At 56.6% G+C, this 461,373-nt stretch carries 412 protein-coding genes, 9 tRNA genes, 3 rRNA genes, 1 other RNA gene, 6 pseudogenes, 1 riboswitch and 1 other annotated feature (2 of these 433 cut by a window edge); of the genes and pseudogenes, 176 read left to right on the forward strand and 255 right to left on the reverse strand.

Annotated elements, in window-relative coordinates:
- Positions 1 to 959: the 3' portion of a murein transglycosylase D gene (gene mltD / locus AFK66_RS15310; protein ID WP_004387418.1), read on the forward strand. It extends 415 nt beyond the left edge of the window; the window shows 959 of its 1,374 coding nt (coding positions 416–1,374); its start codon lies beyond the left edge, outside the window; it ends in the stop codon at positions 957 to 959.
- 60 nt (positions 960 to 1,019) lie between these two features.
- Here the strand turns inward: mltD and AFK66_RS15315 are convergent, their stop codons facing one another.
- Both AFK66_RS15315 and AFK66_RS15320 read right to left on the reverse strand, forming a co-directional pair.
- Entirely contained in the window at positions 1,020 to 1,790 is a 771-nt protein-coding gene (locus tag AFK66_RS15315) for a class I SAM-dependent methyltransferase (RefSeq protein WP_023899379.1), read from the reverse strand.
- 70 nt (positions 1,791 to 1,860) lie between these two features.
- The gene (locus tag AFK66_RS15320) at positions 1,861 to 2,664 is read right to left on the reverse strand and encodes an endonuclease/exonuclease/phosphatase family protein (protein ID WP_012815381.1); all 804 of its coding nucleotides are present in this window, start codon (positions 2,662 to 2,664) and stop codon (positions 1,861 to 1,863) included.
- A 217-nt stretch (positions 2,665 to 2,881) separates the two neighbouring features.
- Here AFK66_RS15320 and yafC point away from each other — a divergent pair, with 217 nt between their 5' ends.
- The gene (gene yafC / locus AFK66_RS15325) at positions 2,882 to 3,769 is read left to right on the forward strand and encodes a DNA-binding transcriptional regulator YafC (RefSeq protein ID WP_007777119.1); all 888 of its coding nucleotides are present in this window, start codon (positions 2,882 to 2,884) and stop codon (positions 3,767 to 3,769) included.
- 18 nt (positions 3,770 to 3,787) lie between these two features.
- On the opposite strand, the gene dkgB is transcribed toward yafC, so the two are convergent.
- The 8 genes from dkgB to gmhB form a co-directional block, all read right to left on the reverse strand.
- Positions 3,788 to 4,591, reverse strand: a complete 804-nt coding sequence (gene dkgB, locus AFK66_RS15330; RefSeq protein ID WP_007777116.1) for a 2,5-didehydrogluconate reductase DkgB — start codon at positions 4,589 to 4,591, stop codon at positions 3,788 to 3,790.
- 151 nt (positions 4,592 to 4,742) lie between these two features.
- Positions 4,743 to 4,819: transfer RNA gene (locus AFK66_RS15335), tRNA-Asp, on the reverse strand.
- A gap of 54 nt (positions 4,820 to 4,873) precedes the next feature.
- A 5S ribosomal RNA gene (gene rrf, locus AFK66_RS15340) occupies positions 4,874 to 4,989 on the reverse strand.
- A 91-nt stretch (positions 4,990 to 5,080) separates the two neighbouring features.
- A 23S ribosomal RNA gene (locus AFK66_RS15345) occupies positions 5,081 to 7,982 on the reverse strand.
- A 168-nt stretch (positions 7,983 to 8,150) separates the two neighbouring features.
- Positions 8,151 to 8,226 (reverse strand) — tRNA-Ala (locus AFK66_RS15350).
- Between the two features lie 33 nt (positions 8,227 to 8,259).
- A tRNA-Ile gene (locus AFK66_RS15355) sits at positions 8,260 to 8,336 on the reverse strand.
- 68 nt (positions 8,337 to 8,404) lie between these two features.
- Positions 8,405 to 9,946, reverse strand: a 16S ribosomal RNA gene (locus tag AFK66_RS15360).
- Together the 16S, 23S and 5S rRNA genes with 3 tRNA genes alongside form the textbook arrangement of a ribosomal RNA operon.
- Positions 9,947 to 10,327: 381 nt before the next feature.
- On the reverse strand, positions 10,328 to 10,888 hold the full coding sequence (gene gmhB / locus AFK66_RS15365) for a D-glycero-beta-D-manno-heptose 1,7-bisphosphate 7-phosphatase (protein ID WP_007777098.1): 561 nt from the start codon (positions 10,886 to 10,888) through the stop codon (positions 10,328 to 10,330).
- A 190-nt stretch (positions 10,889 to 11,078) separates the two neighbouring features.
- Between gmhB and metN the strand changes: the two genes are divergently transcribed.
- The 6 genes from metN to proS all read left to right on the forward strand — a co-directional run bounded on the left by metN (position 11,079) and on the right by proS (position 16,664).
- Complete coding sequence (gene metN, locus AFK66_RS15370) at positions 11,079 to 12,110, forward strand: methionine ABC transporter ATP-binding protein MetN (protein WP_007777096.1); 1,032 nt, start codon at positions 11,079 to 11,081, stop codon at positions 12,108 to 12,110.
- The gene (locus AFK66_RS15375) at positions 12,103 to 12,756 is read left to right on the forward strand and encodes a methionine ABC transporter permease MetI (protein WP_004385437.1); all 654 of its coding nucleotides are present in this window, start codon (positions 12,103 to 12,105) and stop codon (positions 12,754 to 12,756) included. Before metN ends, AFK66_RS15375 begins: the two co-directional genes overlap by 8 nt.
- Before the next feature lie 42 nt (positions 12,757 to 12,798).
- The gene (locus AFK66_RS15380) at positions 12,799 to 13,614 is read left to right on the forward strand and encodes a MetQ/NlpA family lipoprotein (protein WP_007697858.1); all 816 of its coding nucleotides are present in this window, start codon (positions 12,799 to 12,801) and stop codon (positions 13,612 to 13,614) included.
- 112 nt (positions 13,615 to 13,726) lie between these two features.
- Positions 13,727 to 14,131 carry an Rcs stress response system protein RcsF gene (rcsF, locus tag AFK66_RS15385; protein WP_007777038.1) on the forward strand — a complete coding sequence of 135 codons (405 nt, stop codon included), beginning with the start codon at positions 13,727 to 13,729 and terminating at the stop codon, positions 14,129 to 14,131.
- The gene (tsaA, locus tag AFK66_RS15390; RefSeq protein ID WP_007777036.1) at positions 14,128 to 14,835 is read left to right on the forward strand and encodes a tRNA (N6-threonylcarbamoyladenosine(37)-N6)-methyltransferase TrmO; all 708 of its coding nucleotides are present in this window, start codon (positions 14,128 to 14,130) and stop codon (positions 14,833 to 14,835) included. Before rcsF ends, tsaA begins: the two co-directional genes overlap by 4 nt.
- A gap of 110 nt (positions 14,836 to 14,945) precedes the next feature.
- The gene (proS, locus tag AFK66_RS15395) at positions 14,946 to 16,664 is read left to right on the forward strand and encodes a proline--tRNA ligase (RefSeq protein ID WP_032982949.1); all 1,719 of its coding nucleotides are present in this window, start codon (positions 14,946 to 14,948) and stop codon (positions 16,662 to 16,664) included.
- 69 nt (positions 16,665 to 16,733) lie between these two features.
- Here proS and nlpE read toward each other — a convergent pair whose 3' ends face one another.
- From nlpE to AFK66_RS15410, 3 genes are read right to left on the reverse strand one after another with little or no spacing between them, the layout of a single operon-like run.
- Complete coding sequence (nlpE, locus tag AFK66_RS15400) at positions 16,734 to 17,432, reverse strand: envelope stress response activation lipoprotein NlpE (protein WP_007776996.1); 699 nt, start codon at positions 17,430 to 17,432, stop codon at positions 16,734 to 16,736.
- Positions 17,433 to 17,459: 27 nt separating this feature from the next.
- Entirely contained in the window at positions 17,460 to 17,882 is a 423-nt protein-coding gene (arfB, locus tag AFK66_RS15405) for an alternative ribosome rescue aminoacyl-tRNA hydrolase ArfB (RefSeq protein WP_007776993.1), read from the reverse strand.
- Complete coding sequence (locus AFK66_RS15410; protein ID WP_007776990.1) at positions 17,879 to 18,424, reverse strand: YaeQ family protein; 546 nt, start codon at positions 18,422 to 18,424, stop codon at positions 17,879 to 17,881. Before AFK66_RS15410 ends, arfB begins: the two co-directional genes overlap by 4 nt.
- 206 nt (positions 18,425 to 18,630) lie before the next feature.
- Between AFK66_RS15410 and AFK66_RS15415 the strand changes: the two genes are divergently transcribed.
- On the forward strand, positions 18,631 to 18,831 hold the full coding sequence (locus tag AFK66_RS15415; RefSeq protein WP_004385445.1) for a YaeP family protein: 201 nt from the start codon (positions 18,631 to 18,633) through the stop codon (positions 18,829 to 18,831).
- Positions 18,818 to 19,078 carry a Rho-binding antiterminator gene (rof, locus tag AFK66_RS15420; RefSeq protein ID WP_007776988.1) on the forward strand — a complete coding sequence of 87 codons (261 nt, stop codon included), beginning with the start codon at positions 18,818 to 18,820 and terminating at the stop codon, positions 19,076 to 19,078. Before AFK66_RS15415 ends, rof begins: the two co-directional genes overlap by 14 nt.
- Before the next feature lie 47 nt (positions 19,079 to 19,125).
- Here rof and AFK66_RS15425 read toward each other — a convergent pair whose 3' ends face one another.
- The 22 genes from AFK66_RS15425 to rpsB form a co-directional block, all read right to left on the reverse strand.
- Positions 19,126 to 19,440: a c-type cytochrome gene (locus AFK66_RS15425; RefSeq protein WP_007776986.1), complete on the reverse strand. Its 315-nt coding sequence runs from the start codon at positions 19,438 to 19,440 to the stop codon at positions 19,126 to 19,128.
- Positions 19,433 to 20,737, reverse strand: a complete 1,305-nt coding sequence (gene tilS, locus AFK66_RS15430) for a tRNA lysidine(34) synthetase TilS (RefSeq protein ID WP_032967855.1) — start codon at positions 20,735 to 20,737, stop codon at positions 19,433 to 19,435. Before tilS ends, AFK66_RS15425 begins: the two co-directional genes overlap by 8 nt.
- A gap of 64 nt (positions 20,738 to 20,801) precedes the next feature.
- Positions 20,802 to 21,191, reverse strand: a complete 390-nt coding sequence (locus tag AFK66_RS15435) for a VOC family protein (protein WP_007697441.1) — start codon at positions 21,189 to 21,191, stop codon at positions 20,802 to 20,804.
- A gap of 57 nt (positions 21,192 to 21,248) precedes the next feature.
- On the reverse strand, positions 21,249 to 23,387 hold the full coding sequence (locus AFK66_RS15440; RefSeq protein WP_007776982.1) for a lysine decarboxylase LdcC: 2,139 nt from the start codon (positions 23,385 to 23,387) through the stop codon (positions 21,249 to 21,251).
- 149 nt (positions 23,388 to 23,536) lie between these two features.
- On the reverse strand, positions 23,537 to 25,318 hold the full coding sequence (locus tag AFK66_RS15445; RefSeq protein WP_023899387.1) for a glycoside hydrolase family 19 protein: 1,782 nt from the start codon (positions 25,316 to 25,318) through the stop codon (positions 23,537 to 23,539).
- Positions 25,319 to 25,481: 163 nt separating this feature from the next.
- On the reverse strand, positions 25,482 to 26,441 hold the full coding sequence (accA, locus tag AFK66_RS15450) for an acetyl-CoA carboxylase carboxyl transferase subunit alpha (protein ID WP_004386121.1): 960 nt from the start codon (positions 26,439 to 26,441) through the stop codon (positions 25,482 to 25,484).
- Between the two features lie 103 nt (positions 26,442 to 26,544).
- Positions 26,545 to 30,027 (reverse strand): DNA polymerase III subunit alpha, encoded by a 3,483-nt coding sequence (gene dnaE, locus AFK66_RS15455; protein ID WP_038882579.1) that lies wholly within the window; start codon positions 30,025 to 30,027, stop codon positions 26,545 to 26,547.
- A 29-nt stretch (positions 30,028 to 30,056) separates the two neighbouring features.
- On the reverse strand, positions 30,057 to 30,653 hold the full coding sequence (gene rnhB / locus AFK66_RS15460; RefSeq protein WP_007776715.1) for a ribonuclease HII: 597 nt from the start codon (positions 30,651 to 30,653) through the stop codon (positions 30,057 to 30,059).
- A complete protein-coding gene (gene lpxB / locus AFK66_RS15465) occupies positions 30,650 to 31,792 on the reverse strand; it encodes a lipid-A-disaccharide synthase (protein ID WP_023899389.1) in 1,143 nt (380 codons plus the stop codon). Before lpxB ends, rnhB begins: the two co-directional genes overlap by 4 nt.
- Positions 31,792 to 32,580 (reverse strand): acyl-ACP--UDP-N-acetylglucosamine O-acyltransferase, encoded by a 789-nt coding sequence (lpxA, locus tag AFK66_RS15470; protein WP_007776673.1) that lies wholly within the window; start codon positions 32,578 to 32,580, stop codon positions 31,792 to 31,794. The genes lpxB and lpxA overlap by 1 nt, the downstream gene beginning before the upstream one ends.
- 3 nt (positions 32,581 to 32,583) lie before the next feature.
- A complete protein-coding gene (fabZ, locus tag AFK66_RS15475; protein WP_004386127.1) occupies positions 32,584 to 33,039 on the reverse strand; it encodes a 3-hydroxyacyl-ACP dehydratase FabZ in 456 nt (151 codons plus the stop codon).
- 116 nt (positions 33,040 to 33,155) lie between these two features.
- The gene (lpxD, locus tag AFK66_RS15480) at positions 33,156 to 34,181 is read right to left on the reverse strand and encodes a UDP-3-O-(3-hydroxymyristoyl)glucosamine N-acyltransferase (RefSeq protein ID WP_032983389.1); all 1,026 of its coding nucleotides are present in this window, start codon (positions 34,179 to 34,181) and stop codon (positions 33,156 to 33,158) included.
- A gap of 3 nt (positions 34,182 to 34,184) precedes the next feature.
- Positions 34,185 to 34,679 (reverse strand): molecular chaperone Skp, encoded by a 495-nt coding sequence (gene skp, locus AFK66_RS15485; RefSeq protein ID WP_007776547.1) that lies wholly within the window; start codon positions 34,677 to 34,679, stop codon positions 34,185 to 34,187.
- Positions 34,680 to 34,801: 122 nt separating this feature from the next.
- The gene (gene bamA, locus AFK66_RS15490) at positions 34,802 to 37,216 is read right to left on the reverse strand and encodes an outer membrane protein assembly factor BamA (protein ID WP_032976962.1); all 2,415 of its coding nucleotides are present in this window, start codon (positions 37,214 to 37,216) and stop codon (positions 34,802 to 34,804) included.
- Between the two features lie 30 nt (positions 37,217 to 37,246).
- A complete protein-coding gene (rseP, locus tag AFK66_RS15495; RefSeq protein ID WP_007776545.1) occupies positions 37,247 to 38,599 on the reverse strand; it encodes a sigma E protease regulator RseP in 1,353 nt (450 codons plus the stop codon).
- An 11-nt stretch (positions 38,600 to 38,610) separates the two neighbouring features.
- Positions 38,611 to 39,468, reverse strand: a complete 858-nt coding sequence (gene cdsA / locus AFK66_RS15500; protein ID WP_007776544.1) for a phosphatidate cytidylyltransferase — start codon at positions 39,466 to 39,468, stop codon at positions 38,611 to 38,613.
- A gap of 12 nt (positions 39,469 to 39,480) precedes the next feature.
- A complete protein-coding gene (ispU, locus tag AFK66_RS15505) occupies positions 39,481 to 40,239 on the reverse strand; it encodes a (2E,6E)-farnesyl-diphosphate-specific ditrans,polycis-undecaprenyl-diphosphate synthase (protein ID WP_004386134.1) in 759 nt (252 codons plus the stop codon).
- A 188-nt stretch (positions 40,240 to 40,427) separates the two neighbouring features.
- A complete protein-coding gene (ispC, locus tag AFK66_RS15510; RefSeq protein WP_023899391.1) occupies positions 40,428 to 41,624 on the reverse strand; it encodes a 1-deoxy-D-xylulose-5-phosphate reductoisomerase in 1,197 nt (398 codons plus the stop codon).
- Between the two features lie 125 nt (positions 41,625 to 41,749).
- Complete coding sequence (frr, locus tag AFK66_RS15515; RefSeq protein ID WP_004386136.1) at positions 41,750 to 42,307, reverse strand: ribosome recycling factor; 558 nt, start codon at positions 42,305 to 42,307, stop codon at positions 41,750 to 41,752.
- Between the two features lie 168 nt (positions 42,308 to 42,475).
- Positions 42,476 to 43,201: a UMP kinase gene (gene pyrH / locus AFK66_RS15520; RefSeq protein WP_004386137.1), complete on the reverse strand. Its 726-nt coding sequence runs from the start codon at positions 43,199 to 43,201 to the stop codon at positions 42,476 to 42,478.
- A gap of 146 nt (positions 43,202 to 43,347) precedes the next feature.
- Entirely contained in the window at positions 43,348 to 44,199 is an 852-nt protein-coding gene (tsf, locus tag AFK66_RS15525; RefSeq protein WP_004386138.1) for a translation elongation factor Ts, read from the reverse strand.
- A gap of 156 nt (positions 44,200 to 44,355) precedes the next feature.
- Positions 44,356 to 45,081, reverse strand: coding sequence for a 30S ribosomal protein S2 (gene rpsB, locus AFK66_RS15530; protein ID WP_004386139.1), 726 nt, complete (start codon positions 45,079 to 45,081; stop codon positions 44,356 to 44,358).
- Positions 45,082 to 45,390: 309 nt separating this feature from the next.
- Between rpsB and map the strand changes: the two genes are divergently transcribed.
- The 4 genes from map (at position 45,391) to AFK66_RS15550 (ending at position 50,270) form a co-directional block, all read left to right on the forward strand.
- Positions 45,391 to 46,185, forward strand: coding sequence for a type I methionyl aminopeptidase (gene map / locus AFK66_RS15535; RefSeq protein ID WP_007864522.1), 795 nt, complete (start codon positions 45,391 to 45,393; stop codon positions 46,183 to 46,185).
- Positions 46,186 to 46,228: 43 nt separating this feature from the next.
- A complete protein-coding gene (gene glnD / locus AFK66_RS15540; RefSeq protein ID WP_007776397.1) occupies positions 46,229 to 48,904 on the forward strand; it encodes a bifunctional uridylyltransferase/uridylyl-removing protein GlnD in 2,676 nt (891 codons plus the stop codon).
- A gap of 42 nt (positions 48,905 to 48,946) precedes the next feature.
- Positions 48,947 to 49,771: a 2,3,4,5-tetrahydropyridine-2,6-dicarboxylate N-succinyltransferase gene (gene dapD, locus AFK66_RS15545; protein WP_004386142.1), complete on the forward strand. Its 825-nt coding sequence runs from the start codon at positions 48,947 to 48,949 to the stop codon at positions 49,769 to 49,771.
- A gap of 109 nt (positions 49,772 to 49,880) precedes the next feature.
- Positions 49,881 to 50,270 carry a DUF3461 family protein gene (locus tag AFK66_RS15550; protein WP_004386143.1) on the forward strand — a complete coding sequence of 130 codons (390 nt, stop codon included), beginning with the start codon at positions 49,881 to 49,883 and terminating at the stop codon, positions 50,268 to 50,270.
- Positions 50,271 to 50,349: 79 nt separating this feature from the next.
- Here AFK66_RS15550 and degP read toward each other — a convergent pair whose 3' ends face one another.
- Complete coding sequence (gene degP, locus AFK66_RS15555) at positions 50,350 to 51,777, reverse strand: serine endoprotease DegP (RefSeq protein ID WP_032969706.1); 1,428 nt, start codon at positions 51,775 to 51,777, stop codon at positions 50,350 to 50,352.
- Between the two features lie 140 nt (positions 51,778 to 51,917).
- A complete protein-coding gene (gene dgt / locus AFK66_RS15560) occupies positions 51,918 to 53,432 on the reverse strand; it encodes a dGTPase (RefSeq protein ID WP_007776338.1) in 1,515 nt (504 codons plus the stop codon).
- A 92-nt stretch (positions 53,433 to 53,524) separates the two neighbouring features.
- Here dgt and mtnN point away from each other — a divergent pair, with 92 nt between their 5' ends.
- The 3 genes from mtnN to AFK66_RS15575 are packed head-to-tail and all read left to right on the forward strand — an operon-like array spanning position 53,525 to position 55,653.
- Entirely contained in the window at positions 53,525 to 54,223 is a 699-nt protein-coding gene (mtnN, locus tag AFK66_RS15565) for a 5'-methylthioadenosine/S-adenosylhomocysteine nucleosidase (RefSeq protein ID WP_007776337.1), read from the forward strand.
- Positions 54,216 to 55,016 (forward strand): vitamin B12 ABC transporter substrate-binding protein BtuF, encoded by an 801-nt coding sequence (gene btuF, locus AFK66_RS15570; protein ID WP_007776335.1) that lies wholly within the window; start codon positions 54,216 to 54,218, stop codon positions 55,014 to 55,016. The genes mtnN and btuF overlap by 8 nt, the downstream gene beginning before the upstream one ends.
- Before the next feature lie 16 nt (positions 55,017 to 55,032).
- On the forward strand, positions 55,033 to 55,653 hold the full coding sequence (locus tag AFK66_RS15575; RefSeq protein WP_007776332.1) for a TRIC cation channel family protein: 621 nt from the start codon (positions 55,033 to 55,035) through the stop codon (positions 55,651 to 55,653).
- 53 nt (positions 55,654 to 55,706) lie between these two features.
- On the opposite strand, the gene erpA is transcribed toward AFK66_RS15575, so the two are convergent.
- Both erpA and clcA read right to left on the reverse strand, forming a co-directional pair.
- Complete coding sequence (gene erpA / locus AFK66_RS15580; RefSeq protein ID WP_004386149.1) at positions 55,707 to 56,051, reverse strand: iron-sulfur cluster insertion protein ErpA; 345 nt, start codon at positions 56,049 to 56,051, stop codon at positions 55,707 to 55,709.
- Positions 56,052 to 56,132: 81 nt separating this feature from the next.
- On the reverse strand, positions 56,133 to 57,536 hold the full coding sequence (gene clcA, locus AFK66_RS15585) for a H(+)/Cl(-) exchange transporter ClcA (protein WP_023899396.1): 1,404 nt from the start codon (positions 57,534 to 57,536) through the stop codon (positions 56,133 to 56,135).
- A gap of 172 nt (positions 57,537 to 57,708) precedes the next feature.
- On the opposite strand from clcA, the gene hemL reads away from it, so the two are divergent.
- Positions 57,709 to 58,989, forward strand: a complete 1,281-nt coding sequence (gene hemL, locus AFK66_RS15590) for a glutamate-1-semialdehyde 2,1-aminomutase (protein ID WP_007776215.1) — start codon at positions 57,709 to 57,711, stop codon at positions 58,987 to 58,989.
- A gap of 200 nt (positions 58,990 to 59,189) precedes the next feature.
- On the opposite strand, the gene fhuB is transcribed toward hemL, so the two are convergent.
- The 6 genes from fhuB to hrpB all read right to left on the reverse strand — a co-directional run bounded on the left by fhuB (position 59,190) and on the right by hrpB (position 70,444).
- Positions 59,190 to 61,175: a Fe(3+)-hydroxamate ABC transporter permease FhuB gene (fhuB, locus tag AFK66_RS15595; protein WP_023899397.1), complete on the reverse strand. Its 1,986-nt coding sequence runs from the start codon at positions 61,173 to 61,175 to the stop codon at positions 59,190 to 59,192.
- Positions 61,172 to 62,068 carry a Fe(3+)-hydroxamate ABC transporter substrate-binding protein FhuD gene (fhuD, locus tag AFK66_RS15600; RefSeq protein WP_007775986.1) on the reverse strand — a complete coding sequence of 299 codons (897 nt, stop codon included), beginning with the start codon at positions 62,066 to 62,068 and terminating at the stop codon, positions 61,172 to 61,174. The genes fhuB and fhuD overlap by 4 nt, the downstream gene beginning before the upstream one ends.
- On the reverse strand, positions 62,068 to 62,865 hold the full coding sequence (gene fhuC / locus AFK66_RS15605; protein WP_007775984.1) for a Fe3+-hydroxamate ABC transporter ATP-binding protein FhuC: 798 nt from the start codon (positions 62,863 to 62,865) through the stop codon (positions 62,068 to 62,070). The genes fhuD and fhuC overlap by 1 nt, the downstream gene beginning before the upstream one ends.
- Positions 62,866 to 62,912: 47 nt before the next feature.
- Positions 62,913 to 65,105: a ferrichrome porin FhuA gene (fhuA, locus tag AFK66_RS15610; RefSeq protein WP_023899398.1), complete on the reverse strand. Its 2,193-nt coding sequence runs from the start codon at positions 65,103 to 65,105 to the stop codon at positions 62,913 to 62,915.
- 274 nt (positions 65,106 to 65,379) lie between these two features.
- Complete coding sequence (gene mrcB / locus AFK66_RS15615; RefSeq protein WP_007775930.1) at positions 65,380 to 67,911, reverse strand: bifunctional glycosyl transferase/transpeptidase; 2,532 nt, start codon at positions 67,909 to 67,911, stop codon at positions 65,380 to 65,382.
- 103 nt (positions 67,912 to 68,014) lie between these two features.
- On the reverse strand, positions 68,015 to 70,444 hold the full coding sequence (gene hrpB, locus AFK66_RS15620; protein WP_023899399.1) for an ATP-dependent helicase HrpB: 2,430 nt from the start codon (positions 70,442 to 70,444) through the stop codon (positions 68,015 to 68,017).
- 71 nt (positions 70,445 to 70,515) lie between these two features.
- Between hrpB and thpR the strand changes: the two genes are divergently transcribed.
- The 9 genes from thpR (at position 70,516) to panD (ending at position 77,516) form a co-directional block, all read left to right on the forward strand.
- The gene (gene thpR / locus AFK66_RS15625; RefSeq protein WP_023899400.1) at positions 70,516 to 71,046 is read left to right on the forward strand and encodes an RNA 2',3'-cyclic phosphodiesterase; all 531 of its coding nucleotides are present in this window, start codon (positions 70,516 to 70,518) and stop codon (positions 71,044 to 71,046) included.
- Between the two features lie 9 nt (positions 71,047 to 71,055).
- On the forward strand, positions 71,056 to 71,760 hold the full coding sequence (gene sfsA / locus AFK66_RS15630) for a DNA/RNA nuclease SfsA (protein ID WP_023899402.1): 705 nt from the start codon (positions 71,056 to 71,058) through the stop codon (positions 71,758 to 71,760).
- Positions 71,761 to 71,938: 178 nt separating this feature from the next.
- A complete protein-coding gene (dksA, locus tag AFK66_RS15635; RefSeq protein ID WP_001155227.1) occupies positions 71,939 to 72,394 on the forward strand; it encodes an RNA polymerase-binding protein DksA in 456 nt (151 codons plus the stop codon).
- A 69-nt stretch (positions 72,395 to 72,463) separates the two neighbouring features.
- A complete protein-coding gene (gluQRS, locus tag AFK66_RS15640; protein ID WP_007775477.1) occupies positions 72,464 to 73,360 on the forward strand; it encodes a tRNA glutamyl-Q(34) synthetase GluQRS in 897 nt (298 codons plus the stop codon).
- Between the two features lie 52 nt (positions 73,361 to 73,412).
- Entirely contained in the window at positions 73,413 to 74,813 is a 1,401-nt protein-coding gene (pcnB, locus tag AFK66_RS15645; protein WP_204352783.1) for a polynucleotide adenylyltransferase PcnB, read from the forward strand.
- On the forward strand, positions 74,810 to 75,289 hold the full coding sequence (gene folK, locus AFK66_RS15650) for a 2-amino-4-hydroxy-6-hydroxymethyldihydropteridine diphosphokinase (protein ID WP_007775476.1): 480 nt from the start codon (positions 74,810 to 74,812) through the stop codon (positions 75,287 to 75,289). The genes pcnB and folK overlap by 4 nt, the downstream gene beginning before the upstream one ends.
- Positions 75,290 to 75,376: 87 nt before the next feature.
- Positions 75,377 to 76,171 (forward strand): 3-methyl-2-oxobutanoate hydroxymethyltransferase, encoded by a 795-nt coding sequence (gene panB / locus AFK66_RS15655; protein WP_012125732.1) that lies wholly within the window; start codon positions 75,377 to 75,379, stop codon positions 76,169 to 76,171.
- Between the two features lie 12 nt (positions 76,172 to 76,183).
- On the forward strand, positions 76,184 to 77,038 hold the full coding sequence (gene panC, locus AFK66_RS15660; protein WP_007775429.1) for a pantoate--beta-alanine ligase: 855 nt from the start codon (positions 76,184 to 76,186) through the stop codon (positions 77,036 to 77,038).
- Positions 77,039 to 77,135: 97 nt separating this feature from the next.
- Positions 77,136 to 77,516 carry an aspartate 1-decarboxylase gene (panD, locus tag AFK66_RS15665; protein WP_007749215.1) on the forward strand — a complete coding sequence of 127 codons (381 nt, stop codon included), beginning with the start codon at positions 77,136 to 77,138 and terminating at the stop codon, positions 77,514 to 77,516.
- A gap of 41 nt (positions 77,517 to 77,557) precedes the next feature.
- On the opposite strand, the gene AFK66_RS15670 is transcribed toward panD, so the two are convergent.
- The 3 genes from AFK66_RS15670 to AFK66_RS15680 form a co-directional block, all read right to left on the reverse strand.
- On the reverse strand, positions 77,558 to 78,805 hold the full coding sequence (locus AFK66_RS15670) for a polysaccharide deacetylase family protein (RefSeq protein WP_032983011.1): 1,248 nt from the start codon (positions 78,803 to 78,805) through the stop codon (positions 77,558 to 77,560).
- A 164-nt stretch (positions 78,806 to 78,969) separates the two neighbouring features.
- Positions 78,970 to 79,740 (reverse strand): ABC transporter permease, encoded by a 771-nt coding sequence (locus AFK66_RS15675; RefSeq protein WP_007775427.1) that lies wholly within the window; start codon positions 79,738 to 79,740, stop codon positions 78,970 to 78,972.
- Entirely contained in the window at positions 79,737 to 80,663 is a 927-nt protein-coding gene (locus tag AFK66_RS15680) for an ABC transporter ATP-binding protein (RefSeq protein ID WP_004387655.1), read from the reverse strand. The genes AFK66_RS15675 and AFK66_RS15680 overlap by 4 nt, the downstream gene beginning before the upstream one ends.
- A gap of 108 nt (positions 80,664 to 80,771) precedes the next feature.
- Here AFK66_RS15680 and can point away from each other — a divergent pair, with 108 nt between their 5' ends.
- Positions 80,772 to 81,434: a carbonate dehydratase gene (gene can, locus AFK66_RS15685; protein WP_007775425.1), complete on the forward strand. Its 663-nt coding sequence runs from the start codon at positions 80,772 to 80,774 to the stop codon at positions 81,432 to 81,434.
- A gap of 54 nt (positions 81,435 to 81,488) precedes the next feature.
- Here the strand turns inward: can and hpt are convergent, their stop codons facing one another.
- The gene (gene hpt, locus AFK66_RS15690) at positions 81,489 to 82,025 is read right to left on the reverse strand and encodes a hypoxanthine phosphoribosyltransferase (protein WP_004387657.1); all 537 of its coding nucleotides are present in this window, start codon (positions 82,023 to 82,025) and stop codon (positions 81,489 to 81,491) included.
- A 192-nt stretch (positions 82,026 to 82,217) separates the two neighbouring features.
- Here hpt and AFK66_RS15695 point away from each other — a divergent pair, with 192 nt between their 5' ends.
- Positions 82,218 to 84,614, forward strand: coding sequence for a glucose/quinate/shikimate family membrane-bound PQQ-dependent dehydrogenase (locus AFK66_RS15695; protein ID WP_032967851.1), 2,397 nt, complete (start codon positions 82,218 to 82,220; stop codon positions 84,612 to 84,614).
- 186 nt (positions 84,615 to 84,800) lie between these two features.
- Here the strand turns inward: AFK66_RS15695 and cueO are convergent, their stop codons facing one another.
- On the reverse strand, positions 84,801 to 86,363 hold the full coding sequence (gene cueO, locus AFK66_RS15700; protein ID WP_023899407.1) for a multicopper oxidase CueO: 1,563 nt from the start codon (positions 86,361 to 86,363) through the stop codon (positions 84,801 to 84,803).
- Between the two features lie 216 nt (positions 86,364 to 86,579).
- Between cueO and AFK66_RS15705 the strand changes: the two genes are divergently transcribed.
- The 3 genes from AFK66_RS15705 (at position 86,580) to speD (ending at position 88,711) form a co-directional block, all read left to right on the forward strand.
- Positions 86,580 to 86,927: a YacC family pilotin-like protein gene (locus AFK66_RS15705; protein ID WP_015386992.1), complete on the forward strand. Its 348-nt coding sequence runs from the start codon at positions 86,580 to 86,582 to the stop codon at positions 86,925 to 86,927.
- A gap of 123 nt (positions 86,928 to 87,050) precedes the next feature.
- A complete protein-coding gene (speE, locus tag AFK66_RS15710; RefSeq protein ID WP_023899408.1) occupies positions 87,051 to 87,902 on the forward strand; it encodes a polyamine aminopropyltransferase in 852 nt (283 codons plus the stop codon).
- Positions 87,903 to 87,916: 14 nt separating this feature from the next.
- On the forward strand, positions 87,917 to 88,711 hold the full coding sequence (speD, locus tag AFK66_RS15715; protein WP_004387874.1) for an adenosylmethionine decarboxylase: 795 nt from the start codon (positions 87,917 to 87,919) through the stop codon (positions 88,709 to 88,711).
- A 28-nt stretch (positions 88,712 to 88,739) separates the two neighbouring features.
- On the opposite strand, the gene yacL is transcribed toward speD, so the two are convergent.
- Positions 88,740 to 89,105: a protein YacL gene (yacL, locus tag AFK66_RS15720; protein ID WP_007707680.1), complete on the reverse strand. Its 366-nt coding sequence runs from the start codon at positions 89,103 to 89,105 to the stop codon at positions 88,740 to 88,742.
- Positions 89,106 to 89,288: 183 nt separating this feature from the next.
- Here yacL and AFK66_RS15725 point away from each other — a divergent pair, with 183 nt between their 5' ends.
- The gene (locus AFK66_RS15725) at positions 89,289 to 89,669 is read left to right on the forward strand and encodes a hypothetical protein (protein WP_007775382.1); all 381 of its coding nucleotides are present in this window, start codon (positions 89,289 to 89,291) and stop codon (positions 89,667 to 89,669) included.
- A gap of 85 nt (positions 89,670 to 89,754) precedes the next feature.
- Here AFK66_RS15725 and acnB read toward each other — a convergent pair whose 3' ends face one another.
- Positions 89,755 to 92,352 carry a bifunctional aconitate hydratase 2/2-methylisocitrate dehydratase gene (acnB, locus tag AFK66_RS15730; RefSeq protein ID WP_105609444.1) on the reverse strand — a complete coding sequence of 866 codons (2,598 nt, stop codon included), beginning with the start codon at positions 92,350 to 92,352 and terminating at the stop codon, positions 89,755 to 89,757.
- Between the two features lie 904 nt (positions 92,353 to 93,256).
- Between acnB and AFK66_RS15735 the strand changes: the two genes are divergently transcribed.
- Both AFK66_RS15735 and AFK66_RS15740 read left to right on the forward strand, forming a co-directional pair.
- Entirely contained in the window at positions 93,257 to 94,744 is a 1,488-nt protein-coding gene (locus tag AFK66_RS15735; RefSeq protein ID WP_032983103.1) for a DUF3300 domain-containing protein, read from the forward strand.
- A gap of 11 nt (positions 94,745 to 94,755) precedes the next feature.
- Positions 94,756 to 95,550: a DUF2950 family protein gene (locus AFK66_RS15740; protein ID WP_007775279.1), complete on the forward strand. Its 795-nt coding sequence runs from the start codon at positions 94,756 to 94,758 to the stop codon at positions 95,548 to 95,550.
- A gap of 55 nt (positions 95,551 to 95,605) precedes the next feature.
- On the opposite strand, the gene traT is transcribed toward AFK66_RS15740, so the two are convergent.
- The 5 genes from traT to pdhR form a co-directional block, all read right to left on the reverse strand.
- The gene (gene traT, locus AFK66_RS15745) at positions 95,606 to 96,337 is read right to left on the reverse strand and encodes a conjugal transfer complement resistance protein TraT (protein ID WP_007775277.1); all 732 of its coding nucleotides are present in this window, start codon (positions 96,335 to 96,337) and stop codon (positions 95,606 to 95,608) included.
- 310 nt (positions 96,338 to 96,647) lie between these two features.
- On the reverse strand, positions 96,648 to 98,072 hold the full coding sequence (gene lpdA, locus AFK66_RS15750; protein ID WP_004388373.1) for a dihydrolipoyl dehydrogenase: 1,425 nt from the start codon (positions 98,070 to 98,072) through the stop codon (positions 96,648 to 96,650).
- A gap of 206 nt (positions 98,073 to 98,278) precedes the next feature.
- Entirely contained in the window at positions 98,279 to 100,177 is a 1,899-nt protein-coding gene (aceF, locus tag AFK66_RS15755) for a pyruvate dehydrogenase complex dihydrolipoyllysine-residue acetyltransferase (RefSeq protein ID WP_023899414.1), read from the reverse strand.
- A 14-nt stretch (positions 100,178 to 100,191) separates the two neighbouring features.
- Positions 100,192 to 102,855: a pyruvate dehydrogenase (acetyl-transferring), homodimeric type gene (aceE, locus tag AFK66_RS15760; RefSeq protein ID WP_007775206.1), complete on the reverse strand. Its 2,664-nt coding sequence runs from the start codon at positions 102,853 to 102,855 to the stop codon at positions 100,192 to 100,194.
- 254 nt (positions 102,856 to 103,109) lie between these two features.
- Positions 103,110 to 103,874, reverse strand: a complete 765-nt coding sequence (pdhR, locus tag AFK66_RS15765) for a pyruvate dehydrogenase complex transcriptional repressor PdhR (RefSeq protein ID WP_004388376.1) — start codon at positions 103,872 to 103,874, stop codon at positions 103,110 to 103,112.
- Between the two features lie 542 nt (positions 103,875 to 104,416).
- On the opposite strand from pdhR, the gene aroP reads away from it, so the two are divergent.
- The 3 genes from aroP (at position 104,417) to AFK66_RS15780 (ending at position 108,307) form a co-directional block, all read left to right on the forward strand.
- Positions 104,417 to 105,787 carry an aromatic amino acid transporter AroP gene (gene aroP / locus AFK66_RS15770; protein ID WP_032968619.1) on the forward strand — a complete coding sequence of 457 codons (1,371 nt, stop codon included), beginning with the start codon at positions 104,417 to 104,419 and terminating at the stop codon, positions 105,785 to 105,787.
- A gap of 156 nt (positions 105,788 to 105,943) precedes the next feature.
- Positions 105,944 to 107,344: a glycoside-pentoside-hexuronide (GPH):cation symporter gene (locus tag AFK66_RS15775; RefSeq protein ID WP_007775156.1), complete on the forward strand. Its 1,401-nt coding sequence runs from the start codon at positions 105,944 to 105,946 to the stop codon at positions 107,342 to 107,344.
- Positions 107,345 to 107,353: 9 nt separating this feature from the next.
- Entirely contained in the window at positions 107,354 to 108,307 is a 954-nt protein-coding gene (locus AFK66_RS15780; protein ID WP_032983104.1) for a glycoside hydrolase family 43 protein, read from the forward strand.
- A gap of 19 nt (positions 108,308 to 108,326) precedes the next feature.
- Here AFK66_RS15780 and ampE read toward each other — a convergent pair whose 3' ends face one another.
- Both ampE and ampD read right to left on the reverse strand, forming a co-directional pair.
- A complete protein-coding gene (gene ampE / locus AFK66_RS15785) occupies positions 108,327 to 109,181 on the reverse strand; it encodes a beta-lactamase regulator AmpE (protein ID WP_007775010.1) in 855 nt (284 codons plus the stop codon).
- Entirely contained in the window at positions 109,178 to 109,741 is a 564-nt protein-coding gene (gene ampD, locus AFK66_RS15790) for a 1,6-anhydro-N-acetylmuramyl-L-alanine amidase AmpD (RefSeq protein WP_007775008.1), read from the reverse strand. Before ampD ends, ampE begins: the two co-directional genes overlap by 4 nt.
- An 87-nt stretch (positions 109,742 to 109,828) precedes the next feature.
- Here ampD and nadC point away from each other — a divergent pair, with 87 nt between their 5' ends.
- The 3 genes and pseudogenes from nadC to AFK66_RS15805 form a co-directional block, all read left to right on the forward strand.
- Positions 109,829 to 110,719, forward strand: coding sequence for a carboxylating nicotinate-nucleotide diphosphorylase (gene nadC / locus AFK66_RS15795; RefSeq protein WP_007775006.1), 891 nt, complete (start codon positions 109,829 to 109,831; stop codon positions 110,717 to 110,719).
- A gap of 253 nt (positions 110,720 to 110,972) precedes the next feature.
- The gene (gene ppdD / locus AFK66_RS15800; RefSeq protein WP_007775004.1) at positions 110,973 to 111,407 is read left to right on the forward strand and encodes a prepilin peptidase-dependent pilin; all 435 of its coding nucleotides are present in this window, start codon (positions 110,973 to 110,975) and stop codon (positions 111,405 to 111,407) included.
- A 14-nt stretch (positions 111,408 to 111,421) separates the two neighbouring features.
- A pseudogene (locus tag AFK66_RS15805) lies at positions 111,422 to 112,366 on the forward strand (ATPase, T2SS/T4P/T4SS family); the annotation flags it as partial.
- Positions 112,367 to 112,748: 382 nt separating this feature from the next.
- Here the strand turns inward: AFK66_RS15805 and AFK66_RS15815 are convergent.
- From AFK66_RS15815 to AFK66_RS15850, 8 genes are all read right to left on the reverse strand, one after another.
- Positions 112,749 to 112,970 carry a hypothetical protein gene (locus AFK66_RS15815; protein ID WP_032967847.1) on the reverse strand — a complete coding sequence of 74 codons (222 nt, stop codon included), beginning with the start codon at positions 112,968 to 112,970 and terminating at the stop codon, positions 112,749 to 112,751.
- Complete coding sequence (locus tag AFK66_RS15820; protein WP_032967846.1) at positions 112,967 to 113,152, reverse strand: hypothetical protein; 186 nt, start codon at positions 113,150 to 113,152, stop codon at positions 112,967 to 112,969. The genes AFK66_RS15815 and AFK66_RS15820 overlap by 4 nt, the downstream gene beginning before the upstream one ends.
- Positions 113,153 to 113,413 (reverse strand): hypothetical protein, encoded by a 261-nt coding sequence (locus AFK66_RS15825; RefSeq protein WP_032986538.1) that lies wholly within the window; start codon positions 113,411 to 113,413, stop codon positions 113,153 to 113,155.
- Positions 113,413 to 113,988, reverse strand: coding sequence for a hypothetical protein (locus tag AFK66_RS15830; RefSeq protein ID WP_032967845.1), 576 nt, complete (start codon positions 113,986 to 113,988; stop codon positions 113,413 to 113,415). Before AFK66_RS15830 ends, AFK66_RS15825 begins: the two co-directional genes overlap by 1 nt.
- Positions 113,989 to 115,219: 1,231 nt before the next feature.
- On the reverse strand, positions 115,220 to 115,843 hold the full coding sequence (locus AFK66_RS15835) for a recombinase family protein (RefSeq protein WP_032967844.1): 624 nt from the start codon (positions 115,841 to 115,843) through the stop codon (positions 115,220 to 115,222).
- Between the two features lie 370 nt (positions 115,844 to 116,213).
- A complete protein-coding gene (locus tag AFK66_RS15840) occupies positions 116,214 to 117,257 on the reverse strand; it encodes a hypothetical protein (protein ID WP_007774995.1) in 1,044 nt (347 codons plus the stop codon).
- Positions 117,258 to 117,340: 83 nt separating this feature from the next.
- Positions 117,341 to 118,237, reverse strand: coding sequence for an AbiTii domain-containing protein (locus tag AFK66_RS15845; protein WP_007774992.1), 897 nt, complete (start codon positions 118,235 to 118,237; stop codon positions 117,341 to 117,343).
- A 70-nt stretch (positions 118,238 to 118,307) separates the two neighbouring features.
- Positions 118,308 to 119,930 carry a recombinase family protein gene (locus AFK66_RS15850; protein WP_007774989.1) on the reverse strand — a complete coding sequence of 541 codons (1,623 nt, stop codon included), beginning with the start codon at positions 119,928 to 119,930 and terminating at the stop codon, positions 118,308 to 118,310.
- Between the two features lie 52 nt (positions 119,931 to 119,982).
- Here AFK66_RS15850 and AFK66_RS15855 point away from each other — a divergent pair.
- Both AFK66_RS15855 and hofC read left to right on the forward strand, forming a co-directional pair.
- Positions 119,983 to 120,435: pseudogene (locus AFK66_RS15855) on the forward strand (ATPase, T2SS/T4P/T4SS family); the annotation flags it as partial.
- Positions 120,428 to 121,627, forward strand: a complete 1,200-nt coding sequence (hofC, locus tag AFK66_RS15860) for a protein transport protein HofC (protein ID WP_007774983.1) — start codon at positions 120,428 to 120,430, stop codon at positions 121,625 to 121,627. The pseudogene AFK66_RS15855 and the gene hofC, both read left to right, overlap by 8 nt.
- Positions 121,628 to 121,666: 39 nt before the next feature.
- Here the strand turns inward: hofC and AFK66_RS15865 are convergent, their stop codons facing one another.
- A complete protein-coding gene (locus AFK66_RS15865) occupies positions 121,667 to 122,710 on the reverse strand; it encodes a GMP reductase (protein ID WP_007774686.1) in 1,044 nt (347 codons plus the stop codon).
- Between the two features lie 265 nt (positions 122,711 to 122,975).
- Between AFK66_RS15865 and coaE the strand changes: the two genes are divergently transcribed.
- The 3 genes from coaE to yacG are packed head-to-tail and all read left to right on the forward strand — an operon-like array spanning position 122,976 to position 124,549.
- Entirely contained in the window at positions 122,976 to 123,596 is a 621-nt protein-coding gene (gene coaE / locus AFK66_RS15870; RefSeq protein ID WP_032968615.1) for a dephospho-CoA kinase, read from the forward strand.
- Positions 123,596 to 124,339, forward strand: coding sequence for a cell division protein ZapD (gene zapD, locus AFK66_RS15875; protein ID WP_007774683.1), 744 nt, complete (start codon positions 123,596 to 123,598; stop codon positions 124,337 to 124,339). The genes coaE and zapD overlap by 1 nt, the downstream gene beginning before the upstream one ends.
- Positions 124,340 to 124,348: 9 nt before the next feature.
- Positions 124,349 to 124,549, forward strand: coding sequence for a DNA gyrase inhibitor YacG (gene yacG / locus AFK66_RS15880; protein ID WP_007774681.1), 201 nt, complete (start codon positions 124,349 to 124,351; stop codon positions 124,547 to 124,549).
- On the opposite strand, the gene mutT is transcribed toward yacG, so the two are convergent.
- From mutT to leuO, 23 genes are all read right to left on the reverse strand, one after another.
- Entirely contained in the window at positions 124,546 to 124,938 is a 393-nt protein-coding gene (gene mutT / locus AFK66_RS15885) for an 8-oxo-dGTP diphosphatase MutT (RefSeq protein WP_007774679.1), read from the reverse strand. The genes yacG and mutT overlap by 4 nt on opposite strands.
- Before the next feature lie 60 nt (positions 124,939 to 124,998).
- Complete coding sequence (secA, locus tag AFK66_RS15890; protein ID WP_023899424.1) at positions 124,999 to 127,704, reverse strand: preprotein translocase subunit SecA; 2,706 nt, start codon at positions 127,702 to 127,704, stop codon at positions 124,999 to 125,001.
- 57 nt (positions 127,705 to 127,761) lie between these two features.
- Positions 127,762 to 128,265: a secA translation cis-regulator SecM gene (gene secM, locus AFK66_RS15895; RefSeq protein ID WP_071603066.1), complete on the reverse strand. Its 504-nt coding sequence runs from the start codon at positions 128,263 to 128,265 to the stop codon at positions 127,762 to 127,764.
- A gap of 278 nt (positions 128,266 to 128,543) precedes the next feature.
- Positions 128,544 to 129,461 (reverse strand): UDP-3-O-acyl-N-acetylglucosamine deacetylase, encoded by a 918-nt coding sequence (gene lpxC / locus AFK66_RS15900; RefSeq protein ID WP_007864367.1) that lies wholly within the window; start codon positions 129,459 to 129,461, stop codon positions 128,544 to 128,546.
- Between the two features lie 101 nt (positions 129,462 to 129,562).
- On the reverse strand, positions 129,563 to 130,714 hold the full coding sequence (gene ftsZ / locus AFK66_RS15905) for a cell division protein FtsZ (protein ID WP_004388393.1): 1,152 nt from the start codon (positions 130,712 to 130,714) through the stop codon (positions 129,563 to 129,565).
- Positions 130,715 to 130,777: 63 nt separating this feature from the next.
- Positions 130,778 to 132,034: a cell division protein FtsA gene (ftsA, locus tag AFK66_RS15910; protein WP_004388394.1), complete on the reverse strand. Its 1,257-nt coding sequence runs from the start codon at positions 132,032 to 132,034 to the stop codon at positions 130,778 to 130,780.
- Positions 132,031 to 132,861, reverse strand: a complete 831-nt coding sequence (ftsQ, locus tag AFK66_RS15915; protein ID WP_007774614.1) for a cell division protein FtsQ — start codon at positions 132,859 to 132,861, stop codon at positions 132,031 to 132,033. The genes ftsA and ftsQ overlap by 4 nt, the downstream gene beginning before the upstream one ends.
- Before the next feature lies 1 nt (position 132,862).
- Complete coding sequence (locus tag AFK66_RS15920) at positions 132,863 to 133,783, reverse strand: D-alanine--D-alanine ligase (RefSeq protein WP_032972828.1); 921 nt, start codon at positions 133,781 to 133,783, stop codon at positions 132,863 to 132,865.
- Positions 133,776 to 135,242: a UDP-N-acetylmuramate--L-alanine ligase gene (murC, locus tag AFK66_RS15925; RefSeq protein WP_023899431.1), complete on the reverse strand. Its 1,467-nt coding sequence runs from the start codon at positions 135,240 to 135,242 to the stop codon at positions 133,776 to 133,778. The genes AFK66_RS15920 and murC overlap by 8 nt, the downstream gene beginning before the upstream one ends.
- 67 nt (positions 135,243 to 135,309) lie before the next feature.
- On the reverse strand, positions 135,310 to 136,377 hold the full coding sequence (gene murG, locus AFK66_RS15930; RefSeq protein WP_032983341.1) for an undecaprenyldiphospho-muramoylpentapeptide beta-N-acetylglucosaminyltransferase: 1,068 nt from the start codon (positions 136,375 to 136,377) through the stop codon (positions 135,310 to 135,312).
- Positions 136,374 to 137,618, reverse strand: a complete 1,245-nt coding sequence (ftsW, locus tag AFK66_RS15935; protein ID WP_007774494.1) for a cell division protein FtsW — start codon at positions 137,616 to 137,618, stop codon at positions 136,374 to 136,376. The genes murG and ftsW overlap by 4 nt, the downstream gene beginning before the upstream one ends.
- A complete protein-coding gene (gene murD, locus AFK66_RS15940) occupies positions 137,618 to 138,934 on the reverse strand; it encodes a UDP-N-acetylmuramoyl-L-alanine--D-glutamate ligase (RefSeq protein ID WP_023899434.1) in 1,317 nt (438 codons plus the stop codon). Before murD ends, ftsW begins: the two co-directional genes overlap by 1 nt.
- Before the next feature lie 2 nt (positions 138,935 to 138,936).
- Positions 138,937 to 140,019 (reverse strand): phospho-N-acetylmuramoyl-pentapeptide-transferase, encoded by a 1,083-nt coding sequence (mraY, locus tag AFK66_RS15945; protein ID WP_004386403.1) that lies wholly within the window; start codon positions 140,017 to 140,019, stop codon positions 138,937 to 138,939.
- Positions 140,013 to 141,371: a UDP-N-acetylmuramoyl-tripeptide--D-alanyl-D-alanine ligase gene (gene murF, locus AFK66_RS15950; RefSeq protein ID WP_023899436.1), complete on the reverse strand. Its 1,359-nt coding sequence runs from the start codon at positions 141,369 to 141,371 to the stop codon at positions 140,013 to 140,015. The genes mraY and murF overlap by 7 nt, the downstream gene beginning before the upstream one ends.
- Entirely contained in the window at positions 141,368 to 142,855 is a 1,488-nt protein-coding gene (gene murE, locus AFK66_RS15955; protein ID WP_032967843.1) for a UDP-N-acetylmuramoyl-L-alanyl-D-glutamate--2,6-diaminopimelate ligase, read from the reverse strand. Before murE ends, murF begins: the two co-directional genes overlap by 4 nt.
- Entirely contained in the window at positions 142,842 to 144,608 is a 1,767-nt protein-coding gene (locus AFK66_RS15960) for a peptidoglycan glycosyltransferase FtsI (protein ID WP_007783870.1), read from the reverse strand. Before AFK66_RS15960 ends, murE begins: the two co-directional genes overlap by 14 nt.
- Positions 144,609 to 144,623: 15 nt before the next feature.
- Positions 144,624 to 144,989, reverse strand: a complete 366-nt coding sequence (gene ftsL, locus AFK66_RS15965) for a cell division protein FtsL (protein ID WP_032974415.1) — start codon at positions 144,987 to 144,989, stop codon at positions 144,624 to 144,626.
- Complete coding sequence (gene rsmH / locus AFK66_RS15970) at positions 144,986 to 145,927, reverse strand: 16S rRNA (cytosine(1402)-N(4))-methyltransferase RsmH (RefSeq protein WP_007847244.1); 942 nt, start codon at positions 145,925 to 145,927, stop codon at positions 144,986 to 144,988. Before rsmH ends, ftsL begins: the two co-directional genes overlap by 4 nt.
- Positions 145,928 to 145,930: 3 nt before the next feature.
- On the reverse strand, positions 145,931 to 146,389 hold the full coding sequence (gene mraZ, locus AFK66_RS15975; protein ID WP_007783849.1) for a division/cell wall cluster transcriptional repressor MraZ: 459 nt from the start codon (positions 146,387 to 146,389) through the stop codon (positions 145,931 to 145,933).
- 579 nt (positions 146,390 to 146,968) lie between these two features.
- The gene (gene cra, locus AFK66_RS15980; RefSeq protein ID WP_007783847.1) at positions 146,969 to 147,973 is read right to left on the reverse strand and encodes a catabolite repressor/activator; all 1,005 of its coding nucleotides are present in this window, start codon (positions 147,971 to 147,973) and stop codon (positions 146,969 to 146,971) included.
- Between the two features lie 177 nt (positions 147,974 to 148,150).
- Positions 148,151 to 148,642, reverse strand: a complete 492-nt coding sequence (gene ilvN, locus AFK66_RS15985) for an acetolactate synthase small subunit (RefSeq protein WP_032967840.1) — start codon at positions 148,640 to 148,642, stop codon at positions 148,151 to 148,153.
- 2 nt (positions 148,643 to 148,644) lie between these two features.
- The gene (gene ilvI / locus AFK66_RS15990) at positions 148,645 to 150,369 is read right to left on the reverse strand and encodes an acetolactate synthase 3 large subunit (protein WP_007783812.1); all 1,725 of its coding nucleotides are present in this window, start codon (positions 150,367 to 150,369) and stop codon (positions 148,645 to 148,647) included.
- A gap of 400 nt (positions 150,370 to 150,769) precedes the next feature.
- Positions 150,770 to 151,714 (reverse strand): transcriptional regulator LeuO, encoded by a 945-nt coding sequence (gene leuO / locus AFK66_RS15995; protein WP_007783808.1) that lies wholly within the window; start codon positions 151,712 to 151,714, stop codon positions 150,770 to 150,772.
- Positions 151,715 to 152,329: 615 nt separating this feature from the next.
- Here leuO and leuL point away from each other — a divergent pair.
- From leuL to leuD, 5 genes are all read left to right on the forward strand, one after another.
- Complete coding sequence (leuL, locus tag AFK66_RS23260; protein WP_100207198.1) at positions 152,330 to 152,416, forward strand: leu operon leader peptide; 87 nt, start codon at positions 152,330 to 152,332, stop codon at positions 152,414 to 152,416.
- Between the two features lie 98 nt (positions 152,417 to 152,514).
- Positions 152,515 to 154,086, forward strand: a complete 1,572-nt coding sequence (leuA, locus tag AFK66_RS16005; RefSeq protein WP_007783802.1) for a 2-isopropylmalate synthase — start codon at positions 152,515 to 152,517, stop codon at positions 154,084 to 154,086.
- Complete coding sequence (leuB, locus tag AFK66_RS16010; RefSeq protein ID WP_007783799.1) at positions 154,086 to 155,177, forward strand: 3-isopropylmalate dehydrogenase; 1,092 nt, start codon at positions 154,086 to 154,088, stop codon at positions 155,175 to 155,177. Before leuA ends, leuB begins: the two co-directional genes overlap by 1 nt.
- A gap of 2 nt (positions 155,178 to 155,179) precedes the next feature.
- Positions 155,180 to 156,580: a 3-isopropylmalate dehydratase large subunit gene (gene leuC / locus AFK66_RS16015; protein ID WP_007783795.1), complete on the forward strand. Its 1,401-nt coding sequence runs from the start codon at positions 155,180 to 155,182 to the stop codon at positions 156,578 to 156,580.
- Positions 156,581 to 156,590: 10 nt separating this feature from the next.
- Entirely contained in the window at positions 156,591 to 157,196 is a 606-nt protein-coding gene (leuD, locus tag AFK66_RS16020) for a 3-isopropylmalate dehydratase small subunit (protein WP_007783789.1), read from the forward strand.
- 177 nt (positions 157,197 to 157,373) lie between these two features.
- On the opposite strand, the gene AFK66_RS16025 is transcribed toward leuD, so the two are convergent.
- Entirely contained in the window at positions 157,374 to 158,552 is a 1,179-nt protein-coding gene (locus AFK66_RS16025; RefSeq protein WP_032974517.1) for a sugar efflux transporter, read from the reverse strand.
- Between the two features lie 119 nt (positions 158,553 to 158,671).
- A complete protein-coding gene (gene sgrT / locus AFK66_RS16030) occupies positions 158,672 to 158,836 on the reverse strand; it encodes a glucose uptake inhibitor SgrT (RefSeq protein WP_007783783.1) in 165 nt (54 codons plus the stop codon).
- Positions 158,837 to 158,922: 86 nt separating this feature from the next.
- On the opposite strand from sgrT, the gene sgrR reads away from it, so the two are divergent.
- From sgrR to thiQ, 4 genes are all read left to right on the forward strand, one after another.
- Positions 158,923 to 160,587 (forward strand): HTH-type transcriptional regulator SgrR, encoded by a 1,665-nt coding sequence (sgrR, locus tag AFK66_RS16035; protein WP_007783781.1) that lies wholly within the window; start codon positions 158,923 to 158,925, stop codon positions 160,585 to 160,587.
- 35 nt (positions 160,588 to 160,622) lie between these two features.
- Positions 160,623 to 160,724, forward strand: a riboswitch (TPP riboswitch).
- Between the two features lie 32 nt (positions 160,725 to 160,756).
- Entirely contained in the window at positions 160,757 to 161,740 is a 984-nt protein-coding gene (gene thiB / locus AFK66_RS16040; RefSeq protein ID WP_007783778.1) for a thiamine ABC transporter substrate binding subunit, read from the forward strand.
- The gene (thiP, locus tag AFK66_RS16045) at positions 161,716 to 163,326 is read left to right on the forward strand and encodes a thiamine/thiamine pyrophosphate ABC transporter permease ThiP (RefSeq protein ID WP_023899444.1); all 1,611 of its coding nucleotides are present in this window, start codon (positions 161,716 to 161,718) and stop codon (positions 163,324 to 163,326) included. The genes thiB and thiP overlap by 25 nt, the downstream gene beginning before the upstream one ends.
- Entirely contained in the window at positions 163,310 to 164,011 is a 702-nt protein-coding gene (gene thiQ, locus AFK66_RS16050; protein ID WP_023899445.1) for a thiamine ABC transporter ATP-binding protein ThiQ, read from the forward strand. The genes thiP and thiQ overlap by 17 nt, the downstream gene beginning before the upstream one ends.
- Here the strand turns inward: thiQ and AFK66_RS16055 are convergent.
- Together AFK66_RS16055 and araC are read right to left on the reverse strand one after the other, a co-directional pair.
- Positions 164,005 to 164,775, reverse strand: a complete 771-nt coding sequence (locus AFK66_RS16055; RefSeq protein ID WP_012125776.1) for a DedA family protein — start codon at positions 164,773 to 164,775, stop codon at positions 164,005 to 164,007. The two genes, thiQ and AFK66_RS16055, sit on opposite strands and share 7 nt — an antisense overlap.
- Positions 164,776 to 164,891: 116 nt before the next feature.
- The gene (araC, locus tag AFK66_RS16060) at positions 164,892 to 165,737 is read right to left on the reverse strand and encodes an arabinose operon transcriptional regulator AraC (RefSeq protein ID WP_085959991.1); all 846 of its coding nucleotides are present in this window, start codon (positions 165,735 to 165,737) and stop codon (positions 164,892 to 164,894) included.
- 339 nt (positions 165,738 to 166,076) lie between these two features.
- Here araC and araB point away from each other — a divergent pair, with 339 nt between their 5' ends.
- The 6 genes from araB (at position 166,077) to rluA (ending at position 176,285) form a co-directional block, all read left to right on the forward strand.
- Entirely contained in the window at positions 166,077 to 167,789 is a 1,713-nt protein-coding gene (gene araB, locus AFK66_RS16065) for a ribulokinase (RefSeq protein ID WP_032982957.1), read from the forward strand.
- Positions 167,790 to 167,799: 10 nt separating this feature from the next.
- The gene (gene araA / locus AFK66_RS16070) at positions 167,800 to 169,302 is read left to right on the forward strand and encodes an L-arabinose isomerase (RefSeq protein WP_032974523.1); all 1,503 of its coding nucleotides are present in this window, start codon (positions 167,800 to 167,802) and stop codon (positions 169,300 to 169,302) included.
- Positions 169,303 to 169,386: 84 nt separating this feature from the next.
- On the forward strand, positions 169,387 to 170,082 hold the full coding sequence (gene araD / locus AFK66_RS16075; RefSeq protein ID WP_007782907.1) for an L-ribulose-5-phosphate 4-epimerase: 696 nt from the start codon (positions 169,387 to 169,389) through the stop codon (positions 170,080 to 170,082).
- 133 nt (positions 170,083 to 170,215) lie between these two features.
- Complete coding sequence (gene polB / locus AFK66_RS16080; RefSeq protein WP_023899449.1) at positions 170,216 to 172,576, forward strand: DNA polymerase II; 2,361 nt, start codon at positions 170,216 to 170,218, stop codon at positions 172,574 to 172,576.
- Positions 172,577 to 172,709: 133 nt separating this feature from the next.
- A complete protein-coding gene (rapA, locus tag AFK66_RS16085) occupies positions 172,710 to 175,616 on the forward strand; it encodes an RNA polymerase-associated protein RapA (protein WP_007790645.1) in 2,907 nt (968 codons plus the stop codon).
- A gap of 12 nt (positions 175,617 to 175,628) precedes the next feature.
- Complete coding sequence (gene rluA / locus AFK66_RS16090; RefSeq protein WP_007782616.1) at positions 175,629 to 176,285, forward strand: bifunctional tRNA pseudouridine(32) synthase/23S rRNA pseudouridine(746) synthase RluA; 657 nt, start codon at positions 175,629 to 175,631, stop codon at positions 176,283 to 176,285.
- A gap of 84 nt (positions 176,286 to 176,369) precedes the next feature.
- Here the strand turns inward: rluA and djlA are convergent, their stop codons facing one another.
- Positions 176,370 to 177,182 (reverse strand): co-chaperone DjlA, encoded by an 813-nt coding sequence (gene djlA, locus AFK66_RS16095; protein WP_032967839.1) that lies wholly within the window; start codon positions 177,180 to 177,182, stop codon positions 176,370 to 176,372.
- A 183-nt stretch (positions 177,183 to 177,365) separates the two neighbouring features.
- On the opposite strand from djlA, the gene lptD reads away from it, so the two are divergent.
- Genes lptD through apaH form a run of 6 tightly spaced genes read left to right on the forward strand, consistent with a single transcriptional unit; the run spans position 177,366 to position 184,118 of the window.
- Positions 177,366 to 179,729: an LPS assembly protein LptD gene (gene lptD / locus AFK66_RS16100; protein WP_023899451.1), complete on the forward strand. Its 2,364-nt coding sequence runs from the start codon at positions 177,366 to 177,368 to the stop codon at positions 179,727 to 179,729.
- Positions 179,730 to 179,782: 53 nt separating this feature from the next.
- Positions 179,783 to 181,069: a peptidylprolyl isomerase SurA gene (surA, locus tag AFK66_RS16105; protein WP_007782601.1), complete on the forward strand. Its 1,287-nt coding sequence runs from the start codon at positions 179,783 to 179,785 to the stop codon at positions 181,067 to 181,069.
- Entirely contained in the window at positions 181,069 to 182,064 is a 996-nt protein-coding gene (gene pdxA, locus AFK66_RS16110) for a 4-hydroxythreonine-4-phosphate dehydrogenase PdxA (RefSeq protein WP_023899452.1), read from the forward strand. The genes surA and pdxA overlap by 1 nt, the downstream gene beginning before the upstream one ends.
- A complete protein-coding gene (gene rsmA, locus AFK66_RS16115; protein WP_007782596.1) occupies positions 182,061 to 182,882 on the forward strand; it encodes a 16S rRNA (adenine(1518)-N(6)/adenine(1519)-N(6))-dimethyltransferase RsmA in 822 nt (273 codons plus the stop codon). The genes pdxA and rsmA overlap by 4 nt, the downstream gene beginning before the upstream one ends.
- A gap of 2 nt (positions 182,883 to 182,884) precedes the next feature.
- Positions 182,885 to 183,262 carry a Co2+/Mg2+ efflux protein ApaG gene (gene apaG / locus AFK66_RS16120; RefSeq protein WP_004385583.1) on the forward strand — a complete coding sequence of 126 codons (378 nt, stop codon included), beginning with the start codon at positions 182,885 to 182,887 and terminating at the stop codon, positions 183,260 to 183,262.
- Between the two features lie 4 nt (positions 183,263 to 183,266).
- A complete protein-coding gene (gene apaH, locus AFK66_RS16125; RefSeq protein WP_007782592.1) occupies positions 183,267 to 184,118 on the forward strand; it encodes a bis(5'-nucleosyl)-tetraphosphatase (symmetrical) ApaH in 852 nt (283 codons plus the stop codon).
- Between the two features lie 271 nt (positions 184,119 to 184,389).
- Here the strand turns inward: apaH and folA are convergent, their stop codons facing one another.
- Entirely contained in the window at positions 184,390 to 184,869 is a 480-nt protein-coding gene (gene folA, locus AFK66_RS16130; RefSeq protein WP_004386239.1) for a type 3 dihydrofolate reductase, read from the reverse strand.
- Positions 184,870 to 185,134: 265 nt separating this feature from the next.
- Between folA and AFK66_RS16135 the strand changes: the two genes are divergently transcribed.
- The gene (locus AFK66_RS16135) at positions 185,135 to 185,749 is read left to right on the forward strand and encodes a LysE family transporter (protein ID WP_004386240.1); all 615 of its coding nucleotides are present in this window, start codon (positions 185,135 to 185,137) and stop codon (positions 185,747 to 185,749) included.
- A gap of 51 nt (positions 185,750 to 185,800) precedes the next feature.
- On the opposite strand, the gene kefC is transcribed toward AFK66_RS16135, so the two are convergent.
- From kefC to carA, 6 genes are all read right to left on the reverse strand, one after another.
- Positions 185,801 to 187,663, reverse strand: coding sequence for a glutathione-regulated potassium-efflux system protein KefC (gene kefC, locus AFK66_RS16140; RefSeq protein ID WP_032982956.1), 1,863 nt, complete (start codon positions 187,661 to 187,663; stop codon positions 185,801 to 185,803).
- On the reverse strand, positions 187,656 to 188,186 hold the full coding sequence (kefF, locus tag AFK66_RS16145) for a glutathione-regulated potassium-efflux system oxidoreductase KefF (RefSeq protein ID WP_007782420.1): 531 nt from the start codon (positions 188,184 to 188,186) through the stop codon (positions 187,656 to 187,658). Before kefF ends, kefC begins: the two co-directional genes overlap by 8 nt.
- A gap of 209 nt (positions 188,187 to 188,395) precedes the next feature.
- A complete protein-coding gene (locus tag AFK66_RS16150; protein ID WP_007701022.1) occupies positions 188,396 to 188,629 on the reverse strand; it encodes a YgdI/YgdR family lipoprotein in 234 nt (77 codons plus the stop codon).
- Between the two features lie 132 nt (positions 188,630 to 188,761).
- Positions 188,762 to 189,625 (reverse strand): hypothetical protein, encoded by an 864-nt coding sequence (locus AFK66_RS16155; RefSeq protein ID WP_007782417.1) that lies wholly within the window; start codon positions 189,623 to 189,625, stop codon positions 188,762 to 188,764.
- 159 nt (positions 189,626 to 189,784) lie between these two features.
- On the reverse strand, positions 189,785 to 193,009 hold the full coding sequence (gene carB / locus AFK66_RS16160) for a carbamoyl-phosphate synthase large subunit (protein ID WP_023899454.1): 3,225 nt from the start codon (positions 193,007 to 193,009) through the stop codon (positions 189,785 to 189,787).
- A gap of 17 nt (positions 193,010 to 193,026) precedes the next feature.
- A complete protein-coding gene (gene carA / locus AFK66_RS16165; RefSeq protein WP_032967838.1) occupies positions 193,027 to 194,175 on the reverse strand; it encodes a glutamine-hydrolyzing carbamoyl-phosphate synthase small subunit in 1,149 nt (382 codons plus the stop codon).
- A gap of 190 nt (positions 194,176 to 194,365) precedes the next feature.
- Here carA and AFK66_RS22645 point away from each other — a divergent pair, with 190 nt between their 5' ends.
- Complete coding sequence (locus AFK66_RS22645) at positions 194,366 to 194,536, forward strand: hypothetical protein (RefSeq protein ID WP_155242695.1); 171 nt, start codon at positions 194,366 to 194,368, stop codon at positions 194,534 to 194,536.
- 106 nt (positions 194,537 to 194,642) lie between these two features.
- On the opposite strand, the gene dapB is transcribed toward AFK66_RS22645, so the two are convergent.
- Both dapB and AFK66_RS16175 read right to left on the reverse strand, forming a co-directional pair.
- Positions 194,643 to 195,464 carry a 4-hydroxy-tetrahydrodipicolinate reductase gene (gene dapB, locus AFK66_RS16170; RefSeq protein WP_032967837.1) on the reverse strand — a complete coding sequence of 274 codons (822 nt, stop codon included), beginning with the start codon at positions 195,462 to 195,464 and terminating at the stop codon, positions 194,643 to 194,645.
- A gap of 190 nt (positions 195,465 to 195,654) precedes the next feature.
- Positions 195,655 to 196,287, reverse strand: coding sequence for an alanyl-tRNA editing protein (locus AFK66_RS16175; RefSeq protein ID WP_007782332.1), 633 nt, complete (start codon positions 196,285 to 196,287; stop codon positions 195,655 to 195,657).
- A 94-nt stretch (positions 196,288 to 196,381) separates the two neighbouring features.
- Here AFK66_RS16175 and AFK66_RS16180 point away from each other — a divergent pair, with 94 nt between their 5' ends.
- Positions 196,382 to 197,278, forward strand: coding sequence for a LysR family transcriptional regulator (locus AFK66_RS16180; RefSeq protein WP_023899455.1), 897 nt, complete (start codon positions 196,382 to 196,384; stop codon positions 197,276 to 197,278).
- Here the strand turns inward: AFK66_RS16180 and rihC are convergent.
- The 6 genes from rihC to ribF all read right to left on the reverse strand — a co-directional run bounded on the left by rihC (position 197,275) and on the right by ribF (position 204,093).
- Positions 197,275 to 198,192 carry a ribonucleoside hydrolase RihC gene (gene rihC, locus AFK66_RS16185; RefSeq protein ID WP_007782234.1) on the reverse strand — a complete coding sequence of 306 codons (918 nt, stop codon included), beginning with the start codon at positions 198,190 to 198,192 and terminating at the stop codon, positions 197,275 to 197,277. The genes AFK66_RS16180 and rihC overlap by 4 nt on opposite strands.
- Positions 198,193 to 198,287: 95 nt before the next feature.
- The gene (ispH, locus tag AFK66_RS16190; protein WP_007782085.1) at positions 198,288 to 199,238 is read right to left on the reverse strand and encodes a 4-hydroxy-3-methylbut-2-enyl diphosphate reductase; all 951 of its coding nucleotides are present in this window, start codon (positions 199,236 to 199,238) and stop codon (positions 198,288 to 198,290) included.
- Positions 199,219 to 199,689 (reverse strand): FKBP-type peptidyl-prolyl cis-trans isomerase, encoded by a 471-nt coding sequence (gene fkpB / locus AFK66_RS16195; protein ID WP_004386255.1) that lies wholly within the window; start codon positions 199,687 to 199,689, stop codon positions 199,219 to 199,221. Before fkpB ends, ispH begins: the two co-directional genes overlap by 20 nt.
- Positions 199,690 to 199,792: 103 nt before the next feature.
- Entirely contained in the window at positions 199,793 to 200,290 is a 498-nt protein-coding gene (gene lspA, locus AFK66_RS16200) for a signal peptidase II (protein WP_007699831.1), read from the reverse strand.
- Positions 200,290 to 203,106: an isoleucine--tRNA ligase gene (gene ileS, locus AFK66_RS16205; protein WP_023899456.1), complete on the reverse strand. Its 2,817-nt coding sequence runs from the start codon at positions 203,104 to 203,106 to the stop codon at positions 200,290 to 200,292. The genes lspA and ileS overlap by 1 nt, the downstream gene beginning before the upstream one ends.
- Positions 203,107 to 203,154: 48 nt before the next feature.
- Positions 203,155 to 204,093 carry a bifunctional riboflavin kinase/FAD synthetase gene (gene ribF, locus AFK66_RS16210; RefSeq protein WP_007781982.1) on the reverse strand — a complete coding sequence of 313 codons (939 nt, stop codon included), beginning with the start codon at positions 204,091 to 204,093 and terminating at the stop codon, positions 203,155 to 203,157.
- 317 nt (positions 204,094 to 204,410) lie between these two features.
- Between ribF and rpsT the strand changes: the two genes are divergently transcribed.
- On the forward strand, positions 204,411 to 204,674 hold the full coding sequence (gene rpsT, locus AFK66_RS16215) for a 30S ribosomal protein S20 (protein WP_004386260.1): 264 nt from the start codon (positions 204,411 to 204,413) through the stop codon (positions 204,672 to 204,674).
- 76 nt (positions 204,675 to 204,750) lie between these two features.
- Here rpsT and nhaR read toward each other — a convergent pair whose 3' ends face one another.
- From nhaR to AFK66_RS16230, 3 genes are all read right to left on the reverse strand, one after another.
- Positions 204,751 to 205,647: a transcriptional activator NhaR gene (gene nhaR, locus AFK66_RS16220; protein WP_007781917.1), complete on the reverse strand. Its 897-nt coding sequence runs from the start codon at positions 205,645 to 205,647 to the stop codon at positions 204,751 to 204,753.
- Positions 205,648 to 205,719: 72 nt separating this feature from the next.
- The gene (gene nhaA / locus AFK66_RS16225) at positions 205,720 to 206,892 is read right to left on the reverse strand and encodes a Na+/H+ antiporter NhaA (RefSeq protein WP_007781914.1); all 1,173 of its coding nucleotides are present in this window, start codon (positions 206,890 to 206,892) and stop codon (positions 205,720 to 205,722) included.
- A gap of 230 nt (positions 206,893 to 207,122) precedes the next feature.
- Positions 207,123 to 209,228: a glycoside hydrolase family 18 protein gene (locus AFK66_RS16230; protein ID WP_038882588.1), complete on the reverse strand. Its 2,106-nt coding sequence runs from the start codon at positions 209,226 to 209,228 to the stop codon at positions 207,123 to 207,125.
- 401 nt (positions 209,229 to 209,629) lie between these two features.
- Here AFK66_RS16230 and AFK66_RS16235 point away from each other — a divergent pair, with 401 nt between their 5' ends.
- Together AFK66_RS16235 and AFK66_RS16240 are read left to right on the forward strand one after the other, a co-directional pair.
- Positions 209,630 to 210,076 (forward strand): winged helix-turn-helix domain-containing protein, encoded by a 447-nt coding sequence (locus tag AFK66_RS16235; RefSeq protein ID WP_007781744.1) that lies wholly within the window; start codon positions 209,630 to 209,632, stop codon positions 210,074 to 210,076.
- A 21-nt stretch (positions 210,077 to 210,097) separates the two neighbouring features.
- Positions 210,098 to 210,637: a glycoside hydrolase family 108 protein gene (locus AFK66_RS16240; RefSeq protein WP_007790576.1), complete on the forward strand. Its 540-nt coding sequence runs from the start codon at positions 210,098 to 210,100 to the stop codon at positions 210,635 to 210,637.
- A gap of 47 nt (positions 210,638 to 210,684) precedes the next feature.
- Here AFK66_RS16240 and AFK66_RS16245 read toward each other — a convergent pair whose 3' ends face one another.
- The 4 genes from AFK66_RS16245 to dnaK form a co-directional block, all read right to left on the reverse strand.
- A complete protein-coding gene (locus AFK66_RS16245) occupies positions 210,685 to 211,023 on the reverse strand; it encodes a phage holin family protein (RefSeq protein WP_007781738.1) in 339 nt (112 codons plus the stop codon).
- Positions 211,024 to 211,207: 184 nt separating this feature from the next.
- Complete coding sequence (locus tag AFK66_RS16250; protein WP_032980607.1) at positions 211,208 to 212,155, reverse strand: LysR family transcriptional regulator; 948 nt, start codon at positions 212,153 to 212,155, stop codon at positions 211,208 to 211,210.
- A 270-nt stretch (positions 212,156 to 212,425) separates the two neighbouring features.
- Positions 212,426 to 213,565: a molecular chaperone DnaJ gene (dnaJ, locus tag AFK66_RS16255; protein WP_007781636.1), complete on the reverse strand. Its 1,140-nt coding sequence runs from the start codon at positions 213,563 to 213,565 to the stop codon at positions 212,426 to 212,428.
- An 84-nt stretch (positions 213,566 to 213,649) separates the two neighbouring features.
- Positions 213,650 to 215,566: a molecular chaperone DnaK gene (gene dnaK / locus AFK66_RS16260; RefSeq protein WP_004386269.1), complete on the reverse strand. Its 1,917-nt coding sequence runs from the start codon at positions 215,564 to 215,566 to the stop codon at positions 213,650 to 213,652.
- A gap of 292 nt (positions 215,567 to 215,858) precedes the next feature.
- Between dnaK and satP the strand changes: the two genes are divergently transcribed.
- A complete protein-coding gene (gene satP, locus AFK66_RS16265; protein ID WP_032967835.1) occupies positions 215,859 to 216,425 on the forward strand; it encodes an acetate uptake transporter in 567 nt (188 codons plus the stop codon).
- Positions 216,426 to 216,482: 57 nt separating this feature from the next.
- On the opposite strand, the gene AFK66_RS16270 is transcribed toward satP, so the two are convergent.
- The 3 genes from AFK66_RS16270 to tal form a co-directional block, all read right to left on the reverse strand.
- Positions 216,483 to 217,784 (reverse strand): MFS transporter, encoded by a 1,302-nt coding sequence (locus AFK66_RS16270; protein ID WP_007781630.1) that lies wholly within the window; start codon positions 217,782 to 217,784, stop codon positions 216,483 to 216,485.
- Positions 217,785 to 217,911: 127 nt separating this feature from the next.
- Positions 217,912 to 218,499: a molybdopterin adenylyltransferase gene (gene mog, locus AFK66_RS16275; RefSeq protein ID WP_007781628.1), complete on the reverse strand. Its 588-nt coding sequence runs from the start codon at positions 218,497 to 218,499 to the stop codon at positions 217,912 to 217,914.
- 108 nt (positions 218,500 to 218,607) lie between these two features.
- Entirely contained in the window at positions 218,608 to 219,561 is a 954-nt protein-coding gene (tal, locus tag AFK66_RS16280) for a transaldolase (RefSeq protein ID WP_004386273.1), read from the reverse strand.
- Positions 219,562 to 219,766: 205 nt separating this feature from the next.
- On the opposite strand from tal, the gene AFK66_RS16285 reads away from it, so the two are divergent.
- Both AFK66_RS16285 and yaaA read left to right on the forward strand, forming a co-directional pair.
- Entirely contained in the window at positions 219,767 to 221,191 is a 1,425-nt protein-coding gene (locus AFK66_RS16285) for an alanine/glycine:cation symporter family protein (RefSeq protein WP_007781622.1), read from the forward strand.
- Between the two features lie 78 nt (positions 221,192 to 221,269).
- Entirely contained in the window at positions 221,270 to 222,043 is a 774-nt protein-coding gene (gene yaaA / locus AFK66_RS16290; RefSeq protein WP_007781619.1) for a peroxide stress protein YaaA, read from the forward strand.
- 51 nt (positions 222,044 to 222,094) lie between these two features.
- On the opposite strand, the gene thrC is transcribed toward yaaA, so the two are convergent.
- From thrC to yjjY, 6 genes and pseudogenes are all read right to left on the reverse strand, one after another.
- Positions 222,095 to 223,384 (reverse strand): threonine synthase, encoded by a 1,290-nt coding sequence (gene thrC / locus AFK66_RS16295; protein ID WP_007781616.1) that lies wholly within the window; start codon positions 223,382 to 223,384, stop codon positions 222,095 to 222,097.
- 3 nt (positions 223,385 to 223,387) lie between these two features.
- Complete coding sequence (thrB, locus tag AFK66_RS16300; protein ID WP_007781610.1) at positions 223,388 to 224,317, reverse strand: homoserine kinase; 930 nt, start codon at positions 224,315 to 224,317, stop codon at positions 223,388 to 223,390.
- A gap of 1 nt (position 224,318) precedes the next feature.
- The gene (thrA, locus tag AFK66_RS16305; protein WP_032967834.1) at positions 224,319 to 226,781 is read right to left on the reverse strand and encodes a bifunctional aspartate kinase/homoserine dehydrogenase I; all 2,463 of its coding nucleotides are present in this window, start codon (positions 226,779 to 226,781) and stop codon (positions 224,319 to 224,321) included.
- A gap of 25 nt (positions 226,782 to 226,806) precedes the next feature.
- Positions 226,807 to 226,924 (reverse strand) — a sequence feature (Thr leader region).
- Positions 226,863 to 226,931 carry a thr operon leader peptide gene (gene thrL / locus AFK66_RS21690; protein ID WP_071601047.1) on the reverse strand — a complete coding sequence of 23 codons (69 nt, stop codon included), beginning with the start codon at positions 226,929 to 226,931 and terminating at the stop codon, positions 226,863 to 226,865. Its footprint overlaps the feature before it by 62 nt.
- Positions 226,932 to 227,142: 211 nt before the next feature.
- Positions 227,143 to 227,829 carry a tRNA/rRNA methyltransferase gene (locus AFK66_RS16310; protein ID WP_007781601.1) on the reverse strand — a complete coding sequence of 229 codons (687 nt, stop codon included), beginning with the start codon at positions 227,827 to 227,829 and terminating at the stop codon, positions 227,143 to 227,145.
- 394 nt (positions 227,830 to 228,223) lie between these two features.
- A pseudogene (gene yjjY / locus AFK66_RS22480) lies at positions 228,224 to 228,365 on the reverse strand (YjjY family protein).
- A gap of 97 nt (positions 228,366 to 228,462) precedes the next feature.
- Here yjjY and arcA (AFK66_RS16315) point away from each other — a divergent pair.
- Positions 228,463 to 229,179, forward strand: a complete 717-nt coding sequence (gene arcA / locus AFK66_RS16315; protein ID WP_007675752.1) for a two-component system response regulator ArcA — start codon at positions 228,463 to 228,465, stop codon at positions 229,177 to 229,179.
- Positions 229,180 to 229,237: 58 nt separating this feature from the next.
- Here the strand turns inward: arcA (AFK66_RS16315) and creD are convergent, their stop codons facing one another.
- From creD to creA, 4 genes are all read right to left on the reverse strand, one after another.
- A complete protein-coding gene (gene creD, locus AFK66_RS16320) occupies positions 229,238 to 230,596 on the reverse strand; it encodes a cell envelope integrity protein CreD (RefSeq protein WP_032982936.1) in 1,359 nt (452 codons plus the stop codon).
- Positions 230,597 to 230,675: 79 nt separating this feature from the next.
- Positions 230,676 to 232,100: a two-component system sensor histidine kinase CreC gene (gene creC, locus AFK66_RS16325; RefSeq protein WP_023899462.1), complete on the reverse strand. Its 1,425-nt coding sequence runs from the start codon at positions 232,098 to 232,100 to the stop codon at positions 230,676 to 230,678.
- Positions 232,100 to 232,792, reverse strand: coding sequence for a two-component system response regulator CreB (gene creB / locus AFK66_RS16330; RefSeq protein WP_023899463.1), 693 nt, complete (start codon positions 232,790 to 232,792; stop codon positions 232,100 to 232,102). Before creB ends, creC begins: the two co-directional genes overlap by 1 nt.
- Before the next feature lie 18 nt (positions 232,793 to 232,810).
- Positions 232,811 to 233,290, reverse strand: coding sequence for a protein CreA (gene creA, locus AFK66_RS16335; RefSeq protein WP_032967833.1), 480 nt, complete (start codon positions 233,288 to 233,290; stop codon positions 232,811 to 232,813).
- 210 nt (positions 233,291 to 233,500) lie between these two features.
- Between creA and robA the strand changes: the two genes are divergently transcribed.
- The gene (gene robA / locus AFK66_RS16340; protein ID WP_007781414.1) at positions 233,501 to 234,370 is read left to right on the forward strand and encodes an MDR efflux pump AcrAB transcriptional activator RobA; all 870 of its coding nucleotides are present in this window, start codon (positions 233,501 to 233,503) and stop codon (positions 234,368 to 234,370) included.
- Here the strand turns inward: robA and gpmB are convergent.
- Complete coding sequence (gene gpmB, locus AFK66_RS16345; protein WP_007781412.1) at positions 234,367 to 235,014, reverse strand: 2,3-diphosphoglycerate-dependent phosphoglycerate mutase GpmB; 648 nt, start codon at positions 235,012 to 235,014, stop codon at positions 234,367 to 234,369. The two genes, robA and gpmB, sit on opposite strands and share 4 nt — an antisense overlap.
- 56 nt (positions 235,015 to 235,070) lie before the next feature.
- Between gpmB and yjjX the strand changes: the two genes are divergently transcribed.
- Positions 235,071 to 235,586: an inosine/xanthosine triphosphatase gene (gene yjjX / locus AFK66_RS16350; protein ID WP_023899464.1), complete on the forward strand. Its 516-nt coding sequence runs from the start codon at positions 235,071 to 235,073 to the stop codon at positions 235,584 to 235,586.
- Here the strand turns inward: yjjX and trpR are convergent.
- Together trpR and sltY are read right to left on the reverse strand one after the other, a co-directional pair.
- A complete protein-coding gene (gene trpR / locus AFK66_RS16355; protein ID WP_007767317.1) occupies positions 235,577 to 235,906 on the reverse strand; it encodes a trp operon repressor in 330 nt (109 codons plus the stop codon). The genes yjjX and trpR overlap by 10 nt on opposite strands.
- A gap of 53 nt (positions 235,907 to 235,959) precedes the next feature.
- On the reverse strand, positions 235,960 to 237,894 hold the full coding sequence (gene sltY, locus AFK66_RS16360) for a murein transglycosylase (RefSeq protein ID WP_007781378.1): 1,935 nt from the start codon (positions 237,892 to 237,894) through the stop codon (positions 235,960 to 235,962).
- A 234-nt stretch (positions 237,895 to 238,128) separates the two neighbouring features.
- Here sltY and ettA point away from each other — a divergent pair, with 234 nt between their 5' ends.
- The 5 genes from ettA to AFK66_RS16385 all read left to right on the forward strand — a co-directional run bounded on the left by ettA (position 238,129) and on the right by AFK66_RS16385 (position 246,372).
- A complete protein-coding gene (gene ettA, locus AFK66_RS16365; protein WP_004386289.1) occupies positions 238,129 to 239,796 on the forward strand; it encodes an energy-dependent translational throttle protein EttA in 1,668 nt (555 codons plus the stop codon).
- Between the two features lie 492 nt (positions 239,797 to 240,288).
- Positions 240,289 to 241,437 carry a KpsE/RkpR family capsule polysaccharide export protein gene (locus AFK66_RS16370; RefSeq protein WP_007781375.1) on the forward strand — a complete coding sequence of 383 codons (1,149 nt, stop codon included), beginning with the start codon at positions 240,289 to 240,291 and terminating at the stop codon, positions 241,435 to 241,437.
- Between the two features lie 28 nt (positions 241,438 to 241,465).
- Positions 241,466 to 243,130, forward strand: a complete 1,665-nt coding sequence (locus AFK66_RS16375) for a polysaccharide biosynthesis/export family protein (protein ID WP_007781373.1) — start codon at positions 241,466 to 241,468, stop codon at positions 243,128 to 243,130.
- A 3-nt stretch (positions 243,131 to 243,133) separates the two neighbouring features.
- Positions 243,134 to 245,179, forward strand: coding sequence for a capsular polysaccharide biosynthesis protein (locus AFK66_RS16380; protein ID WP_023899466.1), 2,046 nt, complete (start codon positions 243,134 to 243,136; stop codon positions 245,177 to 245,179).
- Complete coding sequence (locus tag AFK66_RS16385; protein ID WP_023899467.1) at positions 245,176 to 246,372, forward strand: capsule biosynthesis protein; 1,197 nt, start codon at positions 245,176 to 245,178, stop codon at positions 246,370 to 246,372. The genes AFK66_RS16380 and AFK66_RS16385 overlap by 4 nt, the downstream gene beginning before the upstream one ends.
- Here the strand turns inward: AFK66_RS16385 and AFK66_RS16390 are convergent.
- From AFK66_RS16390 to AFK66_RS16415, 6 genes are all read right to left on the reverse strand, one after another.
- The gene (locus AFK66_RS16390) at positions 246,367 to 247,596 is read right to left on the reverse strand and encodes an alpha/beta hydrolase (protein ID WP_032983354.1); all 1,230 of its coding nucleotides are present in this window, start codon (positions 247,594 to 247,596) and stop codon (positions 246,367 to 246,369) included. The two genes, AFK66_RS16385 and AFK66_RS16390, sit on opposite strands and share 6 nt — an antisense overlap.
- A 65-nt stretch (positions 247,597 to 247,661) precedes the next feature.
- Positions 247,662 to 251,444, reverse strand: a complete 3,783-nt coding sequence (locus tag AFK66_RS16395; protein WP_007781129.1) for a CDP-glycerol glycerophosphotransferase family protein — start codon at positions 251,442 to 251,444, stop codon at positions 247,662 to 247,664.
- Positions 251,437 to 252,549: a stealth family protein gene (locus AFK66_RS16400; RefSeq protein ID WP_007781127.1), complete on the reverse strand. Its 1,113-nt coding sequence runs from the start codon at positions 252,547 to 252,549 to the stop codon at positions 251,437 to 251,439. The genes AFK66_RS16395 and AFK66_RS16400 overlap by 8 nt, the downstream gene beginning before the upstream one ends.
- A gap of 2 nt (positions 252,550 to 252,551) precedes the next feature.
- On the reverse strand, positions 252,552 to 253,217 hold the full coding sequence (locus AFK66_RS16405) for an ABC transporter ATP-binding protein (protein WP_007781125.1): 666 nt from the start codon (positions 253,215 to 253,217) through the stop codon (positions 252,552 to 252,554).
- On the reverse strand, positions 253,214 to 253,990 hold the full coding sequence (locus AFK66_RS16410; RefSeq protein ID WP_007781123.1) for an ABC transporter permease: 777 nt from the start codon (positions 253,988 to 253,990) through the stop codon (positions 253,214 to 253,216). The genes AFK66_RS16405 and AFK66_RS16410 overlap by 4 nt, the downstream gene beginning before the upstream one ends.
- 321 nt (positions 253,991 to 254,311) lie before the next feature.
- On the reverse strand, positions 254,312 to 255,226 hold the full coding sequence (locus tag AFK66_RS16415) for a LysR family transcriptional regulator (protein WP_007781122.1): 915 nt from the start codon (positions 255,224 to 255,226) through the stop codon (positions 254,312 to 254,314).
- Between the two features lie 115 nt (positions 255,227 to 255,341).
- On the opposite strand from AFK66_RS16415, the gene AFK66_RS16420 reads away from it, so the two are divergent.
- Positions 255,342 to 256,343 (forward strand): zinc-binding alcohol dehydrogenase family protein, encoded by a 1,002-nt coding sequence (locus AFK66_RS16420; protein WP_007781120.1) that lies wholly within the window; start codon positions 255,342 to 255,344, stop codon positions 256,341 to 256,343.
- A gap of 207 nt (positions 256,344 to 256,550) precedes the next feature.
- On the opposite strand, the gene nadR is transcribed toward AFK66_RS16420, so the two are convergent.
- The 3 genes from nadR to serB all read right to left on the reverse strand — a co-directional run bounded on the left by nadR (position 256,551) and on the right by serB (position 260,240).
- Positions 256,551 to 257,783 (reverse strand): multifunctional transcriptional regulator/nicotinamide-nucleotide adenylyltransferase/ribosylnicotinamide kinase NadR, encoded by a 1,233-nt coding sequence (gene nadR, locus AFK66_RS16425; protein ID WP_004385876.1) that lies wholly within the window; start codon positions 257,781 to 257,783, stop codon positions 256,551 to 256,553.
- A gap of 91 nt (positions 257,784 to 257,874) precedes the next feature.
- Positions 257,875 to 259,257, reverse strand: a complete 1,383-nt coding sequence (gene radA, locus AFK66_RS16430) for a DNA repair protein RadA (protein WP_004385877.1) — start codon at positions 259,255 to 259,257, stop codon at positions 257,875 to 257,877.
- Between the two features lie 11 nt (positions 259,258 to 259,268).
- On the reverse strand, positions 259,269 to 260,240 hold the full coding sequence (serB, locus tag AFK66_RS16435) for a phosphoserine phosphatase (RefSeq protein ID WP_007780238.1): 972 nt from the start codon (positions 260,238 to 260,240) through the stop codon (positions 259,269 to 259,271).
- 106 nt (positions 260,241 to 260,346) lie between these two features.
- Between serB and AFK66_RS16440 the strand changes: the two genes are divergently transcribed.
- Positions 260,347 to 261,009 carry a YtjB family periplasmic protein gene (locus AFK66_RS16440; RefSeq protein WP_004385879.1) on the forward strand — a complete coding sequence of 221 codons (663 nt, stop codon included), beginning with the start codon at positions 260,347 to 260,349 and terminating at the stop codon, positions 261,007 to 261,009.
- A gap of 48 nt (positions 261,010 to 261,057) precedes the next feature.
- A complete protein-coding gene (gene lplA, locus AFK66_RS16445) occupies positions 261,058 to 262,074 on the forward strand; it encodes a lipoate--protein ligase (protein WP_007780233.1) in 1,017 nt (338 codons plus the stop codon).
- A gap of 214 nt (positions 262,075 to 262,288) precedes the next feature.
- Here the strand turns inward: lplA and deoD are convergent, their stop codons facing one another.
- The 13 genes from deoD to AFK66_RS16505 form a co-directional block, all read right to left on the reverse strand.
- Positions 262,289 to 263,008, reverse strand: a complete 720-nt coding sequence (gene deoD / locus AFK66_RS16450; RefSeq protein WP_004386471.1) for a purine-nucleoside phosphorylase — start codon at positions 263,006 to 263,008, stop codon at positions 262,289 to 262,291.
- Between the two features lie 73 nt (positions 263,009 to 263,081).
- Entirely contained in the window at positions 263,082 to 264,305 is a 1,224-nt protein-coding gene (gene deoB / locus AFK66_RS16455; protein WP_007779619.1) for a phosphopentomutase, read from the reverse strand.
- A gap of 52 nt (positions 264,306 to 264,357) precedes the next feature.
- Positions 264,358 to 265,680, reverse strand: coding sequence for a thymidine phosphorylase (deoA, locus tag AFK66_RS16460; RefSeq protein WP_007779616.1), 1,323 nt, complete (start codon positions 265,678 to 265,680; stop codon positions 264,358 to 264,360).
- Between the two features lie 102 nt (positions 265,681 to 265,782).
- On the reverse strand, positions 265,783 to 266,562 hold the full coding sequence (gene deoC / locus AFK66_RS16465; protein WP_007790471.1) for a deoxyribose-phosphate aldolase: 780 nt from the start codon (positions 266,560 to 266,562) through the stop codon (positions 265,783 to 265,785).
- A 337-nt stretch (positions 266,563 to 266,899) separates the two neighbouring features.
- Entirely contained in the window at positions 266,900 to 268,177 is a 1,278-nt protein-coding gene (locus AFK66_RS16470; protein WP_007778881.1) for a NupC/NupG family nucleoside CNT transporter, read from the reverse strand.
- Positions 268,178 to 268,300: 123 nt separating this feature from the next.
- Positions 268,301 to 269,086, reverse strand: a complete 786-nt coding sequence (locus AFK66_RS16475; protein WP_007778879.1) for a metal-dependent hydrolase — start codon at positions 269,084 to 269,086, stop codon at positions 268,301 to 268,303.
- Entirely contained in the window at positions 269,083 to 270,216 is a 1,134-nt protein-coding gene (locus AFK66_RS16480; protein WP_023899476.1) for a patatin-like phospholipase family protein, read from the reverse strand. The genes AFK66_RS16475 and AFK66_RS16480 overlap by 4 nt, the downstream gene beginning before the upstream one ends.
- A 114-nt stretch (positions 270,217 to 270,330) precedes the next feature.
- Positions 270,331 to 270,492: a DUF1328 domain-containing protein gene (locus AFK66_RS21695; protein ID WP_002437547.1), complete on the reverse strand. Its 162-nt coding sequence runs from the start codon at positions 270,490 to 270,492 to the stop codon at positions 270,331 to 270,333.
- Between the two features lie 127 nt (positions 270,493 to 270,619).
- Entirely contained in the window at positions 270,620 to 271,234 is a 615-nt protein-coding gene (osmY, locus tag AFK66_RS16485; RefSeq protein WP_007778875.1) for a molecular chaperone OsmY, read from the reverse strand.
- A gap of 406 nt (positions 271,235 to 271,640) precedes the next feature.
- Complete coding sequence (prfC, locus tag AFK66_RS16490; protein ID WP_004386477.1) at positions 271,641 to 273,230, reverse strand: peptide chain release factor 3; 1,590 nt, start codon at positions 273,228 to 273,230, stop codon at positions 271,641 to 271,643.
- 91 nt (positions 273,231 to 273,321) lie between these two features.
- Positions 273,322 to 273,999 (reverse strand): pyrimidine 5'-nucleotidase, encoded by a 678-nt coding sequence (yjjG, locus tag AFK66_RS16495; protein ID WP_007778870.1) that lies wholly within the window; start codon positions 273,997 to 273,999, stop codon positions 273,322 to 273,324.
- Positions 274,000 to 274,019: 20 nt separating this feature from the next.
- Positions 274,020 to 274,463 (reverse strand): ribosomal protein S18-alanine N-acetyltransferase, encoded by a 444-nt coding sequence (rimI, locus tag AFK66_RS16500; RefSeq protein ID WP_032983476.1) that lies wholly within the window; start codon positions 274,461 to 274,463, stop codon positions 274,020 to 274,022.
- Positions 274,432 to 274,842 carry a DNA polymerase III subunit psi gene (locus AFK66_RS16505; protein ID WP_032983477.1) on the reverse strand — a complete coding sequence of 137 codons (411 nt, stop codon included), beginning with the start codon at positions 274,840 to 274,842 and terminating at the stop codon, positions 274,432 to 274,434. The genes rimI and AFK66_RS16505 overlap by 32 nt, the downstream gene beginning before the upstream one ends.
- A gap of 105 nt (positions 274,843 to 274,947) precedes the next feature.
- Between AFK66_RS16505 and rsmC the strand changes: the two genes are divergently transcribed.
- The 4 genes from rsmC to AFK66_RS16525 all read left to right on the forward strand — a co-directional run bounded on the left by rsmC (position 274,948) and on the right by AFK66_RS16525 (position 276,426).
- On the forward strand, positions 274,948 to 275,976 hold the full coding sequence (gene rsmC, locus AFK66_RS16510; RefSeq protein ID WP_023899481.1) for a 16S rRNA (guanine(1207)-N(2))-methyltransferase RsmC: 1,029 nt from the start codon (positions 274,948 to 274,950) through the stop codon (positions 275,974 to 275,976).
- Between the two features lie 130 nt (positions 275,977 to 276,106).
- Positions 276,107 to 276,192: transfer RNA gene (locus tag AFK66_RS16515), tRNA-Leu, on the forward strand.
- A 32-nt stretch (positions 276,193 to 276,224) separates the two neighbouring features.
- Positions 276,225 to 276,310, forward strand: a tRNA-Leu gene (locus AFK66_RS16520).
- Between the two features lie 30 nt (positions 276,311 to 276,340).
- Positions 276,341 to 276,426 (forward strand) — tRNA-Leu (locus tag AFK66_RS16525).
- A 73-nt stretch (positions 276,427 to 276,499) separates the two neighbouring features.
- Here AFK66_RS16525 and AFK66_RS16530 read toward each other — a convergent pair.
- Positions 276,500 to 276,781 (reverse strand): DUF1435 domain-containing protein, encoded by a 282-nt coding sequence (locus AFK66_RS16530; protein WP_007776369.1) that lies wholly within the window; start codon positions 276,779 to 276,781, stop codon positions 276,500 to 276,502.
- Positions 276,782 to 276,978: 197 nt separating this feature from the next.
- Here AFK66_RS16530 and AFK66_RS16535 point away from each other — a divergent pair, with 197 nt between their 5' ends.
- On the forward strand, positions 276,979 to 278,046 hold the full coding sequence (locus AFK66_RS16535) for a GGDEF domain-containing protein (RefSeq protein ID WP_007776368.1): 1,068 nt from the start codon (positions 276,979 to 276,981) through the stop codon (positions 278,044 to 278,046).
- Between the two features lie 114 nt (positions 278,047 to 278,160).
- The gene (gene fhuF / locus AFK66_RS16540; RefSeq protein WP_023899483.1) at positions 278,161 to 278,949 is read left to right on the forward strand and encodes a siderophore-iron reductase FhuF; all 789 of its coding nucleotides are present in this window, start codon (positions 278,161 to 278,163) and stop codon (positions 278,947 to 278,949) included.
- Between the two features lie 30 nt (positions 278,950 to 278,979).
- On the opposite strand, the gene AFK66_RS16545 is transcribed toward fhuF, so the two are convergent.
- Positions 278,980 to 280,326, reverse strand: a complete 1,347-nt coding sequence (locus AFK66_RS16545; RefSeq protein WP_007774450.1) for a PTS sugar transporter subunit IIC — start codon at positions 280,324 to 280,326, stop codon at positions 278,980 to 278,982.
- Between the two features lie 395 nt (positions 280,327 to 280,721).
- Between AFK66_RS16545 and AFK66_RS16550 the strand changes: the two genes are divergently transcribed.
- Positions 280,722 to 281,180 carry a YbaK/EbsC family protein gene (locus AFK66_RS16550; RefSeq protein ID WP_007782740.1) on the forward strand — a complete coding sequence of 153 codons (459 nt, stop codon included), beginning with the start codon at positions 280,722 to 280,724 and terminating at the stop codon, positions 281,178 to 281,180.
- Positions 281,181 to 281,217: 37 nt separating this feature from the next.
- On the opposite strand, the gene bglJ is transcribed toward AFK66_RS16550, so the two are convergent.
- Both bglJ and AFK66_RS16560 read right to left on the reverse strand, forming a co-directional pair.
- Positions 281,218 to 281,871, reverse strand: coding sequence for a DNA-binding transcriptional activator BglJ (gene bglJ / locus AFK66_RS16555; RefSeq protein ID WP_007782737.1), 654 nt, complete (start codon positions 281,869 to 281,871; stop codon positions 281,218 to 281,220).
- On the reverse strand, positions 281,835 to 282,551 hold the full coding sequence (locus tag AFK66_RS16560) for a helix-turn-helix transcriptional regulator (protein ID WP_196246969.1): 717 nt from the start codon (positions 282,549 to 282,551) through the stop codon (positions 281,835 to 281,837). Before AFK66_RS16560 ends, bglJ begins: the two co-directional genes overlap by 37 nt.
- A gap of 509 nt (positions 282,552 to 283,060) precedes the next feature.
- On the opposite strand from AFK66_RS16560, the gene AFK66_RS16565 reads away from it, so the two are divergent.
- From AFK66_RS16565 to opgB, 7 genes are all read left to right on the forward strand, one after another.
- The gene (locus AFK66_RS16565; RefSeq protein ID WP_007782731.1) at positions 283,061 to 283,837 is read left to right on the forward strand and encodes a threonine/serine exporter family protein; all 777 of its coding nucleotides are present in this window, start codon (positions 283,061 to 283,063) and stop codon (positions 283,835 to 283,837) included.
- On the forward strand, positions 283,828 to 284,301 hold the full coding sequence (locus tag AFK66_RS16570; protein WP_007782727.1) for a threonine/serine exporter: 474 nt from the start codon (positions 283,828 to 283,830) through the stop codon (positions 284,299 to 284,301). Before AFK66_RS16565 ends, AFK66_RS16570 begins: the two co-directional genes overlap by 10 nt.
- A gap of 64 nt (positions 284,302 to 284,365) precedes the next feature.
- Positions 284,366 to 284,821 (forward strand): MarR family winged helix-turn-helix transcriptional regulator, encoded by a 456-nt coding sequence (locus tag AFK66_RS16575; RefSeq protein ID WP_007782724.1) that lies wholly within the window; start codon positions 284,366 to 284,368, stop codon positions 284,819 to 284,821.
- Positions 284,822 to 284,901: 80 nt separating this feature from the next.
- Positions 284,902 to 285,330, forward strand: coding sequence for an organic hydroperoxide resistance protein (locus AFK66_RS16580; protein WP_007782722.1), 429 nt, complete (start codon positions 284,902 to 284,904; stop codon positions 285,328 to 285,330).
- Positions 285,331 to 285,551: 221 nt separating this feature from the next.
- On the forward strand, positions 285,552 to 286,097 hold the full coding sequence (dnaT, locus tag AFK66_RS16585; RefSeq protein WP_012815170.1) for a primosomal protein DnaT: 546 nt from the start codon (positions 285,552 to 285,554) through the stop codon (positions 286,095 to 286,097).
- Positions 286,098 to 286,099: 2 nt separating this feature from the next.
- Entirely contained in the window at positions 286,100 to 286,837 is a 738-nt protein-coding gene (gene dnaC, locus AFK66_RS16590; RefSeq protein ID WP_004386494.1) for a replicative helicase loader DnaC, read from the forward strand.
- 364 nt (positions 286,838 to 287,201) lie between these two features.
- Positions 287,202 to 289,493: a phosphatidylglycerol--membrane-oligosaccharide glycerophosphotransferase gene (gene opgB, locus AFK66_RS16595; protein WP_032986253.1), complete on the forward strand. Its 2,292-nt coding sequence runs from the start codon at positions 287,202 to 287,204 to the stop codon at positions 289,491 to 289,493.
- A gap of 9 nt (positions 289,494 to 289,502) precedes the next feature.
- On the opposite strand, the gene AFK66_RS16600 is transcribed toward opgB, so the two are convergent.
- The 9 genes from AFK66_RS16600 to ascF all read right to left on the reverse strand — a co-directional run bounded on the left by AFK66_RS16600 (position 289,503) and on the right by ascF (position 305,423).
- On the reverse strand, positions 289,503 to 290,462 hold the full coding sequence (locus AFK66_RS16600) for a GGDEF domain-containing protein (protein ID WP_023899485.1): 960 nt from the start codon (positions 290,460 to 290,462) through the stop codon (positions 289,503 to 289,505).
- A gap of 218 nt (positions 290,463 to 290,680) precedes the next feature.
- Positions 290,681 to 292,468: a diguanylate cyclase domain-containing protein gene (locus AFK66_RS16605; RefSeq protein WP_023899486.1), complete on the reverse strand. Its 1,788-nt coding sequence runs from the start codon at positions 292,466 to 292,468 to the stop codon at positions 290,681 to 290,683.
- A 237-nt stretch (positions 292,469 to 292,705) separates the two neighbouring features.
- A complete protein-coding gene (tsr, locus tag AFK66_RS16610; RefSeq protein ID WP_023899487.1) occupies positions 292,706 to 294,373 on the reverse strand; it encodes a methyl-accepting chemotaxis protein in 1,668 nt (555 codons plus the stop codon).
- A gap of 294 nt (positions 294,374 to 294,667) precedes the next feature.
- Positions 294,668 to 295,891: a hypothetical protein gene (locus tag AFK66_RS22775; RefSeq protein WP_023899488.1), complete on the reverse strand. Its 1,224-nt coding sequence runs from the start codon at positions 295,889 to 295,891 to the stop codon at positions 294,668 to 294,670.
- A gap of 165 nt (positions 295,892 to 296,056) precedes the next feature.
- The gene (locus tag AFK66_RS16620; protein ID WP_032968605.1) at positions 296,057 to 299,104 is read right to left on the reverse strand and encodes an autotransporter serine protease; all 3,048 of its coding nucleotides are present in this window, start codon (positions 299,102 to 299,104) and stop codon (positions 296,057 to 296,059) included.
- A gap of 670 nt (positions 299,105 to 299,774) precedes the next feature.
- On the reverse strand, positions 299,775 to 301,010 hold the full coding sequence (gene codA / locus AFK66_RS16625) for a cytosine deaminase (RefSeq protein WP_023899490.1): 1,236 nt from the start codon (positions 301,008 to 301,010) through the stop codon (positions 299,775 to 299,777).
- A gap of 33 nt (positions 301,011 to 301,043) precedes the next feature.
- Positions 301,044 to 302,312, reverse strand: a complete 1,269-nt coding sequence (gene codB / locus AFK66_RS16630; RefSeq protein WP_023899491.1) for a cytosine permease — start codon at positions 302,310 to 302,312, stop codon at positions 301,044 to 301,046.
- Positions 302,313 to 302,515: 203 nt separating this feature from the next.
- The gene (locus AFK66_RS16635) at positions 302,516 to 303,946 is read right to left on the reverse strand and encodes a 6-phospho-beta-glucosidase (RefSeq protein ID WP_007780965.1); all 1,431 of its coding nucleotides are present in this window, start codon (positions 303,944 to 303,946) and stop codon (positions 302,516 to 302,518) included.
- 13 nt (positions 303,947 to 303,959) lie between these two features.
- Entirely contained in the window at positions 303,960 to 305,423 is a 1,464-nt protein-coding gene (ascF, locus tag AFK66_RS16640) for a PTS cellobiose/arbutin/salicin transporter subunit IIBC (protein WP_007780964.1), read from the reverse strand.
- A 311-nt stretch (positions 305,424 to 305,734) separates the two neighbouring features.
- On the opposite strand from ascF, the gene AFK66_RS16645 reads away from it, so the two are divergent.
- Positions 305,735 to 306,757 (forward strand): LacI family DNA-binding transcriptional regulator, encoded by a 1,023-nt coding sequence (locus AFK66_RS16645; RefSeq protein WP_032983019.1) that lies wholly within the window; start codon positions 305,735 to 305,737, stop codon positions 306,755 to 306,757.
- Here the strand turns inward: AFK66_RS16645 and AFK66_RS16650 are convergent.
- The 5 genes from AFK66_RS16650 to AFK66_RS16670 all read right to left on the reverse strand — a co-directional run bounded on the left by AFK66_RS16650 (position 306,739) and on the right by AFK66_RS16670 (position 311,074).
- A complete protein-coding gene (locus AFK66_RS16650) occupies positions 306,739 to 307,140 on the reverse strand; it encodes a putative T6SS immunity periplasmic lipoprotein (RefSeq protein WP_032983017.1) in 402 nt (133 codons plus the stop codon). The two genes, AFK66_RS16645 and AFK66_RS16650, sit on opposite strands and share 19 nt — an antisense overlap.
- 107 nt (positions 307,141 to 307,247) lie before the next feature.
- Positions 307,248 to 308,318 (reverse strand): DUF2955 domain-containing protein, encoded by a 1,071-nt coding sequence (locus tag AFK66_RS16655; protein WP_023899494.1) that lies wholly within the window; start codon positions 308,316 to 308,318, stop codon positions 307,248 to 307,250.
- A gap of 2 nt (positions 308,319 to 308,320) precedes the next feature.
- Positions 308,321 to 309,388, reverse strand: coding sequence for an HlyD family secretion protein (locus AFK66_RS16660; protein WP_023899495.1), 1,068 nt, complete (start codon positions 309,386 to 309,388; stop codon positions 308,321 to 308,323).
- A gap of 2 nt (positions 309,389 to 309,390) precedes the next feature.
- Entirely contained in the window at positions 309,391 to 309,861 is a 471-nt protein-coding gene (locus tag AFK66_RS16665) for a MarR family winged helix-turn-helix transcriptional regulator (RefSeq protein ID WP_004387097.1), read from the reverse strand.
- A 139-nt stretch (positions 309,862 to 310,000) separates the two neighbouring features.
- Positions 310,001 to 311,074, reverse strand: a complete 1,074-nt coding sequence (locus tag AFK66_RS16670; RefSeq protein WP_007780954.1) for a LacI family DNA-binding transcriptional regulator — start codon at positions 311,072 to 311,074, stop codon at positions 310,001 to 310,003.
- 272 nt (positions 311,075 to 311,346) lie between these two features.
- Between AFK66_RS16670 and AFK66_RS16675 the strand changes: the two genes are divergently transcribed.
- On the forward strand, positions 311,347 to 312,615 hold the full coding sequence (locus AFK66_RS16675; protein WP_007780951.1) for a maltoporin: 1,269 nt from the start codon (positions 311,347 to 311,349) through the stop codon (positions 312,613 to 312,615).
- 205 nt (positions 312,616 to 312,820) lie between these two features.
- Here the strand turns inward: AFK66_RS16675 and AFK66_RS16680 are convergent, their stop codons facing one another.
- From AFK66_RS16680 to AFK66_RS16705, 6 genes are all read right to left on the reverse strand, one after another.
- Positions 312,821 to 313,138: a PTS sugar transporter subunit IIB gene (locus AFK66_RS16680; protein WP_007780949.1), complete on the reverse strand. Its 318-nt coding sequence runs from the start codon at positions 313,136 to 313,138 to the stop codon at positions 312,821 to 312,823.
- 69 nt (positions 313,139 to 313,207) lie between these two features.
- Positions 313,208 to 315,268, reverse strand: a complete 2,061-nt coding sequence (locus tag AFK66_RS16685) for a beta-galactosidase (RefSeq protein ID WP_007790403.1) — start codon at positions 315,266 to 315,268, stop codon at positions 313,208 to 313,210.
- A 97-nt stretch (positions 315,269 to 315,365) separates the two neighbouring features.
- Entirely contained in the window at positions 315,366 to 316,565 is a 1,200-nt protein-coding gene (locus tag AFK66_RS16690) for a glycoside hydrolase family 53 protein (RefSeq protein WP_007705440.1), read from the reverse strand.
- A gap of 4 nt (positions 316,566 to 316,569) precedes the next feature.
- Complete coding sequence (locus AFK66_RS16695) at positions 316,570 to 317,421, reverse strand: sugar ABC transporter permease (RefSeq protein ID WP_007780942.1); 852 nt, start codon at positions 317,419 to 317,421, stop codon at positions 316,570 to 316,572.
- A gap of 9 nt (positions 317,422 to 317,430) precedes the next feature.
- Entirely contained in the window at positions 317,431 to 318,714 is a 1,284-nt protein-coding gene (locus AFK66_RS16700; protein ID WP_085958945.1) for a carbohydrate ABC transporter permease, read from the reverse strand.
- Positions 318,715 to 318,823: 109 nt separating this feature from the next.
- Positions 318,824 to 320,047 carry an extracellular solute-binding protein gene (locus tag AFK66_RS16705; RefSeq protein WP_007780940.1) on the reverse strand — a complete coding sequence of 408 codons (1,224 nt, stop codon included), beginning with the start codon at positions 320,045 to 320,047 and terminating at the stop codon, positions 318,824 to 318,826.
- A 359-nt stretch (positions 320,048 to 320,406) separates the two neighbouring features.
- Here AFK66_RS16705 and AFK66_RS16710 point away from each other — a divergent pair, with 359 nt between their 5' ends.
- Complete coding sequence (locus AFK66_RS16710; RefSeq protein WP_007780939.1) at positions 320,407 to 321,516, forward strand: ABC transporter ATP-binding protein; 1,110 nt, start codon at positions 320,407 to 320,409, stop codon at positions 321,514 to 321,516.
- 138 nt (positions 321,517 to 321,654) lie between these two features.
- Entirely contained in the window at positions 321,655 to 322,017 is a 363-nt protein-coding gene (gene symE, locus AFK66_RS16715) for an endoribonuclease SymE (protein WP_007780936.1), read from the forward strand.
- A gap of 34 nt (positions 322,018 to 322,051) precedes the next feature.
- On the opposite strand, the gene AFK66_RS21700 is transcribed toward symE, so the two are convergent.
- Positions 322,052 to 322,216, reverse strand: a complete 165-nt coding sequence (locus tag AFK66_RS21700; RefSeq protein WP_007790389.1) for a DUF1127 domain-containing protein — start codon at positions 322,214 to 322,216, stop codon at positions 322,052 to 322,054.
- A gap of 176 nt (positions 322,217 to 322,392) precedes the next feature.
- Here AFK66_RS21700 and AFK66_RS16720 point away from each other — a divergent pair, with 176 nt between their 5' ends.
- On the forward strand, positions 322,393 to 323,811 hold the full coding sequence (locus AFK66_RS16720; RefSeq protein WP_007780934.1) for an aminotransferase-like domain-containing protein: 1,419 nt from the start codon (positions 322,393 to 322,395) through the stop codon (positions 323,809 to 323,811).
- A 53-nt stretch (positions 323,812 to 323,864) separates the two neighbouring features.
- A complete protein-coding gene (locus AFK66_RS16725) occupies positions 323,865 to 325,130 on the forward strand; it encodes a DUF445 domain-containing protein (RefSeq protein WP_007780932.1) in 1,266 nt (421 codons plus the stop codon).
- A 7-nt stretch (positions 325,131 to 325,137) separates the two neighbouring features.
- On the opposite strand, the gene AFK66_RS16730 is transcribed toward AFK66_RS16725, so the two are convergent.
- Complete coding sequence (locus AFK66_RS16730; protein WP_007780928.1) at positions 325,138 to 325,632, reverse strand: DUF2569 domain-containing protein; 495 nt, start codon at positions 325,630 to 325,632, stop codon at positions 325,138 to 325,140.
- A gap of 175 nt (positions 325,633 to 325,807) precedes the next feature.
- On the opposite strand from AFK66_RS16730, the gene AFK66_RS21705 reads away from it, so the two are divergent.
- Positions 325,808 to 326,059, forward strand: coding sequence for a MarR family transcriptional regulator (locus tag AFK66_RS21705; RefSeq protein ID WP_179944219.1), 252 nt, complete (start codon positions 325,808 to 325,810; stop codon positions 326,057 to 326,059).
- A 329-nt stretch (positions 326,060 to 326,388) separates the two neighbouring features.
- On the forward strand, positions 326,389 to 327,492 hold the full coding sequence (gene gldA, locus AFK66_RS16735) for a bifunctional L-1,2-propanediol dehydrogenase/glycerol dehydrogenase (RefSeq protein ID WP_007780919.1): 1,104 nt from the start codon (positions 326,389 to 326,391) through the stop codon (positions 327,490 to 327,492).
- Between the two features lie 71 nt (positions 327,493 to 327,563).
- Here the strand turns inward: gldA and AFK66_RS16740 are convergent, their stop codons facing one another.
- From AFK66_RS16740 to AFK66_RS21715, 6 genes and pseudogenes are all read right to left on the reverse strand, one after another.
- Entirely contained in the window at positions 327,564 to 327,962 is a 399-nt protein-coding gene (locus AFK66_RS16740; RefSeq protein ID WP_023899498.1) for a putative T6SS immunity periplasmic lipoprotein, read from the reverse strand.
- A 176-nt stretch (positions 327,963 to 328,138) separates the two neighbouring features.
- The gene (locus tag AFK66_RS16745; protein WP_032968597.1) at positions 328,139 to 328,465 is read right to left on the reverse strand and encodes a DUF1493 family protein; all 327 of its coding nucleotides are present in this window, start codon (positions 328,463 to 328,465) and stop codon (positions 328,139 to 328,141) included.
- A pseudogene (locus AFK66_RS23070) lies at positions 328,459 to 328,656 on the reverse strand (STM2901 family protein); the annotation flags it as partial. The gene AFK66_RS16745 and the pseudogene AFK66_RS23070, both read right to left, overlap by 7 nt.
- A gap of 69 nt (positions 328,657 to 328,725) precedes the next feature.
- The gene (locus tag AFK66_RS16750; protein WP_230582666.1) at positions 328,726 to 329,133 is read right to left on the reverse strand and encodes a putative T6SS immunity periplasmic lipoprotein; all 408 of its coding nucleotides are present in this window, start codon (positions 329,131 to 329,133) and stop codon (positions 328,726 to 328,728) included.
- 1 nt (position 329,134) lies between these two features.
- On the reverse strand, positions 329,135 to 329,671 hold the full coding sequence (locus AFK66_RS16755) for a type IV secretion protein Rhs (protein WP_085958944.1): 537 nt from the start codon (positions 329,669 to 329,671) through the stop codon (positions 329,135 to 329,137).
- A 215-nt stretch (positions 329,672 to 329,886) separates the two neighbouring features.
- A pseudogene (locus AFK66_RS21715) lies at positions 329,887 to 330,129 on the reverse strand (helix-turn-helix domain-containing protein); the annotation flags it as partial.
- A gap of 237 nt (positions 330,130 to 330,366) precedes the next feature.
- Between AFK66_RS21715 and AFK66_RS16760 the strand changes: the two are divergent.
- Positions 330,367 to 331,800 (forward strand): DNA cytosine methyltransferase, encoded by a 1,434-nt coding sequence (locus AFK66_RS16760; RefSeq protein ID WP_023899499.1) that lies wholly within the window; start codon positions 330,367 to 330,369, stop codon positions 331,798 to 331,800.
- Between the two features lie 45 nt (positions 331,801 to 331,845).
- On the opposite strand, the gene AFK66_RS16765 is transcribed toward AFK66_RS16760, so the two are convergent.
- The 3 genes and pseudogenes from AFK66_RS16765 to AFK66_RS16770 all read right to left on the reverse strand — a co-directional run bounded on the left by AFK66_RS16765 (position 331,846) and on the right by AFK66_RS16770 (position 333,610).
- A complete protein-coding gene (locus tag AFK66_RS16765; RefSeq protein WP_007780908.1) occupies positions 331,846 to 333,054 on the reverse strand; it encodes a type II restriction endonuclease in 1,209 nt (402 codons plus the stop codon).
- Between the two features lie 88 nt (positions 333,055 to 333,142).
- Positions 333,143 to 333,331 (reverse strand): annotated as a pseudogene (locus AFK66_RS21720) (Arm DNA-binding domain-containing protein); the annotation flags it as partial.
- A gap of 195 nt (positions 333,332 to 333,526) precedes the next feature.
- Positions 333,527 to 333,610 (reverse strand) — tRNA-Leu (locus AFK66_RS16770).
- 259 nt (positions 333,611 to 333,869) lie between these two features.
- On the opposite strand from AFK66_RS16770, the gene AFK66_RS16775 reads away from it, so the two are divergent.
- From AFK66_RS16775 to AFK66_RS16785, 3 genes are all read left to right on the forward strand, one after another.
- A complete protein-coding gene (locus AFK66_RS16775) occupies positions 333,870 to 334,886 on the forward strand; it encodes an HNH endonuclease domain-containing protein (RefSeq protein ID WP_007780890.1) in 1,017 nt (338 codons plus the stop codon).
- Entirely contained in the window at positions 334,886 to 335,464 is a 579-nt protein-coding gene (locus AFK66_RS16780) for a class I SAM-dependent methyltransferase (protein ID WP_007780888.1), read from the forward strand. The genes AFK66_RS16775 and AFK66_RS16780 overlap by 1 nt, the downstream gene beginning before the upstream one ends.
- Before the next feature lie 349 nt (positions 335,465 to 335,813).
- On the forward strand, positions 335,814 to 336,416 hold the full coding sequence (locus AFK66_RS16785; protein WP_007780886.1) for a helix-turn-helix transcriptional regulator: 603 nt from the start codon (positions 335,814 to 335,816) through the stop codon (positions 336,414 to 336,416).
- An 81-nt stretch (positions 336,417 to 336,497) separates the two neighbouring features.
- Here AFK66_RS16785 and AFK66_RS16790 read toward each other — a convergent pair whose 3' ends face one another.
- From AFK66_RS16790 to AFK66_RS16820, 7 genes are all read right to left on the reverse strand, one after another.
- Entirely contained in the window at positions 336,498 to 337,016 is a 519-nt protein-coding gene (locus tag AFK66_RS16790; protein ID WP_007780870.1) for an RNase A-like domain-containing protein, read from the reverse strand.
- Between the two features lie 157 nt (positions 337,017 to 337,173).
- Positions 337,174 to 337,554 (reverse strand): hypothetical protein, encoded by a 381-nt coding sequence (locus AFK66_RS16795; RefSeq protein WP_007780867.1) that lies wholly within the window; start codon positions 337,552 to 337,554, stop codon positions 337,174 to 337,176.
- Complete coding sequence (locus AFK66_RS16800; RefSeq protein ID WP_023899511.1) at positions 337,554 to 337,973, reverse strand: hypothetical protein; 420 nt, start codon at positions 337,971 to 337,973, stop codon at positions 337,554 to 337,556. Before AFK66_RS16800 ends, AFK66_RS16795 begins: the two co-directional genes overlap by 1 nt.
- Positions 337,974 to 338,026: 53 nt before the next feature.
- On the reverse strand, positions 338,027 to 338,509 hold the full coding sequence (locus AFK66_RS16805; protein ID WP_007780865.1) for a ribonuclease precursor: 483 nt from the start codon (positions 338,507 to 338,509) through the stop codon (positions 338,027 to 338,029).
- Positions 338,510 to 338,532: 23 nt separating this feature from the next.
- Positions 338,533 to 338,985, reverse strand: a complete 453-nt coding sequence (locus AFK66_RS16810; protein ID WP_007780862.1) for a lysozyme — start codon at positions 338,983 to 338,985, stop codon at positions 338,533 to 338,535.
- Positions 338,978 to 339,688 (reverse strand): DUF2589 domain-containing protein, encoded by a 711-nt coding sequence (locus tag AFK66_RS16815; protein ID WP_007798588.1) that lies wholly within the window; start codon positions 339,686 to 339,688, stop codon positions 338,978 to 338,980. The genes AFK66_RS16810 and AFK66_RS16815 overlap by 8 nt, the downstream gene beginning before the upstream one ends.
- A 49-nt stretch (positions 339,689 to 339,737) precedes the next feature.
- A complete protein-coding gene (locus AFK66_RS16820; protein ID WP_007780857.1) occupies positions 339,738 to 340,400 on the reverse strand; it encodes a DUF2589 domain-containing protein in 663 nt (220 codons plus the stop codon).
- Positions 340,401 to 340,651: 251 nt separating this feature from the next.
- On the opposite strand from AFK66_RS16820, the gene ahr reads away from it, so the two are divergent.
- The gene (gene ahr, locus AFK66_RS16825) at positions 340,652 to 341,671 is read left to right on the forward strand and encodes an NADPH-dependent aldehyde reductase Ahr (RefSeq protein ID WP_007780855.1); all 1,020 of its coding nucleotides are present in this window, start codon (positions 340,652 to 340,654) and stop codon (positions 341,669 to 341,671) included.
- Positions 341,672 to 341,927: 256 nt separating this feature from the next.
- Here the strand turns inward: ahr and AFK66_RS16830 are convergent, their stop codons facing one another.
- The 5 genes from AFK66_RS16830 to lptF all read right to left on the reverse strand — a co-directional run bounded on the left by AFK66_RS16830 (position 341,928) and on the right by lptF (position 348,269).
- Entirely contained in the window at positions 341,928 to 343,592 is a 1,665-nt protein-coding gene (locus AFK66_RS16830; RefSeq protein ID WP_007780852.1) for a DnaJ-like cysteine-rich domain-containing protein, read from the reverse strand.
- Positions 343,593 to 343,852: 260 nt separating this feature from the next.
- Positions 343,853 to 345,496: a dihydroxyacetone kinase subunit DhaK gene (locus AFK66_RS16835; protein ID WP_007780850.1), complete on the reverse strand. Its 1,644-nt coding sequence runs from the start codon at positions 345,494 to 345,496 to the stop codon at positions 343,853 to 343,855.
- A gap of 60 nt (positions 345,497 to 345,556) precedes the next feature.
- Positions 345,557 to 346,024 (reverse strand): hypothetical protein, encoded by a 468-nt coding sequence (locus tag AFK66_RS16840; RefSeq protein ID WP_007780847.1) that lies wholly within the window; start codon positions 346,022 to 346,024, stop codon positions 345,557 to 345,559.
- A gap of 63 nt (positions 346,025 to 346,087) precedes the next feature.
- Positions 346,088 to 347,170, reverse strand: a complete 1,083-nt coding sequence (gene lptG, locus AFK66_RS16845; RefSeq protein WP_023899517.1) for an LPS export ABC transporter permease LptG — start codon at positions 347,168 to 347,170, stop codon at positions 346,088 to 346,090.
- Positions 347,157 to 348,269 carry an LPS export ABC transporter permease LptF gene (gene lptF, locus AFK66_RS16850; RefSeq protein ID WP_038882602.1) on the reverse strand — a complete coding sequence of 371 codons (1,113 nt, stop codon included), beginning with the start codon at positions 348,267 to 348,269 and terminating at the stop codon, positions 347,157 to 347,159. Before lptF ends, lptG begins: the two co-directional genes overlap by 14 nt.
- 269 nt (positions 348,270 to 348,538) lie before the next feature.
- Here lptF and pepA point away from each other — a divergent pair, with 269 nt between their 5' ends.
- The 3 genes from pepA (at position 348,539) to AFK66_RS16865 (ending at position 353,576) form a co-directional block, all read left to right on the forward strand.
- Positions 348,539 to 350,050, forward strand: a complete 1,512-nt coding sequence (pepA, locus tag AFK66_RS16855) for a leucyl aminopeptidase (RefSeq protein WP_007780838.1) — start codon at positions 348,539 to 348,541, stop codon at positions 350,048 to 350,050.
- A gap of 206 nt (positions 350,051 to 350,256) precedes the next feature.
- Positions 350,257 to 350,718 carry a DNA polymerase III subunit chi gene (locus tag AFK66_RS16860; protein WP_014729699.1) on the forward strand — a complete coding sequence of 154 codons (462 nt, stop codon included), beginning with the start codon at positions 350,257 to 350,259 and terminating at the stop codon, positions 350,716 to 350,718.
- 2 nt (positions 350,719 to 350,720) lie between these two features.
- Positions 350,721 to 353,576, forward strand: coding sequence for a valine--tRNA ligase (locus AFK66_RS16865; RefSeq protein ID WP_007780835.1), 2,856 nt, complete (start codon positions 350,721 to 350,723; stop codon positions 353,574 to 353,576).
- A gap of 118 nt (positions 353,577 to 353,694) precedes the next feature.
- Here the strand turns inward: AFK66_RS16865 and AFK66_RS16870 are convergent, their stop codons facing one another.
- Entirely contained in the window at positions 353,695 to 354,897 is a 1,203-nt protein-coding gene (locus AFK66_RS16870) for a YjgN family protein (protein ID WP_023899520.1), read from the reverse strand.
- Positions 354,898 to 355,091: 194 nt separating this feature from the next.
- Here AFK66_RS16870 and AFK66_RS16875 point away from each other — a divergent pair, with 194 nt between their 5' ends.
- On the forward strand, positions 355,092 to 355,595 hold the full coding sequence (locus tag AFK66_RS16875; RefSeq protein WP_032981092.1) for a GNAT family N-acetyltransferase: 504 nt from the start codon (positions 355,092 to 355,094) through the stop codon (positions 355,593 to 355,595).
- A gap of 46 nt (positions 355,596 to 355,641) precedes the next feature.
- Here AFK66_RS16875 and AFK66_RS16880 read toward each other — a convergent pair whose 3' ends face one another.
- Genes AFK66_RS16880 through rraB form a run of 3 tightly spaced genes read right to left on the reverse strand, consistent with a single transcriptional unit; the run spans position 355,642 to position 357,724 of the window.
- Positions 355,642 to 356,448, reverse strand: a complete 807-nt coding sequence (locus AFK66_RS16880) for a hypothetical protein (RefSeq protein ID WP_007780638.1) — start codon at positions 356,446 to 356,448, stop codon at positions 355,642 to 355,644.
- Between the two features lie 44 nt (positions 356,449 to 356,492).
- On the reverse strand, positions 356,493 to 357,257 hold the full coding sequence (miaE, locus tag AFK66_RS16885) for a tRNA isopentenyl-2-thiomethyl-A-37 hydroxylase MiaE (RefSeq protein ID WP_023899522.1): 765 nt from the start codon (positions 357,255 to 357,257) through the stop codon (positions 356,493 to 356,495).
- 47 nt (positions 357,258 to 357,304) lie between these two features.
- Positions 357,305 to 357,724 (reverse strand): ribonuclease E inhibitor RraB, encoded by a 420-nt coding sequence (rraB, locus tag AFK66_RS16890; RefSeq protein ID WP_007798551.1) that lies wholly within the window; start codon positions 357,722 to 357,724, stop codon positions 357,305 to 357,307.
- A 163-nt stretch (positions 357,725 to 357,887) separates the two neighbouring features.
- On the opposite strand from rraB, the gene argF (AFK66_RS16895) reads away from it, so the two are divergent.
- A complete protein-coding gene (gene argF, locus AFK66_RS16895; protein WP_007780628.1) occupies positions 357,888 to 358,892 on the forward strand; it encodes an ornithine carbamoyltransferase in 1,005 nt (334 codons plus the stop codon).
- 231 nt (positions 358,893 to 359,123) lie between these two features.
- Here the strand turns inward: argF (AFK66_RS16895) and AFK66_RS16900 are convergent, their stop codons facing one another.
- Positions 359,124 to 359,576, reverse strand: a complete 453-nt coding sequence (locus tag AFK66_RS16900) for a NanQ anomerase/TabA/YiaL family protein (protein WP_007780625.1) — start codon at positions 359,574 to 359,576, stop codon at positions 359,124 to 359,126.
- 671 nt (positions 359,577 to 360,247) lie between these two features.
- Between AFK66_RS16900 and arcA (AFK66_RS16905) the strand changes: the two genes are divergently transcribed.
- The 8 genes from arcA (AFK66_RS16905) to ridA all read left to right on the forward strand — a co-directional run bounded on the left by arcA (AFK66_RS16905) (position 360,248) and on the right by ridA (position 367,653).
- Positions 360,248 to 361,468: an arginine deiminase gene (gene arcA / locus AFK66_RS16905; RefSeq protein ID WP_032983607.1), complete on the forward strand. Its 1,221-nt coding sequence runs from the start codon at positions 360,248 to 360,250 to the stop codon at positions 361,466 to 361,468.
- Positions 361,469 to 361,478: 10 nt separating this feature from the next.
- Positions 361,479 to 362,390: a carbamate kinase gene (gene arcC / locus AFK66_RS16910; protein ID WP_007780614.1), complete on the forward strand. Its 912-nt coding sequence runs from the start codon at positions 361,479 to 361,481 to the stop codon at positions 362,388 to 362,390.
- A gap of 36 nt (positions 362,391 to 362,426) precedes the next feature.
- Entirely contained in the window at positions 362,427 to 363,431 is a 1,005-nt protein-coding gene (argF, locus tag AFK66_RS16915; RefSeq protein WP_007780612.1) for an ornithine carbamoyltransferase, read from the forward strand.
- A gap of 48 nt (positions 363,432 to 363,479) precedes the next feature.
- Positions 363,480 to 364,883, forward strand: coding sequence for a YfcC family protein (locus tag AFK66_RS16920; RefSeq protein WP_032980140.1), 1,404 nt, complete (start codon positions 363,480 to 363,482; stop codon positions 364,881 to 364,883).
- A gap of 169 nt (positions 364,884 to 365,052) precedes the next feature.
- Positions 365,053 to 365,532, forward strand: a complete 480-nt coding sequence (locus tag AFK66_RS16925) for an arginine repressor (protein ID WP_007780604.1) — start codon at positions 365,053 to 365,055, stop codon at positions 365,530 to 365,532.
- A 253-nt stretch (positions 365,533 to 365,785) separates the two neighbouring features.
- Positions 365,786 to 366,721, forward strand: coding sequence for an aspartate carbamoyltransferase (gene pyrB / locus AFK66_RS16930; protein ID WP_012125907.1), 936 nt, complete (start codon positions 365,786 to 365,788; stop codon positions 366,719 to 366,721).
- 10 nt (positions 366,722 to 366,731) lie between these two features.
- Positions 366,732 to 367,193 (forward strand): aspartate carbamoyltransferase regulatory subunit, encoded by a 462-nt coding sequence (gene pyrI, locus AFK66_RS16935; RefSeq protein ID WP_004388682.1) that lies wholly within the window; start codon positions 366,732 to 366,734, stop codon positions 367,191 to 367,193.
- Positions 367,194 to 367,266: 73 nt separating this feature from the next.
- Complete coding sequence (gene ridA / locus AFK66_RS16940; RefSeq protein WP_004388683.1) at positions 367,267 to 367,653, forward strand: 2-iminobutanoate/2-iminopropanoate deaminase; 387 nt, start codon at positions 367,267 to 367,269, stop codon at positions 367,651 to 367,653.
- Between the two features lie 52 nt (positions 367,654 to 367,705).
- Here the strand turns inward: ridA and AFK66_RS16945 are convergent, their stop codons facing one another.
- The gene (locus AFK66_RS16945; protein WP_007780597.1) at positions 367,706 to 369,859 is read right to left on the reverse strand and encodes a YgiQ family radical SAM protein; all 2,154 of its coding nucleotides are present in this window, start codon (positions 369,857 to 369,859) and stop codon (positions 367,706 to 367,708) included.
- Between the two features lie 123 nt (positions 369,860 to 369,982).
- The gene (locus tag AFK66_RS16950) at positions 369,983 to 370,747 is read right to left on the reverse strand and encodes a siderophore-interacting protein (RefSeq protein WP_038882605.1); all 765 of its coding nucleotides are present in this window, start codon (positions 370,745 to 370,747) and stop codon (positions 369,983 to 369,985) included.
- A gap of 238 nt (positions 370,748 to 370,985) precedes the next feature.
- Between AFK66_RS16950 and AFK66_RS16955 the strand changes: the two genes are divergently transcribed.
- Positions 370,986 to 371,519, forward strand: a complete 534-nt coding sequence (locus tag AFK66_RS16955) for a PadR family transcriptional regulator (RefSeq protein WP_007780593.1) — start codon at positions 370,986 to 370,988, stop codon at positions 371,517 to 371,519.
- 35 nt (positions 371,520 to 371,554) lie between these two features.
- On the opposite strand, the gene AFK66_RS16960 is transcribed toward AFK66_RS16955, so the two are convergent.
- From AFK66_RS16960 to AFK66_RS16970, 3 genes are all read right to left on the reverse strand, one after another.
- A complete protein-coding gene (locus tag AFK66_RS16960) occupies positions 371,555 to 373,102 on the reverse strand; it encodes a methyl-accepting chemotaxis protein (RefSeq protein WP_032983183.1) in 1,548 nt (515 codons plus the stop codon).
- A gap of 444 nt (positions 373,103 to 373,546) precedes the next feature.
- Positions 373,547 to 375,070, reverse strand: a complete 1,524-nt coding sequence (locus tag AFK66_RS16965; protein ID WP_032983184.1) for a methyl-accepting chemotaxis protein — start codon at positions 375,068 to 375,070, stop codon at positions 373,547 to 373,549.
- 192 nt (positions 375,071 to 375,262) lie between these two features.
- Entirely contained in the window at positions 375,263 to 376,150 is an 888-nt protein-coding gene (locus tag AFK66_RS16970) for a diguanylate cyclase (protein WP_007780586.1), read from the reverse strand.
- Between the two features lie 410 nt (positions 376,151 to 376,560).
- Here AFK66_RS16970 and ygjG point away from each other — a divergent pair, with 410 nt between their 5' ends.
- Both ygjG and AFK66_RS16980 read left to right on the forward strand, forming a co-directional pair.
- Entirely contained in the window at positions 376,561 to 377,958 is a 1,398-nt protein-coding gene (ygjG, locus tag AFK66_RS16975) for a putrescine aminotransferase (protein WP_007780585.1), read from the forward strand.
- 178 nt (positions 377,959 to 378,136) lie between these two features.
- On the forward strand, positions 378,137 to 380,155 hold the full coding sequence (locus tag AFK66_RS16980) for an NADPH-dependent 2,4-dienoyl-CoA reductase (RefSeq protein ID WP_023899546.1): 2,019 nt from the start codon (positions 378,137 to 378,139) through the stop codon (positions 380,153 to 380,155).
- A 352-nt stretch (positions 380,156 to 380,507) separates the two neighbouring features.
- Here AFK66_RS16980 and rlmG read toward each other — a convergent pair whose 3' ends face one another.
- Positions 380,508 to 381,638 carry a 23S rRNA (guanine(1835)-N(2))-methyltransferase RlmG gene (rlmG, locus tag AFK66_RS16985; RefSeq protein ID WP_007780581.1) on the reverse strand — a complete coding sequence of 377 codons (1,131 nt, stop codon included), beginning with the start codon at positions 381,636 to 381,638 and terminating at the stop codon, positions 380,508 to 380,510.
- 84 nt (positions 381,639 to 381,722) lie between these two features.
- On the opposite strand from rlmG, the gene AFK66_RS16990 reads away from it, so the two are divergent.
- The 5 genes from AFK66_RS16990 (at position 381,723) to sstT (ending at position 386,809) form a co-directional block, all read left to right on the forward strand.
- The gene (locus tag AFK66_RS16990; RefSeq protein ID WP_007780579.1) at positions 381,723 to 382,235 is read left to right on the forward strand and encodes a M48 metallopeptidase family protein; all 513 of its coding nucleotides are present in this window, start codon (positions 381,723 to 381,725) and stop codon (positions 382,233 to 382,235) included.
- Between the two features lie 24 nt (positions 382,236 to 382,259).
- Positions 382,260 to 382,952, forward strand: a complete 693-nt coding sequence (locus AFK66_RS16995; protein WP_023899549.1) for a SanA/YdcF family protein — start codon at positions 382,260 to 382,262, stop codon at positions 382,950 to 382,952.
- 83 nt (positions 382,953 to 383,035) lie between these two features.
- Positions 383,036 to 384,034, forward strand: a complete 999-nt coding sequence (locus tag AFK66_RS17000) for a Gfo/Idh/MocA family protein (protein WP_007780575.1) — start codon at positions 383,036 to 383,038, stop codon at positions 384,032 to 384,034.
- Between the two features lie 264 nt (positions 384,035 to 384,298).
- On the forward strand, positions 384,299 to 385,267 hold the full coding sequence (locus AFK66_RS17005; protein WP_023899550.1) for a TerC family protein: 969 nt from the start codon (positions 384,299 to 384,301) through the stop codon (positions 385,265 to 385,267).
- A 294-nt stretch (positions 385,268 to 385,561) separates the two neighbouring features.
- The gene (sstT, locus tag AFK66_RS17010) at positions 385,562 to 386,809 is read left to right on the forward strand and encodes a serine/threonine transporter SstT (RefSeq protein WP_023899552.1); all 1,248 of its coding nucleotides are present in this window, start codon (positions 385,562 to 385,564) and stop codon (positions 386,807 to 386,809) included.
- 32 nt (positions 386,810 to 386,841) lie between these two features.
- Here sstT and AFK66_RS17015 read toward each other — a convergent pair whose 3' ends face one another.
- The 3 genes from AFK66_RS17015 to uxaC all read right to left on the reverse strand — a co-directional run bounded on the left by AFK66_RS17015 (position 386,842) and on the right by uxaC (position 390,373).
- Positions 386,842 to 387,384 (reverse strand): YgjV family protein, encoded by a 543-nt coding sequence (locus AFK66_RS17015; protein ID WP_007780568.1) that lies wholly within the window; start codon positions 387,382 to 387,384, stop codon positions 386,842 to 386,844.
- A 71-nt stretch (positions 387,385 to 387,455) separates the two neighbouring features.
- Positions 387,456 to 388,943: a UxaA family hydrolase gene (locus AFK66_RS17020; protein WP_023899553.1), complete on the reverse strand. Its 1,488-nt coding sequence runs from the start codon at positions 388,941 to 388,943 to the stop codon at positions 387,456 to 387,458.
- Positions 388,944 to 388,960: 17 nt separating this feature from the next.
- On the reverse strand, positions 388,961 to 390,373 hold the full coding sequence (uxaC, locus tag AFK66_RS17025) for a glucuronate isomerase (RefSeq protein WP_007780565.1): 1,413 nt from the start codon (positions 390,371 to 390,373) through the stop codon (positions 388,961 to 388,963).
- 472 nt (positions 390,374 to 390,845) lie between these two features.
- Here uxaC and AFK66_RS17030 point away from each other — a divergent pair, with 472 nt between their 5' ends.
- The 16 genes from AFK66_RS17030 (at position 390,846) to AFK66_RS17105 (ending at position 404,792) form a co-directional block, all read left to right on the forward strand.
- Positions 390,846 to 392,147 (forward strand): MFS transporter, encoded by a 1,302-nt coding sequence (locus tag AFK66_RS17030; RefSeq protein ID WP_007780560.1) that lies wholly within the window; start codon positions 390,846 to 390,848, stop codon positions 392,145 to 392,147.
- Positions 392,148 to 392,260: 113 nt separating this feature from the next.
- Positions 392,261 to 393,040, forward strand: a complete 780-nt coding sequence (gene exuR, locus AFK66_RS17035; RefSeq protein WP_007780558.1) for a transcriptional regulator ExuR — start codon at positions 392,261 to 392,263, stop codon at positions 393,038 to 393,040.
- A gap of 315 nt (positions 393,041 to 393,355) precedes the next feature.
- Positions 393,356 to 394,018, forward strand: coding sequence for a DedA family general envelope maintenance protein YqjA (yqjA, locus tag AFK66_RS17040; protein WP_004385816.1), 663 nt, complete (start codon positions 393,356 to 393,358; stop codon positions 394,016 to 394,018).
- A 3-nt stretch (positions 394,019 to 394,021) separates the two neighbouring features.
- Positions 394,022 to 394,405, forward strand: a complete 384-nt coding sequence (gene mzrA / locus AFK66_RS17045) for an EnvZ/OmpR regulon moderator MzrA (RefSeq protein ID WP_007780557.1) — start codon at positions 394,022 to 394,024, stop codon at positions 394,403 to 394,405.
- A 151-nt stretch (positions 394,406 to 394,556) separates the two neighbouring features.
- Positions 394,557 to 394,925, forward strand: a complete 369-nt coding sequence (locus tag AFK66_RS17050) for a DUF1090 domain-containing protein (protein WP_007780556.1) — start codon at positions 394,557 to 394,559, stop codon at positions 394,923 to 394,925.
- A 35-nt stretch (positions 394,926 to 394,960) separates the two neighbouring features.
- Positions 394,961 to 395,263 carry an ElaB/YgaM/YqjD family protein gene (locus tag AFK66_RS17055; protein WP_004385819.1) on the forward strand — a complete coding sequence of 101 codons (303 nt, stop codon included), beginning with the start codon at positions 394,961 to 394,963 and terminating at the stop codon, positions 395,261 to 395,263.
- A 2-nt stretch (positions 395,264 to 395,265) separates the two neighbouring features.
- Complete coding sequence (locus tag AFK66_RS17060) at positions 395,266 to 395,664, forward strand: phage holin family protein (protein ID WP_007780554.1); 399 nt, start codon at positions 395,266 to 395,268, stop codon at positions 395,662 to 395,664.
- On the forward strand, positions 395,661 to 395,957 hold the full coding sequence (locus AFK66_RS17065) for a YqjK-like family protein (protein WP_007780552.1): 297 nt from the start codon (positions 395,661 to 395,663) through the stop codon (positions 395,955 to 395,957). The genes AFK66_RS17060 and AFK66_RS17065 overlap by 4 nt, the downstream gene beginning before the upstream one ends.
- A 212-nt stretch (positions 395,958 to 396,169) precedes the next feature.
- Entirely contained in the window at positions 396,170 to 396,562 is a 393-nt protein-coding gene (locus AFK66_RS17070) for a DoxX family protein (protein ID WP_004385832.1), read from the forward strand.
- A gap of 75 nt (positions 396,563 to 396,637) precedes the next feature.
- Positions 396,638 to 397,624 carry a glutathione S-transferase family protein gene (locus AFK66_RS17075; RefSeq protein ID WP_007780549.1) on the forward strand — a complete coding sequence of 329 codons (987 nt, stop codon included), beginning with the start codon at positions 396,638 to 396,640 and terminating at the stop codon, positions 397,622 to 397,624.
- Between the two features lie 155 nt (positions 397,625 to 397,779).
- Positions 397,780 to 398,145, forward strand: coding sequence for a DUF805 domain-containing protein (locus tag AFK66_RS17080; RefSeq protein ID WP_004385834.1), 366 nt, complete (start codon positions 397,780 to 397,782; stop codon positions 398,143 to 398,145).
- 134 nt (positions 398,146 to 398,279) lie between these two features.
- Positions 398,280 to 399,203: an aminoimidazole riboside kinase gene (locus tag AFK66_RS17085; protein WP_007780539.1), complete on the forward strand. Its 924-nt coding sequence runs from the start codon at positions 398,280 to 398,282 to the stop codon at positions 399,201 to 399,203.
- A 166-nt stretch (positions 399,204 to 399,369) separates the two neighbouring features.
- A complete protein-coding gene (locus AFK66_RS17090) occupies positions 399,370 to 400,899 on the forward strand; it encodes a carbohydrate porin (RefSeq protein WP_038882606.1) in 1,530 nt (509 codons plus the stop codon).
- Between the two features lie 71 nt (positions 400,900 to 400,970).
- Positions 400,971 to 402,341, forward strand: a complete 1,371-nt coding sequence (locus AFK66_RS17095; protein WP_007780533.1) for a sucrose-specific PTS transporter subunit IIBC — start codon at positions 400,971 to 400,973, stop codon at positions 402,339 to 402,341.
- The gene (locus AFK66_RS17100; RefSeq protein ID WP_007780532.1) at positions 402,341 to 403,750 is read left to right on the forward strand and encodes a sucrose-6-phosphate hydrolase; all 1,410 of its coding nucleotides are present in this window, start codon (positions 402,341 to 402,343) and stop codon (positions 403,748 to 403,750) included. The genes AFK66_RS17095 and AFK66_RS17100 overlap by 1 nt, the downstream gene beginning before the upstream one ends.
- A gap of 28 nt (positions 403,751 to 403,778) precedes the next feature.
- Positions 403,779 to 404,792 (forward strand): LacI family DNA-binding transcriptional regulator, encoded by a 1,014-nt coding sequence (locus AFK66_RS17105; RefSeq protein WP_023899555.1) that lies wholly within the window; start codon positions 403,779 to 403,781, stop codon positions 404,790 to 404,792.
- Here AFK66_RS17105 and yhaJ read toward each other — a convergent pair.
- Positions 404,789 to 405,688 (reverse strand): DNA-binding transcriptional regulator YhaJ, encoded by a 900-nt coding sequence (gene yhaJ, locus AFK66_RS17110; RefSeq protein ID WP_004385839.1) that lies wholly within the window; start codon positions 405,686 to 405,688, stop codon positions 404,789 to 404,791. The genes AFK66_RS17105 and yhaJ overlap by 4 nt on opposite strands.
- A 102-nt stretch (positions 405,689 to 405,790) precedes the next feature.
- Between yhaJ and AFK66_RS17115 the strand changes: the two genes are divergently transcribed.
- The 3 genes from AFK66_RS17115 (at position 405,791) to AFK66_RS17120 (ending at position 407,707) form a co-directional block, all read left to right on the forward strand.
- Positions 405,791 to 406,492 carry a pirin family protein gene (locus AFK66_RS17115; RefSeq protein ID WP_007780527.1) on the forward strand — a complete coding sequence of 234 codons (702 nt, stop codon included), beginning with the start codon at positions 405,791 to 405,793 and terminating at the stop codon, positions 406,490 to 406,492.
- 35 nt (positions 406,493 to 406,527) lie between these two features.
- The gene (locus AFK66_RS22780) at positions 406,528 to 406,704 is read left to right on the forward strand and encodes a hypothetical protein (protein ID WP_007780524.1); all 177 of its coding nucleotides are present in this window, start codon (positions 406,528 to 406,530) and stop codon (positions 406,702 to 406,704) included.
- A gap of 205 nt (positions 406,705 to 406,909) precedes the next feature.
- Complete coding sequence (locus tag AFK66_RS17120; RefSeq protein WP_032968564.1) at positions 406,910 to 407,707, forward strand: DUF4225 domain-containing protein; 798 nt, start codon at positions 406,910 to 406,912, stop codon at positions 407,705 to 407,707.
- A gap of 1,341 nt (positions 407,708 to 409,048) precedes the next feature.
- Here the strand turns inward: AFK66_RS17120 and rnpB are convergent.
- An RNA gene (rnpB, locus tag AFK66_RS17130) (RNase P RNA component class A) lies at positions 409,049 to 409,425 on the reverse strand.
- A 60-nt stretch (positions 409,426 to 409,485) separates the two neighbouring features.
- Positions 409,486 to 410,346: a 16S rRNA (cytidine(1402)-2'-O)-methyltransferase gene (gene rsmI / locus AFK66_RS17135; protein ID WP_023899560.1), complete on the reverse strand. Its 861-nt coding sequence runs from the start codon at positions 410,344 to 410,346 to the stop codon at positions 409,486 to 409,488.
- Positions 410,347 to 410,408: 62 nt separating this feature from the next.
- On the opposite strand from rsmI, the gene AFK66_RS17140 reads away from it, so the two are divergent.
- From AFK66_RS17140 to dolP, 4 genes are read left to right on the forward strand one after another with little or no spacing between them, the layout of a single operon-like run.
- The gene (locus AFK66_RS17140) at positions 410,409 to 412,463 is read left to right on the forward strand and encodes a penicillin-binding protein activator (protein ID WP_007780516.1); all 2,055 of its coding nucleotides are present in this window, start codon (positions 410,409 to 410,411) and stop codon (positions 412,461 to 412,463) included.
- A complete protein-coding gene (locus AFK66_RS17145) occupies positions 412,421 to 412,816 on the forward strand; it encodes a YraN family protein (RefSeq protein ID WP_007896617.1) in 396 nt (131 codons plus the stop codon). The genes AFK66_RS17140 and AFK66_RS17145 overlap by 43 nt, the downstream gene beginning before the upstream one ends.
- Positions 412,817 to 412,842: 26 nt before the next feature.
- Positions 412,843 to 413,433 carry a DnaA initiator-associating protein DiaA gene (gene diaA / locus AFK66_RS17150; RefSeq protein ID WP_004385040.1) on the forward strand — a complete coding sequence of 197 codons (591 nt, stop codon included), beginning with the start codon at positions 412,843 to 412,845 and terminating at the stop codon, positions 413,431 to 413,433.
- Between the two features lie 9 nt (positions 413,434 to 413,442).
- Positions 413,443 to 414,018 (forward strand): division/outer membrane stress-associated lipid-binding lipoprotein, encoded by a 576-nt coding sequence (gene dolP / locus AFK66_RS17155; RefSeq protein WP_007780511.1) that lies wholly within the window; start codon positions 413,443 to 413,445, stop codon positions 414,016 to 414,018.
- Positions 414,019 to 414,186: 168 nt separating this feature from the next.
- Here the strand turns inward: dolP and AFK66_RS17160 are convergent, their stop codons facing one another.
- Positions 414,187 to 415,230: a permease gene (locus AFK66_RS17160; RefSeq protein ID WP_007780509.1), complete on the reverse strand. Its 1,044-nt coding sequence runs from the start codon at positions 415,228 to 415,230 to the stop codon at positions 414,187 to 414,189.
- A gap of 76 nt (positions 415,231 to 415,306) precedes the next feature.
- Positions 415,307 to 415,957 (reverse strand): NAD(P)H-binding protein, encoded by a 651-nt coding sequence (locus AFK66_RS17165; protein ID WP_007780506.1) that lies wholly within the window; start codon positions 415,955 to 415,957, stop codon positions 415,307 to 415,309.
- Between the two features lie 144 nt (positions 415,958 to 416,101).
- Between AFK66_RS17165 and AFK66_RS17170 the strand changes: the two genes are divergently transcribed.
- Positions 416,102 to 416,620 (forward strand): type 1 glutamine amidotransferase domain-containing protein, encoded by a 519-nt coding sequence (locus AFK66_RS17170; protein ID WP_004385044.1) that lies wholly within the window; start codon positions 416,102 to 416,104, stop codon positions 416,618 to 416,620.
- Here AFK66_RS17170 and AFK66_RS17175 read toward each other — a convergent pair.
- Positions 416,600 to 417,034, reverse strand: a complete 435-nt coding sequence (locus tag AFK66_RS17175) for a YhbP family protein (RefSeq protein ID WP_007780503.1) — start codon at positions 417,032 to 417,034, stop codon at positions 416,600 to 416,602. The genes AFK66_RS17170 and AFK66_RS17175 overlap by 21 nt on opposite strands.
- Before the next feature lie 65 nt (positions 417,035 to 417,099).
- Between AFK66_RS17175 and AFK66_RS17180 the strand changes: the two genes are divergently transcribed.
- Positions 417,100 to 417,387, forward strand: a complete 288-nt coding sequence (locus tag AFK66_RS17180) for a GIY-YIG nuclease family protein (RefSeq protein WP_004385046.1) — start codon at positions 417,100 to 417,102, stop codon at positions 417,385 to 417,387.
- A 2-nt stretch (positions 417,388 to 417,389) separates the two neighbouring features.
- Here the strand turns inward: AFK66_RS17180 and AFK66_RS17185 are convergent, their stop codons facing one another.
- Both AFK66_RS17185 and ubiT read right to left on the reverse strand, forming a co-directional pair.
- Entirely contained in the window at positions 417,390 to 417,893 is a 504-nt protein-coding gene (locus tag AFK66_RS17185) for a GNAT family N-acetyltransferase (RefSeq protein ID WP_007780500.1), read from the reverse strand.
- Positions 417,887 to 418,411 (reverse strand): ubiquinone anaerobic biosynthesis accessory factor UbiT, encoded by a 525-nt coding sequence (gene ubiT / locus AFK66_RS17190; protein ID WP_007780498.1) that lies wholly within the window; start codon positions 418,409 to 418,411, stop codon positions 417,887 to 417,889. Before ubiT ends, AFK66_RS17185 begins: the two co-directional genes overlap by 7 nt.
- A gap of 248 nt (positions 418,412 to 418,659) precedes the next feature.
- On the opposite strand from ubiT, the gene ubiU reads away from it, so the two are divergent.
- The 3 genes from ubiU (at position 418,660) to AFK66_RS17205 (ending at position 421,707) form a co-directional block, all read left to right on the forward strand.
- A complete protein-coding gene (gene ubiU, locus AFK66_RS17195; protein ID WP_007780496.1) occupies positions 418,660 to 419,655 on the forward strand; it encodes a ubiquinone anaerobic biosynthesis protein UbiU in 996 nt (331 codons plus the stop codon).
- Positions 419,656 to 419,665: 10 nt separating this feature from the next.
- Positions 419,666 to 420,544 carry a U32 family peptidase gene (locus tag AFK66_RS17200; protein ID WP_007780494.1) on the forward strand — a complete coding sequence of 293 codons (879 nt, stop codon included), beginning with the start codon at positions 419,666 to 419,668 and terminating at the stop codon, positions 420,542 to 420,544.
- Between the two features lie 152 nt (positions 420,545 to 420,696).
- Positions 420,697 to 421,707: a luciferase-like monooxygenase gene (locus tag AFK66_RS17205; protein ID WP_007780492.1), complete on the forward strand. Its 1,011-nt coding sequence runs from the start codon at positions 420,697 to 420,699 to the stop codon at positions 421,705 to 421,707.
- Between the two features lie 43 nt (positions 421,708 to 421,750).
- Here AFK66_RS17205 and mtr read toward each other — a convergent pair whose 3' ends face one another.
- From mtr to rlmE, 18 genes are all read right to left on the reverse strand, one after another.
- Positions 421,751 to 422,995 (reverse strand): tryptophan permease, encoded by a 1,245-nt coding sequence (gene mtr, locus AFK66_RS17210; protein WP_007780490.1) that lies wholly within the window; start codon positions 422,993 to 422,995, stop codon positions 421,751 to 421,753.
- Positions 422,996 to 423,274: 279 nt separating this feature from the next.
- Complete coding sequence (locus tag AFK66_RS17215; RefSeq protein ID WP_023899563.1) at positions 423,275 to 425,182, reverse strand: DEAD/DEAH family ATP-dependent RNA helicase; 1,908 nt, start codon at positions 425,180 to 425,182, stop codon at positions 423,275 to 423,277.
- Positions 425,175 to 425,255 carry a protein YrbN gene (gene yrbN, locus AFK66_RS22500; protein ID WP_097563900.1) on the reverse strand — a complete coding sequence of 27 codons (81 nt, stop codon included), beginning with the start codon at positions 425,253 to 425,255 and terminating at the stop codon, positions 425,175 to 425,177. The genes AFK66_RS17215 and yrbN overlap by 8 nt, the downstream gene beginning before the upstream one ends.
- Before the next feature lie 107 nt (positions 425,256 to 425,362).
- Positions 425,363 to 426,247 carry a lipoprotein NlpI gene (gene nlpI / locus AFK66_RS17220; RefSeq protein ID WP_007780486.1) on the reverse strand — a complete coding sequence of 295 codons (885 nt, stop codon included), beginning with the start codon at positions 426,245 to 426,247 and terminating at the stop codon, positions 425,363 to 425,365.
- A gap of 116 nt (positions 426,248 to 426,363) precedes the next feature.
- Positions 426,364 to 428,499, reverse strand: coding sequence for a polyribonucleotide nucleotidyltransferase (gene pnp / locus AFK66_RS17225; protein WP_038882607.1), 2,136 nt, complete (start codon positions 428,497 to 428,499; stop codon positions 426,364 to 426,366).
- Positions 428,500 to 428,743: 244 nt separating this feature from the next.
- Positions 428,744 to 429,013: a 30S ribosomal protein S15 gene (rpsO, locus tag AFK66_RS17230; RefSeq protein WP_004385056.1), complete on the reverse strand. Its 270-nt coding sequence runs from the start codon at positions 429,011 to 429,013 to the stop codon at positions 428,744 to 428,746.
- 143 nt (positions 429,014 to 429,156) lie between these two features.
- Positions 429,157 to 430,101, reverse strand: a complete 945-nt coding sequence (gene truB / locus AFK66_RS17235) for a tRNA pseudouridine(55) synthase TruB (RefSeq protein ID WP_032970206.1) — start codon at positions 430,099 to 430,101, stop codon at positions 429,157 to 429,159.
- Positions 430,101 to 430,502, reverse strand: coding sequence for a 30S ribosome-binding factor RbfA (gene rbfA / locus AFK66_RS17240; protein ID WP_004385058.1), 402 nt, complete (start codon positions 430,500 to 430,502; stop codon positions 430,101 to 430,103). The genes truB and rbfA overlap by 1 nt, the downstream gene beginning before the upstream one ends.
- A gap of 135 nt (positions 430,503 to 430,637) precedes the next feature.
- A complete protein-coding gene (gene infB, locus AFK66_RS17245) occupies positions 430,638 to 433,349 on the reverse strand; it encodes a translation initiation factor IF-2 (RefSeq protein ID WP_023899567.1) in 2,712 nt (903 codons plus the stop codon).
- Between the two features lie 24 nt (positions 433,350 to 433,373).
- A complete protein-coding gene (gene nusA / locus AFK66_RS17250; protein ID WP_007780472.1) occupies positions 433,374 to 434,861 on the reverse strand; it encodes a transcription termination factor NusA in 1,488 nt (495 codons plus the stop codon).
- A gap of 27 nt (positions 434,862 to 434,888) precedes the next feature.
- Positions 434,889 to 435,341: a ribosome maturation factor RimP gene (gene rimP, locus AFK66_RS17255; RefSeq protein WP_004385061.1), complete on the reverse strand. Its 453-nt coding sequence runs from the start codon at positions 435,339 to 435,341 to the stop codon at positions 434,889 to 434,891.
- A 213-nt stretch (positions 435,342 to 435,554) separates the two neighbouring features.
- Positions 435,555 to 435,631, reverse strand: a tRNA-Met gene (locus AFK66_RS17260).
- A 59-nt stretch (positions 435,632 to 435,690) separates the two neighbouring features.
- Positions 435,691 to 435,777: transfer RNA gene (locus AFK66_RS17265), tRNA-Leu, on the reverse strand.
- A 42-nt stretch (positions 435,778 to 435,819) separates the two neighbouring features.
- Positions 435,820 to 436,152, reverse strand: coding sequence for a preprotein translocase subunit SecG (secG, locus tag AFK66_RS17270; protein ID WP_004385062.1), 333 nt, complete (start codon positions 436,150 to 436,152; stop codon positions 435,820 to 435,822).
- Between the two features lie 223 nt (positions 436,153 to 436,375).
- On the reverse strand, positions 436,376 to 437,713 hold the full coding sequence (gene glmM / locus AFK66_RS17275) for a phosphoglucosamine mutase (RefSeq protein ID WP_007780467.1): 1,338 nt from the start codon (positions 437,711 to 437,713) through the stop codon (positions 436,376 to 436,378).
- The gene (gene folP / locus AFK66_RS17280) at positions 437,706 to 438,554 is read right to left on the reverse strand and encodes a dihydropteroate synthase (protein ID WP_007780466.1); all 849 of its coding nucleotides are present in this window, start codon (positions 438,552 to 438,554) and stop codon (positions 437,706 to 437,708) included. The genes glmM and folP overlap by 8 nt, the downstream gene beginning before the upstream one ends.
- Before the next feature lie 90 nt (positions 438,555 to 438,644).
- The gene (gene ftsH, locus AFK66_RS17285; RefSeq protein ID WP_004385065.1) at positions 438,645 to 440,579 is read right to left on the reverse strand and encodes an ATP-dependent zinc metalloprotease FtsH; all 1,935 of its coding nucleotides are present in this window, start codon (positions 440,577 to 440,579) and stop codon (positions 438,645 to 438,647) included.
- 56 nt (positions 440,580 to 440,635) lie between these two features.
- Complete coding sequence (gene rlmE, locus AFK66_RS17290) at positions 440,636 to 441,265, reverse strand: 23S rRNA (uridine(2552)-2'-O)-methyltransferase RlmE (protein WP_032968558.1); 630 nt, start codon at positions 441,263 to 441,265, stop codon at positions 440,636 to 440,638.
- A 124-nt stretch (positions 441,266 to 441,389) separates the two neighbouring features.
- Between rlmE and yhbY the strand changes: the two genes are divergently transcribed.
- Positions 441,390 to 441,683, forward strand: a complete 294-nt coding sequence (gene yhbY / locus AFK66_RS17295) for a ribosome assembly RNA-binding protein YhbY (protein WP_004385067.1) — start codon at positions 441,390 to 441,392, stop codon at positions 441,681 to 441,683.
- A 220-nt stretch (positions 441,684 to 441,903) separates the two neighbouring features.
- Here yhbY and greA read toward each other — a convergent pair whose 3' ends face one another.
- The gene (gene greA / locus AFK66_RS17300; protein WP_004385068.1) at positions 441,904 to 442,380 is read right to left on the reverse strand and encodes a transcription elongation factor GreA; all 477 of its coding nucleotides are present in this window, start codon (positions 442,378 to 442,380) and stop codon (positions 441,904 to 441,906) included.
- Between the two features lie 247 nt (positions 442,381 to 442,627).
- On the opposite strand from greA, the gene dacB reads away from it, so the two are divergent.
- The 3 genes from dacB to pmrB are packed head-to-tail and all read left to right on the forward strand — an operon-like array spanning position 442,628 to position 445,787.
- Complete coding sequence (gene dacB, locus AFK66_RS17305) at positions 442,628 to 444,061, forward strand: serine-type D-Ala-D-Ala carboxypeptidase (protein WP_007872860.1); 1,434 nt, start codon at positions 442,628 to 442,630, stop codon at positions 444,059 to 444,061.
- Between the two features lie 2 nt (positions 444,062 to 444,063).
- Positions 444,064 to 444,726: a two-component system response regulator PmrA gene (gene pmrA, locus AFK66_RS17310; RefSeq protein ID WP_007780456.1), complete on the forward strand. Its 663-nt coding sequence runs from the start codon at positions 444,064 to 444,066 to the stop codon at positions 444,724 to 444,726.
- A complete protein-coding gene (gene pmrB / locus AFK66_RS17315) occupies positions 444,723 to 445,787 on the forward strand; it encodes a two-component system sensor histidine kinase PmrB (protein ID WP_007780453.1) in 1,065 nt (354 codons plus the stop codon). The genes pmrA and pmrB overlap by 4 nt, the downstream gene beginning before the upstream one ends.
- A 61-nt stretch (positions 445,788 to 445,848) precedes the next feature.
- Here pmrB and cgtA read toward each other — a convergent pair whose 3' ends face one another.
- From cgtA to rplU, 4 genes are all read right to left on the reverse strand, one after another.
- Positions 445,849 to 447,021 carry an Obg family GTPase CgtA gene (cgtA, locus tag AFK66_RS17320; protein WP_007780451.1) on the reverse strand — a complete coding sequence of 391 codons (1,173 nt, stop codon included), beginning with the start codon at positions 447,019 to 447,021 and terminating at the stop codon, positions 445,849 to 445,851.
- Positions 447,022 to 447,037: 16 nt separating this feature from the next.
- Positions 447,038 to 448,003 carry a DMT family transporter gene (locus AFK66_RS17325; RefSeq protein WP_007780448.1) on the reverse strand — a complete coding sequence of 322 codons (966 nt, stop codon included), beginning with the start codon at positions 448,001 to 448,003 and terminating at the stop codon, positions 447,038 to 447,040.
- A gap of 95 nt (positions 448,004 to 448,098) precedes the next feature.
- Positions 448,099 to 448,356 (reverse strand): 50S ribosomal protein L27, encoded by a 258-nt coding sequence (gene rpmA, locus AFK66_RS17330; RefSeq protein ID WP_004385076.1) that lies wholly within the window; start codon positions 448,354 to 448,356, stop codon positions 448,099 to 448,101.
- Between the two features lie 19 nt (positions 448,357 to 448,375).
- Positions 448,376 to 448,687 (reverse strand): 50S ribosomal protein L21, encoded by a 312-nt coding sequence (gene rplU / locus AFK66_RS17335; protein WP_004385077.1) that lies wholly within the window; start codon positions 448,685 to 448,687, stop codon positions 448,376 to 448,378.
- Positions 448,688 to 448,944: 257 nt separating this feature from the next.
- Between rplU and ispB the strand changes: the two genes are divergently transcribed.
- Both ispB and sfsB read left to right on the forward strand, forming a co-directional pair.
- Complete coding sequence (gene ispB / locus AFK66_RS17340; RefSeq protein ID WP_032969538.1) at positions 448,945 to 449,916, forward strand: octaprenyl diphosphate synthase; 972 nt, start codon at positions 448,945 to 448,947, stop codon at positions 449,914 to 449,916.
- Positions 449,917 to 450,223: 307 nt separating this feature from the next.
- Entirely contained in the window at positions 450,224 to 450,487 is a 264-nt protein-coding gene (sfsB, locus tag AFK66_RS17345) for a DNA-binding transcriptional regulator SfsB (protein WP_007780442.1), read from the forward strand.
- Between the two features lie 115 nt (positions 450,488 to 450,602).
- Here the strand turns inward: sfsB and murA are convergent, their stop codons facing one another.
- The 7 genes from murA to mlaF form a co-directional block, all read right to left on the reverse strand.
- Positions 450,603 to 451,862 carry a UDP-N-acetylglucosamine 1-carboxyvinyltransferase gene (gene murA, locus AFK66_RS17350; RefSeq protein WP_007780441.1) on the reverse strand — a complete coding sequence of 420 codons (1,260 nt, stop codon included), beginning with the start codon at positions 451,860 to 451,862 and terminating at the stop codon, positions 450,603 to 450,605.
- A 52-nt stretch (positions 451,863 to 451,914) separates the two neighbouring features.
- On the reverse strand, positions 451,915 to 452,172 hold the full coding sequence (gene ibaG, locus AFK66_RS17355) for a BolA family iron metabolism protein IbaG (protein ID WP_004385081.1): 258 nt from the start codon (positions 452,170 to 452,172) through the stop codon (positions 451,915 to 451,917).
- Between the two features lie 124 nt (positions 452,173 to 452,296).
- Positions 452,297 to 452,599 (reverse strand): lipid asymmetry maintenance protein MlaB, encoded by a 303-nt coding sequence (mlaB, locus tag AFK66_RS17360; protein WP_007780438.1) that lies wholly within the window; start codon positions 452,597 to 452,599, stop codon positions 452,297 to 452,299.
- Positions 452,599 to 453,234 carry a phospholipid-binding protein MlaC gene (mlaC, locus tag AFK66_RS17365; RefSeq protein WP_007780436.1) on the reverse strand — a complete coding sequence of 212 codons (636 nt, stop codon included), beginning with the start codon at positions 453,232 to 453,234 and terminating at the stop codon, positions 452,599 to 452,601. The genes mlaB and mlaC overlap by 1 nt, the downstream gene beginning before the upstream one ends.
- Before the next feature lie 15 nt (positions 453,235 to 453,249).
- On the reverse strand, positions 453,250 to 453,801 hold the full coding sequence (gene mlaD / locus AFK66_RS17370; RefSeq protein ID WP_007780433.1) for an outer membrane lipid asymmetry maintenance protein MlaD: 552 nt from the start codon (positions 453,799 to 453,801) through the stop codon (positions 453,250 to 453,252).
- A 3-nt stretch (positions 453,802 to 453,804) separates the two neighbouring features.
- On the reverse strand, positions 453,805 to 454,587 hold the full coding sequence (mlaE, locus tag AFK66_RS17375) for a lipid asymmetry maintenance ABC transporter permease subunit MlaE (RefSeq protein WP_023899572.1): 783 nt from the start codon (positions 454,585 to 454,587) through the stop codon (positions 453,805 to 453,807).
- Positions 454,588 to 454,594: 7 nt separating this feature from the next.
- Positions 454,595 to 455,410, reverse strand: coding sequence for a phospholipid ABC transporter ATP-binding protein MlaF (gene mlaF / locus AFK66_RS17380; RefSeq protein WP_004385086.1), 816 nt, complete (start codon positions 455,408 to 455,410; stop codon positions 454,595 to 454,597).
- A gap of 233 nt (positions 455,411 to 455,643) precedes the next feature.
- Between mlaF and AFK66_RS17385 the strand changes: the two genes are divergently transcribed.
- The 7 genes from AFK66_RS17385 to rpoN all read left to right on the forward strand — a co-directional run.
- On the forward strand, positions 455,644 to 456,621 hold the full coding sequence (locus AFK66_RS17385) for a calcium/sodium antiporter (RefSeq protein ID WP_023899573.1): 978 nt from the start codon (positions 455,644 to 455,646) through the stop codon (positions 456,619 to 456,621).
- A 14-nt stretch (positions 456,622 to 456,635) separates the two neighbouring features.
- A complete protein-coding gene (kdsD, locus tag AFK66_RS17390; RefSeq protein ID WP_007780427.1) occupies positions 456,636 to 457,622 on the forward strand; it encodes an arabinose-5-phosphate isomerase KdsD in 987 nt (328 codons plus the stop codon).
- Between the two features lie 15 nt (positions 457,623 to 457,637).
- The gene (gene kdsC, locus AFK66_RS17395) at positions 457,638 to 458,204 is read left to right on the forward strand and encodes a 3-deoxy-manno-octulosonate-8-phosphatase KdsC (protein WP_023899574.1); all 567 of its coding nucleotides are present in this window, start codon (positions 457,638 to 457,640) and stop codon (positions 458,202 to 458,204) included.
- Positions 458,201 to 458,776: an LPS export ABC transporter periplasmic protein LptC gene (gene lptC / locus AFK66_RS17400; protein ID WP_007780422.1), complete on the forward strand. Its 576-nt coding sequence runs from the start codon at positions 458,201 to 458,203 to the stop codon at positions 458,774 to 458,776. Before kdsC ends, lptC begins: the two co-directional genes overlap by 4 nt.
- Positions 458,745 to 459,302, forward strand: coding sequence for a lipopolysaccharide ABC transporter substrate-binding protein LptA (lptA, locus tag AFK66_RS17405; protein WP_004385091.1), 558 nt, complete (start codon positions 458,745 to 458,747; stop codon positions 459,300 to 459,302). The genes lptC and lptA overlap by 32 nt, the downstream gene beginning before the upstream one ends.
- A gap of 6 nt (positions 459,303 to 459,308) precedes the next feature.
- Complete coding sequence (lptB, locus tag AFK66_RS17410; protein WP_004385092.1) at positions 459,309 to 460,034, forward strand: LPS export ABC transporter ATP-binding protein; 726 nt, start codon at positions 459,309 to 459,311, stop codon at positions 460,032 to 460,034.
- A gap of 95 nt (positions 460,035 to 460,129) precedes the next feature.
- Positions 460,130 to 461,373, forward strand: partial view of an RNA polymerase factor sigma-54 gene (rpoN, locus tag AFK66_RS17415; protein ID WP_007798365.1) — the 5' portion only. The gene runs 196 nt beyond the window's last position; 1,244 of the gene's 1,440 nt are visible here — the first part of the coding sequence; its start codon is at positions 460,130 to 460,132; its stop codon lies beyond the right edge, outside the window.

Consider the following 461,373-nt stretch of genomic DNA (forward strand, 5'->3'; position numbering starts at 1 on the left):
CATCTGGCGCGAATGCCGCAGGCATCTGGCAGATTGTCCCGAGCACGGGGCGGAATTATGGTTTAAAACAGACCCGAAATTACGACGCGCGTCGTGACGTGGTGGCCTCAACCACTGCCGCACTGAACATGATGCAGCGTCTGAACCGGATGTTTGACGGCGACTGGTTACTGACTGTCGCGGCTTACAACAGCGGTGAAGGTCGTGTATTGAAGGCAATGAAAGCGAATAAAGCACGTGGCAAACCCACGGATTTTTGGTCGCTCTCACTGCCACAGGAAACCAAAATTTACGTGCCGAAAATGCTGGCGTTGAGTGACATACTCAAAAACAGCAAGCGGTATGGGGTGCGTTTACCGACAACGGATGAGAGCCGCGCGCTGGCACGCGTGAAGGTGAATAATCCGGTGGAAATGGAACAACTGGCGGAAATGGCCGGGATTTCAGTGAACAAACTGAAAACCTTCAACGCCGGCGTTAAGGGCTCTACCCTCGGCGTGAGCGGGCCGCAGTACGTGATGGTTCCACAGAAACATGCGCAGCAGTTGCGTACGTCTCTGGCCGCCGGTGAAATCGCTGCCGTTCAACCGACTATGGTTGCGGATAATTCACTGTCTGCGCGGACGTATAAAGTCCGTTCTGGCGATACGCTTTCCGCGATTGCCGCACGGATGAACGTCAGCACTAAAGATTTGCAGCGCTGGAACAATCTGCGCGGAGCGAAGCTGAAACCAGGCCAGACGCTCTCTGTCGGTACGGTCAGCGGCGCAGGTGAACTGGCGAGCAATAACGACAGCATCACCTATAAAGTGCGCAAGGGCGATTCGCTCGCAAGCATTGCTAAGCGTCACGGCGTTAACATTAAGGATGTGTTGCGCTGGAACAGCGATACGGACAATCTGCAACCGGGCGATCAAATCACCCTGTTTGTGAAGAACAGTTCGACGCCAGATTCCTGACGACAAGCCGTATGAACAAGAAAGGCACCGATTCCCCCGGTGCCTTTTTCTTTTCTGGCATTACGCCGCTTTACTCGCCTCAATGATAATCGTATCGCTGGTAAAAGAGCCGTCTTCCTGAAGCGCGAAATAGCGTTGCACTTCCGCTGACGCACTTTGCTGATAAACCCGAATAGCCTGCGACAGCGCGTCGGGCGTGCGCATACGCGCAATCCAGCTGCCAAACTCCAGCTTCAGCCTGTCGGTACGCACATCACGCGTGATAAGCCCTGCCTGATTGAACATCTGCAACCACTCGCCGCTGGCATAGTTACGAACATGCGACGTATCACGCAGCGCTTCGATCGTTTGCAGCCAGATATCCAGCACCGGATGACCGGGCGAGAGAATATCCATCATGATCATGAAGCCGCCGGGCTTCAGCACGCGTTTCACCTCACGCAACGCCAGCCCAACATCGTGCCAGTGGTGCGCCGAATAGCGGCTGATGACAATATCGAAACTCTCGGCCTCAAAAGGCAGCGATTCGGCATACCCCTGACAGGTCGACAGATGCGTAAGCCCGCGTTCACGCGCCGCCTCTTCTACGACCATGAGCATGGAAGAAGACAAGTCGTACGCTACCACTTCGCGTACCTGTTCCGCGGCCGTAAAGCTGGCATGCCCAGCTCCACACCCGAGATCGAGCAGGCGCGCCTGCGGAAATGCCGCCAGTCTCTCGCGCAGATGAGTGAGATCGCGCCCTGTTGCGTGCACCTGGCTGGTTAAATAAGCCTTTGCCTGAGAACCAAACTGCTTGTCAACGTTGTCGTGATGAGAGTGTGTTGCCATTGTCGTGTCCTTGCATTGAGTAAAAGAAAGGGCAGGCGCAGGGTCTGCCCAACGGCAGACCTGACACACCTTACTTCTGCTCAGGTTTGCCGGGACTGAATTCGACGAGTAGCGGGTTGTGATCGGAGGCGCGCGTCACCAGGACAGAAGCTTCCTGTACGGCAAGGCCGCGATAGAACACGAAATCGAGCGGGCGACCGAACGCGCGGCGGCGCTGGTCATCAGTAAAACGGACTTCACGCAGCGACATTTCACGCGCGAAGCGGTAAAGCGCATTCATCCTCGGGCGGCTCCAGGCGTTGAAATCACCAGCCATGATCACCGGACCGCTGTGATGGCCTATCTGATCGCCAATAGGCCCGAGTTGTTTACTGTAGACATCCACGCCAAGGCTAAAATTGACGGCGTGAATGTTTACGACCATCAACAAACGGCCATCAGGGAGCGGGTAGACGGTGACCAGCGCCGATTTAGAGAGACGCAGGATAGGCTCACGCTCGCGAAGCGGGCAACAATAAACCGGATGGGCAGCGGAGAGCGTCATCACACCTGACGGGTGCTGCGGCAGTACAAAAGCCGGGACCTGATCGGCCGCCAGATAGTTGGACGTCGCAAAGCGCACAAGCTCAGGCGTCGTCTGCGCCTCCTGCAATAAGACCAGATGCGCCTCTTTACCGAAATTTTGCAGGACAGAAAGCCATTCAGCGCGCTGCTGTTTAAAGATATTCCAGACCAGCACCCGAAGCGAACCGTCTCCGGGCAAGGGAGCGCCGGCGGGTAATGCCTTTCCTATACTCGCAAACGATCCTGGCGCCAGAATACGTTCTGCTGGCTGACCGGCGACATAGCGCATGGCATAAGTATTTTTTCGCACGTTTCGCTGCTAACCCCTGTAGATGTGTTCGCAAGATAAGCGACCTTTACCTGTTATAGGGATTTTAGCTCACAGATGCAATGGGCGGGATGAAAGCCGCGCATGGGTTTTGTCCTGTGTTTCATCGTATGGCTTCATAAATAACATGCTGTAAATCGCTGTGGTTAAATGACAAAATCGTCTAAATTATCTTTCTAATTTTGCTTGTGGAGCAACAATGAAAGCTTCTTCTGATGAACTGATTATTTTTGTCGCCGTGGTGGAAAGCGGGAGTTTTAGCCGGGCGGCAGAGCAGCTCAACCTCGCGAATTCAGCGGTCAGTCGCGCAGTAAAGAAGCTTGAGATGAAACTTGGCGTCAGTTTACTGAACCGCACGACGCGCCAGCTGAGTCTGACAGAGGAAGGCGAGCGATATTTTCGCCGCATCCAGCAGGTGTTACAGGAGATGGCGGCAGCTGAAACCGAGCTGATGGAGAGCCGTCAGACGCCGCGCGGCCTGTTACGGATAGACGCGGCAACGCCTGTGATTCTGCATTTGCTGATGCCTATGATTAAGCCCTTTCGGGAGCGCTACCCAGACGTCACGCTCTCGCTGGTCTCTTCGGAAACCTTTATAAACCTCATTGAGCGCAAGGTAGACGTGGCCATCCGCGCAGGTACGCTGACGGATTCCAGCCTGCGTGCAAGGCCGCTTTTTACCAGTTACCGGAAAATCGTGGCCGCACCAGATTACCTTGAGCGTTATGGGGTGCCCGCGACGATATGCGATCTTAAAGATCATGTCTGTCTGGGCTTTACCGAGCCCGTTTCCCTCAACACCTGGCCTGTCGCCTGTGAAGATGGTCAGTTACTGGAAACTACGCCGGGAATGACCTCGAACAGCGGCGAAACGCTCAAGCAACTGTGCCTCACCGGTAATGGGATCGCGTGCTTGTCTGACTTTATGATCGATAAAGAGATTGAACAGGGAGAACTGGTCGAGCTACTGGCGGAGTATCGGCTGCCGGTAGAAATGCCCTTCAGCGCGGTTTATTACAGCGATCGTGCCGTTAGTACACGCATCAGAACCTTTATTGATTTTCTGAGTGAATGGATAAAAAAATAGCCCCAACAGGGGCTATCTTCAATCCCAGTCTGGTGCCAGCCCATCGGGACTTACCAGGCGCTCGTTGCGCTCCAGCGCAGCGATGGCCTTCATATCATCAGCATCCAGCGTCAACGTTAAAGCGCCCAGATTACTTTTTAAATTCTGGCGCTTCGTTGAAGAAGGGATCACTGAATAGCCCAGTGCCATCGCCCAACTGAGGATGACCTGCGCAGGCGTGGCATTATGCTTCTGTGCGATTCTGATAATCGTTTCATCCTTAAGCGCATTGCCATAGGCAAGCGTCATATAGGAAGTGATGTGAATTCCGCGCGCCTGCGCCCATTCAACAACCTTACAATTTTGCAGATAAGGCGACAGCTCAATCTGGTTGGTCGCGATATTATCGACGCCAACGGCATCGATAGCCTGCTGCATCAGCGCAATCGTAAAGTTAGAGATACCAATCTCACGCGTCAGGCCCTGTGCTTTGGCTTCAAGCAGCGCCTCGAGGGATTCTTTAACGCTGACGGTACCTCCTGGTGAAGGCCAGTGAATCAGCGTGAGATCGACGTAATCTGTCCTCAATTTCTGTAGGCTTTCTTTCAGACTTACGATCAGGCGATCTTTGCGCAGATTCTCGGTCCAAATTTTGGTGGTGATATATAGCTCATCGCGTGCGACGCCGCTTTCTTTAATCGCCTGCCCCACCGCCGCTTCGTTATCATAAATCTGTGCGGTGTCGATGGCGCGATAGCCCAATTCAAGAGCATCTTTTATCGATGCGATGACAACGTCGTCTTTAAGACGGAATGTACCTAAACCGAATGCAGGAACTGTCATACTTTACCTCTCTTATGAATATGAAAGGATTATGAGAGGAATAATTAAGGTAAAAAAGGGCAACAACAGCAGGAGTTTTTTGCTAAAAAGGCAATGATTAATGTACAGACGAAAAAAAACCCTGAGTAAATACTCAGGGATTCTTAATAAGTGGCGGAACGGACGGGACTCGAACCCGCGACCCCCTGCGTGACAGGCAGGTATTCTAACCGACTGAACTACCGCTCCACCGAATTTCTTCACACCACCGGATTATCGTTCCGGCTTACTGCTTAATTTGATGCCTGGCAGTTCCCTACTCTCGCATGGGGAGGCCCCACACTACCATCGGCGCTACGGCGTTTCACTTCTGAGTTCGGCATGGGGTCAGGTGGGACCACCGCGCTACAGCCGCCAGGCAAATTCTGTCCGTTCACCGCCTTCGCCATGAACGTTTATCCGTCACAAGCTGAATATCTCTCTCAACACGCCAGACTTCTTTGGCGTTGTAAGGTTAAGCCTCACGGTTCATTAGTACCGGTTAGCTCAACGCATCGCTGCGCTTACACACCCGGCCTATCAACGTCGTCGTCTTCAACGTTCCTTCAGGAGACTTATAGTCTCAGGGAGAACTCATCTCGGGGCAAGTTTCGTGCTTAGATGCTTTCAGCACTTATCTCTTCCGCATTTAGCTACCGGGCAGTGCCATTGGCATGACAACCCGAACACCAGTGATGCGTCCACTCCGGTCCTCTCGTACTGGGAGCAGCCCCCCTCAATTCTCCAGCGCCCACGGCAGATAGGGACCGAACTGTCTCACGACGTTCTAAACCCAGCTCGCGTACCACTTTAAATGGCGAACAGCCATACCCTTGGGACCTACTTCAGCCCCAGGATGTGATGAGCCGACATCGAGGTGCCAAACACCGCCGTCGATATGAACTCTTGGGCGGTATCAGCCTGTTATCCCCGGAGTACCTTTTATCCGTTGAGCGATGGCCCTTCCATACAGAACCACCGGATCACTATGACCTGCTTTCGCACCTGCTCGAGCCGTCACTCTCGCAGTCAAGCCAGCTTATGCCATTGCACTAACCTCCTGATGTCCGACCAGGATTAGCTGACCTTCGTGCTCCTCCGTTACACTTTGGGAGGAGACCGCCCCAGTCAAACTACCCACCAGACACTGTCCCCACGCCGGATCACGGCGCCAGGTTAGAACATCAAACATTAAAGGGTGGTATTTCAAGGTTGGCTCCACGCAGACTGGCGTCCACGCTTCAAAGCCTCCCACCTATCCTACACATCAAGGCTCAATGTTCAGTGTCAAGCTGTAGTAAAGGTTCACGGGGTCTTTCCGTCTTGCCGCGGGTACACTGCATCTTCACAGCGAGTTCAATTTCACTGAGTCTCGGGTGGAGACAGCCTGGCCATCATTACGCCATTCGTGCAGGTCGGAACTTACCCGACAAGGAATTTCGCTACCTTAGGACCGTTATAGTTACGGCCGCCGTTTACCGGGGCTTCGATCAGGAGCTTCTCTTGCGATAACCCCATCAATTAACCTTCCGGCACCGGGCAGGCGTCACACCGTATACGTCCACTTTCGTGTTTGCACAGTGCTGTGTTTTTAATAAACAGTTGCAGCCAGCTGGTATCTTCGACTGACTTCAGCTCCACCCGCAGGGGCTTCACCTACATGTCAGCGTGCCTTCTCCCGAAGTTACGGCACCATTTTGCCTAGTTCCTTCACCCGAGTTCTCTCAAGCGCCTTGGTATTCTCTACCTGACCACCTGTGTCGGTTTGGGGTACGATTTGATGTTACCTGATGCTTAGAGGCTTTTCCTGGAAGCAGGGCATTTGTCACTTCAGCACCGTGGTGCCTCGTCATCACGCCTCAGCCTTAACTTTCCGGATTTGCCTGGAAAGTCAGCCTACACGCTTAAACCGGGACGACCGTCGCCCGGCTGACATAGCCTTCTCCGTCCCCCCTTCGCAGTAACACCAAGTACAGGAATATTAACCTGTTTCCCATCGACTACGCCTTTCGGCCTCGCCTTAGGGGTCGACTCACCCTGCCCCGATTAACGTTGGACAGGAACCCTTGGTCTTCCGGCGAGCGGGCTTTTCACCCGCTTTATCGTTACTTATGTCAGCATTCGCACTTCTGATACCTCCAGCATGCCTCACAGCACACCTTCGCAGGCTTACAGAACGCTCCCCTACCCAACAACACATAGTGTCGCTGCCGCAGCTTCGGTGCATGGTTTAGCCCCGTTACATCTTCCGCGCAGGCCGACTCGACCAGTGAGCTATTACGCTTTCTTTAAATGATGGCTGCTTCTAAGCCAACATCCTGGCTGTCTGGGCCTTCCCACATCGTTTCCCACTTAACCATGACTTTGGGACCTTAGCTGGCGGTCTGGGTTGTTTCCCTCTTCACGACGGACGTTAGCACCCGCCGTGTGTCTCCCGTGATAACATTCTCCGGTATTCGCAGTTTGCATCGGGTTGGTAAGCCGGGATGGCCCCCTAGCCGAAACAGTGCTCTACCCCCGGAGATGAGTTCACGAGGCGCTACCTAAATAGCTTTCGGGGAGAACCAGCTATCTCCCGGTTTGATTGGCCTTTCACCCCCAGCCACAGGTCATCCGCTAATTTTTCAACATTAGTCGGTTCGGTCCTCCAGTTAGTGTTACCCAACCTTCAACCTGCCCATGGCTAGATCACCGGGTTTCGGGTCTATACCCTGCAACTTAACGCCCGGTTAAGACTCGGTTTCCCTTCGGCTCCCCTATACGGTTAACCTTGCTACAGAATATAAGTCGCTGACCCATTATACAAAAGGTACGCAGTCACCCTCTTACGAAGGCTCCCACTGCTTGTACGTACACGGTTTCAGGTTCTGTTTCACTCCCCTCGCCGGGGTTCTTTTCGCCTTTCCCTCACGGTACTGGTTCACTATCGGTCAGTCAGGAGTATTTAGCCTTGGAGGATGGTCCCCCCATCTTCAGACAGGATATCACGTGTCCCGCCCTACTCATCGAGCTCACAGCCTGTGTGCCTTCGTGTACGGGGCTGTCACCCTGTATCGCCGGCCTTTCCAGACCGTTCCACTGACACACAAGCTGATTCAGGCTCTGGGCTGTTCCCCGTTCGCTCGCCGCTACTGGGGGAATCTCGGTTGATTTCTTTTCCTCGGGGTACTTAGATGTTTCAGTTCCCCCGGTTCGCTTCGTTAGCCTATGTATTCAGCTAACGATGATGCACCGAAGTGCACCGGGTTTCCCCATTCGGACATCGCCGGTTATAACGGTTCATATCACCTTACCGGCGCTTTTCGCAGATTAGCACGTCCTTCATCGCCTCTGACTGCCAGGGCATCCACCGTGTACGCTTGTTCGCTTAACCTCACAACCCGAAGAAGTCTTCGTGCTGCGAGTTTGAGAGACTCTGACACACCGTGCATTCCTTATTACGGAGAAATGCAACAGCATGTCTGTTTCAATTTTCAGCTTGTTCCGGATTGTTAAAGAGCAAATACTTCGCAGTATACTCGTTGAGTACACTCTGAAGTGATGGTGGAGCTATGCGGGATCGAACCGCAGACCTCCTGCGTGCAAAGCAGGCGCTCTCCCAGCTGAGCTATAGCCCCATCGTAGTTAAACCTCTTCAACTCCTGTGGAGTTGGTAGGCCTGAGTGGACTTGAACCACCGACCTCACCCTTATCAGGGGTGCGCTCTAACCACCTGAGCTACAAGCCTGTAGAGGTTTTGCTTCTTTACTTTCTATCAGACAATCTGTGTGAGCACGCGAGGTTGTATCTTTCAGGTAAGGAGGTGATCCAACCGCAGGTTCCCCTACGGTTACCTTGTTACGACTTCACCCCAGTCATGAATCACAAAGTGGTAAGCGCCCTCCCGAAGGTTAAGCTACCTACTTCTTTTGCAACCCACTCCCATGGTGTGACGGGCGGTGTGTACAAGGCCCGGGAACGTATTCACCGTGGCATTCTGATCCACGATTACTAGCGATTCCGACTTCATGGAGTCGAGTTGCAGACTCCAATCCGGACTACGACGCACTTTATGAGGTCCGCTTGCTCTCGCGAGGTCGCTTCTCTTTGTATGCGCCATTGTAGCACGTGTGTAGCCCTGGTCGTAAGGGCCATGATGACTTGACGTCATCCCCACCTTCCTCCGGTTTATCACCGGCAGTCTCCTTTGAGTTCCCGGCCGAACCGCTGGCAACAAAGGATAAGGGTTGCGCTCGTTGCGGGACTTAACCCAACATTTCACAACACGAGCTGACGACAGCCATGCAGCACCTGTCTCAGAGTTCCCGAAGGCACTCCCGCATCTCTGCAGGATTCTCTGGATGTCAAGACCAGGTAAGGTTCTTCGCGTTGCATCGAATTAAACCACATGCTCCACCGCTTGTGCGGGCCCCCGTCAATTCATTTGAGTTTTAACCTTGCGGCCGTACTCCCCAGGCGGTCGACTTAACGCGTTAGCTCCGGAAGCCACGCCTCAAGGGCACAACCTCCAAGTCGACATCGTTTACGGCGTGGACTACCAGGGTATCTAATCCTGTTTGCTCCCCACGCTTTCGCACCTGAGCGTCAGTCTTCGTCCAGGGGGCCGCCTTCGCCACCGGTATTCCTCCAGATCTCTACGCATTTCACCGCTACACCTGGAATTCTACCCCCCTCTACGAGACTCAAGCTGACCAGTTTCAAATGCAGTTCCCAGGTTGAGCCCGGGGATTTCACATCTGACTTAATCAACCGCCTGCGTGCGCTTTACGCCCAGTAATTCCGATTAACGCTTGCACCCTCCGTATTACCGCGGCTGCTGGCACGGAGTTAGCCGGTGCTTCTTCTGCGGGTAACGTCAATCGCTGTGGTTATTAACCACAACGCCTTCCTCCCCGCTGAAAGTACTTTACAACCCGAAGGCCTTCTTCATACACGCGGCATGGCTGCATCAGGCTTGCGCCCATTGTGCAATATTCCCCACTGCTGCCTCCCGTAGGAGTCTGGACCGTGTCTCAGTTCCAGTGTGGCTGGTCATCCTCTCAGACCAGCTAGGGATCGTCGCCTAGGTGAGCCGTTACCCCACCTACTAGCTAATCCCATCTGGGCACATCTGATGGCATGAGGCCCGAAGGTCCCCCACTTTGGTCCGAAGACGTTATGCGGTATTAGCTACCGTTTCCAGTAGTTATCCCCCTCCATCAGGCAGTTTCCCAGACATTACTCACCCGTCCGCCACTCGTCAGCAGAGCAGCAAGCTGCTCCCTGTTACCGTTCGACTTGCATGTGTTAGGCCTGCCGCCAGCGTTCAATCTGAGCCATGATCAAACTCTTCAATTAAAAGTCTGATGCTCAAAGAATTAAACTGTTAGTTCGTAATGAATTAACTGTTGTTCACTTGAGACTTGATATTCGTTTATCGTCCGTAGACGTTAAGATATCAGTGCCCCGAGTGCCCACACAGATTGTCTGATAAATTGTTAAAGAGCAGTGCGACGCGGCCTTCAGCCTGCTGTCGCGAGGTGGCGTATATTACGCTTTCCTCTTTCAGAGTCAACCCTTAATTTCAGGATTTTTCTCTTTCCGACTTACCGTCGCTGTGGGATGTTTCTCATCAGCGCCGTGTCGATGGAGGCGCATTATAGGGAGCTCAGAAGTAATGGCAAGCGGAAAACTTAAAAAAAATCACGACCGCTCACCTTTTCATCATTGCGCTCGTTTTTAGCGCTTTTTGATAGCTTCCGGCAATGCAGCGAGGCTATTTAACACCCAATCGGCGGCCGCTTCTGCTTCTGACGTCACAGGTTTGCCGGTTCGCACCAGCACTTTTGTACCAACACCCGCAGCGGCGCCCGCCTGCATATCTTCTAATTTATCGCCCACCATATAAGAAGCGCCCATATCGATGTGCAGAAAATCGCGCGCGGAGATTAACATGCCCGGCTGCGGCTTGCGGCAGTCACAGTTCTGGCGAAACTCCTCCACTGCCCCTTCCGGGTGGTGCGGACAGTAATAGATGCCGTCGAGGTCGACGCCGCGGTCAGCCAGCGACCAGTCCATCCATTCGGTCAGTTGCTCAAACTGCGCCTCGGTAAACTTACCCCGCGCGATGCCGGACTGATTGGTCACCAGCACCAGCGCAAAGCCCATCGCTTTAAGTTCGCGCATCGCATCGATAACGCCATCAATAAACTCGAAGCGGTCAATCTCAGAGACATAACCGTGATCGATATTAATAGTGCCGTCGCGGTCGAGAAAAATTGCCGGTACAGATTTAGCCACCTGAAAAACTCCTGCCTTAAATAATGCCGCCTAGTATCGCATGATTCCTGGGCGGAGAAAGCGCTCATTGCAGACAGTCAGATTGATTTAGACGTCTGGATGCCTTAACATCCATTCTGTTTACGGCCATCGCCCGTATAAGGCAGAACAAAATGCCACGGCTAACTCCTATAAGATAATAAACAACCAGATGATCAAACTGTCGAATATCACCAAAGTGTTCCAGCAGGGAAACCGCACCATTCAGGCGCTAAATAATGTCAGCCTGCATGTCCCGGCCGGACAGATTTATGGCGTGATTGGCGCCTCGGGCGCCGGTAAAAGTACGCTCATCCGCTGCGTTAACCTGCTTGAGCGCCCCACCCAGGGCAGCGTGCTGGTTGGCGGTCAGGAGCTGACCGCGCTTTCTGAATCAGAGCTGACCAAAGCCCGTCGCCAGATTGGCATGATTTTCCAGCATTTTAATCTGCTGGCCTCACGTACCGTTTTTGGTAACATCGCCCTCCCGCTGGAGCTGGATAACACGCCGCGTGACGAAATCAAACGCCGCGTGACTGAACTACTGGACCTGGTTGGCCTGAGCGAAAAGCAGGACGCCTACCCTGCAAACCTCTCTGGCGGTCAGAAGCAGCGCGTGGCGATCGCTCGTGCGCTTGCCAGCAACCCGAAAGTGCTGCTGTGCGATGAAGCCACCAGCGCGCTCGACCCTGCCACCACCCGCTCGATTCTGGAATTGTTAAAAGACATCAACCGTCGCCTGGGCCTGACTATTCTGCTCATCACGCATGAAATGGATGTCGTGAAGCGTATCTGTGACTGCGTTGCGGTGATCAGTAACGGCGAGCTTATCGAACAGGACAGCGTCAGCGAAGTGTTCTCGCATCCGAAAACGCCGCTGGCCCAGCAGTTTATTCAGTCCACGCTGCATCTGGATATCCCGGAAGATTACGCCCTGCGTCTTAACTCGCAATCTGATGATAACCGCGTACCGCTGCTGCGCCTTGAATTCACCGGCCAGTCGGTTGACGCGCCGCTCCTCTCCGAGACCGCACGCCGTTATAACGTGAACAACAACATTATCAGCGCGCAGATGGATTACGCCGGCGGCGTGAAGTTCGGCATCATGCTTACGGAAATGCACGGCACACAGGAAGAAACGCAAGCGGCCATCGCTTACCTGCAACAACATCATGTAAAAGTAGAGGTTCTGGGTTATGTCTGAAGCAATGATGTGGTTACTGGTGCGCGGCATCTGGGAAACGCTGGCGATGACTTTTGTTTCCGGCTTTTTTGGTTTTGTTATTGGCCTGCCGGTTGGCGTGCTGCTGTACGTAACGCGTCCGGGACAGATTATCGAAAATGCGAAGCTCTATCGCATTCTCTCCGCGCTGGTGAATATCTTCCGTTCCATTCCTTTTATTATCTTACTGGTATGGATGATCCCGTTTACCCGCGCCATCGTCGGCACTTCCATTGGCCTGCAGGCCGCTATCGTGCCGCTGACCGTCGGTGCCGCGCCGTTTATCGCGCGTATGGTGGAAAACGCCCTGCTGGAGATCCCGTCGGGTCTTATTGAAGCTTCACGCGCGATGGGCGCTACGCCGATGCAGATCGTTCGCAAGGTGCTGCTGCCTGAAGCCCTGCCGGGCCTGGTGAACGCCGCTACAATCACGCTGATTACGCTTGTCGGCTATTCCGCTATGGGCGGCGCGGTCGGCGCAGGCGGTCTGGGCCAGATCGGTTATCAGTACGGTTACATCGGCTATAACGCGACCGTGATGAATACCGTATTAGTGTTACTGGTCGTACTGGTGTATTTAATTCAGTTCTCAGGCGATCGTATCGTCCGGGCTGTCACTCACAAGTAACGTTACACACAACATCAATATACTTTTAGTTAAGGAATGGTTATGTCTTTCAAGTTTAAAACCTTTGCGGCAGTAGGCGCCCTTCTCGGCACGCTGGCCCTGGCAGGTTGCGGTCAGGAAGAAAAAGATCCGAACCATATTAAAGTGGGCGTGATTGTGGGTGCGGAACAGCAGGTTGCTGAAGTCGCCAAAAAAGTCGCCAAAGAGAAATATGGTCTCGATGTCGAACTGGTGACCTTTAACGATTACGTGCTGCCGAACGAAGCGCTGAGCAAAGGCGACATCGACGCGAACGCCTTCCAGCACAAACCGTATCTGGATCAGCAGATCAAAGACCGCGGCTACAAGCTGGTTTCCGTGGGCAACACCTTCGTTTACCCGATCGCCGGTTACTCCCGCAAAATCAAATCGCTGGATGAGCTGCAACCGGGCGCGCAGGTTGCCGTGCCGAACGATCCGACCAACCTTGGCCGTTCCCTGCTGCTGCTGCAGAAAGTCGGCCTTATCAAGCTGAAAGACGATATCGGCTTGCTGCCGACCGTGCTGGATATCACCGAAAACCCGAAAAACCTGAAGATTGTCGAACTGGAAGCGCCGCAGCTGCCGCGCTCACTGGATGATGACCAGATTGCACTGGCGGTAATCAACACCACCTACGCCAGCCAGATCAACCTGACGCCAGCAAAAGACGGCATCTTTGTGGAAGACAAAGACTCCCCGTACGTAAACATGATCGTGACCCGCGAAGATAATAAAGACGCGGAAAACGTGAAGAAATTCGTTCAGGCTTACCAGTCTGACGAAGTGAATGAAGCCGCGAACAAAGTCTTCAACGGCGGCGCCGTCAAAGGCTGGTAAGCCGCTTTGATTGCTGATGGTTATAATTTCAGGACGGGCTTAAGCCCGTCTTGTTATTTCTGCAAGCTCCTGATTCAATAAGCCACGTTTTTATCACCGACGAGGAATTATTATGCGTGCTTTACCGATCTGCCTTTTAGCGTTCATCCTGAGCGGCTGTTCCGTGCTAAGCAGATCCCCCGTAGAACCTGTTCAAAGCACCGCGTCGCCGCAAAAATCCGAGCCAGTTCGCCAGAAAACGGTTCGCCCCGCTCCTGTAAAAATCTATACCAACGCAGCCGATCTGGTTGGTAAACCCTTCCGCGATCTGGGCGAAGTGAGTGGCGAATCCTGCCAGGCCACTAACCAGGACTCTCCGCCGAATATCCCGACGGCCCGTAAGCGCCTGCAGATTAACGCCTCAAAAATGAAAGCGAACGCCGTTCTGCTGCACAGCTGTGAAGTGACCAGCGGCACGCCGGGCTGCTACCGCCAGGCCGTTTGCTTAGGGTCAGCCCTTAGCGTTCCGACCAAATGACGACTTTTGCGTTTGAGCAAATCGGCGTCATCCGCTCGCCTTATAAAGAAAAATTCGCCGTGCCGCGCCAGCCAGGACTGGTGAACAGCGCGCGCGGCGAGCTGCATTTAATCGCGCCGTATAATCAGCCTGATGCCGTACGCGGGCTGGAGGCGTTTAGCCATATCTGGGTCGTATTTGTTTTTCATCAGACGATGGAAGGCGGCTGGCGGCCCACCGTGCGCCCGCCACGCCTTGGCGGCAACGCCAGAATGGGCGTTTTCGCCACGCGTTCTACCTTTCGCCCGAACCCCGTCGGCATGTCGCTGGTTGAACTTCAGGGCATCCGCTGCGAAAAAGACCGCGTGATCCTGACGCTCGGCGGGCTGGATCTGGTGGACGGCACGCCGGTCATCGATATCAAACCCTATTTGCCTTTCGCCGAAGCGCTGCCCGATGCGCGCGCGGGCTATGCAAGGGAAGCACCGGAGGCGGCGGTATCCGTCACCTTTACTGATGAGATTGCGCAGGCCCTGCCGTCTCTTGAGAAACGCTACCCCCGGCTTGGTCAGTTCATCTGTGAAGTGCTCGCCCAGGATCCGCGTCCGGCTTACCGTAAAGAGGAAGAAACCGGCAAGAGCTACGCCGTCTGGTTGCTCGATTTCAATGTCCGCTGGCGGGTAACGCCGCAGGGCTTTGAGGTCTATGCCCTGGAGCCGCGTTAATTTCCATAGCCTCTCTTTTGGCGACCCATTCTCACTGGTACACTAAACCACTTTTTTGTGTCAGGCTTTAGAGTGCCTGAATTCACACGTTCAAACGGAACCGTAACAACATGCGTACTAGCCAATATCTGCTCTCCACTCTGAAGGAGACACCTGCCGACGCGGAGGTCATCAGCCACCAGCTGATGCTGCGCGCCGGGATGATCCGCAAGCTGGCCTCCGGGTTATACACCTGGCTGCCAACCGGCCTGCGCGTCCTGAAAAAAGTCGAAAATATCGTGCGTGAAGAGATGAACAACGCCGGTGCTATCGAGGTGTCGATGCCAGTGGTTCAGCCCGCTGAACTGTGGCAGGAGAGCGGCCGCTGGGAACAGTACGGTCCGGAACTGCTGCGTTTTGTCGATCGCGGCGATCGCGCGTTTGTGCTCGGCCCGACGCACGAAGAGGTTATCACCGATCTGATCCGCAACGAACTGAGCTCCTATAAACAGTTGCCGCTGAACTTCTATCAGATCCAGACCAAATTCCGTGACGAAGTGCGCCCGCGTTTCGGCGTAATGCGCTCGCGCGAGTTCCTGATGAAAGACGCCTACTCTTTCCATACAACGCAGGAATCGCTGCAACAGACCTACGACGCGATGTATGAGGCCTACAGCAAAATCTTCACCCGCATGGGGCTGGATTTCCGCCCGGTGCAGGCAGATACCGGCTCGATTGGCGGCAGCGCGTCGCACGAATTCCAGGTGCTGGCGCAGAGCGGCGAAGACGATATCGTCTTCTCTGACTCTTCTGACTTCGCGGCTAACATTGAGCTCGCCGAAGCGGTCGCCCCGCTGACCCCGCGCGCGGCGGCAACCCAGGAGATGACGCTGGTCGATACGCCGAACGCGAAAACCATCGCCGAGCTGGTTGAGCAGTTCAACCTGCCAGTTGAGAAAACCGTGAAAACGCTGCTGGTGAAAGCGGCTGAAGGCAGCGAGTTCCCGCTGGTAGCGCTGCTGGTGCGCGGCGACCACGAACTGAACGAAGTGAAAGCTGAAAAACTGACGCAGGTCGCCAGCCCGCTGACGTTTGCAACCGAAGCCGAAATCCGCGCCGCCGTTAACGCCGGTCCGGGTTCGCTTGGCCCGGTGAATATGCCGGTGCCGGTCGTGATTGACCGCAGCGTGGCCGCGATGAGCGATTTCGCCGCAGGCGCGAACATTGACGGTAAACATTACTTCGGCATCAACTGGGATCGCGACGTGGCGACCCCGCAGGTTGCGGATATCCGTAACGTGGTAGCCGGCGATCCAAGCCCGGATGGTCAGGGCACGCTGCTTATCAAACGTGGCATCGAAGTGGGCCATATTTTCCAGCTTGGCACTAAATACTCCGACGCGCTGAAAGCCTCCGTACAGGGCGAAGATGGCCGTAATCAGGTGCTGACGATGGGCTGCTACGGCATCGGCGTAACGCGCGTGGTGGCGGCGGCGATTGAGCAGAACCATGACGAGCGCGGTATCGTCTGGCCGGACGCCATCGCGCCGTTCCAGGTCGCGATTCTGCCGATGAACATGCACAAATCCTTCCGCGTGCAGGAGCTGGCAGAGAAACTCTACGCTGAGCTGCGCGCCAAAGGCATCGATGTGCTGATGGATGACCGTAAAGAGCGTCCGGGCGTGATGTTTGCGGATATGGAGCTTATCGGCATTCCGCACACCGTGGTGATTGGCGATCGTAACCTCGACAACGACGAGATTGAATACAAATACCGTCGCGATGGCGAGAAGAAGATGATCAAAACCGGTGACATCCTCGATTACCTGGTCGCGAATGTGAAGCGCTAAGCGCTCCCCACATTGCATTAAAAAGGCCCTCAATAGAGGGCCTTTTTCTTATCCGTTTACCTGTCTCCGTTACGGGTGGTCGCAATCTTTGCCGGGCTTAAACGCCACTTTACGATCGGCGACCAGACGCTTTTGCACCGTACCGCTCGCCGGGTTGACCGTCATGGTAAAGTGCGCTTCCACCACCAGCAGCACCGGTTTCTGGCTTACGCCACCCGCGCTTTGATAGTCATGCGCCAGCACGGCATGATTCGCTACCCCCGTCTCGCGCCCGGTGGCGCAGTCGGTAAAGGTGGCGGCATTTGCCTGGTGCTGGTACATCCCCGTCATGGTCATGGGCGTTTTCGGCAGCGGATCGCTCACCGGATCGAGCCGGTAATTTAGCGACGACTCAATCGGGTTGCCTTCCCGATCAAGCATCTCCAGCGCCTCGCCGCGCGCGCGGAAATAGGTTTTCTCGCCCTCGCTGTCAGTGAGCACCAGCTTATCAGCGGTACGCGCCCAGGTGCCGTAAGAGGCGAACACCGCCTGCCCTTTCGCGCCCAGATAGCGTTGATTCATCACCCAGGTGCCGTCTTTCTCTAAAAACAGCGCAGTCTCGATGCCTTCGCAATCGGCGCATGGCAGCACGCCTTTCCAGCTCTGCTGCATCGGTTTCAGCTCCGCAGCGCTGGTCGGCGCTAAGGTCTGCATTTCTGCCCGGTTGTTACAGCCAAACAGCGTAAACAGGCTTAATGCCGCCGCTGCACAAAATATGATTTTTTTCACCGTATTTCCTTATTGTTCGTGGTGCTTTTAATCCGGCATACCGCGCACTTTTCCCCGCAGGGCTTTAGTGGCAGATTTATGGGTTTTCGCCTCCAGGCGTCGCACTTTCGAGGCGCGCGTCGGGCGAGTCTCCTTTCGACGCTTTTGCGTGGCGGTAAGTTCCCGTACCAGCATCACAAGACGCGCCAGCGCCGCCTCGCGGTTCATCTCCTGGCTGCGATACTCCTGCGCCTTGATAATCACCACACCCTCGGCGGTGATCAGATGATGACTCGCCGCCAGCAGGCGCGCTTTCCACTCGTCCGGCAAACTGGAGGCGTTGATATCAAACCGCAGATGAATGGCCGTAGAGCTTTTATTCACATGCTGCCCACCCGCGCCCTGCGCCCGGATGGCGCTGAACGTCACCTCCTCATCGGGCACCGCCACGCTTCGTGAAAACGTAATCATGCCAGAGCTTGCCAGACGGTCGGGTGAAGCTCCAGGTTTTGCTCTGCGCCGGACAGCCAGATAACGCCTTCCTGCAACGTGGCCTGTAACGTCATGGTTCTCTGCGCCAGCGCGCTCAGCTGTGCGAGCTGTTCATCGTTGATATACCAGATAGTCAGGTTTTTATACTGCCGCAGTTTGTCCTGATTCTGCTGCCACCAGATTTGCGCAGCGCGATCATTATAGGTAAACAGCGCCACCTGCTGCGACTGGCTCACCGCCTTCTTGAGGCGACGCTCTTCCGGCAGCCCAAGCTCAATCCAGAGATCGATGCCGAGATGATCGTTACGCAGCCAGATCTCCGGCTCGTCGTCGGCGCACAGGCCGCGGGTAAACTGCAACCGCTCGTCGGCGTACATCATCCAGGCCAGCAGGCGCAGCATCATCCGCTCCTGCGTTTCCGAAGGATGGCGCGCCAGCGTCAGGTTGATATCGAGAAACTGCTGCCGGTCGAGGTCGGCCACATTGACCGCCGCTTTATAAATGGTTGCTTTTAACGCCATAAGGCCCCCTGAAAAGTTGGGGGGTATTGTAGCGTAATACGCGTCGGCTGGCTGCCGCTTCAAGCGCAGCGCGGTAACGCCGCGAGAGCCTGCGCTATGGCTCTGATGACTATGGTATAGTCACCTTGCTAAACAGAGTTTAACTACGTAGGCTTAGACTTGCATCCCGCGGTGAAGTCTGTCGTCAGGCTCTGACAGGAGGGCATGTGGATAAATATTGTGAATTAATACGACAGCGCTATTCGCAGATAGCCAGCGGCGAACTGGGGTACATTCCCGACGCGCTGGGCTGCGTATTAAGGGCTCTGAATGAGGTGGCCTCTGATGAAGCCCTCTCGGAGTCGGTCAGGGAACAGGCGGCGTATGCTGCCGCGAACTTACTGGTGAGCGATTATGTCAATGAATGATGCCTATCAACCCATCAACTGCGATGACTATGACAACCTCGAGCTCGCCTGCCAGCATCACTTATTACTGACGCTGGAACTCAAAAGCGGCGAGGTCATGAAGGCCAAAGCGCAGGATCTGGTTACGCGCAAAAACGTCGAATATTTGATTGCCGATGAAGCCGGTGCCGTACGCGAAGTACGTCTCGACAAAATTGCGAGCTTCAGCCATCCACAAATCGGTACGGTGGTCGTCAGCGAATCCTGACGCGCGTTCCACCCTGACGGGCAGCCCTGCCGGCTGCCCGTTTTTTTTCAGGGCTTCTGCCCGGCGTAGTAAGCCGCCAGATTCGCGATATCTTCATCCGACAGCCCACTCACGTACGCTTTCATGATTTCCGCCTGCCCGCCACTGCGCTCGCCTTTTTTGTACGCCTGAAGCGCATGTTCAAGATACGCCTCATTTTGCCCGCCGAGATTCGGATAAATCGGCGCGCTGGCTTTGCCGGACGCGCCGTGGCAGGCGACGCACATGACTGCTTTCTCTTCGCCCGCCGCCGCGTCGCCTTTGGCCTGCGCCGTCACGCTTAACGCCATCAGGCTCGCCAGTAACATGCCATGTTTAATCATCGTTATGCTCCTTGTGCCAGGCCAGCCTCCAGCCCGGTTCGTTCTGCGCCTGGCCTTCACGGGTAATGAACAGGCCGGGCGCGCAGATGGGTTGCTCATCATAAAACAAGATTGGCGTTATCTCGCGCTGCCAGGGCGGCACCTGCAGTTCCTGCCAGAGTTTTTTCAGCGTGCGTCCGCGCTCGCGCCCGACAATATACAACATCCCCGACGCGCTGAAGCGCACTGAGACCGTTTCGCCGGGGTGCGGCGGTCGCACGGCGTCGCCTGCTTCGCCAAATTGTAACCAGCCGAGCGCCGCCGGCAGAGGTAAAGCCACGTGCGGATCGGGCCAGGCAAGCACCGTCTGGCGCTGCCCCTGCCGTGCTCTCACCCACCACAGCCGCCCCTGATAACGCCGCGCTTCATAGTCGCCGCATTTCAGGCGCGGCGCGGCATCTTCACGGCTTTGGGCCACTTCATCCCAGATCCGTTGCAGCGTGGCGCGCGAAGGCATCGGCGCGTTCAGCGCGGCCAGCCAGCGGCGCAGCAGCGCGGCGCGTTTCAGCGCGCTCATGGTTTCAAGCGGCGCGATCGCGAGCGTTTTGCCGTCCATCAGCGCGGCAAGCTCCGGCGCCAGCAGTTCATCCAGCAGTTGCTCCTGTTCGCCACAAAGCTGCGCGCTGCGCGCTGCCGCCTCAGTGAAATGCGGCCAGCGCGCTTCCAGCGCAGGCAGAATGCGCAGGCGTAAAAAGTTGCGTTCGAAGCGATCGTCCTGGTTGCTTTCATCGTCGATCCACACAAGCTGGTGACGAGAGCCCCACGCCTCCAGTTGAGCGCGCGGCGTGTTCAGCAGCGGGCGCAGAAGAACGCTGCCCGCAAACGGCAGTTCGGCAGGCATCGCCGCCAGCCCCGCCGGGCCGCTGCCGCGCTTGAGCGCCAGCAGCAGGGTTTCGCACTGGTCGTCGAGATGCTGCGCCGTCACCAGCGCTTCACCCGGCAGAAGGGCGGCTGCAAACGCCTGGTAGCGCGCTTTGCGCGCCTGCGCCTCAAGGCCCAGCCCGTCCTGCGCCAGCTCCACGTACGCCAGCTCAAACGGCACCTGCCAGCGGTAACAGAGGGCCTGACAGTGCGCCGCCCAGCGGTCGGCGTTCGGGCTGATACCATGATGAACGTGAATGGCGCGCAGGCGCAGTTCAGGGTGCGCCTCGCGCAGCCGCACCAGCTGGTGGAGCAATACCGTTGAATCCAGCCCGCCGCTGTAAGCCACCAGCAGCTGGCGTCGGCCCCGCAGGGCTGAAAGCAGAGAAGTATCCATTGTGTCGGAATAAAGAAAGGCCATTGCCGGGCAACTTACCGGGCAATGGCGTCGGGAGCAAGCGTTACTGCTGGTAGAGTTCGAGCGGCAGGCCATCCGGATCGTTGAAGAACGTAAAGCGCTTGCCGGTGAGCGGATCCACGCGTACCGCCTCGCACGTCACGCCGCGGCTTTCCAGAAACGCCACCGCCCTGTCGACATCGTCCACGCTGAACGCGAGATGGCGCAAACCGCAGGCTTCCGGGCGGCTCGGCCGCGCGGGCGGAAACGGAAACGAAAAGAGCTCGATCACGTATTGCCCGTTCAGCGCCAGATCGCCCTTCCAGGAATCGCGCGCCTCCCGGTAGACCTCCGATTGCAGGGTGAAGCCCAGCGTATCGCAGTAGAACGCTTTGCTGCGGTGATAGTCCGTCGCGATAATGGCGATATGGTGAATCTGTTTTAAACCCAGCATAATCCCTCCTTATGATTGTCTGGCACGTTACTGAGCCTCATGCGGCAAAACAAGGGGTTACTCGCTTTTTAGGACACGTACCCTATAGACGCCATCTTCGCCGCACTTCGCGCCGTGGATATCCGTTTCAAAGCCGGGATAGTGCCTGCCGATGGAGCAGAGCATAAGCAGGAAATCGAGCACCGCGCGCGACTCCTCGGTGATCATCTCGCCGGGCATCACCAGCGGCACGCCAGGCGGATACGGCAGGATCATATTGGCGGACACGCGCCCGATCAGCTTTTCGATCTCCACCGTTTCGACATTACCCTTCACCTGCTGCTGATACATCTCATGCGGCGTCATTTTCATCTCCGGCAGCACGTCAAACGCCCGCAGCATCAGATCCGGCAGATCGTGCTGCTGGATAAGTTTGTGGATCCCCTGTGCCAACTCCTGCACGCGCATATTGCGGTAGAAATCGGGATCTTCCGCCCAGAGATCGGGCAGTATATTTTTCACCCGCAGGTTGAGATCGTACGCGCGCTTAAACTCCGTCAGGCCACGCAGCAGGCCCATCGCGCGGGTCTTATCGATGCCGATACTAAACAGGAACAACAAGTTGTACGGGCCGGTTTTCTCGACCACCACGCCGCGCTCGTCAAGAAACTTCGCGACCAGCGCCGCAGGAATACCCTCTTTCTCCATATTGCCCTGCGCGTCCATGCCCGGCGTCAGGATCGTGACCTTTACCGGATCGAGATACATATGATCGCGGTCGGCATGCGTAAAACCGTGCCAGTCGTCGCCGGGCGTAATCGGCCAGCAGTCCGCTTCGCCAATCTCCGCCGGCTGCCAGATATCAAAGAACCAGCTGTCACTCTCCTCACGAAGACGCTGCACCTCCTTGCGAAAATGCAGCGCGCGCTCCACCGAGCGGTTGATTAAACGGCGGCCCGGATTGCCACGCAGCATCGCCGCGGCGGTTTCAATGGACGCCACCAGCGGATAGCTCGGCGAGGTGGTGGTGTGCATCATGTAGGCTTCGTTGAACGTCTCTTCGTCATAGTCGCCTTTAATGTGGATCAGCGACGCCTGCGACAGCGCCGCCAGCATTTTGTGGGTCGACTGGGTTTCAAAGAACACTTTACCGGGCACGCGCTCGCCGCTCATGCCGCTCTTGCCTTTGTAGATCGGATGAAAATGGGTGTAGGGCACCCACGCGGAATCGAAGTGGATCGAGGGAACGTCCAGCGTCTGCTTGATCCAGTTGGTGTTATACAGCAACCCGTCGTAGGTGGAATTGGTGATAACCGCATGGACCGGCCAGCTGGCGTCCGGCGTCTGCGCCACTTTTTGGGCGATCGACTCACGGGTAAATTCCCGCTTCGGAATGCCGCCCAGAATACCGAGCGCATTACGCGTGGGCTTGAGCCACAGCGGCACAATATCGCTCATCATCAGCAGATGCGTCAGCGACTTATGGCAGTTGCGATCGATAAGCACCGTGCTGCCGGCGTGCGCGGCGTACATCCCGATGATTTTATTCGACGTGGACGTGCCGTTAGTCACCATATAGCTCTGCTCGGCCCCGAAAGTGCGGGCGATATACTCTTCCGCCTCCAGATGCGGCCCGGTGTGATCGAGCAGCGATCCCAACTCGGTGACGGAGATCGAGACATCCGCCTTTAGCGTATTGCCGCCAAAAAAATCATAAAACAGGCAGCCGACCGGGCTTTTCTGATACGCCGTGCCGCCCATATGGCCTGGCGTGCAGAACGTATATTTGCCCTCTTTCACATAGGTAAACAGCGCTTTGGTAAAGGGCGGCGTGATGTTGTCGAGATACTCCTGGGTGTACTGGCGAATGCGCGTCGCGATGTCGTCGGCAATGCCCAGCGAATACTCGAAAAACCAGAGCGCCATGCGCATCTCGTTGGCGCTGACATCCAGTGTCGAGTGCGTATTAATAAAGGCATAAAGCGGCAGATATTCGTTAAGCTGATTGATTTCGCAACATAAATCGAGACTGTACTCATCCCAGTCGAAAATGACCCCGCAAATACGCGGATTGTGCTCGATAAACTTCAGCAGATCGTTGCTGTTTTTCGGCCAGATTAGCTGAAAGCCCTGCTGCTGGAGCGCCGCCTGCAACTCTTTCATCGGCTCGTCTTTATAGAAAACGCCGTGCGGCCCCATGATGGCGATGATATTCACTGCTTACCCCCTGGCAAAAAAAACCGTCTGGTAAGCATAGTTGAGCGAAGCGGAACGACGGGCGAGAAGGCAAAAAACCTGGAATCAGACCTTTTGCCTTCCCGGGGTAATAAACGAATAAAGCCAGCCCGCAGGCTGGCTTTTTACCGTTACAGCGCGTCCCAGGCATCCTGCCAGTTAAGGCCAGCGCCTGGCTCATAGTAGGCCGGCGCTACGCTGCACCAGCCGCCTGCCGGGAACGGTTTGCACTGGTAGAGCGCGCCCTGGTTGAGCACAATATCGCCTGGCTTCCAGCTCTGGCTGGCGGTCCACGACGGATAACTTACCGGGCCTGCGTCCGGCGTTTTGGCTTTCGCTTTCACGTTGAGGATATAGCTGGTGGTGTCGCTCAGTTTACCGTCGTCCACTTTCAGGCTGATGGTGTACTGCGCGTCGCTGGCGCTCTCTGGTACGTTGAAAGTTACCACGCTCTTATCTTTGCCGCTCAGCGTCTGCCCGGTTTGCGCCATCCAGGTGTAGGTCAGCGCATCGCCGTTCGCATCACTGGAGCCCGTCGCGCTCAGCGAGACTTTGCTGCCCGCGTCAACCGCGCCCACCGGACCGCTGATGCGCGCTACGGGCGCGACGTTTGCGGAAGGCGTCGGAGACGGTTGCGGCTGCGGCTGCGGCTGCGGTTGAGGAGCAGGCTGCGGCGCGGGCGTGGTGCCGCCGGAGGCGTCGTTAACGATGTTCACGTTAAAGTGGTTCTGCACGCATTTGGCGTAATCCCCCTCTTTGAACGCGCTGAACGGCGTCTGGTAGCCCACCAGCTGACAGGCATAAGCCTGACCGTCCGGCGTTGTGGTGCTCCAGCTCCAGTCCATTTCCCAGTAAATTGGTAGCGCACCTGCGCCACCCGCGTCAAACTGCTTCATTTTCTTACAGCCGAGCACTTCATCCGCCGGGACCGGCACCTTCAGGTATTTAGCAAACTCTTTGTAATAGGCGATACGGTTGAGCGACTGGGCGTTTTCCGCGTCGCCGCCACACTCGACACCACCGTTGATTATCTGGATAGTCACGCCGAAACCGGGTACCAGCCCGCTCTCTTTGTCGTGTTCGTTCGGCACCCAGGTGCCGTCAATCACATGCAGCATGCCGGGCTTAGGCGGCTGCGGATAAACAAAGAAAAAGATCGCGCTGGCGAGATTCAGCCAGGTATCGGCGACCATTTCTGGTTTATCAAGCAGCGGACGGACATCGCCATACATGGCGTCAGAGAACGGCCCGTAGTTGTAGTTATAGGAGAGCTGCTTGGCGCCGCGCCCGAAATAACTCATGTAATCGCCGTCTTTATCTTTACCGCAGGGCCAGGTCTGCCCCTGCCAGGTGTCCGGGTTACATTCGCCGTTATAGCCGCCCTTTTGTCCTTCGGTCCAGCCCATTTCGCGCAGATAAACCAGCGCCTGCCGCCACTCCGGCTGCTCGCGCCAGCTCTCATGACCGCCGGTCTCCTGCGCGAAGTGCGCAAACATGGTGGCGAGCGATTTGCGGCAGATGGCGTCGGCGTCGCGTCCGTCGCTGTAGCTGCCGCATACCGCCGGGAATTTGCCGACGGCTTTCAGAAAGTTGTTATAGGTGTATTCCGGCGCGCGTAGCGGAAAGAGATACTCCCAGTCCTGAGCGCTCAGGATTTTCTCGACCCGTTTGACGTTATCCGGGTTCGCGGCGCGCCCCGGCGCAATCTGCTCGACCTGCGCGTTATCCAGCGTGCGGATAGCGTTTTTTACCGACTGCATCAGTGGAAAATTGGTCAGCTCCTGCTCTTTCTTCGTGAGGTCGCTGGCGTTAAGGGTGTAAGGCGCACTGCTGCTGAGCAGCGGCGCGGCCAGCGCCTGAGCGCCTGCAAGAACCCCTGCGGCACCAATCGCCGCGATTTTTGCTATTTCCATTCCGGTGTCCCCTTGTGGTTGTGGATCACCTGCGAGTGTAGAAAGGGAAAAAGACGCGTCATCTCACGTTAAATCACTGCAAAAATCACATTTCATCAGCGGCGCGCGGCCATAAAAAAGGGCCGCTTTCGCGACCCTCATTGAGATTTTTATCTGCCGTTTATCAGGCGTAACCGTAGCTCATCAGACGCTGATAGCGGCGGTTGAGCAGATCGTCTTTGCTCAGCACGTCGAGATCGGCGAGGTCTGCCAGCAGCTGTGTTTTCAACGACTGCGCCATGGCTTCCGGGTTGCGGTGCGCGCCACCCAGCGGTTCCGGGATCACGCTGTCGATAAGCTTCAGCTCTTTCAGGCGCGGCGCGATGATGCCCATCGCTTCCGCCGCGAGCGGCGCTTTATCGGCGCTTTTCCAGAGAATGGAGGCACAGCCTTCTGGTGAGATAACGGAATAGGTGCTGTATTGCAGCATATTCACTTTATCGCCAACGCCGATAGCCAGCGCGCCGCCGGAGCCGCCTTCACCGATAACGGTGCAGATAACCGGCACTTTCAGGCGAGACATTTCACGCAGGTTGCGGGCGATAGCCTCAGACTGACCGCGCTCTTCCGCGCCCACGCCCGGATATGCGCCCGGGGTGTCGATGAAAGTGATGATTGGCATGTTGAAACGCTCAGCCATTTCCATCAGGCGCAGCGCCTTACGGTAACCTTCCGGGGCGGGCATACCAAAGTTACGACGGATTTTCTCTTTGGTTTCACGGCCTTTCTGGTGGCCGATGATCATCACCGGACGTCCATCCAGACGCGCGATGCCGCCGACGATAGCTTTGTCGTCAGCGTAAGCGCGATCGCCTGCCAGTTCGTCAAATTCGTCAAACGCCAGGCGGACATAATCCAGGGTGTACGGACGCTGTGGATGACGCGCCAGCTGGGCAATCTGCCATGCGCCGAGATCGGCAAAGATTTTGCGAGTCAGTTCTACGCTTTTTTCACGCAGACGATGCACTTCTTCGTCGATGTTAATATCCAGTTTCTCATCCTGACGGCTAACCGCAGTCAGGGAATCGATTTTCGCTTCCAGCTCTGCAATCGGCTGTTCAAAATCAAGGAAATTCAGACTCATAGTATTCCTGTATTAGTCAAACTCCAGTTCCACCTGCTCCGAACCTGGCAGGCCACGCGGATTGAATCCAGCGATTCAGGGGCCTGGCACCTGATGCAACGCATCAGTCAAACTCCAGTTCCACCTGCTCTGAACCAATCAGGCCACGCAGATCGTTGAGTAAACGATCGTTCGGAGAGACACGCCACGTCGCGCCAAAGCGCAGCCGGGCGCGTGCATCCGCCCTCTGATAGTAGAGATGCACTGGAATGGTTCCCGAACGGTGGGGTTCCAGAGACTGACGGAGTCGGTTTAAAAGCTGGTCATCAATTTGCCTGTCCGTCAGCGAGATAGCAAGCCCACGCGCATACTTTTCGCGGGCTTCGTCAATGTCCATGACTTCGCGGGCGGTCATTTTAAGGCCCCCGCTGAAGTCATCAAAGCTGACCTGTCCGCTGACGATAAGGATTCGGTCTTTTTCCAGCAGATGCTGGTATTTTTCCAGAGCGTCGGTGAACAACATCACTTCAAGACGCCCTGAACGGTCATCCAGCGTACAGATGCCGATACGATTGCCGCGCTTGGTGACCATAACCCGCGCGGCAATTATCAAACCCGCCGCCGTGGTCACTTTGCCACGTTCGGTAGGATGCATATCTTTTAAGCGCATGCCGCCGACATAGCGCTCGATCTCTTTCAGATACTGGTTGATGGGGTGACCAGTGAGATACAGCCCCAGCGTTTCACGCTCGCCATCCAGCACCACCTGCTCCGGCCACGGCTGGCAGCTGGCGTAGGATTGCTCGATTTGCTCCGGCTCTTCCGCCAGCACGCCGAACATATCCGCCTGGCCGATGGCCTCGGCTTTCGCATGTTGATCCGCCGCTTTCAGCGCGTCGCCGAGCGAATTCATCAGCGCGGCGCGGTGCGGCCCGAGGCGGTCGAACGCCCCGGACATGATCAGTTTTTCCAGTACGCGACGGTTAAGTTTTTTGGTATCGGTACGGGCGCAGAGATCGAACAGCTCGCGGAAATAGCCGTCTTTATTACGCGCCTCGATGATGGCCTCAATAGGGCCTTCGCCAACGCCTTTGATCGCGCCAATGCCGTAGACAATCTCTCCATAGTCGTTGACGTGGAAATGGTAGAGCCCGGAGTTGATATCTGGCGGCAGGATCTTAAGCCCCATGCGCCAGCACTCATCCACCAGCCCCACCACTTTATCGGTGTTGTCCATATCAGCGGTCATAACCGCCGCCATAAACTCCGCCGGATAGTGGGCTTTAAGCCACAGCGTCTGGTATGACACCAAAGCATAGGCGGCAGAGTGCGATTTGTTAAATCCGTACCCGGCGAATTTCTCCACCAGGTCGAAGATTTTCATCGCCAGCTCGCCGTCGATGCCGTTGTTTTTCGCGCCGTCTTCAAAGATAGAGCGCTGCTTGGCCATCTCTTCGGGTTTCTTTTTACCCATCGCGCGACGCAGCATATCCGCGCCGCCGAGGGTATAACCCGAAAGCACCTGAGCTATCTGCATCACCTGTTCCTGATACAGAATAATGCCGTAGGTCGGCTCCAGCACCGGTTTCAGGCTTTCGTGCTGCCACTGAATATCCGGGTAAGAGATAGCCTCGCGTCCGTGCTTACGGTCGATAAAGTTATCCACCATGCCCGACTGCAGCGGCCCCGGACGGAACAGCGCTACCAGGGCTATCATATCTTCGAAGCAGTCCGGTTGCAGACGCTTGATGAGATCTTTCATGCCGCGCGATTCAAGCTGGAAGACCGCGGTAGTTTCCGAGCGCTGGAGCATGTCGAAGCTTTTCTTGTCATCAAGCGGAATGGCCGCGATGTCGATAGGCTCCAGGCCCTGCTTCGCACGGCGGGCGTTAATCATCTCCAGCGCCCAGTTGATAATGGTGAGCGTGCGCAGGCCCAAGAAGTCGAACTTCACCAGGCCCGCGTATTCCACGTCGTTTTTATCAAATTGGGTGACCGGATGATGACCCATCTCGTCACAATAGAGCGGCGCGAAATCGGTGATTTTGGTCGGCGCGATCACCACGCCACCGGCGTGTTTACCGGCGTTACGCGTTACGCCTTCGAGCTTGCGCGCCATGTCGATGAGGGCTTTGACCTCTTCATCGGCATCGTAAATTTCCTGCAGCTGCGGTTCGGCTTCAAACGCTTTGGCAAGCGTCATGCCCGGATCGGGCGGCACCAGTTTAGAGATGCGATCGACAAACCCGTAAGGATGCCCCAGCACGCGGCCTACGTCGCGGATCACCGCTTTCGCTGCCATGGTGCCGAAAGTAATAATCTGAGAAACCGCGTCGCGACCGTACATATCGGCCACGTGCTCAATCACCTGGTCGCGTTTCTCCATGCAGAAGTCGACGTCGAAGTCGGGCATGGAGACACGTTCCGGGTTAAGGAAACGTTCGAACAGCAGGTCGAACTCCAGCGGATCGAGATCGGTGATTTTCAGCGCATACGCTACCAGCGACCCCGCGCCCGAACCACGGCCCGGCCCTACCGGAATACCGTTATCCTTCGACCACTGGATAAACTCCATGACGATCAGGAAGTAACCAGGGAAGCCCATCTGGTTAATCACCTGGAGTTCAATATCCAGGCGCTCATCATATTCCGGACGTTTCTGCGCGCGGACTTCCGGATCGGGGAACAGGAACTCAAGACGCTCTTCCAGACCTTCTTTCGATTTCATGACCAGGAAATCTTCGGTGGTCATATCGCCGGTCGGGAATTTCGGCAGGAAATATTCGCCAAGGCGAACCGTCACGTTACAGCGACGGGCGATCTCCACGCTGTTTTCCAGCGCCTCCGGGAGATCGGAGAACAGCTCGCACATCTCCTCTTCGGTACGAAGATATTGCTGCGGCGAATAGTGGCGCGGCCTTTTCGGATCATCGAGCGTAAAGCCGTCATGGATGGCGACGCGGATTTCATGGGCGTCAAAATCGCCTGGCTCGATAAAGCGCACGTCGTTAGTAGCGACGACCGGTATGCCTTTTTCTTCCGCCAGCGCGACCGCGGCATGCAGATATCGCTCTTCATCCGGGCGACCGGTACGCACCAGTTCCAGATAATAGCGGTCCGGGAAATGTTCCTGATAAAACGCCAGCGCCTGCTCGGCCATGACGTTATTGCCACGAAGTAAACACTTACCAACATCGCCCTGACGGCCGCCGGAGAGCAGGATCAGCCCTTCGCCCAGCTCCGCCAGCCACTGCTGGTCTATCCACGGGCCGGCTGCGCCGTAACCGCGCTGGTAGGCGCGTGAGATAAGCAGCGTCAGGTTCTGATAGCCGGTATTGTTCGCCGCCAGCACGGTGATATGCGAGAAATCGTCGCCCAGCAGCTCGCACTGCATATTGAAGTCGGCGCCGATAATAGGCTTGATGCCGACGCCATGCGCGCCGCCGTAAAATTTGACCAGCCCGCACAGGTTGGTGAAGTCAGTAATGGCAAAGGCAGGCATGCCAAGCGCGGCCGCCTTTTTTACCAGCGGCCCCGTTTTTGCCAGTCCATCAATCATGGAATAGTCACTGTGCACTCTCAGGTGCACAAAACGTGGTTCAGCCATTTCTGTTTCCGGTTAACTCTGTTTCGTCGTTAAGAGGCAATGCCCAGCGCGCGTCTGACCGGCGCAAAGCTACGCCGATGATGCGCCGTCGCGCCGTGCTCGGCAAGCCGCTCAAGGTGAAAGGCGGTCGGATAGCCCTTGTGCTGAGCAAATCCATACTGAGGAAAGGTGAGATCCAGTTCAGCCATTTCCGCATCGCGCGTTACTTTAGCCAGTATCGACGCGGCGCTGATTTCCGCCACGCGGCTGTCGCCTTTGACGACGGCCATGCTCGGCATTGGCAAGGCCGGGCAGCGGTTGCCGTCTATTAGCACATATTCCGGCGTGACGGCAAGCCCCGCCACGGCGCGCTGCATGGCGAGCATCGTGGCGTGAAGAATATTCAGCTCGTCAATCTCGTGCGGTTCCGCGCGCCCGAGGCTCCAGGCGATCGCCTTCTCTTTGATCTCATCGAACAGCGCGAGGCGACGTTTTTCAGACAGCTTTTTAGAATCCGCCAGCCCGACGATGGGCTTGAGCGGATCGAGGATCACCGCAGCGGTGACTACAGCGCCGACCAGCGGGCCGCGACCCACTTCATCAACGCCCGCCACCAGATACGTGTGGGGATAGATAAATTCCATCATTGCGCCAGTTCCAGCACCGCGTCCGCCGCCTGTTCATCGGCATTACAGCGGATCTGCTGATGCAGTTTACGGAAAGTGTCGTGCATCTCATGGCTCTGCTTACCGTCAGCGAGCAGCGGCAACAGCGCGTCGGCGAGTTTCTGCGGCTCGCAGTCATCCTGGAGCAGCTCTTTCACCAGTTCGCGCCCTGCCAGCAGATTAGGCAGCGACACAAATTCAGTTTTCACCAGCCGTTTCGCAAGCCAGAAGGTGAACGGCTTCATGCGATAACCGACGACCATCGGGCATTTCGCCAGCATACATTCGAGCGCAGCGGTGCCAGAGGCAAGCAGCGCCGCATCGCTTGCGATCATCGCTTCGCGCGCGTGACCGTCAAGCAGATGCGCGGTCAGCTCTGGCGCGACTTCCGCTTTGATGCGCTCGAACTGCTCGCGCCGCTTCGCATTGACCAGCGGCACGACGATTTCGAGATCCGGGTAATGTTCGCGTAAGCGCTGCGCGGTTTTCAGGAAGTCGGCGCTCAGCATCTCGACTTCCGCGCTACGGCTGCCTGGCAGCAGCGCCAGACAGCGGGCGTCGTGGGCGATACCCAGCACATCACGCGCCGCGTTTTTATCCGGGTCCAGCGGCATCGCATCCGCCATGGTATGGCCGATAAAGCGACACGGAACGTTAAATTTTTCATAAAACGCTTTTTCGAAAGGCAGAAACGCGAGCACCAGATCGGTGGCTCTGCCTATTTTGAAAACGCGTTTCTGGCGCCAGGCCCAGACAGAGGGGCTGACGTAGTGAATGGTGCGAATGCCCTGTTTTTTCAGGTTGCCTTCCAGCGTGATGTTGAAATCCGGCGCGTCGATACCGACAAACACATCCGGTTTCAGCGCGGTAAAGCGCTCGGTGAGATCGGCGCGGATATGCAGCAGGCGGCGGAGGCGGCCCAGCACTTCCACAATCCCCATCACGGCCAGTTCTTCCATCTCATACCAGGCTTCGCAGCCTTCGGCCTGCATACGCGGGCCCGCGACGCCGACAAAACGCGCATTCGGCACGCGCGCTTTGAGGGCACGGATGAGACCAGCACCAAGAATATCGCCGGAGGTTTCTCCGGCGACCAGGGCAATCGTCAGCGGACGGGTCATTAACGAATCAGACCACGCGTGGAGCGGGCGAAGAAATCGTAGAACGGCTGCACTTCAGGATGCTTTGCGGCAATCTCTGCGATTTCCGGCTTCACTTCGTCCAGCGTCTTACCGCTGCGATAAAGCAGCTTGTAAGCGTTACGGATAGCGTGCAGCGCTTCTTTGCTGAAGCCGCGACGCTTAAGCCCTTCGATGTTCACACCGAACGGGGTCGCGTGGTTGCCCTGCGCGATGACGTAAGGCGGCACGTCCTGCGCGACGCCGGAGCAGCCGCCGACCATCACGTGCGCCCCGATGATGCAGAACTGATGCACGGCCGTCATGCCGCCGATGATAGCGAAATCATCCACGGAAACATGCCCGGCAAGCGTAGCGTTATTGGCAAGAATGCAGCGATTGCCTACTGTGCAGTCATGCGCGACGTGCGCGTTGATCATCAGCAGGTTGTCGCTGCCCACCTTCGTCAGACCACCACCCTGTGCCGTGCCACGATGAATGGTGACGCTTTCGCGGATGCGATTGCGATCGCCAATTTCGACGCGGGTCGGTTCGCCAGCATATTTCAGATCCTGGTTTACCTCGCCGATGGACGCGAACTGATAAATCTCGTTATCGCGACCAATCGTGGTGTGACCATTCACGACAACATGCGATTTCAGTACAGTACCTTCACCGATTTTGACATCAGGGCCGACAATACAAAACGGACCAATGTGGGCGTTAGCACCGATAACGGCGCCCTCTTCCACAATGGCGGTGGGATGAATAAAGGCGGTCTTCTCAATCACGTATCAGGCCTCCCGGCTCCGTGCACACATCATGGTGGCTTCACACACCACTTTACCGTCAACCAGCGCGACGCCTTTGAAGCGGGTCACTCCACGGCGCGTTTTTTCAAAGGTAACTTCCATCACCATCTGGTCGCCTGGCACGACAGGGCGCTTAAAGCGCGCTTCATCAATGCCTGCAAAATAGTAAAGTTCACCCGGTTCCAGTTTGCCAACGCTTTTGAATGCCAGAATGCCGGTGGCCTGTGCCATGGCTTCTAAAATCAACACGCCCGGAAAAATGGGTTTACCAGGAAAGTGACCCTGGAAAAAAGGCTCGTTTACAGAGACATTTTTTACTGCGCGTAGAAAACGACCTTCCTCAAAATCCAGCACGCGATCCACCAGCAGGAATGGATAACGGTGCGGCAGAAGCTCTAAAATCTCTTCAATGTGCAGAGTATGAGTTTCAGTAGTCAAAATACTCTTCCTGTCTAAAAATATACTGAATGGGCAATAATAACACGGCCTGCGGCGATTCTGGATCGCTTGCAGGCCGCGGTTCTGTTGGCGGGCAGGCTTTATATACCGGCGAGTTAATCTTGCTGAGTGACTTTACGCTCAACTGCTTTTAAGCGTTTGTTCATTTCATCAATATTCATCACCAGCGCCGCCGTTTTGCGCCACACTTTGTTCGGTTGCAGCGGTATGCCTGAAGAGTAGACCCCAGGTTCAGTAATAGGACGCATGACCATCCCCATCCCTGTTACCGTTACTTTATCGCAGATTTCCATATGGCCATTGATCACGCTGGCACCGCCAATCATGCAATAGCGGCCAATTTTCAGGCTGCCAGCCATGATAACGCCGCCTGCGACCGCCGTATTGTCGCCAATCACGACGTTATGTGCAATCTGGCACTGATTATCAATGATCACGCCATTGCCGATAATCGTGTCGTCGAGCGCGCCGCGGTCAATCGTGGTACAGGCACCAATCTCAACGCGATCGCCGATAATAACGCGGCCAAGCTGCGGAATTTTAACCCAATTGCCGCGATCGTTAGCGTAGCCGAAACCGTCGGCACCGATGACGGTGCTGGACTGGATCAGGCAGTTTTCGCCAATCTGAATATCGTGATAAATACTGACGTTCGCCCACAGGCGAGTACCGGCACCAAGTTTGCTGTTTTTACCGACGAAACAGCCAGGGCCGATAACGACGTTGTCGCCAAGCTCGACGCCGGATTCAATCACAGCGTTAGCGCCAACGGCCACGTTATTGCCAAGCCGCGCGGAGGCATCAATCACCGCGCTCGGCGCGATGCTGGACGCTGGCTGCGGCGTGGTATCAAGAATCTGAGCCATACGCGCGTAAGTCAGGTAGGGATTTTTCACTACCAGCGCGGCGCTGTTGGCAAAAGGAAGATCGGCCTCGGTCATTACGACCGCAGAAGCCTGGCAGTGCGCCAGTTGTTCACGGTAACGCGGATTTACCATGAACGTGATTTGCCCTTCCTGCGCAGATTGCATGGAAGCGACGCCGGTGATGGCGATATCGCCATCACCGTGTAACTCCGCATCCAACTGCTGGGCTAAATCAGCCAGTCGAATTGAAGGCATTACTTATTTAACCTGTTTCAGCACATCGGCGGTGATGTCTTTCACATCGCTGCTGGTGTAAGCCACAGTATTGGCGTCTACTACCAGATCGATATCTTGGTCAGCAGCCACTTTTTTCACAGCGCTCTGAATGCGAGTCACCAGCTTGCCGCGTTCTTCGTTGGAACGACGTGCGCGATCCTGTTCAAACTGCTGCGCTTTGCTGGAGAACTCCTGGCGACCTGCCATGACGTCTTTCTCCAGTTTGCTGCGCTCGCTCGCTTTCATGGTAGAGCCGTCACGCTGCAGACGCTGCATTTTAGCCTGCAGGTCGGTTTCCATGCGCTGCAGTTCGCCGGCACGGCCTTTGAACTCGTTTTCCAGCGTTTTAGAAACGCCAGTGCTCTGTGCAACCTGCTGGAACAGATTACCCATGTTAACTACAGCGATCTTGTCAGCAGCCTGAGCTGATGCTGCCATTGCCAGGCCAAGACCTGCAGCGAATAACCACTTTTTCACAATAAACTCCTTACCATCCCATATGTGCCCGAGAGCACTATTCTTTGCGTGGCCCGGATGCGTGCTATGCGCACGCACCGAAAGTCATCGCGACTGCTAAACGCATTCCCTTGTAATGAACATTACCAGGTCTTGCCAATATTGAACTGGAACTGCTCTGCTTTGTCTCCGTCATATTTCTTGAACGGCTGGGCATACGAGAATACCAGCGGCCCAAGCGGAGACATCCATTGTAACGCAATACCTGCAGACATACGGATGTTGCTCGGATCGCTATAATCCGGAACGCCCGCCGCACGCATCGCTGCGGTGTTCTCCCAGTTGGTATCCCAGACGGTGCCCGCGTCGGCGAACAGCGAAGTACGCACGGAGTTCGCGTATTTCTCGCTCAGGAACGGCGTCGGGGTAATAAACTCAAGGCTTGCCACACCCATCGCGTTACCGCCCACCGCATCATCGGAAGAACAGTAGCCGCCTGCCGCTTTGTCACAGTTATCCAGACCCGGGCCGCTGTAATAAACCGCTTTAGGACCGATGTTATTGGACTGGAAACCACGCACGGTGCTGGAACCACCCGCATAGAAGTTTTCATAGAACGGCATCTCTTTGCCGCTCAGGCCATCGCCGTAACCCCAGCGTGTACGTCCCAGAACCACCCATTTGTGGTCTTCATCGATAGGCACATAGGTCGCCGTATCGAGCGTGAGTTTATAGAACTCGTTATCCGAGCCTGGAATCGTCACTTTACCGTTCAGGTTTACACGAGAACCCGACGTCGGGAAGAAGCCACGGTCAAGATGGTTGTAAGTCCAGCCGTAGTTCAGCGTGAAGTCGTCCGCCGAGAAACCATTGTCATCGGATGTCGTTTTCGCACTCTGGCCTAAGGAATCCAGGTAACGCCACATCGCCACCTGCGGTTCCATATTCGACAGGTCATTGTGCACGTAACCTAAGCCTAAGCGCAGCGTGTTGTATTCGTTAACCGGGAAGCCCAGCGTCCCATCCACACCATAGCTTTTGTTGGTGTAGGAGGAGAGATCGGCATCATCCGCTTTAAAGTCGTTGTAGAAGATGCGCCCGCCGAGGCTCACACCATCGACCGTAAAGTACGGGTTGGTGACGGAGAACTCAGAGTACGTCTGGTAGTCGTTTTTGGTGCCGTTGATGCCAACGGAGTAACCGGTACCGAGCCAGTTATCCTGCTGCACGCCGACCTGGAAGCTGACGCCGCTTTCGGTGCCGTAGCCTACGCCGAAGTTAAAGCTGCCGGTGTTACGCTCTTTAACTTTGTAAACCACATCAACCTGATCCGGGCTGCCGGAAACGCGCTGCGTATCCACATCCACGGTCTCGAAATAGCCGAGACGGTTCAGACGCTCTTTACCCTGGTCAACCAGATCGCTGCCGAGCCACGCGCCTTCCATCTGACGCATTTCACGGCGCAGTACGGCATCTTTGGAAGTGTCGTTACCTTCAAAGCGGATTTTGCGCACATAGAAACGGTTGCCGGAATCGACATTCACATGCAGCTTAACGGTTTTATCGGCGTCGTTGATTTCCGGCTGCGTCTGCACACGCGGATACGCATAACCGTAACGGCCAAGCAGTTTTTTAATGTCGTCTTCCATACGGGTCACTTTCGTGCCGTTGTACAGCTCGCCAGGCTGCATTTTGGTCAGCGACTCAATTTCAGCGGAGTGCCCCGCCAGGTTGCCGCTCACTTCAACGCCGGCAATCTTGTACTGATCGCCTTCGGTCACGTTGATAGTGACGTAGATGCCTTTTTTATCTGGCGTCAGGCTGACCTGCGTAGAATCGATATTAAAGCGTGCGTAACCGCGATCGAGGTAGTAGCTTCGCAGCGTTTCGAGATCGCCCTGAAGCTTTTGCTTCTGGTATTTGCGATCGCCCACCACGTTCCACCACGGCACTTCGTCACGCAGCTGGAAGTTGGAAATCAGCTCTTCGGTGCTGAACGCACGGTTGCCAACAATATTGATCTGCTGGATTTTGGCGGAGACGCCTTCCTGGAAGACAAGCTTCAGGTCAACGCGGTTACGCGGCAGAGGCGTGACCACGGCTTTTACGCTGGCGCTGTATTTACCGACGCTGTAGTAAAAGTCTTCCAGACCTTTTTCGATATCGGAAAGCGTGGTGCGGTCGAGAGATTCACCTACGCGCACGCCAGAGGCTTCGAGGTTCTGCTTGAGCATGTCATCTTTCACCGACTTGTTGCCGGAGAAAGTAATGCTGGCGATCGTCGGGCGCTCTTTCACCTGAACGAGCAGCGTATCGCCGTCGCGCAGCACCCGCACATCCTCGAAGTTGCCGGAGGCAAACAACGCGCGGATAGTATTACTGATATCCTCGTCATTTACCGTATCGCCAACGCGAACCGGCATGCTGAGGAGGGCCGCACCAACGGCGACTCGCTGCAGGCCTTCGAAATGAATGTCCTTCACTACGAACCCGTCTGCACCGTATACGGTGGCGCTGCTAAACAGCAGCGACGCTATGAGCAACTTTTTCATCGCCATCGTTGTTATGCGTTCTTCCTAACCTGCTCTCTATAGCCGAGAGAAATCATTGAAAAGTGCAAGCCCCATTAACAGCACCAGCAAAATTGAGCCAATGCGATAACTAAAGTCTTGAACTCGCTCGGAAACCGGCCCGCCTTTAAGCTTCTCAATCGCCAGAAACAGCAAATGTCCCCCGTCGAGTACGGGTAGCGGGAACAGATTGATAATCCCTAAGTTCACGCTGATCAGCGCCAGAAACATCAGGTAGTAAATCAACCCAAACTCCGCTGACATCCCTGCTCCCTGGGCAATCGAGATTGGCCCACTGAGGTTGTTCAGTTTAACGTCGCCGGTCAGTAATTTTCCCAGCATGTTGACCGTCAGCTTCATCAGTTGCCACGTTTTCTCTGTAGCTTCTGCTATTGCGTTAAACGGCCCATACTGGCGCACGGTTTTGTACTCATCAGGCAGCGGCGCGATTTTCGGCACCACGCCTGCAAACCCTTCCGCCTTTTCGTTACCGGGTTTTGTATCCGGTATCAGCGTCAAAGACAAGGGGCTGCCCTGTCTTTCTATTTCGATTGCGAGCGGACGCGCCGGATTATCCCGCACCATCGTCACAAAGGCCGACCACTCACTGAGCGGCTGCCCATCGACTTTAACGATCCTGTCTCCGGCTTGCAAACCCGCTTTACTGGCGGCGGACTTCGGCTGAACCTGCGCAAGCACCGGTTCAATCTTCGGCCCAAACGGCCTGATGCCAAGCGACGCGACCGGATCTTCTTTATCCGGCTCAAACTGCCATTGACGCAGATCGAGTACTTTATCCATGGTCGCCGTGTCACCTGGCGAGGCAATGCTCAGCGTCACGTTCTTGTCGCCGATATGGCCAACCAGTTCGAGGCGCACAGCATCCCAGTCTGGCGTTTCGATGCCATCTACAGCTTTTAGTTCCGTGCCTGGTTCGATTTGTGCGTTTGCCGCGATGGAATTGGGCGTTATTTCACCAATCACAGGCTTAAGACCCGGCACGCCCATCATGAAAACGAGCCAGTAGGCGAAAATGGCGAAGAGGAAATTGGCGACAGGCCCGGCGGCGATGATCGCGGCGCGCTGTGCCACGGTTTTATTATTAAACGCTTCGTGACGCAGTTCCGGCGCAACCGGCTCTACACGCTCGTCGAGCATTTTGACATAGCCGCCCAGCGGAATGAGGGCGATGACATATTCAGTGCCGTGGCGGTCGGTACGCCGCCACAGAGCCTTACCAAAGCCGACGGAGAAGCGCTCTACGCGCACGCCGACTTTACGGGCAACCCAGAAATGGCCGAACTCATGCACCGTGATAAGAACGCCCAGTGCGATAATAAAAGCCGCCAGATTCCAGAGTATGCTCAACATAATCTATTCCGTTAAATCGTCCTGAAGACCAGCAGCAGCAGGCAGGCGAAAACCGGCACCGCCGCCGTGAGGCTGTCGATGCGATCGAGAATACCACCGTGGCCTGGGATCAGATGTCCGCTATCTTTAATGCCCGCTTCGCGCTTAAACATGCTTTCGGTCAGGTCGCCCAGCACAGAGGCCAGCGCAGCGACAATCGAACAGGTCAACAGCGTCGCAGGCGCGACGTTCAAATCTGCCCATGCGCCATAAATCCAGGAGATAATCGCCGCGGTCAAAAGACCACCGATAAAGCCCTGCCAGGTTTTCCCCGGAGAGACTTTCGGCGCAAGCTTATGCTTGCCGAACATTTTACCGAACATATACGCGCCGGAATCCGCGCCCCAGACAAGGAACATGACATACAGTAGCCAGAGCGCGCCGCTGTAGTGATTCGCGTCGTAATGCCACGCCCGCAACGCCACCATACCCCAGAAAAAGGGGACAATCGTTAACAGGCCAAACACCAGACGCAGCGCTTTTGAATGTCGCCAGAATGCCGCGGAGTTGGGGTAGAACAGCACCAGCAACAGCGCGACCGCCCACCAGCCCAGCGATGCCCAGAGCGCGCCTTCGACCAGCGGAACGCTAATCGGTGCCTGGTAAATGGGCAGAAAAAAGAGCATCAGCGCCAGAAGCAGCCCGCAAAGCAGCGCCAGCCATACCCGCTGAGATCGGGAAGTAAAACCGCTCAGTTGCCCCCATTCCCAGGCGGCCAACACGCAAACGACCAGCGTCGCAATCGCGAAACCCATCGGCGGCAACAAAAACAGCGCGGCGATAACAACCGGTATTAAAACAAACGCAGAAATCAGGCGATACTTCAGCAAAAGCTACCCCCATCAGGCATCGATGCCGCCAGGTGCCGTGCCGCCGAACCGGCGTTCCCGGTTGGCAAAGGCATTTAGCGCACCTTCAAAGTCTTGTTCATCAAAATCAGGCCAGAGAACATCGGTAAAATAGAGTTCTGCATAGGCGATTTGCCACAGCAGGAAATTACTGATTCGATGCTCTCCCCCTGTCCTAATCACTAAATCTACGGGAGCCAGCTCATGCATGCAGATTTGCTTACTGAGCATCTCTTCATCAATCTGGTCAGGACGTAATAATCCTTCCTGGACCTGTGCCGCTAACTGCTGCACTCCCTGAATAATATCCCAACGTCCGCCATAATTCGCGGCGATATTCAGCGTCAGGCCAGTATTCTGGCTGGTTAACGCCTCGGCTTTGTGGATACGATCCTGTAAACGGGTGTTAAACCGGCTAATATCGCCGATAACGCGCAAACGCACATTATGGCGATGCAGGCTTTTGACTTCGCTGTCGAGCGCCCAGACGAATAATTCCATCAGCGCGCTGACTTCCTGAGCGGGACGATTCCAGTTTTCGCTGCTGAATGCGTAAAGCGTCAGTGCCTCAATACCATTGTTTGCAGCGAAAGAAACCGCGCGGCGAACCGACTTCGCCCCCGCTTTATGACCAAAGGCTCTGATTTTCCCTTGTCTTTTCGCCCAGCGGCCATTGCCATCCATAATAATGGCAACATGGCGCGCGCCATGTGCGGGCAAGTTTTCGCTTAATGGAAGGTTTACAGACAACATAACGCGTATTTATTCCCTGATAAGGATTAAGCGGTACTCAGGAATACTGAAGCCTTTGCATAAAAAAGCCGTGAAAACCACGGCTCGCCCGACCGGCCAGGCTCACCCACCCGTATTCAGGTGGCGCAGACTATATCACCGAAGCAGGGCGCTCACAAATAACCTCGCCTTCACCGCATGATTAATCATCAGCTTGCGAGACGCGTCACCCGTTTCTGCGCAACAATACGCGCTTCGGCATCGACGGTAAGCACTTCATCCACACTTTGCGGCTCACGAAGATCCATTTCATCCAGCACCGCCTGATTAAGCGCTGCGATATCCGTAAAACGAATCTCTCCGGCAAGAAAAGCGGCGACCGTAATTTCATTCGCCGCGTTCAGCGCTGTCGTCGCCGCCTGCCCTTTTTCGAAGGCATCCATGGCGAGTTTCAGACACGGATAACGCTGATAATCCGGTTCACCGAAGCTCAGCGTCGCTATCTTGCAAAAATCCAGATGCTGCACGCCGGAAGGAACGCGCGCCGGCCAGGCCATCGTATGCGCGATGGGGGTGCGCATATCGGGTTCGCCCAGTTGTGCCAGCACGCTGCCATCGGCATAACGCACCATGGAATGAATCACCGACTGTGGATGAATCAATACTTCCATCTGGTCTGCCCGGGCGTTAAACAGCCAGCGAGCTTCAATGTATTCGAGACCTTTATTCATCATGGTAGCCGAATCGACGGATATTTTGCGCCCCATCGACCAGTTAGGATGACGACACGCCTGGTCCGGCGTCATTGCGGCCAGTTCAGGCAAAGGCGTCTGTCGAAACGGTCCACCAGATCCGGTGAGGATAATCGAAGAAACTCCGCTTTCCTCAAGTTTAGCGTACCCCAGGTTGTGTTGAATTGTTGCCGGTAAACTCTGAAAAATCGCGTTATGCTCGCTGTCCACCGGCAGTAGTTGCGCCCCGCTCTGCGCCACTGCATCCATAAAAAGTCGCCCGCAGGTCACCAGCGATTCTTTATTCGCCAGTAACACTTGCTTACCGGCTGCGATAGCCGCAAGCGTCGGCAGAAGTCCGGCTGCGCCAACGATGGCCGCCATCACCTGGGTCACATCGTCGAGCGCCGCCATCTCGCAGGCGGCATCGCGCCCGGCCAATACTTCAGTGCGGCTGCCATGCTGGCGCAGCGTTTCACGCAATTCTCGGGCGCTCGCCTCGTCATCCATTACCGCGAATCGGGGACGAAACTCCAGGCATTGCTCAACCATTCTGGCGACATTCTTACCCGCCACCAGGGCGGTCACCGAAAATTCTTCCGGATTATGGCGAATAACATCAAGGGTGCTGCAACCGATAGAGCCGGTAGAGCCGAGAATGGTTAAATGCTTCATGAGGCGCTCAACGTGAAAATAAGAATAAACGCATCGCGCTGGCGCGCGATCCAATGCAAAACGCCGCCAGCGAAAACCGCGATGCGGCTCTCCTGTACGGCGTTTACAGTATCATCAGAAAGGGATTAGAACTGCATCAGCTCGGCTTCTTTATCAGCCAGCGCCGCGTCCACTTTCTTGATGGCGGCGTCAGTCAGTTTCTGAACGTCGTCCTGAGAGCGGCGATCTTCATCTTCGCCAATCTCTTTATCTTTCAGCAGCGCTTTAACTTTATCGTTCGCGTCACGACGGACGTTACGGATAGCCACACGCGCCTGCTCGGCTTCGCCACGCACGACTTTGATGAGATCTTTACGACGTTCTTCAGTCAACGGCGGCAGCGGAACGCGAATATCGCTGCCCGCGGAGCTTGGGTTCAGACCGAGGTCAGATGCCATAATCGCTTTCTCAACGGCCGGGCCCATAGAGCGATCGAACACGTTGATTTTCAGCGTACGGGAGTCTTCTACGGTGACGTTAGCCAGCTGACGCAGCGGCGTCGGCGTGCCGTAGTATTCCACCACGATCCCGTCCAGCAGGCTTGGGGAAGCGCGGCCGGTACGCACTTTGCTGATTTGGGTTTTGAATGCTTCAACGCACTTGTCCATGCGTACTTCAGCATCTTTTCTGATATCGCTAATCACGTTACGAATCCTTGAAAACTGGTTATCAGGCAGACCACACCCGCGCCACGTTGCCTTGCGGCTGCGTGCTAAGTATAGCCTTCTTTATCTTGCGGCACCCGACGGGTCGCCTGGTCACGGAAACTGATTTTAAAGCGGAATCTTACCCTGATTCCCTTCAAACGAAAATTATTCCGTAATCAAAGTGCCTTCTTTTTCGCCCATTACCACGCGGCGCAGCGCGCCCGGCTTATTCATGTTGAAAACACGAATCGGCAATTTGTGGTCGCGTGCGAGCGTAAAGGCCGCCAGATCCATCACTTTCAGCTCTTTTTCGAGCACTTCCTGATAGGAAAGTTGATCATAGAGCGTCGCGGTTGGATCTTTCATCGGGTCTGCGGAGTAGACGCCGTCTACTTTCGTCGCCTTCAGCACCACTTCCGCTTCGATTTCGATGCCGCGCAGGCAGGCGGCGGAATCGGTGGTGAAGAACGGGTTGCCGGTACCGGCGGAGAAAATAACCACGCGGTTGTTACGCAGCAGGCTGATAGCTTCAGCCCAGCTATAGTTGTCGCACACGCCGTTTAACGGGAAGGCAGACATCAGGCGGGCGTTAACATAGGCGCGATGCAGCGCGTCGCGCATCGCAAGGCCGTTCATTACGGTCGCGAGCATACCCATGTGGTCGCCCACGACACGGTTCATACCGGCTTTGGCAAGGCCAGCGCCGCGGAATAAGTTGCCGCCGCCGATCACCACCCCGACCTGGATGCCCAGCTCCACCAGCTCTTTAATTTCCTGCGCCATGCGATCCAGAATGCTCGCATCAATACCGAAGCCTTCTGCTCCTTGCAGCGCTTCGCCACTCAGCTTGAGCAGAATGCGTTTATAGACGGGTTTTGCATTGGTAGCCATGTTTCTTTCCTGGAACTGTCAACGAATGGGATGGTTAATTCAGGCGACATGATGCGTCGCATTCCGGCTCCGGCTATATAAGAGCAGGCCGAAATTTATGAATGACGGATAAAAAGGAGCCGCCCTCAGGCGGCTCTTTTACACCATTAAGACTGGCGGGACATGGCAGCAACTTCTGCTGCAAAGTCAGTCTCAACTTTCTGGATGCCTTCGCCCACTTCGAAGCGGATGAAGTTAGTGACGTCAGCGTTGTGCTCTTTCAGCAGCTGAGCAACGGTTTTGCTCGGATCCATAACGAACGGCTGACCGGTCAGAGAAACTTCGCCGGTGAATTTCTTCATGCGGCCTTCAACCATTTTCTCTGCGATTTCTTTCGGCTTGCCAGACTGCATGGCGATGTCCAGCTGTACCTGGTACTCTTTTTCTACCACGTCAGCAGACACGTCTTCCGGCTTAACGAATTCCGGCTTGCTTGCAGCAACGTGCATCGCCAGCTGTTTAACCAGCTCTTCGTCAGCGTTTTTAGCCGCAACCAGAACGCCGATGCGCGCGCCGTGCAGGTAGCTTGCCAGAACGTCGCCTTCCAGGGATGCGATACGACGGATGTTGATGTTCTCGCCGATTTTAGCAACCAGTGCAACGCGTTCTTCTTCGAACTGCGCTTTCAGCGCTTCAACGTCGGTGATTTTGCCCGCAAAAGCCGCGTCCAGAACTTTGTCAGCGAACGCCTGGAAACCGCCGTCTTTAGCCACGAAGTCGGTCTGGCAGTTAACTTCCAGGATCACGCCGTAGTTGCCTTCAATCTTGGTTTTGATCACGCCGTCAGCAGCTACGTTGCCTGCTTTTTTCGCCGCTTTGATCGCGCCAGATTTACGCATGTTTTCGATAGCCAGCTCGATGTCGCCATTAGCTTCAACCAGAGCTTTTTTACATTCCATCATGCCTGCGCCAGTACGTTCGCGCAGCTCTTTTACCAGGGAAGCGGTAATTTCAGCCATTCTATAATCCTCGGTTATCTCGTGCGGGGAGATAAGTCCAGGCCTGTCGGAGACTACCGACACACCCGACTCAAACAAAAAAGGGAGCCTGAGACAGGCCCCCTAACCAAACTTGTTACTACCTGGTTAATAAGGGCTCTAAACGAGCATGCCTTATTATTCAGCTTCTACGAAGCTTTCTTCCGCCTGAGCAGCCAGATCCTGAGAACGGCCTTCACGAACGGTTGCAGCAACAGCATTCAGGTACAGGCTGACAGCACGGATGGCGTCATCGTTACCCGGGATAACGAAGTCAACACCGTCCGGATCGGAGTTGGTATCAACGATAGCAAATACCGGGATACCCAGGTTGTTTGCTTCTTTGATAGCGATGTGCTCGTGGTCAGCGTCGATAACGAACAGTGCGTCCGGCAGGCCGCCCATGTCTTTGATACCGCCGAGGCTGTTTTCCAGCTTTTCCAGCTCACGGGTGCGCATCAGCGCTTCTTTTTTGGTCAGCTTATCGAAGGTGCCGTCCTGAGACTGAGTTTCCAGATCTTTCAGGCGCTTGATGGACTGACGAACGGTTTTCCAGTTAGTCAGCATACCGCCCAGCCAGCGATGGTTCACGAAGAACTGGTCGCAGCTGTTAGCAGCTTCTTTCACCGCTTCGCTTGCAGCGCGTTTGGTACCGACGAACAGAATCTTACCTTTACGGGAAGAAATTTTGCTCAGCTCAGCCAGGGCTTCGTTGAACATCGGTACGGTTTTCTCAAGGTTGATGATGTGAACTTTGTTACGCGCACCGAAGATGAACGGCTTCATTTTCGGGTTCCAGTAACGGGTCTGGTGACCGAAGTGAACACCAGCCTTGAGCATGTCGCGCATGGAAACAGTTGCCATGATTTAAAACCTCTGTTTAAAAGTTGGGGTTATGCCTCCACGTATCCCATATTACCGACCCCGAAGGGCACCCCGGAATATGTGCCGATACGTGTGTGTTATTACACAAAGTGAGAGTAGTCGCCTCTGTGCCAGGATTCTGGTACAGAAGTCCGGCGCGCTTTATATCACAATTTCGGCCGGGACTCCAATAGTTGTTCACGGGACGTGCCCTTAATGATTCTCAATTTGGCACCTTCCTGATGCCCTGATACCATTGTTTTACATTTATCAGTATTGCCGACTTTTCCGGCACCAGCGGACCAGATTATGGCTATTTCAATCAAAACCCCTGAAGAAATCGAAAAAATGCGCGTCGCGGGAAGGCTTGCCGCTGAAGTGCTTGAGATGATCGAAGAACATGTGAAGCCGGGCGTCAGCACGGGCGAGCTGGATCGTATCTGTCACGATTACATTACTAATCACCAGCATGCGATCTCCGCGTGCCTGAACTACCACGGCTTCCCGAAATCCGTGTGCATCTCTATTAACGAAGTGGTGTGCCACGGGATTCCTGATGACGGCAAGCTTCTGAAAGATGGCGATATCGTCAATATCGACGTGACCGTTATTAAAGATGACTACCACGGCGACACGTCCAAAATGTTTATCGTCGGTAAGCCGACCATCCTGGGCGAGCGCCTGTGCCGCATTACGCAGGAAAGCCTCTATCTGGCGCTGCGCATGGTGAAACCAGGCATCCGCCTGCGCACGCTCGGTGCCGCCATTCAGAAATTCGTCGAAGCGGAAGGCTTTTCTGTGGTGCGCGAATATTGCGGACACGGCATCGGCCGCGGCTTCCATGAAGAGCCGCAGGTGCTGCATTACGACGCCGACGACGGCGGCGTCGTGCTGCAACCGGGCATGACCTTTACGGTCGAGCCAATGGTGAACGCTGGCGACTACCGCATCCGTACCATGAAGGATGGCTGGACGGTGAAAACCAAGGATCGCAGCTTGTCTGCGCAGTACGAGCATACTATTGTGGTGACGGATAACGGCTGCGAAATTCTGACGTTGCGTAAGGACGACACCATACCCAACATCATTTCGCATAACGATTAATAAGAAGCCGGCAAGCGCCGGCTTTTTTTATGGGTGGCGCATGATGAGTAACACATTACCCGAGCAGTCTGTGAATACCACGCTTGCTCCTCTCCCCGGACAGCCTGACTACCCCGCCACCTGGCCTGCCGACGCGCTTAACTGCGCGCAAATCAAACAGCATCTCGACGCTTTTCAGCAGTGGCTTGGCGCAGCGTTTGACGACGGCTACACCGCCGAACAACTGATTGAAGCCCGCACCGAATTTATCGACCAGCTCCTGCAACGGCTGTGGATTGCCGCGGGCTTTGGCGATACTCCGGACACCGCGCTGGTCGCGGTCGGCGGCTACGGGCGCGGCGAACTGCACCCGCTATCAGATATCGATCTACTCATCCTGAGCCGCAAGCGCTTGAGCGAAGCGCAGGCGCAAAAAGTGGGCGAGCTGCTGACGCTCCTGTGGGACGTGAAGCTGGAAGTAGGCCACAGCGTACGCACGCTTGAAGAGTGCTTGCTGGAAGGGCTTTCAGATCTCACCGTTGCCACAAACCTTATCGAATCACGCCTGCTGATTGGCGACGTGGCGCTGTTCCTCGAGTTGCAAAAGCATATTTTCAGCGACGGCTTCTGGCCTTCAGAAAAATTCTTCGCCGCCAAAGTGGAAGAGCAGAACGAGCGCCACCAGCGCTATCACGGCACCAGCTACAACCTGGAGCCGGACATTAAAAGCAGCCCTGGCGGCCTGCGCGATATCCACACGCTGCAATGGGTGGCGCGCCGCCACTTTGGCGCCACGTCGCTGCGTGAAATGGTCGGCTTCGGCTTTCTGACGGAAGCCGAGCGCAACGAGCTCGACGAGTGCCAGCATCTGCTGTGGCGCATTCGTTTTGCGCTGCATCTGGAGCTCAACCGCTACGACAACCGGTTATTGTTTGATCGTCAGCTGAGCGTGGCTCAACGCCTGTGTTATGAAGGCGAAGGCAACGAGCCGGTTGAGCATATGATGAAAGATTTCTACCGCGTCACGCGCCGCGTCGGCGAACTTAACCAGATGCTGCTGCAACTGTTCGACGAGGCGATCCTCGCGCTCACCACCGATGAAAAACCGCGCGTGCTAGATGATGACTTCCAGCTGCGCGGCACGCTTATCGATCTGCGCGACGAGACGCTGTTTATTCGCGAGCCGCAGGCCATTCTGCGCATGTTTTACATGATGGTGCGTAACCGCGACATCACCGGGATCTACTCCACCACCCTGCGTCATCTGCGCCACGCGCGCCGTCATCTTAAACAGCCGCTGTGTTACATCCCGGAAGCCCGCTCGCTGTTTCTGGCGATGCTGCGCCATCCGGGCGCGGTAAGCCGCGGCCTGCTGCCGATGCATCGCCATAGCGTATTGTGGGCGTACATGCCGCAGTGGTCGCATATTGTCGGGCAGATGCAGTTCGACCTGTTCCACGCCTATACGGTGGATGAGCACACCATTCGCGTGTTGCTGAAGCTGGAAAGCTTCGCTAAAGAAGAGACGCGCGCGAAACACCCGCTCTGCGTGGATCTTTGGCCGCGCCTGTCACACCCGGAGCTGATCCTCATCGCCGCGCTGTTCCATGACATCGCCAAAGGCCGTGGCGGCGATCACTCGGTGCTGGGCGCGCAGGACGTCCTGAAATTCGCCGAACTGCACGGCCTCAATTCGCGTGAAACGCAGCTGGTCGCCTGGCTTGTACGCCACCATCTGCTGATGTCGGTCACGGCGCAGCGCCGCGACATTCAGGACCCGGAAGTCATTAAACAGTTTGCCGAAGAAGTGCAGACCGAAAATCGGCTGCGTTTCCTCGTCTGCCTGACGGTGGCGGATATCTGCGCCACCAACGAAACGCTCTGGAACAGCTGGAAGCAGAGCCTGCTGCGCGAGCTTTACTTCGCGACCGAAAAACAGCTGCGTCGTGGCATGCAAAGCACGCCCGATATGCGCGAGCGCGTGCGCCATCACCAGCTCCAGGCGCTGGCGCTGCTGCGTATGGAAAACATTGACGAAGAGGCGTTGCACCACATCTGGGGACGCTGTCGCGCCAACTACTTTGTACGCCACAGCCCGAATCAGCTTGCCTGGCATGCGCGGCATCTGCTCCATCACGATCTCAGCAAGCCGCTTATCCTGCTAAGCCCGCAGGCGACGCGCGGCGGCACCGAGATATTCATCTGGAGCCCGGACCGCCCTTACCTCTTCGCCGCCGTCTGCGCCGAGCTTGACCGGCGCAACCTGAGCGTACACGACGCGCAGATCTTCACGACCCGCGACGACATGGCGATGGATACCTTTATTGTGCTGGAGCCGGACGGCAGCCCGCTCTCCCCCGACCGCCACGAGGCGATTCGCCAGGGTCTTGAGCAGGCGATCACGCAGCGCACCTGGCAGCCGCCGCAGCCGCGTCGTCAGCCTGCCAAACTGCGGCACTTTACGGTGGAAACCGAGGTCAATTTTCTGCCAACGCACACCGACAGAAAATCGTTTCTGGAGCTTATCGCGCTCGATCAACCCGGCCTTCTGGCGCGTGTCGGGCAGGTCTTCGCCGACCTCGGCATTTCGCTGCACGGAGCCAGGATCAGTACAATTGGAGAGCGAGTAGAAGATTTATTTATAATCGCGACAGCGGACCGGCGTGGGCTTAATAATCTGCTCCAGCAAGAGGTGAGACAACGGTTGACAGAGGCCCTCAATCCAAACGATAAAGTGTAGTGAATTTTTAATACCCAAAAGTTATCAGGAAAGAAGCTAATTATGCAGCAGCTACAGAACGTTATTGAATCCGCTTTCGAGCGCCGCGCCGACATCACGCCGGCGAACGTCGATGCCGTCACCCGCGAGGCGGTCAACCAGGTTATCGCCCTGCTGGACAGCGGCGAACTGCGCGTCGCAGAGAAGATCAACGGCGAGTGGGTCACCCACCAGTGGCTGAAAAAAGCGGTGCTGCTCTCCTTCCGTATCAATGACAACCAGGTGATTGAAGGCGCGGAAAGCCGCTACTTCGACAAAGTGCCGATGAAATTCGCTAACTACGACGAAGCCCGTTTCCAGAAAGAAGGCTTCCGCGTGGTGCCGCCTGCGGCCGTGCGCCAGGGTGCGTTTATCGCCCGCAACACCGTACTGATGCCGTCTTATGTCAATATCGGCGCGTATGTCGATGAAGGCACCATGGTGGACACCTGGGCGACCGTCGGCTCATGCGCGCAGATCGGTAAAAACGTTCACCTCTCCGGCGGCGTCGGCATCGGCGGCGTACTGGAGCCGCTGCAGGCCAACCCGACCATCATTGAAGACAACTGCTTTATCGGCGCGCGTTCTGAAGTGGTGGAAGGCGTTATCGTCGAAGAAGGCTCTGTAATCTCAATGGGCGTTTACATCGGCCAGAGCACCAAAATTTATGACCGCGAAACCGGCGAAGTCTTCTACGGCCGCGTGCCGGCAGGCTCCGTGGTGGTTTCCGGCAACCTGCCGTCGAAAGATGGCTCATACAGCCTCTACTGCGCGGTGATCGTGAAGAAAGTCGACGCGAAAACCCGCGGTAAAGTCGGTATCAACGAACTGCTGCGCACCATCGACTAAGCAGAACGAAAAAAGGCGGGCCTGGCCCGCCTTTTTCGCATCTGAGGGTGGCGCGATGGGATCTTTTCATTAATTATCTAAAGGTTAATATTTCCCCAGGGGGATCGCTATGTACGACAACCTTAAGAGTCTTGGCATAACCAATCCTGATGAAATCGACCGTTACAGTCTGCGCCAGGAAGCGAACAACGATATCCTGAAGATCTACTTCCATAAGGATAAGGGCGAGTTCTTCGCCAAGAGCGTGAAGTTTAAATACCCACGCCAGCGCAAAACCGTGGTCGCCGACGGCGTCGGTCAGGGTTACAAAGAAGTGCAGGAGATCAGCCCTAACCTGCGCTACGTAATAGACGAGCTGGATCAACTCTGCCAGCGCGACCGCACCGAAGTGGATCTGAAACGCAAAATCCTCGACGATCTGCGCCATCTGGAAAGCGTCGTGGCGAACAAGATCTCCGAGATCGAATCCGACCTCGAAAAGCTCACCCGCAATAAATAAACGTCGTCCGCGCGTTTTCGCGCCGGGCATCAGACGTAAAAAAGGCCGCAATCGCGGCCTTTTGTTTTAAGAGACTCTGTTACTGCATCAGCAGATAGATAGAGCTGTCGCCACGCTGAATGTTCAGCGCCAGCACCGACGGCTTGCTGTCGAGGATTTTGCGCAGTTCAGCGATATTGCTCACCGGCTGCTGATTCGCGCCGACGATAACATCGCCTTTCTTCAGGCCGATACGCGCCGCAGGCGAGCCCGCTTTCACGCTGTTCACCATCACGCCTTTATCCTTACCGGCGCGGTTGCTCATCTCCGCCCCTTCGATACCGCTGAAGATGGAAGAGGAATCTACCTGCGTCTGGCTGCTCTGCTGCAGCACCAGATCGACATTCACCGGTTTACCGTCGCGCAGCAGGCCGAGCGTCAGTTTCGTGCCGACCGGCATGGTGCCGACCTGCGCGCGCAGCGCCGCGAAGCTGCTAATCGGTTTGCCGTTCAGCGACACAATCACGTCGCCCGCTTTCACGCCCGCTTTGGCGGCGGAAGAGTTCGCCAGCACCTGACTTACGAACGCGCCGCGCTGGGCGTCCACTTTCATCGCTTTGGCGAGTTCAGAGTTCAGCTCAGTACCCATGATGCCGAGCTCGCCGCGTTTCACCTGGCCATACTCGACCATCTGCGACGTCAGGCTTTTCACCATGTTGCTCGGAATAGCAAAGCCGATACCGATGTTGCCGCCGTCCGGCGCCAGAATCGCGGTGTTAATCCCGATAAGCTCGCCGTTCAGGTTCACCAGCGCGCCGCCGGAGTTACCGCGGTTAATCGCCGCATCGGTCTGGATAAAGTTCTCGTAGTTTTCCGCGTTCAGGCCGCTGCGGCCCAGCGCCGAGACGATACCGGAGGTTACCGTTTCACCAAGGCCGAACGGGTTGCCGATGGCCACAGCGTAATCGCCGACGCGCAGGCTGTCGGAGTCGGCAAGTTTAATCGCCGTCAGGTTTTTCGGATCCTGAATCTGGATAAGCGCGATGTCGGAGCGCGGATCTTTACCCACGATTTTCGCGTCCAGCTTACGTCCGTCGCTCAGCTGCACTTTAATGGTGGTGGCGTTATCCACCACGTGGTTGTTGGTGACCACATAACCTTTGGCGGCATCGATAATCACGCCGGAGCCAAGCGCCATAAATTTCTGCTGCTGGCCGCCGCCGTCAGCGCCGCCAGGGCCGCCCTGACAGAAAGGTGAACTCTGGAACGGGGAACCATCCTGGCAGAACGGCGAATCATCGCCAAAGAACTGCTGGAAGTTGCGCGGCATACGCGGCGTATTCACCGTGGTGCTGCCTTCAACGTTAATGCTGACGACAGAAGGCATGACTTTTTCCAGCATCGGCGCCAGGCTCGGCATCGCCTGCGACGTCACGGCGGACGCGGTTTCAGCGGCGAAGGAAGCCGGGCTTAATGCCAGCCCCAGGCTCAGGGCCAGCGCACTCATTGCTAACGTGGTTTTTTTCATCGATTCATTCTCAACTAACAAGTAACGCAAATAAATTGCTGTGAAGGTGTCTGTCAGAGTCGATTTATAGCGCGAAGTTCCGTCGTTAATTTTCTGAAAAAAGTAAAAATTTATTGTCCGTCTTTACAAAACGAAGCGGCTTATTCTACCGCCATCAGTTTGCGATATTCATCCCAGGCGTAGAGATCGGTCATACCACTGATATAGTCCTGGATAAGCCGGCAACGATAATAATATTCCCAAACCGGGAAATCCGCCGCCTGCGGATGCAGATGGCTCACAGCCTCGATATAAGCCAGCCGGTGCCGGGAAGAGAGTTTATGATAAAGGCGCGATTCAATCGGCAGCGACCGTACGCTCTCTTTTTCCACCAGCTCGCGAAATTGCGCCAGCGTCAGCGAGAGCAACGGGCGATAAATATCCAGCAGCCCGCTAATGACCCGGTAGCCCTGCAACTCCAGTTGCTCGACGTCAGGGTGGTTAAATACATGACGCACCGCGACATTTTTATACAGTTCAAGCAGTCGGCTGTACGGGCTGTCATCTTCGAGCAGCGCGTGATTAAACGAGCCGTTAAAGACGTCCGGCAAATTATCAATAAAACGCTGCGCGGCGTAAGGCGCCAGCCGATTTAATGTATTCACGCGCAGATACATAAAAAACTGATCTTCCGCGCTGTGGTGTAATTGATTAGTTCCCGATTTATCCCAGGCGTTTTGCACGACCAGATTAAAGAGATCGCCCGGCGCATGTTCGCCCCAGGCGTCATAGAGATGCTGATATAACTGCTCGACGCTGAAAATACGTTTTTCCACCGCGTCTTCGAGATCCGCCACGCAATAAGAAATATCGTCCGCCGCCTCCATAATCCAGGCGAGCGGGAAACGACTGTAAGTGTCTAATTGCAGTTCTTTACGCAACCGCGAAATATATTGATCTTCGGAGAGATAAAACCCCGGCTTTTTCATCAGATAGCTGTGGGTTTCCGGCACCGGGCCGTGGTGCCAGGCCGGGCGCGTATATTTGAGAATACCACCAACCTGCGCCCAGGTAAGATTCATGCGCAGCAGCGTATGCACCAGTCGAATACCCTGCGCGTTACCCTCGAAATGACACAGATCGCGCCGCACGTTGCCGCGCAGCGCGTTAAGGGCTTCTTCGCCCTCCTGGAGGCGCAGCGTCTGCACCGTGCAGCGGTCCTGGCTTACGGGGAGGTTTTCGGCATCCGCCGGAAAGAGCCGCTGGCTGAACCAGTCGTTAATCGCCGCTTCGCCGAAGTGACCGAACGGCGGATTGCCGATGTCATGCATCAGGCATGACATCTCAACAATGCTCTCAAACGGCCCGGTCAGCTCCGCCAGGCCATACGCCTCAAGCAGCCCCTGCTCTTTCAGGCGGCTCAACACTTCTTTGGCGATATAGCGCCCCACCTGTTGCACTTCCAGAGAGTGCGTAAGGCGCGTGCGCACCGCGGCGTTGCGCTCAAGGGGAAAAACCTGGGTTTTCTGTTGCAGGCGGCGGATCGCGGGCGAGTTGATAATGCGGCCGCGATCGCTTTCAAAGATGCGCAGGATCTCGTGTTCACTCTTCACGCCCTGCGGCGAGCGATACCGGCGATGCCAGTTGATTTTGTTTCGGAAATCGATTTTCTCCATCCGCCCTCCCGGTCTGCGCGCACGCGAATTAAATCCTTGCTGTCTGCCATGATAGACTATGCCTCTGAATCCATCATTTAGCGAGTATCTCTATGAAAGCAGGCATTATTGGCGCAATGGAAGAAGAAGTGACGCTGCTGCGTGACAAAATCGACAACCGCCAGACCCTGAATATCGCCGGCTGCGAAATTTACACCGGCACCCTCAACGGCGTGGAAGTGGCGCTGCTGAAATCGGGCATCGGTAAAGTTTCCGCCGCGATGGGCGCGACGCTGCTGCTGGAGCACTGCAAACCTGACGTGATTATCAATACCGGCTCGGCGGGCGGTCTCGCGCCCTCGCTGAAAGTGGGGGATATCGTGGTCTCCGACGAAGTGCGCTACCACGATGCCGACGTCACCGCGTTCGGCTACGAATATGGCCAGATGGCGGGCTGCCCGGCGGCGTTCAAGGCCGATGACAAACTGATCGCGGCGGCACAGGAAACCATCGAACAGCTCAACCTGCACGCGGTGCGCGGGCTGGTGGTGAGCGGCGACGCCTTTATCAACGGCTCCGTCAACCTTGCTAAAATCCGCCACAACTTCCCGCAGGCGATTGCCGTTGAGATGGAAGCGACCGCCATTGGCCACGTCTGCCATAACTTCGGCGTGCCGTTTGTCGTCGTGCGCGCTATCTCTGACGTTGCCGATCAGCAGTCGCACCTGAGCTTTGAAGAGTTCCTGGCGGTGGCGGCGAAGCAGTCGAGCCTGATGGTCGAGACGCTGCTCACGAGCCTGAACCGTGGCTAAACGCTGGCTTAACAGGGCGCTTGTCGCCCTGTTGGTTCTCCCGGCGTGGCTTTTTGCCGCGCCGCGGGTCATTACCCTCTCTCCCGCCAATACCGAACTCGCCTTTGCCGCCGGGATCACGCCCGTCGCGGTCAGCGCTTACTCTGACTACCCCGACGCCGCGCGTCAGCTCGAACAGGTGGCGAACTGGCAGGGGATGAACGTGGAGCTTATCGCGGCGCTTAAACCCGATCTGCTGGTCGCCTGGCGCGGCGGCAACCCGGAGCGGCAGATAAACCAGCTCAAATCGCTCGGCATTCACGTACTCTGGCTCGATCCGCAAAATATCGCGCAGGTGGCCGACGCGCTGCGCGCGCTCGCGCCTTACAGCCCGACGCCGGAAAAGGCGCAGGCCGCGGCGCGCGAGCTGGAACAGCGCTGGCAAGCGCTTACGGCGCGATATAAAAGCCAGCCGAAAAAGCGCGTGTTTTTGCAGTTCGGCATGCGCCCGCTTTTTACCACCAGCAAAGCCTCTATCCAGAATGAAATCGTCGCGGCGTGCGGCGGCGAGAATATTTTCGCCGACAGCCCCGTTCCCTGGCCGCAGGTGAGCCGCGAACAGGTGCTGGCGCGCCATCCCGAGGCCGTTGTCGTCACCGGCGGCGAGAAGTCCATCGCCGCCACGCGGCAGTTCTGGCAGCCTCTGCAAAATGTTCCTGTCATAAGCATTAACGATGACTGGTTTGAGCGCGCCGGCCCGCGTATTATCCTCGCCGCGAATCAGCTCTGTCAGGCGCTGGCAGAGGTAAAATAACGAGTCGAGGAACATCATGCTGGTTTACTGGCTGGATATTATTGGCACCGCGGTGTTTGCCATCTCCGGCGTTTTGCTGGCGGGCAAACTGCGTATGGATCCTTTCGGCGTACTGGTGCTCGGCGTCGTCACCGCAGTGGGTGGCGGCACGATCCGCGATATGGCGCTCGATCATGGCCCGGTGTTCTGGGTGAAAGATCCCACCGATCTGGTGGTGGCGATGGTGACGTGTCTGCTGACGATTGCGCTGGTGCGCCAGCCGCGTCGCCTGCCGAAGTGGGTGCTACCGGTGCTGGACGCGGTAGGCCTCGCGGTGTTTGTCGGCATAGGGGTCAATAAAGCGTTTATGGCCGGCACCGGGCCGCTGGTGGCGATTTGCATGGGCGTGGTGACGGGCGTTGGCGGCGGTATTATTCGCGACGTGCTGGCGCGCGAAATCCCGATGATCCTGCGAACCGAAATCTACGCCACCGCGTGCATCGTGGGCGGTATCGTCCACGCGACGGCGTTTTATACTTTTGCCGTGCCGCTGGAGCAGGCGAGCATGATGGGCATGGTGGTAACGCTTGCGATCCGTCTTGCGGCGATCCGCTGGCACCTGAAGCTCCCCACCTTCGCGCTTGACGAAAAAGCGTAAGCCATAAAAAAAGCCGTGTCGCAAAACACGGCTTTTTTATTTCAGCACGGCAATCAGATGCTGAAGGAAGAACCACACCCGCAGGTGCTGGTGGCGTTCGGGTTATTCACCACAAAGCGCGAGCCTTCAAGGCCTTCGGTGTAATCCACCGCGCCGCCCACCAGGTATTGCAGGCTCATCGGGTCTACGACCAGCGACACGCCCTGCTTCTCGATAGTCATATCGCCATCGTTAATCTGGTCATCAAAGGTAAAACCATACTGGAAGCCGCTGCACCCACCACCGGTGATGTAGACGCGCAGCTTGAGATTCGGGTTGTCCTCGTCTGCGATCAGGCTTTTTACTTTATTGGCGGCTGCGTCGGTAAACTGCAGCGGCAGCGCTACGTCATCACTCATTTTTTGCTCCCGTTGAAACCAGCAATCGGGCAAAGAATAACCCGATCTTTAGGGCCATTATCTATTACCCTGGTAAATCGTTCAAGTATTCCGCCCGACGGTCTGCGCCTGTCGTTCCGCCTCCTGTTTCGCAAGCGTTCGCGCGAGGATAGTGGAATAGAGCGGCTTGCCGCCGAGGAACTGGGCGAGCAGTGTCGCGCCGAGACAGGTAATAATCATTGGCAAAATGAGCTGGTAATTATCGGTCATCTCCAGCACCAGCACGATGCCGGTAATCGGCGCCCTGACCGAGGCGGCAAGCAGCGCGCCCATGCCCGCAATGGCGAACGTACCCGCCTGTAAGTGCCACTGCGGGAACCAGGCGGCGCAGGCCATGCCGAACGCGCTGCCAAGCAGCGTGCCGAGCGCCAGCATCGGGGCGAAAATCCCGCCCGGCGCGCCGGAGGAGAAACAGAACACCGTCGTTACTACGCGCGCGATAAAAATAAACAGCAGCATCCCGACGGTAAAATTACCCGCCGCCGCGATAGGGATTAAACCAAACCCGCCGCCTGCCGCCGCAGGCTCCCACAATGCAAGCAGACCACACGCGCCGCCAATCGCGCCGCCGAGCAGCACCCAGCGGGTAGTATTGCCGCCGTGAATACGCGCGAACACATCCTGCATCCCGAGCACCAGACGGTTAAACAGCGGCCCCACGGCACCGAAAATAATCCCCAGCAGCAGATAGAGCCAGAGCGTATAAACTGGCGCGTCGGTCAATTGCCCGACTTCGATTACCGATTTTTCGCCATTAAAGATGCGAAAGACGATGGTCGACATAATGACCCCGGTAAACACGGCTTTAATGGAAATCAGGTTGTAGTGAAACTGCGTGCGCATCTCTTCAATAATGAACAGAATGCCCGCGAGCGGCGCGTTAAAAGCCGCCGCCAGGCCTGCTGCCGCCCCTGTCGCCAGCAACGTATGGCGCGCCTCGGCATCCGGGCGATGAAAAATATCCAGCACCATGCGCCCGATATTGCCGCCCATCTGCACCATCGGGCCTTCGCGGCCGAGCACCATGCCTGCGCCAAGCGTGCCCATCCCGCCGAAAAACTTCACCGGCAGCACGCGCCACCAGCGCACCGGGCGTAACTCCTCCAGCGCGCCTTCGATTTCAGGAATACCCGATCCGCCCGCCTCCGGCGCGAAGCGGCGCACCAGAAAATAGCCCACCATCGCCAGCAGCGCGGAAAACAAAAACGCCAGCGGCCAGACGAGCCACGGGTTGTACGCCACCTGCGCCAGGCCTTCAATGCGATGCGCCGTCACCCAGGCGACCGCTTTTTCAAATGCCACGCCCGCAAGCCCCGCCAGCACGCCAGTGAGAGACGCCAGCAGCAAAATCGTCAGCGGCGTTTTGTCACGCGACAGTAACTGGCGGATAACCGCGGCGCGTCGAAATCCTCTGACGCGGCGGGTGGGTATCGTCTGCGACTTCATACGAACAGTTCTCCGGGATGCATTCAGGCTGCGCATTGTACGCCGTGCGGCGGCGTCATTCAAAAAAGCCCTGCCCGCTGTCGGGATTTAATCGGGCAAAACTTTCATAACCCCGAAGGGATGACTTAGAATAACCCGTTATCCCTCTTTTCCCCGAATCAGGAGCCGATTCATGAGTAAGTCTGAAAACCTCTTTGCCGCCGCCCGCGAACTTATCCCAGGCGGCGTGAACTCGCCGGTGCGCGCCTTTACCGGCGTAGGCGGCACGCCGCTCTTTATCGAACGGGCGGACGGGGCTTATCTCTATGATGCCGACGGCAAAGCCTATATCGACTACGTTGGCTCCTGGGGTCCGATGGTGCTCGGCCATAACCACCCGGCGATTCGCAACGCGGTGATTGAAGCGGCAGAGCGCGGCCTGAGCTTCGGCGCGCCGACGGAAATGGAAGTGAAAATGGCGCAGCTCGTCACCGAACTGGTGCCGACGATGGATATGGTGCGTATGGTGAACTCCGGCACCGAAGCGACCATGAGCGCCATCCGTCTGGCGCGCGGTTTTACCCGTCGCGATAAAATCATCAAATTCGAAGGCTGCTACCACGGTCACGCGGATCATTTGCTGGTGAAAGCAGGCTCTGGCGCGCTGACGCTTGGCCAGCCGAACTCGCCAGGCGTACCGGCAGATTTCGCCAAACATACCCTGACCTGCACCTATAACGATCTCGCCTCTGTGCGCGAAGCGTTTGAGCTTTACCCGCAGGATATCGCCTGCATCATCGTCGAGCCGGTGGCGGGCAACATGAACTGCATTCCGCCGCAGCCCGATTTCCTGCCTGGCCTGCGCGCACTGTGCGACGAATTCGGCGCGCTGCTGATCATCGATGAAGTGATGACGGGTTTTCGCGTCGCGCTGGCGGGCGCGCAGGCGTACTACAACGTAGTGCCGGATCTGACCTGTCTTGGCAAAATCATCGGCGGCGGTATGCCGGTGGGCGCGTTCGGCGGGCGTCGCGAAGTGATGGAAGCGCTGGCGCCGACCGGTCCGGTCTACCAGGCGGGCACGCTCTCCGGTAACCCGATTGCGATGGCGGCGGGCTTTGCATGTCTTAGCGAAGTGGCGCAGCCTGGCGTTCACAGCACCCTCGACGCGCTGACAACGCAGCTGGCGGACGGCCTGCTGGACGCCGCGCAGGAAGCCGGCGTACCGCTGGTGGTGAACCACGTCGGCGGGATGTTCGGCTTCTTCTTTACCGATGCCGACAGCGTGACCTGCTATCAGGATGTGGTGAAATGCGATGTCGAGCGCTTTAAACGTTTCTTCCACCTGATGCTGGAAGAAGGCGTCTACTTCGCGCCGTCAGCGTTTGAAGCGGGCTTTATGTCCGTCGCGCACAGTGAAGAAGATATCAACAACACCATCGACGCCGCGCGCCGGGTGTTCGCGAAGCTGTAATCGGGTGGGTTAACGTGGCGGGTGCGCATACGCTTACCCGCCCTACGATACATTCAGAAAGGTGAGTCTACGTAGGGTGGGTAAGCGCAGCGCACCCACCTCTCACCCACCTTCCACCAACCAAACGCCCCTCGTAGGGTGGGAAAGCGAAGCGCACCCACCGTTCACCCAGGCAACCCACCCTGATTTCCTGTCTCTGATTAACGGCTCTGCTTACGCAACAAATACACGAAATACGGCGCGCCGATAAACGTCGCCAGCAGCCCGGCCGGGATCTGGTACGGGAACATCACCATTCGCCCTGCCCAGTCCGCCAGCATCATCAACATACCGCCCAGCAGCGAGGCGATAACGAGCTGCGGCAACGCGCGGCGAAAACCGAGCATCCGCGTAATGTGCGGTGCCATCAGCCCGATAAAACTCAGCGGCCCGATGGTCAGCGTCGCCGCGGCGGTCAGCGCCGATGCCAGCAGCAACAGCACAATGCGGGTCGGCGTCAGCGCCATCCCGACCGCACGCGCGGTCTCGCCGCCAAGCGGCAGCACCGTCAGCCAGCGGCGGCACAGCGGCGTCAGTGCCAGCAATATCAGCATCACCCACAGCGAGTTTCTCGCCTGCTGCGGCGTCACGCTGTAGGTGGAGCCGGAGATCCAGGTGATCACCTGCGCCATACGCGGATCGCCGCTCGCCTGCAGCATCACCAGCAGCATCGTAAACGCGGTGCTGAGCGCCATCCCTGCGAGCAACATCCGGTGCGGGGAAAACCCGCCGCGTCCGGCGGCAATCAGAATAATCATCAGGGTCGCCGCCGCCCCGATGCTCCCCGCCGGCAGCAGCCAGCCGAAGGCGTCGCCCGGCACGAACAGCAGCATCAACACCACGCCGAACGCCGCGCCGGAGCTAATGCCCAGCACTTCCGGGCTCGCCATCGGGTTGCCGGTCAGCCGCTGGATAATACAGCCCGCCGCCGCCAGCATCGTGCCTGCGCACAGCGCCGCCAGCACGCGCGGCCAGCGCCAGCCCAGCAGCTCGCGCAGCACGTCGCCCTGTGCCCACACCCAGCCGTGCGCGTCGCGGCCAAAACAGAGCGCCAGCGCCGCCACGCCCAGCAGCAGTAACAGCCCTGCCAGCGTCCAGCGCGCCACATGGCCGCGCTCGGCCGGGATCGTGTCGCCCGCGTTCATCGCCGGCGCGCTCATGGTACGCAGACGCGGCAGAAGCCACAGCAGCAGCGGCGCGCCAAACAGCGCCGTCGCCATCCCGGTGGAGACTTCCAGCCAGGCGCGGGAGAGCCAGAGAATAAACTGATCCGACAGCCACAGCAGCAGCGCGCCAATGAACGACGCCAGCAGCAGCCGCGCCAGCAGCCGACGCGCGCCGAGCATTTTCGCGAGCAGCGGCGCGAACAGCCCGATAAACCCGATGATCCCGACCGCGTTGACCAGCAGCGCGCTGATAATAATCGCCAGCGTCAGCGTCGCGAGCCGCGCCAGCGACAGCGCCAGGCCAAGATTGCGCGCCACGCCGTCATCCAGCCCCATCAGCGTAAGCGGGCGCAACAGCAGCAGCGTCAGTAAAAAGCCCGCCAGCAGTTGCGGCCACAGCCGCGCCGCCACGCTCCAGTCGTTCTGGTTAAGCGCGCCGGTGCTCCATAAAAACATGCTTTGCAGTTGATCGTGATGGAACAGCACCAGCAACTGATTGACGGCACCGCAGTAGAGGCTCACCACCAGGCCCGCCAGAATCAGCGTGACCGGCGAGAGACGTTTTCCCCAGGCGACGCCAAACACCAGCAGCCCAACCACGCAGGCCCCGGCCAGCGCCGCGAACTGGGCGGTCAGCACGCCGCCTGGCAGCGCCCAGAGCGTCGCCACGGTGACGCCAAGCTGCGCGCCGGTCGCCACACCCAGCGTGGTCGGCTCGGCAAGCGGATTACGCAGCACCTGCTGAAACAGCACGCCGACCAGCCCAAGCCCCGCGCCAACGAGCAGCGACACCGCAAAGCGCGGCAGCAGGCTGTAATGGAACAGCATCTGATCGATGGCATCAATATTCGGACGCCACAGCGCCTCGCCCCACTGCGCGCGCGGCAGCCAGGCATTCAGGTTGGCCCAGCTCAGGCCGAGCGCCAGCGCGAACAACAGCCCCAGCAGCAGCGCCGGGAAAAGCAGATTATGTCGCCTCATGCCCGGCCTCCCAGCGCGTTTTCCAGCACGCGGCCAAAGCGCATCGCCGAGAGCGTCGCGCCGTAAAACCAGACGGCAGGCACGCGCTGAAAACGGCCCTCGCGCACAAACGGCATCGCCTGCCAGAGCGGCGTGGCGGCAAGCTGGCGCATCGCCTGGTCATCGCCATGCTCAAAGCAGATAACGTCAGCGTCGCGGAATTGCGCAAGGCGCTCAATGCCGACAATCGCGCTGCCCCAGAAGTTGGTCTTATCCTGCCAGGCGTTAGGAATATTCACGGCGTCCAGCACCGGCTGAAACAGACTGTTAGTGCCGAGCGTCAGCGCGTGGCGCGAGTCCAGCAGCGACATCAGCAGCAGCGGACGCTGCCCGCGTCCCGCCAGGCGCGCTTTCATCTGCGTAAGAAACTGTTCGAATTCATCAAGGTGAGCGTGCGCCGCTTTCTCAAGCCCCAGCCGTTCGGCCAGCGTCAGCAGCGACTGCCGGGCCATCGCGAGCGGCGCTTTGCCGTCGGTAAACGTCACGCCCATGCCGGGCGCAATACGCTTAAGCTGCGCTTCCGACGGGCCATAACCGGCCGACCAGATCATCAGCGACGGCTCAAGCTGGGTGAGCAGTTCCAGGTTTGGCTCGGTGCGCAGCCCGACGTCGATGACGGCATCCGGCAGCGGCGGGTAGTCAACCCACAGGCGGTAGTTCGGCACATCCGCCACCGCGTAAGGCATCACGCCAAGCGCGATAAGCTGTTCGACAGGCAGCCATTCCAGCGCCACGATACGTTTGAGATCCACCGATGCCGCACGGGCTTTCGCCATGTGCCACATCACCGGCGAGAGAGCCATCGCCGTCATCAGACGCCGACGGCTGAAAGGGGTTGAGAGAATATCGCGCATCAGCAGACAAAGCTCACGGGTGCGAGGCCCGCCGGATGCGGCAGAATGCCCATCGGAATGCCATAAATCTGTTGCAGCGTTTCGCCGTTCATAAGTTCCAGCGGGCTGCCCTGGGCTATCATCTCCCCACCGCGCAGCGCCACCAGATGGTCGCAGTAACGCGCCGCCATGTTGATGTCGTGCAGCACCGCGATCACCGTTAATCCGCGCTGCTGGCTTAAGCGATGGATCAGCGCCAGCACGTCGACCTGATGGGCGATATCCAGCGCTGAGGTCGGTTCGTCGAGCAGCAGGCAGCGGCTGTTCTGCGCCACCAGCATGGCAATCCAGGCCCGCTGGCGCTCGCCGCCGGAAAGGCTGTCCACCAGCCGGTGCGAAAGCGGTTTAAGCCCCACCAGACTGATGGCTTCCTCCACCCGTTCGCGATCTTCCGCCCCAAAGCGCCCAAGCGCGCCGTGCCACGGGTAGCGACCAATCGCCACCAGCTCGCGCACCGTCATGCCTTCAGCGGCAGGCAACTGCTGCGGCAGATACGCGACTTCACGCGCGAACGCTTTGCTGTTCCAGCCCGCCAGCGGCTCGCCGTTAAGCAGAATGTCGCCACCGGAGGGTTTCTGGTGACGGCCAAGCATTTTCAGAAGCGTGGATTTGCCGGAGCCGTTATGGCCGATAAGTCCGGTGACTTTGCCGGCCGGAAAGGTGAGCGACAAGGGGTGCAGCAGCGTGCGTCCAGGCACTCGAAAAGTGACATCTTTTAACGAAAAACCAGCATCGGGCGGGGAAATTTTGTCCTGCATGGTAGCCAACTTGTTGAAGGGCACGCCAAAGCGTGCCCAAAGACGGATCAGAAGCGGAATGTGGCGGTCGCCGTTACCTGACGTTCCGCGCCCCAGTAGCATGCGTAATCTTTGTAGCAGCTGGAGACATACTCGCGGTCAAACAGGTTATTGACGTTTAAGGCGACAGACGAGCCCGGCAGGCCTAAACGCGCCAGATCGTATTTCACCATAGCATCCGCCACGGTGTAGCTTGCAACGTTAAACGGTTGGTTCTGTTTATCACCGTAGGCGTAATAGCTGACGGTATTGCCGACATAGCGGCCGCCAGCGCCGACAGTCAGCCCGCTCAGCGCGCCATCGTGGAAGGTGTAATCCGCCCACAGCGACGCCATATTGCGCGGCACTTCCGCCGGACGCTTGTCTTCAAAGAGCGTGTCATGCGTATATTTCGCATCGGTAAAGCTATAAGACGCGGTCACATTCACATTCGCTGACACGGCCGCTTTCGCTTCCAGTTCAATGCCGCGGGAACGGATTTCACCGCCCTGGACGCTGAAGCTGTTATTCGCCGGATCGGCCGTCAGGTTTTTATCTTTTGTGAGCTGATATACCGCGGCCGTCAGCACGACCGGCATATCCTTCGGCACATATTTCACGCCCGCTTCATACTGCTTGCCGCGTGAGGGCTCGAATGGTTTGCGGCCTAAGGTGGAACCAGAAACAGGCTCAAACGATTCGCTGTAGCTGAAGTAAGGGGATACGCCGTTATCGAACAGATAGTTGATGCCGCCGCGCCAGGTGAACTGCTGATCGTTAATCTCAGCAAGCGCGCCGGAAGAGCGGGTATAGGTGGACGTTTTCGCGAAATCGTAACGGCCGCCTAAAGTCATTACCCACTTGTTCCACTCCGCCTGATCCTGCACATACAGGCCCGTTTGCTCCTGACGATTAATCACGTCATAGAGGTAGTTCACGTTAATGTCAGGGTTGCCGTACTGCGGATCCAGCATATTGAGCGAGCTGGCGGTGCCGTAGTCCGCGTTAATGTCGTTGCGCATACGGGAGTAATCAACGCCGGTCAGCAGCTTATGATCCACCGCGCCAGTTGCGAAATCAGACTGCAACTGCGTATCGACGCTGAAAGCGTTCATGTCTTCATCGGAACGGACATACGCGCGATTAATCGTGGACGGCGCGACAAACGCATTGCCGTACACCGAGCGGTACAGCGTGTGCTCGCGGGTGTAACGCAGATTCTGGCGCAGCGTGAAGGTATCATCGAAGGCGTGCGAGAAGCTGTAGCCAACCATCTGCTGACGGCGAGACATCTTGTTGTTCGCTTCGCCTTCGTTGAAATCGGTCGGCAGCTTATGCGCCTTACCGTTAGCGTCGTAATACGGCACGATCGTGCCGGAGCGCGGCAGCCAGCCATAAAAACCGGCATACGGGTCGCTCTGGAAGTTACTCAGGAACGTAAAATCGGTTTGATTATCCGGACGCCAGCTAAAAGAAGGGGCAATCGCGTAACGCGACGATTTCGCCATCTCCTGCTGGGCATTTTGGCTGCGGCCTAAACCGGTCAGGCGATAAGACCACACGCCCGCGTCATCAATCGCGTCGCTGAAATCAAAACCGGTCTGCCAGAGATTGTGGCTGCCCATTTTGAACTGCACTTCGCGCAGCGGCTCGGTGGTCGGACGTTTGCTGACCATGCTGACGATACCGCCGGGGTTGCTGTTGCCATAGAGCACGGAAGTCGGCCCGCGCATCAGCTCCACGCGCTCCAGGAAATAAGGATCCATGGAAATTTCAGAGTAGTTGTTGCCCTGAAGCTTCATACCGTCGAGGTACTGGTTAGTGTTTACCGTGGTCGAGGTCGTAAAACCGCGGATGGTCACGACATCGTAAGTGGAGGAGCTGCCGCGTGTGGAGAAAACGCTCGGGCTATAGCTCAACGCCTCTTTGACGGTGGTCGGCTGGCGAGTATCCATCTCTTCGCGCGTCACGACGGACACGGACTGTGGCGTTTTTTCAATCGGGGTATCGGTTTTGGTGGCGGTGGCGGAACGCTTCGCCGCAATGGTCGGGGCCGGGCCCCAGGCGCTTTCCTGCGCAGCAGCAGCGGAAACAGTAATGGTTTCCTCTTTCTGGCCGTCGGCGGCTAACGCGGAAGCGGCAAAACCGCCGCACGCCGTGGCAACAACAACCGCCAGTCTGCAAATCCTGGTATTGATCTGAGTGTGAGTGGAACGCGCCATGCTAATTTCTCTGAGTGATAGTGACAAATGATAACGTAAACGAGAATTATTATTATGCGCCCGAGATGATATGCGAAAGGTTATTTATATAGCAAGCGCCTGGCGCAGCGCGGGCGGCCAATGGCCCAATTAATCACCAGAGGAAATTATCAGGTTAATTGACGGCTACCGATTAGTTACCCGCAATTTAAATAATGGTGACAATAAAAAAGGGCTTAGCCCTCTTCCCGCCGAAGCCGGAGAGGCGCTAAGCCCTGGGTTCCCGAAGGGGACGTCAGTTGCTGCCGAACATATCTTTAATCCAGCCCGCGACGCCGTCGCTCTTCTCTTCCTGCTGCGGCGCCTGTTGAGGCTGCTGCTGTTGCGGCTGCTGCGGCGCGGACTGATCGAACGGATTGCCCGACGGCGCGACCGGCTGGCTCTGCTGGCAGAGCGCGTTCGGATCGCTGGTCCAGACTGGCAGCGTGCGCATGCCACCGCCGCCGCACAGGAAATTGCCCATATCATCAACGCCCATGTCGACGATATCTTCAGGCGGCGTCAGATCCAGCGGGATCGGCGACTGGTTAGTCAGATAACGCTGGTAAATCGCCATCGCGCCGCTGGCCCCGTAGAGTTTGGTCGGCTGGTTATTGTCGCGGCCCACCCAGGTGATCACCACTTCACGCCCGTCGATACCGGCAAACCAGGTGTCGACGTTGTTATTGGTGGTCCCCGTTTTCCCGGCGAGATGCAGTTTCGGGAATTTCACCGCCAGCGCATGGCCGGTACCGCGCTGCACGACCTGCTGCATCGTCCAGAGCGTCAGGTAAGCGGCCTGCGCCGGTACGGCGCGCTCCGACTGCGGGAAGCTCTGATACAGCACGGTGCCATCTTCGGCAATCACCGAGCGCAGCACGGAGAGCTGGGCGCGGTTACCGCCGCTCGCGATGGTCTGGAACGCCTGCGCCACTTCAACCGGCGTCAGGTTCAGCGCACCGAGCAGCATGGCCGGAACCGGATGCAGCTGGTTTTCCGGCGCGCCCAGTTTTTTCCAGGTGTCGGTCACGGCTGGCAGACCGAGCGCCATACCGAGGTTGACGGTCGGCACGTTCATGGAGCGCGTCAGCGCATCCACCAGCATCACCTGCCCGCTGAAGCGGTGATCGTCGTTCTGCGGCGACCACACCTGCCCGTTCGGCTGGCGCAGAGAGATCGGCGCATCGGCAATCCAGGTGTTGAGACGGTACGTGTTCGGCTGGCTTAACGCGGTCAGATAGGTCGCCGGTTTAGCGAGCGAGCCAATCGAGCGACGCGCCTGCATAGCGCGGTTATAGCCCGCGAACTGCGGATTTGCGCCGCCGACCATCGCGCGGACTTCGCCGGTGAAACGGTCCACCACGACCATCGCGGTTTCCAGATCCTTCAGCTTGCGCTGTTTAATCAGCGCCGGAATGCCTTCCACCGCCGCTTTCTCCGCCGCGTCCTGCGCAACCGAATCAAACGTGGTGAAAATCTTCACGCCGGAGAGATCTTTCACTTTATCGCCAAGCTTCGCCTGCAGCTCCTGACGCACCATCTGCATAAACGCCGGCTGCGGGGAGATCACGCCGCCGCGCGGCTGCACCCCGAGCGGACGGGCGCTCAGCATGTCATAAAGCTCCTGGTCGATAACCTTCTGCTCCTGCAACAGGCGCAGCACCAAGTTACGACGCTCCAGCGCCAGTTTCGGGTTACGCCACGGGTTATAGAGCGACGCGCCCTTCACCATGCCCACCAGCAGCGCCTGCTGATCGAGGCTCAGCTCTTCAACCGGACGGCCGAAATAATAGAGGCTCGCCAGCGGGAAGCCGCGGATCTGATCGTCGCCGCTCTGGCCGAGATAGACCTCGTTCAGGTACAGCTCAAGGATGCGGTCTTTGTCATAGCGCGCGTCCATGATAAGCGCCATGTACGCTTCGTTGGCTTTACGCCACAGAGTGCGCTTGTTGGTCAGGAACAGGTTTTTCACCAGCTGCTGCGTCAGCGTACTGCCGCCCTGCACCGCGCGGCCCGCCGTCAGGTTCGCCAGCACCGCACGACCAATCGACCAGACGCTGATGCCGTCATGCTCGTAGAAGTGGCGGTCTTCCGTCGCGACGAGCGTGTCCACCAGCAGATCCGGGAAGCCGGAGCGCGGCACAAACAGGCGCTGCTCGCCGTTCGGCGATGACAGCATCGTGATCAGCCGCGGATCGAGGCGGAAGAAACCGAAGTTACGGTTGCTGTCCATATTCTCGATAGAAGCCAGATGGTCGCCGTCAAACTCGAGGCGCGCGCGGATCTGCCCTTCTTTGCTGTCCGGGAAATCGAACGGACGGCGGATCATCTCAATGCTGTTCGCCTGGACGGTAAACTCGCCAGGGCGCGTCATTTTCGTCACCTGACGATACTGCGTCGCCTCCAGCAGCTTCACCATCTCCTGCTTGCTGATGGTCATATCAGGCTCAAGGTTAACCATGCGCCCGTAGACGGCCGCCGGCAGTTGCCAGACTTTGCCATCGATACGGCTGCGGATTTTTTGATCAAGATAGACGCCGTAGATAACCAGCAGCACCACAAAAATCACAAACAGCTTTAACAGAAGCCACAGCCAGCGGCGTTTGCCGCCCTGTTTTCCGCCTTTGCCTTTTTTGCCTTTTACCTTACGCGGCATCGGCTCCTCATCATCGTCTTCATACTCATCGTCATAATCCTCATCCCTGAGACGACGACGGCTTACCTTCTGTTTTGCCGGACGCGTCGGTCGTCCTTTGCGTCCGATAGGTTCGCGGTCATTCCCCGCCATGCTTTTTCTCCACAACGTACAGGCGCAAAGGCCAGATTCTTGGCTCTTCCGCACGCAGGCGGAAGAAGAAAGCTCTCAAATCATCACGACGGCAACGCCGCCGTTACTGATACTTTTTGGTGCGCCGGGTTGGCAGCGCGTTGGCCGGATCGTCCGGCCAGACATGTTTCGGGTAGCGCCCTTTCATCTCTTTCTGCACCTCTTTCCAGGCGCCACGCCAGAACGCGCTGAGATCGCGCGTGATCTGCAGCGGCCGCTGGGCGGGTGAAAGCAGTTCAAGGGTGAGCGGCACCCGGCCTTCGGCGATAACCGGCGTTTCGGCTTCCCCGAACATTTCCTGGATGCGCACCGCCAGCGCCGGTGGGTTCTCCTCATGATAGCGAATCGCTATCCGGCTGCCGGTCGGCACAGTGTAATGCGCCGGCAGCGCACTATCCAGACGTTGCCGCTGCGTCCAGTCGAGTAAATGCAGCAGCGCCTGAGCAAGATTGATGTTTTTCAGCGCGCGCAGCGAATGCACGCCGTGAAGCGCCGGTAACAGCCAGACATCGAGCGACGCCAGAAGCGCCTCGTCGCTGACGTCCGGCCACGGCTCCTCCGGCAGCCAGCGCGCCGCGCAGTGCAAACGCAGGCGCAACTGCTCCGCCTCTGGCGTCCAGTTAAGAACAGAAAGCCCTTTTTCGCGAATGCCGTTAAGCATTGCCTGGTGAAGTTCGTCTTCGGAGGGTTTTGAGAGCGGCTGCGTTTTTAGCACCAGTTGCCCCACCTGCCAGCGACGCTGCGCGCGCAGCGTGCCCTGTTCGTCATTCCACTCCAGCGAATCGCGCTGGCTCAGCAGATGCGGACATTCATCAATGAGCGCGTCAATATCCAGCGGCAGCGCCTGTAAAATCCGCGCGTCGGCGCTGTTACTGCCCTGCAATAAGAGCGGCGCGATAAGCCACTCATAGCGCGTCAGCGCGTCATCCTGACTGAGCATCGCGCCCATGCCGTTGGCGAGCTGATAACGCCCCTCCTGCCCACGACGACGCGCGATGCGATCGCTGAACGCGCAGGCGAGCAGCGCGGGCGCCAGCGAGAGCGACGGCGTCCCGCCGCGAGCGTTAAGCCGCTTCATCAGTTGCGTGCTGCGGGCCTGCCAGTTGCCCTGGCTGCGGGAAAAGGCGCTGCGCAAATCCGCCTCTGCGCCGCGCGGCGGCTCTTCAAGGATGGCGGCAAGCCGCGCCGCCGTCGCCTGCGCGTCAGCGCCTTCGGCGCAGGCCAGCATCGCGGCGAGACGCGGATCGTTGCCGAACTGCGCCATCTGGCGTCCACGCGCGGTGAGCTGGCCGTCTTTCAGCGCGCCCAGCGCGGTAAGTAATTCGCGCGCGGCGGCCAGGTTAACGGCAGGCGGCAGATCGAGCCACTGGAGATCGGTCACGTCACGGCATCCCCACATCAGCAGCTCCAGCAGCAGCCCGGAGAGATCGCTTTGCGTGATTTCCGCCTCCGCCTGCGCGGCGGCGCGTTCCGCCTGCTCTTTCGGGAGAAGATGCAGGCAGATGCCTGGCTCAAGGCGTCCGGCGCGCCCGGCGCGCTGGGTCATCGACGCCTGGCTGATGCGCTGCGTGATAAGCCGCGTCAGCCCGGTGCGGGCGTCAAAGCGCGCCACGCGCTCCTGTGCGCTGTCCACCACCAGCCGGATGCCTTCGATGGTCAGGCTGGTTTCGGCGATATTGGTGGCGAGCACCACTTTGCGAAAGCCCGGCGGCGCGGGCACGATAGCCTTGCGCTGCTCCGCGAGCGGCAGCGCGCCGTAGAGCGGGCACAGCAGCACGTCGCGCCCGACGCGCTCCGCAAGCTGCGTCTGCACGCGCTGGATCTCGCCGACGCCCGGCAAAAACAGCAGCAGCGAACCGGGTTCTTCACGCAACAGCCCGCTCACCGCCTGCGCCACCGCCTCATCGAAACGCTGATGCGCCGAAAGCGCCTGATAACGCCGCTCCACCGGGAAACTGCGCCCTTCGGAGACCACCGTCGGCGCCTGCGGCAGCAGCGCCTGCAGGCGCGCGTTGTCGAGCGTCGCAGACATGATCAGCAGTTTGAGATCCTCGCGCAGCCCCTGCTGGACATCGAGCAGCAGCGCCAGCGCGAGATCCGCCTGCACGCTGCGCTCGTGGAATTCATCAAGGATCACCAGCGACACGCCGGAAAGCTCCGGGTCGCGCTGCAGCAGCCGCGTCAGAATGCCTTCGGTCACCACTTCCAGCCGCGTGGCCGGGCCGGTGCAGCTTTCGGCGCGCATCCGGTAGCCCACGGTTTCGCCGCACGGCTCGCCGAGCAGATCCGCCAGACGCTGCGCCACGTTGCGCGCCGCAAGCCGTCTGGGTTCCAGCATGATGATTTTCCCGTCCAGCACGCCGGACTTTAAGATTTCCAGCGGCAGCCAGGTCGATTTCCCGGCGCCGGTCGGGGCGCACAGCAGCACCTGCGGTGCGTGCTGCAGGGCGTTGAGAAGTTCAGGCAAAACGGCGGCGACCGGTAAAGACGACACGACAGGCTCCAGAGGGTTACTATGAAAGGCACGCATTGTAGCATTCCGCCCGATCATTACGAGTTACCGCTATGTCAGACCAGAAACGGCTGTTTTTCGCGCTGCCTCTGCCAGCCGACCTTCAGCAACAGATTATCGAGTGGCGCGCCGCACACTTTGCGCCGGACGCGGGCAGGCCGATTGCCGCCGCGAATTTGCATATCACGCTCGCGTTTTTAGGCGATGTCAGCGCGCAAAAGCAGCGCACGTTAAGCGCGCTTGCCGGGCGTATTCAGCAGCCAGGGTTTACGCTGGCGCTGGACGACGCCGGGCACTGGCCCCGCTCGCAGGTCGTCTGGCTTGGCTCCCGCCAGCCGCCGCGCGGCCTGCTGCAGCTCGCGAATTTACTGCGCGCGCAGGCGGCACGCAGCGGTTGTCCACAAAGCGCGCAACCCTTTCATCCGCATGTCACATTACTGCGTAACGCTCAGCACCCGGTCAGGCTGCCGCCGCCAGGGTTTGGCTGGCAGCTTCCGGTGCGGGAGTTTGTGCTGTATGAATCGCGATTTGAACAGGGACGTACCCGTTACCAGACTCTGCAACGCTGGTCTCTGAACCCATAAGGAAGCGACATGGAATTTACCCCCGCACTGCAACCGGCCCGGTTGATTCAGCGCTATAAGCGCTTTCTCGCCGATGTGGTCACGCCGCAAGGCGAAACCTTAACCCTGCACTGCCCGAACACCGGTGCGATGACCGGCTGCGCGACGCCCGGCGATACCGTCTGGTATTCCACCTCAAGCGTCGCGACGCGCAAATATCCGCACACGTGGGAATTAACCCAGACCCGTGATGGCGCGCTGATTTGCGTGAATACGCTGCGCGCCAACACGGTGGTGAAAGAGGCGTTGCAGACGCAGCGCCTGCCTTCGCTCGCCGGTTACGAGAGCCTTAAGAGCGAAGTCAAGTACGGTGCCGAACGCAGCCGCATCGACTTTATGTTGCAGGCGAGTGACAAGGTTAACTGCTATATTGAGGTGAAATCCGTGACGCTGTCGGAGCAGGATTCAGGGTACTTCCCGGATGCGGTGACCGCGCGCGGTCAGAAGCATTTACGGGAGCTGATGAGCGTAGTGGAGCAAGGGGATCGCGCCGTGCTGTTGTTCGCCGTGCTGCACTCCGCCATTACGCAGGTTGCCCCGGCGCGCCATATTGATGAGCGCTATGCTGAGCTGTTAAGCGAGGCGCAGCGCAAGGGGGTGGAAGTGCTGGCCTGGAAGGCCTTGCTTTCCGCCAGTGAGATAACGCTGACGTCGCCTTTGCCGGTTCGCTTATAACCAGTTGATCCGCAATCGACTAATAATGATACGGCCGCGTGCGCAAATACGCTTTTCCTCACAGGGTTGTCAAGTGTTACGTTTAGATAATTGCTATCCGGAAAAGCTTCTGTTATTTATAGCGGCCTGATTTTTCCCCCGAGAAGGGGATCGATAGTGCGTGTTAAGGAGAAGCAACATGCAAGAAGGGCAAAACCGTAAAACATCGTCCCTGAGTATTCTCGCCATCGCTGGGGTGGAGCCGTATCAGGAGAAACCGGGCGAAGAGTATATGAACGAAGCCCAGCTGGCGCACTTCAGGCGTATTCTTGAGGCATGGCGTAATCAACTCCGGGATGAAGTCGATCGCACCGTAACCCACATGCAGGATGAAGCTGCAAACTTCCCGGATCCGGTAGACCGTGCCGCCCAGGAAGAGGAGTTCAGCCTTGAGCTGCGTAACCGCGACCGCGAACGCAAGCTTATCAAGAAGATTGAAAAAACGCTGAAAAAAGTGGAAGACGAAGATTTCGGCTACTGCGAATCCTGCGGTGTTGAAATCGGCATCCGTCGTCTGGAAGCCCGTCCGACCGCCGATCTGTGCATCGACTGTAAGACGCTCGCTGAAATCCGCGAAAAACAGATGGCCGGCTAATCGCCGACGCAAATTACTCACACTTACGGCGGGATTTTCCCGCCGTATTCTTTTATATCTGCCATCACCATGTCTGTTAAGCCATACATCGGGCGTTTCGCCCCCTCTCCTTCCGGCGAACTGCATTTCGGCTCGCTGATTGCCGCGCTCGGCAGCTATCTTCAGGCTCGCGCATTAAACGGTCAGTGGCTTGTCCGTATCGAGGATATCGATCCGCCGCGCGAAGTACCGGGTGCCGCCGACGCGATTTTGCGCCAGCTTGATCATTACGGCCTGCACTGGGACGGCGAGGTGCTGTATCAGTCGCAGCGTCACGAGGCCTACCGCGAGGCGCTAGCGTACCTGCGCGAGCACGGACTAAGCTACTACTGCACCTGCCCGCGTAGCCGTATTCAGCAACTGGGCGGCATTTATGATGGCCACTGCCGCGCGTTACGTCACGGCCCGGAGAACGCCGCCGTGCGGCTCGTGCAGACGCACCCGGTCATGGCGTTTACCGATAAACTGCGCGGCAATATCACCGCCGACCCGGCCCTCGCCCGCGAAGATTTTATTATTCACCGCCGCGACGGGCTGTTCGCCTATAACCTGGCGGTCGTCGTCGATGACCATTTCCAGGGCGTGACGGAAATCGTGCGTGGGGCGGATCTTATCGAGCCGACGGTGCGCCAGATTTCGCTCTATCAGCAGTTTGGCTGGCAGGCACCGGATTACGTTCACCTGCCGCTGGTGGTGAACCCGGATGGCAACAAGCTTTCCAAACAGAACCACGCCCCGCCGCTGCCGGAAGGCGACCCGCGTCCGGTGCTGGTTGAGGCGCTGGCGTTTTTAAACCAGCCGGTCGATGACGACTGGCGCGCGCTTTCCACCGAAACGCTGCTGCGTCAGGCGGTGGAAAAATGGGATCTCAGCGCGGTGCCTGCGGCGGCAGCCGCGAATCCGGCATTCTCAAATGCGTTGCGCTGAGCTATATTAGCCGCTGTTTTTTGTCCAGAGTCTGACACTACCGAGGTGCACCATTTTTACCCGAGTCGCTAATTTTTGCCGTAAGGTGTTAAACCGCGAGGAGAGCGTGGTTGACGAAGGCGTCGCACAGCCCGCCATAACCATTATCCCGCGTGAACAGCACGCTATCTCCCGCAAAGATATCAGCGAGAACGCGCTTAAAGTGATGTACCGCCTGAATAAAGCCGGTTATGAAGCCTGGCTTGTCGGCGGTGGTGTGCGCGATCTGCTGCTTGGCAAAAAGCCGAAAGATTTCGACGTCACCACCAACGCCACGCCGGATCAGGTACGCAAGCTGTTCCGCAACTGCCGCCTGGTTGGCCGCCGTTTCCGCCTGGCCCACGTCATGTTCGGGCCGGAAATCATTGAAGTCGCCACCTTTCGCGGCCATCACGAAGAGAACGCGGGCGATCGCGCCACTTCCCAGCGAGGCCAGAACGGCATGCTGCTGCGCGACAACATTTTCGGCTCGATTGAAGAAGACGCCCAGCGCCGCGATTTCACCATCAACAGCCTCTATTACAGCGTGGCCGATTTCACGGTACGCGATTACGTGGGCGGCCTGAACGATCTTAAAGAAGGGATTATCCGTCTTATCGGCGATCCGGAAACCCGCTACCGCGAAGATCCGGTGCGTATGCTGCGCGCGGTGCGCTTCGCCGCCCGGCTTGATATGCGCATCAGCCCGGAAACCGGCGAGCCTATCCCGCGCCTCGCCACGCTGCTCAACGATGTGCCGCCGGCGCGTCTGTTTGAAGAGTCGCTGAAGCTGTTGCAGACCGGTTACGGCTATGCGACTTATCGTCTGCTGTGCGAATACAATCTGTTCCAGCCGCTGTTCCCGGGCATCAGCCGCTATTTCACCGAGAAAGGCGACAGCCCGATGGAGCGTATCATCGCGCAGGTGCTGAAGAACACCGATCACCGCATTCATAACGACATGCGCGTGAACCCGGCGTTCCTGTTCGCCGCGATGTACTGGTATCCGCAGCTCGAAATGGCGCAGAAAATCGCCCAGGAGAGCGGCCTTGCGTACTACGACGCGTTCGCGCTCGCCATGAATGACGTGCTGGATGAAGCCTGCCGCTCGCTCGCGATCCCGAAACGCATCACGACGCTTATCCGCGATATCTGGATGCTGCAGCTGCGCCTGTCGCGCCGTCAGGGCAAACGCGCCTGGAAGCTGATGGAGCACCCGAAATTCCGCGCGGCTTACGATCTGCTGGCGCTGCGCGCCGAAGCGGAAAACAACAGCGAGCTGCAACGCCTGACGAACTGGTGGGGTGAATTCCAGTCCGCCGCGCCGCCGATGCAAAAAGATATGCTCAACGATCTGGGCGACGAGCCGGCCGCGCGTCGCCGCACGCGTCGTCCACGCCGTCGCACTTCCCCGCGCCGCGAGGGTAACGCGTGACGCTGGCCTTTATCGCGCTCGGCAGCAACCTCGCCGAGCCGCTTTCCCAGGTGAATAACGCGCTGGCTGCGCTGGCGCGTATTCCGGGCAGCCGCATTGTGGCGACCTCTTCGTTTTATCGCACCCCGCCGCTTGGCCCGCAGGATCAGCCCGATTATCTGAACGCCGCCGTGGCGCTGGAGACGACGCTCAGCGCTGAAGCGCTTCTCGATAACACGCAGCGCATTGAGCTTGAGCAGGGGCGCGTGCGTAAAGCGGAGCGCTGGGGCCCGCGCACGCTCGATCTCGATATCATGCTGTTTGGTGACGCAACGATAAACACCGGGCGCCTGACCGTTCCCCACTACGACATGAAAAACCGCGCTTTCATGCTGCTGCCGCTTTCAGAGATTGCGCCCGCGCTGCGCTTCCCGGATGGCGAGCGTCTGGCCGATGTGCTCGAACGCCTTGATTGTTCAGCAATTCGCCACTGGTAAATCAAAAAGTTTCCCTTCGTATTTCCTCGCGGTATCCTCCCGTAAACGCATCGTTTACACTGCTTTTTTTCTGTTTGCGGGACACCCATGAAACCGACAACCATTTCTCAATTGCGACGCCTGAAGGAAACCGGCAAAAAATTCGCCACTATCACCGCCTACGATTTCAGCTTTGCGAAACTCTTTGAAGAAGAAGGAATTGGCGTCATGCTGGTGGGGGATTCACTGGGCATGACCGTCCAGGGCCACGACTCCACTCTGCCGGTCACCGTTGACGATATCGCCTACCATACCCGCGCCGTTCGCCGCGGCGCGCCGCACTGTCTGTTGCTCGCCGATTTACCCTTTATGGCTTACGCCACGCCTGAACAAGCCTTTGAAAACAGCGCCGCGGTTATGCGCGCGGGTGCCAATATGGTCAAAATTGAAGGCGGCCAGTGGCTTGCCGACACAGTACGCATGCTGACCGAGCGCGCCGTGCCGGTGTGTGGGCATCTGGGGCTGACCCCGCAATCCGTGAATATTTTCGGCGGCTATAAAGTGCAGGGCCGCGATGAAGCCGCCGCACAGACGCTGCTTAACGACGCGCTGGCTTTAGAAGCCGCGGGCGCGCAACTGCTGGTGCTGGAATGTGTGCCGGTCGCGCTGGCGCAGCGCATCACCAACGCGCTTTCCATTCCGGTTATCGGCATCGGTGCCGGTAACGTCACTGACGGGCAGATCCTCGTGATGCATGACGCCTTCGGTATTACCGGCGGCCACATCCCGAAATTCGCCAAAAACTTCCTGGCTGAAGCGGGCGATATGCGCGCCGCGGTGCGCCAGTATATTGCTGAAGTGGAGTCCGGCGCGTACCCGGGCGAAGAACACAGCTTTCACTAAAGGAGTGTCATTGTGCTGATTATTGAAACCGTGCCGCTGCTGCGCCAGCAGATCCGTCGCCTGCGCATGGAGGACAAACGCATTGCCCTGGTGCCGACCATGGGGAATCTCCATGACGGCCATATGAAGCTGGTGGATGAGGCGAAAGCCAGTGCCGACGCGGTAGTGGTAAGTATTTTCGTCAACCCGATGCAGTTTGATCGCGCCGACGATCTGGCGCGCTATCCGCGCACGCTTCAGGAAGATTGCGAAAAGCTGAAAAAACGCGGTGCCGATTTCGTATTCGCACCGACGCCGGAAGAGGTCTATCCGCAGGGCATGAGTGATCAGACCTATGTTGACGTTCCCGGCCTCTCTACGATGCTCGAAGGCGCAAGCCGTCCAGGGCATTTCCGTGGCGTCTCGACCGTGGTGAGCAAGCTCTTTAACCTTGTTCAGCCGGATGTCGCCTGCTTTGGCGAAAAGGATTATCAGCAGCTTGCGCTTATTCGCAAAATGACGGCCGACATGGGTTATGACATCGAGATTATCGGCGTGCCGACGGTACGCGCCAAAGACGGGCTGGCGCTCAGCTCCCGCAACGGTTATCTCACCAGCGACCAGCGCAAAATCGCGCCGGGCTTGAGCAAAGTGATGAACGCGATGGCGGAGAAACTACGCGCGGGCGAGCGCGATCTGGAGGCGATTATCGCCGCGGCCAGCGACGAACTCAGCGAGAAAGGTTTCCGCCCGGACGACCTGCAAATCCGCGATGCCGACACGCTGCAGGCGCTCTCACCGGCCAGCCAGCGCGCGGTAATTCTGATGGCCGCGTGGCTCGGCCAGGCGCGGTTAATCGACAATCAGACCGTGGAATTAACCCAGTAGACAGCATGGGTAAAAAGGGCAATACTGCCCGGGATAAATTCCTGGAGCCGGGTCACCGCCCGGCTCTGACGACATTCAGGTAAACAGGGTTCAAGTTATGATTCGCACCATGTTGCAGGGCAAACTGCACCGCGTCAAAGTTACTCAGGCGGACCTGCATTATGAAGGCTCCTGCGCCATCGATCAGGATTTCCTCGAGGCCGCGGGCATTCTGGAATATGAAGCCATTGATATCTACAACGTGACCAATGGCAAACGCTTTTCAACTTACGCCATCGCGGGCGAGCGCGGCTCGAAGATCATTTCGGTGAACGGCGCGGCGGCCCACTGCGCGGATGTCGGAGATATCCTGATTATCGCAAGCTACGTGACCATGCCGGATGAGCAGGCGCGCAGCTGGCAGCCGAAAGTCGCCTATTTCGACGGCGACAACGAGATGAAACGCATCGCCAAAGCGGTGCCGGTGCAGGTAGCGTAACGCTGCGCACAACAATAAAGCCCTCCTCGCGAGGGCTTTTTTTATCCCTGCGGCTGATTACTGATGATTTTCGCCATCGTCTCCAGCGAGTCGGTACGCAGAATATAGAGCCGCTTTAACAGATACGGGTTATCGCCCGGCTTCACTTTGCCCTTCACCGTCGTCACCGCCAGATGAAACCCGGCGTCGCCCGCCGCCTTCACCGCTTTATCGTCATACCCGCCGAACGGATAAGAGAGAAACAGCACATGCGGATTAAACTGCGAGAGCGCACGGCGCGAGCGTTGATAATCAAAAAGAATATTGTGATACGTGCGGCTTAACAAAATCGGATGGCGCGCGCCGTCGGTGCGGTGCAGAAAATGAGTATGCGACTGGACATCAAACACGTCCTGAATCGCTTTCAGCTCCGACACGCTCATAAACTGGAGTGATTTCGGGTCCCAGCGCTGCGGATGACGTTTGATGCGCGACGAGATAATAAACGCCGTCGCCTTAAAGCCATACTCTTTCAGTACCGGATACGCGTAGCGATAAACCGATTTCAGGCCGTCATCGAAGGTGATCGCCACCGCGCGGGCGGGCAGATTAATGCGGTTATGCACGTAGCCGTCGAGATCGTAGAGGCTTATCGTCGCGTAGCTCTGGTCGCGCAGCCAGGTCATCTGGTTGCTGAAGGCACGCACAGACGTGGTGGTGGACGTATGGCGAAACCGGGTGTTCTCTTCATCACGCAGAATGTGATGGTACGTCAGCACCGGGATGCCGTTATCTTCCTGCGCGTCGAGGCTACTGATATACCCCAGCCGGTCGCCAATGCGGATCTGATACCAGGTCTGGTTCAGGCGGTCTTTTAGCTTGCCGACAATCGGGTAGCGCAGATTTTCCGCCAGCGTGCCGAACGGTTCGCTGTTCACATCCGGTTCGTTATAAATAGTGACATCCCGCCAGGTCAGTAGATTTTGATTGCTGAGCGGCTTATTCAGATCGCCCAGGCTGTCCGTCACGCGTTTTTTGCCCTGCACGTCGGTCAGATGCGCTTTGTCGATAAACCCGGTGCCGAAGCCGAAGCGAAATTCATAGTAGTCAGCGGCAATCGGCACCACGGCGAGCAACTGCCCTTCACGAATGATACCAACCGTCTGCACGTTATCACCGACCTTCGCCCAGATCGCGGCATCTTCGGTGATTTGCATATATTGTTCGCGGGGTTGTTCGCTGCCGAGGAGACTGGCCTGCGCGACGCCTGTGGCCAGAAGGAGCAGACAGAAAAAGAGACGATTTAGCATAGGAGTGGTGTAACAGTGACTGCCAGAGGTGAAATTATGCACATTTTAACAAAAGTGACATGAATACCAAGCCCGGCCGCGATTTATCGTGCGCCCATAGGCGGGGATTCAGGTAACGGGCGACGCGCCGGCGCGAATTTATCCACGCCGACGCGCTTAGCCGATCACGAACGCAGACCGCGCCCGCGGCTGATCAGATACCAGCACAGCAGATAGAACGCGATGATAAAGCACGCCAGCACCGCGACGGTAAACAGCAGCGGCACATCGGTTATCCCGAGGAAACCAAAGCGGAAGCCGCTAATCATGTAGACGATGGGGTTCAGGTGCGACAGCGCCTGCCAGAACGGCGGCAGCAGCGTCAGCGAATAAAACACCCCGCCGAGATAGGTCAGCGGCGTCAGCACGAACGTCGGGATCAGGCTGATATCATCAAACGTTTTGGCGAATACCGCATTCAGCAGCCCGGCGAGCGAGAACAGAATGGCGGTCATCAGCAGCGTCAGGGCGACAAACAGCCACGAGTGCACATGGAACGGCACGAAGAACAGCGACACCGCCGTCACCAGAATACCGACGCACAACCCTCGCGCCACGCCACCGCCCACGTAACCGGCGATAATCACATGCGTCGGTACCGGCGCTACCAGCAGCTCTTCGATATTGCGCTGGAACTTGGCGCTGAAAAATGACGACGCCACGTTCGCGTAAGAGTTGGTGATCACCGCCATCATGATAAGGCCCGGCACGATAAACTGCATGTAAGTGAAGCCATGCATTTCGCCGATACGTGAGCCGATAAGATTACCGAAAATAATAAAATAGAGGGTCATGGTGATGACCGGCGGCACCAGGGTCTGCACCCAGATACGGGCAAAACGGTTCACCTCTTTCGCCCAGATACTTTTCAGGGCGACCCAGTAAAGCTGCATCATGCGCGCTCTCCTTGTTTTTCATTCACCAGCGTGACGAACAGCTCTTCAAGACGGTTCGCTTTGTTGCGCATACTCAGCACCTGAACGCCCTGCGCGGTCAGCTGATTAAAGACGCTGTTAATGCCCTGCTCGCGCAGCACTTCTACCTCAAGCGTCGAGGTATCCACCAGACGATACTGATAACCTTCAAGCTTCGGCAGCGGACTTTTCGCTGCCAGATCGAGGATAAACGTCTCCGATTTGAGCTTAGAAAGCAGCGATTTCATCGAGGTGTTCTCCACCAGCTCGCCGCGCTGAATAATACCGATATTGCGGCACAGCATCTCCGCTTCTTCGAGATAGTGAGTGGTGAGAATAATCGTGGTGCCTTTATCGTTAAGATCTTTAAGAAAGCCCCACATCGAACGGCGCAGTTCGATATCCACGCCCGCCGTCGGTTCATCAAGGATCAGCAGTTTCGGCTCATGCATCAGCGCGCGGGCGATCATCAGACGACGCTTCATCCCGCCCGAGAGCATACGCGCGCGTTCGTTGCGTTTTTCCCACAGATCGAGCTGATTTAAATACTTTTCGCTACGCTCAATCGCTTCGCGACGCTCAACACCGTAGTAGCCCGCCTGGTTGACGACGATCTGCTGCACGGTCTCGAAGGGGTTGAAGTTAAACTCCTGCGGCACCAGCCCAAGCTGGCGTTTGGCGTTAACCACATCCCGTTCCAGATCGTACCCAAACACGCGCACCCGACCGGACGTTTTATTGACCAGCGAGCTGATAATACCGATGGTGGTGGATTTACCGGCCCCGTTCGGCCCCAGCAGCGCGTAGAAATCTCCCGCTTCGACTTGTAAATCAATGCCGCGCAGCGCCTGTACGCCGCCGGGATACGTCTTTTTAAGCTGCTCCAGTTCCAGTGCAATGGTCATGAAAGTACAGTCACCTTATTTTCTTGCAGAAGTTGTGTGGTTTAAAAAAAAGTTTAGTTGCCCTATATTACCCGAACGCAATTGTCTGGTTACAGGTCGTTAACCTCTATGAAAGATATCAGCACACTTATTAGTAATAACGAAATCTGGTCAAAAATGCTGGTCAAAGAAGACCCCGGCTTTTTTGAACGTCTGGCGAAGGCGCAGAAACCGCGCTTCCTGTGGATCGGTTGTTCCGACAGCCGCGTACCGGCTGAACGTCTCACTGGCCTTGAGCCGGGCGAGATCTTTGTTCACCGCAACGTGGCGAACCTGGTTATCCACACCGACCTTAACTGTCTTTCCGTCGTTCAGTACGCGGTGGACGTGCTGGAAGTTGAGCACATCATCATCTGCGGTCACTACGGCTGCGGCGGCGTGCAGGCGGCGGTGGAAAACCCGGAGCTGGGCCTGATTAACAACTGGCTGCTGCACATTCGCGACATCTGGCTGAAACACAACGCGCTGCTGAGCGAGCTGCCGCAGGAAAAACGTCTCGACACCCTGTGCGAGCTGAACGTGATGGAGCAGGTCTATAACCTTGGCCACTCCACCATCATGCAGTCCGCCTGGAAACGCGGCCAGAACGTCACGCTGCACGGCTGGGCGTATGGCATTCACGACGGCCTGCTGCGCGATCTGGACGTGACCGCGACCGACCGCGACACCCTGGAACAGGGTTATCGCAAAGGCGTATCCAACATCCAGAAAACACACGCCAGCCATAAATAAGGGCGAGCGTGACAATAAAAAAGGGGCCAGTGGCCCCTTTTTTGTGCGCCGGACTTACTCTTCCAGCATCACCACGTTGCCGATATACGGTAGATGACGATAGCGCTGGGCATAATCGATGCCATAGCCGACAACAAACTTATCCGGGATCGAGAAGCCGACATACTCCACTTCCACGTCCACTTCACGGCGCGACGGTTTATCGAGCAGCGTGCAGATGGCGAGCGATTTCGGCTCGCGCAGGCTCAGGATTTCACGCACTTTGGAGAGCGTGTTGCCGGAGTCGATAATATCTTCGACGATCAGCACATCTTTACCGCGGATATCTTCATCCAGATCTTTGAGGATTTTGACATCGCGCGTGGAGGACATGCCGCTGCCGTAGCTGGAGGCGGTCATAAAATCGACTTCATGGGCCACGTGAACCTGACGGCACAGGTCCGCCATGAACATAAAAGAGCCGCGCAGCAGCCCTACCAGCACCATTTCGCTGCCGCTGTCCTGATAACGCTCAGTAATCTGACGGCCCAGTTCTTCAACGCGCGCCTTAATTTCCGCCTCGGAAATCATCACTTCAACAGTATGTTTCATATCGCTAACCGTTTGATTTAAAAATAAATCAGCGTTACCAGCGGCGCCTGCCGCCGGTAACGCTCGATAAGCGGGGCAGTATACCAGTAAAACGCCCGTCCGACAGAAAAGTGCGAAAAGCTCTTTTTGTGATTAAGATCACATATGTTAACAACTATAATAACTTGCTACTTAAAAATTAAGAGTGTGGTTATGGCAGAAACAAAAAAGACACAATCACGACTTCTCGTGATTCTCACAGCCCTGTTCGCAGCATTATCAGGGCTGTATTTATTGGTTGGTGGTATATGGCTGGTTTCAATCGGTGGTTCCTGGTACTACCCCATCGCCGGGGTAGGCATGCTGGCGACCGCCTGGCTGCTGTGGAGACGTAACGCTGCGGCGCTGTGGCTCTACGCTATCATCTTATTAGGCACGATGGCGTGGGGCATCTGGGAAGTCGGCTTCGACTTCTGGGCGCTGACGCCGCGCTGCGACGTCCTGGTGTTCTTCGGCGTATGGCTGATTCTGCCATTCGTCTGGCGTCGCCTCAGCACGCCGTCCCGCGCAGGCGTACCGGCGCTGCTGGTCTCGCTTATCATCACCGCGGGGCTGCTCTTCTGGGCAGGCTTTAACGATCCGCAGGAAATCAACGGCACCCTCAGCGCGGACAGCACCCCTGCCGCCGTGAACGGTAGCCAGAGCATTCCTGACGGCGACTGGCCGGCTTACGGGCGTAACCAGGAAGGCCAGCGTTACTCTCCGCTCAAGCAGATCAACACCGACAACGTTCATAAGCTGAAAGAAGCCTGGGTGTTCCGCACCGGCGACCTGAAGCTACCGACCGATCCGGGTGAGATAACCAACGAAGTAACGCCGATTAAAGTCGGTGACACCCTGTTCCTCTGCACCGCGCACCAGCGTCTTTTCGCCGTTGATGCCGCAACCGGTAAAGAGAAATGGCACTTCGATCCGCAGCTGAATACTAATCCGTCATTCCAGCATGTGACCTGCCGCGGCGTGTCGTATCACGAAGCGACAGCCGCGAACGCCAGCCCGGATGTCGTCGCGGATTGTCCGCGTCGTATTATCCTGCCGGTGAACGATGGTCGTCTGTTTGCAGTGAATGCGGATAACGGCAAGCTGTGTGAAAGCTTCGCTAATAAAGGCATTCTGAACCTGCAGACCAACATGCCGGTCACTACGCCGGGTATGTATGAGCCGACTTCGCCGCCTATCGTCACTGACAAGGTGATTGTGATTGCCGGCGCGGTGACCGATAACTTCTCCACCCGTGAGCCGTCCGGCGTCATCCGTGGTTTTGATATCAACACCGGTAAACTGCTGTGGGCCTTCGATCCGGGTGCGAAAGACCCGAACGCGATCCCGGCTGACGAGCATCATTTCTCGCTGAACTCCCCGAACTCCTGGGCGCCGGCGTCTTATGATGCGAAGCTCGACATGGTTTACCTGCCGATGGGCGTAACGACGCCGGATATCTGGGGCGGTAACCGCACGCCGGAGCAGGAGCGCTATGCAAGTTCTATCGTCGCGCTGAACGCGTCCACCGGTAAGCTGGTATGGTCTTATCAGACCGTTCACCACGACCTGTGGGATATGGATTTGCCGGCGCAGCCGACCCTTGCGGACATTACCGTGAAAGGCGAAACCGTTCCGGTCATCTACGCGCCAGCGAAAACCGGTAACATTTTCGTACTGGATCGCCGTAACGGTAAGCTCGTCGTCCCGGCACCGGAAAAACCGGTTCCGCAGGGTGCCGCGAAAGGCGACTACGTGACGCCGACGCAGCCGTTCTCTGACCTTTCCTTCCGTCCGAAGAAAGATCTGAGCGGCGCGGATATGTGGGGTGCCACGATGTATGACCAGCTGGTCTGCCGCGTGATGTTCCACAGCCTGCGTTACGAAGGCATCTTTACGCCGCCGTCCGAGCAGGGCACGCTGGTGTTCCCGGGTAACCTGGGAATGTTCGAATGGGGCGGCCTGGCCATTGACCCGCACCGTCAGGTGGCGATTGCCAACCCGATGGCGCTGCCGTTCGTATCGAAGCTTATCCCGCGTGGTCCGGGCAACCCGATGGAGCAGCCGAAAGACGCGAAGGGCACCGGTACTGAAGCCGGTATCCAGCCGCAGTACGGCGTGCCGTACGGCGTAACCCTGAACCCGTTCCTCTCTCCGTTTGGTCTGCCGTGTAAGCAGCCGGCATGGGGTTATATCTCCGCGCTGGATCTGAAGACCAACGACGTGGTGTGGAAAAAACGTATCGGTACGCCGCGCGACAGCATGCCGTTCCCGATGCCGTTCCCGGTGCCGTTTAACATGGGTATGCCGATGCTTGGCGGCCCGATCACCACCGGCGGCAACGTGCTGTTTATCGGTGCAACCGCAGATAACTATCTGCGCGCGTACAACGTGACCAACGGCGAGAAGCTGTGGGAAGCCCGCCTGCCGGCTGGCGGCCAGGCGACGCCAATGACCTATGAAGTGAACGGCAAGCAGTATGTCGTGATCTCCGCAGGCGGCCACGGCTCGTTCGGTACCAAAATGGGCGACTATATCGTTGCCTATGCTCTGCCGGATGATGCGAAGTAAAACCGTATCGGAAAGCAAAAAGCCCCTCATTGAGGGGCTTTTTTTATGGGTGGGGTTTGTGGAGCGGATTTATTCGGGAACCGGTGGGTGCGCTGCGCTTACCCACCCTACGCAAAAACCAACGTCTTTATTTGTAGGGCGGGTAAGCGCAGCGCACCCGCCGTTAACACTCCGCCCAAACATCCATCACGCCACCGTAAACCCTAACATCATCCCGGTGTCTTCATGCTCTAACAAATGGCAATGCGCCATATAGGCATGCTCCGCAGACGCCGCGTAATCAAACCGCACCAGCACTTCGCTACGCGCGCCTTCAACCCACACGGTATCTTTCCATCCGGCGCGATGCGCGGCGGGCGGCTTGCCGTTCTCGGTCAAAATACGGAACTGCGTACCGTGGATATGGAACGGATGCAACATCATGTCGCCCTCGCCGGATATGGTCCAACGCTCATATTTGCCAAGCGCCGCCCCAAACGCGGGCGCGTTCATATCAAACGCTTTGCCGTTAATCTTATTGGCGTTATGGAAATCGAACCCGTGGCCGCCGTGGTTCATGCCGCCGTGCGACATCTTCCCGTGTCCCATCTGGCCCATCATCTGCCCGTGCGAATTCCCCGCAAGCGCCTGCTTACCGTAGCGCTTCACCAGTTCATCCATGCCCATCATATCCAGCATCGGGTCCATCATTAATTGCAGCCAGCGCTCCTGGAGCCCGTCGAGCGAAGGCAGCGCCGGAACCTCCACCAGCTTATCCGGCAATGTTCCCGAGGCGGGCACCACGACAGGCTGAATGCGCACCACCGGCTGCGGTTTATCAAACGGCGCGACCGTCATGCCCATCTGTGTGACCGGCAGCGTCACGATATCGAAAGGCCGCGCGTCACTGGTATCCACCAGCACTTCAAAACGCTCGCCCATCAGCATCGGCAGTTCGGTCACTTTCACCGGCTCCGCCAGCAGGCCGCCGTCGCTGGCGATAACATACAGCGGTCGGTTATCGCTCGCGGCAATTTTCAGCGAGCGCGCGTTACAGCCGTTCAGCAGACGCAGACGCAGCCAGCCTTTGGGCGGCGTATGCTGCGGATATACCGCGCCGTTGCACAGCAGCGTATCGCCAAACCAGCCGACGGCGGCGGTCATTACGTCGAGCTGATAATCGACATTGCCGTCGGCAGTGAATTTCTTGTCCTGAATAATCAGCGGCACGTCGTCGACGCCCCAGATTTTGGGCAGCATCAGTTGCTGGCTTTCGGTATCGTCGATAAGCACCAGCCCCGCCAGCCCCATCGCCACCTGACGCCCGGTTTTGCCGTGCTGATGCGGATGGAACCAGCAGGTCGCGGCGCGCTGCTCGGGCGTGAAGCTTACGCTGCGCGTCTGCCCCGGCGCGATAATGCCCTGCGGGCCGCCGTCCACCGCGCCCGGCACTTCCAGACCATGCCAGTGCACCGTGGTCTCTTCAGCGAGGTTATTGCGGATATTGATATTGACCGGTTTGCCCTGGCGCAGCTTAATCGCCGGGCCAAGCAGAGAACCGTTATACCCCCAGGTCGTGACATTTTTACCGGCAAATGCGGTTTTGCCGGCCTGAACCGTCAGCTGAATGCTGCTGCGGGCGTCCGGCATCAGCAGCGCGGGGATGGGCAGCGCGGGTTGCTCTGCGGCAAACGCGGCCCGGCTCCATGTCGGCAGCGCGCTGAGCGCCCCCAGCGCGGCGGTGTACTTGATAAACTCTCGGCGTTGCATCTTCCCGTCCTTATCGTCAACGTGCACCCGTTGAGCTTAAACCCTCCCCTTGCGGGAAGGTCAAGTGTGACGCCCTATAAAAGAATACTGACGGCAGATTTGTGAATAACTACGCGTTCAGAAAGCCACTGGAACCGCCGTCTGCGCGCAAATCTCCTCGTCGCGCCTGAACGAAATGTGCTATCGTTGGGTATTGGTTGGCGAGTGGTAGACGTGATGAGAAAAGTAGTCAGGCTAATGTTTCTGGGCTGTCTGTTGGCCTTTTCCACTAACAGTTTTGCGCTCAGTGAATCAGAAGCGGAAGACATGGCCGACCTGACGGCTGTTTTTGTATTTCTGAAAAATGATTGTGGCTACCAGAACCTGCCGAACGGGCAGATCCGCCGCGCGCTGGTCTTCTTCGCCCAGCAGAATCAGTGGGATTTAAGCAATTACGACAGCTTTAATATGAAGGCGCTCGGCGAGGACAGTTACCGCGATCTGAGCGGCATCGCTATTCCTACCGCTAAAAAGTGCAAAGCCCTGGCACGTGATTCGTTAAGCCTGCTTGCCTACGTGAAGTAATCCCCTCCCCCGCTCCTTCGCTGAAAGGGTGACCGTGCATCCACGGTCATAGTTAGCTATGATGTTGCGCCCGTTTTTAAGGGTTGTTAACGAAGGAGGTATCAGCCAGTGACCGAGAATCCTATGTGGCACGAAACGCTGCACGATCAGTTTGGTCAATACTTTGCCGTCGATAAAGTGCTCTATCGCGAAAAGACCGATCATCAGGATCTGATTATTTTCGAAAACTCCGCCTTTGGCCGGGTGATGGCGCTGGACGGCGTGGTGCAAACCACCGAACGCGACGAATTTATCTATCACGAAATGATGACGCATGTGCCGCTGCTGGCCCACGGCCACGCGAAGCGCGTGCTGATCATCGGCGGCGGCGACGGCGCGATGCTGCGTGAAGTGACTCGTCATCAGAGCGTGGAATCCATCACGATGGTGGAAATCGACGCCGGCGTGGTGGCGTTTTGCCGCGAACACCTGCCTAACCACAACGCCGGAAGCTACGACGATCCGCGCTTTACGCTGGTCATTGACGACGGCGTAAATTTCGTCAACCAGACCACCCAGAAGTTTGATGTGATTATCTCCGACTGCACCGATCCTATCGGGCCGGGAGAGAGCCTGTTCACGTCGGCGTTTTATGAAGGGTGCAAGCGCTGCCTGAATCCGGGCGGGATTTTCGTCGCGCAGAACGGCGTCTGCTTTCTCCAGCAGGATGAAGCCATCGACAGCCATAAAAAGCTCAGCCACTACTTTGGCGACGTTAGCTTCTACCAGGCGGCGATCCCCACCTACTACGGGGGCATCATGACGTTCGCCTGGGCGACCGATAACGAAGCGCTACGCAAACTCCCGCTCGAAACCTTACAGGCGCGCTTCCACACCGCGGGGCTGAAGTGCCGTTATTACAATCCGGCCATTCATACGGCAGCATTCGCTCTGCCGCAATATTTGCAAGATGCCCTGGCGTCTCAGGCATCCTAAGGAGGTGATAAAAATTGAAAAAGCTGAAACTGCATGGCTTTAACAACCTGACCAAAAGCCTGAGTTTTTGTATTTACGATATTTGCTACGCCAAAACGGCGGAAGAACGCGATGGCTATATCGCGTATATCGATGAACTCTATAATGCCAACCGTCTTACGGAAATCCTGACGGAAACCTGCTCGATTATCGGCGCCAATATTCTGAATATCGCACGCCAGGACTATGAGCCACAGGGCGCCAGCGTCACGATTCTGGTGAGCGAAGAGCCGGTCGACCCGCAGCTTATCGACAAAACCGAGCACCCCGGCCCGCTGCCGGAAACCGTGGTCGCGCACCTCGACAAGAGCCATATCTGCGTACACACCTACCCGGAAAGCCACCCGGAAGGCGGCCTGTGCACCTTTCGCGCCGATATTGAAGTATCAACCTGCGGCGTGATTTCGCCTCTGAAGGCGCTGAATTATTTAATCCATCAGCTTGAGTCCGATATCGTGACTATCGACTACCGCGTACGCGGCTTTACCCGCGACGTCAACGGTATGAAACACTTTATCGATCATGAGATTAACTCGATACAGAACTTTATGTCAGACGACATTAAGTCGCTGTATGACATGATGGACGTGAACGTTTATCAGGAAAATATCTTCCATACCAAAATGTTGCTTAAAGAGTTCGACCTTAAGCACTACATGTTCCACACCCGGCCGGAAGAGTTAACCGAAGAAGAGCGCAAGGTCATTACTGACCAGCTCTGGAAAGAGATGCGTGAAATCTATTACGGACGCAATATCCCGTCCGTATGATCCTGCGCGGCGCAAGGAAGCGCCGCCGTTATCCGTATTGCGCCAGAAAATCGCGGTACGCCTGCACCACCTGAAGGAAATCCTCAACGCCGCAGAGCGACAGGCTCTCTTCGTCGTAGTAACTCATCCCTTCTTCCATTTCGTCGCCGGAAAACTCCAGCTGATTGGCGCGCACCATCACTTCTTCGCCATCCAGCCACAGCGTGTATTCATGGCCGGTTTTCTGCCATTGCCGCTCGCTGCCCTTGACGTCACGCGCCGCCGCTTCAACTTCATCCAGCAGCGCCAGATTGCCTTTCACCTCTTCGTTGAACCAGTGCCCGAGCGCTTCGTGGCCCATTGAGAGGCGGACTTTCACCACGCCGGTGATGTCGCGCAAAAATTCATAATCCATGGTGTTTTCCTCTGGCCGGGCGTCGCCTGGCCGCTGCTTTGTTTATCTCTTGTTATTATCGCAGCATGAAACGGAAAGAAAAGCGCAGCCGCCGACGAAACAGAAAACCCCCTCGTAGACAAGCCGTTGCATGAGCTGTGTTACTCTTGGTTTATCTTAAGTGCTGTTGTATTGAGGTTGCCTGTGAACTTTACTCTTCTGCGCCGCGCGCTGCTGCTCGTCGCGCTGCCGCTCTCCCACGCGTATGCCGGTGAAGCGGTTCGCCTTGAATGCGTTAATCGCGGCAATGTGCTGGTCTCGTTTTTCAAATATCACCTCTCCACCATGAAGTGGAAAGATCACTTCCAGATAGCCTCCGGCATTGAAAAGAGCAAAACCGATAATGGCGTGCCTTATGAAATGATTTCGTTTCGTAACGGCGACGATCTGATCTATTTCCCGGAAAAAGAGCGCTATGTGCTGTTTGACGCTGGCAAGCAGAAACCGGAGCGCTGTCAGGTGGAGGGCGAGTTTACCTACCCGGTCGTGAACCTGCCGCGCTACGACGGCAAAGCGGAGTCGTGAACCGTTAACCGTAATAAAAAAGGGAAGCCAGTGGCTTCCCTTTTTACTGTCTGTCCCGACGCCAATGACGCCGGGCAGATGTGCGTTATACCGCGGTCTGGAAAATCACGCCGTCCGCTTTCTCAGTGTACTGATCAAGCTGGTCGAAGTTCAGGTAGCGGTAGGTGTCCACGGCGGTTTTATCCACCTGGGACATGAACTGCTGATACTCTTCCGGCGTCGGCAGACGGCCAATCAGCGCCGCGACGGCGGCGAGTTCGGCAGACGCCAGATAGACATTCGCGCCGGTACCGAGACGGTTCGGGAAGTTACGGGTCGAGGTGGACACCACCGTCGCGCCGTCCGCCACGCGTGCCTGGTTACCCATGCACAGCGAGCAGCCCGGGATCTCGATACGCGCGCCGCTCTTACCAAAGACGCTGTAGTAGCCCTCTTCAGTGAGCTGCGCGGCGTCCATACGGGTCGGCGGTGCCACCCACAGACGGGTCGGCAGCTGGCCTTTATGGGTATCCAGCAGCTTACCGGCCGCACGGAAGTGACCGATGTTGGTCATGCACGAACCGATAAACACTTCGTCAATCTTATCGCCGGTCACGTCAGAGAGCAGACGCGCATCGTCCGGGTCATTCGGCGCGCAGAGAATCGGCTCTTTAATCTCGTTGAGATCGATCTCGATCACCGCCGCGTATTCCGCGTCTGCATCCGCTTCCAGCAGTTGCGGATCGGCAAGCCACTTCTCCATGCCCTGAATACGACGCTCCAGCGTACGGCGATCGCCGTAGCCTTCCGCAATCATCCACTTCAGCAGCACGATGTTGGAGTTGAGATACTCGATGATCGGCTCTTTATTGAGCTTGATGGTGCAGCCAGCCGCAGAACGCTCGGCAGAGGCATCAGTCAGCTCAAACGCCTGCTCCACTTTCAGATCCGGCAAGCCTTCGATTTCCAGGATGCGGCCCGAGAAGATGTTTTTCTTCCCTTTCTTCTCAACGGTCAGCAGGCCCTGCTGAATGGCGTAATACGGGATCGCATGTACCAGATCGCGAAGCGTAATGCCCGGCTGCATCTGGCCCTTAAAGCGCACCAGCACCGATTCCGGCATATCGAGCGGCATCACGCCAGTCGCGGCAGCAAACGCCACCAGGCCAGAGCCCGCCGGGAACGAAATCCCGATCGGGAAACGGGTGTGGGAGTCGCCGCCGGTGCCGACGGTATCCGGCAGCAGCATACGGTTCAGCCAGGAGTGGATCACGCCGTCGCCAGGACGCAGCGACACGCCGCCGCGGTTCATGATGAAGTCCGGCAGGGTGTGGTGCGTGGTGACGTCAACCGGCTTCGGATACGCCGCCGTGTGGCAGAAGGACTGCATCACGAGATCGGCGGAGAAGCCGAGGCACGCCAAGTCTTTCAGTTCATCACGGGTCATCGGGCCGGTGGTGTCCTGGGACCCCACGGAGGTCATTTTCGGCTCGCAATACGCACCCGGACGGACACCCGCGACGCCGCAGGCGCGACCCACCATTTTTTGCGCCAGCGAGTAGCCACGGTTGCTTTCAGCCACATCTTTCGCGTGACGGAACACGTCGCTGTGCGGCAGGCCCAGCGCTTCACGCGCTTTGGTGGTCAGGCCGCGGCCGATGATCAGCGGAATACGACCGCCCGCGCGTACTTCGTCGATCAGCACGTCGGTTTTCAGTTCAAAATTCGCCAGCAGTTCGCCGGTTTCGTGGTTGCGTACTTCGCCGCTGTAAGGGTAGATGTCAATCACATCGCCCATGTTCAGGTTTGACACATCCACTTCGATCGGCAGCGCGCCCGCATCTTCCATCGTGTTGAAGAAAATCGGCGCGATTTTGCCGCCGAGCACCACGCCGCCGCCGCGTTTGTTCGGCACGTGCGGGATGTCGTCGCCCATAAACCACAGCACAGAGTTAGTCGCGGATTTACGCGATGAACCGGTACCCACGACGTCGCCCACATAGGCCAGCGGGAAGCCTTTCTGCTGGAGCGCTTCAATCTGTTTAATCGGGCCAACGCTGCCCGGCTGATCCGGCTCAATGCCTTCACGGGCGTTTTTCAGCATCGCCAGAGCGTGCAGCGGGATATCCGGGCGCGACCAGGCGTCCGGCGCAGGTGAGAGATCGTCGGTGTTGGTTTCGCCGGTCACTTTAAACACGGTGACGGTGATTTTTTCTGCCAGCGCCGGGCGCGACAGGAACCATTCGGCGTCAGCCCAGGACTGCATAATCTGCTTCGCGTACGCGTTGCCCGCTTTCGCTTTCTCTTCCACATCGTAGAAGTTATCGAACATCAGCAGGGTGTGGGACAGCGCTTTGGCAGCAATCGGTGCCAGCGTGTTGTTATCCAGCGCTTCGATCAGCGGATGAATGTTATAACCGCCCTGCATGGTGCCTAACAGTTCAACGGCTTTTTCAGGGGTAACCAGCGGGGAGGTGGCTTCGCCTTTGGCGACAGCGGCAAGGAAACCTGCTTTTACATAGGCGGCTTCGTCAACGCCTGGGGGTACACGGTTGGTCAGCAGGTCTAACAGAAACTCTTCTTCACCCGCGGGCGGGTTCTTCAGCAGCTCGACGAGTGCGGCCATTTGGGTTGCATCTAAGGGTTTGGCTACAATCCCCTCGGCGGCACGCTCAGCTACGTGCTTACGGTATTCTTCTAGCACGACGGTTCTCCTCGCTCTCATTGTCATAGTGGGAGCCAGGCTTCTCTCTTCACGCTCCTGTGAGACAGCAGTTTGTAGGGTAAATGCCCGGATCCGCGACGGGCAGAATAGCAGGAATTTGGTGGGGTGTTAATCTGTTTACAAAAAAGCAACATTAAATCTTTGCTGAATCGTTAAGCTACGCATAACGCGTTTCAGAAGTGTGTTTTCGGGCACAAAAAAACCGCCGGGTGGCGGTTTTTTTGTTGTGCGCGAGTGGTAGCAGACACCGTTGCACAGTTATGTGGCAAGTACGACACAGGGCGAATGATGGCATCAGAACGGAAAGCCCGCAAGCCCAGATGTACGTTTTGCGTACCGCTTTCAGAATTTACATGTAAGTCGCTGCAAACGCCGAAAAGCCCTTTGAGCCTCTTCTCCGGCTCGCTACAGTAGCGCCTGGCCTGCTTCGCTGGTGTAGCAGCCAGTCACCGGGCCCGGAAGCAGTTCCAACAACCTACGTGGCGAGTACGACACACTTGCCTGGTTCTGCCTTTCCCGGTGAAGAGAGGATCAACGTAGCGCCTTCGGGACTACTCGCAATGGAGATGCGTTGGCTTTTTGCGCTCATCGTTGCGCTGGGTTTACTGCTGGCGGCATCACACGGTGGCTGGAATATTTCCGACATCACGGTGCTGCTGGTGTTAAATCTGGGCAATTAAGCTGCTGACCGCCCGCAAGGGCGGTCTTCTACATCGTCCAGGAGCACGCTTCGTTATCAGTTATAATTGCGTAATAAATACTCACACTCTTATTCCGGACTATATAGTCTCTTTCCCCATTTACGTTAAAACAGGAAAACTCGCGTAGATAATACTCGCGGCAACATCAACGTCTTATGGCGCCATAAGCCCCGGAGTCATCTATGAAGTTGCCTTTAAAGCCACACCTGCTCGCGTTGCTGTGCAGCGCAGGGCTGTTCGGCGCCTCGGGCGTCCTGTTTGTTAAAAGTCAGGTGCCTGCCGAAACGCCTGTCGCCGCGCCACCCACCGCGCCGGTGCCGCCGCAACCCGCGCCTGCAAACACGCCTGCGCCGATCTTTTCAACGGCGCAAATCGACCAATGGGTCGCGCCCATCGCGCTCTACCCTGACGCGCTGTTATCGCAGATCCTGATGGCCTCCACTTACCCGATGAATATGGTGCAGGCAGCGCAGTGGTCACAGGACCATCCCACGCTACAGGGCGACGCCGCCATTCAGGCGGTAGCCGGGCAACCGTGGGACGCCAGCGTCAAATCCCTGGTGGCGTTCCCGCAATTAATGTCACTGCTGGGGCAAAACCCGCCGTGGATACAAAATCTCGGCGACGCCTTCCTGGCGCAGCCTGATGACGTGATGGCGTCGGTACAGCGCCTGCGCGCGCTGGCCCAACAGACCGGCGCGCTCACCACTTCGCCGCAGCAAAAGGTTACAACAGTGACCAAAACGGCACCGCCTGTCTCACCGGAAAAACCCGGTTCCGCACCGCGCAGTACAACCGTTATCGAAATTGAACCGGCGACGCCCAACGTGGTTTACGTGCCCACCTATAACCCGGCGACGGTTTACGGCTCCTGGCCAAACGCGGCGTACCCGCCTGTTTATTTACCACCAACGCCTGGCGAGCAGTTCGGCAACAGTTTTGTCAGGGGATTAGGCTACAGTCTTGGTGTCGCCACCACTTATGCACTCTTTAGCGCGATTGACTGGGATGAAGATGACGATCATCACCACCATCATGACGATGATTATTACCACCACGATCATCACGATGGCTACGCGCATAACGGCGATAACATCAACATTAATGTGAATAACTACAACAGAATCACCGGTGAAAACCGGCCGGGGAACACGATACCCTGGCACCATAACCCGGCGTATCGCAACGGTATCGGCTATGCCGATAGCCGTGTCGCCGCACAGTTTCACTCCCCTTCCAGCGCCACCGGCCTGGGCACAGCGCAAGCACCGGTCGATCGCGCCTCGCAGCGTCAGGCGGCGGCCGCGCGCTTTCAGCAGGCGACGGGGCACAGCGCCACGCTGAATACCCCGCACCAGGCCGCCCGAGAGTCGTTACAGGCGCGCGCCCAGCGTAGCAGCTACCGCGGTTACGATGTCAGTAAGCCCGACGTGCAACGGCTGGCGAAACGTGTGCAAAACGCGCCGGAACTCCCTTTCCATCACGCGACACAAAGCGCGCCTTATCGCGCGCTGCCTGCCAGCGCGTTCAGCGGTAACGACAGCCGTTCCGCCCGCTGGCAGGAACAGCAGCAGCGTGGTTCAGAGAGCCGTCATCTGGCCGCCCGTCATGCAGACGCGCCGGTAAAAGCGCGCAACGTTGAACATCGTGCGCATGAACGTCATCGTTAAGGAGAAAAAAGGTGAAATCGACATTCCTCGCCGCGCTGGCGTTCAGTCTGGCATCAACCCACGCTTTCGCGCTGGCGCAATTTTCCTCACCAGAACAAGCCGCTGACGCCCTGACGCAGGCGATTTCAACACACGACGAGGCGGCCTTAAATCATCTTCTCGGCGATGACTGGCGGCGGATTTTGCCGCCTGAAGGGGCTGACCCGGAAGCGGTCAGCCGTTTCCTGCGCGACTGGAAAGCGAGTCACCGCGTCGTCCAACAGGGCGATACGGCGCATCTGCAGGTAGGCGCGCAGAACTGGCAGTTACCGATCCCGGTCGTTAAACACGACCAGAGCTGGCAGTTCGATATGCAGGGCGCGGCCGATGAAATCGTCACCCGAACGATCGGGCGCAACGAACTCGCCGCAATTGCCGCACTCCATGCCGCTGTTGACGCGCAGCAGAGCTATTACGCCCTGAATCAGCGTTACGCAGAGAAAATTGTCAGCAGCGAGGGAAAAAAAGATGGCCTCTACTGGCCGATGCAACCCGGCGAAGCGCCAAGTCCGCTTGGCCCGGCGTTCAGCCCGCAACAGCAGGATATGGGCTATCACGGTTACCATTTCCGTCTTTTGCCCACTCATGACAACGGCTTTGCGATGTTAGCCTGGCCTGTGAGCTACGGCGAAACGGGCGTGATGAGTTTTATTGTAAAACAGGATGATCGGGTGCTTGAGGCAAACCTGGGGACGGACACGGCGCAGCGCGTCAGCGTTATTGACCCGGCGCATCTCGATAAAACGTGGCACCTCGTCGCTCCGTAAGGGTTTTACGCAAAAGACCGATGGGCCGTGAGGACACGGCCCATCGTTATGCCGCTTACAGAATGCTGGCGACAGATTTCGCCAGCTGCGCTTCCAGTGCAGGCTTAGCTTCTTCGAATTTCAGGTTAACTTTGTTAGCGCTGGACACCACACGCGTCTGGTATTTCGCACGATTACCCTGCTCGGTGCTGGTTTGCAGCTTCACGCCGGAGGTGCCCTGACGCAGCGCGGCGATATTATCCGTCGTCACCGCCGCTTTGCTGCGCTCGGAAATTTGCAGGTCAGTCACCATCGTGTAGTTCACATCTTCTACCATCGCGTCTGCCGCCATGCCGATAAGCCCCGCCGCCAGGCCAACGCCTAACGCCGCACCGGAAGAGTTGCTGTTGTACGCGGTGATGCCAGCACCCAGCGCTGCGCCCGCGACGGCACCTTCATAACCGGTTTTCAGGTAGCCCTGCGCTTCACGCAGATCCATTTTGTCTGCTTTCAGGACGTTCGCCTGGATCCAGTAGTAGGCAGAGTCAGGCGAACTGGTGACTTTGTACCCTTTGGCGGAGAGATCGTTCGCCAGCAGGGTTTGCAGGTTGCTCATGTCTTTGTCTGACGTGTTTTTCACCTGGATATACACGGTTTTCTCAGAAGACGGCTCAAGCCAGATGGTCTGGCTCATCTGGGTTTTCACCTCAAGATTGCGTTTCTTGATAGCGGTGGTCATTGCTCCGCAGCCAGTGAGGGTAAACGCGGCTAATACCAGGCCAACGACAGCCAGTTTTTTTACAGACATACCTTTTCCTTTTTTATTGAAAGTCACCCGAGTGAAAAAAAAGGCGTGCCGCGGACAGCCAGATGCCGTCACTATGCTGATGTGAGGAAAGCAGAGAGGGAATGAATACGATCCTTGTCATCACAGTCCTGATATTCAGGGCGTGCCGTCGGCGGCAAAAACGCCTTTATTACGTTGTTATCGGCGGTACAAGGAAGAGGATTAGCAAAAATTCCCTACCAGATTAGGTGGTTAACAATAAGAGAGGACGCGCGCTTACGAATGGCGGTGAAAAAAACGCCTCCGAAGAGGCGTTGATTTAGCGAGAAACTTACTTTTTCTTCGCTTTCGGGTTCGGCAGGTCGGTAATGCTGCCTTCGAACACTTCTGCCGCCAGACCTACAGACTCGTGCAGGGTCGGGTGCGCATGGATGGTGAGCGCGATATCTTCCGCGTCACAACCCATTTCGATAGCCAGACCGATTTCACCCAGCAGCTCGCCGCCGTTGGTGCCGACAATCGCGCCGCCGATGACACGGTGGGTTTCTTTGTCGAAAATCAGTTTGGTCATACCGTCTGCGCAATCGGAAGCGATAGCACGGCCAGACGCCGCCCACGGGAAGGTGGCGGTTTCGTAGCTGATGCCTTTCTCTTTCGCTTCTTTCTCGGTCAGACCCACCCATGCCACTTCCGGCTCGGTGTAAGCGATAGACGGGATCACTTTCGGATCGAAGTAGTGTTTCATGCCCGCGATAACTTCAGCGGCAACGTGACCTTCGTGAACGCCTTTGTGCGCCAGCATCGGCTGACCGACGATATCGCCGATCGCATAGATGTGCGGCACGTTGGTGCGCATTTGTTTGTCAACGCGGATAAAGCCACGGTCGTCCACTTCCACACCCGCTTTGCCTGCATCCAGGTTTTTGCCGTTCGGCACACGGCCGATAGCCACCAGCACGGCGTCGTAACGCTGCGCTTCCGCAGGCGCTTTTTTGCCTTCCATGGAAACGTAAATACCGTCTTCTTTCGCTTCAACGGCAGTCACTTTGGTTTCCAGCATCAGGTTGAATTTCTTGCTGATGCGCTTGGTAAAGACTTTCACGACGTCTTTGTCGGCAGCCGGGATAACCTGGTCGAACATTTCAACCACGTCGATCTCTGAACCCAGCGCGTGGTAAACGGTACCCATCTCCAGACCGATGATACCGCCGCCCATAACCAGCATACGCTTCGGCACTTCTTTCAGTTCCAGTGCGTCGGTGGAATCCCATACGCGCGGATCTTCATGCGGAATAAACGGCAGCTGAATCGGACGGGAACCCGCCGCGATGATCGCGTTGTCGAAGTTAATCACGGTTTTGCCGTTCTCGCCTTCCACTTCCAGGGTGTTCGCGCCGGTGAATTTACCCAGGCCGTTCACCACTTTCACTTTACGGCCTTTGGCCATACCAGACAGACCGCCGGTCAGCTGATTGATGACTTTTTCTTTCCAGGTGCGGATTTTATCGATGTCGGTTTTCGGCTCGCCGAAAACGATGCCGTGCTCGGCAAGCGCTTTGGCTTCTTCGATAACTTTCGCTACGTGCAGCAGCGCTTTAGAAGGGATACAGCCTACGTTCAGGCAAACACCGCCCAGGGTGCTGTAACGCTCGACGATTACGGTTTCCAGACCTAAGTCAGCGCAACGGAAGGCCGCAGAGTAACCTGCCGGGCCTGCCCCAAGTACCACGACCTGAGTTTTGATTTCAGTACTCATCATGACCTCTTTGTAATTTTCCGGCGGGTCTGACGCTTAAGTTTTAACGCCCATCATCCACCGGGACGTTCTATCCGCTCGCATTTTACAAAACTGTTAACAATTTTGAAACAACAAACGGCAGACGAATCTTTTTGGCACCTGATAATTTCGCACAGTCAGGCGGAATTACCAGAAAAAAGCCGGCCGTCAGGCCGGCTTTTCGCTTACATCACCAGGCGGCGAATGTCCGACAGGGTGTTGTTGATGATGGTGATGAAACGCGCACCATCAGCACCGTCGATCACGCGGTGGTCGAAGGACAGGGAGATCGGCAGCATCAGGCGCGGCACGAACTCTTTACCATTCCACACCGGCTCCATCGCAGACTTGGAGACGCCGAGGATAGCCACTTCCGGCGCGTTCACGATCGGCGCGAAGTGGGTGGTGCCCAGGCCGCCGATGCTGGAGATGGTGAAGCAGCCGCCCTGCATTTCGCCAGCGGTCAGCTTGCCATCACGCGCTTTTTTGGAGATGGTCATCAGCTCGCGAGAAAGCTCAATGATGCCTTTCTTGTTCACATCTTTGAACACCGGTACAACCAGGCCGTTCGGGGTATCTACCGCCACGCCGATGTTGATGTATTTTTTCAGCGTCAGGCGCTGGCCATCTTCAGACAGCGAGCTGTTGAAGCGCGGCATCTGCTCAAGGGCAGCGGCAACGGCTTTCATGATGAAGACAACCGGGGTGATCTTCACATCCAGCTTACGCTTCTCAGCTTCGGCATTCTGCTGCTTACGGAACGCTTCCAGATCGGTGATATCAGTTTTGTCGAAGTGCGTAACGTGCGGGATCATCACCCAGTTACGGCTCAGGTTCGCGCCAGAGATTTTCTGGATGCGGCCCAGTTCCACTTCTTCCACTTCACCAAACTTGCTGAAGTCCACTTTCGGCCACGGCAGCAGACCCGGCAGAGAACCACCGGTCGCGCCAGCGGCAGGAGCGGATTCTGCACGTTTAACAGCGTCTTTCACGTAAGCCTGAACGTCTTCGCGCAGGATGCGGCCTTTGCGACCGGTGCCTTTCACTTTCGCCAGGTTCACGCCGAATTCGCGCGCCAGGCGGCGGATCAGCGGCGTCGCGTGGACGTAAGCGTCGTTTTCAGCAAACTCAGATTTGCCTTCGGCTTTCGCCGGAGCCGCAGCCGGTTTGTCAGCTTTCGCCGCCGGAGCCGGAGCTGCCGCTTCCTGTTTCGCAGCCGGAGCCGCCGCAGGCGCTGCGCCTTCCACTTCGAAGACCATGATAAGAGAGCCGGTGGAGACTTTATCGCCCACGTTCACTTTCAGCTCTTTCACGGTACCTGCGAACGGTGCCGGCACTTCCATAGAAGCTTTGTCGCCTTCTACAGTGATCAGAGACTGTTCAGCGGTGACTTTGTCGCCCACTTTCACCAGCACTTCGGTCACTTCGACTTCATCGCCACCGATATCCGGCACGTTGACGTCTTTCGCGCCAGCGGCTGCCGCCGGCGCAGATGCCGCCTGCTCGGTGACCTGCGGTTTGGCTTCAGCCGCAGGCGCAGCGCCCGCCACTTCGAAGACCATGATCAGAGAGCCGGTGGAGACTTTGTCGCCGGTGTTGATTTTGATCTCTTTCACGGTGCCCGCGAACGGTGCCGGCACTTCCATAGAGGCTTTGTCGCCTTCTACGGTGATAAGAGACTGCTCGGCTTCAACTTTGTCGCCGACTTTCACCAGGATCTCGGTGACTTCGACTTCGTCGCCGCCGATGTCCGGTACATTAACGTCTTTTGCTGCCGCGGCTGCAGGTGCTGCTGTCGGAGCGGCTTCTTTCTTCTCTTCAGCCTTCGCAGGTGCAGCGGCTGCTGCACCTTCGGCGGAATCGAAAATCATGATCAGTTTGCCGGTTTCGACTTTGTCGCCCACGGACACTTTGATCTCTTTGACCACGCCTGCCTGCGGAGACGGGACTTCCATAGAGGCTTTGTCGCCTTCTACGGTGATAAGCGACTGTTCAGCTTCAACCTTGTCGCCCACTTTGACCAGGATCTCGGTGACTTCAACTTCGTCCGCCCCGATGTCCGGTACATTGATTTCGATAGCCATTCTTTCTTTACCTCTTATGCCAGACGCGGGTTGACTTTCTCTGCATCGATATTGAATTTGGTGATAGCGTCAGCCACCACTTTCTTATCGATTTCACCACGTTTAGCCAGTTCGCCCAGCGCAGCGACAACCACGTAAGAAGCGTCAACTTCGAAGTGGTGGCGCAGGTTTTCGCGGCTGTCAGAGCGGCCAAAGCCGTCAGTGCCCAGTACGCGATAATCATCAGCCGGTACATAAGTACGAACCTGCTCGGCGAACAGTTTCATATAGTCGGTGGAAGCGACTGCCGGAGCGTCGTTCATCACCTGAGCGATGTACGGTACGCGCGGAGTTTCCAGCGGGTGCAGCATGTTCCAGCGCTCGCAGTCCTGGCCGTCGCGCGCCAGTTCGGTGAAGGAGGTCACGCTGTAGACATCGGAGCCTACGCCGTACTCTTTCGCCAGAATCTCTGCCGCTTCACGAACGTGACGCAGGATAGAGCCGGAGCCCAGCAGCTGAACTTTACCTTTGCTACCTTCGAGGGTTTCGAGTTTGTAGATACCTTTACGGATACCTTCCTCGGCACCTTCCGGCATCGCCGGCATGTGGTAGTTTTCGTTCAGCGTGGTGATGTAGTAGTACACGTTTTCCTGCGCTTCGCCGTACATACGCTGCAGACCGTCATGCATGATGACAGCGACTTCGTAAGCGTAAGCCGGATCGTAGGAGATACAGTTCGGGATAGTCAGCGACTGAATGTGGCTGTGGCCATCTTCGTGCTGCAGACCTTCGCCGTTAAGCGTGGTACGACCGGAAGTACCGCCGATCAGGAAGCCGCGCGCCTGCTGGTCACCTGCTGCCCAGCACAGGTCGCCGATACGCTGGAACCCGAACATGGAGTAGTAGATGTAGAACGGGATCATCGGCAGGTTGTTGGTGCTGTAAGAGGTCGCAGCGGCAAGCCAGGAAGAACCTGCGCCCAGCTCGTTGATCCCTTCCTGCAGAATCTGGCCTTTCTCGTCTTCTTTGTAGTACGCCACCTGCTCACGGTCCTGCGGGGTGTACTGCTGGCCGTTCGGGCTGTAGATACCGATCTGACGGAACAGACCTTCCATACCGAAGGTACGGGCTTCGTCCGCGATGATAGGAACCAGACGGTCTTTGATAGACGGGTTCTTCAGCATCACGTTCAGGGCGCGTACGAAAGCGATGGTGGTGGAGATCTCTTTGCTCTGCTCATCCAGCAGGGAGCGGAAATCTTCCAGCGCCGGCAGCTCCAGCTTCTCGGTGAAGTTCGGCTGACGAGACGGCAGGTAGCCGTGCAGCGCCTGACGGCGTTCATGCAGGTACTTGTACTCTTCAGAGCCTTCCGGGAAGGTGATGTACGGCAGTTTTTCCAGGTCTTCGTCGGCCACCGGCACGCTGAAACGATCGCGGACGTAGCGAACGCCGTCCATGTTCATTTTCTTCACCTGGTGAGCGATGTTCTTACCTTCGGCGGTGTCGCCCATGCCGTAACCTTTAATGGTGTGAGCAAGGATAACGGTCGCTTTGCCTTTGGTTTCTTTCGCTTTTTTGAATGCAGCGTAGATTTTCTTCGGATCGTGGCCGCCACGGTTCAGCGCCCAAATCTCATCGTCAGACCAGTCTGCAACCAGCGCTGCGGTCTCCGGGTATTTACCGAAGAAGTGCTCACGCACGTACGCGCCGTTTTTGGATTTGAAGGTCTGGTAGTCGCCGTCAACGGTTTCGTTCATCAGCTGAACCAGTTTGCCGCTGGTGTCTTTACGCAGCAGCTCGTCCCAACGGGAACCCCACATAACCTTGATAACGTTCCAGCCGGCGCCTTCGAAGATGCCTTCCAGTTCGTTGATGATTTTGCCGTTACCGGTGACCGGGCCGTCCAGACGCTGCAGGTTGCAGTTGATAACGAAGACTAGGTTGTCCAGTTTTTCGCGGGTCGCGATGGTGATGGCGCCTTTAGATTCCGGCTCATCCATCTCACCGTCGCCGAGGAACGCGTAAACGGTCTGTTCAGAGGTATCTTTCAGGCCGCGGTGTTCCAGATATTTCAGGAATTTCGCCTGGTAGATAGCGCCGATCGGGCCAAGGCCCATGGATACGGTCGGGAACTGCCAGAATTCCGGCATCAGTTTCGGGTGCGGGTAAGAGGACAGACCGTTGCCGTGAACTTCCTGACGGAAGTTATTCATCTGCTCTTCGGTCAGGCGGCCTTCAAGGAACGCACGCGCGTAAACGCCCGGAGAGATGTGGCCCTGGAAGTACACCAGGTCGCCGCCGTCTTTTTCGTTGCGCGCACGGAAGAAGTGGTTAAAGCACACTTCGTAGACGGTCGCGGAAGACTGGAAGGACGCCATGTGGCCGCCAAGCTCGAGGTCTTTTTTGGACGCACGCAGCACGGTCATAATGGCGTTCCAGCGGATAGCAGAACGAATACGGCGCTCCAGTTCCAGATTACCCGGGTATTCCGGCTCTTCTTCAACGGGGATGGTATTGATGTACTGACGGGCGGCACTGCCCGCCGCTACGTTCACGCCGCCTTTACGGGCTTCGGAAAGCAACTGATCGATCAGATACTGAGCACGCTCAACACCTTCTTCACGGATTACCGATTCGATCGCCTGTAGCCAGTCGCGAGTTTCGATCGGATCCACGTCATTTTGTAAACGTTCTGACATGGGGGTATTCCTTATCATCTATCTAATACGTTGATTTATCTGGAACCTGTCCCATTGCACTCTGTGCTCTTACAGCGTCCGGCTGCGTCTGTAGCGGCTGTGCGCCCCCTTTCTTTTAAGGGCTTCATCTTGCCGCCGCGATGCAACCTGAACTACGGGCACTTAACAAAGCGCAATAAGACAGGTTCTGGGTTTAGTTGCCGCGCTTCAATGGCGCTTTTGGTACAAATCTTCCGACAAAAGCCGGAAAAACATTAATTCTTACGTTGCTCCAGACGACGCAGCGAGCGGTCACGACGGCTCTGCTCACGGCTGCGGTCCAGCAAAATTTCTTCAATGAACGCCAGGTGACGATGCGAGGCTTCCCGCGCCTGCTCCGGCTCCCGCGCCATAATCGCCTCGTAAATCCGGGTGCGATGGCCGCTCACCAGCGGCAGCATTTCACGTCGCGCGTAGAGCAATTCGAAGTTCTGACGGACGTTTTGCGCCAGCATCGGCTCCATGCAGCGTAGCAGATGAAGCAGCACGACATTATGCGCGGCTTCCGTGACCGCTATCTGATACTGCACCACCGCGTTTGATTCTGCGTCCAGATCGCCGGACTCCTGAGCGCGCTCAATGGCCTGATGACATTCGCTCATCCGGGCTCTGTCTTCGTCGGTGCTGCGCAGCGCCGCGTAATAGGCGGCGATACCTTCCAGCGCGTGACGCGTCTCAAGAAGATCAAACTGGGATTCGGGGTGGTCAGAGAGGAGTTCTACCAGCGGGTCGCTGAAGCTTTGCCAGAGCGTACTCTGAACAAAAGTACCGCCGCCCTGGCGACGAAGCAGCAGGCCCTTCGCTTCGAGACGCTGAATCGCCTCTCGCAGGGAGGGTCGGGAAACGTCGAACTGTTTAGCCAGCTCGCGCTCAGGAGGCAGTTTTTCGCCGGGACGCAGCGTCCCTTCGAGGATCAAAAACTCCAGTTGCTGCTCAATCACATCGGAAAGTTTTGGTTGGCGGATTTTGCTGTAGGCCATTATTCCCTGTCTCTGCCATTCGCCCGGAGTCAATTGGTATGACCAATTTAACGTTCGTGTTGGTAAAGTAACAAAGTATTCACCTTCTGTCCATCCTGGTTTTGATTGAAATCAGGAAAGCCCGCATATTTTAACAATGATAAAGAAATAACGTTTCAGAAATGTAACTCCGCACAAATGAACCCGTTACCTCAAAAGCAGTAGATTTAACTCAAATGAAACGTAAAGGCGTGCAACCTGAACCGATTCATTAGTTTAAAATATGAATATCTATTCAATATTTGCGTTTAAGATGAATAAGCGCGTCCGTCCGTGAAATAACCGCAGCGATTTACAAATGGTTTCTTTTTATTCACTCCGCGAGCGCCCCCTGAGAAAGCAGGTGCATTTGGCAGCGCTTATCACTATTCTTGGCGCTGCGGTAGTCGTTATTAGAAATTTCATCCTTATTGGCTGTAAAGAAAAGACTACACACAGCGACATAACAACATTACAGCAGCGCCACGCTGCGGATTAAAAATAACCATAAACGAGGTTTTATGATGGAAGGTCAACAGCACGGCGACACGCTGAAGCGCGGCCTCAAAAACCGCCATATTCAGCTTATCGCGCTGGGTGGTGCTATTGGTACGGGCCTGTTTCTGGGCAGCGCCTCCGTAATCCAGTCCGCAGGGCCGGGGATTATTCTCGGTTACGCCATCGCGGGGTTTATTGCCTTTCTGATCATGCGCCAGCTTGGCGAAATGGTCGTGGAAGAACCGGTGGCAGGCTCTTTTAGCCATTTTGCCTATAAATACTGGGGCGGTTTCGCAGGCTTCGCGTCCGGCTGGAACTACTGGGTGCTGTATGTGCTGGTGGCGATGGCGGAGCTGACCGCGGTCGGTAAATACATCCAGTTCTGGTGGCCCGAGATTCCTACCTGGGCCTCTGCCGCCGTCTTCTTTGTGGTTATCAACGCCATCAACCTGACCAACGTAAAAGTCTTCGGCGAGATGGAGTTCTGGTTCGCCATTATTAAAGTTATCGCGGTCGTCGCGATGATCCTGTTCGGCGCCTGGCTGCTCTTTAGCGGCACCGCAGGCCCGCAGGCCACGGTGAGCAACCTGTGGGAGCATGGCGGCTTCCTGCCGCATGGCGTCTCAGGGCTGGTCATGATGATGGCGATTATCATGTTCTCGTTCGGCGGTCTGGAGCTGGTCGGCATTACGGCGGCGGAAGCCGACGAGCCGGAAAAAAGCATTCCGAAAGCCACCAACCAGGTTATCTACCGCATTCTGATTTTCTATGTGGGTTCGCTGGCAGTACTGCTTTCACTGCTGCCGTGGACGCGTATCACGGCCGATACCAGTCCGTTTGTCCTGATTTTCCATGAGCTGGGCGACTCTCTCGTGGCAAACGCGCTCAACATCGTGGTGCTGACTGCCGCGCTCTCCGTTTATAACAGCTGCGTTTACTGCAACAGCCGTATGCTGTTCGGTCTCGCCAGACAAGGCAACGCCCCGAAAGCGCTGCAGAAAGTCGATAAACGCGGCGTGCCGGTCAACACCATTCTGGTCTCCGCCGCCTTTACCGCGCTGTGCGTGCTGATTAACTACCTGGCACCGCAGGAAGCCTTTGGCCTGCTGATGGCGCTGGTGGTCTCCGCGCTGGTGATTAACTGGGCGATGATTAGCCTTGCCCATATGCGTTTTCGCCGCGCCAAACAGCAGCAGGGTGTGACGCCGCGCTTCCCGGCGCTTTTCTACCCGCTCGGCAACTGGCTGTGCCTGCTCTTTATGGCTGCGGTGCTGGTCATTATGCTGATGACGCCGGGTATGGCGATCTCCGTGTGGCTGATCCCGGTATGGTTGCTTATCCTGGCAATTGGTTATTTCGTCAAAGAGAAAAAAGCGAAAGCGGCGCACGCCCGCTAAGCTATCAAACCCTCACCCGGCCGGGTGAGGGTTGTTACCTTCCTCACAAATTCCTTCGCACAACACGATTATCCATCTCTGCGACTTATTACTGCTGCGCAGTTTTGCTTAGGCCGAATGATACTTCCGTCCATATCATTCACCGGAGATGTGTCGATGGAAAACAGCAGACTCTCTGTCAAAGAAAAAATCGGCTACGGAATGGGTGACGCCGGCTGCAATATTATCTTTGGCGCCATCATGTTGTTTGTTAATTACTTCTATACCGATATTTTTGGCCTGGCCCCGGCGCTGGTTGGCGTATTGCTTCTGTCGATTCGCGTGATTGACGCAGTGACCGACCCGATTATGGGTGCCATCGCCGACCGCACCCGCAGCCGCTTCGGGCGTTTTCGTCCATGGCTGCTGTGGATAGCGTTCCCCTACGCGTTATTCAGCGTGCTGATGTTTACCACGCCGGACTGGAGCTACAGCAGCAAAGTTGTCTATGCCTTTGTGACCTACTTCCTGCTTTCCATTACCTACACCGCCATCAACATTCCCTACTGTTCGCTTGGCAGCGTGATAACCAATGACCCGAAAGAGCGCGTCGCCTGTCAGTCTTATCGCTTTGTGATGGTGGGTATCGCCACGCTGCTGCTCTCCCTGACGCTGCTGCCGATGGTGGATTACTTTGGCGGCGGGGACAAAGCCAAAGGTTATCAAATCGCCATGACCATTCTGGCGTTGATCGGCATGTGCATGTTCCTGTTTAGTTTCGCTACGGTTCGCGAGCGCATCCGCCCGGCGGTGCCGACCAATGACGACTTAAAAGCCGATCTGAAAGATGTCTGGAAAAACGACCAGTGGGTACGCATTCTGCTGCTGACCATCTGCAACGTCTGCCCGGGCTTTATCCGCATGGCGGCGACCATGTATTACGTCACCTGGGTTATGCAGCAGAGCACCAGTTTCGCCACGATGTTTATCAGCCTCGGCGTGATCGGCATGATGATTGGCAGCACGCTTGCCAAAGTGCTGACCGACCGCTGGTGTAAGCTGAAAGTTTTCTTCTGGACCAACATCGTGCTGGCGATTTTCTCCAGCGGTTTCTACTTCCTGAATCCGCACGCCACCGTACTGATTGTGGTGATGTATTTCCTGCTGAACGTGCTGCATCAGATCCCATCGCCGCTGCACTGGTCGCTGATGGCGGACGTGGATGATTATGGCGAATGGAAAACCGGCAAGCGTATTACCGGCATTAGCTTCTCCGGCAACCTCTTTTTCCTGAAACTAGGGCTGGCGATTGCCGGCGCGCTGGTGGGCTTTCTGCTCTCCTGGTATGGCTACGACGCGGGAGCCAAAGCCCAGAGCGCCACGGCACTTAACGGCATCGTCATGCTCTTTACCGTAATCCCGGGCGTCGGGTATCTGATTACCGCGGGCGTTGTGCGCCTGCTGAAAGTGGATCGTGAACTGATGGCGCGTATTCAGAGCGACCTCGAAAAACGCCGCGAAAACTACCGCGAGCTTTCTGAATACCCGCAGACCAAACCTGTGGAAGTTAAACCTTAAGGAGCGATGATGAATACTTCTCCCTGGCCGAACCCGCTGATTGAGCAGCGCGCCGACCCGTTTATCCTGCGTCATCAGGGCCAGTACTATTTTATCGCCTCTGTACCGGAGTATGACCGGCTGGAAATTCGCCGCGCGCCCTCGATTGAATCGCTGCGCCAGGCGCAACCGGTCGTGGTCTGGCGTAAGCCGGAGTCCGGGCCGATGAGCGAGCTTATCTGGGCACCAGAGCTGCATCATATTAACAACAAATGGTACATCTACTTTGCCGCAGCCCCGACGCGCGCGCTGAAAGACAACATGTTTCAGCACCGGATGTATGTACTGGAGTGTGCAGACAGCGACCCGCTGACCGGCACCTGGACGGATAAAGGCCAGATTCAGACGCCTTACGATACCTTCTCACTGGACGCTACGACCTTCGAACATCAGGGCAAGCTCTGGTATCTGTGGGCGCAAAAAGCGCCGGATATTCCGGGTAATTCCAATCTGTACCTGTGCGAAATGGAAAACCCGTGGACGCTGAAAGGCGAGCCGGTGATGCTGAGCAAGCCTGAGCTCGAGTGGGAGTGCCGCGGCTTTTTAGTCAATGAAGGCCCGGCAGTGGTAAAGCACGGCGAACGCCTGTTCGTGACTTACTCTGCGAGTGCAACCGATGAAAACTACTGCATGGGGCTGCTCTGGATAGATCAGGCGGCGGATTTGTGCGACCCGCGTAACTGGCATAAATCCCCACAGCCGGTTTTCACCACCAGCTATGAAAACCGGCAGTACGGCCCAGGTCACAACAGCTTCACGACTACCCCGGATGGTCAGGATGTGCTGGTGTACCATGCGCGCAACTATACGGAAATCGAAGGCGATCCGCTTTGGGACCCGAACCGCCATACCCGCGTGAAGCTGATTACGTGGGATGATGACGGCATGCCCCAGTTTGGCACTCCACTCGCCGATCATCCCTAAGGTACTTTCAGCGGCACGCTCACATGAGCGTGCCGTAAATCGTTAACAACGCCACCACCACCACAATTACCAGCGTCGCTTTCTTCGCCATCGACACCGCCGCCTTCGGCGTTGCCACCTTATCCACGTGCGGTTCACGCGCCAGCGCAAACTGCGCCAGGCCCGTCAGCACCTGATACTGCGAGGTATAGCGATCAAGCAGTGAGGCAAACCACGCGGGCAGCGCTTTTTCCCCATGTCCAACGAGCGCATACACCACGCCTGCCAGGCGCACCGGCACCCAGTCCAGCACATGCAGTATTGCATCAATGCCCGACAGCAATCGCTGGTGCGGGGTGTGATGACGGGCAACCCAGCTCTGCCAGGCGCGTAAAAAGGCATAGCCTGTCAGCGTCACCGGTCCCCACATACCGCCCACCACAAACCAGAACATCGGTGCCAGATAAAAGCGGTAGTTAATCCATAACAGGCCGTTTTGCAGTTCGCGCAAATATTCACGCTCATCGCAACCCGGCGGCACGCCGTGGATGAGCGTCAGTTCATACGCCATGTTTTCGCGTGCGTGGCTGTCATCATGGCTCGCCGCTTTAAGATAAGCGTGATAGTGCCTGCGTACTCCGCCTGCCCCGATACACAGCACGCCGATTAGGATCCAGAAAATCAGCAGCGGTACATTAAAGAACCAGCCTTCCAGCGCGTTCAGGCAAAGGAAGACCACCAGCATTGCCAGCACCGCCATACCGAGCGTAAAGAACAGTGAAAAGTGGCGTACGCGGCGAAACAGCGGCTCAAGGCGATGATCCAGTTGCCAGTGTTCGCCCAGTTTGAAAAGCCGTTCGGCGATAAGCACCAGCAGCAGGGTGAAAAGCGTCATCTCATCTCCTTATCAGACGGGTCGGCCACCAGCGCGCGAAAGCGCGTCCAGTCAAAAGCCGGACCGGGATCGGTTTTACGTTCAGGCGCGATATCGCTGTGTCCGGTCATATGATTTTTCATCGCCGGGTAAAGGCTTATCAGCGTGCGCGTCACGGCGGCCAGTTGCCGGTACTGCGCATCGGTGTATGGCTGTACATCCGTTCCTTCAAGCTCAATGCCAATAGAAAAGTCGTTGCAGCGCTCGCGCCCTTGATAGCAGGATACGCCAGCGTGCCAGGCGCGTTTATTAAAAGGCACATACTGCACAATTTCACCGTCGCGGCGAATCAGGCAGTGAGCCGACACACGCAGATGGGCGATGCCCGCGAAATAAGGGTGCGCCTGCGAGTCAAGCGTACCGGCGAACAGGGCGTCGATCCACGGACCACCAAACTCGCCCGGCGGCAGGCTGATGTTATGCACCACCAGCAACGAAGGCGCTTCATCCTCTGGCCGACAGTCGTGATGCGGCGAGGGTGCGTGCCGGGCATCCACCAGCCAGCCATCTTTCACCTGCATGTGCAATTCTCCTTTCTGTGGTACTCAAACTCGCTTCAGAGTAGCATGATTCATTCTTTTGATTAGCCACCAATCTGGAGTTATATCATGCCGCCTCGCCGTTACAATCCGGACCATCGACGTGACGCGCTACTGGAACGAATCGCCCTGGATATCCCCTTTACCGTCGCTCAGGCTCTGCGTGAAGATCTCGGCGGCGAGACCGATGCCAGCCGCGATATTACCGCACAGTTGTTACCGCCAGAGAGTCGCTCGCATGCGGTTGTCATTACACGTGAGGCGGGCGTTTTCTGCGGTAAACGTTGGGTGGACGAGGTGTTTATCCAGCTTGGCGGCGATGTCCGCGTCACATGGCACGTCGAGGATGGTGACGACGTGCAGCCCGATCAGCCGCTTTTTGAGCTTGAAGGCGCCTCGCGCGTTCTGCTGACGGGCGAACGCACCGCGCTGAATTTCGTCCAGACGCTATCGGGCGTGGCCACCGAAGTGCGCCGCTATGTATCGCTGCTGGAAGGTACGCACACGCAACTGCTCGACACCCGCAAAACCATTCCGGGCCTGCGCAGCGCGCTGAAATACGCGGTATTGTGCGGCGGCGGCGCCAACCATCGCCTTGGCCTCTCCGATGCGTTTCTTATCAAAGAAAACCATATTATTGCCTCCGGCTCGGTGCGCCAGGCGGTGGAAAAAGCGTTCTGGTTGCATCCTGACGTGCCGGTAGAAGTTGAGGTGGAATCGCTTGAAGAGCTGGACGCCGCGCTGAAAGCCGGTGCCGATATCATCATGCTCGACAATTTTACCGTCGTTCAGATGCGCGAGGCGGTTAAACGTACTGCAGGCCAGGCACGGCTGGAAGTTTCCGGCAACGTCACGCTGGAAACGTTGCGCGAATTCGCAGAAACCGGCGTGGATTTCATCTCTGTGGGTGCCCTGACTAAACATATTCGCGCTCTCGACCTCTCTATGCGTTTTCGCTAACTCACCGCAGGGCAGGGTTTCGCCTGCCCTCTCCTTTTCTTGCCGTAATCTTCCTGTTTCCTCGCTTTCTTGTCTCGGTATTTTTTTAACACTCTGTTGTTTATTAAAGAATTTGCGAGACTTTACGCAACTGCGTCGCAGTTTCGTGCAACACAATAATTCTCTTCTGAAGACAGATTCCTGAATCGGTTTCTTTGTCTGGAGACGCTTTTCACGGCCTGACAGAGTGGCGTCACCCAAACAAGGAGGAACCATGAACAGACAGAGCGGCTTCACACTAATCGAACTAATGGTGGTGATAGGCATCATCGCCATTCTTAGCGCCATCGGCGTACCTGCATACCAGAACTACCTGCGCAAAGCGGCGCTGACGGACATGCTGCAAACGGTTATCCCTTATCGCACCGCGATTGAGCTTTGCGTTATCGATCGCGGCGGGCTTAGCAGTTGCGATGCGGGCACAAATGGCATTCCGGCACCGAAAACGACGCGTTATGTGAGTGAAATGACCGTTGCACAGGGCGTAATAAGCGCCACCGGGCAGGACAGCCTTAACGGTCTGTCGGTCATGCTCACGCCGCAGTGGAACAGCGCTAATGGCATGGAAGGCTGGAAGCGAACCTGCGCAACCAGCGATACCGCGATGCAACAGGCCTGTGAAGATGTCTTCCGCAGTTCGTTACCTTAAATGAGGACGCTGCGATGCCACTCGATTATTTACATACGTTATGCCAGCGTCATAACGCGCTGGTCCTGAATATCGACGACGCCACGGTGCACATCGCCGTGGCGGGTGAGCCAAGTAATGAATTGATGGATGCGCTACGGTTTTCCACGCACCGGCATATTGATATCGAGTGCTGGAGCGCCGAACGGCTGGAAAAAGAGCGGCAGTTGGCGGCTGAGCCGTTACGTCCGGCCGCGCAGGATGAAAGTGCTTCTGTGGTGGGGCTGATTGACCAGACGCTGCAACAGGCGCTACAGCGGCGCGCATCCGATATCCACTTTGAACCCGCCGAAGCGCACTACCAGATAAGATTCCGAATAGATGGCGTTTTGCATCCCTTGCCGCCGCTGCCTGCGGCACTTGCCAGCGCGCTGACGGCGCGTCTCAAAGTGCTGGGCAATCTTGATATTGCGGAACGCAGGCTTCCGCAGGATGGACAGTTCAGCATCGAACTTGGTGGGCGAACGGTCTCTTTTCGCATCTCTACCCTGCTCTGCCGCTGCGGCGAGAAAGTGGTTTTACGTCTGTTACAGCAAACGGAGCAGCCGCTGGAAGTGCAGGCCCTGGGGCTATCGCCAGCGCAGCAAACGCTCTTTTGCCAGGCGTTACAGCGCCCGCAGGGACTGATACTGGTTACCGGCCCCACGGGGAGCGGCAAAACCGTCACGCTGTATACTGCGCTTAGTACGCTGAATGAACCGCAGGTAAATATCTGCAGCGTAGAAGATCCGGTCGAGATCCCTGTGACAGGTCTTAACCAGACGCCGGTGCTGCCTAAAGCGGGGCTGACGTTCCAGGCGGTGCTGCGCGCGCTGCTCAGGCAGGATCCGGACGTTATTATGATTGGTGAGATTCGCGATCTCGAAACTGCGGAAATCGCCGTAAAAGCGGCTCAGACCGGGCATCTGGTGCTAATTACAACTCTCTAATAACTAACTTCGATTTGTATAGATGTTAAGCGACTTCAAGGATATGGCTTAGAGCTTTGCCAGACAGTTCCAATTGATTCCTACGCTGGTTTTATTTACAGTGAATCGTGATAAAGCAAGTAGCATTCAGGAGATTACTTATGTCCTCTTATGATTCGCGGGTTCAGTTGACGTCAAAAAGCAGCGTTATCTATAAGTTTCTGGTTCATGCGGCTACCCCACAGGGGGCAAGAGTTAAAGTCCAAAACCATCTGAGAAAGCTGGGAGATTTTGATTTCAGTGAAATTTGCATTTCGTCTATGGAGGTGAGGGGTGATGTCTTGCTTCTAAACCCTGACGGTACAAAGTGCCTGATTCTTTAAGGTACAAGTCATCATCGAAATGTATGTTTTTCAAGCAGATGAACAATAACGATGTGATGTCGCTGCTTATCACTACACCCTGCAATACCGTATCGCTTAACCAGTTCATAGCCGACCTTATCCAGCCTTTTAAGTAGCTGCTCAGGTAGCGATAAGACCAAATTAAAGGCTACGGGGGTAAGCACCTCTTGCTTATCATTTTGTTTCAGTGGGTTGAATGCGTAAAGGTTCATTGTTCAGTCTCCACGTTTCGTAGCATCTCACCAATTGCCAGTATTAGACGCTGTTCTTCTGACTTAATTCCGTCACCGATTCGGTTTGCCAGCCTTTCCAGTTTCCCCAAATAAAAAGAGTGAAGGTTCAGAGCTATGTTTGCTCGTACTTGCTGACCATAAGCATTGAAGAGTTGATTCATTTACAGCCCTCCTGTCATTTTCCTGATTGCATCTTTGAGAGCTGTATCTCTTTGCTGTTCAATTGTTGGCTTTGGCTTAACCTTGTAAGTGGTGACTGCTTTCGATGGTTTCACAGTTGGTTTAGGCTTACTGCCTGAAGAGAGTGATTTATAAGTTGCTTCACTGATTTCTTTTTGACCGTTGAAATATTTGAATTCCATTGAGTCAGTATTAGGGTTATAGCTGCCACGTTTGGACAGCCCTTTCATTGGAGTAATCATTATTCTGTTACCTCTTCAGAGTCAGTTACAATCACGTTTAAATAGCTTTCAAATAATTTAATCGAATCCAGAGCTTTACGGGCTTCGATTACGATTTTATTTCGCTGATGGACAGCTTCAGAGGCTTTTACCTTCAGACGTTCAATCATCTTATCAATAGTTGACTCAGCCTCTGCTGTAGCCTTATCAGTTATGTCCTGAAGAGGATTATCTTTAGCGTTCTTTGGCACACGAATGAAACTAATTACACCGATACCCATGCGGTGAACCATGTAGCCAGAATAAGCCATTGACTCAATAATCTGCTGTTGGTTCGTTGGGTAAACCTGCTTCACAATGAAACCGTGACGTTCTGAAGGATTAGCCAGATATTCGGCAGTTTTCCGGTTAATCAATTGCTGGCGTGATTCTACTGCATCCCGATATTCAGATTCTGCTTTAGACATCTTGTCAGTGGCCTGTTGAACCTTCGGGAAATAGAGCTTCTCAATATGCTGACGTTGTTCAAAAGGTAGCAGATGGTTAATACTTGCGATGGGTTGGTTAATTGATACGGCTTTATTCAAGGTTGTCATTAGTAACTCTCTCGTGAAATTCAGATACAAAAATACACCACACAGGCCGTCTTTTTACGTAACCCGTGTAGTGTAATCTGGAATATGTAAGGGGTTGGCTAACCTGTCTCCGAGGAAGGATGCCACAGGAAAGCCATTAATCTGTCAGAAAATCAATTCAATACACAAATGTTAACGTATTGTTAAATTCCGTCAAGAGGTTTCAGCTTCTGACAGATAGCCTTAATGATTTCGTACCGTCTGGTTTTAGTCATCATACGAGGCGGGGTGTAATTGGAGGAAGATGTAATTCCTGTTAATTCGGAAAGTCTCTTGAATTGCATATAGAAAAGATGTGTCTTCTCAGCTACAACGATAAAGTATTTCTTTTTCATTCATATTAATAGTCCCTAAACAGAAAAGGTCACTCCCCATGATAAAACCTGAGAAAGTGACCTTTCAATGATTCTCACCTATCTAAGACCCTGTTGACCAATTTTGATAAATGAGTTTACTGTATTATTATCATACGAATATGTGTTTTTGTCCAGTGGTTTATTGTTATTACAGACTTTGATGAGTAATTATTATGGGCGGGGTGAATGGGATGGCACAAATACATATTTAGCACTTTTTGTTAATAAAAATTCATGAAAATATGATATAAATAGAGTTATCTGTTAAGTTAACTGATTGAGTCTTTTTGTTTCACTTCAATAAACATGGCTAACGCAAAAGCCATGAAATTTGATTGATTCACTTACAAAGGATATCAATAAAACTTAACAGAAAGTTAAATTCCCGAATCACCAATCATATAAATCTCACCTAGCTTCGCTTATCGGTGATTCTGGTTTCCACCTTGTAGCCTTGACAGTAAATCATATCGGGATCCGTGAAAGAGGCTTTGAAGCTGGTGGATGAATTTTCACAAATATTATCTTTCTAAAAAATTTCCAGACCTATTTTTATTTCAGCTTCACCGGAAACTTTCAGCATATCTAGAGCACCTTTGAAGATTTTGGATAGTCTGAATCTCTCTACTTAGTAGCGCCCTTTTCAAAGGTTCCGTACCAATGGCAAAAAATGAACATATCTGAGCCTGTACAGCGTTCTAAGCGATTGTTTAATGATGGCAACCTAGCCCACAGGATAATATAAAGACTGCTTAGAATGCGTTACAGGGATCCTGATAAATGTCAGACATAAAAAAGCCCCGCACAAAGCAGGGCGTAAATCTTCAACAATTCGATTAAACCACCTCTTTGAGGCTCTTACTGACCTTTGCCACCGTTGCCCTTGAACAATTCACCGTTTCCATTACGTCACTGTAAGACATCCCAGCCTGTAACAGCTTGGCTATTCTCTCATTGCGCTGTGTGTCCTCTGGACGGCCTTTATATTTTCCGTCTGATTTGGCCTTAACAATCCCCTGAGCCTGTCTTCTCTTACGGTCTGTGTAATCCTTTCTGGCAATAGCGGCGAGCATGTCCAGCATCATCCCGTTTAACGCCTCAAGCATCCTGCTGGTGAACTCATCCCCTGACTGAATAAGCTGGTGGCTTGTTGGCAGGTCTAAGGCAACGACTCTCACACCTTTCTCATTAATCAGTGACCGTAACTTGTTCCAGTCTTCACCGCTCAAACGTGACAGGCGGTCTACCTGCTCCACTAAGAGAACATCTCCCTTCTGCGCAATATCCAGCAATCTGAACAACTCAGGACGCTTTAGAGATGCACCAGATTCATTCTCTGTGAAGTAGCTTGAAATAGTCATACCGTTGGCTGTAGCGAACTCACCCAACTGACCTTTGGCGCGTGTTGCGTCTTGCTGAGTGGTGGAAGCTCTGAGGTAAGCGTAGACACGTGAAGTCATGATAGTGAACCGTAGCAGTCTGTTTAAGATGGTTCAATTATATCAGTCTGTTTTACGTGGTTCAATAAACCATTTTTGAGGTGAACTGGTTCACTAAATCGGTGCTTGTTGAGGTATACCTTAACCAGACCGGAAGCAGCGTGTAAATTACCAGTAAGTTCACTGTAATCACCACAAAACAGAAAAGTGGCCTGAGGTCAGGGCTGGCAAGCCATCGAAGAAGAAAACATGGAGTGTAAGAAAACTGTTAATCACTGTTAAAACAATGAATAACCATTCAAATTGGTCAGTATTTGCGGGTTCTTAATGTATAACTATGCATTTTTTTGAAATGAAAAAGAAAGGCCGTCTAGTCTGACGGCAACCTTAATCATCCGGCTGTTGTCCCTGAAATTACAGCCCTGTTTTTGATATTGTTAATTATGTTCTTGTTTTTCTTTGAGTTATTCATATAGACATTTTTGTTGATAATTTTCAGTGTCGATGAAAGCTCATTGATAAGCAAATCCATTTCTTTGTGTCTGCTGATATTCGTGGTAACGCCATAATCAAGTTCTTGGTTATACGACTCACGGATGTCCTTAATAAGGGATAAGGCATTTGATATGGTTTCCATGAGGATTTTATTTCGCTCTTCCTGATACTCTACGACATAGCCAGCAATCTCTAACTCTTCATCACTGAATAGGCTGGAAAGCTCGTCTTTGATACTGTTCAGTGAGCGGCTGTCTGAAACATTATTGAAGCCATTAACTAATTTGATAACTTTGAACACCCTGTTTCTCCAGAAATCAGTCTCTTTCTGGACTTTCTCTCCTTGCTCCTCTAGTTTTTTTATTGAGGATTCAATCTCATATCTTCTGTTTTCCCCCTGCTCTTCTAGTTTTTTTATTGCGGATTCAATTTCGTATTTTCTTTTTTCCAATTGCTTGAGGTTTTCTTCTAGTGCATTTGTGTCGAGAACTGCTCTTTTTTGTTTTTCTTGCTCCTGAACAACCTTTGTATGCTCTTTTTCCTCAGCAAGTTCTTGAGCTTTATTTGCTTCAACTTTCTTTCCAGCTATATCAATATCATCATCATATTTATCAATTATTTTTTGTTTCAGGTCTGCTCGTTGATTTTTTTCTGCACGCTTATGGGCTGCTGAAAGCCATTGCTGAAGATAGGGGGAAACGGCAGCCAGAGCAGCACCAACAATCACTGGTAATACGATGTAGTGAACAAAAAACCACTCCTGAGAGGTTATTTCCGAAATCCTTACTTCAACCTCTCTTTTGCTCATAAATAACTTAGCAATATTTTGCCAATTGAAACCAAGCCATGAGAAAAAAACATAACCCCACAAAGGGCTTGAAATCCTGTCTTTAAAGGCTTGTTTGACCTGCTCAACTGGTTCTTTAGTAACTTCGCCCATAGCACCCTCGCTTTAAAAAATTGCCATATATAAATAGACCTACCTTAAATATACAAGTCCATATTCCATCATTATTTATGTATTCAAACAGGTATGTTAAAGAAATGGCATATTGCATTTGTGAGTATTGCCGGAGCCGCAGCACCAGCTATGTTTAAGCCACCAGCATAAGCCTTGCCAATCATATTACCCACCCAACCACCAATTCCAGCGCCTAAATTTTCAGATGATTCGGGAACAGGTGAATCAGATATAATTCCCTCAAGCTCCCTGATGTCGGACTTTTCAACACCCAACTTTTCGAGATAATCAGCCAGAGATGAGAAATCACCTGATGTTATATTATTCTGCTGGTTTACGTCACCCTCAACTTGATGAGCAAACACACCATTATTAGTAAACACATCGTTGAAAATATATTTAACCGTCACAGGAGCCACCTCTTTTTCTTGCTGATTGAAACGCAGGTCTTCACCAAATATGTTTTGCTTCTCTAACTCCAGAGACCAATCAAGAATTTTATTTCTCACAGTGGTGACAATATGCTCTAGTTTATTAGAGCTAAAAAACCAGCATAATTCCATGCCACCTTTCCCCGCCCCTAATAGTATTTCAACCTGACGCGGATTAAGAGGCAGCCTAATCATCTCACCTTTATTATCCCGATTATCCATTGATGATATTGATTCATAAAGAGTATAGGTAGTTATCTTGTCTATCATCTCTGCTGTCATACCGTTTAAATCGAGAGGCAAATATCTACCCTGGACATAATTAAACCCCTTAACAATTCCATGCCCTGTACGATAATCAGGAACATCAGATTTATTGGGATAGCCATTGATTTCATGCTCAACCCACGTAATTAAATCAAGCAGATTCAATTTTACAGCGATAGATTTCGCCTTAAGCAATACAGCTAGAATTTCTGTTTTTGGGTCTTCAGCTAGTGCTTGCAATTGTAAAACGGGGGAGTTCATAGCCAGCCTCTCGCTTAGTCAGTTACTGACATTTTAGCCGTTACAAACCTGAATGTAAGCAAACTTTTCACTATGGCTGATTAGATTGCTCTTCCATCTCTTTCACCCAATTTGGAGCCTCTTCTAAGGCTATGTAACGGGGCTTAGTCGTGAACCCTTCAAAGTCGAATTCATCACCGTCAATCAGCGGCAAAACTTCCAGCCATTGAGCACCGTCTACCACCCTATCCAATGGGAAATTCAGCAGCTTTAAGCCGTTATGTAAGAAGACATCACATTTCTTTCCAGCCGTGTTAAGTCGGATTTCTTTCACTATCCGCTTAATGATAATTTGAGCCTCTATACGGTCTTTCTTCACGGTTAAATCCAGATGGCTGATTGTCTCAAGCTGGGTTGATTGCTCTCGCTGGTGAACATCAGAAATAGCCTTTTCAGCGTCCTTAATTTGACTATTCAGGGCTTTCAAATCCTTAGCCATTGATTCGGTATCATCTGCCAGCATCGCCAGCTTAATGAGCCTCTCACGCTGTTTCTGAAGCTGTTCTAACTCACTCTGAAGAGAACCAATAGCAGACCCGTTATCACGATTGAGGGAAAGACGGTTAGTGTTATACAGAAGCCCCTGAACAAGGGCTTTATCAGCCAATCGACGGTTGATACTTTTGGCATGACATCGCCCCTCATATCTCATTGAGCATCTATAGACCCCATGCCATTTTTCAGTTGCACAGTTAACAATGGTCACAAAGCCACATTCAGCACAACGCATTACACCTTTGAAGAGGTTAGTAAGTAAGGGCTTTTCTGATGATGGTCTACGGCCTGCGCCCTGTTTTAACTGCTGTACAGCATAGAAATGTTCTTCACTAATGACGGCAGGGTAATAATTGGGTATCTCCTTTACCCCTTTCGTAACTGTACAATTAGACGGCACTTTGAAACCAATCACAGAGCGGTTATCCAAGAGTGCTTTAACAGTAGTGTGAGACCATGCACCTTTAACCGGGTTGCGCTGGTTCAGAGTATAGAAGCCCTCTTCATTCATCTGTCTGGCGATTCGTACAAAAGGCAAGCCCTCTAAACGTAGCTGAAAGACACGCTGAACCGCTTTCACATTATCGGGTATTAGCTCAAAGTGAGACATATCATCAGACACTCTGAGCCACGCCACACAGCGCCGTGACATTATCTTACCCTTAGCCGCTTCTTCTCGTTTTGCATCCCATGCAGACCTTAACCGCTTTGATTTCGTAGCGGATTCTTCATTAGCTCGTTGCATGATAAGTACAGCTTTAATCAAGCTGAGAGGGTCATTAAGACTTTCCTTCTTGTACCATGAGTTATCAGCCAATGTGACCACATCAACACCAGCTAATAAAATCTTTCGCAGACGCTCTCTTGCAGTGTCAATGTCTTGACGGCTTACCCTATCCAGTGATTCAACTAACAACACTGAACCTGCCTCAATAACCCCTGATTCAACAGCGGCTAAGAATTCACCAAATGCACCTGATTTAGCGTTAGCACCAGAGTAACCACTTATGCCGAGGTCTTGGAACCTGAGCGATTCATCCAAATGATAGTCTGGATTATTCTTGAGCCATTCATTTATGTACTTGTTCTGGCGTTTGGTTGAGTCTCCAGATGCCTGAATTCTTGAGGAAAATCGAATGTATGAGATTGCTTTTGGCATGAGCTAGTAAGTTACCATGATAGACTTAACAGGAGTTTATCATAAGAGATTCGTAGTCCTCTCAACGCTTCACACTAATTCCACAACCGAAACCCTGGTGCGCCTCGAACAGATGGGGTTACCGCGCTGGATGCTGGCCTCTGCGCTGGAGCTGGTTGTTGCACAGCGGCTGGTCAGGAAGCTCTGCCCTTACTGCCGGGTCTTTTCACAGGAGCCGGTGACGCTCCCGGCCTCGCTCTGGCCACGCCCGATTCACCCCTATAAGGCCTGCGGATGTGAACGATGCTATGGCGGTTATTACGGGCGCATCGCGCTTTTCGAGCTGCTCAGCATTAATACGGCGCTGCGCCAGACGATTGCCAGCGGTGCGCCGCCTGAAGAAATCGCTTCACAAGCGCGTGCACAAGGCATGACCACACTTTTTGAACATGGGTTACAGGCCATAGAAGCGGGGCTTACTACACCTGAAGAGCTTTACCGCGTATCGGGTGTGCCGCATGGATAACTTATTGTGGCGCTGGCGCGGGGTAAATAAAGAAGGCGCAAGTTGCGAAGGCATGGTCTGGGCGTCAGATAAAATCAGCGCGTCGCTGCAACTAATGGATGACGAGGTGCATCCGCTAATGCTTAAGCGCGCCAGCGTAAACAAGCGGTACTGGAGCAGCGAACATAAAATTCTGGCGATCCGCCAGCTAGCGGCGCTGCTACAGGCGGGTGTCAGCCTGACGCAGGGCCTGACGATGCTTGCAAGCCAGCATCCTGTCACGCAGTGGCGCGCTTTGCTTGGGCAGCTTGCAAAGCAGCTCGGGCGCGGCATCGCCTTTTCCGAAACACTGCGCCAGTGGCCGAAAGTTTTTCCGCCACTCTATATTTTGCTCATGCGAACCGGTGAACTGACCGGGAAGCTGGACGTATGCTGCCAGCAACTGGCGCAACAGCAGGAAGATCAGCAAAAACTGCGTAAACAGGTCATTAAAGCGCTGCGCTATCCGGCCTTTATTTTTACCGTCGCGCTGCTGTTGACGCTGGGAATGACCTGCTTTGTCCTCCCGCAGTTTACGGCAATCTACCGCTCATTTAATACGCCGTTGCCGCTGGTAACGCGCGCCGTTATTGGACTATCTGAAGCTTTGATACAGCACGCCACATGGTGGCTCAGCGTGCTGGTTATCACGCCTCTGGTCATTGTCAGGCTTCGCCGCAGTTCGCAGTGGCAGTTACATGAAGCCGCGTGGCTTTTAAAACTTCCGCTCTTTGGCCCGCTGATTCGCGGCCAGCAGCTCAGCCAAATCTATACGGTGCTGTCACTCATGCAGCGCGCCGGTATTCCGTTACTTCAGAGCCTGGGAAGTGTGGAGGGTACGCTGGCATCGCCGCTGTGGCGTCAGGCTGTCGGACGCGTAAAGGAAAGCATCGCTGGCGGGCTGCCGTTCTGGAAAGCGCTGGAACAAGAAACTGTTTTTACGGCTCTGTGCATCCAACTGGTTCGCACCGGTGAAGAAACCGGTTCGCTGGATCTGATGCTAGAGAAACTTGCAGAATGGCATCTCGGTCAAACGTCTGAACGCGCGCAGACGCTGGCCGCCACGCTGGAGCCGCTCATGATGATGGTTATTGGGTTAATTGTCGGTACGCTGGTGGTGGCAATGTATCTGCCGATATTCCGGCTGGGGGATGCGATGAGCGGTATGAATTAATGCTGGCGCAAGGGGCGCGCCAGCATGATGCTAATCGGTTCAGAGGCTGTTGAACACCCGGTTTTCCTGTTCCTGCACACGAATAAAAGTGGTGCGCTTAGTCAGTTCTTTCAGACGAGAAGCCCCGACATAGGTACAGGCAGAACGCAGGCCGCCCAGAATGTCACGCGCCGTATCATCCACCGGGCCACGCAGCGGCAGTTTAACCGTTTTGCCTTCAGCGGCACGGTACTGCGCCACGCCGCCGACGTGACGGTTCATGGCGGATTCAGAGCTCATGCCGTAAAAGAGCATGAATTTTTCGCCATTCTGCTCAACAACGGTGCCGCCGCTTTCGTCATGGCCTGCCAGCATACCGCCCAGCATGACAAAATCCGCGCCGCCGCCAAAGGCTTTCGCCACATCGCCTGGTACGGTGCAGCCGCCATCACTGATGATCTGACCGCCAAGGCCGTGCGCGGCATCGGCGCACTCGATAACCGCAGAAAGCTGCGGATAACCCACACCGGTTTTTACGCGTGTGGTGCAGACGGAGCCAGGACCGATACCGACTTTGACGATATCGGCGCCCGCAAGGATCAACTCTTCACACATTTCACCGGTAACGACGTTGCCAGCAATGATCGCTTTATCAGGCCATGCGGCACGTGCCTTAGCAACGAACTGCACGAAATGCTCTGAATAGCCGTTCGCCACGTCGATACAGATAAACTGCAAGGACGCAGAAAGCGCGAGAATTTCTTTGGTTTTGGCAAAGTCAGCGTCGGAAGTGCCGGTCGACACCATGACGTGCTTCAGCACATCCGGAGAGACTGAATCAATGAACCCGGTCCAGTCCTGCACGCTGTAATGTTTATGCACCGCCGTCAGGATATCGAAAGCGGCCAGCGCCTGCGCCATCGCGAAAGTGCCGACGGTATCCATATTGGCAGCGATGATCGGAACACCAGACCATTGAACGCGGGAATGTTTAAAAGTGAACTGGCGCTCAAGTTCAACATCAGAGCGGCTTTTCAGGGTAGAGCGTTTCGGGCGGATAAGAACGTCTTTAAAACCTAACTTCAAATCTTCTTCAATACGCATTTGCGATTCCTGGTTAATGGCGATGAGCACGGAACATGTGCGGCGGGACAACTGCCAACTCCAGTGACGTTATCATACGCACTAATAATGGCGCCGCAAGACTGCGAAAGCGCGCTTTTTTACGCTACAATCCTATAAATTTACCTTGTGCGCAGGGTCGATAAACGAGCCGGCTGGCGTTGTTTTTTCAGCACCCTCAACGGTATGAAAAATAATCACTTTCATACTAATCATGCGTATTTCAACGATTCGGGACGATGGCTTTATGGTTTATACGGTAGCACTGACGGGCGGTATCGGAAGCGGCAAAAGCACAGTCGCTGACGCCTTTGCCCGTCTTGGCGTTACCGTCGTTGATGCCGATATCATCGCACGCCAGGTTGTGGAGCCAGGAACCCCAGGATTAAACGCCATTATCACGCGTTTTGGGCAGGCTATTTGCGCTCCCGACGGCACGCTTAATCGCCGCGCGCTGCGCGAAATCATCTTCTCAAGCCCGCAGGAAAAAGCCTGGCTGAATGGCCTCCTGCACCCGCTTATTCATCAGCAAACCCAGAGTGAAATCGCACGCGCCGCGTCGGCCTATGTGCTTTGGGTCGTTCCGCTGCTGATTGAAAACCAATTACACAGTAAAGCTAACCGTGTGCTGGTGGTGGATGTCACACCCGAAACGCAGATACAGCGCACCATGCAGCGCGATGGGGTTTCTCGTGAGCATGCTGAGCTTATCCTTAACGCGCAGGCCACCCGCGAGGCCCGGTTAGCGATTGCTGATGACGTCATAGATAATAACGGCTCGCCGGAAACGATAGCCGGGGATGTGGCGCGCCTGCATCAACGCTATCTGCAACTGGCGGCGCAGGCCGTACCACAGGAAAATAAGTAATGCAGACTCACGTTCTTTTTGAACATCCCCTGAATGAAAAAATGCGCACCTGGCTGCGTATCGAATTTCTCATCCAGCAAATGAAAGCGCTGCTGCCTGTCAGCGATCATGCCTCTGCGCTGCACTTCTTTCGCAACGTCGGCGATTTGCTGGACGTCTTTGAGCGCGGCGATACCCGCACGGAACTCTTAAAAGAGCTGGAACGTCAGCAGCGCAAGCTGCAAAGCTGGGCTGAAGTGCCGGGTGTTGATAACGAGCGTATTGAATCGCTGCGCCGGGAGTTGAAAGCACGCAGCAGCATGCTGATGGCCGCGCCTCGCCTCGGGCAAACGCTGCGTGAAGATCGCCTTATCGCCCTGGTGCGCCAGCGCCTGAGTATTCCTGGCGGCTGTTGCAGCTTCGATTTACCGCTGTTGCACGTCTGGCTCTGCTCACCGCAGGAAGAGCGTGACGTTCAGGTCAACAGCTGGCTTGCCACGCTGCAACCGCTGACGCATACGCTGGATATGATCCTCGATCTCATTCGGCAGTCAGCGCCGTTTCGCAAGCAAACCAGCCTGAACGGGTTTTATCAGGATAACGGCGACGATGCCGACCTGCTGCGCCTGCAACTGCCACTTCAGGAAGCGCTTTACCCACAGATTTCCGGCCACAAAAGCCGTTTTGCCATCCGCTTTATGCCGCTCGACAGCGAGCACGGGCGCGTACCGGAACGGTTTGATTTTGAACTGGCCTGTTGTTGAGGAATTATGATGTCAGACGCCACCATCGTTAACTGCCCGACCTGCGGCAAAGAAGTCATCTGGGGCGACAACAGCCCGTTTCGCCCGTTCTGTTCAAAACGCTGCCAGCTTATCGATCTGGGAGAGTGGGCCGCTGAAGAGAAACGTATTCCCAGCAGCGGCGATCGCTCCGACACCGATGGCTGGAGCGAGGAAGAAAACCTGCCTTAAGGCTGCGCGCGAAGCTTTGCAATCACAGGCTCGTTGGCAGGCGGAAACGCCTGCGCATCCAGAGCCTGTTGATGTACCCAGTGCCCCGGTTGACCTTCTTTGCCCCACGGCTCCCCTTCCCAGCTCTCCACCAGATAGAACCACAGGCTGATGTGGCGATCCGGAAATTCGTAGTCCAGCGTCTCAAACAGGGTGGCGGAGGTTACGGTTATGCCGGTCTCTTCCTGAAGCTCGCGGCGAAGCGCCGATTCGGGTGTTTCACCCGCTTCAATCTTACCGCCAGGGAATTCCCATTTATTCCCCATATGCGCATCAGCGGCACGCTGCGTAATAAAGATTTCGCCCTTCGCGTTACGCACGATACCCACCGCAATCTGTAATTTTTTCATGCATTTCTTCCTGTAAAAAAGGCGCAGATATCTGCGCCTTTTATGTCAGTTAACTACCGGTTAGCTTAAGCGGCCGTGGCACTGCTTATACTTTTTACCAGAGCCACACGGACAAGGATCGTTGCGGCCGACTTTACGATCACCGGTCTGCTCGGCAAGCGCTGCGGCTGCAGCAGTTTCGTCGTCCTGATGGCTGAGCTGTTGCATCTGCACCAGGCGCTCCGCCTCTTCGCGGCGCTGCTGTTCCATCGCTTCCACTTCTTCCGGCATACGCACCTGTACTTTGCTGATGGTGCTAATCACTTCATATTTCAGTGACTCCAGCATGGCAGCAAACATGGCGAACGATTCGCGCTTATATTCCTGCTTCGGATCTTTCTGCGCATAGCCGCGCAGATGGATACCCTGACGCAGGTAATCCATCGCCGCCAGGTGCTCTTTCCACAGGGAGTCCAGAGTCTGCAGCATCACGCCTTTTTCGAAGTGACGCATCATCTCTGCGCCCACGACTTCTTCCTTACGCGCATACACTTCTTTCGCGCTTTCCAGAATACGCTCACGCAGCGTTTCTTCGTGCAGATCCGGCTCTTTATCCAGCCACTGCGCAATCGGCAGCTCCAGATCGAAGTCGTTTTTCAGACGCTCTTCCAGGCCCGGAATATCCCACATCTCTTCCAGCGACTGCGGCGGGATATGGGCATCAATGGTCGCTTTGAAAACGTCTTCACGGATGCTGTTGATGGTTTCGCTGATGTCCGCCACGTCCAGCAGTTCGTTACGCTGGGTGTAGATCGCACGACGCTGGTCGTTGGCTACGTCATCATATTCCAGCAGCTGTTTACGGATATCGAAGTTGCGGCTTTCCACTTTACGCTGCGCGTTGGCAATCGCTTTGGTCACCCACGGGTGCTCAATCGCTTCGCCCGGTTTCATACCCAGTTTACGCATCATGTTGGCGACACGATCCGAGGCGAAAATACGCATCAGCGCATCTTCCATCGAGAGATAGAAACGAGAAGAGCCCGGATCGCCCTGACGACCAGAACGGCCACGCAGCTGGTTATCGATACGACGTGATTCGTGGCGTTCGGTACCAATAATATGCAGACCGCCAGAGGCCAGCACCGCGTCGTGGCGTTTCTGCCAGTCGGCTTTGATCTGCGCAATCTGTTCTTCACTCGGCGCTTCCAGTTCGGCAACTTCCGCCTGCCAGCTACCGCCCAGCATGATGTCGGTACCACGGCCTGCCATGTTGGTCGCGATGGTAACCGCGCCCGGATAACCTGCCTGCGCGACGATATCCGCTTCGCGGGCGTGGAATTTAGCGTTCAGGACGTTGTGTTCGATGCCTGCTTTAGTAAGCGCCTGAGAGATCACTTCAGATTTCTCGATGGAGATAGTCCCCACCAGCACCGGCTGGCCTTTCGCGGTACGCTCTTTGATGTCTTCAATGATCGCATCGATCTTCTCGGCTTCGGTCATATAGACCAGATCCGGCAGATCTTTACGAATCATCGGACGGTTGGTCGGCACCACGACGGTATCGAGCTTATAGATAGAGCTGAACTCAAACGCTTCGGTATCTGCGGTACCGGTCATCCCCGCCAGTTTTTCGTAGAGACGGAAATAGTTCTGGAAGGTGATCGAAGCCAGCGTCTGGTTTTCATTCTGGATTTCCACACCTTCTTTGGCTTCTACCGCCTGATGCAGACCATCAGACCAGCGGCGGCCCTGCATGGTACGGCCGGTGTGTTCATCGACGATGATAACTTCGCCATCTTTGACGATGTAGTCAACGTCGCGGGTAAAGAGCACGTGGGCGCGCAGCGCGGCGGTGACGTGGTGCATCAACATGATGTTGCCCGGCGAGTAGAGCGATTCGCCTTCATCCATGATGCCTTCTTTCACCAGCAGCTCTTCCACCAGCACCAGACCGCGCTCGGTCAGGTTAACCTGGCGCGCTTTTTCGTCTACCGAGAAGTGGCCTTCGCCCTGGAACGTGTCGGAGTCTTCTTTCTCCTGACGCACCAGATGCGGGATGATTTTGTTCACTTTCTTGTAAAGCTCGGAGCTGTCTTCGGCCGGGCCGGAAATAATCAGCGGCGTACGCGCTTCATCGATAAGAATGGAGTCCACCTCATCCACCAGCGCATAGTGAAGCTTCCGCTGCACACGGTCTTCCGGGCTGAACGCCATGTTGTCGCGAAGATAGTCGAAACCATATTCGTTGTTGGTGCCGTAGGTGATATCCGCGGCGTAAGCTTCACGCTTGGCAGGTGCCGGCATGCCGGACATGTTAACCGCAACGCTCATCCCTAAGAATTCAAACAGCGGACGGTTATTTTCGGCGTCACGCTGCGCCAGATAGTCGTTAACTGTCACTACGTGAACGCCTTTGCCGGTCAGCGCGTTCAGATAGGCTGGCAGCGTCGCAGTCAGGGTTTTACCTTCACCGGTACGCATCTCTGCGATGCAGCGATCGTTAAGCACCATACCGCCCAGCAGCTGCACGTCGAAGTGGCGCATGCCGAAAACACGCTTGCTCGCTTCACGCACCACCGCGAACGCTTCCGGCAGCAGGTTTTCCAGCGTTTCGCCTTTTTCCAGACGCGCACGGAACTCTGCGGTTTTCGCTTTCAGCTCTTCATCGGAGAGCTTCTCCAGCGCTGGTTCCATGCCGTTAATAAGCGCAACGACTTTACGCATACGACGTAAAGTACGATCGTTACGGCTACCAAATACCTTGGTTAACATTTTGATCAACATAATAAATTCTCTGAAGCCTCGCACAGGCAAAAATTAAGTGAATAAGAATGAAAATACTCAGGCGAGGTGACGAGGACCGGCGCGGATACCGTGCACCTGGCGAATCCAGGCGGAGACCGTAAAGGAAAGATGAGGGAGCAAACGCGGTGCGGGCTGCACCTGCGCGGCGGCAGGCTGCAAATCCTGCGTCAGCATCGCGCTAAGGGTATCCAGCAGCGCCAGATGATGCGCGTTTAGCGGCAGGCTTTCTTCCATCGCCATCGGCAGCGCCTGAGGCGCCATGGCGAAAGAGAGATGACGGATAACGGTGCGGATGGCGTGCTGCTGCCAGTAATCGACACCAAACGCCGCAGAGCGTCTGGATGTTTCACTGATAAGCGCCAGTGAATCAAAACTGCGCAGCGTACCGGTATGGCTGGTGCTGGCCTCTGCAGGCGCGGCGGGTTCAGCGTTGTTATTGAGCGCAGGCAGGCCAAGACTGGCCGCGACCATCCCCAGAAGGAGATGCGGCCAGAAATAGCGTCTTCCAAACTGTCGCCAACGCATGAATATACCAGGCACTGTAACCCACCAGATAACGCCGGCCTTTGCCCACGTTATATTGTCTGTTAATAAGGGGATAAATATTACCATCATTCCCACGAGGCGGCAGTAGTATCGCTGCGATACCTTACGCAATCCGCACAAGAAACCAGCAGTTAATCATCAGCAGGGAGATGGTAAAGCAGGGTAAAAGGCGAAGAGAAAAAATGGCTGTTTAAGAGCAATAAAAAACGACTGGTGAACACAGGCCGGAGAGAGTACCTGGTCTACCAGTCGTCTTTAGTCAGACTATGCTGTTACGCCAGCACCAGCGAAGGCGCTTTGAAAGCCAGAGGCAATTCAGCCTCGTCTTCATAGGTGACATACTCCCAGGCTTCCTGTTTAGCAAGAACCGCCTGCAGCAATTTGTTGTTCAGCGCATGGCCAGATTTATAGGCGGTAAACGCGCCGATAATGTTGTGGCCGCACATGAACAGGTCACCAATCGCGTCCAGCATTTTGTGACGTACGAATTCGTCTTCAAAACGCAGGCCGTCTTCGTTCAGTACGCGATAATCGTCAACAACGATGGCACAATCGAAGCTGCCGCCCAGGCACAAACCACGGGACTGCAGATATTCGATATCACGCATGAAACCGAAAGTACGAGCGCGGCTGATCTGGCGCATAAACGCTTCTGCAGAAAAATTCATGCAATAGCGCTGGTTGCTCGCATCAATGGCCGGGTGGTTGAAGTCGATAGTAAAGTCCAGAGAAAAACCGTTGTACGGTTTAAACTCTGCCCACTTATCGCCATCTTCAACACGCACGGTTTCTTTAATGCGCACGAATTTCTTCGCGACATTCAACTCATCAATACCTGCATCAACCAGCAGGTAAACAAACGGTGCGGCGCTGCCATCCATAATGGGGATTTCAGGCGCATCCACTTCGACGATGATATTGTCGATACCGAGGCCAGCCAACGCGGCGTTCAGATGCTCAACGGTAGAAATCCGCACATCATGCTCATTAACCAGGCAAGTACAGAGCATGGTATCACGCACAGATTTGGCATCGGCCGGGAAGTCTACCGGAGGATTCAAGTCGGTGCGACGATAGATGACCCCGGTATTTGCCGGCGCAGGGCGCAGCGTCAGGGTGACTTTTTTGCCGGTATGTAAACCGACGCCAGTCGCCTGAACGATACGTTTAAGAGTCCTTTGTTTGATCATCGTATAATCTCGCCAAATAATTCACCTTACCGATAGTGTACATCACAACCGGTGGGGCATTTTAGCACAAAGAGCGAATATGCCCAACTTCCGGCTTATTCTTAATCAGCCTGCTTACGCAGAAACGCCGGAATATCCAGATAATCTGGCTCTTTTGCCGTCTGCGGCGTCGGGTCGTTAACCACTTTAGAAGCCGGTTTCTGCTCCTGGGTCAGCGGCGCCATACCGTGCTGCTGATAACGATCCATGGCTGGCTGCTGCGTCTGTTTGTTAGTGACCAGCGTGATTTCCGGACGCTTATCCATGCCGATACCGGTCGCAACCACAGTCACGCGCAGTTCGTCGTTCATATCCGGGTCGAGAGACGTACCGATAACCACGGTCGCGTTATCCGATGCGAAGGCACGGATGGTGTTACCCACGGTTTCGAACTCATCAAGACGCAGGTCGAAGCCCGCCGTGATGTTGACCAGAACGCCACGCGCGCCAGACAGATCGATATCTTCCAGCAGCGGGCTGGAGATCGCCATTTCGGCCGCTTCTTCCGCACGGTCTTCGCCGCTTGCAACGCCCGAACCCATCATAGCGTAGCCCATTTCAGACATCACGGTGCGCACGTCTGCAAAGTCGACGTTCATCAGGCCCGGACGCGTAATCAGCTCGGCGATACCCTGCACCGCGCCTTTCAGCACGTCGTTAGCCGCGCCGAACGCGTCCAGCAGGGAAATCCCGCGACCCAGCACTTTCAGCAGCTTGTCGTTAGGGATGGTGATCAGGGAGTCGACATGGCGGGAGAGCTCGGCAATACCCTGTTCGGCAAAAGCCATACGCTTTTTGCCTTCAAAGTTAAACGGCTTGGTCACGACAGCCACGGTCAGAATGCCGAGGTCTTTCGCCACTTCAGCGACAACTGGCGCAGCACCGGTGCCTGTACCGCCGCCCATACCGGCTGCGATAAACACCATGTCAGCGCCATCTAACGCGGCACGCAGCGCTTCGCGGTCTTCTTCCGCAGCGTTACGACCCACTTCCGGGTTTGCGCCCGCACCCAGACCTTTAGTGATGCCGCTACCAATCTGGATGGTCTGGCCGACTGCGGTTTTACGCAGTGCCTGGGCATCGGTGTTGACTGCGAAGAACTCAACACCTTCGATGCGCTCGCGCACCATATGTTCTACGGCATTACCGCCGCCGCCACCGACGCCGATGACTTTAATCACCGCGTCGTTGGTCAGTTCCATAGGTTCAAACATAATGTCTCTCCGTTTTGTGCCTTTCGCCTGAGACCGCTAATTTTGTCCGGTCTCTGAAAAAAATTAAAACTCTTTTCGCAGCCAGCTGTTGATCCGTTTGATCCACGAGCCGACTGAAGTCCGTTTTTCCACTTCCGCCTCACCGCTTAAATGCGATTCTTTACCATAGTGAAGTAAACCCACCGCCGTGGAGTAATAAGGCTCCTGGGCGTAATCGGTAAGGCCAGTAATATTTAAGGGTTGCCCGATACGCACCTGCGTATGGAACACCCGCTGCGCGCACGCCGCCAGACCTTCAATTTGCGCCGCGCCGCCGGTTAATACAATCCCTGCCGCAAGATGATGTTTCACACCCTGCTGGCGAAGCTGCTCCTGCAACTGCAAAATTTCTTCGTTGACCAGATTAAGCAGCTCGGTATAACGCGGCTCAATCACTTCTGCCAGCGTCTGGCGCTGCAGACTGCGCGGCGGACGGCCACCCACGCTCGGCACTTCAACGCTCTCGTCTTTACCGACCAGCGACCCAAGCGCACAGCCATGGCGCACTTTAATCGCCTCGGCATCGCTCGGCGGCGTGCCGAAAGCATATGCGATATCGCTGGTCACCACGTTACCGGCATACGGAATCACTTTAGTGTGACGCAGCGCACCGCCGGTGTAGACCGCGATATCCATTGTACCACCGCCGATATCCACCACGCAGACGCCCAGTTCACGCTCGTCTTCCGTTAAAACGGAGTAGCTGGATGCTAGGCCCGCGAAAATAAGTTGGTCAACTTTCAGACCGCAACGTTCCACTGCCTTGACGATGTTTTTCGCCATGTCATTGTGGCAGGTGATTAAATGTACTTTCGCCTGCATGCGAACGCCGGATAAGCCAACCGGGTTTTTAATCCCTTCCTGGTAATCAATAGCGTATTCCTGAGGAATCACATGCAATACGCGATGTTCATCGCGTACGCGTACTGATTTTGCGGTATGGACAACATTTTCAACATCTTCCTGCGTCACTTCCTCTTCGGAGATCGGCACCATCCCGATTTCGTTCTGGCAGCTAATATGCTTGCCGGAAAGCGCCAGGTAGACGGAAGAGATCTGGCAATCCGCCATCAGTTCGGCCTGGTCAATCGCGCGCTGAACGCATTTCACCACCGATTCCAGATCGTTAACGCCGCCTTTGTCCATCCCGCGGGACGGACAGCTTCCCACGCCAATGATATTGATCATACCGTCGGGCAGAACTTCCCCTACCAAAGCGGCGACCTTCGCAGTGCCAATCTCCAGTCCAACTACCAGTTTTCTGTCCGTCGCCTTAATCATTGTTGCTCTGCCTGTGCCTGATTCTGTTGCTGATTAATTTCCTCAGTGGGGGCCGGCTCCCAGCCGACCGCCGCGCCGGAGTCGTAGCGCAAATCGACATAGCTTATCTGCTTATGGTCAGTTTGCGCTTGCTGTTGCAGAACCGGGTACAGCTCTACAAAGCGTTCCAGGCGTTTCATTGTGTCATCCCGGCCAAGATTGAGCTTGATATTATTGCTCAACGTCACCTGCCAGGAGCGACGCGCGGTCATCGCCGCTTCCTTCAGTGTAAATTTATCTTTCGCCAGCACCTGCCCCATCGCGCGAAAACCCTGCAGCACTTCGTTCTCGCTACCTTCGGGGCCATACAGTAGCGGTAAGGTTTGCTTACTGGCGCGATCGGACGGCACGCTGAAGGCCGTACCGTCGGTGTCGATCATGTGCTGGTCATTCCAGCGTGCTATCGGCACATATTCAACCAGATGAATCTTCAATTCGTCCGGCCATTGCTTTCTTACGCTCGCCTGCTTAATCCACGGCAAACGTTCTATCTGATTCTGGATGATATTCACGTCCTGCGTCATAAACGTACCCGGCGCGCCCAGCGCCAGGATGGACTGGCGAATATCATCATTGCGGGTGTAATGGCGCTCGCCCGTTACCACCAGCTTTGAAAGCGGCAGGCGCTGGGCATCTTCCATCCACCCCAGCACCATCCAGCCGCCGAATATCACGGTTAACACGACCGCCAGCAGAAAGACGATGCCTGCGAGACGGGTCCCATTATTACGGCGCGAAACCGTATTTTCTTCAGGACGATTTTTCGTGTTCAGCGCAGCCTGCGACATATCAGTTCGCCAGCTCCAGAATACGCACCACCAGCTGCGAGAAGCTCATGCCCGCCTGACGCGCCGCCATCGGCACCAGACTATGGCTGGTCATGCCAGGCGCCGTATTTACCTCAAGCAGATAAAACTCACCGTCGCTGTCCTGCATCACGTCCACGCGGCCCCAGCCCCGGCAGCCCAGCACACGCCAGGCGTCCATCACCAGCGCCTGTAACGCCTGCTCGCGTTCAGCGTCAATGCCCGCCGGGCAAAAATATTGTGTCTCATCCGAGAGATACTTCGCCTCGTAGTCATAAAACACGCCGGCAGGCTGGATGCGAATCGAAGGCAGGATCTCATCGCCGAGAATGGCGACGGTAAATTCCGGGCCGCTCAGCCATTTCTCTACCAGCACTTCGCTGTCGTGTTCAAACGCCAGTTCGAGCGCGGGCAGTAACGCTTCCGCGCTGTCGACTTTCGACATGCCGACGCTTGAACCTTCGCGGCTCGGCTTCACGATAACCGGCAGGCCCAGCGCCGCGATACGCGCGCTTAATGCCTCGCTAAGGCCGCCAGTGATGTCCTGACGCTCCAGCGCCACCCACGGCGCTACCGGCAACCCTGCGCCCTGCCAGAGCAGTTTGGTGCGCAGTTTATCCATGGTGATGGCCGACGCCATCACACCGCTACCGGTATAAGACAGGCCGAGATACTCCAGCATCCCCTGCAGCGTGCCGTCTTCGCCGCCGCGACCATGCAGCGCGATAAAAACTTTATCGAACCCTTCTTCTTTCAGCGTCGTCACACATACGTCGCGCGGATCGACAGCGTACGCGTCCACGCCCGCCTCTTTCAGGCCCGCAAGCACCGCGCTGCCGGATTGCAGGGAGACGTCACGTTCCGCCGAATTACCGCCCAGCAGTACAGCGATTTTCTCAACCATGCGCGTTCTCCTCGGGTTGCAGCTTCGCTTCCGCCAGCTGGCGCGCGATTTTACCGATATTGCCCGCGCCCTGAACCAGAATCAAATCGTTGCCCGACAACACCGGTGCCAGCATCGCGGCGACCTGTGCCGGATCGGAAACCAGAATCGGGTCTACTTTGCCGCGCGCGCGGATCGTGCGGCACAGCGAGCGGCTGTCGGCACCCGGGATCGGCGCTTCACCCGCCGGATAGACATCCAGCATCAGCAGTACATCGACCTGCGACAGCACGTTAGCGAAATCGTCATACAGATCGCGCGTGCGGGTGTAGCGGTGCGGCTGGAAAATCATCACCAGGTTTTTCTCCGGCCAGCCTGCGCGGGCAGCGCGCACGGTTGCATCCACTTCCGTCGGATGATGACCGTAGTCATCCACCAGCATCGCCGTGCCGGATTTACCGTTCACGTTCGAAAGCGGGAACTCGCCGAGGAAGTCAAAGCGACGCCCGGTGCCCTGGAAGCTCTCCAGCGCGCGCAAAATGGCCTCGTCTTCAATCCCCTCTTCCGTCGCCACAGACACCGCCGCCGCCGCGTTCAGCGCGTTATGACGGCCCGGCGCGTTCAGCGTCACGTGCAGTTCCGGCTTGTCCTGACGCACCAGCGTGAAGTGCCCCTGCGCGCCAGTCTGGCGATAATTTTCCACACGTACATCGGCATCTTCACTGAAACCATAAGTGGTAATTTGACGCCCGACGCGCGGCAGCAGCTCGCGGATCACCGGGTCGTCAACACACATCACCGCACGGCCGTAAAACGGCAGGTTATGCAGGAAGTTAATAAACGTCTGCTTCAGGTTCTCAAAGTCGCCATGGTAAGTGTCCATGTGGTCGGCTTCGATATTGGTCACAATCGCGACCATCGGCTGCAAATGCAGGAATGACGCGTCGCTTTCGTCGGCTTCGGCAATCAAATAACGGCTGTTGCCTAGGCGCGCATGCGTGCCCGCCGCTTTCACCAGACCGCCGTTGACGAACGTCGGGTCGAGGCCCGCTTCGGCGTAAATGCTCGACACCATCGCAGTGGTCGTCGTTTTGCCATGCGTGCCGGCAACGGCGATACCGTGACGAAAACGCATCAGCTCCGCCAGCATCTCGGCGCGGCGGATAACGGGAATACGCGCCTCATGCGCCGCCACGATCTCCGGGTTATCCGCAGAGATAGCGCTCGACACCACCACCACGCTCGCATCGAGCACGTTTTCCGGGCGATGGTTGAAATAAATGGTGGCGCCCAGCGCCGTCAACTGCTGCGTGACAGCGTTCGGCGCCAGATCGGACCCGCTGATCTGGTAGCCTTCATTCGCCAGCACTTCCGCAATGCCGCCCATACCGGCGCCGCCGATGCCAACGAAGTGAATGTGCCGGACACGACGCATCTCGGGCACGATAGAACGCAGTTTCGCCAGTTGTTGTGTATTCATTCTTTAAAAGCCTTTGGCAAACGCCATAACATCATCAATCACGCGGAACAAACATTATCCGCAATCGTCACGCGCGGGCGACCGCGCGTACTTCATCAGCGACCTTTTCGGTCGCGTCGGGAATGGCGGCCGCTCTTGCCCGCTCAGCCATTTCAAGCAGCGTGGCGCGATCCCATCCCTTCAGCGTCTCGCTCACCGCCTCAACGGTAAACTGCGGCTGCTCGAGAATCTTCGCCGCGCCCGCTTTCTCAAGCGGCAGCGCATTCCAGTATTGCTGCCGGTCTTTATGCTGGAATGGCACAAACAGCGCCGGCAGCCCGGCGGCGGCGATTTCGCTCACCGTCAGCGCGCCGGAGCGGCATACCACCACATCCGCCCACGCGTAGGCTGCCGCCATGTCATCGATAAATTCGGTCACTTTATGCTGCGGCTGGCCCGCAGCGGCATACGCCTGCTGGACATCTTCCTGCGCGCCTTTACCGCTCTGATGCCAGATAGTCACGGCATCGTCCAGGCGCGCCGCCACCTGCGGCATCGTCTGGTTCAGGATGCGCGCGCCCTGCGAACCACCGACCACCAGCACGCGCACCGGGCCTTCACGGCCCGCGAGACGCGCCTGCGGCAGCGGCAGCGCCAGTACGTCGGTACGCACCGGGTTGCCTACGACCTCCGCGTTCGGGAACGCGCCGGGGAATGCCTGCATCACGCGGCTCGCGATTTTCGCAAGCCATTTGTTGGTCAGTCCCGCGATGCCGTTCTGCTCATGCAGGACGACAGGAATACCGAGCGACCACGCCGCCAGCCCGCCAGGGCCAGATACATAGCCGCCCATACCCAGTACGACATCGGGCTTAAAACGCTTCATGATCGCCCGCGCCTGCCGCCAGGCGTTAAAAATACGCACCGGCGCCAGCGCCAGTGCTTTCAGGCCCTTACCACGCAGGCCGGAGATCCGAATAAAATCGATCTCAATGCCGTGTTTCGGCACCAGGTCTGCTTCCATGCGATCGGCGGTCCCCAGCCAGCGAACCTGCCATCCCTGCGCCATCAGATGGTGCGCTACGGCGAGCCCTGGAAAGACGTGTCCGCCCGTTCCGCCCGCCATCACCATCAGCCGCTTTGGTTGACCACTCATCGTGAACCTCGTGTAAACGCCTGGGCTTTCTCCAGACGCGTTTCATAATCTATGCGCAACAACAACATAATCGCCGTCGACATAATCAGCAGGCTCGAACCGCCGTAACTGATAAGCGGCAGCGTCAGGCCTTTGGTCGGCAGCATACCCGCCGCCGCGCCGACGTTAACCAGCGCCTGGAAACTAAACCAGATACCGATAGAACAGGCCAAAAAGCCCGCGAAACGCTGATCGGTTTCCAGCGCGCGACGCCCTATCGACATGGCGCGAAAAGCCACGAAGAATACCATCAAAAGCGCCAGTACCACACCGATATATCCCAGTTCTTCCCCAATAATGGAGAAGATGAAGTCGGTATGCGCTTCGGGTAAATACTCCAGTTTCTGCACCGAATTCCCAAGCCCCTGCCCCCACAACTCGCCGCGGCCAAACGCCATCAGCGACTGGGTCAACTGGTAGCCGCTGCCGAACGGATCTTCCCACGGGTTCCAGAACGAAGTAACGCGGCGAATACGGTAAGGCTCGGCGAGGATCAGCAGCACGACCGCCGAAATGCCCATGCCGATAATCGCGATGAACTGCCAGAGCTTGGCGCCGGCGAGAAAGAGCATCGCAAGCGTCGTCACGAACAGCACCACCACCGTACCGAGGTCAGGCTGCGCCAGCAGCAGCACCGCCATCACCAGAATAACGCCCATCGGTTTTAAGAAGCCGCGCAGGTTGTTGCGCACTTCATCGACCTTACGCACCAGGTAGTTCGACAGATAACAAAAGAGCGACAGTTTGGAGAACTCCGCCGGCTGAATACGCAGCGGGCCGAGCGCAATCCAGCGCGACGCGCCGTTAACCGAACTGCCCACTACAAGCACGATCAGCAGCATCACAATCGAGGCGATAAGCATCGCCGCACTGTGGCGCTGCCAGAACTCCATCGGCAGGCGCAGCGTCACCATCGCCAGGCCAAACGCCAGCAGCAGATACAGGCCGTCACGCTTGGCGAACAGGAAAGGATCGTTCGCCAGACGCTGGCCAACCGGCATTGACGCCGACGTCACCATGATAAAACCAATCGCCGCAAGCCCGAGCGTCAGCCAGAGCAGCGTACGGTCGTACATGACGAGGCTGGTGGTGTCCTTCTCGCGCGAACCCATCACCCAGCCGCGAAGCGCCCGGAAAATCCAGGCAAGAATGCCCATTCCAGGGAACCGCGGCAGGCGAAGGCGAGGAAGCGATAAGCGCATCAGCCAAGCTCCTTCGCAAGACGCGTAAAGACGTCGCCGCGCTGTTCGAAGTTTTTAAACTGATCGAGGCTCGCGCAGGCAGGCGAGAGCAAGACCATATCACCGGGCTTCACGCGTCCGGCGATGACTTTCATCGCCTCTTCCATCGTTTCCATGCGCTCGGAAACGTCAGGGCGCAGCGCCGCCAGCGCGTCGCCATCGCGGCCAAAGCAATACAGACGCACGCGATCGCCCGTCAGGTAATGCGCGAGCGGAGAGAAATCAGCGGATTTGCCGTCGCCGCCCAGCAGCAAATGCAGCGTGCCGTCGAGATGCAGGCCATTGAGCGCCGCCTCAGTGCTGCCGACGTTGGTGGCTTTGGAATCGTTAATCCAGCGTACGCCGTTATGCTCATAAGCGAGCTGGAAACGGTGCGCCAGACCGCCAAACGTCGTGAGCGCTTTCAGGCTGCTGGCGCGCGGCAAGCCCGCGACATCCGCCAGCGCCAGCGCCGCCAGGGCGTTGGTGTAGTTATGCTGGCCTACGAGCTTCATCTCTTTCACGTTGAGGACTTTCTCGCCCCGCACGCGCAGCCAGATTTCGCCCTGTTGACGGTTAAGGTGATAATCCCCGACATCAATACCGAAGCTCACGCAGCGCTCGTCGGCGCCGCGAACCGGCATAGTCAGCGCGTCGTCGGCGTTCACCACGCACACCGTCGCGTTTTCATAAATCCGTAACTTCGCCGCACGATACTGCTGCAACCCGAGCGGATAACGATCCATATGATCTTCGGTGACGTTAAGAATGGTCGCAGCGGCGGCCTTCAGGCTAAAGGTGGTTTCGAGCTGGAAGCTTGAAAGCTCAAGCACATACAGCTCGCGCCCCTCTTCCAGCAGCATCAGCGCGGGCAGGCCGATATTGCCGCCGACGCCGACATTAACACCCGCCGCTTTCGCCATTTCACCGACCAGCGTCGTCACGGTGCTTTTACCGTTCGATCCGGTAATGGCGACGATCGGTGCCTGCGCTTCGCGGCAAAACAGTTCGATATCGCCGACAATCTCAACGCCCGCTTCCGCCGCCGCACTCAGCGCCGGATGCGCGAGCGCAATGCCTGGGCTTGCGACAATCAGATCGGCGTTCATTAGCCAGTTTTCGTTGAGCGAGCCGAGATGGCGCTCCACCTCTTCCGGCAGCTTATCCAGCCCCGGCGGGGAGATTCGGGTATCCATCACACGCGGCGTCACGCCGCGCGCCAGGAAAAAGTCCACGCAGGAAAGGCCGGTTAACCCAAGCCCGATGATGACGACTTTTTTACCCTGATAATCTGCCATGTTTAACGTACCTTAAGCGTAGCCAGGCCAATCAGCACCAGCATCAGCGAAATCACCCAGAAGCGCACGATCACGCGCGGCTCCGGCCAGCCTTTCAGTTCATAGTGGTGATGGATAGGCGCCATGCGGAAAATGCGCTGTCCGCGCAGCTTAAAGGAGCCGACCTGCAGGATGACCGACAGGGTTTCCACAACAAAGACGCCGCCCATAATGACCAGCAGGAATTCCTGACGCAGCAGTACGGCGATAATGCCGAGCGCACCGCCTAAAGCCAGCGAGCCGACATCACCCATAAAGACCTGCGCCGGATAGGTGTTGAACCACAGGAAGCCCAGGCCCGCGCCGACAATCGCGGTGCAGACAATCACCAGTTCACCCGCGTGACGCAGATACGGGATATGCAGATAGCTTGCGAAATTCATGTTACCTGTCGCCCACGCCACCAGCGCGAAACCGCCTGCCACCAGTACGGTAGGCATAATGGCGAGGCCGTCCAGACCGTCCGTCAGGTTTACCGCGTTGCCGGTGCCGACAATCACGAAATAAGCGAGCAGCACATAGAAAATGCCGAGCTGCGGCATCACATCTTTGAAGAACGGCACTACCAGTTCGGTCGCCGGTGTGCCTTTGCCGGTGATGTAAAGCGCAAACGCCACGGTCAGGGCAATCAACGACATCCAGAAATATTTCCAGCGGGCGATCAGACCTTTGGTGTCTTTACGCACCACCTTGCGGTAATCATCAACGAAGCCCACCGCGCCGTAACCGACCAGCACAAACAGCACGCACCAGACATACGGGTTGGAAGGGTAAGCCCACAGCAGCACCGACACCACAATAGAGGTGAGGATCATAATGCCGCCCATGGTCGGCGTACCGCGTTTGCTGAAATGCGATTCCGGGCCGTCGTTACGCACAACCTGCCCGAAGGAAAGCTTCTGTAAATGCGCGATCAGGCGCGGCCCCATCCATAAGGAGATAAACAGCGCGGTCAGCAGGCTGACGATGGCGCGAAACGTCAGATATGAAAAGACGTTAAAGCCGGAATAATATTTGACCAGATGCTCGGCCAGCCACACTAACATGTCCTGTTCTCCTGTAATGCGCGCACCACCTCTTCCATGGCAGCACTACGTGAACCTTTCACTAAAAGGGTAATGATGGAATGCTCGTTGATAAGCGTCTTCAGGCGTGCAATCACGGCCTGCTTATCGCGGAAATGTTCGCCCACGCCGCTGGCGCGGCTGATGCCTTCGCTGAGCGTACCGACGCTCAGGACTTTATCGATGCCCGCGGCTTTCGCCGCTTCGCCCACCTGCTGATGGCAGGCTTCGGCTTCATCGCCAAGCTCCGCCATGTCGCCCACCACCATTACGCGATAGCCGGGCATTTCAGAGAGCACCTGCGCGGCGGCGGTCATAGAGCCAACGTTGGCGTTGTAGCTGTCATCCAGCAGTAACTGATTTTCAGCGAGATGCACCGGGAACAGACGCCCTGGCACTGCTTTAAGCTTCGCAAGCCCGGCTTTAATCGCCTGAAGCGGCGCGCCGACGGCCATCGCCAGTGCAGAGGCCGCGAGCGCGTTAGCGATGTTGTGACGCCCTGGTAGCGGCAGCAGAACGTCCACGTTGCCCGTTGGCGTACGCAGCGTAAATTCGGTGCCATGGCTGGTGATATGAATATTGGTGGCGCTGAAATCGCTGGTGTCGAGGTTCGGCGAGAAGCGCCAGACCTTGCGATCACCAATGACGCTCTGCCAGTTCAGCCAGTCATTATTATCAGCGTTCAGAATCGCGATGCCGTTTGCCGGCAAGCCAGTGAAGATTTCACCTTTGGCTTTTGCCACGCCCGCGAGCGAGCCGAAGCCTTCCAGATGTGCCGCCGCCAGGTTATTGACCAGCGCGGCTTCCGGGCGCGTCAGGCTCACGGTCCAGGCGATTTCGCCCTGATGGTTCGCGCCAAGCTCAATTACCGCGTACTCATGCTCCGGCGTGAGGCGCAGCAGCGTCATCGGTACGCCGATGTCATTATTCAGGTTGCCTGCGGTGTAGAGCGTGTTGCCGCATTCGCCAAGAATGGCGGCGGTCATCTCTTTCACCGAGGTTTTGCCGGAAGATCCCGTCAGCGCGACCACGCGCGCGGGCACCTGTTGTCTGACCCACGCCGCCAGTTCGCCAAACGCCAGACGCGTGTCGGCGACCACCAGTTGCGGCAGGTCGATATCCAGCTTGCGGCTCACCAGCAGCGCGCCCGCGCCGCCCGCCTGCGCCTGGTCGGCAAAATCGTGCGCGTCGAAACGCTCGCCTTTCAGCGCTACAAACAGGCAGCCTGGCGTCAGTTTGCGGGTGTCGGTCGTTACCGCGTCGATGTCAGCATCGGCGCCGTGCAGCTCGCCATTCAGAATGGCGGCAAGCTGGCTCAGAGATACGCGAATCATGCCACTGCTCCCAGCAGACGCGCCGCGGTGACGCGATCGGAATAATCAAGTCGGCGGGTGCCGACAATCTGGTAATCCTCATGGCCTTTGCCCGCCAGCAGCACGACGTCGTTTTCCGCCGCCTGCATAATGGCGTTGGTTACGGCTTCGGCGCGGCCTTCAACGACCCGCGCGCGGCCCGCATCCAGCATACCGGTCAGGATATCGGCGATGATCGCCTTCGGATCTTCGGTGCGCGGGTTGTCATCTGTGACCACCACGACATCGGCGAATTGCTCGGCAATCGCGCCCATCAGCGGGCGTTTGCCTTTATCGCGATCGCCGCCGCAACCGAATACGCACCACAGCTTGCCCGCACAGTGCAGACGCGCGGCCTGCAACGCTTTTTCAAGCGCGTCCGGCGTGTGGGCGTAATCGACCACCACGGTCGGTTTGCCCGGCGCGCTGAACACTTCCATGCGGCCATTGACCGGCTGGAGGCGCGGCGCGCTTTCGAGCAGCGCGGCGAGCGGATAACCGAGCGCCAGCAGCGTGCCGAGCGCCAGCAACAGATTGCTGACGTTAAAGGCACCCATCAGGCGGCTTTCGATTTCGCCATCGCCCCAGGAGGAGCTAAAGCGCAGCGTCGCGCCGCGGTCGTGATACTCCACCGCATCCGCGCGCAGCCAGCGGCCATGACAATCCGGATTAATGTTGTTTTCCATCGACACCGCGACGGCATCCGGCAGTTTCGCCAGCCACCGGCGGCCCACTTCATCATCGGCGTTGATCACCGCCTGCCCGTAATGGTGCGCGGAAAACAGCAGCCATTTCGCCGCTTCGTAATGTTCCATATCGCCGTGATAGTCGAGATGATCGCGGCTTAAATTGGTAAATACCGTGGCGGCGAATTTCAGTGCCGCCACGCGATGCTGTACCAGACCGTGGGAAGAGACTTCCATCGCGGCCACGGTCGCGCCCTGCGCGGCAAGACCTGACAGCACATGCTGAACATCCACCGCAGAGCCGGTGGTGTTTTCCGTCGGGATCACTTTGCCAAGCAGCCCGTTGCCTACTGTGCCCATCACGGCGCTGGTTTCGCCCAGCCGCTGGCACCACTGCGCGATAAGCTGCGTGGTGGTGGTTTTACCGTTGGTGCCCGTCACGCCAATCAGGCGCAGACGCTCGGATGGCTCATCATAAAAACGCCCCGCCAGCGCCGAGAGACGCTCGTTAAGCTGGCTTAAATAGATAACCGGCACGCCGTGGATCTCACGGACTTCGCCGTCCGTCGCCTCGCCTTTCGCTTCAGCGACGATGGCAGCTACACCTTGCGCTATCGCCTGCGGGATATACCGACGCCCGTCCGCCTGATGACCGACCACCGCCACAAAGAGATCCCCCGCCGCCGCCACGCGGCTGTCCAGGGTCATCTCCCGCAGAGCTCGCGCAGGCAGACCAGCTACCCACGGAGCGAGAAGGTCGCGCAAATTACGATCTGCCACCTGTTCCCTCTTCTCGATTAATTACGAATTCACTTTTTTCGCCCGTTGTCAGCGCGTCCGGCTCGATGTTCATGGTGCGCAACACGCCGCCCATAATGGCACCGAAAACCGGCGCGGAAACGGCGCCGCCGTAGTATTTGCCCGCCTGCGGATCGTTAATCACCACCACCAGCGCGAAACGCGGATTGCTGGCAGGTGCAACGCCTGCGGTGTAAGCAATGTATTTGTTGATATAACGCCCGTCCGGCCCGACTTTTTTCGCCGTACCGGTTTTAATCGCAATGCGGTAGCCCTTGATGGCCGCTTTCACACCGCCGCCGCCCGGCAGCGCCACGCTTTCCATCATATGCACAACGGTGCGCACGATAGACTCCGGAAAAATACGCTCGCCCGGCACAGGCGGATCGACCTTGGTAATCGACAGCGGGCGGTAGACGCCATAGCTGCCGATGGTCGCGTAGACTCGCGCTAACTGTAACGGCGTTACCATTAGCCCGTAGCCGAATGAGAAGGTGGCCCTCTCTATGTCAGACCACCGTTGTTTTTGTGGGAATAAGCCACTGCGTTCTCCGACCAGCCCCAGATTGGTCGACTTTCCGAGTCCAAAGCGTGAGTAAGTATCTACTAACGCTGAGGAGGGCATCGCTAACGCCAGTTTGGAAACCCCGACGTTACTCGACTTCTGTAACACACCGGTGAGCGTCAGCTCGCTGTAGCGGGCGACGTCTTTGATTTCGTGACCGTTAATCCGGTATGGAACGGTGTTGAGCACCGTGTTTTCCTGCACCACACCGCGCTGCAGTGCCGTCATCACCACCATCGGTTTCACCGTGGAGCCCGGCTCGAAGACGTCAGTAATGGTGCGGTTACGCATCACGTCTTTCGGCGTACCGGTAATATTGTTCGGGTTATAAGAGGGGCTGTTGGCCATTGCCAGCACTTCACCGGTGTTTACATCCACCAGCACGGCGCTGCCGGATTCCGCCTTGTTGAACGCGACGGCGTTGTTAAGCTCGCGGTAAACCAGCGCCTGGAGGCGTTCATCGATGCTGAGCGCCAGGTTGTGCGCCGCCTGGCTGTCGGTCGAGGAGATGTCCTCAATAACGCGGCCATAGCGGTCTTTACGCACGATACGCTCGCCGGGCTGGCCGGTGAGCCATTTATCGAAGCTTTTTTCGACGCCCTCAATCCCCTGGCTGTCGACGTTGGTAAAGCCGATGAGGTGAGCGGTCACTGCGCCGGAAGGATAGTAACGGCGCGACTCTTCGCGCAGGTGAATGCCAGGGAGCTTAAGCTTTTTGATGTAGTCGCCGATATCGGGGTTGACCTGGCGCGCGAGATAGATGAAGCGGCCTTTCGGGTTGGCATTCACGCGCGCAGCCAGTTGATCGAGCGGAATTTTCAGCGCGTCGGAGAGCGCTTTCCAGCGGTTGTCGAGCGTAATGCCGCCCGCGTCGTGCAGTTCTTTCGGGTCAGCCCAGATAGCTTTTACCGGCACGCTGACTGCGAGCGGTCGGCCGGAGCGGTCGGTTATCATGCCGCGCGCGGTGGAGACTTCCTGCACGCGCAGCGAGCGCATATCGCCCTGACGCACCAGCATGTCCGGGTCGATAATCTGCAACCAGGCGACGCGCGCCAGCAGAAACGCCAGAGCCAGCAAAATGCAGCCGCAAAGCAACGCAAAACGCCAACTGATAAAGTTGGCCTGTTCTTCCTGACGTTTTGGTTTAAGCGTCTTTGCTGCTGCTTTCATTCGCCTGGTCGGTCCTTATTTCTGCACCACAATATTTTCCTGCGAGGGATCGACATGCTGCATTTGCAGCTTTTCCGTTGCGATCCGTTCTACCCGGCTGTGATCGCCGAGCGCGTTTTCTTCAAGGATCAGGTTGCGCCATTCGATATCCAGCGCATCGCGTTCCAGCACCAGTTGCTCGCGCTGCGCGGTCAGCAGGCGAGTATGGTGCGCGGTGGTGACCACGAAAATCGCGGTCACGATAATGGCGATAAACAGACAGAGCGGCAGTTTCCCGTAGCGCAGAAGATCGCCGCCGATCACGGCAGGCAGCGCATGGCGTTCCGTGCTGCTAAGCGATCCGGTTACTTTGCTTAAGGTCTCTGTCACCCTGCTTATCATGCGCCTGTCCTCTCGGCGACACGCAGTACGGAGCTGCGCGCGCGCGGGTTCTCAGCCACTTCCGCCTCGCCCGGCATCAGCTTGCCGAGCGCACGCAGTTCGCGGCCGCCGAGCTTTTGCAGTTGCGCTTCGGTCATCGGCAAACCAGCAGGTACCTGCGGGCCGCGGCTCTGCTCGCGCATAAAGCGTTTCACCAGACGGTCTTCCAGCGAGTGGAAGCTGATAACAGAAAGGCGTCCGCCCGGCGCCAGCACCTCGACCGCGCCTTTCAGCGCCTGCTCAATCTCTTCAAGTTCGCTGTTCACCCAGATGCGTACCGCCTGGAAGGTGCGGGTGGCCGGGTGTTTGAACTTGTCTTTGACCGGCGTCGCGGCGGCCACGACTTCCGCCAGCTCTTTGGTACGGGTCATGGGCAGTTCGCGGTTGCGCTCGACAATGGCGCGCGCGATACGTTTCGCGAAGCGCTCTTCGCCGAAGGTCTTCAGCACCCAGGCGATATCCGCTTCTTCCGCGTTGCGCAGCCATTCGGCGGCAGATTGTCCACGGGTAGGGTCCATGCGCATATCCAGCGGTCCGTCGCGCATAAAGGAGAAGCCGCGCTCAGGGTCGTCAAGCTGCGGCGATGAAACGCCGAGATCGAGAAGAATACCGTCGATTTTGCCCTGTAACTCGCGTTCGCGAACGTAATCGCCAAGCGCCGAGAAAGGGCCATGAATGATGGAGAAGCGCGGATCGTCAATGGCGGCAGCCGCCGCGATCGCCTGCGGATCGCGATCGATCGCCAGTAAACGGCCTTGTTCGCCCAGTTGAGAGAGGATAAGACGCGAGTGTCCGCCGCGGCCAAAGGTGCCGTCAATGTAAATGCCGTCTGGACGTATATTCAGGCCGTTAACGGCCTCGTCCAGGAGCACCGTCGTATGTTTATAATTTTCCATCATATTTTATAAAGACAAATCCTGCAGCCGCTCCGACAACACTTCAGAAGATGACTGCTCAGCGTCGATGTCTTCCCTGACCTGTTGATGCCAGGTCACTTCGTCCCACAGCTCAAATTTATTGAACTGCCCGACCAGCATCACTTGTTTGGTCAATCCGGCGTGTTGCCGTAAAACGGGTGCTAATAAAAGACGGCCCGCGCTGTCCATCTGGCATTCGCTGGCATGGCCCAGCAGCAGGCGCTGCACGCGACGTTCTGCGGGGTTCATGCTCGACAGACGCGACAATTTTTGTTCGATAATGACCCATTCGGGCAGGGTATAAAGCAACAGGCAGGGATGGTGAATATCGATGGTGCAAACCATCTGGCCGGACGAGGCGTCGTTCAGCAAATCGCGATAGCGCGTCGGAACGGATAACCGCCCTTTGCTGTCGAGATTCACCAACGTTGCGCCACGAAACATTAAAGCCTCACTGAGCTCTGCCCTTTTTCACCACTTTATCCCACAAAATCCCACCCACCGGAGTTTACGGAGCGGAGGAAAAGCTTGTCAAGCCAGCACCGGGGCAGCCTTCAACAAAAGATTCGGCGCTGACAAAGAGAAAGCGGCAAATAAAATCCCTGCCATCCTGACGAGGCAAAATTAACGCTATGAATATTTGTAAGAAAAATGACGAATACACACAGGACCGTTAAAAACCACTTAATACGATCGATGAAGAGGACTAAGTGTTGAGTTTGCGACGCGAGCGGCATTTTAAGGGAAAAGCCCTGGAGTTAACAGCGTCAGCTGTGGTTTAGCGCGCTTTTCTCAACCGTTCGGGAAACGGCTGAAATTAAAAACCTTCCGTCTGCGGTTTGATGAATTGTGATGGTTACAAATTTACACATAAGAAATGATTAGTTACCACTAATACGGTACGCCACACCTTCTCTTCATAGTGAGCAGCCGGAGTGTCAGAATGTGTAAAAACGCGCAGGAATTATCCGAATCAAAAGAAAAGGCAGCCGGAGCTGCCTTTTTGTCATTTTTCTCTGCGCATTACCGGCGGCTTAAGCTGCCGCGACGATAAAGATTACGGCGAATACGCGTGAGGCCAGGCCGCGGTTTGCGTGGCTCGTCGAGGCTTGCCAGCACCAGCTCCAGCACGCGTTCCGCGACATCGCGATGGCGCTGCGCCACGGCAAGTACCGGACATTGCAGGAAATCGAGCAGTTCGTTATCGCCAAACGTCGCAATCGCGAGTTCCGACGGCAAGCGCCCTTCACGCTTCAGCGTTACGTCCATCACGCCCTGCAACAAGGCGAAAGAGGTGGTGAACAGCGCCTGCGGCATCGGGTGCGTTTCCAGCCATTTCTCAAACAGTGCTGCGGCGGCTTCACGCTCGTAACTGTTGGCATAAAGGAAGTGCACGTCACGCGGGTCGTCTTTCCACGCGGTGCGAAAGCCCTGCTCGCGCAGAAAACTTACCGAGAGCTCCGGCAGCGCGCCAAGATAAAGTACGGTTTCGGCCGGGAACGTGCGCAGCTCACTTGCCAGCATCTCTGCGTCATCCTGATCGGCACCGACGACGCTGGTGAAGTGTTCGCGATCTAATGCACGGTCAAGTGCGACAATCGGAAACGCGTCGTTCGCCCAGCGCTGGTAAAAGGGATGTTCAGGCGGTAAAGAGGTGGAAACAATAATGGCATCAACCTGGCGTTGCAGCAGATGCTCAATGCAGCGCATTTCGTTATCCGGCTGATCTTCGGAACAGGCGATAAGCAGCTGGTATCCGCGCTGGCGCGCCTGGCGTTCAAGATAGTTGGCGATGCGGGTATAGCTGGTGTTTTCAAGATCGGGGATCACCAGACCAATGGAGCGCGTTCTTCCCGCGCGCAGGCCCGCGGCGACGGCGTTCGGGTGGTAGTTATGCTCACGTACCACCGCCATCACTTTCTCAACGGTTTTATCACTCACACGGTACTGCCGGGCTTTTCCATTAATGACATAGCTCGCCGTGGTGCGCGACACGCCAGCCAGCCGCGCGATTTCATCCAGTTTCACGTTTACCCCTTAACAAGAGTGTTACTCCATAACCTTTCAAGGGTTATAAGTTAAAATCCTTAACATCTAAGCGCAGAATAGTACCCTGAGCAACTGCTTTTGCGCGCGCCTGTCGCGCCCGCTGCAAAAAAAAGCCCGGCAGGCGCCGGGCGGATGCATAACAAGACGGTAATACGGTTAACGCATGATCTTTTCGCCGCGGGAGAGGCCCACCACGCCGGAGCGCGCCACTTCCACAATTTTCGCCACGTCGCGAATGCTCGCGAGAAACGCGTCGAGCTTTTCGCTGGTGCCCGCCAGCTGCACGGTATAAAGCGACGGGGTGACGTCGATAATCTGCCCGCGGAAAATCTCCGCGCTGCGTTTGACCTCTTCACGTCCGTAACCGCTCGCCTGGATTTTCACCAGCATGATCTCACGCTCGACATGCGCGCCCTGCCCCAGCTCGCTGACGCGCAGCACGTCCACCAGCTTATGCAGCTGCTTTTCGATCTGCTCAAGGACTTTTTCATCGCCGACCGTCTGGATGGTCATCCTGGAGAGCGTCGGATCGTCGGTCGGCGCCACGGTCAGGCTTTCAATGTTATAGCCGCGCTGTGCGAAAAGCCCAATCACACGAGACAACGAGCCCGATTCGTTTTCCAGCAATATTGATAATATCCGGCGCATAATCAGGTTCTCTCCGTTTTGCTTAACCACATTTCATCCATTCCACCGCCGCGAACCTGCATCGGATAAACGTGCTCGGTGCCGTCCACGGTGACATCGACAAACACCAGCCGGTTATTGTGCACATGCTCCAGCGCCTCGCTGAGTTTGCTTTCCAGCTCTTCCGGGCGGGTGATGGAAATCCCGATATGCCCGTAAGCCTCCGCCAGTTTGACGAAATCCGGCAGTGATTCCATATAGGACTGCGAGTGGCGGCCAGAGTAAATCATGTCCTGCCACTGCTTCACCATGCCCAGATAGCGGTTGTTGAGGTTAAGCACCAGCACCGGCAACTCATATTGCAGCGCGGTGGAAAGCTCCTGAATGTTCATCTGGATACTGCCGTCGCCGGTGACGCACACCACGGTCTCTTCCGGTAACGCCAGCTTGACACCCAGCGCCGCCGGCAGACCGAAGCCCATCGTCCCAAGCCCGCCGGAGTTTATCCAGCGACGCGGTTTATCAAAGGTGTAATGCAGCGCGGCGAACATCTGATGCTGGCCAACATCAGACGTCACGTAGGCGTCGCCTTTGGTCAGGCGATACAGCGTTTCGATGGCCGCCTGCGGTTTAATGCTGCCGCTTTCGCGGTCGTAATTCAGGCACTGGCGGGCGCGCCACTGTTCAATCTGCTGCCACCAGTCGCGAATGTCATCCAGCGGCTGCTGACTCTCTTCCTGACCCAGCAGCTCCAGCATCTGGCTCAGCACCTGGCGCGCATCGCCAACAATCGGCACATCCGCCGCCACGGTTTTAGAAATCGACGTCGGGTCGATATCAATATGGAGCACAGTGGCGTTCGGGCAGTATTTCGCGAGATTGTTGGTCGTGCGATCGTCAAAGCGCACGCCGACTGCGAAAATAACGTCCGCATTGTGCATCGTCATGTTCGCTTCAAAGGTACCGTGCATCCCGAGCATCCCCAGCGCCTGGCGGTGCGTGCCCGGAAACGCGCCCAGCCCCATTAATGAAGAGACCACCGGCACGTTGAGTTTTTCCGCCACGGCGCGCAGTTCATTTTCACAGGCCGCGGTAATCGCGCCGCCGCCGACATACATGACCGGCTTTTTCGCGGCGATAAGCGTTTGCAGGGCGCGTTTGATCTGCCCTTTATGCCCCTGCGTCGTCGGGTTATAGGAGCGCATGCTGACGGTTTCCGGCCAGACATACGGCAGTTTTTTCGCCGGGTTGAGAATATCTTTTGGCAAATCGACCACTACCGGGCCAGGCCTGCCGCTGGCGGCGAGCCAGAATGCCTTTTTCAGCACCGTCGGAATATCTTCGGTTTGCTTCACCAGGAAACTGTGTTTGACCACCGGGCGGGAGATCCCCACCATGTCGCACTCCTGGAAAGCGTCGTAGCCAATCAGCGAGGTCGCCACCTGGCCTGACAGCACCACCAGCGGAATGGAGTCCATGTAAGCCGTCGCGATACCGGTAATCGCGTTGGTGGCGCCAGGGCCGGAAGTCACCAGCACCACGCCCACCTCACCGGTCGCGCGCGCCAGACCATCCGCCATATGCACCGCGGCTTGCTCATGGCGCACCAGCACATGATCAATCCCGCCAACGGTATGTAGCGCGTCATAAATATCAAGCACCGCGCCACCGGGGTAACCGAATACTTGCTTCACGCCCTGATCGATAAGCGATCGGACGACCATCTCGGCTCCAGACAACATCTCCATGGTTTGCCTCCAGGCTTTTGTTTACGGACTGACGGCAGAAGTCATTTTCCGCACGGTCACTGGTACAGGTGTGATGTCCTGTCGTTAATTATCGTTATGGATTCCTCCCTAACATAACCGCTGAAAATGAGGCAGGCAATTAGCAATCAGGCATCGCCGGACATGCGAAATAGCGGTACGCCCCTGAAGAAAAGCGTTTAAACGGAGAGATATGCTGAATATAAGCGGCGCTTATGACCGTTAATTTCGCGACGCCCATTTCTGACAGTGATAAATCAAAAAACAGAGAGAGAACGCGGTGTGCCGGAAGACGGATGTTGCTGACAGAATAAAATAGCAGAAAAAGGGCTATACACAGAAAAAACGGGCGGTTAATACCGCCCGTCTGTTTGATTACCGGTTAACGCCGACAGACGTTCGATAACAGCTCCTCCATCCATTGATGTCCCTTATCGCGCCCGGCCGCTTCATGCCAGGAGAGATAACAGGTGCGGCTGTTTAATTTAAACGGCAGCGGCATGATTTGCAGTTGCAGCGCGTGTTCATAATCCTGCGCCAGCCAGCGCGGCGCGATGGTAATGAGATTTGTGCGCGATACCACATTTAAAACGCTCGTCAGCGCCATACCCTGATAAGCGATAGCGGACTGTTTTTCCGCCGTGTCGTACCACGGCAAACTAAAAGAACTAAAACGATCTAACGCCACCACGGCATGTTGTTCTTTAAAGACTTCACTTTCGCGTAACAAATTATCTTTACGCGGATGGCTTTTACTGCTCACCAGCACCATTTCATCTTTAAATAGCGGAACGCAGGTAAACTCCGGGCGACGGAATTCATCGTAACCAATGACGAACTCTGTCTCCTGGTAGCGTAACTGATGTTCGATATTCTGATTCAGTGAAGATTTAAATACCAAATGAATATTAGGCGCGATATTCATTACGCTGTTGTAAATAATAGAGGTCAGCAGATTATCCAGCGGGCTACACACGCAGAGATTAAACAGCCTTTCGCTGCTGAGCGGCTCGAAGCCAGAGCCGGGCAGCTCATTTTGCACCAGCTGAAGCGCCTGACGAATCGAACCGAATAGCTGGCACGCCCGGACCGTGGGCTGAATGCCGCGCCCGTAGCGCACAAATAGCTCATCATTAAACATCACTTTAAGGCGTGCTACGGCGTTACTGACGGCGGGCTGAGACATTCCCAGCATATGCGCGGCGCGGGTGATGTTTTGCTCCTGCATAACCGCATCAAAAACCGTCAATAAATTCAGGTCGACCGTGCGTAATTGAGGTTTCAGCCCTTCGGGCGCGGGTAAGTGTTCAATATGATCACCAGACATAATCTACTCCACTGATACATTATTCCCTTTGCATGCATTACCCAGAACATTCCGTTTATCATGTAGCAATTTCAGGCAAAAGAGGAGGTTCAAAAAATCATAAAAAGCTGCTGTTTTGAATTAAAAGTTCATTAATAGACAATAAAATGAAATCTCCTGATATTTTAGGACTTTGTTTATCATGTTACTTTTCTTACAGCCCGATCAAATCATAAAAAACACGAATAAACAATAATTCACTTTATGAATTATCAATTCAGTTTTCGTAAATACTTCACTTTTTTCATAAATACGCCAACAGCCTTCCGGAAAGTCTGAATTAAATGCCATCACGCCCCATTTAGTCGCATCAATTAATTGATACGGCGAATAATTTAGCGCAATAAACCCCATAAAAAGAAGCCAAAAATGCGCATCCTTCCGGTGGTAAAACTTATACTTCGCTTAACGTATACGGATATTTTATATAAAAGTGATTAATCAGCATAATCCACTAAATCAGCATTTGGTGCGACTCCGTTACGTTAACTGTAGAATTACAGACAAGGGTTGACACGGTCTGTCGGATCAAGTACCACTAAAAGCCTGTTAACGCATTTATTCGGGACATGATTCATGATTCGCATCGTTCGTTTCGCTGGTCTACTACTACTAAACGCATCCTCAGTGCGCGGTAGACTGGTGCGCGACGTTCAGCGGTAACGCTTGAGTCAGGTCATCAGAAATACGAAAACCCGCGCCGCTGCGCGGGTTTTTTTATGCTCACGCAAGGCGCCCCATGACAAATAAGGACACCAACCATGAGCCAGCAAGTCATTATTTTTGATACCACATTGCGTGACGGTGAGCAGGCGCTCCAGGCGAGCCTGAGCGTAAAGGAAAAACTGCAAATCGCGCTGGCGCTTGAGCGCATGGGTGTCGATGTTATGGAAGTCGGTTTTCCGGTCTCTTCACCGGGCGATTTCGAATCGGTACAGACCATTGCCCGTCAGGTGAAAAACAGCCGCGTCTGCGCCCTGGCGCGCTGCGTGGAAAAAGATATCGACGTGGCCGCCGAATCCCTGAAAGTTGCCGAGGCGTTTCGTATTCACACCTTCATCGCCACCTCGCCGATGCACATCGCGACCAAACTGCGCAGTACGCTGGATGAAGTGATTGAGCGCGCCGTCTATATGGTCAAACGCGCCCGCAACTATACCGATGACGTTGAATTTTCCTGTGAAGACGCGGGGCGCACCCCGATTGCAGACCTGGCGCGCGTGGTGGAAGCCGCCATTAACGCCGGCGCCACCACTATTAATATCCCGGACACCGTAGGCTACACCCTGCCCTTCGAATTCAGCAATATTATCAGCGGCCTGTACGAGCGCGTACCGAACATCGACAAAGCGGTTATCTCCGTCCACACCCATGACGATCTGGGCATGGCCGTCGGCAACGCCCTGGCCGCCGTACAGGCGGGCGCGCGACAGGTGGAGGGCACGTTAAACGGCATCGGCGAACGCGCGGGCAACTGCGCGCTGGAAGAAGTCATTATGGCCATCAAGCTGCGCCAGAACCTGATGAACGTCCACACCCGCATTAACCACCATGAGATCTGGCGCACCAGCCAGACGGTGAGCCAGATCTGCAACATGCCGATCCCGGCGAACAAAGCGGTGGTCGGCTCCGGCGCTTTTGCGCACTCTTCCGGCATCCACCAGGACGGCGTCCTGAAGAACCGCGAAAACTACGAAATCATGACGCCGGAATCCATCGGCCTGAATCAGGTGCAGCTGAACCTGACGTCCCGCTCCGGCCGCGCCGCCGTGAAGCACCGCATGGAAGAGATGGGCTACCACGAAAACGACTACAACCTGGATGACCTGTACGACGCCTTCCTGAAGCTGGCGGACAAAAAAGGCCAGGTGTTTGATTACGATCTGGAAGCGCTGGCCTTTATCAATAAACAGCAGGAAGAGCCGGAGCACTTCCGTCTGGAATACTTCAGCGTGCAGTCCGGCTCCAGCGCTATGGCGACCGCCTCTGTGAAGCTCGCCTGCGGCGAGGAAATCAAAGCCGAAGCCGCCAACGGCAACGGCCCGGTCGACGCGGTCTATCAGGCCATCAACCGCATCACCGACTACGACATTGAGCTGGTGAAATACCAGTTAGGCGCGAAAGGCCACGGCAAAAACGCGCTGGGCCAGGTGGATATCGTGGTCAGCTATAACGGCCGCCACTTCCACGGCGTGGGGCTGACGACCGATATCGTCGAATCCTCCGCCCGCGCGATGATCAACGTGCTGAACAACATCTGGCGCGCCGGTGAAGTCGAGAAAGAGTTGCAACGCAAAGCACAGAATAAAGAACACAATCAGGAAACCGTGTGATGTCTAAAAATTATCATATTGCAGTTTTGCCGGGCGACGGTATTGGCCCGGAAGTGATGGCGCAAGCCCTGAAAGTACTGGATGCCGTTCGTGGTCGTTTTGATATGCGTATTACTACCAGCCATTACGACGTTGGCGGCATCGCCATCGATCGTCACGGCAACCCGCTGCCGCAGGCCACCGTAGAAGGCTGCGAGCAGGCCGATGCCATCCTGTTCGGCTCGGTCGGCGGCCCGAAGTGGGAAAATCTGCCGCCGGCGCAGCAGCCGGAGCGCGGCGCGCTGCTGCCGCTGCGTAAACACTTCAAACTGTTCAGCAACCTGCGCCCGGCGAAGCTCTACCCGGGTCTGGAAGAATTTTGCCCGCTGCGCGCCGATATCGCCGCTAACGGCTTTGACATCCTCTGCGTGCGTGAGCTGACCGGCGGTATTTACTTCGGCCAGCCGAAAGGCCGCGAAGGCAGCGGCATGCATGAAAAAGCGTTCGACACCGAGGTCTACCATCGTTTTGAAATCGAACGCATCGCCCGCATCGCGTTTGAGTCGGCGCGTAAACGCCGTAATAAAGTCACTTCGATTGATAAAGCGAATGTGCTGCAAACGTCGCTCCTGTGGCGCGAAATCGTCAATGAAATCGGCAAAGAGTACCCGGATGTCGACCTGGCGCACATGTATATCGACAACGCCACCATGCAGCTGATTAAAGATCCGTCGCAGTTCGATGTGCTGCTCTGCTCTAACCTGTTTGGCGATATTCTCTCTGACGAATGCGCCATGATCACCGGCTCTATGGGGATGCTGCCTTCCGCGAGCCTCAACGAGCAGGGCTTCGGCCTGTACGAGCCGGCAGGCGGCTCCGCGCCGGATATCGCCGGGAAAAACATCGCCAACCCGATAGCTCAGATCCTCTCGCTGTCGCTGCTGCTGCGCTACAGCCTGGAAGCCGACGACGCGGCGACGGCGATTGAAAACGCGATTAACCGCGCGCTTGCAGAAGGCGTGCGTACCGGCGACCTGGCCCGCGGCGGCCAGGCTGTCAGCACCGATGAAATGGGCGATATCATCGCCCGCTATGTGACCGAAGGGGTGTAACCATGGCAAAGACCTTATACCAGAAGCTGTTTGACGCTCACGTGGTTCATGAGGCCCCGAACGAAACGCCGCTGCTCTATATCGACCGTCATCTGGTGCATGAAGTCACCTCGCCGCAGGCGTTTGACGGCCTGCGCGCCCATGGCCGCCCGGTGCGCCAGCCGCGTAAAACCTTCGCCACCATGGATCACAACGTCTCCACCCAGACGAAAGACATTAATGCGTCCGGTGAAATGGCCCGCATTCAGATGCAGGAGCTGATTAAGAACTGCAACGAGTTCGGCGTTGAGCTGTACGATTTGAACCATCCGTATCAGGGCATCGTGCACGTGATGGGGCCAGAACAGGGCATCACCCTGCCGGGCATGACCATCGTCTGCGGCGATTCCCACACCGCGACCCACGGCGCGTTCGGCGCACTGGCGTTTGGCATCGGCACCTCGGAAGTGGAGCATGTGCTGGCAACCCAGACGCTCAAACAGGGCCGCGCGAAGACCATGAAAATCGAGGTCAACGGCCGCGCCGCACCGGGCATCACCGCGAAAGATATCGTGCTGGCGATTATTGGTAAAACCGGCAGCGCCGGCGGCACCGGCTATGTGGTGGAGTTCTGCGGCGACGCTATCCGCGCGCTCAGCATGGAAGGCCGCATGACGCTGTGCAATATGGCGATTGAAATGGGTGCCAAAGCGGGCCTGGTGGCGCCGGATGAAACCACTTTTAACTATGTTAAAGGCCGTCTGCATGCGCCTAAAGGCCAGGATTTCGACGAGGCCGTGGCGTACTGGAAAACCCTGAAAACCGACGACGGCGCGCAGTTTGACGCGGTTGTCACGCTGAATGCTGAAGAGATCGCCCCGCAAGTCACCTGGGGCACCAACCCAGGCCAGGTGATCGCCGTAAGCGACGCCATTCCCGATCCGGCCTCGTTCGCCGATCCGGTTGAGCGCGCCTCCGCCGAGAAAGCGCTGGCCTACATGGGCCTCAAGCCTGGCGTGCCGCTGACCGATGTGGCTATCGATAAAGTGTTTATTGGCTCCTGTACAAACTCGCGTATCGAAGATCTGCGCGCTGCGGCTGAAATCGCTCGCGGTCGTAAAGTGGCACCGGGCGTGCAGGCGCTGGTGGTGCCAGGCTCAGGCCCGGTGAAAGCGCAGGCGGAAGCCGAAGGGCTGGATAAGATTTTCATTGAGGCCGGTTTTGAATGGCGTCTGCCTGGCTGCTCGATGTGTCTTGCGATGAACAACGACCGCCTGAACCCGGGCGAGCGCTGTGCGTCCACCAGCAACCGTAACTTTGAAGGCCGTCAGGGCCGCGGCGGGCGCACGCACCTGGTCAGCCCGGCAATGGCCGCCGCCGCCGCTGTGACCGGCCGTTTCGCCGATATCCGTAGTCTGAAATAAGGGGAACCCCATGGCAGAGAAATTTACCCAACACACCGGTCTGGTGGTTCCGCTGGATGCGGCGAACGTGGATACCGACGCGATTATCCCGAAGCAGTTCCTGCAAAAGGTGACGCGCACCGGCTTCGGCGCGCATCTGTTTAACGACTGGCGTTTTCTCGATGACAAAGGCGAGCAGCCGAACCCGGAATTTGTGCTGAATTTCCCGGAATATCAGGGCGCGTCTATCCTGCTGGCGCGTGAAAACTTCGGCTGCGGCTCATCGCGCGAGCACGCGCCGTGGGCGCTGACCGATTACGGCTTTAAAGTGGTGATTGCGCCGAGTTTCGCCGATATCTTCTACGGCAACAGCTTTAACAACCAGCTGCTGCCGGTGACGCTCAGCGATGAAGAAGTGGATGAGATGTTTGCGCTGGTGAAGGCCAACCCCGGCATTCGCTTTGAAGTGGATCTGGAAGCGCAGGTGGTGAAAGCGGGCGATAAGACATATAGCTTTAACATTGACGCGTTTCGTCGCCACTGCATGTTGAACGGGCTGGACAGCATCGGCCTGACGTTGCAGCACGACGACGCCATCGCGGCGTATGAGAAAAAACAGCCCGCGTTTATGGGGTGAGTTTTTGCGGTTTCCCCAGTGTTTACGGCGGGTGCGCGTTGCTTACCCGCCCTACAGAAATACGTTTAAGAGTTTGTAGGGCGGGTAAGCCCCGCGCACCCGCCATATCATGCCCTTGCCCTGTTTGCCACAGGGCGGGTAAACACAGCGCACCCGCCATCAGACAATCACCACGCCTTAAACGTCCTTCACCCGGCTCGTCAGCCACAATGCCACCAGCGCCACCCCGGTCATCACAGGGTACACCGCGTAATGCCCGAAGCTCTCCACCAGCGCGCCCTGCACCACACCCGCCAGGATCACACCCGTCGAAATACTGTTACTGAAAAGCGTGGTGGCAGACCCCGCGCGCCCCGGCATTAAATCCTGAAACCAGACCATGCCAATCCCGGCGACAATCCCGATAAACACCGCGTTAAAGAGCTGCAACCCCAGCAGCGCCTCGCGGCTGTGAAAGAGATTAAGCCCGGCGTAAAACAGCACGCCAGCAGCCACCGCCACCAGCATCATCGGCTTTTTACCGAACCGCTTCACGTAAAACCCGGCCAGCAGCATCGCCGGGATCTCAAGCCCCGCCGCGGTGCCCATCAACACGCCCGCGAGACTCTCCGGCAGCGCCAACTCCTGGCTCACCCATAGCGGCATATCGATGATATACATCGTATTGCAGGTCCACATCAGCACAGAGGCGATAAACAGCATCCGCACATTTTTGTCCTTCCAGCCGCTGACCTGCGTGATGGCCACATCGGCAGGCTGCTCGATACGCGCCACCGACGGTAGCGCGAAAAAGACAATCGCCAGGCTCAGGATAAAAATCCCGGCGGCGATTAAAAACATGGTGGTAAAGCCAAAGCTCAGCGCCAGCATAAACGACAGCGGCGGCCCAATAACCCACGCAAGCGAGAGCTGGGCGCGCATCACCGAACTGAACATCACCGCCTCGCGGGCGGAGTTATCGGCATACTCGCGCGCCAGCGCGAAAAGCTGCGGCATGGCGGTATTCGCAAGCGACGCCAGCAGCACGCCTGCGGTAATCAGCGTCAGGTAATGGCGGTTAAAGGCGAACAATACGCAGTTGCCGACCGCCATCAGGCAGCAAAAAAGGATCAGCTTGCGCCGGTCGCCCCGGTTGTCGGAGCGCTTCGCCAGCAACAGGCTAACGGCAATCCCGGCAATCGCGTTCACCGTATAAAAGAGCCCGACCCAGAACGGCGGCGCGCCCACTTCACGGCTTAAAAACAGGCTCAGCGTCGGCGCCTGTAGCGCGCCCGCCACGCCCATCATGAAGGCGACGACCATAAAAGCGAGATAGACGACATTGAGCCGTCGGACAAACGTAAGAAACCACAGCATCGGGCGCATCCTTTCAGTTGAGGCGGGCGAAATCGTGCTCATGATAGACGAAAAAAGCCAGCAGTAGCACACTGCTGGCGGGTGAAAAGCACCAATACTCAGTTACACGTGATGTCCGCTTAGCGGCGCTTAAACGTCACCGGGAATGTCACCTCCCACTGCATGATCTCATCGAGCATTCGTTGCGGCGTTTTACCGTTCAGGCGGGCCAGCCATGAGCCGTAAAGACGTTGCGTTGCACTGAAATACTGCTGATAAAACCTGCATGTTGACGACGTTTTCATAAGCCCCTCCGCTTTCATCGAAGAGAAGTATTGCCGTAATATAGGGAATATTAAATTGATGAGTTTCGAGCCGGAGTTCCTCTTTTATGCCTTCAGGTCGTCTGCAACAACAATTCATTCGTTTGTGGCAATGCTGTGATGGCAAGCCGCAGGAAACGACGCTCAACGAACTGGCCGAGCTGCTGAGTTGCTCGCGCCGCCACATGCGCACACTGCTGAACGCCATGCAGGCGCGCGGCTGGCTGACATGGGAAGCCGAGGCCGGACGCGGCAAACGCTCCAGGCTGCAGTTCCTCTATACCGGACTCGCGCTGCAGCAACAGCGGGCGGAAGATCTGCTGGAGCAGGACAGAATCGATCAGCTGGTGCAGATCGTCGGTGACAAATCCACGGTGCGTCAGATGTTACTTTCACACCTGGGCCGCAGCTTCCGTCAGGGACGCCATATTCTGCGCGTGCTCTATTACCGCCCACTGCAAAACCTGCTGCCCGGCAGCGCCTTGCGCCGTTCAGAAACCCATATCGCCCGGCAGATTTTCAACGGTCTGACGCGCATAAACGAGGAAAACGGGGAACTGGAAGCCGATATTGCGCACCACTGGCAGCGTATTTCCCCTTTTCACTGGCGCTTTTTCTTACGCCCCGGCATCCATTTTCATCACGGCCGCGAGCTGGACATGCTCGATGTCATCAGCTCGCTCCAGCGCATCTGCGCCCTGCCGCTTTACGCGCATATCCGCCAGGTCGTTTCTCCCACGGCCTGGACACTCGATATTCACCTGAGCGAGCCGGACGACTGGCTGCCGTGGCTGATGGGCAGCGTGCCGGCGATGATCCTGCCGCGGGAGTGGCCGGAAATGCCGAAATTCGCGAGCCAGCCCGTCGGCACTGGCCCTTACGCGGTGGTACGCAATAACAGCAACCAGCTAAAAATCCACGCCTTTGATGACTATTTTGGCTACCGCGCGCTGATTGATGAGGTGAACTTCTGGGTGCTGCCGGAGATAGGCGAGGAGCTGAGCTGCGCCGTTCAGCTTGAAGGCCCGACACGCGACGTCGACGAAAAAGCCGTGGAGAGCCGCCTCGAAGAAGGCTGCTACTACCTGCTGTTTGATTCCCGCTCGCGCGTCGGCGCGATGCCGGAGGTGCGCCGCTGGATAAGCTCGCGCTTTACGCCCGCCCGCCTGTTGCACCGCGCCGCGCCGCACTATCAGCGCATCTGGTTTCCGGCTTACGGCCTGCTGCCGCGCTGGCACCACGCGCCGCAAATTCCTGAGGCGCAGAAGCCCGCCGGGCTGGAGCGTCTTACGCTCACCTTCTATGGCGACCACAATGAAAACCGCATTATCGGCGCGCTGCTGCGCGATATCCTGGCGCAGGAGCAGGTGGAGCTGGAACTGCGAGAGGTGAGCTATGAGGAGTGGTATCAGGGCGACATTACCAGCGATCTATGGCTTAACAGCGCCAACTTTACGCTGCCGCTCGATTTCTCGCTGTTCGCGCACCTGTGCGAAGTGCCGCTCATTCAGCGCTGCATCCCGCTCGACTGGCAGGGCGACGCCCAGCGCTGGCGCACCGGCGCGCTGAACCTGCCGCAGTGGTGCCGCACGATGCTCGAGCGTCAGGATATTCTGCCGCTCATTCACCACTGGCTGATGCTACAGGGCCAGCGCAGTATGCGCGGCGTGCGCATGAACACGCTCGGCTGGTTTGATTTTAAATCCGCCTGGTTTGCACCGCCGGAGCCGTAACCCTTTCGCAACATTACGCAAATCATTACAATGAGCCGTTCTCAACGGGGTGCTGCCGACTGACCGGTGCGCTGAGATAATACCCGTCGAACCTGATCCGGATAACGCCGGCGAAGGGATTTGAGGCTACCGCTCAAAATCCTTTGCCCCCATTTGATAAAGGTGCAAAGTGTTAAAAAAACTGCTTCCTCTGCTGGCGCTCGCCGCCGCTCCGGCTTTCGCCAAACCTGTCCTGACCGTCTACACCTACGACTCTTTCTCCTCGGAGTGGGGCCCTGGCCCGAAAATTAAAACCGCCTTTGAAGCCGACTGCGGCTGCGAGCTGAAATTCGTGGCGCTGGAAGATGGCGTCTCGCTGCTTAACCGCCTGCGCATGGAAGGCAAAAACAGCAAAGCCGATGTGGTGCTGGGCCTGGATAACAATCTGCTTCAGGCCGCGACCGCGACCGGGCTGTTCGCCAAAAGCGGCGTTCCGGCGGGTGAAGTTAACGTGCCGGGCGGCTGGAATAACGACACCTTTGTGCCGTTCGACTACGGCTGGTTCGCCTTCGTCTATGATAAAAACAAACTGAAAAACCCGCCGAAAAGCCTGAAAGAGCTGGTTGAGAGCGACCAGAAATGGCGCATCATCTATGAAGATCCGCGCACCAGCACGCCAGGGCTGGGCCTGCTGCTGTGGATGCAAAAAGTCTATGGCGATAAAGCGCCGGACGCCTGGCAGAAGCTCGCCGCGAAAACCGTTACGGTCACCAAAGGCTGGAGCGAAGCCTACGGCCTGTTCCTGAAAGGCGAAGGCGATCTGGTGCTGAGCTACACCACCTCGCCCGCCTACCACATTATTGAAGAGAAAAAAGAGAACTACGCAGCGGCGAATTTCAGCGAAGGCCACTATCTGCAGGTGGAAGTCGCCGCACGCACCGCCGCCAGCAAGCAGCCCGCACTGGCGGAGAAATTCCTGAAGTTTATGGTTTCGCCCGCCTTCCAGAATGCGATCCCCGCGGGCAACTGGATGTACCCGGTGACCAACGTCGCGCTGCCGGAAGGCTTTAACGCGCTGACCCGGCCGCAGACCACCCTGCAATTCACCTCACAGGAAGTCGCCGCACAGCGCGCGCAATGGACGAGTGAATGGCAACGCGCCGTGAGCCGCTGATCCCCGGCTGGCTCTGGCCCGGCCTCACCGCCGCCCTGCTGATGGCGGCGGTGGCGATGGCGGCGTTCGCAGCGCTCTGGACACACGCGCCGCACACCGATGCACGCGCGCTGCTACACGACAGCTACCTGTGGCATGTGGTGCGCTTCTCGTTCTGGCAGGCGTTTCTCTCTGCCCTGATTTCCGTCGTGCCTGCGATCCCACTCGCCCGCGCGCTCTACCGCCGCCGCTTTCCGGGGCGGCGAATGCTGCTGCGCCTGTGCGCCATGACGCTTATCCTGCCGGTGCTGGTGGCGATTTTCGGCCTGCTTAGCGTCTACGGGCGCAGCGGCTGGCTCGCCGCGCTCTGCGCGACGCTCGGTATTGAATGGACGTTTTCGCCTTATGGCCTTCAGGGCATCCTGCTGGCGCACCTCTTTTTTAATATGCCGATGGCGACTCGCCTGCTGTACCAGACGCTGACGCAGATCCCCGGCGAACAGCGCCAGCTCGCCGCGCAGCTCGGTATGCGCGGCTGGGATTTCTTCCGGCTGGTGGAGTGGCCCTGGCTGCGCCGCCAGATCCCGCCGGTAGCGGCGCTCATTTTTATGCTCTGCTTCGCCAGTTTCGCCACGGTGCTGGCGCTCGGCGGCGGGCCGCAGGCAACCACCATTGAGCTCGCCATCTACCAGGCGCTGAGCTATGACTACGATCCGGGGCGCGCGGCGCTGCTGGCGCTTATCCAGATGGGCTGCTGCCTGTCGCTTATCCTGTTAAGCCAGCGGCTCAGCAAAGCGATTCCTGTCGGCGCGACGCTGGTGCGCGGCTGGCGCAACCCGGAGGATTCATGGCGCAGCAAACTCATCGATTCACTGCTGATTGGTGCCGCGCTGCTGCTTCTCCTGCCGCCTCTGCTGGCGGTGCTGGTGGACGGCCTGCGCGGCGACATTAGCCATGCGCTGGCCGACCCGGCGCTGTGGCGCGCGCTCTGGACGTCGCTGCGTATCGCGCTCTGCGCCGGAGTGCTGTGCGTTATCCTGACCATGATGCTGCTCTGGAGCACACGCGAGCTGTACCTGCGCCAGCATCGTCTCGTCGGGCAAAGCCTGGAGCTTTGCGGCGTGCTGATCCTCGCGATGCCGGGCATTGTACTGGCGACCGGATTTTTCCTGCTGCTGAACGCCACCATCGGACTGCCGGAGCGCGCCGACGCGATTGTGATTTTCACCAACGCCCTGATGGCTATTCCTTACGCGCTGAAAGTGCTCGATAACCCGATGCGCGATATCGCCGCGCGCTACGGCGCGCTCTGCGCGTCGCTTGAGATACGCGGCCTGAACCGGCTGCGGCTGGTGGAAACTCGCGCGTTGCGGGTACCGCTCGCCCAGGCGATGGCGTTCGCCTGCGTATTGTCGATTGGCGATTTCGGCGTCGTGGCGCTGTTTGGCAATGAGGATTTCCGCACGCTGCCCTTTTATCTCTACCAGCAGATCGGTGCCTACCGCAGCGACGCAGGCGCGGTCACGGCGCTGCTGCTGCTGCTGCTCTGTTTCCTGCTGTTCACCTTGATTGAAAAACTTCCGGGGCGCCATGCTGACACTGACTGATCTCACCTGGCTGTATCACCACCTGCCGATGCGCTTTACGCTGGACGTGCGTGAGAGCGAACGCGTGGCGGTGCTGGGGCCAAGCGGCGCGGGCAAAAGTACGTTGCTCAATCTGATTGCCGGTTTTCTCGCGCCCGCCAGCGGCTCGCTCATTATCAATGGCGCGGATCACACCCGCACGCCGCCGTCAAAACGCCCGGTGTCGATGCTGTTTCAGGAAAATAATCTCTTTAACCATCTGACGGTGCGCCAGAACATTGCGCTCGGGCTGTCGCCCGGCCTGCGGCTGAACGCACAGCAGAAGCGTCAGGTCGAGGCGATAGCCGACAACATGGCGATTGGCGATCTGCTGGAGCGGCTGCCGGGCGCGCTCTCCGGCGGCCAGCGTCAGCGGGCGGCGCTGGCGCGCTGTCTGGTGCGAAAGCGCCCCGTTCTGCTGCTGGATGAGCCGTTTTCCGCGCTCGATCCGGCGCTGCGTCAGGAGATGCTGACGCTGCTGGAAAAACTGTGCGAGGAGGAAGGCACGACGCTGCTCATGGTGTCGCACAGCGTGGAAGATGCGGCGCGTATCGCCGCGCGCAGTCTGGTGGTCGTCGAAGGACGCATCGTCTGGGACGGCCCCACCGCGCAGTTGCTGAGCGGCGAAGCCAGCGCGTCGGCGCTGCTCGGCATTACGCCTCACTGAGCGCCGGTCACCACTTTCCACAGAATACTGCGATATACCGGCATCAGCGGGTGGCTCTGAATGGCGAACAGCGCTACGGCCGCCGCTGCCGCCACGCCGGGGGCCAGCCAGTGCAGGCGCGCGCGCGGCAGATAGCGCGTGAGGCGATCCTGCGTTTTACCGCTGCGCCACCAGCGCCAGAGCAGCCACGCCGCCAGCCAGACCAGCAGCGCCACGCCGCCGAGCAGCCATTTAAACGCACCGCTTTTCATCTCCGGCGGGATATCGATAGCGGCGCCCGCGAGAATGCCCGGCAGAAAGTAAAACGGCGGCCAGAGCAGGCAGCCGACGATATTCGGCGGGAGGAATTTACGCACCGGCAGGTCGAGCATTCCCGCCACCATCGGCACCAGCGGGCGCGTCGGCCCGACAAAGCGCCCGACGAGAATGGTAAACATGCTGTGCTGATGCAGCGCGTGTTCGGTTTTATCGAGCAGCGCCTTGTGTTTTTTCAGGAAAGACCAGCGGTGCAGCGGCTTTTTAAAGCGCCAGCCGAGCCAGAATGAGATCCAGTCGCCGAGCAGGCAGCCAATAATCCCCACGGCCCAGGCCTCATAGAAATTAACCTCGCCGCTGCCAATGAGCGCGCCCAGGGCGGCCATCAGCACGGTGCCGGGCAGCAACAGCCCGACCAGCGCCAGGGATTCGAGGAACGCTACCAGCGCAATAGCAATCAGCGAATAGGCGACTGACTGAGTGATAAAGTGTTCCAGAAAGGCTTCCATAACGCATCCGGTAAAGTGTGGAACAGAGGATTCTCCTGAGCGCTATGCTCTGCGTCAAGCCATCCTTCTTTAACCATACTTTACTTTACCGGGCATGACACGAAACCCACGTTGCGTTATTCACACCCGGCGCGGAATTCACTCGGGCTCGCCCCGGTGCATTTTTTGAAGACACGCGAGAAATAGAGCTGATCTTCAAAACCCACGTTACGCCCGACGCTGGCTATCGGCATGCGTGTGGTACTGAGTAGCAGCTTCGCCTGGCTGATGCGCTGGTCTTCGCGCCAGCTCAGCACGCTGACGCCCAACTGCTGGCGGAAGAGATGCGACAGGCGCGACGGCGACAGGCAAACGTGCTGCGCGACGCTTGCGATATCAAAATGGCTGTCGGCCAGGTGATCGCTGATGTACTGGCAGGCGTCGCGCACGCGGCTGTCGAGCGGCGCTTTCAGCGATTCGCTAATCGCCTCAACGCGGCGCAGCAGCAACTGTTCCAGCAGGTTTATCGCCAGCAGCTCGGCGTAGCGCCCCGGCCCCTGGGCGGCGTCGATAATCGACTGAAACAGCGAAGAAAACTGTTCGTGATGCGCCTCGTCCGGGCGGTAAAAACCGGTATTGGCGAAAATGGCGGGCCAGTTCAGCCATTCATGCCAGTAAGCGCGCGGGCGGAAATAGACCCACTGGTGATACCACTCTTTGGCCTCCGGGTTGCGGCCATAGTGGTGCACTTCACCCGGCGGAAACAGCAGCATATCGCCGGGGCGGCAGAGATATTCCTTACCCTGATTTTTCACCACCCCTTCGCCGCGCACCGTCAGGTTGAGAATATAACCTTTCATGCCGAGCGGCCGGTCAATGAAAAAATCGAGCCAGCCGTCGGCCTCAATCGGCGTCAGTCCGGCCACGAGATGGGCGTTAAACGAGTAACCAGGCAGCAGAGGATCGTTTTGCGTTTCAGCCATTTTCACGGCGCTCCGAAGCGAGAGTGAAGAAACCATTTGTCCATATCGTTATTTTCGCCAGCAGCGGCAGGCACCTGAGCGCTCTGCATAACAGCGGCGGCGGCTTAAGCCCGCTTTATTACAGAAAATAACCTGTATTGCCTTCGCTGTCAGGCTTTTTAATCCATAACCGAAGTGTCTATAAGCGCGGCAGAAATGTCCACATCGAATATTTGCGTGGCGTCACAAATTCTCGCTTCACAGCATTTTCGTCCATAAGTTCAGCGGATCCACCCTGACCCTTTTGACGGGGTAAAACTAATGTTCTCTCCATGTTTGTTTATCGCATGGAGTATGAAGATGGCTATTGCGCTGGGACTCGATTTTGGCAGCGACTCGGTTCGGGCTTTGGCGGTGGACTGCACCACCGGTGCCGAGCTTGCCACCAGCGTGGAGTGGTATCCACGCTGGCAGGAAGGGCGCTATTGCGACGCGGCCCGTAACCAGTTCCGCCATCATCCGCGGGATTACATTGAATCAATGGAAGCGGCGTTAAAAACCGTGCTGGCAGAGCTCTCGCCTGAGCAGCGCGCCGCCGTGGTTGGCATCGGCGTTGACAGCACTGGCTCCACGCCCGCCCCGATTGACGCCGACGGTAACGTGCTGGCGCTTAACCCGGAGTTCGCGGACAACCCCAACGCGATGTTCGTGCTGTGGAAAGATCACACCTCGGTGGAGGAAGCGGAAGAAATCACCCGCCTGTGCCATACGCCTGGCAAAACGGACTATTCGCGCTACATCGGCGGGATTTACTCCAGCGAATGGTTCTGGGCCAAGATCCTGCATGTGACACGCCAGGACAGCGCCTTGGCGCAGGCTGCCGCCTCGTGGATTGAGCTGTGCGATTGGGTGCCCGCCCTGCTCTCCGGCACCACCCGCCCGGCGGATATTCGCCGCGGCCGTTGCAGCGCCGGTCATAAATCGCTGTGGCATGAAAGCTGGGGCGGCCTGCCGCCGGCAAGCTTCTTCGATGAGCTTGATCCGCTGATTAACCAGCATCTCGATTACCCGATGTTTACCGACACTTTCACCGCCGACATTCCGGTGGGCAACCTGTGCGCCGACTGGGCGCAGCGCCTCGGCCTGCCGGAGAGCGTGGTGATTTCCGGCGGCGCGTTTGACTGCCATATGGGCGCGGTCGGCGCGGGCGCACAGCCGAATACGCTCGTGAAAGTGATCGGCACCTCCACCTGCGACATCTTGGTGGCGGAGAAAGCGGACGTCGGCGAGCGCGCCGTGAAAGGTATTTGTGGTCAGGTGGATGGCAGCGTGGTGCCGGATTTCATTGGCCTCGAAGCCGGGCAGTCCGCCTTTGGCGATATTTACGCCTGGTTTGGTCGTCTGCTCGGCTGGCCGCTGGATACGCTCGCGAAGCAGCACCCGGAACTGAAACCCCAGATTGAAGCCAGCAAAAAACAGCTGCTGCCTGCGCTTACGGAAGCCTGGGCGAAGAACCCGTCGCTCGATCATCTGCCGGTGATCCTCGACTGGTTTAACGGCCGCCGTACGCCGTTCGCCAACCAGCGCCTGAAAGGCGTCATTACCGATCTTAACCTCGCCACCGACGCGCCGCTGCTCTTCGGTGGGCTTATCGCCGCCACCGCCTTTGGCGCGCGCGCCATTCAGGAGTGCTTTGTCGATCAGGGCATCGCAGTAAATAACGTGATGGCGCTCGGCGGCATCGCCCGTAAAAACCCGGTGATCATGCAGGTCTGCTGCGACGTGCTGAACCGCCCGCTACAAATCGTCGCTTCCGATCAGTGCTGTGCGCTGGGCGCTGCCATTTTCGCCGCGGTCGCCGCAGGCGCGCATGCCGATATCCCGCAGGCGCAGCAGGCGATGGCAAGTCAGATTGAAAGCACGCTACAGCCGCAGCCGGAGAGCGCCGCGCGCTTCGAACAACTCTACCGCCGCTTCCAGCAATGGTCGCAAAGCGCGGAACAACACTATCTCCCTTCAGCCGCTACCCCGCAGTCTGCCGAGCGCGCAGGCCAGGCGGCCCTGACACATTAAGGACACGATGATGACAATTTTCGATCAGTATGAAGTGTGGTTTGTGATTGGCAGCCAGCACCTTTACGGCCCTGAAACGCTGCGTCAGGTCAACCAGCACGCCGAACAGGTGGTGAACGCGCTGAACGCTGAAGCGAAGCTGCCGTGCAAACTGGTGTTGAAGCCGCTCGGCACCACACCGGACGAGATCACCGCCATTTGCCGCGACGCCAACTATGACGACAAATGCGCGGGTCTGGTGGTCTGGCTGCATACCTTCTCGCCTGCGAAGATGTGGATCAACGGTCTTTCCATCCTTAATAAACCGCTGCTGCAATTCCATACCCAGTTCAACGCGCAGATCCCGTGGGGCAGCATCGATATGGACTTTATGAACCTGAACCAGACCGCGCACGGCGGCCGCGAGTTCGGCTTCATCGGCGCGCGTATGCGTCTGCAACATAGCGTGGTGACGGGCCACTGGCAGGACAAACAGTCTCAGGGGCGTCTTGGCGCGTGGATGCGTCAGGCGGTATCGAAACAGGATACCCGTCACCTGAAAGTGGCGCGCTTTGGCGACAACATGCGTGAAGTCGCCGTCACCGAAGGGGATAAAGTCGCCGCGCAGATCAAGTTCGGCTTCTCGGTGAACACCTGGGGCGTGGGCGATCTGGTGGCCGTAGTTAACGACGTCAGCGAAGGCGATATCAACGCGCTGGTGGATGAATATGAAAGCAGCTACCGCCTGACCCCTGCCGCGCAAATTAACGGCGACAAGCGCCAGAACGTTCTTGATGCCGCACGTATCGAACTTGGCATGAAGCGTTTCCTGGAAGATGGCGGTTTCCACGCCTTCACCACCACGTTTGAAGACTTGCACGGGCTTAAACAGCTGCCGGGCCTTGCGGTACAGCGTCTGATGCAGCAGGGCTACGGCTTTGCGGGCGAAGGCGACTGGAAAACCGCCGCGCTGCTGCGCATCATGAAAGTGATGTCGACTGGCCTTGAAGGCGGCACCTCCTTTATGGAGGACTACACCTATAACTTCGAGAACGGCAACGACATGGTGCTCGGCTCCCATATGCTGGAAGTCTGCCCGACCATCGCCACGCCGGAAAAACCGATCCTCGACGTGCAATACCTCGGTATCGGCGGTAAAGCCGATCCGGCGCGCCTGATCTTCTCCACCACCACCGGCCCCGCCGTGAACGCCAGCCTTATCGATCTGGGCGATCGCTTCCGCCTGCTGGTGAACTGCGTCGACGCAGTAAAAACCCCGCACGACCTGCCGAAGCTGCCAGTGGCCAACGCGCTGTGGAAAGCGCAGCCGGATCTGCCGACCGCCTCTGAAGCCTGGATTCTGGCCGGCGGCGCGCACCACACCGTTTTCAGCCAGGCGCTGACGCTCGACGATATGCGCCTGTTCGCGGAGATGCATGACCTTGAACTCGCCGTGATCGACAACGATACCCGCCTGCCTGCGTTTAAAGACGCGCTGCGCTGGAACGAAGTCTATTACGGTTTCAAACGTTAAACCCAGGTGCCCGGTGGCGCGTCGCTTATCGGGCCTGTGTTTCGCAGGCTCGCTTGCGACGCGCCATCCGGCGTGGAGAGAGGCATGTTAGAAGAACTTAAGCGTCAGGTGCTGGAAGCCAATCTGGCGCTGCCAAAGCATAATCTGGTGACGCTCACCTGGGGCAACGTGAGCGCCGTTGACCGCGAGCGCGGCCTGTTTGTCATCAAGCCCTCGGGCGTCGATTACAGCGTGATGACCGCAGAAGATATGGTGGTGGTCAGCATCGAGACCGGCGAGGTGGTGGAAGGCACGAAAAAGCCGTCGTCCGATACGCCAACGCATCGCCTGCTCTATCAGCAGTTCCCGACGATCGGCGGCATTGTGCATACTCATTCGCGCCACGCGACGATCTGGGCGCAGGCAGGGCTGCCGATCCCGGCGACCGGCACCACGCATGCCGACTACTTTTACGGGGAGATCCCCTGCACCCGCAAAATGACGGATGACGAGATCAACGGCGCGTATGAGTGGGAAACCGGCGTGGTGATCGCCGAAACGTTCCGCCAGCGCGATATCGATCCGGCCCAGATGCCTGGCGTGCTGGTGCATTCTCACGGCCCGTTCGCCTGGGGTAAAGATGCGGTCGATGCGGTACATAACGCCATCGTGCTGGAAGAAGTCGCCTATATGGGAATCTTCTGCCGTCAGCTCGCCCCGGAACTGCCGCCGATGCAGCAGACGCTGCTGGATAAACACTACCTGCGCAAACATGGCGCGAAAGCGTATTACGGGCAATAAACCGCGCCCGGTGGCGCAACGCTTGCCGGGCTTGCGGGCAACCTGTAATATCACCGCGCACCTGTATAAAACCCCAGCAAAACAGACGCAACCAGGCTATAATCACGCCTGGTTTTTTACGTGAGTACGCCGCGTGTCTGAAGCGCATCAGGGGTTTATTTTAAGCCGTCACTGGCGGGATACACCGCAGGGAACGGAGATCGAATTCTGGCTCGCGACGGATGCCGGGCCGCTGCGGGTTTGCCTGCCACCGCAGGAGTCCGTCGCGTTTATTCCCGAAGCCGAACGCGCACGCGCCGAAAGCCTGCTTGCGCAGGAACACGATGCGCGCTTCGCGACACTTTCACTGAAAGATTTTCAGCGTCAGGCAGTGTGCGGCCTTTATTGCCGCTCGCACCGCCAGCTGATGCGGCTTGAAAAGCTGCTGCGCGAAAACGGCGTCACGGTCTATGAGGCGGATATTCGCCCGCCGGAGCGCTTTCTGATGGAGCGGTTTATCACCGCACCCGTGTGGGTCAGCGGCGAGCGTCAGGGCGAGCGGCTGATTAACGCACGCCTGAAGCCGAGCCCGCACTACCGCCCGCCGCTCAGATGGGTGTCGCTGGATATTGAAACCAACCGCCACGGCGAGCTTTACTGCATTGGTCTTGAAGGCTGCGGCTCGCGCGTGGTTTACATGCTCGGGCCGGAAAATGGCAACGCCCGCGGCCTTGATTTCGAACTGGAATATGTCGCAAGCCGCCCGCAACTGATTGAAAAACTCAACGCCTGGTTTGCGAGGCACGATCCGGACGTGCTGATCGGCTGGAACGTTATCCAGTTCGATCTGCGTATGCTGCAAAAGCATGCCGAGCGTTATGGCGTGCCCCTTCGGCTTGGGCGCGGTAACAGCGAGCTGGAGTGGCGCGAACACGGCTTTAAAAACGGCGTCTTTTTCGCGCAGGCCGCCGGGCGGTTAATCATCGACGGTATTGAAGCCCTGAAATCCGCCTTCTGGAATTTTTCATCGTTTTCGCTGGAGGCGGTGTCGCAGGAGCTGCTGGGCGAAGGCAAAGCCATCGACAACCCGTGGCAGCGCATGGATGAAATCGACCGGCGCTTCGCGGAGGATAAACCCGCGCTCGCCACCTACAACCTGAAAGACTGCGAGCTGGTAACGCGCATCTTCCATAAAACGGAGATTATGCCGTTTCTGCTGGAGCGCGCCACCGTGAACGGCCTGCCGGTGGATCGCCACGGCGGCTCGGTCGCGGCATTCAGCCACCTCTATTTTCCGCGTATGCACCGCGCGGGGTTTGTTGCGCCGAATCTCGGCGCGGTGCCGCCACAGGCGAGCCCCGGCGGCTATGTGATGGATTCGCAGCCCGGCCTGTATGATTCGGTGCTGGTGCTGGATTACAAAAGCCTTTATCCGTCGATTATTCGCACCTTTTTAATCGATCCGGTGGGTCTGGTGGAAGGGCTGGGCGCGCCGGAACCCGCGGCAAGCGTGGAAGGCTTTATCGGTGCCTGGTTTTCACGCGAGACACACTGCCTGCCGGAGATCGTCACGCAGATCTGGCAGGGGCGCGAAGAGGCCAAACGCCTCGGCAACAAGCCGCTCTCCCAGGCGCTGAAGATCATTATGAACGCGTTTTACGGCGTGCTCGGCACCAGCGCGTGCCGGTTCTACGATCCGCGCCTCGCCTCCTCTATCACGATGCGCGGGCATGAGATCATGCGCCAGACCAAAGCGCTTATCGAGGCCCAGGGCTATACGGTAATTTACGGCGATACTGATTCCACGTTTGTCTGGCTTAAGCGGGCGCACAAGGAAGACGAGGCAGCAGAGATAGGCCAGCGGCTGATTGCACACGTTAACGCCTGGTGGCAGCGTCACCTTAAAGAGAGTATGGGCCTTGAGAGCGCACTGGAGCTGGAGTACGAAACTCACTTCAGCCGTTTTCTGATGCCGACCATTCGTGGCGCGGAGATGGGCAGCAAAAAGCGCTACGCCGGTCTGATTCAGGAGGGCGACCACCAGCGCATGGTCTTTAAAGGGCTGGAAACGGTACGGACCGACTGGACGCCGCTCGCGCAGCAGTTCCAGCAAAATCTCTACCTGCGTATTTTTCGCCGCGAGCCGTACCAGGATTACATTCGCGACACTATCGCGCGGCTGATGGCGGGCGAGCTGGACGATCAACTGGTGTACCGCAAACGCCTGCGCCGCCCGCTCAGCGAATACCAGCGCAACGTGCCGCCGCACGTGCGCGCCGCGCGGCTTGCCGATGAGCACAACGCGCGCCTCGGGCGTCCGGCACAGTACCAGAACCGCGGCACGATTAAATATGTCTGGACGATGAACGGCCCGGAGCCTGTGGATTATCAGCAGGGCGCGCCCGACTACGATCACTATTTAACGAAGCAGTTACAGCCCGTCGCGGACGGCATCCTGCCTTTCATGGAGGATGACTTTGCTACACTGATGACAGGGCAGATGGGGCTTTTTTGACACGTGACGAACGTCCTGCCATCCAGTACCATAGCGCCCTTTTCACATCACCCTGATTGCGACCCCCCGCCTGCACGCAGGCGGGAGTCATACTATTGCCTGCAAATCTGATAAGAGAATAGAGCCGATATATATGCCTTTTACACTTGGTCAACGCTGGATCAGCGATACGGAAAGCGAACTGGGACTGGGCACTGTGGTGGCTATCGACGCCCGCATGGTGACTCTGCTTTTCCCGGCTACCGGTGAAAATCGTCTGTATGCCCGAAATGACTCCCCGGTCACCCGCGTGATGTTCAACCCGGGCGATACCGTGACCAGCCACGAAGGCTGGCAGTTGAAAGTGGATGAAGTAAAGGAAGAAAACGGCTTACTTATTTATATCGGCACCCGTCTGGATACGCTTGAGGAAAATGTCGCGCTGCGTGAAGTGTTCCTCGACAGCAAACTGGTGTTCAGCAAACCGCAGGACCGCCTGTTCGCCGGTCAGATTGACCGAATGGACCGCTTTGCCCTGCGCTATCGCGCCCGCAAATACCAGAGCGAACAGTACCGGATGCCGTGGAGCGGCCTGCGTGGCCAGCGCACGAACCTTATCCCGCACCAGCTCAATATCGCCAATGACGTAGGCCGCCGCCACGCGCCGCGCGTGCTGCTGGCCGATGAAGTGGGTCTCGGCAAAACCATCGAAGCCGGGATGATCATTCATCAGCAGCTGCTTGCAGGCGCGGCCGAGCGCGTGCTGATTGTCGTGCCGGAAACGCTGCAACACCAGTGGCTGGTGGAGATGCTGCGCCGCTTCAACCTGCGCTTCTCGCTGTTTGACGACGAGCGTTACGCCGAAGCCCAGCATGAATCCGACAACCCGTTCGATACTGAACAACTGGTTATCTGCTCGCTGGATTTTGTGCGCCGCAACAAGCAGCGCCTTGAGCATCTGTGCGACGCCGAGTGGGATCTGCTGGTGGTGGATGAAGCTCATCACCTGGTCTGGAGCGAAGACGCCCCGAGCCGTGAATATCAGGCGATTGAACAGCTGGCCGAACGCGTGCCAGGCGTATTGCTGCTAACCGCAACGCCGGAACAGCTTGGTATGGAGAGCCACTTCGCGCGTCTGCGCCTGCTGGACCCGAACCGCTTCCACGATTTCGCGCAGTTTGTCGAAGAACAGCAGAACTATCGCCCGGTGGCGGACGCCGTGGCGCTGCTGCTGGCGGGCACGCACCTGAACGATGAACAGCTCAATACCTTAAGCGAACTGATTGGCGAACAGGATATCGAGCCGCTTCTGCAAACCGCCAACAGCGACCGCGACGGCGCTGAAAGCGCGCGCCAGGAGCTGGTCTCCATGCTGATGGACCGCCACGGCACCAGCCGCGTACTGTTCCGTAATACCCGCAACGGCGTAAAAGGCTTCCCGCAGCGCGAACTGCATACCATTAAATTGCCGCTGCCGACGCAGTACCAGACCGCGATTAAAGTCTCTGGCATCATGGGCGCGCGTAAATCTGCCGAGGAGCGTGCGCGCGATATGCTCTACCCGGAGCAGATTTACCAGGAGTTTGAAGGCGACAGCGGCACCTGGTGGAACTTCGATCCGCGCGTGGAGTGGCTGATGGGCTATCTGACCAGCCACCGCTCGCAGAAAGTGCTGGTGATCTGCGCGAAAGCGGCCACCGCGCTGCAACTGGAGCAGGTGCTGCGCGAGCGTGAAGGCATTCGCGCCGCCGTGTTCCATGAAGGCATGTCGATTATCGAGCGCGACCGCGCGGCAGCCTGGTTTGCCGAAGAAGATACCGGCGCGCAGGTGCTGCTCTGTTCGGAAATCGGCTCCGAGGGCCGTAACTTCCAGTTCGCCAGCCAGTTGGTGATGTTCGATCTGCCGTTCAACCCCGATCTGCTGGAACAGCGTATCGGCCGTCTGGACCGTATCGGCCAGGCGCATGATATCCAGATTCATGTGCCATACCTTGAGAAAACCGCGCAGTCGGTGCTGGTGCGCTGGTATCACGAAGGGCTGGACGCGTTCGAACACACCTGCCCTACCGGACGCGCGATTTACGACAGCGTCTATGAGCAATTGATTGGTTATCTGGCCGCCCCGGAGAACACCGAAGGCTTTGACGAGCTGATTCAGGCGTGCCGCAAACAGCACGATGAACTGAAAGCGCAGCTTGAGCAGGGCCGCGACCGCCTGCTGGAGATCCACTCCAACGGCGGTGAAAAAGCCCAGCAGCTGGCTGATGCCATCGCTGAACAGGATGACGATACGGGCCTGGTGAATTTCGCCATGAACCTGTTCGACATCGTTGGCATCAATCAGGACGACCGCGGCGAGCATATGATTGTACTTACGCCGTCCGATCACATGCTGGTGCCGGATTTCCCTGGCCTGCCGGAAGATGGCTGCACCATTACGTTTAACCGCGACGTGGCGCTGTCGCGCGAAGACGCGCAATTTATTACCTGGGAGCATCCGCTTATCCGCAACGGTCTGGATCTGATCCTCTCCGGCGATACCGGCAGCTGCACCATTTCGCTGCTGAAAAACAAAGCGTTACCGGTCGGCACCCTGCTGCTGGAGCTGATTTACGTGGTCGAAGCCAAAGCGCCGAAGCAGTTGCAGCTTAACCGTTTCCTGCCGCCGACGCCGGTCCGCATGCTGCTGGATAAAAACGGCAATAACCTGGCAGGCCAGGTGGAGTTTGAAAGCTTCAACCGCCAGCTCAGCGCGGTGAACCGTCATACCGGCAGCAAGCTGGTGAACGCGGTGCAGCAGGAAGTGCATGCGATTCTGCAGGGCGGCGAAGCGCAGGTGGAGAAAGCGGCACGCGAGCTTATCGACGCGGCGCGTCAGGAAGCCGATGACAAACTCTCCGCCGAGCTGTCGCGTCTCGAAGCGCTACGCGCCGTGAACCCGAACATTCGCGACGACGAACTGGCGGCGATCGAGCATAACCGTCAGCAGGTGCTGGAGAATCTTAACCAGGCGAGCTGGCGACTGGATGCGCTGCGTCTTATCGTAGTGACTCACCAGTAACCGGAGCGAAACATGCTGGATGCCTACAACCCGCCGCAAGACCCGTGGCTGCTCATTCTTTATCAGGATGAGCATATTATGGTGGTCAATAAACCCAGCGGCCTGCTTTCTGTGCCCGGACGGCTTGAGGAGCACAAAGACAGCGTGATGACCCGCATTCAGCGCGATTTCCCGAAGGCGGAGTCGGTACACCGGCTGGATATGGCCACCAGCGGGGTGATTGCGGTGGCGCTTACCAAAGCCGCGGAGCGCGAGCTAAAAAGGCAGTTCCGCGAACGCGAGCCGAAGAAGCACTACGTGGCGCGCGTCTGGGGACACCCGGAGAAAGCGCAGGGGGTTGTGGATTTACCGCTGATTTGCGACTGGCCGAACCGGCCGAAGCAGAAGGTCTGCTATGAGACCGGTAAGGCGGCGCAAACCGAGTATGAGGTGCTGGAGTACGCGGACGATAATACCGCCCGCGTGTTGCTCAGGCCGATTACCGGGCGTTCACATCAGCTACGCGTACATATGATGGCGCTTGGGCATCCGATTCTGGGCGATAAGTTTTACGCCACACCCGAGGCGTTTGCCCGCGCGCCGCGTCTGCAGCTGCACGCCGAGCAGCTGACGATTACGCATCCGGCCTATGGCACGCCGATGACGTTCAGGGCACCCGCCGATTTCTGAGCCAGTCTCCGGTAACCCATACTTAGTCACCCATAAATGAAAAGAGACGCAGACGCGTCTCTTTTTTATTGGTCTCAGGCTGCTTTAACGAAACCCTTTCGCCGTCTTAATCATGTCGTAGGCTTTCTGGATCTCCTGCGCCTTTTGCTGCGCCATTTGCATCATCTGCGGCGGCAACCCTTTGGCGACCAGTTTGTCAGGATGATGCTCGCTCATCAGCTTACGGTACGCACGTTTGATGGTCGTGGCGTCATCGGTGGTTTTCACACCCAGCACGTTGCAGGCGTCTTCCAGCGTCGGCCCGCGCGGCGCCTGCTGCGCATCGCCGTTGTGCCAGGATTGCTGACCGGAGCCAAACTGCGCGCCGCCCTGCATCATGCGCAGGAACTGATCGAACTGCATACGGGAAATGCCCAGCTCTTCGCCAATGACATACAGCACGTCGCGCTCTTTCGGGTGCAGCGAGCCGTCCGCAAAGGCGGTCTGGATCTGAATTTCCAGAAACATCCGAATCAGATCAAAACGGCCAAAGCAGACGCTGCGCAGCTGGCGCATTTTATCGCGCAGCGGATAGCCATTCTCCTTGCCCACGCGAAACGCGTTGCGGGCCGCGTCTCTCGACGCGCCGTGCAGGTTCATGCGATCCATAAACTGCGTCGCCACCTGAATATCGGCTTCGGTGACACGACCTTTCGATTTGGTCAGGTGTCCCATCACCTCAAACGTAGTAGCGAAGAAGAGCGACTGACGTTCCTGCTGGCTGGTGAACCAGACGGTACGGCGGCTGCGCGCTTTGTCTATCATATGGCCTATCACCAGGCCCAAGATGACGCCCCAGACTCCACCGCCGACCAGCAGCCCGGTGAGCCCTCCAACCAGTTTTCCCCAATACTGCATATACTCCCCAAATGGTCATGCCGTCAGCCAGAAATTCCTTTATCATACCTGCCATTCAAAGCGGTGCCTAACCGGCAGGCAGAAAAGCAGACAGGATAACACTGGCGCTGTAGTGATGAGTAAGTTAGTCTCTGACCGTTTGCCGACGCGAAGCCATTGATGATGGAACCACGAATAACTCGTATGAAAAAACGTATTCCCACCTTGCTGGCCACCATGATTGGCACAGCCCTCTACAGCCAACAAGGCATGGCTGCCGATCTTGCTTCTCAGTGTAAGCTTGGCATACCCACCTATAATCGTCCTCTGGTGCAGGGCGAACCTAACCAGTTGCCGGTAACGATTAACGCCGATCACGCTAAAGGTAACTACCCCGACAACGCGGTATTTACTGGTAATGTTGATATTCAGCAAGGTAATGGTCGCCTGCAGGCCGATGAAGTACAGCTTCATCAAAAGCAGGTGGAAGGCCAGCCAACGCCTGTGCGCACGGTCGATGCCCTGGGTAATGTGCACTATGACGACAATCAGGTCATCCTGAAAGGTCCTAAAGCGTGGGCGAATTTAAATACTAAAGATACGAACGTCTGGGAAGGCGATTACCAGATGGTAGGACGTCAGGGCCGCGGCAAAGCGGATCTGATGAAACAGCGCGGTGAAAACCGCTACACCATTCTGGAAAACGGCTCCTTTACTTCGTGTCTGCCCGGTTCCGATACCTGGAGCGTGGTCGGTAGTGAAGTTATCCACGACCGCGAGGAGCAGGTCGCCGAAATCTGGAACGCCCGCTTTAAGCTCGGCCCGGTGCCGGTGTTCTACAGCCCCTATTTGCAGCTGCCGGTCGGCGATAAACGCCGCTCGGGTTTCCTGATCCCGAACGCGCAATACAGTAAGAGCAACTATTTCGAGTTTTCGTTGCCGTATTACTGGAACATCGCCCCGAACTTCGACGCCACCATTACGCCGCACTATATGCATAAGCGCGGCAACGTACAGTGGCAGAACGAATTCCGCTACCTGACACAGGCGGGTACGGGCCTGATGGAGTTCGACTATCTGCCGTCGGATAACGTCTATCAGGATGAGCATCCGGACATGGATTCTAAGCACCGCTGGCTGTTCTACTGGCAGCATGGCGGCGTGATGGATCAGGTGTGGCGCTTTAACGTTAACTACACCAAAGTCAGCGACACCAATTACTTTAACGATTTCGATTCCAAATACGGTTCGAGCACCGACGGCTACGCGACGCAGTTTTTCAGCGTCGGTTATGCGGTTCAGGACTTCGACGCGACGCTTTCCGCGCGCCAGTTCCAGGTATTTGATGCTAATCGGGGCAGCTCTTACCGCGCCGAGCCGCAGCTTGACGTCAATTTCTACCAGAACGACGTCGGGCCGTTCGACACGCGTCTCTACGCTCAGGCGGTACACTTTACCAACGTGAACGAAAACCTGCCGGAAGCGACGCGTCTGCATCTGGAGCCGACCATCAACCTGCCGATGTCTAACGACTGGGGCAGCCTGAATGCCGAGGCAAAACTGCTGGCGACCCACTATCAGCAGGACAATCTCGATCGTTACCGCACGTATCGCGGCGGCAATAACGAGGCGGCCAACAATCTGGAAGACTCAGTTAACCGCGTCCTGCCGCAGTTTAAGCTCGACGGGAAAATGGTCTTCGAGCGCGACGCGAATCTCATCGGCGACGGCTTTACCCAGACGCTGGAGCCGCGCGCGCAGTACCTCTACGTGCCGTATCGCGATCAGAGCAACATTAATAACTACGACTCCTCGCTGCTGCAGTCTGACTACTCCGGCCTGTTCCGCGACCGCACCTACGGCGGCCTTGACCGTATCGCCTCCGCAAACCAGGTCACGACCGGCGTCACGTCACGTATTTATGATGACGCCTCCGTTGAACGTTTTAACGTTTCTGTAGGTCAAATCTACTACTTCACCCAGTCCCGTACCGGCGATGACGATATCAACTGGGAGAAGAACAAAGATACGGGGTCGATGGTCTGGGCCGGCGATACCTACTGGCGCATCAGCGATCGCTGGGGCCTGCGCGGCGGCGTGCAGTATGACGCCCGCCTGGCTGCCGTTGCCACCGGCAATGGCGTCCTCGAATATCGTCGCGACGAAGATCGCGTGGTACAGCTGAACTACCGTTACGCAAGTCCGGAGTATATCCAGGCGACACTGCCTTCCTATTCAACGGCGGAGCAGTATAAAGACGGTATTAATCAGGTGGGCATGACGGCGAGCTGGCCGATTGTGGATCGCTGGTCGGTGGTTGGCGCGTATTACTACGACACTAACGCCAACGAAGCGGCCGATCAGATGCTCGGCGTGCAATATAACTCCTGCTGTTATGCCATCCGCGTCGGTTATGAGCGGAAACTCAACGGCTGGGATATTGATAAGAGCAAATATGATGAGGTCATTGGCTTCAACATTGAGCTGCGCGGCCTGAGTTCCAACTACGGCCTCGGCACGCAGCAGATGCTGCGCTCGAATATTCTGCCGTATCAGCGCTCCATGTAATGCTCAGATTTTGAAACATCCTCCGCTTTGCGGTTAAACGAAATGGAAAAGGTATGAAGAACTGGAAAACGCTGCTTCTCGGTATCACCCTGGTGGTGAATACCAGCTTCGCTGCTCCGCAGGTTGTCGATAAAGTTGCAGCCGTCGTGAACAACGGCGTGGTACTGGAAAGTGACGTTGATGGCCTCATGCAGTCGGTAAAGCTTAACGCGAACCAGGCAGGCCAGCAGCTCCCGGATGACAGCACGCTGCGTCATCAGATTCTGGAACGTCTGATCATGGATCAGATTATGTTGCAGATGGGCCAGAAAATGGGCATAAAAATCAGCGACGACCAGCTCGATCAGGCCATCGCTAACATCGCCAAACAAAACAATATGACGCTCGATCAGATGCGTAGCCGTCTGGCTTATGATGGCCTGAACTACAACACCTATCGCGCCCAGATCCGCAAAGAGATGATTATCTCTGAAGTGCGTAATAGCGAAGTGCGCCGTCGCGTCACTATCCTGCCGCAGGAAGTGGAAACGCTGGCCGAGCAGGTTGGCAATCAGAACGACGCCAGCACCGAGCTGAACCTGAGCCACATCCTGATCCCGCTGCCGGAAAACCCGACCGCCGATCAGGTGAGCGAAGCCGAAGCCCAGGCGCGTTCGATTATCGATCAGGCGCGTAACGGCGGTGATTTCGGCAAGCTTGCGATTACCTATTCCGCAGACCAGCAGGCGCTGAAAGGCGGCCAGATGGGCTGGGGCCGTATTCAGGAGCTGCCTTCTGTATTTGCCCAGGCGCTGAGCACCGCGAAGAAAGGCGACGTGATTGGCCCGATTCGTTCAGGCGTTGGCTTCCACATCATTAAAGTGAACGATCTGCGCGGCCAGTCTCAGACAGTGTCGGTCACTGAAGTGCATGCGCGTCACATTCTGCTGAAGCCGTCGCCGATCATGACCGATCAGCAGGCGCGTCAGAAACTTGAAGAGATCGCCGCTGATATCAAGAGTGGTAAAACCACGTTTGCTCAGGCCGCGCGTGAATTCTCTCAGGATCCGGGTTCTGCTAACCAGGGCGGGGATCTCGGCTGGGCGGCAGCGGACGTTTACGATCCGGCTTTCCGCGATGCGCTGATGAACCTCAGCAAAGGCCAAATGAGTACGCCGGTACACTCTTCTTTCGGCTGGCATCTGATCGAACTGCTGGATACCCGCAAGTCTGACCGCACCGACGCGGCGCAGAAAGATCGCGCCTACCGTATGCTGTTCAACCGCAAATTCTCCGAAGAAGCGGCGACCTGGATGCAGGAACAACGCGCCAGCGCCTACGTGAAAATTCTGAGCAACTGATGGTAAAAACCCCTCGCGTGGTCATTACGCCCGGCGAACCCGCCGGGATTGGCCCCGACCTGGTTGTCGCGCTGGCCCAGAATAGCTGGCCTGCACAACTGGTCGTCTGCGCCGACCCGTCGCTACTCACCGAGCGGGCGGTGCAGCTCGGTTTACCACTCACGCTGTTGCCTTTCTCGTCTGATAAACCTGCCGCCCCTCAGGCGGCAGGTACGCTAACACTTCTGCCCGTTACGCTAAAAGCGCCTGTCGTGCCCGGTACGCTGGATGCGGCGAACGGCAGTTACGTGGTGGAAACCCTGGCGCGCGCCTGTGATGGTTGCCTTAGCGGCGAATTCGACGCGCTGGTCACAGGCCCGGTGCACAAAGGGATTATCAACGACGCAGGCATTCCGTTTACCGGCCATACCGAGTTCTTTGAAGCGCGCAGTCATAGCGAAAAAGTCGTGATGATGCTCGCCACCGAAGCGCTGCGCGTCGCCCTGGTGACCACGCATCTGCCGCTGAAAGCGGTGGCGGACGCCATTACGCCGGATCTCCTGCGCCATATCCTCACGACGCTGCACCACGACCTGCAAAGCAAATTCGGTATCGCGAACCCGCATGTGCTGGTCTGCGGCCTGAACCCGCACGCGGGCGAAGGCGGTCATATGGGCACCGAAGAGATCGATACGATTATCCCGGTGCTGGAAGAGATGCGCGCGAAAGGGATGCGTCTCACCGGCCCGCTGCCCGCCGATACCCTTTTCCAGCCCAAATACCTCGAAAACGCCGATGCGGTGCTGGCGATGTACCACGATCAGGGCCTGCCCGTGCTAAAATACCAGGGATTTGGCCGCGCGGTGAACATTACGCTCGGCTTGCCCTTTATCCGCACGTCGGTCGATCACGGCACCGCGCTGGAGCTGGCAGGTTCCGGAAACGCCAGCGTCGGCAGTTTTATTACGGCGCTTAATCTCGCCATCAGCATGATTGTGAACAGTAAGAATCAATGAATAATCGAGTCCATCAGGGCCATTTAGCCCGCAAACGCTTCGGGCAAAACTTTCTTAACGATCAGTTCGTTATAGACAGCATCGTCTCTGCTATCAACCCACAAAAAGGCCAGGCGATGGTAGAAATCGGCCCGGGCCTTGCCGCGTTAACCGAGCCGGTGGGCGAACGCCTTGACCAGCTCACCGTTATCGAGCTGGACCGCGATCTCGCGGCGCGCCTGCAAACGCATCCGTTCCTTGGCCCGAAGCTGACCATTTATCAGCAGGACGCCATGACCATGGATTTCGGCGAACTGTCGCAGAAGATGGGCCAGCCGCTGCGCGTGTTCGGTAACCTGCCGTACAACATCTCGACCCCACTGATGTTCCACCTCTTTAGCTATACTGATGCGATTGCCGACATGCACTTTATGCTGCAAAAAGAGGTGGTCAACCGTCTGGTGGCGGGGCCGAACAGCAAGGCGTACGGTCGCTTAAGCGTGATGGCGCAATACTTCTGCCAGGTTATTCCTGTGCTTGAAGTGCCGCCGACCGCCTTTACGCCGCCGCCTAAAGTGGATTCCGCCGTAGTGCGCCTTGTGCCGCACGCCACGCCGCCGCATCCGGTGAAAGAGCTGCGTCTGTTAAGCCGCCTCACCACCGAAGCGTTTAACCAGCGTCGTAAAACGATTCGCAACAGCCTCGGCAATGTGTTCAGCCCTGAGATTCTGACATCGCTCGGCATCGACCCGGCTATGCGCGCCGAGAATATTTCTGTTGCGCAGTATTGCCAGATGGCGAATTATTTAGCAGATAATCCGCCCTCGAAGGAGAGCTAAACATGGCTGATTCACCCCGCGTTTGCGTACAGGTACAAAGCGTTTATATCGAAGCCCAGTCTTCACCGGAGGATGAGCGTTTCGTTTTTGCCTATACCGTCACCGTCCGCAATCTGGGGCGAACGCCTGTTCAGTTGCTGGGCCGCTACTGGCTTATCACCAACGGCAACGGTAAAGAGACCGAAGTCCAGGGTGAAGGCGTGGTAGGGGTTCAGCCCCACATCCAGCCCGGCGGCGAATACCAGTACACCAGCGGCGCGGTCATTGAAACGCCGTTCGGCACGATGCAGGGCCACTATGAGATGGTGGACGATCAGGGCAACGGTTTTCACCTTGATATCCCGGTTTTCCGCCTCGCCGTTCCCACACTGATCCATTAATACCATGTCTACATATCTGATTGGCGACGTTCATGGTTGCTACGATGAACTTGTCGCGCTGTTACAGCAGGTCGAATTTACACCAGGCCAGGATACGCTCTGGCTGACCGGCGATCTGGTGGCCCGCGGCCCCGGCTCGCTGGAAGTGCTGCGCTACGTGCGTTCGCTCGGCGATTCCGTTCGCATGGTGCTGGGCAATCACGATCTGCATCTGCTGGCGGTTTTCGCGGGCATCAGCCGCAATAAACCGAAAGACCGGGTGACGCCGCTGCTCGAAGCGCCGGACGCCGACGAGCTTATCAACTGGCTGCGCCGCCAGCCGCTGTTGCAGGTGGATGAAGAGAAAAAGCTGGTGATGGCCCACGCGGGTATTACGCCGCAGTGGGATCTCGCTACCGCTCAGGCGTGCGCGCGCGATGTCGAGGCGGTACTGGCGAGCGACAGCTATCCGCTGTTCCTCGACGCGATGTACGGTGATATGCCGAACAACTGGTCGCCGGAGCTAACCGGCCTTGCGCGCCTGCGCTTTATCTCGAACGCTTTTACCCGGATGCGCTATTGCTTCCCGAACGGCCAGCTCGATATGTATTGCAAAGAAAGCCCGGAAAACGCGCCCGCGCCGCTGAAACCGTGGTTCGCCATTCCGGGGCCGGTGGCGCAGGAGTACGCCATCGTCTTCGGCCACTGGGCGTCGCTGGAAGGTAAAGGCACGCCGGAGAATATCTACGGCCTGGATACCGGCTGCTGCTGGGGCGGCACGCTGACCTGCCTGCGCTGGGAAGATAAAGCAGTGTTTACGCAGCACTCTAACCGTCAGACCGACAGCGACGACGACAAAGCCGCGATCGCATCCTGATTGTTTTTCTGTAAAAGGTGGATGCGCTCCGCTTATCCACCCTACCTTTTCTCACCACTATCCCCGTAGGGCGGGTAAGCAGCGCGCACCCGCCATATAAAAGGTGGATGCGCTTCGCTTATCCACCCTACCTTTCATCATCACCATCCCCGTAGGGCGGGTAAGCGAAGCGCACCCGCCGTAAACCGCACCCGCCGTCGCAGCCCCATAAAAAAAGCGGACGCGCTATGCGCATCCGCTTTTTCAACATCACCGTCAACCCAGACGCGGCTTAACGGCGCTCAAGAATCTCGAAACAATAGCTGTGTGAGTTCTTCTCATCGGCGTCATGGAATTCGCTGAACACCGACTGCCACTCGTCCGGCTCGTAATCCGGAAAATGGGTGTCGCCTTCCACTTCCGCATCGATATGGGTGAGATAAAGACGCTGCGCGCGCGGCAGGAACTGCTCGTAAACGCGCCCACCGCCAATCACCATTACCTCTTCGGCATCGCCGCAGGCCTGTAACGCTTCCTCAACAGAGCGCACCCAGACCACACGGTCATCGTCGCCCGGACGGCTGCTGAGCACGATATTTTTCCGGCCCGGCAGCGGGCGACCGATCGATTCCCAGGTCAGGCGACCCATGATAACCGGTTTGTTAAGCGTGTTACGTTTAAACCAGGCGAGATCGGCAGGGAGGTCCCACGGCATGGCGTTTTCCATACCAATCACGCGATCCACCGCTAAAGCCGCAATCAGACTGATCATTGATAATTTCCCAGGTGTAAAAAATTGCCGCCACTATACGGAAAGCGCAATCTTTAGTCGACTGGCGACCGGAACCAGGCAGAGAATTTTTTTTGTTCTGCTGTGCAGGGCACGATGCAGCGTTTTTCGCCGCGGTGGTATACCTATGAAACTAAAAGCGTTTCGATTTTACACCCGCGTAAAGCCGCTGTGTCGCCAGAAGGCGCCAGATGTCAAAATGTACTGAATGCTTTATAGTGCGCGCTTGCTGATGTGAGGATTGACCATGCTGGAAACCACACTTTTTGTTGCCACCATTGCGGCGCTGGGCATGCTGTCGCCGGGCCCCGATTTCTTTCTGGTTATCAAAAACGCCGCGCGCTATCCACGCAGCGCCGCGATGATGACGGCCGCGGGCGTCATCGCAGGCGTTGTGACGCATATGACCTACTGCGTGGCGGGCATCGCGGTGGTCATCACCACCACGCCCTGGCTTTTCGGCGCGCTGAAATATGTCGGCGCGGCTTATCTGGTCTGGCTTGGCGTGAATGCGCTGCTGGCGCGCGGCACCACCAGCCTGGCGCTCGATGGCGTGGCGCAGGAGAGTACTTCGCTGAAAAAAGCGTTTATTCAGGGCTACCTCTGTAACCTGCTAAACCCTAAAGCCACGCTGTTCTTCCTGGCGATGTTCACCCAGGTGCTGAATGTAAATTCCGGCCTGATGGAAAAACTCTGGTACGCGGGCATTATCGTCGCGCTGACGCTGGTCTGGTGGCCGCTGCTGGTCTTGTTGATTCAGAGCCAGCCGGTGCGCCGTGGCCTGACCAAAGCGCAAAAGGTCATCGACAAACTGCTGGGCGGCATGCTGCTGGCGCTCGGCATTAAAGTAGCGCTGAGCTAAAACCGCGCCCTGCTTTCACGCAAAAGAAAACGCCCCGACAGGGGCGTTTTTTTATGGCTGCGGTTTCACTTCCGGCTCGTCGGCGTCGTCGCCGGTGTGTTTGCCTTCCTGTGTCCCCTGCCAGCCGTGGCGCTGAATCAACGACAAGTGCGCGCGGTCTTCGCTGATGATTTCCGTCAGCATTGCGCTGGTGCGCTTAAAGGTGGCGGCGCGCGCCGACGTGTCGTTATCGCCTTCGGCCATTTCATCCACCATCTGCTGGTTGTAGCAGCGGAACAGATCGGCGCGCTCGCGCGCTTCGTAACTGCCGATGCCCAGCTCTTCCAGCGCCATGCGCCCTACCCGCAGCGCGCCTTCGAACGTTTCACGCTCCGGCTGCGCGACACCCGCCTGACGCAGGCGAATATAATGATCGACATCGCGGGCGCGGGCGATAATCCGCACCTGCGGGAAGTGCGTCTGCACCAGCTCCGTCAGTTGCAGATTCGCCTGCGGATCGTCAATGGCGTTAATCAGCACTTCAGCTTTCGCCACGCCCGCCGATTCCAGCAAGTCGACGCGGGTCGCGTCGCCATAAAACACCTTCATGCCGAATTTACGCAGCGTCTCAATATGGTCCGGGTCGTGATCGAGAACCACCATCTTCACGCCGCTGGAGAGCAGCAAACGACCGGCTATCTGACCAAATCGCCCGAAGCCCGCGATGATCACCCGCGGCTGCTCCTCATCAATCTCATCAGCTTCACGCGCCTGCTGCTGGCCCGCTTTCTCAAGCCGGGTTAACAGCACCAGCAGCAGCGGCGTCGCGGCCATAGAGAGCGCCACCGCGAGCGTCAGCGCCTTCGCCCATTCTGCATCCAGCACCTCTGCGCTGCGCGCCGCGCCGAAAATCACGAACGCGAACTCACTTCCCTGCCCTAACAACACCGCAAACCAGCGCCGCTGACGCCCGGGCACCTTCAGCGGTTTCGCGACAAGCCATAGCGTGACGGTTTTGATAAGCAGAAAGCCGAACAGGAGCGTAAGCACGCGCAGCGGATGCGCCACCAGCGTGCCGAAATCAATCGACATCCCGACGCCGATAAAAAATAACCCCAGCAGCAGCCCTTTGAACGGCTCGATATCGCTCTCCAGCGCATGGCGGTACTCCGAGCTTGCCAGCAAGACGCCCGCGAGAAACGCCCCCATCGCCATCGACAGCCCGGCCTCTTCCAGCAGCAGCCCGAAGCCGAACACCAGAAACAGCGCCACGGCGCTGAACACCTCGCGAAGCCCGGAGCGCGCCACAAAGCGCAGCGCCGGTCGCGCGACAAAACGCCCGAGCAGCACCACCAGCGCCAGCGCGCCGACCACTTTCAGCGCCGAGAGGAGAAACGCGCTGGCGGTCGTCGCCTCGCCGCTCGCGGCCAGCAGTGGGATCATCGCCACCAGCGGGATCGCGGCGATATCCTGGAACAACAACACAGCAAAGGCGCTGCGCCCCATTTGCGACGCCGTCAGGTTACGCTCGTTCATCGCCTGCATGGCGATGGCCGTTGAAGAGAGCGCGAGCGTCAGGCCAATCAGCAGCGCCACCTGCCAGCGCAGCCCGAGCGCCACGCAAAAGCCGCCGAGCAGCAAGCCGCACGCGCCCATCTGCAACGCGCCGCCGCCAAAGACCGAGGCGCGCAGCTTCCACAGGCGCTGCGGATCAAGCTCAAGCCCGATGACAAACAGCATCAGCACCACGCCGATTTCCGCGAAATGCAGAATCGCCTGCGCGTCCGTCACCAGCCGCAACCCCCACGGGCCAATCAGCCCTCCGGCAATCAGATACCCCAGCACCGAGCCAAGTCCGAGGCGCACCGCGACGGGCACAATCAGCGCGGCCGACCCGAGGTAGATCAGCGCCTGTATCAACGTATGACTATCCATGATGGCGCTCCTGCCAGTCGGTTAAGCGTTTCAGGTATTCCCGCGCTTTGCCTTCGAGCGTTTCGTCGTCGCAGACAAAGGTGCGGTGCATCGCATAGGGCGCCAGCCAGTTCAGGCCGCAATAGAGCGCGGTGGCCTGTAACGGCTGCGCGAGCACGTCGAAGCCAGGATGGTCACCAAGATCAAAATGGTGTTTATCGCCGCCGGTCGTCACGGCCCACAGCACGCTTTTGCCCCTGAGCGCCGTTCCGCCTTTGCCATAGGCCCAGCCGTGCGACAACACTTTGTCTATCCAGAGTTTGAAAAGCGGCGGCACGCTGTACCACTGCATCGGATGCTGCCAGACGATGAGATCGGCGCGCGCCAGCGCCTCCTGCTCGGCGGGCACGTTGATGTTGAAATCGGGATAGAGCTGATAAAGCGAGCGCACCTCGATATCGTCCAGCCCCTGCACATGCTCCAGCATCCGCCGGTTGGCATGGGAGTGATGCGGATAGGGGTGCGCATAAATAATTAAAATCATAACCTTGCCTGTGTCCTGCCCACCGTGGGAATGCAATGAGTGTAGCCAGTTAACGGGCGCGCTTACAGGGACAATCCGCAGGGGTATTGGGCAGGGATGAAACAGAAAGGGTTTGCTGCGGTTTACCGGCGGGCATAAAGCGTTTTGCGGTAAAAAAAACGGATGCATCAGCATCCGTTTTTTCAGGCGTGAGGATAAAAACGCGGTAATTAGTTATCCAGCTCGCTCATGGATTTTACCTGGTCGCGGTTAATCTGCTCGGTCTGTCCGGTCTGGGCGTTTTTATAAGAGACCAGCCCGGTATCGCTGTCGACTTCCGGCTTACCGTCGGTGACCACGGTTTTACCATCGGTCGTCTTAACGGCCTGGTTGGATGAACAGCCCGCCACGGTAAACAGCGTAGCGGCAGCAAAAATGGACGTAATCAGTAGTTTCGATCGCATGGTGTTCTCCCCTGCTTTCAGTGTGTTTTAATGACTTACTTTATTATTTTAGATTAACTTACTGATAACAGATGGAAATACAGACGGTTCTGAGGCCGGGCATCCTGAATGCCGATGCCCGGCGGTCAGAGATTACTGCTTCAGCTCCAGAATGGAGCTCATCATGGTGTGATTAAGGTTGGTCATAATTTCATAATAACGGGTCAACTCTTCACCGCCCGCTTTAGGGTTACGCCATTTCTCGCGGTTCTGTTTATCGAACGCTTTGAGCAGATCTTTTTGGTCACCTGCCGATTCGGCATGAATAAAGTCATTATAAATTTTGGTGGCTTCATTCAGGTTTTGCTGGAGTTCAGGCGAAGTAAACTGCGCGGTGATTTCAGGCGGCTGATAACGCGACTCCGTGATACGCATGTTTTCAGTGTATTCCACGGAGGGCGAAAACTGATTGTTGTAATAATCCTTAAACTCTTCGAGACGGAAAAGTTTGGTTTTGTAGTTATCCGCAGACGTCGATGACATCGACTCCGGGAAAGGCTCTGTCGGGTTCAGCTCCCACTCTTTCGTAAAATTATCGATAAACAGCCCGCTGCCCATATCTTCAAACGGGCCGGTCACGGTCTGCCCGTCAATGGTCAGAGTGTGAACATCGCCGTTTTCACTGGACGGTGTTACGCCTTCCGCCAGATATTTTTGTATCACGTAGATGTAACGGGTACGGGTCGGGTTGATAAGACCGCTCACGCCCGAGCGAGGCATCGCGCTAAAGACGCTGAATTTCACCTTGTCGCCATTCTCAAGCGTCAGCGTATGCTGGCCCGCGTCCAGTTTAATCGTTTGTGATTTTTCTGCCGGAACGGTGATTTTTTGATCGTCTACCGAAATGGCGAGCGGTTTCCCGGTCGGGTTATCAATAAGGAACTCTTTGCTGTCACTACCGCCAAAGCAGGCGGTTAATGCCAGACAGGTACCCAGAAGCAGGACTTTTTTTAACACGTGTTTCTCCTTAAACGTGAACCGGGAATTCGGCAAACGAGACAGCCTGAAGGGTAACGGATGGCCGCGCAGGAGTGAAAAACTAATTGGCTATTAAATTTAGGGGGGCGCCAGTAAAAAAAGCCAGCTTACGCTGGCTTTTGTGGGGTTCACGACGTCTTACTTCGTGATTTGCGCATGCATCTCCTGAACGGACGTCACTTTTTCGGTGGCGTCGGCGTTCAGCGCCATCGCGGTGGCGAAGCCGCCGTTCAGCGTGGTGTCGTAATGCACTTTGTATTGCAGCGCGCTGCGGCGAATCAGCTTGGAGTCTTCAATCGCCTGGCGGCCTGCGGTGGTGTTGATGATGTAGGTGTATTCGCCATTCTTGATGCGATCCTGAATGTGCGGACGACCTTCATGCACCTTGTTCACCAGACGCGGGTTGATGCCCGCCTCGCCCAGCACAATCGCGGTGCCGTGGGTGGCATCCAGCTCGAAGCCGAATTTCAGCAGCTTGGCGGCGAGATCCACCACGCGCTCTTTATCGCCTTCACGCACCGAGAGCAGCGCGCGGCCCTGTTTCTTCATGGTGGAGTTGCTGCCAAGCTGCGCTTTGGCGAACGCCTCCGCGAAGGTGCGGCCCACGCCCATCACTTCGCCGGTGGAGCGCATTTCCGGCCCCAGCAGCGGGTCGACGCCTGGGAATTTGTTGAACGGCAGCACCACTTCTTTCACCGAGTAGTACGGCGGGATGATCTCTTTGGTCACGCCCTGCTCGCTCAGCGTTTTGCCCGCCATGACGCGCGCCGCCACTTTCGCCAGCGGCACGCCGGTGGCTTTGGAGACGAACGGCACGGTACGCGCGGCGCGCGGGTTCACTTCAATCAGATAGACTTCGTTATCTTTCACGGCGAACTGGACGTTCATCAGGCCGCGCACCTGGAGTTCAAAGGCCAGTTTTTGCACCTGCTGGCGCATCACGTCCTGAATCTCCTGGCTTAAGGTATACGCCGGCAGAGAGCACGCGGAGTCGCCGGAGTGTACGCCAGCCTGTTCGATGTGCTCCATGATGCCGCCAATCAGCACCATTTCGCCGTCGCAGATGGCGTCGACATCCACTTCCACCGCGTCATCCAGGAAGCGGTCCAGCAGCACCGGCGCGTCGTTGGAAACACTCACCGCCGTCTGGAAGTAACGACGCAGGTCGGCTTCGTCATAGACGATTTCCATCGCGCGGCCGCCCAGTACGTAAGACGGACGCACCACCAGCGGGTAGCCAATCTCTTTCGCCTTCTCAACAGCCTGTTCGATGGCCGTCACGGTGGCGTTCGCCGGTTGCTTGAGCTTCAGGCGATCCACCGCCTGCTGGAAGCGCTCACGGTCTTCCGCGCGGTCAATTGCGTCCGGGCTGGTGCCGATAACCGGCACGCCTGCCGCTTCCAGCGCGCGCGCCAGTTTCAGCGGGGTCTGACCGCCGTACTGCACGATAACGCCTTTCGGTTTTTCGATACGCACGATTTCCAGGACGTCTTCCAGCGTCACCGGCTCGAAGTAGAGACGGTCGGAGGTGTCGTAGTCGGTGGAGACCGTTTCCGGGTTACAGTTAACCATAATGGTCTCGTAACCGTCTTCACGCAGCGCGAGCGCGGCGTGGACGCAGCAGTAGTCAAACTCAATGCCCTGGCCGATACGGTTCGGCCCGCCGCCCAGCACCATGATTTTTTCGCGATCCTGGTTCGGGTTGGCTTCGCACTCTTCTTCATAGGTGGAGTACATATAGGCGGTATCGGTTGAGAACTCCGCCGCGCAGGTATCCACACGTTTGTAGACCGGGTGCAGGTTGTACTGCTCGCGAAGCTTACGGATTTCCGATTCGCTGACGCCCGCGAGTTTCGCGAGTCGCGCATCGGCGAAACCTTTACGCTTGAGCATACGCAGGAAATCGGCGCTGAGACCGTTAATGCCCTGCTCGGCCACCTGCTCTTCGAGGCGTACCAGCTCTTCAATCTGCACCAGGAACCAGCGGTCGATATTGGTCAGGTTAAACACGCCATCCACCGACAGACCGGCGCGGAAGGCATCGGCGATGTACCAGATACGCTCGGCGCCCGCGTCTTTCAGCTCGCGGCGAATTTTCGTCAGCGCTTCCGGATCGTCAAGGCTCACTTTCGGGTCAAAACCGGTCGCGCCCACTTCGAGGCCGCGCAGCGCTTTCTGCATCGACTCCTGCTGGGTGCGGCCAATCGCCATCACTTCGCCCACCGATTTCATTTGCGTGGTCAGGCGGTCGTTGGCACCAGCGAATTTCTCGAAGTTAAAGCGTGGGATTTTGGTAACTACATAGTCGATGGACGGCTCGAACGACGCCGGGGTACGGCCGCCGGTGATGTCGTTCATCAGCTCGTCCAGCGTATAGCCCACCGCCAGTTTCGCCGCCACTTTGGCAATCGGGAAGCCGGTCGCTTTGGAGGCCAGGGCCGAGGAGCGCGACACGCGCGGGTTCATTTCAATCACAATCAGACGGCCGTTTTTCGGGTTCACCGCAAACTGCACGTTGGAGCCGCCGGTTTCCACGCCGATTTCACGCAGTACCGCCATCGAGGCGTTACGCATGATTTGATACTCTTTATCCGTCAGCGTCTGGGCTGGCGCCACGGTGATGGAGTCGCCGGTGTGGATACCCATGGCGTCGAAGTTTTCAATCGAGCAGACGATGATGCAGTTGTCGTTTTTATCACGCACCACCTCCATCTCGTACTCTTTCCAGCCGATCAGCGATTCATCAATCAGCAGCTCTTTGGTCGGCGAGAGATCCAGGCCGCGGGCGCAAATCTCTTCGAACTCTTCGCGGTTGTACGCGATGCCGCCGCCGGTGCCGCCCATGGTGAACGACGGGCGAATAATGCACGGATAACCGACATCCGCCGCTACTGCCAGCGCTTCTTCCATATTGTGCGCGATGCCGGAGCGCGCGGTGTCGAGGCCAATTTTCTTCATCGCGACGTCAAAACGGCGACGGTCTTCGGCTTTATCAATCGCATCGGCGGTCGCGCCAATCATGGTCACGCCGAACTCTTCCAGCACGCCCTGACGCTCCAGCTCCAGCGCGCAGTTGAGCGCCGTCTGGCCGCCCATGGTCGGCAGTACCGCGTCCGGGCGCTCTTTTTCGATGATTTTACGCACCACTTCCCAGTGGATCGGCTCGATGTAGGTCGCATCGGCCATCTCCGGGTCGGTCATAATGGTCGCCGGGTTGGAGTTCACCAGAATGACGCGGTAGCCCTCTTCACGCAGCGCTTTACACGCCTGCGCACCGGAGTAGTCGAATTCACACGCCTGGCCGATGACAATCGGGCCCGCGCCAAGAATCAGGATGCTTTTAATATCTGTACGTTTTGGCATTGTTCTCTTTCTCCCGATTATTTGGCGGTCTTACGGTACTGCTCAATTAATTCGATAAAGTGGTCAAACAGCGGCGCGGCGTCATGCGGGCCGGGGCTCGCCTCAGGGTGCCCCTGGAAGCTGAAGGCCGGTTTATCGGTGCGATGAATCCCCTGGAGCGTATTATCGAACAGGGATTTATGGGTCACGCGCAGCGTAGACGGCATGGTCGCTTCATCTACCGCAAATCCGTGGTTCTGGGCGGTGATCATCACGCGGTTGTTGTCGATATCTTTCACCGGATGGTTGCCGCCGTGGTGACCGAACTTCATCTTCACGGTTTTCGCGCCGCTCGCCAGCCCCAGCAGCTGATGGCCGAGGCAGATGCCGAAGACCGGCACGTCGGTTTCGAGGAATTTCTGGATGGCTTCGATGGCGTAATCACACGGTGCCGGGTCGCCAGGGCCGTTGGAGAGGAACACGCCGTCCGGGTTCATTTTCAGGACGTCTTCGGCGGAGGTTTGCGCCGGGACGACCGTCAGGCGGCAGCCTCTGTCCACCAGCATGCGCAGAATGTTGCGCTTCACGCCGTAGTCATACGCCACCACGTGATACGGCAGTTCTTCTTCCTTTTTCGCTTCCGGCAGTTCGCCTGAAAGCGTCCAGCTGCCCTGCGTCCAGCTGTAAGCTTCCGTCGTGGTCACTTCTTTCGCCAGATCCATGCCGTTCAGGCCAGGGAAGGCTTTCGCTTTTTCCAGCGCCAGCGCGGCATCGACATTATCCCCTGCGATGATGCAACCGTTCTGAGCGCCCTTCTCACGCAGCAGACGCGTCAGCTTGCGGGTATCGATATCGGCAATCGCCACGATGTTATGGCGCTTCAGGTAAGAAGAGAGATCCTCGGTGTTGCGGTAGTTGCTCGCAATCAGCGGTAAATCACGGATCACAAGACCCTGCGCATGTACCTGGGAGGATTCAGCGTCAGCATCGTTAGTGCCGACATTACCAATATGAGGATAAGTGAGAGTGACAATCTGGCGGGAGTAGGAAGGATCAGTGAGGATTTCTTGATAACCGGTCATTGAAGTATTGAAAACGACTTCCCCTACTGCCGTACCTGTTGCCCCGATGGCCCGACCGTAGAATTGGGTTCCGTCTTCCAGAACCAACAGCGCTGACTTAATCAAAACGTCCTCCAGGGAATAAACAGTCAATTTATTTGCATATTAATTCAACCAGTATGGCTAAATCAACGCAAAAACGCCTGAACAGCGAATTTTTGGCAAACGGCGGCATTCTAGAGATAACTCAGGGGGAAGTCTACCTGAAAACGCACCTTTTATTGTTTTTTTGAAGGCTTTGAGGAAAACACAGGAAATGAAGGGCAAAAAACAAAGAAAACGAAGCGCAGAAAACGGTTGCCCGGCAAGAAAAGTAAAAACGAAGCATAGCACAGCTTTTAAAATGGACCAAACGGTCAAAATTCACAAACCATTAACGCAAAAGCAGTCAAAAACCATCAATTTTAAGCAGACAAACTTAACTTAATCACGAAAGTCGCAAAAATAAATAAAACAAAAAAGGGCAATAAATTATTGCCCTTCCAATCAGAAACTTATGATTGTAATAACCACATCACGATGGGTAATAAGAATCACAAATCATTCAGATTAAGCACATCCCGCATATCAAAAAAACCCTTTTTCTGCGCTTTAAGCCACAGCGCCGCCCGGACGGCACCATTAGCAAATGTCATCCGGCTGGAGGCTTTATGGGTGATTTCAATACGCTCGCCAATGTCGGCAAACATCGCGGTGTGTTCACCGACGATATCGCCCGCGCGCACGGTCGCAAACCCAATGGTGCCGGGCACGCGCTCGCCGGTGTGGCCTTCACGCGCATAAACCGCGCAGCTTTTAAGATCTTTATTCAGCGCGCCGGCAATCGCCTCGCCCATCGCAAGCGCGGTGCCGGACGGCGCATCCACTTTATGGCGGTGATGCGCTTCAATAATTTCGATATCGGTGTAATCGCCCATCACCTGCGCGGCTTTTTCAAGCAGCTTCAGCATCACGTTCACCCCAACGCTGAAGTTAGCGGCGAATACTACAGGGATCGCCGTGGCGGCTTCACGGATGGCCGCTTTACCGGCATCGTCGAAGCCGGTGGTGCCAATCACTATGCCTTTATTATGCGCGCGGCAGAACGCCAGATACGCCAGCGTGCCTTCCGGACGCGTAAAATCGATAAGCACGTCGAAGTCATCTTTCACCGCCTCAAGGCTGCTATTGAGAGTGACGCCGGTCGTGCCTGCGCCCGCCAGTTCACCCGCATCCGCGCCGAGCAGCGTTGAGCCTTCGCGCACCAGCGCGGCACCGAGCGCCACGCCGTCCATCGCAATTGCTGCCTGGATTAACTGCCGTCCCATACGGCCATTCGCCCCCGCGATCGCGACGCGGACCTGTGCTTCTTGCATAGTTATACTCTTCAGATTGCTTAGAAATCGTTCTCAGGTTAACCAGCCAGCCCGCAGGCTGCCAGCTGAAAACATGGATAATTAGAATTTAATGATAAACAGGGAGGGATATCAGTAAAAGGCTGCAACTGCCTGTTATTTTTGTGGGTATTAAGCGTTGAAACGGCAGGCGCGGAGCCTGCCGCGAGGCTTACTCTGCTACCTGGTAAGCCACCAGCAGCTGGCCTTTCTTGACTTTAATGCTGGTGAGCGTCACCTCACCGACCTGCGAGAGCGACGCCACGTGTGTACCGCCGCAGCCATAGGCCGGCAGCTCGCCGAAGCGCACCTGACGCCGCCCGTCAACGAAATCAACATAGCGCGGCAGATCGGCGGCAACCCACGCGGCGATTTTCTCGCTTAATGCGCAGGCTTCGGGCGCGTCTGACGACTGCGCCGGGGCAAACGTAATTTTCCCTTCACCGGGCCAGTGGTGCGCTTTTACCGGCTGCCAGCCGAGCTGCTCGCCCGCATAGCCAATCAGATGACCCGCCGAGTGCCAGCGTGTATGGCGGTTACGCAGCACGTCATCAATAACGAGCGTGGCGGGGCCGGTCGCCAGCGGCTGCGCCAGCAGGTGAATGACCGTATCACCGCGGTTTTCGACGCGCAGCACCGGCAGGCCGTTTATCGTGCCGCTGTCTGAGGGCTGTCCGCCGCCCTGCGGGTGAAATAGCGTCGAATCCAGCTCCACTTCATAATCGCCCTGCGCGTTTTGTTCGCAGCGCAGCACGTTTGCTTCGCCCTGAAGCGCGTCGCTCAGGTAGTACTCTCTGTGTGTCATCGTTGTCCTCCGGGTTCATCACACAGTATATTTATTATTCCCGCAGCGATAATCCTGCCTTACGACAACGAACCTTTGCATCAGGCGCACAAATATGAATTTAGCCCTTCTGCCCGATATCGCGGTTTTCGTTCAGGTGGTGGAGAGCGGCAGTTTCTCCGCCGCCGCGCGTAAACTTGGCAGCACGCCCTCCTCCGTCAGCCGCAGCGTCTCCCGCCTGGAGCGCGAGCTGGGCTGCAAGCTGCTGGTTCGCACCACGCGCAAATTGCGCCTGAGCGAGGCGGGCAACGGCGTGTTTCAGCGTGCCGCCAGTATGATGGATGCCGCCCGCGACGTGATGGCTCAGGGCGGCACGGCGTCACACGCGCCGCAAGGGCGCGTGACGCTTGGCGTGCCGAAAGCGGTGGGCCGTTTTGTGATCCATCCGCTAATGGAAGAGTTTCTGACGCGCTACCCGCAGGTGGATATCTGCCTGCGGCTGGAAGACCGGTATATGGATCTGATCGATGACGAGGTGGATCTGGCGCTGCGTATTACCGATTCCCCTTCTCCCGGCCTGTACGGTAAACCGCTGATGCCAATAGAGCATCTGCTGTGCGCCACGCCGGACTATCTCGCGCGCCACGGCACGCCGGAAACGCCGCAGGCATTACGTCATCACAGCTGTATCAGCCTTGGCGAAACGGCGACGGACGCGCGCTGGAAGTTTCGTCGCGACGGGAAAAACGTGGTGGTGCAGACGCACGGGCGTTACGCCGCCAACCATACCGGCGTGCGTCTTGATGCCGTGAAGCGCCATCTGGGCATCGGCAGCCTGCCGCGTTTTACCGCCAGCGACGCGCTGGCGGCAGGCGAGATTGTTCAGGTGCTGCCGGAGTGGGAATTTATCAGCAGCTATTCCGGCAGGCTCTGGCTGTTGTGGTCGACGAGTCGCCATATGCCCGCCAAAATCCGGGCGCTTATCGACTACCTGACGGAAAAGCTGTGCTAAGGCGCCAGCGTGAGCGTCTGCGCAACCCAGTCGCGAAACGCGGCTACGTCGATACCAAGCGCGACCTGCACGTTCGCAGGCCGGTTTAACTTGCCTTCAATATCCACCACCGTGGTGCCCGCCGTGTAGTCGCCGCGCGTCTCTACCGCCACGAAGCAGGGCGTTAACGTAAACAGTTCAGGCTTAACCAGCCAGGCGATGGCACAGAGATCGTGCATACGCAGGCCCGTCGTCATGCTGCCGCTGCGGTAATGGCTGAACAGCGCGTGCAGCATTTTTCCGGTGCGGTTAAGCGAGGGCAATGCCGCGAGATAATCAGGCGTCAGCACGGCCTGGTTGGTGACATCCAGCCCGCACATCACAATCTCAATGCCGCTTTCAAACACCCGCGCAGCGGCCTCGGGATCGATAGCAATATTAAACTCAGCATTGGGAGTAAAGTTACCGCGCCCCGCCGAGCCACCCATCATCACCAGCCGTTTGATTTTCGCTTTACATGCCGGATAGTGCGTCAGCAGCAGCGCGATATTAGTCAGCGGCCCGATGGTGACGAGCGTCAGCGGCTCCGTGGCGGTCATCAGGCGTTCGTAAATCGCCTGAAACGCCGGAACGTCAAGCGTCAGCCGGTCGTGTTCGACAAACGTGTAACCTTCCATTCCCGATTCGCCATGCACCGACGCGGCATCGCGCAGCGCGCGCACCAGCGGCGTGGCGGCACCCTGCGCCACCGGCACGTCAGCATTCCAGAAATGCAGCAGTTGCAGCGCGTTGCGGGTGGTTTTCTCTACGGACACATTCCCTGCGACAGTGGTGATGAGCTGTAAATCCAGCTCTGGTGAAAACAGCGCGGCGGCGATAGCCACGGCATCGTCAATGCCGGGATCGGTATCGAGAAGAATCGGCGTTTTTGTCATGAGCGCTCCTTGTTGTCTGGCCTGCCGTCAGGATAAAAAAATGCCGGACGATCTTCACCGTCCGGCATGTTGTTCTGGTACGCGCGTAAAAAAAATTACTGCACTTCGCGCGCGTCGATCCGCAGCTCCTTCGGCACTTCGAAAACGATGTTTTCTTCGCGACCGGTCAGCTCACGGGCGTCGCTACCGCCGAGCGCTTTGAGGCGCGTGATGACGTTCTGCACCAGAACATCCGGTGCCGAGGCGCCCGCGGTCACGCCGACACAGGCGGCGGTTTTCACCCAGGCTTCCTGAATGTCGTTGGCGTCGTCAATAAGATACGCCGTTTTGCCCATGCGCTGGGCCAGCTCTGCCAGACGGTTGGAGTTGGAGGAGTTTTTCGACCCCACCACTAACACCACGTCCGCCTGCTCCGCCAGCGCGCGCACGGCTTCCTGACGGTTGGTGGTGGCGTAGCAGATGTCATCTTTACGCGGCCCGACGATTTTCGGGAAACGGCTGCGCAGCGCGTCGATCACTTCTGAAGTGTCGTCCACCGACAGCGTCGTCTGGGTCATAAAGGAGAGGTTATTCTCATCCTTCACGGTAATTTTCCAGACATCTTCCGGCGATTCCACCAGATACATGCCCCCTTCCGGGTTGCTGTACTGGCCCATCGTGCCTTCCACTTCCGGGTGCCCGGCGTGGCCGATAAGAATGGCTTCTTCACCACGGCGGCTGGAACGCGCCACTTCCATATGCACTTTGGTCACCAGCGGGCAGGTAGCGTCAAACACCGTCAGATCGCGGCTTTTCGCTTCGTTGCGTACCGCCTGCGAGACGCCGTGGGCGGAGAAAATCAGGATCGCGCCATCCGGCACTTCGCTGATTTGTTCAATAAAAATCGCGCCGCGCTCGCGCAGGCTGTCCACGACGTAGCGGTTATGCACCACTTCATGGCGAACGTAAATAGGCGCGCCGTAAATGGCCAGCGCGTTTTCCACAATGCTGATAGCGCGGTCCACGCCTGCGCAGAAGCCGCGCGGGTTAGCCAACAGGATCTGCATCAGAACTCTCCAGCGCCGGATCGATTTCCAGCACGTCTATATCAAAATGAAGGGTATGCCCGGCGAGCGGATGGTTGAAATCCACGGTGATGGAGTCGCCGTTGATTTCACGGATAACGCCCGGCATTTCGCTGCCATCCATTGCGGTAAAGAGCATGATAGCCCCGATATCCGGCTCGCCCGCATCGATAAACTCGCGGCGGGAGAAGTACTGGATGAGATCCGGGCTTGGGGTACCGAAAGCGTCTTCCGGCAGGAGCGTAAACGCTTTTTTGTCGCCGGCGTGCAGGCCGAGCAACTCGCGCTCCAGGCCCTGCGACAGCGAGCCGTCGCCCAGGCGAAACAGCGCGGGTTTGCCGCTGTTGCGGCTGGACTCCGCCGTGGAGCCGTCTTCAAGCTTCAGCGTAAAGTGCACAAGCACCGCGCTGTTGCTCTGTATTGATGTAGACATGCAGGTTGCTCACTTATTTTGGGTCGTCTGTTTACCCGGTACCGGGCCTACAGAAGGCCGCACATTCTGTGGGCCGGGCAGCGAGACGCCGCCCGGCCAGAGGTTACGCCGTGGCTTTCTGTTTAGAAGGCAGGAAGCCTTCCAGCACGACTAACGCCGCGCCGATACAAATGGCGGTGTCGGCCAGGTTGAACGTCGCGAAGTGCCAGTCGCCGACATAGAAGTCGATCATATCGACCACGAAGCCGTGCCACAGACGGTCAAACAGATTGCCCAGCGCGCCGCCAATAATCAGCGCGTAAGCAATGTTGTTGAGCTTCTGGCTCGCCTTCGCGCGATACATCATGACCGCCAGCAGCACGCAGATACCGATAGCGATACCGGCGAAGAACCAGCGCTGCCAGCCGCCTTTGTCCGCGAGGAAGCTGAACGCCGCGCCGTAGTTGCGCGCATAATGCAGATTGAGCGACGGGAACAGCGAGACGGTTTCCCCCAGCGCGAAATGCTGGAGGATTAACGCCTTGCTACCCAGATCGACAATCAGCACGACCACCACCAGCCACAGCCAGCGCAGACCGGTTGAAAGAATCGGTTTACTCATCAGGCAAACTTACGTTTTTCGCCGTCACCGGCGACGTTGCTGACACAGCGACCGCAGATTTCTGCGTGTTCCGCCACCTTGCCGATATCGGTGGTGTAGTGCCAGCAGCGCGGGCACTTCTCACCTTCGGCTTTTGCGAGCGCCACTTTCAGCCCTTTGAGCAGTTCGCTCTGCTGGGCATCCGCGGCGGCGCTGGCATAATCCTCAACCTTCGCCTGCGAGGTCAACAGGACAAATCGCAATTCCTCGCCAAGCGCGGTGAGTTTCGCCGCCAGCTCAGGCTCCGCGTACAGGGTGACCGCCGCTTCCAGCGAGCCGCCGATTTTCTTATCAGCACGCGCCTGCTCAATCACCTTGTTCACTTCGCCGCGCACTTTCAGCAGCGCGTCCCAGTAAGCGTCGTTCATCGCTTCGGTATCGGCAAGGCCAAACAGGCCATCGTACCATTCACCGGTAAAGACATACTTCTCACGCTCGCCCGGCAGGTAGCCCCACACTTCATCCGCGGTGAAGGAGAGGATCGGTGCCATCCAGCGCACCAGCGCTTCACTGATGTGATAGAGCGCGGTCTGGCAGCTGCGGCGCGCCACGCTGTCGGCTTTCGCGGTGTACTGACGGTCTTTGATGATATCGAGATAGAACGAACCCATTTCGATGGAGCAAAAGCGCATCAGGCGCTGTACCACTTCGTGGAAATCGTACGCTTCATACGCTTTGACGATATCGTCCTGCGCGGCTTTGGCGCAGCCGACCGCCCAGCGATCCAGCACGACCATCTCTTCCGGTTTCACCATGTCTTTTGCCGGATCGAAACCGTTCAGGTTCGCCAGCAGGAAGCGCGCGGTGTTACGGATACGGCGATACGCATCGGCGGCGCGTTTTAAGATCTCGTCAGAGACCGCCATCTCGCCGGTGTAGTCGGTGGATGCCACCCACAGACGCAGAATATCAGCGCCCAGTTTGTTCATCACATCCTGCGGAGAGACCGTGTTGCCGATGGATTTCGACATCTTGCGGCCCTGGCCGTCAACGGTGAAACCGTGGGTCAGTACCTGGCGATACGGCGCTTTGCCTTTCATCGCGGTGGAGATCATCAGCGAGGACATAAACCAGCCGCGATGCTGGTCAGAGCCTTCGAGATACATATCCGCCGCATGGCCTGCGAATTCAGGGCGCACGTCAACCACAGATGAGTGGGTAGAGCCGGAGTCGAACCATACATCCAGCGTATCCGGCACTTTTTCATAGACATCGGCGTCATCGCCCATGATGTCGCGCGGGTCGAGATCCCACCACGCCTGAATGCCGTCCTGCTCAACGCGTTTTGCGACTTCTTCCATCAGTTCCAGCGTGCGCGGGTGCAGCTCCTGCGTCTCTTTATGGACGAACAGGGACATCGGCACGCCCCAGGTGCGCTGACGGGAGATACACCAGTCCGGGCGGTTGGCGACCATCGATTCGATACGCGCCTGGCCCCAGTCAGGAATCCACTGCACGCCTTTGATCTCTTTAAGGGACTGCGCGCGCAGGCCTTTTTGATCCATGCTGACGAACCACTGCGGCGTGGCGCGGAAGATGATCGGCGTTTTGTGACGCCAGCAGCACGGATAGCTGTGCAGCAGCTTCGCGACATTTAGCAGCGCGCCTTTTTCACGCAGCAGCTCAACAATCTGATCGTTCGCTTTGAAGACGTTAACGCCATCCAGACCTGGATACGTGCCCGGCAGATACGCGCCGTCCGGACCGACCGGATTCGCAATCTCCAGACCATATTTCTGGCTGATGGTGTAGTCGTCCGGGCCGTGGCCGCCTGCGGTATGCACCGCGCCGGTACCGGCATCGAGCGTCACGTGCTCACCGAGAATAGCCGGAACGTCAAAGCTCATGAACGGGTGCGTAAAGCGCATCAGTTCAAGCTGCGCGCCTTTGGTTTCGCCAAGCACGGTGTAATCGGAGACGTTGATGCGCTTCATCACGCTCTCAAGCAGATCTTTCGCCACGATCAGCGCCTGGCCTTCAATCTGTACCAGCACATAGTCAATCTCGGCGTGCAGAGAGATAGCGCGGTTAGCAGGAAGCGTCCACGGGGTGGTGGTCCAGATAACCAGCGATACCGGGCCGTTGACGTTCTGCGCGCCAAATTTCGCCACGACCGCCGCCGGGTCTACCGCGTTAAAGGCCACGTCGATAGAAGGCGACGTTTTGTCGTAATACTCCACTTCCGCCTCGGCCAGCGCGGAGCGGCAGTCGACGCACCAGTGCACCGGCTTGGCGCCTTTGTGCAGGTGACCGTTGCCGATGATTTTACCGAGCGCGCGGATGATGTTGGCTTCGGTTTTGAAATCCATGGTCAGGTACGGGTGCGACCAGTCGCCGAGCACGCCCAGACGGATAAAGTCTTTACGCTGGCCGTCAACCTGGGTCGCCGCGTATTCACGGCATTTGGCGCGGAATTCGGCCGCGGTGAATTTCTCACCCGGCTTGCCAAACTCTTGCTCCACTTTCAGTTCGATCGGCAGACCGTGGCAGTCCCAGCCCGGCACGTACGGAGAGTCATAACCGGCAAGCCCTTTGGACTTCACGATAATGTCTTTCAGAATCTTGTTAACCGAGTGACCAATATGAATGCTGCCATTCGCATAAGGAGGGCCGTCATGCAGAATGAAGGTTTTTTTGCCTTTTTTGGCTGCACGGATGATGCCGTAGAGGTCATCATCGGTCCAACGCGCCAGCATTCCCGGTTCGCGTTTGGCGAGATCGCCGCGCATCGGGAACCCTGTTTCCGGCAAATTCAGGGTTGATTTATAGTCACTCATCAGATTCTCGGTTCCGTATTTCGGTTTGATAATTAGCCGATTCAGGCGTTACGCCGGTGTCGGTAGCCCAAAAAAGTCGCGGGCGGTGATCACGTCTCTGGCGATTTGCGCCTTGAGTTCATCAAGCGAGGCAAACCGCTGTTCATTGCGTATTTTTTTACGCAGCACTACATCTATATGGCGGCCGTAGAGGTCAATTGCAACGTCCAGCAAGTGAACTTCCAGCTGCTGGCGCAGGCCGGCCACCGTCGGGCGGGTGCCGATATTGGCGACGCCGGGCAGCGGTTTGTCGCTGATGCCCAGCACTTCCACCGCATAAACGCCCTTAACGGGCGAAACCTGACGGCGCAGCGGTAAATTCGCCGTCGGGAAACCTATGGTGCGTCCGAGCGCGTCACCGTGAACCACACGCCCGGAGATGGCGAACGGCCGTCCGAGCAGGTTTTCCGCGAGGCTTAAGTCATCCTGTGCAAGCGCCTGGCGTACGGCGGTACTGCTGATGCGCACGCCCTCTTCGCAAAACGTTTGCGTACTGGTGACTTCAAAACCATATTCGCGCCCGGCTTTCTGTAATAACAAGAAATCCCCTTCGCGACCAGCGCCAAAGCGGAAATCGTCACCCGTGGCGAGGAATTTTACGCCGAGACGCTTGACCAGCAGATCGCTGACGAAATTCTGAGCTGTCAGCGCGGCAAAGCGGCGGTCAAAACGAATACACAGCACGTAATCCACGCCGCAACGGGCGAGATAGCGCAGCTTTTCGCGCAGCCGGGTGAGCCGCGCGGGCGCTTTATCGGCCGCGAAAAGTTCAAGCGGCTGCGGCTCGAAAATCATGACCATAACGGGCAGGCCGCGTTCGCGCCCTTGCGCGCATAGCCCGGCAAGCAAAGCCTGGTGCCCACGATGCACGCCATCGAAATTGCCGATGGTCAGCACGCAACCGTGATGCTCAGAGGTGAGATTATGTATGCCGCGTATCAGCTTCATGACTGGCTCAGAACAGTGAAAATCGTCGGATTATACCTTGTACAGCCTTTAAGGTTAACCGACGATTTGGCCCTGTCAGCCATAAACCGGCAACGATTTCATCGCGCTGCGTCAGGGTTTCGCACTGAACGCGAATTTTGTCCCACAAAGACTGTATTCGCACGAGGCAAGCTGGTAGAATCTTGCGCCATCACTACGTAACGAGCGCCGCATAACAACGGCGCTTATTTGCACAAATCCATTGACAAAAGAAGGCTGAAAGGGCATATTCCTCGGCCTTTGAATTGTCCACATAGATCATATTTGGGAGTTGGACCTTGGCTAATATCAAATCAGCTAAGAAGCGTGCCGTTCAGTCTGAAAAGGCCCGTAAGCACAACGCAAGCCGTCGCTCTATGATGCGTACTTTCGTTAAGAAAGTGTACGCAGCGATTGAAGCTGGCGACAAAGCTGCTGCACAGAAAGCATTTAACGAAATGCAACCAATCGTGGATCGTCAGGCTGCTAAAGGTCTGATCCACAAAAACAAAGCTGCTCGTCATAAAGCTAACCTGGCTGCACAGATCAGCAAACTGGCTTAATCGCCATTCGCTGTCGCTTGTTGCAAACAGCTTGTTAAAAAAACCCGCTTATGCGGGTTTTTTTATGCCTGCTGATTTATTTGGGCGGCACAAACAGCGCCGAATAGTCACGATTGCAGATGCGCTGCACCGCCGGATGCTGAATCATTCGCTCTGCGAAAATCGCGTGATACTCTTCCATCACGTTATCCATGCGCCCTATCTCCACAATATTCTCATCCTCGTAAAAATCGTGGGCATAGAGGCTTGGCGCGACAAACACAGCGTTATGCGCCGCGCCGAAGGCTTTCATCAGCGCCGCGTCGTCGAACTCGCCGAGAATTTCCACTTTCAGCCCTTGCGAGTGGATCCAGTTCAGTAATTTACGCCCGAGCATGGAGCGACGCCCAGGTATCAGTAACCGGCGCTCTTCAAGACACGCCGGAAACGGCTTTGTCGGCGCCGGGCTCTGGCACCAGAAGCTGACGCTGCACTCGCCGATTTTGACGGAGAAAAGGCCTGCCTGCTGCGTAGAGTCGATGGGGCAATCGGAGATAATCATATCGAGCTTATGCTGGCTCAGTTGCTCAAGCAGCATCTCGTGCGTCGATTCAAAACAGCGCAGGTGGATTTGCTCATCTTCCACCACCGCCGCATCCAGCACGCCGCTGACTAGTCTTTTCGAAAGGGCGTCCGCCACGCCAACATCAAACAACAAGTGAGATTCTTTGCGGTAGTTGATAATGTCCAGCATCTCCTGGCTCAGGGTAAACATGCGATCGGCGTAACGAAAGACCAGTTGCCCCAGCTCGCTCGGCTCAAGACCCCTTCCCTTACGCTTAAACAGTTTACCCTGTAGCCTCTCCTCAAGCGCTTTTATCTGTCCGGTGATGGTTTGCGGCGTAAGGTAGAGCACCTCGGCAGCACCGACGACCGAGCCTTCCTTACAAACCTGCCAGAAATAATATAAGTGGTTGTAATTGATATGAGGCATAAGCGCGTTCTCTCTGGAGTCCATGAGGGAAAAGCGGCCTTCACTCCGAAAGACCGCATGATAAAGCGGGCGTTAGCGCGCCCGCGATAAATGGCTGCGCAACAGCGCATACCCAATAACCGCTGCCAGTAATGAGCCGACCAGAATGCCAAGTTTGGCCCAGGTCACCAGGGCTGCGTCGACATCGCCGAAAGCCAGCGACGCGATGAAAATAGACATCGTAAACCCGATACCGCACAGCACGCCGACGGCCAGAATCGTCTTCTGGCTGACGCCCGGCGGAAGCGTTGCCCACTTAAGCTTCACCGCCAGCGCGCAAAATAGGCTGATACCGAGCGGCTTGCCGATAAATAATCCGGCAATAATGCCAAGCGGCAGTAGCGACGTCAGGCCTGCCAGCGTCACGCCCTCAAGCGAAACCCCCGCGTTGGCGAAGGCAAACAGCGGCAGGATCAGGAAACCCACCCACGGATGTAGCGCATGCTCAAGCGATCCTGCGGGTGAATGCCCGTTCTGCGCTTTCAGCGGCACAAAAAAGCCGATAATCACGCCTGCGAGCGTGGCATGGACGCCCGATTTCAGCACCGCCGTCCAGAGCACGACGCCTACCAGAATATAGACGCCCGTGCGGCGTACGTTGCAAAGGTTAAGCAAAGCCAGTACAGCGATAGCGCCTGCCGCCACCAGCAGCGACATCATTGACAGCGAGCTGGTATAGAACAGCGCGATAATTACAATCGCACCCAGATCGTCGATGATAGCCAGCGCCATCAGGAAAATTTTCAGCGCAGGCGGCACGCGGCTGCCGAGCAGCGCCAGAATGCCCAGCGCGAACGCAATATCTGTCGCCGCCGGGATAGCCCAGCCCGCGCGCGTTACCGGGTCCTGAAAGTTAAACGCCAGATACAGCGCGGCAGGCAGCACCATGCCGCCGAGCGCAGCAATCACCGGCAGTGACGCCTGACGACGGCTGGCGAGCGATCCCTGCACCAGTTCACGCTTCACCTCCAGCCCCACCAGCAGAAAGAACACGGCCATCAGTGCGTCGTTCACCCACAGCAGCATGTTCTTTTTAATCTCCAGCGCGCCGACTTTAAGTTCCACCGGCGTGCTGAGAAAGCCTTCATAAAGTTCATGTGTGGCGTTCATATTCGCCAGCAGCATAGCCAGCGCGGCAGCGGCAATCAGCACGATGCCGCCCGCAGCGTCACTTTTAAAGAAACGTTGTACTGTTTTTATCATCATTGTCCATCCAGAGTTATAGCGCCATATATTCACTTACTTATTCAGGGTATAAGGATAGCGGTCTTTACTCATCGGAAAAGCAGTTTATTCTGGGTAAAAAACTCGATTAAAACGAAATGAAAGGCATTTAGCGGAGTAAGACATAAAAAAAGCCCCGGTGATCCTTATCCGGGGCCAGAATACCGCTCAACAACGGGCAGAGCGGCAAATTTCATCGTGAAGCCAGACGCTCAATACGTCCCAATATCGGTCCAGACCTGATAAGGCCCGCTGTTGAGATCGGGCTGTTCACCCTGGGAGTACCAGTTCACCTGGTAGTTATGCCCTTTCCAGCTGACCTTCTCAAAGGTCCCCCATTTCGCACCATAAATGGTACTGGCGTTCCACAGCGGATAAGGCGCGTTGCCGGTATCCGGGGTCGGGGTCGGGGTCGGGGTTGGAGTTGGAGTCGGGGTCGGTTCAGGTGTCGGCTCCGGCGTGGGTTCAGGCGTCGGCGTCGGGGTATCGCCGCCAGCCGATGCATTACCCGGCACGGCGGTCACGACAAAACGCTGCTGCGAAGAAGGCTCGTTTTTGCTGTCGCGCACAAACAGCGTGAACTGGTACTCGGTGCTCTGGGTGACAACCGGCACGTCAAACTCAATCACGGCGGCGCTCTTATCCGCCACGGTGATCGTTGACGGCACGCCCCAGCTGAAACTCAGCGCGTCGTTGTCGTCATCATGCGACGCCTCGCCGGAGAGCTGAATACGCGAACCGCCGACTACACGTAGCTGAATCGCCGCCACAGGCGCATGGTTCACCGTCGGTTGCGGCTCGCTGTCGCTGCTACTGTTATCCGGCTCAGAAACGTTAATGCCTTCGAAGTAGAACGGCTTCATATCGATAGTCTGAGTCTGGATTTCATAACCCAGCCCTTCACGGGCGGCATTCACCAGCACGCCGTTATCCTGGTCAATCGTCCAGGTGAACAACCCGCCGAGGTTACGCGATGCGGCATACTGGCCTTTGGCTTTGACCGAACGCGGCGTATCGAGCGACATAAAGAGTTTGCTTTGCGGGTTATACAGGTAATCTGCATTCGCGACTTTATCGGTATAGACGTTAAAACCGTTACGCCCTTTCTGGTTCTCCAGATCCAGGTAGTTGTAAATGGTGTCATACCATTCGGTGCTGCCGGATTCGAAGGTCCCGGTAGTCGTGCCATTGCCCGGAGAATAAGATCCTTTCAGCGGTGAAAAGCTTTCAATCACTGCATTGCGGCCGTTACGGGTATAACCGGCGTAACCGATGTTAATACGGTCGGACGGGAAGCCTTCGGCAATCAGATAATCCACGACCGCCTCGATACTCCAGCCACCCGCGGTGAGCGGCGTCAGGTTGGTATGGTGCGTTAGCGTGTCGGCCCACGGCGTGCCAAAAAAGTCATAGGTCATAACGTTGATGGCGTACAGACCGGCATCCAGCAGCGCTTTAACGTTGGAATACTCCAGCGTAGACACAACAGCTGAGCTGGCAATTGAGATTTTGACATCGCTGCGCCCTGCCGCGCTGAGCTGCTTCTTCAGTTCAGCGATAAGCAGCGCATAGTTCGCGCCATCTTCCGGGCCATGCGGGTTGCCGTTGCCTTCCGCGTTCGGGTATTCCCAGTCGATATCTACTTCGCTGAACATCGGGAACTGTTTGAACAGTTTCACCACGCCTGCGGCGAAAGTTTTGCGTGAGGAGTCGGTTTTCGACATCTCATGGAAGCCGTTACTCATGGTCCAGCCGCCGATACTCATCGACAGCACCAGATTGTGCCCCTGCTGCTTCGCTTTTTGCTGCAAATCGCGCAGACCGCCCAACAGGCCTTTACTGGTCGCCTGGGTTACCGTTGCCGGATCGATATCCCAGCCGCTGGTCGTATGTCCGCAGTTAACGTAAGACTGGAAATCGCCCCACGGATCGAGAAAGGTCGGTTCGTTGGTGTTTTTATTGGTCTGGCGCGCAGCGTTTTCGATGGTGTACTGCTTTTCGCCTTTGTCACCGACGATCCCCAGGAAACCGAAAACGATTTTGTCATAGGCGGTAGGCGATACCTTCGCCAGATCATAGCCGCGGCCGCGGTTAGCGGGGCTGTCATCGCCCTGTAAACGCCCATCGTATTGCGACCAGTCGGTATAATAGCCAAACACTTTTGGTTTATTAGCAGCCTTATATTTGTTATATACCGGTTTCGCCACGCGGGCTGCAGTATAACTGTATTTTTCAGTTTCGCTTGCTGGAGTAAAGCCATCGGCGGCGTTACTGGTTTCGGTCAGGTTGTCACTCTGAATTAATTTACTTGTAGCCATGTTTATTTTCCTTCGTGAAAAGTGAGTGCAGTACTTTCTGCGCTAACTATCATGATCGGCCACTTTCTATTCCTCCAGTCACAATAAATAAAAATAACCTAATAAAACAAAAAAGATTGGAATGGTGCTTTAAAAAGAATGAAAAAAATACATCTTTTCCATTTTTTATTAGTAAATTCAAAAGTTTGAAAAGCTATATATCATACACTAAAAATTAAACGGTCGTTAATTCCAACTTAAAAGATATTTAAAAAGCCATTAAAATCGTGATCCAGATTGCCGTTTCGTTAAATAAAAAAATATTTTTATTCTATTCTGTGGAAATTAATTAAGCATCTCCCTACGCTTAAAAGCGCCAGAAAACCTCCCGCCATATATTGATATCTGTTCACAGGTGATATATGAAAAGTTATCTGATCAACCATAATTGCATTTTCTCTGAGGCTAATAACGAATTAAAAAATACTGATAACGCATGTGTCGTTAAAATGACCACCATGCGAGCACGATGCTTAAGTTTTATTATTGAAAACGCTAAAAACGGCGTGATTGAAAAGCAGCAAATCGCCGCTGTCTTGTGGGGAAATCGTGGCCAGTTCATCAGTGACGCGAACCTGACGCAGGTGCTCTATCTGCTTCGCCGGGATTTACGCACCCTCGGCATCAACGATTTTTTTGTCACCATCCCCAAGCTCGGCATCAAAGTCAACGATGATGTGCCGGTCGACATTCTGACCGAAGAAAAAAAGAAAAAGCCTAAACGCGCGTTCTGGACGGTAGCGGTCTTTGCCGTGTTTGTCCTCTGCGTCCTGACGCTTTTGACTCTGACGGATGTGAGTAACCCCTAATCTCTGTTGCGAGGAATCACTATGAATCCTGTCATTGATGGAATCCTGAATATTGAAGGGAGCTATGTGAATCATCCGGCCGATCGCGGTGGCCCTACCAAATGGGGAATTACCGAGAAGACGGCAAGAGCACATGGTTATCAAGGAGATATGCGCGATCTAAGCCGCGAAGAAGCTTACCGTATTCTGGAGGAAGATTACTGGACCGCGCCTGGTTTTGACCGGGTCGCGCAATATTCGCTACCGGTTGCATTTGAGCTGTGTGAGGCAGGTACGAATATCGGTCCTGCTGTCCCTGCGCGCTGGTTGCAGCGCTGGCTGAATGTGTTTAACCGCCAGCAGAACATTTACCAAGACTTAACGGTAGATGGTGTTATCGGCAAAAACACGCTCAATGCGCTCAAGGAGTACCTCGATTATCGTGGCAAGGAGGGTGAAGGCGTACTGGTCAAAGCGCTGAACTGCACACAAGGTGATTACTATCTGGAGATTACGGAAAAGCGGGAGGCGAACGAGGCATTTATCTATGGCTGGTTACGTGAACGAATCACGCTCTCCTGACCTGTTCTGTAAAAAAGCCCGCTATTACCAGCGGGCTTTTTCTGTACTTATTTTAATAAAGAGGCACCGCTCAGGAAGTTTTTCACCTTCTCACTCAGCACCCGCAATATCGGCGTGGCAAATACACCGCCCAGGCCCGCGACCATCAGTACCATATTAAAACTCATGTTGCGATCGATTGCCGCTACGCTCAACAGAAAAGCGGTAAAGCATGAGATAGCTATTTGAGCCAGACAATCCATGATGTCCTTATGGGTCTCATTCCTTTCACGCTTCATCAGATAACTGACGAAACCGCCCCATCCGCCGATGGCGATAATCGTTAATAAGATTTCCAGTTCAACCAGAACCAGTTTTGGCGTTGCGATATGCGCTGCAATAGACATAATAAACCTCGGTAATAAATGGACGATAAACAAATACGCCGTCTGGCGATGCGATAAAGTTAGCAACCTAACCAGTAGCATGCGAATCATTTAATCTCACGGTCCCTACCGCAGGCTTATTTTTAGACTGACTGTGTTTTTTATAAAATGTGTATTCTCATGTGATTTACAGGTATGCGAGAAACTATTTACGGTAATTGATAAGAGTTTGCAGCATTGCGATAACATCTCTGTTCTGATCGCGTTGCGGGTTACTGCGGTACCAGCTGGCATAAACTTTAATTATTTCAAACTCTATCGTGTCGGGAAGATTAATCAATGCGATCCGATACCGTCCCTGATTCTTAAAAAAGCGCGCTATTTTCTCTGGTAAAACTGTAATCATCGATGAGTTTTCAATAATGCTTAATAAACCATTTATTGAATCTGTATTATATCCGATAGAAAATTGATTATTAAAAAATGAGGTATTTTCATTATTAATGATATCTTTTTTTAGCCTTGGGGTTATCGCATACGGGTGATAAACGGCATGCCGCGAGGTGAAAAGATTCGCGAGCGTTAACTGCTGTAACTCACAAAGCGGGTTTTGATCGTGGCAGACCGCCGTATAACACCGGTATTGATCAAGAACGATCTGCTCGATATCCGGGTCGCTGCAATAATCGCTGGTTATCAGCAAATCGCATTTCCCGCTCTTTAGATCGTTGATTCTCCTCGAATGATCTTTCCCTACGGCTGAAGTGTAATACAAACGGAAACGCTCAAACATTTCCATATCAAACAGTTGCGAAATGTAGTACTGCTCACTCACATCCTCACCCATGATTTTCATTTCGCACCAGGGTGCCAGTCTGGTTTCGCGTTCAAAGGTGGCGTCAATCATATCCAGCACCCTGCTATAGGCCCGATGAATCTGATGGGCGCGTGGCGTCGGTGTCAGGCCCTCACGGGTACGAATAAAGAGTTCTTCGCTATAGGTTTGCTGAAGGCGTTGAATAGCGAGTGTAATAGCGGCGGGAGTGACCTGAAGTTGCCGGGAAGCGCGAGTAGCATTACCCGCTGTAATCACCGCATCAAGGACTTTGATTAGGTTATAATCAAACTCTTTGACACCATTCTTCTTCTTCATATCGCAGAGTGTCCTGGCGCCAGGGAAAGGTAACAAAATATAAGCTCCGGCGGCCTCTGGCAAAATCAATTTATCTATGTAGTCATCGCGCTTATCTAAAATAGCGGCATGAACCACACTATTTTTTCATTGGCTGGTTAGGGGCAGCAGGCAGATGTTAATATTCGTTTTACTGCTATTTATTATGATTAAGTAAAAGCTGAGCATAAAAAAAGCCTGAAGCGGCTAATACCGTTTCAGGCTAATCTAATACTCGTTAAAACCGAATGGTTAACGGGTCAAATCATCAAAGAACTTTTTCACGCCATCGAAGAAGCTTTTAGAGCGCGGGCTGTTTTTCTCACCGGTAGGGCCGCCGAAACTTTCCTGCAGCTCCTGCAGCAGCGCTTTCTGACGATCGTTGAGGCCCACTGGCGTTTCCACCACGACACGGCACAGTAAATCACCCTGCGCGCCGCCACGAACCGATTTCACGCCTTTACCGCGCATGCGGAACAGCTTACCGGTCTGGGTTTCGCTCGGCACTTTCAGCATTACGCGGCCGTCCAGCGTCGGTACTTCAATCTCACCGCCGAGCGCCGCCATCGCAAAGTTGATTGGCACCTCGCAGTAGAGATTATTGCCTTCGCGCTCGAAGATCGGGTGCTGTTTCACCTGCACCTGAACGTACAGATCGCCTGCCGGCGCGCCCTGCTCGCCCGCTTCTCCTTCGCCAGCCAGACGGATGCGGTCGCCGGTATCCACGCCCGCCGGGATTTTCACCGACAGCGTTTTGGTTTTCTCAATACGGCCATGACCGTGGCAGTTATTGCACGGATCTTTAATCAGCGTACCGCGGCCCTGACAGTGTGGACAGGTCTGCTGTACGGCGAAAAAGCCCTGGCGCATCTGTACCTGGCCTGCGCCATGACAGGTCGGACAGGTCTGCGGCTGGCTGCCCGGTTTGGCACCGTTACCGTGGCAGACTTCACACTCTTCCAGCGTCGGGATACGAATTTCTTTCGTCACGCCCCGAACCGCTTCTTCAAGCGTCAGCTCCATGTTGTAGCGTAAATCCGCGCCGCGGGAGGCGCGACGGCCGCGTCCGCCGCCAAAGATATCGCCGAAGACATCGCCAAAAATATCGCTGAAGTCTGCGCCATTACCAAAACCGCCGCCGAAACCGCCGCCGCCCATACCGCCCTGTTCAAAGGCCGCGTGGCCGTACTGATCGTAGGCGGCACGCTTCTGCGCATCGGTGAGGATTTCGTAAGCTTCTTTAATCTCTTTGAATTTGGCTTCGGCCTCTTTATCACCCTGGTTACGGTCCGGGTGAAATTTCATGGCCAGGCGCTTATACGCCTTTTTTATTTCACGTTCGTCCGCCGTTTTCGGGACGCCTAAAATTTCGTAATAGTCTTTCTTCGCCATGTTTTATCTGCCCCTGACATGCGTGCACGGGCGTGGAGAAACTCCTACGCCCGTGCCAGTGTTATCTACCCTGCATCAGGGCGATTATTTTTTGTCTTTAACTTCTTCGAACTCAGCGTCAACGACGTCGTCATCTTTCGCATTGTTCGCAGAAGCGTCAGCGGAGCCTGCCTGCTGCTGAGCATGCTGCTGCTGAGCGATTTCCATCAGCTTCTGGGAAACCTGCGCCAGCGCCTGCATTTTCGCTTCGATATCCGCTTTGTCTTCGCCTTTCAGGGACGCTTCCAGCGCGCTCAGAGCAGATTCGATAGCGGTTTTGTCATCAGCAGGCAGTTTGTCGCCTGCTTCTTCAACCTGCTTACGGGTGCTGTGCACCAGGTGATCCGCCTGGTTACGGGTCTGCACCAGCTCTTCGAACTTACGGTCAGCTTCGGCGTTCGCTTCTGCTTCACGCACCATTTTCTGGATTTCTTCTTCATTCAGACCAGAAGAAGCCTTGATGGTGATTTTCTGTTCTTTACCGCTGTTTTTGTCTTTCGCAGACACGTGCAGAATACCGTCGGCGTCGATGTCGAAGGTGACTTCGATTTGCGGCATACCGCGCGGCGCCGGGTTAATGCCATCCAGGTTGAACTGACCCAGAGACTTGTTATCCGCAGCGCGTTTACGCTCACCCTGCAGCACATGGATGGTCACGGCAGACTGGTTGTCTTCTGCGGTGGAGAACACCTGGCTGTGCTTGGTCGGGATCGTGGTGTTTTTGGTGATGAGCGGGGTCATCACGCCACCCATGGTTTCGATACCCAGAGACAGCGGGGTTACGTCCAGCAGCAGTACGTCTTTCACGTCGCCGGTCAGTACGCCGCCCTGAACCGCTGCGCCGATAGCCACAGCTTCGTCCGGGTTAACGTCTTTACGCGGCTCTTTACCGAAGAACTCAGCCACTTTCTTCTGAACCATCGGCATACGGGTCTGACCGCCGACCAGGATAACGTCGTTGATGTCAGAAACCGACAGGCCAGCATCCTGCAGTGCGACTTTCAGCGGCTCGATAGAACGGTTTACCAGGTCTTCCACCAGGCTTTCCAGTTTCGCGCGAGTCACTTTGATGTTCATGTGTTTCGGACCGGTCGCATCTGCGGTGATGTACGGCAGGTTCACGTCGGTCTGCTGCGCAGAGGAAAGCTCGATTTTCGCTTTTTCTGCGGCTTCTTTCAGACGCTGCATCGCCAGCGGGTCGTTACGCAGGTCGATACCCTGATCTTTCTTGAACTCTTCTACCAGATAGTTGATCAGGCGGCTGTCGAAGTCTTCACCACCCAGGTGGGTGTCACCGTTGGTCGCCAGAACTTCGAAGGTTTTTTCGCCGTCAACTTCATCGATTTCGATGATAGAGATATCGAACGTACCACCACCCAGGTCATAGACCGCGATGGTGCGGTTGCCGGTTTCTTTATCAAGACCGTAAGCCAGCGCAGCGGCGGTCGGTTCGTTGATGATACGTTTTACTTCCAGACCCGCGATACGGCCGGCGTCTTTGGTCGCCTGACGCTGCGCGTCGTTGAAGTAAGCCGGAACGGTAATGACCGCTTCAGTCACCGGCTCGCCCAGGTAATCCTCGGCGGTTTTCTTCATTTTTTTCAGCACTTCCGCAGAGATCTGCGGCGGCGCCATTTTCTGGCCTTTCACATCCAGCCAGGCATCGCCGTTGTCAGCGGAAATGATTTTGTACGGCATGATAGACACGTCGCGCTGGACTTCTTCGTCCTGGAAGCGGCGGCCGATCAGGCGTTTAATCGCAAACAGGGTGTTCTGCGGGTTAGTCACTGCCTGACGTTTAGCCGGCTGACCTACCAGAGTTTCACCATCCTGAGTGTATGCAATGATTGAAGGCGTGGTGCGATCGCCTTCCGCATTTTCCAGCACGCGAGCCTGAGTGCCATCCATAATCGCTACACAAGAGTTGGTTGTACCCAGGTCAATACCAATAATTTTACCCATCTAAACGTCTCCACTAAAAAATCGTCATCATGTGGTATGAACCTGTTATGCGGGCTAACGGTGGGGATTCAACCGTCCACCGCCCTTTTTTTTCAGGCTCATCCTTTGCGGTTGACTACAAGATGGGGTCGGCTTGTCCGCCATCAAGGGGCAATACGCAAAATTTTTTTATTTTCTCCCCTCCGGGATCATAGACGGCGCGAAACGGCCTGATTATGATGCCGCGCCCCGCCACGGAAGATAACGTACGGGGCGTTACTTTTTGCAAATTTTCTTATTCTTTTGAGGGTTTATGGGCAACATTAAGTTGGCTAATCCGGCCCCCCTGGGGTTAATGGGCTTTGGTATGACTACCATTCTGCTCAATCTGCACAACATCGGGATGTTCCCGCTGGACGGCATTATTCTGGCGATGGGGATTTTCTATGGCGGTATCGCGCAAATTTTTGCCGGTCTGCTGGAATATAAAAAAGGCAATACCTTCGGCTTAACGGCGTTTACGTCCTATGGTTCGTTCTGGCTGACGCTGGTCGCTATTCTGCTGCTGCCGAAAATGGGCCTGGCGGACGCGGCCAACGGGCATTTCCTCGGCGTTTACTTAGGCATCTGGGGCGTGTTCACGCTCTTTATGTTCTTTGGCACGCTGGGTAGCGCCCGCATGCTGCAGTTTGTGTTCCTGAGCCTGACGGTGCTGTTTGCGCTGCTGGCAATCGGTCATCTGCTGGATAACGAAAGCATCGTACATATCGCAGGCTGGATTGGCCTGGTGTGCGGCGCCAGCGCTATCTGGCTGGCGATGGGCGAAGTGCTGAACGAACAGTATGGCCGTACCGTACTGCCGATCGGCGAGAAACGCTGATTTATCCGACGTCGTGCCTGCGGGCACGACGTCGCTTCTTTATTATTCCTGCCTGAACTAAGGCTGCGCCGCTACCGCGCTCCGGCCTTCAACCTGCCGCTTTCGGCCAAGCCACACGCCTAGCCCAAGCCCCATGACGGAAAGCGCCAGCACATACCACGCGGGTGCCATCGGCGAGACGCCCATCAGCATTGTCACCGCGACAGGCGTTAGCCCACCAAAAATGGCATATGCCACGTTGTAGGAGAATGAAATGCCGGTAAAGCGCACTTCGGCCGGGAACGCGCGCACCATCACGAACGGGACGGCCCCCACCACGCCGACGCACAGCCCCACCAGCCCGTAGAGAAGAAAAAGCTGCTCAGGGTGCGGGCCGGAAAGGTGATAAAACGCCCAGCTGGTGGCCGCCAGCAGCACGCTGCCGACAATAAACGTCCGGCTTGCGCCGAAGCGGTCTGCGGCAAGCCCGGCCAGCAGGCAACCGACGCAGAGCATCATCGTCGCGATGCTATTAGCCTGTAACGTTACCGCGGGCGCAAAGCCGTACTGTTTTTGCAGCCACACCGGCGACATCAGGATCACAACCACAATCCCCGCCGAGAGCAGCCAGGTCAGCAGCATTGAAATCACCACCGCCTGACGATGCTTCACCACCACGGCTTTCACCGGCAGCTCCTGCGCCAGCGCCTTGCGCTGCTGCATCTCAAGGAAAATCGGCGTCTCCTGGAGCCAGCGGCGCAGATACATCGCCACCAGCCCAAACGCGCCGCCGAGCAGGAAAGGAATACGCCAGCCGCCGTCATGAATGGCCTGCTGCGTCATGCTGGTGTTGATAATCGTGGCGACGACGGAGCCGAGCAGAATGCCCACAGTCAGCCCCGCCGTCAGCGTGCCACAGGCGATGCCAATGCGTTTTTCCGGCACATGTTCCGCCACAAACACCCACGCGCCGGGCACCTCGCCGCCAATCGCCGCGCCCTGTAAAATACGCATCAGCAGCAGCAACACCGGTGCGGCGATACCCATCGCGGCGTAATCCGGCAGCAAGCCTATCAGCAGCGTCGGCACAGCCATAAGCAGGATGCTCAGGGTAAACATCTTTTTGCGCCCGACCAGATCGCCAAAGTGGGCCATGATAATGCCGCCAAGCGGCCGCGCCAGATAGCCCGCGGCGAAGATCCCAAACGTCTGCACCTGGCGAAGCCATTCCGGGATATCCGGCGGGAAAAAAAGCTCCCCTACCACCGCCGCGAAAAAGACGAAGATAATGAAATCGTAGAATTCCAGCGCGCCGCCAAGGGCCGCCAGCGTCAGGGTTTTATAATCCTGACGATTGAGAGGGCGTGTTTGCTGTTCCATAACGAACCGTTTGTAAAGAGGTGGGCGTGAATTAGCTTACTGCAAAAACGTAAACTAAAAGTGACTATATCGTTAAATCACGAACACGCCACGCTCAACGGGCCTTTATGCCAGGAACAACAAATAATCAGTTTTTTACGTCGCGAATTGCGCTTTTGGGGCGAAATGCCGCTACCACGTTGGCGTTAGTCTCAACGTAAGGGCCATCCAGCAGCTGGATGCAGTACGGCACGCTGGCAAATATTCCTGCCACTTTGACCTTGCCCTGCTCATCTTTCAGCCCTTCGAGCGTCTCCTGAATGGATTTTGGCTGGCCGGGAAGATTAAGGATCAGCGCCTGCTTGCGGATGACGCCCACCTGGCGCGACAGAATCGCCGTCGGCACAAAGTTCAGGCTTATCTGGCGCATCTGCTCGCCGAAGCCCGGCATTTCACGGTCGGCGATAGCGAGCGTAGCGTCCGGCGTCACATCGCGACGCGCGGGGCCGGTGCCGCCAGTGGTCAGCACCAGGTGGCAGCCCATTTCATCCACCAGTTCGCAGAGCGTCTGTTCAATCAGCGGCTGCTCGTCAGGCACCAGACGTGTCTCCAGCACAAACGGGGTCGTCAGCGCCAGCGTAAGCCACGCCTCGAGCGCCGGGATGCCTTTATCCTGATAAACACCGCTGGAAGCGCGGTCAGAAACTGAAACTAAGCCTATGCGTAACGTATCCATATCATTTCCGAAAATCAGTGCAGTTTTGCGAAATGATACACGCCAGCGCGGTTTGCAGACAGGGAGGGAGTGCAAGAAACGTGGCCGGCGGAACCGGCCACGGAAGGATTACAGCAGTTCTTCGACCATTTTTTCCAGTTTTTCCTGGTCAATGGCGAACTTGCGGATACCGTCCGCCAGTTTGTCCACCGCCATCGGATCCTGGTTGTGCTCCCAGAAGAACTGGGATTCGGTCAGACGCGCCGGGCGCGCTTTCACTTCGCCGTTGAAAGCCAGTTTGCGCTCAACCGCACCTTCGCTTTCCGCCAGCTCTTTCAGGAGCGCAGGCGCGATGGTCAGACGGTCGCAGCCCGCCAGCTCAAGGATTTCACCGACGTTACGGAAGCTTGCGCCCATCACCACGGTTTCATAGCCGTGCTGTTTGTAGTACTGGTAGATTTCCGTCACAGACACCACGCCCGGATCTTCCTGCGGCGCGTACTCTTTCTTGTCGGTGTTGGCTTTGTACCAGTCGAGGATACGGCCCACGAACGGAGAGATCAGATACACGCCCGCTTCTGCGCACGCACGCGCCTGCGCGAAGGAGAACAGCAGGGTCAGGTTACAGTTAATGCCTTCTTTTTCCAGCTGTTCCGCCGCGCGGATACCCTGCCACGTGGAAGCCAGTTTGATCAGGATGCGATCGTTGCTGATGCCGGCGTCGTTGTAGAGTTTAATCAGGCGCTTGGCTTTGGCGATGCTGCCTTCGGTGTCATAGGACAGACGCGCGTCCACTTCGGTAGAGATACGGCCAGGGATAAGCTTCAGGATTTCCAGACCGATATTCACTGCCAGTTTGTCGGTGGCGTCCACGACCTGCTGCGCGCGGTCGCTGCTCTGGCTTTTCGCCCAGGTCACCGCGTCGTCAATCAGTTTACGGTATTCAGGGATCTGTGCGGCGTTGAGGATCAGAGAAGGGTTAGTCGTGGCATCCTGCGGCTGGTACAGCTTCATCGCCGCGATATCTCCAGTGTCAGCAACCACGGTTGTGAACTGACGAAGGGAGGTCAATTTATCCGTCATGATAGTGTTTCTCTTTTGAACTACGTGTCAGGGAATGTAATCGGTCTGCGGTGATGATATCACGAGACTTTTCGAGCGCAACCGGGGCAATCGCGTCGTTGGCATGTGATAAACTGCTTTTATTTCAGGCTCTGCGCTTTCATGGAAGGCATGTCGGCATCCCCGCCGCAGGCGATAAGCCAGAGCTACGCTGCGAGGAACAGGCATGTCGGATTTTCTGTTATTTATCAGCGAAATATTATGGGAATCAGCGATGCTGTACCTGCTCGCGGGCGCGGGTCTCTGGTTCTCCTGGCGCACGCGGTACATTCAGTTTCGTTATTTGCGTTATTTCCCGCGCGCGTTAAGCCGCAGCCTGCGCCCTTCCGGCAGCGGGCTGACGGCGTTTGAGGCGCTCTGCACCAGCATCGCCGCGCGCGTCGGCAGCGGCAATATCGCGGGCGTCGCGTTCGCCATTATCAGCGGCGGGCCGGGCGCGGTATTCTGGATGTGGGTCGCAGGCCTTATCGGCATGGCGACGTCTTTTGCCGAAAGCTCACTGGGACAGCTTTATAAAGGGCGCGACAGAGACGGTTATTTCCGCGGCGGCCCGGCCTGGTATATGGAGCGGGGGCTTGGTATGCGCTGGATGGGCGTGCTCTTTTCCCTGTTTTTAATCTTCACTTTCGGACTTCTCTTTAACGCCGCTCAGGCAGGCGCGCTCTCAAAAGCGCTCAGCAACGCGCTTACCCTTCCGGTTATTGCCAGCAGCGGAGTGCTGGCATTGTGTCTGCTGCCGATGCTGGTGCTCAGCTTTAACCGCGTGGCGCGCCTGATGCGTTTTGCCGTACCGCCGATTGCAGGCATCTGGATTATCACGGCACTGGTGGTGATGGTGATGCACATCACCGCGCTGCCCGAAATTCTTTGGATGATTGTTCGTAGCGCGTTTGGCTGGCATGAAGCCGCCGCCGGTGCCACCGGCTGGACAATAAGCCAGGCGCTGACCAGCGGTTTTCAGCGCGGCATGTTCTCCAACGAAGCGGGCATGGGCGCGTCGCCTAATGCGGCGGCGGCCGCCAACTCATGGCCGCCCCACCCCGCCGCGCAGGGCATCGTGCAGATGATCGGCGTGTTTATCGACACGCTGGTTATCTGTTCGTCCACCGCGTTTATCGTGCTGCTGGCGAACCCTTCTCCGGCGGCGACCGACGGGCTGAAGCTCGCGCGCGAATCGCTGGGGCTGCTCGCAGGCCCCTGGGCGAAAGATCTGGTGGCGGGTGTGATTGTGCTGTTCGCGTTTATCTCCATCGTCGCCAATTACGCCTACGCCGAAAACAACCTGGTGTTTTTGCGCCGCTATACGCCGCCATACCGCTGGCTGCTGCGCGCGGCGGTAATCGCGATGGTGTTCGCCGGGCCGTTTCTGAACCTGCCGCTGCTGCGCCAGGTCGCCGAAGTGGCGATGGCGTTAATGGCGGTCATGAATCTCACCGCCATTCTGCTACTCTCACCGGTGGTAAAGTGTATTGCCGATGACTACCTGCGCCAGCGCAAACTGGGGCTGAAGCCGGTGTTCAACTCTGACCGCTACCCGGAGATAGCGCGTCAGGTGGAGCCGGAAGTCTGGCGCAGCGCGCCGCTGGAGTAAACACTTTCAATCGCAGCCATTGGTTCACTTTGCGGCGTTCTTTGGTAGAGTTTCGGGAAAACCAAGAAAGGAAACGTCATGCTGATTCTTATTTCCCCCGCCAAGACGCTGGATTACCAGAGTCCGCTTGCCACGACACGTTACACGCAGCCCGAACTGCTCGATCACGCACAACAGTTGATTGATGTGGCTCGCCGCTTAACTGATGAAGAGATAGCCTCTCTCATGAGCATCAGCAGCAAGCTGGCGTCGCTGAACGCCACCCGCTTTAATGACTGGCAGCCGGATTTCACGCCGGATAACGCCCGTCAGGCGATTCTGGCGTTTAAAGGCGATGTCTACACTGGCCTGCAGGCGGAAACCTTCAGCGACGCGGATTTCGACTTCGCCCAGCAACACCTGCGGATGCTCTCCGGGCTTTACGGCGTGCTGCGCCCGCTCGATCTGATGCAGCCGTACCGTCTGGAGATGGGCACGCGGCTCGCTACCCCAAAAGGCAAAGATCTTTACAGCTTCTGGGGCGAGACGATCACCCAAAAACTCAACGAGGCGATCGCCGCCCAGGGCGATAACGTGGTGGTGAATCTGGCGTCAGATGAATATTTCAGAGCAGTGAAGCCTGCGAAACTGAACGCGGAAATCATCAAGCCGGTGTTCCTCGATGAGAAGAACGGCAAGTTTAAAGTCATCAGCTTCTACGCCAAAAAAGCGCGCGGCCTGATGAGCCGTTACATCATTGAACATCGCCTGACGAAGCCGGAACAGCTTACGGCGTTCGACAGCGAAGGTTACTTCTTTGATGAAGCGTCCTCCGCGGGCAACGAACTGGTGTTTAAGCGCCACGAGCAATAAAAAAACCGCCTGCGAAACAGGCGGCTTTTCCCTTCATTCAGTCTGCGCCGCTTACGGCGCTTTGCTCATCATCAGTTCACGCAGCGCGGCGAAATCCGCTGGCAGCGAATGCGACAGCAGCGGCAGATCGACGCGCTCGGCAAGCTCAGACGGAAGCTCCAGCGTTTCGCCAAGCACGGCTTCCACGCTCTCTTTGAATTTCGCCGGGTGCGCGGTGCCGAGGAACAGCCCGTACTCGCCAGGGCGCAGTTGATCGCGCAGCGCGCGGTACGCCACCGCCGCGTGCGGCTCAGACAGATACCCCAGCTCGCGCAGTTCGCGCATGGTCGCCTTCGTGGTTTCATCGTCGATGGTCGCCACACCCAGTTCGTTAAGACGCCAGATTTTACGGCGGAAGAGTTCTTCCACGCGCGGCCAGTTGTTCGGCTGTGACACATCCATGGCGTTCGAGAGCGTCGCGACCGTCGCATTCGGCAGCCACTCGCCGTGTTGCAGGAAACGCGGCACGGTGTCGTTGGCGTTGGTGGCGGCGATAAAGCGCTTCACCGGCAGCCCGGCGGATTTCGCGAGCAGCCCGGCGGTGAGATCGCCGAAGTTGCCGCTCGGCACCGATACCACCAGCTGGTTGCGGGCTTCCTGCGGCAGTTGCGCGACAGCCTCAAAGTAGTAGCAGATCTGCGCCAGCAGGCGACTGATGTTAATGGAGTTAGCGGAGTTCAGGCCGAGTTTCGCTTTCAGCTCTTCGTCATCAAACGCCTGTTTCACCAGCGCCTGGCAGGCGTCGAAATCGCCGTCGATAGCGACCGTTTCAATATTGCCGCCAAGCGTGCAGAACAGTTTTTCCTGCAGCGGGCTGATTTTGCCGCGTGGATAGAGGATAACCACCTGCACGTTTTTCAGGCCGTAAAACGCGTGGGCCACCGCCGCCCCCGTGTCGCCGGACGTTGCGGTCAGAATGGTCACCGGTTTATCGCCGCTGATTTGCGTCAGCATCTGCGCCATAAAACGGCCGCCGAAATCTTTGAACGCCAGCGTCGGGCCGTGGAACAGCTCCAGACAGCCGATATCTTCCGTTACCTGGCTTACCGGTGCCGGGAAGGTGAACGCCTTTTCCACGCGCTGACGCAGCGTGTCCGCCGGGATTTCATCGCCAATATAAGCGGAGAGAATTTTGCTGCTGCGGGAGACAAAATCCATTTCCAGCATTTCATCGATCTCAGTCAGACTGAATTCCGGCAAATCGTGCGGGAAAAACAGCCCCTGATTTTTACCCAGTCCCTGCGTGACGGCCTGCGCAAAGCTGACCTGCTCGTTATGATCTTTCAGATTATAAAGTTTCATGCGTTATCCCAGTACTCGTGCGCCAGCCGTGTCGAGACGGCAAATATGTACAAAGCCTTCCTGATTTTGCAGATAGTGCTGCTTCAGCCACTCTGCCACCCGCTGCGCGGTGTCGGTTTTATCGCAGACCGCGAACAGCGTTGGGCCGGAGCCGGAGATCCCGCAGGCGAGCGCCCCGGTCTCCAGCGCCGCCTGGCGCGCCTCGCTAAAGCCCGGCAGCAGTTTTGTGCGGTAAGGCTCGGCGATGACGTCACGCATCAGTTTAGCGGCAAGCTGCGGCTGGCGCGTATGGCAGGCGTGAATAAAGCCCGCCAGATAACGCCCGTGGCTGATGCAATCCTGACGGCGATACTGCGCCGGTAAAATCGCCCGCGCCTCGGCGGTGGAGACTTTAATGCCCGGATATGCCATTACCCACAGCCACTCGTCAAAACACGGCACCGGCTGGCTGATAATGTTGTTTTCTTCCAGCATCAGCTGCAGCCCGCCCAGAAAACAGGGCGCGACATTATCGTAATGAATGCTGCCGGAGATGCGTCCTTCCAGCTCGCCCATCAGCGTCAGCAGGCGGTCGTCGCTAAGCGGCTTACCGCAAAATTCGTTCATCGCCATCAGGCCCGCGACCACGGAGCAGGCGCTGGAGCCAAGCCCGGAGCCTATCGGCATATTCTTCTCAAGCGTCATGGCGACCGGCACGGTTTTGCCGATCTCCTGACAAAAACGCTCCCAGCACTGCCAGGCGATATTTTCGCGCGGCTCGGCGGGCAGCTTGCTGACAAAGCGCCCGGTGTTGGTCAGCGAAAATTCCGCCGCCGCTTCCACCGTTACGCAGTCGCCCAACAGCTCGCCATTTACCGGCGACACCGCCGCGCCTAATACGTCAAACCCCACGCTGACGTTGCCAATGGAGGCCGGGGCATACACTTTAACCATCTTAAACTCCTAACTTCCATGACAGGGTGCGCAGCAGATCGGCGAACACGCCCGCCGCCGTGACATCATTCCCGGCGCCGTAACCGCGCAGCACCAGCGGCAGCGGCTGATAGTAACGGCTGTAGAACGCCAGCGCGTTCTCGCCGTTTTTCACTTTATAGAGCGGATCGTTGCCGTCAACGGCGGCGATCTTCACGCGGCAGACGCCATCTTCTTCAATGGTGCCGATATAACGCAGCACTTTGCCTTCATCGCGGGCCTGCGCCACGCGGGCGGCGAACTCGTCGTCCAGTTGCGGCAGACGCGCCATAAAGCTTTCGGTATCGCCGCTGTCATCAAAGCTTTCCGGCAGCACCGGCTCAATAACGATATCGCTAAGCTCAAGATGGCGGCCTGTTTCGCGCGCCAGGATCAGCAGTTTACGCGCCACATCCATGCCGGAGAGATCGTCGCGCGGGTCCGGCTCGGTATAGCCCATTTTGCGCGCCATCGTGGTTGCTTCAGAAAGGCTCATGCCCTCATCCAGCTTACCGAAGATAAAAGAGAGCGAACCGGAGAGAATACCCGCGAAGCGTTGCAGCTCATCGCCCGCATTCAACAGGTTTTGCAGGTTTTCGATAACCGGCAGCCCCGCGCCAACGTTGGTGTCGTAGAGGAATTTACGGCGCGACGCGGCGGCGGCGTGGCGCAACTGGTGGTAGTACGCCATCGACGAGGTGTTGGCCTTTTTATTCGGCGTCACGACGTGAAAGCCTTCACGCAGGAAGTCGGCATATTGATCTGCCACCGCCTGGTTAGACGTACAGTCGACAATCACCGGGTTCAGCAGGTGATACTCTTTCACCAGACGGATCAGGCGGCCAAGATTGAACGGCTCGTTGGCTTCTTCCAGCGCCGCGCGCCAGTTCTCAAGATCGAGACCGTGAACGTTGGTCAGCAAGGCGCGGGAATTCGCAACACCGCAGACGCGCAGATCGATATGCTTCTGCTTGAGCCACGCCTGCTGGCGCTTAAGCTGCTCCAGCAGCGCGCCGCCAACACCGCCGACGCCTATCACAAACACTTCAATCACCTGATCGGTGTTAAACAACATCTGGTGCGTGACGCGCACGCCGGTGGTGGCGTCATCATTACTCACCACCACAGAGATAGAGCGCTCTGACGAGCCTTGTGCGATCGCCACGATGTTAATGTTGGCGCGGGCAAGCGCCGCGAAGAATTTGGCGGAGATGCCGCGCAGCGTGCGCATGCCGTCGCCCACCACCGAGATAATCGCCAGGCGCTCCATAATAGAAAGCGGCTCCAGCAGCCCTTCTTTCAGTTCCAGATAGAATTCATCTTCCATTGCCCGCTGCGCGCGGGCGCAGTCGCTTTGCGGCACGCAGAAGCTGATGCTGTATTCTGACGACGACTGGGTGATCAGCACCACCGAGATCCCGGCGCGGGACATAGTCGCGAATACGCGCGCTGCCATCCCCACCATGCCTTTCATGCCGGGGCCGGAGACGTTAAACATCGCCATATTGTTCAGGTTGCTGATGCCTTTCACCGGCAGGCCGTCTTCATCGCTGGACGCGCCAATCAGCGTGCCTGGCGCCTGCGGATTACCGGTATTTTTAATCAGACAAGGGATCTGGAACTGGGCGATGGGGGTGATGGTGCGGGGGTGAAGAACTTTAGCGCCGAAGTAGGAAAGCTCCATGGCTTCCTGATAGGACATCGACTTCAGGAGCCTCGCGTCCGGAACCTGGCGCGGGTCGCAGGTGTAAACGCCGTCGACGTCGGTCCAGATCTCGCAACAGTCGGCGCGCAGGCACGCCGCCAGCACCGCGGCGGAGTAGTCAGAGCCGTTACGCCCGAGCACGACCAGTTCACCTTTATCGTTCCCGGCGGTGAAACCGGCCATCAGGATCATGTGATCCGCCGGAATTTTGCTGGCCGCGATGCGGCGAGTGGATTCGGCGATATCGACCGTGGATTCAAGGTAATGGCCGACCGCGAGCAGTTTTTCTACCGGGTCGATGATCGTGACTTTATGGCCACGCGCTTCCAGCAGCGCCGACATAATAGCGATCGACAATTTTTCGCCGCGGCAAATCAGCGCCGCGTTGATGCTGTCCGGGCACTGGCCGAGCAGGCTGATGCCGTGCAGCACATGTTTAATCTGGGCGAACTCCTGATCCACCAGCGCTTTCATCTGCGCGTACGGAAATCCAGGCTGGGCGTCGCTGAGGCCTTTCAGCAGTTCGGCAAAAATACGTTCGGCATCGCTGATATTCGGCAGGGCATCCTGACCACTGATGGTCTTTTCAATCATTGCCACCAGGTGGTTGGTGATTTTTGCGGGGGCAGAAAGAACGGTCGCTACCTGCCCCTGCCTGGCATTGCTCTCCAGAATGTCGGCGACACGCATAAAGCGCTCTGCGTTCGCGACCGATGTACCGCCGAATTTCAACACTCGCATTGTTGTTACCCCTTGATTTTATGCCGAAAAAAAAGCCCGCACTGTTCAGGTGCGGGCTTTTTTCAGTTTTTCCTGTACGCGTCAGCCCGCCCCGTTACCTGTGGTAATGGTGGTGGTAGTAATAATGGTAGTCAGGCTGATGCGAATCATGGATGTTGTGTGCTCTGTACTTTTCTGTTTTCTGTCCTGTATCTCTATTGGTTAAAGTAATCGTCAGGTTAAGTCAACGAATATTTCATTTACGCACCGGCCGAAACTTTCCCCACGGATACCGATAAAAGCCGCTCTCACGGCCCGAAAAACCGGCGAATACCCTGTTGATTTAGCATTTAATGCTATTCAGTGGAGACATATCAGCATTTCAGCCCGCCACTTTTTTTTCAATATCATGCAGCAAACGATGCAGCATTGCGGTGTCGCGCTGCTCAAGCAGCCCCAGACGCTGTTGTAACCAGTCGGCCATTTTAAGGTCGTCTGCCACTCCGAGCGTTGCCAGCAAGGCATCAATACGCAGACGTAACGCTTTCAGTTGCTGCTCATCGGCGGCGGGCGCGACGGCAGGCGTGTTTTGCATCAGCGACGTTAGCTGATAGCAGTACACCATCACCGCCTGGCCCAGATTCAGCGACGGGTAATCCGCCACCATCGGTACGCCGGTCAGCACATCGGCGAGCGCCAGCTCGTCGTTGGTAAGCCCCGAATCTTCGCGCCCGAAAACCAGCGCCGTCACCGGCAGCCAGGCCGCTTTCTCTTCAAGCAGCGGCAATAACTGTTGCGGCGTCGCGTAGTAGTGAAATTTGGCGCGGCTGCGCGCCGTGGTAGCGACGGTAAAATCCACGTCTTCAAGCGCAGCGGCAAGCGTGTCGTAGTGCTTTGTATTATCAAGAATATCGCCCGCGCCGTGGGCGACGCGACGCGCCGCCGGGTCGAGATGCGCTGTGCTTTCCACAATACGCAGTTCGGTAAATCCCATGGTTTTCATGGCGCGCGCGGCGGCACCGACGTTTTCAGGTCTGGCGGGAGACACCAGAATAATTGGCAAACGCATAAGGCTCTTAGTGATCCTGTTGTGGAGGTAAATATCAGCGCGCTAATTAATACGCGTCGCGAATTTACATTTTATATACAATTTCGTTCTGCAAAGGACGGCAAAAAAGATAAAAAATAGTTATGAATAATTAGAAATAAAACCGTTTAATGATGCCTTTAAATCCCGCTTATGAGGCTGTTTAGTATCAAAAAAAGCCATATAAATTCCGCTTGCTTATCGGATTCACCTTGTTTATTAATTAGGATATGAAATTATCCTCATTGTTATTCAAATGTAACCAAAGTTAGTTCTTCGCTGCGACGATCTCATCAAACTGTTAACGTGCTACAATTGAACTTGATATATGTCAACGAAGAGTAGTTTTATTGGGTGTTGGTATCGTATCATCCTGTTATGTTGCTGTTAAAATGGTTAGGATGACTGCCGTTTTTGACACCGTCGGGTCCAGAGGGAAAAGTACCCACGACCGAGCTAATGATGTTGTTGACGTTGATGGAAAGTGCATCAAGAACGCAATTACGTACTTTAGTCATGTTAGGCCGGGCATGTTAATTTATGGCATGCATAAGGCAGGTCAGGGACTTTTGTACTTCCTGTTTCGATTTAGTTGGCAATTTTTAGGTAGCAAACATGCAGACCCCGCACATTCTTATCGTTGAAGACGAGTTGGTTACACGCAACACGTTAAAAAGTATTTTCGAAGCAGAAGGCTATGATGTGTCTGAAGCCACCGATGGCGCCGAGATGCACCAGATCCTGTCTGATAATGATATCAACCTGGTTATCATGGATATCAACCTGCCGGGTAAAAACGGCCTGTTGCTGGCACGTGAACTGCGCGAGCAGGCAAATGTCGCACTGATGTTCCTGACCGGCCGTGATAACGAGGTGGATAAAATCTTAGGCCTTGAAATTGGCGCCGACGATTATATCACTAAGCCGTTCAACCCCCGTGAACTGACTATTCGCGCCCGCAACCTGCTCTCCCGCACCATGAATCTCGGTACGGTGAGCGAAGAGCGCCGCAGCGTGGAAAGCTACAAGTTCAACGGCTGGGAGCTTGATATCAATAGCCGTTCGCTGATTAGCCCTAACGGCGAGCAGTATAAACTGCCGCGCAGCGAATTTCGCGCGATGCTGCATTTCTGCGAAAACCCGGGCAAGATCCAGACCCGTGCGGAACTGCTGAAGAAAATGACCGGTCGCGAGCTTAAACCGCATGACCGTACTGTTGACGTGACCATCCGTCGCATCCGTAAACATTTCGAGTCCACGCCGGACACCCCGGAAATCATCGCCACCATTCATGGCGAAGGTTACCGTTTCTGCGGCGATCTGCAGGAATAAGGCGTTTCGGCGCAACGCAAAAAGGGCGGAATTTCCGCCCTTTTTTATTGCCCGCGTTTTACTTCCAGAGCCGGAACCGCTCTTCCTGCGGCGCAGACGTCAGGCGCTGATAGCGCGGCTTCGCGGGAGTCAGCGCATACCAGTCGATATGACGCGTCAGCAGCATCACCGCCGTCAGCGCGACGAACAGCAGCCCACTACCGAGCAACAGCGCGAAATCCTGCGAGCGCAGCAGTTGCCAGAGCACGCCATCAAGCGCCAGCAGACCGCCTGCGAACATCAGGCTGCGCCGCCACCCTTTCAGCACCGCCTGAAGATAGAGCGCGTTTAGTCCGGCGCCCGCGAGACTCGCGGCAAGCCAGGCCAGGTTAAAGCCGATATGCTCGGAAAACGCCAGCAGCAGCAGGTAAAACATCACCAGCGACAGCCCCACCAGCAGATACTGCACCGGGTGCATCGTAATGCCGCAAAGCGTTTCACAGACGAAAAACGCCATGTAGGTGAGCGCTATCAGCAGTACGGCGTATTTCACCGCCCGGTCGGTTAGCTGATACTGATCCACCGGCGTTGCCACCGTCACGCTAAACGCAGGCAAGTTGCGAAGCGTCACGCTCTGCGCGTCGTGAAATTCACTGTCGATATTGTTGGCATACCAGCTGCTGCGCCATTTTGCCGCAAAACCGCTGGCGGAAATCTCCCGCGTCGTCGGCAGGAAATTGCCGTAAAACCCCGGATGTGGCCAGTTGCTGATAAGCGACAGCTCGCTCTGGCGGCCCAGCGGCACGACGGAAAACGCGCCGGTGCCGTTCAGCTCCAGCGAAAAACTGACCGCGAGCGTCGGGGAGTTCAAAAGCGCAGCAGGTACGACGGCGTGTAGCCCCTGCCCGCCCTCTTCAAGAGCGGAACCTGGCTCCACCGACAGCGCCTGCCCGTTGATTTTCAGCGCGCCCACGTTACCGATGCCGCGCGCATCGCCCACTGCCATCACCAGCCGCGCGTCGCCCAGATGGTACTGCGCACCGGGGTTCAGCGCCTGTTCAGGCAAGGTGAAGCGCGCTTCCAGCGAGATATCGCTGCGCCAGACTTGCCCTTCGTAGATGCCGATATACCGCGGCTCAACCGCCTGCTTTCCCGTGACCACCAGCGATTCCGGCAGCCAGTAACGGATAAAATTGCGCTCTTTGGTGACGTCTTTGCCCCCTTCCGTCACGGTGGTGATTTCCGTTACCGGAATGGCGATAAGCGGCCCGACCAGCTTTTGCGGCCCGCTGGTGCTCTGCTCAAGCGAGTGTGAGACATCGTCGCGGTAGTCGGCGCGCTCGTCGATAACCACGCTCAGAATACGCAGCGGAATTAACAACAGCGCCATACAGCCCAGCAGCGCCAGCCCTTTTAACATCAGTGGTGATTTCAACATAAGCCTCTCCTCTTCGATGCTGCCGAAGATAGAGGGCTTATGTGGGGTGGAAATGAAGTTATGTGAAGCGCCGGTGAAGTCAGGCGAGCGGTAACGTCAGCCGCGCCTCAACGCCGCCTTCCGGCCGGTTGGCGAGCGCGATCTCGCCCTGATGAAGCCGCGCCACTTCCTGCACAAAAGCAAGGCCGAGTCCGCTGCTCTTCTGCCCGCTCACGCGCGGCAGTGAATAGAAACGCTCGAAGATACGCGCCAGTGCGTAGTCGGGGATGCCGCTGCCGGTGTCCGCGACGCGCACAATTGCGCGATCGCCTTCCTGCCACGCACCAAGCGTTATCTCGCCGCCTGGCGGGGTGAAGTCGAGCGCGTTAACAAGCAGATTGCCGATAGCCTGGTGCAGCAGCGCCTCATCGCCTGCCACGCGCAGGCTGCCAGGGGCGGGATCGAGCGTGAGCCGCACCGCTTTTTGCAGCAGCGTTGAGGCGTGGAGTTCAGCAAGCGTAGCGAACAGCGGCGCCAGCAACACCGGCTCCGGCGTGATCTCCAGCCGGTTTTCGAGTTTGGCTTGGTGCAACAACTTCTCCACCAGCGCCTGCATACGCGCGTTTTGCTCAAGAATATTGTCGCAAAAGCGCTGTGCCACCGCCGGCGGCGGCGATTCACGCAGGATCTCCGCCGCGCCGCGAATGCCCGCAAGCGGGCTTTTCAGCTCGTGCGTCAGCGCATGGACATACTGCTCAATGTAATTTTTGCCTTCCAGCCGCACGCGCATGTTTTCCAGCGCCTGCGCGAGACGCCGCAGCTCGCTGCTGCCAGGGTCCGGCAACGGCAGCGGCGCGGCTTCCGTGACCGAATCGGCGTAGCGCACCAGCGTGCCGATGGAGCGGTTAATCCACAGCACCATAACGATGCCGGTCAGCAGCGCGATACCGAGCAGCGCCACGCCCGCCATCATGATCCGATGCTCGCTGCGCCTGATCACCGGCGCGAGCGCGATATTCGGCTTGCCCACGCTCAGCACGCCGATGATGCGTCCGGCGTCGCGCACGGGGGCGGCGACATACATTACGGTACTGTCCGGGTCGTCCGGGTGCAGCGGCGAGCTGCGCGCGCCATACTTGCCACGAAGCGTCAGCCAGACATCGTTCCAGCGCGAATAGTCCTGCCCGACCGCCGCGCCGCTGGAGTCAAACACCACGCGCCCCTGGGCGTCGGTCAGGTACACGCGGTATTCATTGCGCTCTTTTTTAATACCGCTGATGTTGGCGTTTACCGGGTAATGGTTTAACCGCTCAAACGCCTGCGCCAGTTGTCCGTCGCGCGGATGGCCCGCCAGCAGATCGTCGCGGGCGATCTCCGCCAGCAGCGTGGCGGTGTCGTTAAGCGAGCCTTCCGTCGCGCGCCGCACGCCGGGTTTGATCTCCTGCACGAAAATCGTGAGCACGAACCAGGCCGCCACGGCGACGATCAGAAAGTAGCCCAGCAGAAGCCGCATGCCGATGCGCATTAGTTAACCGCCAGGCTGTAACCCAGCCCCCGGTGCGTGGCGATCGGCGACGCGTCAGGATTGACCGCGCGCAGCTTGGCGCGCAGCGTTTTAATATGGGTATCGACGGTGCGATCGAAACTGTCGTTGGCATCTCCCCAGACGATGTCCATCAGTTGCTGGCGCGAGTAGACACGCCCCGGCGCCAGCAGCAGCGTTTTCAGCAGCAGATATTCATAGCGGGTGAGCGACAGCGGCTGGCCACACCAGGCGATGTGCGCAGCCTCGTCATTCAGTTCGAAACGCCCCGCCCGCACAATGGTCTGCGCGCTACTCTGCTGCTTTTGCAGACGCCGCAGAATGGTGCGCACGCGGGCGCAAACCTCACGCGGCGAGAACGGCTTGGCGACGTAATCATCCGCGCCGATTTCCAGGCCAATAAGCTTATCGACCTCCTCGCTGCGCGCGGTCAGAAACAGCACCGGCAGCGCCGGATGTGCCGCCAGAAGCTGACGACACAGCTCGAAGCCGCTGATATCAGGCAGGCCCACATCCAGCACCACCAGGTCCGGCAGCGTCTGCCGGGCGGCGTCTAGCGCGGGCAGCCCGCGCTCAAACGTCCGTACCGTAAATCCTTCAAGCTGCATGACATACGACAGCGCTTCGCTGATGCTGGTCTCATCCTCCACCAGCCAGACGGTTGTCTGATTCATCCTGAATAATCCTGTGAATTACCGGGCCTGACCCCACGGCATAATTGGTACGGCGCTCAGCGCGTTTTTCGGCGAGCCTTCGACGACTTTATCGGAATAGGTCAGATAGGCGAGCGTATTGCGTTTCGCGTCGTAAAAACGCACCACCTGCAATTTTTTGAAGATAAGCGACGTGCGCTTCTGGAACACCACATCACCCTGCGCTTTTCCGGCTTTGATTTTATCGCTCAGCTCAATCGGCCCGACCTGCTGGCAGGAGATCGCCGCATCGGATGTATCTTCCGCCAGCCCCAGTCCACCTTTGATACCGCCGGTTTTGGCGCGACTCAGGTAACAGGTCACATTTTTGACATCCGGATCGTCAAACGCTTCCACCACGATTTTGTGATCCGGCCCCAGCCATTTAAATACGGTATCGACCGATCCGATTTCTTCGGCGCGTAAACCGCCGCTTAAGGCCATAAACATTACTGGAACTAATAACATCCTATATTTCATATTGTTACCATTCATTAAAGGTTACATTTAGTGACTATTCACCGTTAGAACAAAAAACCTTACATATCACATTGTTACTCAAAAACGCGGTTTTGCAGCAGTCCATCTTGCCGGAACCGCAAAAGAAAACACTGAATGCCAGAAGAGCAAAAAATGCTACTATTCGCTACCCACTTTTTCAGGCACTGCGTTTAAGGATGAGGATTAAATATGGATCAGTCTGGGATCATTCGGGATCTGCTCGTCTGGCTGGAAAGCCATCTTGATCACCCCTTGTCTCTGGACAATGTGGCGGCCAAAGCCGGGTATTCCAAGTGGCATTTACAACGGATGTTCAAAGAGGTGACGGGCCACGCGATTGGCGCGTATATCCGCGCGCGCCGGTTGTCGAAATCCGCTGTCGCGCTGCGTCTGACCGCGCGCCCGATCCTGGACATCGCGCTGCAATACCGTTTCGACTCACAGCAGACGTTCACCCGCGCCTTTAAAAAGCAGTTTTCACTCACGCCAGCGCTCTATCGCCGTTCGGAGGACTGGAGCGCGCAGGGTATGCGTCCGCCGATCCGCCTTGAGCCGTTTACGCCGCCGCCGCATGAGTTTGTCACGCTCGCGCCAATGCACCTCACCGGCCTCACCCAAAGCTATACCTGCTCGCTTGAGCAAATTTCGGTGTTCCGCCAGCAGATGCGCGTACAATTCTGGCGCGAATTCCTGGCGAACTGCCCGACGATCCCGACAGTCTTTTACGGCCTGAACGAATCGCGCCCGAGCGTGGAAAAAGATGACGAGCAGGAAGTCTTTTACACCACGGCGCTGCCGGAGCCGCTGGCGGAAGGCTGCGTGGAGCACGCCCATCCGGTGACGCTGGAGGGCGGCGACTATGTGCAGTTTACCTATGAAGGGCCAGGCACCGGCGTGCAGGAGTTTATCCTGACCGTCTACGGCACCTGTATGCCCGCACTGGGGCTGACGCGCCGCCGTGGTCAGGATATCGAGCGCTATTTACTCGCCGAAGAGGCCAGCGCGCAGGAGCGCGATATCAACCTGCGCTGCGAGTACCTGATCCCCATCCGCCGTTAACGCTGTAGCTCATCCAGCGCAGGCGCATCGAGATGCGACACATCGCCTGCGGTTTCCACCACCCAGCCGGACGCGAGCCACGGGCTTTGCTGATAATCCACGCGAGAAATCGAGCAGTTGCGCAGGCGCAGACGGCGCTCCGCATACGCGGGCAGGCCGAGGATGGTGCTGACGAGACAGCCTAGCGCCATACCGTGGCTCACCAGTAACGGGCGGCTTCCCGGCGGCAGATCGAGACAGGCGTTCAGCGCGCCGTGCATACGCTCGCTCACCTCCTGCATCGACTCCCCTTGCGGAATACGGCCATCCGGCGTGCCGTTAACCAGCTGACGGCGCCAGCCTTCTTCTTCTTCGCTGAGCGTGTCGAGATGGCGGCGCTCAAGAATGCCCATATCCAGTTCGCGCAGGCGCGGATCGAGTATCACTTCGCAGCCGCAGCCCTGCGCGATAATCTCGGCGGTGCGCTGCGTGCGCCCCAGATCGCTGGTGATAATGTGCGTAATGCCAAGCGCTTTAGCGCGCTGCGCCACCTGCATGGCCTGGCGTTCCCCTTTTTCCGTCAATGGGCTGTCCGATTGCCCCTGGATGCGTCGCTCGGCGTTCCACTGCGTTTCACCGTGGCGAACCAGATATACCTGTAACATGCTTTTTATCCGTTATACTGCTGCGACTTTAAACGTCTGTGAGTGTGAATTGAATTATGTACCATGTTGTCTGCGCCACGACGAATCCAGCCAAAATTCAGGCGATTCTGCGTGCTTTTAACGAGATTTTTGGCGAAGCATCCTGCCATATCGACGCCGTCTCCGTCGATAGTGGCGTACCGGAACAGCCGCTCGGCAGTGAAGAAACGCGCACCGGCGCGCGCCAGCGCGTTATCAACGCCCGCGCGCTGCGTCCGCAAGCCGATTACTGGGTGGCAATTGAAGCGGGTATCGATGACGACAGCACCTTTAGCTGGGTGGTGATTGAGAGCGCAGACCAGCGTGGCGAAGCGCGCTCGGCGACGCTGCCGCTGCCTGCGGCGATTCTTGATGAAGTGCGCGCCGGGAAAGCGCTCGGGCCGGTGATGTCTGCCTGGACAGGCATTGATGAAATCGGGCGTAAAGAAGGGGCTATCGGCATTTTCACCGCCGGTAAGCTGACGCGCAGCAGCGTCTACCATCAGGCGGTGATCCTGGCCTTAAGCCCCTTTCATAACGCGATTTACCGCTGAGCCTGTAACAGCTCCTGCTCAAGCCACTGGCGCAACTCCGGCGGCGCCGCTTTCAGGCTGTTGGAGCCGCGGGTGATCGTCGCGATCCCCGCGCCCAGCTCGCTTTTTAGCTCGCGCTGGCTCATCTCTCCACGCAGCAGCTCTTCTATGATCCGCACGCGCGTGCCGAGCGCGGCGCGTTCGTCCGGCGTCAGCAGCAGAGTCAGCAAAGGAAGATGCAGGTCGTTGTCGAAAGATTGTTTCAGGAGCGCCACAAAGCGCAGCCACTCCTGATTACTCTGTTCGGCCTGGGCCGCGGAATAGGTTGAATGTTGAGTCATCAGATGCCGCCATACTCGTTCACTAGTACGACAGGATAGCACAACGCCGCCGATCAGTAACGACGGCTCCACTCCGCATCGCTCATCAACACCGGCTTACCGCCCATGAAGTAGCGGTAATAGGCATCATACGCCAGTACATTCTTCACATAACCGCGCGTCTCGGAGAACGGAATACTTTCGACAAACGCGACCGCGTCGATACGCCCGGCGCTGTTGCCAAGCCAGGTGCGCACGCGCCCCGGCCCGGCGTTATAGGCGGCAGAGGCGAAAATACGGTTGTTGTCGAACATGCCATAGACATATTGCAAATAGCTGGTGCCTATCTGAATGTTGGTTTCCGGGTCGAGCAGCTGCGCGCTATTGCTGTAACCTGGCAGATTAAACATCTTCACCGTGTGGGTGGCGGTGCCCGGCATTAATTGCATCAGACCGGACGCGCCGACCGGCGAGCGCACTTTCGGGTTCCAGGCGCTCTCCTGGCGGGCGATCGCCATCGCGTAGCTCTGCGGAACGGCTTTGTCGCTCACGTAGCGGGCGAAGAGATCTTTATAGGCCAGCGGGAAGCGCTCTTCGAGCTGATCCCAGAGCTTACCGGCGATCGTCGCCTGCACGCTCAGATCCCACCAGTTGCGGTCAAACGCGTAGCGCGCCAGCGCCGCCTGTTCCTGCTTGCTGCGGCTGGTGACGAGGTTCGCCCATTCGCTGCGCGCGGTGTTATCAAGCCCCCAGTACATCAGCTCGCGCACGCGCGCCATCTCCGGGCCTTCAAACAGCGCGGCGTTTACCGCTGGCGCTTTATCGACACGCAGCGGGTAATCTTCGCCAAGCCGCTGCGCCGCCGCCATCGGGTAGAAACCGCGCTGCTGCATCAGCGAATGCAGAATGGTTTTGGCCTCGTCGTCGCGCCCGCGCTCCATCAGGAGATCGGCCTGCCAGTAGCGCCATTCGTCTTTTTCCTTCGCCTCCATCGGCAGACGCGCAAGCCAGGTGTTTAGCCCGCTGCGATCGCCGATACCGAGCGCCATACGCACCCGGCGCTCAATAAGCGATGTGGATTCTGAACGCATGATAGCGTCATCGCGCCAGCGGGCCTGCTCTGCGGTGACATCATTGCCCATTAGCCGCCACGCCACGATATCGCGCAGCTCCTGCGCCTGGGCGTCGTTAAGCTGCTGCGCCTGGATGAGCGACGGGATCATCAGCCGGGCGTTTTCCACGTCCTGACGGGCGACGCTTGCGAACGCCACCGCGGCCATCTGGCGCGTGAAATCGGTCGCGCCGACGCTGCGCACAAAAGTCATCACGCTGTTGGGATCGTTCGCCAGGCTCACCAGCGCGCTGCTGATGGTCTGGTAATCGGGCGGCAGCTGGCTTGCGAGCGAACTGACAAGCGACGTGTTGCCCTCTTTCATCGCGAGGCGAATGCGCTCAAGGTAGGCCAGCGGATCCTGCGCGCCGGACGTGCGCCACGCCTGGAAGAGACGCTCGCACGCCGCAGGCAGGTTTTTGCCGGTCTGCCAGAGATCTTTTGCGCCCTGCCAGGCACCCTGCGCGTCGCCGGTGTTCCACTTCGCGTAATAGTAGTTGCACTGCGCCTCGGTGCTGCCAGGCGGCTGCGGGCTGAACGCCAGCAGGCCGCGCCAGTCTTCGCGGCGCGCCAGTTCGTTGACAAAACGGGACGTCAGCGTGCGCGCCGGCGGCAGCGTCGGGTTCGCCTGAATAAACTGCTGCACCGCGATGGTCGGCTCGTTCATGAGATCGTCAGTAAGCTGGCGATACTGCAAATAGGGATAGAGCGGATAGGTTTGCAGGGTGGGCATCAGCTGCTCCACCACGTCCATCTGCCGGTTATCCCACGCTTGTTTGATCTGCGCATAGCGGCTGCGCTGCTCGTCGAGCGAATCGGCGCGTGCGGCCTGGCCGAGCGTCAGCAGGCAGACGCCCGCCGCCAGCCACCGCCAGACGACCTGTCTGGATGTTCCCACAATCCTTCCTCATGTTAATTGACTGACCGGCAGCCTCATGCCGCCTGAAATTCTCAGATACTTCATGCTAACCAGGCGAAGGCCGTTGCGCCATGTCGCGAACATTTTTTTACTATTCGCCCATTAATGCCTCTTACGCCGCATTCGCGGCGTCGCTGGCTGGGATTAAGCGTTGAAAACAGCTAAACTCCGCAGCTGAGAAACCCTTAATCATGATAAGAGGCGAAGTCCAACGTGGCTCAATTCGTATACACCATGCATCGCGTCGGCAAAGTCGTTCCGCCGAAGCGACACATTCTGAAGAATATCTCTCTGAGCTTTTTCCCTGGCGCCAAAATCGGTGTGCTGGGCCTGAACGGTGCCGGTAAATCCACCCTGCTACGCATCATGGCGGGCATCGATAAAGATATCGAAGGTGAAGCCCGTCCGCAGCCTGGCATCAAAATCGGCTACCTGCCGCAGGAGCCGCAGCTCAACCCTGAACATACCGTGCGCGAATCGATCGAAGAAGCGGTTGCGGAAGTTGTTAACGCGCTCAAGCGTCTGGATGAAGTGTACGCGCTGTACGCCGACCCGGATGCCGATTTCGATAAGCTCGCCGCCGAGCAGGGCAAACTGGAAGAGATTATCCAGGCCCATGACGGCCACAACCTGAACGTGCAGCTGGAACGCGCGGCCGACGCTCTGCGCCTGCCGGACTGGGATGCGAAAGTCGCGAATCTCTCCGGTGGTGAACGCCGCCGCGTGGCGCTCTGCCGTCTGCTGCTCGAAAAACCAGACATGCTGCTGCTCGACGAACCGACCAACCACCTGGACGCCGAATCCGTCGCCTGGCTGGAGCGCTTCCTGCACGACTTCGAAGGCACCGTGGTGGCGATCACCCACGACCGTTACTTCCTTGATAACGTCGCAGGCTGGATCCTCGAACTGGACCGCGGCGAAGGTATTCCGTGGGAAGGCAACTACTCTTCCTGGCTTGAGCAGAAAGATCAGCGTCTGGCGCAGGAAGCCTCTCAGGAAGCCGCGCGTCGTAAATCTATCGAGAAAGAGCTGGAGTGGGTGCGCCAGGGCGCGAAAGGCCGTCAGTCCAAGGGCAAAGCCCGTCTGGCGCGCTTTGAAGAGCTTAACAATACCGAATACCAGAAACGTAACGAAACCAACGAACTCTTTATTCCGCCGGGACCGCGTCTGGGCGATAAAGTGGTGGAAGTCAGCCATCTGCGTAAATCCTACGGCGACCGCGTGCTGATCGACGATCTGAGCTTCTCCGTGCCGAAAGGCGCGATTGTCGGCATCATCGGTCCGAACGGCGCGGGTAAATCCACGCTGTTCCGCATGATGTCAGGCCAGGAACAGCCGGACAGCGGCACCATCACGCTGGGTGAAACCGTGAAACTCGCGTCTGTTGACCAGTTCCGCGACGCCATGGATAACAGCAAAACCGTCTGGGAAGAAGTCTCCGGCGGGCTGGATATCATGAAGATCGGCAACACCGAAATGCCGAGCCGCGCGTACGTTGGCCGCTTTAACTTCAAAGGCGTGGACCAGGGCAAACGCGTGGGCGAGCTGTCCGGTGGTGAGCGCGGCCGTCTGCATCTGGCGAAACTGTTGCAGGTGGGCGGCAACATGCTGCTGCTCGATGAACCGACCAACGACCTGGATATCGAAACCCTGCGCGCGCTGGAAAACGCCCTGCTGGAATTCCCGGGCTGCGCGATGGTTATCTCGCACGACCGCTGGTTCCTGGACCGTATCGCCACGCATATTCTGGATTACCAGGATGAAGGCAAAGTGGAGTTCTTCGAAGGTAACTTCACCGAATACGAAGAGTATAAGAAACGCACGCTGGGCGCCGAAGCGCTGGAGCCGAAGCGTATCAAATACAAACGTATCGCCAAGTAATTCCCGCAACGGCCTTCTTTATGAAGGCCGTTTTTATTCGCGGTTCCCTTCAGATAAATACCTGCCCTTTACTCCGATTTATTTCTGACCAATTGTCCATTCACCCTTGTTATGGTAATTAGTAAATCATATCCCTCCATTTTTATATGATATTTCATGACTGAGGGAATTTTTATTATTAGCGCTATGATTTTCATGGAATGGAAATGTCACGGAATCGTTGTCAGGGTAAGCGGGCCGCCGCCTGCACGTCGTTAACCTCATCTCTCCTCGCTTTTCATCATTTTCAGCGTCAATACATAAAAACAACAGATAGTTTGTAGTTTTACTACCGACATGAGCCGAAACCTCTCGCTATGCTGGCTGCTTTCTTTATACCGGCAACGATAGCTCTGGCATATTGACGTTATTAAAAACGCAGACAGCCGTTAAAGCATTTTTTATAGAAATATATCTCTATCATTTATTCATTAGATTAATGGTATTCACACAGTGCTCACTAAAATAAAACGTTTTTCAGCATGGATGCGGCGTCAGAATTATTCCCGCTTGCTTATTTTGTTTCAGCGCCACTGCGCGAAAATCGTCATTGGCGCGCCATTTCTGTTGCTGATGATCTACCTGCTCATTTTCAGCCAGCCACGTTATGTGAGCGAATCACAGGTGGCCATCAAGCGCGCCAGTGATATAGAAAACGGCAGCCTGAATATCGGCCTGCTGATGGGGGCTTCTAACCCCACATCTGCCGAAGATGCGCTTTATCTGAAAGAGTATCTGCACTCGCCGGATCTCTTAGCCACGCTCGATAAACAGCTTGATTTCAAACACGCCTTTGGCGCAAGCGGTCTGGATCTCTTTTACCATCTCTACTCCGGCGCTACCGCAGAAGCATTTCTGGATTACTACCGTCATCGCATCACTATCAATTACGACAACAAAAATGGCCTGCTGACCATCCAGACCCAGGGTTTCACACCCGGGTTCGCCCTGCGTTTCAACCAGGCGGTACTGAAAGAGTCCGAGCGCTTTATCAACGAGCTTTCGCATCATATTGCACGCGACCAGCAAACCTTTGCCGAAAGTGAACTCGACAAAGCGCGTAAGCGTCTCGACGCCAGCAAAAGCGCCCTGCTCGCCTTCCAGAACCGCAACCAGATGCTCGATCCGCAGGCTTCCGCCGTGGCGGCGAGCTCAGCAGTCAACAACCTGAATGAGCAGAAAATCCGTCTGGAGACGGAGCTGCGCACGCTACTGACTTACCTGCGTGAAGATGCGCCGCCAGTCATCACCACGAAAAACACGCTGGCCTCCATTAACGCGCAAATAGAAAAAGAGAAAAGCAGCATCACGGCACCGGAAGGCGACCGCCTTAATCGTGTGGCGGCAGATTTCGACGAGCTGAAATCGCGCGTGACGTTCGATACAGACCTGTACCAGCTTGCGCTCACGGCGATTGAAAAAACGCGCGTGGAATCGGCCCGCAAACTGAAAAGTCTGGCGGTGATTAGCTCTCCCCAGCTCGCGGAAGAGCCCCGCTACCCGGAAAAACTCTACCTGTTAGCCAGCTGTCTGCTCATCTGCTGCCTGCTGTTTGGCACGATCAAACTGCTGCTGGCCATTATCGACGATCACCGCGCTTAACCTTGCCGCATTAACACCCGAGAGAGTTATGAAACACATTTCATCCGCCTCACTGATCTTTTTCTGTTTATCGGCCAGCGCCAGCGCGCTTGATCTCACCGCTGACCCGGCGCTGACCGGCGCGGCACCGATTCTGTCGCCGTCGCCTTCGTCACCGGTCAGCGCGGACGGCTTTGATAACACACCGCCGCCCGCACCCGCCACGGTCATGAGCCGCATGTTCGGCGCGCAGCTTTTTACCTCACAAAACGCCGAAGGCGGAGCTGGCATCGCCTTTAACCCCAACTACGTGATTGGCCTTGGGGACACCATCCAGGTACGTCTGTGGGGCGCTTTTACCTATGACGGCACATTAACCGTCGACCCGAAAGGCAATATTTTCCTGCCGAACGTGGGCCCGCTGAAAGTCGCGGGCGTGACCAACAGCCAGCTCAACACGCTGGTGATCATGCGCGTAAAAGAGGTTTACCAGGCGAATGTAAATGTCTACGCCTCGCTGGTTCAGGCGCAGCCGGTGAAAGTGTTTGTGACGGGCTATGTCCGCACGCCGGGGCTGTATGGCGGCGTGGCATCCGATTCATTGCTTTCATATCTCAGCAAAGCGGGCGGCGTGGACAGCGAACGCGGCAGCTATGTGGATATCACCGTCAAACGCGGCCAGAAAACACGCTCGCATGTGAACCTTTATGACTTTTTGCTCAACGGCAGCCTTAGCCTGTCGCAGTTCGCCGACGGCGACACCATTATCGTCGGCCCGCGCCAGCACACCTTCGGCGTCGAGGGCGATGTCTTTAACAGCTACGATTTTGAATTTACCGACGAGAGCATATCTGTCTCCGAAGCGCTGCGCTGGGCGCGGCCCAAACCCGGCGCCACGCATATCACTCTGGTGCGTCAACAGGGCGCGATGAAGCAGAGCGAATATTTCCCGATTAGCGACGCCGCGCGCCGCACGCTTCAGGATGGCGACAGAATGGTGGTGAGCTCCGATCGCTACACGGGCACCATTCAGGTGCGTATTGAAGGCGCGCACTCCGGCGAACACGCGATGGTGCTGCCTTACGGTGCCACGCTGCGTCAGGTGATGGCGAAACTGCGCCCGAATACGATGTCGCAGTTAAACGCCATCAAACTCTATCGCCGCTCGGTCGCGCTGCGTCAGAAAGAGATGCTCGATCTGGCGCTGCAAAAGCTGGAGCAGGCTTCGCTTTCCGCGCAGTCATCCACCCAGGAGGAGTCGCGCCTGCGTATGCAGGAGGCGCAACTGGTCAGCCGTTTCGTGGCGAAGGCCCGTACCGTGGTGCCGCAGGGCGAAGTGGTGCTGAATGAGAAAAACCTCGACTCCGTGCTGCTGGAAGATGGCGATGTCATCACCATCCCGGAAAAAACGTCGCTCGTCATGGTGCATGGCGAAGTGCTGTTCCCCAACGCCGTCACCTGGGAGAAAGGGCTGGAGCCTGACGATTACATCGCCAAATGCGGCGGCATGACGCAGAAAGCCAGCGGCGCGAAAGTCATTGTTATCCGCCAGAACGGTGAAGCGCTCAACGCCGAAGATGTTGATGACATGCAGCCGGGCGATGAGCTAATGGTGCTGCCGAAGTATGAGTCGAAGAATATCGAAGTCACGCGCGGTATTTCGACCATCCTGTACCAGCTGGCAGTTGCAGCGAAAGTGATCCTGACGCTGTAGCCGATGAAAAATATGGTCACCGGCATTTTCTCGAAAGGCATCTGGCGCATCCCCGGGCTGGCTCAAATGCTGCCGATGCCTTGCCGGAAACTCGCGCCGCGTCGGGCGATTCCTGATGACATCACGGCTATCGCCGTCTGGGGGAACCGCCCCAGCACGGCGGCGGCCATCACCCGCGCCCGCAAGGCCGGGCTTGCGGTGATGCGCCTTGAGGATGGGTTTATCCGCTCTGTCGGCCCGGCAGCCCATGGTCATCCACCGCTCTCGCTGGTTATCGATTACGACGGTATTTACTACGACGCCAGCCAGCCGAGCACGCTGGAGAAACTGATTCAGGACGCCCCCGGCAACGCGGCGCTGCGTGAAGCGGCGCGCGAGGCGATGCGGCTTATCGTAGAAGGCGATCTGGCGAAGTATAACCACGCGCCGCCGTTCGAGGGTTCGCCAGATGCCCGCGCGGTGCTGGTGGTGGATCAGACGGCAGGCGATATGTCTGTCACCTTTGGCAATGCCAGTGCGGCGTCGTTCCGGCTAATGCTGGAGACGGCCTGTGCCGAAAACCCCGACGCCGACATCTGGGTAAAAACGCATCCTGATGTCGTGCACGGCAACAAACGTGGCTATTTGCAGGACGTCAGCGCAAAGGCTCGTATCCGGCTGATAACCGAAGACGCCAGCCCGCAGTCGCTGCTGCGCTGCGTGTCACGTGTCTATACGGTGACGTCGCATTTCGGCTTCGAAGCGCTGATGGCGGGCAAGCCGGTCGTCTGCTTCGGGCAGCCGTGGTATGCCGGATGGGGGCTGACGGACGACAGGCATCCGGCGGCGGCCATACTTGCCGCGCGTCGGGGTAACGCGTCACTGCTTACGCTTTTCAGCGCCGCCTATTTACGCTATGCACGCTACCTTAACCCACAAACGAATCAGCCAGGCACGCTGTTCGAGGTGCTGGAATGGCTGGCGCTGCAGCGCCGCCATCAGTTGGCGCTGCGCGGCACGCTATGGGTGCCGGGGCTGTCGTTCTGGAAACGCAGCACCGTGAAGCCCTTTCTCGCCACGCCGTATAACCGGCTGCGCTTTACCCGCCGCGCGCCGCAGGCTGATGCCTGCGTGGTGTGGGGAACCACGGGTGAAACACGCTGGCAGTCAGCGGCGCAGGCGCGCGGTATGCCCGTGTGGCGAATGGAAGACGCGTTTCTGCGCTCGGCGGGGCTCGGCTCCGATCTCTTTGCGCCGCTCTCGCTGGTGCTCGATAAACGTGGGATCTATTACGACGCCACGCGCGCAAGCGATCTGGAAATCGCCCTTAATGCAGTCCATCTGAGGCCTGCCGAAGAAGCGCGCGCCGCAGCGCTGCGTCGGCAGATTATCGAAAGCCGGCTCAGTAAGTACAACGCGGGCGGCGCGTGGCGATTGCCTTCATCAGCATCGGGCCGCCGGGTTTTGCTGGTGCCGGGCCAGGTCATTGATGACGCGTCGCTTGCCGGCGGCACACAGGAGATGCGGTCGATCACCGCACTGCTGCGTACCGTTCGCACCCGCAATCCACAGGCGTATATCGTCTTCAAGCCCCACCCGGATGTAGCCTGCGGCAACCGCCAGGGCGAACCCAGCGAGCAAGACGCGCTGCGCTGGGCGGATTGTCTCGCGACACAGGCGGATATCGTCGATGTGCTCGATCAGGTACACGAAGTGCATACGCTCACGTCGCTTGCCGGTTTTGAGGCGCTTCTGCGTGGCAAAAGTGTCTTCTGCTACGGCATGCCGTTTTACGCCGGTTGGGGCCTGACGCATGACGAATACCCCTGCCCGCGCCGCACAAGGCGGCTGACGCTTAACGCACTAATACACACCGCACTTATCGATTATCCCCTTTACCTCCATCCGACGCGCAAAACACCGATGAGCGTGGAAGAAGCGGTCGCGCTGCTTAGCGCGTCACCCCGGCAAAACCACGCGCTGCAGTGTCGCGGAAAGACATTTACCCGGCTCGTCAATAAAGCCCGCAATCTCTTTCACGCGTTTTTTCATTCCCGGTGCCCCAGATGAACCGCAGCGCGCTTGATACCCTGCTTTCCGGCCAGAACTACCTGCTATTGCAGGGGCCCATGGGGCCGTTTTTCCGCGATCTCGGTAACTGGCTGGAGAGCAAAGGCCGCGAGGTGCAACAGGTGGTGTTTAACGGCGGTGACTGGTTCTACCGCCGCAAAGAGAAAAGCCTGCCTTATCAGGGCACGCCTGAGGAATTCGGCGCGTGGTTAGCAGCAACGCGAAGCGCATGGTCGTTTGATACGCTGGTCTGCTTTGGCGACTGTAGACCGCTGCATCAGGCCGCGCGCCAGTGGGCACAAGCGCAGGGGATACGTTTTCTGGTCTTTGAAGAGGGCTATTTGCGCCCGTGCTTTATCACGCTTGAAGAAAACGGCGTGAACGGGTTTTCCGGTCTGCCGCGGGAGGCCGATTTTTATCGTGCCCTGTCTTTTCTGCCGGTACCGGATGTACGGCGTATCGCTCCTTCACTCCTGCGGCGTATCGGCCACGCGTCCTGGTATTATCTGATGGGCTGTTACTTCCATCGCGCATTTCCACTCTATCAGCACCATAAATGCTTCTCGCCGTGGCATGAAGGCGTCTGCTGGGTACGGGCGGCACTCCGTAAGATCGGGTATTGCGTTGCGGAGCGGGGCATCCGACATTCGCTGTCCTCTGAATATCGCGGACGTTATTTTCTCGCCGTGCTACAGGTATTTAACGATAGCCAGTTACAGCATCACAGCGACTACAGCGATATGCGCGACTTTATTGAGGAAGCGATAGGCTCTTTTGCGCGCGGCGCTTTACCCTCGCAGATGCTGGCAATCAAACACCATCCGATGGACAGAGGGCACCGGCAGTATCGTTCGCTGATTAAAACGCTGAGCAGACGCTATGGTGTGAGTGGACGCGTTGTTTATGTGCATGACTTGCCGCTGCCAGAGCTGCTTAGCAACGCCGCAGGCGTCGTGACGATTAACAGTACGGTGGGGATCTCAGCGCTCATTCATAACAAGCCCCTGAAAGTGATGGGAAGAGCGCTGTATGACATGGAAGGGATAACATTTCAGGGGCGCCTGGACGCCTTCTGGCAAGCCTCTTTCCGCCCCGATCACACGCTGTTTTCTACGTTTCGCTACTATCTGATGCGAAAAACCCAGCTTAATACCGTTTTTTACAGCCGTGAAAATCCGTTCTCCGGGTTATAGACCTGCTTTGCGGGTGATATAAACATTTCCTTCATGACTAAACACTTCCAGCGCTTCACTGACGGCGAGCATAGCGTTTGCCTGCGAGGGCTCGGTTTCGAGCGCTTTACGTGCCCAGGTTTGCTGACATGTGATATCAAGAAAAAGCTGATAAGTGCCCGCAGGTAACGCTTCAAGCGAGAGACCTTCATAGCGCAAAGTACAAAACCAGCCCTTGTCATAATTGACAAAGCCACCGTCATAAAGCTGGCGGGTCAGAATCGGGCGATGTGCCTTTGCAATACGAAAAACCTCTTCAAAATTATCCGCTTTGAAAACCAGATCGACCTGAATATCCTGATATTCCGTGCAATCCAGCCCCTTAAGTACCGCAATGCCTTCCGGAAATAACAAAGCATTTTTGACGGCAACTTTTTTCAACACTGCGACCGGCTGCGGCTTGAGCGGACAAGGCAGCAGAGTATTATCCGCTGTCAGTTCACAGTCGCCATAGCGGGGAACCGCCCCCTGTGAGAGCGAGTAGAAGATCCCCAACAGGAGTGGCACATGGTATGACGTTACCTGGTTGTGCTCTCTGATAAGCATTGACCGCGCCATAAAAAGATTAAAGTTTTGGTATTTCCTGAATTCAGGAATATAGGGCTTCACTTCGCTTTCGTACTGGATATCCGCTTCGGATGTCAGCAGATAAATATTTTTATCCACCGCTCTGTCATTAGTTAACTGGTGTGGTAATAACGCATCAAGCTGTCGGGCCGCTGCTTCGCTCGCCTCCCCCGTCATATGCATAAAAACCTCAGGCCATTGGTTTCTGGCGTAACTGCCGATATGAAACTGCGGAACCGTCGAAATAATATTTTTGAAATTATATTTAAGGCCGTACCAGAGCGCGGCACTGCCGCCTTTAGAAAACCCTGCGAGGGTACACTGTGTTTTGTTAAGATTATGACGGAAAAGCATTTTTTCAACAAACGCAATAACCGCCTGCTCAACATAAAAATCGTTGTTATGGCAGAGATAATAGGTACAGGCATCATGAAAGTCATCTTTGATCCACACCACGTGTGCGGGGCAATCCTGGAGAGCGTTAGCAAAATCCCATGTAAACATCCCGGCACCGCCAAAGCCGCTAAAAATAAAAAGCATATGTTGAGTGTCATATTTCCTTTTTTTATAGCGATATTTAATCCGCACGCCATTAATAATTTCCATTTGCTCTGACATATTCACTCCATAAAAACAGGCGCGAGTTATGGTCGCGCCTGTTTTTAAATTATTAATGTTTAAGGTTACGCATCTGATTTAACAGAAAACTCACGCAGCAGCCGGAGGTTTTGTAATTTTTCTGCCGCATTGTCAGGCATATTCTGCGGATAGTGACGCAACAGATTCAGCCAGCAATCGTAGGCGTCATCCCAGTCTTCACAAAGCTGAGCGAGCTCGCACCGGAGCATCCACGCGCTCTGGTTATAGCGGCTGATTTTATTGCGAACCACCGAAAGCGCCTGGCTAAAACGCCCGGTATCCCGTAAGGCTTCCGCATAAATAAGACAGAAGGCATCGTCCGGTTTATTTTGCACCTCAAAAATGGCAATCGCTTCGTCGGGCTTTTTCAGGGCCAGACACGCCTGCGCATAAATTTTCAGGAACCTTACGTCACTTCTCAACGCATCATTCAGCGTACCAAACAGTGTATACATCTCTTTAAACTTGTCGGTGCGCAGCAGCGCCACGCAATAGTAATAGAGATGCTCATCAGGAAGATGATTAATATCCGCGCTGGCTTTATTGAGCTGAGAGAGAATTTTCTCCCAGTTCTGACGCAAAAAGGCGAGACGGGCGATTTTCAGACGGCACTGCGGATCGTTTTCAATATGTTTTTCATATTTCACCAGACACTGATGGGCGTCATTGAGTTTATTCAGTTGCTGATAGCAATAAGAAAGCGTGATCAGGAGTTTATTCTCAAGACTTTCCGCAGATGTCACATCGACGCCCTGCTCTTTTACATAAGCAATCCCTTCAGCCCATTTTTGCTTCGCCAGAAGTAAACAGAACCGGGCATAGCTAAAACCCGCCGTCGGGCGCGTTTTCTTGCACAGGGTTTCCAGCACTGCGGCCTGGCCGCTGCGGTACAGGCAGTAGCAATAACGGGCATTATCAATACTGGTTTCACCAGCGTCTTGCCAGTACGAAGTGGCCTTTTCCCAGTGATGTTCAGCCATTTCGACCATCGCCATACTTGCGGAAAGCGCCGTATGACGCTGTTCAGGATGACGCGCATACCAGTGGTGTATAGCGTTGCGCGCTGCAACGGTTTTCCCCTGTTTACGCAGTGCTTCAGCAAGCCCGGCGCAACCGTGTGCCTCTTCATCCTGAGTGAGCGAAAGCGCCAGGTACGCCTGCCAGCGCTTTTCAGCAAGCGCCCAGCGGCGAGCTGCGGCGGCCTGTTTCGCGTACTGATAATAAATCTCTTTATCCGCAAAGCCTTCCGGCAACGGCGCATCCAGCGAGGCAATCGCCTGATACGTACGCTCACAGTTAAGCCCATCGCGGAACGGGAAGGTGTCACTGATACGCTTAAGGATTTTCGCAGACGGTACCGCATCGTTCTTCAGCAGCGTATTCAGTTCTTTAAACAGCTCTTTTTCGGTTTCTACCACTGGGCCAAAACCATGCTTGCGGTAATCGAAGTAGCCTTTGGAATAAATATGCGCCCCTGAAAAACACGCTTTCGCATCAAATTGATAATAAATTACCGGTTTGTTCTGTACGGCCAGTTCAAAAGCTACAGAAGAGTAATCAGTGATCATCATCGATGCGCGATTAAACACATTCTGGATAGACCCATCTGCGTGAGTAATCACCTCTATATAGTCTGGCACCTCAAAAAAGGAGAGATAAGGCTGAATATTGGCATGAGGGAAAAAAGCGACTTTAAAATCATACTGTTCCGCGTATTTTTTTAGCAGAGGAGAATGAATAACGCCGTACCAGCTTCTGGCAAATTCCGTTTCCATAAAGTCAGGGTTAAGCGCCCGCGCTTCTCCATCCCCCGTCACAGGCCCGACAATGGTTTGTCGCCACGTAGGCATAATTACGATCAGGCGTTCATTATTTCTGGCGGCAACCAGTTTGTCATGGCGTGGGAACCCGGTTAATACCACTTCCTTTTTAGTATAATAATAACGGCTTCCATCTTCATGGATAGATTGATACTCGTAAGGAGAAGTAGTAATAAAACAGTTAATATCTTCCTTGCTGTTCAACCAGCTCGAAATATCATCTTTAGTTACGCCATGCTGGAGAAAAACATAGTGTTTACCCGCTAACATTTTCGGCCCAAGATAATTGGTTACGTAGCGATTCGCATGCGAACTGATAACCTTGCTGCAAGAGCCAAGTGCAAGTTTATGCTCGCGAGAGCCAAACTCAAGCAACCGAAATCCTTCTTGTTCTAACCGTGACCAGTCATGAGATCCTTTTTGGAGGGCAAAAAAGATATTCTGTTGAGGATAATTTTCGCGGACGTAACGGTATAAATGTTCCGCGTTATCATCTGCCTGTGTATCCCTGTCCATAAAAATCCATGCCTGATGATATTCTTTTTTCTTTTCATATACTGGCATCAGGTCAATGAAATGCTTTTTGATATCAGCAGCGTTTAAACCTTCTTTATATTGTTTACCGCCAAGAGAGAGACGAGTCGGCAGCTTCGAAACAGACATATTGATCTTTTTTGCATCACCAAGCGCCACCCAAAGACGGCGCTCAAGAATCAGCGTTTCATCTAAAAAATCATGACGAATGGTCTTAGCAAACTTAGGGATAACGTCAATACCATCCAGCGATATCTGTTCAAGCCCCACAGGATTTGTAAAATATCGAAGCTGCACCATGTTTTTAAAAGCATCATACTTTTCTACATAAATAATTTGTGCATCCGGTTGCATACTTTTAAAAAATGAAAGCATTGCCACTTTATGAAAAAACCATGCGCCTGCCAAATCAAAATTAATAATATTTTCTTTATTTAAATGAACAAAAGCTTCTTTCAAATACCCAATACAAATTTGCTTCTCAATGGAGGATAAAAATGCAGCCCTTTCACCACGATTTATCAACCACTTCATAAACCATGTTATTTCATAAAGCATTGTCCTTTGAATATTGTTAGGCACATACCCTATTGATTCTGCATATTGATTTAATATAGTTAGATATCCATATTTGGGGACAGTTAAGAACCGTTCTTTTTTTTGCCATGCCGTATCTAACGTTGATGTTCCATCTCCCCTTTTACGATAATAGTATTTAGAGCCGCCAAGAAACGCAGCATAACCATGCTGGTTATTTAACAGATATCTGGCAATAAAGTGTGCATCTTCAAAAGCAGGTTTAACTTTGCTGTCAAAGAGTACATCGTTAAACAGAATCGATTCCGTTCTGAAAAATGCAGTACTTGCAGAAAGCTGTACTTCTTTTTCCATTTCGGAAAGTAGTACCAACTGATTACCTTTCTTAAATTTATAAGCTAAAGGATGACCATCCTTATACTGGTTCTTAGCCTCGTAAAACATGATAATATTACAACCCACCATTTTAACGTCTTTATCCCGGTGCTGATAAAGAAAGCCGTCAAGGTTGTAAAAATAATTCACATCAACAAAATCATCCGGATCGATAAATGTGACCCATTCCGTCGTGACATGCTGCAACCCGTTGTTACGCGCAGAAGACTGCCCAGCATTCTCCTGATAAATATAAGTAATATTATTCGGATATTTCTTTTGCCAGCACTTAATAATCTCCGCAGAGTTATCCGTTGAACCATCATCCACCATGATAAGCTGGATATGTTTTTTGAACTTCAGGCGCTGCCTAATAAAACTTTCAAAATAATCATCAAGAAAAGCGCCTACGTTATACACTGCCGAAACAACAGTGTAGTTATAGTGTCCATCTTCTTTTTTGAACCGCAATTTGTCGAGTTTACGCGCCTGATTGGCAGCCATATCGCTGAAAAAAAGTTTGGGGTCCCTTACCAGCTTGCGAAGTTTATTATTAAACATTTTTGTGAGTTCCATTTTCAAAATATGTTTCAAGCATTGCAATCAGTTGTTCCTGATAATTATTGACGCTTTGGTTACGTGAAGAAAAATCATTAGCGCAGAAGGAGTGCGGTGAAACGCCCTGCCGTTGTCTGTTAATCAGTGCGCGATAGTGCGTGTTAGCGGCAGGCGACCGCACGTTGAAGTAATAACAAATATCTCTCGCCGGGACGGCAAGCCCCCGCGCATAGGTAAACCAGGGCACCAGAAACGTTGGCAGATTTACATCGCTATCGCTTCTGAATTTACATGACAAAAAGGCGCTGATGCGTTTGTTGTAGCGCTGCCGGGTTTCGGTAAAGAGACTCTTGCGCAGCGGAACATACGTATGCGCCAGCGGCATATCTGGCGCGAAACCGATATCCTGAGAAAGCAGTGTCCGGGAATTTAGCGAGGCAGAAAGCGCAGCCGTATGCCGCCCGCGCTGCGTCATTGCCGTCAGGCTCTTATGGGCAAGAAAGAGCGAAGCCAGCCCGTTCCCCCGGAAAAAATGGCTTGGCGGAAGTGGACGCGCAACAAAGACATCATCATTAAAATAGATAAAATGCTCGGCAAGATCGGGAATCGCATCTAAATGGGCTTCGATAACGTGTGAGTTAAATGTCGGTAAATAGCGTGCTGGAATAATCTCTTTATGGGAAATGATAGTCACTTTCTCAATCGCTTCAGCCCACGGAAGCGGATGTCCGTCAGCAACAATATAGATCCGGCGCACCCAAGGCATGAATGTCAGCACGCTTTGTACTGAATAAAATATTTCGTTGTGATTATCAAAGCGGGCTGGATCGTGATTAACCCCCAGTTGCGCTTGCAGATGCTGATGCCGGTAGAGCTCGAATTTACGACGCCACTGGCTGTCGCAGTTATCCACCCACGTGAATACCACATCTACCGGAAACGTGACCTCATCCATGCTTTCCAGCGAGAGATCATGCTTAATCAATATGCTTTCTTCACCCTGTGGGCAGTCTATTTCATTAAGGATCAGCGGGTGTTTTTTTAGCAGGTAATCACGTAAGAACAGGCCTGGCGACGTAAACAGTTTTTTTACTTTTCTGTATTGCATTTCTACAGGTTCTCCTGTGCTTTATAGGCGTTAATGGCATCATCAACGCTGTCGTAAAAATGCACCTGGTTTTCCCGGCCGATAAACACCGCCGCATCGCAATACTGTTTTAGCGAGTTGAGATTGTGCGACACCATCAAAAAGCACGATTCACGGTGGCGGGCTTCAAAAAGGGTTTCACATTTTTTACGAAAGCTCGCGTCGCCCACGGCGGTTACTTCGTCCACCAGGTAGTAGTCGAATTTGAACGCCATACTCAGCCCGAACCCAAGACGCGCTTTCATGCCGGAGGAGTAAGCTTTCACCGGCATATCAAAATATTTTCCAAGCTCGGCGAACTCCTCAACGAACGCGACTTTTTGCCGGACTTCTTCTTTCGGCGCATAAAGGCGCGCTACAAACTTTACATTTTCCCGCCCCGTCAGGCTGCCCTGGAACCCTCCCGCCAGCCCGACCGGCCAGGAGATGGTGGAGCCGGAGACAATCCGCCCGCGGTCCGGGTTATCCGTGCCGCCAATCATGCGCAGTAGTGTGGATTTCCCTGCCCCGTTACGCCCTATCAGCGCCACGCTCTTGCCGGGAGGCAGCGTCAGGTTGAGATCTTTGAAAACATAATGTCGCCCGGCGGGTGTGCGGTACGATTTGGTGAGGTTTTCGATAGTAATCATGAGGTCAGCATCGCCTCTTCCTGATAGCGGTAAAGAGCAAGCCCGGTAAACAATACCACCAGCGTGCTAACCGCAAGATACGTCAGGCTGGCGCCTTCGCTCGCATAGCTTGTGGCCAGCGATTCGCGCGTGAGTTCCACGACGTGCACAAGCGGATTCCAGGCGACCCAGCGTTGATATTCCTGGGGAATTGTATTTAGCGAATACATCACGCAGGAGATGAAATAGAGCGGGCGCGTCAGCAGCGGCAGGAACTTTTCAGCCTCCGGAAATGCACTGCCGATGACCATAAAAATCAGCCCGGCACCGAAGGAAAAAATAACCAGACAACTCCAGACGACAAACAGCACCAGCAAATGAGTGCAGGTGAACGGCTCCCCCAGTATGGCCAGCAGGGCGAGCAGCACCAGATAAACGGCAATATAAATTCCCGCTTCCAGTAACGTTCTTGCAATAATCGTATCAATCGGTTTTACCGGGCGATAATTAAAAAGCCCCTGATTCGCCTCAATAGCATTAATAGAACGACTCGTAATATGATTGAATATAAAATAGGGAATAATGCCGCTTAATAAAAAGATGGGGAAAGAGATATCCGGCAGCGTTCGTTCCATCACAAAATCCAGAACAAACAGCAATATTACGAGATGCAGTAATGGCTCAAGCAGCGCCCAGCAGTAGCCCAGGCGAAACTTACCAAAGCGAGTTTTTATTTCCCTTAAAAATAGCGCCATTACGGTGGCGCGCTGGACATTCAGCCCATGCCTTTTCATAAACACATCCTTGTTTCAGGGTTGCGAACAGGCTACCGCGATGGGATTTACCCATAGCATTTTATAAAATGCACTCCCGCCACCAGAAATAAATAGCACCACCACGCCCATCATCGTGCGTGAATATCAGCAGAATTAATTAAACCTTGTGATTTATTTACCGCAATTATTATTGCAGCAACAGAAGGGCGTTACAATAATTCAGGCGCGTAAAATAGCATAAAACATCATCTCCATAAATAACTTATCTTAGATTTCTTATTTTAGAGAGATTGTTTTCCATCTATCTGTTTTTATCCCTTTAATAATAAAAAATAGCCACTATGAGACGAAAGCCGATAAATTATCGTAAAATTGCGTCACACCTTCATATTCCAGTGCAAAGTTGATATAGCTGACCAGCGCCGGTGCGTTGAGCTTGCGCCCAGGATACACGAGATAAAGATCGTTCCCGGTGACGGTCCATTCAGGCAGCACATTGACCAGCGCGCCTTGTGTAAGGGTTTCATCAAGCAGAAAGGCGGGCAGCAGCGTGATCCCGGCACCTGCCAGCGCGCTTTCGCGGGCATAAAGGAGATTATCGGTCTGGTGCATCTGGTTCAGATGGCAGCGGTAAAGCTCACGGTCGCGCTGGAGCAGCCACTCCGACCAGGCACGATGAACAATTACGCGGTGATCCACCAGTTGCGAGGGGTGCGTCAGCGCAGGGTGACGCGCCAGATAAGCGGGTGAAGCGAGCAGATAGCGCGGGCAGAGGCCAATCTTGCGGCCAATCAATGAGGAATCCTGCGGTTTACCGGTACGCAGCGCCACGTCAAATCCTTCCATCACAAGATCCCGCACGTCATCAGAGATAAACACCTCCAGCGTGATCTCCGGGTATTTCGCGAGAAATTCGGCGTTCATGCGCGCCAGCAGCGTCGCGCCAATTCCTGCCGGGCTGGTGATGCGCAGCCGGCCGCTGGGGTTATCGCGCAGGCGCTGGATGGCAAGGTCGGCGCGTTCGCTGGCATCCAGCATTTCACGGCAGTGCACCAGATAGTGCTCACCGGCAAACGTCAGGCTGAGCTTGCGCGTGGTGCGATTAAGCAGCCGCAGCCCGACATGCGCCTCAAGCTGGCTAATGCGCTGGCTTACGCTGGACTTCGGCAGCCCCGCCTTCTGCGCTGCCGCCGTGAAGCTGCCCGTCTCCGCCACCAGCGCGAAAAGCGCCATATCCTGCAGTTGCTTAAACATGATTGTTCATCTCTCACGAACACGCCGTTCTGGATTGTACATCTTATCACCCTCTTTCAGGCTGCATAGACTACAGTCAACACATCCTCCTCTGAATGCACGAAAGGAACCTGATATGTCTGTTAAAGCGATTGCTGTGAATCCGAACGCCCCGGAAAGCTTTATCGAAATTACCCAGCCGATGCCGCAGCCAGGCGATTTCGACCTGCTGGTGGAAGTCAAAGCGGTATCCATCAACCCGGTAGATACCAAAGTGCACGCAAGCCTTAAAAAGAATGGATTGCAGGAGCCGCGCGTGCTGGGCTGGGACGCCAGCGGCGTGGTGACGGCGGTCGGCGGCAAGGTCAGCGGTTTTAAACCGGGCGATGAAGTCTATTACGCTGGCGATATTACCCGCTCTGGCAGCAACGCCAGCCATCAGTTAATCGATTCCCGCATTGTGGGGCATAAACCGCACACGCTCCCGTGGGCGGCGGCGGCGGCCATCCCGCTGACGGCGCTGACTGCGTGGGAAGGGTTATTCGAACGTCTGGCGATTCAGGACGCCGGTGAAGACAAGACGCTACTGATTATCGGCGGCGCAGGCGGCGTAGGCTCGCTTGCTATTCCGTTCGCACGTCTGCACAGCAAGGCGAAAATTATCGCCACCGCCTCGCGTGAGGATTCCGCGCAGTGGTGTCGCGATCGCGGTGCCGATCTGGTAGTGAATTATCACGATCTGCCGGGTGAGCTGGCGAAACACGGGATTAAATTTGTCGATTATATTTTCATCCTGAATGACACCGACGGTCACTGGGCAGCGGTGAGCCAGCTTATCGCGCCGCAGGGGCATATTTGCAGCATCGTGGAGAATGAGCACCCGCTGGATCAGGATGCGCTGAAGTCGAAATCCGCCGCGCTGCACTGGGAGTTTATGTATACCCGCAGCATGTACCAGACCGCCGATATGGCGCGTCAGGGCGAGATCCTCAATGAAGTAGCGAAACTGCTGGATGCCGGTGAAGTGGAGAGTACGCTGAGTGAAACCTTCCACGGTCTGAGCGTTGAGAGCATCAGCAAGGCGCATGAGAAGGTGCTGGAAGGCCATATGCGCGGCAAGGTGGTGGTAGAATTTTAATTCCGGCGGGCCACGGCGGGTGCACGTCGTTTACCCGCCCTACCTGGCTCTCTTCGTAGGGTGGGTAAGCACAGCGCACCCACTTTTGAACATTCACATCAATGGCGGGTGCACTCCGTTTACCCGCCCTACAACAGAATATGTTCATGTAGGGTGGGTAAGCGCAGCGCACCCACCAATAACGCCTCCCCCAACAACAACCGCCCGCTACGCCTGCTCGCCCATCAGCTGCTTCACTAACTCCACGCAGCGCAGAAAACGGGAGTCGTAATCCGGCTCCTCGACATGCACATATTCGATGTTGTTCTCTTCAAGCATCGACACCAGCAGCGACTGAAACTCTTTGCGATCCACCGAACTGCCGAGGCTTCGCAACCCGTCCGCCACCCACGGCGTGTTGTTTTCCAGCAGGATCACGAGATCGAAACGGTATTCATCCACCAGCGCCTGCACAAACGGATGCTCGCGTCCTTCATACTTTTTGCAGAACGCCTGCGTGGTCACGAAATCGGTGTCGATAAACGCCACTTTATTGGCATACTTCACCGCGAAATCAATATATTGCGCGTGACCGAGCGCGATTTTATCGTAATCGGAATATTGCAGCGCCATCTCGTCGCCGCCGAGATGAGAAAACACATAATCGCGGCCATATTCCCAGGCGCTCGTCGTATTGAAAATATTGGCGAGCTTATTCACCAGCATCGATTTCCCGCTCGACTCGCCGCCCAGAATCGCCACCGTACGCACAAAGAACGGCTTCACTTCGGTCGGGATGTACTCCCAGTAGCGGAACGGATTGGCGCGGATCTGCGCGCCGCTGATATTCATAAAGGTGCGTTTCGGGTCGATAATCACGGTCTCGATGCCGAGATGTTCGCGGTACTGCGGCGCGTCGGCCTCTTCGGAGGTATAGATGGAATCCGGCTCGATCCCCTTCTCCTCCATAAACGCTTTAATGCCTTCGCTCCAGACGTCCCAGCCGTGCGGATACGGCTCCATGCCCTCTTCATTAAAGGCATGAATGCGGATGTTTTTCTGGTATTTAAACGTCTGCAACAGCCAGCGCAGACGGTCGCTGATGGTCGGCTGCTGCGACATCGCGCTCTCTTCAAACAGCGTGCGGTCGCGCTTTTCGTCATAGCCCATGATGATATGCAGCTCATCGACCTGGCTACAGGCGCGCTGGATCAGATAGATATGGCCGGTATGCAGCGGATAAAACTTGCCAAAGACGACGCCGACGCGCTTCTGACGGCGCGGAAACTCCAGCCCCAGAAAACGGTGCAGCGCTTCAAGCTTTTGCGCGCTGGGGCTTTTGATTTTGGCGTTGAGAAGCTGGCTTAAATAACCCTTGGTCATGCCGCTGGCATCCGCCACCTGCTGCAACGTGCAGCCTTTCTGACGAATCGCGGTTTTGAGATAGTCGAATGATGACACAAGAGCCTCCTGCTGAATGAGCGTGCCGGACAGAGAAAATACGAAGGGCGGGTCACGGTGTACGACCCGCCAGAAAACAGTGATTTACTGATTATAGGTCGTCAAAAACGGCCAGCGCATCCGCCAGCTTTTTGACGCCGAAAATTTGCATGCCTTCCGGTACCTTTTTCGGCACGTTGGCGGCAGGAACAATCGCGCGGCGAAAACCGTGCTTCGCCGCCTCGGAAATACGCTCCTGGCCGCTCGGCACCGGGCGAATTTCACCCGCGAGGCCCACTTCGCCAAACACCACCAGATCCTGCGGCAGCGGCCGGTCGCGCAGGCTTGATACCATCGCCAGCAGCAGCGCCAGGTCGGCGCTCGTCTCAGTCACTTTCACCCCGCCAACCACGTTGACGAAGACGTCCTGATCCGCCATTTGCAGGCCGCCGTGACGGTGCAGTACGGCGAGGAGGATTGCGAGACGGTTCTGCTCAAGACCCACAGCCACGCGCCGCGGGTTCGCCATCATCGAATGGTCCACCAGCGCCTGGATCTCCACCAGCAGCGGGCGCGTTCCTTCCCAGACGACCATCACCGAGCTGCCGGATGTAACTTCATCGCCCCGACTTAAGAAGATGGCCGACGGGTTACTGACTTCGCGCAGCCCCTGCTCCGTCATGGCGAACACGCCTAGCTCATTGACCGCGCCGAAGCGGTTTTTATGGCTGCGCAGCGTGCGAAAACGGGAATCGGCGTCGCCGTCCAGCAGGACGGAACAGTCGATGCAGTGCTCGAGCACTTTCGGGCCCGCCAGCGAACCGTCTTTGGTCACATGCCCCACCATTACAATCGCCACGCCGCGCGTTTTCGCAAAGCGCGTCAGGTAGGCGGCGGTTTCACGCACCTGCGCGACGCTGCCCGGCGACGACTGCACGTCAGCCATGTGCATCACCTGAATGGAGTCGATCACCATCAGTTTCGGCTGCTCTTCTTCCGCGATAAGGCAGATCTGCTCAATGCTGGTTTCCGAGAGCATGTTGAGATTGGTGGTGGGCAGGCCGAGACGATGCGCGCGCATCGCCACCTGTTGCAGCGACTCTTCGCCGGTAACATAGAGCGTTTTCATCTGCTCAGCGAGCTTGCAGAGCGTTTGCAGCAGCAGCGTCGATTTCCCGGCGCCGGGGTTGCCGCCAATCAGAATGGCGCTGCCCGGCACGACGCCGCCGCCAAGCACCCGGTCAAACTCTTTAAAACCGGTGGAGAAGCGCGGCAGCGCCTCCAGGCTGATGTCGGAAAGCTTCTGCACTTTCGACACGCCTGCGCTGCCCGCGTAGCCGGAGAGACGTTCATTGCGCGCCGCTTGCGGCGAGGCGGCGAGGCGCACTTCCGTGATGGTATTCCAGGCATGACAGGCGCTGCACTGCCCCTGCCAGCGCGGATAATCCGCACCACACTCGTTACAGACAAATGCGCGTTTTGGAGCTTTCGCCACCTTTTACCTCTTTATTTCTGGTTAAGGCTGCCCGAAAGGATACAGAAAACCCCCATCAGGTCAGCGTGACGGATAGTGATCTCCGTCTTTTCATTCACTTTCGGTTTAGCGTGATAGGCGATACCCAGCCCCGCCGTCTGGATCATCGGCAGGTCGTTGGCACCATCGCCAATCGCGACGGTCTGGCCCGTCGGGATCTCATATTTTTCAGCAAGTCGTTGCAGGGTTTGCGCCTTGAACTGGGCGTCGACGATCTGGCCGGTCACTTCACCGGTAAAGACGCCATTTTCCACCGCCAGTTCATTGGCAACCACATCGTCCAGATGCAGTTTGTCCTGCAAATATTGCGCGAAGAAGGTAAAACCGCCGGAGGCGATCGCCACTTTCCAGCCCAGCGCATGCAGCTTCAGCACCAGCGAGGTGAGGCCTGGCATTAACGGAAGCGCGTCGCGCACCTGATGCAGGATCTCCGCGCTCGCGCCCTTCAGCGTACCGACGCGCGCTTTCAGGCTGGCCGCGAAATCCAGCTCGCCGCGCATGGCGCGCTCGGTGACGTCCGCCACTTCATCGCCCGTACCGGCAAGTTTCGCGATTTCATCGATGCATTCAATCTGAATCGCGGTGGAATCCATATCCATCACCAGCAGACCCGGCGTTTTCAGGTGCGGAATTTTGCCAAGCGGCGCGACGTCTAAACCTGAATCATGCGCCAGGCGCGTCGCGCGCGGCGTCAGCGAACCCGCAAGGCGGATCACCTGATAATCTTCCACACACCACGCGTTAACGATAACCATCGCCGCGCCGAGTTTGTGCTGATATTGGGTCAGGCTTTGCTTATTTAAACCCCGTCCGTACAGGAGCCAGCCGCTGCGGCCAGCGTGATAATCCAGCGGCATCACTTCATCACCGCTTAAAGAAAGGGGCAATCCAGGCCAGAGGGAGACCTCGTTTGGCAGGTCGCACCAGGTAAGACTGTTCGGCATTCAGGCTCCTGTAAATAGTATCGGGGCGGGACAAAACAACGCATGAGGCTACCTTGTCTGCGGCGCTTCTGGCAACATTAAGCTTCAAAATTTAAGCAGGTACTTTATGGCCCGGGCAAAACTCAAATTTCGGCTGCATCGCGCAGTGATTGTACTTATCTGTCTGGCGTTGCTGGTGGCGCTGATGCAGGGCGCGTCCTGGTTTAGCCAGAGCCATCAGCAGTCGCGCAATATTCAGATGGAAGAGCTTGCCCGCACGCTGGCCCGCCAGGTCAGCTACAGCCTCGCGCCGCTGATTAAGGGCGAAAATCCGGATGAAAAACGCGTCGCGGCCATGCTGAACCAGTTGACCGACGAGAGCCGCATTCTGGACGCCAGCGTCTATGACCAGCAGGGCGAACTGATCGCCCGCGCGGGCGAGAGCGTCAACGTACGCGACCGGCTGGCGCTCGACGGCAAAAAAGCGGGCAGTTACTTCAACCAGCAGATCGTTCAGCCGGTGCAGGATAAGAGCGGCCCGGTGGGCTACCTGCGGCTCACGCTCGACACCCACAGCCTGCCGACCGAAGCGCGCCAGGTGGATAACACCACCAATATTTTGCGCCTGATGATGTTACTGGCGCTCGCTATCGGCATCGTACTGACCCGCACGCTGCTCCAGGGCAAACGCACGCGCTGGCAACAGTCGCCGTTCCTGCTCACCGCCAGCAGATCGGTGCCGGAAGAAGAGAGCGAGCCTGAGACGCCCGCAGACGACAAACGCGCCTGACGCCGCGTGATATAATGGGCGTTCTTCAATGCTTTAGGGAAAACGCCTGTGTCCTCTTTACGCCTGCTTATTTCCGATTCTTACGATCCCTGGTTTAACCTGGCGGTGGAAGAGTGCATCTTCCGCCAGATGCCTGCCACCCAGCGCGTGCTGTTCCTCTGGCGCAACGCCGACACCGTCGTGATTGGCCGGGCGCAGAACCCGTGGAAAGAGTGCAACACGCGCCGGATGGAGGAAGATAATGTGCGTCTGGCGCGGCGCAGCAGCGGCGGCGGCGCGGTGTTCCACGATCTCGGCAACACCTGTTTTACCTTTATGGCGGGCAAACCGGAATATGACAAAAGCGTCTCGACCGCGATTGTGATTAACGCGCTGACGCAGCTTGGCATTCCGGCATCAGCCTCCGGGCGCAACGATTTGGTGGTAGAAACCGCCGAAGGGCCGCGCAAAATTTCCGGCTCCGCCTACCGCGAGACGATGGATCGCGGCTTCCATCACGGCACGCTCTTGCTGAACGCCGATTTAAGCCGGCTGGCGAATTACCTGAACCCCGATAAGAAAAAGCTCCAGGCGAAGGGGATCACCTCCGTGCGCGGGCGCGTCGCCAATATTCACGATCTCAAACCCGGCGTGACGCATGCGCAGATCTGCGAGGCCGTGACGGAGGCGTTTTTCACGTATTACGGTGAGCGGGTGGCCGCCGAGGTGATTTCCCCGGACGCGTTTCCGGATCTGCCCGGCTTTGCCGAAACGTTCGCGCGCCAGAGTAGCTGGGAGTGGAATTTCGGCCAGGCACCCGCTTTTACGCATCAACTCGACGAGCGGTTTGTCTGGGGCGGCGTGGAGCTGCATTTCGACGTGGAAAAAGGGCATATCACCCGCACGCAGCTTTTTACCGACAGCCTGAACCCCGCGCCGCTGGAGGCGCTGGCGAGCCGGTTGCAGGGCTGCGTGTATCAGGCCAGCGCGTTGCAGGAAGTTTGCGAGGCGTTAGTGAATGAGTTTCCCGACCAGGCCACGGAGTTACGCGAAGTAGGCGCGTGGATGGCGCAGGCGGTGCGTTAAGTCAACACTGGTGGGTGCGCTGCGCTTACCCACCCTACAAAACCACAAAACCCTGCGCCACTGGCGGGTGCGCTTCGCTTACCCACCCTACAAAACATAGCCTTTCCGTGCGTAGGGCGGGTAAGCGCAGCGCACCCGCCGTTTCCTTTGCCTTTTCCCGCCCAATAAAAAAGGGCGCCGCAGCGCCCTTTTCTTTCACTTTAACCAGCGAAAATTACTCTTTATCGCCCAGCAGCACGGATTCCAGCGCAATCTTGATCATGTCGTTAAACGTGGTCTGACGCTCTGCCGCGGTGGTCTGCTCGTGGGTACGGATATGGTCGGACACGGTGCAGATGGTCAGCGCTTTCGCGCCGAATTCCGCCGCCACGCCGTAGATGCCTGCCGCTTCCATTTCCACGCCCAGGATGCCGTATTTCTCCATCACGTCGAACATTGACGGGTCCGGCGTATAGAACAGGTCTGCGGAGAAGATGTTACCTACGCGCGCTTCCACGCCCAGCGCTTTCGCCGCGTCTACCGCGTTACGCACCATGTCGAAATCCGCGATCGCCGCGAAATCGTGATCTTTGAAACGCAGGCGGTTCACTTTGGAATCGGTGCACGCGCCCATGCCGATAACCACATCGCGCAGCTTAACGTCTGCACGCACCGCGCCGCAGGAGCCGACGCGGATGATTTTCTTCACGCCGAAATCGGTGATCAGCTCTTTGGTGTAAATAGAGCAGGACGGGATACCCATGCCGTGGCCCATAACGGAAATCTTACGGCCTTTGTAAGTCCCGGTGAAACCCAGCATGCCGCGCACGTTGTTCACTTCGCGCACGTCTTCCAGGAAGGTTTCTGCAATGTGTTTTGCACGCAGCGGGTCGCCCGGCATCAGCACAACGTCCGCGAAATCGCCCATCTCAGCGTTAATATGTGGGGTTGCCATCTCTGTTTCCTTTTTAGTTTTTTATGTTGCCGGGCGGCGGCGGCACACCCGGCCTGCAACTGACTATCGTCAGTTAAAATAGAGCCTTGCCGTATTCCATGTCAGACAGGCCAAAGTATTTGGCGACAGTCTGGCCGATATCAGCAAAGGTATCGCGGTGACCGAGCGAGCCCGGTTTCACTTTCGGGCCGTAGACCAGCACCGGAATATGCTCGCGGGTGTGATCGGTGCCTTTCCAGGTCGGGTCGCAGCCGTGATCCGCGGTAAAAATGATGATGTCATCTTCGCCAACCAGCTCCAGCAGCTCCGGCAGGCGGCGGTCAAACAGCTCAAGGCCGCCCGCGTAGCCTGCAACATCGCGTCGATGGCCCCAGGAGGAGTCAAAGTCCACAAAGTTGGTGAAGACGATGGTGTTGTCGCCCGCTTCTTTCATCTCTTTGATGGTGGCGTCAAACAGCGCGTCAAGGCCAGTGGCTTTCACTTTTTTAGTGATGCCCATGTTGGCATAGATATCCGCGATTTTACCGACAGACACCACGTGACCGCCCTTCTCGTCCACCAGCTTTTTCAGCACGACCGGCGACGGCGGCTCAACGGCCAGGTCGTGACGGTTGCCGGTACGCTGGAAGTTGCCCGCTTTGTCGCCGACAAACGGACGCGCGATAACGCGGCCAATGTTGTAGCCGCCTTCGGTCAGCTCTTCACGCGCGATTTCGCACAGCTCATAAAGGCGGTCCAGGCCGAACGTCTCTTCATGGCAGGCAATCTGGAAGACGGAGTCGGCGGAGGTGTAGAAAATCGGCTTGCCGGTTTTCATATGCTCTTCGCCCAGCTCGTCCAGAATCACCGTCCCGGAGGAGTGGCAGTTACCGAGGTAACCCGGCAGGTTGGCGCGTTCCACCAGCTTGTCGAGCAGCTCCTGCGGGAAGCTGTTTTTCTCGTCGGTGAAATAACCCCAGTCGAACAGCACGGGCACACCGGCGATTTCCCAGTGGCCTGACGGCGTATCTTTACCGGAGGAAAGCTCATGCGCCCAGGCGTATGCGCCGGTGATTTCCGCATTGCCGTCCATGCCGGCAGGAATAAAGCCAGTGGCGCCTTCATGCGCTTTTGCAAGGCCCAGCTTCGTCAGATTCGGCAGATGCAGCGGGCCTTTACGGCCGATGTCTGCTTCACCTTTGGCGCAGGCCTCGGCGATGTGGCCAAGGGTGTCAGAACCCGCGTCGCCAAAGCGTTCCGCGTCTTCTGTCGCGCCAATACCAAAGGAGTCCAGCACCATAATAAATGCACGTTTCATATTTTCTCCGTACCTATTGCGCTGTAAAAAAGTGATCAGATCAGTATGCCACTTATTCGCTGATTCTGCGATAGACAACCGGTGACGTTTTCGCCGCCGTATCGTCAACGTTGATGGCCGCTTTAACGGCCGCCGCCGCTTCCTGCCAGCTCGCTTCGCTCTTCGCGTGGATGATGGCCAGCGGACGCTCGCCGTCAACCTGTTCGCCAAGACGCGCCATATCGGTCAGGCCGACGCTGTAATCAATGCTGTCGGACGCCTGACGGCGACCGCCGCCCATGGCCACGACCGCCATGCCGAGCGCGCGGGTATCCATTTGCGTAACAAAGCCGGAACGGTCGGCATAAACCGCTTTGCTGAGCGTGGCCGCAGGCAGGTAGCGATCGTAGTTGTCGACAAAATCCGCCGGGCCGTTTTGCGCGGCCACCATGCGCCCGAAAATCTCCGCCGCCTGGCCGTTGTCCAGGACCTGTTGTAGCTTCGCGCGCGCTTCGGTCTCGTCTTTCGCAAGCCCCCCGGAGAGCAACATCTCGACGCACAGCGCCATCGTCACTTCCAGCAGGCGCGGGTTGCGGTAATCGCCGGTCAGGAAGCGCACCGCCTCACGCACTTCCACCGCGTTACCGGCGCTGGAAGCCAGCACTTCATTCATGTCGGTCAGCAGCGCGGTTGTGCGCACGCCTGCGCCATTCGCCACGCCGACGATCGCCTGCGCCAGCTCTTCAGAGAGCGCATAGGTCGGCATAAATGCCCCGCTACCCACTTTCACGTCCATCACCAGCGCGTCCAGCCCTTCGGCGAGCTTTTTCGCGAGGATAGAAGCGGTGATAAGCGGAATAGAATCAACGGTCGCGGTAATATCGCGCGTGGCGTAGAAGCGTTTATCCGCCGGTGCCAGCGAGTTGGTCTGGCCAATTATCGCCACGCCGACGTTTTTAATAATGTCGCGAAAGCGATTGTCGTCAGGGAAAATATCAAACCCCGGGATCGCTTCCAGTTTATCGAGGGTGCCGCCAGTGTGGCCCAGCCCGCGCCCGGAAATCATCGGAATGTAACCGCCGCACGCCGCCACCATCGGGCCAAGCATCAGCGAGGTCACGTCGCCCACGCCGCCGGTGGAGTGTTTATCCACGACCGGGCCGTTAAGGTTCAGGCTTTTCCAGTCCAGCACGGTGCCGGAATCGCGCATCGCCATCGTCAGCGAGACTCGCTCCGGCATGGTCATGTCGTGAAAGAAAATCGTCATCGCCAGCGCGGCGATCTGGCCTTCGGACACGGTGTTATCGCGAATGCCGTTAATAAAAAAGCGGATCTCTTCGTCGCTGAGCGCATGGCCGTCGCGCTTTTTACGAATAATTTCTTGAGCGAGGAACACGGTACCCCCCGTGAATAAGGAAGAACGATGGCGGGTCACGCGAAGCCCCCGCCCGGTGTTTCGGTTGGCCTGATGGCAAAACGCCATCAGGCACAACGTGGCTTAGTAGCTGCTGGCGCTTTTGCCGTCGCCGTGGCCAAGCGCCTGAAGCAGGCTTGCCAGCAGGCTGGACGCGCCAAAGCGGTAGTGACGGGCATCGGCCCAGTCGGCACCCAGCAGTTCATCGGCGACCGCCAGATATTTGGCCGCGTCTTCCGCTGTGCGCACGCCGCCTGCCGGTTTAAAGCCCACGGTTTTCGCCACGCCCATATCGCGGATCACTTCCAGCATGATGCGGGCGCTTTCCGGCGTCGCGTTCACCGGCACTTTACCGGTTGAGGTTTTGATGAAATCAGCACCCGCTTTGATGGAGATTTCAGACGCCTTGCGGATCAGGGCTTCTTCTTTCAGTTCGCCGGTTTCGATAATCACTTTCAGCAGCACGTTGGCCGCCGCGCAGGCGTCTTTACAGGCTTTCACCAGGTCAAAGCCCACCTGCTCATTGCCCGCCATCAGCGCGCGGTACGGGAAGACCACGTCCACTTCGTCTGCGCCATAGGCGATAGCCGCGCGGGTTTCCGCCAGCGCGATGTCGATGTCGTCGTTACCGTGCGGGAAGTTAGTGACAGTGGCGATACGGATATCCGGCGTCCCCTGCTCGTTCAGCGTTTTACGGGCGATCGGGATAAAGCGCGGGTAGATGCAGACCGCGGCGGTGTTGCCCACCGGGGTTTTAGCCTGACGACATAAGGCGATCACTTTTTCATTGGTGTCGTCGTCATTCAGGGTGGTGAGGTCCATCAGTTGCAGCGCACGCAGGCTGCTTTTGGTTAAATCGGTCATAACTTTCTCCAACTAAAAAATGCATCTCGGGTGAGAAACTCAACACGTTGGAGCGGTCGTGGTTCCATGAAGAAGAGCGGCGTCATCCGCCGTCACGCTGAGATCCGTCTCACCGCACATCATTGCTATCAATGTTAAAATTCTAACACCGACAGGCAGGGTGATTTTGTGTCTTGTTTCACAAATTACAAAGTACTGTTTGCATACTTTGCGCCATTATATGTGATTAACACAACATTATGACAGTCGGAATCGTGCGCCGGAAATAAAAAAGGCTGGCGCGACGCCAGCCTGAATATCACCGAAAATGTGAAAATAATAACATTCTCACATCCTGCTACAGCGCGAGAAACAGTCCAGCAATCGTCGCGCTCATCAGGTTAGAGAGCGTACCGGCCGCTACGGCCTTAAGCCCGAGTTGCGCGACTTCATGACGACGGTTGGGAGCCATGCTGCCAAGGCCGCCAATCAGGATGGCGATAGAAGAAAGGTTAGCAAATCCGCACAGCGCGAAAGAAATAATCGCTTTAGTATGGTCAGAGAGCACCTGCAAGCCCGCCGCCGCTACCGCAGCGTCCTCTTTCAGGTATTCGCCGAAATTCATATATGCCACGAATTCGTTGATGATGAGCTTCTGACCGATAAACGAGCCCGCGACCATCGCCTCATCCCACGGCACGCCAATCAGCCATGCCACCGGCGAGAACAGCCAGCCGAGGATCAGTTGCAACGATAGCTCCGGGTGATTAAACCAGCCGCCGATGCCGGAGAGCATGCCATTCAGCAGCGCGATAAGCGCTACAAACGCCAGCAGCATCGCGCCAACGTTAAGCGCCAGTTGCATCCCGGCGGACGCACCAGAGGCGGCGGCGTCCAGCACGTTCGACGGACTGTCGGGATCGCGCTGCGTGGTATCGAGTTGCGGCGCGTCGTGCGGGGTTTCCGTCTCCGGAATAATGATTTTGGCGAACAGCAGTCCGCCAGGGGCCGCCATAAAGGACGCCGCAATCAGGTATTCCAGCGGCACGCCCATCTGGGCATAGCCCGCCAGTACTGAGCCTGCCACCGACGCCAGGCCGCCGCACATCACGGCAAAGAGCTCAGAGCGGGTCATCGTGGCGATGTACGGGCGCACCACCAGCGGCGCTTCGGTCTGGCCGACAAAAATATTGGCGGTCGCCGAGAGTGATTCAGTACGGGAGGTTTTCAGCACTTTACGCAGCGCGCCGCCCAGCAGGCGGATCACCAGTTGCATGATACCGAGATAATAGAGCACCGCGATAAGCGAGGAGAAGAAGACGATAACCGGCAGAACGCGCAACGCGAAGATAAACCCGCCGCCGCCGAACACCTCAAACATTTTGTCCGACACCAGCCCGCCAAAAAGAAACGAGATGCCGTCATTGCCGTAAGCGATAACGTTCGCTACCCCTTCAGACATCGCCAGCAGCACTTTGCGCCCCGCAGGCACGTAGAGCACCAGCGCGCCGATAGCAATCTGAATCAGCCAGGCACCCACGACGGTGCGAAGATTAATCGCTTTTCTGTTACTGGAGAGTGCGACCGCGATGAAAAGCAGCGCCAGCATTCCCACCAGGCCCATCAATATTTGCATACAGTATCCCTGAGATATGAGTGAATTATGTTGTCCCGCGCAGGCAGGCGGCGCGATTTAACGACAGGGAATCTGCTGAAATCCAGACGCTTTACGCTTTTTTAAACAAGCGTGGACAGTGGGTCACATTTTGAGACGTGGGAATAGCGCGCGGGTATTTTCGAAGAGAGTATGAGCGATAACGTCCGGCGGCTCAGGGCGCAACTCGCAAAGCACCTCAAACACGCCGTTAACGCGCTCCGGGCGGTTCGGCTGCCCCTGCCAGCCGTTCAGCGGCATATCGGGCGCGTCGGTCTCCAGCAGTAGCGCAGACAGCGGCAGTTTTGCCATAACGTCACGCGTTTTTTGCGCACGCGGATAGGTAATGGTGCCGCCCACGCCGATCCGGTAGCCGAGATCCACAAAGCGTTGCGCCTGTTGCAGGCTGCCCGCGAAGCCATGCACCACGCCGGTACAGGGCAGCGCGTGGCGCTTAAGGTGCATCGCGAGTTTATCGTGGGTGCGGCGCGAATGCAGGATCACCGGCAGATCATAGCGTTTCGCGAGCCGCAACTGGGCGTCGAGTATCGCTTCCTGGCGTTCAAACAGCGGATTTTCCATGTAGAGATCGAGCCCAATCTCGCCTATCGCCACCAGTTTTTCCGCCTGCTGTTGCAGATGATGCTCCAGCAGCGCGAGGCTCGCATCGTTATGGTTGCCAATAACAATAGGATGCAAACCGATGGCCGCCCACAGCGCCGGGAAACGTGTGGCAAGCTCCAGCACTGTCGCGAAGCGCGCGGCTTCCACCGCAGGCACAATAATATGCTCAACGCCTGCCGACGCTGCCTGCGCCAGGCTTTCAGCCTCGGTGCCGGTAAAGGGCGGGAAATCAAAATGGCAGTGGGTGTCGATAAAGCGTCGCATCATGCCAGATCCTCATCGCTGAACGTCGCGTCGTTCGCCTGCTCGGTTTTGACCAGCGGCGCGTCCAGCGCATCGTTAGCGACGGTCGCCGGCGGCACCACGATGGTGGTTTCCGGTACGACAGGTGCCAGCACTTCAGCCGCCGCGGCAACCGCGGCCGGTTCAGCAATCGGCAGCACTGGCCGCGTACCGTAACGGCGCAGCGGCGGCTTGCTGACCAGCAGTTTGCCGACAGTGGCCAGGAAATAGCGCCCGCACAGACGCCCCAGTTTGTAATCTTCCATCAGCGCCGGAAGACGGCTGCCGAGCGCCATGCTGGTCAGCGCGCGGGGCGGAGAAATTTCGAAAACCCGCAGTTTACCGGGCGGGTTCTCAATAAATTCCTGAATCTCGCGATAGGTTTTTTCGTGGTGCTGAACCAGATTGAGCAACGGCTGCAGGCTGCTGTCGGTCAACCAGCGCTCCATGCGCTTGAACCACTGCGGCGTGTAGTACATCTGCGACGGCACGGTGCGGATAACGACCAGCGTCGTGGCACCGAGGCGCGCCGCCTCGCGCACCGGAATCGCATCGCTCACGCCGCCGTCAAAATAGTTCACACCGTTGATATCTACGCCGGGGCGATAGAAGCCCGGAATGGCGCTGGAGGCGCGAACAATCTCCAGCCAGTTGCTCTCCTGCGGCGCGAAATAGCCGGGCGAGTAGTCATCGCGTCGACAGGCGCACATATAAAACGCTTTGCCGTCGTCAAACAGCCGCATCGCGTTGCCCATATTGAGCGGCATACGGGCGGACGTGGCTTCGGTCAGCCAGTCGAGATCGATAAGATTGCCGCCGCGCACAAAGCGCACCGGGTCAAAGAAATCGCGAGAGGTGGTAAAGCGGGTAATGACGCGCCGGGCGTAGCCAGGCTGGTTACAGACGTACGCTGACAGGTTTTGCGCCCCGGCAGAGGTGCCGAGAAAGAAGTCGAACGGGTTGAATTGCGCGCGCATGAATTCGTCCAGCACGCCGGCAGTAAAGATCCCGCGCTGACCGCCACCTTCACAGACGATAGCCAGCTTACCGGGACGAAACGGTTTCACCGCCAGCGGCGCTATGCTGCCCGGCGTTACGGGAATACGTTGTCCCACCCTGCTTTCCTGTTGTTATCCGTCGCGCGCCGCGCGAACGTTTTACGGTGCCATAAACCAGCAAAGCCAGTCACAGGGACTGGCTTTGCCGTCTGTCAGTTATCTTTTATCACACTATGGGCGACGACGGCCCATAAAAAGGCTAACCAGGAACAGAATAATACCAACAACAAATACGATTTTCGCTGCGCCTGCTGCGGTACCTGCCAGGCCACCAAAGCCCAGAGCGGCCGCAATCAACGCGATAACCAGAAAGATAATGCCCCAACGAAACATAAGACTCTCCTTTACCATAGTTAATCTTTATACCGCTTCTTAATGAACGCAGCGTCCACTGGCGGTGTCATCCAGCTGATAGTGCTTACCTTCCCTCCCGGCGCGAACCGGGAGAGGGGCATGCCTGTTACGACTTCACTTTTAGATCGTTTTTGACGCTCTTCACGCCATCAACTGCTTTTGCGATGCTTTCTGCGCGCTGAGACTGTTTTTCAGACTCGACGTGACCGGAAAGCTGCACCACACCGTCGGTGGTTTCGACTTTCACATTACGCGAAGGAACGATGTCATCCGCCAGCAGTTTCGCTTTGATTTCGCTGGTGGTGGCCGCGTCACCCGCATAACCTTTCACCGACTTGTCTTTACCGTCGCGTACGTGCAGCTTGTCGCTGACAGAAGAAACGCCTTCAACGCCTTTGGCGATTTTCACCGCTTCTTCGGCCTGGGCCTGGCTTTCAACGAAGCCGCTCAGCGTCACCACGCTTTTCTCAGTTTTAACAGAGATGTCGGTGCTCTTAATCTGTTCGTCATCTACCAGCGCCGCTTTAACTTTAGCGGTGATGGCGCTATCGTCCATGAAGTTACCGACTTTATTCATAGAGCTATCGATTTTTTGCCCTGCGCTATCCGCGGTAGATTTGGTGCTTTCAACGGCGGAGTTCTCTGCGAATGCAGAAGAGGACGCCATGACAGAACCCAACACAACAGCCAGCAGAGTTTTTGAAATCTTAGTCTTGTTCATCGATTCGTTCCTGTAGTTTGCTCAGAATTTGAGCCGCAAGCCGCCACGTCAGCGGCTTTCCTAACAGCAGGCATAAGCACCGCTGATGAGTTATTCGCGCCGCGCCGGCAAGGCATCGTCAGAGGGTCAGTCAGACAGCCGTCGCGTTGCGAAAACTCAGTTATTAATATGGCAATAATAACGTTTATGATGATGAATCACCGGATGAGAAGCGCTTAGCGGCATTTCATCCCGACGACGTTGTCATCACATTGTTAAATATAGATCAGCTTCGCAAAAACGCCTGGGCAACGGCGGGAAAAATCGCCAAAACAGCAGAGAAAGCAGGAATTTAAGAACATTCCGCATGGCGGAGAAAAGGAGGGAAAACGAGGCAGGACGCGGCTTTGCCGCGTCCTGAAGGGGATTAGTGCTCGCGCGTTTTACGGAAGGTCACGTCCGGGTAACGCTCCTGTGTAAGGTTAAGGTTGACCATGGTCGGGGCGATATACGTCAGGTTGTCGCCGCCATCCAGCGCCAGCTGAACCTCGTTCTTACGTTTGAACTCTTCGAATTTCTTCGCGTCGTCACACTCCACCCAACGGGCCGTCGCCACGTTGACCGATTCGTAAATCGCCTCAACGCTGTATTCGCTCTTAAGACGCGACATAACGACATCAAACTGCAGCACGCCAACCGCGCCAACGATCAGATCGTTGTTGGAGAGCGGACGGAACACCTGCACCGCGCCCTCTTCTGAGAGCTGAACCAGCCCTTTCAGCAGCTGTTTCTGCTTGAGCGGATCTTTCAGGCGAATACGGCGGAACAGTTCCGGGGCGAAGTTCGGGATACCGGTGAACTTCATGCTTTCACCCTGCGTGAAGGTATCGCCAATCTGAATCGTACCGTGGTTGTGCAGACCGATAATATCGCCCGGATACGCCTCTTCGACATGCGAACGGTCGCCCGCCATAAAGGTCAGCGCGTCGGAGATAACCACATCTTTACCAGTACGCACCTGGCGCAGCTTCATGCCCTTTTCATATTTACCGGATACCACGCGCATAAATGCCACGCGGTCGCGGTGTTTCGGGTCCATGTTGGCCTGAATTTTAAACACGAAACCGGAGAACTTCTCTTCGCTTGCTTCAACCACGCGGCCATCGGTCTGACGCGGCATCGGCGCAGGCGCCCACTCCACCAGGCCATCCAGCATGTGATCGACGCCAAAGTTACCCAGCGCAGTCCCGAAGAACACCGGCGTGATTTCACCGCTCAGGAACAGTTCGCGGTCAAACTCATGCGAAGCGCCTTTCACCAGTTCCAGCTCGTCGCGCAACTGCGCGGCCAGCTCGTCGCCCACGGCCTGATCCAGCTCCGGGTTGTCCAGCCCTTTAACGATGCGGACTTCCTGAATGGTGTGGCCCTGACCGGTCTGGTACAGGTAGGTTTCGTCATTATAAAGGTGGTAAACGCCTTTAAAGAGTTTGCCGCAGCCAATCGGCCAGGTGATCGGCGCACAGGCGATCTTCAGCTCGTTTTCCACTTCATCCAGCAGTTCCATCGGATCGCGGATGTCACGGTCGAGTTTGTTCATAAAGGTCAGGATCGGCGTGTCGCGCAGACGGGTGACTTCCATCAGCTTACGGGTGCGATCCTCAACGCCTTTCGCGGCATCGATAACCATCAGGCAGCAGTCCACCGCCGTCAGCGTGCGGTAGGTATCTTCCGAGAAGTCTTCGTGGCCCGGGGTGTCCAGCAGGTTAACGAGACAATCATGGTAAGGGAACTGCATCACGGAAGTGGTAATAGAAATCCCGCGCTGCTTTTCCATCTCCATCCAGTCCGATTTCGCGTGCTGGCTGGAACCGCGGCCTTTTACCGTACCGGCGACCTGAATCGCCTGTCCGAACAGCAGCACCTTTTCGGTGATCGTCGTTTTACCAGCGTCCGGGTGCGAAATGATGGCAAAAGTGCGGCGCTTGGCCACCTCTTGCAAATAAGGAGACAACGTCATAATCAATCTTCTGTGTAAGCGCGCGGCCAGGCGCCACGCGGCGAGTGAGCGAAAAATGCGGCTATTTTACCCATCTGCCAGGGTCAGACAATCATTGTTTACACAGCAGTTGCTCCAGTTCGCTTAACGAGGTGACCTGCCAGGTCGGGGCGATATCTTCCGGCAGCGTGCGTCCGTGGTGGTTGAGCCAGCAGGTCGCGAGCCCCGCGTTGATGCCACCCAGAATATCGGATTCCGCCGTGTCGCCCACCATCAGCACGCGCGAGCGATCGGGGTTGCCCATTTTCTCCAGCGCATAGTCGAAGATTTCCGGGGCGGGTTTCGCCACGCCAACCTGTTCGGAGATAACCAGTAAATCAAAATAGTCGCGAAAACCGGTGCGCTCAAGACGGATCTGCTGCAGCGCCGTAAAGCCGTTGGTAATGATGCCCAGTTTGACTTTGCCTTTGAGCGATTCCAGCAGCGACGCCGCCCCCGGCAGCGGCGCGCAGATCTCCGCCATCGCGTTCAAAAAGGCACTGTTCAGATCGCCTGCCGGCACGCTCAGACGGTCGGCCCAGCCCTGAAAACGCTGGTGCTGCAACTGTAACGCGCTGATGGCACCGTTCTGGTAATCGACCCACAGCGGTTTATTCACGGCCTGGTATTCGTGAAAATCCTGCTCGGTAAACGTTACGCTGTAGTCCAGGAACATGCGCTGCAGGCCGCCAAAGGCGTCGAAAGTAAACAGCGTTTCGTCAGCGTCAAAAAGAATCCAGTCCCACTTCATTACGTCACCTTTCTTGATTATCAGCCCAACGGTAGCGCCATGATAATGGCGTCTTCGCGCCCGTCGGACGTCGGGTAATAGTTGCGGCGAATCGTCGCCTCGTTAAAGCCCAGGCTTTCATAGAGCGCGCGCGCCGCGTGATTCGAGGCGCGCACTTCGAGCCAGAGCGTCAGCACGCCGCGCGCCTCAAGCGCCTCGATAAGATGTTCCAGCAGCGCGCGGCCCAGGCCGCGGCGCTGAAAGGCCGGGTCGACCGCGATATTAAACAGCGTGGCTTCATCCAGCACGACCTGGGTAATCGCGAACGCGGCCATTTTACCGTCGACATCCAGGCACAGGTTCAGGTAGCGCTCGCCCTGGTTGCTGGCAAAGGTTTTTTCGCTCCAGGGAAAGGCATGAGCCCGCTGTTCAATCGCGAAAGCCGCTGGCAGATCAGCGCTCTGCAGTAAGGAAATCATCTTCATGCTCACAAATTTGTTGCCAGAGATCGGCGCGCGCCGGACCGCTGCGCTGTAACGTTTCCAGCCCCGGCGTCACCAGCCGGGCGCCGGGCAACTCAGGCGGCGCGTCCACGCCCAGACACCAACTGTTGCAATGGGCGTCATGCAGCATCGCCACGCGATCGGGAGTTAACTGCATCACCTGATCGGCATTAAGCGCCAGCGCGCGCAGCACATCTTTTATTAAGGGCTGCGTGAGCGGCGGCGGCTCGGCGGCCACCATGACCAGGCGAATATGAGGAGGCAGCACAATGGCGATTTCACCCAGCAGCGCGGCGGGGCGACGCAATACCCACTGGGTAATGCCCAGTTGCTGTAATCGCCAGTCTCGTCGGGATGTCATAGGGATGCCTGAATCAGTGCCGAAGGGCCGCAAATATAGCAAATCCGTCGAACATGCGCCAACAAACCACTATAATCGCCCCTCAAGTTTCCGAAGGAGTGTTTCATGTCTGGTTTTTCCCCGGCAAGCGAAGTTCTGCTGCGCCACAGTGATGATTTTACCGAAAGCCGCGTTCTGTTTGCCGGCGATATGCAGGATGACCTGCCGGCGCGTTTTGATACCGCGCAAAGCCGCGCGCATACGCAGCAGTTCCACCACTGGCAGGTGCTGAGCAAGCCGATGGGCGATAACGCGCGCTATGGCCTGGTGGCCGACGCCGATATCGTGGCGGACAGCGATACCCTGATTTACTACTGGCCGAAGAACAAACCGGAAGCCCAGTTCCAGCTGATGAACCTGCTGTCGCTGCTGCCGGTCGGCACCGATGTTTTCGTGGTGGGCGAAAACCGCAGCGGCGTGCGCAGCGCCGAGGCGATGCTGGAAGCGTACTGCACGCTTAATAAAGTCGATAGCGCGCGTCGCTGCGGGCTGTATCACGGTCGCCTTGAAAAACAGCCGGAATTCAATGCCGATGGCTGGTGGGGCGAATACCAGGTCGACGATCTGACCATCAAAACCCTGCCGGGCGTCTTCAGCCGCGACGGGCTGGATGTCGGCAGCGATCTGCTGCTCTCAACCCTCTCGCCACATACGAAAGGCAAAGTGCTGGACGTGGGTTGCGGCGCGGGCGTGCTGGCCGCAGTGCTGGCAAGCCATTCGCCGAAAGTGCGTCTGACCCTGTGCGACGTGAGCGCGCCTGCGGTGGAAGCGAGCCGCGCCACGCTTGCCGCGAACGGTTTTGAAGGTGAAGTGGTCGCGAGCAACGTCTTCTCTGAAATCAAAGGCCGCTTCGATATGATTATCTCCAACCCGCCGTTCCACGACGGCATGGAGACCAGTTTTGAAGCCGCGCAGACGCTCATTCGCAGCGCAGTGCGCCATCTGAACATCGGCGGCGAACTGCGTATTGTGGCGAACGCGTTTCTGCCGTATCCCAACGTGCTCGACGAAACCTTCGGCAACCATGAAGTGCTGGCGCAGACCGGCCGCTTTAAGGTGTATCGCGCCGTAATGGGCCGCAACGCGAAGCGTTAAGGGTATTCACGCGTCGAATGCCGCTTTTTGCATCATTTGGAAAAGCGGCATGCAATTAAGTGTTGACGAAGTCCAGAAAACATCTAGAATGCGCCTCCGTGGTTGCAATACTTCCCGGTATTGCTGGTATGCGAAGGTGGCGGAATTGGTAGACGCGCTAGCTTCAGGTGTTAGTGTCCTTCGGACGTGGGGGTTCAAGTCCCCCCCCTCGCACCAAAGACCACGCAAGAAAGTATCGCTCGCACTGCGCGAAGGTGGCGGAATTGGTAGACGCGCTAGCTTCAGGTGTTAGTGTCCTTCGGACGTGGGGGTTCAAGTCCCCCCCCTCGCACCAATGCGATGGCGATACGATAAAAGAGACAGTGCGAAGGTGGCGGAATTGGTAGACGCGCTAGCTTCAGGTGTTAGTGTCCTTCGGACGTGGGGGTTCAAGTCCCCCCCCTCGCACCACTTCTTTTATCCCTTCTTCTGCTTCCCTCTGCTTTTTTCTGTGGTTTATTTCCTGTTTGTCCCACAACCCGCATTAATTCAGCGCCAGATGCAGGTGCGATACGATCAGCATTAATCCGCTGGCGAAAGCGATGCAGGATGGCAGCAATACATAGTGCCGCAGCCGCGGATGATAGAGCATGCCGATGGTCGCCAGTAGCGCCAGCACAATAATGACCCGCCACGCTTCCCAGCTTAGCTCCTTCCAGGCCAGCATCGCGACCACCGCTCCTGGCAAAATGACGGCCCAACCACTTTCCAGTCGCCTGTACAACATCGTTTCGCCTCTCGTATCGATAATGATAAACAATATCATATGATATAAATTCTCATTTGTCAGCGAATATGAGTTTAGCGGTGCTTTACTGTAGTTAAGAAGTAATGACATATCAGAATGAAGGTGATAAATTAGCCGCTCTGGTTAAGAAAATTCTTACTCCCTGTTTCGCGGTATAATAAGCCTCGATTTTATCCGGCTTTTATAAGCACCTGATAGCGCTGAATAAGTCACCAATGGATATGACTGCAAATAACTGGCGAGCCCTGACGGAAAAAAAATATCAGCTCTCACTGAAATGCTTTCTGTTTCTTAATCTCTTCTCCGCGCTGTTTAATCTTGTGGATCCGCTCTATGACTCTCCACATATTCCCTGGGCGGCCGTAGGCCTGATGGCGCTTTGCGCCGCCCTTCTGCTGCGAACGCGCACGCGAGCATTCAGCCTTAAGACAATTACCCTGACAGCGCTTTTGACCGGCGCGTTATGGTCAATAAATATCTGGTTTAAAAGCTCGTGGGGCATTTTTCATGACGGTGCTGGCCTGCTCATTACTTCGCTCGGCGCGCTGTTTATTGCGGCGCTGTCATTTATCAATATGCCCGGGCCGGGTATTGCTTTCTGCCTGCCAATAATCGCAACAATCCTGTGGCTGGATAAAATCCAGCACCCTGTGCTTTATGCGTACACGCTGATACTGCCCTTAACTGGGCTGGTTATTCAGCACGTTATCGGCAGACGCAACGATATTTCCGCACGACAAATGATGCAGACGCTGATAGACGAAAAAGCCACGCTCAGCGATCTCAGTATGATGGACCCACTCACCGGCCTTTGTAACCGGCGTGGCTTTGAAAACCGTTTTGCTAACCTGCCGCCAGATGCTGGTCAGCAGTTTGTGCTGCTGATGGATATCGACCATTTCAAAGCCTATAACGACAACTACGGCCATATGATGGGCGACCAGGCGCTGACGCGCGTGTCGGCGGCGATCCGCGACTGTGTGCGCTCGCGGGATATCGTCACCCGCTACGGCGGTGAGGAATTTATGGTGCTCCTGACGCAGGCGGATGAAAAGAACGCCCGACTTACCGCCGAGCGTATTCGCCAGCGGGTTTATGATTTGCGCATTCCTCATATTTTCAACGAGAGTGTGGCAACCAACGTCACGTTGAGCATCGGCATCGCGCCACTGGAAAACGACGACATTGAAGATGCGCTGCGCCGCGCCGATGAAGCGCTTTACGCCGCCAAAAATCAGGGTCGCAATCATATCCTTTATCACGACGCCCTGCGCGCCGCATGACTACCGTCGGCGCGCTGCGGCGCGCCGGGTTTCTGGTCAAACTACTTGCTATCGCTTTGGCCTATAGTTAGGATTGGCAATCATTATCATTTAGATTTGCTATTCACAGACGCTATGGCTTATCGCTCTCTTCATTCAGTTGATGAATTACTCTGGCGCGCCCCGTTGCATCGTCCGCCGTCGACGCTGGCGGTGCGCCTGCGCGACGCGTTTACGACGCACCGCGCGCATTTTCACGACATTATGAAGCTTGACGAAACGCCACCTTCGGCGGCGCTCTCCTTTCGCGAATGGACACAGCCCGCGACGTTCGCCACATTAATGGCGCTCTACTCCGATCATATTTACCGCAATCAGCCGCACGCGGTACGTGAAAACAAGCCGCTGAAATCGCTCTGGGCGCAGTGGTATCTCGGGCTACTCGTGCCGCCGCTAATGCTGGCGCTCCTGACACAGCCACAGGCGCTGGATCTGAGCGAAGAGAATATTGCCGTCGAATTTCACGAAACGGGCCGCGCGGCCTGCTTTTATCTGACGGTGGAAGAAGATGCGCGCGCAACTCCTCTTTCGGCGCGCGAGCGGCTGGAAAAACTGTTGCTGGACGTGATGACTCCGGTCGTTGCGGCGCTGGAAGCCTCCGGCGATATCAACGGCAAGCTTATCTGGAGCAACACCGGTTATCTCATTAACTGGTGTTTTGGCGAATGGCGCGACTGGCTCGGCGACGAGACTGTCAGTGCGCTGCGCCAGAGCTGCTTTTTCGAAAAAACCTTGCTGAATGGCGAGGAAAACCCGCTGTTTCGTACCGTCGTTATGCGTGAAGGGTTACTGGTGCGCCGCACCTGCTGCCAGCGCTATAAGCTGCCTGACGTGCAGCAGTGCGGCGACTGTACACTCAAATAATCAACGGCGGGTCTCCCCGCCGTTTTCTCATCATGCGGCCTGTTCGCCCGCGCCCTGCGCCTCTTTCAGCGCTTCTTCCGCCTCCTGCGCCAGCAACTGCTTCTCGTAAACTTTAAAGAACGGGAAGTAGATGATGGCTGACACCACCGCAAGCACAATCACCAGCAGCGCGGCGCGGAAATCCCAGCCCAGCGCCCAGGCCGCGCCAACCGGCGCAGGAGCCGTCCATGGCACCACAGAAATCACGCGGCCGATTAAATCGAATTTCATCGCCGCCCAGGCCAGCACCGCATTCAGCATCGGGGCCAGCAGGAACGGAATAAAGAACACCGGGTTCATCACGATGGGCGTGCCGAAAATCACCGGCTCATTGATGTTGAAAATACTGGGCACCACGCTGAGCCGTCCTATCGAACGCAGATGCGCCGAGCGGCTGCGCAGGTAGCAGAACACCAGCCCCATCGTCGCCCCGGAACCGCCAATCACAATGAAGAACGTCCAGAACGCCTCCATAAAGATGTGCGGCAACGGCGCGCTTTGCGCCAGCGCTGTCTGGTTAAGCCCGAGGTTGGTCAGCCAGAACATCTGCAGCATGCCGGAGACAATCGCCGCGCCGTGAATGCCCGCAAACCACAAAAGATGCGCAATCAACACGGCCAGCAGAATCGCGGGCAGCGAATCCGCTGCCGAGACCAGCGGTTTAAAGATAGCCATGATCGCCTGCGGGATCAGAAGGTCGAACTGTGACTGGATAAGCAGGCTTAGCGGGTAGAGCGTCAGAACCACCACCAGCACCGGGATCAGCAGATCGAAGGAATTTTTGATCATCGGCGGCACTTGATCCGGCAGGCGTATGCCGATGTTATGCGCTTTCAGAAAACGCATCATCTCCACGCAGTAAATCGCCACCAGAATCGCGGTGAAAATGCCCGTACCGCCGAGGCTGTCCACCGGCAGCGTACCTTTCGTTTTCGGCGCGGCCACCAGCATAAACGCCATCAATGACAACATCGCACACATAAAAGGATCTAACTGGTGTGACTTCACGTAATGCTTGCCAAGGTTATAAGCGATGGCGGCGCAGATGTAGATAGACATGATCCCCATCGTCATATCAAACGGCGTGAGGATCTGCCCTTCAAACTGTTTCGCCAGATCCAGCCACGCGCGGGCAAACCCTAACGTGGTGTCGGGCGAAAACGGCGGATAGGCAAACACCAGTAAAAATGAGCCGACAATCATAAACGGCATGGCGGAGATAAACCCGTCGCGGATCGCCATCACGTGGCGCTGCGCGGAAATACGGGAAGCTATCGGGCTGACATAGTTTTCAACAAAGCGAAATATCACATTAAAGGCAGCATGGTTGGCAGACATGGCGGTTCTCCTGTCAGGCAATCAACGTGAATACGCGGCGGGGGCCATCGCGCATCATCCCATAATCCATTGAACTGAAAACCGTAACCGGGTATGTCGCTCTGCTTCCTGCGCAGTGAAATCTTCCGGGCTGCAACAGTGTCTGACTGCCTTGCCAGCGGCGTAACTGAGAAAGAAAGGTTTCATAGACGGCTCTTATTATTGGTTACAGAGGGAGGTTACATCACCAGTATTAATCCGCGATGGTCGCTCTGCAACCGGTTACAGTAACCGGTTTCTTTGATTGTGAAGAAGATCCAGAAAACACCGGATAGCCGCAGAAAAGCGCTTTTCCGATAATTTACAAAACCTGGTGCGGTATGCCAGATTAGGAGAGCTATTTTCAGGAGAAATAAATGAGTCTGGAATCCGTACGACAGTTTTTTGTCGAAAACGCCCCCGATATTGAAATTATTGAGCTTAACCAGAGCACTGCCACCGTCGCGCTGGCCGCCGCTGCCCATCAGGTTGAACCCGGCCAGATAGCCAAAACGCTCTCGCTGAAAGTCAAAAACGAGGTGATTCTGGTGGTTGCTAAAGGTGATGCGCGGCTTGATAACAAAAAGCTGAAAACCACGTTCGGTGCGAAAGCGCGGATGCTGAGCAGCGACGAAGTGGTGACATGGACCGGCCACCCGGTTGGCGGCGTCTGTCCGTTTGGTCTGGAGAACGCGCTGGCGGTCTATTGCGACGTTTCACTGCGCCAGTATGACGAAGTGCTGCCCGCAGCAGGCGCTATTCACAGCGCTGTCCGTATTTCGCCGACTCGCCTGGCGGAACTGACCCAGGCGCAGTGGGTGGATGTGTGTCTGTAAGTGATGTGCGTAACGCAGTAACAGCCTAACTGCAGGCTTAAAACAAGCCTGCCCGATGCAGGAGAATATCCGCCGCATTCAGCAACCCGGCATCGGTATGTACACCGAGCTTCAGCATCGCGTTAAATTTATGCGCGCGAATGGTTTTAATATTGCGCTCCAGACGGCTGGCAATTTGCGATACCGAATAACCGTCCGTCAGGTAGCGCAGGATAATCCGCTCGGTTGGGCTTAGCAGTCGCGAGCCCTGCGTGGCGTACCAGATTTTATTAGGCGACTCGCTAACACGAACGGAATCGCTCATCGCAGACATCAGCTCATCGGTAAAGCGCGCCAGCGTCTCAGATTTATCAATAATTCCCTGTAACGGCGTAGGAGAAAGCTGGCTTATCAGTTTCGCCTCATTCACGTTATTCACCATCACAATACGTTTCATGCGCGGCCAGGCTTTCGCCATTTCACTGACGAACTGCAGACAGTCACGCCGATGCTCGCGCGTCCCTTCAAGCGAAAAGATGACCGCGGAAAAGTGGCGGTGTGTCAGCGCTTCAATAAATGCATGATGGTCGGAAAATATCTCCAGGCGGCATGACGTCGAATTATTTCCCTGCAGCAACGATCGTATTCCTTCGCCGCTCATTACGCATTTTTCAATTAGCGCAACGTTTCGTTTTTCGACTCCGTGTTCCATTCAGCCTGTTCCTTATGTAATGAAAGCAAATTTAATTCCTTCAACCCCTGCAAGCTGCTTATCCATGCATACATTTCGGCATTACCGCGTAAAGATAAGCGTCGCATGGCACTGTTTTTCTGTGCGCTGATGGTTTTATTACTTTTTTTCAGCATCTGGGCGATTTGATTTATTCCCCAGCCTTTACCAAGCAAACGTAATACTTGTTTTTCCGATGTTGTGAGCATTACGGCAGCCGCAGGCCCTTTCTCCTGCGTCTGGCGCGGTGTCACTAACATCTGGCTTACCCTTTCCGCTTTTTCGCGCCCAAGGCGCACGGCATTCACGACCCCTTCCACCGGCTCCGCCGTTGAAAGCAGCGTAGTCTCCGGGCGCATCAGCATTTGCACTGCCAGGCTAAACGAGGCCGCAGGTACAAGGAAAATCCAGTGTATGCCCGGTGCTTGCGCCACCAGCGAGTAGTAGCCTTCGCATTCGCGACGCGCGTCTTCTGGTGTACACGGCAGTTCAGCCAACACCATATCGATCGGGTTTAGTAGCGGCAGCGAGATCTCTGCGCTGTTGTTGTAATGATAAAGTTCAGTTTCCGGAAAATGGCGGCGCATAATGGCCTCCAGCCCGGTATGCATAACGGGAATCTGGCTAATGATAATGCCTTGTTTGCAACGTCCTGGTAACATATTTCCTCCGGTTATATCCTTCCGGCCAAACATATTTTTGAAACTCATTTATCGGATTAAGTAAATAAACCTCAATATCTGAATAAAGAAAAACAGCAGAAGCACAAGCAGATAATGTATATAAGTGGACAAAAAGAATTTCTGTCCGGGTAAACACTGGCATTCTATGAACCCTTTATTTTACTGTCAACGACAAACAAGGCTAAAAATACGCCGCTTTCGTTTAAAGGATATTCTCATAGTAAAAAGATAAAAAATGTCTATTTATAGACACAACATTAATACCTGTTTAATTAATTCTGTCGCACTACTCATTATTAAAATAAATAAAATCACAGGCCGCGCTCCCGTTTATGGTGTTGCCCTTGTCGGCTCGCCGCATCACATGTCACCTGAAACTACGCCGAAAAATGCGGCAAGCTTGATCTGCCTCCGCGGTTGTATCGCGCCACGCATGTTAATAATGGACACTTCTGGCGCGCCGGCGCTTTTTAACACCAGGACCGAATATGGAAGCGGATGCTTTATCGCAGCGGGATGTGACCCGTTTGTGTATTCAGTGCGGGCTTTATTTGTTACAGCATGGCGCGGAAAGCGCGCTGATTGAAGAACTCACCACGCGTCTTGGCCGTGCGCTGGGCATGGACAGCGTGGAAAGCTCGATTTCTGCCAACGCCATTGTGCTGACCACCATCAAAGATCACCACTGTCTGACGACGACACGGAAAAATGTCGATCGCGGCATCAACATGCACATGGTGACCGAGGTACAGCACATCGTCATTATGGCCGAACATAAGCTGCTGGACCGGCACGACGTTGAGAAACGCTTCTCGCAGCTCAAGCCCCTGCGTTACCCGCGCTGGCAGGTGGTACTGATGGTCGGCCTCTCCTGCGCCTGCTTTTGCAAAATGAATAAAGGCGGCTGGGACGGCGCGCTGGTGACGTTTATCGCGAGCACCCTGGCGATGTATGTGCGCCAGACGCTGACGCAGCGCCACCTCCACCCGCAAATTAACTTCTGCCTGACGGCCTTTGTCGCGACCACCGTCTCCGGCCTGCTGCTCGCGCTGCCGCCGTTTGCCAGCACCTCCGCCGTGGCGATGGCCGCAAGCGTCTTGCTTCTGGTGCCGGGGTTTCCGCTTATCAATGCAGTGGCCGATATGTTTAAAGGCCATGTGAATACCGGTCTTGCCCGCTGGGCGATGGCGAGCCTGCTGACGCTCGCTACCTGCATTGGCGTGATTATGGCGATGGCGTTATGGGGGCTGCGGGGATGGATGTAATCCGTATTATTACGCTGATGCTGGAAGATATGCTGCTTTCCGCGATTCCGGCGGCGGGCTTTGCGATGGTGTTTAACGTGCCACGTCGCGCCCTGCCCTGGTGCGCGCTGCTGGGCGCCGTCGGTCACGGCTCGCGCACCGTCATGATAATGATGGGGCTGAATATCGAATGGGGAACATTTCTCTCGGCAATGCTCGTCGGTTGCATCGGTATCCAGTGGTCGCGCTGGTACCTGGCACACCCGAAAGTGTTTACCGTTGCGGCGGTGATCCCGATGTTCCCTGGCATCTCGGCCTATTCAGCGATGATAGCTGCCGTGAAAATCAGCCACTTCGGTTACACCGACGCGTTAATGGTCTCGTTGGTCACTAACTTTCTTAAAGCGGCTTCAACCGTTGGCGCGCTCTCTATCGGGCTGTCGCTGCCCGGCCTGTGGCTCTATCGAAAACGCCCGCGGGTATAGGGCTATCACAGCGACAGCTAAAAACTAACTTGCAATTAAATCGCGCACTACCTATATTGAAAGCATGAAGACGATACAACAAAAAAGCGAAGCGCTCTCGCTGGATTTAGACAACCAGCTCTGCTTCGCGCTCTACTCGACAAACCTGGCGCTGCATAAAATTTACCGCCAGTTACTGACGCCGCTCGGGCTGACGTACCCGCAATACCTGGTGATGCTGGTGCTGTGGGAGAAGGACGACGTAACCGTTTCTGACATCGGCGAGCGGTTGTATCTGGACTCCGCCACGCTGACGCCGCTGTTAAAGCGGATGGAGACCGCGGGGCTGCTGATGCGCCAGCGTTCGCGTCAGGATGAACGACAAGTGATCGTCACGCTTACTGACGCAGGCCGGAAGCTCAAGGCTGAAGCCCACAACATACCGGGCTCGGTACTCTGCGCTACCGCGTGCGACAAAGAAACCTTGCTGGATCTGAAAGATCAGCTCGACGCATTACGTCACAATCTGAATCAGCAGTAAGCGCCATCTTCGGGTGGTGTGAAAGCCCCAAATAAGTAGCACGCGATTAAATAGCCTAAAACTTAAATAAGGAATATTGCATGTCTTTAGAAAACGTCATCTACCGCGCCAAAGCAAAAGCCTCCGGAGGCCGTGACGGCCGCGCCACCTCTTCTGACGGCGTGCTGGATGTGAAGCTGGGCGTACCGAAAGAGATGGGCGGCATGGGCGGCGACGTCACTAACCCGGAACAGCTGTTTGCCGCGGGCTACTCCGCCTGCTTCCTGGGCGCGATGAAATTCGTCTCCGCTCGCGACAAAATCGCGATGCCGAAAGACGCGTTTATCGAAGGCGAAGTCGGGATCGGCCCGCTGCCGACCGGTTTTGGTATCGAAGCGAAGCTGAATATTCATCTGCCGGGGATGGACGCGGCAGAAGCGCAGAAACTGGTCGATGCGGCGCATATCGTCTGCCCGTACTCTAACGCGACCCGCGGCAACATCGACGTCACTCTGAACATCATTGCCTGACGCTATCCCCAGTAACGGGGAAGCTTAAAATAAAAAACGAAACTGCCCTCACCAGGGGACGCGGAGCGCGCCAGATGTCATGGCGCGCTCTTTTTTTACGTGCGTTTCCGCGCGCCAATAAGCTCAAACCGCGCGTCTGACTATGCTACTATGAAGGAATTATCGCCTCTGCTGGCCATTTATGCGCCAGTGTCTGATAACGCTTTGATTGAGAACGTTTTATGTCTTCCAGAATCCTGACCCCTGATGTCGTTGATATTGACGCCTTCCGGCGCAATCCCGGCAGCGCGCTGGCGCACGCCGAACGTGGGGCCGTGGCGGTGTTTGATAACAATGCGCCCGCATTTTATGCCGTGACGCCGGCGCGCATGGCGGAACTGCTGGCGCTGGAAAAACAGCTCGCCGCGCCCCGCTCCGATGTCGCGCTGGAAGCGCAATTTTTCGACGAAGGAAACGACGTCGCCCAGCCCGTGCCGGTGCCGATGGGCAAATTCGCCATGTATCCGGGCTGGCAGCCCGACCCGGAGTTCCAGCGCATGGCCGCGCTCTGGGGCATTCCGCTGGCGCAGCCGGTCACCAGCGAAGAGCTGGCCTCGTTTGTCGCCTACTGGCAGGCGGAAGGTAAAGTCTTCCACCATATCCAGTGGCAGCAGAAGCTGGCGCGCAGTATTCAGATGAACCGCGCCACCTTTACGTCATCGGCGCGCCGCGACGTGAACGCTATCGCGCAGCCGGACGACCATATTCCTGACGGCTTTCGAGGGTAACAATGAAAAACGTCACTGACCTGATGATGCGCCTGAAGCGGCTAATGCCGCCCGATGTTAAACCGGCCTTTAAAACGGGTGAAGAGCTTATCGCCTGGCAGCAGGAGCAGGGGCGGATTCGCTCAGAAGCCATCGAGCGCGAAAACCGCGCCATGAAAATGCAGCGCACGTTCAACCGCTCTGGTATTCGTCCGCTGCATCAAAACTGTTCGTTTGACAATTATCGTGTCGAAAACGACGGGCAGATGAACGCCGTCAATAAAGCGCGCCAGTATGTCGATGCCTTCGACGGCAATATCGCGAGCTTTGTCTTCGCCGGTAAACCGGGCACCGGCAAGAACCATCTTGCCGCCGCGATCTGTAATGAACTGCTGCTGCGCGGTAAATCGGTGATGATCATTACCGTCGCCGATATCATGTCCGCCATGAAAGACACGTTCGGCAACCGCGAAACCAGCGAAGAGCAGCTCTTAAAAGATCTGAGCAGCGTCGATCTGCTGGTGATCGACGAGATCGGTATGCAGAGCGAATCGCGCTACGAGAAAGTGATCATCAACCAGTTGGTGGATCGCCGATCGTCGTCCAAGCGTCCGACCGGCATGCTCACCAACCAGAACATGGAAGAGATGACCAAGCTTCTCGGCGAGCGCGTGATGGATCGTATGCGCCTTGGCAACAGCCTCTGGGTAAACTTTAACTGGGACAGCTACCGCAGCCGCGTCACTGGTAAAGAGTATTAAACCTCGCTTTACGGGGCGTTTTTTCTGCGCCCCGTCACTTCACCTTCCCTGCCGTCTCGCTTAATTTTTGCGTCTTTGTAGTGAAATCTGCGCCGTCATAAAATTTTCATAAAAGAAGTCGCTTTTTAGCGCTTCCGATTACTGTGTATTACTAAACACCTCTTTTCTGCGGCTGTCCTGCGCCACATCCGCGCCACAGGCGATGAGACGCGGCTCATAATTCCGCATATCTAAACCTTATCTGAACTGCTCCATAAAAAGATGACGCTAAAATGGTACGAATATGACAGGAAAGTTATATTGCGATGTTAAAAAAGCAGTTTAACCCCAACGGGCCTGGCGCCTTCGCTTCGAGGATGTCGTGTTGTCAGAGTGGCTTTCCATACTTTTCTTTATCGCCTCCGTGGCGATTTACGCCTTCAAGGCGGGCCGTAACACCTGGTGGTTTATCGCCACCCTGGTGGTGTTAGGGCTGTTCGTTATCCTGAATCTGACGCTGCTTGCCAGCAACTATTTTACTGGCGACGGCATTAATGACGCGGTGCTCTACACTCTTACCAACAGCCTCACCGGCGCGGGCGTCAGCAAATACATCCTGCCCGGTATCGGGCTGGTCGCAGCGCTGCTGGCGGTCTTTGGCCTGCTGACATGGATTTTGCGCCGTCGCCGCCATCTGCCTTATCACTTCGGCTACAGCTTCGCGGCACTGCTGCTGGCGCTGGCCTCGGTGGACGCCAGTCCGGCGTTTCGCCAGATAACGGAGCTGGTGAAATCCCAGACCGCCGAGGGCGATCCAGACTTTGCGGCGTATTATCAAGAGCCGCAAAAGCGCATCGACAACCCGCAACTCAACCTGGTCTATATCTACGGCGAAAGTCTGGAGCGCACCTATTTTGATAACGACGCGTTTCCGAACCTGACGCCGGAGCTGGGCGCGCTGAAAAACGAAGGCATCGATTTCAGCCATACCGCGCAGCTTCCCGGCACCGATTACACCATCGCGGGTATGGTCGCCTCGCAGTGCGGCATTCCGCTCTTCGCGCCCTTTGAGGGCAACGCGTCCGCCTCAATGTCGAGCTTTTTCCCGCAAAACGTCTGCCTGGGCGATATCCTGAAAAACTCCGGCTATGAGAACTACTTTATTCAGGGCGCCAACCTGCGCTTTGCCGGAAAAGACGTCTTCCTGAAATCGCACGGTTTTGATCATCTTTATGGCGCCGAAGAGTTAAAAAGCGCGGTGGCGGACCCAACCTATCGCAACGACTGGGGCTTTTATGACGATACGGTGCTGGATCAGGCGTGGAAAAAATTTGAGGAACTCTCAAAATCAGGCAAACGCTTTTCGCTCTTCACGCTGACGGTTGATACGCATCATCCGGACGGTTTCGTCTCGCGCACCTGCGCGCGCAAGAGCTACCCGTTCGAAGGCAAACCGAACCAGTCTTTCAGCGCGGTCACCTGCAGCCAGGAGCATATCGCGGCGTTTATCAACAAAATCAAAGCGTCGCCCTATTTCAAGAACACCGTCATCGTGGTCTCGTCAGATCATCTGGCGATGAACAACACCGCCTATAAATATCTCAGCAAACAGGATCGTAATAATCTGTTCTTTATTCTGCGTGGCGATCAGCCGCAGCAAGACGTGCTGGCGGTGAAACGCAACACGATGGATAACGGCGCGACGGTGCTCGATGTGCTGGGCGGCGACAACTATCTGGGGCTCGGGCGTAGCAGTCTTTCCGGCCAGTCGCTCTCGACCGTGTTCCTGAACATGAAATCGAAAGTGCTGGCGTGGAAGCCCGATATCATCAGCCTGTGGAAATTCCCGTCGAAAATCGACAGCTTTACTGTCGACACACAAAAACAGACCATCACGTTCTCCGGCAGCCATTTCCGCCTGCCGTTGCTGCTGCGCGTGTCGGATAAACGTATCGAGCCGCTGCCGGAGAGCGAATACTCCGCGCCGCTGCGCTTCCAGCTGGCGGATTTCGCCCCGCGCGATAACTTCCTGTGGGTGGATAACTGCTACAAGATGGCGCGTCTGTGGGCGCCTGCGCTGGCGCTCTCCACCGATTACTGCGTCTCGCAGGGCCAGCTCGGCGGCGAGCAAAAGGTGCAACGCGTGGATAAAGCCACCTGGCAGGGCAAAGCGGCGTTTCGCGATACGGTTATCGACACCGCGCGCTACCAGCGCAATGTCGAGACGCTCAAAGTGATGGATAACGACATCCGCTATCAGGCCGACAGCTTTATCTTCAACGTGGCGGGCGCGCCGGAAGAGGTGAAACAGTTCTCCGGCATTTCACGCCCGGAATCCTGGGGGCGCTGGTCTAACGCGCAGCTCGGCGAAGAAGTGAAAATAGAATATAACCGGCCGCTGCCGGAAAAATTCGATTTAGTCATCACCGCCAAAGCGTTCGGCCCGAACGCCGGGAAACCGGTGCCGGTGAAGGTGGGCGACAGCGAACAGACGCTGACGCTCGGCAACGAAGTCTCCACCACCACGCTGCATTTCGAGAACCCGACGCGCAGCAACACGCTGGTGATTGTGCCGCCGGAGCCGCAGTCAACCAACGAAGGCAACATTCTTGGCCATTCGCCGCGCCGCCTCGGTATCGGCATGGTGTCCATCAAGGTGATCAACGCGAGCGGGTGATCCCGCTCGTTAGCCGATCCGCTTTCTGCGCTTCTCGGAATACATCACGTTGTCGCTCTCTTTGATCATCTCAAGCAAAGAGTCGTAATTGCCCGAATCGCGATGCAGCATTCCGTACGAGTAGTTGATGTTGTAAGGCTTACCGGCGCGCTGGTTATGCGCGTCCAGGCTCGCGCGCAGGTTATTCAGAAACGGCTGCGTGTCGCTCTCGCGGGTCAGCAGCACCGCGAACTCATCGCCGCCCAGCCGTCCGGCGATATCTTTCGGGCCGAGATGCTGACGTAACAGGCTCGCGAACACTTTCAGCACTTCGTCGCCTTCCGCGTGGCCCCACAAATCGTTAATCGGCTTAAAGCGGTCGAGATCGAAATAGAGAATGCTGAACGGCTCGGCGTTCTCCCGTAACCCGCGAAAACGCCGCTCGCCGCTGCGGTAAAAACCGCGGCGGTTCGGAATGCCGGTCAGGCTGTCGGTCATCGCCATACTGATAACGTGAAACTCATCTTCAACGATAAACGCCAGATCTTTCAGCGTCGCGATATCGTCATCGCTGAAATCGCGCGGCGTGCCGTCGATAATACAAAGCGTGCCGACCACCGCGCCATCCGGCAGATGCACCGGATAACCCGCATAAAAACGGATAAACGGCTCGCCAGTCACCAGCGGGTTATCGTGAAAGCGCTCATCCTGACGGGCATCGTTCACGATAAACGGCCCTTCCTGCAAAATCGCGTGTCCGCAAAACGAGACGTCGCGTGTGGTTTCGCGCGTGTTAAGACCCTGGCAGGCCAGCAGCCACTGGCGGTCGCGATCGAGCAGACTAATCAGCGCGACGGGCACGCGAAACAGCTTTTTTGTCACCCGCGTCAGCCGTTCGAAACGCTCATCATCCCTGGTATCAAGCAGATCCATCATATACAGCGACTTCAGTCGCTCTTCTTCATTTTCAGGGATACCAGGAAATTTCATGTTCTGCCTCCGCGTCAGTAGCAGCGCGCCCGCCTGTGGTAAGGGAAGCATTCTGCCAGAAAATATATTGGGATAAACGGGTGAGTATAGGAGGAAAAATAGCGGATTTACGAAACGGCAGGCGGTGTTGCAGATGGTCCGGACGACGGTTATCCGCCGCCGCACGCGCCTGACGGCACTTACGCGGCGCGAATTTCAGACTAACCGTAACCGCGCCGTCAGGCTCCCGGCTTCAGTCGGTTCGCCACCACAATGCGTGAGCGGCCCATCTCTTTGGCCAGATAGAGCGCGATATCAGCATTTTTTATCAGGCTGTCGCGCCGCGCGTGATCCGGCCAGGTGGCGAGGCCAATGGAGACGGATACCGGGCCAATCTCCAGACCGTTATAACGCAGCGACAGCTCGCTGACCTGCGTCAGAATGCGCGTGGCCAATGCATGAGCCTGCGCCTGGGGCATACCGGGCAGCAGCATCAGAAACTCTTCACCGCCGTAGCGAAACACCTGCGCCGTCTCGCCCGGCACCGCGCGGATTGTCCGCGCCACCTCTTTCAGCACCGCATCGCCCGCGTCATGGCCATACCGATCGTTAAGCGTTTTGAAATAATCGATGTCTATCATCAGGCAACTCACCGGCGAGCCGGTCGTCTCCGCCTGGCTGATGCAGGCGTGCAGCGCGTCTTCCAGGTGATAGCGGTTGCGCAGGCCCGTCAGTGAATCGTACATCGCCTTTTCGGTTAGCTCATCGCGCAGCTTCTGGTTGGCGAGCGCCAGCGCCAGCGTCTCGGCCATCAGCTCCAGATAGACGTAAGGCGGCTCCCTCTCCTCACTGATTTTTTCAAACGACAGCAGCCCGATGGTTTCATTCTGGGCGATGAGCGGCACGCAGATAGCCCGCATGGCGGCTGCGGGCGGCAGATGTTTACAGGGGATATCCACCAGATCGCGGCCAGGGCTGTGCGTCTGCCCGCGACGCAGCGCCCAGCATTCGTCCGGGGTAAACGCCGTATCGCCGCCGGACGTCTCAGGCCAGCGGGCGGCGCAAACCATCAAATGCTCGTGCGTATCCAGCACATAGAGTCTGCCTGCCAGCCCCGGCGCTATCTGCGGGGCAAACAGCCGGGCCAGTTCAATAATATCGCCGCGCGATTCGCTGCCCTGCAGCCGCTGGGTCATGCGCGACAGCAGCCCACGAATAGCCCAGTCGGCGTCGCGCTCCTGCTCCAGGCGCTGACGCGCCAGCCCGTTTTCGCGAAACACGTGGATAGCCTGCGCCATGTCGCCAATCTCATCCACCTGCTGTAACAGCGGCGCTTCCACCGCGTAATCCTGCGTTGCCAGACGGTTGACCACGTCACTCAGCTTCACCACCGGTTGCAGAATGCGGCGCTTAAGGATAAACCCAAGCACGAAGAGAAACAGCAGCGCGGTGAGACCGACCATAATTTCCGACAGCGTGCGCAGCCGCTGTGAGGCCTCGGTCGCGGCCTTAATCGACATGCCGGTGCGATAATCAAGCAGACTGCGAAATTGCGCGAACTGCAGGTCTACCCGGTCGAGTTCATGCTCATAATTCACGCCAAACAGCAGTTGCAGAGCGCGTGCGTTATCACCACGCGCTACGGCGTCCATCGCCTGCTGCTGCTCCTGTTCCAGGGCATGCGCCACCGCCATGCCCTGGCGCAGATGTTCTAACTCTTCAGGCGTAGCGCCCAGATCCCGCAGCCGCGCCAGATGCGCTTCATCTTTATCATCCTGCGCCTTTTTCGCCTGCCAGTCGGTCAAATCCTGCGGCCTGCGCTCGACCACGTAAACGCGCGCCAGCTCTGTAAGCGCGTAAGTCTCCTGTTCTACCGTTTCCGTCAGGCTGTCGTATGCCGCGCTCTGGCGCACAGCCGCCCGCTCCGCCTTGTCGGCGCCGGAGGCCATCATCAGCACGACCCCGGAAATCAGGGTTAACGCTACCGTCGCGCCATAGGCAATGTTGGTCATCGTTGCGATGCGCACAGAGGATCCCGTTCGTCAAAAAGGTGTGAACATGACATGGCGTGCATGCGTAAGAAAGACGCCCCGGTTTGATTATTCTGGTAAACAGTTAAATTATAGAAGTCGTTAACCGATTCTTATTATAAATGAATCGGGCCAGGCGCACGTTTTCGCAGGCGCGCCAGGGCGCTGAACGTCCGGCATAAAAAAGCCCCCGCCGCGTGAGCGACGAGGGCTTTTTACCGGCTAACGAAACGCTTAGAACGTTTCCCAGTTATCGTTACCCTGCGCAACCGCGGGTTTCGGCGCGGCGACCGGCGCGACGCTTGTCTGAACTGGGCTTACGCTACGCGGCTTGCCCTGCGCGCTCTGGCTGATACGGAACACGGCGACGGACTGCGTCAGGCGGCTCGCCTGCTCTTCCAACGCGCTCGCGGCGGCGGCGGATTGTTCCACCAGCGAGGCGTTCTGCTGGGTCACGCGGTCCATCTCGGCGACGGCCAGACCGACCTGGTCGATGCCGCGGCTCTGTTCGTCAGAAGCAGAGGCGATTTCGCCCATGATGTCGGTTACGCGGGTGACCGCGCTGACGATCTCGCCCATGGTTTCACCGGCGCTTTCCACCAGCGTCGATCCCACGTCCACTTTGCTGACGGAGTCTTCGATAAGCCCTTTAATCTCTTTCGCGGCCTGGGCGCTACGCTGCGCCAGGTTACGCACTTCGCCCGCCACCACGGCGAAGCCGCGGCCCTGTTCGCCTGCACGCGCGGCTTCTACCGCGGCGTTCAGCGCCAGGATGTTGGTCTGGAAGGCGATGCCGTCAATCACGCTTGTGATATCCGCGATTTTCTGGGAGCTGCCGGCGATGTCGCGCATCGTCTGCACCACGTTATCCACCACTTTGCCGCCTTTCTGGGCGGTTTCCGACGCGCTCAGCGCAAGCTGGCTCGCCTGACGGGCGTTTTCGGCGTTCTGTTTCACAGTGGCGGTCAGCTCTTCCATGCTGGCGGCGGTCTCTTCGAGAGACGCGGCCTGCTCTTCGGTGCGGGAAGAGAGATCGTTGTTACCAGCAGAGATTTCGCTCGCGCCGCTGTAGATGGCATCGGCGCCGTTACGCACTTCACCCACGGTACGCACCAGTTCGCCCTGCATATGTTTAATGCTGGCGGCCAGCTGGCCCATTTCGTTCGTGCCGTCCACGTCAATCTGACGCGCCAGGTCGCCACTCGCGATATGACGAATGCTCTCAATGATGCGGTTCAGCGGAGTGATAAGGGTGTTCTGGATACCGAACCAGACGCAGACAATCACGCCCAGCACCACGGCCAGCACGCCAATCAGGATCCAGATAGCCATGCTATAGGAGCTGTTGCTGCCTTCCACGGCGATGTCATACAGGCGGTCATTCTGCGCCATGTAATCGGTGTAGGCTTTCTCGAAACCGTCCTGATATTTCTGGGTCGGCTGGTCGAAGAATTCATTGATTTTCCCGGCCGCGAGCAGCTGAATCAGCTCCGCCAGCGCACCGTGGTAGATGTCATAGTTACGCTTAATTTCCTGCGCGTACTCTTCGCTCTGACGCGGGTCACGCGGCAGCGCCTGGTAATCCGCCCAGTGCGTTTCCGCCTGCTTCAGCGAGCTGCTGGCAATCTGCATCAGCTCCTGCACCGTCGCGCCGCTGCCGATGTTGTTCGCATCCATCATGTGACGGATACCGGCGCGGTTTAAGGTGTTACGGGTCTGAATCAGGGCAACCCAGCTGCCGTTCAGCGTGGACTGCTGCTGACGGATGGTTTGCAGAACGGTGAAATTTTCCTTGTCATTCTTGATGGCATTAAAGAACAGGCCACCGGAAGCCATTTGCAGCAGACCGAACAGGGCCAGAACAAACAGCAAACTGGTTACAACTTTGATGCGGTTTAACATGGTTTCTCTTCCCGATACGACAGATGGAGAGAGTTTCGGCATTAAACCCAAAAACTTTATAAGGATAAGCACCGCTCAGGCCCGATTTTTGTACTAAGTTTGGTGGGAAAATCACCATAAATACGCAGTGTGTGACGCAGGTCATGTTGTTACTTTCAGGAATACAAATTAAGCGCCGCTTAATTTCTGATTTCAGCATGACAAAATAATGCCTAAGCGCAAAACGTTAGCGGTTTGCTCGAAAGTGAGGAAAAAAAGAAAAACAGAGACACTCTCTGTTTTTCTCAGAGGCATTTATTTTTTAATCGCGCCATTCGCGTCAAACAGCGTATCCCAACGGCGGATCTCGCCCGTTTCAAAGGCGACACAGCCTTTCATCATCTGGCGGAAATAGCGTACCGAAGCTTCGTTATTGCCGGGGATGAAATTCGCGTAGTCGCGTGCCGTGGCCTGCGCGCGCAGTTTGACAATATAAGCCGGGCAGATGAGATTGACACTGCCGGTGGAAAACAGATTTACACCGCGGATAAAAAAGGCTTTTTCATCGCGGCCTGGCATTTCCTGCGTCTGCCAGACGGCTTGCGGAAACAACGCAGGTGAAAATTTCTCGTCATCAACCCGGTAGTAATGCGGCTGTGGATCGACCAGACCAATAGAGACCAGCGAGCCAAAAACAAGCGTGCTCCACAGGGTCGGAAAGAGCAGGACGATGCAGATGACTGCAATTACTGAAGTCAATAAAAAAGGTTTGAGGGCATCGATACCTTTCTGGCTATTATTACTTTCACTGTTTTGGCTTGCATCGTTTTGGCTCTTACGGTTACGTAAGTAATGGACAATCGCAGGCAGAAAAGCCAGGAAAGCAAACAGACTCATAAATGCCCATGCGACAAATAGAGCCCACAAACCTTCACCACGACTGGAATGAATAAGAAGCGCTGCTGGTATCGATATCGATAATCCTGGCAACATAATAAAAAGCATATTAACAAGCAATATCAAGAGGTTAAAATATGGTAGCCACCATTTCCTTTCTTGCTGATTAAAAGGATGCTTGATCAAGCCGACTTTAAAATAGTAAGCAGCCCATATTGCGAAGAGGAAGATGATAATAAAGATAATCCAGTTACTGAAAGGTAGTTCTTCGGTAAATATCGCGCTCAATAAAAATATCAGCGTAAGATAAATAACCGAAACAGCAAAACATATCAGAGGCAAATAGTTATTGTGTTCTTGATCGTCTTTTTCAAGATAAAATTCACTGTGCGCCAGTAAAATCGCACTGGGCAAAACCAGCGTGACAGAGATTATCAGCGAAAACACAGCGGCTGAAATCAAAAGCGATATCAACCCGATGTTAAATGAAAACGCCCCCATTAACAGATCAACACGGCCGACGCTGGAAAGATAACTCCAGATAATGACGCCTGAAAGTATTGTCGAATAAGGTAATAACGCGACGAAATATTTACCGATTTTCTTTGCCAGCGTTTTTAATTGTGCACCCTCTGTGCTCATTGCTATTCCCTTAATAAATCAATGTCAGGTTACAATACACCTGAAAAAAAGGTTTAAAACACCCACATAAAAATATTTATTTCTGTGCATTTTAATCCCGCCCCGTTAACAATAAAGGCGCCCTTGCAGGCGCCTTTATTGATTACCGCAAGCGATGCCGGGTTATCAGAAGTCCCAGCTAAAGCCCGCGTTGACGCTGTTGTCCTGATAGTTCTCGGAAATCAGCCCGCTGTAGCCGAGAGACAGATGCGCGTTGCGGTTTACCGCGACTTCCGCGCTCGCTTTCAGCACCGTGCCATCGCGCGAGGCCGACACGCTGTTGGTCACAAACGGCGTGCTGCTGCCCCGGAATTTAAGGCCGGTGGCGCGATCAAGCTCGCCATACTGATGCTGCCAGCCCACTTCGCCGCGCAGCGCCACGGTCGTTTCTGCGGTGGCGTCCCACTCCAGCCCTGAACGCAGGCCCAGCGTGGAGAACGTGGCGTCGGTGTGCTGTTTGTCGCCATGCAGCGCCGTGGCCCCGCCCTGCTCGTTGATGCGGTTGTTCTCAAAGTTCACGTAAGAGATATTCGCAAACGGCTCGACGTTTACCATCCCCGCCGCCAGTTGATAACCCGCCTCGGCGAAGAACTGCTCGGTACGGGCGTTATATTTCGCGTCAGCACGGTCAGACTGCGAACCAAAGCTTACGGAACGGCTGGTGTCAAAACGGTGCCAGGTGTAGCCCGCGCCCGCACGCAGCGCCAGCTCGCCAAGCTGTTTACCGCCGTAGACCGCCAGATGGTAGTTGTCGCTGTCCGCATTGGAGCCATAACCGCCGTCAAGCGACGTGCGGGTGTAGCCGGTCGCCACGCCCATGCGCCAGTCGTCGGCGTAAGCGGAATCGAGCCCCAGCAGCACGCCATAGGTCGATGCCTGATAACCCGTGGCATTTTCATCGCCGGAGGCGTGATCCCACGCGCCTAACAGCTTCGCCCACGCGCCGCCGTCATCGGCCGCCACTGGCGAAACGCTGGTCAGCCCTTCCGCCTGACGCAGACGCTCGTTCAGCGTATCGCGCAGGTAGCGGCTGTCGTTAATCTGCGCCGAGGCGATATCCGCGTGGATCTGGCCGCCCAGTTGGCGGAACGCCTGACGCGCCTGCGCTACCGAACCGGTCGAAAGCAGGCTCTCATACAGCGGGTTGCCCGCGCCGAGCGTTTCCAGCGCGCCAGCAACCGCACGGCCATTGGCGGTATCCGCGATGCTCGCGAACGTGGTGTCGTTACGCGCCACATCCAGCGTCACCTGCCCACCCGTATAGCCGAGCGAAGTGCCGAGGAACAGATAATCCGGCGCCACGCTGTCAAACTGGCCGGTAATGCCGTCCGCCGCCGACAGAATGTTGTACTGCTGGCCGAGCAGGCTGCGCACTTCCGCCTGGCTCAGCAGATTGCTGCTGTTCTCAAGCGACACCGCGACTTCGCCGCCGTTCAGCGCGATAGCGCCCGTAGCGTTAATCACGTCGCTGCGCCCGTCCGGCGACACTTCCACCGCGTAGCGCGAGCCAGGCTGGAACGTCACGTCGCCATTCACATTCAGCGTGCCGATAGAGTTACCCGGCGCGACCGTACCGCCGCGCGCCGCCGTCAGCGAGCCGACCGTACCGTTACCCGCCAGCACGCCCTGCTGCTGCACGGTAACGTCGGAAGTGACGGAGCCGTTAACCACCAGCAGGCCGTCGTTGACCAGCGTCGGGCCGGAGTAGGTGCTGGTACCGGTGAGCCACAGCGCGCCCGCGCCCTGTTTGGTCAGGCCGCCGTGGCCGGAGATATCGTTCGACCAGACATCCATCGCGCACTGAATATCACTACAGGTGCGCGCCAGTTTGGTACCCGCTTCCACTTCTTCGCCAATGCCCGGAATATCAGCGATAAACTGTGACGAGCCGTAAGCCACGCCGTCCGGATCCGGTACGCGGAATTCTTCAGGAATATCTTCCACGGTGTAGAACATGCCTGGCCCGTGGATCGCCTTGCTGAGATCGATCATCCCCCAGCCGTAAAGCGCGTCGATGCCCGGATCGCCCATATCCACGGTGGTGGTTTTCAGCACCTGGGCTATCTGCTCGCCGGTCATGTACGGGAAGCGCTCCATCAGCACCGCCACGCTGCCCGCCACGTGCGGGGCGGCCATCGAGGTGCCGCTGTAGTTGGCGTAACCGGTGGTCAGCGTCTCCAGGCTGGTGCCTTCAATCACCGAGCTGTAAATCCGGCTGCCTGGCGCCGAGACGCAGAAGCTCGCGGTGTAGCCGCAGCGGGAGGAGAACGTACTGATGGTGTACGGCACGCTGTTGGCAGAGGCCGGATCTTTCATCACGCTCGCGACAGAAAGCCAGTTCGGCGCGATATCCGGCACAAAGTAAGCGAGGCCCGCCATCGCGTCCGGGTTGTTGAGGTTGTAGTCGTTACCGGCGGCGAAAATGGTGACGATGCCGCTGCGGGCCGCGTCGATAGCGCCCTGATACGCGCCGCCCGGCTTGGTGCCGAGGATCTGTTTGATCTGATCGAACTGCGCCTGGGCGTCGGACACGGTGAAGTGCGGATAGGCCGGATCTTTTCCGCCCTGATCGAATTTCTCGGTGATGCCGATGCCCCAGCTGTTGTTAATAATGCGTGCGCCGCTGTCCATCAGCGCATGCCAGCCCGCCTCATACACCGCGCCGTCGTTGCCGAGAATAATCCCGTCTTCCGGGCCGGGGTCGCCGTTTTCAGCACTGATAATTTGGGCGTTAAATGCAACGCCGTGCATCGGCCCGCCGTCGCGGCTGCCTGCCGCAATACCGCCAACGTGGGTGCCATGCGCGCCCAGCTCGCCATCGGAATCCACAGACGGCGTACCGTCATAGCGGAAAGGGTCGCCTTTTTTCACCGGAATATACGGATCGGTATATTCGCGGATCCCTTCGGTGACGAGGTTAATGACTTTATCGGTGCCGGAGAATTCCGGGTGCTTTGCATAAACTGGCTGATCGAAAATACCCAGCTTAATGCCTTTACCGGTATATCCCGCCGCGTAGGCTTCATCGGCGTGAATAGCGCCAAGGCCCCACTCCGCATTAAATTCGCTGCTGCGCCAGCTGGCGGCATCGCCCGCTTTGCCCTGCTCAATATAATTACTCGCCCCCGCCTGCCCGATACCGGCCAGACCTAATGCTATCGCCACCGCGCTCATGCGAATACGACGCCCGCCCCGCACAGGCGAATATCCCGCCTGAACAGGTTCTGCTGCTCTGCTTCTGTTGATCATCCCAGAGACCGTCCATTGATTGTGAGTTTGCAAGGGGCCAGACGCGCCGGCCCTTATTGTCATAGGTATTGCGCGCGGCCACGGCGGCCGCTGCGAATATCAATGTTAAGCAGAATTTATTTATTTGCGCCAGTACCGATAAAGAGGGGGTAAAATTAAAAAGGTGAGCTACGTCATATTATTTTTCTATCTTTTATAACGTTTCAGAGGGTTAAAAAAGCGTGGCATAAAACGTTTTCATGTAGCATGACCTCTTTTTGCCGCTTCGCTTATTTTAGCGCCTGGCAGAAAACCATGTAAAATTAACCGATTACCTACAATGAACTATAAGCATATAAATAGTATTTCACTGAAAATATAAATAAAGAAAACGACCAGACATAATATTTACGACGCATTTCTTAATTATGCATAAATAAAAATCAAAAAAGCCTATGGCGCATTTTCAGGCTTTTAAGATGTTTCTTAAAAGCGAGTGAAAAATAACCACCTTGTGCTTATTCAGAGAAATACCGCAGGTATGAGGTAAAAAAAGCGCCCGCAGGCGCTGATGAAATGGAGGGATCTTTACCGGCACTGCCGGGCAGACATTCTTTTACGCATAATGCAGCGTTTCCGGCTCCCGGCGCAGGATCACCTTGCCGTGGCGCACCGAATAACGCGCCTTCGCCTGGCGGCGCACCACTTCGTAATCATCCGGCGCGTCGAGCACCACCAGATTTGCCGGACGCCCTTCACAGAGGCCGTAGTTATCGCCGAGGTTCATCGCCCGCGCGCTGTTGTCGGTCACGAAATCCAGGCTGCGCTTGAGATCCTCATAGCCCATCATTTGACAGATATGCAGCCCGGCGTCGAGCACGCGCAGAATGTTGCCGTTGCCGAGCGGATACCACGGATCTTTAATCGAATCCTGCCCGAAGCAGACGTTCAGGCCAGCGCGATCCAGCTCCGCCACGCGCGTCACGCCGCGCCGCTTCGGCCAGGTGTCGAAACGCCCCTGCAGATGAATGCTCTCCGTCGGGCAGGAGACGAAGCTTAAGCCAGCGCGTTTGAGCAGGCGGAACAGCTTTGAGCAATAGGCGTTATCGTAAGAGCCCATCGCCACCGTGTGGCTTGCCGTTACCCGCGCGCCCATGCCGCGCACGCGCGTCTCTTCCGCCAGCACCTCCAGAAAGCGCGACTGCGCGTCGTCGGTTTCATCGCAGTGCACATCTACCAGGCAGCCGGTGCGCTCGGCCAGATCCATCAGGAATTTCACCGAGCTGACGCCCTGCTCGCGGGTGTTCTCAAAATGCGGAATGCCGCCAACCACATCCGCGCCCATCTCCACGGCCTGCTCCATCAGCGCCCGCCCCTGCGGGAAGGACTCAATGCCCTCCTGCGGGAACGCGACGATTTGCAGATCGATAAGATGGCGCGCCTCTTCTTTCACTTCCAGCATCGCTTTCAGCGCGGCGAGCGTCGGGTCGGTCACATCCACATGGGTGCGCACGTGCTGAATGCCGTGGTCGCGCAGCATGCCGATGGTCGCGTGCGCGCGGCGTTTGGTGTCCTCATGGGTGATGGTCGCTTTGCGCTGGCCCCAGCGCTCAATGCCTTCAAACAGCGTGCCGCTCATGTTCCACTCAGGCTCGCCCGCCGTCAGGGTGGCGTCCAGATGAATATGCGGCTCCACCAGCGGCGGGATAACCAGCCCGCCCTGCGCATCCAGATCGCCTTCGTTGGGGGCCTGCATCGCCGTCTGCGGCGTAATGGCTTTAATGATCCCGTCATCCAGCACGAGCGTGAACCAGCCTTCGCGGCGGCGTAAACGGGCATTAACGATATTCATAACGGCTCCTTTGAGTAAGACGGTGAGTGTGGCTCACGGCTGCGGCTGTGCCAGCGCGCGACGCTGTTCCCGCACGCGCGCCAGGCGCACAAACAGAAGATAGCTCGCCGCCGACACCGCGATGCCCACCAGCGGGGCCACCCACGGTGAAAAATAGGCGGTCAGCGCGCCAAGCGAATAAGCGGCAAGCCCCGCATAGTTAAAACGCGGCAGGCGAGCCTCGCTCAGCGCCGGATAACGCCCGCGGCGGTGAAACACATAGTCGGCGATGATCACCCCGCCGACCGGCGGAATAATGCTGCCGAGCAGCACCAGAAACGGGATCAGCAGCTCATACATCCCGCCGATAGCCAGCAAAATGCCGATGCCCGCGCTCGCGACGGTGAGCGTGCGGCGGCGCTCGCTGCGCAGTAAATGGCAGGCGGCGGCAGAAACGTTATAAATCGTCGGCCCCTGAATGGTCCACAGATTCAGACACAGCATGATGACCGCCGCCACCGACAACCCCTGCAACGTCATGACCGCCACGATATCGGCCTGCTGATAGACCACCGCGCACCATGCGCCTGCGACCACCATCAGCCCGTTGCCAATGAGAAAGCTAATCAGGCTGCCGGTAATGGCGGTGCCACTGCTGCGCGCCATGCGCGTCCAGTTGGTGGCCTGAGTCGCGCCGCTCGCAAACGTACCAAACACCATCGTGATGGCCGCCGACCAGCCCAGGGTTTCGGTGGGTTCAATGCGCTGCATCGCCTGCCAGCCGCCCGCGTGGCGGGTCGCAATCCACATCGAGGCGACCAGCAAAATAAACATCAGCGGCACCGAAACGCGCGAGAGCAGATCCAGCCCGCGATAGCCCACCAGCGCCGTCACGCAAAACGCGAGGCCGAAGAACACCATCAGCGGCGTGGTGAGCCATTCCGGCAACGCCAGCAGTTTCACGAGCGTGATGGCGACCGTGGCGGTGCCCCACGCGTACCAGCCCAGCTCCGCGAAGCCGAGCAGGAAATCGGAGAGCTTGCTGCCCTTCTCGCCAAAACAGAAGCGCCCCATCAGCACAGTATTCAGCCCGCTGCGGGCAGCTATCCAGGCAAGCGCCGCCGCATACAGCGCCAGCAGCAGGTTGCCAATCGTGGCTATCCAGAGCATCTCGACAATCGGAAACGCGACGCCGAGCTTGCCGCCTGCGAACATCGTGCCGGTGAAAAAGGTAAAGCTGAACAGCACCATAGAAATGGAGAGCAGGCCCTTGCGCCCGGCGGCGGGTGCCTCGCTTAACGGGAATTCGGTGTTGGCTGACATAACGGCTCCTCTGCGAAGATAAAACGCGTGTGGACAGAGATTCAGCAAGTTATGTGCCAGGAATCGGCGGGCGAAATGACGGATATATCCGGCATCAGCAGAGAAACCACGCCCTGCGATTGTGCAACGCGGCGCGGTTTGCACTGTCGTCGGGAGACGCGCGCCGCTCTGAGCGGCGACGCGCGTTATAGCGGATGGCGGGATCAGTCGAGATCGACACCGTTGCTGGCGATCACTTTTTTATACCACCAGAACGATTTCTTACGCTTGCGCTCCAGCGTGCCGCAGCCCTGGTCGTCGCGATCCACCCAGACAAAACCGTAGCGTTTGCTCATCTCGCCGGTGGAGGCCGACACCAGATCGATGCAGCCCCAGGTGGTGTAGCCCATCACCGGAATGCCGTCTTCAATGGCTTCGCGCATCGCGCGGATATGCTCGCGCAGATAACTGATGCGGTAGTCATCTTCGATTTCGCCCTTTTCATTAAAGGCGTCTTTCGCGCCGAGGCCGTTTTCCACCAGGAACAGCGGTTTCTGGTAGCGGTCATACATCATGTTCATGGTGATGCGCAGCCCCAGAGGATCGATTCCCCAGCCCCATTCGCTCGCCTCGATATACGGGTTTTTCAGCGATTTCACGATGTTTGCCGCATTCGTTACCTGGCTGTTCATATCTGCCGAGGCGCAGCGCGAGGCGTAGTAGCTGAAAGAGACGAAATCGACGGTATCTTTAAGGATTTCATCATCTTCCGGCGCTTTTTCAATCACGATGCCTTTTTCACGGAACAGGCGCTGCGTGTAGGCCGGGTACGCCCCGCGCGCCTGCACGTCGATGAAAAACAGGTTTTCGCGGTCTTTCTCCAGCGCTGCCCAGACATCTTCCGGCTTGCAGGAGTAAGGGTAGAAGTTACCGCCCGCCAGCATACAGCCCACCTGGTTTTGCGGGTTCACTTCATGCGCGATACGGGTGGCGATAGCGCTGGCGATAAGCTCATGATGAGCGGCCTGGTATTTCACCTGTTCATGGTTTTCGCCCGGCTCAAACGCCAGGCCCGCGCCGGAGAACGGGCTGTGCAGCAGGATGTTGATCTCGTTGAACGTGAGCCAGTATTTCACAAGTCCGTCGAACGCTTCAAAACAGGTGCGCGCGTAGCGGGTGAAAAACTCCACCATTTTACGGCTGCGCCAGGAGCCATATTCGTTCACCAGATGCATCGGCACGTCGAAGTGGCACAGCGTCACCAGCGGCTCGATGTTGTATTTTTTGCACTCGCTGAACAGCGCGCGGTAAAACGCGATGCCCTCTTCGTTCGGTGTCTGTTCATCGCCGTTCGGGTAGAGACGGCTCCAGGCGATGGACGTGCGAAACACCGTAAACCCCATCTCGGCCATCAGCGCGATATCTTCTTTATAGCGGTGATAAAAATCGATCGCCTCGTGGCTCGGATAAAATTCATCGTCACGCCAGCCGGTGCGCTTATCGAGCCCAAGCTTTACCGCCAGACGATTCGGGCCGTGCGGCAGCATATCAACCGTGGCTGGCCCTTTGCCGCCCTCGCGCCACGCGCCTTCCGCCTGGTTTGCCGCAATCGCGCCGCCCCATAAAAATCCTTCTGGAAAAGTGTTGTTATCCATACGTGTCCTCTGATTAATTCGGTTTTACTGCGGGCGCCTGCGCGGTGAAAGCCGCAGGCTGCGGGTTATCGCGGGCGGGTTCGGGTGCTTCGACGGGAATATCCTCAAAGCCCAGCACCAGCGTCAGGATAAACGACAGCACCACCGCCAGCGCCATCACCCCAAAGACCCAGACGATCGTCATCGGGTTGGCCGGATCGAAAAACTGCACGCTGGTAAACAGCCCCGGCGCGGCCATCGAGTGGCTCGCAAGCCCGGCAAGCCCCGCCACCGCGCCGCAGACGAAGCCGCTAATCAGGCTCGCCACCAGCGGACGTTTCAGCCGCACCGCCACGCCGTACAGCGCAGGCTCTGAAATGCCCGCCACAATGGCGGATGCCGCCGCGGCCAGCGCCGTCTGGCGCAGTTCCGGGTTGCGGGTGCGCCACGCGACCGCGAGCGACGACCCACCGAGCGACAGGTTGGCCCCGATCTCCGACGGCATCACCATGCCCTCTTTGCCGGTTTCGGCGATGGTCTGGATGATGGTCGGCGTAAACACGCGGTGCATTCCGGTAATGACTAACAGCGGCCAGAGCGCGCCCATAATCGCTACCGACAGCCAGCCCAGATAGCTGTGGATGGTGTATACCACCGACGAAATGCCGCTGCCAATCCAGATACCAATCGGGCCAATCAGCATGATGGCGATGGGCGCGGCGATCAGCACAATCAGCATCGGTTTCAGGAAGTTTTTGGTCACCGCTGGCGTGATTTTGTCCACCCAACGTTCAATATAGGAGAGTATCCAGGTCATGCAGAGCGCCGGGATCACGGTATAGGTATATTTTACCGCCGTGACCGGAATACCAATGAAATCCACCGGTTGCCCCTGCGCGGCTTTGGCCATCAGGTCAACGAAGTTTGGGTGCACCAGCACGCCCGCAATGGCTATCGCCAGCGACATATTGGTTTTGAATTTCAATGCGGCCGAGGCGGCCACCATGATCGGCAGGAAGAAAAACGCGCCGTCGCCAATCACGTTGAGAATGGTGAGCGTCGGCGCGCCTTTCTCATAAACGCCCGACATCTCCAGCACCATCGCCAGCAGTTTGACCATCGAACCGCCGATAATCGCCGGGATCAGCGGCGACATGGTGCCAATTAGCGCGTCGAGAATGCCCGCGCCGATGCGCCGCAGGGTGATTTTGTCGTTACGCGGCAGCGCGCGCTCGACCCGCGCGCCTTCCGGCAGCAGTTTCAGGACTTCGGCATACGCCTGCGACACCGTGTTGCCGATGATGACCTGGCACTGGTTCTCATTGCGTACCACGCCGAGCACGCCGGGAATGGCCTTAAGGCGCGCCGCGTCCACGGCGCTGTCGTCGTTCAGCACAAAGCGCAGGCGCGTCATGCAGTGCGTGACGGCCGCCACGTTACCGCCACCGCCAATCGCCTCGACGACCGCGCCCGCCAGCGCTACGTAATTCTTTGACATGATGGTGAACTCTCTCGTTATCACACGCCGTGGCACCAGAGCCGCCCCTGCGCGTTTATTATTTTAAATTCAGGTACTTGTCAGGATTTACGGCGCTAAACGCCGCATCGCGCTGACAGGATGATGTAATAGGTAACCGGTTCCACATTAGAGTGGTTGTGGTCATAAAACAGATCAACTGAAATTTAATCGGGCTTTAAAATCTGTGATGCGGATCGCCATCAGGCGGTCGTCAGCGTGCGCGACATGCCTGCCGCTTTACCGGGAAATGTGTAGAATGTGCGGCACATCAGCCGAGCCGGAGGGATTACATGTCGACAATGCAGGAAGTGGCCAAAAAAGCGGGCGTCTCTAAGGCCACCGTGTCTCGCGTGCTCTCCGGCAAAGGGTATGTCAGCGAAGAGACGCGCAAACAGGTGTTCGAGGCCATCGACGCCACCGGCTACCGGCCCAATCTGCTGGCGCGCAATCTCGCGACCAATACCTCCCAGTGCATAGGGATGGTGGTCACCAACACGCTCTACAGCGGCAGCTACTTCAGCGAGATCCTCTCGCGCGCAGCGAAAAAGCTGGAAGAAAATGGCCGCCAGTTGATTCTGGTGGACGGTAAACACAGCGCCCGCGAAGAGCGCGAGGCGATTGAGTTTCTGCTCGATTTACGCTGCGACGCCATCATCCTCTATCCGCGCTTTCTCGGTGTTGACGAGATTGACGAGATCATCAGCCAGACCCGCCAGCCGGTGATGGTGGTGAACCGTAAGCTGCGGAAACACCAGAGCCACTGCGTCTGCTGCGACCATAAAAACGCGAGCTTTAACGCCACCCGCGCGCTGCTGGAGCGCGGGCATCGCGAGATCGCATTTATCACCGGATCGCCTGATTCCCCTACCGCGCTGGAGCGTCTGGCGGGCTACAAAGAGGCGCTACGCCAGCACGGCATTACGCCTGCAACGTCGCTGATTGTGGAAGGCAAATGGACGCCCGCGAGCGGCGCGCAGGCGGTAAAGACGCTGCTGGAAAGCGGCACGTCATTTAGCGGGCTTATCGCCAGCAACGACGATATGGCGGTCGGCGCGCTGAAAGCGCTGACGGACGCGGGCATTCCGGTGCCGCAGCAGGTGTCGCTGATAGGCTTTGATAACAGCCCCACCGCGCCCTTTTTAAGCCCGGCGCTCGCCAGCGTGAAAGACCCCGTCACGGATATGGTGCATGAAACGATAAACCGCCTGATAGCGATGCTCGACGGCGGCTATCTCTCGCGCGATAACCTGTTCGTTTCAGAGTTTATCCTGCGCGATTCGGTGGGGAATGGGCCTTACTGCGCCCGATCGTAAGTGGCGCTGATTTTTAACGGGAAAGTCTGCGCCGTCGCGAAATGCGCGGCGAATAAACGGAGCGGACCGCCTTTCAGGCTCTGGAAATAGTAGTACGCAGAATAGCGGTTGCCGGGGCGGTAACTGAAACCCAAATCGGGTAAACACTGCCCGCGCGCCACGTGGCGTTTCGCCTCGGGCAACTGCGATTCCATTAAGGACTCTCCCCTCTCGCTGTATATTTCAACCGAGCGAATGACCTCATCAGGTTTATTCGCCACCAGCAAACAGACCGTATCGCCGCGCGCCATTACCGTGGCTGGCTCTTCAAGAGATATCCTGTCCGCACCAGACGGACACACCGTCAGTAAACCGGTTAGCATCACGACAAGCAGGCGTTTCATCTTCCCTTTCCCTTCACATTTCCAGGTGTGCGAGAGTATCGCGTTGCTTGCGGGCGCGCCTGTCGACGCGCCGAAAAATGACCGTTTTCAGATTCGCACAAGACACCCTACGGCTCGCTTTTCACCACGTAACGGGTGGCGGGGAAGCGGTTCAAAATCAGGTGCACTAAAAACACCATCGTCAGCGTGATAAGCAGCGACACGGTGACGGAGCTGATGCGGTAGAGATCGCTGAAAACGAGATCGGTATCAGGGTGAAGGTTCTGCCCGAACATGATGCCGAGCGTGGTGATACTGGCGAACCCGACACCCGCGCCGACCTTTTCCATCACGTGCAGGCGGGCGCTGAAGGCAAAGCCGAGCGCGATAAGCGGCATCATCAGCACCATGTGGCTGCTGTGATCGTAGAGCACCAGCTGCACCAGCAGCACATAGAGACAGCCAATCACCACGCCCACCACGCGCCACAGCGAGCTTAACACCGCGCCGCGATAATGCATGGGAAAGAGGATCAGGATGCCCGCCATCAGCGCCGAGAGCGAATCGCTTAAATCCGCCATCTGAAACACCACGAAATTGAGCGTCGCCACCGTGCCGGAAAGCAAATATTCATGGCGCACCCGCGCGGCGTCTTTTTCAATCAGCGGCGGCGGCTTGCGCGGTTCGACATCCGGTAGCAGATAGTGCATCAGCGCGCTTAGGCCTACGGCCATCACGCTCGCTTCCATATTGGAAAAGAGCAGCGTGTGCCAGTCGCTGGTCGGGTAGCTCATAAAGTTGAGCATCACGCTCTGGCAGACGACGCCCATTGAGCCGAAGAGAAACAGCGGGCCTTTGCTCATAAAGCGAAAACGCATCACGTAGAGCGCAAACACCACGCCCGTCATGATCACCGGCCATTGCCACAGATAACCGACAATAATCACCATTTCGACACAGTTCAGCGCGGCGCTGAAGATAAACTGCTTCGCGACGTGGCGGTTAAAAACCGGCACCAGTGACAGCAGCATGATCGGGTAGATAACAAAAAAGACGCCATAACTGGTGTTGTAGAAACTCGAAATGCTGAGCGCGATGACGCCCGCCACCATGATGCGCAGCGTCTGGCGGAAGTCATTCGCCGTATAGACGATGTTGCCGTGCGGGGTAAAGACCCGCGCCAGTGTGTTAATAGACATGGTTAATACACATAGTGCAGCAGGCTTATCAGGTGGATCTGTACGCCCGAGAAGAAGCGGGCGAACGGACCTTCGCTGTTATAGAGCTGCACGGTGGCGCGCGCGCCGGTCGGCAGCGTCGCAGGCAACGGCTCGTCCAGCGCCACGTGAATGCGCATACGCCGCGCGTCGCGCACCCAGCGGTTCGACTCCTCCGGCTGCGACAGCTGGCCATTCACCGCCTGCTGGCCCGCCAGTATCCCGGCGTCATGGCTGGTGACGTGCGCGTGGAACACCTGGCCTGGCAGCGCGTCGAACACCACGGCGGCGTCGGTGCCCGCGTGCGTGTGGCGCAGGCTCTTCTCACGGAAATCGGCCACGATATCGGTGTGCTCGCTCACCAGCGCCAGCGCGGGCGTACCGGCGGCGGCAAACCAGCCGGGGCTTAACTGCAGGTTGCTGACGGTGCCGTCGGCTTCGGCGCGGATCTGAGTCCAGCCGAGATTAAGCTGCGCGTCCTGTAGCGCGTTGCGGTATTTCTCCAGCGTCACGTTGCGGTTGTCGTCCCGTTCGCCGCGCTCGATGGTCAGTTCGTTGATTTTCGCCTCCAGCTGCGCCACCGCCTGTTCGCTGGTCTGCCAGGTGGTGCGCACCTTGTCGAGATCCTGCTGCGAGACGTTTTGCATCGTGCTCAGGCGCTGATAGCGGTCAAAGGTGACTTTATCGTTGCGCGCCGTCAGGCGGGCGGTGTTGAGGCTGGCCCTGGCCGCGACAATCTGCGCGTCCAGTTGCTCGTTGGCAAGCCGCGCCTGGCGCAGCGCGATTTCCGCCGCCTCGACGCGGTTGGTAAACGGCGCGGCATCCAGCTCAAACAGCAGATCGCCCTTTTTCACATGGCTGTTGTTGGCGACATGCACCGCCGCCACGTAGCCCGACACGCGCGATGAAACAGGCGTCACCACGCGCATCACGGTGGAATCCGGCGTCAGCGGGATCCAGATATCGGCGAGAATGAAGTAAACGAACATTGCCAGGAAAGTGGCAATACTCACCCTTACCCAGCGGGCAAATTTTTGTTCCGGAGTCATCATAGTTATTGTGCGTTGTTAGCGTCTTCGTCGCGGATCGTGCGCAGATTACGCGCGATCTGGTTTAAGGTGTCGCTGAAGATGTCCATATCCTGCGCGGGAATATTGTGTGACACGCGCGCCTGGTAGCGCGCAATCACCGTGTTAAGCGTGGCAAGCATCGCCCGCCCTTCGTCGGTGAGCGAAACCAGGCGAATGCGTTTGTCCCAGGGTGACGTAGTGCGCACCAGCAAACCTTTACTTTCAAGGCACGCCAGCGTGCGCATCAGCGGCGGCAGTTCAATGCCCTGCACCTGCGCCAGTTCGCTGACCGAAAGATTATCCCCCTGCTGATCGAGCTGCATCAGCACCGTCCAGCCAGACTGCGTCAGGCCGGTGTCGGTAATCGCACTATCGATAATGGCGCGCCACTGACGCACTATCATCGCCATGCGCATGCCCATCGGACGGCGGGCGAACCGTTCATCTTCAGTCATTGGGGGCTCCCTTCAGTTAGCGGGAGGGCAAATTAATACTTATCAGGGTAAGTATCAAGAAACAGGCGGGAGAAAAGCATGGATTGCGAAAGGCGCGGGCCGCGGCACCGGCTGCGCGGCCCGTGATAACCAGGCGTGATTACTGGCTGAGACGGCTTGCGATAAGACGCAGCTCATCGGCGATTTTGCGCATATCAGGCGCGTCGTCTTCACGCGGGCCGGTGGAGTGACGAATCACCAGCCGCGCCGGGAGAATGGAAGAAAGCCGTGAGGCGTCGCTTTCGCTCGCTTCCAGCAACCGCCGCACCGCCTCTTTGCCCTGCATGTCGAGATCGAGCGAGACGGTGGTCAGCGCCGGATAGAAAAACGAGCTTTCGTAGGTGTCGTCATAGCCAATCACCGATTTCTGCCCCGGAATGGAGAGCTGCTGCTGATGAAACGCGCTCAGCACGCCAAGCGCCATCTGGTCGTTCGCCACCAGCACGGCGGTGAAATGCGGCGCTTCACGCAGCATTTGCAGCGCGCCCGCGTAGCCGCTCTGCGCGTCCCAGTTGCCATGCAGCACCGTCACTGGCGTCAGGCCGTAGCTCTCCAGCGTCTCAAGCCAGCTTTTGAGGCGCAGCCGCGCGGACACCGAGCGCTCCGGCCCCGCCAGCAGTGCGATATCGCGATGCCCCAGTTCGTATAAATACTTCACGCTCGCGCGCGTGCCGTCCGCCGGATTAAAAGAGACGTTAAACACCGAGCTGTACGGGTCCACATCAAGGAACAGGCACAGGATATCGTCGTTATCGGCGGCGATTCTCTCCGCTTCCTGGGTCTCCAGCGGTACGTTGATGATAACCTTATCCACCAGCTGGGACTTGAGTTCGTTGATGGAATCCTGAATTCCCTGGCTGACGTTCTCATCGATCATTGAGATCAATACCTGGTAGCCATCCAGATTTGCGTAACGTTTCACCGCCGCCGCCACCTGCGACGGCGCATGTAATGCAAGCGATGTGGTGACCAGGCCAAGCGTCATGCTCTGCTTGCCGACCAGCTGCTGCGCCAGTCGGTTAGGCACATAACGCAGATGCGCGATTGCCTCCTCCACCTTGCGGCGCGTGGCTTCAGAGACATTCGCAGACTTATTCAAAACACGAGACACCGTCTGGTAGGAAACCCCCGCATGGCGAGCGACGTCTTCCAGTGTGGCGCTTTTAGACTTCATGTTCCGGTTCCTTTTTCATGGGCTGCGCTGATTGTAACAGGCACCAGCCGGAAAAGCCTTTTCTGCATAAATCCCCGTTATCCACTCTCTTAACCAAGTATTACGTTCACAATACATAAAACTCGTGAGAAACATCACCGTTCGTTACAAAAATGGCTGATTTATTTGCACTGAGTCACAATTAATTAAGATCAAAATTGCCTGAAATTCTGCAAAGGCGTTTTATGGCCTCGGTTATGTGAACGTAATACAAAACAATAAAAGAGGTTACTATGAACACTACGCTACGCACAGTGGCCGTTGCGTTAGCTGCCGCGCTGACTTCACCTTGTCTGCTGGCCGCTTCATCTTCTGTACCCATTGATTTTCATGGCTATTTGCGTGGCGGCGTGGGCGTCTCGCAGGATGGTGGCCAGGAAGAGTGGCAGAAAAACAAGCTGGGGCGTCTGGGTAACGAAACCGACACCTATGGCGAAGTTGAACTGGGCTCTGAAGTTTACAAAAAAGACGAAGTCAGCTTTTATGTCGACAGCATGGTCAGCATGGTGTCCGACGGCTCCCACGATAACGAAAGCACGCTTAACGACGACGCCCAGTTCGGCCTGCGCCAGTTAAACCTGCAAATTAAAGGGCTGATCCCGGGCGATCCGAACGCGGTGATCTGGGGCGGCAAGCGCTACTACCAGCGCCACGACCTGCACATCATCGATACTAAATACTGGAACATCTCCGGCTCTGGCGCGGGGATCGAAAACTACACCTTAGGCCCGGGCGCGATCTCCTTCGCGTGGATCCGCGGCGACGCCAACGATCTCGACTACCGCGTCGATGGCGATAACGACGTTAACATCAACTATCTCGATCTGCGTTACGCGGGCTGGAAGCCGTGGGCAGGCGCCTGGACGGAGTTTGGCATCGATTACGCCATGCCAAACCCGACCGACAAACAGAAAGAGTACGGCGGCCTGTATGAAGCCGATAACGGCGTGATGCTGACCGGCGAAATCAGCCAGGACATGCTCGGCGGCTATAACAAACTGGTGTTGCAGTACGCTAATAAGGGCCTTGCGCAGAACATGGTGTCGCAGGGCGGCGGCTGGTATGACATGTGGAACTACGTCAACGACGCTACCGGCTATCGCGTGATCAACACCGGCCTGATTCCGATCACCGACAAGTTCTCGTTTAACCATGTGCTGACCTGGGGCTCGGCGGACGACATCACCGCCACGACCGATAAATCACGCCTGCTGTCGCTGGTAGGGCGCGGTCAGTACCAGTTCACGCAGTATGTGCGCCTCATCGGGGAAGTGGGCGGATTCTGGCAGAAGGACACCTATAACAACGGCGCGGATTACAAGCAGAGCGGCGAAAAATACACTATCGCGCTTGGCCTCGCCGATGGCCCGGAATTTATGTCACGCCCGGAACTGCGTGTGTTCGCCTCTTATCTGAACGATTCGCAGAACGGTAAATCCCTGCAGGACGGCACGGCGGACGACACCTGGAACTTCGGCGTTCAGGTCGAAGCCTGGTGGTAAGAAACAGTTCCTGGCGCTCACCACGCGTCAGGCTGTGCGGGCGGCGGCCCGAAACCGCTGTCCGCAGGCGTTGTCTGATGCAGACACGCAGAGTAAGCGTTGTATCTCTGAGTTATGGCACTGCCATCAAGGCGTAACGGCCTCTGATGCACCCTCGTTGCCTTTTGCGGGATAACCTTTTATGCAGGGTTATCCCGCTTTTTTATCACGCGTTTCTGAAACGCTCATCCAGTAGTTTGCGCAGCGCGTCGGATTGCTTACCGAAAATCGCATGGACTTCCTGGCCGAGAATAATCACGCCTAATGCCCCTTCCGACTGCAACGCCTCGGTATCGACGCGGGTCAGCTCTTTGACTTTGACGCGCAGACGCGTCATGCAGGCGTCCACGCTCTCAATATTCTCCTGCCCGCCGAAATCTGCCACCAGACGCGCGATCTGCTCGCGCTCCTCTTCGGTTAACGTCTGGGTAGTGGCGGGCTGCGGGCGGGTGACGTGGTGCAGAAACGATTTCAGGCTAACCATAGCGGCTCCTTTTTCAGACCAGATAATAAAAAAGCGCCCGTTCGGGTGAACGGGCGCGCAGGGAACAACTCAGGCGAGGCGGCGACGCAGAATGCGACAGCCCCACGGGGCGAGCGACAGCCTGCCGCTCAGCGCGTCGCCGGTCAGCATATCGGCGCAGCCCTCCGGCAGCGTCACCGACTGCGGCGCGCCGGTGTAGTTTTCAACGAAGATAAACGCGGATTCGCCATCATGACGGGCATGCGCGGTGACGCCCGGCGGGAAATCCGCCGCCAGCGCGCGCGTAAGCGCCAGCTCGTTAATAATGTTGGCGAAGAAATCGCGCTGGAAGGCGAGATCGTTACGCGAGGCCACATACCAGGCTTTGCCCGCGCCAAACGCGTTCACCGTCACCGCCGCGCGTCCGGCATAGAAATCGTCGCGATAGGTGGCAAGCGCCGTCGCCCCTTCGGTGTGGATGAGATCGCACAGATGGCGCACCTGATACGGCCCCTGCAAGCCCGCCTCGTTGCCCGCCAGCCCCTGAATCAGGTTGCGTTCGCCGTCGGCGAGGCAGTCGATCTCTTCCGCCCAGATGCCCAGCAGCTTACGCAGCGGGCCGGGGAAACCGCCGAGATGGCAGAGATCGGTCTCGTTGACGATGCCGCTCCAGTAGGTGGTCACAAAGTGGCCACCCTGTTCGACAAAGGCTTCGGCGCGCTGCGCAAACCCGTCGCGCACCATGTAGAGCATCGGCGCGATAACCAGTTTATAGCCGCTGAGATCGGCGTCGGCGTTAATGATATCGACCGCGATCCCCTGCTCCCAGAAGGGCCGGTAGTGCTCGGCGACGGTCTTTTCATACTCCAGCCCCAGGTTGCGCGGCCCCTGCGCGTCATCCATCGCCCAGCGGCTTTCCCAGTCGAAAATCACCGCCACCTGCGCATCCACGCGCGCGCCGACCACCGGATCAAGCTGGCTTAAGATATCGCCAAGCTGCGCCACTTCGCGCCCGATACGGGTGTCGAGATGACCGACGTGATCCACCACCGCGCCGTGGAATTTTTCTACCGAGCCGCGGCTCTTGCGCCACTGGAAGTACTGCACCGAATCCGCGCCGTGCGCCACCGCCTGGAGCGAAGAGAGAATATGCATGCCCGGCTTTTTCAGCTTGCTGGTGGGCTGCCAGTTGGTTGTACCCGGCGTCGATTCCATCAACACGAACGGTTTGCCGTGCTTTAAGGTACGCATCAGGTCGTGGTACATGGCGGTGTAGCAGGCAAGCTCGGTTTCGTCTTTATCGCGGTGCCACATCGGGTAGCTGTCCCAGGAGATAAAGTCGAGCGGCTCGGCGAGCTGCCAGTAGTCGTAATCGTAGAAATACTCCATGAAGTTGGTGGTGGCCGGTAATTCCGGGTTCACCGCCTTCAGCGGGGCCAGTTCGTGACGGCAGAAATCAGTAACCTGCGCGGTGTTAAAGCGCCGCCAGTCGAGATTCAGGCCGTGAATAGAGTTTTCGCCCTGCGGCGCCGGAGATTCAATCTGCGACCAGTCGGTAAAGGTGTGGCTCCAGAACGTGCTCCACCAGGCTTCGTTCAGTTTATCGAGCGTGCCGTAGCGCGCTTTCAGCCAGCCGCGGAAATTCTCCTGGCATAAATCGCAATGGCACTCGCCGCCATATTCGTTGGAGATATGCCAGCCGAGCACCGCCGGATGGTGCGCGTAACGCTCCGCCAGCAGGCGGTTGATGGTCGCGGTTTTGTCGCGATAGACCGGCGAACTCATGCAGTGGTTATGACGGCCGCCATGCAGCGCCGGAACGCGGTCGCGCCCGACGCGCAGCACCTGCGGGTATTTCTGCGACATCCAGGCCGGACGCGCGCCGCTCGGCGTGGCGAGAAACACGTGAATGCCGCCCTGATACAGCTTGTCGATAATCTCGTCGAGCCACTCGAAGCGAAACACGCCCTCTTCAGGCTCCAGTTTCGCCCAGCTAAAAATGCCCACCGACATCACGTTGCATTTCGCCTGCTGCATCATGGCGATATCGCTCTCTACCGTGCCGGGGTAGTTCTCCCACTGCTCCGGGTTATAGTCCGCACCGTGCAAAAGGGCGCTGACCTTCGGACTTAAAGGCGCAAATTTGTTCATTTAGAGGCTTCCTGATACGGCATACCCGTCCGGCGTCACCCGGCGGGCGCGCGGCCTGCCGGGTGAGAGCATCAGGGTATAAATGGAATAAAAAGGATTAATTAAAGACTTTTACCGATGGCAGCACGTTGCCGTGGCAATCGAAAAACGCCTGGTTTTCGCGGGCGTTGCCGGTTTTCCATTCATCATGGATATATTTCATACCCGCAGGCGTCGCCCAGGTGTTCCCCGGTACGGCAATCCAGGCCGGCTCCCAGTAAAAAATGCCTTTGCCGCGATGGTTTTCGACGTTCGCCACGCTCTGCATCAGGTCATGCACGTAGTCGTACTGGCCCTGCACCGTCGCCGGGTAGCCGCCCTCTTTTTCCTCTTTCTGCTGGAAGCTGTTTTCGGCGTTGTCGCAGTTCTCCAGCGTGTACGCATAGGCGGCTTCCACCACAATCACATCTTTGTTGTAGCGTTTGCTGATGTCGTCCATATTGGCTTTCAGCGCGCTGATGGGGCCGTTCCAGTAGGTGTACATCGAGAGCCCAATCACATCGAACGGCACCTGGCGTTTGGTGATTTCATCGAACCACCAGCGGAAGGTGTCGTTTTTGGTGCCTTCGGCCAGATGCAGCATGATTTTCACCTGCTCGCCCTGGGTCAGGTTTTCGCGCAGGCCGCTGATGGCGGCATTCAGCAGGCCCGCGAGACGATCAAACTCGCCGCCGCCCTGCCCCCAGCTTTTGCCTTCCGGCCACAGAATGCCGCCGTTAATTTCATTGCCGATCTGCACCATATCCGGCAGCACGCCCGCCTTTTTGAATTCGGCGATGGTGTCGCGGGTGTAGTCGTGAATCGTGGTTTTAAGCTGGTCGTAATTCTGGTTTTCCCAGGCTTTCGGCTTGAACTGCTTGCCAGGATCGGTCCAGAAATCGCTGTAGTGGAAATCGAGCAGCAGGCGCATTCCCTGCGCTTTCACGCGTTTTGCCAGCGCAAGCGTGGTGGCGAGATCGTTGGTGCCGCCGCCGTAAGGCGCGCCCGCGCTATCTTTCGGGTCAACCCACAGGCGCAGGCGCACGTAGTTCACGCCGTTCTCGCGCAAAATGGTCAGCGCGTCCTGTTGCTTGTGATCGGCGTCGTAGAACTTCGCGCCCTGGCGTTCCAGCTCCGGCAGCGTGGAGATATCCGCGCCCTTGATAAAATCCGCCGGGAGGTTAAGCGGCTTTGGCGTTATCTGCGTCATGTTGGCGGCGAAAGCGGAAAAACAGCAGGCCAGCGAGACAGCAAGCAGTGCAGGTTTACACAGTTTCATCAGATTATCCTTTGGTACTGCCGGAGGTCAGACCGGAGACGAAGTATTTTTGTAAGGCCAGATAGAGAATCGCGACCGGCACCGCAATCAGCACCGCGCCCGCGGCGTAGGTGGTGTAGCTCGCACCCATCTTCTGCGCGACCAGGTTATAAAGCCCGATCGGCAGCGTGTATTTATCCGGCGTGCGCAAAATGGTGCTGGAGAGAATGAAATCCCCGAGCGGCCCGGTAAAAGAGAACAGCGCCACCACCGCCACAATCGGTTTAGAGAGCGGCATGATGATTTCGATGAAAATCCGGAAGTTGCTGGCGCCGTCCATGCGCGCGGACTCGTCGAGGTCTTTCGGGATAGCGTCCAGATAGCCTTTCATCAGGTACGTGTTCATCGGGATCATCCCGGCGACGTAAATCAGCACCAGCGCCAGGTGGCTGTTAATCAGCCCGAGCAGTTGCGAGAGCACGAAAATGGCGATCAGCGCGGAAAACTGCGGGATCATCTGCAACAGCAGGAACAGCATCAGCCCGTTCTGGCGGCCCTTAAAGCGAAAGCGCGAGAACGCATAGGCGGTGAAGCTGACGCTGATTAACGTCAGCACCATCGTCATGAAGCTGATTTTCATCGAGTTCCAGTACCAGGTGACGTAATTCACCTGGCCGTTGAAGAGATCGGCGTAGTGCTGGAACGAGAGGTTTTCCGGGATTATCGAGCTGCTGAGCAGGCTGTTGCCCGCGTTCAGCGACGCGCCCACCGTCCAGATCAGCGGATAGATAATGATTGTGCTGACCGTCAGGATCACCAGCCACGAGAGCGAGAGCCGCAGCCACTTTTCCTGTTTCATGCTTTGTCTTTTAGCCATGGTGTCTCCTTATGCCGTCTCGTCATTTTTGAACGACTTTGTGGCGCGGAACTGCCACAGCGCCAGCCCCACCACAAAAATGGAGAGCAGGATGGTTATCGTCGCGGCGATGGCGTACTGGGACGAAGACATCGTTAGCTTGTAGATCCACGAGACCAGAATATCGGTGCCGCCCGCGTTGGAGCCGGCCACCGCAGGCCCGCCGTTGTTAAACAGGTAGATGATGTTGAAGTTGTTAAAGTTGAACGTGTATTGCGTGATGATGATGGGCGCAATCGCGTAGAGCACCAGTGGCAGCGTAATGGTGCGCAGGCGCGTCCAGGTGCTGGCCCCGTCCATTTTCGCGGCTTCATACAAATCATCCGGGATCGCCTGCAGCACGCCGGTGGTCATCGCGAAGACAAACGGGAAGCCAAGCCACGTCTGCATCATGATGAGCGCGGTTTTGGTCCAGAACGGATCGGTCATCCAGGGCTTCGGCGCGATGTTGAAAAACGCCAGAATCGCGTTGTTAATTACCCCGAAGCTGTCGTTAAACATCCCGGCGAACACCAGAATGGTGACAAAGCCCGGCACCGCCCACGGCAGAATGAAAATAGTGCGGATAAGCGGCTTAAAGCGCAGATCTTTCTGGTTCACCAGAATCGCCAGCAGCACGCCCACGGTGCACTGGAATGTGGTAGCGAGCAGCGTCCAGACCACCGTCCACTGCAACACGTCAAAGAATGTCGAGCGCCAGATGGAGAGCGTGAAAATATTGACGAAATTCTTAAGCCCCACCCAGTCCACCAGCTTCGCGGGCGGCGTGTGGTAGAGGTTGTAGTTGGTGAACGCGATGGCGAAACCAAAAAGGATCGGGAACACCACCAGGAACACCAGCAGAATAAAGCCGGGCGCAATCATCAGATACGGAAAGCCGTCCGAGAGCAGCAACTGATACTGTTTACGCACGCTGTTAAGCGTCAGCCCTTCGTCGCGGCGCTTGCCGTTTACCCAGGCGTCGCGCAGCGAGAAGTAATAGACCGTCAGCCCAAAGCCCACCACCAGCAGGCTCAGAATCCCTTCCGCCAGCAGGAAGATGGAGTTGTCGCGCGGCACCTCTTCACCCAGCGTATAAAGCCCCCACAGCCCCACACGCAGGAAATCGTGAAATACCCCGAGAAAGCTTGCCAGCAGCACCAGAAAGGTGACGCCTTTTAGCCACTGACGGTTATAAAACTGACCCACGCCCGGCAACAGAGCGCAGAGCAGCGCGCACCAGGCGTGTCGGCCCGCCCCTCGGGCAACGGGCATCTTTTCGCTGGGACTGATAATCACACACGGCTCCTTCTGAAAACGGGAGGTGTCCCTCCCGCCTTTAACGGTTCATCCGGCAACGCCCGCAGACACCGCCGGGTACGGCTTACTGATTACTGGCCTGCATCGCTTCAATCTGCATGGTTATCTGTTTCACCGCGTTATCGAGCGCGGTTTTCGGCTCCTGCTTGCCAGTGACGCTCAGCTCCAGCGCCGCGTTGGCAGGCGCCCACACTTCGCCCATTTCAGGAATGCCCGGCATCGCGCTGGCGCGCGCCGCCTGTACGGCTACCGCGCTTGCTTTCTGGTCGCCTTTGATCACCGGATCGTCCATCAGCGCCACCAGCGGCGGGATCTCGCGGGTCGCGATGTAGCGCGTTTTCACATACTGCGGCTGGTTGATGAACTCGATAAACTGCTGCGCCAGGGCTTTGTCTTTACTCCAGGTGGAAACCACGTAGCCTTTCACGCCGAGAAACGAGCTCATCGGTTTGCCATCCGGCAGCGTCGGCAGCGGGGCCACGCCGTAGTTAATGCCTGCGGCTTCGTAAGGCTGGAACGCCCACGGGCCGTTAATCACCGCCGCCGCTTTTTTCTCGGTAAATAGCGAATCGATAGCGTTCAGGCCGTTATCGCCGATGATCCCCGCCGGAAAGACGCCATCGGCATAGAATTTTTTCAGGAAGGTGACGGCTTCCACCGCGCCGGGCTTGTTGAGGCCGACATCCAGCGGATTAAAGCCGCCTTTGTCGTTTTTCCCGAAAATGTAGCCGCCCATCGGGCCGATAGCGCCCCAGCTGTAGTAAATCTGGTCGAACTTGGCGAGCAGGCCGTACTGGTTTTTCGCGCGCTGTTGTTTCGAGAAGTCATACCAGGCCTGGAGGCTGTCGAACGGCTTTTCCACCAGATCTTTGTTGTAGATAAGCACCAGCGTTTCGACGGCTTTCGGCACGCCGTACTGGGCGTTATCCATGCGGAACGCCGCGACGGAAGACGGCGTAAAGGCGTCGGTCTGCGCTTTATCAAGCGTCAGCGGCGATAACAGCCCCTGCACCACCGCGCCGCCCAGCTGATCGTTTGGGATCACCAGCACATCCGGGCCGATCCCCGCCGGGCCGTCGAGACGCAGTTTTTCCAGCTGCTGGGCGAACGGCATCTCCTGCATGTTCACTTTCACGTCGTACTGCTTTTCAAATGCCGCCACGGCATCCTTAATTCCGGCGGATTTTTTAATGTCTTCCCACACGTTAAGCTGTCGGGTCGCCGCGCTGGCACCAGCGCTGACCATCAGGGCGGAGATAACCAGGGCGGTAAGGATGTTCTTTTTCATTATCAACCTCATGTGAAGGTATAACAATTACGTCGTTTTTATTACGTGCTTCGCTTCTGTTTTAAAACTCAATCGCTGTAACCACGCAGCCTGCAAAAGCCCACTCAGCGAGTTTTCATTTTGTTATACGCTACGCTTACAACCCTGATAACTCTACAAAAAACTGTGCGTTGTGTGATCGTCGTTACAGAAATGAAAACCGGCGATAGGGGGCGAAATCCGGGGAAGTTATAGTCATGACACTGATTTAAAGCCGTTGCGTATCACTCCGCTGACTTGTTACACGTAATACAAAATAAGGTTCAGCGCCCGTCAGAAACGCCCGCGGCCACCACGGCTTACACTTTCGAGGAACCCTGATGTCCAGCATAAGACTGAGGAATGTCACCAAACGGTTCGGGAAAACCGAAACTCTGCACAATATCAATCTCGATATTGCCGACGGCGAATTTGCGGTGTTCGTCGGGCCGTCCGGCTGCGGAAAGTCCACGCTGCTGCGCATGATCGCGGGCCTTGAAGAGGTGAGCGACGGCGAGGTGCTGATTGGCGATGAGGTGATGAATGACGTCGCGCCCGCGCACCGCGGCGTGGCGATGGTCTTTCAGTCCTACGCGCTCTACCCGCACATGACAGTGGCGGAGAACATGGGCTACGGGCTGAAGGTCAATAAAGTACCGAAAGATCAGATCCGCCATCAGGTAGAGATGGTGGCGAAAACGCTGCAACTTTCGCACCTGCTGGACCGCAAACCCAAGCAGCTCTCCGGCGGCCAGCGCCAGCGCGTGGCGATTGGCCGCGCGATTGTGCGTAACCCGCAGGTGTTTATGTTTGACGAACCGCTCTCCAACCTTGACGCCGAACTGCGCGTTGAGATGCGCCTGCATATCGCGAGGCTCCACCAGGAGCTGAAAACCACGATGGTCTATGTCACTCACGATCAGATTGAAGCGATGACGCTCGCCGATAAAATCGTGGTGATGAACTACGGCAAAGTGGAGCAGATGGGCTCGCCGATGGAGCTTTACTACAACCCGGTCAATAAATTCGTGGCCGGGTTTATCGGCTCGCCGAAGATGAATTTCCTGCCAGCCACCGTGGCACGCTGGGAAGACGGCGCGCTGGACGTCACGCTCTCGCAGGGCAAAACGCTGCGGCTCGCCATTCATACCGCGCCGCTGAAGCAAGGCGATGCGGTGACGCTGGGCATTCGCCCGGAGCATCTCTCCACCGGCACGCAGGCGGAAGCCTCGTTAACGTTTAACTGTGAAGTGGTGGAGCGCCTTGGCAACAACACCTATCTGTTTGGCCAGTGTTACGGGCATGACAACGTGAAAATTCTGCTGCCGGGCGACGTGCATTTCAGCCCGTGGCAGGCGGTGGAAGTGGGCTTTAACCCGCGCGACTGTATGGTGTTTGACGCCGACGGCCTGCGCATCAGCGCCGAAACCGACATCCCGCACGCGCATTAATTTCCTCCTGCGTCGGCCCAGGGCGGGCCGACGATTTTCCCGCTGCTTTTCGGATTTCACAAAGATCCCCTCCCTCCAATACTGTATATAATACCAGTATTTCACAGACTGCCTTTATTGCCCGTTTAAGGAGGAACTATGTCGATGTCATCCGTACTCCCTGAAGTTTTACCTGAGGCGCTGGCGTTACCAGCGCCCGTCGCGCTGACCGAGCCGCGCCGCATCCGCGTGAGCTACGCCAGCCGTTTTCATGACGGCGTGAACCTGGCCGCGCTGACGCTTCGCGGCAAATGGCTGGAGGAAGCCGGTTTCCCTACCGGCACCGATGCAGACGTGCGGGTGATGCCTGGCTGTATTGTCATCACGGCGCGCGCGCCGGAGCCGGAAGATCCGCCGCTGCTGAGATCCCTGCGCCGCGTCTGCAAGCTGTCGGTGCGCAAGCAACAGCAGGTGCAGGAGTTTATCGAGGTCATCGCCGGCAAGCGTAAAAAGAAAGTGTGAATGCGCGCGGGCAACATGCCGCCCGCGCCGGGGTTTAATACGTATCGTCGCGTCGCAGCCCGACGTCGCGCAGCTGCGCCTCGTTCATTCTGCTGAGCACTTTTCGGGTCTGCGCGCGCCGCCGCCAGGCCTTCCAGGCGCGCCAGATCAGTATGAAGCCAATAAACGGTCTGCGGGGTCGGTTCTCGTGAAATTCCATCGTCGCTCTCCTGTGTCAGGCTGAGCCTTATGATGGCCGGGATCGCCCGCAACAATACAGATTCACAAAATCTATTTGTTAGCCATACAGAAGCGCGACATACACGGCTGAAAGGCGTATTGTGCCGTTATCTGTACCGGTTTTGTGATCTGTACTGTATCAAGGGAGCATACAGCATGACGCGTTATCAGCACCTCGCCTGCCTGCTGGCGGAGCGTATCGAACAGGGCCTTTATCGCCACGGTGAAAAACTACCGTCGGTACGCAGCCTGAGCCAGGAGCACGGCGTCAGCATCAGCACCGTACAGCAGGCGTATCTGGTGCTGGAGAATCAGCAGCTCATCGTGCCGCGCCCGCGCTCGGGGTATTTTGTCGCGCCGCGTAAAATGCAGCCGCCGGTGCCTGCGATGACGCGCCCGGTACAGCGCCCGGTCGAAGTGACGCAATGGGATGAAGTAATGACGCTCCTTGACGGGCGCGGCAATAAAAGCCTGACCACATTTGGCGGCGGCGCGCCGGACATCACGCATCCCACGCTTAAACCGCTCTGGCGCGAGATGAGCCGAGTGGTGCAACACAATCAGCTGGATGTCTTTAGCTATGACGATCTGGCGGGCCGCCCGGAACTGCGCCAGCAGATAGCCCGCCTGATGCTGGATGGCGGCGCGAACATCAGCGCTGACGAGCTGATTATCACCAGCGGCTGCCACAATGCGCTCTCTGTCGCTCTGCTGGCCGTCTGCAAGCCCGGCGATATCGTTGCCGTGGAATCGCCCTGCTACTACGGCACCATGCAGCTGCTGCGAAGTCTCGATATCAAAGCCATTGAGATCCCGACCGATTCGCAGACCGGCATCAGCGTCGAAGCGCTTGAGCTGGCGCTGGAACAGTGGCCGATTAAGGGCATCATCCTGGTGCCGAACTGCAATAACCCGCTCGGCTTTATCATGCCCGATGCCCGCAAGCGCGCGGTGCTGGCGCTGGCCCAGCGTCACGACATCATCATTTTTGAAGACGATATCTACGGCGAGCTGGCGACAGACTACCCGCGCCCCCGCACCATCAAATCCTGGGATATCGACGGGCGCGTCATACTGTGCAGCTCAGTCACGAAAACCCTCGCCCCCGGCCTGCGGGTGGGCTGGATAGCGCCGGGGCGTTACCACGAGCGAGTGCTGCAGATGAAATACGCCGCCAGCGGCACCAACGTGCCCGCCACGCAGCTCGCGGTAGCGGCGTTTATCCGCGACGGCCACTATCACCGCCACCTGCGCCGGATGCGCCAGCACTATCAGCACCAGATGGAAACCTACACCTGCTGGGTGCGTGAATATTTCCCGTGCGGCATCTGCGTCACGCGCCCTAAAGGCGGCTTTATGCTCTGGATAGAACTGCCAGAGAGCGTCGATATTGTCTGCGTGGCGCGCCAGTTAACGCGCCTGGAAATTCGTGTCGCCCCCGGCTCGCTCTTTTCCGCCTCGGGCAAATACCGCAACTGCCTGCGCATCAACTGCGCGCTGCCTGCCAGCGAGCATTACCGTGAGGCGCTGCAACAGATTGGCGAAGCGCTGCATCACGCCATGGAAGAGAGCTGAGACTCCGGAGTTATCCCCTGTCGCAACCGCCGCATGGGTTATATGCTTAACGCATGGAAAAATTAGCTGAATTAAAGCGCGCCAAGCGTCTGGCGCTCGGCCTGCTGCTGACGGCGGCGGCCACTTTTGTCACTACGCTGTTTTTGCCGCCCGGTTTCTGGGTCAGCGGCGTTAAGGCTATCGCGGAAGCCGCGATGGTGGGCGCGCTGGCGGACTGGTTCGCCGTGGTGGCGCTGTTTCGCCGGGTGCCCATTCCTTTTATCTCGCGCCACACCGCGATTATTCCCCGTAAAAAAGACCGCATCGGCGAAAACCTCGGGCAGTTTGTGCAGGAGAAATTCCTCGATACCGACTCGCTGGTCGCGCTGATCCGCCGCCACGAACCAGCGCAGTTGCTCGGCCAGTGGCTCAGCCAGCCCGCCAATGCGCAGCGCGTCGGCCAGAACCTGGTGCAGGTGATGAGCGGTTTTCTGGAACTCACCGACGATAGCCGCATTCAGGGTTTACTAAAGCGCGCGGTGCATAAGGCAATTGATAAGGTCGATCTCACCCAGACCAGCGCGCTGATGCTGGAGAGCATGACCAAAAACAACCGTCATCAGGTGCTGCTGGATGCGCTTATCGGCAGGCTGATTCGCCTGGTGCAGAAGCAGAGCACGCGCGATTTTATCGCCCGCCAGATTGTCCACTGGCTGAAGACCGAACACCCGCGGAAAGCGAAAATTCTGCCTACCGAGTGGCTTGGCGAACACAGCGCCGAGCTGGTCTCCAGCGCCGTCAATTCCATGCTCGACGACATCAGCCACGACCAGGCGCACCAGTTGCGTCTGGCCTTTGACCGCATCACCGTAGATTTTATCGAGAAGCTGAAAAGCGACCCGGAGATGGCCGAGCGCGCCGACGGTATTAAGGCGTACCTGAAAGAGGACGAGGCGTTTAACCGCTACCTGGCGGAGCTGTGGGGCGATGTGCGCGGCTGGCTGAAGAACGACATGCAGGCGGAGGATTCCCGCACGCGCCAGCGGATCGCCGATGCCGGGCAGTGGTTCGGCGAATCGCTAATGGCCGACAGCGCCCTGCGCGCCTCGTTCAACGAGCATCTTGAACAGGCCGCGACCACCGTCGCGCCCGAGTTCGCCACATTCCTGACGCGCCACATCAGCGACACGGTAAAAAGCTGGGACGCGCGCGAGATGTCGCAGCAGATAGAGCTCAACATCGGCAAAGACTTACAGTTTATCCGCATCAACGGCACGCTGGTCGGCGGCACCATCGGGCTGGTGCTGTATTTGTTGTCGCAGATACCCCGCCTGCTCTGAGCCGTTATTACCGTACAAACACCTGCGCGATGCGCGGGGACTTTAAAAAATATGGGAGCCAGCACGTGACGCCGATAAACGCCGACAGGACGCTGCGAATGCTGCTGTTATCCCAGCTCGCCCCAAACAGGCTCACCGGCAGCACAGCAAACCACAGCGCGCTTACCACCCCTGCCAGATAGTAGATAACCATCGCGCGGGGCGTGTGCCGCTTACGCTGAAAGAAATGCCAGCTCGCATACGCCGTGATGCCAATAAGCGCCACTAACAGCACCACCGCGCCTGCGGCATACCACGTAATAATGCCCGAGCGGCTGAAGTACGCGCTTATCGCACTGATCAGATCAAAAAACTCCACCGGCAGAAAGATCAGGCTGAAAATAAGCCCGGCGGCTGGCAAGTACAGTAACCCGTTAATTTTACTGGCTTCCGCTTTTTCGCAAGCATGACATAGCCCCGACTCTTTGTTCGGCTCATTTTCATTGCACTGGATGCACTTCATTTTCTTTCCCTGTTAATTTCACTTAAATTAAAAAATGGCGAAGTAGTGATGAGATATCACAGGCAGCATAACGCAAGCGGAGGGCGTGGCGAAGGGGATTGATCAGTGAATGGATTAATGGTCTGACGTCGCGCAGTGTTAAAGAGCGTGTTTTATTGCATCCGGACGCACTGAAATGAAAATACCCCATACGGAACTTAATGTCCTGAGAGTCATGGCAGAAAAAGAGACCGACTGGACGTGGATAATGCTGGATCGCACTCTTGCCATTCGTGGCATTGAAGGGTTTAGCAATGTTGCGAATATTGTTACCGGCCTTGTGAATAATGGAATGGTTGAGACTGTGTATACCGAGAACACCTCAAAGCCTCGTTATCGCGTATCACCACAAGGCCACCAGTTATTAAGGGAAAATAATGATAATTAACGAGGCGGGACTAGTCGACATAACGCCTTCAATACCTGCGGGCATGGATCATTATCAAATTTCAGCGCAAGGCATGAAATATCTGGAAGCACTCCATCAGCAAAAAACAGCGCAAAAATAATTACGTATTCTGCCGGATGACGACAATACCGTTTAATAAAAATGATTTAACGCGTTGAATTCCCTGCCCGCAGGCGTGACGCAATCGCACCTCCTATAGATATAGCGCAATAAATGCGCGCGCGCCCGGCAGTAGAGTCAGAGGCTGAGAAGTCTGAGCAAGACAAGGAAACACAGCAGGTTAACTCACTCTCTGAAGGAGGAATGTTATGGATCGCATTATTCAGTCACCCGGTAAATACATTCAGGGCGCAGGCGTGCTCTCCCGCATCGGCGACTATTTAAAACCGCTCGCCGAACGCTGGCTGGTCGTCGGGGATAAATTCGTGCTCGGGTTTGCAGAAGAGACGCTGCGTCAGAGTTTTAAACAGGCGGAGCTTAGCGTCGAAATCGCGCCGTTTGGCGGCGAGTGCTCGCAAAATGAAATCGACCGGCTGCGTAAGCTCGCCGATAGCGCCAGCTGTACCGCTGTGCTGGGCATCGGCGGCGGGAAAACGCTCGATACCGCAAAAGCGCTGGCGCATTTTATGGCGGTGCCGGTCGCTATCGCGCCGACCATCGCCTCCACCGACGCGCCGTGCAGTGCGCTTTCGGTGATTTATACCGACAGCGGCGAGTTCGACCGCTACCTGATGCTGCCGCACAACCCGAATATCGTTATCGTCGATACTCAGGTTGTGGCGGGCGCCCCGGCGCGCCTGCTGGCATCCGGCATTGGCGATGCGCTGGCCACCTGGTTTGAAGCGCGCGCCTGCTCGCGTAGCGGTGCCGCCACCATGGCGGGCGGCAAATGCACCCAGGCCGCGCTGGCGCTTGCCGAGCTGTGCTACAACACGCTGCTTGAGCAGGGAGAAAAAGCGATGCTGGCGGCCGAACAGCACGTCGTCACCCCGGCGCTTGAGCGCATTATCGAAGCCAACACGTACCTGAGCGGCGTGGGCTTTGAGAGCGGCGGCCTGGCCGCAGCCCATGCTATCCACAACGGGCTTACCGCCATTCCGGACGCGCATCATTACTACCATGGCGAGAAAGTCGCCTTCGGCACGCTCACCCAGCTGGTGCTGGAAAATGCGCCGTCAGAGGAGATTGAAACGGTTGCCGCGCTTTGCCACAGCGTCGGGCTGCCCATTACGCTCGCGCAACTTGATATTAAAGAGGATGTGCAAACCAAAATGCGCCTGGTGGCGCAGGCGGCGTGCACGGAGAGCGAAACCATTCACAATATGCCGGGTGGCGTGTCGCCTGAGCAGGTGTATGCCGCACTGCTGGTTGCCGACCAGTACGGCCAGCGCTTTTTGCAGGAATGGGAATAAGCGCGGTGAGTGGTTGTGTTTAAAAGCGTGTTGTTTGAAAAAATCCCCGCTGCGGCGGGGATTTTTATGCATTACTTCTGCTGGTTGTTTTTATCGGTATTAGCAGAACTGTTTTCAGGAATCACGAATGCAGCGTGAATAAGCTTCCGGAAGTCGTATTCTTTATTGTTCAGGCCGTAATACAGCGTGTAGTTTTTGTTCGGTTTAAAGTGATAACCAAAAACAGGCAAGCACTGGTTACGCGCCGGATGAACCGGCTTATCGTTAAATACGTCATAGACGAAATCATTCTGTTCGCTACCAATCTGGACAGACGTAATATAGTCGCCTGGCGTCACCGGGTAGGTAATGCAAACGTTGTTGCCAGAAAGCGTCACTTGCGCAGGTACCTTATCCGGCAGGCGATCGCCTGGGCCGGGGCATCCTGCCAGCAGGAAAAGCGGAAATAACGTTACACTTTTTCTTATCACTTACTCTCTTACCGTTACGATTTTGCGATACAGCCGTGGTATGTCACGCAGGTTGTCATTTCCGCTATACCGGCCCTGGCGGTTTGGCGCGTGAAAGCTTATCCATATATTGATTCTTTCTGAGGCCTGCATCCCTGAAAAGCCCTGACCAATACAACGAAAACCAGATTCAGGATTTATTCATATAACCAGCGGCCAGCTCTGGCAGAGGCGATCAACATCCCAATAGTGAAACCCGGCACCGGAATGGGTTCCGGTTTTTTAAAGATATTCCATGAGAAAGGTGAGTCAGGAAAATAGGTTTTAATCGTAAACCCGGCGCGATCCACGTTAAATGTGGTAAAAAAGGCATCCATCAAATCCTCTATTTCAGCCTCGTCTATTTGCAGATCGGTATCTAAATCCGTTTCCGGCGTCAACGGGACTTCCTTCCCCGTGAAGAGATACGTACCAGCGTAAGGCCGAATGAGTTCGTAAATCTGCTTTTCGAGGTTGTCTACCATATTTTGTCATCTCCTCTGGCGATAGCGTTGTAATCGCGTATCGTACAGAAAATAATTTGTGAGACATCTGCCGACAAAATAATAACACCGAGCAAAGGAATAGTCCGGCCAATAAAAGGGGCGATATTGCGAATCATTACCCGACGCGCTGTACATGGCGTATAACCGCCTCGCCATGTAGATAATCTGACTGGCTATCATGAATATAATAGTGGTGCGAAGAGAAAACATAGTGGTGGTAAGAGACTCGCAACAGTTAATCAGCCAGCTCGACCATATGGTGTCAACCTCAAGCTACCCTTCTCATCCTGCTCCAGCGAGAATCTCGCAACATACGTCTTGCCCGGCTCAGTAGTGTTTTTTTCTATTTGATAAAAAGCCGCATACCTGTTTCCAGGCTTAAACTCAAAGCCAAAGGCGGGAAGGCACTCCCCCTGGACGACGACAGGTTGCTGCGCATAACGACCGAAAGTTTTATATATTTCCTGCTCGGCACCATTGCTTATATGTACAGAAAATATCTTTTCACCCGTGCGGGCTGGAGTGGTAATACATACCTCATTGCTGATAAGTCTGACCTGTGCAGGTTCCTCAACAGGGATAGCATCCATCGGGCCTGGGCAGCCAGTCAACAGAAACACCATCGCAATTAATGTATATTTATTCATCCTACCCTCCTCCATAAATAATTTTTCTATAAAGCATTGGCACATCTTTTAAAGAGTCTACTCCCCTGTAATTTCCTAATAGATTAGGCCCTTGATTATCACGCCATACCTTTATTCCATAGGTTAATAAAAACCAATGATCTGCGATAATTGCTGCCTGCTGGTCGAGGGTATAGTCTGTAATTTTCTCTTTATCAAGTCTGTACGTATAATCAGCAGCCCAGCTAAACGCCCCACGTAATCTAACCCACCTGCCGGTCTGGTGCTGCCAGACATGTCCCATCTCGTGAATAAATAAGTGCTTAGAGCCTGGAGTAACAGATGTGTCTGAGTAATCGGCTGCATATTTCTCTTTTCTGAACCACAATTCACCATTTGGCGTCATTGCAAACCTGGTACTCTGCAATCCAAAAGGTAAATAACTATCACAATGTATCCATACACGGCTATACACTATACTGTGACCAAAAACACGCTTCGCCATCGCAATTTCACCAAGCGTCATCAGCCGTAATGACCCTTCAACATCGTTTTGCATCATCTTGTCCCTGAAACGCAAATATGATTTTGCGTTTAGTATTTATCAGACAAGAGAGGTAAGAAAAGGGGAATTTATTAATTGCTTCTATAAAATAAACCTTATAAGAACTCGTAACCCTATATTAATCAAATAGAAATTTTATTGAACAGATTAAATCTTATGTTTTAATTTTCAGATAATTAATTAAGGATTGTATTAATCATCCGAAAATCTTACCTAATATGACTCAGGATGGCTTTTTTAGCGTCTTGATCAAGCTGCTTCCAGCGGAGCAACAACTCTGCAAGCTGATCGTCTTCAGTGTAAAAGTAAGCCAGTGGAACCGCTAAAGCGTCCGCCAGTTTGCGTGCGATTTCGATACTTGCCTGATGAACGCCCTTTTCGTAGCGGTTGATACGCGCACTCGCGACGAACTCATCTATCTCGGCCAGGATGCCAAGCTTCTTCTGAGAAAGACGTCCTAATTAAGTCACTGAAAAATAGTACTTTAAAAATAAAGAAGCGTGTCTTAAAGCCAATGTTTGCACATATTATTACAGGGAGCCGCTTTACTCTTGCATAAAAAATTACTGTAGCGCTTTTGAAAATCGACAACAATTAACAATAAGCACTGTTTAAATATCCAGACAAAAGCATTTCATCTGGGTCAAATGAGTGATAGAGTTTCACCCATAAGACCCAATGGAGGCGTTATGTCTGAATTTGAATTATTGGCGCAGGATCTGCTAGAAAAAGCAGAAGCAGAAGAAAAACAGCGACAGGAAAATGATAAAAACCTGATCAAACAGGTTCTGGAAATCTATGACCAGAAGTACGTGGCTGAGTTATTAAGAAAAGTCGGCAAAAGTGATTGGACCCGGGAAACGCTTAACCGCTGGATTAATGGTAAATGTCCACCTAAATCCCTGACTTCAGCAGAAGAAGAGCTTCTTCGTAAGATGCTGCCGGATCCGCCTGCACATCATCCAGATTATGCGTTCCGCTTCATTGATTTGTTTGCTGGCATTGGCGGTATTCGAAAAGGCTTTGAGGCTATCGGAGGCCAGTGTGTTTTTACCAGCGAATGGAATAAAGAAGCTGTGCGCACTTATAAAGCCAACTGGTTTAATGATGAGCACACACATAAATTCAATCTCGATATCCGGGAAGTCACTCTCAGTAACAAACCTGAAGTGTCGGAAACCGACGCCTATATCCATATCGATGAGCATGTACCGGATCATGATGTGCTTCTGGCAGGCTTTCCCTGCCAGCCGTTCAGCCTTGCTGGCGTAAGTAAAAAAAACTCACTAGGCCGTGCGCACGGTTTTGAATGCGAGGCACAGGGGACGCTTTTCTTTGACGTGGCGCGTATTATTCGGGCCAAAAAACCGGCCATATTTGTGCTGGAAAACGTGAAAAACCTGAAGAGTCACGACAAAGGTAAAACCTTTAAAGTAATCATGGAGACTCTCGACGAGCTGGGCTATGAAGTTGCAGATGCGGCTGATGTCGGGAAAAGCGATCCTAAAGTTATCGATGGAAAACATTTCCTGCCTCAGCACCGTGAACGTATCGTTCTGGTCGGATTCCGCCGCGACTTGAATATTCACAATGGCTTTACCCTGCGCGACGTGAGTCGTTTTTATCCGGATCGACGACCATCAATTCACGAGCTGCTGGAACCCGTCGTTGACAGTAAATATATCCTGTCGCCCAAACTTTGGGAATATCTCTATAACTATGCTAAAAAGCATGCGGCTAAAGGGAATGGTTTCGGTTTTGGCCTCGTTAATCCTGAAAATAAGGAAAGCATTGCCCGCACGCTTTCTGCTCGCTATCACAAAGACGGATCCGAAATTCTGATAGATCGTGGCTGGGATATGACCACAGGTGAAGCCGACTTTTTAAATGAAGAAAACCAAGCTCGTCGTCCACGCAGGCTAACCCCCCGTGAGTGCGCACGCTTGATGGGCTTTGAAAAACCAGACGGTAAACCCTTCCGTATTCCGGTTTCTGACACGCAGTCATATCGTCAGTTCGGTAACTCCGTTGTAGTGCCGGTGTTTGAAGCCGTCGCTAGACTGCTGGAACCTTACATTTTGAAAGCTGTTGCTGCCGATGCTGATAAGGCTGAAAAGAACTAACTAACATAGCCTGGCATGTTGCTGCCTATTCATGCCAGGCATTGCTTAAGTCAGCTCTGCATAAAGCCCAGTGAGCTCCGCAATAAACTCTCCTAACGTCAACAGTTCTTCTCTGATTGCTTCCGGATATTTTTTGTGTAGTGACGATGGCACAACCAGCCTGACCCCAGCATCCTGCATCTCTCTATATTGAGCCTGAGAAACCCCTTCCTGCAGCGTAAACAAATGCACCTGCGAGATTTTGTCTGCTTCGTTCAGTATCTGACGCCAGCGATCTTTACAGGTTGTCTTCACGGCCAGCATACGCAGTTTTTCTTCAGGAAAGTCTGTATCGTGGTAAGCCTCTGCAGACGGAAACAAAAAGTCCGGCTTTTTATTACCTTCAGTGACTGCCTGCGTAGCGAAGTGCCGCAGACCATGCTCAACAAAAAGGTGTTCAAGATGCAGTTCTAGCGACTTTCCGGCCCGGGATTTACGACGATTACTTACAGAGTTGGCCAGCGCAATAAACTCATCTACAGATCCAAATCCCTTTCGGATAATGTCAAGAACATGTAATTCCTCAACAAGCAGAAATATATCGTACTCGACGCGACGACGTTCAATAAGCTGTTCATCCGGATCGTCGGATTTTTTCACATAATGTCCAGCGGCATACTCAATTATTTCGCTTCCTGACGGAAAACGCCGCTTCCAGTTTTCAGGGATAGCATATTTGTGATTAACAGTTGCATTCTGAAGAGATAGCCCACCAAGAATTTCTCCGGCAGGTCCAGATATCAGCGTTCCTGGAATAATTTCGCCGATAGCGGACTCAATAATATTCTCTTCATCTGGGCTGACGCAGACCCAGATTTGCACAGACGAACAATCGCCTCTCTGCTCATCGAGCTCAAAAGCCAAGATCGTCAAAGCTCCGGTATTCTCAGGATTCTGCAGTGGGCTGCCTTTTCCCCATCGTGTGATACGCTTTTCATTCCTGGTCCCACCAAAAAAACGGTTGTTGTAATAGATGGCCCGGGCCTCACTATCAGGACATTGATGTGAGGAAACATGCGCTGTGAGATAGACAGAAGGGTTCAGCTCCCGGGTATGATTGATAGACGGAAGCAGTTTTTCAACAATACCTGAAGGGATATAAAGCCCGACCTGATGACCGCCTGTTGCGCCGGTATCATTGGCGGACAGCCGCTTTATGTAGACAAAATAATTTCCGCTTGCGATACAAGAAAGCCAGTTATGAAAAACCGACATAAGCCCCCCTCCGTTGCCGTGATATTCCTCTCCATTTTTCCATAGTTATACACAAGCAGCCAGTATGGGCTATTACAGATCGCAGGCATTCGCCAAAAGAGATATCTTGGTAAACTCCTAAAGCCAGCATCTTTTGCTTTCCACCAAAGCGGTACTGCAGACGCCAGTATCTTGAACCATTTGGGTGGACGAGAAGATGTATACCATTACCATCGGTCAGCTTATATTGTTTGACCGTTGGCTTAGCTGTTCTGACCTTAATATCTATTAGAGCCATGCTTATCCCTCTCTGTTGGTACAAATATTATCTCGAATCGGAAATACCATCATCTGTACTAACATCTGTTGGTCGATGTACGTTGAAGTCGGTTGTCCTAGAGAGTTGATATAGTGGGATAGGTAGGTAACAGCTGAATTTCAGACACAAAAAAAGCCGCCTCTGTGGGCAGCTTCTTTTTCACGCAATGCTTTATGGTGCGAAGGCCGGACTCGAACCGGCACGTATTTCTACGGTTGATTTTGAATCAACTGCGTCTACCGATTTCGCCACTCCGGCACGGAAGGGATGCGGAAAACGTTGGGATTATACCTGTCAGGGGCCGCCATGCAAGCAGCGCTCTTGCGCCGTCCTGCCGAGTGCTGAAAATTTCAGCATAACGCCTCCTCCTTTCTCCATCCTTTCCTTCTTCTCCCCGCTCACAAATTCATCAAAACAATCATTTGCAGGTTTACATCACCTTTCATTTGTTATGTGATCCCGTAACGGGCTTCACTACCCATACGGCTCGCCCTCTCCTCCCCTGACAGGACAACATATGGATTTTTTCGAGAAAGATCCCACGCCGGAAAACTACTGGCGCGGCGTGATCCTTTTTGGAAACAACTTCGCCACGTACAAGTTCGCGCTGGCGCAGGCGCTGTATGAGGTAAAGCGCGAAAACAGCCTCGTGAAGCTCGAAGACCTGGCGCTGCCGTTCAGCGCGCATATCTGCGCGCACCTCAGAGAAGCGCCTAAGCAAATCCTCAACATAAAGCGTCCTGGTCAGTTCATCCTTGCCTGCCAGCAGTTTAACCAGCAGGAGATAACGCAGGGGCAGCTTATCGAGGCGACGGTCAGGCACGGGTTTAACGTCGTGCTGAAGGCGTTTCACAATGTCAGCGGCGGGCCGATCGCGAAACCGTTTTTCATCAACGAACCGCGCGCCCACAAAGCCATCCGCCTGACCGATGACTTTTATCACCTCACGGAAACCACGCAGTTCGCGAATCTTACGCATGAAACCGACGCCCGCTGGAGGCTGGTCGAAAAAGCCTGGCAGATGAACCTGCCGCCGCAGTTGCTGGATGTCCATTACGATCCCGAGCAGGAAACCCTCTTCACCCGCTTAAGCTCATCGCGCATCGCGCTGACGAGCTGTCGCAACAGCCTGAACGGCTACCAGAAGGGCCACTGTTTTTACTGCAACGCGCCCATCAGCCTTGAGAAGCATGACCCGACGCTTGCCGATGTCGATCACTTTCTGCCGCTTGCCGCTCAACTGCCGGGCGTTAACCTCAACGGCGTCTGGAATCTGGTGCTTGCGTGTCGCAGCTGTAACCGCGGCGAAAACGGCAAATCCGCCCGCGTCCCGACGCTTGCGCTACTGGCACGGCTGCATGCCCGTAACGAATACTTTATTAACAGCCGCCTGCCGTTGCATGAGGCAATCATTAACCAGACGGGTAATAATGAGCGCCAGCGTAAAACCTTTTTGCAGGATGCCTGGAACGCCGCCTTTGCGAACCGCCTGCGGCAGTGGGCGCCCGAGCAGCAACAGGAGCTGATTTTCTGATGACGCAGAACTATTATCAGGCGCACGCGCATGAATTTTTCGAGGGCACCGTCGCGGTCGATATGTCCTCGTTATATGACGCATTCACCCCGCACCTGCCTGTGGGCACGCGCGTTCTGGACGCAGGCTGCGGCTCCGGGCGCGATGCGCTCGCGTTCCGTCAGATGGGCTATGAAGTCGAGGCGTTCGACGCCTGCGGCGAACTGGTCGCGCTGGCGCGGGCCCACAGCGGCCTGCCGGTAAAGGAGATGACGTTTAGTGAGCTTGATGCGGTTGAACGCTACGACGGCATCTGGTGCTGCGCGTCGCTGCTGCATCTCTCGCATGACGAACTGCCCGCAGCCATGCAAAAGCTGTTGGCCGCGCTGAAGCCCGGCGGCGTCTGGTATCTCTCGTTTAAATATGGTGACGGCGAGCGCGAACAGCAGGGGCGGCGCTTTACCGATATGAACGAAGCCCGCCTGACGACGCTGCTGGCCGCCTTTCCTGAGCTGTCGCCGCAGGCATTATGGGTAACGCAGGATAAACGCCCGGAGCGCACCGAGCAGTGGCTGAATGGGTTGCTTGTAAAGCGCTAAAGCCTCTTCATTTTAATATTGTGACGTTATTCACAGGCCTGGTTTATTGATATTGTCCGTGGAATAATGCCGCGAGCTTTTAAAACCGCGCCTGGATTTGTTAATAACCAATAAATGGCTGTGCGTGCTTTTATCTTTCCATATAAATCAGCCACAAATAAAGAATACATAAATTAACACCCTGCTATATATGATATTTTCTTAAGAATTTTTTTCGATTTTTAATTATGCCACTGAACCCATCGGCAAAAAGACCTATGGCAAATAGCCTCTTTTATTTTTTTCGTACCTTTGAATACTCTTGCAGTTTATAGACTTCCCAACGAGCGCTACTGCATGGAGATTAACAATGAATGTGTTAATGATTGACAAGCAATCGATATTTATTGAAGGAATGGCATCGGTGTTGAAGCAGTTTATTCCAGAAATAACCATCCGCGGGTTAAATAACCCGGATGAGATAGATAGCACACTCGGTTATTTTCCGGCCTCGTTGATTTTGCTGGATGGTGATGCGGGTAAAAACGTAAACCTCGATTTGCTGGATGATCTGGCGCAACGCCACCCTGCCATTCCGGTGGTGTTGCTGGTTCATCAGTGCCAGCCCGCGCTGTTGCGGCTGTTTTTGCGTCATCATGTGGCAGCGTTCGTGCGGCGCGATTCACCGCCGGAAGCCATTGTTCAGACGTTGCGCGCGGCTGCGATGGGGATGCTCTGCTTCCCGCAGGAGAGCGTGTCACTGCTGGACAGCGGCCCCGGCGCGCTGGCACGGCTGAGCGAGCGCCAGCGTGAAATCCTCAAGCTGCTGGCGGCAGGGGAATCAAACAAACAGATAAGCCGCCATCTGAATATCAGCGCCGGCACGGTGAAGGCCCATCTGGAATCGATATTCCGCCGTCTTAACGTGACCAATCGCACTCAGGCGGCCATGATGTATTCAGGGGATGAATAAATCCCTGCGCCCAGGTTAACGCAGGATAAATTAACGCAGACATTTATGGGGCATTATGCGCTGCATAATGCCCCTGTTTGTTTACTGCGGATAGCTGGTTAATACGTGCCATTGACCGTTCACATTTTGCATGACGGTAATCGCGGTACGGTTATTGGCAATATTAAACGCGCCATTGTTATTAACGCCCAGTCCAACATTGACTGCACCGTTGCCGTTCATCTGGGTATTAATCACAAAGCGGTTCTGATTCAGAACCTGTTGTGCGCAGAACGCCTGAATATCAGCCCCCACCTGCGTCCACATCGCCTGCGCCGAAAGCCATGCCGACGCGGTCGCCGTCTGCGGGCACCCAGGCTGGCCACCATTAACGCGCTGCGTAAGCCAAGCCTGATTCTGCCCGATATGGCACTGCACCAGATGACCGCCCGCATTATCCTGCGCCGCCGCCCAGGCGGCCTCTCCCCCCGCCTGCGGGAAATTACACGCCGGGCCATTTAACGCCCAGCTACTAAAAGAAAAGGCCATGAATGTGGCAGCAAAAGCGCCGGACAATACGCGGTTTTTGGTTTTGCCTGAAAACAGATTAACAGTAAACATATCTCTCTCCTGCAATTAAATGAAAGGGAATGCGAAATCGCAGGGATAAAATAAATTCAGGAGAGTATCAGGCATATTTGCCAGGAGGCGTAAAATCAGCGTCGTTTAGCCTGGGCCATTTCCCCGGAATAACCTTTCCAGCTATTCCGGGAATCGATTATTGCGCCGTTTTCTTTCGTGGCGTGCGCGGTGGGGATTTTTTCCTGGCGGGTGCAGCGGCTTTACGTTTGGGCGGAGTCGATGCGGTTTTCCGGCTCGATATCATATTCCAGAAATAATAAATCGCCACCAGCCCCACGCCCATATCTTTTAAGATCCAGAACGGTAGCGTCTGTACCATAATATTAGTGTCGAATAATAAATAGGGTAAGTTAAGCCCGCTCTGGGCTGCAAAACCAAATGCAGCGACTAATAACCCGAGCCGATACCATAACGGAATTAACAGCATTCTTGTGTTCAGCGCACTGATAAAAATTACGATAGCCACGGTGATATCTATGAGCGTCACGGCCCAGAACAGTAATTTAATGGATGGCATTATGTCTCTCCTGATTTCGGGCGTCGGGGTGCGCGTCTGCGCCCCGGCGCGCGTTTCGCCACGCCGCGGGCGACGCGCTTAAGCTCGTCCGCGACCTGCAAAATGTCGTGACCTTCGCGACGGTTAAAAAAGTTGGCGACCCAGGCGATCATCCCGACGCTCAGCGCGCCGACGAAATATCCGATCCCCATGGCGATATCGCTGTCCCGGAAGTTCATGCCGAGCCAGTGCGAAATAAACCCGCCCAGCGTAAACGTGGTACTGACGCTGATCGCGCCGATAATTACGCCTGCCGCCAGTCGGCCATGCTGATGCAGTTTTTTAGGCTGCCAGAAGAACGACACGCTCAGCCCGCCAAATAATCCGGCGAGCGCGGCAAGGCACTGGCTTAATAGCTCATGAATGTTGTGATCTGCCATAACGGCACCTCGAAAAAGCGGCCCCGGCGCAGAAGGCACTGAGGCCGCGGCGGTTACTGACAGGGAGGAAGTACCACAGCGCTGGCATCGTTATCCGTCGAGAGATAGCGCGTCATGCTCTGCGCGCTGTAGATAAGATGCCGACCACTGCTGATGCCCCGCACGCTGTCAATATCGGCGGTGTACCATTCGCCGGGCTCCGGCAGCGGCGCGCCGGTGTAGCGATCGCCCCCGAGCTGTTTTTTATTCAGCGCCCAGACGTTCCACAGCGAATCCTGCGGATTGCCGCTCCAGCCAAGCTTGCGGGCTTCCTCGCGCGTCACATATTCACGGGGCAGCACGTCGTCTTTATTCAGCGTGCGTAATAACCCGGTGAGTTTAGCGATATCCTTAACGGGCTTTTTATTTTGCGCCGTCAGCTCCTTATTCGCGTTATTTACCACCAGATCGCATTCCGGCAGGCTGGCATAACCCGGCACGATAAAAAGGCATGCAGCAAGCCCCATGCCGAGCGGCATGTATTTACTATGTTTCATAGGTAATTCCTTTAATCAGCGCATCAAAGGGCAGTCAGAAATAACAGACGCTCGGCTTCACGGCGGCGGGTTAATCCAGCCAGCACATTCCCGCCCGCTTTATTCCAGCGTAAAAACTGATCCGCCGCCTCACGATAACTGCCCTGATTCAGTAATCGCAGCAGTGTACTGCTTTGCAGATTGCCGAGGCCGACGTTAAAGGCGAAGCTCACCAGCGCATCAAACTGATTCTGGTTGAGATCCACTTTCACCATCTGACGAATACCGCGCTCGGTCATGCCCAAATCAGCACGCAGGAGATCTTCCGCTTCCTGAAGCGTTAAAGGGCGCGGAAAGTTTTCATTCGGTAAAATAAGATGGCCGTAGCCGATGGTCCATTTACCGATCGCGTCCTGGTATTTATCCAGGCGCAGCCCTTCAAACGATTTAATTAATTCCACGCCGGGTACGCCGGTGTTGGTGGGGATATTAGCCATTGTCGTTACTCCTGTCTGTCGGTTTAGGGAGAACCTGATTGGTGTATTCCTCAATCAGGCGCATCACACTTTCAGGCGGCTCCAGTACGGTGAACTGCATTTCGATATCCACGTGATCGCTGTCGCGCCCGTTTTTATCGCGGCTTTGCGGCGACATGCTGACGTGAAAGCGCCCCACCGCATCGTCCGAGACGCCCGCCGCCGCGCTTTGCTGTTCAACCGCATCCGTGCGCACCGTCAGGAACACTTTCATTTTTTCGAGCATCAGCCCGCGCGGCGTGGAGAGCGCCACCAGCGGCAGTTTGAAGTGGTGGTTATCATCGAGCTGCATTTCGATGACTTTCGGCACCAGCCGCCCGTCGTCGCTGTGCTCGAAGAACGGATCCAGCGCCTGCATATACTGATGCGCGATAAGCTGGTTTGCGGAGGTCGCCGCGTGCTGCATCCCGCGCGTGATATCCGCAAGCGTGATGGGCATACCGCGCGGTGACGGCCCTGATGGCGGCGGCGTGCCGCCTCCCGGTGGCGGACCGGGCGGAACATGGTCCGGCGGCGTGATCTCTGGCGCGACGGCGCTATCCTGAGCAGTCGCATCCGGCGGGTCCACCGCTGCGGTGCCCTGCGTGCTTGCCGCGTTTAACGGCGTTTGGCTGCGTCCCGCCCCCGCTTCCCGGTTGCCGCGTATCCAGTCTTTCAGTGACATAGTGCGCTCCGTGAGAAATGAGGCTGCAACGCAGCCTCAGGGTTGAATGTCAGCGAGGGTTAGCTGCGCCCGTACCGCCAGCGTTGGCGTTAGCAGGAGCTGCCGGCGTGACGGGGTAGGCGTCGAGCGTTTTGTCATCCAGCTTTTTGGCTTCGGACGGCAAAATAGCCGGGCGCGTGGCCGCATCGGTCAGGAAGTCGATCACGCGCATCAGCGCCTCCGGCGGCGGCTGGCGTTTCACCTGGGTGTGGATGCTGTATTTCGCGCGGGTATCCGTGGAGCGGGTTTGCTGCGCTTTATGCGAGACGCGCCCGCTGATTTTCACGCTGAACGGGCCCCAGCCCACAGACGCCTCCAGCGACGCTTCCGCCTCGGTTTCGCTGTTGCTGGATTCGCTCTGGGAGACTTCCAGCTCGAAGTCGATGGTCCCTTCTTCGATGCTGATGTTCGGGTGAGAAATCGCCGCCAGCAGCGGGATGCGCATGGTCTTTTTCACCACACCCTGAATCACGCCTTTTTCATCGACCACGGTTTCGTCGTAGTCGAACTGCACCGCCTCCGCCTTACCGTCTTTGATACAGACGGAAAGCAGGAAGTCGGCATACGCTTTGCTGGCCTGCACCTGCGCTTTGATCATGGCCTGCAGCGGCCCGCCAATCATGTGCTCCAGCGGCAGCGCATTAATGACCGATCCGATAAATTGAGAATCCATAATGCTTACTCCTGTGAGTGTGTAAGTACGTCGCGATGCGAATTCGCAGGAGCCACATTACCGGGCGGGAAACCGGCGACATATTCGCCGGATGGCGGGCGCTGAAGCAGGAAAACGGCCCATGCCATTGGGAATAGTGTCGGTTAATCGTTCGAATGTTAACGATATGAGCGGTCAAAACCGCGCGGGGCTGCGTCGGGGCAGTGGAATGACTACACTCCTTGCTAGTGTCCACAACAAAGGAAACCGCGATGACTATCATCAAAAGTTACGCCGCGCACGAAGCTGGCGCAGAGCTTGAGCTCTATGAGTACGACGCAGGCGAACTGAAGCCTGAGGATGTGGAGGTTGAGGTTGAGTACTGCGGCATCTGCCACTCCGATCTCTCGATGATCGATAACGAATGGGGCATTTCGGCGTATCCGCTGATTGCGGGCCACGAGGTGATTGGCCGCGTCAGTTCGCTGGGTAGCAGCGCACAGAACAAGGGCCTGAAAGTGGGTCAGCGCGTCGGTATCGGCTGGACGGCGTCAAGCTGCGAGCACTGCGACGCCTGTATCAGCGGCAACCAGGTGAACTGTCAGCACGGCAGCGTGCCGACCATTCTGAACCGCGGTGGCTTCGCCGATAAAATTCGCGCGAACTGGCAGTGGGTGATCCCGATGCCGGAAGGCATCGACGCCGCATCCGCCGGTCCGCTGCTGTGCGGCGGCATTACGGTGTTTAAACCGCTGCTGATGCATCACATTACCGCCACCAGCCGCGTCGGCGTGATCGGCATCGGCGGTCTCGGCCATATCGCCATCAAGCTGCTGCGCGCGATGGGCTGCGAAGTGACGGCGTTTAGCTCGAACCCGTCGAAAGAGCAAGAGATCCTGGCGATGGGCGCGGATAAAGTGGTGAACAGCCGCGATCCGCAAGCGCTTGAGGCGCTGGCCGGTCAGTTCGATCTGATTATCAACACGGTGAATGTGTCGCTCGACTGGATGCCGTACTTCCAGGCGCTGGCCTGGGGCGGGAATTTCCACACCGTCGGCGCGGTGATGAAGCCGTTCGAAGTGCCTGCGTTCTCGCTCATTATGGGCGATCGCAGCGTCACCGGCTCCGCGACCGGCTCGCCGCACGAGCTGCGCTCGCTGATGAAGCTGGCGGCGCGCGCCAAAGTGACCCCGCAAACCGAAGAGTTCCCGATGTCGCGTATTAACGAGGCGCTGCAACACGTGCGCGACGGCAAAGCGCGCTACCGCGTGGTGCTGAAAGCGGATTTCTGATTGGTAAGCGTAAAAAGCAAAGGCGCCGCAGGGCGCCTTTTTTAACCGTTGCAGAAGTAGGTTCGCGAGAGGTTTTAAAGGGCGGGTGTAGCGGTGGATTTCATGGTGGGTGCGCTTCGCTTACCCACCCTACAAAACCCTGCGCTCACCATAGGGCGGGTAAGCCACTCGCACCCGCCGTCACAACCTATGAACGTTCTCCGTAGGGCGGGTAAGCGCAGCGCACCCGCCATTACTGCCGCCGCCAGCAACGCGCTTACTGCCTCAACGCCACTACTTTCTGAATCACCTCATGCACCGGCACCACGCCATAGAGCATCTCGTCCTGCGATATCCAGACCGGGGCCACCAGCAGCAGCGCGGTGGCGATAACCATCGAAAGCACCGCGCCGAGCAGCCAGCGGCTACGCAACCGCCCTTGCTGCTTGCCCCACGCGGTGAGCGGCTTGCCGAACTGCCGGTTCAGCCAGTGGCTTCGCCACAGGTACCCCACCAGCGTGCCGACCAGCGCGATGCATAGCATCGGTATGCCATGCACCATCGCGATACCTCGTAGCCCGGCTTCCACGTTCCACACGCCATTGATATGGCCAGGGACGGTCAGGTAAATGCGCCCGGTATCGAAGTTCATCATTCCCTGCCGCTGCCAGGTCGTTACTACTGGCAGTAGCAGATACATCATCAGCGCGGTAAATACACTCCACTTCGCCAGCGACCAGCGCTGCACCGCGCTGACAAGACCGCCGAGGCTTTCGATTGCCTCATTAAGATACGGCGTGGCGAAGGCGCGGTTGAGCGCTTCCCGCAGCGCATCGCCCCGCTTGCCGCGGCTATGTTCGATAAGCATCGCCTGGTGCGCTTCCGATTCCATAAACGTCTGCACCGTTCTACGGCTGGCGGCCCCTACCCGCGGGTTGCGGCGTTTGCCCGGCGTCGCCTGGCGCACCAGCATATCGAGATCGTTTTTCAGCAGCGCCTGCAATACGTGCCCGGCGTCGAGAATATGCGGCGTCACGCCGTAGAGGATCCAGCGGATGGGCTCCTCGCCCGCTTCCGGCAGCGGGCTCTCCATTCGGCCAAAGGGCACGTTCGCGTCATAGAGAACATGTACATCGCGGCGCGCGTAATCGACATCGTTGTACGTTAACGCAACGGGCCCGTAACTGCCGAGCGACGGTACGCCCGCCTTGTATAACCCCTCGCGGATATACTCCGGCACGTCCGCCTGCGGGTAGACGAGCTGGTAGTCCGGCGTGGCAGTCGCTTTCAGCGAGGTGATGTGTGAAATAATCCCTGTGCCGCTACACGGCGAGCACTGTTTGTTGCCGGAGCCGCCGCAGCCGTTACAGGTCACCCTGCCGCCGTAACAGCTGCTGCAGCTCTCGTAATAGCTTTCGGTACGGTTTTGTTTGCTGTAGTGATCGTAATAGCTGCGATGGCGCAGTACCTGACCGCTGCCGCCGCAGCTGCAGCAGGAGGTTTTCCCGGAGCCGTGGCACTGGCCGCAGTTGACCGAGCCGCTGCCGTGGCAGTTATTGCAGTTTTCCGTGAGGCAGACCTGCATTGGGTGAAGATAGACCACCTCTTCGCTCTTCCAGTCGCCGTAAGGTCGCGAGAGCAGCGACGCCCGCGCGTCATCCAGCGTTTTGTCGCGAGCGAGGATGGCGCTGGTCTGCGCCTGTAAGGCGCGCTCGTACTCCGCGCGCGAGTGGCAGACATCGGTATTAAGGCCCGCGGAGACCCGCCCCGCCTGGGTTGCCGTGTCGGTGCGGACGTTAAAAATCAGCCGAAGGCTTATCTGGTAGTAGAAATCGATATAGTCGACAGGCACGACGCTAAGCTCGCCCGGCTCAAGGCGCGTGGAGTCGCGGACGAAGTTCTGGATGGTGGTATCGCAGGCGGCAAGCCAGGCGTCTTTCATGATATCTCCTCAGGCGAAATGACCCGTCAAAATGCAGGCCGCCGTCAGAGTGGGCCGCTCATCGCTTTTTAAGGGGGAAGAGGCGGAATGGTAGCATAGCGAGGCGCAAGGCTATGCTCCTGATTCTGGTGGGGAAGTGGGTATTGATATGGTGGGTGCGCGAAGCTTACCCACCCTACAAAACCCTGGGCTCACCGTAGGGCGGGTAAGCGAAGCGCACCCGCCTTAACGCCACGCTCTACACCCGCCTTACCCAAAACTCACTCGCCCTGGGTTATCGCCTTAAACACGCCTGCGACCGCCACGGCGCCCGGATCTTCCACCCCTTCGAGGTTATCGCTCCCTACATAGGACGAGCGTCCGGCCCTGGCTTTACCCATCTGCGCGGTGGCTTTTGCACCCTGCTCCGCGGCCTGCGCGGCGGCGCTAAGCCCTTTGTCTCTTAACGCTTCCAGCGCCGGTTGCAGGGCGTCGATCAGCGTCCGGTCGCCAGGGGCCGCGCCGCCGTAATGCTTCATCTGCGCAAGGCCCGCCAGCAGCGCGTCGGGCAGCGCAGCGCCCTCGGCCACCTTCTGCCCGGCGGCGGTAAAGAAAATCGACATCAGCACGCCGCTGGAGCCACCCATCACCGTTGCAAGGCGCTCGCCGATAAGCTGTAACAGCGCGGCGGCGTCGTTCAGCGGCAACTGGTTGTTCGCCAGCTTCTTCGCGATATCCCGCGCGCCTTCGGCAAAGGTGGAGCCGGTATCGCCGTCGCCCACTTTCGCATCAAGCGCGTTGAGGTGCGCTTCCTGCGCGATAAGCGAGGCCGTGGCGCGATCCAGGAGCGTGCGCACGCGCGGGTTATCGGAAGGCGCGGCCTCAACGCTGTCCCGCACCAGCGGGAGCGACTGCGCGTGCGGCTCGCCAAACGCCACCGGCGACAGCCAGCCCACCGTCTCCACCGGCGCGTTCAGCGCCTCCGTAAAGATGTCATTGAGTGGCAACAGAGAGAGCGAAAAACCTTTCATATCAAGCGCGCTTACGAGCGGCGCGGGGCCGATAAGCCAGTCGATGCGGTCTTTCAGGGCCGAGCGCGACAGCTCGCGCGTCAGTAGCGCCATCTCCAGCGCGGACGTGCCGCCGAGGTTATTGATAAGCACCGCGAGCCGCGCGTCGGCGGGCACCTGCGGCGTCAGGCGTTCCACCAGCGTCGCCACAATTTCCCGGCTGTTCTGGGTGCTGATGGTGCTGGCGCCGGGCTCGCCGTGAATGCCGAGCCCCAGCTCCGCCTCGCCCTGCTTAATGCGCCCGTCTTCGGTGCTGCCCGGCAGGCTACAGGTCTGTAGCGCCACGCCGAGGCTTTTCACCGCGTCGCTCGCCTGCTGAGCCAGCGCGCGCACGTCGCTTAACGATTTGCCCTGTTCGGCGGCGAAACCGGCGATTTTATGCACCAGCGCCGTGCCGGCGATGCCGCGCGGGTGTTTGTTATCCGGCAGCGCCACGTCGTCGGAGACGATAACCATCTCCACTTTCAGCCCGTGGCGTTTGGCTTTCTCCGCCGCGAGGCCGAAGTTCAGCCGGTCACCAGTGTAGTTTTTCACGATGAGCAGGCAGCCGCGGTCGCCCGTCACCGCCACAATGGCGTTCAGCACGGCGTCCACGCTCGGCGAGGCGAAGAGATCGCCGCAGACGGCGGCAGTGAGCATTCCCTTACCCACAAAGCCTGCGTGCGCGGGCTCGTGGCCGGAGCCGCCGCCGGAGATCACCGCAACTTTGCTTTTATCCCAGTCGCGGGGAGCCACGATGCGAATCGCCGGGTCGATATCAAGGCGGGTGAGGTTCTGGTGGCGGGCAGTGAGAAGAAGCCCATCAACGGCGTCGTTGATAAGGCGTTTACGGTCGTCAAAAAAGAATCTGGACATGGTTTCCTGCGAATCAGTGAACGGTATGAAAAGCATAGCCGTTTCGCAGGCAAGCGGCGGTCAGAGCCCGTATTCGCCGTAACCGCGCCGCTTTTGCAGGCGATCCAGCCATCGGCCAGCATAGTGAACGCCCACTAACACGGCAGCCAGAAAGGCGGTGTGCAGCCAGAAGGCGACGCGTCCGTCGAAAATAAAAAAGCTCAGGATGAAATACGGCAGCGTGGCGCTGGCTATTGCAAAAAGCAGATGTTCGCCAAGCGAGAACAGGCGCAGCACCTCGTCCGCCTCTTTCTCCTGTGGGGAACCGGCGATCACCACGCCTACCGCCAGGCTGCGGCGGTCCACATGCCGCGCGAGCAGTGCGAAAAGCAGAGCCAGCACAGAGAACACGGCCCCCTCAAAGACCAGCCACGGCAGCGGATCGCGAAAATAAAAGTAAGCGCCCACTATCAGAATCAGGATGAGTGCCTCAGGCACAAAGGCAAGATGGGCGAAAAACAGGAGTAACAGCGAGGCGAGTCTTTTCATGGCTTCACGCAAACGAGAAAAGAGAGAAAGCGCACTCCCTCAAGTGAGGAAGTGCGCAAGGCATCAGGCGCGTTTCATCAGCAGCCAGAGGCTTATCAGGAAGAAGCTGGCGCTCGGCAGCAGCGCGCCGATAATCGGCGGAATGCCGTACACCAGGCTCAGCGGCCCGAAGATTTGGTCCAGCACGTAGAAAATAAAGCCGAAGCTGATACCCGTCACGACGCGCACGCCCATCGGCACGCTGCGCAGCGGCCCGAAAATAAACGACAGCGCCATCAGCATCATCACCGCCACGGAGAGCGGCTGGAAGATTTTGCTCCACATGTTGAGCTGATAACGGCTGGCATCCTGGCCGCTCGCCTTCAGATATTTGACGTAATTACGCAGCCCGCTTATCGACAGCGCGTCTGGATCCAGCGCCACGACGCCGAGCTTGTCCGGCGTCAGGTTAGTTTTCCAGGTCCCGGTCAGCGTCTGAGAACCGGTGATCTGCTGCGGGTTTTTGAGGTTCGACTCATCCACCTGCGACAGGCGCCACAGCTTGTGTTCAGCGTCAAACTTCGCGCTGGCGGCGTAACGGACTGACTCCAGACGACGCTTGTCGTTAAAGGCGTAGATGCTGATTCCGCCCAGCTCGTTTTCGCCCTTCACGCGCTCGATATACACAAAGTTATCGCCGTCTTTTGCCCACATCCCCTGCTGGGTTGAGAGCAGCGAACCGCCATACATCTGCTGCGCGCGCAGGTTGCGGGCCATCTGCTCGCCCTGCGGTGCCACCCATTCGCCGATAGCCATCGTAAAGATAACCAGCGGAATGGCGGTTTTCATCACGGAGGCGGCCACCTGCATCCGGGTAAAGCCGGAGGCCTGCATAACGACCAGCTCGCTGCGCTGCGCCAGCATCCCTAAGCCCAGGAGCGCGCCAAGCAGCGCGGCCATCGGGAAGAAGATCTGGATGTCTTTCGGCACGCTCAGCAGCGTGTACGTCCCCGCGCCAAGCGCGGTGTAGCTGCCTTCGCCAGTCTTTTTCAGCTGATCGACGAATTTGATAATGCCCGACAGCGACACCAGCATGAACAGCGTCATCATAATGGTGTTGAAAATTGTTCTGCCGATGTACCGGTCGAGAACGCTAAATCCCAGCATCGATCACTCCCCGACGAGCAAAGCGGGTGCGGATGCGGCGCACCGGCACCGTGTCCCACAGGTTCAGCGCCACGGCCAGCGCCAGATAAAGCAGGTTAACGGCCCACATCCAGATCAGCGGATCAAGCTTGCCTTTTGCGCCGTTGGAGCGCAGCGAAGTCTGGAGCAGGAAGAAGATAAGATACAGCAGCATCGCGGGCAGCATCGAGAGCACGCGGCCCTGACGCGGGTTCACCACCGAGAGCGGCACGACCATCAGCGCCATCACAATCACCGCGAACACCAGCGTCAGACGCCAGTGGAACTCGGCGCGCGCCGATTTGGAATCCGCCTGCCAGAGGGTTTTCATGTCCATCTGCTCGGCGTCGTCCGGGTCCAGCGCCACGGCCTGGTGGCCGATAATTGCTTTGTAATCTTTAAAGTCGGTGATGCGGAAATCGCGCAGCATCGCGGTGCCCTCAAAGCGGGTGCCCTGATTGAGCGTCACCACCTGCGAGCCATCCTTACGCTGCGAGAGCTCGCCGGAGTCGGCGACAACCACAGAAGGACGCGCGTTACCTTTCGGGCGCAGCTGCGCCAGGAACACGTCTTTGAATTTGCTGCCGTCCACGCTTTCGATAAACAGCACCGCGTTACCGTCGGTCGCCTGCTGGAACTGGCCCTGCGCGAGCGCCGCCATGCCGGGGTTGGCTTTCGCCTCCGCGAGCACTTCGTCCTGATGGCGCGACGACCACGGGCCTGCCCACATCACGTTCACCGCCGCGACAATGCCGGTCAGCAGCGCGAGCACCATCGCGGCTTTCACCAGCACCGCTTTACTCAGCCCGCAGGCGTGCATGACGGTAATTTCACTTTCGGTATAGAGCCTGCCAAGCGTCATCAATAGCGCGAGGAACAGGCTTAACGGCAGGATGAGCTGCGCCATTTCGGGCACGCCCAGGCCGAGGAGCGAAAGCACGAGGTTTGTCGGAATATCGCCGTCCACCGCCGCGCCAAGAATTCTCACCAGCTTCTGGCAGAAGAAGATCAGCAGCAGGATGAACAAAATCGCCAGTTGGCTTTTGAGCGTCTCCCGAACCAGATATCTTATGATTATCACATTAAATACGCCTGTGAATACGAGTCTTTTTGCAGGAAAATCGCTTGTTTCATGGCTTAAACGTCATTTATTCTCTTGAGTCGTCGAAAAGATCGCTAAGATTACTTATCTTAACGGCTTCGCGCTTCAAGCGTTGCCGACGAGCCGAAACCAAAACAACATTCGTTAAGATTAACACGAAGTCATCGCAACAGCGGAGCAAGAGTTACGAAGTGGTCAATTCTATCTGTAGCCGCCGCCGTTGTCTTTAAGATTCAGGAGCGTAGTGCATGGAGTTCAGTGTAAAAAGCGGGAGCCCGGAAAAACAGCGCAGTGCCTGCATTGTTGTAGGTGTCTTTGAGCCGCGCCGTCTCTCTCCCATCGCCGAACAACTCGATAAAATCAGCGACGGCTATATCAGCGCCCTGCTGCGTCGCGGTGAGCTGGAGGGCAAACCGGGCCAGACCTTGTTGCTTCATCACGTTCCGAATGTGTTGTCAGAACGTATCCTGCTTATCGGCTGCGGCAAAGAGCGCGAGCTGGATGAGCGTCAGTATAAGCAGGTGATTCAGAAAACCATTAATACTCTGAATGATACCGGCTCCATGGAAGCGGTCTGCTTCCTGACCGAGCTGCACGTCAAAGGCCGCAACACGTACTGGAAAGTGCGCCAGGCGGTAGAGACGGCGAAAGAGACGCTCTACAGCTTCGATCAACTGAAAACGAACAAGAGCGAGCCGCGTCGCCCGCTGCGCAAAATGGTGTTCAACGTGCCGACCCGCCGTGAACTCACCAGCGGCGAGCGCGCTATCCAGCACGGTCTGGCGATCGCCTCCGGCATTAAAGCGGCCAAAGATCTGGGCAATATGCCGCCGAACATCTGTAACGCCGCGTACCTCGCCTCTCAGGCGCGCCAGCTGGCGGATTCCTTCAGCAAAAACGTCGTCACCCGCGTGATTGGCGAGCAGCAGATGAAAGAGCTGGGCATGCACTCGTACCTCGCGGTGGGCGAAGGCTCGCAGAACGAATCCCTGATGTCGGTAATTGAATATAAAGGCAGCAGCGAGCCGGACGCCCGTCCGATAGTGCTGGTGGGCAAAGGGCTGACCTTTGACTCCGGCGGCATCTCGATTAAACCGTCCGAAGGGATGGACGAGATGAAATATGACATGTGCGGCGCGGCGGCGGTGTATGGCGTGATGCGCATGGTGGCCGAGCTGAACCTGCCGGTGAACGTGACCGGTATTCTGGCGGGCTGTGAAAACATGCCTGGCGGACGCGCGTATCGTCCGGGCGACGTGCTGACGACCATGTCCGGCCAGACGGTGGAGGTGCTGAACACCGACGCCGAAGGCCGTCTGGTGCTGTGCGATGTGCTGACGTATGTCGAGCGCTTCGATCCAGAGGTGGTCATCGACGTGGCGACGCTGACCGGCGCGTGCGTGATTGCGCTTGGCCATCACATCACCGGGCTGATGTCGAACCACAATCCGCTGGCGCATGAGCTTATCAGCGCGTCCGAGCAGGCGGGCGACCGCGCCTGGCGTCTGCCGCTCGCGGACGAGTTCCAGGAGCAGCTGGAGTCGAATTTCGCGGATATGGCGAATATCGGCGGACGTCCTGGCGGCGCGATTACCGCCGGGTGCTTCCTGTCGCGCTTTACGCGTAAATATAACTGGGCGCACCTGGATATCGCCGGCACCGCCTGGCGCTCCGGTAAAGCGAAGGGCGCCACCGGCCGCCCGGTCGCGCTGCTGTCGCAGTTCCTGCTGAACCGCGCCGGGTTTAACGGCGAAGAGTAAGACTCTGACAGACGGTGGGTGCGCTTCGCTTACCCACCCTACCAAACACCGTCAGGTATGCTGGCGATACGGTAAACGGTGGGTGCGCTTTGCTTACCCACCCTACAAAAAACCACCATTCCGCTAAAAAGACTCGCCCTCCCCCGAATCAGGGTGAAGACAGGCAGCCAACAACGAGGCAACGGGAAACACCACGGGTATCGCTTATGAAGAACGCAACGTTTTACCTGCTGGACAACGACGACACCGCGGACGGCCTGAGCGCCGTGGAACAACTGGTGTGCGACGTTGCCGCCGCGCGCTGGCGCGCAGGGAAACGCATCCTGATTGCCTGCGTTGACGAAGCCCAGGCGACCCGCATCGACGAAGCGCTCTGGAAGCGCGACCCGGACAGCTTCGTGCCGCACAATCTGGCAGGCGAAGGGCCGCGCGGCGGCGCGCCGGTTGAGATAGCCTGGCCGCAAAAACGCGGCAGCAGCCCGCGGGAGCTGCTGATAAGCCTGCTGCCGGAGTTTGCAGCTTTTGCCACTGCTTTCTATGAAGTGGTAGACTTCGTACCTTACGACGAATCCCAGAAACAACTGGCGCGCGAACGCTACAAAGCCTATCGCGCCGCTGGTTTCCACTTGACCACGGCCACCTTCACGGCGCCCGGAACGACACAGTAGAAATGGAAAAGACATATAACCCCCAAGATATCGAACAGCCGCTTTACGAGCACTGGGAGCAGCAGGGCTATTTCAAACCCAACGGCGACGAGAGCCAGGAAAGCTTCTGCATCATGATCCCGCCGCCGAACGTCACCGGCAGTTTGCATATGGGTCACGCCTTCCAGCAAACCATCATGGACACCATGATCCGCTATCAGCGTATGCAGGGTAAAAACACTCTGTGGCAGGTCGGCACCGACCACGCCGGTATCGCGACCCAGATGGTCGTCGAGCGCAAAATCGCTGCCGAAGAAGGCAAAACCCGCCACGATTACGGCCGCGACGCCTTCATCGACAAAATCTGGGAGTGGAAAGCGGAATCCGGCGGCACCATCACGCGCCAGATGCGTCGTCTGGGTAACTCGGTGGACTGGGAGCGCGAGCGCTTCACCATGGATGAAGGCCTCTCCAACGCGGTGAAAGAGGTGTTCGTCCGTCTTTATAAAGAAGATCTGATCTATCGTGGCAAGCGTCTCGTGAACTGGGACCCGAAACTGCGTACCGCCATCTCTGACCTGGAAGTGGAAAACCGCGAGTCGAAAGGCTCGATGTGGCATATCCGCTACCCGCTGGCGGACGGCGCGAAAACCGCCGACGGCAAAGATTACCTGGTGGTCGCCACCACGCGTCCGGAAACCCTGCTGGGCGATACCGGCGTTGCCGTAAACCCGGAAGATCCTCGTTATAAAGATCTGATCGGCAAATATGTCGTGCTGCCGCTGGTTAACCGCCGCATCCCGATTGTCGGCGACGAACACGCCGATATGGAAAAAGGCACCGGCTGCGTGAAGATCACCCCGGCGCACGACTTCAACGACTACGAAGTGGGTCGTCGTCATCAGCTGCCGATGATCAACATCCTGACCTTTGACGGCGATATCCGTGAAAGCGCGGAAGTCTACGACACCAAAGGCAACGAGTCTGACGTTTACTCAAACGAGATCCCGGCGCAGTTCCAGAAAATGGAGCGCTTCGCCGCGCGTAAAGCGATCGTGGCGGCGGTCGATGAACTCGGCTTGCTCGAAGAGATCAAACCGCACGATCTGACCGTGCCTTACGGCGATCGCGGCGGCGTGGTTATCGAACCAATGCTGACCGACCAGTGGTACGTGCGTGCCGACGTGCTGGCGAAACCGGCGGTGGAAGCGGTAGAAAACGGCGATATTCAGTTCGTGCCGAAGCAGTACGAAAATATGTACTTCTCCTGGATGCGCGATATTCAGGACTGGTGTATCTCCCGTCAGCTCTGGTGGGGCCACCGCATTCCGGCCTGGTACGATGCCGAAGGCAACGTCTACGTAGGCCGCAGCGAAGAGGAAGTGCGTCAGGAAAATAACCTGTCCGCCGACGTCGCGCTGCGCCAGGACGACGACGTGCTGGACACCTGGTTCTCCTCCGCGCTCTGGACATTCTCCACCCTCGGCTGGCCGGAAAACACCGACGCGCTGCGTCAGTTCCACCCGACCAGCGTGATGGTCTCCGGCTTCGACATCATCTTCTTCTGGATTGCCCGCATGATCATGATGACCATGCACTTCATCAAAGATGAAAACGGCAAGCCGCAGGTGCCGTTCAAAACTGTCTACATGACCGGTCTTATCCGCGATGACGAAGGCCAGAAGATGTCCAAATCCAAGGGCAACGTGATTGACCCGCTGGATATGGTCGACGGCATCACGCTGGAAGAATTGCTGGAAAAACGTACCGGTAACATGATGCAGCCGCAGCTGGCGGAGAAAATCCGCAAGCGCACCGAGAAGCAGTTCCCGGAAGGCATCGAGCCGCACGGCACCGACGCCCTGCGCTTTACGCTGGCGGCGCTGGCCTCTACCGGTCGCGACATCAACTGGGACATGAAGCGTCTCGAAGGCTACCGCAACTTCTGTAACAAGCTGTGGAACGCCAGCCGTTTCGTGCTGATGAACACCGAAGATCAGGATTGCGGTTTTAACGGTGGCGAGAAAGTGCTGTCGCTGGCGGATCGCTGGATCCTGGCGGAATTCAACCAGACCGTAAAAGCGTACCGCGAAGCGCTGGATAATTTCCGCTTCGATATCGCGGCGGGCATTCTGTATGAATTCACCTGGAACCAGTTCTGCGACTGGTATCTGGAGCTGACCAAGCCAGTCATGAACGGCGGTTCAGAAGCTGAACTGCGCGGCACCCGCAACACGCTGGTGACCGTACTGGAAGGTCTGCTGCGTCTCGCGCATCCGATAATCCCGTTTATCACGGAAACCATCTGGCAGCGCGTGAAAGTGATTGCCGGTATCGACGCCGATACCATTATGCTCCAGCCGTTCCCGGCCTTCGACGCCTCCCGCGTCGACGACGCGGCGCTGGCGGATACCGAGTGGCTGAAGCAGGCTATCGTCGCCGTGCGTAATATTCGCGCCGAGATGAACATCGCGCCGGGCAAACCGCTGGCGCTGCTGCTGCGCGGTTGCAGCCAGGACGCACAGCGTCGTGTTAACGATAACCGCGGCTTCCTGCAGACGCTGGCGCGCCTCGAAAGCATTACCGTGCTGCCTGCCGATGACAAAGGCCCGGTGTCGGTGACCAAAATCATCGACGGCGCCGAGCTGCTGATCCCGATGGCGGGGCTGATTGACAAAGACGCCGAGCTGGCGCGTCTGGCGAAAGAAGTGGCCAAAATCGAAGGCGAGATCGGCCGCATCGAAAGCAAACTCGGCAACGAAGGCTTTGTGGCCCGCGCGCCGGAAGCCGTTATCGCGAAAGAGCGCGAAAAACTGGCGGGCTATCACGAGGCGAAAGCCAAACTGATAGAACAGCAGGGCGTGATTAGCGCACTGTAAGTCATGCTGAATAACAAGCCGGGGCGACCCGGCTTTTTTTATGTCTATATTTCGCAAAAAAACGGCGCTCAACCGAGCGCCGTTATGCTTTTAGCGGGCCGAAGCCCTGAGCTTATTTTCAGAGTGCGAAAGGCAGAATGGAGAAACCACGGCCCAGCACGCTTGCCGGATCGTTACGCGGCTGTTCATCGTGATCGACCAGCGCCAGGTTATCCAGTTCGCCCTCGACATGGGTGTTTTCCAGCAGGTAGCGCGTCAGGCGCACTTTCGCCCACGGCCACGCCAGACCAAAGGTGATACCGCAGACCATGAAATTGCTCAGAATGATCCAGACAAAAGAACCGACGCTCGCGGTGGAGCGGAACGTAATCCCGCCTTCCAGCGACATCTGCTGATAAGCGTAGTTACGCATTTTCACAAACGCGAAGCTAAAGCAGACCAGGATGCCGACCATATAAATGAAATACGGCAGTAAAACGCTCATGATCAGTGATATCAAAAAGCTAAGCATTTCTTCCTGGCTATTCATACCATATACACTGTAATGCATAATCTGAGTCATCAATGGCGCCAGCATAATCAATGCTACCGTGATAAACGGCACAAACAGCAGCATCGCCTTGAGATAAATAAAGGTGCAGGTTTTTACATTCAGGTTAATCGCAAAACGGTGTTTGCCATATTGCAGGTTATTGACCAGCAGGCCGTACCACTGCGCGGCATAAATGCCCTGCATCAGCGCGGTACCAATAAGCCCCACCAGAACCGACAGCGCAATACCGACAAAAATGCCGGTCATACTCTGGCTGGAGCCCGCAATCGTAAAGACCAGCCCCATCACGACGGTCACCAGAATCGCAATCAGCAGCGGGCAGCCGAGCATCACCCACCAGGCGCGCAGCGGGCTGGCTTTAAAGCTAAAACGCAGGCCGTTAAGCTTCGTCATCAGCAGCTGGTAGCGCAGTCCCTGCATAATAAGGAACGGCGCAAACGCGATAAACAGCAGCACCATGCAGAGGGTTAAAAAGGTATTTTCATAGACTGCATTAATCACAAATACCACGTAGAGAAGCGCAAGGCAGATCCAGCCGACGAAAATCGCGCCGCCTGTGGCGTGATAAGAAAAACGTGCGCCTGCCAGTTCGGTATTTTCGTAAAAATAACGGCGCGCGCGCACCATCGCCCAGGGTAAAAACAGCCCGGCGGTGAACACGGTTAACAGTATGTTGACCAGCCAGACGGGGAAATATCCGCCGCCGCTGCCCTGAAACGAGAATGCGTGTGTCTTATTCCCTGCCAGGAATTTATTATCGTCCGACATAACAATCCTTATTCTGTAAAAAAGAAAAAAGCGCCGTTATAACCGTTAATATCTTAGGGTTAATTCAGTGCGTACTTTAGTGTAATAAAGGCCCGGAAAGAATAATAGCAGCCAATATTCCTGGGGTTGCGTCACTCTGCCTGTAGTGGTATTAAGCACAACACTATGTTGAAAAGATGACATCAGAGTAAATGATGAATGTTGAGGCGCCGGTAGACATTATTATGCGCAGGATGACGGCCGCGGATAACGCGGCGGTCGCCAGAGTGATCCGCCAGGTTTCCGCGGAATATGGCCTGACGGCGGATAAAGGCTACACCGTCGCAGACCCCAATCTCGACGTGCTTTATACGCAATACAGCAAGCCAGGCCATGCATACTGGGTGATCGAATTAGACGGTGAAGTCGTGGGCGGCGGCGGTATTGCACCGCTGGCCTGTAGCGAAACGGACATCTGCGAGCTGCAGAAAATGTATTTTCTGCCCGTCGCGCGCGGCAGAGGGCTTGCGAAAAAGCTGGCGTTACAGGCGATGGATTTCGCCCGCTCGCAAGGCTATCGCCGCTGCTATCTCGAAACGACCGCCTTTTTAAAAGAGGCGATTGCGCTGTATGAACGCTTAGGCTTCGCGCATATTTCCGAGCCGCTCGGCTGCACGGGCCATGTGGATTGCGAAGTACGAATGTTAAAAACGCTCTGAGCGTAAACGCGTGAAATAAAAAAGCCGGGTTAACCCGGCTTTTTTATTATTGCTGCATGGAGATACGGATAACCGGCCCGGCTTTTTCCGGCGGCAGCGCCAGCACGTCGTGCCAGAGATCCTGCACCATATTGCAGACCTGTTTTTCCTGACCGACGCCTTTTTGCGGATCGGTAAAGACCTCAATCGTGTCGCCATATTTCGCCGCCAGCGACTGACCAATCGGCGCCAGCGTCTCTTCCGCCATTTTCTGCTCCTGCGGCGTCACCTTGTGCGCGTTCTGGCCGTAACTTGCCGACAGCAGCTTGGTTTCGACGTCCATACGCTTCGCGATAACGTCTTTCGACAGCATCTGAACCGGGTTCACACCGCCTTTCACCTGCGGCATCAGGAAGCGGAAACAGGCGTCGTCGCTGTGCTGCTGCATTTCGCGGGTCTGTTCCATATTGACGCGCATATACGCGATGACATCTTCATCCGGCGCGAACTGGATGCGCTGCATCTCAAGCTCGGCCATATTCGCCTGCATCGCGTCGATAATATCCTGCTGCGTTTTGCCCTGCTTCGCCATTTCCAGCGCCTGACCACGCAGGCGCGCGTAAAAGGCCGGATCTTTCTCTTTAATGAGTTTATACAGCGGCATGCTGTTAAACACCTCGTCAAAGCCCTGCTCCGGCGACGTGTTCGCGCTTCTCAGCCACGCGATGTCGGCGATATTCCACAGCACAATGCCGACGACAAAAATCGCGACGGCGGCGAGTTTATTCACTTTGCCTTTTTTATAGAGCGCAGACGCCACCACAGCGAGCACGATGCCCACCAGCGCGGAGAGCATGACATGGTTCCAGTTCATCCTTTATCCCTTCGGTATTGATAGTTTTTATAAAGCCCGCCGGCTCAAGCACGCACCGGTATGCCGCTGTGAAAGCGGAATTCGGTATCAGGCTGATTAATCAGCCGCGCTTCCGCCTCGCCGAGCGCCTGCACGCGCGGCGCGATGTTCTCCGGCGAAATCTGCTGCGCCAGCGAGAGATAATCCTGATAGTGGCGCGCTTCCGAGCGCAGCAGCGACAGGTAAAACTTCTGCAAATCGTCATCCAGATACGGTGCCAGCGCCGCGAAACGCTCGCACGAGCGGGCTTCGATATACGCGCCGCAAATCAGCTTATCGACAAGCGTCGCAGGCTCATACGTGCGCATTTCGCGTCGCATTCCGCGCGCATAGCGGCTGGCGGTAATTTTGACATAGGGGATGTTACGCGCCTGCATCATTTCGCGCACCTGCCAGAAGTGGTGTAATTCTTCTTTAATGAGCAGCACCATGCTGTCAATCAGCGTCTGGCCCCACGGATCGTCGGTGTGTGGCATCACGCTCTTGCCGATGCGCTTATGCAGCGCCAGGAAATCGGGCTCCGGGCCTTCACGATAGGTGAAATCTTCATAGGGCTGTAGCCAGCCTAGCAGTTCGTCAGAGCCGCTTTTATCCGCGACATAGCGGCGAATGAGCAGCATCGCGGTTTGCGCGGCTTTTAACTCACAGATCATGTGGTCGGTCAGCAGCAGCGGTAAGTTTTCCGGCGCTCTGGCTTCATCTATCCAGGCTTGCGGGGTGGCGCAGTGAAGGAAATTTTTAACGGGGAGGAGGAGTGCGTCGTAATTCATGCGGGGTTCCTGAAATGCGGCAGCGCAACGCTGCCGCAAAGTGCGACTTAGTGACGAACGCCGTCGTCGTCTTCATCCATGCCTTCGTCGTCTTCGTCTTCTTCGCCGTCCGGGTCTTCAAAGTAAGTGCCCCAGCCGTCATATTCGACGTTAAACTTCTCCGCCAGGTTCATCAGCTGTTCAACCTGGGCGTCGATAAGCTCGGCGTTCAGCGCGCACTCGCTCAGCGCGTCGCAGCAGATGACGGTTTCACCGCCCTCTTCCAGCTCCAGCTCTTCCGGGTCCGTCACTTCATAGCCTAGCTTAAACACTTCCACCGCCAGTTTCTCCAGCGTGTCGAAATCGTCTGCCGAGAAATGGTGTTCAATGGTGTACAGCGCGTCAGGATCGCTGCCATCTTCAAGCAGCTCTTCAATAATCAGACGCGTCTCTTCGCGCTGCTCTTCCAGTAATTCCGGGTTTGCCATGGCTCGTTCCTCAGTGTGTGGCAGATACCTTCTATTTTCACACACCCGCGGGAATGCCTCCACCTTTCACCGCAAAGTTTTAACACCGGGGGTTGCAAATGAATATTCATACATATATGTTGAATATTAATTCAATAAGTGGCGTCAGCCAGCGAGGGAAATTATGTCTGCGTTGTACCAGAAATCGTTTTTAAAACTGCTCGATTTTACGCCCGCTCAAATACGCCTGCTGCTGGAGCTTTCCGCAAAGCTTAAAAGCGATAAGAAAAACGGCGTTGAAGTTCAAAAGCTTGCCGGAAAAAATATTGCGCTCATCTTCGAAAAAGACTCAACCCGCACGCGATGCTCTTTCGAAGTTGCCGCATATGACCAGGGCGCGCGCGTCACGTATCTCGGCCCGAGCGGCAGTCAGATTGGGCATAAAGAGTCAATTAAAGATACCGCCCGCGTGCTGGGCCGCATGTATGACGGCATTCAGTATCGCGGTTTTGGCCAGGAAATCGTCGAAACGCTGGCGCAGTACGCGGGCGTGCCGGTGTGGAACGGCCTGACCGATGAGTTTCACCCGACGCAGCTCCTGGCGGATCTGCTCACCATGCAGGAGCATCTGCCGGGCAAAGCGTTTAACGAGATGACGCTGGTCTATGCGGGCGATGCGCGCAACAACATGGGCAATTCGATGCTGGAAGCCGCCGCGCTGATGGGGCTGGATTTGCGTCTGGTCGCGCCTCAAAGCTGCTGGCCTGCCGCCGAGCTTGTAGCCGAATGCCAGGCAATGGCGAAAGAGACCGGCGGGCGGATCACGCTCACCGAGGATATCGCCGCAGGCGTAAAAGGCGCGGATTTCATCTATACCGATGTCTGGGTGTCGATGGGCGAAGCCAAAGAGAAGTGGGCGGAGCGTATCGCGCTGCTGCGGCCCTATCAGGTTAACAGCCAGATGCTGGCGCTGACCGGCAACCCGAACGTCAAATTCCTGCATTGTCTGCCCGCGTTTCACGACGACCAGACCACGCTCGGCAAGCAGATGGCGCAGGAGTATGGCCTGAAAGGCGGCATGGAAGTGACCGACGAGGTGTTTGAGTCGTCCCACAGTATCGTGTTCGATCAGGCCGAAAACCGGATGCATACGATCAAAGCGGTGATGGTGGCGACGCTGTCTGAGTAAGGTTGCGGGGTACATGGTGGGTTGGTGGTCGGTTGGTGGGTGCGCTGCGCTTACCCACCCTACAAAAAATACCTATCTTCCCCCTGGCGATGACTGCATGGTGGGTACGCTTCGCTTACCTACCCTACGAAACCAGAGAACAACGCTCACCGTAGGGCGGGTAAGCATCGCGCACCCGCCTTGCCGGATGACTGGTTGGTGGGCGCACACCCTGGCCCATCTACAACCCCCTCACGCCATTAACATCTTCACGACCACTTTGCGCACGGGGGCCGGGTCGCCCACCGCACATAACGGCTTATGCACTTCGCCTGGCCAGAAAATCACGAAATCGCCCTCTTCCAGCACCACGGTTTTCTCCTGCGCGCCTTCGGGCAGGAACGCGATATCTTTATCCGCCAGCCAGTCGGTGTCGGGCACGCCCGGTGGTAACGTGCTGAAGGTCATCCCTTCGCGGCCCGCCAGTACAATCTGAATATCCAGATAACGCGCGTGATACTCGGCGCGGCGGTCTGACAGCGGCTCGGTCATGTCTTGCGAGAGTAAGAAAAAGAGACGATTACCGTCCAGTTCGTACTTGCCCGGCGCGGTCTGCGGCGTTATTTGCTGCTTCACCTGCTCAATTGCCTCGCGGAACGGCGCGGGCAGCCATTCCCCTAACGCGTGGATATTACCGATAATCATACTCACTCCTTATATAAAACACCGTTTCATTTTACTGTTTTATACGAGCAATCGTGCCGGCGCGCCACTGGTTTATGGATAAAAACTGTTCTGGCGCATGGTTATCGCACCAGGCGTTACCGGCTTGTTAATACTCGCCAGGCGTTTATGCAGGTTTTATGCATAACCCTGGCGAATACTATTTCCAGCCCCGTTGTATCACACTGTTTTATCAACATTTATCGGAAAAAAGACGGGATTATCACGTTTTACTGACTTCGAAAACAGGCACAGCGGCGACATAGTTATTTGGCTTCTTTTTAGCAAATAAAAATAATCGCGCACTATAACTGCATAACCATATTACTAATAAAATAAAGTCATTAATTTTCAATTAGTTAAATGTTTATCCATTTGTTGTCCAAAAACAGATTTTTAACAACGCTGCATAAGCGCCGTCTATTCTGCGTAGTAATTCATATAGCCCGATAAATTAATTAAACTTTCCATGAAATAAATCATCATTCCGGCGGAATAATAAAATCACCGCGTCGCTCGTGATATTCATCACACAATCAAATCAGCGCTCCATTACTATTTATTTCGAATTCAATCTGCACGGTAACTCGTTATGCGAACATGCTTCGCATAATGCCGCCGTTTTTATTCTGAAAATCAGCGAAGGAATAAATATGGAAAAGCATTACGTGGGATCGGAAATAGGCCAGTTACGCAGTGTTATGCTGCATCGGCCTAATTTAAGTCTGAAAAGACTGACGCCGTCTAATTGCCAGGAATTACTGTTTGACGATGTATTATCGGTCGAACGCGCGGGCGAAGAGCACGATATTTTCGCTCGCACCCTGCGCGACCAGGGTGTAGAAGTATTATTACTGACGGATCTTCTGACCCGCACGCTGGATATCCCTGAAGCGAAAGACTGGTTGCTGGAGACGCAGGTCTCCGAATACCGCCTTGGCCCTTCTTTTGCCGCCGATGTGCGCGGCTGGCTTGCCGGCCTGCCGCACCGGGAGCTGGCGCGGCGCTTAAGCGGTGGGCTGACGTTTAGTGAAATCCCAGCCTCGATTCATAATATGGTGGTCGATACGCACGGCGCTAATGATTTTATTATGGAGCCGCTACCCAACCATTTATTTACCCGTGACACCTCCTGCTGGATATATAACGGCGTGTCGATTAACCCAATGGCGAAACCCGCGCGCCAGCGTGAAACCAATAATCTGCGTGCGATTTATCGCTGGCACCCGGCATTTTCCGATGGCGAATTTATTAAATATTTCGGCGACCAGAACATTAATTACGACCACGCCACACTGGAAGGCGGCGATGTATTAGTCATTGGCCGTGGCGCGGTATTAATCGGCATGTCTGAACGCACCACGCCGCAGGGAGTGGAATTCCTCGCAAGCGCCCTGTTTAAACACCAGCAGGCGACGCGTGTTATCGCCGTGGAATTACCGAAACACCGCTCCTGCATGCACCTTGATACCGTGATGACGCATATCGATATCGACACCTTCTCTGTCTACCCCGAAGTGGTGCGCCCGGATGTGAAGTGCTGGACCTTAACGCCGGACGGGCGCGGCGGCATCGCGCGTACCGAAGAGAAAACGCTGGTTTATGCGCTGGAACAGGCGCTCGGCATCGATCAGATACGGCTCATCACCACCGGCGGCGATGCGTTTGAGGCCGAGCGCGAACAGTGGAACGACGCCAACAACGTGCTGACCGTGCGCCCTGGCGTGGTGATTGGCTACGAGCGCAACACCTGGACCAACGAGAAATATGACAAGGCCGGCATCACCGTGCTGCCGATTCCTGGCGACGAGCTGGGCCGCGGACGCGGCGGCGCGCGCTGCATGAGCTGCCCGCTGGAACGCGACGGCATTTAAGGAGAACACCATGGAGAAGAAACCCACGCTGGTGGTGGCGCTTGGCGGCAACGCGCTGCTGAAACGCGGCGAACCGCTGGAGGCCGATATTCAGCGTCATAACGTCGAACTTGCGGCCCACACCATCGCTCAGCTCACCCGCCAGTGGCGCGTGGTGCTGGTGCACGGCAACGGCCCGCAGGTCGGTCTGCTGGCGCTGCAAAACAGCGCTTACCAGAACGTGACGCCTTACCCGCTCGACATTCTGGGTGCCGAAAGCCAGGGAATGATCGGCTACCTGCTGCAACAGTCGCTGAAAAATCAGCTACCGGATCGCGAAGTCAGCGTGTTGCTGACGCAGGTGGCGGTAGATGACAACGACCCGGCGTTTAAGAACCCGACCAAATACATCGGCCCGGTATATGACAAAGCCCAGGCCGACCAGCTCGCCGCCGACAAAGGCTGGACGATGAAAGCCGACGGGCCTTACTTCCGCCGCGTAGTGCCCTCGCCCCGGCCGCAACGGATTGTTGAGAGCGACGCCATCCAGGTGCTTATTGAGCGCGACCATCTGGTGATTTGCAACGGCGGCGGCGGCGTGCCGGTGGTGGACAAAGCCGACGGCTACCACGGTATCGAGGCGGTTATCGATAAAGATCTCTCGGCCGCGCTGCTGGCGCGTCAGTTACACGCCGACGCGCTGCTGATCCTGACTGACGCCGACGCGGTGTACGCCGACTGGGGCAAGCCGACACAGCGTCCGCTCACGCAGGTAACGCCTTCACAACTGGCGGAGTTGCACTTCGACGCGGGCTCGATGGGGCCAAAAGTGGCCGCGTGCTGCGCCTTTGTTGAGCAGTGCGGCGGCATCGCGGGCATCGGCGCGCTGGGCGACGGTCTCGCCATTCTCGCAGGCGACAAAGGCACGCTGATTCGCCAGTAAGTTCTCTCACCGCTTTCACGCAACAAGGATTTCACCATGACTATCAACCTGAAAAACCGCAACTTCCTGAAACTGCTCGACTACACCCCGGCTGAGATCCAGTACCTCATCGATCTCGCCATGCAGCTGAAAGCCGATAAAAAAGCCGGGCGCGAGAAGAAAACGCTGGTGGGTAAAAACATCGCGCTGATTTTTGAAAAAACCTCCACCCGTACCCGCTGCGCGTTTGAAGTCGGTGCGTTCGATCAGGGCGCGCAGGTCACCTATATCGGGCCGAGCGGCTCGCAGATTGGCCATAAGGAGTCGATGAAAGATACCGCCCGCGTGCTGGGGCGCATGTATGACGGCATCGAATATCGCGGCTACGGCCAGGCGATCGTCGAGGAGCTGGGCGAATTCGCGGGCGTGCCGGTGTGGAATGGCCTCACCAATGAGTTTCACCCGACGCAAATCCTGGCTGACCTGATGACCATGCTGGAGCACTCGCCAGGCAAAACGCTCCCGCAGATCCGCTTTGCGTATCTTGGCGACGCGCGCAACAACATGGGCAACTCGTTGATGGTGGGTGCCGCGAAAATGGGCATGGAGATCCGCCTGGTGGCTCCGAAAGCCTTCTGGCCGGAAGAGGCGTTAGTCGAGCAGTGCCGCGCCATCGCGGCGGAAACCGGCGCGCGCATTATGCTCACCGAGCATGTGGATGAAGGCGTGGACGGCGTCGATTTCCTCTACACCGACGTCTGGGTGTCGATGGGCGAGCCGAAAGAGGCCTGGGCCGAGCGCGTCGCGCTGATGAAACCCTATCAGGTCAATCAGGCGGTGGTGAAAGCGACCGGCAATCCGAACGTCAAATTTATGCACTGCCTGCCCGCGTTTCATAACGAGCACACCACCGTCGGGCGTGAGATCGAAGCCGCTTACGGCCTGAAGGGGCTGGAAGTGACCGATGACGTGTTCGAGTCCCCCTGCTCCATTGTGTTTGATGAGGCGGAGAACCGTATGCACACCATCAAAGCCGTGATGGTGGCGACGCTTGGCGAATAACCTTTGCGGGCGCGCCGCCGGTGCGCCCGCCGCTTCGGAGATACCCTCATGCACAGGTTCAAATTTCCTTCCGCTTACACCATTTTATTTGTGCTGATCGCGCTGGTCGCCGCGCTCACCTGGGTCGTGCCTGCCGGGAAATACCAGATGGCGATGAACGACACGCTCGGCAAAGAGGTGCCGGTCGCAGGCACGTACGCGCCCGTCGAGGCGCATCCGCAAGGCATCACCGCCATTCTGCTGGCGCCGGTGGATGGCCTTTACAACCATGTGACCTACACCGCAGGTGCCATCGACGTGGCGCTGTTTGTGCTGATCATCGGCGGCTTTCTGGGCGTGGTGAATAAAACCGGTGCCATTGACGCCGGTATTGAGCGCGTCACCGAGCGGCTGCACGGCAAAGAAGAGTGGATGATCCCGATACTGATGGCGCTGTTCGCCGCGGGCGGCACCATCTACGGTATGGCGGAAGAGTCGCTGCCGTTTTATACGCTGCTGGTGCCGGTGATGATGGCCGCGCGCTTCGACCCGCTGGTCGCCGCCGCCACGGTGCTGCTTGGCGCAGGCATCGGCACGCTCGGCTCCACCATTAACCCCTTCGCGACGGTGATTGCCGCCAACGCCGCAGGCATTCCATTCACCAGCGGTATCTGGCTGCGCGTGGCGCTGCTGGTGATTGGCTGGGTTATCTGCGTGCTGTGGGTAATGCGTTACGCCCGCCGCGTGCGTCAGGACCCGTCACTCTCCGTAGTGGCGGACCAGTGGGAAGCCAACCGCGCGCACTTTCTCGGCAGCCGCTCCGGCGAGATGCTCCCCTTCACCGCCACGCGCAAAATCATCCTGGTTATCTTCGCCGCCTCGTTCGCGGTGATGATTTACGGCGTGGCGGTGCGCGGCTGGTGGATGGGCGAGATTTCCGGCGTGTTCCTGGCTGCGGCCATTATCACCGGCGTGGTGGCGCGCATGAGCGAAGAGGCGTTCACCAGCACGTTTATCGACGGCGCGCGGGATCTGCTCGGCGTGGCGCTTATCATCGGTATCGCGCGCGGTATCGTGGTGGTGATGGATAACGGCATGATCACCCACACCATTTTGCACAGCGCGGAAAACCTGGTTTCGGGGCTTTCCACCACGGTGTTTATTAACGTGACGTACTGGATTGAAGTGGTGCTCTCATTCCTGGTGCCGTCCTCCTCCGGCCTTGCCGTACTCACCATGCCCATCATGGCGCCGCTCGCCGATTTCGCCCACGTGGGCCGCGACCTGGTCGTCACCGCCTACCAGTCCGCCTCCGGCATCGTGAATCTGATTACGCCCACCTCGGCGGTAGTGATGGGCGGGCTCGCTATCGCCCGCGTGCCTTACGTTCGGTATCTGAAATGGGTCGCGCCGCTCATACTGATCCTGACGGTGCTGAACATGGCAGCGCTCAGCCTCGGCGCGCTGTTTTAGCCATACATGGCGTTGCGGCGCTGTCAATCAGGGGCGTCGCGCCGCATGAAACGCCTCCCATTTCTGGAAAAGCCCGCGCGTCGTCAGGTGATTGTGGTTCCCCTGGACGCGGGCCGGGAAAACAATATCGTTTTTCTTCAACTTTCATCAACGTAAGGAGTGACGGCCCATGAAGGATTACGGTGATTATTCCGGGAAAGAGCAGGAGCAAATGGCGGTGTGCCAGCGGCTTATCAGCAATAAAACCTACTGCTCCCAGGAGGAGATCCGGCGCGATATGCAGCGCCAGGGGTTTGACAATATCAGCCAGTCCTCCGTTTCACGCCTGCTGAAACTGCTCGGCGTGATTAAAATTCGCAACGCCAAAGGACAAAAAATTTATTCTCTAAATCCGCTGTTACAGCCCGCGCCGGACGCCGCGCGTTCTATCTCGGAAATGGTGGTGAGCGTTGAACATAACAGCGAATTTATCCTTGTCCATACGGTGGCGGGCTATGGCCGCGCGGTAGCGAAAGTGCTGGATTACCACGCCCTGCCGGAGATCTTAGGCGTGGTGGCGGGCAGCAGTATCGTCTGGATAGCGCCGCGCGATGTGAAGCGCACCGCGCTGGTGCACAAACGCATTAATTATTTACTCCAAATGCATTAATATTCACAGCAATCGATTCCCGCAGCCAAAGTGTGCATTTCCTGCTTGTCAGCTAACCGCACATGCGTATAATGCCGGACAATTTGCCGGAGGAAGCATGGTCCAGTGTGTTCGACAGTTTGTCTTACCGCGTCGTCAGAAAGCTGACGGCCAGGCCGTTGCTCTTTCCGTTCCAGAATTGCTGTTAAAAGCCCCTCAATGAGGGGCTTTTTTTTGTCCAGCGTTTGTCCGCCGGCCTGAAGAGGAGACAAAAATGGCTAATCCGCTTTATCAAAAACATATTATTTCCATCAACGATCTCAGCCGCGCCGAGTTAGAGCTGGTGCTGGAGACGGCGGCGAAGCTGAAAGCGAACCCGCAGCCGGAGCTTCTGAAGCACAAAGTGATCGCCAGCTGCTTCTTTGAAGCCTCGACCCGCACCCGCCTGTCGTTTGAAACCTCCATGCACCGCCTCGGCGCGGCGGTGGTCGGCTTCTCCGACAGCAGCAACACTTCGCTTGGCAAAAAAGGCGAAACGCTGGCGGATACCATTTCCGTTATCAGCACCTATGTGGACGCCATTGTGATGCGCCACCCGCAGGAGGGCGCGGCGCGTCTGGCGACCGAATTTTCTGGCGGCGTGCCGGTGCTGAATGCGGGCGACGGCGCCAACCAGCACCCGACCCAGACGCTGCTCGATCTCTTTACCATCCAGGAGACTCAGGGACGTCTTGAGAACCTCACCATCGCGATGGTCGGCGACCTGAAATATGGCCGTACGGTGCATTCGCTGGCGCAGGCGCTGGCGAAATTCAACGGCAACCGCTTCTGCTTTATCGCCCCCGACGCGCTGGCGATGCCGCAGTACATCCTCGATATGCTGGATGAGAAAGGCATTCCGTGGAGCCTGCACAGCGCCATCGAAGACGTAGTGCAGGAGGTGGACATCCTCTATATGACCCGCGTGCAGAAAGAGCGTCTCGACCCGTCGGAATACGCCAACGTGAAGGCCCAGTTTGTGCTGCGCGCCGCCGATTTGCAGGGCGCGCGCGCGAATATGAAAGTGCTGCACCCGCTGCCGCGCATTGATGAGATCACCACCGATGTGGATAAAACGCCGCACGCCTGGTATTTCCAGCAGGCGGGCAACGGCATTTTTGCCCGTCAGGCGCTGCTGGCGCTGGTACTGAATCGCGATTTAGCGCTGTAAGGAGAAGCCCATGACCCATGATAATAAACTTCAGGTAGAAGCCATCCGTCGCGGTACGGTGATTGACCATATTCCGGCGCAGGTCGGCTTCAAACTGCTTTCCCTGTTTAAGCTTACCGAAACGGATCAGCGTATTACCATCGGCCTGAACCTGCCTTCCGGCGAAATGGGCCGCAAAGATTTAATCAAAATTGAAAATACCTTCCTGACCGACGAACAGGTTAACCAGCTCGCGCTTTACGCGCCGCAGGCGACGGTGAACCGCATCGACGATTATGAAGTGGTGGGCAAGAGCAAACCGAGCCTGCCGGATCGGATCGAGAACGTGCTGGTCTGCCCGAACGGTAACTGCATCAGCCGTATCGAGCCGGTCGCCTCCAGCTTTGCCGTGAAAACGCGCGGCGACGCGGTGCAGCTTAAGTGCAAATATTGCGAGAAAGAGTTCGCCCGTCACGTCGTGCTGGCGGATTAATTGTGGCTGGCAATGGCCTTACGGCTCCCTATAATGAGCGGGAGCCTTACCGCTGTTAACTTCAGGAGAAATTATGTCCCGCACTATCGCCACGGAAAATGCCCCTGCCGCTATCGGCCCTTACGTTCAGGCCGTCGACCTGGGCAACATGGTTATCACCTCCGGTCAGATCCCGGTTGACCCGAAATCCGGCAGCGTCCCGGATGATATCGCCGCCCAGGCGCGTCAGTCGCTGGATAACGTGAAAGCGATTATCGAAGCCGCTGGCCTGAAAGTCGGTGATATCGTGAAAACCACGGTATTCGTGAAAGATCTTAACGATTTCGCGACCGTTAACGCCACTTATGAAGCCTTTTTCACCGAGCACAACGCGACCTTCCCGGCACGTTCCTGCGTGGAAGTGGCGCGTCTGCCGAAAGATGTGAAAATCGAAATCGAAGCGATCGCCGTACGTCGTTAATCGCATCTGACGTAAAAGAAAAAGCACCGCGAGCGGTGCTTTTTTTATGGGTTCAGCGCGCCGTTTTCTTCGCTTTGGGCTGGCTCTGGCGCGAAACGCTCACCGGCGTATGTTTGGTCAGCGCGGGCTGCGTGTTGCGGTAGTGACGCTTCGCCGCGCGCATCTCTTCAATCGTCGGCGCAGGCACTAAGCAATCGCGGCGCGAACCAATCAGATGCTTTTTGCCCATCGCCTCCAGCGCCTCGCGAATAACCGGCCAGTTGGCCGGATCGTGATAGCGCAGCAGCGCCTTATGCAGGCGGCGCTGGCGATCGCCTTTTGGCACTACCACATCTTCACTTTTGTAGCCGATTTTCCCGAGCGGGTTTTTGCCGGTGTAATACATCGTGGTTGAGTTGGCGAGCGGCGACGGATAGAAGTTCTGCACCTGATCGAGGCGGAAACGGTGGCGCTTGAGCCACAGCGCCAGATTCACCATGTCTTCATCACGCGTGCCGGGGTGCGCGGAGATAAAATACGGGATCAGGTACTGCTCTTTGCCCGCCTGTCTGGAATAGGTGTCGAACAGTGCTTTAAAGCGGTCATAGCTGCCCATGCCCGGCTTCATCATTTTTGACAGCGGCCCCTCTTCGGTATGCTCCGGGGCAATCTTCAGATAACCGCCGACGTGATGCGTCGCCAGCTCTTTGATATAGCGCGGATCTTCCACCGCCAGATCGTAGCGCACCCCGGAGGCGATCAGGATCTTCCTGACGCCTCTGAGATCCCGCGCGCGGCGGTAGAGATTGATCGTCGGCGTATGATCGGTATCCATATGCGGGCAGATCTCCGGGTAGACGCACGACAGGCGGCGGCAGGTCTGCTCGGCGCGCGGCGACGTGCAGCGCAGCATATACATATTGGCCGTCGGCCCGCCGAGATCGGAGATAATCCCGGTAAAGCCGGGCACTGAATCGCGGATCGCCTCAATCTCATTAATGATCGAATCTTCCGAGCGGCTCTGGATAATGCGCCCTTCGTGCTCGGTAATAGAGCAGAACGAACAGCCGCCAAAGCAGCCGCGCATAATGTTCACCGAGAAGCGGATCATCTCATAAGCCGGAATGCGTTTGGTGCCGTAAGCCGGGTGCGGCACGCGCTGGTACGGCAGCGCAAAGACGCTGTCCATCTCTTCGGTAGAGAGCGGGATCGCAGGCGGATTGATCCAGATATAACGATCGCCATGCTTTTGCATCAGCGCGCGGGCGCAGCCGGGGTTGGTTTCGTGGTGCAGAATGCGCGAGGCGTGCGCGTAGAGCACTTTATCGCCCTTCACTTTTTCATACGATGGCAGCAGCACGTAGGTTTTCTCCCACGGCTTCGGGCGCGGTGGCTGAACGGTAACGGCTTTCGCCGCCGGTTTTTCCGGTTTGTTGCCGTCAGCACACGGCAGATCGTCGCCATACGGATGCGGGATCGGATCGATGCGCCCCGGCGTGTCGAGACGCGTGGAATCCACACCCGCCCAGCCCGGCAGCGCCTCTTTCACCACGATCGCCGTATTACGCACATCGCGGATCGTAGCGATAGACTCACCCATCGCCAGACGATGCGCCACTTCCACCAGCGGACGCTCGCCGTTGCCGAAAATCAGCATGTCGGCTTTGGCATCCACCAGCACCGAGCGGCGCACGGTATCAGACCAGTAATCGTAATGCGCGGTGCGGCGCAGGCTCGCCTCAATACCGCCCAGAATGACCGGTACGTCGCGCCAGGCCTCTTTACAGCGCTGGGTATAGACCAGGGTTGCGCGATCCGGGCGTTTCCCGGCTTCGTTATCCGGCGTGTAGGCGTCGTCATGGCGCAGTTTGCGATCCGCTGTGTAGCGGTTGATCATCGAATCCATGTTCCCGGCGGTGACGCCGAAAAACAGGTTCGGTTTGCCAAGGCGCATGAAGTCGTCTTTGCTGCTCCAGTCCGGCTGCGCGATGATCCCGACGCGAAAGCCCTGCGCCTCCAGCATACGGCCGCAAATGGCCATGCCGAAGCTCGGGTGATCGACGTAGGCGTCACCGGTGACGAGAATAATATCGCAGCTGTCCCAGCCGAGCTGGTCCATCTCCTCGCGCGACATCGGTAAAAAGGGCGCAGGCCCAAAGCAGGCGGCCCAGTACTGCGGCCAGGAGAACAGATCGCGATCCGGCTGGATCAGGCTCAGGGAACTCATAGTGCTTCCGGAAAAAGGCAAAAGAATCGACAAAGGGCGGCGATTATACGTCCGAAAGTAACAAAAAAAGAAGGGTTATTCTGCGGAAAAAAGCGCCAGCGCCCTTTCCCGCAGAAGGCAGGCTTACTTGCTGTGCCAGTACGCCGCGGCGCGCATCAGCTGAGGATTGACGCGGCCTTCAAACGGCTCGCTTAAGCGCTTAACCACTTTGCCTTCGCCGGTTATCCAGAGGTAGTAATCGTCCTCGGGCACCGTCAGCGCCGCCAGTTTCGCTTCTACCGCCTGCGCGTCGTGGCCGATGACCCACTGAATGTTAAATTCGCCAAGGTGCGCCAGATACCCTTTCAGCGCCTCATCCGCCACCGTCACGATAGCCTCCACCTGCACCGGTTTCGCCTGCGCGCGGAGCGACTCCAGGCGGCGGCGCAGCGCGGGCATCCCGGATTCATCGCACACGTAAAGCTGCCAGGCGTAATCTTCCGGCACCACTAACGAGCCGCGCGGCCCGCCGATGCAGAGCGTGTCGCCGGGTTTGGCCGCCACCGCCCAGTCGCTCGCCACGCCAGATTCATGCATGTAAAAATCGATGGTTAACTGCTGGCTCGCCTCGTCAAACAGCGGCGTGTAGTCACGCGACGGCGGGCGCACGTCGCCTGCCCAGACGATGCCTCCATCGGAGACTTCAGGCGGAACGAACGGCGCGCCGTCCTGCGGGAAAAACACTTTGATATGGTCGTCGAAGCCGCGCGAGGTAAAGCCTGCCAGCGCGTCGCCGCCAAACACGATGCGCTGAAAGCCGCTGACGCGCTCGCTTTTAAGCACGGTAATTTCACGAAAACGCAGTTCGTTGCGCACGCGCTGCGGGAATTGAGTTGTCTGATTCATCATCAACCTGCCAACGTAAACGGTAAATTCGATATATCTAAATCGTCGTAAATGATAATGATTGCCAACAACAGAAATGGCAAGCACTTTTTAGATAGCCTGAGCAAAAACCGCACATCGCGCAAAATTACTTTATTTATTAGTTATTAAACAATCACTTACTTTTTATTAAATTTATAGAGCGACTTTAAAAGACAAAAAAGATATAGTTAAGATATATCTGTTTAACCGGAGACTTCTTATGCGCTCAGACGACCGCCACGCTTCATCCCCCCGCCGTGAGGGCCGACACGGGCCGGATGGCCATCGCCGCCCGCGCTTTTTCGGCAACGGTGAACTGCGCCTGGTGATGCTGGATATCCTGTGCGCCGGCGAGAGCCACGGTTACGAACTTATCAAAGCCATCGAAACGCTGACCGCAGGTCACTATGCGCCAAGCCCCGGCGTGGTCTACCCGACGCTCGACGCGCTGGAGGCGCAGGGGTTTGTGGTGTTGCACGATGAAGAAAATGGCCGGAAGAAAATCGCGATTACCGACGCGGGCCGCGCGTGGCTTGGGGAGAACCGCGAGGCGCTGGATCATATTCAGGCGCGGATGCGGGCGCGCGCCATCGGGCACAAGCTGCGTAAAGATCCGCAGATGAAACGGGCGCTCGACAACATGAAAGCGGTGCTGGATTTAAAAGTGAATCAGGCGGAAATCAGCCCGGAGACGTTAAAACAGATTATCGGGATCATTGACCGCGCGGCGCTGGAGATCTCCCAGCTCGATTAACGCCAACGGCGGTGGCAGGCCACCGCCGCGGTTTATCAGGCGCTGAGACGGAATACTTTAATCATCTCTTTTAAGTTATGCGCCTGGTCATTAAGCGACGACGCCGCCGCGACCGATTCTTCCACCAGCGCGGAGTTCTGCTGCGTGGTGGTGTCAATCATGCCGATAGCGGTGTTGATCTGCGAAATGCCGTCGGTCTGTTCACGGCTCGCCTGCGCGATTTCCTGGAGGATCGTGTCCATTTCCCCGACGTTCGCCACCATGCCATTCAGCAGGCCGCTCGCTTTTTCCACCAGCTCCATGCCTTCACGGGTCTGACCGGTGGAGTCCTCAATCAGCGCGCGGATCTCGCTTGCCGATGACGCGCTCTTTTGCGCCAGCTGGCGCACTTCGCCCGCTACCACCGCGAAACCACGGCCATGTTCGCCCGCTCGCGCCGCTTCCACGGCGGCGTTCAGCGCCAGGATATTGGTCTGGAACGCGATGGAGTCGATCAGGTTGATGATGTCTGACATACGGTCCGACGTGCCGCGAATCACGCGCATTTTGTCGGTCACCTGCTGCATCATTTCGCCGTTGCGTTTCACCACATCAGCGGCGTCGGCGGAAAGCTTCGTCGCCTCGCTGGTATTATCAGCGGTGTTTTTCACGGTCGAGGTGATCTGCTCCATTGAGGCGGCGGTCTGCTCGACGGAGCTTGCCTGCTCTTCGGTGCGCGCGGCCAGATCCTGGTTGCCCGCGACAATCTGCGACGCCGCGCTGGAGATGCTTTCGGCGCTGTACTGCACCTCCTGCACAATCGCCTGCAAACGCTGCTTCATATCCATCAGCGCATTGAGCAACACGCCGGTTTCATCGCGCGACTGCACGTCCACTGAGCGGGTGAGATCGCCTTCGGCAATCGCACCAGCAAAGCGCACCGCCTGATCGAGCGGGCGCGTAATGGCACGCACGATAAGCCAGCCCATCAGCGAACCCAGCACCACACACAGCAGCGTCAGACCAATCGTCAGCGCACGGTTGCTGCTGAAATCTTTCGCCACCGTCACGCCTGCCTCGCGCATATGGTTATCCTGAATTTTAATCAGCGCCTGGACCCGCGCTTTGTACTCGTTCTGGAGCGCCACCGTGGTGGACATCATCTCCTCCAGCGCCGCGTTGCGGTCGTTGCGTTTTACCGCATCGAGAATGCGAAATCGCGAGGCCAGATATTGCTTACGCACATCGGCTATCTGCGCCAGCGCCTGACGTGAAGCGTCATCAGTCAGCGTTTTATTAAGATCGGCCAGCAGCGCGCCAATACGCCCGCTAATGGCGCTGAGCTGCGCTTCAGACTGCTGCGTCCAGCGCTGGTTTTCATCCATCAGCATTAATTGCTGCGTACTGACGAAGCTCTGGAAATTCTCAATAAGCTGGTTGGCTTTTACGGTAGTGGGATAATCCTCAGCGATAACCTGCTGAATATTATTATTGGCCTGGCTCAGACTGCCGAGTGATAAACCGGCGCTGATAAGTAATAAAACAATAAAAAAAGCAAAAGCGAAAATAAGCTTTGTGCGGATTTTAATATCGCGGATGGACATATTCACTCCGTTGAACGGGTTATTTTGCGCTGACGAAACGGAAATCGCAGCGATGGATAACGTGATCCGCCGAACCTGCGGGGATCGACAAAGGTCGTTATCGTCCGGCCGTTTTGTAACTTTATGAGTTTGATCGTTTTTCTCTTTTATAAACACCAAAAACAATAGGTGGCAACTATTAATAATCGGTGATTGATCGGCCAAATGTGCGCCAGATCACTTAATCGCGCAATTAATTACAGCGAAGCGGAAACGTTTTTTTGTGTGGGTTCAGGAAGATGGGAAAAACAATTTAAAATGAAGGGTTTAAATTAAACACATTTATTTAATTTATTTTTAACATTAAGCCAACAATATAACACAGCGTAAAAAGGGCACAAATTGATAAATTTTGTAGGGGCATCCGGAAAGAAAAAGGCGGCATGACGCCGCCCTTAAGCGAAATTAATGCAGCACCGTGACGGCGTCTTTTAAACGTCCTGCGCGGTGTTTCACCATAGAAGAAACCTGCGCGCTCTCTTCCACCAGCGCCGCGTTTTTACGGGTGATGGCATCCAGTTCGGCTACCGCGCGGGTGAGATCGGAAAGCCCGTCAGCCTGTTCGGTGGTCGCCTGGCTTATCTGCCCCAGCAGACGCGTCACGTTTTCCACCTGGTTAACGATATCCTGCATGGTGCGGCCCGCTTCATGGACCTGCACCGTGCCGGACGCCACTTTGCTGGCGCTGGCGTCGATCAGCTTGCGGATATCGTTGGCGGCATTCGCGCTGCGGTTCGCCAGATGGCGCACTTCGCCCGCCACCACGGCAAAACCTTTACCCTGTTCGCCCGCCCGCGCGGCTTCCACGGCGGCGTTAAGCGCCAGGATGTTAGTCTGAAAGGCGATATCGTTAATCAGCGCCGTGATGGAGCCGATACGCTGCGTGCTGTCGGCGATTTCGTCCATCGTGTTGACCACGGTTTCCATCGTCTGACCGCCAAGACGCGCCGCGTCGCTCGCCTCGCTGGAGAGCTTATCGGCCGCCGCCGCGGTGGCGGAGTTGTTCTGTACCGACGCCGCCATCTGATTCATGGTGGTGACGGTTTGCTGCACGTTGACCACCGTCTGGCGGGTGCGCTCGTTGAGATCGTCATTGCCGCGCGCCAGCGTTTCGCTGCCGCTGCGCACGCTGCTCACCTGGCCTGAAACATCATTCATCAGCCAGCGGCACATCAGCCCCAGCTGACCAACCGCGCGCAGCGTCACGCCGACTTCATCAACGCGATTAATATGCTCAATGCTTTGCGATTCGCCGGTCGCGATGCGCAGCGCCTGGCGCGCCACGTTTTCAATCGGGCGAACAATCTGCCACTCCAGCGCCGCGCCGCCAAGGAAGAGCATCACCGCCGCCGCGAGCGCCGGCACCAGCAGTGATGCGCCAGTAGAGGCCATCACCGCCATCCAGGCCACAAACAGCGCCGCCATCACGCCGCGCAGACGCCAGCGCAATGGCAGCGCCGGGAGCTTGCCCCACCAGGCGTTGCGCAGCACCAGCCCTTTAAACAGACGGCGCGGTTTGCGCCCTTCACGCAGCGCTTTATAGAGCGGATCCACCGCCGCAATCTCTTCTGCGCTGGCTCGGGTACGGATCGACATAAAGCCGGTGATTTTTCCGCCGCGCACCATTGGCGCCACGTTGGCGCGCACCCAGTAGTGATCGCCATTTTTACAGCGGTTTTTGACGATGCCGGTCCATGGCTCGCCCTGCTTCAGCGTGTACCACATATCGGCGAAAGCCGCCTTCGGCATATCCGGGTGACGCACCATGTTGTGCGGGCTGCCGGTCAGCTCCTCAAGCGTATACCCGCTCACCTCGACAAAAGCGTCGTTGGCATGGGTGATATAACTTTGCAGATCGGTGGTAGACATAAGCGTGGTGTCGTTAGCGAGCGTAACTTCACGCTGGGTAACGAACGGCTGAGAAGACATAACGGCGTCCTTAGGCAGGTTATCCAATTGTTAATCTTTTTTTCTGCCTTGTTATGTCGGCGATATATAAATTATCTTTAGCTGTTAAATACGATTCAGCTCGCAATTTACGCATTTACCCGTCATTTCTTTGCACACGCCGCCGATAATTTATATCCGCAATTATTTACCGCAGTGAATAATACACTTGCGTTATTTCAGCGTTTCCCGCGTAAGGTCATCAAGCGCCAGAATACAGCGGTTGCGTCCGCTATTTTTCCCGAAATACATCGCGTCGTCCGCGCGACCAATGGCCGCATGCAAGGTTTCATGTGGCTGTACGCCTGTCAGGCCGCCCGTGAGCGTCACCGTTAGCGTCTCGCCGTTAAGCGTAATCGGATGCCGGGAGGGGCAACCGCAGAGCCGTAAGCCTGCCGCCCGCGCAGCTTCCGGCGTATGCGACTCCAGCAGAACGATGAACTCTTCGCCGCCAAAGCGGTACACCCGCTCACCCTCTTGCGCTTCAGATTTCAGGCGTTGCGCCACCTCGCGCAGCACATCATCTCCGGCGTTATGCCCGTAGGTATCATTGACCTTTTTAAAACGGTCGATATCAATAATCAGCAGCCACAGGCTCTCCTGCGGCGCGCGTGCGTGCATGAAATCGAAATCTTCGTACATCAACTGGCGCAGCGGCAGCCCGGTCAGTGTGTCGTGCCGGTTGCGTAGTGAGATCAGCTGCTGGCGGTAATCATCAACGCTTGCCACAAACTGCTGCTGCGCCTCGTGGTAAGCATATAACGCGACGGCATCCACCTGTTTAATTGCAATCGACTGAATTAACGTGCGCGCATAGTCATGCATGGTTTTATGTGTTTCGCTAATATTCCCAATAAAGCGCGCGTAGCGGGAAGGAATATTATTGCACGAGACAACCCAATGGTGAAAACGGCAATAAAGATGTGACTGTGGATGTATAAATGTGTTATCAGGTTCGCTACCTAATAATACAAGCTCTAAAAATTTGCCGCTCCACTCATAATGTAATTTAACGGCCTGGTTTAATTCTTTTAACGATAAATCTATCCGTTGCAAATCCATGCTGTCCTCATAAAAACAATAACCACCCTGCTAACAGGAATACGCGCAAGAATAACGAGACGCGTGAAAAATAACCTGGTGGCAAATCAGCAAACCGCGTAATAACGCCGATAAAATATAATTTCTGGGAATTATATACAGAAACACATGCAGTGAAATATCTCCTCGCAGATGCGCCACCGCCGGGCATTGTCGCTCTGTTATGGTGCAACGCGGCATTTGTCCCCCGGCAGCGCTGCGCCCGGCGGTAGCATTAAGCGCCGCAATGGTTTTTTTGGAATGATTTCGTGCCGCGCGCCCCGGTGCCTCACAGCGGTTTATCCCGATTTTCATGCCCCACGCCGATGTGGCGTAAAGGCTGCAATACTTAACATCGGTATCATGTGATACGCGATCCAAAGGGGCACATTTTGAACAGGTTACCTAACAGCGCCTCGGCTCTTGCCTGTACCGCGCACGCACTGAATCTCATCGAAAAGCGCACGCTGACGCATGAGGAGATGAAAGCACTTAACCGGGAGGTGCACGACTACTTCCAGCAGCATGTAAACCCAGGGTTTTTAGAGTATCGAAAATCAGTCACCGCTGGCGGGGATTACGGAGCCGTAGAGTGGCAGGCGGGAGGTCTTAATACGCTTGTCGACACCCAGGGACAGGAGTTCCTCGATTGCCTGGGTGGGTTTGGCATTTTTAACGTGGGGCACCGTAATCCAGTTGTTGTATCCGCCGTAGAAAATCAGCTTGCGAAACAGCCTCTGCACAGCCAGGAGCTGCTCGACCCGCTAAGAGCGATGCTCGCCAAAACCCTCGCCGCGCTGACGCCCGGTAAACTTAAGTACAGCTTCTTTTGCAACAGCGGAACGGAATCGGTCGAGGCGGCGATAAAGCTCGCGAAAGCGTATCAGTCGCCGCGCGGCAAATTCACCTTTGTGGCCGCGAGCGGCGCCTTCCACGGCAAATCGCTCGGCGCGCTCTCCGCCACCGCCAAAGCGGCGTTTCGTAAACCGTTTATGCCGCTGCTGCCGGGCTTTCGCCATGTGCCGTTCGGCAATATCGACGCGCTGCGCGAGCTGCTTGGCGAGTGCAAAAAAACCGGCGATGACGTGGCGGCCGTAATCCTGGAGCCTATCCAGGGCGAAGGCGGCGTTATTCTGCCGCCGCCGGGGTATCTGCTGGCGGTGCGCAAGCTGTGTGATGAATACGGCGCGCTGCTTATCCTCGACGAAGTGCAGACCGGCATGGGCCGCACCGGCAAGATGTTCGCCTGCGAGCATGAAAACGTGCAGCCGGACATTCTGTGTCTCGCCAAAGCGCTCGGCGGCGGCGTCATGCCGATTGGTGCGACGGTGGCGACAGAAGAGGTGTTCTCGGTGCTGTTCGACAACCCGTTCCTGCACACCACCACGTTTGGCGGCAACCCGCTCGCCTGCGCGGCGGCGCTCGCCACTATTCATGTCCTGCTGGAAGAAAACCTGCCCGCCCAGGCGGAGCAGAAAGGCGACATGCTGCTGGACGGCTTCCGTCAACTGGCGCGTGAATACCCGCACCTGGTGCAGGAGGCGCGCGGACGCGGGATGTTAATGGCTATTGAGTTTGTCGATAACGAAACCGGCTACCGCTTCGCGAGCGAGATGTTCCGTCAGCGTGTGCTGGTGGCAGGCACGCTCAATAACGCCAAAACGATCCGCATTGAGCCGCCGCTGACGCTGACCATTGAGCAGTGCGAGCAGGTGCTCACTGCCGCGCGCAAGGCGCTTGAAACCCTCAGCACCGCCCACAGCACAACGGCGGTCGCCACCGAAAGCTAACCCTCAGGCAGCGCGTCTTCGGTCTCATCTGACGAAGGCGCGACGCCTTTTCCACGTACCCTGAAATTTGATTGCCATCACAATCAGCAGATTGTCTCTTTCCCTTTTAGCCGTCGATCGCTTAATCATTAACTCATCCGACCACATAACAATTATTTTACACTGGATGAGTGCAATCATGAGCTATCCGTCGCTGTTCGCCCCGCTCGATCTTGGCTTCACCACGCTTAAAAACCGCGTCCTCATGGGCTCGATGCATACGGGGCTTGAGGAGCATCCGGACGGCGCGCGGCGGCTGGCGGCTTTTTACGCCGAGCGCGCCCGTCACGGCGTGGCGCTGATTGTGACCGGGGGCGTGGCACCGTCGCCCTCCGGCGTGGCGATTCAGGGCGGCGCGGTGCTCAATGATGCCCACCATCTTCCCCATCACCGCGTCATTACCGACGCGGTACATCGCGAAGGCGGCAAAATCGCGCTGCAAATTTTGCATACCGGGCGCTACAGCTATCAGCCGCACCCCGTCGCCCCGTCGCCCTTACAGGCGCCGATTAACCGCTTTGCGCCCCATGAACTGACCCATGACGAGATACTCGCGCTGATTGAGGATTTCGCGCGGTGCGCGTCGCTGGCGCGAGAAGCTGGCTATGACGGCGTGGAGATCATGGGTTCCGAAGGCTATCTGATAAACCAGTTTCTGGCGGCGCGCACCAACCATCGCGAGGATGAATGGGGCGGCGACTACGCACGCCGGATGCGCTTCGCCGTGGACGTCGTGCGCGCGGTGCGCGAGCGCGTGGGGCAGGACTTCATCATTATTTATCGTCTCTCGATGCTGGATCTCGTCGAGGGCGGCTCGACCTTTGATGAAACCGTGCAGCTTGCCCGCGCGATTGAGGCGGCAGGCGCGACGCTGCTGAATACCGGCATTGGCTGGCACGAGGCGCGTATCCCGACGATCGCCACACCGGTGCCGCGCGGCGCGTTTACCTGGGTGACGCGCAAGCTGCGCGGGCAGACCAGTCTGCCGCTGGTGACGACAAACCGCATTAACGATCCGCATGTGGCGGAGGCGATCCTCGCGGCGGGCGACGCCGATATGGTTTCGATGGCGCGGCCGTTTCTGGCCGATGCCGAACTGCTCTCTAAAGCCGCGAGCGGGCGCGAGGCGGAAATCAACACCTGCATCGGCTGCAACCAGGCGTGTCTCGATCAAATTTTCGCGGGCAAAGTGACGTCGTGTCTGGTGAACCCGCGCGCCTGTCATGAAACAGAAATGGTCTCTGTGCCTGCCCGCACGCCGAAAAAGCTGGCGGTGGTGGGCGCGGGCCCCGCGGGGCTCGCCTTTGCGGTGAATGCCGCGCAGCGCGGACACGCGGTGACGCTGTTTGACGCCAGCGCGGAGATTGGCGGGCAGTTTAATATCGCCAAACAGATCCCCGGCAAAGAGGAGTTTTACGAGACGCTGCGCTATTTCCGCCGGATGCTGGCGGTGACCGGCGTGACGCTCGCGCTTAACACGCGCGTCGAGGCCGCGATGCTGGCGGAGTTTGACGAGGTGGCGCTCGCGACGGGCATTGTGCCGCGCGTGCCGGATATTGACGGCATCTACCATTCGAGCGTGCTGACCTATCTCGACGTGCTGCGCGACAAAGCGCCGGTTGGAGAGCGGGTGGCGATTATCGGTTGCGGCGGCATCGGCTTTGATACCGCGATGTATTTAAGCCAGCCGGGAGAAGCCACCAGCCAGAATATAGCCGAGTTTTGCGTGGAGTGGGGCATCGACACCAGCCTGAACGCGCCAGGCGGCCTGCGCCCCGAAGGGCCGGTGTTGCCGAAAAGCCCGCGCCAGATAGTGATGCTGCAACGCCGCGCCGGGAAACCTGGCGACGGGCTTGGCAAAACGACCGGATGGATCCATCGCGCGACGCTGCTGGCGCGCGGCGTGAAGATGATCCCGGCGGTGAGCTATCAGCGTATCGACGATCGTGGTTTGCATGTGTTGATCAACGGCGAGCCGCAGGTGCTGGAAGTGGATAACGTGATTATTTGCGCGGGCCAGGAGCCGCAGCAGGCGCTCGCGGTACCGCTGCGCTCCATGGGCAAGCCGGTGCATTTGATTGGCGGCTGCGACGTGGCGCTGGAGCTTGACGCCCGCCGCGCCATCGCCCAGGGCACGCAACTGGCGCTGGAGATTTAAGGCATATGGCGGGTGCGATGGTGATGGCGGGTGCGCTGCGCTTACCCGCCCTACGATCCAGGTCCATTCATGTTGTGTAGGATGGGTAAGCGAAGCCGCACCCACCATTCTTCCGCCCGGCCACAACGCGGACGCCAGGGTGGATGGTTTTGCTCCGGCTAAAAAAGACATTATGGCGAACGGAACGCGCTCCCTACCCTGATATATTTACCCTGCCTCGCCGGTCCTCTTACGTTCTGTGACGGCGGGTGCGCTGCGCTTACCCGCCCTACGATCCATGTCCATTCATATTGTGTAGGGTGGGTAAGCGAAGCGCACCCACCGCCCCGCAAAACCGCGTTAACCGCCCTTCTTAACGGCTCTTGCGCAGCTTCACCGCTTTCAACACCACAAACTTATTGTTGGTCGCGACGGTCGTGCAGTTGCCGAAAATCTTCTTCAGCTTGCGGAAATAATCGAGATGGCGGTTGCCGACGATGCGCAGCTCGCCGCCCCATTTCAGGCAGCGGCGGGCGTCCTGAAACATCTGCCAGGCGATATGATCGGTAATCGCGTGCTGCTGATGGAACGGCGGATTGCAGAGCACCGCGTGGAAGCTTTCCGGCTCCACGCCCGTCAGCGCGTTATTCACCTGAAACTCACAGCGGTCCATCGCGTCCGGCAGGTTGGTTTCAACGTTCAGACGGCTCGAAGCCACCGCCATATAAGACTCGTCAACAAACCGCACCTTCGCCTGCGGGTTTTGCGCCAGCAGCGTCAGGCCAATTACGCCGTTGCCGCAGCCGAGATCCACCATCTCGCCTTCCACCGCTTCCGGCAGGTGCTGCATAAAGAAGCGCGCGCCGATATCGAGACTCGTGCGGGAAAACACGCTGGCGTGGTTGTGAATCGTCCATGGCGTGCCGTCGAGCTTCCAGCTTAAGGTTTCAGGCGCGTCGGCAAGCGCCGGGGCGCTGAAGGCGCAGTGAATCAGGCGCGCCTTTTTCCAGGCGAGCGTCGTGGTGGTCGGCCCCAGGATTTTCTCAAACAGCGCCAGCGTTGAGGTATGAATATCGCGCGCTTTGGCACCGGCGATAATGCGCGTCTGCGGCGTCACTACTTTTCGCAGCGCGCGCAACTGTTGTTCCAGCAACGCGAGCTGTTTGGGGATTTTCATCAGCACCAGCTCGGGTGCGTCGGGTAGCGGGCTCAGGCTGTCCTGCATCGTCACGAGAGAGTCGTCGATATCATTCAGGCGCAGGTTGTGGCGCGTGGCCTGATGGGCGATGAACGAATCATTGACGCTGACCGGGCGAACCACCGCCAGCGCACAGGCGAGCGCGCCGAAACTGTCGTTGAAAATCAGTACCGGGCCGGAGGGCTGTTCGACCTGTTGCAGCAGGTATTCATCCGCGGCTTCCCAGGCCTGCAGCGGCGTCTCTTCCGGCATCGGCGGAAAACGCTGCAGCGTCAGTGTTTGATTAAGTAACTCCACCTGGCTCATCGGCCCTCCCGAATGGTAAAATCCGCGCGTTTTATCCCTTAATTACACCCCTGAGTAAACCTTTTTTTACCCGCTGAGGCCGTGATGACCACACTGACGTATCTCCAGGGCTACCCGGAATCGCTGCTTGTCCAGGTGCGCACGCTGATTGAGCAGAACCGCCTCGGCGACGTCCTTGAGAAGCGCTATCCGCACAAGCACCTGATAACCACCGATAAAGCGCTTTATGACTATGCGCAGGGGCTGAAAAATCGCTATCTGCGCAGCGCCCCGCCGCTCAATAAAGTGGCGTATGACAATAAAATCCACGTCATGAAGCACGCGCTTGGGCTACATACCGCGATTTCGCGCGTGCAGGGCGGCAAGCTGAAAGCCAAAGCGGAGATTCGCGTCGCCACGGTGTTTCGCCAGGCGCCGGAAGATTTCCTGCGAATGATTGTGGTGCATGAACTGGCGCACATTAAAGAAAAGGAACACAACAAAGCCTTTTATCAGCTGTGCTGCCATATGGAACCGCAGTATCATCAGCTCGAATTCGATACCCGCCTGTGGCTGACCCAGCTCGCGCTGGCGCAAAGCGGCGGGCAGACGGCTTAACCTCCGCTTTTGCAAGGACGCAACGTGAAATTTTCCTCTCGCTCAAAACGCGGCTTAACTCTCGCCGCCGTGATTATCCTGACTGGCGCGTTAGTGTCGGTGATGGCCATTATCGGTGCCGACCGCGCGGTTACGCACGCCGCGGCTGGCCGGTTGTATGATACGGTCGAAAATATTCCTGCCCGCAAAGTGGGGCTGGTGCTCGGCGCACGTCCCGACAACCGCTTTTTCAACCGCCGTATCGAGGCCGCCGCCGGGCTTTATCACGCCGGAAAAGTTTCCTGGCTGCTGGTGAGCGGCGATAACAGCCGCGCTGATTACGATGAGCCGACGGCAATGGCCGAAGCGCTTAACCGCCACGGCGTTCCCGCCGCCGCGATTTTCTGTGACTACGCGGGGTTTTCAACGCTCGATTCCGTCGTGCGCGCGCGGGAAGTGTTTCAGGAAAACCGGATTACCATCATCTCGCAGGCGTTTCACAATCAGCGTGCCATTTACCTCGCGCAACATTATGGTATCGACGCCATCGGGTTTAACGCTGAAGATCCGGCCTTGCGCCATACGCAATATACGATCTTGCGAGAACGGTTCGCCCGCGTACGGGCGATGCTCGATGCGCGTCTGCTTCGCCGCGAACCGCACTTTCTTGGGCCTCAGGTGAAAATCGGCCCAAAAGACGCGCCGCGCGGCTGCAACATTTACGCCCCAACACCCTAACAATCTGCGCCCGCGCGCACTGGTTTTGTCATTTTCGCGTGTTACTCTGAAAAGATATTCACTGTCGGAGAAGACACGCCTTTATGATACGTTTCGCCGTTGTTGGAACGAACTGGATAACGCGCCAGTTTGTCGATGCCGCCCACGAGACGGGCAAATTTACCCTGACCGCGATCTACTCCCGAAGCCTTGAACAGGCGCAGGCGTTCGCGAGCGACTACCCGGTGGAGCATCTCTTCACCTCGCTGGAAGCGCTGGCCGAAAGCGACGCCATCGATGCGGTCTATATCGCAAGCCCTAACGCCCTGCACTTTTCCCAGTCCTGCCTGTTTATGAACCATAAAAAGCATGTGATTTGCGAAAAGCCGCTGGCCTCTAACCTGCGGGAAGTGGAAGCGGCCATCGCCTGCGCGCGCGAAAACCAGGTGGTACTGTTTGAGGCGTTTAAAACCGCCAGCCTGCCGAATTTCATCGCGCTGCAACAGGCGCTGCCAAAAGTGGGCACGCTTCGCAAAGTGCTGTTTAACTACTGCCAGTATTCGTCGCGCTACCCGCGTTACCTGAATGGCGAGAACCCGAATACGTTTAACCCGGCGTTCTCCAACGGATCTATTATGGACATCGGCTTTTATACGCTCGCCAGCGCCGTCGCGCTGTGGGGCGAGCCGCATGATGTCAAAGCCACCGCCAGCCTGCTGGCAAGCGGCGTGGACGCGCACGGCGTGGTTCAGATGAACTATGGCGATTTCGACGTTACGCTGCTGCACTCAAAAGTGAGCGACTCAACGCTTCCGAGCGAAATTCAGGGCGAAGCGGGCTCGCTGGTGATTGAAAAACTCTCCGAATGCCAACGCATCACCTTTATTCCGCGCGGCGGCAAACCGCAGGAGCTGACGCTGCCGCAGCACATCAATACGATGCTTTATGAAGCGGAAACCTTTGCGCGCCTGGTCGAGACCTGTGAAGTGAATCATCCGGGCCTCGCGGTCAGCCGCACGACAGCGAAATTGCTCACCGAGATCCGCGCCCAGACGGGCGTGACATTCCCGGCAGATGATGTCAGCGCGCCGCTCCCGGCGTAAAGCTTTGTAAAAGCGCCACGGTGAGTCATTGACCGCATAAATGCTTTGTAATATTTTGTTACTTGCAAAGGGGAGTAACTTCTATTGCCGACGGTCGTCATTACGATGCATGCATCCGGTCGTCGGGCAGCCAGCCTGTTATCAACACGATAACGCGGCGGCTGTAAGTGAGACCTTGCCGGAAGGCGAGGTCTGTGCGGTGCTCTTAGGCAAAGCGGCTGACGTCTTCTGACGTTAGCCGTTTTTGTTTAGAGGATTTCGCTTATGAATACTGTCGGCACTCCCTTACTGTGGGGCGGCTTCGCCGTCATCGTGGTGATTATGCTGGCTATCGACCTTCTGCTTCAGGGCCGTCGCGGCGCGCACGCGATGTCGATGAAGCAGGCGGCCGCCTGGTCTGTCGTCTGGGTTTCGCTTTCCCTGCTGTTTAACGCAGCCTTCTGGTGGTATCTCACCGGCACCGCCGGGCGTGAAGTAGCAGATACCCAGGCGCTCGCCTTCCTGACCGGTTATCTCATCGAAAAAGCGCTTGCGGTCGATAACGTCTTCGTCTGGCTGATGCTCTTTAGCTACTTCGCCGTACCGCCTGCGCTGCAGCGCCGGGTGCTGATTTACGGCGTGCTGGGCGCTATCGTGCTACGCACCATTATGATTTTCGCCGGTAGCTGGCTTATCACGCAGTTTGAATGGCTGCTGTATGTGTTCGGCGCGTTCCTGCTCTTTACCGGCGTGAAGATGGCGCTCGCGAAGGAAGATGAAGGCGGCATCGGTGACAAACCGCTGGTGCGCTGGCTGCGCGGGCATCTGCGCATGACGGACAGCATCGAGAGCGAGCACTTCTTCGTGCGTAAAAACGGCCTACTCTACGCCACACCGCTGCTGCTGGTGCTGATCATGGTGGAGCTGAGCGACGTGATTTTCGCGGTGGACAGCATCCCGGCGATTTTCGCGGTTACCACCGATCCGTTTATCGTGCTGACCTCTAACCTGTTCGCAATCCTCGGCCTGCGCGCCATGTACTTCCTGCTGGCGGGCGTGGCGGAGCGTTTCTCGATGCTGAAATATGGTCTGTCGGTGATCCTGGTGTTTATCGGTATCAAGATGCTGATTGTCGATTTCTACCACATTCCGATCGCCATTTCGCTTGGCGTGGTCGGCGGCATTCTGGTCACGACGCTTGTGATTAACGCCTGGGTTAACCATCGCAACGATAAGAAAAAGCTGGCGGAATAAGGATTTTGCCGTCATGGCTTTGACGCCGCCCGTGCTCCTGCGGGCGGCGTTTTTTTATGCGCTATTCGCTGCCCGCGCTTTTGCAACGCGCCGGATGACGGAATTGCCGATATTGTCACAATAACGTTAAGAGATAGTTAAAAAACGGGAGCAATTCAGAAAATCCAGCACTATCCCCTTTCTCCGCGTAGCCAAATCCTTATACTCATCTGTGCAAACTTTTGTTACATCCTGACGCAACGTGGCACAGAACATGGCGCGGGATGCAACCACATCACTTCTGAAGGAAATAGTATGACTACGCAATCTCAGGGCGGCGGCCTGTTACACCGCCTGGCACAGGGCAGTCTGGTAAAACAGATTCTGGTGGGACTGGTGCTCGGTATTCTGCTGGCCTGGCTTTCCAAACCCGCGGCTATCGCGGTCGGGCTGCTCGGCACGCTGTTCGTCGGCGCGCTGAAAGCCGTGGCACCGGTACTGGTGCTGATGCTGGTGATGGCCTCTATCGCCAACCATAAACATGGGCAGAAAACCAATATCCGCCCCATTCTCTGGCTTTATCTGCTGGGCACGTTTTCCGCGGCGCTGACCGCCGTGCTGTTCAGCTTTCTCTTTCCTTCCACGCTGCATCTGGTTTCAGGCGCGACGGATATTACGCCGCCGACCGGGATTGTCGGCGTGCTGCGCGACCTGCTGCTCAGCATGGTCGCGAACCCGGTGGATGCGCTGCTGAAAGGCAATTACATCGGCATTCTGGTCTGGGCTGTGGGTCTCGGCTTCGCGCTGCGTCACGGCAACGACACCACCAAAAATCTGGTGAATGATATGTCGGATGCCGTCACCTTTATGGTGAAGCTGGTGATCCGCTTCGCGCCCGTCGGGATTTTCGGCCTGGTCGCGTCCACGCTCGCCACCACCGGCTTCGATACCCTGTGGGGCTACGCGCAACTGCTGGTCGTGCTGGTCGGTTGTATGCTGCTGGTAGCGCTGGTGATAAACCCGCTGATTGTCTTTGCGAAAATCCGTCGTAACCCTTACCCGCTGGTGTTCGCATGCCTGCGCGAAAGCGGCGTAACCGCGTTCTTTACCCGCAGTTCGGCGGCGAATATTCCGGTCAATATGGCGCTGTGCGAGAAGCTGAATCTGGATCGCGATACGTACTCGGTGTCGATCCCGCTCGGTGCGACCATCAACATGGCGGGGGCTGCGATCACCATTACGGTGCTGACGCTGGCGGCGGTGCATACGCTGGGGATTGCGGTGGATGTGCCGACCGCGCTGCTGCTGAGCGTGGTGGCGTCGCTTTGCGCCTGCGGCGCGTCGGGCGTGGCCGGTGGTTCGCTGCTGCTGATTCCGCTCGCGTGCAATATGTTCGGCATCCCGAACGATATCGCCATGCAGGTGGTGGCGGTGGGCTTTATCATCGGCGTGTTGCAGGACTCCTGCGAAACCGCGCTGAATTCCTCCACCGACGTGCTCTTCACCGCGGCGGCGTGCCAGGCGGAAGACGCGCGTCTTGCGAGCCACGCGCTGCGTAATTAATCCCTCTCCGGCGGTCTGCGGGCCGCCGTCTTTTACCGCTTCTGCACGATCTCTTTTTCGACCTTAAACGGATCGATGCCCCGCTTTTGCATCTGCCAGAAACGAAGAATGTTAAACCCGTTGATGATGAGAAAGCTGCCCTCAATCAGCGTCCCGCCTATCGAGCCAATCCAGAAATTATGCGTGACCCAGCAGGCGGTGGAGCACCACATCACGCAGCGGGTGGTAAGCCCGGTGCAGCGAAACAGCGCCCAGGTGCTGGCGACGGTGCCGATAATCGGTAGCAGCTCAATGGCGTGATGAAGCTTCACCAGCCCGAACGTCAGCGTGAGCACGATAAACAGCGTCATGATCCACAGGCTGCGGGTGCGCAGGGAGATCACCGTGCGCAGCGCGTTGAGCTCCGCGCTCATGCCCGCAGGCGTCGCGCCCATCAGGAAAAAATGCCCGCCGATGACGGCGCTGTAGAGCGCCAGTTGCAGCTTAAAGCGCCGCTCGTCGCGGTTGAAAAAGGTGGTGATGCCAATCAGAAAGGCGATGACCCCAACACCCTGGGCCAGCCAATACGCGGTCATAAAGCGTCCCTCTCAAAAAGAAACGGCGCTTCATAAATGAAACGCCGTCTGATGATTACGTTGTCCGGGGCCTACAGCGTCACGCCGCTCTTAAAGATAGCCAGCTCGCGGAAATCGTTTTTCTCGTTGCAGGTCTCTTTGCCGGAGGCGATTTCCACAATCTTATCGACAAACTTTTCCAGCAGCTGCGGCATCGCGGTGCCGTGCAGCAGCTGACCGGCGTCGAAGTCTATCCAGTGCGGTTTTTTCGCCGCCAGCTCGCTGTTGGTGGCGATTTTCACCGTCGGTACGAAACCGCCGTACGGCGTGCCGCGCCCGGTACTGAACAGCACCATATGACAGCCCGCGCCCGCCAGCGCGCTGGTGGCGACAGCATCGTTGCCCGGCGCGCTCAGCAGGTTAAGGCCCGGCGTATGCAGCCGCTCGCCATAGCGCAGCACGTCAACGACCTGGCTTGCGCCCGCTTTCTGCGTGCAGCCGAGCGATTTCTCTTCAAGCGTAGTGATGCCGCCCGCTTTGTTGCCCGGCGACGGGTTTTCGTAAATCGGCTGGTTATGCGCGATGAAGTACTGTTTGAAGTCGTTCACCATGGTGACGGTTTTCTCAAACGTCGCTTCGTCGCGGCAGTGGCTCATCAGAATGCGCTCCGCGCCGAACATCTCCGGCACTTCGGTCAGTACCGTGGTGCCGCCGTTGGCAATCACATAATCCGAGAAACGGCCAAGCATCGGGTTGGCGGTAATGCCGGAAAGCCCGTCTGAGCCGCCGCACTCCAGCCCGAATTTCAGTTCGCTGAGTTTGCCCGGCTCGCGTTTGTCGTGGCGCATGACGTCATAAAGCGCGTGCAAATGCTCAAGCCCCGCCTCCACTTCATCATCCTGATGCTGACACACCATAAAATGTACGCGTGCCGGGTCGAAATCGCCGAGCGTCTCGCGAAACGCGTCCACCTGGTTGTTCTCACAGCCAAGACCAATCACCAGCACCGCCCCGGCGTTCGGGTGGCGCACCATGTTTTGCAGCATGGTGCGGGTGTTGATGTGGTCGTCGCCGAGCTGCGAGCAGCCGTAGGTGTGGCTGAAGAGAAACACGCCGTCGGTGCCTTCGGCGTCGTTCGTCTCTTTCAGGAAACGGTTCTGGATCTGGCGCGCGATCCCGTTGACACAGCCGACGGTCGGCAGGATCCACAGTTCATTACGGATCCCCACCTCGCCGCTGGCGCGACGGTAGATCTGCACTTCGCGATCGCCCATCTGCTCGCCGGTGAATGACGCTTCGGGTTGATAGCTGTACTCATCCAGATCGCTGAGATTGGTGCGGGTATTGTGGGAGTGAATATGTTCGCCCGGCGCGATATCCGCCAGCGCATGGCCAATCGGCAGGCCATATTTCACCACGTTCTCTCCCTGAGCGATGGATTGCAGCGCGAACTTATGCCCGCGCGCCACCGGCTGCAACAGCATGACGGACAGCCCGTCAATGGCGATAACCGTGCCTTCGTCCAGATCCGCCAGCGCTACCGCGACGTTATCCTGCGAATGGATCCTGATGTATTGCATATCAACCTCAAAGGGCCTTAGTGGAGTTCAATGGCGAAGTAGTCGCGGGCGTTGTTGAAGCAGATGTTTTTCACCATCTCGCCTAACAGATCGATATCCGCTGGCGCTTCACCGGCTTCCACCCAGCGGCCAATCATCTGGCACAGAATGCGGCGGAAGTATTCATGACGGGTATAAGAGAGGAAGCTGCGGCTGTCTGTCAGCATTCCCACAAAACGGCTCAGCAGGCCGAGCTGCGCAAGCTGGGTCATCTGACGTTCCATGCCGTCTTTCTGATCGTTAAACCACCAGCCGGAGCCGAACTGCATCTTGCCTGGCATCCCTTCGCCCTGGAAGTTGCCGATCATAGTGCCCAGCACTTCGTTATCGCGCGGGTTCAGGCAGTAGAGAATGGTTTTTGGCAGCAGATTTTCTTCGTTCTGTTTGCTGAGCAGTTTTGAAAGCTCTTCCGCGAGCGGGCGGTCGTTGATGGAGTCAAAGCCGACATCCGGCCCCAGCAGTTTGAACTGGCGCTGGTTGTTATTACGCAGCGCGCCGATGTGGTACTGCTGCACCCAGCCGCGACGCGCGTACTCCGCGCCAAGCCAGACCAGCACCGCGGTTTTAAACTGCGCGATTTCATGGCTGCTGAGCGTCTCGCCCGCCAGACGGCGCGCCAGAATGCCATCAAGCTCGCTTTCGCTCGCCTCGGCAAACAGCACCACGTCCAGCGCGTGATCCGACACTTTACAGCCGTGAGCCGCGAAGTGATCCAGGCGTTTGGTCAGCGCGGTTTGCAGATCGCTGAAGCGGCGGATATCGGTATCGGAGACTTCCGCGAGCTTCGCCATGTAGTCGGTGAAGGTCGCCTGCTCAATGTTGAACGCTTTGTCCGGACGCCAGCTCGGCAGCACTTTGACGGTGAAGGCGCTGTCTTTCGCGATGGTCGCGTGGTGTTCCAGAGAATCGATCGGATCGTCGGTGGTCCCGACCATTTTCACATTCATCTGCTGCATGATACCGCGGGCGCTGAACGCGTCCTGGGCCAGCAGATCGTTGCACTGGTTCCAGATCTCATCCGCGGTTTTCGGCGACAGCAGTTTGCCGGTGATGCCAAACGGACGGCGCAGCTCCAGATGCGTCCAGTGGTACAGCGGGTTGCCGATGGTATGCGGTACGGTCGCCGCCCACGCGTCAAACTTCTCGCGGTCGCTCGCATCGCCGGTACACAACCGCTCCGGCACACCGTTAGTGCGCATCGCGCGCCATTTGTAGTGGTCACCTTTCAGCCAGATGTCATACAGGTTTTTGAAGCGGTAATTTTCGGCAATCTGCTGCGGCGGAAGGTGGCAGTGATAGTCGAAAATCGGCTGGTCTTTAGCGTAGTCGTGGTACAGACGGCGGGCGAATTCGGTGTCGAGCAGGAAATCTTCGGTCATGAACGGGGTCATTTTATGCTTCCTCTGAGCCAGTATTTCAGATGCGTTAGCATGATGCTGACAAAGTTATCACACCAATTTCCACTGGCCGAAGCTATTTTCGTGAGTCAGATCAATAAAAGCAGACAAATAATCACCTCTCTCTGACGTAAACGCCGTGCCAGCCCGCGCCACGTCTGGCTTCACGCCGCGCCTGACGTAACCTTACAAAGAAAAGTGCTTTTGTGATGGCATTCAACTTTTAAAGCTGTATGACAAGTTATCTTTCTGCCGTCGCAACATATAAACCCACGGAATGTTTTAAAGGGGTGAGATTCACCCCTTTAGCCGGAACGGATACCGGCCTGGTCCCATAAATACCGTATGGCAAGACATGGGCGGCTCCGATAACACCTCCGGCGCGCCTCCCGTTACTGAATAAGCACCGCGTAAGCCTGGCAACATGCCTGCCTGCGCGGCGAACGATTAAACGATGAGGTTTCCAATGCGTAAAATTAAAGGGTTACGATGGTACATGATTGCACTGGTGACGCTGGGCACCGTGCTGGGCTACCTGACCCGTAACACCGTGGCGGCCGCAGCGCCCACCCTGATGGAAGAGCTGCACATCTCCACTCAACAATACTCTTATATTATCGCCGCCTATTCCGCGGCTTATACCGTGATGCAACCAGTGGCGGGTTACGTGCTGGATATTCTCGGCACGAAAATCGGCTACGCCTTCTTTGCCGTAACCTGGGCGGTGTTCTGCGGCGCAACGGCGCTGGCGGGCAGTTGGGGCGGCCTGGCGCTGGCGCGCGGTGCCGTGGGTGCTGCGGAAGCGGCGATGATCCCGGCGGGCCTTAAAGCCAGTTCCGAGTGGTTCCCGGCGAAAGAGCGCTCCATCGCGGTGGGCTATTTCAACGTCGGCTCCTCTATCGGTGCCATGATCGCCCCGCCGCTGGTGGTATGGGCTATCGTCATGCACAGCTGGGAGCTGGCGTTTATTATCTCCGGCGTGCTGAGCTTCGCCTGGGCAATGGCCTGGCTGATTTTCTACAAACATCCGCGCGACCAGAAAAAACTAACCGAAGAAGAACGCGATTACATTATTGGCGGCCAGGAAGCGCAGCATCAGACCAACAACGGCAAGAAAATGTCGCCGTGGCAGATCCTGCGCACTCGTCAGTTCTGGGGCATCGCGCTGCCGCGCTTTCTGGCGGAACCGGCCTGGGGCACGTTCAACGCCTGGATCCCGCTGTTTATGTTTAAAGTGTACGGCTTTAACCTGAAAGAGATCGCGATGTTCGCCTGGATGCCGATGCTGTTTGCGGATCTCGGCTGTATCGTCGGCGGCTATCTGCCACCGCTGTTCCAGCGCTGGTTTGGCGTGAATCTGATCGTTTCACGTAAAATGGTGGTGACGCTGGGCGCGGTATTGATGATTGGCCCTGGCATGATTGGCCTGTTCACCAGCCCCTATGTGGCGATTGCCCTGCTGTGCATCGGCGGTTTCGCGCACCAGTCGCTCTCCGGCGCGCTGATTACGCTCTCCTCTGATGTGTTTGGCCGTAATGAAGTGGCGACTGCCAACGGCCTCACCGGCATGGCGGCCTGGACCGCGAGCACGCTGTTTGCGCTGGTGGTCGGCGCGCTGGCCGACACCATTGGCTTCAGCCCGCTGTTTGCCGTACTGGCCGTGTTCGACCTGATGGGCGCGCTGGTTATCTGGACGGTGCTGAAAAACAAACCGGCCAGCGAGCTGGAACGAGAGACACGAAGTGGCGCTCCCGTCACACAACACTGATCAATCCTCTGGAAAGCCGCCTGCGGGCGGCTTTTTCATGGGCGTCGAGTGGAGGGCGAACCTGAAAAGTGGTATAACAAATCTAAGCAGTATCGTGTTCACTGGAGTCGTACATGGAAATCGCAGAACCGCGTCGTCTGTATCAACAACTGGCCGCCGAGCTTAAGCAACGCATTGAAGAGGGCGTTTATCACGTAGGCGAGAAGCTCCCTGCCGAGCGGTTTATCGCCGACGAGAAAAACGTCAGCCGCACGGTCGTGCGTGAAGCCATCATCATGCTGGAAGTCGAAGGCTATGTTGAAGTGCGCAAAGGTTCCGGCATTCATGTGATCGCAAACCAGGCGAAACACCACGCGCCGGCACCCGAGCAGGCGTATGAATTCGCCAGCTATGGCCCGTTCGAATTATTGCAGGCCCGCCAGCTTATCGAGAGCAATATCGCTGAGTTCGCCGCCACCCAGGTGACCAAGCAGGACATTATTAAGCTGATGGAAATTCAGGAGAAAGCGCGCAACGAGAAATTCTTCCGCGACTCCGAATGGGATTTGCAGTTTCACGTGCAGGTGGCGCTCGCTACGCAAAACAGCGCGCTTGCCGCTATCGTTGAAAAAATGTGGACTCAGCGCGTTCACAACCCGTACTGGAAAAAACTGCACGAACATATCGATGCGCGCACCGTCGATAACTGGTGCGACGATCACGATAAAATTCTTAAGGCGCTGATTCGAAAAGATCCGCATGGGGCGAAGCTCGCGATGTGGCAACATCTGGAGAACACCAAACAGATGCTGTTTAACGAAACCAGCGACGACTTTGAATTCAATGCCGACCGCTATCTTTTTGCCGAAAACCCGGTGGTTCACCTCGACGCGGCGGCAAACAGCGATAAATAGTCCTTCTCTTACCGCGAGGGTAAGCAAACCATATATAGTGTCAGCCTGTGTAAATACCCTCGCCAGCCTTACTCCCTGAAAGCAAAATCAACCTTCAACAAAGCACGATTTCTGTGACGCATCAGGCAGAGCTTTGTTACAATTAGACGCATTTCCTGGTGAAAAGTTAGCGCTTGCTTACTTCTCTCATCGCACACGGAGCCGTGCCGGCGCCAGGAACGCACAGAGCGCTGTTGACGTCCTTCATACCGCAGAAATGTCGCAATGCTATCTGTTCTACCCCATTGGCTTTAACCGATGTGCCAGGATCACTGAATGGAACTTTTGACACAATTACTCACTGCGCTCTGGAGCCAGGACTTCGAAACGCTGGCCAATCCCGGCATGATCGGCATGCTCTATTTTGTGCTGTTTATGATCCTGTTTCTGGAGAACGGTCTGCTGCCCGCCGCCTTTCTGCCGGGCGACAGCCTGCTGGTGCTGGTGGGCGTGCTTATCGCCAAAGGCGCGCTCGGCTATCCGCAAACGGTGCTGCTGTTAACCGCCGCCGCAAGCCTCGGCTGCTGGGTGAGCTATATCCAGGGGCGCTGGCTTGGCAATACGCGCATCGTCCAGAACTGGCTGTCGCATCTGCCCGCGCATTATCACCAGCGGGCGCATCATCTGTTCCATAAACATGGGCTGTCCGCGCTGCTGCTGGGCCGCTTTATCGCGTTTGTGCGCACGCTGCTGCCTACCATCGCCGGGCTTTCCGGCCTTAATAACGCCCGTTTTCAGTTCTTTAACTGGATGAGCGGCCTGCTGTGGGTGGTTATTCTCACGACGCTCGGTTATCTGCTCGGCAAAACGCCGGTGTTCCTTAAATATGAAGACGCCCTGATGTCCTGTCTGATGCTGCTGCCAGTCGTGCTGCTGGTTATCGGCCTAATAGGATCGCTGGTGGTGTTATGGAAGAAAAAACATGGCAACCGGAGCTAAAGGATGGCTTTCAAACGCGCGCTTTCTCGTCGTCTTACGCTAACGCTCGCGGCAGGCGCGCTGCTGGTGGCAGTGCTGTTAAGCTGCGCCGCGCTGCAAAAGCATGAAACCACGCTTGAGATACGCGCGGTGTCGCAGGGCGCGACGATCCCGGACGGCTTCTCCGTCTGGCACCATCTCGACGCCAACGGCATCCGCTTTAAAAGCATTACGCCGCAGGATGACATTCTGCTGATCAAGTTCGACACCAGCGATCAGAGCGAAGCGGCGCGCAAGGTGCTCTATCGCTCGCTGCCGCGCGGTTTTGTTATCGCCCAGCAGGAAGAAAAAAGCCTCACCCCCGCCTGGCTCACTCGCCTGCGTCATGACATTCAGCGCCTGGGTTAACCCTTCCAGGAATCTGAATCTTTTCACGGACTTTGGGGTTTGCGTTATTACTTACTATGCTTGAGTAAGCGCAACCCATTGTTCTGTCCGCGCAACACAACCGGAATCGCGTCAGGCCGCTGGCCTTACGCAACACAATGGAAGGTTAATCATGAATTACCGCACAGTACTGGCCTTAGCCCTTTTTTCCTGGAATGCCGCAGCGCTTGCCGCCTCCCCCTGTGAAGAAAAAGCGCAGGAGATTAAAAAGGAGATCCGCTACGCCGAGCAGCACCATAATCAGGGGCGCATCGACGGGCTGAAAAAAGCGCTAAGTCAGGTACAGGCCAACTGCCGCGACGGCGATGTCATCGCTGAACACCGGCAGAAAGTGGCTGAGAAACAGGCGGAAGTGGCCGAGCGCCGCGCCGAATTGCATGAAGCGTCGCAGAAAGGCGATGCTGAAAAAATTGCCAAACGTCGCCACAAGCTCGCTGAAGCCGAGCAAGAGCTTAAGGCGCTGAAAGCTCAAGATTACTGAGCTTATGGATAACCCTCACTTATCAGGAGAGCATTATGTCAAAAGAAAATACCGACCACCTGCGCGCTGAGTTGAAATCGCTTGCCGATACGCTGGAAGAGGTGCTGACCGCCTCCGGGGACAAATCGAAGGAAGAGATGAGCAAACTGCGCAATAAAGCAGAGCGCGCGCTGAAAGACACCCGTTATCACTTAACCGAAACCGGTGACGTCATCGCTAAACAGACCCGCGAAGCGGCGGCGCGTGCGGAAGATTATGTGCGTGAAAATCCGTGGACCGGCGTGGGTATTGGTGCGGCCATCGGCGTCGTGCTGGGCGTGCTCCTGACGCGGCGCTGATTATGACGGAGCCTCGTCACGCGCAAGGGCCGGGTAAAAGCGTTCTCGGCATCGGACAACGTATCGTCACCGTGCTTGTGGAGATGGTGGAAACCCGTTTACGGCTCGCTGTCGTGGAGCTGGAAGAGGAGAAAGCAAATCTCTTTCAGCTGCTGCTGATGACTGGCCTGACGATGCTGTTTGCCGCCTTTGGACTGATGAGTCTGATGGTGCTGCTTATCTGGGCAGTCGATCCGCAGTATCGCCTTAACGTCATGATTGGCACGACCGTCGCGCTGTTTGTGCTAGCGCTGATTGGCGGCATCTGGACGCTCAGGAAATCGCGTCAGTCGACGCTTCTGCGCCACACGCGTCATGAGCTTTCTAATGACCGCCAGCTGCTGGAGGACGATAAGTCATGAGCATGAGCAAAGCCGAGCGCGAAAGGCGCAAAGCGCTGCTGCTCAGTCAAATCCAGCAGCAGCGGCTGGATATGGCCGCCGGTCGTCGCGACTGGCTTGCCGTCACTGGCTCATACGATCGTAGCTGGAACACGCTGCTGAGCCTGCGCTCCTGGGCGCTGGTCGGTAGCAGCGCGATGGCTATCTGGAGCATCAGGAACCCTAACTTCCTGCTGCGCTGGGCTAAACGCGGTTTCGCCGCGTGGAGCACCTGGCGGTTGATTAAAACCACCATGAAACATCCGCTCCCCTGACACTATCGCCTCTCCCCGGAGAGGCGTTTTTTTATCTCCTTATTTATCCTTCATTATTTTTGAATAACTTTGCCAGTTTTCCTTGCTTACATTCCCGTCACGCCCGCCCTATGATGCTTTCCATCAACGGCGGAACGCGGATAACCCCGCGCAAAGCAGCCCTTTAATGACAATTAACCTTTCGTGATGAAGCGGGTTTCCTGGAGAGTAAAATGAAAAAATTCGAAGATGCTGGCGTACTGGTGGCACGTATTCTGATGCCGATTCTGTTTATCGTCTCCGGCTTTGGCAAAATTACCGGCTATGCGGGCACACAGCAGTATATGGAAGCGATGGGCGTACCGGGCTTTATTCTGCCGCTGGTTATCCTGCTTGAGTTCGGCGGCGGTCTGGCGATTCTCTTCGGGTTCCTGACCCGCACCACCGCGCTGATTACCGCTGTGTTTACGCTGCTGACGGCGTTCCTGTTCCACAGCAACTTCGCGGAAGGCGTCAACTCCATCATGTTTATGAAGAACTTTTCTATCGCGGGCGGCTATCTGCTGCTGGCGCTGATGGGTCCTGGCGCGTACAGCCTGGATCGTCTGCTGAAAAAGAACTGGTAACTGACTTTACGGCAGGCGGCCCTCACCGCCTGCCTTTTTGCCATACTGAGAGGATATTTCTGACAGGAGAGCATCATGGGACAACTGATCGACGGCGTCTGGCACGACACCTGGTATGACACCAAATCCACCGGCGGCCGCTTTAAGCGCTCCTCGGCGGCGTACCGCAACTGGGTGACCGCCGACGGCCAACCCGGCCCGACAGGCGAAGGCGGCTTTGCAGCGCAGAAAGATCGCTACCATCTTTATGTCTCGCTCGCCTGCCCGTGGGCGCACCGCACATTAATTTTGCGCGCGCTGAAAGGGCTGGAGTCGTTTATCTCTGTCTCGGTCGTGCATCCGCTGATGCTGGAAAACGGCTGGACCTTCGGCGACGATTTCCCGGCGGCGACCGGCGACACGCTCTATCAGCACGATTTCCTCTATCAGCTTTATCTTCAGGCCGATCCGCACTATTCCGGGCGCGTTACCGTGCCGGTGCTGTGGGATAAAGAGCGTCAGACCATCGTCAGTAACGAATCCGCCGATATCATTCGCATGTTCAACAGCGCGTTTGACGCACTCGGCGCTCGTGCGGGCGATTACTATCCGCAGGCGCTGCGCGCGGAGATAGATGAGCTGAACGGCTGGATTTACGACACAGTGAACAACGGCGTCTATAAAGCGGGCTTCGCCACCAGCCAGCAGGCGTATGACGAAGCGGTGGAACAGGTATTCGCTTCGCTGTCGCGCCTTGAGCAGATCCTCGGCCAGCAGCGTTATCTCGCAGGCGATCAGCTCACCGAAGCCGATATTCGACTGTGGACGACGCTCGTGCGTTTTGACCCGGTCTACGTGACGCATTTCAAATGCGATAAGCATCGCATCAGCGATTACCTGAATCTGCATGGCTTCCTGCGCGAGATTTACCAGATGCCGGGCATCGCGGAAACCGTGGATTTCGGGCATATCCGCCACCACTATTTTTGCAGCCACAAAACCATTAACCCGACCGGTATTATTTCCATCGGCCCCTGGCAGGATCTCGACGAGCCGCACGGGCGCGACGAACGCTTCCGCTAATCCGCTTCGCCCTAAGCCTCTTCTGAAAAATGCGCCGTTCCGACGGCGCTCACATTTTGCATTTTCCCCCAGGCCGTTTCCCCTCCTGACAGCTAGCATTTAGTTAAGCGATCGCTTTAAAAACAAGTGATTGATGGCAAGGGAGGCGAGAACAGATGTACTGGTACATTAAAGCGTTTAGAAATTACCTCGGGTTTACCGGCAGGGCGCGTCGTAAAGAGTACTGGATGTTCACCCTGGTAAATCTCATTCTGGCGGGCGTCATGGTGGCGCTCGATACCATACTTGGGCTGCGCGTTATCGGCGAACAAGGGCTGCTGACGCTGATTTACGGGCTTGCGGTGCTGCTGCCCGCGCTGGCGGTACAGTTCCGCCGCTTGCATGACACTGACCGCACCGCGCGGTGGCTGTTTGTCCTGTTGATCCCGGTTATCGGCTGGCTGATGATCCTCGCGTTCAACACGCAGGAAGGCACTCACGGCGAAAACCGCTTCGGCCCTGACCCGAAACATCATCACTGATCCTCTGGCCGCGTTCCGGCGCGGCGCGTTTCTGCTCTCTTTCCCCATCGCCGCATCCTAAGCGTATAAAGAGTGTTGATTAGCTAAACCGGTTTAACTATTGTTTAGCGCAGGATGAATCGAAGGAGATATACATGTTAGCAAAAGTATGGGCGCTTGGAGATGCCGTGGTGGATCTGCTGCCCGACGGCCACGGCCGGTTACTGCAATGCCCTGGCGGTGCCCCCGCCAACGTGGCCGTCGGCGTGGCGCGGCTTGGCGGCGCGAGCGGGTTTATCGGCCGCGTCGGGCGCGATCCGTTCGGGGCGTTTATGACGCAGACGTTGACCGATGAAAACGTCGATACCCGCGCCATGCATCAGGACCCGGCGCACCGTACCTCGACGGTGGTGGTGGCGCTGGATGACTGCGGCGAACGCTCGTTCACCTTTATGGTGCGCCCGTCCGCCGATCTGTTTCTTACCGCCGACGACTTACCGCCGTTCGACGCAGGCGAGTGGCTGCACGTTTGCTCGATTGCGCTATGCGCCCAGCCCTCGCGCGATACCGCGTTTGAGGCGATGGCGCGCATTAAGCGTGCGGGCGGGTTTGTCAGTTTCGACCCAAACATCCGTGAAGATCTCTGGCCGGATACCGCACAGCTGCGTGACTGCATTGAGCGCGCGCTGGCACTGGCGGATGTGGTGAAACTCTCACTGGAAGAGCTGGCGTTTATTGCCGGAGCGGATGACGAAGAAAGCGCCCTGGCGCTGGCACGCCGCCACGCGATCCCGCTGCTGCTGATCACCCGCGGCGCAGAAGGCGTCGATGCCTGCTTCAACGGTGAGCTGCACCACTACCCGGCGGTGCCGGTCGAGTGCGTCGATACCACTGGCGCGGGCGACGCTTTCGTTGCCGGGCTGCTCTGGAGCCTTGCCGCGCATGGCCTGCCGCAGAGCGCCGTACAGCTTGCGCCCGTGATTGCCGCAGCCCAGGCCTGCGGCGCGCTCGCGACCACCGCCAAAGGCGCGATGACCGCCCTGCCCCGCCTTAACGATCTCCAACCACACCTCGCCTGATCCTCTGAGCCGCTGCCGCGGCTCGTTTTGCGAACCGCATCACAATCACTAAACCGGTTTAGCTAATTTAATTGCCAGTAAAAATAAGGCGTGATTATGATTGCCGCCTAAACCGGTTTAGCAAGTCTGCATAATGATGATAACGCCTTCTCAGGGATGCCATACCATGATTAAAAAAAGTACGCTTGCCCTTACCCTTGGCTTAATGGCCGGTACTCCCGCCGCCTTTGCCGACAGCGATATGTCCAGCATTGAGGCGCGTCTCGCGGCGCTGGAGCAACGTCTTCAGGCGGCCGAACAGCGCGCCAGCGCGGCGGAAACCCGTGCTGAAGCCGCAGAGCGTCACGCGCAGGCGCTTGCCGCGCAGCAAAAAGCGCAGCCGCCGGTTCAGCCCGTCGCCGCGCAACCTGCGCCACCATCCGCGCCGCAGCCCGCCACGCAAACGGCGGATAACAGCGGGTTTGAATTCCACGGCTACGCCCGCTCGGGCCTGCTGATGAACGATTCCGCCGCTAAAACGCAGGGCGGCCCATCCTTCACGCCAGCAGGTGAAACCGGCGGCCACGTCGGGCGTCTCGGCAATGAGCCGGACACTTACCTTGAAATGAACCTGGAGCACAAACAGACGCTGGCGAACGGCGCCACCACGCGCTTTAAAGTGATGGTGGCCGACGGTCAGCGCAGCTACAACGACTGGACGGCCTCCACCAGCGATCTCAACGTGCGCCAGGCGTTTACCGAACTCGGCCACCTGCCAACCTTCACAGGCGCGTTTAAAGATTCCACCGTCTGGGCCGGTAAACGCTTCGATCGTGATAACTTCGATATCCACTGGATTGACTCCGACGTGGTGTTCCTCGCCGGTACGGGTGCCGGTATTTATGACATGCGCTGGAGCGATAACGCCCGCAGTAACTTCTCGCTGTATGGCCGCACCTTCGGCGATATCGAGAACAGCGAAAACACCGCGCAGAACTATATCCTGACACTCAATAACTACGTCGGGCCGGTACAGCTGATGGTGAGCGGAATGCGCGCTAAAGATAACGAAGACCGCGTGGATATCGAGGACAACCGCGTGAAGAAAGACGCGGCGGAAGATGGCGTGCATGCGCTGCTCGGCCTGCATAACGACAGCTTCTACGGCCTGCGCGAAGGCTCCTCGAAAACCGCACTGTTGTATGGTCATGGCCTTGGCGCGGAAGTGAAATCCATCGGCTCCGATGGCGCGCTGCTGCCGCAGGCTGATACCTGGCGTCTCGCGACTTACGGCATGACGCCGCTCGGCGGCGGCTGGCATATCGCGCCGGCGGTGCTGGCGCAGAGCAGTAAAGATCGCTACGTCAAAGGCGACAACTATCAGTGGGCGACCGCCAACCTGCGCGTGATTCAGGAGATTAACCAGAACTTTGAACTGCAATATGAGGGCAGCTACCAGTATATGGATTTACGCCCGAAAGGTTACAACGACCGCAATGCGGTCAGCGGCAACTTCTATAAGCTGACCTTTGCGCCAACGCTGAAAGCGGGCGACGTGGGCGAATTCCTCAAACGTCCTGAGCTGCGCCTGTTCGCCACCTGGATGGACTGGGATCATCGCCTGGATAACTACGCCAGCAGCGATGCCTTTGGCAGCGCTGGCTTTACCGCCGGAGGCGAATGGAACTTCGGCGTACAGATGGAAACCTGGTTCTGATAAAACGGCCCCTGCCGCGCGGGGGCCTGCGTATTGCTGACAACATAAAAAACCACAAGACTGAGGTTGTTATGGATTTTGAACAGATTGCCCGCTCGCTCCTGCCGCTGCTTGGCGGCAAAGAGAATATCGCCAGCGCCGCCCACTGCGCCACGCGCCTGCGGCTGGTGCTGGTAGATGACGCCAAAGCCGACACCGCCGCCATCGGCAATGTCGAGGGCGTGAAAGGCTGTTTTCGCAACGCAGGCCAGCTGCAAATTATTTTCGGCACGGGCGTGGTCAATAAAGTCTATGCCGCGTTTATTACGGTCGCCGGTATCAGCGAATCGAGCAAATCGGAAGCCGCAAGCGTGGCGGCACGCAAGCTGAATCCGTTCCAGCGCATCGCCCGCTTGCTCTCTAACATCTTTGTGCCGATCATTCCGGCGATTGTGGCGTCCGGCCTGCTGATGGGCCTGCTCGGTATGGTAAAAACCTACGGCTGGGTCAGCCCGGATAACGCGCTCTATATCATGCTGGATATGTGCAGCTCGGCGGCGTTTATCATTCTGCCGATCCTGATTGGCTTTACCGCCGCGCGGGAATTTGGCGGCAACCCGTATCTGGGCGCGACGCTTGGCGGCATCCTCACCCACCCGGCGCTCACCAACGCCTGGGGCGTCGCGGCGGGCTTCCACACCATGAACTTCTTCGGGATTGAAGTCGCGATGATTGGCTACCAGGGCACCGTTTTCCCGGTTCTGCTGGCGGTGTGGTTTATGAGTATTCTGGAAAAACAGCTGCGCCGTATTATCCCGGACGCGCTGGATCTCATCCTCACGCCCTTCTTTACCGTGATTATTTCCGGTTTCGTGGCGCTGCTGGTGATTGGCCCGGCGGGCCGCGCGCTCGGCGACGGCATCTCGCTGGTATTAAGCACGCTGATTACTCACGCGGGCTGGCTCGCGGGGCTGCTGTTCGGCGGGCTTTACTCGGTGATTGTGATTACCGGCGTGCATCACAGCTTCCATGCGATTGAAGCCGGGCTGCTTGGCAACCCGTCTATCGGCGTTAATTTCCTGCTGCCTATCTGGGCGATGGCGAACGTGGCGCAGGGCGGCGCGTGTCTGGCGGTGTGGTTTAAAACCAAAGACGCCAAAGTGAAAGCCATTACACTGCCGTCGGGGTTTTCGGCGCTGCTCGGCATTACCGAAGCGGCCATTTTCGGGGTCAACCTGCGCTTCGTGAAGCCGTTTATCTCCGGGCTTATCGGTGGTGCGGCGGGCGGCGCGTGGGTCGTCTCGACGCATGTCGGCATGACGGCGGTCGGCCTGACCGGGATTCCGGGTATGGCGATTGTTCAGGCCAGCTCACTGCTGAATTATGTCATCGGCATGGCGATCGCCTTCTGTATCGCCTTTGCGGTCTCTTACCTGTGGAAATACAAAACGGACGCTGAATAATGACTACCCGCACGCTGCTGCCTGCCATTTTACAGGCTGTGATGAAAGGCCAGCCGGTCGCGCTTGGCGATCGCCACTATCCGCGCTGGCATCTGGCCCCGGTGACGGGCCTGATGAACGACCCGAACGGTTTTATCCATTTTCAGGGGCGCTACCACCTGTTTTATCAGTGGAACCCGCTGGGCTGTGCGCATCAGCATAAATGCTGGGGGCACTGGAGTTCGGCGGATCTGACGTACTGGCAACACGAGCCGCTGGCACTGATGCCCGACGAAGAGTATGACCGCAGCGGCTGTTATTCCGGCAGCGCGGTGGATGACAACGGGCGGCTGACGCTCTGCTATACCGGCAACGTGAAGTTTGACGACGGCACCCGCACCGCCTGGCAGTGTCTGGCGGTGCAGAACGCGGACGGCGGTTTCGACAAGCTAGGCCCGGTGATGCCGCTGCCCGGCGGCTATACCGGCCACGTGCGCGACCCGAAAGTGTGGCGTCACGGCGAGCACTGGTACATGGTGCTGGGCGCGCAGGATCTGGAATTGCAGGGCAAAGTGCTGCTGCTGCGCTCCGACACTCTGTGGAACTGGGAAAACCTGGGCGAGATCGCCGGCAGCACGCTCGGCGGGCTTGGCGAGGCGGGCTACATGTGGGAGTGCCCGGACCTTTTCATGCTGGACGGCAAAGCGATTCTGATCACCTGCCCGCAGGGGGTAACGCGCGAAGAAAAACGCTATCTCAACACCTATCCGAGCGCGTACCTGTGCGGCGATCTCGATTACGACACGCCGGAATTTCGTCATGGCCCGCTGGTGGAGCTGGACGCCGGCTTTGAATTTTACGCGCCGCAAACCACGCTGGCCGACGATGGCCGCCGGTTACTTATCGGCTGGATGGGCGTGCCGGACGGCGAAGAGATGTTGCAGCCAACGGTGGCGCAGGGCTGGATCCATCAGATGACCTGCCCGCGCGAACTCTCGCTTCGCGACGGCAAACTCTGCCAGCAGCCGGTACGCGAACTTGCCACGCTGCGCGGCGAGGAACAGCGCCTGGAGGGCGTGGCCGGCACGCTCTCACCACTCGCGGCGGAAAGCCTGGAGCTGATGCTGGAAGCGCAGGGCGACGTCACGCTCGATTTCGCCGACACCCTGCGTCTCGAGTGGACGCGCGACGGTCTGCGGCTTTCGCGCCGGAGCCTCGCCAGCGGCGAATGGCAGTATCGCTACTGGCAGGGCGACGCCCGCCGCCTGCACATTCTGTGCGACCGTTCCAGCGTTGAGATTTTCATTAACGACGGCGAAGGCGTGATGAGCAGCCGCTATTTCCCGGCGGCCAACGCGACGCTTGGTTTTGAAGGCGACGCGCATCTCCGGCTGCGCTACTGGTCGTTACGCGCCTGCATGGTAGAATGAGGGTTTGACCACTCACCGAACCGAAGCCGTGCGAAAAACCAAACGCGTTACCATCAGTGATATCGCCGCCCTGGCGGGGGTTTCCAAAGCCACCGCCAGCCTGGTGCTCAATGGACGAGGCAAAGAGCTGCGCGTGGCGCAGGAGACGCGCGAGCGCGTTCTGGCTATCGCCCAGCAGCATCACTATCAGCCGAGCATCCACGCCCGCCTGCTGCGCGACAACCGCAGCCACACGCTGGGCCTGGTGGTGCCGGAGATAACCAACTACGGTTTCGCAGTATTTTCTTACGAGCTGGAAACCCTGTGCCGTGAGGCGGGGCTACAACTGCTTATCTCCTGTACCGATGAAAATCCGGGTCAGGAGACGGTGGTGGTCAATAACCTGGTATCGCGCCAGGTGGACGGGCTTATCGTCGCCTCCAGCATGCTGAGCGACAGCGACTATGTGAAGCTCAGCGAACAGCTCCCGGTAGTGCTGTTCGACCGCCACATGAACGACACCCAGTTGCCGCTGGTCATCACCGATTCCATTACCCCAACCGCCGAGCTGGTGGAGCGCATCGCGCGTCAGCACCCGGACGAGTTCTATTTTCTTGGCGGCCAGCCGCGACTTTCGCCGACCCGCGATCGTCTGGAAGGCTTTAAACAAGGGCTGGCGCGAGCGGGCGTTGAGCTACGCCCGGAGTGGATCATTCACGGCAATTATCATCCGAGCAGCGGCTATGAGATGTTCGCCGCGCTCTGCGCCCGGCTGGGACGCCCGCCGAAAGCGCTGTTTACCGCCGCCTGCGGCCTGCTGGAAGGGGTGCTGCGCTACATGAGCCAGCATCGCCTGCTGGAAAGCGATATCCATCTGGCGAGTTTTGACGATCACTATCTCTATGATTCGCTGTCGGTGCGCATCGACACCGTGCAGCAGGATTGCCGCCAGCTGGCGCTGGACTGCTTTGAGATGATCACCCAACTGGTGGATGACAAGGAACCGACGCCGCTGCAGCGTTACCTTCCGGCCACGCTGCAATGGCGTCATCCGGCGGATTAACGCTTCACGTTAAAGAGTTTGGGGATTTCGCGCAGGCACCAGGCTTTCGCCTCGCCCATGCTGTCGCGCCGCCAGGCCATAATAATGTCCACTTCGCTGGTGGACTCCGGGCTGACGACACGCAGCCGCCCTTCGGCGATATCTTTTTCCACCAGCGGATACGGCATCGTCGCCACGCCAAGCCCGGCGAGCAGCGCCTGACGCTTATCTTCGATGGACGTCACCGTCAGTCTTGGCTGTTTATCAAGCAACTGCACCGTCAGCACCGGGCGTTCGCGCGCGGTGTCTGCCACCGCCACACCGCGATACTTCACGCGCGTCACTTCTGACAGCGGCTCCGGCTCGTCGTGAATCGGGTGATCCGGCGCGGCCACATAGACGTTCATCAGCGTATAGAGCTTGCGGGAGTTGATTTCCGACGATGATCGAAAGTGCATGTCCGGCGCGATGACAATATCGGCGCGCCCCTGCTCCAGCCGCTCCCACGCGCCTGCCAGCACTTCGGTAATGAACGAGAGTTGCGTGTTGGCTTTGGCGGCCAGTTTATCCACCAGCGGGAATAAACACGGCGTAGGCACCAGCGCCTCGGCGACGATAGTCAGGTGCGTTTCCCAGCCGCGCGCCAGCGCTTCGGCATCCGTGGTGAGTTTGTCAGCCGCCTCCAGCAGCACGCGCCCGCGCTCCAGCAGCATGCGCCCGACATTCGTGAATTTAGTGCGGTGCCCGGAGCGGTCAAACAGCACCACATCCAGCTCCTCTTCCAGCTTCTGCATGGTGTAGCTCAATGCAGACGGCACGCGGCCCAGTTCGTCAGCCGCAGCGGCGAAACTGCCGCGCCGGTCGATAGCGTCCATCACGCGCAGCGCCTCAAGCGTCAATGCCCTTTCTTTAGCCATCAGGTTCTCGTTCAGGAAATTTGAATATACCAAGCAGATTAACTGGCTAACAATGCAGCGTCCACACCCTTAACATAAAAGCCTGTCAAGAGAGGTAAAATTATGATTATTACGAGAACAGCCAAACAGTGTGGGCAAGCTGACTACGGATGGCTGCAGGCTCGCTATACCTTTTCCTTTGGCCACTACTTCGATCCGAAACTGCTGGGCTACGCCTCGCTGCGCGTACTGAACCAGGAAGTGCTGGCGCCCGGCGCCGCGTTCCAGCCGCGTACCTACCCGAAAGTCGATATCCTGAACCTGATCCTCGACGGCGAAGCGGAATACCGCGACAGCGACGGCAACCATCTGCGCGCGAAAGCGGGCGACGCGCTACTGCTCTCGACCCAGCCGGGCGTGAGCTACAGCGAACATAACCTGAGCAAAGAGCATTCGCTGACGCGGATGCAGCTCTGGCTCGACGCCTGCCCGGAGCGGGAAAACCCGACGGTGCAGAAAATCACGGTCGGCCCGCAGGCGCGGCAGCTTCTCGCCTCGCCGGACGGCGCGGAAGGCAGCCTGCAACTGCGCCAGCAGGTGTGGTTGTGGCATATCGCGCTGAACGAAGGGGAATCGGTGAGTATGCCCCTGAACGGGCCACGCGCCTATTTACAGTCGATCCACGGTACGGTCCATGCGAAGACCGAAACGGAAGACAAAGAGGCATTAACCTGCGGAGACGGCGCGTTTATTCGTGACGAGGCTAACATAACCCTTATTGCGGATTCGCCGCTGCGCGCTTTGCTGGTAGATTTGCCGGTGTAACAGAAGATGCAGAAAGCTGCATCAGGAGTCATAAAATGAGTACTATCACACAGCAAAATAAAGTCACGAAGTTGACTGTTTCACCCGCCCCGCAGGAAGCGCATACACGCGCCGGAGCGCAACAAGAATTTACCTACGATTGCATGCTCAGCGAGCTGGAAGCCATTATCGCTGAAGCCGAAGTACGCCTGGCCGAGGAAGACGCCGCCTGACGTACGCTCTCCGGGCGGGCCGGATGGCTCGCCTGTCTTATACTACCTTATAAAAACCTTCAAAATGTGCATTCTTATAATAGCCAGACCTGCCCTTCATCATGCCTTTCGTTAAGATTACGTGAGGGAATAAACCGTTTATTACAACATCACTGCTGGATTGTGGTAAAATAACAAACAAATAACCTATGAGTGAGCTTTAATAATGGATATATTCATTCCAGGACAACCGCGTTTTCGCAACTATTTTCTGACAATGGCTAACGCCGAAGTTAATGGTCTGATGAATACTGCGTTCACGATCTCCTCCTTTCATCTTAAAGATGCTCTTACCCGCATCCGTTTTCAAAATGATATTCGCAATTTTGCTTACAGAAAGCTGGATGTTATTCGCATTAGCACTGATGATAAAGAATGTCAGGCATGCATACAATCTATAAGGGAGCAAAGGGACAATTTACTTATTCAGGACAGAATGTTAAGAACCGGAGAAGCAGCCCTAACGGCATCTGTAAGGTTCTATCGCGAAAATGAAAAGATCATTGGATATATAATTGATGGGATCGGTATTGTTTTAGGCGGTGTTCAGATAATTACTGGTGTTGGTTTGGCGCTTGGAGGCGGTGGGATTGGTATTGTTGCCGGCGCTCACCTTGTTCTGAGCGGAACAGCCTCCATTGTAGAATCCATACAAAAGTTAAATAATAACCCTAAGCCAGTAAACTTCATGAAAGACATATATATGGATTCCGCACAATTTTTAGGTTTCGATAAAAGAATGGGTTTATTAGCCTATCAAATGGTTGATTTAACAACAGCTTTTTATGGTGCATTTAGACTTACTGTAAATCCAGAATCATGGATGTTGTTTAAACACATGCCGGGTGATTATTATAGAAAAGTCGATTCCATGAGCAGAAACGCTCTAATTATAGAAGGAATAAAATCCGGACATAAAGGATATCAAATAGGCAACAATTTATTTGGAAATCAAAGCAAATAAAATCTATTTGTTTTTCAGCAAAAAAATAAAGCATTTCAGTGAAAGTTTGAAAGGAGTAAGGAAATATATGACACAGATCGTAAACAAAAAAACAATAACATAAGAAATTGCATTTTCATGGCCATACTTAACCAACTGAAATACCAGCACAAATAAAACAAGAAGCACACAAAAGACGGCTCTAGTTAATCGCTTCGCAAGCTCATGAATGATGGATGAATAGGTTTCATCCTTTTTGTTAGATCTCTTTAATAGCCTGTCTATTATGAGTATATCCTTTTCGCTAAAGCCCTTGCCTGTCAATTCTTCTCGGGTAATATTTTTTTGCATTTCTTCTACTCCCTTCAATTATCACAACAAGTGCGCAATATTGTAAGCAAATTTTAACGCACGCTATATCTGTACTCTTAACCACACTGATTTTGAACAATTCTTTATTATTAATAATACACTATTTTATGCGATATATATACAAATGCGGATACTTTCCCATCAGCCTCCCCGAACTGTATGGTTAAGACTCTACACCATGCACATATAATGAAGTGAATTTCGTTTGTTAAAAGCTTTGAACGTGCAACTAAAAATAACGACGGAAGCACTTTATAGTCACTCTAACCTAACGGCAGGCTTCATCTTTCATGATGCAAAAACCCCGCCGGTGCGGTTTTTTTAATGTGTGAAGCTGACCGGTAAGCCGCGTTTTTTTTATAGAAGCGTCGTGGACAGTCATTCATCTTTGCCATGCCCATAAAGCACAAACCCCGCCGGAGCGGGGTTTTCTAAAGTGTGAAGCTGACCGGTAAGCCGCGTTTTTTTTATAGAAGCGTCGTGGACAGTCATTCATCTTTGCCATGCCCATAAAGCACAAACCCCGCCGGAGCGGGGTTTTCTAAAGTGTGAAGCTGACCGGTAAGCCGCGTTTTTTTTATAGAAGCGTCGTGGACAGTCATTCATCTTTGCCATGCCCATAAAGCACAAACCCCGCCGGAGCGGGGTTTTCTAAAGTGTGAAGCTGACCGGTAAGCCGCGTTCTTTTCATAGAGAGCGTCGTGGACAGTCATTCATCTTTGCCATGCCCATAAAGCAAAAACCCCGCCGGAGCGGGGTTTTCTAAAGTGTGAAGCTGACCGGTAAGCCGCGTTTTTTTCATAGAGAGCGTCGTGGACAGTCATTCATCTTTGCCATGCCCATAAAGCAAAAACCCCGCCGGAGCGGGGTTTTCTTAAAGTGTGAAGCTGACCGGTAAGCCGGGTTCTTTTCATAGAGAGCGTCGTGGACAGTCATTCATCTTTGCCCTGCCCATAAAGCAAAAACCCCGCCGGAGCGGGGTTTCTTAAAGTGTGAAGCTGACCGGTAAGCCGGGTTCTGTCGTGGACAGTCATTCATCTAGGCCAGCAATCGCTCACTGGCTCAAGCAGCCTACCCGGGTTCAGTACGGGCCGTACCTTGTGAACCCCTATTTGGCCTTGCTCCGGGTGGAGTTTACCGTGCCGCGAACTGTTGCCAGACGCGCGGTGCGCTCTTACCGCACCCTTTCACCCTTACCTGATCCCACTTACGTGGGCCATCGGCGGTTTGCTCTCTGTTGCACTGGTCGTAGGCTTGCGCCCCCCAGGCGTTACCTGGCACCCTGCCCTATGGAGCCCGGACTTTCCTCCCCTCCGTCCGTCTCCCCGAAAGGACGACGACGAAGCGGCGACTGTCTGGTCAGCTTCGGCGCGGAGTATAGTGGGTTTGCCCGCCGCTGTCACGCCCGATCACGGTTTATCGCGCCGTCATCCCTGGTGGTCCAGCGCATATTTATACAGCGCGTTCTTCTTCACGCCGTGGATTTCCGCCGCCAGCGCTGCGGCTTTTTTGAGCGGCAGCTCGGCCTGCAGCAGCGCGAGCGTGCGCAGCGCGTCAGGCGGCAGCGCGTCTTCCTGCGCTTTATGCCCTTCGACGATCAGCACCATTTCGCCCTTGCGACGGTTTTCATCGTCTTTCACCCAGGCGAGCAGCTCGCCCACCGGCGCGCCGTAAATGGTTTCCCAGGTCTTGGTCAGCTCGCGCGCCAGCACCACGTAACGGGATTCGCCCCAGACAGCCACCATATCTTCAAGACTTTCAAGCAGGCGATGGGTAGATTCATAAAAAATCAGCGTGCGCGGCTCCTGCTCCAGCGCCTTCAGCGCGTCGCGGCGGCCTTTGGATTTGGCCGGTAAAAAACCTTCATAGCAGAAACGGTCAGAGGGCAAACCCGCAGCGGAAAGCGCAGCGATAGCCGCGCACGGCCCCGGCAGCGGCACCACGCGCAGCCCGGCTTCGCGGCAGGCGCGCACCAGATGATAGCCGGGGTCATTAATCAACGGCGTACCGGCGTCGGAGACCAGCGCGATGTTCTGCCCTCCGCGCAGTTTGGCTATCAGGGTTTCCGCTTTTTGCTGTTCGTTATGGTCGTGCAGCGCAAAAAGCCGGGCGCTGATAGCAAAATGTTGCAGCAGCAGACCGGTATGACGGGTATCCTCAGCGGCGATAAGATCGACGGACTGCAATACTGTCAGGGCGCGTTGCGTGATGTCGCCGAGATTGCCGATAGGCGTCGGGACGATGTAGAGCTGGCCCTGAGAATTCTGCGCCGAATCGTTTTGTTTCATTGTTTCGTCCGTATTGCCGATTTAAAATTGAACATTCACCAGAAAAAACCACTGGATACAGTATGGTACCTTCAAAATTTTCCGGCTCTAAAGCCGCGCGTTGTCTGCCTGTCCTGCTGGCAGCCCTCTTTTTCGCAGGCTGCGGCACGCAGACGGCCGATCAGAGCACGGCGCATATGCAGGGCGAGGCCAAAGCAGATTCCGGCTTTTATCTGCACCAGATGGAACAAAGCCGTGATGATAGCAAGACCAACTGGCAATTACTCGCCATACGTGCACTGCTCGGTGAAGGCAAACGCGAGCGCGCCATCACGCTCTACGGCGAGCTGCCGCAAAACCTGACGGACGCCCAGCGCCGCGAAGCGTCGCTGCTGGAAGCGCAAATCAAACTGGCGCAGCAGGATTATCAGGGCGCCGCCGCGCTGCTCGATAAAATCAACGCAGCCGATCTGAACGACGAGCAGAAAGCCCGTTACTGGCAGGCGAAAATTGACGCCAGCCAGGGCCGCCCGTCGCTGGAGCTGCTGCGCGCGCTGATCGCGCAGGAGCCGCTGTTACAGGGCCCATCGAAGCAGAAAAACATCGACGCCACCTGGCAGGCGCTGTCGCAGATGTCTGCGGATCAGGCGAAGGCGCTGGTTATCAACGCCGATGAAAACACGCTCCAGGGCTGGCTTGACCTCCAGCGCGTCTGGTTCGATAACCGCAACGATCCGAAAATGCTTCAGGCGGGCGTAAAAGACTGGCAGACGCGCTACCCGCAGAATCCGGGCGCGAAAATGCTGCCATCGCAGCTTGCCAACCTGCAAAACTACAAGCCCGCTTCCGCCGATAAAATCGCGCTGTTGCTGCCGTTAAATGGCCAGGCGGCCGTGTTTGGCCGCGCCATTCAGCAGGGTTTTGAAGCGGCGAAAAATGCAGGCACCAGCCCGGTCGCGGCGCAGTCGCCAGCGCCTGTGCAGGCGGATAACGCCGCGCAGCCTGAACAGAGCGCCCAGACTCAACCAACCGATGGCGTGGCAAGCCCTGCCGCCGCGCCGGTCGACGATCTGGCCGCGCAGCCTGACGCACAGGAAAGCGCGCAGCCGGCGCAGCAACCGGCTGATGCCCAGCCTGTCGCCGCGGCACCCGCGAACCCTGCCGCGGAAATTAAAATCTATGACACCAGCTCGCAGTCCATCACGCAGATCCTGGCGCAGGCGCAGCAGGATGGCGCAAGCCTGGTCGTCGGCCCGCTTCTGAAAGAGAGCGTGGACGGCGTGCTGAAAAGCGGTACGCCGCTAAACGTGCTCGCGCTTAACCAGCCGGAGACGGTGCAGAACCGCCCGAACGTCTGCTACTTCGCGCTGTCGCCGGAAGATGAAGCCGCCGACGCTGCCGCCCATATCTGGCAGGAAGGCAAACGCGCGCCGCTGCTGCTGGTGCCTTACAGCGCGCTCGGCGATCGCGTAACCAAAGCCTTCGCCGACCGCTGGGCACAGCTTGGCGGCGGTACGGTGTTGCAGCAGAAATTCGGCTCCGTCAACGAACTGAAAATGAACATTAACGGCGGTACCGGCATTGCGCTGACAGGCTCTCCTGTCGCCGCCAGCCTGCCGCAACAGCAGTCGGTCACTATTGGTGGTCTCACGATTCCGGCACCGCCGACCGACGCGCAAATTACCGCAGGCACCAGCGGCAACGTGGACGCCGTTTATATCCTCGCCACGCCGTCTGAAATTGCGCTGATTAAGCCGATGATCGCCATGCGCGCGGGCAGCCACAGCGGGGCGACGCTGTATGCCAGCTCGCGCAGCGCCCAGGGCGGTTCCGGCCCGGATTTCCGTCTCGAAATGGAAGGCCTGGAGTTCAGCGATATCCCGATGCTCACCGGCAGCAACCCGGCGCTGATGCAGCAGGCGCTCGCGGCGGTGAATAACGACTATTCGCTGGCGCGCCTGTATGCGATGGGCGTGGATGCCTGGTCGCTGGCGAACCATTTCTCCCAGATGCGTCAGGTGCCGGGCTTCCAGCTCAGCGGTAACACCGGCGCGCTTAGCGCAACGCAGGACTGCGTCATTAACAGGAAGTTAACGTGGCTCAAATACCAGCAAGGACAGTTGGTTCCGGCCAACTAAGCCGCAAAGAGACCGGCGCCGCCTGGGAAGCGCAGGCGCGCGCCTTTCTTGAGCGTAAGGGATTGCGCTTTATCGCCGCCAATGTGCATGAGCGCGGCGGCGAAATCGATCTCATCATGGATGACCGGGGCGTAACGGTGTTTGTCGAAGTGCGCTACCGCCGCGCCAGCCTGTATGGCGGCGCCGCCGCCAGCGTCACCCGCAGCAAACAACAAAAATTGTTACACACCGCCCGGTTGTGGCTCGCGCGCCACAATGGGAGCTTTGATACTGTGGATTGCCGGTTCGATGTGTTAGCCTTCACCGGCAATGAAACCGAGTGGATAGCGAACGCCTTTTCGCTCCACGCCTGAACTGACGTAACGCTCAAAGGATAATCGTGCTAGAAAGAATCAAAGTCTGCTTTACGGAAAGCATTCAAACCCAGATTGCGGCGGCGGAAGCACTCCCGGATGCGATTTCACGTGCGGCCATGACCCTGGTTCAGTCTCTCCTTAACGGCAACAAAATCCTCTGCTGCGGCAACGGCACGTCCGGCGCCAACGCGCAGCATTTCGCGGCCAGCATGATCAATCGTTATGAAACCGAACGGCCCGGTTTACCCGCCATTGCACTAAATACCGATAATGTGGTCTTAACCGCGATAACCAACGACAGGCTGCATGACGAAGTGTATGCCAAACAGGTGCGCGCGCTGGGCCACGCCGGAGATGTGCTGCTGGCGATCTCCACCCGTGGCAACAGCCGCGACATCGTGAAAGCTGTAGAAGCGGCCGTCACCCGCGATATGACTATCGTGGCGCTGACGGGCTACGACGGCGGCGAGCTGGCGGGCCTGCTGGGGCCGCAGGATGTGGAGATCCGTATTCCTTCCCATCGCAGCGCGCGTATTCACGAGATGCATATGCTGACGGTCAACTGCCTGTGTGATCTTATCGATAACACATTGTTTCCACACCAGGATGATTAAGGAGTGCTCATGAAGGCCATTAAACCCCTTGCGGTGGTGATGACCGCGCTAGTGCTACAGGGCTGCGTTGCGGCAGCTGTCGTCGGAACCGCGGCGGTCGGCACCAAAGCCGCGACCGATCCGCGCACCGTGGGTACTCAGGTTGATGACGGGACGCTGGAGCTGCGCGTCAATACCGCGCTTGGCAAAGATGAACAGCTGAAGAAAGAAGCGCGTATTAACGTGACCGCCTATCAGGGCAAAGTGTTGCTGACCGGCCAGTCGCCGAACCCGGAACTGGCGTCCCGCGCGAAACAGATAGCGATGGGCGTGGAAGGTGCTACGGAAGTGTTTAACGAGATCCGCAACGGTCAGCCGATTGGGCTTGGCACCGCGTCGTCGGATACCTGGATCACCACCAAAGTGCGCTCCCAGCTGCTTGGCAGCGATCAGGTGAAATCGTCTAACGTGAAGGTGACGACCGAGAACGGCGAAGTGTTCCTGCTGGGTCTGGTGACCGAGCGTGAAGGCCGTGCGGCAGCAGATACCGCAAGCCGTGTGAGCGGCGTGAAACACGTGACGACCGCGTTTACCTACATTAAGTAATTCCCTCATCCCGCCCTCTTTCCGCCGGGGAGAGGGCTTCTGCAACATTCTTACATTTATGACGATGGCGGGTGCGCTTCGCTTACCCGCCCTACAGAATGCCTGCGGTAAGGGGATGCTTTTTGCTTTTGTAGGGTGGGTAAGCGAAGCGCACCCACCGTTCCAGCCTCAGAAAACCAGCGCCAGTGCGCCTGTCACCGCGCCCGCCAGCATCACCATACCGCCGGTCAGCCATAACGCTTTTGCCGGGAAGGCCTTGCGCAGCATGATAAGCGAAGGCAGGCTTACCGCAGGCAGCGTTACCAACAGCGCCAGCCCTGGCGCGACGCCCATGCCCGCTACCATCATCGTCTGTACAATCGGGATTTCCGCCGCGGTCGGGATCACGAACAGACAACCGGCAATCGCCATCGCCATTACCCAGAACAGCGTATTTCCCACCGCGCCATCGGCGTGCGGGAACAGCCAGACGCGCGCGGCACCCAGCACCAGCACCGCCAGCAGATAGACCGGGATCGTATTCCAGAAGAGCGTCCAGAGCGCCCGGAACCAGCGTGCCATAAAGCTGCCCTGCGGCGCTTCTGCGGGCTGCACCGCCTCTGGCAGTGCAGGCGCTGGCGTATCAGCCACAAACCGCTGCACCAGCGACGCGATGCCAATCACCATCACTAGCCCTGCCACCACGCGAATAAGCGTAAACTCCCAGCCCAGCACGAAGCCCATAAACACCAGCGTCGCCGGGTTCAGCAGCGGGTTGCCGAGCCAGAACGCCAGTGCGCCGCCCATCGACACCGACTGGCGGCGCATCCCGGCGGCAACTGGCGCAGCGCAGCAGGTACACATCATGCCCGGAAGTGAAAACAGCGTGCCGAGAAGCGTGCCGCGAAAACGCGGCTGCCCCAGCGTGCGTACCAGCCAGTCGCGCGGGATAAGCACCTGAATCAGCGAGCCCAGCAGCACGCCGAGCACGGCGGCCTTCCAGACCGCGAGAAAATAGATTGCGGCGTAATCGAGCGCCGCGCGCAGCGGGTTATCCTGCGCGTGCGCGAGAATAGAATTGCCAATGCTGTGCGTTTGCGCTGCGGTAAAGGCTTTGCCGTAATAGGGCTGCCATTTGACGTACCACAGACCAATAAACAGGACGAGAAAAAACAGCGCGGGTTTCCACCATGCGGGGGATTTCGGCGCCAGAGATGAAGACTGACCAGCCATAACATTCCTCTGGAAAACAGGGGGTAAATTTTTGCCGGTCAATAGTACGCCCGCCGGGCGCGTTTTGAAACGCGGTTCAGCGCGCCGTTTGTGCGGCTATTTCACGCAATTGCGCTGAATCAAGCACCGCGACATCTTCTTTTGCAGGCGACAGCGCCGCATTCACCATGGCCTGCGCCACAGTGTGCGCTTCAATGGCTTTCCATTTTCCCGGCAGCAGGCGAAACAGCGGTGCCATGAAAGATTCCCCGGCGCGGCGCTTTTCGCGATCGCCGATGAGCAGCGACGGGCGCGCTATTGTCAGCCGCGGCCAGCCCTGCGCCTTCAGCGCCGTTTCCATCTCGCCCTTGACGCGGTTATAGAAAAACGGCGAATTCGGGTTCGCGCCGAGCGCGCTGACCACCAGCATATGTTTTGCGCCAAGCCGTAGCCCGGCGAGCGAGGTGTCCACCACCAGCGTGTAATCGGCCAGAATAAACGCCTCTTTGCTACCCGCCTCGCGCCGCGTGGTGCCAAGACAGCAAAAGACGATATCCAGCGGCGCGTTAAGCTGCGTCAGCACATCGGAGAGCTGCGGGTCGCACGGGTTTTCCACTTTATGCATCGGCACGCGTAGCGGGCGGCGCGTTGGCGCGATAATCGACGTCACGCGCGGCTCATCAACCAGCATTCGCAGCAGATGGCTGCCCACGAGGCCGCTGGCACCCGTTATCAGTACTCGACTCATGATCGCTCCTTTGCAGAATCTTCTGCCTTGCAATGTCAGCGCCCTGAACCAGGCTTAATAGTCTGTGTGGTTTAAGTATTTACCATTTCTGGCAAAAGCCATTACTGCACATCACCGTTCTGTAAAGACACCAAGGGAGGCGTAATGAGCAAGAAGATCGCAGTCTTAATCACTGATGAGTTTGAAGATTCAGAATTCACATCCCCGGCGGCTGAGTATCGCAAGGCCGGACATGAAGTGATTACCATCGAGAAAGAGGCCGGGAAAACCGTCACCGGTAAACAGGGCGAAGCGAAAGTCACCATTGATAAGGCCATCGATGAGGTGAGCCCGGCAGATTTTGACGCCCTGCTGCTGCCTGGCGGCCATTCGCCGGACAGCCTGCGCGGTGACGACCGTTTTGTCACCTTTACCCGCGATTTCGTCAATACCGGCAAACCGGTGTTCGCTATCTGCCACGGACCGCAGCTGTTAATCAGCGCCGATGTGATCCGCGGGCGTAAGCTTACCGCCGTTAAGCCTATCGTGATTGACGTGAAAAACGCCGGAGCGGAGTTCCACGATCAGGAAGTGGTTGTCGATAAAGACCAACTGGTAACGAGCCGCACGCCGGAGGACTTGCCTGCGTTTAACCGTGAGGCGTTACGCCTGCTCGGCGCGTAACCAGACGAGTTTTTTACCAAACCCCAGGGTGTTGTCAGTAAATTTGATCTCATCAAGACGGATCTCCCACAGCGGGGAGGACATCACCCTGGCCACCGGAAAGCGTCGGTTATAGCGCTCGCGCAAGGCCTCGCTTTCCGGCTCTTCCACCAGCCGCAACTCGCCTGAAAACTGCACGCCGCGGATAAGCGCCACGGTTTTGGTCTGTCCGTTAACCGTGCCCGCGACAGACGCCAGCTTGCCTGCCATTTTGCCGTGTCGGCTTTCGGTATCGCTTAACAGATAAAACGCCACCCGCTCACGGTCATAAAGATAAAATGCGTTTGCGCACCAGAGCGCTTCTCCATTGCCAACACAGTAAGTGACGACATGCTGTTTAGCGAGCCATTTGCTGATGGCATCGAGAGCGTCCATTGTTTCTCCTGTCGGGGATAATCATGGTAAGGTGCGGCCAGTTGTGACTGCCGCTGATATTCATTATGGAAGAATGGTTTCTTTATCTGATCCGCTGCCCCGATAACCGGCTTTATACCGGCATCACCACCGATGTCGCGCGCCGCTTCGCCCAGCATCAGCGCGGCAAGGGCGCCAAAGCGCTGCGCGGCAAAGGCGAGCTGACGCTGGTTTTCAGCGCGCCCGCGGGCAATCGCTCCGAGGCGCTGCGCGCCGAATACCGCATCAAGCAGCTGACGAAACGGCAGAAAGAGCAACTGGTCGCGGGAGAGCTGGCGTTTGAGGCGATGAAAAGCGCACCGCAAACGCCCTGAGATCAGAAGCGGTTAAAATGTTCGTGGTAGTCCACGGGACCGTGCACGCCGTCCAGAGCGTCATCGGCGAGACGATGAACCTGGAACGCCGCTTCAGCGCCAGGCCAGCGGCAGTGCAGATCGTAACGGGCGGCAGGCTCAAAGCCCAGGCGGTTGTAAAACTCCGGCGAGCCTAACGTGACGACCGCCGAGTAACCGAACTCATTGAGCGAATCCAGCCCTTCATACACGAGCTGACGGCCAATCCCCTGCCCGCGCCATTCTTCGTCGACCGCGAGCGGCGCCAGCCCCAGCCACTGACGCTCTTCGCCCGCCACGGTGACCGGGCTGAACGCGACATAACCGACCACCTGCCCTTCATCATCGGTTGCGACCAGCCCCAGCGTCAGCAGCCCGTCTTCACGGAGCGCGTGCACCAGCTCCGCTTCGTCGTCGCGGCCGAACGCCCGGCGAAGTAACGCGTCGATGCCCGGCGCATCAATGGGGATTTCTACACGAATCAGCATGGTTCACCTATGGAGGTTGCTTTGGTTAGCGGCGAGACGGCAAGCCCCGCTTCAACGAAGTCCGCCAGTTGTAGCAACATCACGCGCAGCGGTTTTGGCATCGCGTCAAGCTCAATGGCGTCCATCAGATTCTTCACATATAACCCTAATTCAGTATCGCCTTCAATCACCAGACGACGCTGGAAGAAAAGCGTATCGGGATCCTGCTTGCGCGCGGCGATCATCAGCAGGTCAGCCGCGTCCGCGCGGAAGGTGACATCGGCCTCGGCCTGTTCGCGCACAATCAGCTTGTCGTTCTCAACGGACGTAAACCAGCGCAGGCCGATATCGCGCACCTCTATGCCAAGCCAGCGGCCTTCAAGAAACGCCAGTTCGTCATCTGCCAGCGCCTGACGGAATTGCCAGCCGAGCAGTTGTTCCAGCGCGTGACGCTTGAGCGCAAACGGCGCGAGCGCCACCGGCGTTTTCAGAAGCGAAGGGCCAAGATGTACCAGACAGGAACGCAGATTATTCAACACGGGCTTTTCTCCTTGCCAGATCACAATGGCCGTTATTGTGCCATATCGGCCAGGTGAGATAGCGGCTCAAATCAAGCTTTGCGCCTTCGCAGGTACCCCTTTATAGATGCCATCAATACGACATTAGCTGCCTTAAATCAAAAATTGTCGCGGACGGGTTAACTAAAATCGCCGTTCGTTAACAATTTCGCTGCGTTTATGCAGCGCGCCAGGCCCCTCGCGGCCTGCTTTTATTTTCAGGACACGCTATGGAGTTGCTTTGCCCGGCCGGAAACCTTCCGGCTCTGAAGGCGGCCATCGATAATGGCGCGGATGCGGTCTATATCGGTCTGAAAGACGATACCAACGCCCGCCACTTCGCTGGCCTCAACTTTACCGAGAAGAAATTGCAGGAAGCGGTCAGCTATGTGCATCAGCACGGCCGTAAACTGCACATCGCCATTAATACCTTCGCGCACCCTGACGGCTATGAACGCTGGGAACGCGCGGTGGATATGGCCGCCCAGCTCGGCGCCGACGCGCTGATCCTGGCCGATGTCGCGATGCTGGAGTACGCCGCCACCCGCTACCCGCACGTGGAGCGTCATGTGTCAGTCCAGGCGTCCGCCACCAACGAAGCCGCCATTTGCTTTTACCAGCGCCATTTCGACGTGGCGCGCGTGGTGCTGCCGCGCGTGTTATCCATTCATCAGGTGAAGCAACTGGCGCGCGTGACGCCGGTGCCGCTGGAAGTGTTCGCCTTCGGCAGCCTGTGCATCATGGCCGAAGGCCGCTGCTATCTCTCCTCTTACCTTACCGGTGAATCGCCCAATACCGTGGGTGCCTGTTCACCCGCGCGCTTCGTGCGCTGGCAGCAGACGGAACAGGGGCTGGAATCACGCCTGAACGATGTGCTGATTGACCGCTACCAGGAAGGCGAAAACGCCGGTTATCCGACGCTCTGCAAAGGCCGGTATCTGGTGGACGGGCAGCGTTATCACGCGCTCGAAGAGCCCACCAGCCTGAATACGCTGGAGCTACTACCGGAGCTGCTGGCGGCCAATATCGCCTCGGTGAAAATCGAAGGCCGCCAGCGCAGCCCGGCTTACGTCAGCCAGGTGGCGAAAGTCTGGCGTCAGGCGATTGATCGCTGCAAAGCTGACCCGCAGCGCTTCGCGCCGCAACCGGCCTGGATGGACGCGCTCGGCGCGATGGCTGAAGGCACCCAGACAACGCTTGGCGCGTACCACCGCAAATGGCAGTAAGGAGAGCAGGATGAAATACGCATTAGGGCCAGTGCTATACTACTGGCCGAAAGCCACGCTGGAGAACTTTTACGAAGCTGCGGCGCAGAGCAGCGCCGATGTGATTTATCTCGGCGAGGCGGTGTGCAGCAAACGGCGCGAGACCAAAGCCGCCGACTGGCTGGCGCTTGCCAGAACGCTCGCCGCCAGCGGCAAACAGGTGGTTATCTCAACGCTGGCGCTCGTGCAGGCACCTTCCGAGCTGACCGAGCTGAAGCGCTATATCGATAACGGCGAGTTTCTGATCGAGGCCAACGACTTCGGTGCGGTGGGGCTGGCGGCCGAGCGCAAGCTACCGTTCGTCGCGGGCCATGCGCTGAACTGCTACAACGCCGTTACGCTGCGTCTGCTGCTGAAAGACGGCATGACGCGCTGGTGTATGCCGGTGGAGTTGTCCCGCGACTGGCTGGTGAATCTGCTCGAACAGTGCGATGCGCTGGGTATCCGCAATCAGTTTGAAGTGGAGGTGCTGAGCTACGGGCACCTGCCGCTCGCTTACTCCGCCCGCTGCTTTACCGCCCGTTCGGAAGACCGGCCGAAAGATGAGTGCGAAACCTGCTGCATCAAATACCCCAACGGGCGCAGCATGCTCTCGCAGGAGAATAGCCAGGTCTTTGTGCTGAACGGCATTCAGACCATGAGCGGTTATGTCTATAACCTCGGCAACGAACTGGCGTCGATGGCCGGGCTGGTGGATATAGTCCGTCTCTCGCCAATGGGCCCCGACACATTGGAGATGCTCGACGCCTTCCGGGCCAATGAAAACGGCACCGCCCCGCTGCCGCTCGCCGCCCACAGCGACTGCAACGGGTACTGGCGCAGGCTCGCCGGGATGGCGCTTCAGTCATAAGAAAAGGCTCACTTTGTTAACAGCATTTTGCAGGAGTTCATGCAGTATGAAAGGACAGCTTTCCGGCCGGGCCGCGGGCAAAATCCCCGAAATGCGCCAGGCTGGAAGAAGACCTTCAATCTGATGACTATGCTGTAATTAAGTGAGCCGTTATGTCTGATAAATCTGTTGTGCCTTTTTCGGTGCTCGATCTCGCGCCGATCCCGCAAGGCTCCTCCGCCCGTGAGGCGTTCCACCACTCGCTCGATTTAGCCCGTCTCGCCGAGAAGCGCGGTTACGACCGCTACTGGCTGGCGGAACACCACAATATGACCGGCATCGCCAGCGCCGCGACGTCGGTACTGATTGGCTATCTCGCCGCCAATACCACCACGCTGCGCCTGGGCTCCGGCGGCGTGATGCTGCCAAACCACGCCCCGCTGGTGATTGCCGAGCAGTTCGGCACGCTCGACGCGCTCTATCCTGGCCGTATCGAGCTTGGCCTTGGCCGTGCGCCAGGCAGCGATCAGCGCACGATGATGGCGCTGCGCCGCCATATGAATCATGACATCGATAACTTTCCGCGTGATGTAAAAGAGCTGACGGACTGGTTCGATGCCTGCGATCCGAACCCGGCGGTACGTCCGGTGCCGGGTTACGGTGCAAAACTCCCGGTATGGCTGCTGGGTTCAAGCCTTTACAGCGCGCAGCTGGCCGCGCAGATGGGCCTGCCGTTTGCGTTCGCCTCGCATTTCGCGCCGGATATGCTGTTGCAGGCGCTGCATCTTTACCGCACGCACTTCCAGCCTTCAGAGCGCCTGGAAAAACCGTATGCGATGGTGTGCATTAATATCGTCGCCGCCGACAGCAATCGCGATGCGGAGTTTCTGTTTACCTCGATGCAGCAGGCCTTTGTGAAGCTGCGCCGCGGCGAAACCGGCCAGTTGCCGCCGCCAATTGCGTCTATGGAAAGCTTCTGGAGCCCGGCGGAGCAGTACGGCGTTCAGCAGGCGCTCAGTATGTCGCTGGTTGGCGATAAAGCGAAAGTCCGCCACGGACTGTTGTCCATTCTGCGTGAAACCGACGCCGATGAGATTATGGTTAACGGGCAGATTTTCGATCACGACGCGCGGCTGCACTCGTTTGATCTCGCCATGCAGGTGCGGGAAGAACTGTTAAGCTAATGCGGTTTTCGCCCTCTCCCGCCGGGAGAGGGCAAAGCAATGATTACTGATAGACCGGCAGCAGGTTGAAGCTGGAAAGTAAGTGCACTACCGCGTTGCCCAGCCCAAACAGCAGGATCAACGCAATCATCCCCTTCCCGCCCCAGACGCGAAAGCGCGGGCTGCCGAAGCGCTTGCGTGACGCACGCGCCAACAGCGCCGGCACAATCGCCGCCCAGATAGTCGCCGCCAGCCCCGCATAACCAATCGCATACAGAAAACCGTTCGGCCACAGCAGCCCGCCCGCCATCGGCGGTAAAAACGTGAGCAGCGCGGTTTTGAGACGCCCGCGCGGCGAATCGTCAAACCCGAAGAGATCCGCCAGATAGTCGAACAGCCCCAGCGTCACGCCCAGGAACGAGCTCGCCACCGCGAAGTTGGAAAACACAATCAGCAGCACATCCAGCGTGCGGCTGTTCAGCACGTCGCTCAGCGCGCCCACCAGCACATCGATATTACCGCCCGCCTTCGCGATGCCGATAAATTCCGGGCGCGGAATGTTGCCCATCGTCGCCAGCAGCCAGACGATATAAAGCGCCAGCGCAATCAGCGTTCCCAGTACCAGGCAGCGAATAATTACAGCCGGTTCTTTGCCGTAGTATTTCATCAGGCTTGGCACATTGCCGTGGTAGCCGAACGACGCCAGGCAAAACGGCAGCGTCATTAAGAGATACGGCGTATAGCTCGGGCTTGCCTCGACGGTGTTGAAGAGCGTGGCGGGCTCCACATGGCCCAGCAGTCCGCCAAAAGTCAGAAAGAACGTGATGACTTTGGCACCCAGCACAATGGCCGTCATCCGGCTTACGGCATGCGTGGAGAGCCAGACGATAAACGCCACTACCAGCGCGAAGCCAAACCCTGCCAGCCGCGCAGGTACGTCAATATTCATGCCTGCGAGCGTGTGGTGAAGCACTGAGCCGCTGGCCGAGATATAGGCATACGTCAGGATATAGAGGACAAACGCGACGGAGGCGCCGTTCACCACGTTCCACCCTTTGCCGAGCAGGTCACGGGTGATGGTGTCGAAGCTGGCGCCGATATGGTAGTTGAGGTTGGCTTCCAGCAACATCAGCCCTGAATGCAGCATACAAAACCAGGTGAACACCAGGGCGAGCAGCGACCAGAAAAACCACGCGCCGGACATCACGACCGGCAGAGAGAACATGCCTGCGCCGATGATCGTACCGGCGATAATCACAACGCCGCTTAAAAGCGAAGGCGAGGCGCTGCGGGCGACAAGTGTGGTCATAGTGCTTTCCCGTAAAAATTATCCTGATGATTCATTGTACCAGTACGCGAGTACAAAGAGGAGAAAAAATTACGGCTTTGATAAAGCATGACGTCTTTGGCTGGCATAGCGCAGTATGGCAGCGAATTTATCAGGCTGTCGCTTGCGGTACAGCACGTTAGTTTTTTCGTCAGAAAGGCGTGCAGCCAGGAAGAATGAGACTCTGCAAGGCGAGCGCGCTGATCGCGCCCATAAAAAAAGCCCCGGCATGGCCGGGGCTTTTTGTCAGACTTTCTGCGCTTATGCGTCGCCGAAACGACGACGCGGGGTCGCTGCGTCATCACGACGCGGGCCGCGGCCGCCTTCACGACGCTCGCCGCCGAAGCTACGACCGCCTTCGCGACGTTCGCCGCTGAAACGACGACCTTCGCCACGGCCTTCACCGCGACCGCCTTCACGGCGTTCGCCACCGAAACCACGACCACCGCCGCCAGGACGACGATCGCCGCGCGGCTGTGCATCACCCATCAGCTGCATATTCATCGGCTTGTTCAGAATACGCGTACGGGTGAAGTGCTGCAGCACTTCGGTCGGCATGCCTTTCGGCAGCTCGATGGTGGAGTGAGACGCGAACAGCTTGATGTTACCAATGTAACGGCTGCTGATATCACCTTCGTTGGCGATAGCACCCACGATGTGACGCACTTCAACGCCATCATCACGGCCCACTTCGATGCGGTACAGTTCCATATCGCCAGCGTCACGACGCTCACGACGCGGACGGTCTTCACCGTTGCGGTCGCCACGCGGGCCACGATCGTTACGGTCGCCACGGCGCTCGAAACGGTCATCGCGATCGCGGAATTCACGCTTCGGACGCATCGGCGCATCCGGCGGCAGGATCAGCGGACGTTCGCCCTGCGCCATTTTCAACAGCGCAGCAGCCAGCGTTTCCACATCCAGTTCACCTTCCGGCTGAAGCTTGGTCAGCAGCGCGCGGTACTGGTCCAGATCGCTGCTTTCCAGCTGCTGCTGTACTTTCGCGGCGAATTTTTCCAGACGGCGTTTGCCCAGCAGTTCTGCGTTCGGCAGTTCCACTTCCGGAATGGTCAGCTTCATGGTGCGTTCGATGTTACGCAGCAGACGACGCTCGCGGTTCTCAACGAACAGCAGCGCACGGCCTGCACGACCCGCACGACCGGTACGGCCGATACGGTGAACGTAAGACTCGGAGTCCATCGGGATGTCGTAGTTCACCACGAGGCTGATACGCTCAACGTCCAGACCACGCGCCGCAACGTCGGTTGCGATCAGGATATCCAGACGACCGTCTTTCAGACGCTCCAGAGTCTGCTCGCGCAGGGCCTGGTTCATGTCACCGTTCAGCGCGGCGCTGTTGTAACCGCTGCGCTCCAGCGCTTCAGCCACTTCCAGAGTCGCGTTTTTGGTGCGCACGAAGATAATCGCCGCGTCAAAATCTTCCGCTTCAAGGAAACGCACCAGCGCTTCGTTTTTACGCATGCCGTAAACAGACCAGTAGCTCTGGCTGATGTCCGGGCGAGTAGTGACGCTGGACTGGATGCGCACTTCCTGCGGCTCTTTCATAAAGCGACGGGTGATGCGACGAATCGCTTCCGGCATGGTCGCGGAGAAGAGCGCGGTCTGATGTTCAGCCGGGATCTGCGCCATGATGGTTTCAACGTCTTCGATGAAGCCCATACGCAGCATTTCGTCTGCTTCGTCCAGTACCAGGCCTTTCAGGTTAGAAAGATCCAGCGTACCGCGCTTGAGGTGATCCAGCAGACGGCCCGGCGTACCGACCACAATCTGCGGACCCTGGCGCAGTGCGCGCAGCTGCACGTCATAACGCTGGCCGCCGTACAGGGCCACGACGTTTACGCCATGCATATGTTTAGAGAAATCCGTCATAGCTTCAGCAACCTGAACCGCCAGTTCGCGGGTCGGTGCCAGCACCAGGATCTGCGGCGCGCGCAGAGTTTCATCAATGTTGTGGAGCAGCGGCAGTGAGAACGCTGCGGTTTTGCCGCTACCGGTCTGGGCCATACCCAGAACGTCGCGACCACCCAGCAGATGCGGAATACATTCTGCCTGAATTGGAGATGGTTTTTCGTAACCCAGATCGTTAAGGGCTTCAAGGATTGGAGCCTTCAGGCCCAGATCAGTAAAAGTGGTTTCGAATTCAGCCATGTAGTACGAGTGCCTCAGAATTAATGGCGGCCAGTCTACATAACTCATCGTGAAAATTTTCTGCAATTTTCATTAAAAGTGTGAACCGGCTCAAAGTAGGTGTATTAACGAACAAACAAGCCCTCACCGGTTAAAGTGATGACTTTAGTAAAAAAATCCGTGGGCTGAAATGTTCGTCAGCTATTGCTGGTCCGATTCTGCCAGGTCATCTTGCTCCTGGCCCAAGAGCGCTAATTCCAACAATGCATAACGGTGCTCAACGAAGTTGTGGACGTTGTTAGCAACCGCTAATTTGAACAGTGCCGTGGCGCTGTCCTTATCCCCCAGACTTAGGTAGTACTTACCTAAATAGAAGTTGGTTTCACTGAGATGCTCAGCGAGCGAGGTGTTATCCGTTGCGTCTGCCTTCAGGCGTTCCATTAACGTTTTTTCGCTAATGTCGCCGAGCCAGAATTCGACAATGTTCCATCCCCACTGTTCTTTGTCCGATTTCTCAAAGCGTTCTTGCAAGGCCGCTTTGGCCTGTTTCTCATCCATTTTGCTTTCAGCAAGGAAGAGCCACAGACTACGGAAAGGATCATTGGGATCGTCGTGATAAAACGCCAGCAGATCATCTTGCGCTAATCGGTAACGTCTGCCGTAATAGAGGGCGATACCGCGATTTAAATGCGCGTAGTTGTAAGTTGGATCAAGCTCAAGTACAGAATCAAACGCTTCATAGGCAGCATCAAAATTGCCTGCCTGCGTTAAATAAATGCCTAAGTAGTTGAATACTTCAGGCATATCGGGTCGGATAGCCAGCGCTTGTGAAAAATCATTCCGCGCCAGTGCCCGCAAACCAAGACTATCATACAACACTCCGCGCTCATATAAAAGCTGTGCGCGTTCATCATCGGTTAAAGCCCGACTTGCGAGGATCTGCTCCATGCGTGCGAGGATCACTTCTTGCTGCAAGGCCGGTTGCAATGGCACCGCCAGGACCTCGCTCTTACGCCAGGCAGAGTTGCTGCATCCTGCCAGCGTGAGTGCTGTCGCAACGAAACACCAGCGCAATAAAGGCTTCATTTCCTACTCCCGAAGACAACTATTGGATGAACATCCTGTCCCCCGGCTGCAAACGGGGCATCCTGCCTCGTAACAAATGGCTCTCCGTGTCGCCACGGAGAGCTAAACGGCAAACCTTACTCGGCTTCCGGCGCAGCAGGGGCTGCTGCTTCCTGAGTCTGCTCGGTTGCTTCTTTAATGCTCAGACGTACGCGGCCCTGACGGTCAACTTCCAGTACCTTAACCGGTACTTCCTGACCCATCTGCAGATAGTCGGTCACTTTCTCAACGCGCTTGTCGGCGATCTGAGAGATGTGTACCAGACCTTCTTTACCGCCGCCGATAGCGACAAAGGCACCGAAGTCAACGATACGGGTCACTTTACCATTGTAGATACGGCCCACTTCGATTTCAGCGGTAATCTCTTCGATACGACGAATCGCGTGTTTCGCTTTCTCGCCGTCGGTCGCTGCGATTTTCACCGTACCGTCATCTTCGATTTCGATGGTAGTGCCGGTCTCTTCAGTCAGCGCACGAATCACAGAACCGCCTTTACCGATCACGTCTTTGATCTTGTCCGGGCTGATCTTGATAGTGTGAATACGCGGTGCGAACTGAAAGATATCGCCACGCGGCGCGTTGATAGCCTGTTCCATCACGCCAAGGATATGCAGACGCGCACCTTTAGCCTGATTCAGCGCCACCTGCATGATCTCTTTGGTGATGCCTTCGATTTTGATATCCATCTGCAGCGCAGTGATACCTTCACGGGAACCCGCTACTTTGAAGTCCATGTCGCCCAGGTGGTCTTCGTCACCCAGAATGTCGGACAGCACGACAAAGTTTTCGCCTTCTTTCACCAGGCCCATCGCGATGCCCGCAACAGCGGCTTTGATCGGCACGCCTGCGTCCATCAGTGCCAGAGAAGCGCCACACACGGAAGCCATGGAAGAAGAACCATTGGATTCGGTGATTTCAGACACTACGCGTACAGTGTACGGGAAGCGGTCAGCTGCCGGCATCACTGCCAGTACGCCGCGTTTCGCCAGACGACCGTGACCGATTTCACGACGCTTCGGAGAACCAACCATGCCGGTTTCGCCGACAGAGTACGGAGGGAAGTTGTAGTGGAACAGGAAGCGGTCAGTACGCTCGCCCATCAGTTCGTCGATGTTCTGCGCGTCGCGCTCGGTACCGAGCGTAGCGGTAACCAGCGCCTGCGTTTCACCACGGGTGAACAGCGCGGAACCGTGAGTACGCGGCAGTACGCCGGTGCGCACGTCCAGACCACGGATCATGTCTTTTTCGCGGCCATCGATACGCGGTTCGCCAGCCAGTACGCGAGAACGAACAACGTTCTTCTCGATAGCGTGCAAGATGTCGCCCAGCTCGTTTTCGTCAAGCGCGTCGCCTTCGGCCTGTTCAGCCTGCAGTGCCGCGATAACGTCCGCTTTGATAGCGTCGATCTGGCTGTAACGTTCTTGTTTGTCAGTGATGCGGTACGCGTCGCTCAAACGAGATTCAGCCAGCGCTTTCACGCGCGCATTCAGCGCTTCGTTAGCGGCTTCAGGCTGCCAGTCCCAGCGCGGTTTGCCCGCTTCTTTCACGAGATCGTTGATGTTCTGAATCACAACCTGCTGCTGCTCGTGGCCGAACACCACAGCGCCCAGCATCTGATCTTCGCTCAGCAGTTCAGCTTCAGATTCCACCATCAGCACGGCGCTTTCAGTACCAGCAACAACCAGATCCAGCTTGCTGGATTTCAGCTCGTCCTGGGTCGGGTTCAGTACGTACTGATCGTTGATGTAACCCACACGCGCGGCACCAATCGGGCCGTTGAACGGAATACCGGACAGAGACAGCGCAGCGGACGCGCCAATCATCGCGACGATATCCGGGTTAACCTGCGGGTTAACGGAAACAACGGTCGCGATAACCTGAACTTCGTTAACGAAGCCTTCCGGGAACAGCGGACGCAGCGGGCGGTCAATCAGACGCGCGATCAGCGTTTCGCCTTCGCTCGGACGGCCTTCACGACGGAAGAAACCACCAGGGATGCGGCCAGCAGCGTAGGTACGCTCCTGATAGTTAATGGTCAGCGGGAAAAAGTCCTGGCCCGGCTTCGCTTTTTTAGCGCCAACTACGGTCACGAATACCGCAGTGTCATCCATGCTTACCATCACGGCAGCAGTGGCCTGACGAGCCATCATTCCGGTTTCAAGAGTGACAGTATGTTGACCATACTGAAATTTGCGGACGATCGGATTAAGCAAAATTATACCCTTTCTAAATGAAGAACAGCACGCCCAAAGCCGTGCTGACAGTACCCGATCTTCTTTGCATCCTCGCGACTAATGACAACCTTAACCCGCCTGTACGGATAAAGCCTCTCATTAGCCGCGCGAACCTCTGCAACGAAGATCATACTTAGCAACAATACATGAGTTTACTCGCAATTGCTGCCGTCTGGTCGAAAAAAGGGGCCGTAAAGGCCCCCTTTTCTGAAACTCGCAGTGATTAGCGACGCAGACCCAGGCGCTCGATCAGCGCAGTGTAGCGTGCTACATCTTTACGTTTCAGGTAGTCGAGCAGTTTACGACGCTGGGAAACCATGCGCAGCAGACCACGACGGCTGTGGTGATCTTTTTTGTGTTCTGCAAAGTGACCCTGCAGGTGGTTGATCTGCGCAGTCAGCAGGGCAACCTGAACTTCGGTAGAACCGCTGTCGTTCTCACCACGACCAAACTCAGAAACGATTTTAGCTTTAGCTTCAACGCTTAGAGACATTTTTAACTCCAGTTTATAAAAAATAAGGGTGCCGATCTCTAATTCAGCCACCCGAGGCTACATCTGCATTTAAAATGATGATGTAGTGTTTAGCCGCAATATTCTACCTGTCGCGGCCTGTTATCGCAAGGTAACGAAGAGTGTTAAACCGGATACTCCACCACCAGGCGGCGGGGTGCCACGCGCCCTTCGCTGTCGATTTCCCCCATGCCAAGAAACTTCTGCGTTTCACCTTCCGTCACGCGAACAAGGCCTTCAGGCGGCGCGCCCGTGGTGCGTACCGGATTGCCGTTCTTAAAGTAAACGGATGAGGTCAGCGGCAGGTTCACCACAGGGTAATCCGCCGCCGGGCTGTCCATTGGCATTAACAATGGATCGAGCAGTTCAGACGGCGCGATCTCACGCGTCTGTGCTTCTTCAAGCAGCGCGTTCAGTTGCTCCAGCGTTACCATACGCTCGACAGGATATTTACTTACTGCCAGACGACGCAGATAAATCACATGCGCGCCGCAGCCGAGTTTCTCGCCCAAATCATCAATGATGGTGCGAATGTAGGTGCCTTTAGAACAGTGCACTTCCAGCTCAAGCTCATCGCCTTCATGACGAATAAATAGCAGCTCATAAACGGTAATCGGGCGCGCTTCACGCGGCACTTCAATCCCCTGACGCGCATATTCATATAGCGGCTTGCCCTGATACTTCAGCGCCGAGAACATGGTCGGCACCTGCAGGGTGTCGCCACGGAAACTTTCCAGCGCATCCTGTAATTGCTGCTCACTGAACGTGACCGGGCGCTCGTCCACCACCGTACCGTCAGCATCGGAAGTGTCAGTACGCTGGCCAAGACGCGCAATCACGCGATAGCGCTTGTCTGAATCGAGCAGATACTGAGAAAACTTGGTCGCTTCACCGAGGCAGATGGGCAGCATGCCGGTCGCCAGCGGATCCAGCGCGCCGGTATGACCAGCGCGATTGGCGTTATAGATACGCTTTACTTTTTGCAGCGCATCGTTGGAGGAGAGCCCCTGCGGCTTATCCAGCAACAATACGCCATGCACGTCGCGACCGCGACGACGAGGACGACTCATTATTCCTCCTTGTCGTCGTCCGGATTAACGCGACGCTCTTCGTCGTGTTTCACTACGCTGGTAACGAGGTTGGACATACGCATCCCTTCGACCAGCGAGTTATCGTAGAAGAAGGTCAGTTCCGGCACGATACGCAGACGCATGGCTTTGCCCAGCAGCGAGCGAATGAAGCCAGACGCATCCTGCAGCGCTTTGATACCGGCTTTTACCGCCGCTTCGTCTTTATCGTTCAGGAACGTCACGAACACTTTGGCATAGGCCAGGTCGCGGGATACTTCAACGCCTGAGACGGTAGTCATCAGCCCAACGCGCGGGTCTTTGATTTCGCGCTGCAGAATGATGGCAATCTCTTTTTGCATCTCCTGCGCCACGCGCTGCGGGCGACCAAATTCTTTCGCCATAATAAAATCTCCAGACAAAAAAGGGGCTATTAGCCCCTTTTGAATAGTCATACCGGGTGGCGCTTCGCTAACCCGGCCTACAAAATGTGTCCTAATCCAGGCCCGGCAAACGCAGTGCCGCCGGGCAAACAGGGATTAGTCGATGCTGCGCTGGATTTCGATGATCTCGAAGACTTCGATCATGTCGCCAACACGGACGTCGTTGTAGTTCTTAACGCCGATACCACATTCCATGCCGTTACGGACTTCGTTAACGTCATCTTTGAAGCGGCGCAGGGATTCCAGCTCGCCTTCATAGATAACCACGTTTTCACGCAGTACGCGGATTGGGTTATGACGCTTAATCGTGCCTTCGGTAACCATACAGCCCGCGATCGCGCCGAATTTCGGCGATTTGAACACGTCACGAACTTCGGCAAGACCGATGATCTGCTGTTTCAGCTCAGGCGACAGCATGCCGCTCATCGCCGCTTTCACTTCGTCGATCAGGTTATAGATGACGGAGTAGTAGCGCAGATCCAGGCTTTCCGCTTCGATAACACGGCGCGCAGAAGCGTCGGCACGAACGTTGAAGCCCACCAGGATGGCGTTGGAAGCCGCAGCCAGCGTGGCGTCGGTTTCGGTGATACCACCCACGCCCGAACCAACAATCTTCACCTTCACTTCGTCGGTGGAAAGTTTCAGCAGGGAGTCGGAAATCGCTTCTACAGAACCCTGTACGTCGGCTTTCAGCACGATGTTGACTTCGTGAACTTCGCCCTCGGTCATGTTCGCGAACATGTTCTCGAGTTTGGATTTCTGCTGGCGCGCCAGTTTGACTTCGCGGAATTTGCCCTGACGATAGAGAGCGACTTCACGCGCTTTCTTCTCGTCACGAACCACGGTCACTTCGTCACCCGCGGCAGGAACGCCGGAGAGACCCAGAATCTCAACAGGAATGGACGGACCGGCTTCCTGGACTTCCTGGTTCAGTTCGTTACGCATCGCACGCACGCGGCCATATTCGAAGCCACACAGCACGATATCGCCTTTGTTCAGCGTACCTTCGCGAACCAGAACGGTAGCTACCGGACCGCGACCTTTATCCAGGAAGGATTCGATAACCACGCCGCTCGCCATACCTTTACGTACCGCTTTCAGCTCCAGAACTTCGGACTGCAGCAGGATAGCGTCAAGCAGCTCATCGATACCGGTGCCCGCTTTCGCAGAAACGTGGACGAACTGGCAATCGCCGCCCCACTCTTCCGGGATGATGCCGTGCTGAGACAGTTCGTTTTTAACGCGATCCGGATCGGCATCAGGCTTATCGATTTTGTTCACCGCAACGACGACCGGCACTTTCGCCGCTTTCGCGTGCTGGATAGCTTCGATGGTCTGAGGCATCACGCCGTCGTCCGCCGCAACCACCAGAACCACGATGTCCGTTGCCTGCGCACCACGTGCACGCATCGCGGTAAACGCGGCGTGGCCCGGGGTATCCAGGAAGGTGATCATGCCGTTATCGGTCTGCACATGGTATGCACCGATGTGCTGGGTAATGCCACCCGCTTCGCCAGACGCCACTTTCGTGGAACGGATATAGTCGAGCAGAGAGGTTTTACCGTGGTCAACGTGACCCATGATGGTCACAACCGGCGCGCGCGGCTCAGCCTGTGCGCCCATATCACGATCGCTCATTACCGCTTCTTCCAGCTCGTTTTCACGACGCAGGATAACTTTGTGGCCCATCTCTTCAGCAACCAGTTGCGCGGTTTCCTGATCGATGACCTGGTTGATGGTCGCCATCGCGCCGAGCTTCATCATCGCTTTGATAACCTGAGAGCCTTTTACAGCCATCTTGTTAGCAAGTTCAGCGACGGTGATGGTTTCACCGATAACAACGTCACGGTTAACCGCCTGAGCCGGCTTGTTGAAGCCCTGCTGCAGGGAGCTGCCTTTACGCTTGCCGCCTTTGCCGCCGCGAACGGCTGCACGGGCTTCTTCACGATCCGCTTTGGATTCGGAATGCTTGTTGCTTTTCTTCTGGCGTGCGACTTTCGCCGGACGCGCGCGACCACGGCCGCCTTCTACTTCACGGTCGCTGTCATCTTCTGCCTGACGCGCATGCTGTGAAGTGGTGACGTGGTAGTCGCTGGTATCTTCAGATTCTTCTTCGCTGCCGCTTTCCCACTTGGTTGCGTTCTCTTCAGCCATACGACGGGCTTCTTCCGCTACGCGACGGGCATTTTCTTCCAGCTTGCGACGCGCTTCTTCTTCGGCCTTGCGCTTAAGTTCAAGGGCTTCAGCTTCGCGGCGGGCTTTTTCCGCCTGAGCAGCTTTGCTCACTTCGTCAGTTTGTTGATTGCTCACTTTGCTCGTTTCCGCAGCTTCACGTTTCGCTTTATCAGCGGCATCGCGTTTAGCCTGTTCTTCAGCTTCACGTTTAGCCTTATCGCCGGCTTCACGCTTGGCTTTTTCCTCTGCCTCTCGCTTGGCAGCTTCCTCTGCTTCACGACGGGCCTGCTCTTCCGCCTCACGCTTCGCCTGTTCTTCCGCGGCGAGACGCTCTGCCTCTTGCGGATCACGTTTTACAAAGGTGCGTTTTTTGCGGACTTCGATCTGTACCGACTTACTTTTCCCGCCGGTACCCTGAATATTTAAAGTACTGCGCGTTTTGCGCTGTAAAGTCAACTTATCCGGCCCTGAGCCATGTTCGCGGTTCAGGTGCGCCAGTAAGGCTTGTTTCTCTTGTGCCGTCACAGAGTCTTCAGCGGACTTCGGGATCCCTGCATCAGCGAATTGCTGTACCAGGCGGTCCACGGAGGTCTGAATCTCTGCGGCCAGCGCTTTTACGGTTACATCAGTCATGCTGTTCCTTCCTGCTACAGTTTATTACGCTTCGTCGCTAAACCAGCGGATGTTACGAGCTGCCATGATAAGCTCACCGGCTTTCTCATCGGTCAACCCTTCGATATCCGCGAGGTCGTCCACGCCCTGATCGGCGAGGTCATCAAGCGTACACACACCGCGAGCAGCGAGTTTGTAAGCCAGCGTGCGATCCATACCTTCAAGGTTCAGCAGATCGTCAGCCGGTTTGTTATCGCCGAGGCTCTCTTCCTGAGCCAGCGCAAGGGTGGTGAGCGCGTTTTTAGCGCGTTCGCGTAATGCTTCCACGGTCGGCTCATCCAGGCCGTCAATTTCCAGCAGCTCTTTCATCGGCACATAGGCCAGTTCTTCGAGCGTGGAGAAGCCTTCTTCCACCAGAACCGTGGCGAACTCTTCATCAATGTCGAGATACTTAGTGAAAGTATCGATAGCGGCGTGCGCTTCAGCCTGATGCTTGGCCTGGAGATCTTCAACGGTCATGACGTTGAGTTCCCAGCCGCTCAGCTGTGAAGCAAGACGCACGTTCTGGCCGTTACGACCGATAGCCTGCGCCAGGTTGCCCGCTTCGACGGCGATATCCATGGTGTGTTTGTCTTCATCCACCACGATAGAGGCAACATCTGCTGGCGCCATGGCGTTGATAACGAACTGTGCCGGATTGTCATCCCACAGCACGATATCAATACGCTCGCCGCCAAGCTCGGTCGACACTGCCTGAACACGCGCGCCGCGCATACCTACGCAGGCGCCGACCGGATCGATACGCTTGTCGTTGGTTTTCACCGCGATTTTAGCGCGTGAGCCCGGATCGCGGGCAGCCGCTTTAATTTCAATCACTTCTTCGCCGATTTCCGGTACTTCGATGCGGAACAGCTCGATCAGCATCTCCGGCTTGGCGCGAGTGACAAACAGCTGAGCGCCGCGCGCTTCAGGACGGACTGCGTACAGTACGCCGCGGATGCGGTCGCCTGGACGGAAGTTTTCACGCGGCAACATATCTTCACGCAGAATGACCGCTTCAGCATTGCTGCCGAGGTCCAGCGTGATGTTTTCGCGGTTCACTTTTTTCACCACGCCGGTGATGATTTCACCTTCATGCTCGCGGAACTGGTCAACGACCATGGCGCGTTCAGCTTCACGCACTTTCTGTACGATGACCTGTTTTGCGGTCTGCGTGGTGATACGGTCAAACGTTACGGATTCGATCTGATCTTCAACGTAATCGCCAACATTCAGGCTCGGATCTTCGTAACGCGCCGCTTCTAGCGTGATTTCGCGGGTCGGCTGGGTGACTTCTTCAACAATCACCCAGCGGCGGAACGTATCGAAATCACCGCTTTTACGGTCGATGCTCACGCGAACATCGATCTCTTGTTCATATTTTTTCTTGGTTGCCGTAGCCAGGGCGCTTTCCAGCGCTTCAAAGATTTTCTCGCGCGGAACCGCTTTTTCGTTGGAAACTGCTTCGACAACAGCCAAAATTTCTTTATTCATCAGGGGCCTTCGCCTCAATCCAGACTGTTAAAATTGGGGTACCAGGTTCGCTCTCTGGATATTACTGAGCGCGAACACTTCATCTTTGCCGTCAACTGCAACGGTAATCATCTCGCCATCAACGGCTTTAATGATCCCCTGCCACTTACGACGATTCTGTACCGCCATACGCAGTACCAGCGTCACCTCTTCGCCAGTGTAACGGGCGTAATGTTCGGCAGTGAAGAGAGGACGGTCGAGGCCAGGCGAGGAGACTTCCAGGTTATAAGCCACCGTAATAGGGTCTTCGACATCCAGAACGGAGCTAACCTGGTGGCTGACATCAGCACAATCGTCAACAGTGATGCCATCTTCACTATCAATATAGATGCGCAGCGTCGATGTGCGACCGCGAATGAATTCGATGCCGACGAGTTCGTAGCCCAGCGCTTCCACCGGTGCCGTAATCATCTCTGTTAATTTTTGCTCTAATGTGGACAAGCCCACCCCCAGGACATAAAAAAAGGGCATATAGCCCAGTTATTCTTTAGCCAGATAACAAAAAACCCCGATAAATCGGGGCTTTTAATAACTGAACCCTGTAAACCGCGATGCGCGGCCCGGAACACCTTCCAGGGAATTTTCTTTCAAAAACGGTCAGGAAGGCATTCGCTGCACTTCACAGTATATTTGAAAAACAACTCTCAGGGAAAGTGGTTGCGGGGGCCGGATTTGAACCGACGACCTTCGGGTTATGAGCCCGACGAGCTACCAGGCTGCTCCACCCCGCGTCCGAAAACGTGGCAAATACTACGCCTTTAACGTCTAAATTGCAAGTTTTGCTGGGATTTGGTACCGAGGACGGGACTTGAACCCGTAAGCCCAATCGGGCACTACCACCTCAAGGTAGCGTGTCTACCAATTCCACCACCTCGGCACTATAGTGCGCAGTTTCTGTTTACTGCGCGAAGCTGACAAATTAACGCGGGATATCGCTGGTCGGCTTAGCCGGCGCTGCGGGCTGAGTCTGCTCAGTTTTTGCTGGCGCAGTCAGATTTTCCCACTCGCTTCCTTTATTGGTTTTGTTGCTGTTAATGTTACCCAGCACCAAGCTGATAATGAAGAACAGGGTTGCCAGCACAGCGGTCATCCGGGTCATGAAGTTACCAGAACCACTTGAACCGAACAGCGTAGCTGAAGCGCCTGCGCCAAAAGAGGCTCCCATATCAGCGCCTTTACCTTGCTGCAGCATGATAAGACCTACGAGGCCCAGCGCTACAATAAGGAAAACTACTAAAAGAGCTTCGTACATAATCAACCTGTTCCTTGCGGGGTTACCGCAGCCAATTGCTTCAAACCAATAAAGCAGGGTATTTGTCATTCCCTACTGAAGCGGGTGTGAATACTAACGAAAGAGTTCTGGGTGCGCAAGCGCAATTTTACCGTCAAATGCTGACTGCGGAAAAAAACGGCAAACTGCGCTAAAACGGCGATTTTAAAGGCGACTTCCGCCGCCTTTTTAAACGACTGCGCACTTAAACCGCTTTCACCGCATCTGCGATACGGTGAGCAAATTCCGTCACCTGCGCTTCGTCTTCACCTTCCACCATCACGCGGATAAGCGGTTCGGTACCCGATTTACGCAGCAGCACGCGCCCACGTTTACCCAGCGCCTGTTCGACGTCTTCAGTCACCGCTTTCACGGTGGCATGTTCCAGCGGATCGCCGCTGCCTGGCGTAAAGCGTACGTTCACCAGAATTTGCGGGAATAGCTTCATACCGCTGCAAAGATCGTGCAGGCTCATATGGTTACGCGCAATCGCCGTCAATACCTGCAACGCGGCCACAATGCCGTCGCCTGTGGTGGTTTTGTCCAGCAGGATAACGTGGCCTGAGTTTTCCGCCCCGATGCGCCAGCCTTTTTCCTGCATCTTTTCCAGGACGTAGCGGTCGCCTACTTTCGCGCGAGCAAACGGAATGCCGAGCTGTTTAAGGGCGACTTCCAGCCCCATATTGCTCATTAGCGTACCAACCGCGCCGCCGCGCAATTGTCCCTGGCGCAGACCTTCACGCGCAATGATATACAGGATCTGGTCGCCATCCACTTTGTTGCCTTCATGATCGACCATGATGACGCGGTCACCGTCGCCATCGAACGCGATACCCAGATCGGCTTTCTCGGCCACCACGCGCTCTTGCAGCAGGCGAACGTCCGTTGCGCCGCATTTTTCGTTGATGTTAAGCCCATCCGGTTCAGACCCGATGGCAACCACGCGTGCGCCCAGCTCGCGCAGTACGTTAGGGGCAATGTGATATGTCGCGCCGTTCGCGCAATCCACCACAATTTTCAGCCCGTTCAGGCTCAGTTCATTCGGGAATGTGCCTTTGCAGAATTCAATGTAACGGCCTGCGGCATCCACAATACGGCTCGCTTTACCGAGCTCGGCGGAATCCACGCAGTTGATCTCTTTCTCAAGTTCTGCCTCGATAGCTTCTTCCACTTCGTCAGGCAGTTTCGTACCGTCGATGGAGAAAAATTTAATGCCGTTGTCGTAAAACGGGTTATGAGACGCAGAAATGACAATACCGGCCTCGGCACGGAAAGTACGCGTCAGATAAGCCACCGCAGGCGTCGGCATTGGCCCGGTAAACAGCGCAGAAAGCCCGGCCGCGGCGAGGCCCGCTTCCAGCGCAGACTCCAGCATGTAACCGGAAATACGGGTATCCTTGCCGATAATCACTTTGCGGGAGCCGTGACGCGCCAGCACTTTGCCTGCCGCCCAGCCAAGCTTCAGAACAAAATCAGGGGTAATTGGCGCATCGCCCACGCGACCGCGAATGCCATCGGTCCCAAAATATTTACGGTTACTCATAGTATTTTTTATCCTTCGCTGAAAGAGTTGCTTCCACCACGCGCATCGCTTCGACCGTTTCTTTGACGTCATGAACACGCACGATCTGCGCGCCCTGCATCGCCGCCATCACCGCGCAGGCAAGGCTTCCGGGCAGACGCTGATCGGGGCCGACATTAAGTAACTGGCCAATCATCGATTTACGCGACATTCCCACCAGCAAAGGCATTCCGAAACGCCGGAATTCTGAAAGCCGGGCGAGAAGCTGGTAATTGTGGGTGAGATTTTTACCGAAACCGAATCCCGGGTCGAGTATGATTTTTTCTTTTGTAATGCCTGCCGCCTCGCAGCGTGCGATGTGCTGTTCAAAAAAACACGTAACGTCGGCAAAGACATCATCATAATGCGGTGCCTGCTGCATCGTTTTCGGCTGGCCCTGCATATGCATCAGACACACCGGCAAACCGGTCTCTGCCGCCGCCTCAAGCGCACCTGGCTCTGTCAAGGATCGAATATCGTTAATGATATGCGCCCCGGCACGCGCTGACTCGCGGATCACTTCAGGTTTGGAGGTATCGACAGACACCCAGACTTCAAAACGCTGCGCCAGCGCTTCCACCACCGGCACGACGCGGGAAAGCTCTTCTTCCACACTCACTTCCGCCGCGCCCGGTCGCGTCGATTCTCCCCCCACATCGATAATGGTCGCCCCGGCGTTAATCATCGCGTTCGCGTGTTTGACCGCTTCTGCGAGCGTATTGTGCTGACCGCCATCTGAGAAAGAATCCGGCGTGACATTCAGGATGCCCATCACGTGCGGGTGAGAAAGTTCGAGCGTTGAGCCCTGAGCGAAGAGTTTCATTGCCATTCCCTTATAAACTTGAATGAACGAAAACAGAAAACCCCGGACAGGCCGGGGTTTTAATTAGTGCAGCGAGACTACAGCAGGCAATTATTTATCGCCAAACTGCTCAGACATGGTGTTGCCCGGGTTCGGCGTGCGCGGTTCATCGACCGGACGCGGAGCACGCGGCGTACCGTTGCTGTCAGAGTTATTGTTGGCACCCGGATCTTCCCAGCCTGCCGGCGGGCGAACATCACGGCGAGCCATCAGATCGTCGATTTGCGGCGCGTCGATGGTTTCATACTTCATCAGCGCGTCTTTCATGGCATGCAGGATGTCCATGTTATCGTTCAGGATCTGACGAGCGCGGTTGTAGTTACGTTCAATCAGGGCTTTAACTTCCTGATCGATGATACGCGCCGTTTCATCTGACATATGCTTGGCTTTCGCCACGCTACGGCCCAGGAATACTTCGCCCTCTTCTTCCGCATACAGCAGCGGACCAAGTTTGTCGGAGAAGCCCCACTGGGTCACCATGTTACGGGCCAGGTTCGTCGCGACTTTAATGTCGTTAGACGCACCGGTGGAGACATGCTCCGGCCCGTAGATAATCTCTTCCGCCAGACGACCGCCGTACAGCGTGGAAATCTGGCTTTCCAGTTTCTGACGGCTGGCGCTGATGGCATCGCCCTCAGGCAGGAAGAACGTGACGCCAAGCGCGCGACCGCGCGGGATAATCGTCACTTTATGTACTGGATCGTGTTCCGGTACCAGGCGGCCGATAATCGCATGGCCCGCTTCGTGATACGCGGTGGATTCTTTCTGCGCTTCCGTCATCACCATGGAGCGGCGTTCCGCACCCATCATGATTTTGTCTTTCGCTTTCTCGAATTCAACCATTGAAACGACGCGCTTATTACCGCGTGCGGCAAACAGCGCCGCTTCGTTGACCAGGTTCGCGAGATCGGCACCGGAGAAGCCAGGCGTACCGCGCGCAATGATTGCCGCGTCGATATCCGGCGCCAGCGGTACGCGACGCATATGCACTTTCAGGATCTGCTCACGACCACGCACGTCCGGCAAACCAACCACAACCTGGCGGTCGAAACGGCCTGGACGAAGCAGCGCAGGGTCAAGTACGTCAGGACGGTTAGTCGCCGCGATGACAATAATGCCTTCGTTGCCTTCAAAACCATCCATCTCAACCAGCATCTGGTTCAGGGTCTGCTCACGTTCATCGTGACCGCCGCCAAGACCGGCACCACGCTGGCGGCCCACGGCATCGATTTCATCGATAAAGATGATGCACGGCGCCGCTTTTTTAGCTTGTTCGAACATATCGCGAACACGGGACGCGCCCACACCCACGAACATTTCTACGAAGTCAGAACCGGAAATGGTAAAGAACGGCACTTTCGCCTCGCCCGCGATGGCTTTCGCCAGCAAGGTTTTACCGGTACCCGGCGGGCCGACCATCAGGACACCCTTCGGAATTTTACCGCCCAGCTTCTGGAAACGGCTCGGCTCGCGCAGGTATTCCACCAGCTCGCCGACTTCCTCTTTCGCTTCGTCACAACCAGCCACGTCAGCGAAAGTGGTTTTAATCTGATCTTCCGTCAGCATGCGCGCTTTGCTTTTGCCGAACGACATGGCGCCTTTGCCACCGCCGCCCTGCATCTGACGCATGAAGAATATCCAGACCCCAATCAGCAACAGCATCGGGAACCAGGAGATGAAGATAGTGGCCAGCAGGCTCTGCTCTTCAGGCGGTTCGCCGACAACTTTTACGTTTTTAGTCAGCAGGTTATCAAGGAGTTTGGGATCGTTTACGGGAATATAAGTCGTGTATCGGTTACTATCTTTCTTGGTAACGTTGATTTCACGTCCGTTGATACGCGCTTCGCGAACCTGGTCCTGGTTAACTTCTTGCAGGAAGGTAGAGTAATCCACCCTACGGCCACTCGACTCGCTGGGCCCAAAGCTCTGGAATACTGACATCAGCACAACTGCGATGACCAGCCAGAGTATTAGGTTTTTCGCCATGTCACTCAAGGGATTAACCTCATATTACAACTGTGTTAACAAACAGCGTCAGGGTACTATAGTTTGCGCCCGGTCGCTACAATGTACACTTCACGTGAACGGGCACGAGAAGAGTCCGGTTTACGAACTTTCACCTTCGTAAACAGGGAGCGAATTTCCCGCAGGTACTCATCGAAACCTTCGCCCTGAAACACCTTCACTACAAAACTGCCGCCCGGTGCCAGCACATCCCGACACATTTCGAGCGCCAGTTCCACCAGATACATGGCGCGGGGGATATCCACAGCCGGAGTCCCGCTCATGTTCGGTGCCATATCTGACATGACAACCTGTACTTTACTGTCACCCACGCGTTCCAGTAACGCCTTTATGACTAATTCATCACGAAAGTCGCCCTGAAGGAAGTCCACACCAACGATAGGATCCATTGGTAAAAGATCGCAAGCGATAATACGGCCTGCTCCTCCGATTTGCGTGACCACATACTGTGACCATCCGCCAGGCGCGGCGCCAAGATCGACAACCGTCATACCTGGTTTAAAAATCTTGTCACTTTGCTGTATTTCATCAAGTTTAAACCAGGCACGGGAACGTAACCCTTTTTTCTGCGCCTGTTGAACATATTTATCGCTAAAGTGTTCCTGAAGCCAGCGACTGGAGCTGGCAGAACGCTTTTTACCTGTCATTTCACATTCCATCCGGGTTCATCGTGAGCCGCAGGCTCAAAAACCCACGTTTTGCCATTTGGCGATAATTGGGAGATGGCGGTAGAATGACCCGTTTTCAATCCCAACGTAAGCAAAAAATACGATGAATCTGAGTACTAAACAAAAACAGCACCTGAAAGGTCTCGCCCATCCGCTCAAGCCGGTAGTTATGCTTGGCAATAATGGTTTGACCGAAGGGGTACTGGCCGAGATTGAGCAAGCGCTTGAGCACCATGAGTTAATCAAGGTGAAGATCGCCACTGAAGACCGCGAAACTAAGACCCTGATTGTGGATGCTATCGTACGTGAAACCGGCGCCTGCAATGTACAGGTCATCGGGAAAACGCTGGTGCTCTACCGCCCGTCAAAGGAACGTAAAATTTCGCTGCCCCGCTAAGCTGTGGGTTTTGCGAGCGATCGCAGAAGCCGCAAACTCCAGGCGAGGGTGCAAAATGCCACGCTCCGTTTTTTGATAAAAGGCCGCTTAGCGGCCTTTTTCCTTTCTTTACAATCTAAACGGCACCGCGGTTATGCCAGTTAAGATAAATCGCACTGATTAGCAAATTTCGCTATCAGGCATTTCTCTTACCGAAAAAACGACCGTTCAGAAGCAGGTATCAAAGATAATCGACTTTGATGATTTCAAATTCGACCTGGCCGCCCGGGGTGTTAATGGTCACCACGTCGTCCAGTTCTTTACCCACCAGACCACGCGCGATCGGCGAGTTCACAGAAATAAGATTCTGTTTGAAGTCCGCTTCGTCGTCGCCAACGATGCGGTAGGTCAGCTCTTCGTCGGTATCGAGGTTCAGTACCGTCACGGTGGAGCCGAAGATCACGCGGCCATTGTTTGGCATCTTGGTGATATCAATCACCTGGGCGTTCGAGAGCTTCGCTTCGATATCTTTAATACGCCCTTCGCAGAACCCCTGCTGCTCGCGAGCGGCATGGTATTCGGCATTCTCTTTCAGATCGCCATGCTCGCGCGCTTCGGCGATAGCGGCGATGATTTCCGGGCGACGCACGGATTTCAGAAACTCCAGCTCTTCGCGTAGTTTCTCAGCGCCACGTAAGGTCATCGGAATAGGTTGCATTTGTTATACCTCTCACTGTCCTGTTAAGAACGGTTCACAGCCCGCTCCGGCTGCACGCCAGCCCGGAAAACCTTCCAGCCCCGGACGGCAAACAAAAGAAAACTGACCCGGAGACAAAGCCCCAGGTCAGGAACGATTTTGCAATTTGATACGTATTTTACCCTGAAGTTCCCGAAGGGTCATCGTTTACTTTGCAGGGTGATGCGCCTTAGTATGACGGCACGTTTCCAGCTGTTACCGCGAGATTATGCGATTTTCCAGATTTGCTGTCGGATTGACCACCAGTGTAGCCCTGAATGCCAGTGCCGCCAATGTCGAAGAGTATATCAATCAGTTACCCGCCGGCGCGAATCTCGCCCTGATGGTGCAAAAAGTCGGAGCCAGCTCCCCTGAGATTGATTTTCACAGCCAGCAGATGGCGCTCCCCGCCAGTACGCAAAAAGTGATCACGGCGCTGGCCGCGCTGTTACAGCTCGGCCCAGACTATCGCTTCACCACAACGCTTGAAAGCCGTGGCGACGTGCGCGACGGCGTGCTTGATGGCGACTTAATCGCGCGTTTCACCGGCGATCCGACCTTTAAGCGCCAGGATATGCGCAATATGGTGACGGCGCTGAAAAAAGCGGGCGTTCAGCAAATAAAAGGAAACGTGCTGATCGACACCTCCGCTTTCGCGAGCCATGACAAAGCGCCCGGCTGGCCGTGGAACGACATGACGCAATGCTTCAGCGCGCCGCCTTCCGCCGCTATTGTCGATCGCAACTGCTTTTCGGTATCGCTCTACAGCGCTCCGCAGGCGGGCGAACCGGCATTCGTGCGTATCGCCTCGTATTATCCGGTGAATGTCTACAGCCAGGTAAAAACCCTGCCGCGCGGCTCGTCGGAGGCGCAGTATTGCGAACTGGATGTGGTCACGGGCGATCTTAACCGCTATACGCTCACGGGCTGCATGACGCAGCGCGCCGATCCGCTGCCGTTAGCCTTCGCGATCCAGGATGGCGCAGGCTATGCCGGCGCGATACTGAAAGCGGAGCTGAAACAGGCGGGCATTACCTATAACGGCACGCTGCTACGCCAGACGCAGCCCAACGAACCAGGGACGGTTATCGCGAGCCGTCAGTCTCCGCCGCTGCACGATCTCTTGCGCGTGATGCTGAAGAAATCCGACAACATGATCGCCGACACGGTGTTTCGCACCATCGGGCGTAACTTTTACGGCGTGCCGGGCACCTGGCGCGCGGGCGCGGATGCCGTCCGCCAGATCCTGCGTCAGAAGGCAGGCGTGGATTTAGGCAATACGATCGTAGTGGATGGTTCCGGCCTGTCGCGCCATAATCTGATAGCGCCTGCGACGATGATGCAGGTATTGCAATATATCGCCCGCAACGACAGCCAGCTCAATTTTATCTCCATGCTGCCGCTGGCAGGGCACGACGGGTCGTTGCTGTATCGCGCCGGCCTTCATGAGGCGGGTGTTGACGGCAAAGTCTCCGCCAAAACCGGCTCGCTGCAAGGGGTCTATAACCTTGCGGGCTTTATTACCACGGCCAGCGGACAACGCATGGCGTTTGTACAGTATCTTTCCGGCTACGCCGTAGAGCCTGCCGACCAGCGCAACCGCCGTATTCCGCTGGTGCGCTTTGAGAGCCGACTCTACCGCGACCTTTACCAGAATAATTAACGATGAAACTGCTGATAGTCGAAGATGATCTGCTGTTACAGGAAGGACTGGCGCTGGCGCTTGGCAACGAGGGCTATGCGCTGGATTGCGCCGCCAATGCCGCTGAGGGCGACGCCATGCTCCAGAGCGGCGAATACAGCCTGATTATTCTCGACTTAGGCTTGCCGGATAAAGACGGTGCCACGCTGCTCAGCCAGTGGCGCCGGAGCGGCGTCACAACGCCGGTGCTTATTCTCACGGCGCGTGACGCACTGGAAGACCGCGTCAGCGGGCTTGATGCGGGCGCGGATGACTATCTGGTTAAACCCTTTGCGCTGGCGGAGCTTCACGCCCGCGCACGGGCGCTGATCCGCCGTTATCAGGGGCACAGCGATAATCTGTTGCAGCACGACGATATCACGCTCAATCTGCAAACCCAGCAGGTGTTGCTTAACGAGACGCCCGTAGAAGTAACACCAAAAGAGTTCGCGTTGCTCACCCGTCTGATGATGCGCATCGGCCAGACCGTGCATCGTGAAACCCTGCAACAGGACATCTACAGCTGGCAGGATGATCCCAGCTCGAATACGCTCGAAGTGCATATCCATAATCTGCGCCGCAAGCTCGGTAAAACCCGCATCCGCACCATACGCGGCGTGGGCTACCGGCTGGAGCGCCCCTCATGAACAGCATGCGCCGTCGGCTGATGCTGATGCTCGCATTGATACTTCTCTTTTTTCAGTTGATTAGTGTTATCTGGCTCTGGCATGAAAGCCGTGAACAGATAAGTTTTTTAGTCAATGAAACGCTGTCGGCCAAATCCCGTACTCATCACGTCGAAAAAGAGATCCGCGAGGCGATTGCTTCTTTACTGGTGCCGTCGCTGGTGATGGTGGGGTTTACCCTCGTCTTTTCATTCTGGGCGGTCACGTGGATAACCCGCCCGCTCAGCCAGCTTAGCCAGACGCTCGCCGGACGCTCAGCGGATAATCTCTCTCCGGTGCCGGTGGATTCCGCGATGGAAGAGATACGCGCGGTGACGCTCTCGCTCAACCAGCTCTTTTTACGGCTTGATCACACCATTCAGCAGGAGCGCCTGTTCACGGCGGATGCGGCACACGAACTGCGAACGCCGCTTGCGGGTATTCGCCTGCATCTGGAGCTGATGGAGCAGTCAGGCATCGCTCAGGCCACACCGCTGCTTGCCCGTATCGATCGGCTGATGCATACCGTTGAGCAATTGCTGATGCTGTCACGCGCAGGCCAGGCGCTGGCGAGTGGGCATTACGAAACACTGTGCTGGAACGCAGATATTATCGCGCCGCTGCGCAGTGAACTTGACGAGCTGGCGCAACAGCGCGGGCAGTACATCATCTGGCCTCACGTTGAAGCCACATCGCGTGTTCAGGGTGATGCCGTATTGCTGCGGCTGATGCTGCGAAATCTGCTGGAAAACGCCTCGCGTTATAGCCCGGAGCAGAGCAGCATCGTGGTTCAGCTTTCGTCTGAAAATGGCGGAAGCCGCCTGAGCGTGACCGATGAAGGTCCGGGGATCCCACAGGCGCAACGCGAGGCGATTACCGAGCCTTTCCGGCGACTCGATCAGCGCTATGGTGGTAGTGGCCTTGGGCTGAGCATTGTGCAGCGTATTGTGCATTTACATCGCGGCAGGTTGATTCTGGAGGATGGTCCAAGCGGTGGATTGATGGCGTCGTGCTGGCTACCGGAAGAGATTAACCAGTCATAATCCGTTAAAAACGTATTGAACGTTAGCACCATTAAAAAAGGCCGGTTTCCCGGCCTTTTTGTTAACGCTGATAGACGATCTCGACACCTTCGTCGTCGTCTTCGTCCCAGTCGTCGTCCCATTCTTCTTCGGCTTCCGCTTCCATCTCTTCGAGCTGCTGGCGATGATAGTCATCCCACATAAACTCGACTTTTTCAGGCTGCTTCGCTTCTTCTTCGTGAACAACAGGGTTTTCGATGATGAAGTGCATCACGTCCCAGCAGAGCTCTTTCACGTTCATCTGGCTCGCGGCGGAGATCAGGTAATATTTCTCATCCCAGCCCAGCGCGTCGGCGATCGCTTTCGCTTTGGCTTCCGCCTCTTCGCGGCTCAGCAGATCGATTTTATTGAAGACCAGCCAGCGCGGTTTGGAGGCCAGCTTTTCGCTGTACTTCTCAAGCTCGCCCACGATGATACGGGCGTTTTCCGCCGGATCGGAGCCGTCGATCGGATCGAGATCGATCAGGTGCAGCAGCACGCGGCAACGCTCAAGATGCTTCAGGAAACGAATGCCAAGGCCCGCGCCTTCCGCCGCGCCTTCGATAAGACCCGGAATATCGGCCACCACGAAGCTTTTCTCGTTATCCATACGCACCACGCCAAGGCTTGGCACTAGCGTGGTAAACGGATAATCCGCCACTTTCGGCTTCGCTGCGGAAACCGCACGAATGAACGTGGATTTACCAGCGTTTGGCATACCCAGCATACCGACATCCGCCAGCAGCATCAGCTCCAGCTGCAGATCGCGTTTCTCGCCCGGCGTGCCCATGGTTTTCTGGCGCGGCGTACGGTTAACGGAGGATTTGAAGCGGGTGTTGCCAAGACCGTGCCAGCCGCCCTTCGCGACCATCAGACGCTGACCGTGTTTGGTCATGTCGCCCATCGTTTCGCCCGTACCCTGATCGATAACGCGCGTCCCGACCGGCACTTTGATGGTCACGTCTTTACCGCGTTTACCGGTGCAGTCGCGGCTCTGGCCGTTCTGACCGCGTTCGGCGCGGAACGATTTCTCAAAGCGGTAATCGATAAGGGTGTTAAGGTTTTCGTCGGCCTCAAGCCAGACGTCGCCGCCATCGCCGCCATCGCCGCCGTCAGGGCCGCCTTTCGGGATATATTTTTCACGACGGAAGCTTACGCAGCCGTTACCGCCATCACCCGCCACGACCAGGATCGTAGCTTCATCAACAAACTTCATTTTACTTCTCCGTAATTCATTCGCCCGAGCGGGGGATGACTCCAACCGCTTCGTTTTTGCGCCACCGTCCCCAAAGACGGTGACCAATGGCGGAATACATCGCACCCGCAACCACGACAAACGCACCGAGATAACCCAACAGGTTTAACATCGGTCTGGCGAAGAAATCGGGCCAGGCAACAGATAACACATCTGAAAATAACAAGGTAAACAGTGGAGTAAGCGTGATAATGGCGCTCACCTGCGCCGCCTGCCATCTCGCCATCGCTTCCGCCAGCGCGCCATACCCCACCAGGGTGTTCAGGCCGCAAAAAATCAGGCAGGCCACTTGCCACGAACTAAGCTGAAACAGCACCCCGGGCTTCGCCAGCGGCAGCAGCGCAATAGTACATAAAGTGTACAGCAAAAAGAGGATCTGTTGCGAGGCCAGACGACGCAACAGAACCTTTTGAGCCACGCCGTAGCTGACCCAGACCGTCGCCGCGCCAACCCCGAAGATTACACCCCAGGTGTAATCCGTCAGTCGCGTAAAGATCTCTATCAGGCTGGTATTGAAAAACATCACCAGCCCGCAAAGCAGCATGATTGCCCCGATGATCTGCGTGCCGTGCATCTTTTCCTTAAGGATTAGAACGCTTGCCACCATCATGCCAACCGGCGAGAGTTGGCCTATCACTTGCGAGGCCGTAGGGCTTAAATATTGCAGGGAGGAGCTGAAAAGAATGAAGTTACCGAAAAGCCCGCCTGTCGCTATCGCCAGCAAGACCAGCCAGCGCGGTTTACGAAACAAGCCCATCGGCGGCAGTTTGCCTTTAATAGCCAGGATCAGTCCAAGCCCGATGCCCGCCATCAGAAAGCGGTAGAACACCACCGTAGGGGGCTCCATCACTTCCAGTACCTGCTTCATTGCAATTGGCAGCGCACCCCAGCACATTGCGGTCGTGAGCGCCAAAAGAATACCAATGCCGGCCTGCTGCTTCATGCCCGTTTTCCCTACAGAAAAAATTACCGGGTTTCCAATGTAAAAAGCCCCGCAACAGGTGCGGGGCTTTAATCCGTTACCGGACCGAGAAAACCTTACTCAGCAACGATGCTGATGTATTTACGGTTGTTCGGGCCTTTAACTTCAAATTTCACTTTACCGTCTGCTTTAGCAAACAGAGTGTGGTCACGACCGCAACCTACGTTGTTACCAGCGTGGAATTTGGTGCCACGCTGACGAACGATGATGCTGCCCGCCAGAACGGACTCGCCACCGAAACGCTTAACGCCCAGGCGTTTAGCTTCTGAATCGCGACCGTTACGTGTGGAGCCGCCAGCCTTTTTATGTGCCATTTAAATCTCTCCTCAGGTCTTAGGCGCTGATGCCAGTAATTTTCACATCAGTGAACCACTGACGGTGGCCCTGCTGCTTACGGTAGTGTTTACGACGACGAAACTTAACGATTTTAACTTTCTCGCCACGACCGTGAGCAACAACTTCAGCTTTGATTACGCCGCCATCAACGAAAGGAACGCCGATTTTGACATCTTCACCGTTTGCGATCATCAGAACTTCAGCGAACTCAACAGTTTCGCCAGTTGCGATGTCCAGCTTTTCCAGGCGAACGGTCTGACCTTCGCTTACTCGGTGTTGTTTACCACCACTTTGGAAAACCGCGTACATATAGAACTCCGCTTCCGCGCACGCCTTCTGCTTGATCAGAGTGCGCTATAAATATTCACAATAGGGCGCGAATATTACGCAAATCGGGACGCTTTGACAAGCCCGTTTGTTGTTCGGTGCGGAAAAAAAACACAACCGTGACGGCGGCGTTTATCTGCCGCGTTTTTCCGGTACAATCTGTACTACATTTAGAATCCACTATCCTTACCTTCTCCCTTACAGACTGTGGTAAACAGGACGATAGCCAGACTTTTGCGATGAATTTAGAAAAAATTAATGAGTTAACCGCGCAAGATATGGCCGGTGTCAACGCGACCATCCTTGAACAGCTCAATTCCGACGTACAGCTTATTAATCAGCTGGGCTATTACATTGTCAGCGGTGGCGGCAAACGCATTCGCCCGATGATCGCGGTGCTCGCTGCGCGCGCGCTCGGTTATGAGGGGAAAGCGCATGTCACTATCGCCGCGCTTATTGAGTTTATCCACACCGCCACGCTGCTGCATGACGATGTGGTGGATGAATCGGATATGCGTCGCGGCAAAGCGACGGCGAATGCCGCGTTTGGCAACGCCGCCAGCGTTCTGGTGGGAGATTTTATTTACACCCGCGCGTTTCAGATGATGACAAGCCTCGGGTCGCTCAAAGTGCTTGAAGTCATGTCCGAAGCGGTCAACGTGATCGCGGAAGGCGAAGTGCTTCAGCTAATGAACGTGAACGATCCCGATATCACCGAAGAGAGCTACATGCGCGTGATTTACAGCAAAACCGCGCGGCTCTTCGAAGCGGCGGCGCAGTGCTCCGGCATTCTGGCAGGTGCCACTGAGGCGCAGGAGCGCGCGTTGCAGGATTATGGTCGCTACCTCGGCACCGCGTTCCAGCTTATCGACGATCTTCTGGATTACAGCGCTGATGGCGAACGCCTCGGTAAAAACGTGGGCGACGATCTCAACGAAGGCAAGCCAACGCTTCCACTTCTGCATGCGATGCATAACGGCACGCCGGCGCAGGCGCAGATGATCAGAGAGGCGATCGAACAAGGCAACGGGCGTCATCTTCTGGATCCGGTGCTGGAAACGATGGCGGCCTGTGGATCGCTGGAATGGACGCGTGCCCGTGCTGAAGAAGAGGCGGATAAAGCCATCGCCGCACTTGAAATTATCTCCCCTTCTCCGTGGCGCGATGCTCTGATTGCGCTGGCGCATATGTCGGTGCAGCGCGACCATTAACTTTTTTTCCGCGCTCACCGGCGCGGAAATTTTCTCTTTTATCAGTGCGTTTTGTCAAAGAGTTGTCAGTAACATTTCCAGATAACGCCTTTCTGTATTCCCTTTTAGGTTGCGATCCTTATTGGTGAACCCGGATCGTTTCGCTTTTTTGCGATTACAGCGCTTACATTACCTTTGTGGTTACAAGCACATTTTTGAATACAACCAAAACTAACTGGAACCTTTTAGAAAATTTTGTGCTATAAATGATCAATCAGTTCCTGATGGAGCTGTACAGGGGGTTTTACTGCCATAACAGGGAGGAAGCATGGAACGTAAGTTTATCGACTGGCACCCCGCCGATATCGTCGCCGCGTTACGTAAGAAAGGGTCATCGCTGGCGGCAGAATCCCGTAAGGCGGGCCTGAGTTCATCAACTCTCGCCAACGCACTGACGCGCCCGTGGCCGCGCGGCGAGAAGATCATCGCCGAAGCGCTGGGCACTGAGCCGTGGGTCATCTGGCCGTCACGCTATCACGATCCGATCACGCACGAGTTTATCGATCGTTCGCAGCTGATTCGCCATCGCTGACAGTGTCTGCAGCCTGAGCATCACTCTTCGGAGCCAACAAAAAAGCCTGCCGGGGGCGGCTGAATATCAGCGTTTCCCGACAGGCTTATTGCACTCCGCAATGGCGGAAAAAACGTTATTCGCCTTTTATGCGCTCAATATTCGCACCCAGCGCACGCAGCTTATCTTCGATACCTTCATAACCGCGATCGATGTGATAAATGCGATCCACAAGCGTCGTACCTTCCGCGATGCAGCCCGCCAGCACGAGGCTTGCGGATGCGCGCAGGTCAGTCGCCATCACCTGAGCGCCAGAAAGTTTCTCTACGCCGTGGCAAATCACGGTATTGCTTTCGATTTCCGCATGCGCGCCCATACGGATAAGCTCCGGCACATGCATAAAGCGGTTTTCAAAAATGGTTTCGGTAATGACGCCAGTGCCTTCTGCCACCAGATTCAGCAGCGTGAACTGCGCCTGCATGTCGGTCGGGAAAGCCGGGTGCGGCGCCGTACGCACGTTCACCGCTTTCGGACGTTTGCCGTGCATATCAAGGCTTATCCAGTCTTCGCCGGTTTCGATATCCGCGCCCGCTTCGCGCAGTTTCGCCAGTACTGCATCCAGCGTGTCAGGACGCGTGTTGCGGCACATCACTTTGCCGCCGGAGATCGCAGCGGCAACCAGGAACGTTCCGGTCTCGATACGGTCCGGCAGAACGCGGTAAACGCCGCCGCCCAGACGCTCAACGCCTTCAATAGTGATCTTATCGGTGCCCTGACCGGTAATTTTTGCACCGAGCGTATTCAGGAAATTCGCGGTATCGACAATTTCCGGCTCGCGCGCGGCGTTTTCGATAACCGTGGTGCCTTCAGCAAGCGTCGCGGCGGACATAATGGTCACGGTGGCGCCAACGCTCACTTTATCCATCACGATATGCGCACCTTTCAGGCGGCCCTGGACGGAGGCTTTAACGTAGCCTTCTTCCAGTTTGATTTCCGCGCCCAGTTGCTCAAGGCCGGTAATGTGTAAGTCAACCGGACGCGCGCCGATAGCGCAGCCACCCGGCAGCGACACCTGGCCCTGACCGAAACGCGCCACCAGTGGCCCCAGCGCCCAGATAGAGGCACGCATGGTTTTCACCAGCTCATACGGCGCACAGAAGATATTGACCTGGCTTGCATCGATCCAGACGGAGCCGTTACGCTCCACTTTGGTCCCAAGCTGGCTCAGCAGCTTCATGGTGGTATCGATATCTTTAAGCTTTGGTACGTTTTGAATTTCTACAGGCTCTTCAGCCAGCAGGGCGGCGAAAAGGATCGGCAGGGCCGCGTTTTTCGCGCCCGAGATCGTCACTTCGCCAGAAAGGCGCCCTGGCCCCTGCACACGGAATTTATCCATCAGAACTGTTCTCTGTTATTCAATCAATTGCTGTCGGCGCAACGCCCACAGCTCAAAAACCGTTGAGTTTGCGCTCGCGTTCCCATTCCTGGGGCGTAAACGTCTTGATGGAGACCGCATGAATGCGGTTATCGGCGATGAACTCCATCAGCGGGCCGTAGACCGCCTGCTGTTTCTTCACGCGGCTCATTTCGCCAAACAGCTCACCCACAGCAATGACCTGAAAGTGGCTGCCATCGCCGGAGGAGACGTGGACTTCCTGGAGAGGCAGTGCGTTCATCAGCACCGTCTGAATTTCATGATTTTCCATGGGCTTTATTCATTATTCAGTGAAAACAGCCCAACATCTTAGAGCAAAGTGGCGCTGTCTTAAACAAGCAAAAAAGCCCCGCCAGAGACACGGACGGGGCTTTATCAGTAACGTGCTGAAAATATTAGTCTGTCGAGACAGGCAGAAGGTTTTCCGGCAGGTTGTAAAGTTTCGCAAGCGTCGTCAGATTCTCGCTCATTCCTTCAAGCGCCACGCCACGTCCTCCCGCCTGCGTCAGCGCGACCAGATGCACCAGCAGCGCCAGCCCGGCAGTATCGACGCGATCGAGGCCGCTGAGGTCGATACGCTGCAAGCCATCCGTGATGGACTGCCGTTGTTCCCACAGCGGCGTCAGCGTTTCGCTATCCAGCGTGCCGTTTAAACGCAGTTGCGCTTCCTGGCGCTCCCAGTGCAGTTCAGCGGACATTACTGTTTCTGATCCAGCGTAATCGGCTGACGAGAGATCGATTTCAGTTGCTCAGTCAGGCCGTCGATGCCTTTCTGGCGCAACAGATCGCTCCACTCGTTCTGTTTGGTCGTAATCATGCTCACGCCTTCCGCGATCATGTCATACGCCTGCCAGTTGCCGGTCTGGCTGTTTTTACGCCACTGGAAATCGAGACGCACCGGCGGACGACCATTCGGGTCAATGATGGTGACGCGAATCGGAATAATATTGGCATCGCCCAGCGGCTGTTCCGGCGCGATCTGGTAAGTCTGGCCGTGATACATCGCCAGCGCCTGACCGTATGCCTGTTTCAGGTATTCGCGAAACGCGGCGAAATAGGCTTCGCGCTGCGCAGGCGTCGCTTCTTTGTAATAGCGGCCCAGTACCAGCGCGCCCGCGTATTTCACCTGAACGTACGGCAGCAGTTCCTGATCGACGATATCGCGCAGGTGGTTCGGGTTCTGACGGATTTGCGGCTGTTCATTTTTCAGACGATCAAACGTTTTCTTTGCCGCCTCGTTCATCAGCTTATACGGGTTGGACTGATCCGCCGCGGTAGCCGTAGCAAGCGGCGCAATCACCAGCATGGCGACCATTAAAAGACGTTTAAACATATCCGTTTCTCCTGATTAGTTCGTCGCGCCGGCAGGCGGCGTCGCGTTATCCGGTTGAGCGGCAGAGCCCTGCTCGCCGCCCTCTTTCTGGTTGTCGCCGCTGTTGCTCTTATAGAGGAACTGGCCAATCAGATCTTCAAGCACCATGGCGGATTTCGTGTCCTGAATCGTGCCGCCATCCTTAAGGATAGTGGTTCCCAGCTCAGGATCTTCAAAACCGACATTCAGCGCCAGGTATTGCTCCCCCAGCAGACCGGAAGTACGAATCGCCAGCGAGCTGGTATCGGGAATATGATCGTAGCGCTGTTCGATTTCCATCTCGACGCGCGGCAGGTAGGTTTTCGGATCCAGCGTAATGTCGGAAACGCGGCCGATCACCACACCACCAATGCGTACCGGCGAGCGCGGTTTCAGGCCGCCGATATTATCAAAGGTGGCATAGAGCCGGTATGTCGGCTCGGCCCGCAGCGAAGTGACATCCGCCACTTTCAGACAAATGAACAGCGCGGCCAGCAGCGCCAGCAGCATAAAAGCGCCAACCCAAATCTCAAATTTCTTCGTTTGCATGCGTTAGTTCCCAAACATCAATGCGGTAAGCACAAAATCAAGGCCAAGCACGGCCAGTGAAGCGTGCACAACGGTACGTGTAGTTGCCCGGCTGATCCCGGCCGACGTCGGGATCGCGTCGTAACCGTTAAAGAGCGCAATCCAGGTCACCGTGATGGCAAACACCACGCTTTTAATCAAACAGTTAATCAGGTCCATACGCCAGTCGACGGCGTCCTGCATGGCGGACCAGAAAAACCCGGCATCAATGCCTTTCCAGTTCACGCCGACGAGAGACCCACCCCAGACACCCACCGCCACGAAAATCACCGTCAATAGCGGCAGTGAAATAACGCCTGCCCAGAAGCGCGGCGAAATCACGCGGCGCAGCGGGTCGACCGCCATCATCTCCATGCTGGAGAGCTGTTCAGTCGCCTTCATCAGCCCGATTTCCGCCGTCAGCGCTGAACCGGCGCGGCCCGCGAACAGTAGCGCGGCGACAACCGGCCCCAGCTCGCGCAGCAGCGACAGCGCTACCAGCATGCCGAGGCTTGTTTCCGCGCTGTAGGTGGTCAGTACCAGATACCCCTGCAGGCCCAGCACCATGCCGATAAACAGCCCCGAGACAATGATGATAATCATCGACAGGACGCCCACGTTATAGAGCTGGCGCACCAGTAGCGGGCCGTGTTTGCGAAACTCCGGCTTGCCGATAACGGCATTGAATAGCATCAGCCCGGCGCGGCCAAAAGAGGCGCTGAACTTAAGCCCGCGTTGCCCCATCGACGCCAGTAAATTTAACAGCATGAGCAGACTAACTCCCTGTTGGCGAAATCAGATCGTGGTGATAATCCCCGGCGGGATAGCGGAAAGGCACCGGCCCGTCGGCGATACCATCAAGGAACTGGCGCACGCGCGGATCGGTATTCTCTTGCAGCGCCTGCGCGCTGCCCTGCGCGACAATCCGTTTGTCGGCGACGATATACGCGTAATCCGCGATGCTTAATACTTCCGGCACATCATGCGACACCACCACGCAGGTAACGCCGAGCGCGCTGTTTAGCTCGGAAATCAGCTTCACCAGCACGCCCATGGTAATAGGGTCCTGCCCGACGAACGGCTCGTCGAACATAATGAGATCCGGCTCCAGTGCAATCGCACGCGCCAGTGCCGCGCGGCGCGCCATACCGCCAGAAAGTTCAGAGGGCATCAGTTTCGCCGCTCCGCGCAGCCCTACGGCTTCCAGTTTCATCATGACGGTACTGCGCAACAGCGGCTCCGGCAGGCGGGTATGTTCGCGCAGCGGATAGGCGACGTTTTCAAACACGTTCAGATCGGTAAACAGCGCACCGGACTGAAACAGCATGCTCATCCGTTTGCGCACTTCATAAAGCCGCGAGCGGGACATGGCGGGAATATTTTCGCCGTCAAACAGAATTTCGCCGCAGTCAGGCGCAATCTGACCGCCAATCAGGCGCAGCAGCGTGGTTTTACCGATCCCTGACGGCCCCATAATGGCCGTTACCTTACCGCGTGGGACGGTAAGTGAGATATTGTCAAAAATAGATCGGTTGCCGCGCGTGAAGCTCACGCCACGCACGTCAATCAATGTCTCACCGATCTGGCTCATCAACGCATCCTTTATGGTTCGCAGAGTTGTTCATAATGGCGCCAGTCGACACCGCAAAGAGGTTATTTTTACAGAATATCCCCGTATGAGGTTAGCGAAAGCTGGCATTTGTTTTACTTTTGGCCCGCATCTGGTCAAAATTAAGAGTTTACTTCGTTCCTTAACGATCCGTATGCGCGGCCAGCAACTCAGGCACAGTGGACCGGCGATTATACCTGAAGAAAGGACTTTGCATGCTTTTAGCTACGGCGCTGTTGATTATTGGTTTGCTATTGGTGGTCTATAGCGCCGATCGTCTGGTTTTCGCCGCCTCGCTACTCTGCCGCAGCCTGGGCGTGCCGCCGTTGCTGATTGGCATTACCGTGGTCGGTATCGGCACCTCTCTGCCTGAAATTATGGTTTCCGTCGCCGCCGCGCTGCATGGCGAACCCAGTCTCGCCGTCGGTACGGCGATAGGGTCGAATATCACCAACATTCTGCTGATAGCCGGGTTAACCGCGCTGCTACGCCCGCTGGCGGCGCATTCAGCAATGCTGCGCCGCGAGCTATCCGCCATGCTGCTGGTCAGCGCGCTAGCGGGTCTGGTGCTGTGGGACGGCATGCTTACCCGCACCGAAGGGATCTGGCTGTTACTGATCGCCGCCGCCTATTTATGGTTTATCATCCGCCTCGCCCGCCGGGCTGAGCGTCAGGGCAATGACAGCCTGACGCGCGAACAGCTTGCCGAATTGCCGCGCGAAGGCGGACGCTCGGTGGCGTTCCTCTGGCTTGGCGTGGCGCTTATTATTATGCCGATGGCCACACGCATGGTGGTGGATAACGCGACCGTGCTGGCCCAGGGTTTCGCCATCAGCGAGCTGACCGTTGGCCTGACCGCCATTGCTATCGGCACCAGCCTGCCGGAACTGGCGACCGCCATCGCGGGCGCCCGCAAAGGCGAAGACGATATCGCCATCGGCAACATTATCGGCTCGAATGTTTACAATCTGGCTATCGTGCCTGGCCTGCCCGCGCTGCTGGCACCCGGTCATTTCGATCCGCTGGCCTTTACGCGCGATTACGGCGTTATGCTGCTAGTCAGCGTGATTTTTGTGATGCTGTGCTGGCGGCCTGAGCGGTATCTCGGTAAAAAAACCGGCGCCGGATTATTATGTGGGTTTCTCGTTTGGATGGTGATGCTGTTCTGGGCGTCGCCGCGTCTCGTTGGATGAATCGGAATCACATTATGTCGCAACTAGATTTACCGCCAGGTTTTGACTTTGAACAGGCCGGGAAAGAGGTCCTGATTATTGAACGCGCAGGCCTGGAACAGCTGGATCAATACATTAACGCCGATTTTGCCCGCGCCTGCGAAAGCATGTTCTACTGCCGTGGCAAAGTGGTCGTGATGGGCATGGGCAAATCGGGGCATATCGGTAAAAAAATGGCGGCCACGCTCGCCAGCACCGGCACCCCGTCATTCTTCGTGCATCCGGCCGAGGCGAGCCACGGCGATTTAGGCATGGTGAGCGCACAGGATATCGTGATAGCGATTTCCAATTCCGGTGAATCCAACGAAATTCTGGCACTGATCCCGGTGCTCAAACGCCTGCAGGTGCAGCTTATCTGCATGACGGGCCGCCCGGAAAGCGCGATGGCGAAAGCCGCGGATATCCACCTGTGTGTAAAAGTCCCACAGGAAGCCTGCCCGCTCGGTCTCGCGCCGACGTCCAGCACCACCGCGACGCTGGTCATGGGCGACGCGCTCGCCGTTGCGCTGCTGAAAGCGCGCGGCTTTACCGCTGAAGATTTTGCGCTCTCGCACCCAGGCGGCGCGCTCGGGCGCAAGCTGCTGCTGCGGGTAAACGATATTATGCACACCGGCGATGAAATTCCGCACGTCAGCAAAGAGGCCTCTCTGCGCGACGCGCTTCTGGAAATCACCCGCAAAAACCTTGGCATGACGGTCATTTGCGATGACCTGATGAAAATCGAAGGCGTCTTTACCGATGGCGACTTACGCCGCGTCTTTGATATGGGTGGCGATCTGCATCAGATGAAGATTGTCGATGTGATGACGCCAGGCGGTATCCGGGTGCGTCCGGGCACGCTCGCGGTCGATGCGCTTAACCTGATGCAGTCGCGTCACATTACTTCCGTCATGGTGGCTGATGGCGACCAGTTGCGCGGTGTGATACATATGCATGATTTGCTGCGCGCAGGCGTGGTGTAACAAAGGAAAGGTTTAATGAGTAACCCTGATGGCGTTCTCTCCACCTGCTACGGGCCGGTGAGCGCGCAGGTCATTGAGCGGGCGGCGCACATCCGCCTGCTGATTCTGGATGTCGACGGTGTGATGTCCGACGGCCTGATTTACATGGGTAACAGCGGCGAAGAGCTGAAAGCCTTCAACGTGCGCGACGGCTACGGCATTCGCTGCGCGCTGACGTCCGGCATTGAGGTCGCGATTATCACCGGCCGTAAAGCAAAACTGCTGGAAGACCGCTGCGAGACGCTCGGCATTACGCATCTTTACCAGGGGCAGTCCGATAAGCTCATCGCTTACCGTCAACTGCTGGAAAAACTGGCGCTTGCTCCAGAAAATGTCGCCTATGTGGGCGATGATTTAATTGACTGGCCGGTCATGGCGCAGGTCGGGCTGAGCGTCGCGGTGGCGGATGCGCATCCGCTACTCACGCCGAAAGCCAATTACGTCACGCGCATTGCTGGCGGGCGCGGCGCGGTGCGCGAAGTGTGCGACCTTCTGCTGCTGGCGCAGGGAAAACTAGATGAGGCCATAGGGCAATCCATATGAGTAAGACCAGACGCTGGGTCATTATCCTGCTGGCGCTGGCCGCGCTGGTGCTGATTGGCATTAACGTGGCCGATCAGGATGAAAGCGGGCCGACGACGGTAAACAGCAACGAGCCGACATACCAGAGCGAGCAGTCGAATACGGTGGTCTATAGCCCGGAAGGCGCGCTCAACTACCGCCTGATCGCGCAGCACGTCGAATATTTTTCTGACGACGGCGTCTCCTGGTTTACGCAGCCCGTGATGACCACCTTCGATACCAATAAAGTGCCGACCTGGTCGGTCAAGGCGGATCGTGCCAAACTGACCAATGACAGGATGCTCTATCTGACCGGTCATGTGGAAGTGAACGCGCTGACGCCAGATTCACAGTTACGCAAAATTACGACCGACAAGGCGGAGATCAACCTGGTCACCCAGGACGTTACCTCTGATACGCTTGTTACTCTTTACGGCACCAGCTTTAATTCCAGCGGCCTGAAAATGCGCGGGAACCTTCGCAGCAAAAATGCCGAGCTGATAGAAAAGGTTAGAACCTCCTATGAAATCCAGAATAAACAAACTCAGCCTTAATCTCGTACTCACCAGTACGCTGCTGGCGGCAGGCTTCCCGGCGTTCGCGCTGACGGGCGATACCGAACAGCCTATCCACATTGAATCTGACCAGCAGTCGCTGGACATGCAGGGTAACGTGGTCACGTTTACCGGCAACGTCGTCGTGACCCAGGGCTCGATTAAAATCAACGCGGATAAAGTCGTCGTGACGCGCCCTGGCGGCGAGAAAGGCAAAGAAGTGATTGACGGCTACGGCAATCCGGCCACGTTCTATCAGATGCAGGACAACGGCAAGCCGGTGAAAGGTCATGCCGCCAAAATGCACTACGAGCTGCAAAACGACTTTGTGGTGCTGACCGGCAACGCCTACCTTGAGCAGCTCGACAGCAATATCAAAGGCGACAAAATCACTTATCTCGTAAAAGAGCAGAAAATGCAGGCGTTCAGCGAGAAAGGCAAACGCGTCACCACCGTACTGGTGCCGTCGCAGTTGCAAAATAAAGATGGTACCTCACAGGCGCCAGCCCAGAACAAGAGTAACTAAACCCTTATGGCAACACTCATTGCGAAACACCTGGCGAAAGCCTACAAAGGCCGCCGCGTAGTGGAAGATGTCAGCCTGACGGTGAATTCAGGCGAGATTGTCGGCCTGCTTGGCCCGAACGGCGCAGGTAAAACCACGACATTCTATATGGTGGTGGGCATCGTGCCGCGCGACGCGGGCGATATCATCATTGATGATGAAAATATCAGTCTGCTGCCACTGCACGCCCGCGCGCGTCGCGGTATCGGCTATCTGCCGCAGGAGGCGTCGATCTTCCGCCGCCTGAGCGTCTATGACAACCTGATGGCCGTCCTGCAGATTCGCGACGATCTCAGCACCGAGCAGCGTGAAGATCGCGCCAAAGAGCTGATGGAAGAGTTCCACATCGACCATCTGCGCGACAGCCTCGGTCAGTCGCTTTCCGGCGGTGAACGCCGTCGCGTCGAGATCGCCCGCGCGCTGGCCGCGAACCCAAAATTTATCCTGCTGGATGAACCCTTCGCCGGCGTCGACCCGATTTCGGTTATCGACATCAAACGCATTATCGAGCATCTGCGCGACAGCGGCCTCGGCGTGCTGATTACCGACCACAACGTGCGTGAGACGCTGGCCGTCTGCGAACGCGCCTACATCGTAAGCCAGGGCCACCTTATCGCCCACGGCACGCCTGATGAAATCCTGCAGGACGAACAGGTTAAACGCGTATACCTTGGGGAAGAGTTCAGACTCTGATAGGGTAGAGCAACAGGCAGAAACGGCGCGCGACCCGGCGCGCCCTGCCGCACAGGTCATTTTGACGTTTACACCTGAGGATTTTTGCTCTGAATATGAAGCAAGGTTTGCAACTAAGGCTTAGCCAACAGCTCGCCATGACGCCGCAGTTGCAGCAGGCCATTCGCTTGTTGCAATTGTCCACGCTGGAGCTTCAGCAGGAGCTGCAACAGGCGCTGGAGAGTAATCCCCTGCTTGAACAAACCGACATTCACGACGAAATTGCCACTCAGGAAACGCAGGACAGCGAAGGGCTGGACACCGCCGAAGCGCTGGAGCAAAAAGAGATGCCGGACGAGCTGCCGCTTGACGCCAGCTGGGACGAAATCTACACCGCGGGCACGCCTTCAGGCACCGGCACCGACTATATCGACGACGAACTTCCTGTCTACCAGGGCGAAACCACCCAGAGCCTGCAGGATTACCTGATGTGGCAGGTGGAGCTGACGCCGTTTTCCGATACCGATCGCGCCATTGCCACAGCGATCGTCGATGCGGTGGACGACACTGGCTACCTCACCGTGACGGTGCAGGATATTCTCGACGGCATGGGCGACAGCGATGGCGATATCGGCCTCGAAGAGATCGAAGCCGTGCTTAAGCGCGTTCAGCGTTTCGATCCGGTTGGCGTCGCCGCCCGGGATCTGCGCGACTGCCTGTTGATCCAGCTCTCGCAGTTTAGCGCCGAAACGCCTTTTCTTGCGCAGGCGCGCCAGATAGTGAGCGATCACCTTGACCTTCTGGCCAACCATGATTTCCGCAGCCTGATGCGCGTCACGCGCCTTAAAGAAGATGTGCTCAAAGAAGCGGTCAATCTGATCCAGTCACTCGATCCGCGCCCCGGCCAGTCGATCCAGACCGGCGAGCCGGAATATGTTATTCCCGATGTCCTGGTGCGCAAGCATAACGGCCGCTGGACGGTCGAGCTTAACGCCGACAGTATTCCCCGGCTCAAAATCAATCAGCAGTACGCCGCCATGTCGGGCAGCGCGCGTAATGAATCCGACAGCCAGTTCATCCGCAGCAATCTCCAGGAAGCCAGATGGCTTATCAAAAGCCTGGAGAGCCGTAACGACACGCTGCTGCGCGTCAGCCGCTGTATCGTCGAACAGCAGCAGGCGTTCTTTGAACAGGGCGAAGAGTATATGAAGCCGATGGTGCTGGCGGATATCGCGCAGGCGGTCGAGATGCACGAATCCACCATCTCGCGCGTCACCACGCAAAAATATCTGCACAGCCCGCGCGGCATCTTTGAATTAAAGTATTTTTTCTCAAGCCACGTGAACACCGAGGGCGGCGG

The sequence above is a fragment of the Cronobacter malonaticus LMG 23826 genome (genome assembly GCF_001277215.2).
Taxonomy (GTDB): Bacteria; Pseudomonadota; Gammaproteobacteria; order Enterobacterales; family Enterobacteriaceae; genus Cronobacter; species Cronobacter malonaticus.

Bases quoted from the DNA above. Each gene is read 5' to 3' on its own strand.
- AFK66_RS15315 (WP_023899379.1), bottom strand. From the start codon at position 1,790: ATGGCAACACACTCTCATCACGACAACGTTGACAAGCAGTTTGGTTCT.
- yafC (WP_007777119.1), top strand. From the start codon at position 2,882: ATGAAAGCTTCTTCTGATGAACTGATTATTTTTGTCGCCGTGGTGGAA.
- dkgB (WP_007777116.1), bottom strand. From the start codon at position 4,591: ATGACAGTTCCTGCATTCGGTTTAGGTACATTCCGTCTTAAAGACGAC.
- metN (WP_007777096.1), top strand. From the start codon at position 11,079: ATGATCAAACTGTCGAATATCACCAAAGTGTTCCAGCAGGGAAACCGC.
- AFK66_RS15375 (WP_004385437.1), top strand. From the start codon at position 12,103: ATGTCTGAAGCAATGATGTGGTTACTGGTGCGCGGCATCTGGGAAACG.
- AFK66_RS15380 (WP_007697858.1), top strand. From the start codon at position 12,799: ATGTCTTTCAAGTTTAAAACCTTTGCGGCAGTAGGCGCCCTTCTCGGC.
- rcsF (WP_007777038.1), top strand. From the start codon at position 13,727: ATGCGTGCTTTACCGATCTGCCTTTTAGCGTTCATCCTGAGCGGCTGT.
- tsaA (WP_007777036.1), top strand. From the start codon at position 14,128: ATGACGACTTTTGCGTTTGAGCAAATCGGCGTCATCCGCTCGCCTTAT.
- proS (WP_032982949.1), top strand. From the start codon at position 14,946: ATGCGTACTAGCCAATATCTGCTCTCCACTCTGAAGGAGACACCTGCC.
- arfB (WP_007776993.1), bottom strand. From the start codon at position 17,882: ATGATTACGTTTTCACGAAGCGTGGCGGTGCCCGATGAGGAGGTGACG.
- AFK66_RS15410 (WP_007776990.1), bottom strand. From the start codon at position 18,424: ATGGCGTTAAAAGCAACCATTTATAAAGCGGCGGTCAATGTGGCCGAC.
- rof (WP_007776988.1), top strand. From the start codon at position 18,818: ATGTCAATGAATGATGCCTATCAACCCATCAACTGCGATGACTATGAC.
- AFK66_RS15425 (WP_007776986.1), bottom strand. From the start codon at position 19,440: ATGATTAAACATGGCATGTTACTGGCGAGCCTGATGGCGTTAAGCGTG.
- tilS (WP_032967855.1), bottom strand. From the start codon at position 20,737: ATGGATACTTCTCTGCTTTCAGCCCTGCGGGGCCGACGCCAGCTGCTG.
- AFK66_RS15435 (WP_007697441.1), bottom strand. From the start codon at position 21,191: ATGCTGGGTTTAAAACAGATTCACCATATCGCCATTATCGCGACGGAC.
- AFK66_RS15445 (WP_023899387.1), bottom strand. From the start codon at position 25,318: ATGGAAATAGCAAAAATCGCGGCGATTGGTGCCGCAGGGGTTCTTGCA.
- accA (WP_004386121.1), bottom strand. From the start codon at position 26,441: ATGAGTCTGAATTTCCTTGATTTTGAACAGCCGATTGCAGAGCTGGAA.
- dnaE (WP_038882579.1), bottom strand. From the start codon at position 30,027: ATGGCTGAACCACGTTTTGTGCACCTGAGAGTGCACAGTGACTATTCC.
- rnhB (WP_007776715.1), bottom strand. From the start codon at position 30,653: ATGATGGAATTTATCTATCCCCACACGTATCTGGTGGCGGGCGTTGAT.
- lpxB (WP_023899389.1), bottom strand. From the start codon at position 31,792: ATGACCCGTCCGCTGACGATTGCCCTGGTCGCCGGAGAAACCTCCGGC.
- lpxD (WP_032983389.1), bottom strand. From the start codon at position 34,181: ATGCCTTCAATTCGACTGGCTGATTTAGCCCAGCAGTTGGATGCGGAG.
- bamA (WP_032976962.1), bottom strand. From the start codon at position 37,216: ATGGCGATGAAAAAGTTGCTCATAGCGTCGCTGCTGTTTAGCAGCGCC.
- rseP (WP_007776545.1), bottom strand. From the start codon at position 38,599: ATGTTGAGCATACTCTGGAATCTGGCGGCTTTTATTATCGCACTGGGC.
- ispU (WP_004386134.1), bottom strand. From the start codon at position 40,239: ATGTTGTCTGTAAACCTTCCATTAAGCGAAAACTTGCCCGCACATGGC.
- ispC (WP_023899391.1), bottom strand. From the start codon at position 41,624: ATGAAGCATTTAACCATTCTCGGCTCTACCGGCTCTATCGGTTGCAGC.
- pyrH (WP_004386137.1), bottom strand. From the start codon at position 43,201: ATGGCTACCAATGCAAAACCCGTCTATAAACGCATTCTGCTCAAGCTG.
- tsf (WP_004386138.1), bottom strand. From the start codon at position 44,199: ATGGCTGAAATTACCGCTTCCCTGGTAAAAGAGCTGCGCGAACGTACT.
- rpsB (WP_004386139.1), bottom strand. From the start codon at position 45,081: ATGGCAACTGTTTCCATGCGCGACATGCTCAAGGCTGGTGTTCACTTC.
- map (WP_007864522.1), top strand. From the start codon at position 45,391: ATGGCTATTTCAATCAAAACCCCTGAAGAAATCGAAAAAATGCGCGTC.
- glnD (WP_007776397.1), top strand. From the start codon at position 46,229: ATGAGTAACACATTACCCGAGCAGTCTGTGAATACCACGCTTGCTCCT.
- dapD (WP_004386142.1), top strand. From the start codon at position 48,947: ATGCAGCAGCTACAGAACGTTATTGAATCCGCTTTCGAGCGCCGCGCC.
- AFK66_RS15550 (WP_004386143.1), top strand. From the start codon at position 49,881: ATGTACGACAACCTTAAGAGTCTTGGCATAACCAATCCTGATGAAATC.
- degP (WP_032969706.1), bottom strand. From the start codon at position 51,777: ATGAAAAAAACCACGTTAGCAATGAGTGCGCTGGCCCTGAGCCTGGGG.
- dgt (WP_007776338.1), bottom strand. From the start codon at position 53,432: ATGGAGAAAATCGATTTCCGAAACAAAATCAACTGGCATCGCCGGTAT.
- mtnN (WP_007776337.1), top strand. From the start codon at position 53,525: ATGAAAGCAGGCATTATTGGCGCAATGGAAGAAGAAGTGACGCTGCTG.
- AFK66_RS15575 (WP_007776332.1), top strand. From the start codon at position 55,033: ATGCTGGTTTACTGGCTGGATATTATTGGCACCGCGGTGTTTGCCATC.
- erpA (WP_004386149.1), bottom strand. From the start codon at position 56,051: ATGAGTGATGACGTAGCGCTGCCGCTGCAGTTTACCGACGCAGCCGCC.
- clcA (WP_023899396.1), bottom strand. From the start codon at position 57,536: ATGAAGTCGCAGACGATACCCACCCGCCGCGTCAGAGGATTTCGACGC.
- hemL (WP_007776215.1), top strand. From the start codon at position 57,709: ATGAGTAAGTCTGAAAACCTCTTTGCCGCCGCCCGCGAACTTATCCCA.
- fhuB (WP_023899397.1), bottom strand. From the start codon at position 61,175: ATGAGGCGACATAATCTGCTTTTCCCGGCGCTGCTGCTGGGGCTGTTG.
- fhuD (WP_007775986.1), bottom strand. From the start codon at position 62,068: ATGCGCGATATTCTCTCAACCCCTTTCAGCCGTCGGCGTCTGATGACG.
- fhuC (WP_007775984.1), bottom strand. From the start codon at position 62,865: ATGCAGGACAAAATTTCCCCGCCCGATGCTGGTTTTTCGTTAAAAGAT.
- fhuA (WP_023899398.1), bottom strand. From the start codon at position 65,105: ATGGCGCGTTCCACTCACACTCAGATCAATACCAGGATTTGCAGACTG.
- mrcB (WP_007775930.1), bottom strand. From the start codon at position 67,911: ATGGCGGGGAATGACCGCGAACCTATCGGACGCAAAGGACGACCGACG.
- thpR (WP_023899400.1), top strand. From the start codon at position 70,516: ATGTCAGACCAGAAACGGCTGTTTTTCGCGCTGCCTCTGCCAGCCGAC.
- sfsA (WP_023899402.1), top strand. From the start codon at position 71,056: ATGGAATTTACCCCCGCACTGCAACCGGCCCGGTTGATTCAGCGCTAT.
- dksA (WP_001155227.1), top strand. From the start codon at position 71,939: ATGCAAGAAGGGCAAAACCGTAAAACATCGTCCCTGAGTATTCTCGCC.
- gluQRS (WP_007775477.1), top strand. From the start codon at position 72,464: ATGTCTGTTAAGCCATACATCGGGCGTTTCGCCCCCTCTCCTTCCGGC.
- panB (WP_012125732.1), top strand. From the start codon at position 75,377: ATGAAACCGACAACCATTTCTCAATTGCGACGCCTGAAGGAAACCGGC.
- panD (WP_007749215.1), top strand. From the start codon at position 77,136: ATGATTCGCACCATGTTGCAGGGCAAACTGCACCGCGTCAAAGTTACT.
- AFK66_RS15670 (WP_032983011.1), bottom strand. From the start codon at position 78,805: ATGCTAAATCGTCTCTTTTTCTGTCTGCTCCTTCTGGCCACAGGCGTC.
- AFK66_RS15675 (WP_007775427.1), bottom strand. From the start codon at position 79,740: ATGATGCAGCTTTACTGGGTCGCCCTGAAAAGTATCTGGGCGAAAGAG.
- AFK66_RS15680 (WP_004387655.1), bottom strand. From the start codon at position 80,663: ATGACCATTGCACTGGAACTGGAGCAGCTTAAAAAGACGTATCCCGGC.
- can (WP_007775425.1), top strand. From the start codon at position 80,772: ATGAAAGATATCAGCACACTTATTAGTAATAACGAAATCTGGTCAAAA.
- hpt (WP_004387657.1), bottom strand. From the start codon at position 82,025: ATGAAACATACTGTTGAAGTGATGATTTCCGAGGCGGAAATTAAGGCG.
- AFK66_RS15695 (WP_032967851.1), top strand. From the start codon at position 82,218: ATGGCAGAAACAAAAAAGACACAATCACGACTTCTCGTGATTCTCACA.
- cueO (WP_023899407.1), bottom strand. From the start codon at position 86,363: ATGCAACGCCGAGAGTTTATCAAGTACACCGCCGCGCTGGGGGCGCTC.
- AFK66_RS15705 (WP_015386992.1), top strand. From the start codon at position 86,580: ATGAGAAAAGTAGTCAGGCTAATGTTTCTGGGCTGTCTGTTGGCCTTT.
- speE (WP_023899408.1), top strand. From the start codon at position 87,051: ATGTGGCACGAAACGCTGCACGATCAGTTTGGTCAATACTTTGCCGTC.
- yacL (WP_007707680.1), bottom strand. From the start codon at position 89,105: ATGGATTATGAATTTTTGCGCGACATCACCGGCGTGGTGAAAGTCCGC.
- AFK66_RS15735 (WP_032983103.1), top strand. From the start codon at position 93,257: ATGAAGTTGCCTTTAAAGCCACACCTGCTCGCGTTGCTGTGCAGCGCA.
- traT (WP_007775277.1), bottom strand. From the start codon at position 96,337: ATGTCTGTAAAAAAACTGGCTGTCGTTGGCCTGGTATTAGCCGCGTTT.
- lpdA (WP_004388373.1), bottom strand. From the start codon at position 98,072: ATGAGTACTGAAATCAAAACTCAGGTCGTGGTACTTGGGGCAGGCCCG.
- aceF (WP_023899414.1), bottom strand. From the start codon at position 100,177: ATGGCTATCGAAATCAATGTACCGGACATCGGGGCGGACGAAGTTGAA.
- aceE (WP_007775206.1), bottom strand. From the start codon at position 102,855: ATGTCAGAACGTTTACAAAATGACGTGGATCCGATCGAAACTCGCGAC.
- pdhR (WP_004388376.1), bottom strand. From the start codon at position 103,874: ATGGCCTACAGCAAAATCCGCCAACCAAAACTTTCCGATGTGATTGAG.
- aroP (WP_032968619.1), top strand. From the start codon at position 104,417: ATGGAAGGTCAACAGCACGGCGACACGCTGAAGCGCGGCCTCAAAAAC.
- AFK66_RS15775 (WP_007775156.1), top strand. From the start codon at position 105,944: ATGGAAAACAGCAGACTCTCTGTCAAAGAAAAAATCGGCTACGGAATG.
- AFK66_RS15780 (WP_032983104.1), top strand. From the start codon at position 107,354: ATGAATACTTCTCCCTGGCCGAACCCGCTGATTGAGCAGCGCGCCGAC.
- ampE (WP_007775010.1), bottom strand. From the start codon at position 109,181: ATGACGCTTTTCACCCTGCTGCTGGTGCTTATCGCCGAACGGCTTTTC.
- ampD (WP_007775008.1), bottom strand. From the start codon at position 109,741: ATGCAGGTGAAAGATGGCTGGCTGGTGGATGCCCGGCACGCACCCTCG.
- nadC (WP_007775006.1), top strand. From the start codon at position 109,829: ATGCCGCCTCGCCGTTACAATCCGGACCATCGACGTGACGCGCTACTG.
- ppdD (WP_007775004.1), top strand. From the start codon at position 110,973: ATGAACAGACAGAGCGGCTTCACACTAATCGAACTAATGGTGGTGATA.
- AFK66_RS15815 (WP_032967847.1), bottom strand. From the start codon at position 112,970: ATGAACCTTTACGCATTCAACCCACTGAAACAAAATGATAAGCAAGAG.
- AFK66_RS15820 (WP_032967846.1), bottom strand. From the start codon at position 113,152: ATGAATCAACTCTTCAATGCTTATGGTCAGCAAGTACGAGCAAACATA.
- AFK66_RS15825 (WP_032986538.1), bottom strand. From the start codon at position 113,413: ATGATTACTCCAATGAAAGGGCTGTCCAAACGTGGCAGCTATAACCCT.
- AFK66_RS15830 (WP_032967845.1), bottom strand. From the start codon at position 113,988: ATGACAACCTTGAATAAAGCCGTATCAATTAACCAACCCATCGCAAGT.
- AFK66_RS15835 (WP_032967844.1), bottom strand. From the start codon at position 115,843: ATGACTTCACGTGTCTACGCTTACCTCAGAGCTTCCACCACTCAGCAA.
- AFK66_RS15840 (WP_007774995.1), bottom strand. From the start codon at position 117,257: ATGGGCGAAGTTACTAAAGAACCAGTTGAGCAGGTCAAACAAGCCTTT.
- AFK66_RS15845 (WP_007774992.1), bottom strand. From the start codon at position 118,237: ATGAACTCCCCCGTTTTACAATTGCAAGCACTAGCTGAAGACCCAAAA.
- AFK66_RS15850 (WP_007774989.1), bottom strand. From the start codon at position 119,930: ATGCCAAAAGCAATCTCATACATTCGATTTTCCTCAAGAATTCAGGCA.
- hofC (WP_007774983.1), top strand. From the start codon at position 120,428: ATGGATAACTTATTGTGGCGCTGGCGCGGGGTAAATAAAGAAGGCGCA.
- AFK66_RS15865 (WP_007774686.1), bottom strand. From the start codon at position 122,710: ATGCGTATTGAAGAAGATTTGAAGTTAGGTTTTAAAGACGTTCTTATC.
- coaE (WP_032968615.1), top strand. From the start codon at position 122,976: ATGGTTTATACGGTAGCACTGACGGGCGGTATCGGAAGCGGCAAAAGC.
- zapD (WP_007774683.1), top strand. From the start codon at position 123,596: ATGCAGACTCACGTTCTTTTTGAACATCCCCTGAATGAAAAAATGCGC.
- yacG (WP_007774681.1), top strand. From the start codon at position 124,349: ATGTCAGACGCCACCATCGTTAACTGCCCGACCTGCGGCAAAGAAGTC.
- mutT (WP_007774679.1), bottom strand. From the start codon at position 124,938: ATGAAAAAATTACAGATTGCGGTGGGTATCGTGCGTAACGCGAAGGGC.
- secA (WP_023899424.1), bottom strand. From the start codon at position 127,704: ATGTTGATCAAAATGTTAACCAAGGTATTTGGTAGCCGTAACGATCGT.
- lpxC (WP_007864367.1), bottom strand. From the start codon at position 129,461: ATGATCAAACAAAGGACTCTTAAACGTATCGTTCAGGCGACTGGCGTC.
- ftsZ (WP_004388393.1), bottom strand. From the start codon at position 130,714: ATGTTTGAACCTATGGAACTGACCAACGACGCGGTGATTAAAGTCATC.
- ftsA (WP_004388394.1), bottom strand. From the start codon at position 132,034: ATGATTAAGGCGACGGACAGAAAACTGGTAGTTGGACTGGAGATTGGC.
- ftsQ (WP_007774614.1), bottom strand. From the start codon at position 132,861: ATGTCGCAGGCTGCGCTGAACACGAAAAATCGTCCTGAAGAAAATACG.
- AFK66_RS15920 (WP_032972828.1), bottom strand. From the start codon at position 133,783: ATGGTTGAGAAAATCGCTGTACTGCTGGGCGGTAATTCGGCGGAACGT.
- murC (WP_023899431.1), bottom strand. From the start codon at position 135,242: ATGAATACACAACAACTGGCGAAACTGCGTTCTATCGTGCCCGAGATG.
- murG (WP_032983341.1), bottom strand. From the start codon at position 136,377: ATGAGTGGTCAACCAAAGCGGCTGATGGTGATGGCGGGCGGAACGGGC.
- ftsW (WP_007774494.1), bottom strand. From the start codon at position 137,618: ATGCGCTTATCGCTTCCTCGCCTTCGCCTGCCGCGGTTCCCTGGAATG.
- murD (WP_023899434.1), bottom strand. From the start codon at position 138,934: ATGGCAGATTATCAGGGTAAAAAAGTCGTCATCATCGGGCTTGGGTTA.
- mraY (WP_004386403.1), bottom strand. From the start codon at position 140,019: ATGTTAGTGTGGCTGGCCGAGCATCTGGTCAAATATTATTCCGGCTTT.
- murF (WP_023899436.1), bottom strand. From the start codon at position 141,371: ATGATTCGCGTATCTCTGAGCCAGCTTGCCGCCATTCTGAATGGCGAG.
- AFK66_RS15960 (WP_007783870.1), bottom strand. From the start codon at position 144,608: ATGAAAGCAGCAGCAAAGACGCTTAAACCAAAACGTCAGGAAGAACAG.
- ftsL (WP_032974415.1), bottom strand. From the start codon at position 144,989: ATGATAAGCAGGGTGACAGAGACCTTAAGCAAAGTAACCGGATCGCTT.
- rsmH (WP_007847244.1), bottom strand. From the start codon at position 145,927: ATGATGGAAAATTATAAACATACGACGGTGCTCCTGGACGAGGCCGTT.
- mraZ (WP_007783849.1), bottom strand. From the start codon at position 146,389: ATGTTTCGTGGCGCAACGTTGGTGAATCTCGACAGCAAAGGGCGGTTA.
- ilvN (WP_032967840.1), bottom strand. From the start codon at position 148,642: ATGCGCCGGATATTATCAATATTGCTGGAAAACGAATCGGGCTCGTTG.
- ilvI (WP_007783812.1), bottom strand. From the start codon at position 150,369: ATGGAGATGTTGTCTGGAGCCGAGATGGTCGTCCGATCGCTTATCGAT.
- leuO (WP_007783808.1), bottom strand. From the start codon at position 151,714: ATGTCTGGTGATCATATTGAACACTTACCCGCGCCCGAAGGGCTGAAA.
- leuL (WP_100207198.1), top strand. From the start codon at position 152,330: ATGATTCGCATCGTTCGTTTCGCTGGTCTACTACTACTAAACGCATCC.
- leuA (WP_007783802.1), top strand. From the start codon at position 152,515: ATGAGCCAGCAAGTCATTATTTTTGATACCACATTGCGTGACGGTGAG.
- leuB (WP_007783799.1), top strand. From the start codon at position 154,086: ATGTCTAAAAATTATCATATTGCAGTTTTGCCGGGCGACGGTATTGGC.
- leuC (WP_007783795.1), top strand. From the start codon at position 155,180: ATGGCAAAGACCTTATACCAGAAGCTGTTTGACGCTCACGTGGTTCAT.
- leuD (WP_007783789.1), top strand. From the start codon at position 156,591: ATGGCAGAGAAATTTACCCAACACACCGGTCTGGTGGTTCCGCTGGAT.
- AFK66_RS16025 (WP_032974517.1), bottom strand. From the start codon at position 158,552: ATGCTGTGGTTTCTTACGTTTGTCCGACGGCTCAATGTCGTCTATCTC.
- sgrT (WP_007783783.1), bottom strand. From the start codon at position 158,836: ATGAAAACGTCGTCAACATGCAGGTTTTATCAGCAGTATTTCAGTGCA.
- sgrR (WP_007783781.1), top strand. From the start codon at position 158,923: ATGCCTTCAGGTCGTCTGCAACAACAATTCATTCGTTTGTGGCAATGC.
- thiP (WP_023899444.1), top strand. From the start codon at position 161,716: ATGGCAACGCGCCGTGAGCCGCTGATCCCCGGCTGGCTCTGGCCCGGC.
- thiQ (WP_023899445.1), top strand. From the start codon at position 163,310: ATGCTGACACTGACTGATCTCACCTGGCTGTATCACCACCTGCCGATG.
- AFK66_RS16055 (WP_012125776.1), bottom strand. From the start codon at position 164,775: ATGGAAGCCTTTCTGGAACACTTTATCACTCAGTCAGTCGCCTATTCG.
- araC (WP_085959991.1), bottom strand. From the start codon at position 165,737: ATGGCTGAAACGCAAAACGATCCTCTGCTGCCTGGTTACTCGTTTAAC.
- araB (WP_032982957.1), top strand. From the start codon at position 166,077: ATGGCTATTGCGCTGGGACTCGATTTTGGCAGCGACTCGGTTCGGGCT.
- araA (WP_032974523.1), top strand. From the start codon at position 167,800: ATGACAATTTTCGATCAGTATGAAGTGTGGTTTGTGATTGGCAGCCAG.
- araD (WP_007782907.1), top strand. From the start codon at position 169,387: ATGTTAGAAGAACTTAAGCGTCAGGTGCTGGAAGCCAATCTGGCGCTG.
- rapA (WP_007790645.1), top strand. From the start codon at position 172,710: ATGCCTTTTACACTTGGTCAACGCTGGATCAGCGATACGGAAAGCGAA.
- rluA (WP_007782616.1), top strand. From the start codon at position 175,629: ATGCTGGATGCCTACAACCCGCCGCAAGACCCGTGGCTGCTCATTCTT.
- djlA (WP_032967839.1), bottom strand. From the start codon at position 177,182: ATGCAGTATTGGGGAAAACTGGTTGGAGGGCTCACCGGGCTGCTGGTC.
- lptD (WP_023899451.1), top strand. From the start codon at position 177,366: ATGAAAAAACGTATTCCCACCTTGCTGGCCACCATGATTGGCACAGCC.
- surA (WP_007782601.1), top strand. From the start codon at position 179,783: ATGAAGAACTGGAAAACGCTGCTTCTCGGTATCACCCTGGTGGTGAAT.
- pdxA (WP_023899452.1), top strand. From the start codon at position 181,069: ATGGTAAAAACCCCTCGCGTGGTCATTACGCCCGGCGAACCCGCCGGG.
- rsmA (WP_007782596.1), top strand. From the start codon at position 182,061: ATGAATAATCGAGTCCATCAGGGCCATTTAGCCCGCAAACGCTTCGGG.
- apaG (WP_004385583.1), top strand. From the start codon at position 182,885: ATGGCTGATTCACCCCGCGTTTGCGTACAGGTACAAAGCGTTTATATC.
- apaH (WP_007782592.1), top strand. From the start codon at position 183,267: ATGTCTACATATCTGATTGGCGACGTTCATGGTTGCTACGATGAACTT.
- folA (WP_004386239.1), bottom strand. From the start codon at position 184,869: ATGATCAGTCTGATTGCGGCTTTAGCGGTGGATCGCGTGATTGGTATG.
- AFK66_RS16135 (WP_004386240.1), top strand. From the start codon at position 185,135: ATGCTGGAAACCACACTTTTTGTTGCCACCATTGCGGCGCTGGGCATG.
- kefC (WP_032982956.1), bottom strand. From the start codon at position 187,663: ATGGATAGTCATACGTTGATACAGGCGCTGATCTACCTCGGGTCGGCC.
- kefF (WP_007782420.1), bottom strand. From the start codon at position 188,186: ATGATTTTAATTATTTATGCGCACCCCTATCCGCATCACTCCCATGCC.
- AFK66_RS16150 (WP_007701022.1), bottom strand. From the start codon at position 188,629: ATGCGATCGAAACTACTGATTACGTCCATTTTTGCTGCCGCTACGCTG.
- carB (WP_023899454.1), bottom strand. From the start codon at position 193,009: ATGCCAAAACGTACAGATATTAAAAGCATCCTGATTCTTGGCGCGGGC.
- AFK66_RS22645 (WP_155242695.1), top strand. From the start codon at position 194,366: ATGAAGGGCAAAAAACAAAGAAAACGAAGCGCAGAAAACGGTTGCCCG.
- dapB (WP_032967837.1), bottom strand. From the start codon at position 195,464: ATGCAAGAAGCACAGGTCCGCGTCGCGATCGCGGGGGCGAATGGCCGT.
- AFK66_RS16175 (WP_007782332.1), bottom strand. From the start codon at position 196,287: ATGACACACAGAGAGTACTACCTGAGCGACGCGCTTCAGGGCGAAGCA.
- AFK66_RS16180 (WP_023899455.1), top strand. From the start codon at position 196,382: ATGAATTTAGCCCTTCTGCCCGATATCGCGGTTTTCGTTCAGGTGGTG.
- rihC (WP_007782234.1), bottom strand. From the start codon at position 198,192: ATGACAAAAACGCCGATTCTTCTCGATACCGATCCCGGCATTGACGAT.
- ispH (WP_007782085.1), bottom strand. From the start codon at position 199,238: ATGCAGATCCTGTTGGCTAACCCGCGCGGCTTCTGCGCAGGCGTGGAC.
- fkpB (WP_004386255.1), bottom strand. From the start codon at position 199,689: ATGTCTACATCAATACAGAGCAACAGCGCGGTGCTTGTGCACTTTACG.
- lspA (WP_007699831.1), bottom strand. From the start codon at position 200,290: ATGAGTAAACCGATTCTTTCAACCGGTCTGCGCTGGCTGTGGCTGGTG.
- ileS (WP_023899456.1), bottom strand. From the start codon at position 203,106: ATGAGTGACTATAAATCAACCCTGAATTTGCCGGAAACAGGGTTCCCG.
- ribF (WP_007781982.1), bottom strand. From the start codon at position 204,093: ATGAAGCTGATACGCGGCATACATAATCTCACCTCTGAGCATCACGGT.
- nhaR (WP_007781917.1), bottom strand. From the start codon at position 205,647: ATGCCTCATATCAATTACAACCACTTATATTATTTCTGGCAGGTTTGT.
- nhaA (WP_007781914.1), bottom strand. From the start codon at position 206,892: ATGATGATAAAAACAGTACAACGTTTCTTTAAAAGTGACGCTGCGGGC.
- AFK66_RS16230 (WP_038882588.1), bottom strand. From the start codon at position 209,228: ATGGCTACAAGTAAATTAATTCAGAGTGACAACCTGACCGAAACCAGT.
- AFK66_RS16235 (WP_007781744.1), top strand. From the start codon at position 209,630: ATGAAAAGTTATCTGATCAACCATAATTGCATTTTCTCTGAGGCTAAT.
- AFK66_RS16240 (WP_007790576.1), top strand. From the start codon at position 210,098: ATGAATCCTGTCATTGATGGAATCCTGAATATTGAAGGGAGCTATGTG.
- AFK66_RS16245 (WP_007781738.1), bottom strand. From the start codon at position 211,023: ATGTCTATTGCAGCGCATATCGCAACGCCAAAACTGGTTCTGGTTGAA.
- AFK66_RS16250 (WP_032980607.1), bottom strand. From the start codon at position 212,155: ATGAAGAAGAAGAATGGTGTCAAAGAGTTTGATTATAACCTAATCAAA.
- dnaJ (WP_007781636.1), bottom strand. From the start codon at position 213,565: ATGGCGAAGAAAGACTATTACGAAATTTTAGGCGTCCCGAAAACGGCG.
- dnaK (WP_004386269.1), bottom strand. From the start codon at position 215,566: ATGGGTAAAATTATTGGTATTGACCTGGGTACAACCAACTCTTGTGTA.
- satP (WP_032967835.1), top strand. From the start codon at position 215,859: ATGGGCAACATTAAGTTGGCTAATCCGGCCCCCCTGGGGTTAATGGGC.
- AFK66_RS16270 (WP_007781630.1), bottom strand. From the start codon at position 217,784: ATGGAACAGCAAACACGCCCTCTCAATCGTCAGGATTATAAAACCCTG.
- mog (WP_007781628.1), bottom strand. From the start codon at position 218,499: ATGGATACGTTACGCATAGGCTTAGTTTCAGTTTCTGACCGCGCTTCC.
- tal (WP_004386273.1), bottom strand. From the start codon at position 219,561: ATGACGGATAAATTGACCTCCCTTCGTCAGTTCACAACCGTGGTTGCT.
- AFK66_RS16285 (WP_007781622.1), top strand. From the start codon at position 219,767: ATGTCGGATTTTCTGTTATTTATCAGCGAAATATTATGGGAATCAGCG.
- yaaA (WP_007781619.1), top strand. From the start codon at position 221,270: ATGCTGATTCTTATTTCCCCCGCCAAGACGCTGGATTACCAGAGTCCG.
- thrC (WP_007781616.1), bottom strand. From the start codon at position 223,384: ATGAAACTTTATAATCTGAAAGATCATAACGAGCAGGTCAGCTTTGCG.
- thrB (WP_007781610.1), bottom strand. From the start codon at position 224,317: ATGGTTAAAGTGTATGCCCCGGCCTCCATTGGCAACGTCAGCGTGGGG.
- thrA (WP_032967834.1), bottom strand. From the start codon at position 226,781: ATGCGAGTGTTGAAATTCGGCGGTACATCGGTCGCGAACGCAGAGCGC.
- AFK66_RS16310 (WP_007781601.1), bottom strand. From the start codon at position 227,829: ATGCGTTTGCCAATTATTCTGGTGTCTCCCGCCAGACCTGAAAACGTC.
- arcA (WP_007675752.1), top strand. From the start codon at position 228,463: ATGCAGACCCCGCACATTCTTATCGTTGAAGACGAGTTGGTTACACGC.
- creD (WP_032982936.1), bottom strand. From the start codon at position 230,596: ATGTTGAAATCACCACTGATGTTAAAAGGGCTGGCGCTGCTGGGCTGT.
- creC (WP_023899462.1), bottom strand. From the start codon at position 232,100: ATGCGCATCGGCATGCGGCTTCTGCTGGGCTACTTTCTGATCGTCGCC.
- creB (WP_023899463.1), bottom strand. From the start codon at position 232,792: ATGAATCAGACAACCGTCTGGCTGGTGGAGGATGAGACCAGCATCAGC.
- creA (WP_032967833.1), bottom strand. From the start codon at position 233,290: ATGAAATATAGGATGTTATTAGTTCCAGTAATGTTTATGGCCTTAAGC.
- robA (WP_007781414.1), top strand. From the start codon at position 233,501: ATGGATCAGTCTGGGATCATTCGGGATCTGCTCGTCTGGCTGGAAAGC.
- gpmB (WP_007781412.1), bottom strand. From the start codon at position 235,014: ATGTTACAGGTATATCTGGTTCGCCACGGTGAAACGCAGTGGAACGCC.
- yjjX (WP_023899464.1), top strand. From the start codon at position 235,071: ATGTACCATGTTGTCTGCGCCACGACGAATCCAGCCAAAATTCAGGCG.
- trpR (WP_007767317.1), bottom strand. From the start codon at position 235,906: ATGACTCAACATTCAACCTATTCCGCGGCCCAGGCCGAACAGAGTAAT.
- AFK66_RS16375 (WP_007781373.1), top strand. From the start codon at position 241,466: ATGAAACACATTTCATCCGCCTCACTGATCTTTTTCTGTTTATCGGCC.
- AFK66_RS16380 (WP_023899466.1), top strand. From the start codon at position 243,134: ATGAAAAATATGGTCACCGGCATTTTCTCGAAAGGCATCTGGCGCATC.
- AFK66_RS16385 (WP_023899467.1), top strand. From the start codon at position 245,176: ATGAACCGCAGCGCGCTTGATACCCTGCTTTCCGGCCAGAACTACCTG.
- AFK66_RS16390 (WP_032983354.1), bottom strand. From the start codon at position 247,596: ATGTCAGAGCAAATGGAAATTATTAATGGCGTGCGGATTAAATATCGC.
- AFK66_RS16395 (WP_007781129.1), bottom strand. From the start codon at position 251,444: ATGTTTAATAATAAACTTCGCAAGCTGGTAAGGGACCCCAAACTTTTT.
- AFK66_RS16400 (WP_007781127.1), bottom strand. From the start codon at position 252,549: ATGCAATACAGAAAAGTAAAAAAACTGTTTACGTCGCCAGGCCTGTTC.
- AFK66_RS16405 (WP_007781125.1), bottom strand. From the start codon at position 253,217: ATGATTACTATCGAAAACCTCACCAAATCGTACCGCACACCCGCCGGG.
- AFK66_RS16410 (WP_007781123.1), bottom strand. From the start codon at position 253,990: ATGAAAAGGCATGGGCTGAATGTCCAGCGCGCCACCGTAATGGCGCTA.
- AFK66_RS16415 (WP_007781122.1), bottom strand. From the start codon at position 255,226: ATGTTTAAGCAACTGCAGGATATGGCGCTTTTCGCGCTGGTGGCGGAG.
- AFK66_RS16420 (WP_007781120.1), top strand. From the start codon at position 255,342: ATGTCTGTTAAAGCGATTGCTGTGAATCCGAACGCCCCGGAAAGCTTT.
- serB (WP_007780238.1), bottom strand. From the start codon at position 260,240: ATGCCGAACAGTCTTACCTGGTGCGACCTGCCAAACGAGGTCTCCCTC.
- AFK66_RS16440 (WP_004385879.1), top strand. From the start codon at position 260,347: ATGGCCCGGGCAAAACTCAAATTTCGGCTGCATCGCGCAGTGATTGTA.
- deoD (WP_004386471.1), bottom strand. From the start codon at position 263,008: ATGGCAACCCCACATATTAACGCTGAGATGGGCGATTTCGCGGACGTT.
- deoB (WP_007779619.1), bottom strand. From the start codon at position 264,305: ATGAAACGTGCATTTATTATGGTGCTGGACTCCTTTGGTATTGGCGCG.
- deoC (WP_007790471.1), bottom strand. From the start codon at position 266,562: ATGACCGATTTAACCAAAAGCAGCCTGCGTGCGCTGCAACTGATGGAC.
- AFK66_RS16470 (WP_007778881.1), bottom strand. From the start codon at position 268,177: ATGCAAATATTGATGGGCCTGGTGGGAATGCTGGCGCTGCTTTTCATC.
- AFK66_RS16475 (WP_007778879.1), bottom strand. From the start codon at position 269,086: ATGATGCGACGCTTTATCGACACCCACTGCCATTTTGATTTCCCGCCC.
- AFK66_RS21695 (WP_002437547.1), bottom strand. From the start codon at position 270,492: ATGTTTCGTTGGGGCATTATCTTTCTGGTTATCGCGTTGATTGCGGCC.
- osmY (WP_007778875.1), bottom strand. From the start codon at position 271,234: ATGAACAAGACTAAGATTTCAAAAACTCTGCTGGCTGTTGTGTTGGGT.
- prfC (WP_004386477.1), bottom strand. From the start codon at position 273,230: ATGACGTTGTCTCCTTATTTGCAAGAGGTGGCCAAGCGCCGCACTTTT.
- yjjG (WP_007778870.1), bottom strand. From the start codon at position 273,999: ATGAAGTGGGACTGGATTCTTTTTGACGCTGACGAAACGCTGTTTACT.
- rimI (WP_032983476.1), bottom strand. From the start codon at position 274,463: ATGAAGATGATTTCCTTACTGCAGAGCGCTGATCTGCCAGCGGCTTTC.
- AFK66_RS16505 (WP_032983477.1), bottom strand. From the start codon at position 274,842: ATGACATCCCGACGAGACTGGCGATTACAGCAACTGGGCATTACCCAG.
- rsmC (WP_023899481.1), top strand. From the start codon at position 274,948: ATGTCTGGTTTTTCCCCGGCAAGCGAAGTTCTGCTGCGCCACAGTGAT.
- AFK66_RS16530 (WP_007776369.1), bottom strand. From the start codon at position 276,781: ATGATATTGTTTATCATTATCGATACGAGAGGCGAAACGATGTTGTAC.
- AFK66_RS16535 (WP_007776368.1), top strand. From the start codon at position 276,979: ATGGATATGACTGCAAATAACTGGCGAGCCCTGACGGAAAAAAAATAT.
- fhuF (WP_023899483.1), top strand. From the start codon at position 278,161: ATGGCTTATCGCTCTCTTCATTCAGTTGATGAATTACTCTGGCGCGCC.
- AFK66_RS16545 (WP_007774450.1), bottom strand. From the start codon at position 280,326: ATGTCTGCCAACCATGCTGCCTTTAATGTGATATTTCGCTTTGTTGAA.
- AFK66_RS16550 (WP_007782740.1), top strand. From the start codon at position 280,722: ATGAGTCTGGAATCCGTACGACAGTTTTTTGTCGAAAACGCCCCCGAT.
- bglJ (WP_007782737.1), bottom strand. From the start codon at position 281,871: ATGGAACACGGAGTCGAAAAACGAAACGTTGCGCTAATTGAAAAATGC.
- AFK66_RS16560 (WP_196246969.1), bottom strand. From the start codon at position 282,551: ATGTTACCAGGACGTTGCAAACAAGGCATTATCATTAGCCAGATTCCC.
- AFK66_RS16565 (WP_007782731.1), top strand. From the start codon at position 283,061: ATGGAAGCGGATGCTTTATCGCAGCGGGATGTGACCCGTTTGTGTATT.
- AFK66_RS16570 (WP_007782727.1), top strand. From the start codon at position 283,828: ATGGATGTAATCCGTATTATTACGCTGATGCTGGAAGATATGCTGCTT.
- AFK66_RS16575 (WP_007782724.1), top strand. From the start codon at position 284,366: ATGAAGACGATACAACAAAAAAGCGAAGCGCTCTCGCTGGATTTAGAC.
- AFK66_RS16580 (WP_007782722.1), top strand. From the start codon at position 284,902: ATGTCTTTAGAAAACGTCATCTACCGCGCCAAAGCAAAAGCCTCCGGA.
- dnaT (WP_012815170.1), top strand. From the start codon at position 285,552: ATGTCTTCCAGAATCCTGACCCCTGATGTCGTTGATATTGACGCCTTC.
- dnaC (WP_004386494.1), top strand. From the start codon at position 286,100: ATGAAAAACGTCACTGACCTGATGATGCGCCTGAAGCGGCTAATGCCG.
- AFK66_RS16600 (WP_023899485.1), bottom strand. From the start codon at position 290,462: ATGAAATTTCCTGGTATCCCTGAAAATGAAGAAGAGCGACTGAAGTCG.
- tsr (WP_023899487.1), bottom strand. From the start codon at position 294,373: ATGTTAAACCGCATCAAAGTTGTAACCAGTTTGCTGTTTGTTCTGGCC.
- AFK66_RS22775 (WP_023899488.1), bottom strand. From the start codon at position 295,891: ATGAGCACAGAGGGTGCACAATTAAAAACGCTGGCAAAGAAAATCGGT.
- AFK66_RS16620 (WP_032968605.1), bottom strand. From the start codon at position 299,104: ATGAGCGCGGTGGCGATAGCATTAGGTCTGGCCGGTATCGGGCAGGCG.
- codA (WP_023899490.1), bottom strand. From the start codon at position 301,010: ATGAATATCGTTAATGCCCGTTTACGCCGCCGCGAAGGCTGGTTCACG.
- codB (WP_023899491.1), bottom strand. From the start codon at position 302,312: ATGTCAGCCAACACCGAATTCCCGTTAAGCGAGGCACCCGCCGCCGGG.
- AFK66_RS16635 (WP_007780965.1), bottom strand. From the start codon at position 303,946: ATGGATAACAACACTTTTCCAGAAGGATTTTTATGGGGCGGCGCGATT.
- ascF (WP_007780964.1), bottom strand. From the start codon at position 305,423: ATGTCAAAGAATTACGTAGCGCTGGCGGGCGCGGTCGTCGAGGCGATT.
- AFK66_RS16645 (WP_032983019.1), top strand. From the start codon at position 305,735: ATGTCGACAATGCAGGAAGTGGCCAAAAAAGCGGGCGTCTCTAAGGCC.
- AFK66_RS16650 (WP_032983017.1), bottom strand. From the start codon at position 307,140: ATGAAACGCCTGCTTGTCGTGATGCTAACCGGTTTACTGACGGTGTGT.
- AFK66_RS16655 (WP_023899494.1), bottom strand. From the start codon at position 308,318: ATGTCTATTAACACACTGGCGCGGGTCTTTACCCCGCACGGCAACATC.
- AFK66_RS16660 (WP_023899495.1), bottom strand. From the start codon at position 309,388: ATGATGACTCCGGAACAAAAATTTGCCCGCTGGGTAAGGGTGAGTATT.
- AFK66_RS16665 (WP_004387097.1), bottom strand. From the start codon at position 309,861: ATGACTGAAGATGAACGGTTCGCCCGCCGTCCGATGGGCATGCGCATG.
- AFK66_RS16670 (WP_007780954.1), bottom strand. From the start codon at position 311,074: ATGAAGTCTAAAAGCGCCACACTGGAAGACGTCGCTCGCCATGCGGGG.
- AFK66_RS16675 (WP_007780951.1), top strand. From the start codon at position 311,347: ATGAACACTACGCTACGCACAGTGGCCGTTGCGTTAGCTGCCGCGCTG.
- AFK66_RS16680 (WP_007780949.1), bottom strand. From the start codon at position 313,138: ATGGTTAGCCTGAAATCGTTTCTGCACCACGTCACCCGCCCGCAGCCC.
- AFK66_RS16685 (WP_007790403.1), bottom strand. From the start codon at position 315,268: ATGAACAAATTTGCGCCTTTAAGTCCGAAGGTCAGCGCCCTTTTGCAC.
- AFK66_RS16690 (WP_007705440.1), bottom strand. From the start codon at position 316,565: ATGAAACTGTGTAAACCTGCACTGCTTGCTGTCTCGCTGGCCTGCTGT.
- AFK66_RS16695 (WP_007780942.1), bottom strand. From the start codon at position 317,421: ATGGCTAAAAGACAAAGCATGAAACAGGAAAAGTGGCTGCGGCTCTCG.
- AFK66_RS16700 (WP_085958945.1), bottom strand. From the start codon at position 318,714: ATGCCCGTTGCCCGAGGGGCGGGCCGACACGCCTGGTGCGCGCTGCTC.
- AFK66_RS16705 (WP_007780940.1), bottom strand. From the start codon at position 320,047: ATGAAAAAGAACATCCTTACCGCCCTGGTTATCTCCGCCCTGATGGTC.
- AFK66_RS16710 (WP_007780939.1), top strand. From the start codon at position 320,407: ATGTCCAGCATAAGACTGAGGAATGTCACCAAACGGTTCGGGAAAACC.
- symE (WP_007780936.1), top strand. From the start codon at position 321,655: ATGTCGATGTCATCCGTACTCCCTGAAGTTTTACCTGAGGCGCTGGCG.
- AFK66_RS21700 (WP_007790389.1), bottom strand. From the start codon at position 322,216: ATGGAATTTCACGAGAACCGACCCCGCAGACCGTTTATTGGCTTCATA.
- AFK66_RS16720 (WP_007780934.1), top strand. From the start codon at position 322,393: ATGACGCGTTATCAGCACCTCGCCTGCCTGCTGGCGGAGCGTATCGAA.
- AFK66_RS16725 (WP_007780932.1), top strand. From the start codon at position 323,865: ATGGAAAAATTAGCTGAATTAAAGCGCGCCAAGCGTCTGGCGCTCGGC.
- AFK66_RS16730 (WP_007780928.1), bottom strand. From the start codon at position 325,632: ATGAAGTGCATCCAGTGCAATGAAAATGAGCCGAACAAAGAGTCGGGG.
- AFK66_RS21705 (WP_179944219.1), top strand. From the start codon at position 325,808: ATGAAAATACCCCATACGGAACTTAATGTCCTGAGAGTCATGGCAGAA.
- gldA (WP_007780919.1), top strand. From the start codon at position 326,389: ATGGATCGCATTATTCAGTCACCCGGTAAATACATTCAGGGCGCAGGC.
- AFK66_RS16745 (WP_032968597.1), bottom strand. From the start codon at position 328,465: ATGGTAGACAACCTCGAAAAGCAGATTTACGAACTCATTCGGCCTTAC.
- AFK66_RS16750 (WP_230582666.1), bottom strand. From the start codon at position 329,133: ATGAATAAATATACATTAATTGCGATGGTGTTTCTGTTGACTGGCTGC.
- AFK66_RS16755 (WP_085958944.1), bottom strand. From the start codon at position 329,671: ATGCAAAACGATGTTGAAGGGTCATTACGGCTGATGACGCTTGGTGAA.
- AFK66_RS16760 (WP_023899499.1), top strand. From the start codon at position 330,367: ATGTCTGAATTTGAATTATTGGCGCAGGATCTGCTAGAAAAAGCAGAA.
- AFK66_RS16765 (WP_007780908.1), bottom strand. From the start codon at position 333,054: ATGTCGGTTTTTCATAACTGGCTTTCTTGTATCGCAAGCGGAAATTAT.
- AFK66_RS16775 (WP_007780890.1), top strand. From the start codon at position 333,870: ATGGATTTTTTCGAGAAAGATCCCACGCCGGAAAACTACTGGCGCGGC.
- AFK66_RS16780 (WP_007780888.1), top strand. From the start codon at position 334,886: ATGACGCAGAACTATTATCAGGCGCACGCGCATGAATTTTTCGAGGGC.
- AFK66_RS16785 (WP_007780886.1), top strand. From the start codon at position 335,814: ATGAATGTGTTAATGATTGACAAGCAATCGATATTTATTGAAGGAATG.
- AFK66_RS16790 (WP_007780870.1), bottom strand. From the start codon at position 337,016: ATGTTTACTGTTAATCTGTTTTCAGGCAAAACCAAAAACCGCGTATTG.
- AFK66_RS16795 (WP_007780867.1), bottom strand. From the start codon at position 337,554: ATGCCATCCATTAAATTACTGTTCTGGGCCGTGACGCTCATAGATATC.
- AFK66_RS16800 (WP_023899511.1), bottom strand. From the start codon at position 337,973: ATGGCAGATCACAACATTCATGAGCTATTAAGCCAGTGCCTTGCCGCG.
- AFK66_RS16805 (WP_007780865.1), bottom strand. From the start codon at position 338,509: ATGAAACATAGTAAATACATGCCGCTCGGCATGGGGCTTGCTGCATGC.
- AFK66_RS16810 (WP_007780862.1), bottom strand. From the start codon at position 338,985: ATGGCTAATATCCCCACCAACACCGGCGTACCCGGCGTGGAATTAATT.
- AFK66_RS16815 (WP_007798588.1), bottom strand. From the start codon at position 339,688: ATGTCACTGAAAGACTGGATACGCGGCAACCGGGAAGCGGGGGCGGGA.
- AFK66_RS16820 (WP_007780857.1), bottom strand. From the start codon at position 340,400: ATGGATTCTCAATTTATCGGATCGGTCATTAATGCGCTGCCGCTGGAG.
- ahr (WP_007780855.1), top strand. From the start codon at position 340,652: ATGACTATCATCAAAAGTTACGCCGCGCACGAAGCTGGCGCAGAGCTT.
- AFK66_RS16830 (WP_007780852.1), bottom strand. From the start codon at position 343,592: ATGAAAGACGCCTGGCTTGCCGCCTGCGATACCACCATCCAGAACTTC.
- AFK66_RS16835 (WP_007780850.1), bottom strand. From the start codon at position 345,496: ATGTCCAGATTCTTTTTTGACGACCGTAAACGCCTTATCAACGACGCC.
- AFK66_RS16840 (WP_007780847.1), bottom strand. From the start codon at position 346,024: ATGAAAAGACTCGCCTCGCTGTTACTCCTGTTTTTCGCCCATCTTGCC.
- lptG (WP_023899517.1), bottom strand. From the start codon at position 347,170: ATGCTGGGATTTAGCGTTCTCGACCGGTACATCGGCAGAACAATTTTC.
- pepA (WP_007780838.1), top strand. From the start codon at position 348,539: ATGGAGTTCAGTGTAAAAAGCGGGAGCCCGGAAAAACAGCGCAGTGCC.
- AFK66_RS16860 (WP_014729699.1), top strand. From the start codon at position 350,257: ATGAAGAACGCAACGTTTTACCTGCTGGACAACGACGACACCGCGGAC.
- AFK66_RS16865 (WP_007780835.1), top strand. From the start codon at position 350,721: ATGGAAAAGACATATAACCCCCAAGATATCGAACAGCCGCTTTACGAG.
- AFK66_RS16870 (WP_023899520.1), bottom strand. From the start codon at position 354,897: ATGTCGGACGATAATAAATTCCTGGCAGGGAATAAGACACACGCATTC.
- AFK66_RS16875 (WP_032981092.1), top strand. From the start codon at position 355,092: ATGAATGTTGAGGCGCCGGTAGACATTATTATGCGCAGGATGACGGCC.
- AFK66_RS16880 (WP_007780638.1), bottom strand. From the start codon at position 356,448: ATGAACTGGAACCATGTCATGCTCTCCGCGCTGGTGGGCATCGTGCTC.
- miaE (WP_023899522.1), bottom strand. From the start codon at position 357,257: ATGAATTACGACGCACTCCTCCTCCCCGTTAAAAATTTCCTTCACTGC.
- rraB (WP_007798551.1), bottom strand. From the start codon at position 357,724: ATGGCAAACCCGGAATTACTGGAAGAGCAGCGCGAAGAGACGCGTCTG.
- argF (WP_007780628.1), top strand. From the start codon at position 357,888: ATGTCTGCGTTGTACCAGAAATCGTTTTTAAAACTGCTCGATTTTACG.
- AFK66_RS16900 (WP_007780625.1), bottom strand. From the start codon at position 359,576: ATGATTATCGGTAATATCCACGCGTTAGGGGAATGGCTGCCCGCGCCG.
- arcA (WP_032983607.1), top strand. From the start codon at position 360,248: ATGGAAAAGCATTACGTGGGATCGGAAATAGGCCAGTTACGCAGTGTT.
- arcC (WP_007780614.1), top strand. From the start codon at position 361,479: ATGGAGAAGAAACCCACGCTGGTGGTGGCGCTTGGCGGCAACGCGCTG.
- argF (WP_007780612.1), top strand. From the start codon at position 362,427: ATGACTATCAACCTGAAAAACCGCAACTTCCTGAAACTGCTCGACTAC.
- AFK66_RS16920 (WP_032980140.1), top strand. From the start codon at position 363,480: ATGCACAGGTTCAAATTTCCTTCCGCTTACACCATTTTATTTGTGCTG.
- AFK66_RS16925 (WP_007780604.1), top strand. From the start codon at position 365,053: ATGAAGGATTACGGTGATTATTCCGGGAAAGAGCAGGAGCAAATGGCG.
- pyrB (WP_012125907.1), top strand. From the start codon at position 365,786: ATGGCTAATCCGCTTTATCAAAAACATATTATTTCCATCAACGATCTC.
- pyrI (WP_004388682.1), top strand. From the start codon at position 366,732: ATGACCCATGATAATAAACTTCAGGTAGAAGCCATCCGTCGCGGTACG.
- ridA (WP_004388683.1), top strand. From the start codon at position 367,267: ATGTCCCGCACTATCGCCACGGAAAATGCCCCTGCCGCTATCGGCCCT.
- AFK66_RS16945 (WP_007780597.1), bottom strand. From the start codon at position 369,859: ATGAGTTCCCTGAGCCTGATCCAGCCGGATCGCGATCTGTTCTCCTGG.
- AFK66_RS16950 (WP_038882605.1), bottom strand. From the start codon at position 370,747: ATGATGAATCAGACAACTCAATTCCCGCAGCGCGTGCGCAACGAACTG.
- AFK66_RS16955 (WP_007780593.1), top strand. From the start codon at position 370,986: ATGCGCTCAGACGACCGCCACGCTTCATCCCCCCGCCGTGAGGGCCGA.
- AFK66_RS16960 (WP_032983183.1), bottom strand. From the start codon at position 373,102: ATGTCCATCCGCGATATTAAAATCCGCACAAAGCTTATTTTCGCTTTT.
- AFK66_RS16965 (WP_032983184.1), bottom strand. From the start codon at position 375,070: ATGTCTTCTCAGCCGTTCGTTACCCAGCGTGAAGTTACGCTCGCTAAC.
- AFK66_RS16970 (WP_007780586.1), bottom strand. From the start codon at position 376,150: ATGGATTTGCAACGGATAGATTTATCGTTAAAAGAATTAAACCAGGCC.
- AFK66_RS16980 (WP_023899546.1), top strand. From the start codon at position 378,137: ATGAGCTATCCGTCGCTGTTCGCCCCGCTCGATCTTGGCTTCACCACG.
- rlmG (WP_007780581.1), bottom strand. From the start codon at position 381,638: ATGAGCCAGGTGGAGTTACTTAATCAAACACTGACGCTGCAGCGTTTT.
- AFK66_RS16990 (WP_007780579.1), top strand. From the start codon at position 381,723: ATGACCACACTGACGTATCTCCAGGGCTACCCGGAATCGCTGCTTGTC.
- AFK66_RS17000 (WP_007780575.1), top strand. From the start codon at position 383,036: ATGATACGTTTCGCCGTTGTTGGAACGAACTGGATAACGCGCCAGTTT.
- AFK66_RS17005 (WP_023899550.1), top strand. From the start codon at position 384,299: ATGAATACTGTCGGCACTCCCTTACTGTGGGGCGGCTTCGCCGTCATC.
- sstT (WP_023899552.1), top strand. From the start codon at position 385,562: ATGACTACGCAATCTCAGGGCGGCGGCCTGTTACACCGCCTGGCACAG.
- AFK66_RS17015 (WP_007780568.1), bottom strand. From the start codon at position 387,384: ATGACCGCGTATTGGCTGGCCCAGGGTGTTGGGGTCATCGCCTTTCTG.
- AFK66_RS17020 (WP_023899553.1), bottom strand. From the start codon at position 388,943: ATGCAATACATCAGGATCCATTCGCAGGATAACGTCGCGGTAGCGCTG.
- uxaC (WP_007780565.1), bottom strand. From the start codon at position 390,373: ATGACCCCGTTCATGACCGAAGATTTCCTGCTCGACACCGAATTCGCC.
- AFK66_RS17030 (WP_007780560.1), top strand. From the start codon at position 390,846: ATGCGTAAAATTAAAGGGTTACGATGGTACATGATTGCACTGGTGACG.
- exuR (WP_007780558.1), top strand. From the start codon at position 392,261: ATGGAAATCGCAGAACCGCGTCGTCTGTATCAACAACTGGCCGCCGAG.
- yqjA (WP_004385816.1), top strand. From the start codon at position 393,356: ATGGAACTTTTGACACAATTACTCACTGCGCTCTGGAGCCAGGACTTC.
- mzrA (WP_007780557.1), top strand. From the start codon at position 394,022: ATGGCTTTCAAACGCGCGCTTTCTCGTCGTCTTACGCTAACGCTCGCG.
- AFK66_RS17050 (WP_007780556.1), top strand. From the start codon at position 394,557: ATGAATTACCGCACAGTACTGGCCTTAGCCCTTTTTTCCTGGAATGCC.
- AFK66_RS17055 (WP_004385819.1), top strand. From the start codon at position 394,961: ATGTCAAAAGAAAATACCGACCACCTGCGCGCTGAGTTGAAATCGCTT.
- AFK66_RS17060 (WP_007780554.1), top strand. From the start codon at position 395,266: ATGACGGAGCCTCGTCACGCGCAAGGGCCGGGTAAAAGCGTTCTCGGC.
- AFK66_RS17065 (WP_007780552.1), top strand. From the start codon at position 395,661: ATGAGCATGAGCAAAGCCGAGCGCGAAAGGCGCAAAGCGCTGCTGCTC.
- AFK66_RS17070 (WP_004385832.1), top strand. From the start codon at position 396,170: ATGAAAAAATTCGAAGATGCTGGCGTACTGGTGGCACGTATTCTGATG.
- AFK66_RS17075 (WP_007780549.1), top strand. From the start codon at position 396,638: ATGGGACAACTGATCGACGGCGTCTGGCACGACACCTGGTATGACACC.
- AFK66_RS17080 (WP_004385834.1), top strand. From the start codon at position 397,780: ATGTACTGGTACATTAAAGCGTTTAGAAATTACCTCGGGTTTACCGGC.
- AFK66_RS17085 (WP_007780539.1), top strand. From the start codon at position 398,280: ATGTTAGCAAAAGTATGGGCGCTTGGAGATGCCGTGGTGGATCTGCTG.
- AFK66_RS17090 (WP_038882606.1), top strand. From the start codon at position 399,370: ATGATTAAAAAAAGTACGCTTGCCCTTACCCTTGGCTTAATGGCCGGT.
- AFK66_RS17095 (WP_007780533.1), top strand. From the start codon at position 400,971: ATGGATTTTGAACAGATTGCCCGCTCGCTCCTGCCGCTGCTTGGCGGC.
- AFK66_RS17100 (WP_007780532.1), top strand. From the start codon at position 402,341: ATGACTACCCGCACGCTGCTGCCTGCCATTTTACAGGCTGTGATGAAA.
- yhaJ (WP_004385839.1), bottom strand. From the start codon at position 405,688: ATGGCTAAAGAAAGGGCATTGACGCTTGAGGCGCTGCGCGTGATGGAC.
- AFK66_RS17115 (WP_007780527.1), top strand. From the start codon at position 405,791: ATGATTATTACGAGAACAGCCAAACAGTGTGGGCAAGCTGACTACGGA.
- AFK66_RS22780 (WP_007780524.1), top strand. From the start codon at position 406,528: ATGAGTACTATCACACAGCAAAATAAAGTCACGAAGTTGACTGTTTCA.
- AFK66_RS17120 (WP_032968564.1), top strand. From the start codon at position 406,910: ATGGATATATTCATTCCAGGACAACCGCGTTTTCGCAACTATTTTCTG.
- rsmI (WP_023899560.1), bottom strand. From the start codon at position 410,346: ATGAAACAAAACGATTCGGCGCAGAATTCTCAGGGCCAGCTCTACATC.
- AFK66_RS17140 (WP_007780516.1), top strand. From the start codon at position 410,409: ATGGTACCTTCAAAATTTTCCGGCTCTAAAGCCGCGCGTTGTCTGCCT.
- dolP (WP_007780511.1), top strand. From the start codon at position 413,443: ATGAAGGCCATTAAACCCCTTGCGGTGGTGATGACCGCGCTAGTGCTA.
- AFK66_RS17160 (WP_007780509.1), bottom strand. From the start codon at position 415,230: ATGGCTGGTCAGTCTTCATCTCTGGCGCCGAAATCCCCCGCATGGTGG.
- AFK66_RS17165 (WP_007780506.1), bottom strand. From the start codon at position 415,957: ATGAGTCGAGTACTGATAACGGGTGCCAGCGGCCTCGTGGGCAGCCAT.
- AFK66_RS17170 (WP_004385044.1), top strand. From the start codon at position 416,102: ATGAGCAAGAAGATCGCAGTCTTAATCACTGATGAGTTTGAAGATTCA.
- AFK66_RS17175 (WP_007780503.1), bottom strand. From the start codon at position 417,034: ATGGACGCTCTCGATGCCATCAGCAAATGGCTCGCTAAACAGCATGTC.
- AFK66_RS17180 (WP_004385046.1), top strand. From the start codon at position 417,100: ATGGAAGAATGGTTTCTTTATCTGATCCGCTGCCCCGATAACCGGCTT.
- AFK66_RS17185 (WP_007780500.1), bottom strand. From the start codon at position 417,893: ATGCTGATTCGTGTAGAAATCCCCATTGATGCGCCGGGCATCGACGCG.
- ubiU (WP_007780496.1), top strand. From the start codon at position 418,660: ATGGAGTTGCTTTGCCCGGCCGGAAACCTTCCGGCTCTGAAGGCGGCC.
- AFK66_RS17200 (WP_007780494.1), top strand. From the start codon at position 419,666: ATGAAATACGCATTAGGGCCAGTGCTATACTACTGGCCGAAAGCCACG.
- AFK66_RS17205 (WP_007780492.1), top strand. From the start codon at position 420,697: ATGTCTGATAAATCTGTTGTGCCTTTTTCGGTGCTCGATCTCGCGCCG.
- mtr (WP_007780490.1), bottom strand. From the start codon at position 422,995: ATGACCACACTTGTCGCCCGCAGCGCCTCGCCTTCGCTTTTAAGCGGC.
- AFK66_RS17215 (WP_023899563.1), bottom strand. From the start codon at position 425,182: ATGGCTGAATTCGAAACCACTTTTACTGATCTGGGCCTGAAGGCTCCA.
- yrbN (WP_097563900.1), bottom strand. From the start codon at position 425,255: ATGAAAATTGCAGAAAATTTTCACGATGAGTTATGTAGACTGGCCGCC.
- nlpI (WP_007780486.1), bottom strand. From the start codon at position 426,247: ATGAAGCCTTTATTGCGCTGGTGTTTCGTTGCGACAGCACTCACGCTG.
- rpsO (WP_004385056.1), bottom strand. From the start codon at position 429,013: ATGTCTCTAAGCGTTGAAGCTAAAGCTAAAATCGTTTCTGAGTTTGGT.
- truB (WP_032970206.1), bottom strand. From the start codon at position 430,101: ATGAGTCGTCCTCGTCGTCGCGGTCGCGACGTGCATGGCGTATTGTTG.
- rbfA (WP_004385058.1), bottom strand. From the start codon at position 430,502: ATGGCGAAAGAATTTGGTCGCCCGCAGCGCGTGGCGCAGGAGATGCAA.
- infB (WP_023899567.1), bottom strand. From the start codon at position 433,349: ATGACTGATGTAACCGTAAAAGCGCTGGCCGCAGAGATTCAGACCTCC.
- nusA (WP_007780472.1), bottom strand. From the start codon at position 434,861: ATGAATAAAGAAATTTTGGCTGTTGTCGAAGCAGTTTCCAACGAAAAA.
- secG (WP_004385062.1), bottom strand. From the start codon at position 436,152: ATGTACGAAGCTCTTTTAGTAGTTTTCCTTATTGTAGCGCTGGGCCTC.
- glmM (WP_007780467.1), bottom strand. From the start codon at position 437,713: ATGAGTAACCGTAAATATTTTGGGACCGATGGCATTCGCGGTCGCGTG.
- folP (WP_007780466.1), bottom strand. From the start codon at position 438,554: ATGAAACTCTTCGCTCAGGGCTCAACGCTCGAACTTTCTCACCCGCAC.
- ftsH (WP_004385065.1), bottom strand. From the start codon at position 440,579: ATGGCGAAAAACCTAATACTCTGGCTGGTCATCGCAGTTGTGCTGATG.
- rlmE (WP_032968558.1), bottom strand. From the start codon at position 441,265: ATGACAGGTAAAAAGCGTTCTGCCAGCTCCAGTCGCTGGCTTCAGGAA.
- yhbY (WP_004385067.1), top strand. From the start codon at position 441,390: ATGAATCTGAGTACTAAACAAAAACAGCACCTGAAAGGTCTCGCCCAT.
- greA (WP_004385068.1), bottom strand. From the start codon at position 442,380: ATGCAACCTATTCCGATGACCTTACGTGGCGCTGAGAAACTACGCGAA.
- dacB (WP_007872860.1), top strand. From the start codon at position 442,628: ATGCGATTTTCCAGATTTGCTGTCGGATTGACCACCAGTGTAGCCCTG.
- pmrA (WP_007780456.1), top strand. From the start codon at position 444,064: ATGAAACTGCTGATAGTCGAAGATGATCTGCTGTTACAGGAAGGACTG.
- pmrB (WP_007780453.1), top strand. From the start codon at position 444,723: ATGAACAGCATGCGCCGTCGGCTGATGCTGATGCTCGCATTGATACTT.
- cgtA (WP_007780451.1), bottom strand. From the start codon at position 447,021: ATGAAGTTTGTTGATGAAGCTACGATCCTGGTCGTGGCGGGTGATGGC.
- AFK66_RS17325 (WP_007780448.1), bottom strand. From the start codon at position 448,003: ATGAAGCAGCAGGCCGGCATTGGTATTCTTTTGGCGCTCACGACCGCA.
- rpmA (WP_004385076.1), bottom strand. From the start codon at position 448,356: ATGGCACATAAAAAGGCTGGCGGCTCCACACGTAACGGTCGCGATTCA.
- rplU (WP_004385077.1), bottom strand. From the start codon at position 448,687: ATGTACGCGGTTTTCCAAAGTGGTGGTAAACAACACCGAGTAAGCGAA.
- ispB (WP_032969538.1), top strand. From the start codon at position 448,945: ATGAATTTAGAAAAAATTAATGAGTTAACCGCGCAAGATATGGCCGGT.
- sfsB (WP_007780442.1), top strand. From the start codon at position 450,224: ATGGAACGTAAGTTTATCGACTGGCACCCCGCCGATATCGTCGCCGCG.
- murA (WP_007780441.1), bottom strand. From the start codon at position 451,862: ATGGATAAATTCCGTGTGCAGGGGCCAGGGCGCCTTTCTGGCGAAGTG.
- ibaG (WP_004385081.1), bottom strand. From the start codon at position 452,172: ATGGAAAATCATGAAATTCAGACGGTGCTGATGAACGCACTGCCTCTC.
- mlaB (WP_007780438.1), bottom strand. From the start codon at position 452,599: ATGTCCGCTGAACTGCACTGGGAGCGCCAGGAAGCGCAACTGCGTTTA.
- mlaC (WP_007780436.1), bottom strand. From the start codon at position 453,234: ATGTTTAAACGTCTTTTAATGGTCGCCATGCTGGTGATTGCGCCGCTT.
- mlaD (WP_007780433.1), bottom strand. From the start codon at position 453,801: ATGCAAACGAAGAAATTTGAGATTTGGGTTGGCGCTTTTATGCTGCTG.
- mlaE (WP_023899572.1), bottom strand. From the start codon at position 454,587: ATGCTGTTAAATTTACTGGCGTCGATGGGGCAACGCGGGCTTAAGTTC.
- mlaF (WP_004385086.1), bottom strand. From the start codon at position 455,410: ATGAGCCAGATCGGTGAGACATTGATTGACGTGCGTGGCGTGAGCTTC.
- AFK66_RS17385 (WP_023899573.1), top strand. From the start codon at position 455,644: ATGCTTTTAGCTACGGCGCTGTTGATTATTGGTTTGCTATTGGTGGTC.
- kdsD (WP_007780427.1), top strand. From the start codon at position 456,636: ATGTCGCAACTAGATTTACCGCCAGGTTTTGACTTTGAACAGGCCGGG.
- kdsC (WP_023899574.1), top strand. From the start codon at position 457,638: ATGAGTAACCCTGATGGCGTTCTCTCCACCTGCTACGGGCCGGTGAGC.
- lptC (WP_007780422.1), top strand. From the start codon at position 458,201: ATGAGTAAGACCAGACGCTGGGTCATTATCCTGCTGGCGCTGGCCGCG.
- lptA (WP_004385091.1), top strand. From the start codon at position 458,745: ATGAAATCCAGAATAAACAAACTCAGCCTTAATCTCGTACTCACCAGT.
- lptB (WP_004385092.1), top strand. From the start codon at position 459,309: ATGGCAACACTCATTGCGAAACACCTGGCGAAAGCCTACAAAGGCCGC.